We start from the raw sequence: 461373 nt of genomic DNA on the forward strand, positions 1-461373 counted from the left end.
GGCGCATCGACAACGTGACCGTCCGGCAGAACGCCGCGCCGGTCGTCGGCGCCACCGGCAGCTCGCCCGGAACGGCCGGCGCGGGCGGCGTCGGCCAGGCTGCCGGCGGCGCCGGCGCGGCCGATGCCGCAACCTCCGCCGGGCAGGCCGCGCCGCGCGTCAGCCAGGTGACCGCGGCCGGCGGCGCCAGCGGCCCGTCCGCTGTGGTCGCCACGGCCGAGCCGACGCTGGCGCTCCCCGCCAACCGGCTGTACCACACCAATCCGGCCAGCACCGGCGGCTACCTCGTCGAGACCGACCCGCAGTTCGCCAGCTACCGGTCCTGGCTCTCTTCCGATTATCTGCTCCAGGCCCTGGGCCTCGATCCGGCGCTGACCCAGAAGCGCCTGGGCGATGGTTTCTACGAGCAGCGCCTGATCACCGAGCAGATCGCCCAGCTCACCGGCCGGCGCTTCCTCGCCGGCTACGCCAGCGACGAGGAGCAATACCGCGCCCTGATGGCCGCCGGTGCCACCGTCGCCCAGGCCTGGCACCTCATCCCCGGCGTGGCGCTCTCCGAGGCGCAGATGGCCCAGCTCACCACCGACATCGTCTGGCTGGTCGAGAAGACCGTCACCCTCGCCGACGGCAGCACCCAGCGCGTGCTCGTGCCGCAGGTCTATGCCCGCGTGCGCGCGAACGATCTCGACTCCTCCGGCGCGCTGATCGCCGCCGAGAACCTCCAGCTCCAGACCGCCGGCGATCTCACCACCAGCGGCACGATCGCCGGCCGCCAGACCGTGGTGCTCACCGCCGGGAACATCGCCGTGCAGCGCGGCGCCGTGGCCGGGCGCGACGTGGCCCTGCAGGCCGCCACCGATCTTGCCGTGCTCGGCGGCACGGTCGAAGCCGAGCGTACCCTGATCGCCACCGCCGGCCGCGATCTCACCGTGGCGAGCAGCACCGTCGACCGGACGTACGCCCCCAGCGAAGGCCGGGCCGTGCACGCCGCCGTGCAGACCACGGTGATCGACCGCGTGGCCGGCCTCTACGTCACCGGCGAGGGCGGCACCCTGGTCGCCGCTGCCGGCCGCGACCTGTCCTTGCTCGCCGCGGCCGTGGCCAACGCCGCCTCAGCCGACTCGGGCGGCGCCACCCTCCTCTCCGCCGGCCGCGACCTCACCCTCGGCACCGTCACCGAAACCAGCGCAGCGTCCACCTCCAGCAAGGGCAACCGCTGGCGCCAGGACACGCGCACCGAGGTCGGCAGCACGCTCGCCGCGGCCGGCGACCTGACGCTGGCCGCCGGCAACGATCTCACTGCCCGCGCCGCTTCCGTCGTCGCCGGCGGCGCGCTCGCCGCCTCGGCCGGGCACGACCTCACCATCACCACCGGCGAGGCCGCCCTGTCCTCCGAAGCCTGGAGCAAGAGCAGCAAGAGCGGTTTCTTCGCCAAGCGCTCCAAGGAACGCCTCGACACCCTCGACGAAACCACCGCGATCGCCAGCACCTTCTCCGGCAACACCGTGGCGCTCGCCGCCGGCAACGACCTCACCGTCAAGGGCAGCAGCATCGTGGCGCAAGGCGACCTCACCGCCGTCGCGGGGCACGACCTGACGATCACCGCGGCGACCGAGCGGCGTGCGGAGACGCACTACCATAAGGAAACGGAAAGCGGCCTCTTCGGTTCCGGCGGCATCGGCGTCACCATCGGCAGCCGCATGCTCTCCACCGACCAGCGGAGCACCGCCACCACTGCCGTCGGCAGCACCCTCGGCAGCGTCGAGGGTAACGTCACCCTGGTCGCCGGCAACGCCTACACCCAAATCGGCAGCGAGGTCCTGGCGCCGGGCGGCGACATCGGCGTGCTGGCCAAGTCGATCGCCATCGAGGAAGCGCGCGAAACCTCGCACAGCTCCTACGAAATGAAAGCCAAGCAGTCGGGCCTCACGGTCGCCATCACCAGCCCGGTGATCAGCGCCGTCCAGACCATCGGCCAGATGGCCCAGGCCGCCAGCGACACCTCCGATGGCCGCATGCACGCCCTCGCCGCCGCCAGCGCCGGGCTGGCCGGCTATCAGGGCTACAAGGCCATCGAGACCGGACAGGGCAAGACGGTCACCCTGGACGACGGCACAGTCAAGACCAACCAGATGGACGTCTTCAACGACAAGGGCGAAGTCATCGGCACCCGCGACGCCACGGCCGGCGAACGGGCCGGCGGCATCAATCTCAGCCTCAGCCTCGGCACCAGCAAGAGCCACAGCATGAGCACCGCGACGAGCGACACGGCCGCCGGCAGCACGCTCGCCGCCGGCGGCAACGTCACACTGATCGCCACCGGCGGCGGCGCCGAATCGGATATCCGCATCCAGGGCGCCAAGGTCCTCGCCGGGCAGGACGTCACGCTGCTCGCCGACGATGCCATCGAACTCCTCGCCGCCCGCAACACCGCCAGCCAGACGAGCAAGAACAGTTCAAGCAGCGCCAGCGTCGGCGTCTCCATCGGCACCGACGGCCTCCTCTTCAACATCGGCGCCAGCCAGGGCAAAGGCAAGGCCAACGGCAGCGATCTGGCCTGGACCAACACCCACGTCCAGGCCGGTGAGACGCTCACCCTCGTCTCCGGCGGCGACACCACCCTCAAGGGCGCCGTGGCCGGCGGCAAACAGGTGATCGTCGAAGTCGGCGGCAACCTGCTCCTGGAAAGCCTGCAGGACCTGAGCATCTACGACAGCAAGCAGAGCAGCGCCGGCTTCACCCTGTCCATCGGCTACGGCAAAGTGAGCGGCTCGGTCTCGGCCAGCGGCAGCAAGGTGGAGAGTGATTACGCCAGCGTCACCGAGCAGACCGGACTGCTGGCCGGCGACGGCGGTTTTAACGTCACCGTCCGAGGCAACACCGACCTGAAAGGCGCGGACATCGCCAGTACTGATAAAGCCGCGGAGAACGGAAAAAATCAATTGACAACAGCCTCTCTGACTACGAGCGATATCCAAAACTGGGCCAAAACCGACGCCAGCAGCAGCGGTTTCACCGTCAGCACAGACATGTTTACGCAGGGCAAATACGGCATGGCAAAGGGCATTGTCAGCAATGCGCTGAACGATGCTGAGACTTCCGACAGCTCTCACGAACAAACGCGCGCGGCGGTCAGTGCGGCAACTGTTACTATCACGGACGAGGTTGCCCAGCAGCAACGTACCGGGCAAACGGCCGAGCAAGCGATAGCCGGGCTGAATCGAGACGTGGCAACGGCACATAACGCTGCCGAGCGGATCAATTACCAGAAGCTGGAGAAAACCGCCGAGGCAGAAAGGACGATCAAACAAGAGGCTGTTAAAGCCGCCACGCTATTCACCGACGAAGCTTATCGCACGTCATTCCTTGAAAAAGCGAGGATGTACAAAGTGTTGCGTAACTCGGAAAGCGGCGAAGTCATCCGGGGTGCGGATGGAAAACCGGTGATGGTCGAACTAACCGATGCTGAAAAATGGGCACTCAGGCCGGAACCTGGTGGCAAACTAAATATTTTCACTAACGGCATATTCAACGATACGGCAGCTGCAGCCGGCTATGCAGTCCAAATGAGCGAACTTCCACCCGGCCAAGATATATACTTGATGTATTACCCACAAGCCAGCAACGCTGTTTCCGAGTTGCTGGTGGCAGGCTACCAGAAATTCCTTGAAGGTAATGTCGGTGATCTGGCAAACGCGACGCAAGAGATCAAGAGGCTTATGGCGACCTATGGTGAGGACGGGCTGAATCTGGTTGCACACAGCCGAGGGGCAATGACAGTTGGTAATGCCATGGCGTCTTTGGCGAACGATCCTGGATCAGCCAGCATACTGACCAATACCAGCATCAAATTCGTTGGCCCCGCTTATAACACTCAGACTGCAGCCGACCTTCTGAATTGGTTGAGCAGTGGCAACGTTACCTCGGTCAGGCTACAAAATCATGCGGACGACTTTGTAGGAAGCTTTATTGGTGGCAATCAAGCAACGAATACGCAACGACCTGACGAAAGCAGTCGGCTGACTGAATGGTTCCGTATATTCGGCGAGGCCCCTACTGTGCATAGCTGTTATGGGACGATGGCAATCAACTCAGGGGGCTGCGGCAGACTATATGGTACACCTATGACAATCGAAGTTGAGGCCAAGACCATAAAACGATAAGAAGTAAAACAATGAAGCGAAGGCTGTCTTTTCTGTTACTGATTACGCTCTCCGCGTGCGGACAATATAGTGTCCGCAACATCGACAAACCTGTGCCGCGAAGTTATGAGGGCTGGCTAAATACTGACGGAAGTAACATGCATTGGGTGGAGGCTCGTCGAGCTCTGCTTGAATGCGGCGCACCTGCGCCAGATACAACTGGTTCTGTATACAAACAGGCGATGGGAATTACCGATCTTGATAACACTCTCACGCATTCTTTCATGGTTCAAGGCTGTATGGAGCAGTCTGGGCTACGGCAATGTTGGGGTACGCTCAAAGAGAGCTGCAATCTTTATCGCAGATATACAGCCTTCCCTGCGTGCCAACCCGGCACAGTCTTTCCTGAACGCAGCGTTGAGCGTCGTCTGAATAGTTGGTACTGCAAGATCAAGACGGATCGTGAGTATTGCCGCAAGCACGCATTCACGCCATCGACATGCGATGACCCCAAGAAAGACTACAATAATCCGCCTCCTGAGTGCCTGCCATGACTTTTCCTTTCCAAAGTATATCGCCATTTCTTCCAGTCCTTTTTGGCGTGGGCTGCCTTTGCAGCTGCGTAACAATGAGTGGCGACTACATCCTCACGGCGGTCAATGCCCGAGGCGAAGCAATCAAAGACACATTTCTTGCTCGAGGTCGGCATATTTATTCAACACGGAACGGTATCTGTGCTGCTCACCCCGGAGCCGTTGTCACTATTCGCCTCAAGGAAACCGGAGCAGAACTCGACGGCGAGAGTCCGTACCGATGTCGATAAGATGGGAATACCCATGCACAAGAAAGTCATTACTTCACTGTTTTTTTGATATCTCTTCAGACTGGATGTGCCAGTTACGACTATACGGATGCACCACCAACATTAGGTGTCCTGTACTCGAGATACGCGTACATTGGTTACCCTGGCGATATCAAATCGATGGACAAAATCGGCGTTGTCACGACGGATGGACTGATCAAGGTTGTAGCTGTCAACGGTCAGTCAACAATGCAACTGAGGAGATACCGGGAGCAAGGGTTCTACTCCGGCGGACGCTTTCAGTTACACCTGCTGCCCGGCAGATACGTACTGACTCTTGGGTTTCATGATGACCGGGGCTCGGGGACGGTTTCCTGGTCGGCAGGCAACGTCCTCAAGGCCGTGGAGATCAGGGAAAAGCAGGTCATTCACCTGGTCCTGTCCACTTCCGGACAGACGTGGACAGCGAAAGAGATGGACGGAAGCCGCGCATGAGACGCCATTGTCAGCGATTTTAACGAACTGTCCCGACAGCAAACGGCGGAATGAGTTGCCAAAATCTACTCACACTATGTTTTCCATAAACATAATGACTATCCCAAAGAAAATTGCCTCCTTGATATTGGTCGGCTTGATTACCACCGTTGCTCATGCACAATCACCAGGGCAGCCAGTAAGTCCAAAGCAGTCATTTTCCAGCAGCATCTTAAATATTCACGCTCCAGATTCTGAAGGTTGGATTATTACGGCCGTTGCGGGCAACGGCATCTCGTTCGGGAAAAAAGGAACCGTAAGCGGTGAGACGTATGGGGCGCAAGTAGTATTCTTTGAATTGCCTCTGACAACAGGTAACGAAGAATTTGTCAGCTTTGTCAAAAAGCGTATAGCTACAATGAATCCTCCTCCGCGCTTTCAAGAAACAGACTCCAATTATCACTATATCGAAGATCGTGGTTATCCATGTGTCGATGCTCGTATAAACCTTGATGACACCGCAGCGGTTACACCTACCGGCAGGGAGCAACTTAAGTTACAGGTCATTTCCCTCTATTGTCGCCATCCAGAGCAACAACAAGTTGGTTTTTTTGCTGCATATTCTCACCGCGGGAAGGTGGCTGATGATCAAATCGAAAGCGCGGCAAAAAACTTCATAGAAACAATCAATGTTCCGAAAAAATAGAAGTAACTCGTCATTTTTCCAAAGGGATCGTAGTGATTTGATTTTCGGCCAACCTTGGTTCGCGGGTAATTGGATTTTCCAATTCACAACGCACCTTTGATTTCGCCTTGAAGTGGAAGAGTCGATGCACGCACCGATACACCGCTCCCGCGCCTGACGCCAGAACGCTTGCCCATCCGTTTGGTCTAAATGTATTTTCCAGCCATCCAGGAGGCCCGCCATGCATCGCTACCTCGTTCGTCGTTTTCTGACCTGTCTGTGGTTGAGCGTCCTTGCCGGCACCCTCCCCGCCCACGCGCAGACCCCGGCGCAACGCATCCGCGGCGACGTCGTGTCGCTAGATGGATCGACCCTGCGGGTCAGAACGACACAAGGCGAAACCGTGGCGCTGGAGGTGGCCGACAACGTCCGCCTGACGGCGGTCTCGCGCGCCGAGCGCTCGGCCATCGCGCCGGGCGTTTTTCTCGGCACCACCGCCGTTCCGCAGGCGGACGGCACGCTCGCGGCCGTGGAAGTGCATATCTTCGCGGAATCCATGCGCGGGACGGGTGAAGGGCATCGCCCCATGGATTCGCCTGGCAATACCATGACCAATGCCACAGTCACGGGAGTGAGTGGTTCAGGCGGCAAGACCATGACCAACGCGACGGTAGCCGAGGGGGCGACCGGCCAGCGGATCATCCTGCAATACAAAGGCGGCGAAAAGACCGTGACGCTCGGCGCGGACGTTCCGATCGTCTTCCTTGAACCGGCCGACCGCAGCATGCTGGCCTCCGGCGCGCACGTCGTGCTGACGGCCACTGCGCAGGAAAATGGCAGGCTGCGCGCCGACCGGATCACGGTGGGTAAAGACGGTACGGTTCCACCGATGTAGCGCGGCATGCTTCGGACGAATCTCGCAGCCGCCGCTTGGAGATCACGGCGCGTGGCCGATTCGCCCCCAGAAGATGACAGGATCGAGCGCTTTTTTCTTTTGTCGTGGTCGAAGGAACCGACTACGCCATCGCTCTGACGATCAAGCGATCCTGGCAATTGCGATACATCGCGGACAGTAATCAGACCAATGCCAACCGCTCGACGGTATCCGGGAACTTCTCAACGAGGCGGATCAAAAGCACAGCCTGTGCATTCGGTTTGGCTCGACCTTGCTCCCAATTCTCCAACGTCCTGGGATTGGTACGCAGGTAGTGGGCAAATACCGGACGTGACAAGTGAAGGCGCTCGCGCAAGGAAATCAACTCTGCGGCTGTAACGTCGGGAACCGGCTGCATCTCGACCTTGTGAGTACGCAACGTCCGCTTGCCGGCGCGCGCATCGGCCAGAGCGTCAAAACCTTCAGCAATCTCAGCAAACAAATTACGCTTTTTCATCCCGTCTCACCTCCAACTCCGCTTTCAACATCCGCTTCAGCGCCTTCTTCTCGTCGGCGCTCAAGTTCTCCATTTCGTCCTTGTCGTACAGAGTGAATAGCCAAAATTGTCGGCCGCCATCCCACCAGTAATAAATCACGCGCAATCCGCCACGCTTACCTTTGCCGCGGCGTGGATCGCCATAGCGCATCTTGCGCAATCCGCCTGTTCCTTCGATCACCTCACCTGCTTCCGGGTTCATCAGCATTGATTGCTGTAGCCCACGTAATCCCTCATCGTCCAAGTAGTCCGCCCGGTATCTGGTGAATGCAGGCAGTTCGATAAATAAAGCTTTCATGCGCTAAATATACGTAAATTACGTATATTTATCAACATAAAGGAAGGCTATTAGCCAAAGCGGAACATCGGGCCGGATCACCCGGACGTTCGGCGAGCTCGCACTCAAGGCTCAGCGCCCAAGGCAGCCGCATGCCGACCATGCGAGTTCGGGGAGACCAGCGGATTGTCGTCGGAAGTTGGGCGATCGATCGGCGGGACCGGATACTGCCTTTTCGTCTGCTGGTGTCGGGACGGACGAGTTCAAGGGCAATCCAAGTCATTTTTCCGTAACGTGAAAGCAATAAAGTCACGGGGCACGGTACCTCATTCCCTGACGGTACCGCCTTCTGTCAGGAGGAATGAATCGGATGAAGACGTTGCTGGTTCTTGTCGGTGCTGCCTGTTTTTCCGCCGCCGTGTCCGCGGCCCCGTTGCGCATCGCGCATCGGGGCGGCACCGGCGATGCGCCCGAAAACACCGTGGTGGCCATCGAGCAATCCCTGCACAACGGCGCCGATGCCGTCTGGGTGACCGTTCAGTTGACCAAGGACGGTGTTCCCGTGCTCTATCGGCCGGCATCGCTCGATGCCTTGACCAACCTGCAAGGGCCGGTTTCGGGACGCACGGCAGCCGAACTGGTCCGGGCCGACGCGGGCTGGAAGACCGGCGGCGCGGACTCTCCGTGGCGCGGAAAAGGGATCGGCATCCCGACGCTGCAAGCCGTGTTAACGCAATTTCCGGACGTGCCCTTCTTCATCGACATCAAATCGCCCGACGCTGACCCAGCCGTTATGGCGCGCGCCTTGGCCGATGTATTGCAACGTACCGGAAGTCTGGCCCGCAGCCGGGTGTATTCGACCGATGCGCGCTATCTCGATGCTTTGCCGCACGAGGTGGCGCGATTCGAGAGCCGTGATCTGACACGTACCGTCCTGGCCCGGGTGGCGATGGCACACCAATGCGAACTGCTGCCGGCACAGGAAGGCGAACGCTGGTTCGGCCTGGAGATGAAGCGCGACGTCGAGGTCGTGGAAAAATACACGCTCGGCGAGGCGCGGTCCGCGGCCCAGCTGGTGTGGGATCAGGAGGCCATGGACTGCTTTCGCAGCAAGGGGGCTGCGCGCATCGTCCTGTTCGACGTCAACAGCGAAGCGGATTACCGCGCGGCCAAGACGCTCGGAGCGGACGCGGTGATGATCAATTCGCCTGCGCAGTTCCGCAGTATCGCCCGTTGAGCCGGTTCTGCCACGAACAGACGTGGCATCGCGGGCCGGCAACGGCACCGGATTCCGTCAAGCGGGAAAGAAACGCCCGTTGCCGAACCTGACAAGGAGCGGCATGGATGGCGCTCAGACGGCCGCCAGGACTGCCGGGCCGGACAGGCGCGCGGCAAGCGATTCCGGCCCGAGCACGGCCAGCGCCCGGTGCAGCCTTTCCGGATGCGCCGTGGCCGTCAGCTCCAGCCGGCCGGAGGCGGCGCCGCCGGCCGTTTCTCCCGTATCTTCGCCAAGTTCTCCGGCAATACGGCGGCATTGCCGGGCGACGGCGTCGGCCACGTCGATCAGCACGGCGCGGCCGGCCACGATGGGTTCCAGCACCGGCGCGAGAAAGGCGTAATGCGTGCAGCCGAGCACGACGTGGTCGGCGCCCGCGGCCAGCACCGGCTCCAGCAGGCGCTGCGCCGCGTCCGCGAAATCCGGGTCCTCCAGTTTCAGGGTTTCCACTTTCGTCGCCCAGCCGGGGCACGGCAGGATGTCGACCCGCACCGGGCCGGCGTATTGCCGGATGAGGCGGGCCAAGCGCTCGCTGCGCGCGGTCGATTCGGTCGCCAGCACGGCGATGCGGCCGCTGCGCGAGGCGGCCGCCGCCGGCTTGATGCCCGGCTCGACGCCGACCACGCCGATGCGCGGCAGGGATTCGCGCAGCGCGGCGACCGCCGCGGCGGTGGCGGTGTTGCAGGCCACCACGATCTGCCGGCAGTCCCGCTCGGCGAGGTAGCGGCCGATGCGCAGCACACGCGCGCGGATGTAGGCGTCGCTCTTGTCGCCGTACGGCACGTGCGCCGTGTCGGCGAAATAGATGAAATCCGAGCGCGGCAGGACGCGGGCGACGGCGGCCAGGACCGACAGGCCGCCGATGCCGCTGTCGAAGACGCCGATCATGCCGGCCGTCCGCGTTCCGAATCCATCATCCGCGTCAGCCCCGGTTCAGCGAGGAGGCGGCGAGGCCGAGGCCGAGCGCCACGAGCACGCCGCCGATGGCGCGCTCGACGAGATGCCGGGACGAAGCGACGAACTGCCGCGCGGCGGCCGAGGAAAACGCGCAGGCGACCAGCGCGAACCACACGAGGTGCGCCAGCGACATGAATGCACCGTAGCCGAGCTGCACAGCGAGCGGCGTCTCCGGGCTGATCACCTGGGTGAACAGCGAGACGACGAACAGCGTGGTTTTCGGGTTCAGCGCGTTGGTCAGAAAGCCCGTGCGCAGCGCCGCCCGGTCGGAAAGCGCGGCGGCCGGCGCGGCGGCCTGCGCCGGATCGGCCTTGCGCGCGCGCAGCATGGTCACGCCGAGGTAGACGAGATACGCCGCGCCGGCCAGCTTGAGCGCGTTGAACAGCAGGATCGAGCGCGAGATGAGCAGGCCGATGCCGGCCATCGAGTAGGCCACGTGCACCAGCACGCCGAGCGCAATCCCCACGGCCGTGAGCAGGCCCGCGCGGCGCGAGAGCACCATGCTGTTGCGCGTGACCATGGCGAAATCGGCGCCGGGGCTGATCACCGCGAGGATGGTGATGGTGGCGACGCTGAAGGCTTCGAGCATGCCGGTCTCTCAGCGCGCGGCGACGACCGCGATCTCGACGCGCATGTCCGGGTGGGCCAGCCGGGTTTCGACGCAGGCCCGCGCGGGCGCCGTGTCTTCCGGCACCCAGGCGTCCCAGACCGCGTTCATCCCGGCGTAGTCGGCCATGTCGCGCAGGTAGACGGTGGCCGTCAGCAGCTGCGACTTGTCGCTCCCCGCCTGGATCAGCAGGCGTTCGACGCTGTCCAGCATTTCCCGCGTCTGCCCCGCGATGTCGGCGTCGAGGTTCTGCGGCACTTCGACGAGATACACGGTGCCGCCGTGCGCGACGACGTCGGAATAGCGGCGCGTGGTGCCGTGGCGTTCGATGTTCATGCGTTTTCTCCGCAACAAAAGAAGCCGGCACGGGCCGGCTTCGAAAGATTCCCGGGCGCCGGCGCGGGCCGGCGCACCGGTCTCAGTGCTTGCCGCCGGACAGGATGCTGACCGGCAGCTTGCCGATCTTCTGGCACCATTCCTGCGGACCGATGGTGTGCACCGAGGTGCCCGTCGAATCGACGGCGACGGTCACCGGCATGTCCTGCAGGTCGAACTCGTAGATGGCTTCCATGCCGAGGTCCTCGAAGGCGACGACCTTGGCCGCCTTGATCGCCTTGGCGACCAGGTAGGCGGCGCCGCCGACGGCCATCAGGTAGGCCGACTTGTTGTCCCGGATCGCCTCGATGGCGACCGGGCCGCGCTCGGACTTGCCGACCATCGAGATCAGGCCGGTCTTCTCCAGCATCATGCGCGTGAACTTGTCCATGCGCGTGGCCGTCGTCGGGCCGGCCGGGCCGACCACTTCGTCGCCGACCGGGTCGACCGGGCCGACGTAGTAGATCACGCGGTTGGTGAAGTCCACCGGCAGCTTCTCGCCCTTGGCGAGCATGTCCTGGATGCGCTTGTGCGCGGCGTCGCGGCCGGTCAGCATCTTGCCGTTCAGGAGCAGCTTCTGGCCGACCTTCCACGAGGCGACCTGCTCCTTGGTCAGCGTGTTCAGGTTGACGCGCGTGGCGGTCTTGGTGTCGGCGGTCCAGGTAACGGCCGGCCAGTCTTCCAGCTTCGGCGGTTCCAGCCGGGCCGGGCCGCTGCCGTCGAGGTGGAAGTGGATGTGGCGGGTGGCCGCGCAGTTCGGGATCATGGCGATCGGCAGGTTGGCCGCGTGCGTCGGGTAGTCGAGCACCTTGACGTCGAGCACGGTGGTCAGGCCGCCGAGGCCCTGCGCGCCGATGCCCAGCGCGTTGATCTTCTCGTACAGTTCGAGGCGCAGTTCCTCGGCCTTGGTCTGCGCGCCGCGAGCCTTGAGCTCGTGCATGTCGAGCGGCGCCATCAGCGATTCCTTGGCCATCAGCATGGCCTTCTCCGGCGTGCCGCCGATGCCGATGCCGATGATGCCCGGCGGACACCAGCCGGCGCCCATCTGCGGCACGGTCTTGAGCACCCAGTTCGACGAGGTCGTCGGAGGGGTTGAGCATGGCGAACTTGGCCTTGGCCTCCGAGCCGCCGCCCTTGGCCGCGCAGATGACTTCGACGTGGTCGCCCGGCACGATTTCGTAATGCACGATGGCCGGGGTGTTGTCCTTGGTGTTCTTGCGGGTACCGGCCGGATCGGCGAGCACCGAGGCGCGCAGCGGGTTGGCCGGGTCGTTGTAGGCGCGCTTGACGCCTTCGTTGACCATCTGCTGCAGACTCATCGTGGCGTCCGCCCATTGCACGTTCATGCCGACCTTGAGGAACACCATGCCGATGCCGGTGTCCTGGCAGATCGGGCGATGGCCTTCGGCGGACATGCGCGAGTTGGTCAGGATCTGGGCGATCGCGTCCTTGGCGGCGGAGGCCTCCTCGCGCTCGTAGGCGTCTCCGAGCGCCTTGATGAAGTCGAGCGGATGGTAGTAGCTGATGTACTGAAAGGCATCGGCAATGCTCTGGATCAGGTCTTCCTGTTTGATGGCGGTCATTTCAGGGTCTCGCTTGGAGTGGAAAAAGAAGAAAGCGGGCAATGCGCGCGGACGCCGGACGCGCCGCGGAACCGGCCGAAATTCTACCACCAAGGCAGACGGCCCGCCGCCGGGTTCGAACCGGGTTGCCGGCCGAAACGAGGCGCGCAGGGGCGACGTCTATTGCTCGAAAGGAATTGTCGCGCTAAGGTGCGCGGGACAATTCAAACGGCTGCGGCGACCGGCCCGACATCTGGCCGGATTCGCCGATGGTCCGGACTTTCAGGAGAGGGGTGAAATGGCGAGCGTGACCCTGAAAAACGTGGTCAAGCGTTTCGGTTCGACGACGGCGGTGAACGACCTGTCGATCGACATCCAGGACAAGGAATTCGCCGTGCTGGTCGGTTCCTCCGGCTGCGGCAAGACCACCGCGCTGCGCATGATCGCCGGCCTGGAAAGCGCGACCTCGGGCGACATCTACATCGGCGACACGCGGGTCAACGACCTGGAAGCCAAGGATCGGGACATCGCCATGGTGTTCCAGAACTACGCGCTGTATCCGCACATGAACGTGCGCGACAACATGGGCTTCGGGCTGCGCATCCGCGAGTTCACCAAGGCCGAGATCGACGCTCGCGTCGAGGAAGCGGCGGACATCCTGGGCATCCGCGATCTCCTGGAGCGCAAGCCCAAGGAACTTTCCGGCGGCCAGCGCCAGCGCGTGGCGGTCGGCCGCGCCATCGTGCGCAAGCCCAAGGTGTTCCTCTTCGACGAGCCGCTCTCCAACCTCGACGCCAAGCTGCGCGTGGCCATGCGCGCCGAGATCAGCAAGCTGCACCGGCGGCTCGAAGCGACCATCATCTACGTCACCCACGACCAGGTCGAGGCGATGACCATGGCCGACCGGATCTTCATCATGAGCCAGGGCGTGCTGCAGCAGAGCGGCGCACCGATGGAGGTGTACGCGCGGCCGGTCAACCGCTTCGTGGCCGGGTTCATCGGCTCGCCGGCGATGAATTTCGTTGACGCGGCGCTGACTGCCGAAAACGGCGGCCTGTGCGTCGACGCCGGCGGCTTCAAGGTCAGGATGCCGCAGGCGTTCGAGGCGGCGCTGGCGCCGTATGCCGGCAAGACCGTGGTTTTCGGCGTGCGCCCCGAGGACATCGCCCTGGCCGAGCCGGGCGCGGCCGACGGCCGCTCGATCACGGCGCGCGCCGAGGTGGTGGAAACGCTCGGCTCCGAGATGTTCGTCCACCTCTCCTGCGGCGCGCACAACCTGGTGGCGCGGCTGGAAATGCCCGACCGGCTCCCGTCGGTGGGAGAGACGCTGAACATGGCGCTGAAAATGCCGAAGACTCACGTCTTTGACAAGGAGACCCAGCGGGCTATCGTGTAATGGCATCGACGCCGTTCACCGCGAGGGATGCGGCGGACGTCGTTTGGTTGAAGCTGTTTTTCCCGAGCTGTTCTTTCATAGTCACCGGAGGAGTCATGAAAAAGAAACTGACCGCAACAACACTCGTCGTCCTGTCTTCCCTCTGCCTGTCGCAAGGCGCCTGGGCGCAAGCCAAGGAAATCCGCGTCCTGCTGGCCAACCACCCCTACGGCGAACTGCTGAAGACGGCGATCCCCGAATTCGAGAACGCCACCGGCATCCGGGTCAACGTCGAAAGCCTGCAGGAAAGCCAATTGACGCAAAAGCTGACGACGGAATTCGCCACCAGATCCTCGACCGTCGACGTGTTCATGACCCGTCCGCTGCAGGAAGGAAAGATGTTCTACAAGAACGGCTGGTATGAATCGATCCCCAGCTACGATTTCGCGGACTATCCGAAGAACATCATGGGCGTTGCCGCTTTCGGCGGCAAATCCTATCTCGTGCCACTGGTGACCGAGTGGCAGGTACTCTACTACCGCAAGGACGTGTTCCAGAAGGCCGGCATCAAGGTGCCGACCAACTTCACCGAACTCGAAGCCGCCGCCAAGAAGCTCAATTCCGACGACCTCGCCGGGTTCGCCTCGCGCGGCAAGGGCGCCGCGGCGGTCACCCAGTTGTCGAGCTACGTCTATAACTACGGCGGGCTCTACCTCGACAAGGGCAAGGCGGTCTTCGACTCGAAGCCGGCGGTCGACGCCACGCGCTTCTACGGTAAGCTGCTCGGCAACTACGGGCCGAAAGGCGTGACCTCGATGTCGTGGGAAAACATCATGCCGCTGTTCCAGGCGGGCAAGGTCGCGATGTGGACCGACGCCTCGGTGTTCTACGGCCAGATCGTCGACCCGGCCAAGACGCAGATTCCCGCGGAAAACGTCGGCATCGCCAACTTCCCGGCGGGCCCGAAGATGAATACGCCGTTCATCGTCGTGTCGTGGGGCATGGCCGTCGCCAAGCAGTCCAAGAACAAGGACCTTGCCGCCAGATTCCTGGAATGGGCCACCAGCAAGGATCTGGCCAAGCGCGGCATGCTTGCCAACATCACCATGGCGCGCACCTCGGTCTGGCAGGACAAGGAAGTGCTCGCCAAGGTGAACCCCGGACTGGTCGAGACGCAGATTTTCGCCGCCAAGCACGGCAATCCGTTCGACCGCCCGTACATGAGCGCGGTCGGCGAAGCGCGTGACCTGATCGGCGAACTGATCATCGAGTCGATCAACACCAAGGGCGAATCGCCGCAACTCGAAAAGATGGCCAAGGACAAGGTCGCCAAGGTCAACGAAATCCTCCAGGACACCGGGGAATTCGGCAAGTAATCGCCGGCTCGCGCGTCGGCGCATCGTCCCGCATCGCCGGGCGGCGCGCCGCGCGCGGCTTCCGAACGCGCATGTCGAAGGGCAACTCATGATCAAGTCGAACTATCTGGAGCGACATCTGCACATCCTGTTTCCGCTTCCGGCCATCATCTTCGTCGCCCTGCTGATGATCTTCCCGGTGCTGTACACGCTGTTCCTCAGCTTCACCAACTGGAACCTCACCTCCGGGATGCCGCTCTCCTTCAACGGGATCAACAGCTACATCCGCGTGCTCTCGGAACCGCGCTTCCTGCACGCCGTCGGCAGGACGTTCAGCTTCACCATTTTCGCCGTGCTGATCGAGGGCTTCCTCGGCGTGGCGATCGCCCTGATCCTCAACCGCGCCTTCGTCGGCAAGGGCCTGGCCAAGATGCTCCTGCTGCTGCCGCTGGTGTCGACCCCGGTGGCGGTCGGCATCGTCTTCAACCTCTTCTACGACCCGACCATCGGCCTCGCCAACTTCGTGCTCAAGTCGCTCGGCCTGCCGCAGGGGCTGTGGATCTCGAGCGCCGACTCGGTCATTCCCTCGCTGATCCTCGTGGACGTCTGGCAATGGACGCCGATGATCACGCTGATCGTCCTCGCCGGGCTGGCCGGACTTTCGGACGAGCCGGTCGAGGCCGCGCGCGTCGATGGCGCCAGCGAATGGCAGATCCTGCGCCACGTCACCATCCCGATGGTCATGCCGGTCATCCTGACCGCCGTGATCCTGCGCCTGATCGACGCGCTGAAGACCTTCGACATCATCTTCGCCATGACCGGCGGCGGGCCGGGATACGCCTCGGAAACGCTCAACATCATGGGCTTCAAATACAGCTTCGAGTACTTCCGCATGGGCCAGTCCTCGGTGATCCTGGTCGTGCTCTTCCTGATCGTCTTTCTGTGCAGTCTCGGCATCATGAAGCTGCGTTCCGCCTCCGAAATCTGAGCCGCCGGGGAAAACAATGAACAAAAGATTCGTCCGGAACCTCCTGTTCTACATCATGGTGATCGCGATCGCGCTGATCGTGCTCTTCCCCTTCCTGTGGATGCTGGCCTCCTCGTTCAAGACGCAGGTAGACATCATTTCCTGGCCGCCCAAGCTGGTCTTCTCGCCGACGCTGCAGAACTACCGCAAGGTCTTCGACGAGCAGGACTTCCTCAAGTATTTCGTGAACTCGACGATCGTCGGCTCGCTGGCCGTCGGCTTCTCCCTGCTGCTCGGCCTGCCGGCCGCCTACTCGATCTCGCGCTACGCCCAGAAGAAACTGGCCGTGTTCATCCTGCTGGCCCGCCTGATGCCGGGCATCTCCTTCCTGATGCCCTGGTACATCGTCTTCTCGCGCCTCGACCTGATGGACAGCTACGTCGCGCTGGTGCTCAGCCACATGCTGATCGCGCTGCCGATCGTAGTCTGGATCATGTCTACCTATTTCAGCGCCATCCCGCGTGAAATGGAGGAATCGGCGATGGTCGACGGCGCCACCAGGCAATACGCCTTCTGGGCCATCATCCTGCCGCTTTCGGGACCGGGCATCATCACTGCGACCACGCTCTCGTTCATCTTCTCCTGGAACAACTTCATGTTCTCCCAGGTGCTGAGCATGGAAAAGACCAAGACGCTGCCCATCGCGGTGTACAACTTCGTCTCCTACGCCGAAGTCAACTGGGGCGGCGTGATGGCCGCCGCGGTCGCCATCATGGCGCCGGCCATCGTCCTGACGATGATCTTCCAGAAGTACGTCGTGAAGGGTCTGACGATGGGTGCCGTCAAGGGCTGAAACGAGCGGAATTTCCGCCCGTTCCGGGTTTGTTGATCCAGGATGCTTCTGCTAGAATTTGCCCTCCCGGAGAGATGGATGAGTGGTTTAAGTCGCACGCCTGGAAAGCGTGTGTAGGGTAATACCCTACCGCGGGTTCGAATCCCGCTCTCTCCGCCAGTCAAATCGATTAAGCCCATGACCTCATGGGCTTTTTTGTTTATTCGCGTTTAACGACGGAAGAGCTGCCGCTTTTCTGCTACAAGGCAAAGCCGAGAAATAGCACATTCCCGCTTGTACAAGATGCGATAGAAGCGCGAACCCGAGCACCTTGAGCTTGTAGATCCCCAACATCAAGCTTCCGAACGATATCCACCGCGACATCGCATGGGATATTCGCCATTTCCACCAAGTTCAAGACCGATGCCGGGAATCCTGTCACTTTGACTGATGCATCATTGGCTGCAATCAGCCTTACCGCCCCAAAGCGCGTTATAAAACCTGTAGCCGGGTCTCCGCGTGTAATGCCAGCTCGAATCAAATGCTCCGCCGCGCAAGTTGATTCCGCGCTGGAGATTTGTCCGTCCCCGTCTACCGCGCCCCCTCCGCCAAAGCGGCAAGCCGCGCTGACATCGGGAATTTCCTGATCGACCGGGAAATCTCCCGGCAGGTAGCGGTAACGCTGTTTGAATACCTGTACGGCAGCACTAAGGTCTTTTGCAGTTGCGATGATGTCCTGCGTTTGTCCGCTACGCAGCAAGGCTTGCCCGCCCAACACCGCCGAGATGAGAAGTGCGATGATCGAGACGACGATCGCCATTTCCACCAAGGTAAAACCCGCTTGATGGCGAGTTGTTTTCATTTCCTGCCCTGCTCGTCCTCTTGGCGCAAGGCGCTGATGTAGAGCGTCATTGCGTAGGCAACGACAAGCGAGGTAAGCCCGCCCCATGCCACTAGCTGCCAAATGCTTACAGCGGCAAGCAGTACGCTTGACGACATGGCATGAAGCCAAGTGATCCAGACGACCAGCGTAAAGATCGGGATCGCGAGAATGAGGCTCAGCTTGATTCGGGATTTCGGTGTTTTCATGGACATGCTGTTGTTGGCGATGTGGGAATTCGGGTGCGTATTTGCCCATAGGTTACGTTTAGGCCAGTGGTCAATATCCGATCATCGCCTCCGCCGCTTGCGCGATCCGGCCCAAATGACCAGATGCTAAAGGCTATCGTCTCCAAGTTTGCTGGGGTTGTCGCGGTTAACTTAGTTTCCGTATTCGGATTGCTGTAGTTGATTGGTGCGCCCCATGGGTCGATAGGTAGTCCGGTTGGCAAAAGGCTCGTTGTAAAGGCAGATAGGGAAACAGGTTGACAGGCGTTGCTTAGCATTTGAGCAATTGCGGCATCTCTTACCGTCGCCAATTGTTCCTGGATCAACGCCTCTGCCGATTTGAGTGCCTCATCCTTGATTAGCGGCATCAGCAAATCATTCGGACGAAGCGCCATGACCACATCGTCAAATGTTTCAGTTCTATCGTGAACGATCAGAGTAATGATTCTAGGAGGAGGATTTAACTGCTCGAATGAACTCGGTGGCAACCACTGCGGCGGCAACTTGTCAGATAGACCAGGATCAGGCGCATTTTTCTGTTCATCTCCGTCCGTCGGTGGTGCGTTGCGTCTTCCTTTCAAGGTAAACGCCCCGAGCCCGTTGCTTCCATGCGAGACGATGACGACGGCTGCCAAGTTTCGGGAGAGTGTGGTATCTACGCCATTTTCAGTAATGGCAAAACGACCTGGATTCCCAACGCCAAAGCCAGGAAAACCCGCCGCTGACGTCAGCGTCCAATCTGGCTCAGCCGGCGTTCGGGCCGAAGAGACGAAATAGGTAAAGAAGTTTTCGTAGCCGTCTATCGCTACATCGCGTGACAATCCAAGGTCGGCATAAGGAAGCGTCCCCCAGTATGAAAGGCAATTTTTAAGGGGAGAGCCTTCTTGGCGACTTTCCTTACCAACCGGGCCATCCGTCGGGAATGCAGTTACAGCTTCCGGGCAAGGTAGCCGCCTGAAGTCCCTTAAATAGGTGATCAGCGCATCTCGGATGATCTCTTGTTTTTTCTTGGTAGTGGATAGTGCGGCATTGCCGGTCTGAGCGTTGAACGCAGCCAATCCGAGCGTCAAGAAGATACCCATGAGGACGACCACAACGGCCATCTCGACGAGAGAGAAGCCTTTGTTTCTTAAATGTCGTTTCTGGGCTGTATCGCCAGTATTTACCATGACGCGCAAGAGGTGAAATCAACATATTTGTTGGATTTATTATCAACATAACTGACCCTTCAGCAATTCGCAAGCCTCAACCAGTCTTGTTGATCGAAAGGACAACACGAATGGTTGAAAAGAAGACGGTCACAAATGACCTTGCAAGGCGACTTGGTAAGGAAATCGGTTCCCGGCGCAAGGCGCTTGGATGGACTCAGGATGCGCTTGCTGAACGGGTTGGGGTCGATGCCGAGACGATTTCGCGCTTCGAGCGAGGCGCGCATCTGCCTTCATTGCCGACGCTGGAAAGGCTCGCCATCGCTTTGCACGTGGAAATCGGTGAATTGTTCTCAAAGAACACTGCCGCAAAGACGGATGAGGCTATTACGTTATCTGCATGGATGGACGAGTTGTTGACGGAGGATCGCCAATTTGTACTGTCCGTTGCTCGCCAATACTGCGATCATTTGAGAAAGAAAAATCGCTCATAATCTATGGCTTTGAGGAATTTGCTATCCTTCTTCTCCTGTGTCATGAGGCAGGATTCGGCCAATTCCGGTCATTCACGTAATTGCCCGAAAGCAGTCCTTCGAGTTGTGTTCATGCTCTTGAAAAACATGGTGCGCCTCTCGTTTGTCTTGTGCTGGAGAGGCTGAGTCCGGTGATGACGTTTTTTCTCATGCTTTTAGGCTCTACTAAATATTTGCAACCTATTGATTGAATTAGTTTCACTGCACATTAAAGTGTGTTTTTCCGATTTTATACGTCATCACGGAAAACATTGCGTCATGAGTGACAATTAACGTTAGGCCGCACCCGCCACGTTTCCTGAGTGGGTGCTTGCGACAACACAAACCGTGATCTCTCCGCTCATCGTCGGAAGCTTGCATCGACGGCTCGCGGGAACAACCGCCGCCGCAGCCAATCGTCCTCGCCCCGGCCAAGATTGCGCTTCCCCCTTGGGTGCGCCAGCGCCTGCGCTTCGCACCAACGCCGCTTCTCATTAATCCGCCGTCTGCGCTATGCTCTTACCCATCATGCTTATACCAACGCCTGCGCCTAACCCGCCAGTCAAAGGGACGCCGAATAAGCGGGCGCTCTTCGATCACAACGCCCCACGCGGCGCCCCTTACTTTCAACGTTGGGCGTCATAGCCAAAGGAGCTTCGGTCGTGTTCAAGTGGTTGAACAAACAAGGCGTCGAAAGCGATTCTGGATTTGTAGTCCAATTCACCGGGCGCTTTACGTGTGAATACAGAGAAAATGGCCAGAAGATTGAGATTGAAGTTGAAAGTGGCTTTAGCGGCGGCAGACCAAGCGTAAGCATTAAGCGAGATGCGTTCGCACAGTGGGGGCGCCTTCGTCCGTTTCATGAGGCACCCGCAGAGGAGCAAGCAAGGCTATTGAAGAACTTCAAAGAGGCGATGGAGTTTCAAGGCCTCGCGGTAGATGTTTACTAATGGCCGTGCTCGCGAAAATTACGCCCAACAAATCCGTCGAGAGGGACCGCCCACAAGCTGCGCTTGTGGGTTCCCTTCGCGGCTTCGCCGCTACGGCGGCCCCTCACGTCAAACGTTAGGCATCGAAATGGATATCGTTGTGCGCGAGTTTGAAGAAGCGGATAGAGAGGCACTTGGCCTCTTGTACGTGGCTTCACGCAACGCAACTTTCACCTGGAACCCCTCCGCGCTGCATCAAACATCTGACTTTGATTTGCACACGAAGGATGAGAAGGTGTTGGTCGCTCTCTCAGATCAAAAGATACTGGGCTTTGCCTCGATCTGGGCGCCAGACAGTTTCCTGCACAACCTGTTTGTTCATCCTTCAGCCATTCGTCGAGGCATTGGCCAAGCGCTGCTGAACAGGTGCGCAACTTACTTCACCAAAGATCCACGTCTCAAGTGCCTCACGGCCAATGAGAACGCGGTTCAGTTCTACAAGTCCCAAGGGTGGAAAGCTTTGCACGAGGACATCGGCCCAGAGGGCCCGTACATCCTCATGGCAAAGGTAGTCGAAATATGCCCAACCAAATCGTGAAACCCAAACGTCACGCAAGCATCGGGTAGCATCAAACTAGCGCCAAGTACCGCGCGCTGCCTAACTGTAGGTTCAACACGGACAAAAATGCTCCGCATTTTTGCCGGTTAACCTGGGCGTTAGGCGTCGCAAATAAACCCGATGCGGCGGCACGAGCCACCGCAGATCCTCTGAGGAGTACGAAGTGATGAACGAGTTGGCAGAAAGCTTCCATCAAGAACTACTCGCCATATACGATGCCGCCCTCAAATTGAGGCCGCCCTACCGCTCCGCGCCATTTTTGCGCATGCTCGGAGAACATGGAGGCAAAGGCACCGCCGATCGCCTCCTTGCTACCAACAAGCCATCTCAAGGGTTCACCGAGTTGTTTCTTCGCGGCAAAGAGAACCTTCGCCTGAGCGTCGAGTACGCAGTTCTGCGAGAGCCTTGGCGCGCACTGTTCACTGCCGAACAGCGAGCAGTCGCGAGGAGGCGACTCAAAGAAGTCGAATGCCCGCTGCCACCAGAAGACTCTGCGCCGTGAGAGCGACGCCTAACCCTTCGCTCCAGCGGACGGCTTCGCCGCCCGCTGAGCTATGACGTTAGCCGCTATGAATCCATCGCACTCCAAGCTCGCCAGTGTTGTTACTGCAGCCTACGTCTTGATGGTTGTAGGGGGGATGCTGCTTCACTTTTTCAACACCGGCGAACTCGGCACTCTCAAGTACAGCCTCATGCTTCCAGCCACGCTGGCCGCAATTTTCGTTGGCGGCTTAGTCGCATTCGGTCTTTGGCATCGCTTTGCCTGGGCATGGTGGCTGGGTTTGGCTGCTGTAGGTATCCAACTCATTCGCTTCGGTAGCTGGTTCATTAGCCGCTTGAGTGTTGGTAATGCGCCTATGGCTTCCTGGGTCATAGCGTTACTGCTCGTGGCCTTCTTGCTTCTGTTGCTCTCCAAGGACACGCGCCAACAATGCACTCGTTAAGCGCTGCGGCTAACCCGGTAGTCGAGCGGACCTGCGCAAAAAGCCGCGCAGGCCGCTCACTTCTACGTTAGGCCGCACCCGCCACGTTTCCTGAGTGGGTGCTTGCGACAACACAAACCGTGATCTCTCCGCTCATCGTCGGAAGCTTGCATCGACGGCTCGCGGGAACAACCGCCGCCGCAGCCAATCGTCCTCGCCCCGGCCAAGATTGCGCTTCCCCCTTGGGTGCGCCAGCGCCTGCGCTTCGCACCAACGCCGCTTCTCATTAATCCGCCGTCTGCGCTATGCTCTTACCCATCATGCTTATACCAACGCCTGCGCCTAACCCGCCAGTCAAAGGGACGCCGAATAAGCGGGCGCTCTTCGATCACAACGCCCCACGCGGCGCCCCTTACTTTCAACGTTAGAGTTTGTTATGGCTACTGATCACAATCTTCTTATTGCGAAATCGGCTAAAGCAGTTCTTGGCCCTCTTGGCTGCACACGAAAAGGAACGTCACGCACATGGCTTGATGATCATGGTTGGTGGGTCGGGGTTATCGAGTTCCAACCCTCAAACTTCGCCAAAGGAACCTTCCTTAATGTAGGGAGCTGCTGGCTGTGGTCGGGCAACGATTTTCTTTCGTTTGATGACGGATATCGCATCGAACCCTTCCAAGCGTTCAGTGACGAAATTCAGTTCGAGAGCGTTGCGACAACGGTGGCGGAGCGTGCGAAAGAGGAGGTTCTAAAGCTTCGGGAGCGCTTTCTTACAATCGAAAGCGCCTCTGTTCATCTTCAACAAAAAAGTGAGGTTAGCCGTGATATATGGGCCAAATTTCATGCTGGTGTGTCGTCTGGCTTGATGGGCTTCATCAATGACGCGAAGAATTATTTTGAGTTGGCTCTTGAAGCAGACGACCGAGACATTAATTGGGTGGTGCAACTCAAGTATCGCTGCACTGAACTTCGAAAACTTGTTGAAGACAATACGAGCTTCAAATCACACATTGAAGAGCTTATTGCCCGAAAGAGATCTGCATTAAAGTTGCCCTCTCCACGAGAGGTGTGTCTTGAGCTCTAACCTTTCGGTCAAGCGGAACTGCGGGACCGGCGTGGCTTCTCCGGCCAGTCGCTTTTACGCCGCAGCCCCTTACCTCCAACGTTAACCGCCATAAGCAGGTGCCTTTCGCACTTACATCCATGCCTCCGAAGCAAGCCAATATTCAGCTCGCCGACTGGCAGTTGGCCTTTGTCGAGCAATTCATTTCAGACAAGAAGAGACGCACACGTTTAGTCGCCAGCGCCGGAATGGGAAAGACGACCGTTGCCTGTTATGCCGCCCATGAGGTGCTGCGACGGCAGGGAAACGACTACGCGCTTGTTGTCAGCCATCATCGCGCCCTCGCAGAACACTGGCGGCGTAGTGCCGAAACTGACAATTTGGTCTTGGGTACCTCGGTTGACGATCTACGGGCCGGAAAAGCAACTGGACTGGTGGTGACTTCCCACAATTTGCATACTTCGGATCTTGGTCGTGAAATATTGGCACTGGGTGAGGATACGAGCTTCCTTGTTATCGTGGACGAAGCACACGATGCATACCCCGCCCTGGATGAATACGTTGGCCAAATCCTTGCGGCAAATGAGCAGTCGCGGGTGCTCGGTTTATTTACGCCTTATCAAGAAACCAAGGCCGGTGAGTGGAGTACTGACGTCGATGCTGAGTATTTCTTCCAGCCAAGCGTAATCGCACTTCCCGAGTCTCGAGTGGAGGTGGCTCGTTTATCGCCAAGCCACTCCGTACTTCAATCGTTGCTGTATCGTCCAGGTGGCCTGGATGAATTGCACTGGAGACAATTCGAGAAGCTTATTGCCGAGTTGTTGGAGGCGGATGGATATACGGTTGAGCTCATGGAAGGAACGAAAGACGGCGGCGTTGATGTGATCGCAGTAAAGGATCAGGGACCGCTCGGCTTGTTTAAGACACTCTGGCAAGCGAAGAAGAAGAATCCGGGAAATAAGGTAGGGCTGTCCGTTATTCGGGAGTTGGCCGATACTCGAAACGAGTTTGGTGCATCAAAGGCATTCATCGTCACCAGCACCTACCTAACGCGAGACGCAATTAAGCGAATCCAGCGGGATTGCTATCAACTTGGCAAGCTCGACAGAGATGATCTCAACAAATGGATAAGTCAGGTGCTGTATGGCCCACACGGCTAACCCATCAATGCACCGGACCTGCGCGAAAAGCCGCTCAGGCCGGTGATTTCAGACGTTACTGTCTGCTTCCCTTGGTCCAACGACCGCTTCGGGTCGTCAAGAGTCATAGGACTGGCGGCTGATGTCTGCCTGATGCCATAATCGAGAAATCCGACAGGAGTCGGCCAGAAGCAGCCGTACCCGCTCGTTGCCACAAATCGGACATTCACCTCAGGAAGATGCACAATCCGAATTAGTGCTTGATCGCCTGTCTCCTTTTTCGTGAGAAAAATAACGAACGAAATGCTCGGAAAGCCTTGCAAACTATTGGAGTTTTGGTGTTTCTATCGCGTCCACTCGAATATGCATAGGCGGACCGATCGGTCTGCTTATTAACTGTTGGGCACCTTAGGAACGCTCGTGAATCCGTTTGAAGCAGACATCATCCGAGTCACCGACCCGCTGACGCCTTATACGCGGAGCGTACGTAAATCGCTTCTCATCTCAAGCGTCATCGCAATGGCGGTCGCTAAGACGGGCTTCGTGCCAACAAAGATTTCAGCCCTTGGCCTTGAGTTCTCGCAGGCAGATAGGGGGGCCATGCTTTGGCTCGTCGGCGCCGTTGTCGCCTTCTTCCTCATTTCTTTCCTCGTATCAGCTTTCGGAGATTTTATGGCTTGGCGCATGTCACAAATGGCCAAGGCATGGGACGAAGACTCTGTGGGATATGAAAACCTTCGGAAGCTGTTCCTCGAAGATAAGAAGCTAACCGAGGAAGAGCGTGAGGAGCTTCGAGAGCAAGAGCGTCGGGTCGGCGCCATGTGGCGCAATGCTGGCCACCTTGATAACCACCTGCTCATCCAAAGGCTTGTCGGGCCAATCTCGTGGGCGCGCGTAACCGTCGAATTCATTCTTCCATTTCTTGCAGGCATCGCGGGGCTAGTACTTATCGTCCGAACCACACCATGACGCAAAGGTGCCCAACCCTGCGGTCAACTGGACCTGCGCAAAAAGCCGTGCAGGCTGGTTACCTTGAACGTTAGGCTTCCATATGCTGCCCGATGAAGAGCTCTGCCGAGACTTCAAAAAAACATGGATGGCATTCGTCGTTTCAAGCGTTGACGAGAAAGGCCGTGAACACCACCTTCCCATTCGTCGGTACTACCCGAAGTTTGTTGCCTGTTTGTCGTTTGCATTCGTGTGCGGGTTCATTTCTCCAAGAATCAACGGCGTCTGGGGAGCATTGGCCGTCAAATCTGTGCTTGTTATCGTGCTTATCTTGGTCGTGCTCGTCTATATCCACTCGTCCTCTCGTCGCCGCTCGTGGTCTTCCATTGGTCAGCGCCCACCAATGGCTCGGGTCGAAATATGCGGTCTTGCCGTTGGCCTGTCGCTCTCGGCAGGTCTGTTGGCAAGCATCCTTCTGCTATGAGATATTGTCAGCCTAACACTGCGGTCAAGCCGCTTCCTTCGGTCACTGGACGCTGCGCGATAAAAGCGTCGCGCAGCGCTCCTTACCTTGAACGTTAGGCCTCTCCATGAATGCCGTTCACATTGCTTTCCTACAATCCATTGAGGAAATTGGTGCGCCTTTTGACTACATCAGAACGAACAAGATTGAACGAATAAATTTCCCGTTCTGGTCGTACCAAGAAATCCAAGATGGCCTAGGAATCAGGGAAGATTGGGATATCCAAACATATCAAGTCCCATTTTGGGGCGATTGGCATGATGTGCTCTGCTTGGATACCAACACCGGCCAAGTGCTCTATTTAAACGATGCTCGAAATTCTGTGTTTTCATGGTCAACAACACAGGAATTCATAGGCAGCCTCACAAACGAACCAGCTACGCCCGTAGAAAACCAACCAGAACCAACATTAATTCAAAGCCATTTTTCAGATGAATTCCGTAAGAAAACCGAAGCCATTCTCAAACGGCGCAAGGCCTAACCTGTCAATCAACCCGACCGCCCAAAGCTTCGCTTTGGGTTCCTTCCGCTGCGCTCCGGCGGTGGGTTATTTCCAACGTTAGGCCGCAGAGCCAATGCGCATCTCCGCCCTCACCGCATCAGATGCCTCGCAGTATCGTGAGCTCATGCTAGAGGCTTACGTTCAGGCCGCTGATGCCTTCACCTCCACGGCTGAGGAGCGCATCAAGGAGCCGCTGTCGTGGTGGACCAACCGCATCGCTTCAGCCTCCGGCCTCAGTCAATGCTTCGGTGCCTTCCAAGCGGAGCAACTGGTCGGCACGGTGGCGCTGGAGTACTCGGCCAAACCGAAAACCCAGCACTCCGCGCTCGTCATCGGCATGTATGTCAGGCCCGGGGCGCGCCGCCTGGGCGCGGGTGCCATGCTCATGCAGGCAGCCATTTCCGCGGCTCGTGCCAGGCCAGGTCTTCGCATGCTCCGCCTCACGGTCACGCAGGGCAACGAGGCCGCCTTCCGGCTGTACGAGTCCGTCGGGTTCTCCGCTTGGGGCGTCGAGCCAATGGTCATCCTCACGCCTTCGGGCTACAAGGCCAAGGTACACATGGTCTTGCAGCTTGGCGGCACCGAAACTGCGGCCTAACCCTGCGCTCGAACCGACTCGCACCGGCATGGCGATCGCGGCTCAGCTCAAACGTTCATGAACGGCTGCTTTGCCTTTTCTTGAAGGTCCGCAACGAGTCGTTAGGGACCAGAAACCGCCCTCTCCTCGTAATTTTTTGAAATTGACTACAAAAAAAAGCGGCACTGAATCTACTGTGTTGCGAGATCGACACCGATACCAGTTTCCGTCCTCTCCGCTAGTTATGAACATAGCCCGTACTATTGACGATTTATTGCCGTTTCGCCGAAGCCCTGCCCATGCCCACATGGGGACGCTAAGGGCGGTCGCAGCTGTGGCATAAGCTGCGACACTGGGCGAACGAACGGAGCCTTCCTCGATGAAGACATTTGCGCTGTACGTAGCAACCGCACTGGCCGAAATCATTGGTTGCTACCTGCCGTACCTGTGGCTAAAAGAAGGAAAATCGGCATGGCTGCTGCTGCCTGCCGCCGCAAGTCTTGCCGTCTTCGCGTGGCTTTTGACGATGCACGAAACAGCCGCCGGGCGCGTTTACGCAGCCTACGGCGGTGTTTACATCGGTGTAGCTATCGTATGGCTATGGGTCGTTGATGGAGTACGCCCGACCCACTGGGATATGGCCGGTGTTTTGGTTGCACTTACGGGCATGGGCATCATCATGTTTCAGCCGAAATAAAAAAGCCTGGCACGAAGTAGGGCAAAAGTCCCCCGCAGCCTTGATGGACTTTGGCCGATCACCCGTTTACAACTTTCCATCGGCGGCCGGAACCAAAAGCCGGCCTCATTATTTCCGACCCTTTCTGTAGGACATGGCCGACTGAACATTCGGCCGTCTCCCACAGTATTCATCCGGCCGAATCTCTAGCATGGAAGTGTCGCTCGGCGCCGTGCGGCCGCATGTGATTCACCATGACTAAGGAGACTGTGATGAACAACGCTAGAACGACTCTCGCTACGCTCGTGATCGCCGGCTTCCTGGGTATCGGCCCCGCGGCCGGTGCAGCGACGCCGGACAAATCCACCGTCGGGGAGTACATAGACGACTCGACCATCACCACGCGGGTGAAAGCCAAGTTCGCGGAGGATCGCGACGTAAGCGCCATGGCCATCAAGGTGGAGACGTTGCATGGCGTCGTACAGCTGTCGGGATTCGCCAAGGCCGCGAATGAAAAATCGAAGGCCGAAACCATTGCGCGCAACACCTCGGGGGTGAAGGACGTGCGCAACGATATCGTCGTCCGCCCGTAACGGACGCGGCTCGCGAGAACCCGCGTCTCGATCCCGCGCGTGGGTTCGCGTCCGGATGCCGGGCACGTCGATTGCCCGCATGCGTGTGGTCTGGACGGATCGGACACTCTTCGCATTCGACACGCCGGTCGCGCGAGAAAAGCGCGCCGGCGCGGGAACCATGGAGGTGGCAATGAACAGCGCATTTATCGAGTACCGGCGGACGAGCGGCTGCCGACTGGCCGAGACCGCCATCCCGGGGCCGGGAGAGCCGGCCGGGCCTCAGAACGAGCCTGAAATCCCTCCTCCTCGTCCCAACCCCATTACTGATCCGAATCCCATCCCCAACCCGAATCCCAATCCCGACGTCGTTCCGGGCAACGTGCCGCCGCCCGAGGTGGACGTTCCCCCGCCGCCCGAAATCGATCCGGAGCCGACCGAACCGCAGGTAACGCCGCCGCCGGTACGGGACAGGTGACACGATGGATTGACGCCGGACGCAGGCCCACCTCCTCTTTTGACACGCCGGACTGAGCGAGGAATGGACGCGAAAGAGATGAACGCCATGCGAAACCAACGGCAAGGGCAGTCGGGCCGGGTCTCGCCCGCGCTGCTGCGCCGGCCGTGGTTCTGGGTGGTCCTGGCCGTGGCGGTCGTAGCGCTGCTGGAATGGATGGCGTGGCCCTTCCTGCGCTGGCCGGCGGAGCGCGGCCTGTCCGCGCTGCTGAAGCGGGAAGTGACGATCGACGGCCGCTTCGGCATCCGTTTTCTGGGTTCGCTGCGCACGCACATGGGCCGGTTCGTGATCGGGCCGCCGCCGTCCGACAGCGGCTTCGGCGAGGAGCAGCGGGACCTGCTGCGCGCGGACGGGCTGGATCTGGCGGTGCCGTATGCCACCCTCTTCTCGCTGGCCGGCCGGAAACCGTCGCGCGAGGACCGGGAAGCCGGACCGCCCCGCCGCCCGTACATCACGGCCCTGGCGGCGGACCGCGTCGAGCTGGTATTGGCGCGCAATGCCGCGGGGCAGGCCAACTGGCGTTTCCGCCCCGCCCGCCCGGACGAGGACGAGCCGCTGGTGCTGCCCGCTTTCGGCCGTCTGAGTCTGGGCGAGGGTGATATCCGCATCGACGATGTACCCAGCCGGTTGAAGGTGCAGGTGAACATCCGCCAGACGGCGGAGGCGCCGGCAGGCACTCCCGGCGCAGCGGCCGTTCCCGGCCTGCAGGCCGACGTGACGGGCGCGTATCGCGGCCAGCCCATGGTCGGGCATGCGCGGATCAGCGCGCTGTCGGCGCTGGCCGACGCGCAGGCCGGAGACACGGCCTTGCCGATCCGGCTGGAGCTGCGGGTGGGCGCCACGCAATTCGCGTTCACCGGGCAGGCGAAAGGAATTCCCCATCTCGCCGAGGCCGACGGGACGTTTCGCCTTTCCGGCGCCTCGCTGGCGGCCGTGGGCCGCATTTTCGGGGTGACGCTGCCGACGACCGCATCGTTTTCGATGCATGGGCAGGCCCGTAAGGAAGGGGACGTCTGGTCGGCGGCGGTCGAGGCGCTGGCGGTGGGCCAGTCCCGGCTCAACGGCGACTTCCGCTACGATCCGGGCGGCAAGGTCCCCCGCCTGACCGGGCGCCTGGGCGGCACGCTGCTGGCGCTGAAGGACCTGGGTCCGGCCGTCGGCGCGTCGCCGAACCGGAGCACCGGAGGACGGAGCCCGGCGCCAGCCGCCGCCGCGGATGCCGGCCGGCGGGTGCTGCCGCAGCGCGAGTTCGACATTCCGTCGCTGGCGGCGATGGATGCCGACGTGAGCATCGCCCTCGACGCGCTCGACCTGGGCTCCGACCAACTGGAGAAGATGGCGCCGCTGCGCGGTCATCTCATCCTGGAGGAGCGCCAGCTGTCGATACTCGACCTGGTGGCCGGAACGTCGAACGGCACGGTGCGCGGCAAGGTGGCGTTCGACGCGCGCCGGGAGACGCCGCGCTGGACCGCCGAACTGAACTGGTCCGGCATTCAGCTCGACCGCTTCATCAAGACGCGCAATCCGGCCGACCGCGCGGCCTCTTCCGGCTACGTGAGCGGCATTCTCGCGGGCCGCGCGCGCCTGACCGGCGACGGCCGTTCGACCGCGCGCATCCTGGCGACGCTGAACGGTGAACTGCAAATGTGGGTGCGCGACGGCAAGATCTCGCATCTGCTGGTCGAAGCGCTGGGCCTGGACATTGCCCAGGCGCTGGGCGTGCTGGTGCGTGGCGACGACCCGCTGGCCATGCGCTGCGCCGTGGCCTCGGTCGGCGTTCGGAACGGCATGGCGGAGCCCACGGTGGCGCTGATCGAAACCAGCGACAGCACGGTGCAGGGCTCGGGCAGCATTTCCCTGTCGGACGAGCGGCTCGATCTGGTCTTCAAGACCGCGCCCAAGGACATTTCACCGGCCGCGCTGCGCGCGCCGCTGCACGTGGAGGGAAATTTTGCCGATCCCGAAGTACGCCTCGACAAGCGCCCGATCGGCATGCGCGTGGCCGCCGCCGCGGCGCTGGCGGCGATCACGCCGGTGGCGGCGCTGCTGGCGCTGATCGATCTGGGCGAGGAAGACAAGCAGGCCTGCCTGAACGCCGTCCCCCCTTTGCGCGACAACGCGCCGCAGACGCGCGGCAAGCCGCCGCGCAAGGCGGACATCCGGCGGAAGTGACGATCGCGTGCAGGCATGCCGCACCGCGCGGATCAGCCTCTCGATCCGCGGCGACGGCCGGATTCGCAGCGTATTTCCCGAAACCGGCCCGTCTGGAGGCAATGGCCGAAGGCGGGAGCAGACGACCTCGCGACGCCTTAGGGCTTCCGTTCGGGAATCTGGGTGTCCTCGGTATCGGGGGCAGTAAGGCCTTCCTCGTCCGCGACTTCGGTGGCGATCTCAAGGGTGTCCGAGCCGGGTCCCCGGCCAGGGGTTTTATGGCTCTGGCGGCCGGATGAATCCTTGGGAGCGCGGCGGCCGGTTTGCGGCGCGGTACGATCCTTGTCCTTTTCCGGCGCGGACGTCTCGCTGCGTGTCCCGGTTCCGGACAGCGGGGTTGCCTTGTCTTTATCGGAGGCATTCTTCATTGCGTCGATCTCCAAAGGGAACAGGGATAGAGGTATCGGGCAAGGGAGATACCCGACGAGCGGATGCGCCTTGGGACCATGGAGCATGTCCTATGCGCCGGGCGAAATGCCTGCCGATTCCGCCCCGTGGCCCTTCCGCGCCGGGCTGTGCAGGCAGAAGGCCACGGTGCCGCAGCAGGTCCGCGGGCGTGCCGCGTTCGGCGATGCGGCCGTGTTCGAGCACTAGAATCTGTCCGCATGCACCACCGAGATCGGGGACATGCATGAAAATCCGGCGGGCGGCCGGACGGCGCCGCCCGCCGGGGGACAGCCGTTACAGATCGCGGGATTGCCAGTAATTGCGCTGTCCATAGTAGGCATGGACTTCACTGGCCCATGAGGTGTCGGCCATCGACGGCCAATGGTCCTTGTCGAACCCCGGCGCCATTTTCAGGCGCTCGGCGTCGACGTCCAGGATGAAGCACTTGCGTTCCACGTCCAGGGTCAGGGCCGCCCACGGGATGGCGAACAGCTTGTCGCCGATGCCGAGCAGCCCGCCGGACGAAAGCACGGCATAGGCGACCTGGCCGCTCGGCACGTCGATCATTATTTCCTTGATCTTGCCGAGGTTCTCCCCCGTGCCGTTAACGACCTCGTCGCCTTCGAGCGTGCTCGCCGCCATCACCTCGGGTCCCGGACCCTCGGGAATATCCCGGGGCGTTCCGACGATCGCGGGGCGCGAACCGGGCAGCGAAGCGTCTTCTGAAAATGCGGTTGCCATAGCTGTCTCCTATCGGGTTTGGGTGGATTGAATCTGCCAGGGGACCGGGTGGAAGTCCTGGCGGTCGTGCACCTGGGCGGCGGCAAACGACGTGCCCCCGCAATCGCCCGAACATCCCGCCTGGAGCGCCGGCAACCGGGCCGACCCTGAAAAACGTACGGAAATAATTACCTCTCCTCGCCGCGCGAACGGCCTAGGCAAGACCTCATGGCCGTGAATCCTTCCTCGTGGCGAACCATGCCTTGAACGGAGGCGCTTATTCACCGCACAAAATGCGGTGAATAAGAGTGCCATTCGCCGCTGAGGCGCGAATGGCTAAACGCCCGGCGGCAGCTTGCTGCGCATCATTTTCCTCCGGTCGATGCGCTCGCCGTCCACGATGAAGGTGCCGTCGCCGACGGCATGGATCGTCCTTTTCTCCTTGCGGGTTCCGTCGCGGTACGCGGCGACGCCCTCCAGCACGACGATGTTGTGCTTCTCCACGATGTCGACGACCTTGCATTCGATGTTGGCCAGGCACTCCCTGATCAGCGGCGCCCGGACATGCTGCGCGGCCAGCGGGGTCAGGCCGAAGCGCTCGAACTTGTCCGTATCCGCACCGGAGCACGTGCCCACGCCCACCACCCGGTCGATCAGGTCGACGGTCGGCACGGCAATCACGCATTCCCGCGATTTTCTCAGCGCGGCGTAGGAGTGGTTCCACGGGCCGGTGGTCATAGCGAAGGTCGGCGTGAAGTCCACGACCATGGTCCATGAGATAGTCATCACGTTGTTCTTCTGGCCGTCGTGCGTGGCGACCAGCACGACGGGGCCGGACTCCATCAGGGTGAAGGCCTTGGCGAGCGGCAATCGTCTCATCGTCACCTCCGTCGAACGCGGAAAACCGCGATCAGGTCGAATCCTCTTCCCGCCAGACGATCCGCCCGCCGGCCGCTTCGTTCAGGCGGGCGATCAGCGCGGCGGCGGCATTTTCCGGCAGGCCGAATTCGCAGCATACGCCGGCGCCGTGGGCCACGCGCTCCAGCGTCGCGCCGCTCCGTTCGAGTTCGCGCCGGAGCAGGCCTTCCAGCGGGTACGGCAGCTCGCAGCGCAGCCTGCGCAGCCGGAAGATTTCCACCTTGCGGGCGCCGAGCAGCGCCTGCGCGACGCTGCCGGCATACGAGCGCACCAGCCCGCCGGCGCCGAGCTTGACGCCGCCAAAGTAGCGCACCACGGTCGCCAGCACGCCGTCGAGATCCTGGTGGCGCAAGACGTCCAGCATGGGCCGGCCCGCCGTACCGCCGGGCTCGCCGTCATCCACCGCGGCCGACTGCCCGCCAGCCAGCAGCGCCCAGCAGACGTGGGCAGCGTCCGGGTGCCGCGCGCGCAGTCCGGCCACGACCTTCTGCGCCGCAGCCCGGTCCACCGTCGGCTGCACGCAGGCGATGAAGCGGCTCTTCTTGACGATCAGTTCGTGGTGGACGGGAGACGCGAGGGTCAGCGGCATGTCTGCGCGGCGGGACGGGGCGATGGCGGCAAGTGTAGCCGACCCGGCGCCGGCCGGCGGCTTGTGTGTTTCCAACTCGCCCGATAGAATGCCCGTTGATTTCGGGTGCTCCGTTCCACGGCCGTGGAATGGAGTGAAACGGGAAGCCGGTGCCTCTGCTCATCTTCGTGAGCCAGACATTCCGGCGCAGCCCCCGCTGCTGTAGGCCTGACGATTCCGGCAATACGCCACTGCGCGACGCGATTCGCGCGGGAAGGTGCCGGAAGAGGATGACGGCGAGCCAGAAGACCGGCCCGAGAGCTTGGATGGGTATTTCCCCGGGGTGGGTGAAAGCCGTCTGGCGCCACGCGACAACAAGAAGCATCCGCGCATCGCGGAAACCGGAAAGAACCTCTTTCCACCTGCTTGTGCTTCCACCCGTCCGCGCGGCCTTGGCCGACTGGAACCGTTGCGGCGTTTTCCGACGTTTCGAGCATTCCCCCGACCCGGTGATCCCACGCTTCGTTTGATCGGCGGTGCGCCTTTTTCCGGGCATCGCGCGCATTGGGGAAGGACCATGGAACTGAGCCGGTGGGTGCTCAAGGTCGAAGCATTGCTGCTGTTGCTGGCGCTGATCGCCGCATGGCTGCCGGGCCGCGCCAGCCGCCCGGCGCATCCTGCGGCAAGCGCCGCGTGGTGGGCTGCGGCGGCGGCCGGCGCGTGGTATGCCGGCCTGCGCTACTGGATGGTCTGGCCGATGACGCCGATGTTCTCCGGCAGTATCCTCTTTCCGCCGCTGCTCGCTCTGCTGGGCATGTCCGCGCTGCGCGGCGGCCGCGCCGAGGGCGCGCTCGTGGTGCGCCGCTGGCTGATCGCCTGCGGGCTGGTGGCGGTGCTCGCCGGCGTCTGCTTCCCCAAGGATTTCTACGTGCCGATCATCAAGACGACGTCCGTCTACGCGCACGGCGTGCTGCTGTTCGGTTCACTCGGACGCGCCTGCCTGTTCATCGCCGGCGGCTGGGGCTGCGCCGCGCTGTGCGGGCACGGCAACGTGATGCAGCGCATGTTCCGCTGGATGATCTGGGGCTTCGCCTTCTGGACGCTGTCGCTGTTTTCCGGAGAAGTCTGGTCGTATTCCGGCTGGGGCGTGCCGATGGTCTGGGAGGACGCATCCACGCTGACCGCCATCGCCACCTGGTTGTTCTACGTCGGCGCCATCCACCTGCACCTGGGCGGCCTGGGAAGCCGCCGGATGCGCGCGGGGATGAGCGTCCTCGGCGTGGCGCTGGTCCTCGTCCTCAACGGCGGCCCGGACATGGGGCCGTTCCGCAACCCACTCGCCGGAGGGTGGCTGCCATGAGCGGATCATTGCGCGGACTCGCGGTCCGGCTGTGGCGCGCGCTCGGCAGCATCCGCCTGACCGTCGCCCTCTGCTTCCTGCTCGCCGCCGACCTCGGGCTGGGCTATCTGTCGCTGCGGGAGAACCTCGAAATCTTCGCGCCGATGAGCGACGTCGGCCTGCTCGAATGGATGGACAGCTACGGCGCCGCCAATCCGGCGCATGCGCTCTGGTTCTTCGTCATGCTCGTCCTGCTCGGCGGGCTGGCGGTCAACACCTTCGTGTGCACGACCGAGCGCGTCATCCACATCCTGGCGCAGCGCCCGGCCCGGCGCGAGCTGCCGTTCCGCCTCGCGCCGCACCTGATGCACTACGCCGTGCTGATCATCCTCGCCGGCTATCTGTGCAGCTATCTGTTCGCCACCAGCGACACCGGCCGCGCCTTGCGCCCCGGCGGACGCATCGAACTCCCCGGCACGGGAGCGGCACTACATTTCCACGGCTTCGCGCCGGACGTGCTGCAAGGCAAGCGCGTGGAAGCGTTCGAGGGGTACGTGATGCGGCCGAACGCACAAGTGACGATCCTGCGCGACGGACAGGCCTACCCGGCGGTGCTCAATTTCAACGCGCCGATCCACGTTGACGGCGTCGGCATCTACCTGAGCGACTTCCAGCCGCGCAAGCCGGGCGGCGGCATGGGCCGCGCCTACATCGGGCTGATCGTGCGCCGCGACCCGTCGGCGGTCATCTACCAGTCGGGCATGGCGATCTTCGTGCTGGGGCTCGCGCTTTATGTTTTCGGACGCAAATTCAGGAGGTAGGAAACCATGGGAATCTTTCGCCGAACCGGTTGGATCGGCTGTCTGGCCGCCGTGCTGATCACCGCGCTGGCCGCCTGCCAGAACGACGCCGCCGTGCAGAAACCGAAGAAATCGTTCATGAACATCGGCGAGTTCTCGGTCAACAAGAAGGACGGCTACACCGAGGTGCGCGACGGCGCCGGCCGCAAGCTGGCGCTGATCCCGCGCGGCGCGAAGGCGCCCGAGGGCTTCGCGCCGACCAACGTGATCGAGATACCGGTGCGCCGCGCGGTCGCCTACCGCGCCTTCGAGGTCGGCATCATGGCGGCGCTCGGCGTCTCCGACGCGCTGGTCGGGGTGACCGACCCGAAGGAAAAATGGATGCGCGAAGACGTGCGGCGCGGCTTCGACGAAGGCCGCATCGTCTATGTCGGCCAGAGCAGCGACGTCAACTTCGAGCGCATCAAGGCGCAGCACCCGGACATGGTGATGACCTGGGACCCATCGATCATCCCGATGATGGACAGCCTGGGCATCCCGGTCGTGGTCACCACCACGCCGGTCGCCACGTGCCTCAGCACGCACATGCGCTTCGTCGAGTTCATCGCGCCGTTCTTCGAGCGGGAGGCGCAAGGCAAGGCCTATTTCGAGAAAGTCGCCGCCGCCCTGCAGGACATCCGCGACCGCACCAAGGACCTGCCGCAGCCCAAGGCCATGTGGGGCGACATCTACGAGAAGCGCGTGCTCGTCGAACCCGGCAACGCCTGGGTGGCGGAACTGATCGGGCTGGCGCAGAGCAGCTACCTGTTCGACGACGTGTACGGCACCTCGTGCATCGAGATTTCCACCGAACGCTTCATCCACAGCGGCAAGGAGGCGGACATCTATTTCACCTACCGCACGCCGGGACGCGGCGCCTCGTCGAAGGCGGCGCTGGCGCGCTCCAACCCCCTCATCGCCGAAATCCGGCCGCTGGGGCCGGAAGGCCGCGTCTATGCGCCCAAGCCCCATTACTCGCAATCGGCCGACCGGCTGGACGAAATCCTGACCGAAATCTCGGCCATCCTCCATCCGCAAGCCTATCCGGAGCACACGCTGTCGTTCTTCGTCGAGCTGCCGGACACCGATCCGGTCAAGCCGGCCGCGGGAGGTTGATGCCATGCACGCCGAAGCCATTCAAGCCAACCTGATCGCCCCGCTCAGCCGCCGCGCCTGGGTGTTCGCCCTGCTCCTCGCGCTGACCGCCGTGATGATGGTGCTCAACCTGCGCATCGGGTCGATCTCCTACCCCGTCAACGACCTGATCGGCGCGCTGCTCAATCCCGCCGGGAAGAGCGACATTTCCTACATCGTCTGGAACATCCGCCTGCCGCGCACCATCGCCGCCGCGCTCGGCGGCGCCTTCCTGGCCGTCTCCGGCCTGCTGCTGCAGGTGTATTTCCGCAACCTGATCGTCGGACCGTTCATCCTCGGCATCTCGTCCGGCTCGACGGTGATGGTCTCGCTGGTCATGCTGACCAGCATCGGCCTGGGGTTCTCGGGCTACGCGCCGTATCTCAACACCATCGCCTCGTGCCTTGGCGCCTACGGCGTCACCGCGCTGATCGTGGCCATCGCCGCGCGCGTGCGCGGCGGCGCGACCCTGCTGATCATCGGCCTGATGATGGGCTACCTGTGCGGCGCGGTGACCTCGATCCTCACCGCGCTGGCCGAGAAGGAAACGATCAAGGGCTTCGTGCTGTGGCAGATGGGCAGCTTTTCCGGCTTCAAGTGGGCCGAGGTGTGGATCATGTTCATCGTCGGCGGCCTGATGCTCGCCGGCACCTACCTGATGAGCAAGCCGCTCAACGCGCTGCTGCTCGGCGAGGACTACGCCGCGTCGATGGGCGTGGACATCCGCCGCTTCCGCCTGGCGATCCTGCTGCTCGCCTCGTCGCTGGCCGGGCTGGTGACCGCCTTCGCCGGCCCGGTCGCCTTCATCGGCCTGGCCGTGCCGCACATGGCGCGGCTCTCCCTCGGCACCTCGGACAACCGCGTGCTGCTGCCCGGCGCCTGCCTGTTCGGCGCGCTGATCACCAGCCTGTGCGACCTGATCGCGCGCATGTGGCTGTCCCCGGTCGAACTGCCGCTGTCGGCGATCACCGCCTTCTTCGGCGCGCCGATCGTCATCTACCTGCTCCTGAAAAAGGGAATGAAATCGTGACCCACGCAAGCATCCTGCGCAGTTCGGGACTGACCGTCGGCTATCGCCAGCCGGTCCTCTCGGACATCGATCTCGACTTCGGGCGCGGCCAGTTCATCGGCCTGCTCGGCCCCAACGGCGCGGGCAAGACGACGCTGCTGCGCACCCTGTCGCGGCACATCAAGCCGCTGTCCGGCACGGTCGAAATCCTCGGGCAGAACATCGAGCGCATCAGCGCGCTCGACCTGGCGCGCGCCGTGTCGGTCTGCCTGACCGACAACGCCAAGCCGCCGCTGCTGTCGGTGAGCGAGTTCGTGGCGCTCGGGCGCTACCCGCACACCGGCTTCATGGGCCGACTGTCGGCGCGCGACGTCGAGGTCGTCGGCCAGTCGCTCGCCGCCGTGGCCGCCGGCGACCTGGCCGACCGCCTGGTCGAGGAGCTGAGCGACGGCGAGCGGCAGAAGGTGGTCCTGGCGCGGGCGCTGGCGCAGGAGCCGAAACTGATGCTGCTCGACGAACCGACCGCGCACCTCGACCTCAAGCACCGCATCGAGGTCATGGGCATCCTGCGGTCGCTGTGCCGCACGCGGGGACTCAGCGTGCTCGCCTCGCTGCACGACATCGACATCGCCGCCAAGGTGGCCGATCGCGTCCTGCTGGTCGGCGAAGGCCGCGTCTGCGACTACGGGCTGCCGGAGGCGGTGCTGACCGGCGAGAAGGTCGCCCGCCTCTACGACTTCGACGCCGCCGATTTCGACCTGCGGCTCGGCAGCATCGAATTCCGCGGCGACGGCGGCGCCGGCCGGGCCTTCGTCATCGCCGGCCACGGCACGGGCGCCGCGCTGTTCCGGCTGCTCAGCAAGAAGGGCTTGACGATCGAGACCGGCGTGCTCAACGAGGGCGACCTCGACGCCTACGTCGCCGGTGCGCTCGGCGCGGTCTCCTATGTGCGCGCGGCCCACGCCGACGCGCCTTGCCAGACGCTCGCGGCCGCCCTCGACGCCCTGCCCGCCTGCGATTTCGTCGTGGACAGCGGCGCCCGCGGCCCCGACGCCGACGCCCTGCGCGCCCGCTCCGCCGAACGCGGCATGCCGTTCTTCCGGCTGGGGGACACCGGGCACGGACACGCCTGCGCCAGCCTGGCCGAACTGTCCGCCGCCATCGACCGCCTGCACGTTGCCGGCCACGAATCCAGCCAGCGGGCCACGGCATGACGCGGAACGACGCCGGCCGGCCCGGCCAGCCGCGCCACCGGCCGCACCACCATCTGCTGCGCCGCGGCTATCCGTTCTCGGCGATCCTCGCGCAGGAGGAGATGAAGCTGGCGCTGCTGCTCAACGCCGTGAACCCGGCGATCGGCGGCGTCGTGGTGCGCGGCGAGAAAGGCACCGCCAAATCGACCGCCGCGCGCGGCCTGCGCCACCTGCTGCCGCCGGCCGCCGACGGGACGGCGCCGGCATTCGTCGATTTCCCGCTCGGCGCCACCGAGGACATGGTCATCGGCGCCATCGACTTCGAAAGCGCGGTGCGCGACGGCGAGCTGCGCTTCCAGCCCGGACTGCTGGCGCGCGCCCACGGCGGCGTGCTGTACATCGACGAAGTGAACCTGCTCGACGACCACCTGGTCGACAGCATCCTCAACGCGGCGGAGAGCGGCGAGAACATCGTCGAGCGCGAGGGGCAGAGCCTGCGCCACCCGTCCCGCTTCATCCTGATCGGCACGATGAACCCCGAGGAAGGCGAATTGCGCCCGCAGCTGCTCGACCGCTTCGGACTGGCCGTGTCGATCGGCGGCGACACCGATCCGGACGTGCGCGTCGAGCTGCTCCGGCGGCGCGAGGCCTTCGACCGCGACCCGGCGGCCTTCCTCGCCGCCCGCGCCGGCGAGGAGGCGGCGCTCGGCCGGCGCATCGCCGACGCGCGCGAGCGCCTGCCGGAGGTGGTCATTCCCGGCCATCTGGTCGGCTTCATCACCGAGATCTGCGCCCGCAACCACGTCGCCGGCCACCGCGCCGACATCGTCATCGCGCGCGCGGCGCGGGCGCACGCCGCGTGGCACGGACGCAGCGACGTCAATGCCGACGACATTCTGAAGGTGGCGCCGATGGCGCTGCTGCACCGCATGCGCGCGGGCACGCCGGAAATGCCGCCGCCTCCTCCGCCGCCGGGGCCGCCCAGGGACGAGGAAGAGGAGGCGCAGGAGCCGCAGGACCAGGACCCGCCGCCCGACGAAACCCCGCCGCCGGAAGACGGCGGCGACGCGGCAGACGGCGGGAGCGACGCCGCGCCTCCCCCGCCGGCCGGCGATCCCGGCCGCGACGGCCGGCCCGACGAGGCGCCCCCCGAAAACGACCGCGGCCAGGACGACGAGACACCCGACGACGTGCAGGAAATCGGCGCGACCTACGCCGTGCGCGCGCTCCAGCGCCAGAGCCAGGACCAGGTCCTGCGCACCGGCTCCGGGCGGCGCTCGCGTTCGCGCTCGGCCAGCAAGCAGGGCCGCTACGTCAAGAGCACGCCGCGCCGCTCGGCGCGCAACGACCTGGCGCTCGACGCCACGCTGCGCGCCGCCGCGCCGTACCAGAAGCTGCGGCGCCTCGCCGAACCGGACGGCATGGCGGTGCGCATCGCGCCGGACGACATCCGCGAGAAGATCCGCGAGCGGCGCATCGGCAATTTCCTGCTCTTCGTGGTCGACGGCTCGGGCTCGATGGGCGCGCGCCGCCGCATGGTGGAAACCAAGGCGGCGATCATGAGCCTGCTGCTCGACGCTTACCAGAAGCGCGACAAGGTGGCCATGGTCTCCTTCCGCGGCCGCGCCGCCGAAGTCGTGCTGCCGCCGACCAACTCGGTCGAGCGCGCCGCGCGCCTGCTCGCCGACCTGCCGATCGGCGGCCGCACGCCGCTCACCGCCGGACTGGCCGAAGCGGCCGGCGTGCTGCGCCAGGTGCTGCGCAAGGAACCGGCGATCCTGCCGCTGGTGATCCTGATGACCGACGGCCGCGCCAACGCCGCGCTCGGCGAAGGCGTGCCGCGCGACGAGGCGCTGCGCGCCGCCGCCGCGCTCGGCGCGCAGTTCCCGACGGCGCAGTTCGCCGTGGTCGACACCGAGGCGCCGGGCGTCGTCCGCCTCGACCTCGCGCGCCAGCTCGCCGTGGCGCTCGGGGCGTCCTATTTCAAAGTCGAGGAACTTCGCGCCGAAGACCTCGTTTCCATCGCCAAGGAGCATCAAGCGTGACTACCACCGTGCCAGCGGCCCAGGCCAGCCAAGGCGGCCGCGCCGCCATCTATCCCTTCGTCGCCATCGTCGGCCAGGAAGACCTCAAGAAGAGCCTGATCCTCAACGTCATCAACCCCGGCCTCTCGGGCGTGCTGATCCGCGGCGAGAAAGGCACCGCCAAATCCACCGCCGTGCGCGCGCTGGCCGACCTGCTGCCGGAGATCGACGTGGTCGACGGCGACCCGTTCCAGAGCGACCCGCACGACCCGCGTGCCATGGCGCCGGAGGTGCACGCGCGCCACGCGGCCGGCGAGGCGCTGCCGGTGCGCCGGCGCAAGGTACGGGTGGTCGAACTGCCGGTCTCGGCCACCGAGGACCGGGTGATCGGCACCATCGACCTGGAGACGGCGCTGAAGGAAGGCCGCAAGGTGATCGAGCCGGGCCTGCTCGCCGCCGCCAACCGCGGCATCCTGTACATGGACGAGGTCAACCTGCTCGACGACCATGTGGTCGACGTGCTGCTCGACTCGGCGGCGATGGGCGTCAACACCATCGAGCGCGAAGGCATCAGCCTGTCGCACCCGGCGCGCTTCACGCTGATCGGCACGATGAACCCGGAGGAAGGCGAACTGCGCCCGCAACTGCTCGACCGCTTCGGCCTGTGCGTGCACGTCGAGGGCCTGACCGACCCGGCGCAGCGCGTCGAGGTGGTCAAGCGCCGCGCCGCGTTCGAGGACGATCCGTCCGCCTTCGCCGAACGCTGGGCCGGCGAGACGGAAAAGCTGCGCCAGGCGATCGCCGCCGCCATCGCCGCCTACCCGCACGTGCAGGCGGCCGACGCGATCCTCTACGCCATCGCCGAACGCTCGCTCAGGCTCGGCGTCGACGGCCACCGCAGCGACATCATCATGCTCAAGGCCGCCAAGGCGCTGGCCGCCTGGGCCGGACGCGAGGACGTGCGCGAGGAGGACGTCGACGGCGCGGCGGCGCTGGCGCTGGCCCACCGCGTGCGCCGCCGCCCGTTCGAAAACGTCATCGCCACGCGGGCGGCGTGAAGCCGATGGCGACGGCATGGCATGCGAGCCCCGGGGGTTCCTCCCCCTCCCCTTCAAGGGGAGGGCCGGGGTGGGGATGGGGTCAGAGACGTCAACTCCCTCCTTCTCCGCGCGAACCCCATCCCCCACCCAACCTCCCCCTTGAAGGGGGAGGAGCCGGTCGCTGAACCTCCATCTCTTCGCCTGCCCGCATCCCGATATAACCAAGAACAAAAAAACCTGTCGCCGTGCCCTCCCTGGCCAACAAAGATTTTCCATAATCAACAAAAACCCAAGATGATCGTCCTCGACAATCTGCAAAAGCGTTACGGCGAGCGCGCCGCGCTGGCCGGCGTCAGCCTGCACGTGCGGCCCGGCGAGCTGTTCGCCTACCTCGGGCCGAACGGCGCGGGCAAATCGACCACCATCCGCATCCTCGCCGGCCTGACCCGGCTCTCCGACGGCCGCGCCATCGTCGGCGGCGCCGACATCGAGGCCGATCCGCTGGCCGCCAAGCGGCAGTGCGGACTCGTCGTCCAGCACACCAACGTCGACAACGACCTGTCGCTGGCCGACAACATGGACCTCCACGGCCGGCTGTTCGGCATGCCGGCCGGCGACCGCGCGGAGCGGACGCGCGTGCTGCTCGACTACGTCAACCTCGCCGACCGCCGCGACCAGCGCGTCGGCACCCTGTCCGGCGGCATGAAGCGGCGGCTGATGATCGCCCGCGCGCTGATGCACCGCCCCAAGATCCTGTTCCTCGACGAGCCGACGGTCGGGCTCGACGCCGACGTGCGCCGCCGCCTGTGGGGATTGATCAAGACCATCCAGGCCGGCGGCACGACGATCTTCCTGACCACGCACTACATCGAGGAAGCGGAATTCCTCGCCGACCGCGTGGCTTTCCTCGACGCCGGCCGGCTGCGCGCGCTCGACACGCCCGCCGCGCTCAAGGCCCGCATCGGCGAATGGGCCATCGACCGGTACGGTCGGGAAGGCCGGGGTTCCGTCTATCGCACCGACTATTTTCCCGACCACGGCGCGGCGCAACAGGCCGCCAGCGGCTTCTCCGACGCGCTGACGCTGCGCCGCGTCAGCCTGGAGGACGCCTTCCTGCGCATGACCGGCAAGGAGGCGCTGCCATGCTGAACGGCTGGAACGGCTTCGTCGCCGTCTACCTGCGCGAAATGCGCCTGCTGCGCCGGCGCTTCTTCCGCCACCTGACCTCGATGATGGTGCTGCCGCTGCTCTACCTCGTCGCTTTCGGCACGGCGATGGCCGGGCATTCGCCGCTGCCCGGCCGCAGCTACCTCGAATTCCTGATTCCCGGACTGGTCGCCATGACCTGCATGACGCAGGCCTACGGCATCGCCGGCGAAATCAACGTCGCGCGCTTCTACCTGCACGTGTTCGAGGAATTCCAGGCCGCGCCGATCCCCAACGCAGCCTACGTGCTCGGCGAGGTCTGCGCCGGCGTCACCCGCGCGGCGCTCGGCGTCGCGGTCATCCTCGCCGTCGCGCTGGCCTTTTCCATCGGCGTGCGCGTGGACGGATGCTTCCTGCTCGCCGCCGCGTTGAACGCCGCGGCCTTCGCCTCGCTCGGCGTGCTGCTGGCGATGATCGTCAAGTCGCACGCCGACCAGTCGATGCTGGTGTCCTTCGTGATCACGCCGATGTCCTTCCTTGGCGGCACGCTCTTTCCGGTCGACAGCCTGCCCGGCTGGGCGCAAACCCTGGTCCGGCTGCTGCCGCTGACGCACGCCGCCGACGCCATCCGCAACGCGGCGCTCGGCCTGCCGGCACGGTCCGCCGATTTCGCCGTGCTGGCGGGCGCCGGCGCGCTGTTCTTCATCCTCGCGCTGGCCTCGGTCGGCCGCGCGCGCGACTGAAGCACGACAGTCAGCGATGCCGCCGCCGCTCTTTCCGCCGCTCGCCGTCAAGCTGCTCGTCGTCTGGGTCACCACGCGCTGCCAGTTGCGCTGCCGCTACTGCTACATGAGCGCGGGCGACGTGCCGGAGGTCGATCTCGACGAACGGACCTTCGCGGCGGCGGCGCAAAACCTCGGCCTCGGCCCCGGCGCCGAAGTGCAGATCGCCGGCGGCGAGCCGCTGCTCGTGCCACGCATCGTGGACAGTGTCGCCGCGCAGGCCCGGGCCCTCGGCGTCACGCGCATCGGCGTGCAGACCAACGGCATCGCCATCGACGACGACTTCATCGCGCTCGTCAAGCGCCACCGCCTCGCCGTCGGCGTCAGCCTGGACGGGCCGCCAGCGGTCAACGACCGCGTGCGCGGGCACACGGGCGACGTGCTGCGCGGCCTCGCGCGCCTGGAAGCGGCCGGCATTCCGTTCGGCGTCACCGCCGTGGTCGGCCGCGACACGGTCGCCACGCTGCCCGACCTGGGCCTGCTGCTCGCCGGCTTCGCGCAGGCGCGCTCGCTCGGCCTCGATATCCTGCGCCCGGCCGGCCGCGCCCGCGAGGACGACCTCGCCGCGCCGGCCGACCTGCGCCGTGCCTTCCGCGCGCTCGCCGAGCGCCTGGAATGGACCAACCGCCACCGCCGCGCGCCGCTCCGCCTGCGCGAACTGGCCGCCGCCGACTGCGGCGGCGATGTTGGTGGCGGCGGCTACTGCCCGAGCGAAGCCGGCCTCGGCGCGGCGCTGACCGCCGACGGCAACCTCTACCCCTGCGCCTCGCTCGCCGGCCGGCCGGAATACCATTGCGGCACGGCGGCGGCGCCCGACTACGCCCGCCTGCGCGTGGGCCTGCCGCCCGACACCTCGGCCTGCGGCGGCTGCGCCGCGACCGGCTGCCGCGGCCGTTGCCCCGCGCTAGCCCTGCTCTCGCCGCGCGCCGGCAAGCTCGACTGCCTGATGCGCCTGGCGGTCAGGCCGCGGGTTATGCTGGACGGTACAAAAGATTGACCACGGCGGGCACGGCGAAAGGCAAAAGCGAAACCGTATTAACCCAAAGGGCATGAAGAACATGGAGAAAACCGCGCATTCCTTGAAAATCCTGGTTTTTCGCCGTGCCCGCCGTGTTCGCCGTGGTTAACCAATCATCAATGCCACCAGGAAACGCGACATGCTGCTGAACACTTATTTCGACGCCATCGAACTGCATCGCAACGACAAGTTCGTCGCCCTGCGCTTTCGCACGCCGCACCGGGTCATTTCGACCGGCCTCGACAACGGCGGCATCGCCGAGGGGCTGGACCTGGTGTACAACCACCAGGGCTGCGAACCGGCCGGGCCGCTGTCGCGCCATCCGTCGCGGGCGGTGATCGAGCGGCCGGACCTCTATGCCGCCGCGCTGCTCGAACGCCACGGCCTCGGCGGCCTGCGCGCCGCGCAGCTCGGCACGGCAGCGAACATGAACAACCTGGCCGTCGTGCACGAGGAATTCCGCGACATCGCCGTGCTCGCCGTGGCCACCGGCGGCGTCGAGAGCAACGCCGCGCGCGCCGGCGACCCGGCCTCCGGCTACGAGTTCGACGGCCGCTACGAGCCGATCGCGCGCGAACAGCCGCCGGCGCACGGCACCATCAACGTGATGATCGCGCTCAACCAGCCGATGCTCGACGGCGCGCTGGTGCGCGCGGTGATGACCGCCACCGAGGCCAAGACGGCCGCGCTGCAGGAACTGTCGGTGCCGTCGCGCTACTCCTCCGGGCTGGCGACGGGCACCGGCACCGATCAGGTCGCCGTCTGCGTCCCGGCCGCCGGCGCGGCGCGCCCGCTGCGTGGCGCCGGCCATCACACCACAGCCGGGGAGCTGATCGGCAAGGCGGTGCGCCGCGCGATCAAGGAAACGCTGCTGTTCCAGAACGGCATGCATCCGTCCGAACGCGGCTCGTGCGCGCGCCTGATGGAACGCTTCGGCCTGCGCGGCACGGCGCTGGTCGACGCCGTTCTGCCGCTGCTGCCGCCGGACGCGCGCGCCAGCGTGCAACTGGTGCCGTCGCTGCTCGAACGCGATCCGCTGACCGTGCTCGCCGTCGCCGCCTTCATCCACGTCTGCGACCAGATCGGCTGGGGCGTCGTCCCGTCGCCCTGCCGGCGCGAGGCCGCGGCCAACCACGGCGCGCAGATCGCCGTCGCCACCGCCGGACGGCGCGACCGCTGGAACCACTACCACGACGTGCTGGCCGAACGCTGCGCCGCCGCCGGCCGAGACGACCCGGCCTTCGTCGTGCCGCTCGCCCTGGGCCTGGGCTACGCCGACAAGTGGGAACACCAGCATGGCATGCTCGCCGCGCTGGACGCGCGCATCGCGGGGCTCGCGCCGGGCGATCCGGCGGCGTAGGGAGGAATGCGGCACGCGACGGGGAAAAGTGCTCATTAGCACGGAGAAGACGGGGAGCACGGAGAAAAATAATAATATTCTGGTTAAAAATATTCTTCGCCGTGCCCGCCGTGTTCGCTGCGGTTACGGAAACACCGATTTATTCGTCACCCCGGCGCAGGCCGGGGTCCAGTGCGCCGGTTCTCCTGGATTCCGGCCTGCGCCGGAATGACGAATGTGGACTATTTCAGCGCTTCCTTGACTGAGGACTTCCAGTATGAACCCCAGCGTCGCCAGTGCATTGCTCGCCGCTTTCCTGTTCGGGGCGAGCACGCCGCTCGCCAAGCTGCTGGTCGGCGAGACGTCGCCGTGGCTGCTCGCCGGGCTGCTCTATTTCGGCAGCGGCGCGGGCCTGCTGCTGGCCCGGCTCGTCCGCGACCGGGGCTGGCGGCCTTCCGGACTGGCCCGCGCCGAATGGCCGTGGCTGGCGGGCGCCATCGTCTTCGGCGGCATGCTCGGCCCGGTGGCGTTGATGTACGGGCTGAGCCGCGCCAGCGCGGCGACCGCCTCGCTGCTGCTGAACCTGGAAGCCGTGCTCACCGCGCTGATCGCCTGGGTGGTCTTCCGCGAGAACGCCGGCCGGCGCGTGGTGCTGGGGATGGCCGCCATCGTGGCGGGCGGCGTCGTGCTGTCCTGGCCGGGGAAAACGGGCGCCGTCGACGCGGCCGGCATCGCCGGTCCCGCCGCCATCGCCTTGGCCTGCCTGTGCTGGGCCATCGACAACAACCTGACGCGCAAGGTGTCCGCCGCCGATGCCTTCTTCATCGCCGCAGTCAAGGGCGCCATCGCCGGCGCGATCAACATCGCGCTGGCGCTCTGGCTCGGCGACATGCTGCCCGGCTGGGGCGTGACCGCGGCGGCCATGCTCGCCGGACTGGGCGGCTACGGCGTCAGCCTGGTGCTCTTCGTGCTGGCGCTGCGCGGGCTCGGCACGGCGCGTACCGGCGCGTACTTTTCCACCGCGCCCTTCATCGGCGCGGCGATTGCCCTGCTCCTGCCCGGCGAAGCGGCCGCGCCGGCCTTCTGGATCGCCACCGGGCTGATGGCCTTCGGCGTGTGGCTGCACCTGACCGAGCACCACGAGCACGAGCATGTGCACGAGGCCATCGAACACGCGCACCCGCACGAGCACGACGCGCACCACCGGCACGCGCACGCCCCCGGCGAGGAGACCGCCTCGCCGCACGCGCACTTGCACCGGCACGCGCCGCTGCGGCACAAGCACCCGCATTTTCCCGACATCCATCACCGGCATGCGCATTGAAACTCCACGCGCGGCGGGAACGGGGTTCGACGCGGAAGCCGGCGCCATGATCCGCGTCCATGCGGCGAGCAAGCGCTACGGCACCCGCGCGGCGCTCGACGGGGTCGAACTGAGCGTCGGCGCCGGCGAGATTTTCGGCCTGCTGGGACCCAACGGCGCCGGCAAAAGCACGCTGGTCGGACTCATGGCGACCATCAAGCGCCCGAGCGCGGGCTGCATCCGGGTCGGCGGCCACGACACCGTGCGCGAGCCCGAGGCGGTGCGCCGGCTGATCGGCCTGGTCTTCCAGGAAAACAACCTGGACCGCGAATTGACCGCCCGCCAGAACCTCGCCTTCCAGGCCCGCCTGCACCGGCTCGACGCCGCCGCCGCGCGGGTCGCCGCGATGCTCGACCGGCTGGGCCTCACGGAGCACGCGGATCGCCCGGTCGAGGACTTCTCCGGCGGCATGCGCCGGCGGCTGGTGATCGGCCGGGCGCTGCTCACCGGGCCGCGCGTCCTGCTGCTCGACGAGCCGACCACCGGCCTCGACCCGGCGATCCGCCGCGACCTGTGGACGCTGGTCCGGCAGATCCGCGATGCCGGCTGCACCGTCGTGCTGACCACCCATTACGTGGAGGAGGCCGAGGCGCTGTGCGACCGCGTGGCGATCCTGCGGCGCGGGCGCGTCGTCGCGCAGGGCACGCCGGCCGCCCTGCGGGCGCGCTACGCCCTGCCCACGCTGGAAGAGGTCGTGCTGGCGCTCGACGCCGGCAACGAAAGGGACGCGCGATGTCCCGCCTGAGCGGCGCGCTGCCGATCTTCCTGCGCGAGATGCAGTTGTTCCGCGTCAAGCTCTCGCGCCCGACCTACGTGGTCTCGGCCCTGGTCACGCCGCTGATGTACCTGCTGGTTTTCGGGCTGGGCCTGGGCCGCCAGGTGCGCATCGGGGGCGGCGATTACCTGTCGTTCCTCGTCCCCGGCCTGATCGGCATGACGGCGATGAACAACGCCTTCAACTGGGTCGCCAACGCGGTCAATTTCTCGCGCTTCTATTACCGCACCTGGACGCTGGTGCTGCTGGCCCCGGTCAGCCCGCTGGCGATCTGCGCGGGCCACGTCGCCGCCGGCATCGCCCGCGGCCTGATCGCTACGGCGCTGGTCGCCGCCGCGGGATTCGCCGCCGGCTGGCGGCCGACGCCGACGCTGCTCTTCCCGCTCGCCCTGCTGCTGGAAATGGCCTGCTTCTCCGCGCTGGGATTGCTGGTGGGGATCAAGACCAAGACGAGCGAGGAGCACATGGCCTACACCAATTTCCTGATCACGCCGATGGGATTTTTCTGCGGCACCTTCTTCCCGCTCGACGGCCTGCCCGGCTGGCTGGCGCAACCGATGCTCCTGTCGCCGCTGACCCAGGCCAACATCGCCCTGCGCCTGCCGGCGTTCACCGGCGAGGCGCTCGTCGCCCTGGGCGCGCTGGCGGCGTTCACGGCGCTGTTCCTGCTGTTCGCGGTGAAGGCCGTCGCATCCTATGCCGAATGAGCGGAGGCCGGTCAGGAAGATGACAGCAGCACGACTCCCGTAATCAGCACGGCGCATCCTGCCAGCCGCCACGGCCCGACCTTCTCGCGCAGGATCAGCATTCCCATCAGCGCGCCGACCATCATCGACATCTCGCGCATCGGAGCCACGAGGCTCAGCGGCGCGCCAAGCGTCAAGGCCGCCAGCACGAGGATATAGGACAGCGGCGACAGCAGCCCCACACCGAGAGCCGTCCACCAATGCCCGCGCATCGCCCCGATGGCGCGGCGGGGATTGGCGAGGAACAGCGGCAGAAGCAGAAAGAACCGCAGCAGGTTCGAGAACCAGTCCAGCACCACCGGCGCAATCCCGAGCGTCTTCACCGCATAGGCGTCCACGACCGTATAGGAGGCGATCAGCCCGCCTGTCGCGGTGCCCCAACGGACCCCGGCCTGCCCGCTCGGGCGGGCGAACTCGGCCAGCTTCCCTTGCGTGGCGATCAGCAGGATACCGGCAACGACCAGCGCCAGCCCGAGCAGCCCGGTTCCCGTCGGCGTTTCGCCGAGGATCAGGAATGCGCCGATGCTCGAAAGCATCGGGCCGGTGCCTCGCGCGACCGGATAGACGACCGACAGATCGGCCACCTGATAGCCGCGTTGCAGGCACAGGCTGTAGCCCAGATGAATCAGCCCGCTGAGCACGACGAAGCCGACGCCCGCCCCTGTCCACGCGATGCTTCCCTGTCCGAACAGATACAGCACCCAGGGCGCATAGGCCACGCCGCTGATCAGGGTGCAGGCGAAGACGAAGACCGGACCGGCCGGAGCGGCCCGTTTCGCAAGCAGGTTCCAGCTTGCATGGATGAAGGATGCGAGAACGACCAGAAACAGCGAGGCAAGCGTCATTGAGACCCCCTTGTGCGCCCATCGGCGTGGTTGATCTCGACGTCTCCTCCCCTGGGTTTTTGTCCCTTGGGTGCAGCCGCGGAAATCCCGCGGTTTCTACAACGCTCGGTCCTGCGGCGGATCGCCCGGAACCCTAGTTGCCACTCGGTCGATGCCGCATTCTAGACGCCGCCGGATCGCCATTTCAAGCGCGTCGCAACGGGCAGCAAGAGTCCCGCATCGCCAGGAACGATGCCGGGCCGCAATGCGGCGCTCCAGCTCAGCGCCCGGTCCGGGTGATCAGCCGCGCGCCGCGCTTGTAGGTCAGGAACGACCACAGCCAGTTGATCGACACGGTGATCCGGCTGCGAAAGTCGATGAGGAAGTAGATGTGCACGATGCCCCACAGCCACCACGCGATGGGGCCGCGCAGAGAAATCCAGCCGAAATCCGCGATGCCCGCCCGGCGCCCGATGGTCGCCATGTTGCCCGGATCGCGGTAGCGGAACGGCGGCGGCGCGCTTTCGCCGCGCAAGGCCGCGCGGATCACCCGCCCGACGTAGTGCCCGGCCTGCTTGGCCGCCGGCGCGACGCCGGGAATGCGCCGGCCGGCGCTGTCGGTCAACGTTGCCGTGTCGCCGATGGCGAAGACGCCCGCGCAGCCCGGCACGCCGAAGTCCGGCGCCACTTCCACGCGCCCGGCCCGGTCCGCCTTGGCGCCGAGCCACGCGGCGGCGCCCGAGGCCTTGACGCCCGCGGCCCAGATGACCGTCGCCGCGGCGATGCGCTCGTCGCCGAGCATGACGCCGCCCGCGTCGCAGCCCGTGACCCGCGTATCGGTCCGCACGGTGACGCCGAGCCCTTCCAGCGAGGCCTTGGCCGCCGCCGACAGCTTCTCCGGAAACGCCGGCAGCACGCGCGGCCCGGCCTCGATCAGGAACACGCGCGCGTGGCGCGGATCGATGCGGCGGAAATCCCGCACCAGCGCCGCCCTGGCGAGTTCGGCGATCGACCCGGCCATTTCGACGCCGGTCGCGCCGCCGCCGACGATGACTATGGTCAGCTTCGCATCGCGCTCGGCGGGGTCCGTCAACATCTCGGCCATCTCGAAGGCCATCAGCAGGCGCTCGCGGATGGACAGGGCGTCCTCGACGGTTTTCAGGCCGGGCGCGAAGGCCTCCCACGCATCGTTGCCGAAGTAGTCGTGCCCGGCCCCGGTCGCCAGGACGAGGAAGTCGTACGGCAGTTCGCCCCGGCGGCCGCCGTAATCGATGCTCACCGTCTTGCGCGCCGGGTCCGCGCCGACCACGCTGCCCAGCACGACGGAGACGTTTTTCCGCGTGGAAAAGATGCCGCGGATCGGCGCGGCGATGTCGGCGGGCGACAGCCAGGCCGTCGCCACCTGATAGAGCAGCGGCTGGAACAGGTGGTGATTGCGCTGATCGACCAGCACGATGTCGACCGGCTCGCCGGCCAGCGCCGTGGTTGCCGCCAGCCCGCCGAAGCCGGCGCCGACGATGACCACGACGGGTCGTTTCCCTTCCATTGAGGCCTCCTGAAAAAAATGCGATGTCCTGCCCGTCGGGCAACTGTACTTTGTAGGCGGCGGCGAAAGCCGGGAAGTTCCCCGGCGGACGGCTTCGATCCCGGCATCAGGACTGGATCTCGGCGAGAATCCAGTCCCGGAAGGCCTTGACCTCCGGCTTCTCCATGTCCCGCTCATGGAAGACGAGGTAGTAGGAATACGCCGCCGGCAGCGTGATCGGAAAAGGCACGGCCAGCCTGCCGGCGCGCACGTCGGCCTCGGCGTTGGTGTCGACCAGCAGGGCCAGGCCCTGCCCGGCCAGCACGGCCTCGTGCACCAGCACCGAATTCGAGTAGCGCGGACCGTTGTCGGGATTGACGCCCTTGACGCCGGCCTTCTGCAGCCACTCGCGCCAGCTCGGCCGCTTGTCCTCGTCGGGCAGCGCCTCGTCGTGGATGAACACCTGCCGGCGCAGATCCTTCAGCGTGCGCAGCGGCGGGTCCGCATCGAGCAGCGCGGGACTGCACGCCAGGACGTAGTGCGGCGTCAGCAGCCGCTCGACCTTGTGGCCCGGATAATTGCCGGCGCCGAAGCAGATCGAGATCGTGTCGGCGCCCTGGCGCGGATCGACCGGTTGCTGTGCCAGGCGCGTCAGGGTAAGCGGGCCGTCGATGAGATCCGGATCGCTGATGACGCGGATCGCCACGTCGGGAAATCCCGCCGAATACGCGGCCACCCGGTGCGCCAGCCAGCGCGTCGCGAAGTTGGGCGGCGCCGAGATGGTGAGCGTCCGGGACTTGACCTGCCGGATCTGTTCGATCCCCGTGGCGAAGCATTCGAGCCCCTCGCGCACGCCCGCGATCAGGGACACGCCCTGCTGGGTCAGTTGCAGGCCGCCCGGAAGCCGCTCGAAGAGCATGACGCCCAGGTAGGATTCGAGGCTCTTGATCTGCTGACTGACCGCCGACGGCGTCACGTGCAGTTCCTCCGCGGCCCGGCGGAAGCTGAGATGGCGGGCGGCTGCCTCGAAGACGAGGAAGGTCGACAAGGGAGGAAAACGATAAGCCATTGCCACTCCCGAAATAGCGCAAAGCGGTTAAGTTTTTCTAATCGGCCCGATTATAAATGATCGTTTGATCGCGACTCTCCCCGAAATTAAATTGGACCCCGACGCCAATCAATCAGGAGAGCACCATGAGCCATGACCACGCCATCCACCCCGTAACGGGGACAACCGCCCATCCTCGCCCGGCCCGCGCCAGCGCGGCGCTGCATGGCCGCCAAGCTGGAGAGGCATCGGGCAGCACGGACAAGAATAAGGACAGAGGTCCGTGGTACACCCGTGGCCTGAGGCCCGTCGAGAACGAACTCGACGCCTTTCTCAAGAACGATTTCGTCTGGTTTGGTTATTGAAGGCGTTTGTGTGGAAAGCGAATGCAGATAAAACCAATACCGGTTGCGGGATTGCCAGAGAGCTTACCGCTCCGTCTTGTCGCAACTGAGCAAGACAATCACCTTGAACAATGACTTATCGGGTAAAGAATCGGCCAGGAATTACCGTTCGTCGTTTTGGTAAAGCAACTGTTGGAGAGATTGCTTCGCTCAGAAAACTGCTGGACAGCCTACGGGAGTACCTCGACAAAAAGGGACCATCAAATTGTGAAATCTGACCGATGGTAATCGACCCGTTGCCGACGTTGGTTTTCCGACAGAGAGCGGTAGCAACAACCTTAAAACGGGCATGCCGTAGTTGCTGCCTAGGTGACCCAACCCGCTCCAAGACGAGGTTGTTTGAAAAATTCATCAGCCAGATGCGCTTCGGAACTTCATTTCACGGGCCGATGAATTACTGCTTCATAATACCGTTTCACTATCGCCGCCTAACCGTTGAGACGATCAGAAGGATGGTGAGAGCAGCAATAATAACGATCGACGCCTTGACTGCTAACATCAAAACAGACGCCCAAACTGTCAGGGCACCCAAGCCGAAAATGCCAACAAACAGGCTACCAAAAATGATAAAGAGCCAGATCATTTCATTGCCCCTTTCTTGCGGTATTGAAACGCTTTGGGTACGGGCATCCGCCTTGCCAGAATAGGCTTTGCCAATGATTCACTAGACGGTGTCTTTGCGTACGTTGTGAGCAGCTGGGCCTTTGTCATTGCGACCTGTCAGGAAGACAACTTTCAAACCGCCACAAACTTCTTTCTGATCAATGTTGTCCAGATCGCTAATATGAAAGAAAAGATTCTCGCCACCACTAGCTGGTTTAATAAAACCAAATCCCTTTTCAGGAAAGAAATTTACGATCTCCCCGTTTCTTTCCTCTCTTCTCATAGTTGTCGCATTTTGTGACAATCGATCCAGGGTGGCAGTAACTGTGCTTTTTTCCATGAATAAACCATCAATAAGAGGGTCTTTACGCCGCTCTCTAGCGTCAATTTCCGTATCCATCATGATCGGATAGTTAACGCGGTCGATCAGTTCGGTGGCAGCGTGAGTGAGGTATGTGCGACCGTCTCTTTCATAGCTGAAATCCCATGCAACAAGCATCACGCGCGACCCGAGCGTATTAAGCTTGTTGACGAGGGGAACAAAATCTCCATCTCCGGTAACAAGGACACAAACATCATATTTCTTCAAGCTCGCCATCTCATAGGCCTCCAGGGCCAACCAGACATCAATGCCTTTTTCCTCAAAGCCGCCGTCTTTGTTTGTTTTAAGGTGTCGCTGAAACAGCGTAACGTTGGCTCGCATCAGGACATCTTCGAAAACCCGATCTGAGTACAGCTTGTCCTGATCCTGTGCTTGTTGCGCGGAAAGCCGACCACGGAAATATGCGGCATCAACGATCTGACAATGGCGCGCATCCATGCCTTCGCTCTTCGCTACTTCGGACACTATGAATTCGTGCAACCCTCTGAAAGACAAACGCGCTTTGCGCTCATGCTGATATAGGTAGTAGTTGCTGACCTTGAAGAAATAGGTGCCATCGTAAAAAACGGCAATTCGACACAGTTTGTTTTCCATATTTTTCCTTGAATGGACGAGCAGAGACAGTGCGATGGTTACGAACCGATTAATAGATTTAGCGATAGCAGTCTTAACAGACTACGCAGGCTTGTGCTTTCCACTCGCGCAACCAGGTATACAACGTGGATTCCTTGAAACCGATACGGGATGCGTAATCAAGCACTGCCCTTCGCCGAGATGAGGCGTAAGCGGTCAGGCGTGATTTAAGTGGCAGAGTTGGGCGGTAAGTCGCGAAATGCGCGGAAAGCTCTTGGAAGTAAATCCGCTTGGCTTCAATGGCTTTGGCATGGCGACATTGCGCAGCATGCTGCTGATGTTCTTTTTTCACGGCGCTTCTCCTTTGCATGACTTCTATACGTAGCGTGATCATGGCCCTAAGCGGGTTTCAAAACACGTTTATTACTTACGCCACCGAAATGGCTTCTATCTAATTTGAACTACTTATTTCCACCGAGATGGAATTACCTATCTAACTTCTCTCTATACAACGATCAATCAATAGCAGTACTCAATATAAGTGCAGGATATTTAGCGCGTTGGCTGCCGTCAATAGTTTCGATGGACATAACTTCAGTCTGCCAATGCGAGCAGGTGATAGAGCCTCGTCAGCGCCGACTATAGTGGTTCGTCAAGACAATAGTTGATAATGCAGCACGGCAGCGCTGCAAGGCATCTTCCACACCAAGCACATTTTCTTCTTCAGGGAGCGAACTTCCGGTTTACGTTCTGTGCCGATGTAGTCACCCAATAGGTCAATGGTAGGCTGTGGCCGACAGCGGAAGCTGCCAACATGGTAAACCATCTGCTGTTCAGGCCGAGTTACTGTCCGCGAGTAGTCTCTTTGGGCGACAGTTCTACTCAGAAACCTGCCGTTGAACTATCGAAACGACGGACAGCACTGAGTCGGAAAAAGTCACTCACTACGGTGCGATTCGACGGTCAACAAATGCGATTTCGTAACTGTTCGGCCGGTAGATACGCACTCCCGGTCTTCATCTAGCGCCGAGTTCCTAGTCCCGCGCCGCCAGCCCCGGCCAGCAGAAATATTCACCCGCTCATCCCCTCCGCCAGCGAATCCTCGATATCCCCCTCGGCTTCGAGCAGCAGCGCCTCCAGCGCGTCCTTGTCGTCGCCGGGATTTTCCCACAGGCCGCGGGCGATCGCTTCGAGCAGGCGTTCGGCGATGTTCTGCAAGGCATACGGGTTGTGCTGCCGGAAGAAGCGCTGCATCTCCGGGTCGAGCGCGTAGGTCTTGGCCAGTTCCTTGTACTGCCAGTCCTCCAGGATGCCGGACGAGGCGTCCCAGTGGTAGCAGATGTCGACCAGGCGCGACATGTCGCCGGCGCCCTTGTAGCCGTGCCGCTTCATGCCCTCGATCCACTTCGGGTTGAGCACGCGCGTGCGGAAGATGAAGCGCCCCTCCTCGTCGGTCGAGCGGATGCGCGGCTTGCGCGGGTCGGACGAGTCGCCCGAGTAGCTCGGCACGTACTTGCCGCTCGCCGTCTTCACCGCCGCGTTCATGCCGCCATGGTAGTTGTTGAAGTCGACGCAACTGAAGATGTCGTACTCGCGCGTCAACTCGTTCTTGACCGTGAGATCCAGCCGGCCCAGGCGGCGCCGGAAGTCGTCCTGGCGCGCGTCGCCGTAGACGCCCTGGCCGTAGGCGTAGCCGCCCCAGGCGATGTAGATCTCGCCGAGGTCGGCGACCTCCTCCCACTTGCCGCTGTCGAGCAGGTCCGCGACGCCCGCGCCGTAGGTGCCGGGCTTGTCGGAGAAGACGCGGAAGGCGGCGCGCTTCTCGGCCTCTTCCGGCGACAGGCCGGCCTTGAGCAGCGCCTCGCGGTCGATGGCGACGTTGTGCGCCAGCACGTTCATCTCGGGCGGTTCGTCGAGCGCGGCGACCATGCGCGCGGCGCCATCGATCATTTCCATCAGGTTGGGGAAGGCGTCGCGGAAGAAGCCCGAGCTGCGCACCGTGACGTCGATGCGCGGGTAGTCGCGCTCGTCCAGCGGGATGACCTCGACGCCGGTGACCTGTCCGTTGTGCCGGTTCCACACCGGGCGCACGCCCATCAGGTAGAGGATCTGCGCCATGTCGTCGCCGCGCGTGCTCATGGTCGGCGTGCCCCACAGCACCATGCCGATCTGGCGCGGCACCTTGCCCTCGTCCCGGCGGTAGCGTTCGATCAGGGCGTCGGCCTGGCGCACGCCGACTTCCCAGGCTTCCGGCGTCGGAATCTTGAACGGATCGACCGAGAAGAAATTGCGCCCGGTGGGCATCACGTCGAGGCGCCCGCGTGTCGGGCTGCCCGAGCTGCCCGGCGGCACGAAGCGGCCGGCCAGGCCGACCAGCGTGTAGTCGACTTCGTCGGTGATCCCGCGCAGCTTCGGGCGCACCACGTCGCGCACGAAGCGCAGTCCGTCGGCGACGCGCGCCGAACCGGCGAAGCGCGTGCGCGTCTCGACCATGATCGCCGCGTCGTCCCAGCCCGCCGCGTCGAGCGCGTCGAAGGCGGCGCGCAGGTCGGCCAGGATGGTGGACAGGAGCTGGCCCTTGGTCTTGCCCAGAGCCTCGACGAGTTCGCCGGGATGATCGCGCAGGTCCTCGCCGTCGAAGCCGCGCGCGGCGGCGACGGCGTCCCACAAGGAAGGCACGTCGCCGACCGGCAGGCGCGTGAGATGCACCATCGTCTCGTTGAAGCGCTCTTCCGGCGGCACCTGCCCCAGCGTGTGCAGCCCGTCGTTGATCGAGCTGACGTCGACCGTCTCCAGGTAGCCGTGCAGCTTGCCGAAGAAGGCGAACGGATCGGCCTCCGCCTCTTCGCGCGGCACGCCGACGTCGGCGTCGAGATGCGCCTCGACGGCGAGGTTCCACACCTTTTCCAGGATCAGCGTGATCTTGCTCGGCGCTTCCTGGCGCGCGTGGTAGGCGGCCTCCAGCAGGTCCTCGATCTGCCGGAAGGCGTCGGTCTTGCCGGCGTTGGTCTGCGGCGGAATCATGTGGTCGAGGATGACGCAGTACGAGCGCCGCTTGGCCTGCGTGCCCTCGCCCGGATTGTTGACGATGTACGGGTAGAGGTGCGGGATGTCGGCGATCGCCGCGTCCGGGTAGCACTCGCGCGACAGGCCGGCGCTCTTGCCCGGCAGCCATTCGAGCGAGCCGTGCGTGCCGACGTGGATCACGGCGTGCGCGCCGAAGTCCTCGCGCAGCCAGCGGTAGTAGCCGAGGTAGTGGTGCGTGGCCGGCAGATAGGGATCGTGGATGGCCTGCCCGTCGGGCTGCAGCGACGGTTCGTCGGCCTCCTCCATGCGCGCGCGCGGCGGCTGCACGCCGAGGAAGACGTTGCCGATGACCATGCCGCCGATCAGCAGCCTGCCGTCGTGGCAGAAGGTGACGCCCGGTGCCGGCCCCCACTTCTCGTCCATCTCGCGCCGCATCCTTTCGCTGCGCTCGGCGTGCCAGCGCAGCGCCGTCGGCGTGTCGATGGCGGCAGCGGCGCGGGCGGCCATCTGTTCCGGCGCCAGGTAGCGCCGGTCGCTGGTCAACCGGTCGAGCATCTCGAAGGCCATCGCCTCGCCGCTCTCGAACCGCCGGTCGACGCGATAGCCGTCCGCGCGCATGCGTTCGAGGATGGCCTGCACGCTTTCGAACGAATCGAGCCCGGACGCGCAGCCGAGCCGGTCGTTGCGCGGCGGGTACTGGTGGAAGATGATCGCCACCTTGCGCTCGGCCGGCGGCGTGCGGCGCAGCCGCGCCCAGTTCAGCGCCCAGCGCACCACGTGGCGGCAGCGTTCCGGCACCGGCAGGCGCATCAGCAGGCGCGCGCCGGTGGCCGGGTCGATGCCGGCGTCGTCGCGCGTGCCGGCCACGGTGCCGACGATCGCGCCGTCGAACTCCGGCTGCGCGATGTTCACCGACACGTCCATCGGCGACACGCCCTGTACCGTCTCCTCCCATTCGGCGCGCGGGTTGTAGGTCAGGATCACCTGCAGCATGGGCACGTCGAGCGCGGGCAGGACGTCGTCCGAGCCCGGCCCGGCCATGTTCAGCGAAAAGCTCATCGGCGAGAGCAGCGCCTCGATCAGCGTGCCGCCGTCGCGCCTGAAAAAGGTCTCGGCGACCTGCGCGACGCTCATGTTGCCGATCTCGGCGTCGCGGAAGCGCAGGTGGAACACCGCCAGCGGCACGCCGCCCTGCGCCTCGATCTCGGCGATCAGCGCGTCGAACACCGCCAGGTCGCCGTTCTGCCAGGAATACTGGCCGAACCACAGGCCGATCACCGGCGCGCCGGGCGCCGCGCGGCCGCGCGCCCAGTCGAGGTAGCCGTCGCGGTCGAGCAGGCCGCCGCGCCATTGCGGGTGGTAGATGCCTTCGTTGGGCAGCTTTTCGGCGGGCGGCGGCTCGGGCAGGTCGGCGCCGAGCTCGCGCGCCACGGTCAGCAGCAGGCCGCGCCAGTTGTTCACGCCGCCCTCGCGCAGATAGGCGTGGCGGACGGCGTAGGCCGGCGCGCCGAAATCGCTGCCGTGCGCGCTGGCCATCTCCACGTCTTCCGACGACATGCCGCCGGCCTGCACGTGCACCAGCCGCCCGGCCGCTGCCGCGGCCAGCGCCGCGGCACCGGGAATCGAGCGTTCTCCGCCGTGCGGCAGCATGATCAGCGCCGAGGCCGCGCGCACCGTTTCGGCCATCGCCGCGATGCGTTTCTCGTCGAACAGATCGTCCTTGCCCGCCGCGACCACCCGGATGCAGGCCGCCTCCGCCGCCGGCAGCGCCGCCACAGCGCGCCCCAGCACCGGCAGATGCGCGGCGGTGGCGTCGATCACGACGATGGTGTGCTGTACTGCTGCCATGATTGGCTCCCTTGCAAAAATCTCAGCGTTTTAAAAAAAGCGTTTTAACCACAACGGGCACAACGGGCACGACGAAAGACAAAATCTTGTTTTTTCGTTGTGTCCGTTGTGCTCGTTGTGGTTAATTTTTTGCTTTTCTCCATGCTCCGTGGTTAATCCTTGCCGTCATTTGACGGTGAAGGCGTACCGCCATTCCTTCACCGCGTCGCGCGTGCGGATGTCGACCGCGCCACCCTGGTGTTCGCCGATGCCGGATTCGCCCATGGCGTCCTCGAGGTCGCCTTCGATTTCGAGCACCGCCGCCTGCAGTTCGTCGCGGCGGCGGGCGTCGGCCGCCCACAGGCCGCGCGCGTCGGCTTCCAGCAGGCGGCGCACGATTTCTTCGAAGGCGTGGGGGTTGGTCTGGCGCAGCCACTCGCGGTTGGCGGCGTCGGCCACCAGCCGGTCGTGCACCGCGTCGAACTGCGCCCGCTCGACCACCCGCGCCGTGGCCGACCAGCCGAACAGCCCGTTGACCCGGTTGCTCACGCCGCTGGCGCCGGCATAACCCTGCGCCCGCGCCGTCGCCAGCCATTCCGGATTGAGCAGCGTGACGGCCAGCCCCTGCGCGACTTCGTCCGCCAGCGCGCGCACCTCGCCCTCGGCGTCGGTCTGCGTGTCACCCCAGTACAGGCGCATGCCGCCGCCGCCCAGGCCGCGCCGCGCGGCGGCGGTGCCGCCCTGCACGTCGAGGTAGCAACTGCCGGAGAGCAGGTCGGTCTCGGGCGACGAGGCGCGCTGGTAGGACACTTCCATGCGCCGCAGCAGGTGCGCGTACTCGCCCATCTGCCGCGCCGCGGGCGCCGCCGCCGGACGGCCGTCGGCGCCGTAGGCGGTGCCGGAGGTGTTGATCAGCGCCTCGGCGAGGTCGGCGTCGTCCTCCCAGGCCGAAGCGTCGAGCGCGAGGCCCACGCCGCCGCCGTAGCCGCCGTCGCCGCTGGAGAAGCAGCGGTAGCTGGCCAGCCGCCGCAGCGCCGCGTCGTCATGATCCGCCAGCGTGCCGCGCAGTTCGGCCATGCGCGCGCGGACGTGCGCGCGGATGAAGTTGCGCGCGTCCGGTTCGTCGAGCTCGGTCACGGCCGCCACCGCCTGGTCGAACAGCGCGTAGATGTTGGGCAGGAGATCGCGCACCACGCTGCTCATCTGCACCACCACGTCGATGCGCGGGCGCTCCAGCACGCGCCCGCCGTCCTCCAGCGTCAGCGCCTCGGGCGGCAGCGCCTCGACGCCGGTGATCCGGCCGTTGGCCGCGCGGCGCGGAGCGCAGCCCATCAGCCAGAGGATCTGCGCGGCCAGCTCGCCGTCGGACTGGAAGGCGTCGGTCGACCACAGGGTGATGCCGATCGTCCCGGGGAAACGGCCCTCGTCGGCGAGATAGGCGCGCAGCAGCTTGCCGCCCATGCGCGCGCCGACCTCCTGCGCCGCCGGCGTGGGGATGCAGGAGAGGTCGATGCCGTAGAAATTGCGCCCGGTCGGCAGCACCTCGGTGCGGCCGCGCGAGAGGTGCCCGCTCGGCCCCGGCGCGACGAAGCGGCCGGCCAGCGCGCGCAGCACGGCGTCGATCTCGCCGCCGCAGGCGGCCAGTCCCTCGCGCAGCGCCGCCTCGCCGGCGGCGTCCATGCCGCCGCGCCGGGCTTCGTCAACGTAGCGGTCGGCGTCCGCGCCCGCCGGCGCGCGGCCGAGCACGTGCAGGCCGACGCTCAGCACGCGCCGGCGCAAGGCCTCGATGCGCCGCGGCAGTTCCGCGACGGCGCGCTCGAAGGCGGCATCGTCCTCTGCCGGCGGCAGGCCGAGGCCGGCCATCTCGGCGCACAGCGTTTCGCGCAGGGCCTGCCGGCGCGCGCCCGGCGACGCGGCCAGGTATTGCCGGTGCACCTCCTCGATGGCGTCCCAGCGGTTGCCGAGCGCGTCGGCGCGGGCCACCGGCGCGCTCAGGTGGTCGACCAGCACGGCCCGGCCCCGCCGCTTGGCGATCAGGCCTTCGCCGGTGACCGACATCAGGTAGGGGTAGACCACCGGCAGGTCGCCGAGCGAAACGTTCGGGAAACAGGTCTCGGACAGGCCGGCGCGCTTGCCGGGCAGGAATTCGAGCGGCCCGTCGGTGCCCATCATGACCAGCGCGTCAACGTGGCGGCGCAGCCAGGCGTAGGTCCCCAGCCAGTGGTGCGACGGGGCGATGGCCGGGTCGTGCAGGATGCGGCAGACTTCGCCGTCGCAGCGCGGCCCCCAGCAGCCGCGCTTGGGATCGGTCATGACGAAGACGTTGCCGAAGGCGAGGCCGGTGACCACCAGCGTCGGCCGCGGCCCCTCGGGATGATGCACCATCGACTTGCCGGGGAAGACGCCCCAGGCGTCGTCGACGGCCTGCCGGAGCGCTTCGGGCAGCCGGTCGAAATCGGCGCGGAAGGCGGCTTCGTCGATCTCCGCCAGCACGCCGCCCTTGGCCACGATCTCGTCGACCGAGGTCCAGCGGAACTCGGAGATGGCCTTGCGCGCGAGGATCAGGTCGAGCAGGCCGCGTCCGTCGGCCGGAATTCCGTCGACCGTGTAGCCCTCCGCGCGCAGCCGGCGCAGCAGATCGACCGCGCTGTGCAGCGCGTCCAGCCCGCTAGCATTGCCGATGGTCGCTTCCAGGCTCTTGCACGGCGGGTTGTGCAGCATCAGCGCCACGCGCTTTTCGGCGTTGGGGGTCCGGCGCAGCCGGACCCAGGCGCGGGTGCGCCCGGCCAGGCGGGCCAACTGGTCGTCGAGCGGCTCGACGCGGCGGCGGTCGTCGGCGTCCTCCTCGGTGCGCAGCGAGCAGGCCGTCACCGTCGGGTCGATGCAGCCGAGCATTTCCGGCCGCGCCACGCCGAAGGCGAGGCCCATGGGATTGAGTCCCTGCGCGTCGAGCCGCCATTCGGCCGCCGACGCGGTCCAGTGGCGCACCAGTTGGAACACCGGCACGTCGTGCGCGGCGAACGGCCCGCCGGGGCCGGATTCGTCGCGCCGGTGGATGACGATCGCGTTCCAGATCGCGGCCAGCCGGTCGCCGCATTGCCGGGTCAGGCGATACAGCGGATGCTCGGGGGCGCCGAAGGCGGCCGGCGTCTCCCAGTCGCAGAACATCGGCACCGGCGCGAGCCCCGCCGCCTCCAGGTAGCGGATGGCGGCGTCGACCGCCGCCAGTTCGCCGTTGAGCCAACTGCCGCGATCGAAGGTCAGCGCCACGGCCGGCCGCGTGCCGGCCGCCGGAGGCTGGCGGCCATCGGCCCACGCCAGGTAGGCCGCGCTGTCCCGCCAGATGCATGTCGAATCGGGTGAATCGGGATGGTAGATGCCCGCCAGCACCGGCTCGCCGGGCGGCGCCGGCGCCTCGCGCCGGCGGCCGGCGCGATGCAGGAGCCACAGCGCGGCGTTGGCGAGGTCGTCCTCGGTGCCGGCCTTGAGGTAGGCGGCCACGGCGAGCTGCGCGTCGCGGTCGATGGCGCCGTCCCAGGCGGCCTCGGTCTCGATGCCGGCGGGCACCGCGTGGCCGGCCTGCCGCGCCGCGTCGAGCAGGCGGTCGAAGGAGGGGAAATGCCGGGTCAGTTCGAGATAGACGGCGTCGGCCGCGGCGGTCTCCCCGGCGAAGCGCTCCCAGTCCTGCGTGCGCATCTGGCTGACCACCCGCAGCCGCACGCCCTGCCCGGCCAGCCTCGCCGCTGCCCGGTCCCACATGCGCGTGAGCGTGGCGTGGGTGAACACGAAAATGACCGAGGGCGCGGCGGCATCGGGGCGGCTTTGATCAGGATCGCTTTCAAGCATGCTGTTCTCCGTGTTCTCCGTAATTCCCCCGCGCCGCCGCCTATTTCCCCGCCGGCTGCGTGACAAAGCCGATCTTGGCGACGCCGGCGCGGCGGGCGGCGCTCATCGTTTCCGCCACCGCCTCGTAGCGCACCGCGCGGTCGGCCATCAGGTGCAGCTCGGCGCCGCGGTCGCGCGCCACGGCGTCCCGGAAGCGCGCTTCCAGCGCGTCGCCGTCCAGCTTTTCGCCGTTGAGGAAGACGCCGCCGTCGGCGGTGATCGACACCGGCAGCGTCAGCGGCTTCTCGGGCGTCGGCGTGCTGGAGGCGCGCGGCAGGTCGACCGGCACCGAATGCGTCATCAGCGGCGCGGTGATGATGAAGATGATCAACAGCACCAGCATCACGTCGACCAGCGGCGTGGTGTTGATCTCGGCCATCGGCGCCTGCCCGCCGGAGGAGTTGAAGCTGCCCATGGCCATCTCAGGCGACCTCCGCCGCCTTGCCGCGCCGGGCGGATTGCGCCGGCTGCAGCGGGTGCACCTGCGCGCTGTTGGCGACGAACGGCTTGCCCACGGTGAAGAAGGCGTGCAGGTCGTGCGCGAAGGCGTCGAGGTCGGCCATGATCACCCGGTTGGCACGGGTGAAGGCGTTGTAGGCGAACACCGCCGGCAGCGCCACGGCCAGGCCGGCGGCGGTCATGATCAGCGCCTCGCCGACCGGACCGGCGACTTTTTCCAGCGCCGCCTGCCCCGAGATGCCGATCGCCACCAGCGCGTGGTAGATGCCCCACACCGTGCCGAACAGTCCGACGAAGGGCGCCGTCGCGCCGGTCGTGGCGAGCACGGTCAGGCCGCTCTCCATGCCGGCCTGGATGCACGAGAGCTGCTGGCGCAGCGCGCGCTCCATCTGCTCGACGGGGTTGAAGCGCGCGGCCAGCCGGCCGGCCGCCGCCTCGCTGCACTGGAGGTCGCAGTGGGCGGCCTGGGCGGCCAGCTCGGCGTAGGGAGAAGCATCGCCGCCCCGGCGCAGCGCGGCCAGTCCTTCGTCCAGGGTGGGCGCCGCCCAGAACGCGCCGACGTGGCGCGCCGCGCGGCGCAGGCGCCAGGCGTCGAGGCTTTTGGCCAGGATCAGGTACCAACTGGCGACCGACATCAGCGCCAGGAGAATGGCGACGGCATGGGAGACGGCGTCGCCGTTTTCCCACAGGTGGGCGAAACCGAATACGTTGGCTGAAGGGTCTTGCATTTCATGACTCCAGTTTGAACAGAATGGGGACGAGCACCCAGCTCTCGACGGCCGTGCCGCCGCGCCTGGCGGGGATGAACTTCCAGTGGCGCACGGTGCGCAGCGCCGAATCGTCGAGGCGGCCGCTGCCCGAGGAGGTCTTGAGCTCGACCTGCTGCGCATTGCCGTCGGCCGAGACGAACACGCGCAGGATCACCTTGCCCTCCTCGCCGAGGCGCCGCGACTGCGGCGGATACGGCGGCGCGGGATTCTTCAGGTAGTCGGCGTCGAAACGCGCGCCGACCACGCCGCCGTCACTGTCGCCCCTGCCCGCCGGGGCGCCGGCGTCGCCCGTTTTCGCCGCCGGGGCCGGCGCCGGTTCGGCAGCGGCGACCAACGGGGCGCTGGCCGGCGCGGGTTCGGTGCTGGTGGTCGTTTCCAGCCGGGGCTCTTCCGGTTTCGGGACGGGCTTGGGCGCCACTTTCGGGCGCGCGACCGGACGCGGCGCGGCCATCGGCAGCGGCTTGGCGGCGGGCGGCTCCGGCGCCACCTCGACCGGCTTCGGCGGCTCGATGAACTGGACCATCAGCGGTTTTTCCAGAAGCTCCGGGGCCACGCTCTTGACCGTCAGCAGCAGCAACAGCACGCCGGCATGCAGCGCGATCACGGCGCCGAGCAGGCCGCCGCGGCGCAGGCCGCCGGCGGAGGCGGGATGGGAGAGTGCGTAGTTCATGGTTGCAACACCTTCATTCCTTCTCCGGGAGGGCGACGGAATCCGCGGCAACGAGGTTTTCCCGGCGCATCACCATTTGCCCTCCAGGGTCACCAGCACGGCGCGCGGCTGTCCGTCCGTGCTGCCGAGCTGCCATTCCTGCCCGCCGGACCAGGCGCGCTGGATCTTCTTGAGGTCCGCGCCGAGGATGTTCTGCAGCGTCAGGCGCAGGTTGGTCGTGCGGTCGAGCTTGCGCACCCAGTAGGCGTCGAGCACCGAGCGCGCCTCGACCTTGGTCCACTGTTCGCCGTCGACGTCGGTGCGCGTGGCGCCGGTGCGCTGCAGCAGGAAGCCGGCGCTGGAGGCGAGCGACGGCAGCGCCTGGTCGTAGCCGATGCTCAGGATGTAGCGCGGCAGTTCGCGCGCGTCGCGTGTGACGCCGAGGCGCTCGTCGTCCACGCGGGCGAACGGCAGGGTGAGATGGGCGCGCAGCGCGCCGCCCTTGAAGCCGAACGGCTCCGACTTGGCCTTGGCGTCGAATTCGACGCCGTAGTGGCGCGCGTCGCCCTCGTTGTAGGGGCGCTCGATCCAGCGCGCGCCTTCCAGTCCGGTGCGGCGTTCGACGAAATTGCGGGTGCGGCGCAGGTAGAAGTTGGCGCCGGCCACCGCCGTCTCGTCCGGCCAGTAGCGTTCGACGCCGAGCTCGAAGCCGACGCTGCGTTCCGGCCGGAGGCCGGCGTTGCCCCGCCGGTCGGGTTCGAGCGGCGAGTTGACGCTGGTCGAGCGGACCGGCGCGTCGCTGATCTCGTCGAGCTTGGGCGCCTTGAGCGCAGCGCCGAGCGAGGAGCGCAGCACCCAGCGTTCGTCAACGTCCCAGCGCGCCGCCAGCGACGGCGACACGGCGCCGTGCGTGCGCGAATCGCCGTCGACCTTCAGCGTGATCGATTCGCCGCGCAGGCCGCCGGTCAGCGTCAGCGCGCCGGCCGCCGCCCATTCGTCCTGCAGCCACAGCGCCTGCTGCCGCTCGTCAGTGCGGTAGACGCCGCTGTCCGCGTAGGTGCCGGTATAGACCTGCTTTTCCTTGCGTTCCAGCGCGGCGTATTCCAGCCCGGCGCTGCTCACGTGCTTGTCCCAGCCGCGGTCGAGGCGCAGGGCGGCGTTGATCTCGTTCTCGTCGCGCCGCACCGCTTCGAAGGCCGTGCCGGAGGAACCCTCGCGCACCGTGTCGGTATCGCGCGAGCCGTCCATCAGCGTCACCCGGCCGGAAAGCTTGTTGCCCCCGGCGACCGTCTCGCCTTCCAGGCGCAGGCGGTCGATGCGGTAGCGGCTGTCTTCGCGGTCATCGCGCGTGAGCGCCGTGGCCAGACCGGTGCCATTGACCGGGTCGGCGTATTGCGTGCGTTCGAGGTCCGTGTCGCGGTCGCCGCGCGCGCGGAACAGCATCGGCCAGACGCTGAAACTGCTTTTCCCTGCCTTCCAGCTGAGCTTGGGCGCGAAATACTGCTCGAAGAACTTGTTGCGGCCGCTCTCCTCCTCGTACTGCCACAGGCTGCGCGCGCCGCCCGAGAAATCCTGCCGCTGCGAGTCCCGGTCGACCGGCGAGCGGTAGTCGCTGAACGACAGCGGCAGCGTCCACGACCACGGCCCGCTGTGGCCCTCGCCGGTCAGCGACGCCTGGATCACCGGCTGGCTGTCGCGGCTGCCGGCGGCCAGCTTGTAGGACAGACTCTGCTGGCGCCGGCCGCGGGTGGTCACCAGGTTGATGGTGACCGGCGCGGCGCCGCCGAATTCGGCGGTCGCGCCCTTCATGATCTCGACGCGCTCCAGTTCGCCGGCCGGCATGCGCGAGACGATCATCAGCGCGTGCCGCGAGTTCGACGCCGGCCGTTCGCCGTCGATGAGCACCTGCACCGAGTCGCGCGTCATGCCGCGCGAGCGCAGGTTGACCGTGCCGTCGCTGCTCGGCGCGCCGGCGTCGACGCCCGGCAGCTTGCCGAGCACCTCGCCGACCGTCAGCCCGCCGGTGGCCTCGATGGCCTGGCGGTCGAGCACCACCTTCTGCGTGACCGCGGCGCGCTGGTCTTCGAGCGTCGACGCCTGGGCGCTGACCGTGACTTCCGAGAGCATGCGCTCGTCGGCCGCCTGCGCCGCGCCGCCGGACAGGGACAGCAGCCCGCAGGCCATCCATGCCGTCCGCCGGCGCCGGACGCCGTTTCCTCGTCCGGGGCTCGACCTCATCGCCCGGAACCCGCAACGGCGGGCGATCCAGCCATTGTTCCCGCTGGCTTGTACAACACGAAACGCTCCTTCGAACACTTAAGCAAAAAAATGCCGCGGCAAGCCCTTGGCGGGCTTCCCGCACAAAAATGCTGGCGGCGCCGGTTAGGGAATCGCCGCGGAAAACCCCTCCCGGCCGTCCCAATCCACGTAGAACACCCGCGATTGCGGCGAACTGAACGAGAGCACCCGCCGGCCGCCCGCCGAGACGGCGCTCTGGCCCTGCGAAAAATCGAGTTCCGGCTCGCTGCCGGTGCGGTTGTTGACCACCAGCGGCAGGCCGGTCTCGCGCGAGCGGTCCTCCCACGTGGTCTTCGGGCCCATGTCGCCGACCGGCGGCCAGTTGGCCGGCGACAGCAGGATCGCCGCGCCGCGCTCGCGATGGCGCGCGGCGTAGTCGGGAGACCAGGCGTCGGCGCAGATCAGCACGCCGACCGGGACGCCGTCGACGACGAAGGGCGGCGTGTCCGCGCCCGGCTGCGACCATGCTTCGGCGCTGCCATGCACCACCAGCTGCTTGCGATAAGTGCCGAGAATCGATCCGGCGCGGTCGATCACCGCCACGCTGTTGTGCAGGCGCCCGCTCTTCGCGTCGCGCTCGGCCACGCCGACGAACAGCGCGACGCCGTTGTCGCGGGCGATCGCCGCCAGCGTGCTGACCCAGGCGCTCGGGAAGGGGGCGATCCAGTCGGTGCCGATCCGGCTGGCGAAGTTGTAGCCGGTCTCGGCGAGTTCGGGCGTGGTCACCCAATCGGCGCCGCCGCGCACCGCCTCGGCGATCCCCGCTTCGATGCGCGCGCGGTTGGCCGCCACGTCGCCGGGAACGCTGTCCATGTGCAGCAGGGCGATGCGGATGGCGCCCGGCGCCTTGCCGGCGGCCTGTCGTTCGCCGGGGACTTTTTTCGCTCCCGGCAGGAAGAAGCCGTTCTGCTTGCCCAGCGCCTCGACTACCGCGGCGTGCGTCGCCCTGCCGATCAGGTCGCCGAGACGGCTGTGGCCGCCGGCGGACGTGGCTTGCGGGCCGCGCGTGCCGGACACGACGATGACGCTGTCGGTGCCGGTGGCCTGCGCGGCCGGGGTGTAGGTGCTCGGCACGTTCAGGTCCTGCAGGGCGGCGGTCTTGGCTTCGGTCGCGGTCACCATGGCGCGGGCCATGGCGCCGTCGGTCAGCCGGGCGTTGGTGAGCAGCATGATGTTGATGGTTCCGTGGTTGGCGGCGGCGGAGTCCAGGCCTTCAATGTGGGTGCCGGCGTCGACGCCGGCGCGCAGGGCGTTCGAGCGCGCCCCGGCGGTGACCAGCGCGGTGACGGTCAGCGGCCCGAATTCGCGGGTCGCCACGGCCAGGTTGTCGAGGTCGGCGGCCGTCGCCATCTGCACCACGCCGCCCGGTTCCAGTCGGAGGCGCGCGGCCGTCAGCGCGCGCACGTGCTCGATGTAGGCCTGGCCGCCCCGCCCGTCGGCACGCATGAACGTGCGGCCGACCCGCTCCCACAGCCAGGGGTGCGCCGCGTGGTTGATCGCCGCCCGCGCGTCGACCAGCCCGTCGAAGGTCAACAGCGTGCGGCGGCTTTGGGGAAAGGTGACCAGCAGCGTCTTTTCCCACAGCCCCTCGCGTTCCGCGCGCACGATGCGCGCCTCGGCGTCGACCGCGGCCGGCAGGGCCAGCGGCGAATCCGTCGCCGCCCCGGTGGCGAACGCCGCCGCCGAGGCGAACAGCAAGGCCAGCGCCAGCCCCGCCAGCAGGCCCAGCCAGGCCGGCGTCCGGAGCGGAGCGCGCCCCGGACGGTACGAGCCGATGGGAATCTTCCGTGGCACGGTCATGGCAAGCTCACGCGGCCAAGGCATCATTTGAAGTCGTAGCGCAAGCCGGCGTAGAAACTCCGCCCGGCGTCCGGATAGCCCCAATACATCTCGTTCTTGCCGTCGAACAGGTTGTTGATTTCCGTGCGCAGGGTCAGCGCGCCGTAGTTGCCGCTGAATTCCACCAGTTCCTTTTCCAGGCTCACGTTGACCACCGTTCCGGAGGGCCGCTTGATGTAGGGCGCGGAGGACTGGCTCCAGTCGCGGGTCAGCAGCGTGCCGTAGGTGTTGGCGTTGACGCGGCTCCTGAGCTTGTAACCCGGATGGGCGTAGTCCAGACCGTAGCTGAACATCCATTCGGGCGTGTTGGGCAGGGTGTCGTCCTTTTTGCCGTGATAGGTGATGAACTGCGTTTCATCCTTGCTCTCGCGGGTCCCGAGCCAGGTGAAGCTGAGGTAGGGCGACAGGCTCCAGCTTTGCCCGAAGGCCTTGCCGAGATCGGCGCGCACGCTGCCTTCCACACCGGCCAGGGTCGCGTCCTTGATGTTCTGGTATTGGTAGGGGCGCGGCAGGCCGGTGACGGCCATGCCGATGATCTTGTTCTCCCAGTCGGAGTGGAAATACGTCAGGCTGGCGACGACCGATTTCCACTCGGCATCGATCCCGATTTCCCAGGTCTTGCTCTTTTCCGGCTGCAAATCGGGATTGGCGGCGTAATACGGCGAGCTGCCGGTGAGCTGCACGGGCGAAGGCATCTTGAAGCCCTCGGCGTAGTTGGTGCGCAGCTTCAGCCCGTCGGCCGGAATCCAGGCCACGCCGACCGAGCCGCCGACGTTGTCGTCGTCCTGGCTCTTTTCGCCCTCCTTCTTGTTGGTGTACGTGTCGTAGCGTCCGCCGGCCGAGAGGATGAGGCGTTCGTCGAGCAGGCGCAGCTTGCCGGCGAAATACGCGCCGGTATCCTCCATGCTGCTCTTGGTCGGCGTGTAGCCGCCCGAGTTCTTGTATTCGAGCGAATCCACCCCGACCGACAGCGAGAAGCGCTCGCCGTTGTAGCCGGCCTGCGCGTTGGCCATCCGGTTCTTGACGAGGTTGCTGTACCCGGAGGAGATGTAGTCCCTTTCGTCGCGTCCGCTGGAATAGCTCGCCGACCAGTCGAACAGCTTGTCGTCGGTGCTGCCGGTATAGGTCAGCGCGGTGTTGCGGTTTTCCTTCTTGTACTCGGCATAGGGCGCGTTGGGGGTGTTGCCGCTGTAGGGCCGGATGCCGCCGTTGCTCTTCGGCAGGTTGGACTCGATGTCGCCGAAGTTGTAGTTGATCCCGATGCGATGGTTCCTGGCGAAGGTGTAGCCCAGGTCGACGTTCCCCGCGGTGTTGTGGCTGATGTCGGTGTGATACCAGCGCCCGTCGCCCGAGGTCGTCACGTCGTCGCGGCGGAAGTTGGTGAGGCCCAGCGCGTAGTCGAAACCGCCGACCGCGCCGCCGAAGGCGATCTTTTCGCGGGAGAGATCGTCGCTGCCGATGCCCGCCTCGGCGGAAAAGAACGGTTTGTCTTCCGTTCCCCGCTTGGTGATGATGTTGATCACGCCGCCCATCGCGGACGAGCCGTACTGCACGGCCGACGGACCGCGGATGATCTCGACCCGTTCGACGTTGGCCAGCCCGATGATCGCCAGGTTGGCGTTGCCGACGCGGCGTCCGTTGATCAGCGTGAGCACGGTGTTTTCCGCCTCGTTGGGCACGCTCAGGTTGCCGAAGCCGCGAATCTGCACGGCGCTCGTGTCGCCGGTCGTGACGATCATGAAACCTTGCTGCGCCATGAGATCGGCCATCGTCGAGGCAGCCGAGGCCTTGATTTCCTCCTCGCCGATGATGGTGACGTTGCTGCTCAGCTCGCGCTTGGCTTCCTGGGTGCGGTTGGCGGTCACCACCATCGTCCCCAGCGCGGATTCCTGCGCCGACGCGCCGTACGGCGCGGCCAGCGCGGCGAGCGCGGCCGAGCCGGCGGCGATCACGGCCATTCTTTTTTGTTCGACCCTGCGATAGTGCTTCATTGTCTTGCTTCCCTTGTCATCGTAAAAAAATCCAGGACGGCATGCGCGGCGCCGATCAGAAGGTGTATTCGAGACCGGCCTGGAAATTCCTGCCCGGCTGCGGATACCATTGGGCCGGATTGGCGTAATAGGCGCGCTCGGTGTAGTACTTGTCGAACAGGTTGTTGGCCTTGGCGAAGAGTCTGGTGTTCTTGAACGGCTCGTAGCTGGCCGCCAGGTCGACGACCCAGTACGACGTCTGCTTGTTGCCCATGTACGGATCGGCTTTCCTGAATTCGCGCCGGTCGATGTTGCGCGCCTTCAGATCCGCGGAGAAACGGTCCTGCGCGTAGTTCAGGCCGAGGTTCCAGGCATCCTTGGGCAGCTGCCCGTCGCGGTTGGCGTTGGCGTTGTCCTGCGCCTTGATGTGGGTGTAGGTGTAGCCGACCGTGCCGGTGAAATGCCGGAGGAAGGATTTGCTCAGGGTAAGGCTGGCGCCGTGCGCCTTTTCCTCGTCGAAGTTCACGTACTTGCCGTCGGAAAAGCCGGGGCCGATCCACTTCCAGATGATGATGTCCTCGGAGTCGCGCTTGAAGACGTTGAACGTGGCGTTCATCGTCGAATCGAACTGGTGCTTGACGCCCGCTTCGACGGTGTGGCCCTTTTCCGGATTCAGGTCCGTGTTGCCGAAGATGGAATACAGCTGGTACATGTTCGGCGCGACGAAATACTCCTTGTACGACACGTAGTAATTGGTGCGCTCGTTGGCGATGTAGTTGAGCGAAACCGCCGGCGAAGTGTGGTCGCCATACATCGAGTGGTGGTCGAGGCGTACGCCGGGCGTCAGGGTCCAGCCGGCGGCGAACGACCATTCGTCCTGGATGAAGTAGCCGGTCAACGAATAGGATTTCTTGCCGATGGAGCCGTAGTAGTCCTGGTAGTCCTTCAGCTTGTCCTTGTAGTAGTCGATGCCGCCGATCAGCACGTGGTCGCCGGAGCGGAAGGTGAGCTGGTCGCTGACGCCGTCGGTTTCGAGATTCATCAGCCAGCGGTCGTACTGGGTATCGAAGGCGTCATCGAGGTCGTTGCGGTTGCGGAACACGGACAGCCGGTTGGTCAGCTTGTCGCCGAGCTTCTGCACGTAGTTCAGGGCGATGCGGCTGTTGTCCTTCTTGCCGGAGACCGGCGTGTAGCTGATGTCGCCGAGGTTGTCCGGACGCATGTAATCGGAGAGGTAGCGGCTGTAGTCGAGCTCGACGAACGAGACGCCGTCGTCGAACTTCTTGCCGAGCTTGAGGCCCCAGGTCTTGTCCTTGACGTTCTCGGGAATCTTCTTGCCGTCGCCGTCCTTGTAGTCGTCCGAGGCGCGCTTCTGGCCGCTGATGGCCCAGTAGAAGCCGTCCTTGCTGCCGGCGTGGCGGAAATTGTATTGTTCGAAGCCGTAGCTGCCGCCGGAGTAGCCGACCGTGGTGCTGACCTGCGCGTCGGGCACCCGGCGCGTGATGATGTTGATGACGCCGCCCTGCGCGTCGCTGCCGTAAAGCGTCGATGCCGAGCCTTTCAGCACTTCGATGCGCTCGACCATGCTCAAGTCGACCAGCTCGTTGGCCGAGAACTTGTTGGAGGTGTTGCCGTTGGTGTTGACGCGCATGCCGTCGACCAGCACCACGACGTTGCCGGTGCCGTTGATCATCAGGCTGTTGGCGCTGTAGTTGGCGCCGCTCGATCCGTAGTTCATGATCGTCACGCCGGGCACGTCCTTCAGGGCCTCGCCGAGATCGTGGTAGCGCTTTTCGTCCAGCGTCTCGCGCGTGATGACGCTGATGTTGGCCGGCGCCTTGAACTCCTCGATCGGCGTCCGCGTGGCCGTGACCACCACCGTGCCCATCGCCGCCTCCTGCGCCGACGCCAGCCACGGCGCGGCGAGGAGGGTCAATGCGGCCAATCCCGTGGCGGCGGCCTGCCGCCGCTGCCCGTCTCCCTGATTTTTTTTCATGTTTTCATTTCCTTTCCATCGATAAAAAATGACGACAAAAAATCCTCAGGGCGACGTCTTCGGGGCCATCACGCGCACCCCGTCCTTGTCCGCTTCCAGCGCCAGCAGCAGCGTGGCGGCCTGCGTCGGCGAGATCTTGCCGCCGATCACCTGGCGCTCGATCGCCGGCATGTTCAGCCTGACGTTGGCGTTGCCGTAGAAGGAACGCTTGATCTGTTCGAGCACCAGGTTGTGCATCCAGTCGAGGTTCTGCTGCTGGCGGCGCTTCTCGAACACGCCGGAGGCCGTGGTGTTGGCGCGGAAGGCCTCGACCGCCGCCCACACTTCGTCGATGCCGTCGCCGGTGTAGGCCGAGCAGGCCAGCGCCCGCGTCTTCCAGCCTTCGGTGGAAGGCTGCAGGTAGTGCAGGATGCGGTCGTAGTCGGCGCGGGCGGCTTCGGCGCGCAGCGTGTTGTCGCCGTCGGCCTTGTTCACCACCACCAGGTCGCAGCGTTCCATGACGCCTTTCTTGATGCCCTGCAGTTCGTCGCCGGCGCCGGCGATCTGCAGCAGCAGGAAGATGTCGACCATCGAGCGCACGGTGATCTCGCTTTGGCCGACGCCGACCGTCTCGACGAAGATCACGTCGAAGCCGGCCGCCTCGCAGACGATCATCGTCTCGCGGCTCTTCCTGGCCACGCCGCCGAGCACGCCGCCCGACGGCGACGGCCGGATGTAGGCGCCGCGGTTGCGCGAGAGCTGCTCCATGCGCGTCTTGTCGCCGAGGATGCTGCCGCCGGTGACGCTGCTGGTCGGATCCACCGCCAGCACGGCGAGCTTGTGCCCGCGTTCGCACAGGCGCAGCCCGAGCGTCTCGATCACCGAGCTCTTGCCCGCGCCGGGAACGCCGGTGATGCCGACGCGGATGGTCTGGCCGGCATGCGGCAGCAGGCGCGTGAGCATTTCCTGCGCCTTTTCCCGGTGGCGTTCGGCGTTGCTTTCGACCAGCGTGATGGCGCGCGCCAGGATCGAGCGGTTGCCGGAAAGCACGCCGTCAACGTACTCGTCGACGGTGAGCTCGGGGCGCTTCCCGGTGGCCGGATAGATCGTGGTTTCCAGGCTCGCGCCGCCGGGCAGGCCGTCATGCCGGCTCTTGATGCCCGGCATGACGTTGGTGGTGAAGCCTTCCGCCTCGCCGGCCCGCTCCGGCACCCACTCGGGGCGGTGGTGCCCGTCGGAGGCCGGTTCGGCTGCGGGGTTGGCCACACGATCGTCCTTCATCGGCCGGCTCCGCCGCTCAGTCGAGTGCGGCATTGAGCTTTTCCAGGACTTTTTTCGCCGCCACCGGGATGACGGTGCCCGGCCCGAAGATCAGCGCCGCGCCGTTCTTGTAGAGGAAGTCGTAGTCCTGCGCCGGGATGACGCCGCCGATGCAGGCCAGGATGTCGCTGCGCCCGCGCTTGCCGAGTTCCTGCACGAGTTGCGGCAGCAAGGTGTTGTGGCCGGCGGCGAGCGAACTGAAGCCGACCACGTGCACGTCGTTTTCCACCGCCATGTCGGCGGTTTCCTCCGGCGTCATGAACAGCGGGCTCACATCGACGTCGAAACCGAGGTCGGAGAAGGCCGTGGCGATCACCTTGGCGCCGCGGTCGTGCCCGTCCTGGCCGATCTTGGCGACCAGCATGCGCGGACGCCGGCCGTGGCGCTGCTCGAAATCGGCGCACATGCCCTGCACCGTCGCCAGTTCGTCGTTCTCGGCATATTCCGAGCTGTACACCCCGGAGATCGAGCGGATCACCGCCTTGTGGCGCGGGAAGACCTTCTCGATGGCGTCCGAGATCTCGCCCAGGCTGGCGCGCGCCTTGGCCGCCTCGATGGAGAGTTCGAGCAGGTTGCCGTTCTCGCGCGACTGCGCGGCGCGGGTGATCGCTTCGAGCAGTTGCTTGACCCGGGCGTTGTCCCGGTTGGCCTTGAGCTTCTTCAAACGCTCGATCTGCGACAAGCGCACCGCCGTGTTGTCGATCGACAGGATGTCGATCGGGTCTTCCTGGTCCAGACGGAACTTGTTGACGCCGATGATCGGTTCGGCGCGCGAATCGATACGCGCCTGGCGACGCGCGGCGGCTTCCTCGATGCGCATCTTCGGCAGGCCGGTTTCGATGGCCTTGGCCATGCCGCCGAGCCGCTCGACTTCGACGATGTGGCCCCACGCCTTCTTGCGCAGCTGGTCGGTCAGCCATTCGACGTAGTACGAACCGCCCCACGGGTCGATCGCCTTGCAGATGCCGGTTTCGCTTTGCAGGTAGATCTGCGTGTTGCGGGCGATGCGCGCAGAGAAGTCGGTCGGCAGCGCGATGGCCTCGTCGAGCGCGTTGGTGTGCAGTGACTGCGTGTGCCCGAGCGTCGCCGCCATGGCCTCGATGCAGGTGCGCGCGACGTTGTTGAACGGGTCCTGCTCGGTGAGGCTCCAGCCGGAAGTCTGCGAGTGCGTGCGCAGCGCCAGCGACTTCGGGTTCTTGGGATTGAACTGGTGCAGCAGCTTGGCCCACAGCAGGCGGCCGGCGCGCAGCTTGGAAACCTCCATGAAGTAGTTCATGCCTTCCGCCCAGAAGAACGACAGGCGCGGGGCGAACTTGTTAACGTCGATGCCGGCGTTGATCCCGGTGCGGATGTATTCCAGGCCGTCGGCGATGGTGTAGGCGAGTTCGATGTCGGCCGTCGCCCCGGCTTCCTGCATGTGGTAGCCGGAGATGCTGATGCTGTTGAACTTGGGCATGTACTTCGAGGTGTATTCGAAGATGTCGCCGATGATCCGCATCGAGCCCTTCGGCTCGTAGATGTAGGTGTTGCGGACCATGAACTCCTTGAGGATGTCGTTCTGGATGGTGCCGGCCAGCTGGTCCAGGCGGGCGCCCTGCTCCAGGCCGGCGACGATGTAGAAGGCCAGCACCGGCAAAACGGCGCCGTTCATCGTCATCGACACGGACATCTCGTGCAGCGGGATGCCGGAGAAGAGGATCTCCGCGTCGAGGATCGAATCGACCGCCACGCCGGCCTTGCCGACGTCGCCGACGACGCGCGGGTGGTCGGAGTCGTAGCCGCGGTGGGTGGCGAGGTCGAAGGCCACCGACAGGCCCTTCTGGCCCATCGCCAGGTTGCGGCGGTAGAAGGCATTGCTCTCTTCCGCGGTCGAGAAACCCGCGTACTGGCGGATCGTCCACGGCCGCTGCACGTACATCGTCGGATACGGTCCGCGCAGGTTGGGCGCGATGCCGGCGGAGAAGCCGAGATGCTCGATGCCGGCCATGTCGTCCTCGGTGTACAGCGCCTTGACGGGAATCTGCTCGTTGGTCATCCACGTCGGCAATTCGCCGGCGCGCTCCTCGAAGGCTTTTTCCCAGGACGCCTGCTCGACCGGCTGGACGGTCGGGTTGTAGGCGACTTCGCTGAAATTCGGAAAATTGCTCATGTTCATTACCCCATGTACTTTTCGTGCAGTTTCTTGTTGAGTTCGAAGCAGTTGGCGCGCACGTGGATGTAGTCATCCACGCCGGCGGCGTTGAACGCCTCCGTCACATCGGGCGGCTGCTTGCCGGCGACGATCACCGTCATTTCCGGTTTTGCGGCCTTGATGCGCGCGGCCAGTGCCGGCACGTAATCGGGGTAGGTGGCGTCGGTCGAGCAGATGACGACGACCGGGGCGCCCGAGGCGAGCGCGGCGTCGGCCGCGGCGTCGGCCGTCTCGAAACCGTCGTTGCCGACGACGTCGAAACCGGCCACCTCGAAGAAACCGCGCGAGAAGTCGGCACGCGGCTTGTGCTGCGGGATCGGTCCCATGTTGGCGAGGAATATCTGCACGCGCTTTCCTGCGCTGGCAAACTTCGCTTCGACCTGCTGGCGCAGGCGCTCGAACGATTCGGCCAGGCGGGCGATCTTGAGTTGCGGCGCCGTGGGGCGGTAGCCGTCGCGCGTCGCCAGGACCTCGAACACCTCCCCGAGCGAGGCGCCGTTGGCCACGGCATCGATCGCCAGTTCGACGGCGTCGCCCGGCTGGCCGGCAAAGCCCTCTTCGATGCGGGTCAGGTCGAAGCCCAGCGAATACAGGCGGTGCGCATGCAAACTCTTGGCCACCTCGTCGGCACGTGCCTTTTTCATGGCGGCGCGGTCGATCACCGGCGCCTCGATCTTCTTCTCGACGAGATTGGCGTACATGTTGGTGCCGAGAATGACGTCGGCGCGCGTCTCGACGGCTTTCGCCCGCTTGGCGGCCGTCGCCGCGGCCATCGCCTGCGGCTTGCCGGCGATGATCGCCGCGGCCATGCCGCCGTTCTTTTCGATGTCCTGGAAGATGCGCCAGGCCGCTGCGGCGAACTCGTGCGTCAGTTTCTCGATGGTGTAGGAACCGCCGCCCATGTCGATCGGCATGGTGAACCGCGATTCTTCCTGCAGCATCACCTGCACATTGCGCGCGATGCGGCGTGAGAAGCGGTCCGGCGTGCGGATCGGCTCGTCGAACGGCGAGAGGTGCATGCTATCGACGCCGCCCACGGCGCCCGAAAACCCTTCGCTGGTCACGCGCAGCATATTGACGTAGGGATCGAACACCGTCTTCGTGAACGCGGACGTGCGGCCGTGAATGGTCATCTTCTGCGCGTCGCTCGAACCGCCGAACGCGGCGACGATCTGCGCCCAGAGAATGCGCGCGGCGCGCAGCTTGGCGATCTCCATGAAGAAGGTCGCGCCGAGCGAGAAGCCGAAGCGGATGCGCGGCGCCACGTGTTCGACCGCCAAACCGCGCCCGACCAGCTCGCGCAGGTATTCGGTGGCCGTTGCCAGGGCAAAGGCCACTTCTTCCGTCGAGCTCGCGCCCGCATCGTGGTACGGATGGCCCTGCACGAAGATCGTCTGCAGCTTCGGGGACTTCTTCAGCGCCCACGCCGTGGTCTGGTACAGGCAGTCGTAAGCGGTCTTGAGCGACACGGGCAATTGTCCATCCGTCGCCAGCACGGCCAGCGGATCGGCGCCGACGCAGGCGTCGATGCCGTGGATATGGTTGATGCCCTTCTCGTTGTCCTGCAGCGCCACGTCGAGCATGGCGAGGAGCGGCAGCGCCGTCGCGCCGGCATGGCATTGCACGGCCACCTTGTCGAGATCGATCTCGCGGAAAAGCTCCGAAACGTCGGCCAGGGCCGCCAGCGAAACGCCGCCCTGCCCCACGTCGCCTTCCGGCGCATCCGCGGGGTCGAGCCCGTTGCGCGTCGCCCGGTCGAGCACGATGTTCAGCGCCGTCTGGCCACGCGCGATGTCGAAGCGCGCTTCTGCGTTGAACTCTTTCGGGAAGGCCAGCGTCAGCTCCTGGCTGATGCGCCACGGCGCCTTGATGAATCCGTTGGGACGCGTGCTGCGCACGAACGGGCGGAAGCCCGGCTTCGATTTCAGATGCGGCAGTCCTTCGATGTCCTCGGCGCAATAGATCGGCTCGATGGTCAATCCTTCGTAGGTCTTCGTAAACATGACCTTGTCGAAGGGCGCGCCCTTCAGCGCAGTGGTCGCTTCCTCCTTCCACTTCTCTTTGCTCGGCTTCTCGAACTCGTCGAAAAAGCCGTGATCGGCGTCGATCCGTGTGATGTCGACCGTGGCGTTTTCACCCATGGGTTGGCTCTCCTGGTGGTTTCCGTTAACAAAATTCGTCGTTTGGCGCCCGGCGAGCCGCTTGCCTCGCCGGGCGCCCGATGGGCGCCGCCTCCACCGCCGCCGCCGTCATGTCCAGTGAAGCATTGGCGGTTTCAGCGACATTGACCGGAATCGCCGCGCGGGCATCAACCCGTACCCGATGCGGCATCGAATGAGGAGAGGAATCACAGTTCTGGAGCGCGTCGCAACGCATGGCCAGGAACGCACCGCCGGCATGCGGCCGCAGCGCGCAGACTGGTGGCTGACCAAACGTTACGGCGGGAAATCCGCCCCGGTGGTGCACGATCAGACTCCTTCGTCTGACCTCCTGCCCCGGTTTGCGGTTTACTGGCGGCTGATTGGATCGGGTCTCGCCATGCTGTACGCGGCCCGTTCGCTCTCTGGCCGCCTCCCGCACCCCACAGGAGGTCGATTCCATTGACCGCCAAAGCCTCTGGCGGCTCCTGCGACAGGCCGGTCTCCGGACTCGCGAGGAGAAGCCGGATGCCATCCGGATTCCGATGCGCCACCTTCCCAGGCCGTTCGCGCACGCCGTTCTTGACGGCGTCACGTTGCGGCCCAGTGGCTGGCTCTTCCCGGGAGGAAGAACCGCGGCGCATCTGCACTCGCCTACCGTTGCGGGGGCAGTCGGGGAATTGCGGCTCGCGCCGCGCACCCCGTTCCCGTTTCACCCGTCAGCGACGCTGAGCGGGCACCTGTTGCTTCGTTTGGTCCGTACGCACCCCATGACGGGGCGCGCGCGCACCGGTGTTGCCGTCGTCCGCGGGGCGAACGACAAAAAAGTCACTGCGGGATGCTCTGGGGAGGAATGCCGCCGCTTCACGCGACGTTGCGGGGGTCCGGAATACGTACAATGCGAAAACCACTCCGGACGGCCGGCTTCACCCCACCCCGGGGCACACCAAACCACGATTCTGGGCCGGTCTTCTGACTCGCCTTCGTCCTTCCCTGGAAACCTTCCCGTGCGAACACAGTGGCATTGTCCAGAGTCGTCAGGCCTACAGCAGCGGGGGCTGTGCCGGAATGTCCGATCAAATCGAACGGAGCCACCGGCTTCCCGTTTCACCATGCCCCGCGATCGCGGAACATGGCACCCAAAACGCGATGCATTCTAGGTCGCTTTACTCGTGCTGACAAGTGCGGCAAACCGAAAGCGGGATTGCCGACCTCAATCCATCCTCCTGGTATCGACCGTCAGGGCGATCAGGAAAGTCAGCAGGCTCATCGAGATGACGAGCCAGAAGACCGCCTCGTACGAGCCATGGAAAAACGTGATCATGTAGCCCATGATCGTCGGCGCCAGGATGCCGGCGGTCTGCTGGCCGAAGTTGGCGATGCCGGTGGTGGTGCCGACGAAATCCTTCGGCACGTACTTGAGCGGCAGCACGAAGATCGCCGGCGAGGAAACGCTCATCATGACCGTGGTCACCGTCAGGTAGGTGAAGGCCATGGCCACGCTTTCCGCGTTGAACATCAGGTAGGTGAACACGGCGGAGACGAGCATGCACGCGGCGATCAGCATCTTTTCCCGGCCGGCCAGATAGCGGTCGAGCAGCCAGCCGCTGACGTTCATCAGGACGAAGGAGATGATCCACGGGATCGACGAGAGCGCGCCCATGGTCACCATGTCGAGATGGCGCACCTTCACCCAGTACGAGGGCATCCAGGAATTCAGGCCCCACAGGAAGAAGCCGATGCCGAACTGCATGCCGGCCAGCTTCCAGACCAGCGGAATGCGCAAAACTTCCTTGAACGACGGCCTGGCCGGCGCGTCCTTTCCTGCCGCGACGCCGGCCGGCATGGCACGGCGGCATACCGTCCAGAACACGGCGGAAAGGATCATGCCGCAGCCGCCGAAGAGGAAGAAGGCGTTGCGCCAGCCGCCGGCGTGGACGATGATGGCCGCGACGATGACCGTGCCGAAGGCCATGCCGACCGTCGCCGCCGAGACGAGAAACGACTTGGCCCGGCCGCGCTGCTCTTTCGGGAACAGCTCGGCGATCGTCACCGAGCTGGCCGACGGGAAGCCGCCCTCGGCGGCGCCGAACACGAAGCGCGTGAACACCAGCGAGGCGAACGACCACGCCAGCCCGGTGAAGACCGTGAACAGCGACCACAGCACCATGATCACGGCGATCACCCGGCGCGATCCGTAGCGGTCGGCGAGCATGCCGCCGAACAGCGTCATGGCCGCGTAGCTGAGGAAAAAACTGCTCATGACCATGCCGATCTGCCCCTGATGCAGATCGAACTCCTTGCCGATCTGGATGGCCGCGACGTTGATCGCGTTCTTGTCGAAATACCCGATGATCCAGGACAGGAAAAGGATTCCGAGGATCACGTACCGGCGGTTCTTGTCGTTCATTTGCATGCTCCCTGGTTTTTTCGTGGCGAAGAGGGATCAGCGCAGGTACGCTTCGGCGAGCTTGACCCAATAGCTCGCGGCGACCGCGAGAATGTCGTCGTTGAAGTCGTAGCCGGGATTGTGCACCGAGCAGCCGCCGCGCTCGCCCTCGCCGTTGCCGATGATCACGTAGCAGCCGGGACACGCTTCCAGCGTGAACGAGAAATCCTCGCTGCCGGTCAGCGGTTCCATGCCGGCGATGAGACCCTCCTCGCCCAGCCAGTCCCTGATCACCTGCTGCGCGAACGCCGTCATCTCGGGCGAGTTGCGCAGCGCCGGATAGCGCCATTGGTAGTCGATCTCGACCTGCGCGCCGAAAACCGCGGCCTGCGTGCGGACCAGTTCGACGATCCGCCGGTGCAGCGCCTCGCGCACTTCGGGCGCGTAGGCGCGCACCGACAGGCGCATCTCCGCCGTCTCCGCGATCACGTTCGGCGCGCTGCCGGCGTGCAGCGCGCCGACGGTCACGACGGCCATCTGGCGCGGATCGACGTTGCGCGACACGATCGTCTGCAGCGCCACGGTGATGTGTGCCGCGACGAGCGTCGCGTCCACCGTCAGATGCGGCATCGAGCCGTGGCCGCCGCGGCCCGTTACCTTGACCACTACGGTGTCCGAGGAGGCCATGAAGGTGCCGGGCAGCGTGCCGAACTTCCCCGCCGGGAAACCGGGCATGTTGTGAAAGGCGAAGACAGCGTCGCAGGGAAACAGCTCGAACAGGCCGTCTTCGAGCATGCGCCGCCCGCCGCCGGCGCCCTCCTCCGCCGGCTGGAAAATCAGATGCAGCGTGCCGCTGAAGTCGGCTTCGGCCGCCAGGTGGCGCGCGGCGGCCAGCAACGCGGCGGTGTGGCCGTCATGGCCGCAGGCGTGCATCTTGCCGGGAACCCGGCTGGCGTAGTCGAGCCCGGTCCGCTCCTGCAGCGGCAGCGCGTCCATGTCGGCGCGCAGGCCGAGCCGCAGGGGGCCGGCGCCTTTCCTGAGCGTTCCCACCACGCCGGTGCCGCCCAGCCCGCCATGCACGTCGTATCCGTAGTCGCGCAGTTGTTTCGCCACCAGCTCGCTGGTCCTGAACTCTTCGTAGCCAAGTTCCGGATTGGCGTGCAGATCGTGGCGCAACGCGATGATTTCTTGCGTGTTCCTGGCGATGCCGGGAACCAGGAATGACTCCATCAACATATCCGATAACCTCTTGTCGTATGATTGAGGGAAGGCGCATGGCGAAATCCCCGCGCCACGAAACGACACATGCATCAAGCCGCATTGAAGGCGTCTTCCGGATTTTTGCGAAGTTAACCAACGGTTTACATGTCTCCAGAAAGCGAACGCCCCCGGCCATGACGACGATGAACCGCACGCCCGACGTGAAGCTGCACCAGTTGCAGTACCTGATCGCGGTTGCCGAGCACGGCAGCCTGCGCCTGGCCGCGCAGGCGAGGAACGTTTCCATCGCCGCCGTCAGCAAGGGGCTCCACGAACTGGAAAACGCGGTCGGCACGCCGCTGCTCGAACGCAAGGCGCAAGGGCTGGCCGTCACTCCGGCCGGCCGCACGCTGCTGTCGCGGGCGCGCGTGATCGCGGGCGAGATCCAGGGCGCGTTCGACGAAATCAACCGCCTGCAGGCGGCGGCCGAAACGCGGCTGTCGGTCGGCATCACCCCGTGGATCGCGCACTCGCTGCTGGCGGCGACGGTGGACCGTTTCCTCGCGGTGCGGCCGGACGTCAACCTGAACCTGACGGAAACGCTGGGCACCGATTATTCGGCGCTGCGCGAAGGCGCGCTGGACATCGCCGTCGGCCTGACGCTCGAACAAACCGCCAGCGACCTGATCAGCCGCCCGCTCTTCTCGTACGAACTGGCGGTCGTCTGCCGGCGCGGCCACCCGCTGCAGGGCATGCGCACGCTCGCGGCCTTGCGCGGACAGCCCTGGCTACTCAGCCACGGGATCGATCAATACAAATCGCCGCTGCGGGAATTCTTTCTCGAATCGTTCGGTTCCCCTGCCGTGGCCGGGAAGGGTCGCATCCATTATTCGCGCTCGACGCTCATCGCGCTGCAGGTCATCGAGAACAGCGACATGCTCTGCGTCATGCCCTACCCGCTGGTCGAGGCGGTCAGGGACAGATACCGCATCGAAGCCCTCGCGCTCGACGACCCGCTGCCGCAAAGCACGACGAGCTACCTGACCCGCCGCAACACGCCCAGCAACGGCGCGATCGCCCAGTTCGTCGGCGCACTGATCGAGACGGTCGACCGGGATTGCCAGATGGAAAACCGCCTGCTCCGCCGGGTCTTCCACTCCTTCGAGACGCTCCATAAGGCGTGAGCGCCCGTAGCAAGCGCCAAATCCGGTTTTTTTTCTGGACGCTTCGAGCCGTGTCGGCCATAAGACGAAATGATTCCTGTTGGCAGGGAATTCGGAGCTGCAAAATACAAATTGCAGAAATAGCGATCTGCAGCGACTTCAATTCGGCCAGAGTCGCCGAACGATATCAAAAAGATATCAATATTGAAGAATATGCTCGTTGTTTGTCAACATTCCCGCTCCCCATAATTGCGCCATCTCTTCAATAGACGAAAAAACGACAAATACATTTTTGTCGGAACCCAACCTGTCAAGGAGTGAGGAATGGCCAGATCGAATCGAGTTCAAGTGATGACGGCAGACGAGGCCGCGAAGCTGATCAAGTCGGGAACTGTCGTCGCATTTTGCGGCGCTGGCGGCGGAATTGTCGAACCGACCGAAGTGATCAATGCGCTGGCAAGACGCTACAAAGAGACCGCGCAACCAAAGAACTTGACCATTCTTGCCACCACGGGGCTTGGTGACCGTGCAGAACGTGGCATCTCCCCACTGGCTCAGCCCGGCATGTGCAAAAGAGCGATTCTGGGACACTGGGGACAATCGCCGCGCATCGCCGAGATGGCCGAACGCAACGAGATCGAGGCCTACAACTATCCGCAAGGTGTGATGAGCCAGATGTACCGTGCCGTCGCGTCCGGGCAGCCCGGCGTATTGACCCACGTTGGCTTGGGCACCTTCATGGACCCCCGCCAGAAGGGCGCCAAGGTGAACGAATGCACCAAAGAAGATCTGGTTCGCCTGATGGAGATCGATGGGAAGGAATATCTCTTCTACAAGGCGATCCCTCCCGATGTGTGCATCATTCGCGGCACGACGGCCGACGCCGAGGGCTATATCTCGTTGGAGGACGAAATCACGCCCCTCGACGTCTATGCGATGGCGGCAGCGGCGCACAACAACGGCGGCATTGTGATCGCCCAGGTTTCGCGTCTGGTAAAAAAAGGCTCGCTCCATCCGAAGAGAATCGCCATTCCTGGCTACCTGATCGATGCGCTGGTCGTTGTGCCGGACCAGCCGCAAGTCTATTACTCCCCGGTCAACAGATTTATCTCTGGTGATTTCATCGCGGATACTGAAACACAAGAAGCCATATCCCTTACCGAGAGGAAACTGATCGCTCGGCGGGCACTCATGGAAGCCGAGCCCGGCGACGTCGGCAATCTCGGCGTCGGCATCGCGGATGGAATCGGCAATGTGGCCGCGGAAGAAGGCGTGATCGACCAAATCACCCTGACAACGGAGCACGGCGCAATCGGCGGAATCACGGTTCAGGGCCATGCCTTCGGTGCCTGCATGAACATGAAGGCCGTGATCGACATGCCCTCCCAGTTCGAGTTTTACGACGGTGGCGGGCTGGATGTATGTTTCGTCAGTTTTGCCGAGCTGGACCAGTGCGGGAATGTCAATGTGCATAAGTTCAACGGAAAGATCATGGGCTCTGGCGGCTTCATCAACATCACGCAGAACAGCAAGAAGATCGTGTTCTGCGGCACCCTGAAATCAGGTGGTTTCAAGACGCAAGTCGGCAACGGAAAAATCGAGATCCTGAGTGAAGGACGATTCCTGAAACTCGTTCCCGCAGTCAGTGAAATTACCTTCAACGGCAGAGATGCCGTCAAGCGCGGGCAAAAGGTCGTTTTTATCACCGAGCGTGCAGTGTTCGAAATGACGGAACAAGGTTTCGAATTGACCGAAATTGCACCGGGCATGGATGTGGAAAAGGACATCATTGCGCACATGGGATTCCGTCCGCTGTTTGCGAAGAATCTGAAAGAAATGGATGCCCGACTTTTCCGGGAAGAACGTATGGGGTTGGATGGTGACTGGACCAAACAACACGGACATCTTGGGTAACGGACAGTGTTTGCTCAAACCTCCGGAACACCGCCCGACGTGCTGAATGAATTTGCGGCCAGCCGTAGCCGAAAAGTGGCCGAAGAAGGGGTTGGTCCGGATGGCATGAACGGCGTCGTTCAGGTGGGCGAAAGCCTGGGGACTTTGAAACGGATACAGCCGGCCGCCGAGATCATTCAGGAACTCATGGCGGAGACAAGAGCTCTGCCGTGCAATGCCCCGGCGCTGGTTGTCCAAGCATAGACAGGAAATGTGACCATGATTGAAAACAAATATTTCGAGGACTATACGGTAGGCGAGGTGGTAGTTTCCGACACGTTCGTCATCACCGACGCGGAGATCACAGCCTATTGCAAGCTGGTCGGCGACGATCACCAGATTCATCTCGACAAGGAATTCTGCCGGGCGCAACTGGGCGTTTCGGAGGTCGTCGTTCCCGGCTGTCTGACGCTTGCGCTGGCCGATAGTCGTTGGGCTGCGCTGGTCACGCCATCGAATCCGTACAGTCCACACTACGGACAGGACAAGGTACGTTATCCGAATCGCCTATTGGCTAACGAACCCGTGTTTTGCGAATTCAAACTAGCGGAAAAACACAAACACAATGATGTCTACGGAATGCTGACGTTTGAAACCTACGTGAAGAAGAGCAACGGTGATGCGGTGATCTTTGAGATCGACAAGGTGCTGGTCCCCTTCCGTAATCCGGAAAGTTGAAAGACAACCGTCTTGACGTGGTACCCCTGCCTTTCTTAGGGCAGGGTATTCCGAGGGGATTACCGGCGGTGGGCGGAGCGTCTGGATGTCGGTCGATCCGGCCCGCCCTGGTTTTTCTTTTCCACAAAATCATGAATTTTTGCCAACAGTGCGCGAACAGCGGCTGAGCGTTCGAAACGGCGATGCACGAGAATCAGGTTTGACGTTGCATCCAGATTCTCCAGCGGAAGATAGCGTACCTCCGGAATCTGAAGGTGGCTGACGATATCCACCACGAGGCCCACACCGAACCCCGTGCCGACAAAGCTGATCATCGTCGTCAGATTCTGCGTCCGCTGCGAGAAACGCGGCTCGAATCCTGCCTGCCGGCAAAGATTGAGGACGGCTTGATGCATCCCGATGCCGTCCGGGTCGGGAAATCCAAGAAACGAGTCTTCGGCCAAATCTTGTAATCGCACCGAGTCAAAGCCGGATAACCGGTGTTTGGCAGGGAGTGCCGCCACCAGTCGCTGCGACGACAGGATGAAGTGTTCCAGCCCTTCCAGCAATTGCGCGGGAATCGGCTCCCGGACGATTGCCAGATCCAGATGTTTGTCTCTGACCGCTTCGAGTTGCGAGACTACGGGCAACTCATTCAACGACAATTTCACATCGGGATGTGCGAGGCAATAATCTCTGAACAATTGCGGTAGGTCGTGCTCATACATCACCGAGCCGACGATGCCTATATTGATGTTGCCCGATACGCCGCGGGCTATGTCTTTTGCGACGTTGACCGCCTTGTCCGCTGCTGCAAGGGCTATACGCGCTTCTATCAGGAATGCGGAACCCATTTCCGTTAATTCGACGCGGCGCTTCTCCCGGCTGAAGAGTTTTCCGCCGAGTTGGTTTTCCAATACCTTTATTTGCTGACTAAGCACTGGTTGAGCAATGCCAAGCCGTTCCGCCGCTTTTGCGAAATGCAGTTCTTCTGCTGTTGTAACGAAATACCGGAATTGACGGAAATCCATTTTTCTCTATTTTCTTGTCCCAGGGCCAAATGATATTGAAAAGCTATCAATAATGGGCGATTTTCGTGTTGTTCGTAAACATGCCGCTTGGCCATAATCACCCTACAGCATCGGTGACTGCAGACGTTGGTAACGGATTTGAAAGGGGTGATCAGGATGGACATGATGAAGGCTGTGGTTGTTGACGAATTCGGCGGGCCGGAGGTGCTCCAGTTCAAAGACGTGCCTCGACCCGTGCCGGCGCCGGACGAGGTTTTGGTCAAAGTTCAGATTTGTGGCGTCTGTCACTTGGATCTCATTCTGAGATCGGGCATGCGGTCACGTGTGAGGCCTCCGCGTATCCTGGGGCACGAACTGGCCGGAGACGTCATTGCGGTCGGTGCGCAAGTCAAGGACTTCATGCCAGGCGACAGGGTGACGTCATTCAACTTCCAGGCCTGTGGAAAGTGTGACGATTGCCTTCGCGGTCGTCCCTCATTGTGTCGGCAAACGCATGGCGACATCGGTCAAACACGTAATGGCGGGTATGCGGAATATACGACTCTCCTTGAAAGCAACATGGTCAAGATTCCCGAGGGGATGCCCTATGAGCACGCCTGTTTCGGAGCGTGCGTGTTCGGCCCTCCCTACAAAGCGATTCGTCAGATAGGCCGGATTCAAGCGGGGCAAACGGTGGTCGTCACCGGTGCCAGCGGCGGTCTGGGCTTGGCGGCGATTCAGATAATCAAGAAACTGGGGGCTCACTGCATTGCTATTACGAGCAACGAGTCCAAAGTCGAACCCTTGAAAAAAGTTGGTGCGGCCGAAGTTATCGTCAGTTCCGACGGTATGTTCGGCGATGAGGTCAGAGCATTGACTAACAACCGAGGCGTCGATTTGGTCGTTGAATTGATCGGTTCTCCAACTTTCAAAGGAACTCTTCGCAGCATGGCGCCTGGGGGCCGGTGCGCCGTCATTGGGGAACTCCACGGTAAGCCCGTTGAAATCAACCTTGGACTGCTGATTATCAAGGAATTTGAGTTCTACGGCATTCAGAGTGCAAATAGGGTTGAGCTTCAGGAAATCCTGACGTTCATGCATGAATCGCAAATTGAACCGGTTATCTGGAAATCGTTACCGCTGAGTCAGGCAGCGGAGGCTCACAGGCTTCTTGCTGACAGAGAAGCCCTTGGTCGTATTGTCCTGGTTCCATAGATCCGGATTGCTGAAAGCCAACCCGTCTTCTCGACGAACGACCGGTATGACTACCAAAACCGATGCTTGCCAAGTAATAGTAAAAGACTGCTATGGCCGACATCCAGCCTGATCCCAGCGGTAATAGGCGGCACCTCGGCCTGAGTAGCCGTTGGATGAGGTCGGTGCCAAGGGCAGTAACGGGGCAATCATGCTCGCTACAAATCTCACTTGGCCATCTTCAACCCGCTATGACAGTGTTTCTGCCATTGTGCTTGGCAGCATAGAGATGCTCATCCACACGCTTGATCAACTCATTGATTTTTTCATTACCCGTGAATTCCGCAACGCCAACGCTGATCGTAACCCGTGTATCTATTGCAAACTGATGGTTCTCGACTAATGAACAGAGTCTGATTCCGAGTGCCTTGGCTTCTTCCTGGTGAGTCTCAGGACACAAGATAAGAAACTCTTCTCCTCCCCACCTACACGGGATTTCTGTCACGCGCAAATTAGCTCTGAGCAACAGTGCGAGTTCTCGAAGTACAGTATCCCCAGCCGGGTGGCCGTAGGTATCGTTGATTTTCTTAAACCAGTCAATGTCGAATAGGACAATCGAGAATACGCTCCTGTATCGCACTGAGCGTTGAAGTTCCTGTTCGAGATTGACCTCCATTTTATGACGGTTGTACAGCCCGGTAAGCCAGTCCGTGATATACAGTCTTTCTAATTCCCGGTTCTTTTCTTCAAGAAGTTTATTCGCATCCTCAAGCAGCTTGGATCGTGTATAGAATTCGTGTGCGGCCAACTGTTCCACCTCACTGGCGATGATCCCAATCTCGTTTTTCGGATAGCTGTAGTCTGAATCGTTCTCAGGATCTCCGCGAATGATGGATTTGACCTTCTCCCGCAGTTCAAGCAGTGGGGTTGAAAATCGCCGGCTCAGCAACGCACTCTGAGCGAGACCCAGCAAAACAGCAATCAGGCCTGTTAGTGCGATGCAAAAGAATATCTGCCAAATGACAGGCGTAGTGATTTCACTTTTATCAACGACCGTGAAGACCAGCCAGTCGGTTTCTTTAGAACGGCTGTAACAGGCAATTTTGTCTTTGCCGTCCAGATCGTAGGTAATGCTACCCCCTCCTTCTTCCAAAGCCTGGGGAGTGCTTGTAATTTCCGATATGTGCTTTTGTAGGTAATCCCCGTTGTGGTGAAGAATGATTTCACCGTCGAGTTTCGTCACAAAACTGTAGGATGATTTATATACCTCTCCCCGTTGATTGAGCATATCAACGATCATTTGAACGGAACTATCGCTCGACACGACGCCAGAGTAACCATGTTCCTCGCTGAGCAAGGCCTTGCTGGTTGCAAAGAGCCATGCTTTGTCTTTTATATCCTGATAGGGAAGGCCGGTTAATAGTTTTGGTTTCACAGCCATCGCCGCTTGATACCATGGCCGCGATGTCGAATCGAACCCATCGGGAGGGGCGTAATCGTTGATTACCAGATCCTTGTTTTCGTATCCCGAATATATATAGGTGAGATTCTGGTTGGCCCTTGTAAAGGATTTAAATAGGTTCAGAACTCGCTCTCGGCCTGCCATATCAAGCCAAGGGATGTTCTGAACATCCTTGTTGTCTGCCAGAATCTCAATAGTGTTGTTTACTTCGGAAAAATAGCCATCGATGAAGTAATTAACAGCGAAATTCCTCTGCTTGATAATATCGGTCGCCTTTGATATCCCAGAGCGGTAAAGGATATTCGAGAGAAAAATACTGAATACAACCAGAATTGAGCATGAAAAAATCATGCTGCTTCTGAAAATCTCTCTCCTGACTGAACTTTGTGCAGATATGTTCATTTGGCATTTGCACTTAAGGCGCAATGCACGCCGATAACTTAATAGTCGAATGTTCGGGCATGAATTGTTATGTCTTATTGGAACACGTGGTCGATTACTCGCAAAATTTTGTGATCAACAAGGCTTATCTTAGCAGCACTACTTGTAATGGCCGCATCGCGTGCATTTTCCCCATCGCAGCGTTCAGCGGCTCGTCTTCCGTCGAGAGTGCTCGGATAGCGATCAGAGGTGGCCCCGCGTGCGTGGACAGAATTTCGTTCTTAGAAATATTTCTGACGGGGATTAAGCCGATGCGGTGAGCGGCTGCTTTCCGGCTGCTTGCAAAGTGTTGTTCGCATTCGCAGAATAGAGAAGCGGCCGATCAGGCCATCTCAAGGCTGAACGGCAGGTAAGCAGCGCATTGTTGCCCGCTACTGCCTATCAGGCTAACGGCCGGATTGGCCGAAAACTTGTCGCAGACGCCGCTGCTCGACGTCGAAGCGCTGATGGTACTCGTGACGGGTATGCTCGGCAGAGCTGGCGCCCGGACATGGGGGAAGTTCAAGGGAGTGGCGAATTGATAGACCGTGCGTGGCCAGCGGAGGCGAAAAATCTGTCTGTCTAATAGCACGCGACCATAACGCGCAAAAACAAAGGCTTACGTCGCTTGTGCTGTCGATTCAACCAGACAGCACGATCGATGTAAGCCTTTCAATTTAATGCGTATTCTTATGGCGGTACTGGGATCGAATAAATCTCTACATTCCTTGAATGGCAAGTATTTCACAGATTTATATTTATTACATACCCCCAAAAATACCCCCACTCAGCTTAGTCGTGTGACGTTGCATCCACCCCACAATCAATCCAACGCCGTAGGCAGTATGAGGTAACCATCGACCCTAGCCCCGCTTACGGCGCACTCGGCCTGACCTGCGAAGCAACTCGCCATTTTCTAAACCTGCTCTCACTTCCGCCTGTACTGCCTGCAGGTCCTCTGGATGGACTTCTTTTCCGGCAAGTTTCTTGATCAGGAACTCGGGAGTTATTTCTTCAAAAGAGATCGATTCTCTTGCACAAAGCAACTTGAACCAGCGCAGATTCTCAAGAGTGATAGACAGGATGGTATGAATTTCAGGAGACAGCTCCATTCTGTGAATAAATAAAGCCTCTGCTATCCGGGCTGTCTGTTCGTCCTCGCTCAAAGGCATGGAAGAAGCTCCATATTCATGATGCCGACGCATGATGCGCTGAGTGGCCCCCTAAAGCAAACAAAGTAAGTTAATCCGCCCACTGACGGACAGACGCAAGGCGAGTCGCATATCGCCAGGCCCAGGCACGCGGCCACCGAAACACCTGGCAACGAGTTCAGCGATGTCTGTAACTCGCGCCTTCTCAACATGGACGAGGGCGAATATTTTGGCATTCGCCTGCTACGCATTCGAGCTACGCGCGGCAGCTTCTTAATTTCGGAGGTTCGAAGATGGCTAAAACCAGAGAAGGGGAACTGATCTATACCCTGAGCGCGGAACAATTCGCCGAGTTGAATCAAGTGCGAGCCCAAACAGTGCGCGCCCGCCTCTGCCAAACCGGCAGTTACTTCGGCGTCACGCCCAAAAAACTGATGAACGGTCGCCTCGCCTGGCCTGATGTACAAGTCGCAGTTGGGGAACAACGTCATGGTTCCGCAGGCAGCGTTACGACCCGTCGCGGCAATAGCGAAAGGAGCGCGCAATGAAGTTCGATCCGACAACTGCTGTTCTTGTGGAAGAGGATGATGATAGTCCCGAACCTAAAATGGCGGGCGGCGGCTTCCTCGGCGGAAATCTCGGCATCGCACTGGGTGCCGGGGCCGACGAGTACAACAAGCAGCAGCAATTGCAGCGTCAAAACACTTTTCAGGACCAGCAGTTCCAACTGTTCAAGGCGCAGAACGACCGGTCGCAGGAAACTCACGACGAGGCCATGCGCAAGGCACGCGAGCAATATGAACGCGAAGCCAAGGCAACGGGCATCATTTCGGAAAACCTGCCGCTCCTGACCGGTGACCGGCAAGGCAAGTTTAAATACCTGAATGACTGGTACGCGGCTGGTCCGGAGACCCTGCTGGGCAGCCCGATGGGCAACATTAAAAATGGATTTCTGAATTATGTTGCGAGGAATGGCCTCTCTACTAAAAAATCCGTAGCCCAGGCCGAAGTTGACCGCCGTACTAGGTTTTTGAATGATTTTGGATTCGGTTCCCAGGATAGATCAAGCAGAGGGTACAAAGTATCCGTCCAAGAAACACCGTCCGGCGCTCGACTCCTGTTCTTCGATGCGGATGGGGCGCAGACGGGAATGCGGGATTTTTCGGATGCGCAGATCGATGACCATATCGTGCGCTCGATCTACGGGAGATTGGCGGCAATCGACCCAGGGTATGCGGAAAAATTTCTCGGCATGGTCTCGAAGCCCGCGGAGGACGAGCGTGCCGCACAAGCAAAGCGCGCCGAAGCCGACTATAAGACCATGAACGACATCCTCGTGAATGACGCGAGACAGGCCTCGGAAGCGGCTTACCGGCAGCCGGACCCGAGCAAGCAATACGTGCGGCTGGGGGCCGGCGAGCAACTGTACCGGATCGGCCAGGATGGCAGCCTGACGCACCAGGTCGGCGCCTCGGCGCCGAAACCCCTGACGGAGGCGCAGCAGCTACACAACTACGAAGTCATGGCGGCGCGCAATCGCCTGAAGGCAATGAGCCCCGAAGAAATCCGCCGGAAAACGCAACGGGCGACCGACACTGGGCGCGACAACGCCGATTTCGATCCGACCCTGGCGCGCCAACTGTTGCTGGCCAGCCGCAGGCTTTACGGGAATGACCCATGGTTCGACGCTCAATCAAGCGGACAGGCTTCGGAGGCAACCGCGGGCGGCAATGATGTCGTACAACGCTTCCAGGCCGATCCGGCGATGCGTGGGTTTCGACTTGGCAAGCAGACTGCGCGGGGTGCCGAGGTCTTCGACGGCACCGGCAAGCTGGTCGGCCATTACCAGTGAGGTCGGCCATGCCATTCGTTCCCCTGAACTCCAGCCGCATGCCCTCTCCCGCCGACTTCCCGCGCGTATCCCCGGCCGAACAGGAAGGCCGCGATGCCCTGGCCGAGGATCTGGTCCATGATGAATTCGACGAGGACATGCCGGAAGAAAACCGCGCAGCGCTCGAGTCGGAATACCTGACACGCTTCGGCAAGCAGCCGCCTTCCTACACCCGTGGAGCAGCAACACCGGGGCCGGCAGCATCGGCGCGCGGCTTCATTCCCCTGTCGGCCTCCGAAACCGGTACGCAAGGCAACCGGCGCGGCTTCATCCCGCTGGGGTCCGACGATTCCGGGAACTCGGCCGACAAGGGCTTTGGCGAATACCTGGCGCCGGCGGCCAAAACCATGGGGGCTATCGCTCGCGGCTATCCTGTCGTGGAAACCGGCATGAATCTTCTGACGCAGGGCGTTGCCCTGCCGGTGGCCGGGATTGCCGGGCTGGGCGCGGCGGCAGGCAAAGCCCTGGGGCTGACCAATGCCGAACCGGCAAATGTCGTCCATGCGGTGAACGATGCGCTGACGTACAAGCCGGTGACCGAGCACGGCAAGTACCTGACCGAGACGGCGATGCTACCCTTCGAGAAGCTGGCGGAAGCTGGGCAATGGACCGGTGGCAAAACACTCGAAGCGACGAATAGCCCACTGGCCGCGACGGCGGTGGATACGGCGATCAACGCCCTTCCCATGGCCATCGGCCCGGCTGTCAAGGCCGCGCGTGGGCTCAACACCCGTTCCGCGGCGGAGCGTGTCGAACCGACGTTCGAGCGCGCCTCCACACCCGAGCCCGGGCAGACGGTGAGCGCGGAGTTCATGGGCGACAAGATCAGCCCGGCCGGAGGCAACGAGTTCCGTCCTTCCGCTCCGGGGCAAGAAACCGTCATTCCGTGGCACAGTTCGAATGAAAGCACTCCGGGAACACCCAGAGCCGCCCCGGCTCGAGAAAACCTCGCCAGCGTCGCGGAAACGCCGCGGAGCGGTATTGATTCCACTGTCCAGACTCCTGGTCCGCGCGGTTTCGTGCCACTGGACGCCGGCGAACCGATCCGAGGGATGCATGGAAAAACGGCCGAAGCGTTCTCCGGACGGCCGGAGGCATCGCCGACAGCCGCGAGGACGGTCGATGTCAGCGGCGGCTCTTCCTTCCACACCGAACTCCAGAAACTTGCGGCATGGGTTCGCGAGGGGCGCGTTGAAGTACCGGAAACCCTCGTTCAACGGCGAACTGCCGACCCCGGCCCACACCGCCCGGAAGCGGCGGACCGACCGGTAACGCCGGTAGCCAGAGACGGTGAGGCGGGAAGGCTCGATGCCAGGGCCATTCAGTCCCGAGCCGTTGATGCGGCGGAACGCATGCTGGTCGACCTGCAGCGGAAGAATGCCAGCGATCAGCCGGCGGGTACAACGGCACGCATTGATTTCCTGAAAGACTCGCTCGACGAAGTCCCGCATACGGCCGCGACGAGTCCGAGAAGCGAGCGGCCGCCCGTATCGGCTCAGGGGAGTTAACCGTTCCGGTCCTACGCGAAGGCATACGTCGAACAACTGGCAAAACGATTGACGCAGCGGGGACTACCGGTCGAAGCCTATCCACACCCCTCGGGCGACGGTTCGTATGCGATACGGGCCAAGGCGCTTGGATCAATAAATCCTGATGCCGAAGCCGTGCGCCGCGGATTGATCGAAAACCCGGCCACTGCCCGCCTGGAACCTGGCACCGGGATCGGCCCAGGAACGCGCGCATTGCAGGAACGGACCGACGCACGAGAGAGCCCGGAGGCACGCAACGCATTCGCCCCGGGTGCGAACCACACCGGTTTCATCAAGGACGACCCTGTCGGCCAGGCGATAGCGGCAACGGCTCGGCAATCGACACCGATCCGTCGGGAAGACATCCTCGTTCCCTTCGCCAAGGCGCTGGGTACGTCGATCTACGAGGGGCGCGTGCAGGGCCAGAACCGTCTGGGCTTCTTCCGCCCGAATGTGCAGGAGGTGCGCATCAAGAGACACGCCGACCTCGAGACGGCCGCGCATGAAATCGCCCACCTGCTCGATGACCGCGTGCCGGAAATCTCGGCCGCCTGGAGGCAGGACAAGGCGCTGGCCGACGAACTGCGGGGCATCAGCTACGACCGGACGAAGGTCTATGAGGGGTTTGCGGAGGGCGTCCGTCTGTGGATGACGCAGCCTGACGTCCTCAAAGCCAAGGCCCCCAGAGTGGCGGCGTGGCTGGATGGTTTCGCCCGCCGGCACGAATACGGTCCTGCCCTGCTGAAAGCGCGCGAAGGCATGCGTGACTGGTTCGGCCAGGATGCCATCAACCGGGCGCGTTCCAAGATCGGCGACCATCGCCCGCTGTCCGATGCGTTGAACGGCCTCTGGGACAACTTCCGGCAGTCGGTCGCGGACGATTTGCACGGCGTCTATCGCATGGAACGCGGACTCTCCGACGGCAAACTGGCGTCGGTCGGCGCCTACGAAACCGCTCGCTTGTCCCGTGCTTCCGCGTCGATCGCCGACGGCGCGGTGCGCTATGGCCACCCTGTCAGGAAGGCGGACGGTTCCTTTACCTATCAGGGCAAGGGGCTCGAAGCGATCCTGAAGCCGGTTTCCGGAAGCCTCGACGATGCCTTGCTCTACTTCGTCGGCCGGTCGGCGAACGAATTGCTGGGCCAGGGCCGGGAACATCTCTTCACTCGTGGCGAGGTTGACGCCATGCTGCGCCTGGAGACGCCGGTGGCGAAAAAGGCGTTTGCCGACTACCAGCAATGGAACAAAGGGGTGCTCGATTTCGCCGAGGCCACCGGAGTGATCAACCCCGAGGCCCGCACCTTGTGGCAGCGCACGCAATACCTGCCGTTCCATCGGGTGGGCCAGCCGGGTGGGTTCAAGGGGAAACCCGGCGATTGGGCCGGTATCCAGCAACTCACCGGCGGTACCGAAAACATCCGCGACGTCCTGGGCAATATGGTCGGCAACGCCGCGATGCTGATCGACAAGGCGGTGAAGAACGAGGCGCGCCTGAAGATTGCCGAACTGGCCAGCCGGGAAGGCGGCGGCCGGTTCATGGTCAAGATCGACCCGGAAGCACGTCCCGTGAAGGTCGCCGTCGACCAGGTGCTCAAGGCGATGCTCGAGAAGTACGGCATCGCCATCAACGGCGAGGCGCCGGCCTTCTTCGAGTTCCTGATTCATGGACAGCCCCCGGCGGGCGGCAACGTGGTGGCCGTGCTCAAGGGCGGCAAGCCGGTCTGGTACGAAGTAGCCGATCCGATCCTGTACCGGGCTCTGACGGCGATCGACCGGCCGCCGACGCGCTGGCTGACGCAATGGCTGGGATTGCCCAAGCGCATCGGCCAGGCATCGATCACGATGACCCCGGATTTCATGATGGCCAATATCGCGCGGGATACCCTGATGGGCTCGATCATGAGCCAGTCTGGATTCCGGCCCGTCCTCGATTCGCTGCAGGGCATGCGCCTGCGGATGATGAACGATCCAATCTACAAGGACTACATCGCCAACGGTGGCGGTCTGTCCTCTATCTATCTCGATGAGGGGAGGCTGCGCGCCAAGCTCGAGAAGTTCTACCGGAAGCAGGGCATCGATTACCGGACCGTTCTGGATGCCCCGGACAAAATCATGTCCTTCTTCGAAACCCTGGGCGATGCCTTCGAGACGTTGACCCGCCTCGGGGAATACAAGCGCGCCATCGACAAGGGCGAGCATCCGCGGCATGCGGCGTACCAGGCCCGGGAAGTCTCGACCGACTTCGCGATGCGCGGGGATTCCAAGGCGCTGGGCTTCATGTACGACACGGTGATGTTCCTGCGCCCGGCCGTGGTTTCCATGGATCGCCTGTTCCGTGGCATAGCGCACGATCCGAACCGGGCCGCCATCGGCATGAAGACGGCCATGGTGGCACTGTCGTCTGTCGGGCTCTACCTGCTGAACCGGGACGATCCTCGTTACCAAGACCTGCCGGATTGGGATCGGGACACGAACTGGCATTTCTTCGTCGGCGACAAGCATTTCCGCTATCCCAAAATATGGGAAATCGGTTCGGTGGCATCCGTCGCCGAACGCACCTTGGAGAAAACCCTCGACGGCGATCCGCAAGGGCTGGGCAAGGATCTCGTCCGGATCATCGGCAACACCTTCAATCTCAACTTCATGCCGCAACTGCTGGCGCCGCTGTACGAGCAGGCGACCAACCGCAACAGCTTCACCAAGGCACCGATCGAGACGCCGGGCCTGGACAGTGTGCAGCCGTTCCTCCGGGCCAAGCCGACGACCAGCGAGACGATGAAGGCGATCGGACTGGAAATGCGCAACCTGCCGGAGTCGCTGCAACTCAACCCGGTTCGTGCGGAAGCGCTGCTGCGCGGCTATCTCAATACCTGGGCGATGTACGGCCTGATGCTCTCCGACAAGGCGTTCTTCGGCGACAAGCTACCAGAAATGCGCACCGACCAGATGCCGGTGATCCGGCGCTTCTACAGCCAGGAACCGCCCCAGCACACGAAATACGAGACGCAGTTCTACGAGATGCTGGGCGAAGCGAAACGTCTGCAGGGAACGTTGCGTGAGCTGGACAGGATCGGCCGTTCCGATCTGGCCGACGAGAAGGAGGTGTCACCCATGGCCGGAGAAGCCAAACCGCTGGAACATGCGGCCAGGAACCTGCAAGGGCTCAATGCCGACATGCGCAAGGTCCGCCGGGACGTCGGTCTGATGCCTCTGGAGAAACGTCAGAAGCTCGACGGCTTGACGGTGGAGCGGAACGACTTGCTGAAACGCGCGGTGAAGGATGCGCAGGCGGCACAGAAGGAAAAGGAAAGGATGTAACAGCCGATGTAACAGCAAATTCCCATAGGTTCAGTCGCTGTTACATCGGAAGTTGCACTAGAAATCCATGCAGTCGGGCAGCGGCACCTCGCTAACGCAACTCGACACTTTTGAGTTCAGATTATCGAAAGGTTGTTGAAAAACACCAAAAACTACTCGAATCGCACAACAGCCAGTAGTGGCAAGGGTTTCATGGAAATTTCAAGCAGTGAAAATGTCCAAAGATGTCAAGTGATGTTAATTTTTTTTCCGGACAAAAATATGTCGGGAATGTGATGCCCGGATATGTGATGACCGACAACGGAAGCATCATCAATGCCGAAGAGCCGAAAACAAAGACAACGGCTGTAATTTATAAATGAGGATGTTGCTCTTTAGACCAGCCAGTTTGGCTTTGACCCTATTGTAGAGGCTGATCGAGATTACATGCTTATGCGCAGCACGGTGAGTCCGACAAGCATAATGCCAAAAAAGAAACATACCCCAGCTATAGTAAAGCCCCAAGCAAGCACATTGGCTTCGTTAGACGATGGCTTTTCACCGCCGACGCTAAAAGCCACCACAGCCATCGCAACGAGAGCTGAAAGGATCGCGACGCAAAAAGCGGCAGCGGAACGGAATAATGACTGAGAAAGATGTGGCTCGTTTGCGAACTTTTCAATGAGAGCAAGAATGAGCAAAATCGAGCCTGAGCTGAGGGTAGTAAGGTGTTTGAGAAAATCAAATACCATTCTGAATATTTCTATCCTTCGGTTCGGATTAGTATTCGTCATAATTTTACAAATATATAAAATCTATGTGTAGAGGTGATCTCAACTCAGAATGCTACGATTCTTTCTTCATCTGCCCCATTGAGAAATGGCAGGGGTATCTCCGCATAAAGCATAGGCTCGTAGACCATAAAAGATGTTTTCCAAAATACAAAAAAATCATTGCCAGCTAACAACTTTAAGCTATCTGTACAACTCCCATACGCACTCGTCACTCTCAACGCTATTTTTACAAGCTCTATCCATATCCGCGTATATTTTCATCAACCTTGCTTTGCTGATTCCAAAGCTCTTAGCAGTCTTCGTGTTTTCAGCTTCCTGATAGTAGGGGTCATCCTCGTTGAGCCCGTATTCAGTCAATTCATCTTGAGAAAGCCACCGAATTCTTTCGGGAGGAATACGGATCATCAGATCATAAAGTCGACTGGGAACATTCACGCTATCGAGATATGCCTTCGCCGCTTTTTCAATCTTGGCATACTTGCTTTTCTGCCTGGCCGGATCTGTAGTTTCATCTTGTGAGTCGTAAGGCCGATGAATACCTATTTTCCCGACTGAGTACCGTGTTACGCCTCCAGCCAGAATAAATACGCAGGAACTGGCACAAATAGCGTCCTGATGGACAACCACCCTGCCCTCACTGGCATGCACTAGCCCTCCGATTAGAAGCGCCGTGACGAAACTTCCGCCCCTTGAATTCAGTTCGGTGACGAAGGCTGGAAAGCCGCTCGCTGTTCTTACAAGAATCTTTCCCTGGGATGCATCTTGCTCAACCTGTTGTAGCGCCTGCCTAAATGATTGCAGGTCTAGTGGTTGAATCATCCCAAATATCGTGATGGTTGCCGGGCTGTGAACGCCGGCACGATAAACCGGGCTTCGATAACTGACGTCGGCCAGCACATTAATGCTGATCAGTGCGACAGCGAAGAAACCGAGGATCGTTTTTCGAATATCCAAAACCGCAGAAAATGTCATATAGATGACCGATGGTCTTCTGTTCGAAAATTCGTGCAATGCATTGTTGCGCTGCTCCTCGATTCTCCTCCATCCTCGGTTTATACCGGTAGAAATTTTTGTTCCGAGCCCTCTTCGGCTGACGAGTTACTCAGAGACCTTTAGAACTGTGTGGTCGATCTCGAACCCCTCCCGTACAACTTGGCCGCAACAGGGGCAGATTTCTTTTCCCCTCATCCGCATAACTGCTGACAAAACGGTACCAGCCTTGATGCCAACACGACGCGCGGCCTCGCTGGCGCCTATTCCTTCGCTTTCCATGAGCGATAAAGCTTGCTGGGTTTTGCTGAGTGGTGCCATAGAACCTCCAATGCTGGTGCTGTTAATTATAGCACAAATTACTATTGACACCAAATGTAGCAGTTTATACTATAAGCCCATCGCAGCACGAAACGCTCTTTATCCAATCCGAAAGAATCAAGCGCGAGCATCGGCAACTGGCCGGATCGACGGGAACCTAGGCCCTGACGTCGCACAGTGCGCTTGATCGGCAACCAGGCGGCCGGGACAGCCTGGAAATAGCGAAGCCCGGCGGTGCTTGCAACACCAACCGGGCCTCTCATCACCTAATCAGACCTGGAGTCCAAATCATGGCGACTGCCCAAATTGTATCAATCTCCACGCAAAAGCGTACTCACGTCATCAACCGCTATCTCGCACTATCGCAGCAAATGGCGAAGCTCAAGACCGAAATGGAAATCATCAAGGTCGAGGCCATCGAACTGCTCGGCGAGGGACAACACGAGACCACATCGGCGCGCGTGACGATCAACAGGGTGACGCGCTGCAGCCTGGATGCAGCCAAGGTCAAGACCTTTCTGACGGAAACGCAAATCGCCGAGTGCAACAAATCGACCTGCTATCTGGATGTGCGTGTCAAGGCACTTTGAGAGGAGAGAACATCATGGCAAAAGCCACTACCCGAGCAGCACAGAGCAAAAGCCCCCGTGCGGAAGCGCAAAACCAGGACAGCCAAAAGCTGCTCCTCGACGTTGAAAATTCGGTATTGATTGCGGATTCCGATATGAAAGCTGTGCTCGCAATTCTCAATGCGGCCGAGATTCTTTGCGCACTCGAACGGTCGCCCGAGCACCAAGACACACATCCAAGCCATGACATCAAGACCGGTGGCGGATATGCCCACGGCCGGCGGTTGTGGAATGACACGCTACCGGATCTCCTTAAGCATGCTCATGGATTGGCAAACATGGCCATTGATGAATACGGCGTGGTCAATGAAAAACTGGTCGAGGCTTTGAAAGGCGGTGCAGCATGAGCGCCGCGAAAATCATCAATACGCTGTGGCCCGATGTCGTCAAGTATTTGACCGACGAGCAGCTTGAGCAACTGAGCTATTCAGACCTGCATGGAACCCTGGGAAACACGGCCGAAGTCATGATGGGCATTGGGTGCCTAGTCGCCGAGGATGGAGCCCACAAGATCCCGTCCGGTAACTTCCAGGATTCGGAATCGGTTGCAAAGCTCTTGTGGTTCTTCTCCGATCTGGTCGAAACAGCCGCGGTAGTATCGCGCGTATCCGGTGACGCAAAAACGATGCTGAGCACGCGCCTGGCGGAGCGTTCCACCAAGCAACGCAAGGAGACGAAAGCATGAGCGCGACTACTGATACCGGATCACAAGAGTATTTCAGTTTCGCCGCGGCTTGGGACACCTTGGCTAGGTCCGCAGAGCAGAACGACGAGAAGGCATTCAGCGCTGCGGCGTCACTCCTCGATATGCGACCTACAACAGTTCTCCGCGGACTGGCATTCATGATGCAGCAAGTGGCCATGATTCCTGAGGACGACGTTCCCTCCAGCGAAATCAAAGACGCGATGCAATCAGTGGCGGAGGTCGTATCCCTCATCGCCGTGATACTTGAGCATCAAAACCAAGATGTGGCGTACAGCATAATTTCCACTACGAAATAACAACAGCCCAACTTTGCAACCCGCCCGTGTGGCGGGTTTTTTTCCCCTTCCGATAGTGGGGTTTCGAATTTCTAAGCGTACATGGTCCACGTGCTTTGACCGGCTACCCTGTCCAGCCTGCAAGGTGAAGCATGTGCTAAAGATGCAGTGAGGAACGAAAACTGATGGAACACATCATCGTAGCTCCGATTTGTCTCGATCTGGCCGCGGCGGCCGGCGTGCTCTCTTTGTCTGAATCCACGTTCCAGGCGCTGACGCGAGATGATCCGACATTCCCAAAGGCCAGAAGGCTTTCTGTCCGACGAGTAGGTTGGCTATATGGAGAACTGATCGCCTGGGCCGAGACTCGCCCTGTTTCCGACATCTTGCCGCCAAAGAACACCGGGTCCAAGAAGCCACGCGCCAAATTGTCACCGACTAGTGCAGATGACGCATCGCGCATATCCAGTGACGCAAAAACGATGCTGTATCTGCGTCAGGAGGAACGTTTGGCGAAACAGTAAGCACGGGAAGCGAAGTCGCCACGCTAGCGCCCCGAGTGCAGTACTGCAGTCCTCTTCAAGAGTCCCAGCCTTCACGCTGGGGTTTTCTCATCTGCTCGAACTGCCGTACAGTCGAACTCGAGATTTTTGAATGACACCGTTCGACGCGCACCTCTCGTCGTGAAAGAGATCGAGAAATGGCACCAAGGCTGATACCTCTGGAAGTCTGGGCAATCGAAATCTACGGAGACAAGGCGCCGTGCCTCAACACCCTCCGGCGTTGGGCGAGGGAAGGCTTCATTACGCCGCCGGCGGAAAAGCACGGCCGAACGTACTTTGTGCTCCCGGATGCCAAATACACGCCCAGGAAGAAGGTGAAGATCGATATTCCGGCGGAACGGGTCCATGGGCCGCGAGAGCCGCCGGAAAGCGCGACGGTCCTCTTGAAACGAATGATTGAAGAAGCTAGTAAGCGCAGGAAACGGGCAGCGAGGAACGATTGAATACGTGCGGCCTAGCTGCGATTACCTTCCCGGTGCGTCGGTTGGTGATTGAGTCGGTATCTGGTCGCCGCCGTAGATCACGTGTGTTCAGGTTCGCCCTCTTGATTTGCGTCGTCCGCACTGCTTAACTGGGCCATGTATCACAGGTCAGGGAGAAAACAAGATGAAGAGTCATCGATCGATGGCCGCTATTTTCCTGATGGTACTGTGCCCTGGATTTGCCGTAGCCCATGGCGGCGGGCTGAACGCTGACGGCTGCCATTTCAACCGAAAAACCGGGGATTACCATTGCCACAGGGCTCCTGCCAGCGCACCGAATAGGCCTCAACAATCACCCCAGCAGCCGGCTCAGAAAGGGGCATCAAGTACGCCCCTCTATAACCAGGTCGATAACACCTGCTACACCGGTCCAAGAGGTGGCAGATACCGTATCGTCAATGGAAAGAAGCGGTACGGTTGCTGAATCTCTTTCTGCACCAAGCCCGAACATAGCTGGCGGCGATCCATCGCTAAAATCGGCGTGGCGAGAAACGTATTCTCACGAGGATTGGAATCGGATGGTCTTCTGATTTTCACGCTCGACGGTTGGCCGACGGGATCAGCGCCAAAGCTGATACGTTGGTATCCAAACACAGGTATCCAAAGTAGTATCCACGGAAATCAATGTTTCCGAGGGCATCTGTCTCCGTGGTTTTTCCTTTCCAGATGCTTCGTCATGGCACCGTCGTTTCAGAATCCGCGCAGAGAACCGTATGCCGCAATTCCCAGAACAGGGTCAGTTGCCCGGCCAAATCAACGATGCAGTGGTGTCTTGCCGCGTTCGTGACGGCTTCCTCGAGGCTCACACCGGGCGCGAGAAAGTTGAACGGCGGTACTTCGTTGAGGTGGGCCGATTTGTGGGGAAGGCCTGTCATCGGTTTTCTCCGACAGCATGGCGTATCGCTTCCGCCTCCGCGGCAAAGAAATCGGCCCACAGCCGGTACCGCTCCTCGTGATCATCGATTGCCGCCAGAACCTCGACACCGGTCGCAAGGATGACTTTCACGCCCACCCGCAACCGATCGGGACCAGGCTCAAGATCCGTGCGCAGCATGGCCTTGAAGTCGGCTATCTCCGCTTGGGTCCATTGCCCGATGGCGATGCGATGGCCGGCCCAGATTTCGAAGTCGTCTCGGAATTTCTTGGTCACGGTTGCCATGTCAGAACTCCACGGTATCTTCGTCGCTGATCAGATTCATGGCCTTCGGCTGCTCGTCAGGGCGCTGCAGGAACGTCTGGCTGCGCCGATCGAACCACAGGCGGATGCGCCCTTCCCATTCGCCGTGCCGGTGCTTGCAGACGATCAGCAAGGCGTCTTCCTCGTCGTCCTTGTCGTGCCGGTTGTCGTCCTGCGCCAGTTCCTTGCCGCGGTTGCGCCAGACGCTGAAGACGTTGTCGGCCAGATCGGTAATCGATGCCGAGCCGCGCACGTCGAACTTGCCGGGTGGGGTCAATTCATCCTTGCCCTTGCGGCTGTGGGCGAGCAGATGAACCGCCTGCCCGGTGTCGTGAGCGTGTGTTGCCAGGCTGAGCACGAACTGCTTCTGCTGGTCGTAGCCGTCCTCGGGAATGCCGCAACTCAGCAGATTGTCGACGGCCAGGTGCGTGACGCCGAGCTTGTCGTGGCAGTACCGGCCGACCGCCAGAATCCGCTCCGGGCTGACTTGGCCTTGCTGGTCGTACAGCCACAGCCGGCCATTGGTCCAGTGGTGCAGGTCCTCGATGTCCCCCCGAGACGGCGCATTGCAGCCGAAGGCCTGCCGGCACAGCCGTTTCATAGTCGCGGCCGGCTTCATTTCCATGCTGGCGATGCAGACCTTCTCGCCCTGGGCCATCAGGTGCAGCGCCACCTGGCCGATCAGCATGGATTTGCCGTGGCCCGACATACCCGGCCAGATCGTCAGTTCGCCGCGCCGGAGACGGATGACGCTGTGCGTGGTCGACCAGGGCAGCGTCGCGCCAGAGAGGTGCGCAGGCTGCTCGAATGCCACCAGAACGTCGGCCAGCCAATCACTGGCCGGCCGTACCGACGCGCTTTCGTCCGGGCCGTTCAGGTAGGCGTCGAAGTCGATGGCATCGTCGATCACGCGCATACGGTCTCCGCATCCTGTTGCAAGCCCAGGCCGGCGTATTGCCGGCGTTCGTTGGCGCCCATGTACCGCAGCAGGCCACGAGGACATGCCTTGACGCCTTCGACGATCAAATTCCGCCCGTCCTGGCGGTCGGCCAACCACAAGGCAAGGCTGGCGGTCGGCAAGGCCTTGAGCGCTTCGAGAACGCGACGCACGACCGATTTGTCGGTGTCGGTGTTGGCGACCACCAGCACCGGCAGGTCGACGAGGAATGTCCAGTCGTAGGCCCGCGAAGGATTGGCGACGATGACGGGATTCACTTCGCGCAGCGGACCGATCAGCGAGACGAGAACCAGGTCAGCGGGACGTTTCCCGACCCGCCGCAAGTCCGCGATTTCACGCCCGCCGTAGGGAAGCGTCTTCGGGTTCATGTCGGTACCCAGCCCATCGTCTCGGTGAAGCGTTCCTGGATACCGCCTCGGGTCCGTGTCGCGCCTGGAGGAATAGCTGCTGGTGCGCCAATGGTGACGGCTGGGCCTGACGCACCGCGGGCTCGTCCAGTCGCCTGCGCTTCAGCCTTCAGGGCAAACAGCCCCTGCCAGCCGTTGGCGATCGACTGTTCGACGACCGCCGCTTGATCCGCTCCAAATCCGGCCAGCTGGCGCTGGGCGGCCAGCACCGACGCTGGCTTGATAGCTTTGCGGATTTCCTTGCGATAGGCCAACCAACGATTCCAGGCATCCAGGTCGAGGCCTGCCGGGACTTCGTCTTCCAAACGAAAAAGAGAGCCCGTTTCCACACACGCGTCTCTCTCTTCAGAATGGTCTCTCTCTTCCTTGCGTGTAGCGTATTCCGCAACACGCTGCGTGTTGCGTAATGCGCAACGGGGTCCCCTAGCGGATTCCGTAACCGTTACGTGTTGCGCAACCGTTGCGGATTCCGTAACGGTTGCGGGTTGCGCTACGGTTTCCGGGATAACGATGATGTATTTCGTGGCTTTGGAGTAACCGCCTTTACCATCTTTGCGCAGCCATCCGAGACGTTCGAGTTCTGATGTCGCGGTACTGATCACCGAGGGATGCAACCCGCAACGCTCAGAAAGCGCATCACGGCCTGGATTGACCTCCCACGTATCGGCGCCGTCACGGAAAGAGCACAGGGCCCCCAGCACGACAAGCTGACGATACGTCAGGCGCCGATCGGCCAGCGCCTCGATCGGAAGCATCGCGAACCGCGGGGTCACCACGCGCCTCCGAATGGAAAGGAGATTGCCCCACGCCGCTCCCATGTAGCCTGGCGGCAGTGATCGAGGATCAACTGCACGGAGCGCAAGTCAAAGTCGTGAAGGTAGGCGAAACAGCGCTCGTTCCTGCCCCAGGTGACAATGGGCGCCTCAAGGGCAATCGACACGCGCCACGGGCCGCGGATGTTCTCGAACCGAACCGGCGCATGGAACTGCATCCGAGGACACCGCCCGGCGTCGCCGCGAATCTGATGGCGGGCCATAACGGAAGCTCAGCAGGCTTCGGCGATCAGTTTGCGGATGTCCTCGACGCGCCACACGGTCGTTCTGGCGCCCAGTTTGATCGGCTTCGGATATTTTCCGGACTTCACGCCATACCAAAAGCTTGCCCGGCATACAGGGATGATCGGCGGAATGCCACGCTTGGCGTCACCGATGATTTGCGACAGGCGCAGGAAACCAGTCTCCGGAAGTTGGTTCATTTACATCCGTCCTTGTTCAGATTAAGACGGACGTATCCTCCGTTCTCCGATAGCGACATTGACCGCATGCGGAATCAGAAAAACCGCATGCGGCATGCCTCTATTATTTCATGCGGGATTCAAGGGCATCGGGGATTCTTGCCAGTACCCGCCGCACGGTGTCGTCGGATACGGCCGCCCCAATTTCCTCCGTCAGCTTGGCTATCTGGCTGGCGGCCCCGCGCTCTTGTAGCTTGATCGAGGAGTACTCACAAAGTGCCGCGATGATGGTCAGCAGGGAATAGCGCTCGCTGGCTGCAATCGGCTTCTCTGTTCCATTCGGTGCCCCATTCACCGACTGTTCAAATTCGCGCAAGGCTTTGGTGCGAACCACGATCACAGCATCTTCCGGCAGTCCCCATGCGGGGTAATAGTTATTTTCCGTGGGCCGTGTTCTTTGCTTTTCGAGAAACTCTTTCCGTTTTTCCTTGTGCCGATTCAACAACGATTCAGCCTCGGCACCCTTGATGTTGTTATCCGCGATGTGCTGTTCCAATCTCTCCAGTTGGGCGCTTGAACCAGATTGGTACTCGTTTTCGTCGAAATGCTCCTGAAGCTGGCATACTCGCCCATCGCTCCCTTCCACAAAAGCACCATCCAAACCTTGAAGGGTCAGGCCCGGGCCACCCGTCAAATTCTGGTAATAGTGCTCGATGTCCAGTTGTTCATTGCCGATCATCGGCAAGTCCCACACTCCCCGCAGTGTCGTAACAGTTTTGTCCAGCGTCAGGAACCGCTCGCCGTCGATATTCAGGCTGAGCATCATCGGACAGTAGTTCTTGTGCTCATTTACAGGATATTCATTGTAGAGAGCTGCCAGTTTGGTAGGACATGGGCGACACTCATTCGTAATAAGTTGTTCGCCCCACTTCATTATTTTCCCCCCTGGTAAATCATCCGAATCTGGAAACAGCCACCAATCCGTTTCTTCCCAAGGAATGACCTTGCCGCATCGCGCCTTCGCGTGATTCACAAAATAGACCGAAAGGCGTAAATGTCCATCAAGCCCTAGGCGCAACACGTCGGCTTCTGTTACGTCCTCGCCGAATACGATTGAAAGATGCTGGGCAGCATCAGCCACCGTCAGCCATTCTTTCAGGTTGAATAGCTTTCCCATGTTGCCTCCCTTTCTCGCTGCCCTTGATTGAATGCCACGTCAACCGGGCAAGGGAATCCCGGTTTTCACCCTCGGGGATCAGCCTCGAGCTAGGCCGTAGCAAACTCGTTACGCTGCGCTTCCGTGCAGCGGTATCACTTCGGCTCCTGATTTCAGCTTGTCCAAGTAGTCGGCCCAAAGCTGCATCATGGCGCGGCGCTCCTTGAGGAACTTCGTGCGGTTGTAGGCCGCACCCAAGGCATCCGGGACCTTGTGTGCCAATTGGTGCTCAATCACTTCGGGCGCAAAGCCAAGTTCCTCATGCAGTAGCGTCCTCGCCATCGCTCGAAATCCGTGCGGTGTGATTTCCTTCTGCGTCGAGAAGCCCATTCGGCGCAAGGCAGCGCCCAATGCTGCCTCGCTCATCGCACGCTTGTTGGTACGTCCGCCGGGGAAAACGAAACGCCCAGCCCCGGTGAGCGGGAACAGCTCGCGCAGGATGGTGACAGCTTGCGACGACAGAGGCACAAGATGTTCCGTCTTGGTCTTGCTCGTGGTGAATCGCCATTCCATGCGTTCCAGATCGATGTCGACCCACTGCGCTTGCCGTAACTCGCCAGGTCGAACAAACACCAAGGGAGCCAGACGCAACGCGCTGGCAACCACCTGTGTCCCCTTGAAAGCATCGATCGCCCGCATCAGCGCGCCGACTTCCCGCGGATCGGTCAACGCGGCAAAGTGTTTATCGGGCAGATTCGTCAAGGCGCCACGCAGATCGGCAGTCGGATCTCGCTCACAGCGACCGGTCTGCACGGCATAGCGGAAAATCTGCCCACACGAGACTTTGGCGCGCAGGGCGGTGTCAGTCGTACGTGCCTCGATCCGGCGCAACACGGTCAGCAGTTCGGGCGGGGTAATTTCGGCGATAGGGCGATTGCCGATCCAGGGAAACAAATCGCGCTCAAGCCGGCGAATGGTGCGCGTAGCGTTGGATTCGGCTAGCGTCGCCGAGTGCTTGGCGAACCACTCCCGGGCGATGGTCTCGAAACTGTTGGCCGTACGCTCGCTGCTGGCCTGTTTCTCAGCCTTTTTCGCTTCTCCGGGATCTGTTCCATTCGCCAGTAGTTTGCGCGCTTCGTCACGCCGTTCGCGCGCGTCCTTGAGGCTGACGTCAGGATATACCCCCAGGGAAAGCAGCTTCTCCTTACCCCCAAACCGATATTTCTGGCGCCACCATTTCGAACCGGTCGGACTGATCAGCAGGTACAAGCCTTTCTCATCCGCCAGCTTGTAGGGCTTTTCGGCTGGCTTGGCCTTGCGGATTGCGGTATCGGTCAGCGGCATGCTGGAGCTCCGTATGAGTGTCCTCCAGCCTGTTTGGGGGTATCAATTCGCCAGGAAATTGACGTTACCCCCAGATATACCCCCGAGCAGGTCCGGATTTACGTAGATCATTCTGGACAAACCCGGACAAAAAATCAAAGAAAAACCCGCACTTGGGCGGGTTTTCTGGACTTGCTTGGACTGCTTTGGATGTGTTCCTGGTGGGCGGTACTGGGATCGAACCAGTGACCCCTGCCGTGTGAAGGCAGTGCTCTACCGCTGAGCTAACCGCCCGATAGAGGGGCCGCATTACACCATAACCCGACGGACAGGTCAAATATCGGTGCGTATTTTTTTGTGTATCGTGGCGGCCCGTTTCTGTGAATGACGTTCACGATGTGGAAACAAATCCTTACAAATCGCGACGTTCCGAAATCGCTTCCATTTCCGATTGAGCGGAAAATAAGCATCGGCTATTTTTCGGTTGCCGTTTGAGCAAACCCTGCGCTCATCAGCGACCGTCTGAAAACGGCAAGGGGATTGTGATGAGAAAACAGTTGATCGCTACCATCGCGCTGGTGCTGCTCAGCCTGATTGCAGTCGGCGATGCTTCCGCCGACAGGGGCGGGTGGCATGGCCGCACGAGCGTGGGCATCGTCGTCGGGCCGCCCTATTGGAGCCCGTGGTATTACCCGCCGCCTTACTATTACCCGCCGTACTACCCGCCGGTCGTCATCGAACGCCAGGCGCCGCCGGTTTATATCGAGCAATCGCCGCCGGTGGAGACCAAGACGGCCGGGTATTGGTACTACTGCCAATCGCCGGGCGGATATTATCCGGAGGTGCGCGAATGCCCCGGTGGCTGGGTGAAGGTGCCGCCGCGTCCTTAGCCTGATTTAGCGAGAGAAGCCATGAAACCATTGCATGCAACCATCGGGCTGGCCGCCGTCCTGGTCTTGGGCGGGTGCGCCACCATTCCCACGGGGCCGAGCACGATGGCCCTGCCGGGCACGGGGAAGACCTTTGAACAGTTCCGTTTCGACGACGGCGAATGCCAGCGTTATGCCTTTCAGCAGATCGGCGGCATGACCGCTGAAAAGGCCGCAGAAGAATCCGCGATGCGCAGCGCGGTCGTCGGCACCGCCGTCGGCGCGGTTGCCGGCGCGGCGATCGGCGGCAGGAGCGGCGCCGGGGTCGGAGCCGGCACGGGCCTGCTCTTCGGCTCCGTGGCGGGGACGGATGCGAGCCAGCGTTCGGCCTACGGCGGCCAGCGGCGCTACGACAATGCCTACATCCAGTGCATGTACGCTCGCGGCCACAAGGTGCCGGTGTCGGCCGAGATGGCCCGGTCGCTGCAGCAGCAGGCGCCCTCCTCCTACTCGCCGCCGCCCGCCGTCGACAGCAGGACCGTTCCGCAACCGCCGCAGGGCAACCCGCCGCCTCCGCCGCCGGGTTATTGACCTGCTTCATTCCGCTGCGCAGCGGACCTCGGGATACGCGCCGGACGGGCGCGACGGCGCGTGCCCGATTGAACATCCTTTACAATACGGCCTTTCGCTTTTCGGCCACAGATCATGATCCGCACCCGCTTCGCTCCTTCCCCGACCGGTTTCCTGCACATCGGAGGCGCGCGCACCGCGCTGTTTTCGTGGGCGTTCGCGCGCCATCACGGCGGCCGGTTCATCCTGCGCATCGAGGACACCGACGTGGCGCGTTCGACGCCGGCGGCAGTCCAGGCGATTCTCGACGGCATGGAGTGGCTGGGACTGGCGCATGACGAAGGGCCGTTCTACCAGATGCAGCGCATGGACCGCTACAAGGCGGTGCTCCGACAGATGCTCGCCGACGGCCACGCCTATCCCTGCTATACGACGCAGGAGGAACTCGACCGGATGCGCGAGGAGCAGCGCGCGCAGGGCCTGAAGCCGCGCTATGACGGCACGTGGCGCCCCGAGCCGGGCAAGACCCTGCCGACGCCGCCCGTCGGCGTGCAGCCGGTGATCCGCTTCCGGAATCCGACCGACGGCGTCGTCGCCTGGGACGACCTCGTGAAAGGCCGCATCGAGATCGCCAACGCCGAACTCGACGACCTGATCATCGCCCGCCAGGACGGCACGCCGACGTACAACTTCTGCGTCGTGGTGGACGACTGGGACATGAAGATCACCCACGTCATCCGCGGCGACGACCACGTCAACAACACGCCGCGCCAGATCAACATCCTCCAGGCGCTAGGCGCCGAGGTGCCGCTGTACGCGCATCTGTCGATGATCCTCGGCGACGACGGGCAGAAGCTTTCCAAGCGCCACGGCGCGGTGAGCGTGATGCAGTACCACGAGGACGGCTACCTGCCGGAGGCCGTGCTCAACTACCTCGCCCGCCTCGGCTGGTCGCACGGCGACGACGAGGTGTTCTCGATGGAGCAGTTCTGCGCGTGGTTCGATCTCGACCACATCACGCCGTCGGCGGCGCAGTTCAACACCGAGAAGCTGAACTGGCTCAACGCCCACTACATCAAGCAGGCCGACAACGCCCGCCTGGCCGCCTTGGTCAGGCCCCGGCTGGAGGCGCGCGGCGTCGCGGTCACCGACGCGCCGTCGCTGGAGGCGATCATCGGCCTGTACAAGGAACGCATCGCCAACCTGAACGAACTGGCCGACGCCGCCGAGGTGTTCTACATCGAGTTGACGCCAAACGCCGAGCTGCTGGCGCAGCATCTGGCGCCGGAAGCGAAGCCCGCGCTGGCCGACTTCATCGCGGGCATCGAGAACGTGGCCTGGGAAGCGCCGGCCATCAATGCCCTGATCAAGAGCTGCATCGGCGCGCATGGCCTGAAGATGCCCAAGCTGGCGATGCCGCTGCGCGTGCTGCTCACCGGTCAGGCGCAGACGCCGTCGGTCGATGCCGTCGTCGCGCTGTTCCCGCGCGAACGGGTGCTCAAGCGGCTGGCCGCCGCCGGCTGATCTTCCGGTTCAAAACAAAAAGCCGGAACGCCTCGCGGGCGTTCCGGCTTTTTTTGTGCGGTCCGGCTCAGCGGCTCGCGCGGATCAGCTCGGCCAAGCGCTTGACGCCTTCCTCGATGCGCGGCGGCGGCACGGTGACGAAGGCCAGGCGCAGCGACTCGATCGAAGGCCTTTCGGCGAAGAACGGCATGCCGGGGACGAAGGCGACCTTGTTTTCCACCGCCTTGGCCAGTAGGACCGCGGCGTCCATGCCCTTGGGCAGTTCGGCCCACAGGAACATGCCGCCCTTCGGGCTGTTCCAGCGCACGCCCTCGGGCATGTGCCGCGACAGCGCGCCGAGCATGGCCTGGCACTGGTCGCTGTAGAGCTTGCGGATGGTCGGGATGTGCGAATCCAGGAAGCCGTCCTTGATCACTTCGTACGCCGCCATCTGCGACAGCGTCGAGGTGTGCAGGTCGGTGGCCTGCTTGGCCTGCACCAGCTTGGCGCGCAGCGCCTGGGGAGCGATCACGTAGCCCAGGCGGATGCCGGGGGCGAGGACCTTGGAGAACGAGCCCATGTAGACGGTGCGCTCCGGCGCCAGCGAACGGATCGTGCGCGGCGTGTCGCCGGCGTACGACAGTTCGCCGTAGGGATCGTCTTCGAGGATCAGCAGGTCGAGCTCGCGCGCCTTCTCGGCGAGGCGGTAGCGGCGCGCCTCGGCCAGCAGACGTCCGGTCGGGTTCTGGAAGTTCGGCAGGCAGTACAGGAATTTCGCGCCGCGCAGCGAACCGCCCATCGTCTCGGGCAGCAGGCCGTCCTCGTCCGAGGGGATCGACACGAACTTCGGTTCGAACAGCGAGAAGGCCTGCAAGGCGCCGAGGTAGGTCGGCGTTTCGACGAGCACCGTGTCGCCCGGATCGATCAGCACCTTGGCCAGCAGGTCGAGGCCCTGCTGCGAACCGGACACCATCAGCACCTGGTCGGGATGCACCGGCGCTTCCGGCGTGCTGTTGCGCGCGGCGATCCATTCGCGCAGCGGGGCGAAGCCTTCGGTCGTGCTGTACTGCAGCGCCTCGCGGCCGGCGCCGGTCAGCACGCGCTCCATGGCGGCCAGCGTTTCCTTGACCGGGAAGGTCTCCGGCGCCGGCAGGCCGCCGGCGAACGAAATGACTTCGGGGCGCTCCGTGACCTTGAGGATTTCCCGGATGGCCGAGCTCTGGATGGCGCGCGCCCGTCCTGAAAAGAGGGTTTCGAAATCCGGGGACGCAGGAGCCGTGTCGCTTTTCATTACGGTATTCGTTTTCATGGAGTCGATCGCTGGTATTGGTCTGGCCCGAACTCCCTTGATTTCCGGGGCCGGGATGGCGAAGAAGGCAGTTTACGCCTTTGTTCCCCCGTTCGCAAAAAAGGCGTCGCCGCCGCCTCAGGCCCGGCGGCCGGCCAGCATCTGCCTTTTTCCGGCAAAGCCCGGACGTTTTTCCACGGCGAAGCCCGCCTCGCCCAACGCCCGCCGCACGCCGCCGGCCACCGACCACGTCGCCAGCGTGGCGCCCGGTTTCGCCAACCGCGCGAGTTCCCGGCAGAGGGCGAGCGACCACAGATCGGGATTCCTGGCCGGGGAAAAGCCGTCGAGGTAAAAGGCGTCCACCGCGGCGTCCAGCCCAGGCAAGGCGTCCACGGCGTCGGCGAAGACGAGCCGGAGGTCGACACCGCCGCCGTCCAGCGCGATCCGGTGCTCGCCGGCGACCGGCGTCGGCCAGCGGGCGCGCAGCAAGGCCGACAGTTCGGCGAATTCCGGCCAGGCGGCATGGGCGATCGCCAGGTCGGCGGCGGCGAACGGGTGCTTTTCGAGCGAGATGAAGCACAGCGTCCGGCAGCGTTGCGGATCGTCGCGCCAGGCCAGCCAGGTCGCCAGGAAATTCACCCCCAGGCCGAAGCCGGTTTCCAGGAGGGTGAACGCCTCGCGGTCCCGCCAGCGCGCCGGCAAGCCGTTGCCGGCCAGGAACACGTGCCGCGCCTGCGCGTGCCCGCCGGCGGCCGAGTGATAGACGTCCCCGTAGAACTCCGAAACGGGCGTGCCGTCCGGCGCGAGCGTCAGGCGGGCGGAGACGAGCGGGGCTGGCATGGCGGAATCAGTGTGCGGGAAGCGAAGCGGACCGGCGACTGTAGCAAACAACGGCGGCGCACGCATCGTCCGCGGAAAAATTGCCGGGAAAACAAGGCACGTTTCCGCATACAATTAGCGCCGCCACAGCCTCTTCATCGCACTGTCCGCCGGACGGTGTTCTTTTTTTCAGGAAGGAAAAACATGAAACTGCTCACCAAGATACTGCTGCCGTTCGGACTGGCCGTGCTTTTCGCCGGCGGCGTCGGCGCCCAGCAGAAGGAACTCGTGGTCGGATCGAGCGCGACCTATCGTCCTTTCGCCTACGAAAATCCGGCCAAGGAGATCGTCGGCTACGACATCGACATCATCAAGGCCGTCGCCCAGAAGGCGGGCCTGCAGATCAAGATCGTCAACACGCCATGGACCGGCATCTTCGCCGCCCTGAACAACGGCGACGTGGACCTGGTCATCTCCGGCGTCACCATCAACGAGAAGCGCAAGCAGTCGTACGACTTCACCGCCCCGTACTTCGAGGCCCGCCAGCTGATCGGCGTGCATAAGGACAGCCAAGTCAAGGGGCTGAAGGACCTGGCCGGCAAGAAGATCGGCGTGGTCACCGGCAGCACCGGCGACGACATCGCCTCGCGCGAATTCGGCAAGACCAGCCCGGACATCAAGCGCTTCGAGAGCACGCCCGTGGCCATTTCCGAGCTGGCCAACAGCGGCGTCGATGCGGTCATCGGCGACAACGGCGTGATCGCCTACCGCGTGCAGGAGCACAAGCAGCTCAAGACGGTGAGCGATCCGAACTTCCCGAAGGAATATTTCGGCATCGTCGTCAAGCAGGGCAACAAGGCTCTGCTCGACAAGCTGAACGCCGGCCTGGCCGCGATCAAGGCCGACGGCACCTACGCCAGCATCTACAAGACCTGGTTCCAGGCCGAAGCTCCCGCGCTGCCGGCGCAATAAGCGGAGGCCGGTCTGATCCATGGAACCAACGCTCTGGTTCGGATGGTTCCGCGCCGACATCATCGCCGAATACGGGGTGATGTTCTGGCGCGGGCTGCAGATGACCATCCTCGTCACCGTCGTATGCATCGTGCAGGGCACGGCGCTCGGGCTGGCCATCGGGCTCGCGCGCCTGGCGGACGCGCGCCATGCCCCGGCACGGCAGATTTGCCGCTATTTGCTGCGTTGGCCATCCACCGTCTACGTGAGCTTTTTCCGGGGCACCCCGCTGTTCGTGCAGATCCTGCTCATCCATTTCGCCGTGCTGCCGGTGTTCGTCAATCCGGCCGACGGCCTGCTGATCGCTGGCGAAACGGCGCGCAGCCTGAAGCAGAACTACGGCGCCTTCATTTCCGGCGTCATGGCCCTGACGCTGAACGCCGGCGCCTACATCTCGGAGATCTTCCGGGCCGGCATCCAGTCGATCGACCGCGGGCAGATCGAAGCCTCGCGTTCGCTCGGCCTGTCGTTCGCCCGGACCATGTATCACATCGTCCTGCCGCAGGCCTTCCGCCGCATGCTGCCGCCGCTCGGCAACAACGCCATCGCGCTGCTCAAGGATTCGTCGCTGATCTCGGCGATCGGCCTGGCCGAGCTGGCCTACACCGCGCGCACGGTGGCGGGCGCCTATTCCCGCTACTGGGAACCCTATCTCTCGATTTCATTCATGTACTGGATACTGACGCTGGGTCTCGCCTGGGCGGTCAAGAAACTGGAGGCTCGCTATGGACGAGGTGATACGCGTTGAGGGTCTGACCAAGCATTTCGGGCCGCTGCAGGTGCTGCGCGGCATCGACTGCTCGGTCAAGGCCTCCGAGGTCGTCTGCGTGATCGGCCCGTCGGGGTCGGGCAAGAGCACCTTCCTGCGCTGCCTGAACGGCCTGGAGGACGCCTCGGGCGGGCGCGTGCTGGTGCACGGCGTCTCGGTGCACGACCACCATACGGACATCGACGCCCTGCGTTCGGAAATCGGCATGGTTTTCCAGCGCTTTAACCTGTTTCCGCACAAGACGGTGCTGGAGAACATCACCCTGGCGCCGACCAAGGTGCGCGGCGTCTCGGAAGAGGAAGCCAGGACGCGGGCGCGCGACCTGCTGATCAAGGTCGGGCTGCTGGACAAGATTGACGCCTATCCCAACCAGCTGTCCGGCGGGCAGCAGCAGCGGGTGGCCATCGCCCGCGCGCTGGCCATGCAGCCGGCCATCATGCTGTTCGACGAGCCGACCTCCGCGCTCGACCCCGAAATGGTCGGCGAAGTGCTGAGCGTGATGCAGACGCTGGCCGAGGAAGGCATGACCATGATGGTGGTCTCGCACGAAATGGGCTTTGCCCGGCGCGTCGCGCACCGCGTGCTGTTCATGGACGAGGGCGTGCTGGTCGAGGAAGGCACGCCGGAAGAGGTCTTCGACAACCCGCGCGAGGAACGCACGCGGCGTTTCCTGAGCAGCATCCTGTAAACGGCGCCGGGCCGGACTGATCTAGAATGGCTGTTTGCCAGCCGGCCGGCGGTCGACAGGGAAGGAGAATCGTGAAAACTGGCCTCAAGCGGACCTTGGGTCTCGTCGTCCTCTGCCTGGGCTTCAACGCCTTCGCCGCGGAGAAGATCACGATCATGGTCAGCGGCATCGACAAGCTGATCTACCTCCCGGCCAAGCTCGCGGAGCAGCTCGGCTACCTCAAGGAAACCGGGCTCGACATCGAACTGCTCAGCGAGCCCGCCGGCAGCAACGCCGAAACCGAAATGCTCTCCGGCGTGGCCCACGGCGTCATCGGCTTCTACGACCACACGCTCAGCCTGCAGGCGCGCGGCAAGCTGGTCCAGTCGGTCGTGCAGTTTTCGCACGCGCCGGGCGAAGTCATCCTGGCGTCCCAGACCGCGGCCGGCGACATCCGCGGCCCGGCGGACTTCAAGGGCCGCACGCTCGGCGTCACCGGGCTCGGCTCGTCGACCTACCATCTGACGCGCTACATCGCTTCCCAGGCGGGGCTGAAATCGGCCGACTACCGGCTGGCGCCCGTGGGCGCGGGCGCCTCCTTCATCGCGGCGATGGCCAAGGGCGACATCGACGCCGGCATGACCACCGAGCCGACCATCTCCAAGCTGCTGTCCACCCGGTCGGCGACCGTGGTGGTCGATCTGCGGACCATGGAAACGACCCGCGCGGCGCTCGGCGGCCCGTATCCGGGTGCCTGCCTGTACATGCCGGCGGCCTGGGTCAACCGGCACAAGGAGCAGGTGCGCAAGATCGCCGGCGCCTTCGTGAAGGCCCTGCAGTACATCAGGACCCACAGCAGCGAGGACATCGCCGACAGGATGCCGCAGAGCTTCTACGGCGCGGACAAGGCCCTGTACGTCAAGGCGATCGAGGACAGCAAGCAGATGTTCACCGCCGACGGCGTGATGCCCGAGGAGGGGCCGGCCACCGTGCTCAAGGTCCTGCGCGCCTCGGACAAATCCCTGCAGGGAAAATCCATCAACCTGGCGAACACCTTCACCACGCGCTTCGTCGTTCCGGGCCAGCCCTGATCCGCCGGACCGGCCGCTTCAGCGGCCTGACGGGAAACGGACGTCCACCCGCAGCCCCTGGCCCCCGTCCGGCGTGGACAGCGTGATCCGCGCGCCCAGCGCGTCGCAGATTTCCTTGACGATCGCCATCCCCAGGCCGGAACCGTCGGGATTCGCTTCGTCGACGCGGAAGAAGCGCTCGAACACTCTCCCGCGCAAGGCTTCGGGAATGCCGATGCCGTTGTCGATCACCGACAGCGTGGTTTCGTGCCCGGCCGCCACGACCGAGACGGTCACGTGCCCGGCCCTTCCCATGTGCTGGATGGCGTTGCCCACCAGATTGGTCAGGAGTTCATGCAGCAGGCGCGCCGGCGCCTCGACCGCGGCGTTCTCGTCGAGCGATTCGACGCCCAGTTCGATGCCCTTCTGCTGGCCCAGGGGCGCGAGTTCCTCGATGACGCCGGTGACGACCGGCACGAGCGGGACCTTCCCGGCGGGCGCCGCGCCCTGCCTCGGCTGTTCGAGCGAGGCCAGCATCAGCAGCTGGTTGATGATGCGCGTGCACTTGCCGAGCGTCTTCTGCACCGCCCGCAGCACTTCCTGCTGGACCGGATCAGCACCCGCGGAACGCCGGGCGAAATTGACCTGCGTGCCGATGATGGCGAAGGAATTGCGCAGGTGGTGCGCGGTATCGGCGACGAACTTTTCGTAGGATTTCAAGGTGCGGTCCAGCCGCTGGACGTAGTCGTTCATCGCGTGGATGACGGGCGCGAGTTCGCTCGGCGCGTCCTGCTCGTCGAAGCGCTCCAGCGATCCCGGCTGGCGCGCCTCCAGTGAGCCGCTGAACCCGGCCAGCGGCTTGAGCATCCAGCGGAACGCGATGACCATGAAGAACACGGTCACCGCCATCAGATAGAAATGGCGGCGGATCGTCGAATCCAGCAGGCCGTCCCGGAACTCGTTGTGATTGCGCAGCGTCTGCGCCACCTGCGTGACCACCGAATCGCCGTTCGGGGAGTTCGGGATCACGTAGGAATAGGCGATGACCCGGACGCTCTCTCCGCGCAGAGTCGTCAGGAAGAATTCCTCGCCTTCCTGCCCGATTTCGCCCTGGAACGGCGGCAACTGGTCGTCGCCGGCGATCAGCTGCCCGTCCGACCCGTGGATGGCGTAGGCCACGCGGTCCTTGAAGCGGTTCTTCAGCAGGTCGAACGCGGCCGGCGGCACGCTGATCTCGTATTCGTCGTCGCTGAGCGTCGAACTGCTCGGAGATCATGGCCGCCGCGCCGTGCAGCAGTTGCTGCTGGACCAGCGTGGCGATCTGCTCGCTGCTGCGGAAGGAGACCAGGAGGTCGATGGCGATGATCAGGATCGAAGGCAGGAACACCCAGACGGCGAGCCGGCTCTTCAGGCTGCGCAGGCGGAACAGGCTACTCGGGCGCATACGCCGTCAGCATGTAGCCCAGTCCGCGCAGCGTCACGATCTGCGCCCCGGTGTTCTCGATCTTCTTGCGCAGACGCACGATGTAGATTTCCAGCGCCTTCTCGGAGACGGTGTCTTCGAGCGTGAACAGGCCGTCCACCAGGTCCTTCTTGGACACCGTCTTGCCCGGATAGCGGATCAGCGCCTCAAGCACGGCGTGCTCGCGCGGCGTCAGCGACAGGGCCTTGCCGTCGCTCGAAAAAATCTTCGAATTGGTGTCGTAGCGCAAGCCGCCGCAGGCCAGCACCGGACTCGTCTTGCCCGTGGCGCGTCGCAGCAGCGAACGCAGGCGCGCCTCGAGTTCGAGGATGTTGACCGGCTTCACCAGATAGTCGTCGGCGCCCAGATCGAGATGCCCGATGATGTCCTGCAGGGCGTCCTGCGCGCTGACGATCAGCACCGGCACGTCGTCGTGCCGGTCCCGGATGCGCTTGAGCACCACCTGGCCCTTCATGTCGGGCAGCATCAGGTCGAGCAGGATGGCGTCGTAATTCTGGGTCATCAGGAACTGCAGCGCCTCCGCGCCCGAGAAGGCCTGCTCGACCGCGTACCCCGCCTGCGCGAGCAGACGGGTCATCCAGAAGGACAACTCGCGGTTGTCCTCGACAAGCAGCAGTTTCATCCCCTCCCCGCCCCCGTATCGGCTGTGATGCGCCGTATGAGGCGGCAGTATGCCACGCCGCGCGATCCGGATCAGCGCAAGCGATACCCCTGCGGTTTGTAGGCAAATTGAAGGCATCCGCCTGATAGATTGCCGGCCGAATGCACCGGGATCATGGAGTTCGAATAAAGGTCCCGTGCGACGACGGTGATTTTCGTTTATTCAACTACTGGGAGCAGTCATTCATGAACGATCCGACCACGCTGGCGATTGCCGGCTTCACCATGATCATCGTATTCATGTACCTGATCATGTCCAAGCGCATGTCAGCCATGAACGCGCTCATCCTCATCCCGATCGTCTTCGCGGTCGGCCTGGGCTTCTACGACGCCAAGCTGGGCAAGATGATGTTCGACGGCGTCAAGAAGGTCGCCCCGACCGGCATCATGATCTGCTTCGCCATCCTGTTCTTCGGGATCATGATCGACGCGGGACTGTTCGACCCGATCATCTCGCGCATCCTCAAGGCGGTCCACGGCGACCCGATGAAAGTCTGCGTCGGCACCGCCCTGCTCGCCGCCTTCATCTCGCTGGACGGCGACGGCTCCACCACCTACCTCGTCACCTGCTCGGCCATGCTCGCCGTGCACCGCCGGCTGGGCATCAACCCGATCATCCTGCCCGCGCTCGCGGTCATGGAAAACAGCGTGATGAACATCATCCCGTGGGGCGGCCCGACCGGGCGCGTCCTCGCCTCGCTGAACGTCGAAGCCTCGCAGGTCTTCGTGCCGATGATCCCCGGCATGGTGCTCGGCACCCTGTTCGTCTGCTTCATGGGCTATCGCTGGGGCCTCAAGGAACGCACCCGCCTCGGCGTACTCGACCTCAAGCACGACACCAGCCACGACACCATCGTCGAAGATCCCGAGGTCGCCAAGCTCAAGCGTCCCGAGAAGTTCTGGATCAACGCCGCGCTGGTCGTCGTCCTGATGGTCTGCCTGATGAACGAAGTCCTGCCGCTGGCCATCCTGTTCATTATCGGCACCGCCCTGGCGCTGCTCATCAACTACAAGAACAAGGACCAGCAGGCCCGCATCGCCGCCAACGGCGCCAACGCGACCCCGGTCGTCGCCATGGTCTTCGCGGCCGGCATCTTCATGGGCATCCTGGCCGACACCAAGATGGTCGACGCCATGGCCAAGATGATCATCGCCGGCATCCCGCAATCGTTGGGGCCGCACTTCTCGTTCATCACCGCGCTGGTCAGCCTGCCCGGCACCTTCTTCATGACCAACGACGCCTTCTACTTCGGCGTGCTGCCGGTGCTGGCCAAGGCCGCCGCCGCGTACGGCATCGACGCCGCCGAGATGGGCCGCGCCGCGCTGATCGGCCAGGGCGCCCACCTGCTCAGCCCGCTGGTGCCTTCCACCTACCTGCTGGTCGGCCTGAACAAGGTCGAATTCGGCGACCTGCAGAAATTCGCCCTGCTGCCCGCCGTCGGCATCTCGCTGATCTGGCTGGCGACGGCCGTCGTGCTCGGCCACATCCATCTCTGACCCCCGTCCCGGCGCCTCGTCACAGGCGCCGGAAAGCGAAACCCCGGCTCCGGCCGGGGTTTTTTTATTCTCTGCAGGAGATCGCCCGCCCGGCCCCCTCAGGGAGCCTTGGCAAACAGCGCCACGCCCGGCAACCCAGCGCTGCGCCGTCACATAGACGGTGGCGTCAACGGTGGCCAGCTTGTGCGCGCAGAGCAGGTCCGCCGCCAGCAGCGGCACCGTCAGTAGCGGTCCGCGCGGTCGCGGTAGTCGTCGGTGCGGGTACCCTCCGCGATGCCGTCCAGCTCGTTCAGCTCGGGCACGGGCATCATCAGCACGCCCTTGCCCTTGGGGATGAAGACGAATTCCTGCCCGGCTTGCCAGTGCTGTTCCTCGCGCACGGCCTTGGGAATGGAAATCTGGAACTTGCTGGACAGGGTGGCGGTGGCGGTCATGGTCGCACCTTCGAACCATCGATCAGGATTTGGTAAGAATAAACGGTTTACTCCGGGAAGCCAGTCGCCGTTTGCCTGAGTTAGATCGAAAAAAACCCGGCCGAAGCCGGGTTTTTCACGGATGCCTTTCAGGGCATTGCCTTTACCTCCAGAATCAGCCCGCGCCGAAAAAGAGCGCCACCCGGTAGGTCACGAACGCGGCGAGATAGGCCAGGCCGAACAGATAGCCGGCCATCACCAGCGGGATCGTCCATCCGCCGGTTTCCCGCTTGACCGCCGCCAGGGTCGCCAGGCAGTGCGGCGCGAAGACGAACCAGGCGAGCATGGACAGCGCCGTCGCCAGGCTCCACGAACCGGAAATCTGTTCGCTCAACGCCTCTTCCGTCTCCGCCTCGTCGTCGGAGGACAGCGAATACACCGTGCCCAGCGCGCTGACCACCACTTCGCGCGCCGCCATCGCCGGGATCAGCGCCACGCTGAGCTGCCAGTTGAAGCCGATCGGTTCGAAGACGACGGACATCGCCTTGCCCATCTGGCCGGCGAAGCTGTATTCGATGGCCGACTTGTCGGCGCCTTCCGGCGCCGCCGGATAGCTGGCCAGGAACCACAGCAGCACGCTGGAGATCAGGATGATGCCGCCGACGCGCCTGACGAAGATCGTCGCGCGCTGCCACAGGCCGATGGCGACGTTGCGCACGGTCGGCATGTGATAGCTCGGCAGCTCCATCATCAGCGGCCGCACCTGCCGCCCCGCCGCGGTGAAGCGCTTGAGCAGCCAGGCCACCAGCATGGCGCCGAGCACCCCCGCGAGATACAGGGCGAACAGGACGAGCCCCTGCATCTGGAACGTCCCCCACACTTCCCGCTGCGGGATGAAGGCGCCGATCAGCAGCGCATAGACGGGCAGGCGCGCCGAGCAGGTCATCAGCGGCGCGATCAGGATCGTCACCAGCCGGTCGCGCGGATTGCTGATGGTGCGCGCGGCCATGATGCCGGGAATGGCGCAGGCGAAGCTCGACAGCATCGGAATGAACGAGCGCCCGCTCAGGCCGACCCAGCCCATCAGCCGGTCGAGCAGGAACGCGGCGCGCGGCAGGTAGCCCGATTCCTCCAGCACCAGGATGAAGAAGAAGAGGATCAGGATCTGCGGCAGGAACACCAGCACGCCGCCGGCGCCGGCGATGATGCCGTTGACGATCAGGCTCTTCAGCCAGCCGTCGGCGAGGCGGCTGCCGGCCAGCGCGCCCAGCCATTTCGTGCCCTCCTCGATCATGCCCATCGGCGTTTCGGCCCAGGCGAACACCGCCTGGAAGACCAGGAACAGCACGGCGGCCAGCAGCAGCGGACCGAGCACCGGATGCAGCACGAAACGGTCGATGCGGTCGCTCGCCGCGTGCGGCACGATCTCATCGAGGTCGAGCTTCTGCAGGATCTTGCGCACGGCGAGGTGATCGCCGTGCTCGGACGCCTCGTCCGCCTCGGTTTTCGGCGGCACGGCGCGCCACACGCTCTGGTCGTCGACCAGCGCCAGCAGCGCCTCGACGCCGCTGCTCTGCACCGCCACCGTGCTCACCACCGGCATGCCGAGTTCCGCCGCCAGCGCCTCGGGCGCGACGCGGATGCCGCGCTTCTCGGCGAGATCGGTCATGTTCAGCGCCACCACGCAGGGCAGTCCGAGCCGCTTGATGGCCAGCGCCAGGCGCAGATTGCGGCGCAGGTTGGTGGCATCGACGACGCAGACGACGAGGTCCGGCCGCTTCTCGCCGGTCGCCCGTCCGAACAGGACGTCGCAGGTCACGCGCTCGTCGGGCGAACGCGGATAGAGGCTGTACGCGCCCGGCAAATCGAGCACGCGGACCGCCTTGCCGGAGGCCGTGACGAATTTGCCCTCCTTGCGCTCGACCGTCACCCCGGCGTAGTTGGCGACCTTCTGCCGGCTGCCGGTCAACAGGTTGAACAGCGCGGTCTTGCCGCAGTTGGGGTTGCCGACCAGGGCCATCAGCGGCCCGCTCGGATGCAGGTGGATGACGGCCTCGTTCATGCGCGCGCTCCTTCCGCCACCGCCCGGTCGAGCGACGACGACGCGGCGAAGGCGTCGACCGGCACCACGCTGATACAGGCCGCCTCGGCGCGCCGCAGCGCGAAGGTGGACTGGCCAACGCGCACCACCATCGGATCGCCGCCCGGCACGGCCTTGGCCATCAGGCGCACCTGCTCACCCGGGACGAACCCGATTTCCTCCAGCCAGCGGCCCCATTCCGGCGCCTGCGCCGGCGCGTCGATCCGCAGCACGGCCAGCGCCTCGCCGATGATCGCCCGGTCCAGCGTCGAACACGAAGGAACACAGTCGTTCGTTTTCAAATCAATCTCCCATTACCCCGATCACACGGGCTGGCGCGCGCCAGCCGCATGATCGCTCATCGAAACCTCTCAGAAACGCCAGGTCAGCCCGGCCGTCCACGTATTGGTTTTTGCTTTCGGGCTGTCGTTGTCGGTGGTGCGGATGAAACCGACCGCCAGGTCGAGATCCTTGTTCGCCGAATAGATCGCGCCGATTTCACCATATTTCGCGCGCACCGTGTCGCCGTTGGCGCGCGACCAGTCCACGCCGAAGTCGGCGGCCAGCTTCCATTGTTCCGAGACGTCCCAGACCGGCGCCACCGACAGATGCTTGGTGGTCGCGTTGTCGTCCGAATTGCGGAACCGGTCGCGCCCCACGCCGGCGTTGAAATGGATCGAACCGAACGGCACGTCCTGGCTCAGGATGAAGGTCAGCGCGCCGGAGGTCTTGCCCGTGCCCAGGCCGTCCTCTTCGCGGTGCGAACTGACCGGCGCGGCGATTTCCGGCTTGATCGCCAGGCTGGTGCCGGAATCCTCGTTTTCGAAGAACCGCCACTTGGCGCCGATCACCGTGTTGCTGAAACCGTTGGCGTCGTCGCCCGGCACGCGGATGCGCTGATAGGCGATGCCGGCGTAGACGTTGACCGTGTCGGTCAGGCCGTAGGTGTAGACCACGGGCACGGAATGGACCCGCTCGGTCTCGCCGCCCGCCCGGGTGCGATCGTGGCTGTACGAGACTTCGAGCTGGTTGCCGCCCTCGCCCTGCGTTCCCGTATCGTCGGTGATCAACGGCTGCAGCGCCGAAGAAGACGTCGAAAACGCCGCCAGCGCAGCCAGCAGGGCGGCGGAAGAAAGCAGCCGCGAGGAGTTGAAAGACAGATGTTGCATTTGCGGACCTCCTAGGTTATAAAAAGTTCCATGAGAATGCTTCACATTTTAGGTGACAACGATTATCGCCCGCAACAAGAAAACGAGGGATGCATGAGGCATACATATCCACATGAAAACAAAGGAAATTCCCAAGAGCTCCCAAGCGTTGCCGGCGACGCCGCAGTGGTGTTTTTGCGGAAACGGGGTTGACGCTACACCAAAAATAGTGCGTAATGATAACTATTCGCATTTGTTACATTTGGGGTCTTTCGATGAGAAAGGCTCACAACAACGACGTGTTCGGAAATCGACGATGAGAAATGCTTCCGAATCCCCGGCATCGCCGACAAGCAACGCCCACTTTTTGCCGAAAAGAGAAAGGCCGTGACGGACAACGCTGTTTCACCGGGGAGCACGCCGCGCATTCTGTCGGGCGCGCTGGCGTATCTGGCCCTGCACATGGAAGGGGACGGCGCCTGCCCGCGCGCGGCGTACCTCGCGTCGCTGCTGCTCAACCGCATCGCCGACGATCCGCAGAACGACGCGCAGTTGCGCTGCGAAGCGCAGCGCCTGGCGGAAACCATCGCGGCCGCCGGCGACCATTACGGTCCCGCGCGCCGGAGCCGCTCCCTCCCTTCCGATTCCACGTTTTGATCGATCCAGCGCCATGACCCAGCAACTTCGGCTCGCCGCCATCATCGCCCTGCTCTCCTCGTCCGCCCTGCGCGGCACGACGGCCAGCAAGGGCGCCGCCCTGTGCATGCACCTGGAGACCCTGCTGAAGCAGCCGGACGCGCTCGACGGCCACCTCCGGGAGACTCTCGCCGCGGCGCTCAAGGAATGGAAGCTCGCCGCCCACGTCCAGTCCTGCCCGCCGCAGCACCGGACCAACCTGTCGTCAGCGCCGGCTGTATTGCACTGACCGTCTCACCACCCTCGCTTCGATTGGAGAAACAACCATGTCGCGTTATACCGGACCCCGACGCAAAGTCATGCGCGCGCTAGGCGTTGACCTGCCCGGCCTGTCCCGCAAAAGCACCGAAGGCCACAACCATCCGCCCGGCCAGCACGGCCTGCAGAAGGCGAACCGGAAAAAGTCCGAGTTCGGGCTGCAGCTGATGGAGAAGCAGAAACTGCGCTTCAACTACGGCGTGACGGAAACCCAGCTGCGGCGCATCGTCGAGGAAGCCAAGCGGCAGAAGGGCGCCACCGGCAACCGCATCGTCGAACTGCTCGAACGCCGGCTCGACAACATGGTCTTCCGCGCCGGTTTCGCGCCGACGATTCCCGCGGCCCGGCAGATGGTCAACCACGGGCACATCCAGCTCAACGGGCGCCGGGCCACCATCCCGTCGATCCGCGTGCGCGCCGGCGACGTGTTCGGGCCGACCGAAGGCGGCAAGAAGCTCGAACTGCTGCAGGCCACGCTCAAGGACCCTGCGCTCGAACGCCCGGAATGGATCGCGCTCGATGCGCAGGCGCCGTCCGCCCAGCTGACGCACCTGCCGGAGGGCGCCGACGCGGCGCCGTTCCCGCTCGACGTGCAGCGCGTCGTCGAATATTACGCAACCCGCATCTAGCCGGATGGCACGGGCAATGTCCGGGAACAGCCTGATCATCAGCGTGCTGATCGCGGGCGCGGTGCTGTTCCTGGTATTGCAATTCGGCTGAACGGACGCCGCGGACGGCCATGACGGACACAAAAGCGGCGAAACATCCAGGCCATCAATCGAGAGAGTCCTTGCCATGCGGTACTGGTTCTTCTGCTTTCTGAGCGGCTTGCTGCTGGCCCTGTCGGCCGCGGCCGCGACCTCTTCGGCGCCGGACTTCCCGGCGCTGGCGCGCGACATCGAGCGGCGCCTGGACCTGGCGGCGGAGCTTTATGCCAAGCAGGACGCCACCGAGGCGCGGGCCCAGGTGCAGGGCGCCTATTTCGAGGTGTTCGAGAACCTGGAGGGGCCGATCCGCATCAACCTGTCGGCGCAGAAGAGCATCGAGATGGAAAGCGCGTTCGGCGAGATTCGCAAGATGATCGCCGCGGGGCGCCCGCACGCCGAGGTCGCCGCGCGCATCGGCAAGCTCAAGGCCGAGATCGACGAGGTGGTGCCGCACCTGAGCAGCGGCCACCAGCTGGTGGCCGAAAGCCAGCACGGCGGTTATGACGATCCGCGCATCCTGCCCCATTGGCGGCAAAGCATGCAGATCATCGACGACCGGCTGGCCGAGGCCATGAGCGCCCACGAGGCGGGCAAGGTGGAGGAGGTGCGCCAGAAGATCCAGCAGGCGCAGTACGACGGCTACAAGAACTCCGAAATGGAAATCGCCATTCGCCAGTTCCGTTCCAGCGAACAGTCGGGCGCCATCAACAAGCAATTCACCAAGCTGATGGAACTGGCCGAAAAGCAGGCCACGCACGGCGAATTCGGCTACGAGATCACCAACCTGCTGCAGGACATCGGCGACCTGCTGCCCGACCTGCCGGCCACCCGTCCGGACCAGAACCCGCAGCCGGCCGCCGCCGACGCGCAGGGCGCCAACACCGACTGGAAAAAGGTCGTCGCCGACATCGACGCCGCCGTCGCCGCCGCCATCGCCCAGTACAAGAACGGCGACGCCAAGCAGGCCATCATGGCCGTGCAGGACGGCTACTTCGACCTGTTCGAGGCCTCCGGCATGGAGAACAAGGTCGGCGCGCGCGATGCCGGCGTCAAGACCACGCTGGAAGGCTACTTCACGCGCATGGTCAGCCTGATGAAGGCGGGCCGGCCGGCCGACGAGGTCGCCGCCCAGGCCGCCTCGCTCAACGCCGACCTGAACAAGGCGGCCGAGATGCTCGGCGGCTCCGGCCAGCAGAGCAGCTGGGGCCTGTTCATCTACAGCCTGCTGATCATCCTGCGCGAAGGGCTGGAGGCGCTGCTGATCGTCGCCGCGATCGTCGCCTACCTGGTCAAGAACCAGCATCGCGACAAGCTGCCGCTGATCCGCCAGTCGGTGCTCGTGGCGCTCGGCGCCAGCGTGGTCACCGCCCTGCTGTTCCAGATGCTGTTCGCCAACTCCGGGGCCAGCCGCGAGCTGCTGGAAGGCTTCACCATGCTGATCGCGGTGGTGATGCTGTTCTCGATGAGCTATTGGCTGCTGTCCAAGATCGAGGCGCGCCACTGGAAGGCCTATCTCGAAGGCAAGCTGTCTCAGTCGCTGAGCAAGGGCTCGCTGGTCGGGCTGTGGCTGACCAGCTTCCTCGCCGTGTATCGCGAGGGCGCCGAGACCGTGCTGTTCTACTTCGCCCTGTTCGGCGACGCCTCCTCCACGGCCGACATGGCATCCATCGGCGCGGGTTTCGTGGCCGGCTCCGTCCTGCTGCTCGCCGCCTACCTGGTGATGCGCTACACGGTCGTCAAGCTGCCGCTCAAGCCCTTCTTCCTCTTCACCGGTTCGTTCATGTACCTGATGGCCTTCGTCTTCGCCGGCAAGGGCGTGCTCGAACTGATCGAAGGCAAGCTGTTCCAGCCCACGCTGCTGCCGGGTGCGCCCGAGATCGGCTGGCTGGGCATCTACCCCTATGTCGAGACCCTGGCGCCGCAGGCGGCACTGATCGTTGCCGCACTGGTCGCGCTGTGGGTCATGGCGCGCCAGCGCGCCGGCAGCCCTACCCCGCAGAACACCGCGGTTTCCTGAGTCTTTTTCCCGTTCCGGGTCTTTTCTAAAAAGGTAAAACCACCATGGACTTCCGTAAAACCCTGTACTCCGGCGCCTGCGCCGTCGCCATGTTCACCGCCACCCAGGCGTTCGCCTTCAAGGAATATCCGGCCGGGGAGCCGGTGACGATGAACGAGATGGAGATCGCCGCCGTCTACCTGCAGCCCATCGACATGGAACCGCGCGGCATGGGCCTGCCGGCCGCCAAGTCCGACATCCACCTGGAAGCCGACATCAGCGCCACCGAGGGCAACAAGAACGGCTTCGGCAAGGGCGAGTGGATGCCCTACCTGACCATTTCCTACACCCTGGTCAACAAGGACACCGGCGCCAAGCAGACCGGCACCTTCATGCCCATGGTGGCCAGCGACGGTCCCCACTACGGCAACAACATCAAGATGATGGGCGTGGGCAACTACACCGTGACCTACCACATCGAGCCGCCGCCCAAGGCCGGCATGCACCGCCATACCGACAAGGAAACCGGCGTAGCCCGCTGGTGGAAGCCCTTTGACGTCAAGTTCGACTTCAAGTACACCGGCCTCAACTAAGACGGTGCCCGCCGCACGGCAAAACGGCTGGTTCCACGGAACCGGCCGCTTGCGTTTCAAGGAGCCGCGCGCCGACGCCGTCGGCGCGCCCATTTATCGATGAGCCATTTCTTCGTCCTGGTCCTGCAAAGTTTCCTGATCCCGGTCCTGCTGCTGGGCCAGCACTGGAGCGCGCAGGCGCGCGTGCCCGCGCCGCGCATCGCGCTGGCGACGGTGATCGCGCTCGCCGCCGGCACGGCGCTGGGCGCCGTGTGGCCGGCCGAGCAGACCTTCGTGCTGGGCGCCACGCTGGCGCAGATCGCCATCCTGGTCCTGCTGGTCGGCCCGCGTGCGCTGCGCCGTCCGCCCCTGGCGCTCGCCCTGCACGCGCTGGTGATCGCCATGGCGGCCTTCCGCTGGGGACAGAACCCGCAGCTCAAGGCCGTCACGCCGACCGGCATCGTCAATACCGACCTGCTGCTGAACACCGCCGCCATCGCCGGCGCCTTCGCCACGGTGGCGGCGCTGGCCTTCCTGCTGGCCTGGATGGAGCGGCGCCAGCCGCGCTGGCGGCGGCCGTTCATGGCGCTTCTCGCCCTCCTGCTGCTGGTGCCGCTGACCGGCGAGCTGATGCTGGCGCTGGTCAAACTGCAGGTGCTGCCGCTGACCCGCGGCTGGATCAGCGTCATCGCCCGCGCGACGGCGTTCTCCGGCCAGCTCGGCTACGCCGCTCTGGCCCTGCTGCTGGCGCGCGCCGGCCTGTACGCCGCCGGCGTGGTGCTGCCGCAGCGCGCCGTCATGCGGCAGGAAGCGAACGCCATCGCCCGCCGCCAGGCCACGGCGAAGTACCGCGAGACGCGCCGCGTGCTGGTGAGCACGCTGGCGCTGCTGCCGCTGGCCGGCAGCGTGCAGTGGTACTGGAAGGCCGTCGCCTCGCGCCCGCCGCGCCTGTCGGAGGCCACCCGGGTCGCGCTCGACGCCGGCGACGAGATCCGGCTGGCCGTGGAGCCGCTGCGCGACGGCCGCCTGCACCGCTTCGCCTGGGTGGCGGAGGACGGCAAGCTGGTGCGCTTCTTCGTCATCAACCGCTATCCGGACAAGCTCAGCCTGGCCGTGGTGTTCGACGCCTGCCTGCTGTGCGGCGACCAGGGCTACGCGCAGCAGGGCGACCAGGTCACCTGCGTGGCCTGCGGCGTGTATCTGTTCACCCCGTCGATCGGCAAGCCCGGCGGCTGCAACCCGGTGCCCATCGAAGGCTGGCAGGTCGAGGGCGACGCCCTGCGCATTCCGCGCGCCAGCCTGGAGGCCGGCCAGCCCATGTTCACCACCGTGGTGGAACTGACCGTGACCGACCCGGTGGACGGCAGCCAGCTCAAGAACACCACCGCCGAGTACAGCTACACGCATGGCTCGCGCACCTATTTCTTCAACGATCCGGCGCATTACGAAGCCTTCCGCGAGGCGCCGGAAAAATACCTGCAGGAGCCCTAGCCGTGTTCTGGCGAATCGTTCGTCAATCCTGGCGGCGCAACCCGCGCCGCCGGCTGCTGGCGGTGCTGACGGTGTTCCTCGCCGCCGGACTGGTGTCGGCGCTGATGGCCGTGTCCATCGACGTCGGCGACAAGATGGCGCGCGAGCTGAAATCCTACGGCGCCAACATCCTCATCGAGCCGGCCGGCCAGGCCACCCTGCCCGCGCTGTTCGGCGAGCAGGACAGTCCCCTGACCGGGCAGGATTTCCTCGACGAGGAGGAACTGCCGGTGATCAAGGACATCTTCTGGCGCAACAACATCGTCGGCTTCGCGCCGCTGCTCTCCGGCGTCGTGCACGCCACGCAGGGAAAAGAGCAACGCGAGGTCGGCGTGCTCGGCACCTTCTTCGACCAGCCGCTGGCGGTGCCGGACGAGGACGACTTCCACACCGGCCAGAAGATCATCAGCCCGTACTGGAAGGTGGAGGGCGCATGGCCCGCCGACGGGGAGGCGCAGGCCCTGGCCGGCCGGCATCTGGCCGCGCGCGCCGGCTGGAACGTCGGCACCGTGCTGACGCTGGAGGGCCCCGGCGGACGGCAGGAGGTCGCCATCACCGGCCTGCTCACCACCGGCGGCGAGGAGGAAACCCGACTGGTCCTGCCGCTCGCCCGGGCGCAGGAATTGCTCGACCTGCCCGGCAAGGTGCAGGCGGTGCGCGTCTCCGCGCTGACCGTGCCGGAGACCCAGCTCTCGCGCAAGGCGCGGCGCGGCGTGGACAGCCTCGACGCCGAGGAATACGACCTGTGGTACTGCACCGCCTACGTCTCCTCGATCGCCCACCAGCTCGAAGAAGCCATCTCCGGCTCGGTGGTGCGGCCGATCTGGCAGGTGGCGGCCTCGGAAGGCGCGATCATCCGCAAGATCCAGATCCTGCTGGCGGTGGTCACGCTGGCCGCGCTGGTCGCCTCGGCGATGGGCATCGCCTCGCTGATGACCAGCACGATCATGGAACGCTCGCGCGAGATCGGACTGATGAAGGCGCTCGGCGCGCGGCCCTGGCAGATCCTGCTGGTGTTCTACGCCGACGCCGTGCTGGCCGGCCTGATCGGCGGCGCGCTCGGCTGCCTGGCCGGCTGGGGCGTGGCGCGCGCCATCGGCATGGCGCTGTTCGGCACGCCGCTCGGCTTCGCCTGGGTCGTGGTGCCCTGCGTGCTGCTGCTCTCGGCGTTCATCGCGGTGAGCGGCACCTGGCTGCCGGCGCGGCGCATCGCCCGCCTGTATCCGGTGGAGGTGCTCTATGGCCGCCACTGAGACCGTTTTGGGCACCGGCCCGAAACCCGGCATGCTGCCGGACGCCGTCGCGCGGCGCCGCCGCGCCATGTTCTGGCACCTGGTGCTGCGCGCCCTGCGCCTGCGCCGGCAACGGGTGCTGGTGGTCTTCGGCGCGCTGGCCGTGGGCGCGGCCATCGTCACCGCCATGGCCGCGGTGTATTTCGACATCAACGCCAAGATGAGCCAGGAGCTGCGCAGCTTCGGCGCCAACTTCTACGTCGGGCCGGGCGGCACCGGCCGCATGGCCGAGGCGGACTACGACGCCGTGCTCGCCGCCGCGCCGACGGGGCTCGTCACCGCCGCCAGCCCGTATCTGTACGGCATGGCCCGCACCGAGAAGGAAAAGGTGGTGATGCTCGGCCTGTCCTTCGCCAGCCTGCGCCAGCTGGTGCCCTACTGGCAGGTCAGCGGCAACTGGATCGGCGTCGACTTCGACGACCGCAGCGCCATGCTCGGGCGCAAGCTCGCCGAGCGCCTGGAGCTGCAGCCCGGCGGCACGCTGACGCTGGTCGAGGGCGGCGCGCGCAAGGCGCTGCGCGTGCGCGGCCTGATCGAAGCGGGCGACGCCACCGACAACCTGCTGGTGGTCACCCTGGGCCTCGCCCAGCGCTGGCTGGACGCGCCCGGCCAGATCAGCCACGCGCTGTTCAGCCTGGACAGCAACCTCGGCCGGGCCGACGGCTTCGCCACGCGCATGCGCGACGAGCACCCGGATCTCGACGTGCGCCCGATCCTCAAGGTCTCCGCCAGCGAGGGCCAGGTGCTGGACAAGATCAAGGGCCTGATGGGACTCGTCTCGGTGGTGATCCTGGTGCTGTCCACGCTGTGCGTGAACACCACGCTGATCGCCATCGTCGGCGAGCGCGCGCGCGAGTTCGCGCTGCAGAAGGCGCTCGGCGCGCGCGACCGCGACCTCGTCCTGCAAATCCTGGCCGAGACCGGCCTGACCGCGCTGGCCGCCACCGTCACCGGCTGCGCGCTCGGCTACCTGCTGGCGCAGGGGCTCGGCCGCGCGGTCTTCTCGGCCGCCATCGACCTGCGTTGGCCGGTGCTGCCGCTGACCATCGCCAGCCTGTCGCTGGTGGCGCTGGCCGCCGCCGTGGCGCCGATGCGGCGCATCATGCAGATCCAGCCGGCGGCCGTACTGAAAGGGGAATGACCCGAATGACCGGAACAACCAACTCGCAGCCGGTGATCGAAACCCGGCATCTCAGCAAACGCTTCGGCGCCGTGACCGCGCTCGACGACGTCAACCTCGCCGTCGAACGCGGCGAATTCGTTGCCTTCATGGGCGCTTCCGGCTCGGGCAAGACCACCTTGCTGAACATCCTGACCTGCCTGGACACCGCCACGTCCGGCCAGGTGCTGCTCGACGGCGTCGATGCCGCCGGCTTCGACGAGGAGCGCCGGCGCGCCTTCCGCGCCGAGCGCATCGGCCTGGTCTTCCAGCAGTTCCACCTGATCCCCTTCCTCTCCGCGCTGGAAAACGTGATGCTCGGCCAGTACTACCACAGCGTGGTCGACGAGGCGGCCGCGCGGCAGGTGCTGGAGCACGTCGGGCTCGGCCACCGCGTCACCCACCTGCCCAGCCAGCTCTCCGGCGGCGAACAGCAGCGCGTGTGCATCGCGCGCGCGCTGGTCAACGAACCGCCGTTGATCTTCGCCGACGAGCCGACCGGCAACCTGGACGAAGAGAACGAACGCCTGGTGCTGGACCTGCTGCGCGAACTGCACGGCCAGGGCCGCACCATCGTCATGGTCACCCACAACCCGGAACTCGGCCGCTTTGCCGACCGCATCATCCGCCTGCACCACGGGAGGGTCGTCGATGAAAACATGGTTCCCGCCTAGACTGCGCGCGGCGCTGGCCGCCGCGTTCCTGCTCGCCGCGCTGGCCGGCTGCCGGGAGGAAAAGCTCGTCGTCGGCGAACCCGCGCCGGCGCTCGCCGCCACCGATCCGGCCGGCGAACCGGCCTCGCTCGCGGCCTGGCGCGGGCAGCCGGTGTTCCTGACCTTCTGGTCGGCCGGCTGCGGCAGCTGCATCGTCGAGATGAAGCAGCTGGAGACGCTGGCCCGCGCGCATGATGGCAAGGTCGCGGTGGTGGCGGTCAACGTCGACGCCGCACCGCCCAACGTGCAGGAAGTCCGCCGGCGCCACGGCTTCACCTTCCCGCTGCTGCAGGATTCGCTCGGCATCTCGCTCGAACGCTACGCGGTGATCGGCACGCCGACCTCGGTGCTGGTCGACGCCCGCGGCCGCGTCGTGTCCCACCACGTCGGCATGCAGACGCCCGCCGAACTGAGCAACGCCTTCTCCGCCCTGGCGGCTTCCGCGCCCGTCCCGGCCACGCCGGGGACGTGATCCTGCGCGGCACCACCGCGATGGGACCTGCCGGCCTCGCCGGCCGGAGTCCCGCAGCCGTTTCCCACGCCGTCATTCCCGCAGCGCGGGCCGTATCGCGGCACGCGCTGCGGGCTCCGCGCGCACGGCTTCATTCCATGAAGTTCGCATGAGACGATGCGCGTCGTCGCCGTTCCAAAAAAAATCAGGACCGCGATTGCGAAAAGCTATTGCAACCATTAATGAGTTTCATTATCATTAAGAACGTTCTGATTTCAAAAGGGAGGGAAACACGGTGGAAACGCCCGACCGCATTGGCGCGGCCAAGGCTAGCAGCCAGGTTCTGGCGAAGCTGACCGATCTCTATTTCGAAGCATTCAATCACGACGGTTTTGCCGAGATTCGCGTGGAAATGCGCATTCTCCGTCGTGGGCAGAAGGAAATCATTCTGCATTGCGGCAAGCAGTACCGCTTCGTCGTCGATTGCGCGATGGCGTAAGGCGGCAGTCACAAGAAAAGCCGCTTGAGGCGGCCGCAGCACAAGATTTAACACCAGACATTCTGGCCAGGGCGGGCCTGGCAGATGGGCTTTACAGGCTGGCGACGTGGGGTCGCGGCGAATCCATCCGGAGCGATCCGGGCTTTCGTTGAAACCTGGAGCAGGAGTTCCCGGGGCGGGAATCCGAGACCATTTGCTAGGAAATTTCACATGCTGAGCAAACTCATGGCCCTCACCCGGGCCGAACTCAAGTCGAAGCTGCAAGCCATCGACGCCTCCGCCGTCAAGGGACGCAACCTGCGCCGCAAGTTCGAACAGATCCGCAGCAAGAAGGAAGGCGGCTTCACCCTCCTCGAACTGCTCGTCGTCGTCGCCATCCTCGCCGCGATCGCCGGCACCGCCACGATCATGCTGCAGGACACCGACCGCAAGGCGTCCGCCGCCGCGCACGTGGCGATGATGGATGAACTGTCCAAGGGCATCCAGACCTTCCGCGTGCTGAACTCGGGCCAGTATCCGGACCGTTGGGATTCGCTGTTGCAGAATACGACGTCTGTCCTTACCGGCGCGTCTCCGCTGGCCATTCTCTCCAGCGATCTTTTGGGTTCCATCGCCGTTAACGCGACTGCGCTGACCGCCGCGGAAGTCACTGCCCTCGATTCCGTCGGCATCAAGAATCTGCGCATGGTCGATACGGGAGCGACCTGCGGCGCCACGCTGACGACGCAGCAAGCCGCCATCAACGACAAGACCAACGACATCACGGCGCAGAATATCTATCGCATCCCCACCGCGAACGGATGCGGTCTTGCGGATGATGCTCCGATCATCGCCGGAGCCCCGCTGATGCTCTGGAGTGCTGCCGGCAACAAGCGCGTCAACGCCTTCAATCTCAACGACGTCGTTGACGGCGAGACACTTGCGGCGGACGACAAGCTCGTCGCCTTCGGCGTCGGCCCGGACTCCTCGCTGTTCCGTCCGGACATCATCGGCGCGCTGTCCAACGTGCCGGTCTATCGCCACGTCCAGCCGGATGAGTACAACCGCTTCGTCGTCCTGTTCAAGGTCAGCGGCGTCGGCATCAACGGCCAGGCCACCTTCCAGGCCATCGTCGACGGCGCCGGCGACACCAAGGACGAGGAACTGGGCGAACTCGACAACGTCCGCGCGACCTGATCGGGGTTTTGCCTGATCGATCCCGCCGGGTACTCCCAATCCTCCCGGCGGGGTCATGGCGGGGCCACCGGCTGCCCGGCGGCCTCGCCAGTTTTTTCCAACCGGCATCACTTGGCGAACAAAAACGGGACCGGCCGTCGCGCCGCATCCCATACGAATGGTTCAACGATGATCAACGCAACACGCATCGCCGGCGCCATCGAGGTGTTCTTCGTCCGCTTCCGGCCCTACCTCGGCTACCTGCACATCGTTTTCTTCCTCTATTTCATGGTGCTGCTCTTCCTGCCGCTGGCGACCGACGCGGCGGTGCTGGGCGACACGCCGCTCTCCAATTTCGCGCTGTTCTCCAATTACGTGATGTGGGGCCTGTGGTTCCCGCTGGTGCTGCTTTCCGTGCTGTTCACCGGCCGCAGCTGGTGCGGCCTGATGTGCCCGATGGGCGCCGCGTCCGAATGGGCGAGCAAGTCCGGCCTCAAGAAATCCATCCCCTGGTGGCTGCGCTCGGAATGGACGCCGCACGTCAGCTTCCTGATCATCACCGTGCTCGGCCAGACCATCGGCGTGCGCGAGCACCGCGAGGGCATGGCCATCGTCTTCGGCGGCACGCTGGCCTGCGCCATCCTCTTCGGCTTCCTCTACGGCAACGCCGAGGCGCACCACGGCAAGCGCGCGTGGTGCCGGCATACCTGCCCGATCGGCCTGCTGCTCGGCCTGTTTTCGCGCATGGGCATCGTGCAGTTCACGCCCAAGCGCAAGGTGATCAACATCGCCCGCTACACCGAGCGCGGCGTCTGCCCGACGATGATCAACATCAACCGCAAGGACGAGTCGCGCCACTGCATCGAATGCTTCAAGTGCGTCTATCCGGGCAAGCCGACCGCCGGCCTCAAGGTCGAACTCAGGAAGCCGGGCATCGAGATCGAGACGATCCGCGAACACAACCCGAACATCATGGAGGTGATGTTCTTCTTCATTGGTATCGGCACGGCGCTCGGCGGCTTCCTGTGGCTGTTCCTCGAACAGTACCAGGCGTTCCGCCAGATCATCGGCGAGTGGGCCTTGAATCAGGGCTGGCTGTGGATCGGCAATCCGGCGCCGGGCTGGCTGGTCAGCGCGCACCCGGAGCTCGGCGAGACCTTCAACTGGCTCGATTTCTTCTGCATCTCGGCGTACATGATCCTGTGGGCGTTCGGCACCTGCGTGGTGCTCTCGCTGACCACCCTCGCCTCGGCCTTCCTGGCCGGCGAAGCCAAGGCCGGCGGCACGCTGTACTCGCGCTTCCTCGAACTCGGCTACCAGTACGCGCCGGTGTGCCTCGTCTCGCTGGTCATCGGCCTCGGCGCCAAGCTGTTCCCGCCGTTCGACGTGTTCGGCCCGCAGGCGCCGGACATCGCCAAGGAAGTGCTCTTCTCGCTCGGCTTCGTGTGGAGCGTGTGGCTCGGCTGGCGCCTGCTCGCCGGGCAGGGCCTGCCGCCGGCGGAGCGCGTGCTGCCGTTGATTCCCGGCGTGCTCGGCAGCGTGCTGGCGGGCATCTCGTGGTGGGTCGCCATCTTCGGCCCGATCGTCATCGAATAACCGCTCGTCTGGAGAACGTCCGTGCTTTCCCGTCTGACCCGTCCCCTCTTCCTCCTGCTTTGCTCCCCGCTCCTGGCGCTGCCGGCCGGCGCCGCGGAATTCAAGCTGTCCAACAAGGCCGGCGAACGCATCGTGCGCGAATCGATGACCGTCGAGGGCGGCTACATGCAGCCGATCATCCTGGAGAGCGGGCGCGAGAACCGCCCCCGCGAACAGTCGGACGCCTATTTCGTCGCGCACCTCAAGGCGGCCTCGTCCAACCCGTACGGCTTTTCCAAGTTCGCCTGGATTCCCTTCCTCAAGGTTTCCTACACGCTGGAAAAACTCGATTCCGGCTGGAAGCTGGAAGGGCCGCTGAGCGCGGCGATCGGCAAGTTCGGCCCGCACTACGGCGCCAACGTCAAGCTCGACGGCGTCGGCAAGTACCGCTACACGGTGCATGTGGCGCCGCCGGACACGGGCCTCGACCGGCTGGTCGACACCGAGAACGGCGTCACCTGGTGGAAGCCGTTCGCCGTGAGCTGGGACTTCACCTATCTCGGCCTCGGCAAGAAAGGCGTGATCGGCGCCACCGGCGGCTACTGAGCCCGGACCGCCGATGCCGCTTCGCGCCGTTTCCCGCCATCCGCCCCGCGCCGCGGCGCCGGCAGGCTTCACCCTGATCGAGCTGCTCGTCGTGTGCGGCATCCTCGCGGCGCTGGCCTTTACCGCCTGGAGCGGCTACGCCGGCGTGCAGGAGAGCGCCGAGGACGACATCGCCATGGCCGACCTGCGCCGCGTCACCCATGCCGTGCGCCGCTTCAAGGCCGACACCGGCTACTACCCCGGACAGGGGCCGTTCTTTCTTGCGGCGAGCGCCATCACCGAGGCCGCGTGCACGTCAAGCGACGGCATCCTGCGCGCCTGGGCCGCGCCGGACCTCGACGCCGACCGCGACGCCTGGTTCGCCTCGCCGGCCAATCTGGCATTGCTGTTCGACGCGCCGCTGCTGTGCGGCAAACACCCGCTCGCCTATCTCAAGACCTGGAACCCGGAAACCGGGCGCGGCTGGCACGGCCCGTACCTCGACCGCACGCTGCGCCTGTGGGTCGACCACGGCACGGACCTCAACGCCAGCACCGTGGTGGCGGGCGCGCCGGACGGTACCGGCACGCTGCTCGCCGGCGCCAAGATCCGCGACGTTCCCGCCTACGGCACCGGCCCGCGCTACCGCGCCGCCGGCCCGTCCGGCGCGGCGTGCTCCAGCCAGGCGGCGACCACCGGCACCTGCATGCTGGGCTGGCGCACCGTGGCGCGCGAGGAAACCGGCTACGACGCCGACGAGCACGAACTGCCGCGGCATGCCCGCCCCTTCCTGCTGTTCGGCCTCGCCAACGACGACCATCCGCGCGCCGTCTATCTCGGCAAGGACGGCGTTTACGGCGGCCGCAACCTGGCCGATCCCTGCCGCCCGAACCTCGCCGCCAGCGGCGGCGCCGACGACCGCGTGCTGTGCCTGGCCGGCGACGGCTGATTTTTCCCGATGCGAATTGAAAGTTCCCGATGAAACATCCGATGCATTCACTCCCGGCCCGCACCCTCCGTCCGAGCCGCTGGCTCGCCGCCCTGCTGGGGTCGCTGCTGCTGCTCCACGGCGCCGGCGGCCTCGCCCAGCCGAAGGCAGCCGCGCCGGCGGCGGTCGAGGCGGCCGAGGCGCCGGCCGATCCGGCGGCCGCCTACAAGGACGTTGACCTGAAAAAGCTGGTCGCCAACGCGCGCACCGAGATTCCCGGCCAGCGCGTGATCTTCGCCCCCACCGCCGTGCGTTTCCGCGCCGTGCTGGCGGCCATGCCGGCGCCGCAGAAGACGGACTATCTCAAGAAGGCGCTCGGCATGATGGGCATCGAGAACATCGGCAACGTCAGCCAGCGCATCGGCATCGACTACGGCGGCGACAAGGCACTGGCCGCCTACATCGAAGACTCGGCGGCCGCGCGCCTGGGCAAGGAGGCCAAGGCCGGGCAGCCGCTGCAGTTCTACGCCTACCACGTCTACAACCACGCGCGCGGACCGGCGCTCGTCGTCACCTCGTTCGCCCAGTAGCCGCGCCCGTCCATGACCGCCCCCGCCGCACGCCGCATGCCACGCAGCGCTGGCTTCACGCTCATCGAACTGCTGGTCGTGATCGCCATCCTGTTGACGGTGACGCTGCTCGCCTTCGACGTGTTGACCGACGACCGCGCGCAACTGCGCTACGACGACACGCGCGCGCGGCTGGCGGCCCTGGAACGCGCCATCCTCGGCCGCCTCGGCCCGGCCGATCCGGCGGCGGTCGGCGGTTTCGTGGCGGACAACGGGCGATTGCCGGAGAACGTCGCCGAACTGCTGTCGGCGGGTAGTTTGAAGACGCAGGCGGCGCAGACGCCGCTCTTCGACCCGCAGCCGGACACATCGAGCTGCGCCAACAACGGCGGCGAGACCACCCTGACCGATCCCTCGGCGCTGCTCGTCAAGGGACATCGCGGCAGCTACCTCGGCGGACTCGCCTTCAACGGACGGTTGCGGGACGGCTGGGGCAACGAGAACGGCGATGCGCTTCTGGATGCCGCCAACTTCGGATGGAGCTTCGACAACACCAGCGTCTCGCAGCAACTGCTCCTGACCAGCCTGGGCGCCGACAACGCGGCCGGCGGCGACGACTATGCGGCAGACGTGGCGTCAACGATCAGGCCGCTCGACTGGCAAGTGCCGATCGGCGGGTGGACGGTACGGGTCGTCAACAGATCGGGCGCCGACATTGCCGCCAGCGGCTATCTGTCGGCGAGCCTGCTGGTCTTCGTCAACAATTCCTCGGGCGGCTACTGGCGGCAGTTTTCATCGAACACCACGGCGGGCTGTCTCGACGGCACTGGCGACGGACTGGTAAACGGGGAGCCTTGCCCACCGGGTCTCGATCTCGTGTTCCCGATCTCGCAGTGCGGCCTGAGCGGCATTCCGCAGGGCCGCCATCTTCTGGCGCTGGTCAGGCGGACGACCAACGCCGGCACGAGCAGCGGCGACACGGTCCATACATGGACCGACACGACGTCGTCGCCGTCGGCCACCCGTCCGGTCGTTGCCCAGATCACCGCCGTCGCCGGCATGGCGCTGCCGGCAGCCCGCCTGGAAATCCGATGAAGCTGCCGCGCCTGTCCTTCTCCCTGCGCCGCACGCCATCGGCATCCGGCGGCACGCCCGGCCCGGCGGCGGCAAGCACCGCGCCGGACACCGGTGCGGCGCGGCGGCCGTTTCCGTTCCTGCGCCAGCCCGGCAAGCTCGCCGGCCTGTTCCGCCCCGGCGGCGGAGGCGGCGCCTGGCTGCTGCTGGCCTGGGACATCGCCGGGCTGCGCGCGGCCGTGGTCCGGGGCGACCGGCAGCGCTGCGCGATCCTGGCGCGGGCGCAATCGCGCGAGGCGCATTTCGCCACGGCGCTGGCCGACGTGGCCGAACAGTTGCGCGGCCCGCTGCTGGCCGGCGGCCACAAGCTGCCGCGCCGCGCGGCGCTGGCCGCCCGCCACCTGCGCCCGGCGGCGGTCGACCTGCCGGTCAATCCCGACAAGCCGCGCCCCGACGCGCAGATGCGCGAGCTGCTGCGCGGCGACCTGGAACCGGTGCTCGCCGAATTCGGCGGGTTGTGGACGATGGGCGCGCTGCTCTTCGCGCGCGGCCACCTCGGCGCCGCCGACCGCGACCGCGTGGCGCTCGAACAGACGCTGCGCCGCGAGGACCGGCGCACGCCGCTGCGCTACGGCGAAACGGCGCTGGAACTGGCGCTGATCGACCGGGCCGCGCTGAACGAGTGCCTGGAGCTGCAGGAATCGCTGCACTACGTTGACGGCGAGCTGATGAGCGCCTGGAAGGGGCGCCTGGACAACGGCGAAAAGCACTGGCTGGCCGGCGCGCTGGCCGGACGCCTGTACCGCCAGTGGAGCGACGCGCTGGCCGGACGCGGCCTGCGCCTCGACACGGTGCTGCCGCTGGCCTGGCTGTGCAGCGAAGGCGAGGCGGGCGGCGAACGCGGCGGCGGTGAGGGGGAGGACATCCAGCGGCTGACCCTCGAACTGCATGCCGAGGAAGTCGTGGCCGTGCGCCGCCGGCACGGCCGGATCGTCGCCGCCCGCAGCGAGGGGCGCATGGAGCGGCCGCTGCAGTCGGACTGGCTGCAGCGCCTGATCGAGGACTGGAGCAGCGAAGCGCGCGCCGAAATCGAGCTCGTCTGCCTCGACGGCACCGATGAAACCGCCGCGCGGCGCGCCGCCGACGACCTCGAACTGACCGGCGGCCACCCGGTCCGCGTCGTCGGCGCGGACGCCGCCTGGGACGCGCTGTGGCCGGCGCTGCTGCGCGAGGCCGCCACGGAAGCGCCGGAACACCGCCTGCCGCGCCTGGCGCTGCGCGAGCTGCGCGGCAAGCCGTGGAAGAACCCGGACATCCTGCGCGCCGGCGCGCTCCTGGCCGTGCTGCTGGCGCTGGCCGCCACCGAGGGCGTCCAGCGCTACCGGCTGCACGGCCTGCAGCAGACGCTGGCGGAAAAGGCGAAAAAGGAAAGCGAGGAGCAGAAGCTGGCGCAGCTCACGCTCAAGGCCAACGCCGAAGTGCAGCAGGTGGCGCGCGACCTCGAAACGATGCGCGCCACGCTCGAACCGCTGGTCAACGAACGGACGCGGCTCGAAGCGATCGCCGCCATGCGCCAGTACCTACCGGACCTGATGCTGACGCTGGGCCAGGCCATCGGCAACGACGCCGTGCTCGAAAAGGTCGGCAACAGCCGCGTCGGCAACGACGCCACGGCGATCCGCGTCGAGGCCTGGAGCCCGACGTACACCGGCGCGCAGGACTTCGTGAACCGCGTCGCGGAACAGACGCGCGCGCTGGCCTACGGTGTGGCGCAGACCGAAATCCGGGAGGAAAAGGGGCGCACCGGCAAGAGCGGCTACCGCGTCGGCTTCTGGCTGGTACAGGAACCCGACGAACTCGAACAGCCGCCGGCCGCCGCGCCTGCGGGCAGCGCCGCGCCCGGCCCCGCGGCGCCGGGAAAGGAACAGCCATGAACGGCGCCAACGGCGGGCGCGACGGCCGGACGTCGATGGCGCCCGGCGCCCTGTGGAAGACCTGGACGGCGAAAAAGCCCGGCGAGAAGAACCTGCACGTGGCGATCGCCGCCGTCGTCCTCGCCGCGCTCTACCTAGCGGCGGTCTTCCCGCTCACGCACAAGGAGATCGACCGCATCGCCTACAACACGGAAAAGGCGCGCGCCCGGGAGAAGAGCGCCGGCAAGCAGAAAAGCGCGCCGCCGCCCCCGCCGCACGCCTTCGGCGGCAAGAACCTGCGCGACGCGGAAAAGGAGCGCGACGCGCTGCGCCGGAAGCTCGACGAGACGCGCGCCGCCGTCGCCGCGCTGAAGAACGCCTTCGTCCCGCTCGACGACACGCTGGCGATGAACGCGCTGAAGACCGGCCTCACCGCGCTGGCCGAGGCCGGCGACATGGAAGTGCTGGGCATCGAGCACATCTACGCGCGGCCCGAGGACAAGGACCGCGCCCCGACGCCGCAGCTGATCCAGGAAGCGGCGCGCAGCAACCCCTTCCAGCGGCCCCTGCTGGTGATGCGCGCGCGGGCCAGCTACCGCGGCCTGATGCAGTTCCTGTTCGGCCTGTCCGAGCTGCCCTACGTGGCGGCGCCGGTGTGGAGCGACATCAGCGTCGGCATCGAGCGCAACCCGCAGACCAAGATGCCGGTCCGGCAGTGGCTCGACGTCACCATCCGCTTCGCCGTGTAGGAAACGACATGCGCAATCCGACCTCATCCGCGCCCGCCCAGCACCTCGCCGCGCTGGCGCGCTTCGACGAATTCCTCGCGCGCGTCGTCCGCGCCCGCGCCTCCGACCTGCACCTGTCCTGCAACCGCGTCCCGGCCTGGCGGCTGCACGGGCGCATCGAGGCGTTCAGCGAGCACCCCTGGCACAGCGGCGAGATGCTGGAACTGCTCGACGGCCTGCTCGCGCCGGGGCAGCGCGCCGACTACACGCAGCGCGGCACGGTCGACCTGGGCTACACCGCGCCGGGCGGCGAGCGCTTCCGCATCAACGTCTTCCGCACGCTCGGCCAGCCGGCGCTGGTGGCCCGCCACCTGCCCTCGCGCTTCCACTCCTTCGCCGAGCTGCGCCTGCCCGAGACGCTGCAGGAACTGGCGCATCTCCCCTCCGGGCTGGTGCTGGTGACCGGCATCACCGGCAGCGGCAAGAGCACCACGCTGGCGACGATCATCAACGAGATCAACGCCACCACGCCGGCGCACATCCTGACCATCGAGGACCCGGTCGAGTTCGTGCACGCGCCGAACCAGGCGGTGGTCACGCACCGCGAGCTGCACACCGACGTGGCCGATTTCGCCGGCGCGGTGAAATCGGCGCTGCGCGAGGACCCGGACGTGATCCTGGTCGGCGAGCTGCGCGACACGGAGACCATGCGCGCCGCGCTGACCGCCGCCGAGACCGGCCATCTGGTGTTCTCCACGCTGCACACGGCGGACGCCACCGGCGCGGTCGAGCGGCTGGTCGGCGCCTTTCCCGGCGAAGAGCAGGCCGTGGCCCGCCACCGCCTGTCGCTGGTGCTGAAGGCCGTCGTCGCCCAGCAGCTGCTGCCGTCCGCCGACGGCGACGGGCGCATCGCCGTCGTGGAAATCCTGCGCGTCACGCCGGCGGTCGCCAACCTGATCGCCTCGGGGCGTACGGCGCAGATCTACTCGGCGATCGAATCCGGCCGCGAGGCCGGCATGCAGACCTTCGACCAGGCGCTCGCCGCGATGGCCCGCGAGCGCCTGCTCGACGCCGACGAGGCAAGGCGCCTGACGCGCGACGGCAACAATTTCGATCGCCTGCTGCGCCAGCCGAAGTTCCTCCCCCGCAACGACCGGAGCGAAAACGCATGAGCCGTGAACGAGCCTCGGGACGCGCAGTTTCCTCTCCCTCCCCTTCAAGGGGAGGGCCGGGGTGGGGATGGGGTCGGGCTCCGGCCGCCGTGGATTCACCCCATCCCCCTCCCGGTCTCCCCCTTGAAGGGGGAGGAGCGCGCTTGCCGCAGGTGGCAACGGGGGTTTCGGCATGATCCAGAACGAAGCCGCCCTGATCAACGCCGGCCTGCAGATCGGCCTGTACGACCGCGAGACGGTCAACCGCCTGCGCGGGCATGCGCGCGTTTCGCGGCAGCCGCTGCTCGACACGCTCTCGCGCGAGCTGGGCCTGCCGCGCACGGCCTTCTACCTGGCGCTGGCCGAGGCGCACGCGCTGCCCTACGCCCGGCTCGACCGGTGGACCGTGGACGCCGCGCTGGTCGGCCGCCTGCCGCCGTCGCTCTTGAAGCGGCACCTGATGGCGCCGGTGCGCGACGAGGCCAGGGCGCTGCATCTGGCGGTCAACGACCCGAGCGACCAGGTCGGCATTGAGACGGCGCGGCGCATCCTCGGCGCCGACACGCCGCTGGCCATCGCCGAGCCGGACGCGCTCTCGCCGCTGGTGGCGCAGTACGTCGCCGCCGAGGCGCGCGACGCCGGCGCCGAGGACCCGGTGGCGCTGTTCGACCGGCTGGTGCGCGACGCGCTGCTGCGCCGCGCTTCCGACCTGCACGTGGAAAGCGTCAAGGACGGCGTGCGCGTGCGCCTGCGCGTCGACGGCCGCCTGCAGCCCTGCGGCGGCCTGCTGCCCAAGGCGCTCGGCGACGGGCTGATCTCGCGCGTCAAGGTGCTTTCCGGCATGGACATCGCCGAATCGCGCGCGCCGCAGGACGGCGGCCTGAACTACGCGCTCGGCGACGGCATCGAGCCGGTCGAGATGCGCGTGGCGTCGATCCCCGCCAAGTTCGGCGAGCGCCTGACCCTGCGCGTGATGAAGAGCGATCCCGGCCGCCAGACGCTCGATTCGCTCGGCATGCCGCCGGCGATGGTGGCGCGCCTGCGCGAGGCGCTGGCGCATCCGCACGGCATCGTGCTGGTCACCGGGCCGACCGGCAGCGGCAAGAGCACCACGCTGTACAGCGCGCTGCGCGAGCTCGACGCGGGCAGCCTGAACATTCTCACCGCCGAGGACCCGGTCGAGCAGATCGTGCCCGGCGTCACCCAGGTGCAGGTGAGCGGCAAGGTCGGCTTCGCCGGCGCGCTGCGCAGCTTCCTGCGCCACGACCCGGACGTCATCCTGGTCGGCGAGATCCGCGACCTGGACACCGCCGACGTGGCGCTCAAGGCGGCGACCACCGGCCACATGGTGCTCTCCACCCTGCACACCAACAGCTCGGCGAGCGCCATCACCCGGCTGGCCGACATCGGCTGCGAACGCTTCCTGATCGGCGCCACGCTGCACGGCGTGATCGCCCAGCGCCTGGTGCGCATGCTGTGCACGCACTGCCGCGCGCCGCGCCCGGCGACGCCCGGCGAGCGGGAACTGCTCGGGCTGGACGGCGCGGACGAAGACGTCCAAGTGCATGAGCCGCGCGGCTGCGCGCGCTGCCTGGGCACCGGCTATCGCGGCCGCATCGGCCTGTTCGAGGCGCTGTGGGTCGACCCGGCGCTGACCGAGCGCATCGCCGCCGGCGCCAACGAGCACGAGCTGACGCAGGCCGCGCGCGACTACTGGCGGCTGGCCGAGGACGCGCGCGCCAAGGTGCTGGCCGGCCAGACCAGCCTCGACGAGGCGCGTCCCTACCTGCGGCTGCTGGCCCAGAAGAAGGCCTAGCCGCGACATGGAACGCAAAAACATCCCCGCGTCCGTCATTCCGGCGCAAGCCGGAATCCAGTGGGGCACCTCCGGATTCCGGGTCAAGCCCGGAATGACGGCTTTCCTTACCCTCTTCAACGCAAGCGGCGGCTAGGCCATGGCGACCTGGTACTACCTGGCGATCGGCCCGGACGGCCGCGAACTGCGCGGCAGCGCCGACGCGCCCGACGAGACGCAGGCGCGCCGCCAGATCCTGGCGCAGGGGCTGCGCCTGCTGGAGATCGGCACGGAAGTGACCAGGTCGCGCGGCGACTTCTTCCGCTCGCTCGGCTACGCCTTCCGCCTCGGCCTGTCGGTGCGCACCGGCGACCTGCAGATGTTCTACCGCCAGATGCAACTGATGCTGCGCGCCGGACACACCCTGCTCGAAGCGCTGGAAGCCTGCTCGCACCTGGCGCGGCGGCCGCGCCTGTCGCGCGCGCTGGACCGCTGCGCCGAGCGCATCAGCGCCGGCAGCAGCTTCTCGGCGGCGCTCGCGCGGGAAGCGGAGATTTTCCCGCGCATCGCCGTCAAGCTGGCCGAAGCGGGCGAGGCGAGCGGCGAGCTCGACGCCGTCTTCGAGCGCCTGGCGCTGCTCGCCGAACGCCGCGCCGACGTGCGCCGGCAGGTGCTCACCGCGCTCACCTACCCGAGCGTCGTGCTGCTGGCCGCCATCGGCGTGATCACCTTCCTGGTGACCAAGGTGATTCCGCGCTTCGCCACCTTCCTGCAGTCGCGCGGCAAATCCATCCCGTGGGCGGCCAGGACCATGATGGGCATCGCCGACTGGCTGTCCGCCTGGGGCGGCCCGCTGGCGCTCGCCATGCTGGTCGCCGTCGCGGCGCTGGTGCTGGCCCGGCGCCTGCCGCGCCTGCGCCTCGCCAGCGACCACGTCTTCCTGCGCCTGCCGGTCGTCGGCGGCACGCTGATGGCCGCGTCGATGGCGCAGATTTCCTGGACCTTCGGCCTGCTGCTGAAAAGCCGCCTGACCGTGCTCGACGCGCTCAACTCGGTCGGCCAGATCACGCCCAACGCGGCGCTGGCGAGCGCCTTCGTGCGCGCCTCGGACGGCGTGCTCGAAGGCAAGACGCTGGCCGTCGCCCTCGAACGCCGGCCGATCCCGGTCCTGCTGCGGCACATGGCCGCGATCGGCGAGCGCAGCGGGGAAATGGAGACCGTCTTCGAGGCGCTCGGCACGCACTACCAGAAGGACCTCGACGCCCGCGTGAAATTCCTCTCGGCCATGATCGAACCGATGCTCACCCTGCTCATCGGCGGCGTGGTCGGCTTCGTCTACTACGCCTTCTTCCAGGCCGTGCTGGCCGTGTCGACGGGGGGAGGCTGAGCGCATGGCATTTTCCAAGGCTGCCCGTAAATGACCCGACCCAGCTTTCTCCCCCGCACGGCGCTGGCCTGCCTGCTCGCCGTCACCGCCGGACTGGCGCAGGCGGCGAAACCGCCGCATCCGGCCGCGGCGGCGGCGCGCGAGCGGCAGGCGGACATCCCGGCGCCGAGGCACGAACAGCCCGACACGATCGGCCGCCTGGCCGCCGAAGCCGGCCGCCGCGTCGGGGTGCCGGCGGCCAACGCCGGTGCGGCGGCGGCGCGTCCCTCGCGCCAGGTCGACCTGATGGTCGATCCGTTCGAGGTCTCCCCCCAGCTGCGCGAAGGCCGCAGCGGCTCGCGCTTCACCGGCCTGCCGGGCGCCAGCGTGCTCGAACTGCAGCGGCGCGTGCGGGTGCGCGCCGTGCTGCGCACGCCGCAGGGCACGCTGGCCCAGCTGCTGATCAACAACAAGGACGTCGTCACCCTCATGGACAAGGAACTGATCGACCTCGGCGACCTCGGCACCTACCAGGCCGAAATCCTGGCCGGCGCGGTCTCCCTGGCGAACCCGAGCCAGCCGCAGGGCAAGAAGGTGGTGCTGCGATGACGCTGCGCCGCTGCCTGCAACTCACCGGCCGCCTGCTGCTGCTCGCCCTGGTGCTCGCCTGGGCCGCCTCGGCCCTGGCCGCGCCGGCCGCGCGCGCGGGCCGCGCCGCGCCGCCGGCGGACCAGCCGCCCGGCGACATCATGCTCACCCAGGTGCGCCTCGACGAGGCCGTGCGCCTGCTGGCGCAGGTCGGCAAGGCCAACATCGTGGTCACCGGCAAGGTCTCCGAGCGGATCGTCTCGCTCTACCTGCGCAATTCGAGCGTGGACGACATGATCCGCAACCTGTGCCGCGCCGCCGGCGTGTGGTACCGCTACGACGGCGCCTCGAAGACCTACATCATCATGAGCGGCGACGAGTACCAGAAGGACCTCGCCATCGTGCGCGACGAGCAGACGCGGGTATTCACGCTCAAGCACCACAACGTGGTGTCCACGGCCAATGCGGTCAAGGCGCTGTTCGGCAGCCGCGTGCAGCTCAACACGCCGGTCGAGGAAATGCCGCCGACCTCGCTCGGCAGCGGCACGCGCACCAGCACCGGCGGCAGCCGCAGCGGTTCCGGCAGCTCGTCGTCCGGCAGCGGCAACCGCAGCTCCGGCAGCGGCACGGCGAGCGGCGGGCTGGGCACGCTGGCCGACACGGCGGCGTTCTCCGGCGGGTCCGCCGCGACGCGCGGCGGCGCCACGGCAGGCGGCACCTCGGTCACCGCCTACGACCCGGCCGCCGACCTCGCCCGGCTGGGCATGGACCGCCTGCAAAACCAGCTGCGCGAGGGCGCCAGCGGCGAGCAGACGGTCAGCATCACCGAGATCCAGGAACTCGCCGCGCGCCAGGGGCCGCCGATCTACGTCACCTACAACAGGCTGAACAACCTGCTGCTGGTGCGCACCGGCGACGAAGCGGCCCTCAAGCAGATCGGCCTGTTGGTCGCCGACATGGACAAGCCGCCGCGCCAGGTGCTGCTGGAGATGAAAATCCTGGAAGTGACGCTCGACGACGGTTTCCGCTCGGTGTTCGACATCGGCGCGTCGAGCAAGGGCACGACCAGCGGCCCGCACGCCACCGGCGCGCTGGAAAGCACCAGCAGCAGCTACGCCAGGAACGCCGTATCGAGCGGCCTGTTCGACGCCGAGGAGGACGCCACCTTCGTCTGGCAGGTGATGAGCAGCCGCCTCTCGCTGCGCTTCCAACTGCTGGCCGAGCAGAACAAGCTCAAGGTGCTCTCCTCGCCGATGCTGGTCGCCGCCAACAACCAGCCGGCGCGGCTGTTCATCGGCGACGAGCGGGTGCTGACGGTCGGCGCCTCCTCGCAAAGCGTCACGGGCACGACCGGCGCGACCAACACCACGATCACCGTGGAAACCGAGAAGCGCGACGTCGGGCAGACGCTGTCGATCCTGCCACGCATCAACGGCGACCGCTCGGTCAGCCTGACCATCGACCAGGACAGCTCGACGGTCAAGCTCGGCGACGCCACCATCCCGATCTCCACCGCCGACGGCGACATCATCTATTTCCCGATCGACACGGTGAACACCGCCGCGCTGCAGGTCACCGCGCACGCGCAGGACGGCATGACCGTGGCCATCGGCGGCATGATCCGCGACAGCACGCAGTACGACAACCAGAAGGTCCCGGTCCTCGGCGACATTCCGGTGCTCGGCACGCTGTTCAAGCGCGACGTGCGCGCCGCCGGCCGCAGCCAGATCGTCCTGCTGATCACCCCGCGCGTGCTGGAGAACCCGCAGGAAGCGGAGGCGCTGGCGCGCGAGAAGACGAAGAACTACGAGGCGCTGACCGACACCTTCCCGAACCAGCCGATCGTGCCGACGCTGGCCGATTTCACGGACGACCGCGTTGCCCCGGCGGCTGCGGCCGCGCCGCCGGCAGCGTCCGCGCGGACGCCCGCGCCGAAGGGCGAGGACGCCGCCTTCGCCGCGCTGGCGCGCGCGGCCGCGACGGCCGTGCGCCAGGCCGATCCGACGGCGGCGGCGCCCGACGGCCTGCGGCCGCTGCCGCTCGCCGACCGCCGGCCGCTGGCGCTGGCCAACGGCATGCAGGCGCGCCTCGCCGGCAGCTGGACGCGCGACGGCCTGTACGTGACCGCGCTGCAGGTGATCAACACCGCGCCGCTGCCGGACGGCGTGGCGCCGACGCTGATCCGCGGCCGCTGGGCGGCGCTGGTGCTGGAAAGGACGCGCCTCGACGGCGCCGGCGGCGACAACTCCTGGACCTGGGCCTACGCGGTGTCGCGGCAGCCCTTCGAGCAGGCGGTGGAGCGGCCATGAGGCGCCATCGGCACGCCCTCCTCGCCGGACTGCTGTGCGCGGCGCGGGCGCTCGCGGCGGCCGACCCGCTGGCCGGCGCGACGCTCACCGTGTTCGAGCCGGGCGCGGTCCGGCAGGTCGGCCTGGGCGCCGGGGACGCGCCGACCATGACCGTCTATACCGACGCCGGCCCGCGCGAGGTAGCGCTGACGGCGGTCGCGCCCGCCGGCGGCGGACGCGCGGAGGGCGGCTACTTCCGCCTGTCCTCGGGTTACCGCCACGATAAGACGAGCTACAACATCGCCTCCGACGCGAGCGGCAGGGCCACGCCGAACGTTCTTTCGGAACTGGCCTGGGAGATGCCGAACGCCGAGCTGCGCCTCGACGCCGGCTGGACGCATGCGTCCGGCTTCACCCTGCGCGGCCACGCGGCGTACGCCCGCACCCTCGGCGGCGAGGTCCAGGACTCGGACTACCTGCTCGACGGCCGGCAGGCCGAGTTCTCGCGCTCGTATTCCGATCCGCGGGGCAGCACCGCGCACGACGTCTCGCTCGGCACCGGCTGGCGCTTCCCGCTGGCCGCCGGCCACGACCTGACCCCGATGATCGGGCTGGCGCGCTACAAGGGCAGCTACCGCATGCGCGACGGCAAGCAGGTCGTCGCCGACTACGGCTTCGGCATGCCGCTCGGCGGTTTCGCCGGGCTCGACGCCAAATACGAACCCGAATGGCGCAGCGGCTGGATCGGAGTGGAGAGCGAGTCGCGCCCGAACGAGCGGCTGACCGTGCGCGCCGGCCTGAAGCACCACTGGTTCTCGTACGAGGCCACGGCCAACTGGAATCTGCGCGAGGACTTCGCCCACCCCGTCAGCTTCCGCCATCTCGGCCACGGCACCGGCTGGGAAGCGGACTTCGGCGCCGACTGGTCGCCGTGGCCGCGCCACAGCGTCTCCATCGGCCTTTCCGGCCGCACGCTGCGCCTGCGGGACGGCCGCGACATCACCTACTTCGCCGACGGCAGCAGCGGCGAAATCCAGCTGAACGGCGTCGACAACGACAGCTGGGCGCTGCGCCTCGGCTACCGCTTCGACTACTGATTCATCACACCGCCATGAAACCCCGCTCTCCCCGCCTGCTGTTCTATCTCGCCCTCCTCGCCATCGCCTGCGCCGGCCTCGGCCATGCCTGGTGGAAAACGCGCCACGCCTGGCGCGCCGGCTACGGCGACGGCGACATGAGCTACTTCACCCGGGCCGATCCGCGTGCGCTCTCGGGCGGCGACCTGACCGTCTTCCACGACGGCTTCATTCCTTTCGGGCAGACGCCGAACAACCTGCCGTGGCAGTACGAGGCCATCTTCGAGGCCGGCGACGGCGTCTTCGACAAGGTGTTCGTGCCGGGCGACGGAACGACCGCCGCGCAGCGCAAAAATGCCGGCGGCACGCGGCGGCGCGGCCTCGGCCCGCTGTACAACGCCAGCGGCTGCGCCGAATGCCACTTCCGCGACGGCCGCGTCGAGAAACCCTACGCGAGCGGCGGCGAGATGATCGGGATGTTCCTGCGCCTGTCCGTTCCCGACGGCCAGGGCGGCTGGCAGCCGCCGGAGGGCTACCACCACCAGCTGCACGACCGCGCCGTCGCCGGCGTGCCGCCCGAGGGCAAGGCGCACATCGACTGGGAGGAAATTCCCGGCCGCTTTGCCGACGGCGAAGCCTACAGCCTGCGCCGGCCGCGTTTCCGCGTCACCGATCTGGCGCACGGCCCGCTGCCGGAGAACGTCATCATCGAGGCGCGCAGCGCGCCGCCGGTGCATGGCGGCGGGCTGCTCGAAGCCATCGCCGAAAGCACGCTGCTGGCGCTCGCCGAGGCGCAGAAGAACGATCCGGACGGCGTCTCCGGCAAGCCCAACTACGTCACCGACCCGGAAAGCGGCAAACGTGTGCTCGGCCGCTTCTCGCTCAAGGCCAACGAGCCGAGCCTGCGCGCGCAGGCCGCCGGCGCCGCGTTCAACGACATGGGCGTGACCAGCGTGATCCACCGGCGGGAAGGCTGCCTGCCGCACCAGAAGGAATGCGCGGCGGCGAAAAACGGCGGCACGCCGGAGGAACCCGAACTGTCGGCGCAGCAGCTCGACGACCTGACCATCTACCTGCAGCTGCTGGCCGTCCCGGCGCGCCGCAATCTCGACGACCCGCTGGCGCAAAAAGGCGAGGAACTGTTCAAGCAGGCGCGCTGCAACGCCTGCCACGTTGACACGGTGCGCACCGGCGACACGCATCCGATCGGGCGCCTGCGCCACCAGACCATCCACCCCTACACCGACCTGCTCCTGCACGATTTGGGGCCGGGCCTCGCCGGCCGCCCGGACGGCGAGGCGACGGCGCAGGAATGGCGCACGCCGCCCTTGTGGGGTATCGGCCTGACCGAACGCAGCAACCACCACACGAATTTCCTGCACGACCAGCGCGCGCGCAGCCTGCAGGAAGCGATCCTCTGGCACGACGGCCAGGCCGCCGCGGCCAAGGGCCGCTTCATGGCCATGCGTCGCGACGAGCGCGCCGCGCTGCTCCGCTTCCTGGAGTCGCTGTGATGCCGCAGCCGCATCCGTTCCCCCCGTCATTCCGGCGAAAGCCGGAATCCAGAAACCACGCCGCCGAATCTCAGGCGGCTTCGCGGCCGCCAACGCCGCCACTGGATTCCGGCTTTCGCCGGAATGACGGCCTGTTGAATTCCACCCTTACCCGCAGCCCCGAAACCACATGAACGACCTGAACCAAACCCATCTGAACACCAACGTGCCTTCCCTCGCCGACGCCGCCGCGTGCATCGACGGCATCCTGCTCGGCAAGCCGCGGGCCGTGCGCCTGGCGCTGGCCTGCCTGATCGCGCGCGGCCACCTGCTGATCGAGGACCTGCCCGGCATGGGCAAGACGGTGCTCGTGCATGCGCTGGCGAAGGCGCTGGGCCTGGACTTCAAGCGCGTGCAGTTCACCAACGACATGCTGCCGGGCGATCTCACCGGCGCGGCCATCTTCGACCGCGCGAAAGGCGAATTCGTCTTCCACCCCGGCCCGATCTTCACCCAGCTGCTGCTCGCCGACGAGATCAACCGCGCCTCGCCGAAGACGCAGTCCGCGCTGCTCGAAGCGATGGAGGAGCGGCAGGTGAGCAGCGAAGGCGTCACCCGGCCGCTGCCCGAACCCTTCTTCGTCATCGCCACGCAGAACCCGGTCGACCACCTGTCAACCAACCCGCTGCCCGAAGCGCAGCTCGACCGCTTCCTGATGCGCCTCTCGCTCGGCTACCCGGACGCCGAGGCCGAACTGGAAGTGCTGCGCGGCGAGGACCGGCGCGTGCTGCTCGACGAGTTGCAGCCGCTGCTCGACCCGGCCGCCCTGACGGCGCTGCAGCGGCAGGCGCGCGGCGTCCACGCCGGCGATGCGCTGCTGCACTACGTGCGGGCGCTGGCCGAGCACACCCGGCACGCCGCCGGGCTGGCCTTCGGCCTCTCGCCGCGCGGCGCGCTGGCGCTGCTCGCCGCCGGCCGCGCCTGGGCACTGCTCGACGGGCGCGACCACGTGCTGCCCTCGGACGTGCAGACGGTCTTCCCGCACGTCGCCATGCACCGCCTCGGCCACGGCGACGCGCGCACGGCGGCGCATCACGCGCAGGCCATCCTCGACGCCGTGCCGCTGCCATGAGTCCGCAGGAACGCCCTCTCCCTCCCCTTCAAGGGGAGGGCCGGGGTGGGGATGGGGTCAGCGCTCCGGCTCGGGGTTTCCCCCATCCCCCTCCCAACCTCCCCCTTGAAGGGGGAGGAGTCGGCATTCCGGCGCCCGGTTCGCGGCGGCGCCAGCCGCTCCGGCCCGGCCTGCGCCCGACCGGCGCCGGCGTGTGCTGGTTCGCGGCCGTGACCGCCCTGCTCGCCACCGCCATCAACTACGGCAACAACCTGGTTTTCGCGCTGGCCTTCGTCATGCTTTCGCTGTGGCTGCAATCGGCCTGGCTCTGCCGGCGCAACCTGCGCGGGCTGCGCTGGCAGCCCGCCGCGCCCGCCCCGGTCTGCGTCGGCGAGCGCCTCGGCATCGGCGGCACGCTGAGCGAAACCGCCGGCATCCGCCGCCACGCGCTGCGGCTGCACGCCGGCGGCGACGCCTCGCCCGCCGCTGGTCTCGCCCCGGCGTCGGACGCGCGCCTGGAGGTCGGCGTGCCGGCCCGGCGCCGCGGCATCCAGCTGGCCGGCCCGCTGGCGCTCGCCTCCACCTGGCCGTTCGGCCTGTGGCGCCAGCGCGTCGCGCTGCCGGCGATGGAGGCGCTGGTCTATCCCACCCCGGCCGGCGAGGCGCCGCTGCCCACGGCCGCGCCGGTGCCCGCGCACCGCCAGTTCGCCGCCGACAACTTCCAGGGCGTGCGCCGCTATGCGCCGGGCGACCCGACGCGGCGCATCAACTGGCGCGTTTACGGGCGCAGCGGGCAACTGACGGTCAACCAGTTCGACGGCGCGCAGGGCGGCGAGGCGCTGTGGCTGCGCTGGGAACAGACGCAGGGCGACGCCGAGGCGCGCCTCTCCCAGCTGGCGGCCTGGGTCCTCACCGCGCAGCGCGACGGGCTCGACTACGGGTTGCAGCTCGGACGGCTGCACATCCCGCCGCAGCGCGGCGCCGGCCACCAGGCGGCCTGCCTGTCGGCGCTGGCCCGCTTCGACGCGGCCGAGGCCGGCGACGTGGCCCGCCGCGAGGCGATCGAGGCATGACGGCGAGCGTGGCGAGGCGCCCCGCGCCGGCCGGCCTGCCGCTCGCCGCACTGCTCGGCCTGATGGTCGCCGCGCACGCGCCGGCGCTGCCGTGGGCGGCGTGGCCGGTCCTCCTGCTCGCCGCCGCCAGCCGCCGGCTGCCCGCGACGCGCACGGCCGCCGCCCTGCGCGTCGCCGCGCTGCTCGGCGTCTATGCCGCCGCCGCGCTGGCCTGGGGATGGTTCGCCGCCGCAACGCTGCGCCTCGCCCTGCTCGCCGCGCTGCTGCTCAAATGGGCCGAGTCGCGGAGCGCCGCGGAAGACGCGCTGGTCGCCGCCGCGGCGCTGGTCGCCGTCGCCGTCGGCAGCCTGAACTGGAGCGAGGCCGGTGCGCTGGCGTGGATCGCGCCGGCCCTGCCGTGCGCCCTGGCCGCGCTGGGCGCGCCGGAAACGGACCCCGTCCCCGGCCGCCGCCCGGCGCCGCGCCTGAAAACCGCGCTGCGGGTGCTGCGCATGCCGCTGCGCCATCTGGCCGCCGCGCTGCCGCTGGCCGGCGTGCTGTTCGTGTTCTTCCCGCGCATTCCCGGCCCGCTGTGGGACATCGGCCTGAGCTTCGGCCTGCCGCTGGCCATCGGCATCGACCAGTCGCCCGCCGGCCTCGGCGTCGCCGCGACCTTGAAGCCGGGGCAGACCCAGGCCGGCGCGGCGATGGCCGCGTCGACGCCGGTGCTGGTCGCCGAGTTCGAGAACTGGGTGCCGCCGACCGCGCAGCTGTACTGGCGCGGCCCGGTGTTCTACGACTTCGACGGGCGGGAGTGGTCGCTCGATGCGGACATCGCCACCAACGGCCGCCGCTTCATGCAGAAGGGCTGGCGCAGCGCCCGCGCCTTCGGGGAGGAGCAGCTGGCGCAAAAGGCGCAGGAAGTGCGCTACACGATCCGCCTGTCGCCGCACAAGGCCACCTGGCTGTACGCGCTGGACCTGCCCGCCGCGCTGCCCACCGAGGCCTTCGTCGCCCCGGACTGGCAGGTGATCTCGCACACGCCGGTGGCACGCGAAATGACCTACGGCCTGGCCTCCTGGCTGGAATGGACCGCCCGGCCGGAGATCGCGCCCGACCTGCGCGAGCGCGCGCTGGCTCTGCCCGCCGCGGGCAACCCGCGCCTGCGCCGGCTGGGCGGGGAGTTGCGGGAGCTGCGCGCGGCCGGCGAGGCGGATGCCGACGCCATCGTGCGCGCCGCGCTGGCCCGCATCGCCGAGGGCGGCTACACGCTGCGCGACCGCTTCGAGGCGCCACCGGAGGCCGACGCCTTCGACGCCTTCTGGTTCGACACGCGCGCCGGCAACGCCGAGTTCTTCGCCGGCGCCTTCGTCTACCTGATGCGCGCCGCCGGGGTACCGGCGCGGCTGGTGACGGGGTATCGCGGCGGCAAGCTGATGGCGCTGACCAACTACGTGGTGGTCAAGCGCAGCCACGCCCACGCCTGGGCGGAGGTCTGGGACGGCCGGCGCGGCTGGCGGCGCATCGACCCCGTGGACATCGTCGCCCTGCAGAAACGGGTCGAGACGGGCCCCCAGGCCAGGGAGCGCGCGGAACCCGCGGCAACGGCCCCCGCTCCGCGCGAGGAAGGCCGCAAGAATGCGGCTCCCCGCCCTCTGCCGAACGGCGACTTCGCCGAACGCGCGCCGGCCGCGCAGCTCCGACTGCAGCCGTCGGACGACGCGCCGTCCTGGCTCGACGCCCTCGGCGACTGGATCGGACGCTGGATCGTCCGCCTGGACGCCGAGCGGCAGCTGGAACTGCTGGCCGGCAAGGGCGGCGGCTTCGCCTGGGTGTGGCTGCTGCTCGGCGCGGTGTTCGCCGCCGCGACGCTCGCCGGCGCCGCCCTCGGCCTCGCCCGCTGGCGCGACGCCCGCCGCCTGCCGCCCGCGCAGCGCGCCTGGCGGCGCGCCTGCGCCCTGCTGGCCCGGCACGGCCTGCCGCTCGCGCCGACGGAATGCCCGCGGGACTATGCGCGCCGCGTCGGCCGGGCGCGCCCCGAACTCGCCGTCGGCATCCAGACCCTGGCCGACGCCTACTGCGGCTGGCGCTACGGCCCGGTGCCCGAGCGCTGGCCCGCCACCGTCGCGCAGGCCGCGCGCTACCTGATGAACCTGATCCAGGCCATGCCCGCGCCGCGGCCGGCCGGAAAAACCACGGAGACCAAGAAGCAATGACGATGCATCACGATACGCCCCCCGCAGCCGTCATTCCGGCGCAAGCCGGAATCCAGCGGCGTGCCTCCGGCGTCCGGGCCAAGCCCGGAATGACGCGCATCCTCCTGCTGGTGCTGGCGCTCGTCTGCCTCCTCCCGGCCGCCTTCGCCGCCACCGACGGCAAGGCGGTGGTCGCGGAAATCGCCCGGCGCGGCGACGCCGCCGTCGCCGCCTACGCACCGGACAAGCGGCTGGCGACCGGCGCCGAGTTCTCCAAGCTGTACTTCGACGTCTTCGAGGGCGCCGGCATGGAGCTCGACCTCGGCATCAAGTCGCCGGGGCTCAAGACCGAGATCGAGGTGCTGTTCGGGCTGGTCAACGGCAAGGCCATGCGCGGCGTGCCGCCGGCCGAGCTGGACGCATCCTGGCAGGCCCTGCGCGCCCGCCTGCTCGACGCCGCCGCGCTGTACGACGGGGCGGACAGCAGCGGCTTCTGGCCGGTCTTCGCGCAGTCGCTGCTGATCCTGCTGCGCGAGGGCGCCGAGGCGATGCTGGTGGTGGCGGCGCTGGCCGCCTACCTGCGCCGCGCCGGCGGCGCCGACCGGCTGTGGGTGATCTATGCCGGCGCCGGCATCGCCGTGCCGCTCTCGCTGCTCACCGGCTGGGCGCTGACCGGCGTGCTGCAGGCGGCCGGCGCCTCGCGCGCGGTGATCGAGGGCGTGACCATGATCTTCGCCGCCGGCGTGCTGGGCTGCGTCAGCTTCTGGCTGTTCTCCAAGAGCGAGGCGCGGCGCTGGCAGGCCTGGATCGCCGGGCAGATCGACACCGCCCTGTCCAATGGCTCGCTGTTCGCGCTCGGCGGCGCGGCCTGCCTCGCCGTCTACCGCGAAGGCGCGGAAACCGTGCTCTTCTACCACGCGCTGGCTACCGGCAGCACCGGCCAGATGCCGGCGATCGCCGCCGGCATGGCGGCCGCCGCCGCGCTGCTCGCCGCCGGCGTGGTAACCTTCCGGCTGGCCGCGATGCGCATCCCCTACCCCCTGTTCTTCGGCACGACCGCCGTCCTGCTTTACGGCATGTCGATCGTCTTCATGGGCCAGGGCATCGTCGAACTGCAGGCCGCCGGACACATCGGCGCGTTCCATCTGCCCGGCATTCCGCAAGTTTCCTGGCTCGGCCTCGCCCCCACGCTGCAAGGCACCGGCACGCAGGCCGCGATGCTCCTGCTGCCCGTCCTGGCCTGGCTGTGGCTGCGTTTTCGCCCGGCCACGGCTTGACGTTTTGGATCATGAAACACGGAGAACAACTTTTTTTACCACGGCGACACGGCGGGCACGGCGAAAGGCAACTTCCCGTTTTCCCGCCGTGCCGCCGTGCTTGCCCGTCTTTTTCCTTCCCTTAGAGGCCCCCTCATGAGCATTCCCCTTTCCCGTCGCCGGCCCGTGGAGGCGCGGCCATGACCCGCAAGCGCCATCATCCGCTGATCCGCGTCCTGCACTGGCTGATCGCCAGCCTGATCATCGCCGCGCTGGTGATGAGCGCGCTGGTGATGTCCGGGATTCCCGACGATTCGCCGGAAAAGATCGACGCGCTGCGCCGCCACATGTCGGCCGGCGGGCTGGTCTTCGTCCTCACCCTGCTGCGCTTCGTCATGCGCCGCAACGCCAAGCGCCCGCCGGTGCTGAGTTCCGGCATGGCCTGGGCCGACTGGCTGGCGCGCGCCGTGCACCGCCTCTTCGACGTGCTGATCCTGGTCATGATCGCCAGCGGCGTCGGCATGGCCCTGCTCGCCGACCTGCCGCGCGTCGTCTTCCTCGGCTACGGCCGCCTGCCGGCCGACCTGGACGAGCTGCCGCTGCTCGCCGTCCATCGCTACACGGCGATGGCGCTCTTCGCCCTGCTCGTCCTGCACGTCGGCGGCGCGCTCTACCATCAGTTCATCCTGCGCGACGGCCTGCTCTCGCGCATGGGCTTTTCCCTGCCGTGGAAGCGCGGCGCACAGGGCGGCGAGGCGAAAGCCGACACAGCCGCCGAGGCGGGCAACGGCGGCCGCTGACCGTCCCCCGCCGCGCCCGGCCATGGACTCCGCCGCGGGCTTCCGCATCAACGCCGCCGGCGGACGCGAATTCGCCACGCTGCGCGCCAACAAGCGGCTGATCCGGGCGCTGGCCGGCGCCGGCCTCTTTTCGCTGCTGGCCTGCCTGGCCTTCTACCTGTTCGAGGTCGAACGGCTGACCGACCGCCAGCTTGCGGCGCTGGCGCACTACGCCGGCCAGATCATGCGCGCGGCGGACCTCGACTGGCGGCGCATGGCCGCGCCCGTGCCGGACGGCGTCGAGCGGGTTGGCCTCGCCTGGTCGTTCGACGCGGCGTCGGACACGCTCAGCCGCGCCGCCTTCGCCGCCGCGCCGCCGGGCGCCTCCCGCGCGGCCCCGCTTGGCGCGCGGGCGTTTCCTCTCGACGACGCCTGGCTGGCGTCGAAAAGCGGCCCGGACATGCGCCTCTTCGTGGTGCACGGCGAGCGCGTGCTGGCCTCCTCGCTCGGCGAGGCCGGCGCCGGGGAAATCTCGGCGCTCGACCCGCGCCTCGTCGGCCGCCTGTCGCGCCACGGCAGCCTTTTCGTGCAGGTGCCGCAGCGCTGGGACGATCATCCGGACAGCCCGCTGCTGGTCATCCAGCAGCGCCTGCAGCTGCCGTTCTCGCTGGGCGAGATCGCCGCCGCCGGCCTGTTCCTGTGGGGCACGCTGGCCGCCGTCATCTGGCTGACCGTCGGCCTGTGGCTGGACAAGGCGCTGCGCCACGTGCATTTCCTGGCCTACCACGACCCGCTGACCGGCCTGACCAACCGCGCCGGGCTGCGCATCGGCCTCGTGCACATGCTGGCCGAGAGCCGCCGCCGCGACACCCTGCTCGGCCTGTTCTACCTCGACCTGGATCGTTTCAAGATCATCAACGACTCGCTCGGGCACGCCGCCGGCGACCACGTGCTGCGCGAGACCGCGCAGCGGCTGCGCGGCAGCGTGCGCGACAGCGATTTCGTCGCCCGCCTGGGCGGCGACGAGTTCGTGGTGGTGGTCGGCGAGCTCGGCGACCCGAACCACGCCGCTTCGCTCGCCCGCAAGATCATCGGGCGGATCGGCGCGCCGATCGGCTTTGCCGGGCAGCAGCTGCAGACCGGCTGTTCGATCGGCATCGCGCTGCATCCCGGCAGCGTCAACGATCCCGACGACCTGCTCAAGCAGGCCGACCAGGCGATGTACGCCGCCAAGCAGGGCGAGCGTGGCGGCTACCACTATTACGACGAGAGCCTCGGCGTCAACGCGGCACGGCGGCTGTCGCTCGAAATGCGGCTGCGCGACTCCGTCGCCAGCGGCCGTTTCGTCCTGCACTACCAGCCGCTGATGATCGACAGCCGGGAACCGCGCCTCGCCGGGTTCGAGGCGCTGCTGCGCTGGCCGGAGGCGGACGGCCGGCTGGCGCCGCCCGACGAGTTCATCCCGGTCGCCGAGGAAACCGGCCTGATCGTCCCGATCGGCCGCTGGGTGCTGCGCGAGGCGTGCCGGCAGATGCGCGCCTGGCAGGAGCGCTTCGCCCTCGGTCCGGATCTTTCCATGTCGATCAACATCTCCGCCCGGCAGATGCTGGACGCCGATTTCGCCCGCCACGTCAACGAGGCGCTGGCCGAGAGCGGACTCGCCGCCGGCGCCCTGATCCTCGAACTCACCGAAAGCCTCTACCTGCAGGTGGAGCCGCCCGTGCTGGAGGCGCTGGCAACCCTGCGCCGGCGCGGCGTGCGCTTCGCGATGGACGATTTCGGCACGGGTTTTTCCTCGATGGCCTACCTCACCCGCCTGCCTCTCGACCGCCTGAAGATCGATCGCAGCTTCGTGCGGAACATCACGCAGGACGCCGACGAGCAGGTCATCGTCCGCACCATCGTCGCCATCGCCCGGCAGCTCGGGCTGGAAATCGTCGCCGAGGGCGTGGAAACCCGCGCCCAGGCGGACGCCCTGAAAACCTACGGCTGCTACCTGCAGCAGGGATGGCTGTTCGGCCGCGCCGCCCCGCCGGACGAAATCGAGGCCCTGTTCCGGGCCGGCGACCGCCCTCCTGCCGAGGTTTGACCCGGCCGCCGCCGCACGGCTACCGTTCCCTCAAGCTTTCGTTGGCGTACTGGAGCAAGGGGCTGAGGAAGTACTCGACGACCTGGCGCTGGGCGGTCCTGACCTCGACGGTAACGGCCATGCCGGGGGAGAGATGGACGGTCTTGTTCTCCACCCGGAGCGCGTTCCTCGCCAGCTTGACCCGCATCGGGAAGATCAGTCCGCGCTTCTCGTCATTGACCGCGTCGTCGGAGACGGACGTCACGGTGGCATCGACCGTCCCATACCGGGTGAACGGAAACGTCTCGATCTTGACCACCGCCGCCTGCCCCGGATTGACGAAGCCGATGTCCTTGTTCTCGACGAAGGCCTCGACCTCGATCGGATTGTCCCTGGGCACCAGCATCAGCAAGGGCTGCGCCTCGGTCACCACGCCGCCGACGGTATGCACGGCCAGTTGCTGCACGGTGCCGTCCACCGGCGCGGTGAGGGTCATCAGCCTGTTCCGCGTCTCGGCCACCAGCGCGAGGCGCTGGCCGCGCCCTTCCTGCAAGGCGGCGGCGAGCTCCTGCAGCCGGCTCTGCTGGGTGGCGAGGTCGGCTTCCTGCTCGATGCGCGCCTGTTCCTTCTCCAGGTAGCCGTGCCGGGAGACGAAGTTCTTCTCGACCAGGTCCTTGAAGTCCTGTGCCCGCCGCCGGGCGATCGGCACGGTCTGCTCCAGCTTGCGCACGATTTCCCGGGTCGAGCGCAGTTCCGCCTCGCGCTTGGCGACGTCGGCGTCGATGCGGGCCAGCCGGGCCCGGTACTCGCCATACTGGCCGTCCAGGACGTGCTGTTCCTGCGCCAGCCGCTCCGGGCCGGCGCCGGCGACCGCGCCGAGCGGCGGCAGGCGCCCGCCGGCGAGGGCGGCCAGCATCGCCCTGGCGCGCGCCCCTTGCAGCCGGGCGGTCACCAGGTCGTTGGCCGTGCGCGTGGTGTCCGCCGTGGTGCTCGTCGCGTCGAGTTCGATCAGCACGTCGCCGGCCTTGACGGCCTGCCCGTCGGCGACGTGGATGGCGCGCACCGTCGCCGTCTCGAACGGCTGGATCATCTTGGTCCGGTCGTTGGGCACGATCCTGCCGTGCGCCACCGCCACCACGTCGATGCGGCCGCAGACCGCCCACAGGAGCGCGATCAGGGCGAAGGCCATCAGCAGCCACATGGCGACGCGCGGCGCCGGCGAAACGGGCGTGTCCTGCAGTTCGAGCGCCGCCGGCAGGAACTGGGCCTCGTGCGGCAGGCGGCGGGCCGGATCGAGTTTGTGCCGTTCGCGCCAGACGTGGCGGAAGACCGAGGCGTAGCGGCGCAGGAGGTCGAGGGCGGCCCGCAGGCGCAGGGGTAACGATCGGCGCATGTTCAGTTCACCCCATCTGCAGCCGGTGCAGGCGCGAGTAATGCCCGGCCTCGTGCGCGAGCAGCTCGGCGTGCGTGCCCTGCTCGACGACCTGGCCGCGATCCAGGACGAGGATGCGATGGGCGTCGCGCACGGCCGACAGGCGATGCGCGATGATCAGCACGGTCCGTCCGCGGCAGATGGCCTTCATGTTGTTCTGGATGATCCTTTCCGACTCGTAGTCCAGCGCGCTGGTCGCCTCGTCGAAGATCAGGATGCGCGGGTTGGTGATCAGGGCGCGCGCGATGGCGATGCGCTGGCGCTGGCCGCCGGAGAGCGTGGCGCCGTGTTCGCCGACGATCGTGTCGTAGCCTTCGGGCAGTTCGAGGATGAACTCGTGCGCGCCGGCCAGCCGGGCGGCGTTGATCACCGTTTCCATCGCCAGGCCGGGATCGGTGAGCGCGATGTTCTCGCGGATGCTGCGGTTGAACAGCATGTTCTCCTGCAGCACCACGCCGATCTGGCGGCGCAGGCTGGAGGTGTCGGCCAGCGCGAGATCGACGCCGTCGACCAGCACCCGGCCCCGCTCGGGCAGGTACAGGCGCTGGACGAGCTTGGTGAGCGTGCTCTTGCCGGACCCCGAGCGGCCGACGATGCCGATCACCTCGCCGGGCCGGATGGTCAGGGCGATGCCGCGCAGGACTTCCGGCGCGTCGGGCCGGTAGCGGAACACCACCTGGTCGAATTCGATGCGCCCGGCGAGCGGCGGCAGGGTGCTGCGGTTGGCCTGGGCGAGTTCGGTGCGGGTGTTGAGGATGTCGCCGAGGCGCTGCACCGAGATGCCGGTCTGCTGGAAGTCGGTCCACAGCTGGGCGAGCCGCATGATCGGCGTGGACACGCGGCCGGCCAGCATGTTGAAGGCGATCAGCTGCCCGACCGAAAGGTCGCCGCCGATCACCAGGCGCGCGCCGAGCCACATCGTCGCCACGGTGACCAGCTTGCCGACCAGCGCCACGCCCTCGTGCGCCAGCGTCGCCAGGGTGGCGGTGCGGAAGCCGGCGGCGACGTAGGCGGCGGACTGGTTGTCCCAGCGGCGCATCATCTGCGGCTCGACGGCCATGGCCTTGAGGGTGTCGATGCCGTTGATCGTCTCGACCAGGAAGGCCTGGTTCTCGGCGCCGCGGTTGAACTTCTCGTGCAGGCGGGCGCGCAGCAGCGGGGTGATGAGCAGCGAGAGGAGGAAGTAGCACGGCAGCGAGACGACCACGATCAGCGTCAGCCAGCCGCTGTAGTAGAGCATCACGGCGAGGAAGACGACCGAGAAGACGAGGTCGAGCAGCAGGGTGATGGCGTTGCCGGTGAGGAACTGGCGGATGTTCTCCAGCTCGCGCACGCGGGCCACCGTGTCGCCGACGCGCCGGGCCTGGAAATAGGCGAGCGGGAGGTTGAGCAGGTGGCGGAACAGGCGGGCCACCAGTTCGACGTCGATGCGGCTGGTGGTGTGGGCGAAGACGTAGCTGCGCAGGCCGGAAAGCAGGACTTCGAAGACCGAGACCACGAGCAGGCCGACGGCAATCACGTCGAGCGTGGTGAAGCCGCGGTGCACCAGCACCTTGTCCATGACCACCTGGAAGAAGAGCGGCGTGACCAGCGCGAAGAGCTGCAGGACGAAGGAGACCAGCAGGACCTCGCCGAGCAGCTTGCGGTACTTGACGACGGCGGGGATGAACCAGGTGAAGTCGAATTTGGCGAGTTCGCCGGCGAGCGAGGCGCGGGAGGTGAAGAGGATCAGCTGGCCGCTCCAGCGCTGCGCGAAGTCCGCGCGGGAAACGACCTCCGGCCGGCCGGCGCCGGGGCTCTGGATGAGCGCCTTGTCCGCCTCGGCGCGGGCGAGGATGAAGAAGCGGCCGTCCCGGCCGACGGCGAGCGCCGGCAAGGGGGTCTTGTCCAGGCGGGAGAATTCCGTCCCGACTATCTTGGCCTTGAGGCCGAGTTTTTTGGCGGCCAGGAGGATTTGGGGAATGTCGAAGGGCTGGCCGTCGACCCGGAACTCGTGGGCGAGCTGGTCGGGGTCGGCGGCGACGTTGTGGAAGCGCGCCAGCATGACGAGGCCGAGCAGACCGGTGTCGGGAGCGGGCGGGGGTGCCGATTCCGCTCCGGGCGCGTCGGGGTCGGCCAGCAGCGTCAGCGGTGGGGAAAGGTGAGTCATCCTGGAACCCTTGTCGTAGCCACGACGGCATCGCCATTACGCGAAATCGATAGCCGCTGATCCTCTTTGTCGGCCACAAACCACCGCATCGCTTCAAATCGACCGATAGACACAGAACGCAACCAATCCCAGGCCCAAAAGCATGAGTACCCAGGAAACCGCTTTCTGTACCGGATTCCGCTCCGAAGGCTCCTCAACGATCGAGACGTCTCCAAGCCAGAGCCGATCACCGAGAAGCGTGGCGAGCGCCCCGACGATCAGGGCAAAACCGAGAACGTGGTAAGCGAGCAGGTCCGGCGCGATCCACGGTCCCGATCTACTTCGCAATGAGAACAGGAAGCCCAGAAGCACACCGGTGACGCTCCCTGCGACAAATCTCAGAAACCATGCAACCCACCGGATTGCAGCCGGGTATTCGTTCATCACAAAAATCGGTCTGGGTCGATTGTCCGAACATGAAAGAAAAATCTCCCCCGCCGTCCGGCAGGGGAACATCGGCGGCCGGGATTACCGCCAGTTGGCGGCGATCACCGGAGCCAGCGCATCCTGATAGTTCTGCGGCAGCGTGGTCTGGCCCGCGGCCGGCGGCGCGAAGGCCGCCATCGCCTGGACCAGCATCTCCACCTGGGTGTGCAGCAGAACCTCGCCGTCGGCGGTCTTGAACTGCTCGATGCGGTAGGCCGTTCCGGAATACCAGTTGGCGAGCGTCGCCTTGTCGGCCGTGCCGATCAGCGAGACTTCCAGGTCGTTGCCCACCCGGCGCAGCCAGATCTGTTCGGCGTCGATCTCCGTGCCGAACGACAGCAGATCGGTATTGCCGGCCGTGCTGTCGTACTCGCTGATCCGGTCGACACCGTCGTCCCGGCCGAAAACGTAGGTGTCGTTGCCGCTCCCTCCGTCCAGCGTGTCGTTCCCCGCGCCGCCGATCAGCGTGTCAGCGCCGTTACCGCCGTTGAGCGTATCGTTGCCCCCAAGCCCTTCCAGACGGTTGGCGGCGCCGTTGCCGGTGATCAGATTGTCCAGATCGTTGCCGACACCGTCGATGGCGGACGCGCCCGTGAGGGCGAGGTTCTCGACGTTGGCGACCAGTCCCGAGACCGTGATGCCGGCCTGGATCGTGTCCGTCCCTTCGCCGGCCAGTTCGACGACTTCGTCGGCGGCGTCATCGACCACGTAGATGTCGTTGCCGGTGCCGCCCACCAGCGTGTCGGCGCCGGCGCCGCCGTTCAGCGTGTCGTTGCCGGCCAGACCGACGAGGGTGTTGGCCGCCGCATTACCAACGAGCGTGTTGGCAAGCTCGTTACCGGTGCCGACGACGGCCGCGCCGACGAGCGCCAGGTTCTCGACGTTGGCGCCGAGCGTGTAATCGATGCTCGACTGCACGGTGTCCGTGCCGGCGGAGGCCGACTCGACGACGGTATCGCCTGCTTGGTCCACCACGTACGTATCGTTGCCGCCGCCACCCACGAGCGTGTCGGCCCCCTGGCCGCCGTCGAGGATGTTGTTGCCGGCGTTTCCGGTCAGCACGTTGTCCAGCGCATTGCCCGTCCCGTTGATCGAAGCGCTCCCTGCAAGCACCAGATTTTCCACGTTGGCGGCGAGCGCATGGGTGATCGTCGACTGCACCGTGTCGACGCCTCCGCCGGCCAGTTCGGTGACCACGTCGCCGACGTTGTCCACCGCGTAGATGTCGTCGCCCGCGCCGCCGATCAAGGTATCCGCCCCGGCGCCGCCATTCAGGGTATCGTTGCCCAGCCCGCCTTCGAGGCGGTTGGCGGCGGCGTTGCCGGTCAGCGTGTTGTCGAATTCGTTGCCCGTGCCGTCGACCGCCGCGCTGCCGGTGAGAATGAGGTTTTCCAGATTGGCGCCCAAGCTCCAGCTCACCGACGCGCGGACCGTATCGACGCCTTCCCCCGCCAGTTCCGCCACCACGTCGTCCGCCGCATCCACCACGTAGGTGTCGTTGCCGGCGCCGCCGATCAGGATATCCGACCCCGCGCCGCCATCGAGGGTGTCGTTGCCTTCCAGCCCGGAAAACACGTTGGTGGCGGCATTGCCGGTCAGTACGTTGTCCAGCGCGTTGCCGGTGCCGTCCACAGCGGCGCCGCCGGTGAGGAGAAGGTTTTCCACGTTGTCGGCCAGGCTGTGGGACAGCGCCGTCTGCACCTGGTCCGTGCCGCCGCCGGCGGCTTCGATCACCACGTCGCCGGCGTCATCGACGACGTAGGTATCGTTGCCCGCGCCGCCGGCCAGGGTATCCGCTCCCAGGCCGCCGTCGAGCACGTTGTTGCCGCCGTTGCCGGTCAACACGTTGGCGAGCGCGTTGCCGGTGGCGTTGATGCTGCCGCTGCCCGTGAGCGTGACATTTTCCAGATGCGCGCCCAGGCTCCAGTTGACCGACGACAGGACCGTATCGGCGCCTTCTCCAGCCAGTTCGACGACCACATCGGTGACGGCGTCCACCACGTAAGTGTCGTCGCCGGCACCGCCGATCAGCGTATCGCTTCCTGCGCCGCCGTTCAGCGTATCGTCGCCCAGCCCGCCCTCCAGCCGGTTGGCGCCGCTGTTGCCGGTGAGCGTATTGGCGAGTTCATTGCCGATACCGTTGATGCTGGCGCTGCCGGTCAGCACGAGGTTTTCCATGTTGGCTCCGAGCGTCCACCCGAGGCTGGACTGGACCGTGTCCACGCCCTCCCCGGCCAGCTCGGTCACCACGTCGCCGGCGTTGTCCACCACGTAGGTGTCGTCGCCCGCGCCGCCGGTCAATGCGTCCGCTCCGGCACCGCCGTTCAGCGTGTTGTTGGCGGCGTTGCCGGTCAGCGCGTTGTCGAGCGCGTTGCCGATACCGTTGATCGCCGCCGTGCCGGTCAACACCAGGTTCTCGACGTTGGCCGCGAGCGTGAAGCTTGCGCTCGCCAGCACGGTGTCGATGCCGGCATCCACGGCTTCCTGCACGATGTCGCCGGTGTTGTCGATCAGGTAGAGATCGTCGCCGGTGCCTCCGGCGAGCGTATCCGCGCCGGCACCGCCATCCAGCGTATCGTCGCCGGCGCCGCCCTCCAGCCGGTTGGCGGCGGCGTTGCCGGTGAGCGTATTGGCCAGTTCGTTGCCCGTGCCGTTGATCTTGGCGGAACCGGTCAGCACGAGATTCTCCACGTTGGCCGCCAGGATGTGCGTCACGCTGCTCTTCACCAGGTCGACGCCCTCGCCGTCCATTTCCAGTACCGTGTCGCCCACGTTGTCGACGATGTAGAGATCGTCGCCCGCGCCGCCAATGAGCGTATCCGCCCCGGCGCCGCCGTCCAGCGTGTCGTCGCCGCCGCCCGCCGCAAGGCGGTTGGCCGCGGCGTTGCCGGTGAGCACGTTGGCGAGTTCGTTGCCCGTGCCGTCGATCGCCGCGCTGCCGGTCAATACCAGATTCTCCACGTTGGCCGACAGCGTGTGCGTCACGCCGCTCTTCACCAGGTCGACGCCATCCCCCGCGTTCTCGATCACCACGTCGCCCGCGTTGTCGACGACATAGACGTCGTCGCCTCCGCCGCCAGCCATCACGTCCGCGCCCGCTCCGCCGTCCAGCGTGTTGGCGGCAGCATTGCCGGTCAGCCGGTTGTCCAGGGCGTTGCCCGTGCCGTTGATCGCCAACGCACCGGTGAGCACCAGATTTTCCACGTTGGCCGCCAGGGCATGGGTGAGGCTGGACAGCACCGTGTCTTCGCCCTCGCCGGCATTCTCGATCACGCTATCGTTGTCATCGAGGACATAGGTATCGTTGCCCGCGCCGCCTCGGAGCACGTCGGAACCTCCCTTGCCATCGAGCACGTTGTCGCCGGCATTGCCGATGAGCACGTTGGCGAGCGCGTTGCCGGCGGCGTCGATGGCGGCCTCGCCGAGCAGCGTGACGTTCTCGATGTTCTCGCCGGCGGTCCAGGAAACGCTCGCCTTCACCGTATCGGTGCCTTCGCCGGCATTCTCGATCACCACGTCGCCGGCGTCGTCAACGACATAGGTGTCATTGCCGATCCCGCCCACCAGGGTGTCCGCCCCGGCGCCGCCGTCCAGCGTATCGTCGCCGGCCAGGCCGTACAGCGTGTTGGCCGCCGCGTTGCCGGCGAGTTGGTTGCCGGCCGAGTTGCCGGTGCCGTCGATGGCCTCCACGCCGGTCAATGTCAGATTTTCCAGGTTGGCGCCCAACGTGTAGGCCACGCTCGCCCGGACGGTATCCGTTCCCTTGCTGGCGCCTTCGATCACCATGTCGCCAGCGTTGTCCACCACGTACGTGTCGTTGCCCGCGCCGCCGTCCAGCGTATCCGCGCCCAGTCCGCCGTCGAGGACATTGTTGCCGCCGTTGCCGGTGAGCGCATTGGAGAGTTCGTTCCCGCTACCGTCGATGTTGGCGCTGCCGGTCAGCACGAGATTCTCGATATTCGCGGAAAGGGTGTAGGCGATGCCGGACCGGACCGTATCCACGCCTTCCCCGGCCAGCTCGATCACCGCATCGCCGGCGTTGTCCACCACGTAGGTGTCGTTGCCTGCGCCGCCGATCAGCATATCCGCGCCGGTGCCGCCGTCCAGCGTGTTGTTCGCGGCATTGCCGGTCAATGCGTTGTCGAGCGTATTGCCGGTACCGTTGATCGCCGCCGAACCGGTCAACACCAGGTTCTCGACGTTCGCACCGAGCACATAGGTCGTTCCGGCGTAAATGGTGTCATTCCCCTCGGCGGCATTTTCCACGACTGCGTCACCGGCGTTATCCACGATATATCGATCGTCGCCCGTGCCGCCCGCCAGCACGTCGGCTCCGCCTCCGCCGTCCAATGTGTCGTCGCCCGCGCCGCCTTCCAGGCGGTTGGTTGCCGCATTGCCGGTGAGCGTATTGGCCAGTTCGTTGCCCGTACCGTTGATCTTGGCGGAACCGGTCAGCGTGAGATTTTCCACGTCGGCCGAAAGTACGTGCGTTACCGACGACAGGACCATGTCCACGCCTTCGCCAGCCCGTTCGATCACGCTGTCCCCGGCGTTGTCCACCACGTAAACGTCGTTTCCTTCGCCGCCGATCAGCGTATCCGCCCCGGCGCCGCCATCCAGCGTGTCGTCGCCGCCGCCCCCCGCAAGATGGTTGGCCGCGGCGTTACCGGTGAGTATGTTGGCAAGCTCGTTGCCCGTGCCGTCGATCGCCGCGCTGCCGGTCAGCGCCAAGTTCTCCACGTTGGCCGACAGCGTGTGCGTCACGCCGCTCTTCACCAGGTCGACGCCTTCTCCGGCGTTCTCGAGCACCGCGTCGCCCGCGTTGTCAACCAGATAAGTGTCGTTGCCCGCGCCGCCCGCCAGCGTATCCGCTCCGGTGCCGCCGTCCAGCGTGTTGGCGGCGGCATTGCCGGTCAACCGGTTGTCCAGGGCGTTGCCCGTGCCGTTGATCGCCGCCTCCCCGGTCAGGACGAGGTTCTCCAAGTTGGCACCGAGCGTGTAGCCAATGGCGCTTTCGACCGTGTTGACGCCTTCGTCGGCCAGTTCGATCAGCGTGTCGGCGGTACTGTCGACCACGTAGGTGTCGTCGCCTTTTCCCCCCTTCAACGTATCGTTGCCGCCCCGGCCGTCCAGGCGGTTGTCGCCGGCGTTGCCGGTAAGCACGTTGGCGAGCGCATTGCCAGTGGCGTCGATGGCGGCCTCGCCGAGCAGCGCGACGTTCTCGATGTTCTCGCCGGCGGTCCAGGAAACGCTCGCCTTCACCGTATCGGTGCCTTCGCCGGCATTCTCGATCACCACGTCGCCCGCATCGTCCACCACGTAGGTATCGTTACCCGCGCCACCCGCCAGCGTATCCGCGCCCAGGCCGCCGTCGAGAATGTTGGCCGCGGCGTTGCCGGTAAGCGCGTTGGCAAGTTCGTTGCCCATTCCGTCGATGGCGGCCGAGCCCGTCAACACGAGATTTTCGACGTTGGCGGCGAGAGCGTGGCTGAGCGAGGAACGGACGGTGTCGATCCCCTCCCCGGACAGTTCGACGACCGTGTCGCCGGCGTTGTCCACCACGTAGAGGTCGTTGCCCGCGCCCCCTTTCAATGTGTCCGCCCCGGCGGCGCCATCGAGGATGTCGTCGCCGCCCAGCCCGGCCAGCACATTGGCGGCGCCATTGCCGGTAAGCGTATTGCCCAGGCCGTTGCCGGTGCCGTCGATGTTCCCCGTGCCCGTCAATACCAGATCCTCGACATTGTCCGGCAAAGTGTAGGAAACCGATGATTCCACGCGGTCCTGGCCGGCGTTTGCGTTCTCGACCACCGCGTCGCCGGCGTTATCGACGATATAGGTATCGTCCCCAGTCCCTCCATCCATCGTGTCCGCTCCAGGGCCGCCATCGAGGCGGTCATTGCCCGCGCCCGCGATCAGACTATCGTTGCCGCCCAACCCGGAGAGCGTGTCGTTCCCGCCGCCGCCGTGGAGCACGTCGTCCCCTTCGGTCGCTGCCGGGAAAAGCCGCGCGGCGATGTCTTCCGCCGTCCACACGGTGCCGTCGGCAAAGACCACGGCAGCCAGCGCATGGCCCTCCAGATAGTTCTCCACGGTCAGTGTGTTGGCTACGTCGAGAGTGAGGACGAGGTCGCTGCCGGCCAGCGACAGCGTGATGTTCTCCGGCAGGATGCCCGCGCCGAGCTCGATCCGGTCGGTGCCGTCGGCGTCCAGGATGCGGTCGTGCCCGTCGTCGACGCCGAGCTGCCAGGTACGCGCGAAGCGGAAGGTGTCCGCGCCGCTGCCGCCGACCAGCGTGTCGTTTCCGCCGCCGCCGATGAGCACGTCGGCTCCTTCCCCGCCGTACAGGTGGTCGTTGCCCGCGCCGCCGTCGAGCACGTCGGCCCCGCCGCCCGCGGCTGCCGCCTGAAACTGACCGGCGTCGCGCGCAACGCCCGTGATCAGTGCGAATGCCGTCCCGGTGAATTCGATATGCCAGTCGTGTGCCGCGGCGATCGGGCTCAGCCAGTAACCGGGAGCGCTTTGTTCGTAGCGCAGCTTGGCGCCATTCCACATCCAGTCCGCGCCGATCCCGCCGCCGGGCAGGATGGTCTCGCCGCTTTGCAGTTGCTTGAGCGCGTTCAGCGCGTCGAGGTACAGCCCGGGCTGTGCCATCAGGGTGGCTTGCAGGATGCCGAGTTCGATGCCCATTTGGATGGCGCTGTAGGCGACCACCTGGGTATAGTTAACCCGGTAGTCCGGCCGGTAGTCGCCGTCGCCGGTGAGCACGTCGTCTCCGCCACCGCCGTACAGAGTATCCTGCCCGGCGCCACCCGCCAGGAGGTCGCCACGGGTGCTGCCGTAAAGCGTGTCGTTGCCCGTGCCGCCGTTCACCCAGTCGCCTTGTCCGGTTTCGCCTGGCAAATAGATGTCGCCGATGTCGTTGCCGCCAACAAGCAGATCATCCCCGCCGTGTCCGTCGATCAGGTCGCGGCCGTCGCCGCCGAACAACTGGTCGGCTTCGCCGGCCGCGGTGGCGGAAACGTCTCCGAATAGCAGATCGTCGCCCGCCTCCCCATAGACCAGGTCTTGTCCCGCGCCGGCATAGACGATGTCCGACCCGGTGCCCGCGTACACCCGGTCGTTCCCGGCGTCGGCGAACACGACGTCGTCCTGGTCGAACGTGCTGATGCTCTCGCCTGCGGCGCCGCCGAACACCCGGTCGTGCCGCCCATACAGGGCCGCCAGTCCGTCGCCCAGCAACCGGATGCCGAGGTCCCCGTTGAGGAAATCCTTGATCCGGACTTCACCGTCGTCGCCCGTACCCGAACTGATCCGCAGATCGGCGCCGTCCACGGTGTAGAGATACTCGCCACCTTCGCTCGCCCAGACGAACGTATTCCCCATGCGGCTGCCACCAGTCAATGTCTGGCCGTCGAAGATCACCGTGCCGGTCCGGTCGGTATCGAGGATGGTGTCGGAACCGCTGCCCACGCGGTAGGTATCGTTCCCCGACCCGCCTTCGAGGTAATCCGAGCCCCCCGCCCCTTCCAGCGTGTCGTCTCCAGCACCGCCATAGAGACGGTCGGCCGCGCCATCACCGGTGAGTGTGTTGGCGGCGCTGTCTCCAAAGACGATCTGATGGTTGGTCACCTCGATGCCGTTGCCGTCGATGGATAGCCGTAATGGATTGTCGGCGCCATCCCGCGTGCCGTAGTCGGTGTAGTCCCAGTCGCCGGCGATTTCTGCCGCAATTTTGGTGCCGTACGCAGTCTTGGTGGTGTCGTATCGCGTCTTCCACCCCAGCAGGGCCGCACGGTCGGCAATCCAGCTCTCCGTGATCTGTCCGCCGGAGGTATAGAGGTCGAGCGAGCCGTCGGCGTTATAGGCGCTGTAGTCAATACCGTCGATGGCAACGTAGCGCAACTGCTTGAGCGCATAGCGAGCTGCCAGTCCGGCTTCCCCCGTGGATTTCGCCTGGCTGACAAAGTCACTGACGCCAATAGCATCGTCGCCATAACCGACGAGCCCCAGGGCGCTGCCGATCGCCGTTGCATTGTGCAGATGGTTCATGCCGCCCCCCGTCGTCAGCGCCGGCTGAGGTTGGTAGGGCTCTTTCATGAGTTCCACCATCTTCGCTTCGCCGAGATTGGTGTAGGTCACCAGCAAGGCATCGCGGAAAGTCTGCGGCAGACTCTCCCATTGCCCGGCGTAGGCGTTGTTGTTCTTGAAGAACGGTTCGGCGTACTCCTTCATGTACAGGCCGTAGAGCTTGGCCGTCAACTCACCCGTCGGACGCATCAAGTCCTCGACGAGTTTCGCATAGTCGTCGAGGTACTGCGTTAAGCCAAGCGCCGCATATTCTGCTTTGCCGGCATGTTGGACGACGATGTCGATTGCGGTGGCAATCTTGAAGTTGCCCGGACCGGCGTCGATCAGAGCCGGGTTGATGATCTTGTCGGTCAGGCTAGGAATACCGACGAATGCTTCCGCCGCAGCATAGCAAGCCTGCCACTGCGCATGCGTTCGAGTCGTTGCCAACTGCGCGACGTTTGTTGCTTCCCATTCCGCAACGGCAATCGCTCCTCCGGCCATGGCGCCCGGAAACGTGAGCAGCGCCATGGCCGGGTCGAATCCCGATTTGGCGTAGAGATCAAGCGCTTTATCTTTCCAATCGTAGGCCGTGTTTTCCTCTGCCATTGCGCCGGCTATGGCGCCGGCAGAAATGCCGAGGGCATCGGCTGCATTACGAATGTAATCCTTTGCTGTTGAAATGAAACCAAAAGCTTCTTCGCTGTAGGTTTCGTTGGTTGCGCTGCTCAGGTAGGTGACGGTTCCCATGGGGTAAATCCTCTGTAATGAAATTAATGACGGCCGTTACACATACGGATGAACCACTGCGGCTCGATCTGCCGATACACACATTCGAAGCCCTTCCAATGGTTGGGCAGGCGGTTAAGGGAAGGGAATACACGGACTCTGTACTGAGTCGTCGCAACGCCTTCCTGTTCGTGATACTGATGGGGACCAGGAAACCCTTTCCCCACTATGCTGAGTGGGCCGAAGAGCTCGCCATTCTCGATTCGAGGAATTTCCGGTAAAAAGTAGTACTCCTTCCAGATCACGCCAAAAACCACCGTGTTCCGGTAGTGCCTTCTATGATCGGTTCGATCGGGATGATCGATGCGCGGCGTCGTCGCGGGTTGAATGTATAAGGCTCCATATCTGTAAAACAGCCCAAACGGGCCAGTTGCCTTACGCTCATTTTCCATATTCATTGCTGTTTCCATTGAATACGGATTAGGAAGCCAAGGGGTCCAAGCATCATGGTCAACACTGTCAATCCCCGCGCGTTTGAAGAGCTCCAGTGTGTCGCCGTCCTTGAACCAGAAGGCGGTATCTTTGCCCGGCGGGCGCGGGTATTCGCGGTAACGGCGCACCACCTCAACAAAATCCGCCCGATGCGTCTTGAAGTTCTCGATCATCTCCTCGTCGCTCGGCAGCGGATTCCATATCCACAGGTAGTAGTAGAGTGCGGCGGCAGCGCCCGGCAGCCAGAGCCAGCGGAAGAATCCGGAGCAGCGTGCCTTACAGCCCGGATGCATGCCGTACCCCACGGACGAAGAGAGTCTTTTTACGCCGTGTCGCATCCGCCGGCAGGTCGACGCAAGCCGATGGCGTGGCGGCGAGAGTCGAACGGGGAGGGCTTCTGGCGTTTCAGGGAAACAGAACGCGGCGAATCAGCAGCGACGGCGGACAGGAAAGCGGGCAAGAATGGGATCAGAAAATGACGCATGGCGCACGAGGATTCCAAGATTCGTGCGCTCCGCCCGCCGGAGCCGCCCGAGTGTGATGCGGACGGGATGTTCAGGCGTAAATCTACGTCAAGCTTATCGATGACGTCAAGTTAAATGAGAAATATTATTGAATACCCGATCAGCCTGTCAGTCGGAAAGGGCCCGTGTTGGCGATGCGCGGCCGTCGTCAGTGCCGAGTCGCTAGGCGTGGACGAAACGGAAAGTATCGGCGCCAAGTCCGTCGCCAAGCAGAACAGCTCTCAAAAACCAGTTTTGCCGCCGCGGGGTCCTTGCAGTTTGAAACGGCCAATCGTCGTGCGGGCCTGCGCGAATGACTCAGGGTTGGCGCCTCCGCCGGCGGTAATCGCGGCATCCAGATACCGAAACCCACCGGCTTCCCCGGATCACGGAGTGATGCCACGACTTCGTTCCAGACGGCAGGCGTCCTCCGTGCCGCCTCGCGGCGCTCCGATAGCGGCGATGTATCGCCGGCATTGGCTTAATTAACTGGAAACGGAGGTGAGGGCTCGCTAGACTTAGCGCTGAGCAGCAGGCGGTCCATTTTATAAAAGGAGAGTCCTCATGACCACAGAAAGCAAATGCCCCTTCGCCGCGCAACACGGCGCACGTACCACGGAAAGCATGCAGTCGAACCGTGACTGGTGGCCAGACCAGTTGAACCTGTCGATCCTGCAGCAGCACTCAGAGAAGTCGAATCCTATGGGCAGAGACTTCAACTACGCCGAGGAGTTCCAGAAGCTCGACCTCGATGCGGTGGTCGCCGACCTGAAGGCCCTGATGACGAACTCGCAGGACTGGTGGCCGGCGGACTTCGGCCACTACGGGCCGCTATTCGTGCGCATGGCCTGGCACAGCGCGGGCACCTATCGCATCTCCGACGGCCGCGGCGGCGCCGGCCGGGGCCAGCAGCGCTTCGCGCCGCTGAACAGCTGGCCGGACAACGTCAGCCTGGACAAGGCGCGCCGCCTGCTGTGGCCGATCAAGCAGAAGTACGGCCGCAGCCTTTCGTGGGCCGACCTGATCGTCCTCACCGGCAACGTGGCGCTCGAGTCGATGGGCTTCAAGACCTTCGGTTTCGGCGGCGGCCGCGAGGACGTGTGGGAACCGGATGAAGGCGTCTACTGGGGCAGTGAAACCAAGTGGCTCGGCGGCGACGTGCGCTATGCGCATGGTTCGGAAGGGGTCGACAAGGGCGACGACAAGGCCGTGCTGGTGTCCGACGACGACGCCGACGGCGACAAGCACTCGCGCATCCTGGAGAACCCGCTCGCGGCGGTGCAGATGGGCCTGATCTATGTGAACCCGGAAGGCCCGGACGGCAACCCCGACCCGATCGCGGCGGCCAAGGACATCCGCGAGACCTTCGCCCGCATGGCGATGAACGACGAGGAGACGGTGGCGCTGATCGCCGGCGGCCATACCTTCGGCAAGACGCACGGCGCCGGGCCTGCCACGAACGTGGGTCCCGAGCCGGAGGCGGCCCCGATCGAGGCGCAGGGCCTGGGCTGGCACAACAGCTTCGGCACCGGCAAGGGCGGCGACACGATCACCAGCGGCCTGGAAGTCACCTGGACGACGACGCCGACCAAGTGGAGCAACAACTTCTTCTGGAACCTGTTCGGCTACGAATGGGAACTGACCAAGAGCCCGGCCGGCGCGCACCAGTGGGTCGCCAAGGGCGCCGGCGCGACGATTCCGCACGCGCACGATTCGTCGAAGAAGCTGGTGCCGACCATGCTGACCACGGACCTCTCGCTGCGCTTCGACCCGGAGTACGAGAAGATCTCGCGCCGCTTCATGGAAAACCCGGACCAGTTCGCGGATGCGTTCGCCCGCGCCTGGTTCAAGCTGACGCACCGCGACATGGGCCCGCGCTCGCGCTACCTCGGCAAGCTGGCGCCTCAGGAAGAGCTGATCTGGCAGGACCCGGTGCCCGCAGTCGACCACCCGCTGGTCGACGAGAAGGACGTTGCGGCTCTGAAGGCGCAGGTGCTGGCTTCCGGCCTGTCGATTTCCCAGCTGGTCTCCACCGCCTGGGCCTCGGCCTCCACCTTCCGCGGCGGCGACAAGCGCGGCGGCGCCAACGGCGCGCGCATCCGCCTCGCCCCGCAGAACGAGTGGGCGGTCAACCAGCCGGAGGAACTGGCGCGCGTGCTGGCGAAGCTGGAAAGCATCCGCCAGGAATTCAATGGCGCGGCCTCGGGCGGCAAGAAAATCTCGCTGGCCGACCTGATCGTGCTGGCGGGCAATGCGGCCGTCGAGGCGGCGGCAAAGGCCGTCATGGACGTGACGGTGCCCTTCGTGCCGGGCCGTACCGACGCCTCGCAGGAGCAGACCGACGTCGCTTCCTTCGCCGTGCTCGAACCCAAGGCCGACGGCTTCCGCAACTACCTCCGCCGCGGCCTGGAGCCGTATGCGGCCGACCTGCTGGTCGACAAGGCGGAGCAGCTGACGCTGACCGTGCCCGAAATGACGGTGCTCATCGGCGGCCTGCGCGTATTGAACGCCAACGTCGGCCAGTCGGCCCACGGCGTGTTCACCAAGCGTCCGGGCGCCCTCAGCAACGACTTCTTCGTGAATCTGCTCGACATGGGCACGGTCTGGAAGCCGACCTCGGAGGCCCGCGAGTCGTTCGAAGGACGCGACCGCGCCACCGGCGAACTGAAGTGGACGGCTACGACTGTCGATCTCGTCTTCGGGTCGAACTCGCAGCTGCGGGCGCTCGCCGAAGTCTATGCCTGCGACGATGCGAAAAAGACCTTCGTGCGCGACTTCGTGGCGGCGTGGAACAAGGTGATGAATCTTGACCGCTTCGACGTGAAGTAAGGCAATACGGCGTTCGGAAGCGTTTCGGGCGCATCCGCGCCCGCTTCCGAAACACTCATGGACCCTCGCTTGCCGAGGGTCCATTTGTTTGGGGGCTGCAGAAGCAGACTGCCGCGCGTCCGGATCAAGAGGCGGCGGATTGGCCGCCGGCCGAGACCGCCTTGCTGCGCTCGATGGACTGCAGCGCCAGGTAGTTGTCGCCGAACTTGACGAGGTTGTCCATTTCCTTGTCGTAGCGGTCGAAGTGCGTTTCCTCGTCGGCGACCAGCGCCTCGAACAGCTTCTTCGACACCGAATCCTCGTTCTGCGAGCATTCGTTCGCCCAGCGGTTGTAGTCGCGGGCGCTGGCCGTCTCCATCTTCGTCGCCATTTCGAGCATGCCCTTGACGTCGTGGATCTTCTGCACGCTTTCGGACGCGGCCATCTCCACGTCGCCCTTGAGGAACAGAATCCGCTCGGACAGTTTTTCGATGTGCATCATCTCCTCGATCGCCGTCCGCTTGAACAGGTTGGCGAGGAGGTCGTAGCCCTGGTCATCGCAGTGGAAATGAAAGTACATGTACTGGTGCACCGCCGAAAGCTCGTCGGCGACCGCCTTGTTGAGCAGCTCGATACTCTTCTGGTTTTTCATCGTTTTCTCCCAATCCATGAAAGACGGTCTCGATCGCCGGCACGCATTGCCGACAGCCGGACGCCATGATTTTAAACGAGCCGTCTTGAAACACGCAGCGGCAAAAGGGTTATCATTGCTTTGTCAACATAGAGTCGTAACGGGCCCGGCGAGGCCACATCGCCGTATTTCGGGAGTGCCCGGCAAACGAATCCGAACGCGCGGCCGCGCCGCGGGCGACAGCTCCGCGGAAACATCGCACCGGCCGCCGCGCCACGGAAGGGAAAAGAAGGGATTCACCAGATGAAACGCATCGTTTCCGCCGTACCGGGGCGGCTGCGAGTCAGGGATTCGCGCCTGTCCGATCGCGCCGTCGCCCAGCGCGTCATCGATTCGACCACGCGGGAATTGCCCGTGCTGGAGGCGCGCGCCAATCCCGCCGCGTGCAGCGTGATCCTGCGCTACGACGCCAAAGTGATCCCGCTGCCAGAAATGCAGCAGCGGACCGAGGCCGTGCTCGCCGCCTGCCTCGCCTCCCAGAGCGGCGAACATCCGCCGAGAAGGCGCCGCCGCAGCGCCCGCCTGAGAGTCAACCGCTACGCCAAGATCGGCGCGCTGGCCAGCCTGGCCGCCTCGCTGGCCTTCGCCTACACCGGCCCCAAGCGCCTGCACATCGTCACCGGCTGGATCTTCGTGGCCTGCCTGTGCGCGCACCTGACCATCTTCCGGCGCACGCTGGTGCATTGACCGGCCGGCGCGGCACACCGAATCAGCCAAGATAGCGAAACCATGAGCATCATCGAAAAACTCCGCCAATTCTCGCCTTGCATAAGGATCGCCCATCACGTGCCCGGCCGCATCCGCCTGCGGCTGCTGGTCGATCAACTGCCGCCGCTCGACCCGCAGACCGAATGCCTGGTCGCCCGGGCGCGCACGCTCAAGGACGCGCTCGACGCCACGCCCGGCATCCGTTCGATCCGGGTCAACGCGCTGGCGCGCTCGTGCACCATCGAATACGACCACCGGGCCATTCCCTTCCAGGCCTGGCCGGATTTCCTGGGCAGCGTGCAGAGCGAGGCGGCGGCCGTGCTGCAACGGATCATCTCGGACAAATACATGGAGGTGGCCTGTGCCTGACTTCACCTGGGATTCCCGCGGCATCCACGGGGCCTTGCGCACCGCGCTGGGCGCGGAGATGCAGGCGCGCGCGTTCTGCCGGCGCATGACGGAAGCCTACGGCTCCCGCGCCCCCTTCCCCGCCCTCCTGGCCGGCAGCGAAAAGCGCGTCGGCTGGCTGGTCGCCGCCTGCCGGCGGCACGGCGTCGCCTGTCCGGCGGACGCCTACGCCGGCACGGAACGGATCACCGGCACCTGGTTCGAGGATTGCCGCCGGGCGGCCAACGGCGAAGCCGCGCTGGCCGCGCTCCATGCGCGCCAATGGCCGCTGGCCGGCGCGCCGGACATCGCCGCCGTGTTCGAACGCCTGCGCCGCCAGTCGCTCAACCGCCGCCTGCCGCAGCTGCTGCGCGCCGTCATGCGGGCCGAGCGGACCGAGCGGATGCACGCCGCCTACGGCATCCCCGCCGAGGAGGCCTACCTGCGGCATGGATTCTTCTCGGATTTCCTGGAGAAGACCTTCTCCATCCTGGGCGCTGAACATCACCCCTTCGGGCTGTTCGCGCCGCTGCTGCGCAATACCAGCCCCGCCCTATTGACCGGTCTGGCTGTCGGGGGTGCCATGGCCTATGCGCTCAAGAAGAAACCCCCGTCGAGAAGAAAGGAAGGTTGACATGTTTCCATTGCTCCCATTTGCCGCCGGCCTGCTGGCCGGAGTGGCCGCCATCAAGCTGATCCGCAACGACAAGGCGAAAAAGCAACTGGACAAGGCGCAGGACCGCCTGCGCGAAGCCACCGTGAGCGGCCTTGCCACCCTCGAACACTCGTCGGCGCGCCTGCGCGACAAGCTCCAGGCGGCGCCGGCCGCCGCCCCCGCCGTCGAGACGCCGGCGGCGGCAGCCAAGGCGGCGAAACCGGCCCGCAAGCCCGCCGCCAAACGCCGGGCGCCGGCCAAGCCGAAAGCGGCCGCGCCCACCGGAGGCGCCGCATGAAGCGCCGCGTGCCGCCGTGCCCGGCGTGGGGACCGGTGCCTCCCGGCTACGGGCGCCCGCGGCGCGGCCGGGGCTGCGCCGTCGTCCCGCCGGTTTGGCCGGCGCCGGAACTGGCGGCGCGTAACGGTTTCGTGCGCGGCTTCATCGCGGCCGGACTGGTCGCCGCCAGCGGCGCCGGACGTCCGGCGCGCCGGGAGACGCTGCGCCTCGCCCTGCAGGGCGGGACCGCGATGGCCGCGGGCGTCGCCGGCGCCAACGCGATCGACCGCCGCGACTACGCTTCGGCGCTGGTCGCCGTGGCCGCCGGCGCGGCCGGCCTGAGCGTCATCAAGCATCTGTTCCAGGATTCACCTTCCAGCACGAAAGAGGTCATCGATGAGCAAGAAAAAGCTTAAGAAGATGCTGCGCAAAGCCATCAAGAACGGCTACGGACAGAACGGCGCGGCGGGATACGAAAATTACGGCGCGGGCGGCGAGGACGGCTACGGCTATGGTTTCCCCGGCGCCTATGGCGGCAAGGACGCCGCGCAGCAGCAGGGACTCGGCCTGCTGCGTGGTCTGGGCCTGCCGCGCGGTCTCGGCGCGGGAACGACGGAGCAGTTCGTCATCGGCGCCCTGCTCGGCGCGGCCGCCGCCTACGTGCTGGCCGACGAGGAACTGCGCGGCAAGATCATGAAGTCGGCGATGAAGCTCTACACCGGCCTGGCCGGCGGCGTCGAGGAGTTCAAGGAGCAGATGGCCGACCTCAAGGCGGAGATCGAGGCCGAACACGGCGCCTGATACATGACGCAGGAAAGCTGGTTCGTCCGTCTCGAGCGCCTGCACGAGACGCGCGGTCGCGTGCGCTGGCGCTATCGCTGCCGGCCGGAGACGCCCCAGGCCGCGAAGGACATCTCGCTGGCGGCGAGCAACCTGCCCGGCGCGGTCAACGCGCGGGTCAACGCGGCGGCGCGCGCGCTGATCGTCGAATTCGACGCCGGCCGGACCGATGCCGATGCGCTGGAAGCGGGCCTCCTGGCGCTGGGCGCGCCGCCGCCGCTGCGCTCCGGCAAGAACGGGACGGGCGCCGCCGAGACGCGCGGCGTGATCGCCAGCCTGATCACCCTGCTCGCCACGCAGCGCCTGCCGGAAACGCTGAAGACGCCGGTGACGCTGGCCGCCGCGGCGCCGCTGCTGGCGCACGCCCTGACCGAGCTGCGCGAGAGCGGGCTCACCTCGCACGTGCTGGAGGCGCTGGCCGTGTCGATCTCGGTGGCGCGCAAGGACTACCTGGCGGCCAACACCACGACCTTCATGCTGGCCCTCGGCGAGTACCTGGAGGAATCGATCGCCCGGCGCTCGGAAGAACTGCTCAAGCACCTCGTCCACCCGGTCAGCGACGAGGTCTGGGTCGAGCGGGACGGCACTGAAATCCTGACGCCGGCCGGCGAAGTGCAGGTGGGCGACACGGTCGTCGCGGCGACGGGCACCGTCATTCCGATCGACGGCACCGTGCTCGGCGGCGAGGCCACCATCAACGAGGCGTCGATGACCGGCGAGAGCACGCCGGTGGTCAAGGTACGCGGCGACGCGGTGCTCTCCGGCACGCTGATCGAGGAAGGACGCATCCGCATCTACGCCGAGCACGTCGGCGGCAAGACCGCCGCCGCGCGCATCGCCGAATACGTCGAGCAGTCGCTGACCGCCAAGAGCGAGGCGCAGCTCCAGGCGTCCCGCCTCGCCGACCGGCTGGTGCCGGCGGTGCTCGGCCTGGCCGGCGCCTCGTTCGTGCTGACGCAGGACTGGGAACGCACCGCGTCCGTGCTGCAGGCCGACTATTCCTGCGCGCTCAAGCTGGCGACGCCGGTAGCCTTCAAGTCGTCGATGTACTCGGCCGGCAAGAACGGCATCCTGTTCAAGGGCGCGACGGCGCTGGAGCGGCTGGCCGAGGCCGACACCTTCGTGTTCGACAAGACCGGCACGCTGACCACCGGCCTGCTCGAAGTCACCGATTCGATCGCCCTGGACGAGGCCTTCACCCCGGACGACCTGATCAGCCTCGCCGCCTCGGTCGAGGAGCACTACTTCCATCCGCTGGCGATCGCCGTGGTCAGCGCCGCGCGCGCGGTGCACGGCCGGCACTTCGACCACACCGAGGTCGAATTCGTGGTGGCGCACGGCGTGGCCAGCGAAATCGACGGCAAGCGCATCGTCATCGGCTCGCGCCACTTCATCGAGGAAGACGAAGGCATCGACGTCGCCGAGCACGAACCGACCGTCAAGCGCCTCTACCGGCAGGGCAAGACGCTGCTTTACATCGGCTACGGCGGCGCCCTGATCGGCCTGCTGGCGCTCAAGGACCATCTGCGCGAGAACAGCGCGGAAACGGTCCGGCGCCTGCGCGCGCTGGGCGCCAGGCGCATCCTGATGCTCACCGGCGACCACCGCGAACGGGCGGCGGAACTGGCCGGGACGCTCGGCCTGGACGGCTTCCACGCGGAACTGCTGCCGACGGACAAGGCGGCGATCATCGAAAAGATGAAGGCGGACGGCGCGCGCATCGCCTTCATCGGCGACGGCATCAACGACGCGCCCGCGCTGTCCGGCGCGCACGTCGGCATCGCCATGCAGAAAGGCGCCGACATCGCCCGCATGTCGGCCGACATCGCGCTGCTCGAGGACGACATCGCCCGCGTCGCCGACGCCAAGGCCATCGCCGCCCGCGCCATGAAGCTCATCGACACCGACTACCGCCTGGCGGTCGGCCTGAACACCGCGATCCTCGGCGCCGCCGCGCTCGGCGTCCTCAAGCCGATCGCCGCCGCCACGCTGCACAACGGCACCACCATCGGCATCCTGCTCAACGCGCTGCTCGGCGGCAGGAAGGTCTGAAGCGGGCCGCACGCATCACCTCCTCCCCCTTCAAGGGGGAGGTCGGGAGGGGGATGGGGTGGTGGCAAGGCCAGGCGCTTACCCCATCCCCACCCCGGCCTTCCCCTTGCAGGGGAGGGAGCGCACGTTCATGCGGTCGACCTGGCCGACGGCAAAGACGGCAGCAATGGTGTATGGTGCCCCTTCGACGACATGAACGAATCGCCCGATGACCGACGATCCTGCCCGTATCCTGCTTGATCCAGGCTTTCAGAAATACTGCCGCCGCGCCGCCGCGATCATGTACCTGCTAATCCTCGTCCTCGGCTCGATCCCCGGCGCGCGCGCCGGGATCGGGGAATACGCGCCGAGCGCCGTCCTGCACGGGTTGTCCTATTCCGTGCTGGCGCTGCTGCTCTTCCTCGGCCGCCCCGGACACGCCGCGCAACGGGCGAAGACGGCCGTGCTCGGCGTCATGTTCATGGGCGCCGGGGACGAGTTCGTACAGTCTTTCCTGTCCTACCGCGGCGCCTCGGTTGCCGACTGGCTGGTCGACTGCGCGGCGGCCCTGGCGGCCGCCGCCGTACTGTTCGTCCTGTATCCCCGGCTGATGCGGGGACGGACTGCGCAGGCTAGCCGAACAGGCCGCCTTTCTTCAGCAAGGCCAGCCCCTCCGTCAGCAGATCGCCCTGATTTTCCTGCGGCAACCGGCCGTCCGGCGTCAGGTGATCGATGATCTGCGGCAGCAGGTCGGCCAGGCCGCTCGAGGCCTGTTGCGGCGTGATGCCGAGCTGGGCCGCCAGCCCTGGAAGTAGCGAATCGCCCAGCGACGCCTGAAGCTGCTCGGCCGACACCGGCTGGTTCCGGCCGGTCGATACCCAGGAATCGGCGGCTTCGCCGAGGCCGCTCTGCCGCAGGATGCCCAGCAGGCCGCCGAGGCCGCCGATCTGCGGATTGTTGATCAGCTGCAGCACGGCCTGGATGAGTTGCGTATTGCCGCCGCCGTTCTGGCCGCCGGCCAGCGCGCCGACGACCTGGTCGAGAAGTCCCATGTCCGTCCCCTCCGTGAAATCGGTGAAGGAATCATCGTAGCCGAGCGGTCCCCGGCAAAATGTGAAGAATTGCGAAGGCAGCCTGTGCAGCGGGTGCCGTGCCGTTCCGGCACTGCCTGGGGAATCAGCCGCGCTCGACGGAAACGACGCCCTGCAGCCGGCCGTTTTCCACCCTTGCGGTGATCGTGCACCGATCGCCGTCCGCGCATTTTTGCAGGATCGCCTTTTCTTCGGGTGAATGGCGCCCGAACAGCAGCGCCGCACCATCGGGGCATTCGATGCGGCCGCAGCCGTCTTCCAGGACGATCCGGCCGGAAAGGCTGATCGTCCGCTCCGGCGTCTGCTGCGCGCCGCAGGCGCCGATGCAGCGCACGCCGCCGCAAAACCCGCATTCGGCCTTCTGCGGAGGCGGCCGGCGCAGGTTCAGCATTTCCGGAAGATGTTTGAAAAAACCGCGCATGACTTTCCAGGACGGGAGGGATTCCGGCGCCCGCCGGCGGCAGGCGGTGTCGAGTATATAACGCTGGCGGATTCCGTCCTTGCCGGAGCCGGTTCCGCCGGGGCAAGCGCACGAACGCCGGACACATCGACTCCTCCCCCTTCAAGGGGGAGGCTGGGAGGGGGATGGGGTTGTGGCGAGGCCGGACGCTTACCCCATCCCCACCCCGACCCGGTAGTGCTGGCTTTACACAGCCAGCCCGTTCGGACGGCGCAGAGCGGTGCTCTGCGAAACCCCGTCCTCACCCCCTTGGAGGGGAGGGAGAGCAGGTTCGGACAGCGCGATTTCGAATTTCCAATTCGAGCCAACCCTGATAAGTTTCATACTGGCGCGCCGCCGCCGGGACGGCGCCGTCGAAAAAAAACGTGCGTGCCGCGCTGGCGCCTGGCAGACCGGCCTGCCGTCACCAAAGGAATCCGCCATGGATGTAGCGTTCGCCCTGGGCCTCACCCTGCTGGCCGGCCTCGCCACCGGCATCGGCAGCATCATCGCCTTCACCGCGCAGCGCACCAACTACCGCTTCCTCTCGGTGGCGACGGGATTCTCGGCGGGCGTGATGCTTTACGTCTCCTTCGTCGAGATCTTCTTCAAGGGCGTGGCGGCGCTGACCGAACGCTTCGGCGATCCCTGGGGGCACTGGATCAACGCCGCTTCGTTCTTCGGCGGCATGCTGCTGATCGGGCTGATCGACAACATGATCCCGGCGGGCGAAAACCCGCACGAGGTCCGCACCGAGGACGAAACCCTGCCGCTGCACGACGCCTCCGCGGTCCACGCGCCGCCGCCCGTCCCGGCACTGGTCGTCGCGGCGCCCGTCCATCCGCACGGCGGGCACGATCATCACCGGCTCATGCGCATGGGGCTGTTCACCGCGCTGGCCATCGGCATCCACAATTTTCCCGAAGGGCTGGCGACGTTTCTCGCCGCGCTGGAGAACCCCCAGCTCGGCGTGGCCATCGCCATCGCCATCGCGCTGCACAACATCCCGGAAGGCATCAGCGTCTCGGTGCCGATCTTCTACGCCACCGGCGACCGCAAGCGGGCATTCCTGTACTCGATGCTGAGCGGGATCGCCGAACCGGTGGGGGCCGGCGTCGCCTACCTCATCCTGTTTTTCGTTTCCGGCGGCGAAGGCGGCGTGGTCCCGCCCGAGCTGATGGGCATCCTGTTCGGCGGCGTGGCAGGGATCATGGTGTACATCAGCCTGGACGAACTGCTGCCGACCAGCCGCGCCTACGGCAAGGGCCACGACAGCCTGTTCGGCCTGGTGGCCGGCATGGCGGTGATGGCCCTCAGCCTGCTGCTGATGCGCTGACCGGATCAGAGCGTCGTCAGCACCAGCACCTGCGCGAACAGGATGCGCAGGAACATGGTCAGCGGATAGACCGTGGCGTACGCCGTGGACTGCGCCTGCACGGGCGCGAAGCCGTTGGCGAACTCCAGCGCCGGCGGATCGGTCATCGCGCCGGCCGCCACGCCGCAGATTTTCAGGTAGTTGATCTGCATGAACCGGGCGACCGCCGCCGCGGCGAAGATCGGGACGAAGGTGATGACCGCGCCGTAGAGCATCCAGACGTACCCGCCGGCATTGAACGTCTCGACGAAGCGCTCGCCCGAGGACAGGCCGACGCAGGACAGGAACAGGATGATGCCGAGTTCGCGCAGCATGGCGCTGGCGCCGGGCGCGATGTAGAAGTCGTAGCTCCCGATGCGCCCCTTGAAGCCCAGGAACAGCGCCACCAGCAGCGGCCCGCCGGCCATGCCGAGCTTGGCCGGCACCGGCAGCCCGGGAATCGCCAGCGGCACGCTGCCGAGCATGACGCCGAGGAAGATGCCGAGGAAGATCGGCGCCGGATTGGGATGCACGAGTTCCTTCACCGAATTGCCGAGTTCCTCGCGGATGTCGTCGAGCAGTTCGCGCTTGCCGACGACGCGCACCACGTCGCCGAGTTCGACCACGGTGCCGGCGGTCGGCAGGATTTCCATGCCGGAACGGAAGATGCGCGTGATGTTGGCCTCGTAGCGCCGGCCGATGCCGATCTGCTCGATGGTGCGCCCCGCCGTCCGGCGGCAGGTCACCAGCACGTGGAACATCGCCAGGTCGCCCGAAATTTCGCGCTTGCCCGAGATTTCCGTCGGGCCGATCTTCAGGCGCAGGTTGTCGAGGTGGTCGGCGGTAGACACGCCGTACAGCACGTCGCCGTCGCACAGCGCGATCTCGTCGCGCGGGATCAACTGGTCCTCGCCGCGGCGGATGCGCGAGATGACCAGTTCCTCGTCGATGAAGCGCCGGACGTAGCCGATCTGCTGCCCGATCAGGTTGGGATTGGCGACGGTGATCGTCACGCTTTCCAGCTTCTGCTGGCCGCCGTTCACGCTGGCGTTGTAGTCGGCCACTTCCCGGTCGATGCGGATGCCGAAGAAGAAGCGGATCAGCACCATCGTCACGATGATGCCAACGATGCCGAACGGGTACGCGAGGGCGTAGCCCATGCCGGCGATCTCCGCGTCGCCCGCGCCGCCGTATTCGCTGAGCAGCTGCTGCGCGGCGCCCAGTCCCGGCGTGTTGGTCACCGCGCCGCTCATCACGCCGGTGATCACCGGCGTATCCACGCCGAGGTAGGCATGGAACGCCCAGGCGATGGCAAAACCGGCGATGACCACGGCGGCCGCCAGCAGGTTGAGCCGCAGGCCGTCGCTGCGGAACGCCGTCAGGAAGCGCGGGCCGACGTCGATGCCGACGGCGTAGACGAACAGGATCAGCCCGAATTCGCGGGCGAAGTGCAGCAGATGCGTATCGGGCCGGGCGCCGAAATGGGCGAACAGCAGCCCCGAGAACAGCACCCCGGCCACCCCGAGGCGGACCCGGCCCAGGCTGCATTTGCCGAGCAGCACGCCGGCGAACGCTGTGGCGCTGATCCAGAAGACGGCGGTGGCCACGCCCGTGCCGAACAACAGTTTTTGCATTGTTTCCACGAAGTTCTCTTTCAGAAATTGATGACTTTCCGGCGGCGGACACCGACCGGGGACGGCGCCTTCAGCGCAGCTCGATCCGTTCGATCTCCGCCACCGCCGCGGCGATGAATGCCTCGCCGACCGGCCGCGCCGCGCCGTCGGCACCGCGCACGGTCTGCAGGACGAGGCGGCGCACGCCCAGCCCGGCCAGTTGCACCGCCATGCGCCGGGCATCCTCCGGCGAGAGCAGCGATTCGTCGGCCGTGCAGCGAATCTCGCACGGCGTGCCGCGCGCCAGCAGATGCACCAGCGCACGCCGTACCGCCGCGCCGCCGTTGGCGCCCGTCACGTGCCGATAGCGTTCGAACGGCGCCTTTACGTCGAAGCCGACCCAGTCCGCGAGCGGCAGGATTTCGGCGAACCGCGCGGGCCGCATGCCCGAGGTATGCAGCCCGATGGCGAAGCCCAGCCCGCGCGCCTCCCGCATGGCGTCGCCCAGGCCGTCCTGCAGCAGCGGCTCACCGCCGCTGAACACCACGGCGTCGAGCAGCCCGCGCCGGGAGGCGAGCCAGTCCAGCACCGCCGGCCAGGGCTGGCCGGCGGCCGATGCCTCGACCGGCTGGAGATGCGGATTGTGGCAATACGCGCAGCGCCACGGACAACCCTGGCAGAACACCACCGCCGCCAGACGCCCCGGATAGTCGACGGTGGAAAACGGGATCAGTCCTCCGACGCGGAGCGGGCGCGGCGCGGCCATCCGGTCACCGCGCCGGCAGCGGCCAGGGTTCGTCGAAGTGCTGGCGCTCGCCATGCTCGCACTGCTTGCCGGGGTTGAACTCGCTGACAGGGCGGTGATAGCCCATGACGCGCGTCCACACCTCGCAGCGCTGGCGCTCGTGGTCGGCCAGATGGTACGGATTGAAGGACGATGGACGGATGGCATACATAAAAATCTCCTTTCGGGGGATGAAAAAACGGAACGGCGATCAACCCGCCGACGCCGCCGGCTGCCGTCGCCGGGCCGCGATCTCCTCGTCGCAGAGCGGGCAGAACTCGTGCTCGCCGTTGAGGTAGCCGTGCTTGGGGCAGATCGAGAAGGTCGGCGTCACGGTGATGTAGGGCAGCCTGAACCGCGACAGCGCGGTGCGCACGAGCTGGCGGCAGGCGTCCGGCGAGGAGATCCGCTCGCGCATGTAGAGGTGCAGGACGGTGCCGCCGGTATAGCGGGTCTGCAGCTCGTCCTGCCGCTGCAGCGCCTCGAACGGATCGTCGGTAAAGCCGACCGGCAACTGCGTCGAATTGGTGTAATACGGCGCGTCCAGCGTGCCGGCCTGCAGGATGTCCGAATAGCGCCTGGCGTCCTCGCGCGCGAAACGGTAGGTGGTGCCCTCGGCCGGCGTCGCTTCGAGGTTGTACAGGTTGCCCGTGCCCTCCTGGTAGTCGCGCATGCGCTCGCGCAGGAAATCGAGCAGGCGCAGCGCCAGTGCGTGGCCCTGCGGACGGCTGATGTCGGCCACGCCGCAGGTGAAATTGCGCACCATCTCGTTCACGCCGTTCACGCCGATCGTCGAGAAGTGGTTGCGCAGCGTGCCCAGGTAGCGCCGGGTGTAGGGGAACAGGCCGTCGTCCATCAGGCGCTGCACGACCTTGCGCTTGATCTCCAGGCTGTCGCGCGCCATGTCGGCCAGCTGGCCGAGCCGCGCGAACAGCCCGGCCTCGTCGCCCGCGAAAACGTGGCCGAGCCGCGCGCAGTTGATCGTCACCACGCCGATCGAGCCGGTCTGCTCGGCCGAGCCGAACAGGCCGTTGCCGCGCTTCAGGAGCTCGCGCAGGTCGAGCTGCAGGCGGCAGCACATCGAGCGCACGTGGTTCGGCTGCATGTCGGAGTTGAGGAAGTTCTGGAAGTACGGCAGCCCGTACTTGGCGGTCATGGCGAACAGGCGCGCGGCGTTCTCCGATTCCCACGGAAAGTCCGGCGTGATGTTGTAGGTCGGGATCGGAAACGTGAACACGCGGCCGCGCCGGTCGCCGGCAGTCATCACCTCGATGAAGGCGCGGTTGATCATGTCCATCTCGGCCTGCAAGTCGCCGTAGGCGAACGGCATCTCGGCGCCGCCGATCACCGGCACCTGCTCGCGCAGGTCGGCCGGGCAGACCCAGTCGAAGGTCAGGTTGGTGAACGGCGTCTGCGTGCCCCAGCGCGACGGCACGTTGAGGTTGTAGATGAACTCCTGCAGGCCCTGGCGCACCGCGCCGTAATCGAGCCCGTCGTTGCGCACGTAGGGCGCGAGGTAGGTGTCGAAGGAGCTGAACGCCTGCGCGCCCGCCCACTCGTTCTGCAGCGTGCCGAGGAAGTTGACCATCTGGCCGAGCGCGCTGGAGAAATGCTTCGGCGGATCGGCCTCCGGCTTGCCGGCGACGCCGTTGAAGCCCTCGTACAGCAACTGGCGCAGCGACCAGCCGGCACAGTAGCCGGACAGCATGTCGAGGTCGTGGATGTGGAAATCGGCGTCGCGGTGCGCCTGGCCGATTTCCGGCGGGTAGACGTGCGACAGCCAGTAGTTGGCGATGACTTTGCCGGAGACGTTGAGGATCAGCCCGCCGAGCGAATAGCCCTGGTTGGCGTTGGCCTTGACGCGCCAGTCGGCCCGGTCGACGTATTCGTCGATCGACGCCGCCACGTCGATCAGCGTGCGCCGGTCCTCGCGCAGCCGCCGGTGCTGGTCGCGGTAGGCCACGTAGGCGCGGAAGGTGTGCAGATGGTTGGCCTCGACCAGCACCTGCTCGACCACGTCCTGCACCTGTTCGACCGTCGGGTCGGAACTGGCAAAGCGGTGGCGCAGCACCTTGAGCACGCGCTGCGCGAGCAGGTCGGCCTCGTCGTCGTCGAACTCGCCCGAGGCCTGCCCGGCGCGCGCGAGCGCCACCGCGATGCGGCGCGCCTCGAAGGCTACGCGGCGGCCGTCACGCTTGACGATTCCGCGGGGGAGAAGGGACTTGCGCGGTTTTGTCTGCTGCTCTGTTACCTGCCCTGCTGGGTGGCTGTGCATCGCTCGGCTCCGCAATGGAAATGGGGAGCGGACCGCACCGGCGCCACGGCGCGCGCGCCCGCGCCGAACCGGAAGGCGAACGCCGCCTTCCCGGCCTCGCGCCGGACACGCTGAATGCGAATCGAATGGACATGCTGCACCTTTCGTCCGGGACGCCCCGCCCCTTTACGTGGAAAAATGCTGAGGCAGGTCTCCTGGCTCTCGGGTCGCCGTCCTGCGCCCGCCTTCCCGGTGCACGACCAGTGGCAAGATGGGGCGAGGACTCGCCGATTACAGTTGCGGGGGCAGCTCCGGATTTCAGGCCAAGACTTCACGCCCGGCACCGGATTCCCTTTCAATCCCCTTGCGGGGAACCATCAACGGCCGCGAGTCTATCGGCATGTACGGCCCATTGTCAATTACGGTTTCCCGCAAGCCCGCATTTCCGCGACGGTTTTGGCGCCGCCGCGACACCCACTATATTTAGTAAATATTTAGCCATCCGCTACTAGGGATAGTAGCGACAGGGTTGACCCGGCGCGCGAAATACCTTTAGACTGCCTACCGTTGATGGTTCCCTACCCAGGGATTAAAAGGGAATCCGGTGCCGAGCATTGCATGCTTTGAAAACCGGAGCTGCCCCCGCAACTGTGATCGGAGAGCATTTCGCCGACCACCGCCACTGGATGCGTCCGGGAAGGCGGGCGAAATGCGCTGACCCGAGAGCCAGGAGACCTGCCGCAACGTCCTTCCACCAACGATGGGGCGGGGTGTCCCTGACGAAAGGTTTGCGCGTGCTGCTGCTGGTTTCCGTTCGCGAGGCGCCGTCCCGGCCGGGAAATCCCCGCGCCGGCGCTCGTTCCGCCTGCGGCGCGCTCCTCCGGTTCTCCGCCCCCCTGTCCGGAGAACCGCCGTGCCACCAGACGTTCCAGCCCCCTCCGACGCCAGCGAATCCGCGCTGGCCGCCCTGCAAGTCATCCGCCGCAACGGCGCCGTGGCCGGGTTCGACCCCGGCAAGATTGCGCTGGCCATGACCAAGGCCTTTCTCGCCGTCGAAGGCAGCCAGAGCGCGGCTTCGTCGCGCGTGCGCGAGGTCGTCGCCCGGCTCACTGAAACGGTCGTCCGTTCGCTGACCCGCCGCCTGCCGGACGGCGGCACGGTGCACATCGAGGACATCCAGGACCACGTGGAGCTGGCGCTGATGCGCGCCGGCGAGCACGACGTGGCGCGCGCCTACGTGCTGTACCGCGAACGCCGCGCCGCCGAGCGCGCCGCGCTGGCCGAGGCTGCCGGCGCCCCGGCCCTGCACGTGCTGGCCGACGGGCGGCGCGTCCCGCTCGACCCCGCGGCTCTGCTGCGCGACTGCGAATCCGCCTGCGCGGACCTCGGCGACGCCGTTTCGCCGCGCGCCATCGTCGACCACGCGCTGAAGAATCTCTACGACGGCGTCAGTATGGCTGACGTGCGGCAGGCCCTGGTCCTGGCCGCCCGCACGCTGATCGAAACGGAACCCGGCTACAACTACGCGGCGGCCAGGCTGCTGCTCTCGGCCCTGCGGCAGGAGGTGCTCGGCCATCCCGCCGCCGCGGAACTCCAGGAGCGGGCCACGGCCGACTACCTGCCGCGCTTCGTCGAACGCGGCATCGCCGCCGAACTGCTCGATCCGCGCCTCGCTGAGTACGATCTGGACAGGCTGGCGGGCGCCCTGAAGCCCGAACGCGACCGGCTGTTCGGCTACCTGGGGCTGCAGACGCTGTACGACCGCTATTTCCTGCACGTTGACGGGCGGCGCATCGAGCTGCCGCAGATTTTCTTCATGCGCGTGGCGATGGGGCTGGCGCTCAACGAAATCGACCGCGAGGCGCGGGCCATCGAGTTCTACGACCTGATCTCGGGCTTCGACTTCATGTGCTCGACGCCGACGCTGTTCAACAGCGGCACGCGGCACGCGCAACTGTCGTCCTGCTACCTGACCACGGTCGACGACGATCTCGACGGCATCTACCAGTGCATCAAGGAAAACGCCCTGCTGCAGAAGTATGCCGGCGGCCTGGGCAACGACTGGACGCCGGTGCGGGCCATGGGCAGCCGCATCAAGGGGACCAACGGCAAGAGCCAGGGCGTGATTCCCTTCCTCAAGGTGGTAAACGACACCGCCGTCGCGGTAAACCAGGGCGGGAAGAGGAAGGGCGCCGTCTGCGCCTATCTCGAAACCTGGCACCTGGACATCGAGGAGTTTCTCGACCTGCGCAAGAACACCGGCGACGAGCGGCGGCGCACGCACGACATGAACACCGCCCACTGGATTCCCGACCTGTTCATGAAACGGGTCATGGAGGAAGGCGAATGGACGCTGTTCTCCCCCGACGAGGTGCCGGACCTGCACGAGAAGTTCGGCGCCGACTTCGAGGCCGCCTACCTCGCCTACGAGGCGCAGGCCGCCGCCGGCCGGCTCAGGCTGCACAAGAAGGTCGCCGCCCTGCAACTGTGGCGCAAGATGCTGACCATGCTGTTCGAGACCGGGCATCCGTGGATCACCTTCAAGGACGCCTGCAACCTGCGCTCGCCGCAGCAGCATGCCGGCGTCGTGCATAGCTCGAACCTCTGCACCGAGATCACCCTCAACACCTCGCCGTCCGAAACCGCCGTGTGCAACCTCGGCTCGGTCAATCTGCCGGCGCACCTGAAGGACGGCGAACTCGACCAGGAGAAACTGGCGCGCACCGTGCGCACCGCCCTGCGCATGCTCGACAACGTCGTTGACATCAATTACTACGCCACCCCGAAGGCGCGCAACGCCAACCTGCGCCACCGCCCGGTCGGCCTCGGCATCATGGGCTTCGCCGACTGCCTGTACCGGCTCGGTCTGCCATACGCCTCGGAAGCTGCGGTTGACTTCGCCGACCGCAGCATGGAAGCCGTGTGCTACCACGCCTACTGGGCATCGACCGAACTGGCGCGGGAGCGCGGCCGCTATTCGAGCTTCGCCGGCAGCCTGTGGGACCGCGGCATCCTGCCCCTCGATTCGCTCGACCTGCTGGCGGCCGGGCGCGGCGGCCACCTCGAAACCGACCGCGGTTCCCGGCTCGACTGGACGGCGCTGCGCGCGCGCATCGCCGCCCACGGCATGCGCAATTCGAACTGCGTGGCCATCGCGCCGACGGCGACCATCGCCAACATCGTCGGCGTCTCGGCGAGCATCGAGCCCGGCTACCAGAACATCTACGTCAAGTCGAACCTGTCCGGCGAGTTCACGGTGGTCAACGAGGCGCTCGTCCGCGACCTGAAGGCGCTCGGGCTCTGGGACGCGGTGATGGTCGCCGACCTCAAGTATTTCGACGGCTCGCTGGCGCGCATCGAGCGCATTCCCGACGAACTCAAGGCCCGCTACGCGACCGCCTTCGAGATCGACCCGCGGTGGCTGATCGAAGCCGCGGCGCGCCGCCAGAAATGGATCGACCAGGCGCAATCGCTCAACCTGTATCTCGCGCGGCCGTCGGGCAGGAAGCTCGACGAAATCTACAAGCTGGCCTGGCGGCGCGGGCTGAAGACCACCTATTACCTGCGCACCCTGGGCGCCAGCCAGGCCGAGAAGGCCGGCGGCCGCGACGACGCCGTCCCGCAGGAAGAACCCAAATCCTGCGGCATCGACAACCCCGACTGCGAGGCATGCCAATGAACGCGCTCCCCTTCGACGACTGGGACCTGCCGCCGGCGCCCGACGCTGCGCCTGCCCAACCATCCGACCGGGCACTGGCCCCGGTCAACGCCGCGGACAAGCGCATCGTCAACGGCAAGACCGACATCAACCAACTGGCGCCGTTCAAGTATCCCTGGGCCTGGGAGTTCTTCCTCAAAGCCAACCGCAACCACTGGACGCCGCTGGAAATCAGCATGGCGCAGGACGTCCAGGACTACCACCACACGCTGACGCCGGCCGAGCGGCACGTCTTCTCGAACGTGCTGGCCTACCTGACCACCTCCGACATCCTGGCCATGCGCAACATCGGCCTGGCGGTGATGGAGAAGATGAGCGCGCCCGAATTGCAGATCTACCAGGCCCGCCAGGTCTACGAGGAAGCCCTGCACACGTGGACCTACCAGCATTGCATCGAAAGCCTGGGGCTCGACCAGCAGGAAATCTACAACCGCTACCGGGTCGTCCCGGCAATCCACGGCAAGATCGAGCTGGCCAATCGGCGCCTGGACCGCGTGCTCCGCTCCGATCTCGACCTCGAAGACCGGGACAACCTGCACGAGTTCGCGCTCTCCTACCTGTTCTTCGCGGCGATCTTCGAGGGCTGCTGGTTCTACAACGGCTTCACGCCGATTTTCGCCTTGCAGCGGCGCGGCTTGATGAAAGGCGCCGCCGAGCAGCTCCAGTACATCATGCGCGACGAAGTGCTGCATTGCGCCTTCGGCATCCGCGTCGTGCGCGAACTGCTCAAGGAAGAGCGGCTCACGCTCGACCCGCAGGCGCTGCGCGCCCTGTGGGACGAGGCGGAAGCGACGGAGACGGCGTACGCGGGTTATATCCTGCGCGACCCGATCCTGGGCTACAACGCCGAGCTCCACGTCGGGCAGTTCCGCTTCATCGCCAACCGCCGCGCCCGACAGGTGGGCATCGCCGAGCCCTTCCCCGACGCGGAGAATGTCCTGCCCTGGCTGGACGAGCAGGCCAACCTGCGCAAGGAGAAGAATTTCTTCGAGACGCGGGTCACCGAGTACCAGACGGGCGGCGCGCTGAACTGGGATTGATGTCGGTTTCCATCCTATCGGCGATCCGGATTTACGGTAGAATCGCGAGCCGTGGCGCCACCAAAAAACACTATATATAGTTGTTTATTATCAAATAGAACACTACATATAGTATAAAAAGCTTGCCATCGCCGAAGCATGGACATTAAAATCGACGCTTTCCCAATAGGATCAAAAGGGAATCTGGTGCAGGCCGAATCGCGCCGGGACGGCCGGACGCCAGTTACAGGCAACAGGATCATCTTCGAGTGCCGTCCGCCTTTTCCGGAGGGCGGCCAACCTGCCCCCGCCCTTACGTTATCCGCACGTCACATTGCCGGCACGCGGCCTTCGGACGGCATGCCGCGAAGACACTTTCCAGCTCGGAGAAGCTAATGTTCAACGTCATCAAGCGCGATGGTACTACGGCCCCGTTCGACATCATGAAGGTGGCCGTTGCCTGCCAGAAGGCAGCAGCCGCCGCCAACATCCCCAACCCCAGCGCAGTCGCGTTCACGGTGGCCGCCGAAGTCGAAAAACAATGCCGCGGGCAAGGCCGGGCTGCCATCGATATACCCACGATTCAGCAGCATGTCGAAGACGCGCTGATGCGCCTGCATCCCGAAGTCGCCCGCCACTACATCGAATACAGGCATGACCGCGACGTCGTCCGCGTGCGCGGCTCGGCCCTGCATGCCCAGCTCATGGGCCTGGTAGACAAGACCGACGAAGAGGCCGTGACCGAAAACGCCAACAAGGACGCCAACGTCTTTCCCGTGATGCGCGATCTGATGGCCGGCATCGTCTCCAAGCAATTCGCCGGCAACTTTCTCTCCAAGGACGTGCTGCAGGCTCACAACGAGGGCGACCTGCATTTCCACGACCTCGATTACTCACCTTTCCTGCCTTTCACCAATTGCTGCCTGGTCGACCTGGAAGGCATGCTGGGACACGGATTCCGCCTGGGCAACGCCGGCATCGAGAGCCCCAAGTCGGTTGGCGTGGCGTGCGCCGTCACCTCGCAGATCATCGCCCAGGTGGCCAGCCATCAGTACGGGGGCACCACCATCCCGAACATCGATCAGACGCTGGCCCCGTATGTCCAGAAGAGCTACCAGAAGAACCTCGACATCGCGCACCAGTACGGCATCGCGGACCCTCTGCGCTACGCGCGCGAGCGTACCGAGAAGGAAACCTACGACGGCATCCAGGCCTGCGAGTACGAGATCAACACGCTGTTCAGCTCCAACGGCCAGCAGCCTTTCGTCACCTTCTCCTTCGGCATGGGCACCAGCTGGCAGGAGCGCGCCGTGCAGCGCGCCATCCTGCAGGTGCGCATCAAGGGCATGGGCAAGGAAGGCATCACGCCGGTCTTCCCCAAGCTGGTGTTTTTCATCGAGGCAGGCATCAATCTCCGGCCGGAAGACCCGAACTACGACATCAAGCAACTCGCGCTGGAATGCGCCTCCAAGCGCATGTATCCGGACATCATCTCGGCCAGGCTCAACCGTCAGCTGACCGGCTCCTCCACGCCGGTCTCGCCGATGGGCTGCCGCAGCTTTCTGTCGGCATGGAAGGACGAGCACGGCCGGGAAGTGCTGGCCGGGCGCAACAACCTCGGCGTGGTCAGCATCAACCTGCCGCGCATCGCCATCGAGGCGCAACAGGACCAGAAGCGCTTCTTCGAGATCCTCGACGAGCGCCTGGACATGGCCCACCAGGCTTTGATGACGCGCATTCGGCGCCTGGAAGGCGTCAAGGCCAACATCGCGCCGATTCTCTACACCGAAGGCGCCTTCGGCGTACGCCTGAAACCGGACGACGACATCCTCGATCTATTCCGCAACGGCCGCGCCTCGATCTCGCTGGGCTACATCGGCCTGCATGAAGTGGCGCTGCTGATGTCCGGCGGTGAGCATCCGTTCGACAACGAAGCCCTGCAGGCTTTTCTGCGCCGGGTGGTGGCCTACCTCGCCGCGGCCACGCGGCGCTGGAAGTCGGAATCCGGCTGGGGCTTTTCCCTCTACTCCACCCCCAGCGAATCGCTGTGCCACCGCTTCTGCAAGCTGGACGTGGCGCGCTACGGCGAAATCCCCGGCGTCACCGACAAGGGCTACTACACCAATTCATTCCACCTCGACGTGGCGCGCAAGGTCAATCCCTTCGAGAAGATCCAGTACGAAAAGGGCTTCGCCGACGCCGCCTCGGGGGGACACATCACCTACGTCGAACTGCCCAACATGCGCCACAACCTCAAGGCGCTGGAGCGCATCTGGGATTACGCCGTGGACCATGTACCCTATTTCGGCACCAACACGCCGGTGGATTCCTGCGGCGAATGCGGCTTCATGGGCGAGGCCCTGGCCACGGCGGAGGGCTTCACCTGTCCCGAGTGCGGCAATCATGACAGCGCCAGCCTGTCGGTGACGCGCCGCGTGTGCGGTTACCTCGGCAGCCCGAACGCCAGACCCTTCAACGCCGGCAAGCAAAAGGAAGTCATGCGCCGCGTCAAGCATCTGGCCGCGTCCGTGCCGGAGACGGCGCCCCGCGGCGAGGAGCTTGACGCACAGGCGGCATGAACTACGACCGCTACTACACGTGCGACGTGGTCAATGGTGAAGGACTGCGGGTCACCCTGTTCGTCACCGGCTGCACGCACGCCTGCCCCGGCTGCTACAACGAATCCATCTGGAACCGGCGCTCCGGCAAGCCGTTCACGGACGAGGTCCGCCAACGCTTGCTGGAGGAATGCCGCGACCACGACGGCTTGAGCCTGTCCGGCGGCGACCCGCTGCTGCCGGCCAACCGTCCGGCCATCGCCGAACTTTGCCGCCTGTTCAAGCAACAGTATCCCGACAAGGACATCTGGCTATGGACGGGCTACCTGTTCGAGGAAGTGCGGCACCTGGAAATGCTGCGCGATGTCGACGTGCTGATCGACGGCCGCTACCTGCAAGACCAACCCACCACCCAACCCTGGCGCGGCTCCGACAATCAGCGCCTGATACGCCTGGCATCGCACCGCTAGGTTCAAAAGGCCTGCCGCGCGTCCTCGGTCAACCGCCACGGCAGCGGCAGATCGTGCAGGACGCGCCCGATGCCCGACCCGTGGCAGGATGGGGCGGGGACCCGCCGATCACAGCTGCGGGGCAGCTCCGGATTTCGGGCCAAGCTATCGGCAGGCGAGCTTCGTTGCCAATTGCGCGTTCCCGCAATCGGGCATTTTCGTAAACGCTCAACGGCGGCATGGCGATATTTTTCGTCAAAATCTTATGGACTATCCAGACAACAGCACGAACACGACATAAAGCATAAAAAAATACCTTTGTTCTATGCAATCAGGTTGACTTTGGACTGATTCCACAGGCATCATCCGCGGACTGATGCATACCGCATCGTCTTGGAGACAGTCATGTCGCATGGATTCCGGGGCGTGTCCGGCCGGGCCTGGGCCGTCTTTCTGACCGGCCTGTGCGCCGCCTCCGTGGCCGGCGCCTCCCCGCCGGGCTGCAAGGTCGGCGATTGCGGCCTGCGGCAGGCGGCGCCCTTCGCGCACATCGTGGTGGCGCGCCTGTCCCACGTCGTGACGGACGACGCGATGCGCCGGCTCTATCGCTGGGGCAAGGCCGGCGTCTGGAAGCACCTGCCGGACGACGAGGCGGACTACCTCGCCCGCAACCGGGTGCTCGTCTTGCCGGCCGACGACAAGGGCACCCCGCTCATGCTGCACATGAGCCATGAAGAATACCGCCGGCTGGTCTTCCACGAAGGCGACCTCGTCCGCTACACGCCGCGCCTGGCCGGCCTCCCCCACCCGAGCGGGCCGGCGCCGTCGATCTACAGCACCCTGTCGGGATGCATCATGGTGCTCTGCCGCGCCGAGGACAGCGCCTGCGCGGCGCACTATCGGACCGGCGTTTTCCGCCACGCCGACGGCGTGCAGATCGATCCCCGGACGCAGCAGCCCCTGCCCGGCGGCATCACGATCGACCCGCTGTCGCTCCTGCCCAAGCCCGCCCCGGCCAAGGCCCCAAACAACTGACCGCGCGTCCCGCCGGCCGGCGGGGCGGCGCGCCAAACACCATTCACTCTCTTCGACGAAGGATGTTCCATGCGGATAGGTAACCTGTTCCGCCGGGCGGTTCTGGCCGGTTTTCTGATAGGCATGCTGGTGCCGCTGCCGGGCGCCGGGTCGGCGCCGCCCCAAGTCGGGGCGGCAGCCGGCGCGACCGAGCCGGCGCCGGCCCACGCGGCGCCGCTGACCTCCCGCCTGCTGGCCGAACCGCTCGTCCCGACCGGCCCGTCCTCGCCCGCCGAACGGACCGCGCTGCGCGCGGCCCTGGCGCGCTTCGACGCCGCAGGCGACCCGCTGGACCGCGGCGTCCTCGACGCCTTTCTCGAACGCCACCCGGACAGCGTGTGGACCAGCGCCCTGCGCGGCAACCTCGGCCTCGCCGCGGCGCATGCGGGACGCTACACGCAGGCCCTGCGCGACTGGCAGGCCGCCTGGGACGCCGGTCAATCCGCCACGGCACGCCCGGCCCGGGCCTTCGCCGACCGCCTCCTGGGCGAACGCCTGCACCTGCTGACCCGCCTCGGCCACCAGGATGCCGTCGCCGCCCTGCTGGCGGACACCGACGACCGGCCGCTGGCCGGCAGCGCCAGCGAAGCCCGCACCTTCGCGCGCGAAGGCCTGTGGCGGATGCGTCACCAGCCGGAAACGGCCTTCCTCTGCGGCCCGCGGGCCCTGGACCAGCTGCAGCCCGCGCCGTCGCCCGACCGGTCTCCCGGCGCCGCCGTTCCCCCGCCGGCCGCGCCGGGCGGCCATACCCTGGCCGCGCTGCACGCCCTGGCCCGGGCCCGGGGACTCGACCTCACGCCCGTGCACCGCCGCGACGGGCAGGCCATCCCCGTCCCCGCGATCATCCACTGGCAGAGCGGCCACTACGCGGCCCTCGTCGCCGCCGACGGCGACCGCTACCTGGTGCGCGACCCGGTCATGCCCCAGGAAACCTGGCTGCCCCGCGCCAGCCTCGACGCCGAAGGCAGCGGCTACTACCTCGCGCCGGCGCCGCAGGTGGCGGCCGCCGGCTGGCGCGTGCTCGCCGCCGACGAAGCCGGCCGCATCCGGGGCGCCGGCAACACCGGCACCATCATTCCCACCGAGACGCCGCCGTGCGACGCGAGCACGGCCTGCGCCTGCGACGGCGGGGACGGCGACGGCGCCGGGGGCGGCGATGGCGGCCCGTTCGGCTTCATCCCGCCGGCGGCCATGCTCACGGCCCGCGTCCAGTCGCTGGCGGTCAGCCTCGCGCTGTCCGACACCCCGCTCGCCTACACCCCGGGCAAAGGCCCCGCCGTCCCGCTCACGCTCACCTACAGCCAGCGCGAAGCCTACCAGCCGGCCGCCTTCACCTATTTCAACGTCGGCCCGAAATGGACCCTCGCCAGCCTGTCCTACATCGTGGACGACCCGCGCAGCGCGGGCAGCGGCGTGCAACGCTACAACGCCGGCGGCGGCACCACGCTCTACGCCGGCTACGACGCCGCCACCGGGCAGTTCGCCCCCACCGCCCGGGACATGGCGGTGCTGGTGCGGACCGCGGCCGAGCCGGTCGCCTACGCACGGCGCCTGGGCGACGGCAGCACGGAAATCTACGCCCACAGCGACCGCCAGGCGGCCTATCCCCGGCGCGTCTTCCTGAGCCGGATCGTTGACCCCGCCGGCAACGCCCTCAGCTTCACCTACGACGCCCGGTTGCGCCTGACCGCCCTGCGCGACGCGGACGGGCGCAGCACCACCTTCCAGTACACGCACGCCGACCCCTTGCGGGTGACCGGCATCACCGATCCCTTCGGCCGGCAGGCGACGATCGCCTACGACTCCCTCGGGCGCCTGGTTTCGATCACCGACGTCCTGGGCTTCACCTCCAGCGTCACCTACGCCGGCGGCGGCCACTTCATCGACAGCCTGACCACGCCCTACGGCACTAGCCGGTTCGCCTACGGCGAGAACGGCGTGCGGCGCTGGCTGGAACTCACCGATCCCCACGGGGCCACCGAGCGCGTCGAATTCCTCAACGGCGCCGCCGGCATCCCGTTCAGCGAAACGCAGGTGCCGGCCGGCATCGACGCCTTCAACGCCTACATCAACGGCCGCAACACCTTCTACTGGGACAAGACCGCCCATGCCCGCGCCCGGGGCGACTACACCCAGGCGCGGATCAAGCACTGGTACCACGACCGCACCGACGGCAACGCCGCGGTCGGCGTGCTCGAATCGATCAAGCAGCCGCTCGAATCCCGCGTCTGGTTCAACTATCCCGGCCAGGGCTGGGCCGGCGCCAACGGCACCTGCGACCGCCCCTCGGCGATCGCCCGGGTGCTACCCGACGGCCGCACGCAGTTGACCCGGATGACCTACAACGCGCAGGGCCAGCTGCTCACCCGCGTCGATCCCAAGGGCCGGCGCACCACCTACACGTATGCCGACAACGGCATCGACCTGGTGAAGGCCACGCGCGCCACGGCCGCCGGCGAGGACGTGCTGCTGGAAATGACCTGGAACGCGCAGCACCGTCCCCTGACGTTCACGGACGCCGCCGGGCAGGTCACCCGCTTCACCTACAACGCCGCCGGCCAGACGCTGACGCAGACCAATCCGCTGGGCGAGACCACGACCTACCGCTACGACGCCGACGGCCGCCTGCAGGCGGTCCTCGACGCCCAGGGCCGGACGCAGCGCCGCTACGCCTACGACGACCACGGCCGGCTGGCCGCGGAGACGGATTCGGAAGGCTACGCGCTGGCCTACGCCTACGACGCCCTGAACCGCCGGATCAGGACCACCTACCCGGACGGCACCACCCGTGAGCACACCTGGGACAGGTTCGACCTGGCCGCCACCCGCGACCGCCACGGCAGGACCACCCGCTACACCCACGATGCCACGCGCCGGCTGACCGCGGTGACCGATCCGCTGGAGCGCACGGTCCAGTACGGCTACCAGGAGAACGGCCGGCTCGCCAGTCTGACCGACGCGCAGGGCAACGTCACCCGCTGGGAGCGGGACCTGCAGGGGCGCGTCACCGCCAAGGTCTATCCGGACGGCGCACGCGACACCCGGGCCTACGACAGCGCCGGCCGGCTGGCCGAGCGCACCGACGCCCTGGGCCAGACCGAACGCCGCCGCTACGGGCTGGACGACCGCCTGACCGGCATCGAGTACCTCAACCCGCAGCAGCCGACCCCGGCCGTGCAGGTCCAGGACGACGACGCCTACCCGCGCCTCGCCGCCCTGACCGACGGGCTGGGCACCACGCGCTACGCCTACGTGCCCGCCGGCACGCCGGGCGCCGGGCAGGTGCAGGCGATCGACGGGCCCTACGACAACGACGTCGTCGCCTACGTTTACGACGCCCTGGGCCGCCCCACGCAACGGACGGTCGGCGAGGCGGCCGAGACCTTCGCCTACGACGCGCTCGGCCGCCTCACGGCGCACGCGACGCCGCTGGGCCGGTTCAGCTACGCCTACCTGGGCCAGACGCCGCAGGTCCAGCGCCAGCAACTGGCCGGCGGCTTCGTGATCGAGCGCATGTACGAGGGCAATGCCGGCGACCGGCGCCTGAAGGTCATCCTGCCGTGGTCGCTGGCCAGCCTGCCGGGCACGAACGCGGCGGTGCACGTGTACGAGAACCGGCCGGAGCAGCTGATCGCGGCGCACGGCACGCTGCCGGGCCGTGCGGTGCGCTACGCCTACGATGCGGCCGACCGGCTGGTGCGGGAGGAGCGCCTGCCCTGGTTCCTGGACTGGAAGACCTGGATTCCCGGCCTGGCCGAGGCCGGCGCGCCGCTCGCCACGCTGCTCGGCGAGCACGGCCGCACCCCGCCGAACCCGCCGAACCAACCGAACGTCCCGAGCAGCCGGCGCACCACCGCCTACACGCTGGACGCGGCCGACAACCTGACCCGGGTCGAGGCCCCGGACGCGGGCTGGAGCGGGACGGTCAATGCGAACAACCAGTACGTGACGGCCCAGGGCGCGCTCTGGCACTACGACGCGGCGGGCCGCCTGCGCGACGACGGCCGGCGGACGTATGCCTGGGATGCGGCCCAGCGGCTGGTCCGGGTGGCCGACACGGCTTCGGGGCGAATCAGCGAATTCGCCTACGACGGGCTGTCGCGGCTGACGGTGCGCAGGGAATACGCCCACGCCGGCGCGGCGCCGGTCGAGACCCGCTACCTGTGGTGCGGCGACCGGGTCTGCCAGCGCCGCGACGGGCGGGACGTGCCCGTCGGCCGCCACTTCGACGAGGGCGAACTGCAGGGCAGCACGGCGCTGTATTACGTGAAGGACCACCTGGGCAGCGTCGCCGACGTGGTGACCTCGCAGGGCCGCCGTCTCGGCACGCTCGACTACACCCCCTACGGCGACACCGCGGCCGCCTCCGGCACCCTCCCCGACCACCGCTACGCCGGCATGCTCGCCCATCCCGAAACCGGCCTCTATTTCACCCACTTCCGGGTTTATGATCCCCTCACCGGTCGTTGGCTCTCCAGAGACCCCAGCGGCGAAAACGGGGGATTGAACCTCTATGCGTATGTGGAGGGAAATCCGGTTAGCTTCAACGATCCTCTGGGCCTGAATCCCTTTGGGGCAGGAGGTCTTGTTGGTAATAGCGGAGGAGCAACCGGCGGGTTCGGCGGGCTGGGCGGATTTGGAGGGCTTAGCGGTAGTGGCACTAGCGGTGGCTCAGAAAACAACGGATCATTTGGCGGTTTGTTCCCTCCCGGAACATTCCCGGGTAACACAGGGAATAATGGTGGGCCGATGACCTTTCCGACTCCCATAGAGGCCGCGCCAGGGAACCATGTAGATACTGCAATACAAAATGCATACAGCAACTATGCAAGCAATATGCTAATGAGCTGTAAAGATCCTGACGATCGCTGCAAGTGGCTAAAAAACAATGCACAATATTTTCCTGCTGACGCTGTTAAAGCCACTGCCAAGGCATGGGGTTGCAGAGGATCAAGATGGAGTGGTGGAGATAATTTTTAATGACAACTAAAGCAGAATTCGATTTGCACATCCTTGCTTGGCAGCGAGTAAGGGAACTCACGAATGCCGAGTTACTATGTTTTATTCGCTCAAAGAACACACAGGTTCGTGATTTGATAATTCGAGAGTTTCACGTCAGGCCCAGCCGTGAAGTTTTGGAAATCGCGCTGTCATTAGTAAATGAGAAAAAGGCTGTAGCTCGGGCTGCAGGTTATTTGATTCTCGGACAACTCGGCTCACCTGATCGTCCATTTCGGAATGATTCCATACCTGCGATAATGAAGGGCATTGAGTCAGAGAAACTACCTTCCGTACGGTGTGCGATTGCCTATGCGATTGGTCATCTTGCCCCACCAAAAATATTCCACGAACAAATCATCGTCGGTTTTTTGCGTTATCTCGATACCAAGAACAGATCACTGCAAGAGGCTGTCGCCTTCGCTGTAGCTGGACTTTCGCCATCTGACCGATTGAATCAATTGATAGAAGTACTTTTAGCAGATGGCGATCAAGATATACGTGAGTGGGTAGAAATTGGCCTTGAGGCTAGCAAACATCGAGAGTAGCAAAATGAACCAAAAGAGATCGAGGACCGGAGTAACTCAGATTTTCAATTCACTCCGGCCTTTTAACGGAAGTGGCATAGGTTGAAGCAGGTTCTCTTAAAAATCCCCGTACCTATTGTCGCCATTCTCGCGTTTGCTTTACCCATTGCATTAATTTCCATAATTGCTTACCTAACTAGAGACGCGCTTTCTCCAGAGGAGGCGTGCAGTATGAAATGCGAGAAATTAAATCGCGTAGGCGTTATGGTTTTTGTATATCGGCCGGAAATTACCGCTGGAATGAGAAGTCAGGGACCGAAGAAGTGTGAATGTCGATAAAAAAAGGGCGGAGTAATTTAGATTTTCAATTCACTTCGGTCCTTTTAACGCTAATCATGAAAACTAATAATGGGTTCAAGGTACGTTATGAGGATGCCGACCTTCTAGACACTTGCACTCAATTTTTTTCGCACAAACAAGCATTCATTCTGATCTGTAATGACGAATCTATTGCAAAGTGCAGGAAGGCAGCTGATCTCTTCTTGCAGTATGAATCTCAACGGCCAAGGGAAAGATGGGAAAATTTGAAGAAGCTGGCGAAACTGGGGGTAGCCGGCATGCGCACACCGCCCCTCATGGCCGTATGCAATCGAGCGTTGTTACTAGGCTGGACAGTGACTGTTCGAAGAGAAGAGAACTACGTCATTCATCTAAGCCCGAGAAATAACAGTTAAGGAAAAAGCAAAAGAAAGGCCAGAGTAGTTTAGATTTTCCAATTTACTCAGGCCCTTTTCTTTGAACAATCGCCAGACCGGCACCGTCCATCTCCCTGCGGCACTCGACCCCGGCCGTGCAGTTGCTGGACGACGGAGTCTTCCACCGGACCCGCCCGGCACCTTTCCCGCCTCTTTGACACCCAGCCCCAAATGGACTAACATGAAGTGCCAAATGGAGAAAGCCATGTCCGCACAATCCCGTTCCCTCGCCAAGAAACCCGCGCCGGCCGTGGAGGCCCCGGCCGTGAAGCGGCCGAAGAACCTCGGTTTCCTGGAGACCTACCAGGCGTCTCCGTTCGAGCGCGTGGCGGTCATCCGCAAGGGGCTGCCGGCGGCGGTGATCGTCGAGACGAGCAAGGCCATGGGCATGCCGCAGGAAAGGCTGTACCAGATACTCAGGCTGCCGCGGACGACGGTGAGCCGCAAGATTTCCGCCAACGGCGTGCTTTCCCGCGAAGGCTCGGAGCGGGTGATGGGCCTGCGCAAGATCATCGGACAGGTCGAGCAGATGATCCGGGAATCCGGCGACGCCACAGGCTTCAACGCCGCGGAATGGGTGTCGAACTGGCTCGAAGCGCCTTCCAGTGCGCTGGGCGGGCAGAAGCCGGGGGATTTCATGGATACGGCGGAGGGCCAGGAAGTGGTGTCGCACCTGATTGCGCAGATGCAGTCGGGGGCCTATGCATGATCGCGTGGCGCATCGCCACGGACGCGCCGGCCTACGCGGCGGACGACCTCTCCGGAGAAGGCGCCAGGATCACCGGCGGGCGCTGGAACAGCAAAGGCATGGCCGTGCTCTACGCGAGCTCGACCATCGCGCTGACCGTGCTGGAGACGGTGGTGCATCTGTCGAGCGGCGGCCTGCCGCTGAATCGCCAGCTGGTCCGCATCGACATCCCCGACGACCTCTGGGCGCGGCGGGAGGAAATCGACCAGGAGACCGCGATCCCCGGCTGGAACGCCCTGCCCGCCGGCACGGCCAGCCTCGGCTTCGGCGACGGATGGCTGCGCGCGCAGCGATCGGCCGTCCTCGTCGTTCCCTCGGTGATCGTTCCGGAGGAGCGGAACATCCTCGTGAATCCCGCGCATCCCGACGCCAAGGACATCACGGCAAGGAAAATCCGCAAGTGGACGTATGACCCGCGGCTGTTCTAGGGCGGCGCTGAGATAGTCCACCTTCGTCATTCCGGCGAAAGCCGGAATCCAGGAACACCAACGCACTGGGCCCCGGCTTTCGCCGGGGCGACGAATAAGTTCCGCCGGGCGCCCGGCCCGCCGGCATATGCCACACGTCACCGGGCCGTCGGACGGATGCAGGCGGCGGTGCTGGCGGGTACGCAACCGCCGGTGCAGACGACTTTTCCTTCCTGATCGACCATCGCCCCGCCGCGCGGCTGGCTCGAACACAGGATGTCGCCGCGCTGGTCGGTGACGCAGCCGCCCGGGGCGCAGAGAAGCTCGCCGTAGCGGTCGTTCATCATTCCGCCGCCCGGCTTGGTGCACACGACTTCGCCGTGGCGATCGAGGGCGCAGCTCGAATCGGGCGGCCCGCAGACCACCTTGCCGCTCCGGTCCGCGATGCATCCGGCGTTCTGCGCTTCGGCCAGCATGGTCAACACGCATAGCGCGATGGCCGCAAAGAGGAGTCGGGCAATGGCGTTCATGAATTCCTCCAGCATGGCAAGGACGGGTCGCCCGGCGGCTGGCCGGGGCCGGATGCGCATCGCGTTCCAGACTAGGATTGGCGGGCGCAGACGTCAACACAAGTGTAAGAAAGCGTTTCGCCCGCCGGCGTTCGTCATCCGAAGCCGGCCTGATCCGTTACATGCCTGCGCATCCGACTTCGCCCGCCCGAAAGGGTATACTTGCCGGCTTCGCTCTGCCGGCGACGTCGGCGGACAACCACCATTCCAGGAACATGACGCCTACCCCGACCCAGCTTGCCGCACCGCCCACCGCCGTGCCCGTCCCGGTTCCCAGCCCCGTTTCCCCGACCTCGATGCCTTTGCCGGATTCGTGGCGGCCGCTCGTCGAAGGCCGGCTCAAGAAGGATGAGCAGGTGCTGGCCTGGCTGGAGATCGACCTCAACGCCGGCCTGCGCTTCGCCAAGGGGCTGGTGGCGCTGACCGACCAGCGGCTGCTGGCGCGGACGGAAGACAGCGCGGAATGGCAGAACCACGCGCTGCGCGCCGGATTGCGCCTGACGCGCCGCGACCACGCCGGCGTGGGCAGCCTGGAACTGTTCGACGCCGACGGCCGGCTGGCGCTGTGGCGCTACACGCTCGGCCAGGACATCGCCGCCGGCCGCCTGATCGACCATTTCGACCGCCAGCTGGAATTCCTCGCCACCGGCGCCCTGCCGCCGCAGCCCGAGCAGGCACTGTGCCCGAAATGCGAGACGCCGCTGCTCGCCGGCCAGGACGAATGCCCGGTGTGCGGCAAGGAGGAGCTGACGCCGCCGTCAACTTGGACGCTGTTCCGCCTGTGGCGCTTCGCCCGCCCCTACCGCTGGCAGCTGCTCGCCGGCTTCCTGCTCTCGCTGGCCACCACCGCGGCGACGCTGGTGCCGCCGTACCTGACCATGCCGCTGATGGACAAGGTGCTGATCCCCTTCCAGAACGGCCAGCCGATCGACACGGGCCGGGTGACCATGTACCTGTCCGGCCTGCTCGGCGCGGCCGTGCTGGCCTGGGCGCTCGGCTGGGCGCGCACCTACATCCTGGCGCTGGTGTCCGAACGCATCGGCCGCGACCTGCGCACCACGACCTACGAGCACCTGCTGAAGCTGTCGCAGGAGTATTTCGGCGGCAAGCGCACCGGCGACCTGATGGCGCGCATCGGCTCCGAGACCGACCGCATCAACATCTTCATCTCGCTGCACTTCCTCGACTTCGCCGCCGACGTGCTGATGATCGTCATGACCACGATGATCCTGGTCTCGATCAATCCCTGGCTGGCGGTGGTCACGCTGCTGCCGCTGCCGGTCATCGCCTTCCTGATCCACACCGTGCGCGAGAAGCTGCGCACCGGCTTCGAGCGCGTGGACCGCATCTGGGCCGAAGTGACCAACGTGCTGGCCGACACGATTCCCGGCATCCGCGTGGTCAAGGCCTTCGCCCAGGAAAACCGCGAGGCGGCCCGCTTCCGCGCGGCCAACCAGCACAACCTGGAGGTCAACGACAAGGTCAACAAGGTCTGGTCGCTGTTCGGGCCGACGGTGACGCTGCTCACCGAGGTGGGCCTGCTGATCATCTGGGCCTTCGGCATCTGGCAGATCTCGCGCAACGACATTTCGGTCGGCGTGCTCACCGCCTTCCTGGCCTACATCGGCCGCTTCTACACGCGGCTCGACTCGATGAGCCGCATCGTCTCGGTGACGCAGAAGGCCGCCGCCGGCGCCAAGCGCATCTTCGACGTGCTCGACCACGTATCCAGCGTGCCGGAGCCGGCCAATCCGGTGCATCTGCCGGCCGTCGCCGGGCGCATCGAACTGCGCGACGTGGGCTTCCGCTACGGCACGCGCAGCGTCACGCGCGACATCAGCCTGGCCATCGAACCGGGCGAGATGGTCGGCCTGGTCGGCCACAGCGGTTCGGGCAAGAGCACGCTGGTCAACCTGATCTGCCGTTTCTACGACGTTTCCGAGGGTGCGATCCTGATTGACGGCGTGGACATCCGCACGGTGCCGGTCGCCGAATACCGCAAGAACATCGGGCTGGTGCTGCAGGAGCCCTTCCTGTTCTTCGGCACGATCGCCGAGAACATCGCCTACGGCAAGCCGGACGCGACGCGCGAGGAGATCGTCGCCGCCGCGCGCGCCGCGCACGCCCACGAGTTCATCCTGCGCCTGCCGCACGGCTACGATTCGCTGGTCGGCGAGCGCGGCCAGGCGCTTTCGGGCGGCGAGCGCCAGCGCATCTCGATCGCCCGCGCGCTGCTGATCGACCCGAAGATCCTGATCCTCGACGAGGCCACCTCGTCGGTCGATACGACGACCGAGAAGGAAATCCAGAAGGCGCTCGACAATCTGGTGCGCGGCCGCACCACCATCGCCATCGCGCACCGGCTGTCTACGCTGCGCGAGGCCAACCGCCTGGTGGTGCTCGACCGCGGCAGCGTGGTCGAGGTCGGCAGCCACGACGAGCTGATGGCCAGGGAAGGCCACTATTACCGCCTGTACCAGGCGCAGGCCCGCAACGTCGACGAGGAGAACGGTTCGGACCTCGACGCGGCCGGCGGGCAAGGCAAGGAAGGAGACCGCGAATGACCGCCACCCCGGATTTCCGCCTGCATCGCGACGGCTTCGGCCGCCTGATCTTCACCGGCGGCGACGGCGAGGCAAGCGAGGCCCTGCCGGTGCGCGCCTTCCCGATCGGCGCGCCGGACGACGGCATCGCGCTGGTCGATCCGCACGGGCACGAACTGGCCTGGATCGACCGGCTGGCCGACCTGCCGGCCGAACTGCGCGGGCTGGTCGAGAGCGAACTCGCCAGCCGCGAATTCATGCCGGTGATCGAGCGCATCGTCGAGGTGTCCAGCTTCGCCACGCCGAGCACCTGGACGATCGTCACCGACCGCGGCGAGACCAAGCTGATCCTGAAAGGCGAGGAGGACATCCGCCGCCTCGCCGCGCCGGCGCTGCTGATCGCCGACAGCAACGGCATCCAGTACCTGATCCGCGACCGCCAGGCGCTCGACGCGGGCAGCCGCAAGATCCTCGACCGCTTCCTCTGAGCCATGCGCTGCCCTTCAGTCAGCCGAACGGCGCATTCCGCGTTATTCGGCGCATGATCGCTCCCGCCCCTGACACTCTCCTACCGCACGCCACTCACCGCAGACCACGCACATGACCAGCAAAGACATCAAATTCCGCGAAATCCGCCACCTGCGCGGACCCAACATGTGGACCTACCGTCCGGTCCTGCAAGCCATCGTCGACATCGGCGACCTGGAGGACTGCCCGTCCAACACCATTCCCGGCTACTACGAGCGCCTGAAGGCGCTGCTGCCCTCGCTGATCGAGCACCGCTGCAGCTACGGCGAGCGCGGCGGCTTCCTGCGCCGGGTCGAGGAAGGCACCTGGCCGGCGCACATCCTGGAGCACGTCACGCTGGAACTGCAGAACCTGGCCGGCCTGCCCGGCGGCTTCGGCAAGGCGCGCGAGACGTCCGAACGCGGCGTGTACAAGGTCATCGTGCGCGCCTGGCAGGAACAGGTCACCCGCGCCGCGCTGCACGAGGCGCGCGAGCTGATCATGGCGGCGATGGAGGACCGCCCGTTCGACGTGGACGCCGCCGTGGAACGGCTCGCCGACCTCGTCGATTCGCGCTGCCTCGGCCCGTCAACGGCGAGCATCGTCAACGCCGCCGACGACCGCGACATCCCGACCATCCGCCTGCTGGAGACCGGCAACCTGGTGCAGCTCGGCTACGGCGCGGCGATGCGCCGCATCTGGACGGCCGAGACCGACCGCACCAGCGCCATCGCCGAGGGCATCTCGCGCGACAAGGACCTGACCAAGCGCCTGCTGCAGAACTGCGGTGTGCCGGTGCCGGAAGGCCGCGAGGTCGACAGCCCCGAGGACGCCTGGGAAGCGGCCGAGGACATCGGCCTGCCGGTGTGCGTCAAGCCGGTCGACGGCAACCACGGGCGCGGCGTGTTCATCGACGTGAAGACGCGCGAGGAGATCGAGAAGGCCTATGCCATCGCCGTCGACGAAGGCTCCGGCGTGCTGGTCGAGCGCTCGATCCCCGGTTCCGAGCACCGCCTGCTGGTCATCGGCGGCAAGCTGGTCGCCGCCAACCGCGGCGACATGGTCAAGGTCAGCGGCGACGGCGTGCATAGCGTGCGCGACCTGATCGAACTGCAGATCAACTGCGATCCCCGCCGCGGCCCGAGCGAAAGCCACCCGCTGTCCCGCATCCGCATCGATTCGGCAGCGCGGATCGAACTCTCGCGGCAGCAGCTCGACGCCGACTCGATCCCGGCAGCCGGCCGCGAAGTGCTGATCCAGCGCAACGCCAACCACGAATTCGACGTCACCGACGACGTGCATCCCGAAACCGCGGAAATCGCCGCGCTGGCCGCGCGCGTGGTCGGGCTGGACATCGCCGGCATCGACCTCGTCTGCGAGGACATCTCCAGGCCGCTCGCTGAGCAGCGCGGCGCCATCGTCGAGGTCAACGCCGGGCCCGGCCTGCTGATGCACCTGAAGCCCGGCGTCGGCAAGCCCCGGCCGGTCGGACAGGCCATCGTCAACCACCTGTTCCCCAACGGCGCCAGCGGGCGCATCCCGGTCGTCGGCATCACCGGCAGCCACGGCAAAACCACGGTGGCCCGCCTCGTCGCTCGCCTGCTCACGCTCTCCGGCAGGCACACGGGCCTCGCCTGCGGCGACGGGCTGTTCTTCGACCGCCGCCAGTCGGAAAAGGGCGACTGCGCGCACTGGGAACACGCCAACCGCATCCTGATGAACCGCGCCATCGAGGCCGCGGTCTTCGAGAACGGCAGCGACGCCATCGCCACCGAGGGCCTGGCCTACGACCGCTGCCAGATCGGCGTGGTCACCAATTTCGACGCCGCCCGGCACACCGGCCGCAGCTACATCGACACGCCCGAGCACGCCTACAACGTGCTGCGCACGCAGGTCAACCTGGTCCTGAAGACCGGCGCCGCCGTGCTCAACGCGCGCGTGCCGGAACTGCAGGAAATGGCCGAGCTGTGCGACGGCGAGGTCGTTTATTTCGCCTACGACCCGTCGCTGCCGGCGATCACCGCACATCTCGAACAGGGCCGGCGCGCCGTCATCGTGCGCTACGGCCAGATCATGCTGGCCAGCAGCGAGGGCGAGGTGTCGCTGGCCAAGCTCAAGGACGTCCCGCTCACCGAGGGCGGCGCCAACGTCGCGCAGACCGAGAACGTGCTGGCCGCCATCGGCGCCACCTGGGCACTCGGCGTCACGCCGGACGTCATGCGCACCGGCATCGAAACCTTCTTCATCGAACAGCACTAACCCGAGGAAACCAGGATCATGGACGTATCACGCATCCGGGCGCTGCGCGGCCCCAACCTGTGGAGCCGGCACACCGCCATCGAAGCCATCGTTTCCTGCGCCGAGGCCGAGCGCGACATCAACGACATCCCCGGCTTCGAAACGCGCCTGCGCGAGCGCTTCCCGGAAATCGCCCTGCTGCAGCCGGCGCTGAACGGCGACACCCACTCGATGGCGCAGATCCTCGAATTCGCCACGCTCGGACTGCAGGCGCAGGCCGGCTGCCCGGTCACCTTCAGCCGCACCGCGCAGACCGTCGAGCCAGGCATCTACCAGGTGGTCGTCGAATACAGCGAGGAGGAAGTCGGACGCCTGGCGCTGGAGCTGGCGCAGACCCTGTGCCGGGCGGCGGCGGACGACGCGCCGTTCGACCTCGCCGACGCGCTGCATCGCCTGCGCGAACTCGACGAGGACGTACGCCTCGGGCCGAGCACCGGCTCGATCGTGTACGCCGCCGTGGCGCGCGGCATCCCCTACCGCCGGCTGACCCAGGGCAGCCTCGTACAGTTCGGCTGGGGCAGCAGGCAGCGGCGCATCCAGGCCGCGGAAACCGACATGACCAGCGCGGTGGCCGAATCGATCGCGCAGGACAAGGAACTGACCAAGCGCCTGCTGCAATCCGCCGGTGTGCCGGTGCCGACCGGTCGCCCGGTCGAGGACGCCGACGACGCCTGGGCCGCGGCGTGCGAGATCGGCATCGAGAACGGCGTCGCCGTGGTGGTCAAGCCGCAGGACGGCAACCAGGGCAAGGGCGTGGCGGTCAACCTGACCACCCGCGAGCAGGTGCTCGCCGCCTACGCCGTGGCCTACAAGATCAGCGACAACGTGCTGGTCGAACGCTACGTCAGCGGCCAGGACCATCGCTTCCTGGTGGTCGGCAGCAAGCTCGTCGCCGCCGCCCGGCGCGAGCCGCCGATGGTCATCGGCGACGGGACGCACACCGTGCGCCAGCTGGTCAACCTGGTCAACGCCGATCCGCGCCGCGGCACCGGCCACGCCACCTCGCTGACCAAGATCCGCTTCGACGACATCGCGCTGGCCCGCCTGGCGCAGGACGGGCTCAACGCCGAATCGGTCCCGGCCAGGGGCCAGCGCGTGATCCTGCGCAACAACGCCAACCTGTCAACCGGCGGCTCGGCCACCGACGTCACCGACGACGTGCATCCCGATTTCGCGGCGCGCGCCATCGCCGCCGCGCAGATGGTCGGCCTGGACATCGCCGGCGTGGACATCGTCTGCAAGAACGTGCTGCGCCCGCTTGAGGAACAGGGTGGCGGCATCGTCGAGCTCAACGCCGCGCCGGGCCTGCGCATGCACCTGCAGCCGTCGTTCGGCAAGGGCCGCGCGGTCGGCGAGGCGATCATCGCCAACATGTTCGCCGACGGCGACGACGCGCGCATCCCGCTGGTCGCCGTCGCCGGCACCAACGGCAAGACCACCACCGTGCGCCTGATCGCCGGCATCCTCGGCAGCCAGGGCCACCGCGTCGGCATGACCAGTACCGACGGCGTCTACATCCAGGGCAAGCGCATCGACACCGGCGACTGCAGCGGCCCGAAGAGCGCGCGCAACGTGCTGATGCACCCGGACGTCAACGCGGCCGTGCTGGAGACCGCGCGCGGCGGCGTGCTGCGCGAGGGGCTCGGCTTCGACCGCTGCGACGTGGCGGTGATCACCAACATCGGCAAGGGCGACCACCTCGGCCTGTCCTACATCAGCACGGTCGAGGACCTCTCGGTAGTCAAGCGCGTCATCGTGCAGAACGTCAAGCCCGGCACCGGCTACGCCGTGCTCAACGCGGCCGATCCGATGGTCGCGCGCATGGCCGATTCCTGCCCCGGCAAGGTCATCTTCTTCGCCCACGACCGCAACCACCCGGTGATGGCCATGCACCGCGCCCAGGGCAAGCGCATCATCTTCCTGGACGGCCGGGAGATCGTGGCCATGGAAGGCGGCGCCGAGCAGCGCCTCGCGCTCAAGGACATCCCGGTCACCGCCGGCGGCGCCATCGGCTTCCAGATCGAGAACGCCATGGCCGCCGTCGGTGCGGGCTGGGCGCTCGGGCTCGACTGGACGGTCATCCGCGCCGGCCTCAAGTCCTTCGTGAACGACGCCGCGTCGGCTCCCGGCCGCTTCAACGTGTTCGACTACCGCGACGCCACGCTGATCGCCGACTACGGCCACAACCCGGACGCCATCCAGGCGCTGGTCAGGGCCATCGACGGCATGCCCGAGAAATCGGGCAAGCGCCGCGCGGTGGTGATCAGCGGCGCCGGCGACCGGCGCGACGAGGACATCCGCCAGCAGACCGAAATCCTCGGCGACGCCTTCGACACGGTGGTGCTCTACCAGGACCAGTGCCAGCGCGGACGCGCCGACGGCGAAGTCCTTGCCCTGTTGCACCAAGGGCTGGCGAACGCCCGCCGCGCCAAGGAAGTGAAGGAAATCCGCGGCGAGTTCCTGGCCATCGACACGGCGCTGGCGGACCTGCAGCCGGGCGACCTGTGCCTGATCCTGGTCGACCAGGTCGAGGAAGCCCTGGCGCACATCGCCAAGCGGATCGCCGAAGCGGGAAACTGAGCGGGAAAGGCGGCGGCCGGCGCGTCAGGCGTAGCGGACGCCGTCCCGCTTGAAGCGCTGCAGCGAGAAGAGCACTTCGCTGGCATACGCGCCGAGCCCCAGCCGCTCGCGCAGCGCGGCGATCGCCGCCAGCAGGTTTTCCCGCGACGGCCCGCGCAGGATGCAATAGACGTTGTACGGCCAGTCCGGCAGGACCCGGGCGCGCTCGTAGCACAGCGCCACCGCCGGCTCGCGGGCCAGCAGCCGGCCCACGCGCTCGACCGCCTCGTCCGGCACGTCCTGGACCAGCAGCGCGTTGTCACCCTCGTCGGGCGCCTGGCGGCGCACCACGATGCCGAAACGCTTGATCGCGCCCTCGGCACGCCAGCGCCGGATGCGCTCCAGCAGTTCGTTCTCGTCGCAGCCGACGCGGCTCGCCAGGATCGAGAACGGCCGGATGAACAGCGGCAGCCCTTCCTGCAGCGCCATCACCAGCCGGCGGCCGATCTCGTCGAGCGCCGTGGTCTGCTTCGCCGTTGCCGCGCGGCCGGCCTCGTCGCCCGGCGCCTCGGCGGCGAATTCGCGCAGCATCGGCAGCGCCGCGACGGGATAGCCCGCCGCCTGCCCGATCGCCCCCAGCGCCGCCTGCAGGCGGCCTTCCGAACCCGCGGTCACGACGAACCACAGGTTGTAGCGATGCTCGCGCTCGTAGTTATGGTTGACCTCGGGAAAACGATTGACCGCCCGCGCCACCGCGTCGAGCTTTTCGGGCGGAACGGCCATCGCCGCCAGCGTGCTGGCACCGATGCGCTTGGGCGCGAACACCGCGCCGACGCGGGAAATCCGCCCCTCGCGGCGCAGCCGTTCGAGCATGCCGAGCACGGCGCTCTCGGCCACGCCGAGGCGCCCGGCCAGGACCGCGAAGGGCGCCGGACAGATAGGGAAATTCTGCTGAAACTCGTTCAGCAGCCGGAGGTCAAGCGAACAGTCGCCGGTTTTCTCGTTCATCGCTTTCGGGCCCGGGCCGCCGGAGCGGGTGCCGGGAGCCGGAGGTCGTTCCCGGGAGGCCGCGCCGCGGAAGGCTCCGGGCAGGTGGCATCATTGACGTCGATGCTTGATTATATCTTTATATTTTCAACGCCGCCGGTTGGCGGCAGAGTAGTCGCAAGAATGCGAAAGGCATCGATTCCTCCCCCTTCAAGGGGGAGGCTGGGAGGGGGATGGGGTGGCGGCGGCGCGAGGCCATGACCCCATCCCCATCCCGGCCCTCCCCTTGAAGGAGAGGGAGCGCAGGCCCCGCCGCGCGCGGCAGGCCGGCGGCATGGACTACAATCGGCCGGATCGAGGATGGAAGGACGAATGAACCCGGAAAAATCGCTTGACCACGACCGACGCGGCGCCGGAGACGCGGCATGAAACGCTCCGTCGTGTTCGCGTGGGCGGCCGCCAGCGCGTTTCTGGCCGGACTGTTCGTATGGCTGGCCTTCTTCTGGGAGCCGGACCCGGCGGGATACGCCGGCGGCGCCCGGCAGGAGACGGCCGCGTCGCGGCCGAACTACCTGGCCGGCGGCGATTTCACGCTGGACGGACCGGACGGGAAGCTGTCCCTGCACGACTATCGCGGGCAGGCCGTGCTCATCTATTTCGGCTACACCTTCTGCCCCGACGTCTGCCCGACCGCGCTGGCCGTCATCGCCGAGGCGCTGCGCGCGCTGCCGCCCGAGGAAGCGGCCCGGGCGCGCGGGATTTTCATTTCCGTCGATCCCGAGCGGGACACGCCGGACGTGCTCAAGGCCTACGCGCCGTTCTTCCATCCCGGCATCGTCGGCGCCACCGGCACGCCGGAGCAGATCGCCGAGGTGGCCCGCCGCTACGGCGTGCTCTACATGAAACAGAAGCCCATCGACGGGCGCCCGTACACGGTGGACCATTCCTCGATGACCTATCTCGTCGCGCCCGACGGCGCGCTGGCCGCCGTCCTGCCGCACGGCGCCTCGGCGACGGAGATCGTCGCCGCGCTGCGCAAGACGCTCGCCGCGCCGCCGGCCAACTGAACCGATTCCCCACGACACGGAGAAGCACATGAAGAAACGACTGCTCAACGGCATGCTGGCTGCGGCGTTCCTGTCGCCGCTCGCCCTGCCGGCCGCCGAACCGGCCATCTCGATCCAGGCCCCGTACGTCCGCCTGCCGCCGCCGGGAATCCGCACGACCGCGGGCTTCATGTGCATCCGCAACGCCGGCGCCGACGATCGCCTGCTGCTCAGGGCGGAAAGCCCGGCGGCCGGCGTCGTCGAACTGCACAACCACATCGACGAAAACGGCGTCATGAAAATGCGCCCGGTGCCGGGCATCGCCATCCGGGCGCACGGCCAGACCGAACTCAAGCCCGGCGGCTACCACCTGATGCTGATGGAGTTGAAGGCCGCGCTCAAGGAGGGCGGGGAAGTACCGATCACGCTGCATTTCGACGACGGCAGCCGCCTGACCGTCCTGGCGCCGGTCAGGCGGCCGGGGGCCGAGGCGCCGGCGCACGGGGAAGCCGCCGGCCACGGCGCGCACGCGCACGGTGCGCACGGACAGGAGCGTGTTCCAGTCGCCTGTGTCTTCTGAGACAATTGCCACCCGCACGAAATACATGCGTCGATTCGCACGCCACGCACCATGCCCATCGAAATCATTGAGACCCGGCGACTGTACCGCCAGATCGCCGACCAGATCGTCCGGCTGATCGAAACCGGCGAGTACCGGCCGGGCATGCGCCTGCCGGCGGAGCGCTCGCTGGCCGCGCAGCTCAACGTCAGCCGTCCGAGCGTCCGGGAGGCGCTGATCGCGCTCGAAGTCGAAGGCTGGGTGGACATCTGCGGCGGCACCGGCGTCTTCGTCAGCGAGAGACGGGCCGCCGAAGCGCCGGAGACGGCGCGCCCCGCCGCGGAACGGCCCGAGCCGCAGCCCGCGGTCGGCCCGATCGAACTGCTCGACGCGCGCGACATGGTCGAGCCGGAGGTCGCCGCCCTGGCCGCCCGGCACGCCACCGACGAAAACATCGCCGCCCTGTCGGGCATCATGGGCGACATGGTCTGCTGCTCCTCCGAGGACCCGCGCCACATGGAGCACGACCACCGCTTCCATGCCGCGCTGGCGGTGGCCACGGGCAACGCGGCGCTGGTCGAGCTCATGGAAACCCTGTGGGCGATGCGCCTGGCGCCGCTCTACGTGCAGCTGCAGAACCATTTCCACAACGAAGCCGTCTGGCAGCAGGCCATTCTCGAACACCGGGAAATCTTCGAGGCCGTCAGGAAGCGCGACGCCAAGGAAGCGCGCGCGGCCATGCGCCGCCACGTCCACAACGCGCGCAAGCGCTACGTCTCCACCTGGCGGAAACCCTGAACGCGGCCGCTCCTTTCCAACCGACCACCATGCCCATCGAATCCATCGACAACCGCCGGCTGTATCGCCAGATCGCCGACCAGATCACCCGGCTGCTCGAAGCCGGCGAATACCAGCCCGGCGCACGCCTGCCCGCCGAGCGCGTCCTGGCCGAGCGCCTGGCGGTCAGCCGCCCCACCGTGCGCGAGGCGCTGATCGCGCTCGAAGTCGAAGGCTGGGTCGAAATCCGCGGCGGCTCGGGCGTCTTCGTCCTCGACCGCCCCGAGACGCACGCCGCCGCCTCGGGGCCGGCCCCGGAGGCGCTGCCGACGCCCGGCCCGTTCGAAGTGCTGTTCGCGCGCGACCTGATCGAGCCGGACATCGCCGCGCTCGCCGCGCGCAACGCCACGCCGGGGCACCTGGCGGCGCTCGCCCAGGCGCTCGGCGAAATGGTCTGCTGCTCGGCGGGCGACGTGCGGCGCATCGAATACGACCGCGAATTCCATTTCGCGCTGGCCGAGGCCTCGGGCAACAGCGCCCTGCTGTTGGCCATCCAGGCGCTGTGGACGCCCCGCGTGCAGCCCCTGTACCGCCGCCTGGAGGACCATTTCCACAGCGAGCAGGTGTGGCAGCGCGCGATCATCGAGCACCGCGAGATCCTCGAAGCGATCAAGCACGGCGACGCCAAGGCGGCGCGCTCGGCCATGCACCGCCACATGAGGAACGTGCGCACGCGCTTCTCGTCGAGCTGGAGCGAGAGCTGAGCACCCGCGCGAAAACGCGCGCCGGAGCGGAAACGGCCTGTCCCTGCGGCGGCGGTGCCGAATACGCCGCCTGCTGCGGCCGCTACCACGCCGGGCTCGACGCGCCGACCGCCGAGGCGCTGATGCGCGCCCGCTATGCCGCCTACGTCCTGAATCACGCCGCCTACCTGCTGCGCACCTGGCACGCCGACACGCGGCCGCCGTCGCTCGACCCGGCCGGCGACGGCGCGGTGCGCTGGCTCGGGCTGGAAGTGAAGCGCCACGAGCCGGCCGGCCCGGACCGGGCCGTCGTCGAGTTCGTCGCGCGCTGCAAGCGCGGCGGCCGCGCCAGCCGGCTGCACGAGATCAGCCGTTTCGTGCGCGAGGACGGGCGCTGGTACTACGTCGACGGCGAGTTTCCCGGGCAGTCCTGATGCGGGAGGAACTGCCGGTCGTCTTCCGCGACGAGCATCTCGTCGCCGTCAACAAGCCGGGCGGCCTGCTGGTCCACCGTACCGCGCTCGACCGCCATGAAACCCGCTTCGCGGTACAGATCCTGCGCGACTAGACCGGGCGCCGCGTCTACCCGGCGCATCGCCTCGACCGCGGCACCTCCGGCGTGCTGCTCTTCGCCTTCGACCCGGCGGTCTGCGCCCGCCTCGCCGCGCAGTTCGAAGACCGGCGGGTGGAAAAGACCTACCTCGCCGTGGTACGCGGGCATCCGCCGGAAAGCGGCGTGATCGACCATCCGCTGGCGCGGCGGTTCGACGACTACGAGTTCCGCGCCGACGCCGCCGCGAGTCCGGCCCAGGACGCCGTCACCCGCTACCGGAGGCTGGCGGTCGCCGAGCTGCCGTACCCGGTCGACCGCTACCCGACCAGCCGCTACGCGCTGCTCGAAGTCGCGCCGGAAACCGGCCGCCGGCACCAGATACGCCGCCATCTCAAGCACATCGCCCACCCGGTCATCGGCGACGCCACCTACGGCAAGGGCCGGCACAACCGGCTGTTCGGGGAATTGTTCGGCTGCCGCCGGATGCTGCTGGCCTGCACCGCGCTGCGGCTGGCGCACCCGGTCAGCGGCGAACCGCTGCGGCTCGAAGCGCCGCTGCAGGACGACTTCGCCGGCGTACTGGCCAAGCTGGGCTGGGCTGAGAAAAGCGATTGATCACGGCGACACGGCGAAAGGCAATTCCTGTTTTTCCGCCGTGTCGCCGTGGTCAAATCACTGTCGCTGCCACCCCCAAAGCGGCTCAGCTGTCCTCCCACACCGGCAGCACGCCGGCCTCACCGGGCGCGCAGGCGAACGCGGCGTCGCAGCCGATGGCGCCGACCCAGGCCAGGCGGCCGTCGATCCACAGCAGGGGCAGGCGCTCGCGCTCCCACGGCGGCACGGCGTTTTCCTGCAGCAGGTTGCGCAGGGTGCGGCGCGGCCGGCGGGCGTCGGGCTGCAGGCGCTCGCCGCCCTGGCGGGCCTGCAGCAGCACGTGTTTCTCCGCCAGCGCGCCGCGCCGGAGGCCCTGCCCCGTGCTCGCGGTGAAGCGCACCCGGCCGCCGGCCCACGGCAGCGCCTCCTGCCCCGACCACGGCACCGGCGCCGCCGGCGGCGCCTCGCGCAGCGGCACCAGATGCAGTTCGCCGCGATAGACGTGCAATTCGCCGTCCGCCGTCGCCAGACGGAGTTCCGACGACGCGCCGGCCGTCGCCAGCTGCTTTTGCGCCTCGTCGATCCAGCGCGCGTCCGGCGCGCGGAAGCCGGCCCGGCTCCAGGCATGGCGCAGCAGGTTGCGGGCGCGCGCCGGGGCGAGGCGATGGAAGGCTGCCAGGGCGATGCGCCCGGAGGCGGCGGCGACGGCCTCCCGGTCGAGCGCGGCGAGGTCGTCGAGCAGCGCGGCGGCTTCGGCGAAGTGCGCGGCGGCGCGCACCAGCGAGGCGCCGGCGCCCGGAAATTTTTGTTCGAGCGGCGGCATCACGTCGTGGCGCAGGAAATTGCGCCGGAAATGCCGGTCGCCGTTGCTCTCGTCGTCGACCCAGGCGAGGCCGTGCGCCTCGGCGTAGCCCTCGATGGCGGCGCGCGCGACGCCGAGCAGCGGCCGCACCAGCGCCGGCCCGCACGGCTGCGGCCGCTCGGCGAGCATGCCGGCGGCGCCCGCCACGCCGGCGCCGCGCAGCAGGTTGAGCAGCACCGTCTCGGCCTGGTCGTCGCGATGATGCGCCAGCGCCAGCCAGTCCGCGTCGAGCTCCGCGAAGACGCCGTGCCGCAACCGCCGCGCCGCGCCCTCCAGCCCCTCGCCGCTGTCGCGCGGCACCTCCACCCGGACGACGCGCAACGGCACCTCCAAGCGCGCGCAGCACGCGCTGCAGAACGCGGCCCAGTCGTCGGCGCGGGCGCTGATGCCGTGGTGGACATGCGCCGCCGACAGGCGGATCGCCGGCGCCTCCGCCCGCGCCATGCGCCACAGCGCGTGCAGCAGCACCACCGAGTCGATGCCGCCGGAGAGGCCGACGCAGACGCGCGCGCCCGGCGTCAGGCGGGGCCGGAAAAAGCCGGCGAGCGCGGCGTCGACCTGCGCCGCCGCAGCCGCTTCCGGCCGTTTACGCAGGCGACGGCTCCCGGGTGCGGCCATGGGCCATCAGGCGCCGGAAGCGCGCTTCGATCAGTTCGTCGAGCGACAGCGCGTTGAGCTGCTTGAGCGAATCCTGCAGGGCCTTGCGCAGGTTCTTGCCCATCAGCTGCGGATCGCGGTGCGCGCCGCCGACCGGCTCGTGCACCACCTTGTCGATCAGCCCCAGGGTTTTCAGGCGCGCCGCCGTGATGCCCATGATCTCGGCCGCGTCGCTCGCCTTCTCGGCGCTCTTCCACAGGATCGACGCGCATCCCTCGGGCGAGATCACCGAATACGTCGCGTACTGCAGCATCTGCACCACGTCGCCGACGCCGATCGCCAGCGCGCCGCCCGAACCGCCCTCGCCGATCACCGTGACGATGATCGGAATGCGCAGCCCGGCCATGGCGTACAGGTTGCGCCCGATGGCCTCGGACTGGCCGCGCTCTTCCGCGTCGATGCCCGGATAGGCGCCCGGCGTGTCGATGAAGGTGAACAGCGGGATGCCGAACTTTTCCGCCAGGCGCATCAGGCGCAAGGCCTTGCGGTAGCCTTCCGGGCGCGGCATGCCGAAATTGCGGTAGAGCTTTTCCTTGGTGTCGCCGCCCTTCTGGTGCCCGATCACCATCACCGGCTTGCCGTTGAAGCGCGCCAGCCCGCCGACGATGGCGTGGTCGTCGGCAAAGGCGCGGTCGCCATGCAGTTCCTCGAAATCGGTGAAGATGAGCCGGATGTAATCGAGCGTGTAGGGCCGCTGCGGATGCCGGGCGACCAGCGCGATCTGCCAGGGCGTCAGCTTGGCGTAGATCTCCTTGGTCAACTGCTGGCTCTTGCTTTCCAGGAGAACGAGCTCCTGCGAGATGTCGACCGGGGAATCGTCCTGCGAACGCCTGAGCGCTTCGATCCTGGCCTCCAGATCGGCGATCTGCTGTTCAAATTCGAGAAAACTGGTCTTCATCGCGCTCCGGGTCCGGAAAAATCGAAATTCATTCTAACGCAAAGCCGTCCGCCCGTTTCCGCGTGAAGAATCGTCCGTTCCGCAAAAAAAGCGAAACACTTCACCAAAACGCTTTACAAGCCTCCGGAGCGTCCCTATAATGCGCCCTTCTTTCGAGCGGGGGTATAGCTCAGCTGGGAGAGCGCTTGCATGGCATGCAAGAGGTCAGCGGTTCGATCCCGCTTACCTCCACCAGAACGCCGAAAGAAATGTTTCAGGTTTTAGTCCGGGTCCCCATCGTCTAGAGGCCTAGGACACAACCCTTTCACGGTTGGTACCGGGGTTCGAATCCCCGTGGGGACGCCAAGGTCATGCAGTACTGGAGTGGTAGTTCAGTTGGTTAGAATACCGGCCTGTCACGCCGGGGGTCGCGGGTTCGAGCCCCGTCCACTCCGCCAGTCCTGAAATGCCTGTTCGATTCGCCCTGAGCGGTGGAATCGGACAGGCATTTTTCTTTGCGGCTTCCCTTTTTCCCCGTGCACTTCCGGCGCAGGTCAGCGCCGGGCGCTCCAGCGCCGGTCGCGTTCGGCGCGGGCCTTGTTTCTCCGATCGACCTTGGCGCGGTGCCGCAGGAGCCTGTCGCGCCGTATCCGCCGCCATGCCGCCAGCCACAGAAACGCCAGAATCACCACGAAACTCAGCGCAACCCAGGGCTGGTCGATAATTTTCTGCATCACCATGCTCATCCGACCAAGAACCATCCGATGAATCCCGCACTTTACTCCTTTACGGCGGTCATCGCGCCTCCGGCCGTCCCGCCCGCGGCTACAATGCCGCCATGACTCCGCATTACTGGCAGCGCGCGGCCGGTGAACTGGCGCGGGTCGATCCGGTGATGAACCGCCTGGTCGAAACGTATGCCGGCGCCTCGCTCGTCTCGCGCGGCGACCCCTTCCTCACGCTGGTGCGCTCGATCGTCGGCCAGCAGATCTCGGTCAAGGCCGCCGACAGCGTGTGGACGCGCCTGCTGGCCGCCCTCCCCGCGCCGACGCCGCAAGCCGTGCTGGCGTGCACGGCGAAGGAATTGCGCGGCTGCGGCCTGTCGGCGCGTAAGACGGAATACATCGCGGATCTGGCCGGACATTTCACCGAGGGACGGATTCATGCGCACCGCTGGCCCGACATGGACGACGCCGAGATCATCGCCGAACTGACCGCGGTGCGCGGCATCGGCGTGTGGACGGCGGAGATGTTCCTGATCTTCAACCAGCTGCGCCCCGACGTCTTGCCGCTCGACGATATCGGCCTGCAGAAGGCCGTCGCCCTGCATTACCTGCAGGGCGAGCGGCCGGGGCGGCGCGAACTCGCCCGCCTCGGCGAGCTGTGGCGGCCGTGGCGCTCGGTGGCCACCTGGTATCTGTGGCGCAGCCTCGATCCGCTGCCGGTGGCGTATTGAGCCGACGGCCGGAGAGCAGGCCAGGAAACCGGCTTCGATCGGAATCCCGCAACCGGTAGTTTCAGGACGCCACGCCGACGCCGCGCCGCGCCTCCTCGCTCGCGCACTCCAGGACCAGCGCCCTGATTCCGGTGAGCAGGGCGTCGCTCAGCGCGCGCAGCTCCGCGCGGCCGTCCTCAAGCTGGCCGGTATTGCCCATCTGCTTCCGCTCGCACAGCACCTTGGCCAGGACGTGCACCTCGCCGTGCAGACGCCGGATCTCCGGGAACAGGGGCCGCTCCGCGTAGCTCGCCTGCCCCTCGTTCGCCAGCCAGCTGCCGAACCGGCACTCGTCGGCGCCCAGCCGCGCGGGGAAGCCGGCGTCGTCGACCAGGTACTTGTCGATGCCGGCGATCCAGGCGCGGTGCTCGGTGCCGGCGAACAGCAGCGGCAGGTCGTCCTTGCCGAGCGGACGCAGCAGGCTCCACTGCGGATCGTGGCGCCAGTCCGCCGCCCAGCCCGAGAGCTCGCCCTCGGGCATCGGCCGGGCGATCCCGTAGCCCTGCGCCAGCTCACAGCCGAGTAGCAGCAGCATTTCGCCGTGCGCCGGCGTTTCCACGCCCTCGGCGATGACTTCGCGGCGGAAGGCCTCGGCCAGGCTGATCACGCCTTCCAGGATGGCCAGGTCGTCCGGGTCGTCGAGCATGTCGCGCACGAAGCTCTGGTCGATCTTGAGCTGGTCGACCGACAGGCGCTTCAGGTAGGTCAGCGAGGAGTAGCCGGTGCCGAAATCGTCCAGGGCGAAGCGCACGCCGAGCGAGCGGCATTCCTCGATGATCCGCGAGACGCCCGCCAGGTCTTCGAGCGCGCTGGTTTCCAGCACTTCGAGCGTGAGGTGCCCCGGACTCACGGCCGGATGGCGCGCCAGGAGCTGCTGCAGGCGTTCCGGGAAATCGTCCTGCTGCAGCAGGCGCGCGCAGACGTTGACGCTGACCGGGATGGTCAGGCCGGCGCCCTGCCAGCGTTCGCTCTGTTCGAGCGCCCGCTCGATCACCCACTCGCCGACCTGCACGCCGAGCGGATGATTTTCGATGACCGGCAGGAAGACGCCCGGCGAGAGCAGGCCGTTTTCCGGATGGCGCCAGCGGATCAGCGATTCGGCGCCGACGATCTTGCCGGTGCGCATGTTGACCTTGGGCTGGTAGAAGAGCACGAATTCGCCCTCGGCCAGCGCGCGGCGGATGTGTTCCAGGCTCTCGTGCCGGCCGCGCAGGTTGCGGTCCTGGTCGGCGTCGAAGATGTGGTAGCGGTTCTTGCCGGCCAGCTTGGCCTGGTACATGGCCTGGTCGGCCTGGCGCAGCAGCTGGTCGGCGTCGACCTCCTCGCTCTGCGGATAGAAGGTCACGCCCAGGCTGGCCGAGACCTGCAGCAGCAGCTCGCCGATGCGCACGGGCTGCGCCGCGGCGCTGAGCAGGCGGTTGAGCATCGGCGGCGTGGCGGACATGTCGTCGAGGTCGATCAGCACGGCGACGAATTCGTCGCCGCCGAGGCGGGCCAGCGTGTCGCTGTCGCGCAGCACCTGCTGCATGCGGCCGGCCAGCGCGACCAGCAGCTGGTCGCCGACGCTGTGCCCGTGTATGTCGTTGACCGCCTTGAAACCGTCGAGGTCGAGATAGACCACGGTCAGCAGCTGCTTGCGCCGCTGCGTCTGGGTCATGGCCTGGTGCAGGCGGTCGCCGAGCAGGACGCGGTTGGGCAGGCGGGTCAGCCGGTCGAAATGCGCCAGATGCCGGAGCTGCTCCTCGTGGTCCTTCATCGGCGTGATGTCGGTGAACAGGGCCACGTAGTGCAGGAGACTGCCCTGCGCGTCGCGCACGGCGCTGATGGTCAGCAGCTCGGGGTACAGTTCGCCGTTCTTGCGGCGGTTCCATATCTCGCCGCTCCAGAACCCCTTGCCGAGCAGGTCGTGCCACATCGCGGCATAGAATTCGGGCGGATGGTGGTCGGACTTGATCAGCCGGGGATTCTTCCCGATCACCTCTTCGCGCGCGTAGCCGGTGATGCGGGTGAACGCCTCGTTCACGTCGACGATGGTCCCGTCGGGCGAGGTGATGGTGATGCCTTCCCGGGTATGCGAGAAGACGCTGGCGGCGAGCTTGTTGCGGTCTTCCGCCTCCTTGCGCTGGGTGATGTCGGAAATGACGCAGACCACGCCGAGCTCGACGCCCTGCGCGTCGAGGAAATGGCGCGCCGTCAGATGCCCCCAGAAGCGGCTGCCGTCGGCCCGGCAGAACATCCGGTCCGCTTCGAGCACGCCGTCGCCGGCGGCGATGCCGCCGAGCCGCTGCCGCCAGTCCTCGCGCTCGCCGGTCGGCACCAGGGAGATGAATTCGCCGCCGTGCAGCACGTCGGCCGGGTAGCCGAACATCTCGGTCGTGTGCTGGTTGGCCCGCGTGATCCGCCAGGTCTTGTCCACCAGGAAAATGGCCACGTTGGAGGTGTCGAGGATCTGCTTGAGCAGCGCTTCCCGCTGCCACAGCGTGTCGAGCAGCCGGTTGAAGCCGCCGATCAGCTGCCCGATCTCGTCGTCGCGCATGACGGCCAGCGGCCGCGCGGATTCGGGCGCGTCGGACATCTCGGCGAGCGATCTGGCGGCGATGCGCAGGGGCGAGAGCTGGCGCTTGAGCAGCCACCACGACAGCAGCCCGGCGAGCACGGTCAGCACCAGCGTCGCCACGAGCATGCGCCGCTCCATTTCGCGGATCGGCGCGAACGCCTCGGCGGTCGGCAGGTAGCCGACCACGGACCAGCCCGTGGCGGGAATCGTCCGGGCCGCCGCCAGCATTTCCGTGCCGCGCGGGTTGACGGTCACGCCATACCCCTGGTAGCCCTTGAGGAAGCGGTCGAGCAGCGTGCCCTCCGCGGGCGATACGACTTCCATGACGTGCGTCTTGTCCGTCGCCGTGGCGATCATTTTCTGCTGCGGCACGAGCAGCAGGAATCCGCCGGTGCTGCTGTGATGGTTCTGCGTGGCGTAGTCCAGGAAATTGGGTTCGGCCATGTTGATCACGCCGTTCAGCGCCCCGATGACTTCACCCCGCTCCCCGCGCAGCGGCACCGCCACCACGATCACCGGCGTGCGCGAGGTACGCCCCATCAGCGGCTCGCTGATCGCCACCCGGCCTTCTTCGAGCGCCGCGATCATGTAGCTGCGGTCCCGGTAGCTGACGCCTACCCGCCGCGAGGAATGCGGCACCGCGGCGATCACCACGCCGTCCGCCGCGGTGGCGAAAATCCCGCCGTTGAACTTGGCGAACAGGCTCTCCCACCCGTCGAGCTCCGACTGCACCGAGCGGGGGTTCCGCCGCATGGCCTTCTCGGCCTGGCGGGCGACCTCGGTGAGCCAGCCGATCCGGTCCGTAAACTCATAATCGACGCGATCGGCGACCAGCAGCACCGTCGAATACTGCTGCTCGCCCAGCAGGCGCTTCATGTCGGCGCGCAGGGTCCAGCTGGCATGGAAGGAAAGCGACCAGAGGCTGGCCAGGAAAATGACGAGCGACCCGAGGATCAGCCGGGTCTTGAGAGAATGCGGTGAAAAGACGGATTTACCCATGGAATCGTCCGATACGCGGAGGCTCGACGCACGCCTCTCACCCCGTCGTACGCGCATCTCCGGCATACCTCATGGGCGTATCGGGCGGCGGGTCCGCGCTACTTTAACAGTCTTGCCGCCGGGACGCATCGAAAACCCGTCGCAACGCCCCGCCGGCCGGCCCGCATTCCGGCGCGGGCCAAGTCTTGCTATAGTTGCGCCTTGACGCCGCCCGCGGGTTTCTTCCGTCCTGGCGGCTTTCTTTTTTGCAGTGGAATCTTCCCTCCCGATGAGTTCGACCTCCTTTCCGCCCGGCATCCTGCGCGACGTCGCCAAACGCCGTACCTTCGCCATCATTTCCCACCCCGACGCGGGCAAGACGACGCTGACCGAGAAGCTGCTGCTGTTCGGCGGCGCCATCCAGCTCGCGGGTACGGTCAAGAGCCGCAAGAGCGCGCGCCATGCGACCTCGGACTGGATGGAGGTGGAAAAGCAGCGCGGCATCTCGGTGACCAGCTCGGTGATGCAGTTCGAATACCAGGGCCATACCGTCAACCTGCTCGACACGCCGGGCCACGAGGACTTCTCGGAGGACACCTACCGCGTGCTGACCGCCGTCGACGCGGCGGTGATGGTGATCGACGCGGCCAAGGGCGTCGAGGCGCAGACGATCAAGCTGCTCGATGTCTGCCGCATGCGCAATACGCCAATCATCACCTTCATCAACAAGCTCGACCGCGAGGTGCGCGAGCCGTTCGAACTGCTCGAGGAAATCGAGAGCGTGCTCGACATCGAGTGCGCGCCGATCACCTGGCCGATCGGCATGGGCAAGACCTTCCGCGGCGTCTACCACCTCGGCGGCGACAGCCTGCTGCGCTTCGCGCCGGGCGAGGAGAAGCGGACCGACGCCGAGAAGATCGACGGCATCGACAATCCGCTGCTCGACCGCGACTTTCCGCTGGAAGTCGGCAAGCTGCGCGAGGACGTCGACCTGATCCGCAGCGCCAGCAGTCCGTTCAATCTGGTCGATTTCCTGGCCGGGCAGCAGACGCCGGTGTTCTTCGGCTCCGGGATCAACAATTTCGGCGTGCAGGAAATCCTGCAGGCGCTGCTCGACTGGGCGCCGCCGCCGCAGCCGCGCGACGCCGGCACGCGCCTGGTCGAGCCGGCGGAGGCCGCCTTTTCCGGCTTCGTCTTCAAGATCCAGGCCAACATGGACCCCAAGCACCGCGACCGCATCGCCTTCTTCCGCGTCTGCTCGGGCCGCTACAGTTCCGGCATGAAGGTGCACCACGTGCGCATGGGGCGCGAGATGAAGCTGGCCAACGCGCTGACCTTCATGGCCAACGAGCGCGTGCTGATGGAGGACGCGGTGGCCGGCGACATCATCGGCATCCACAACCACGGCCAACTGCACATCGGCGACACGCTGACCGAGGGCGAAACGCTCGGTTTCAAGGGCATCCCCTACTTCTCGCCGGAACTGTTCCGCTCCGCCCGCCTGCGCGACCCGCTGAAGAGCAAGCAGTTGCAGAAGGGCCTGCAGGAGCTCGGCGAGGAAGGCGCCATCCAGGTCTTCGAAAACCTCGCCAGCGGCGCGCTGCTGCTCGGCGCGGTCGGCACGCTGCAGTTCGAGGTCGTCGCCCAGCGCCTGCAGACCGAGTACAAGGTCGACGCGATCTTCGAGCCGGCCGACATCCACACCGCGCGCTGGCTGACCTTCCCGGACGAGACAACGCGCAGGAATTTCGAGCGCGAGCAGCAGCACCGCATGGCCAAGGACGTGGACGGCAACCTGGTCTATCTCGCCAGCACGCGCTACAACCTCGACGTCACCCGCGAGAAATGGACGGCGGTGGGCTTCCACGCTTCGCGCGAGCACGGGCAGATTCTTTGAGCAAGGTGCGCATGCCCAACATCTTCTTCTTCGACATCGACAACACCCTGCTCGACCACCGCACGCTGACCATCCCGCCGTCGGCGCTGGCGGCCATCGGCGAGCTCAAGCGCGAGGGGCACACGGTGGTCGTCGCCACCGGCCGCGCGCACGGCCACGCCAAGCCGTTCATCGACCAGGTGCGGCCAACCTACGCGATCACCCAGAACGGCGCGCGCATCCTGCACGGCGAACAGGAAGTGTTCAGCGTGCCGCTGCCGCGCGCGCGACTCGTCGCGCTGTTCGACTGGATGGCCGCGCGCGGGCATCACTACGGCATCAACGACGGCATGTCGGGCTACCTCAGCCGCCTGGTGCCGATGACCACCGAACCGCTCGACACGGTGGCCATGCCGTACCAGTCCGAGCGCCCGATCCACCTCGAACGCGACACCTACCAGGGCTGGCTGTTCTTCGACGAAGCGCTCGACGCGACGCTGGTGCCGGACATCCGCGCGCGCTTCCCCGAGTTCGACATCGTGCGCTGGCACCGCTGGGCCGTCAACGTCCAGCTGCGCGCCATCAACAAATGGACGGGCTGCCAGTGGGTCATGGCGCGCACCGGCTTCAGCCCGGAGCAGGCCATCGCCTTCGGCGACGGCTTGAACGACATGCAGATGCTGCAGGGCGTCGGCCTCGGCATCGCCATGGACAACGGCCACCCGGACCTGAAAGCCGTCGCCGACCGCATCGCCCCGGCGCTGCACCTCGACGGCATCGCGCGCATGCTGGACGAGCTGGCCGACGCCAACCGGGCGGGATGATTGGCCGGGATGGTCGCACAAGCGTCCCGCAGCCGACTCCTCCCCATTCAAGGGGGTGAGGACGGGGTTTCGCAGAGCACCGCTCTGCGCCGTCCGAACGGGCTGGCTGTGCAAAGCCAGCCCCGGAATGGCTGGGTGGGGGATGGGGTTGCGGCGAGGCCAGGCGCTTACCCCATCCCCACCCCAACCCTCCCCTTGAAGGGGAGGGAGTGCGAATTCATGCGATAGCCCCTGAATTGGCGAGGAAACGCCGTTTGCGGTAGCCTTGCGGCTGGCTCGCGCCCCGTCCCCCCACTCTCCATCGCCCCATGATCCACACCATCACCCTGCTGCTGCTCTATCAACTGGGCGGCGAAGTCCTCGTGCGCCTGCTCGGCCTGCCGATTCCCGGCCCGGTCGTCGGCATGACCCTGTTCTTCCTGACCCTGCTCGCCAAGGACCACATCAGCCACGACACGCGCCAGAACGTCGGCGCGCTGCTGCAGCACATGTCGCTGCTGTTCGTCCCCGCCGGCGTCGGCGTCATGGTGCATCTGCAGCGGGTGGCCGGCGAGTGGCTGCCGATCACTCTCGCGCTGGTGCTCAGCACCTTCGCCGGCATGGCCGTCACCGCCTGGGTGATCAAGGCCCTGCTGCCCAAGGGATCGAATCATGCGCCGGGAGAGCAGGCATGAAGCCGATGCCTCCCGCCGAACTGTGGACGCAGCTCGCCGGATTGCCGCTGCTCGGCCTCACCGCCACGCTGCTCGCCTACCTCGCCGGCGTCTGGCTGTTCAAGCGCAGCGGCCAGAAGCCGCTGTGCAACCCGGTGCTGATCGCCATCGTCCTGCTCTCGCTGCTGCTCTGGACCACCGACACGCCGTACCAGCGCTATTTCGACGGCGCGCAGTTCATCCACTTCCTGCTCGGTCCGGCCACCGTGGCCCTGGCCGTACCGCTGCACGCCTACTGGCGCCGGCTGCGGCAGATGGCGCTGCCGCTGGTCGCCGGGCTGCTCGCCGGCTCGGCCACCGCCGCCTTCTCGGCGATGGGCTTGGCCCGGCTGTTCGGCGCCTCGCCCGAGACCGTCTTTTCGCTCGGCCCGAAATCGGTGACCACGCCGATCGCCATGGGCGTCGCCGAACAGATCGGCGGCATTCCCTCGCTCACCGCCGTGCTGGTGATCCTCACCGGCATCCTCGGCGCCATGTGCTTTCCGAGCTTTTTCCGCCTGCTCGGCATCCGCAACCACGCCACGCAGGGATTCGCCGTCGGCCTCACGGCCCACGGCCTGGGCACGGCGCGCGCGTTTCTCGTCAGCGAGGAAATGGGCGCCTTTTCGGCGCTCGGCATGGGGCTCAACGGCGTGCTGACCGCGGTGGCGCTGCCGCTGATTCTGCATTGACCGGCCGGCGGCAGTGTGTTGCCGGTGCCGTTTACCGGCTCCCGCGCTGCGCCGGACGGTAATTCAACGCCGAAAACGCTGCCGGTACTGCATCGGGCTCACTCCGGCACGCCGCGCGAACAGCCGCCGGAAGGCCGAAACGTCGCTGTAGCCGACTTTGCCGACAATCTGTTCGAGGCTCAACGACGTGCACTCCAGCATCTCCTTGGCTTGTTCGACGCGCAAATCCTGCAGGTAGGCGAGCGGCGACATGCCGGCGGCGGACTGGAAGCGGCGATGCAGCGTGCGATAGCTCACATGCAGCGCATCGGCCAGCATTTCGGTCGAGATACCCACTTCAACCTGCGTCGCCAGCCAATCGGTCGCCCGCTGGATCAGCGGGTCCTCGAAACGGCGGCGCAGCATCATGAAGGGCCGCTGCGAGATCCGCACGCCATCAACCAGCATGATGTTCCCGACCCGACGCGCCAGCGATGCGCCAAACAGACGGCGCAGCACGTGCAGCGTCATATCGGCATGCGCGGTCATGGCCCCGGCGGTGATGCAGCGGCCGCCGTCGGCCACCGCGAGGTCGGCGTCGAGCCGGACGCGCGGATAGCGCTGGCGGAAGAGATCCCGGAACCACCAGGTCGTGGTGGCCTCGACGTCGTCGAGCAGGCCGCTCTCGCCGAGCACGAAGGTGCCGTAACAGCTTGCGGCGACGAGGGTATCGTCGGGCAGGAGGCGCAGCCGCGCGATGACCGGCTGCCAGAACGTCCCCGCCGCCTCGATCAAGGTGGCGGCATCGCCGGCAAAGAAGCCGGGCAGAATCACCGCCGTATAGCCTGTGAGCACGGCAGGCATGGCTTGCGTCTCGACGCTGACCGGCGGCGAAAGCCGTACCGGGCCGCCCGCGATCGACAACAGATCGAGCCGGCAGCCCTCCACCTCGGGATAGCGACTGGCGATATTGACCATGTCCAGCGTGAGCATGACGCTGGACGGCGTCGCTCCGGGCTCCACGATCAAGGCAATTTTCATGGCAGATTCGGCTTGTTTTTTGTCAATTATGCCTCTTGGGGTGACTCGATCGATGGGAGATCATGGCGGCGCCCATTCAGGAGACCGATCATGATTCCCCAAACCCTGCTCGACATGGCCGGCGCGACGCCAGCCGCCGCCCGGCTCTCGGACGCCGTTCTGCTCATCATCGACGCCCAGCGGGAATACGTCGATGGCCAGTTGCCGCTGGCGGGCATCGACAAAGCCTTGGCCGCAGGCGGCGAACTGCTGACGCGGGCGCGTGCCACCGGTACGCCGGTGGTGCACGTTCTGCACCGTGGCGCCGGAGTGCTCTTCAATCGCGAAACCATCGGCTTTCAACCAGCGGCTCCGCTGATTCCACGCCCAGATGAGGCTATCGTCGAAAAGACACTCGCCAATTCGTTCGCCGGGACCCGCCTGCAAGAGGTACTTGCGTCCAGCGGGCGCAGGAGCCTGATCGTCATCGGGTTCATGACGCACAATTGCGTCAGTTCAACCGTCCGCGCCGCGCGGGAAATCGGTTACGCCTGCACCGTCGTCGCGGCAGCCACCGCGACCCGCGACCTGCCCGACGGCAGGGGCGGCACGGTTCCGGCCGCGACGCTGCAAACGGCCTGTCTTGTCGGTCTCGGTGATACGATGGCGAAAATCGTCTGGAATGCCTCCGATATCGAGGACTGAGCCACGAGCACCGACTTCGGGGTTCTGTCTGCCAGCTCCCGGCGCATGTGGATAACGGCGAGAAAACGGGCTTTCAGGACTTGGTTTACCCTTTCCCCTCGATGAAAAAGAACCGATGACTACTCCGCAATCCGCCCTCCCCGCCCTGACCCCCGTCGAAGCCCGCATCCTGGGCGTCCTCGTCGAAAAGGAAAAGACAGTCCCCGACACCTACCCGCTGACGCTGAACAGCCTGGCCGCGGGCTGCAACCAGAAGACCTCGCGCGAGCCGGTGATGAATCTCGCGGAAAGCGAAATCCAGTCCGCGCTCGAAGAGCTGCGCGGCCGCTCGCTGGTGCTGGAAAACTACGGCGCGTCGGGCCGCGTGCTGCGCTACACGCAGAATTTCGGCAAGGTGTACGGCCTGCCGCAAGCCAGCGTGGCGCTGCTCGCCATCCTCGCTTTGCGCGGCCCGCAGACGGTCAGCGAGCTGCGCGCCAACTGCGAACGGCTCTACCGCTTCGACGACGTTTCGTCGGTCGAGGCCTATCTGGAAGAACTCGCCACGCGCGGCAGCGGCGCGCTGACGGCGAAGCTGCCCAAGCAGCCGGGATCGCGCGAACACCGTTGGGCGCATCTGCTGTGCGGCGAAGCCGCCCTGCCGGCGGCGCCGGAAGCGCCCCGCGAACGCGTCGGCGCGGCGCTCGAGGAACGGATCGCCCGGCTCGAAGAAGAAGTCGCCGAACTGCGCGCCGCGCTGGCGGCGCTTGCCGGGCGCGCCGCCAGCGGCGACTGACCGCCCACGGCTTGAATCAGCCGCCGGCGTCGACGGCGCCGGCGACGGTAATCCCGACCCAGCCGGCCGCCGCGTCGGATACCTCGATTTCGCCCAGGCAGGCAATGTCCTCGCCGGGATGCGGATGGATGCGCAGCTGCGCGTCGGCGGCATGCCAGGCGCTCTGCACCTTGTCGCGGATGTCCGGGCGGACGAGGCACGGCTCCGGCATCGCCTCCGGCCGGCGCAGGTCGGCCCAGCCGACGGCGCCGACGGTCGGCATGGCAAGAAAGCCGAGCGGCCGGCCCGCTTCGCCGCGCAAGGTCGCCTGCGCCTCGATCAGCCGGCGGTCCTTCACCGCCAGGGCGGCGCCCAGCCGGCTGCCGGCGCGCAGCGGCGCGGCGGCCGGATGATCGAGCGGCAGGCTGCGCGTCAGCCACGTGCTGCCCATCTTCTTCGGCCACCCCTGCAGCAGGCCGCGCATCAGGGAGATGTCCTGGTCAACCCAGATCGCCGGGCAATACATGCAGCGGCTCCCGTCCGGGCGTTCCAGCTCCAGGACGACGATGGTCTCGCGGTACTGGGCGAGGATCGGATCGAGCAGCTCATGGCCGTCCGTGCATGCCTGCCAGTCGGCGAAGTGCACGCAGCCGCGCCCCACCGGCCGGCCGGCGGCGGGAGGGACGAGCGGCAGCGCGCGCGCCGCGTCGAACGAAAAGGCGACGTTGAACAGCCACCCGGCATAATGCCAGGGCGGCGGCGGCACCAGGGCGCTGGTCCCGGTGGCGGTGAACGGAGCGGTGAAGCCTCGATTGTTCCAGGTCGGTGTGCTCATGGACGGGCCGTGTCGGAGTTGGCGAAGGGGTGAATAGAGCACACCGGCGCACGGCCCGCAAGCCGCGCGCTCCGGCGCGTCCTGTCAGAACCGTTCGGGGAAATGCCCCAGCCACAGCCAGTCGATGCCGAGCAGCAGGACCATGATCAGCGCTAGCGTGGCCGCCACGAAGCAGCCGGCCACCAGCAGCGCCAGGCTCAGCGTGCCATCCAGGAAGCTGCCCCAGGCGAACCAGTGCGCCGACACGACCGACCATCGGAGCATGAATCGCGGGAGGCAGAAGCGCATCGCGCGGTTGTGCCGGTAGTTCGACTGTTGCTGCAGCCGGTCGCCTACGGTGGCGTCGCGGAAATACTGGAACGGCCAGAGATAGCGGTAGAGCAGATGCCAGAAGGTCTCCCGCTCGCTGCGCTCTGCCCCGCCGGGAGCCTTGTCCTTGTCGTCCATGCGCCACATCCCGAATCCGCTGTCACGCCGTTTCGACCTTGTGCGGGAACCCGAGTTCGGGCCGTCCCGCGAACGTACAGCCGCCGGCGGCATCAAACGGCAGACGTGGCGCGCAGCCCGCGGGCCATGGCAAACCGGAGAACCGCCATGAGCGATCGATCCTGCGACCTCGCCGCGCGCCACTGCAAGCCCTGCGAGGGCGGCGTGCCGCCGCTGACCGGCGAGGAGGCCGCGCAGATGCTGAAAACCCTGGACGGCTGGGAGCTGGCCGGCGACGAAATCGCCAAGACTTACTATTTCCGCAACTACCACGAGACGATGGCGTTCGTGAACGCCACCGCCTGGGTGTCCCACCGCGAGGACCACCATCCCGACCTCGCAGTGAGCTACCGCGAATGCCGCGTCCGCTACTCGACACACGCCATCGGCGGCTTGTCGGAGAACGACTTCATCTGCGCGGCGAAGATCGACGCGCTGCTGGCGGCTCCGTAGCGTTCGTGGCGCGACCTCCGCATGGACTTGCCGGTGCGGGGCGGCTAAAGTTGGGCCTCCACCGACCAGGAGATTGCCCATGCCCACCATGCACATCGAACTCTTCGCCGGCCGCAGTCCGGAGCAAAAGCGCGAACTCGTCGAGGCGCTGACCAAGGAAACCTGCCGCGTGCTCGGCTGCGATCCGGGCGCGGTCAACATCATCCTGATCGACGTCGAACGCCACAACTGGGCGACCGGCGGCACGATGTGGTCGGAAAGGCCGTAGCCGCCCGAACCGACATGCTCTATCTCTACACGCCCGACCAGCAGGAATGCTACACACGCCTGCTACGCGAAGCGCTGCCCGATGAAACCGTCGCCTGCTGGCCGCAGGAGGCCGGCGCCGAGGCGGTGACGCACGCCGCCGTGTGGGCGCCGCCGGACGGCTTCTTTGCGCGATTCCCGAATCTGCACACGGTGTTCGCGATGGGCGCCGGGGTCGACAAGCTGTTGCAGCGCAAGGACCTCGCGCCGCACGTGCGCATCGTCCGCTTGACCGACGCCGGCATGGCGCAGCAGATGACCGAGTATTGCCTGTACGGCGTGCTGCATTATCAGCGGCAGATGGACCGCTACGCCGGGCAGCAGCGCGCGGGGCGCTGGCAGCCGCTGGAGACACGGCTGGCCCGGGACGTGCGCGTCGGCATCCTGGGGCTGGGGGAACTGGGCGGCCGGGTCGCTACGGACCTCGTCGGCCTGGGCTATCACGTCGCTGGCTGGAGCCGCCGGCCGCGTTCGATCGACGGCATCCGCTGCCTGCACGGCGAAGCCGGGCTGCGCGAGCTGCTGCCGGAGACCGACGTGCTGTTCTGCGTGCTGCCTGCAACGCCGGAAACGCAACGATTGCTCAATACCGACCGGCTGGCCCTGCTGCCCGACGGCGCGGCGCTGATCAACGCCGGACGCGGCGCGCTGATCGACGAGGATGCCCTGCTCGCGCGGCTCGACGCCGGGTGCCTGCGCTTCGCGCTGCTCGACGTGTTCGCCGGGGAGCCCTTGCGGGAGGACCATCCTTTCTGGCGGCACCCGCGCGTGATCGTCACGCCGCACGTCGCCGCCGACACGGTGCCGGAAGACGCCGTGGCGCAGATCGCGGCCAACCTGCGCGCGCAGGCCGCCGGCCGGCCGCTGAACGGCCTGGTCGAACGGGACCGCGGCTACTGACGCGCCGCGGACTCAGCCCCGATCCAGTCTCATTCGCCGCGGGCGAACGCCGCCGCCCGCCGGAACAGCGCGTCGTCCGGACGCACGCCCGTGTACAGGACGAACTGTTCGACGGCCTGGATGGCGAAGACTTCCGCGCCGGTGATGACCGGCTTGCCGAGCGAGCGCGCCAGCAGGATCAGCGGCGTTTCCGGCGGCAGGGCGACGACGTCGAACACCGCCAGCGCTGCCGCGACGTCGGCCTCGGCGAACGGCAGCGCCTCGGCGTCCGCGCCGCCGGCCATGCCGATCGGGGTGACGTTGATCAGCAGGCCCGCCCGCAGCCCGGCCGCATCGGGCCGCCAGGCGTAGCCGTACAGCCCGGCCAGCGCGCGGCCGGCCGCCTCGTTGCGGGCCACGACGAGGCCGTTCCGGAAACCGGCGTTCTTCAAGGCGCAGGCCACGGCCTTGGCCATGCCGCCGCTGCCGCGCAGCGCGAACGGCGTTTCCCGCGGCAGCCGGAGTTCGTTCAGCAGCGCGCTGACGGCGAGGTAGTCGGTGTTGTACGCCTTGAGACGGCTGGCGGTGTTGACGATGGTATTGACCGAGTCGATGGCGCGCGCCGAGGCGTCGAGCTCATCGACCAGCGGGATGCACGCCTCCTTGAACGGCATGGAAACGGCGCAGCCGCGGATGCCCAGCGCGCGCACGCCGCCGATCGCGGCGGGCAGGTCGGTGGTGGTGAAGGCTTTGTAGAGGTAATCGAGCCCGAGCGCCTCGTACAGGTAGTTGTGGAAGCGCGTGCCGAAGTTGCTCGGCCGCGCCGCGAGCGACATGCACAGCGTCGTGTCCTTGGTGATCTGTCGGGTCATTTCGAATTCCAGAGTCCGTTTTTCGCAAGCATCCGCCCCACATGATATCGGACCGCCGATGCCGCGAGCGCAAAAAAACCGGCCCCTCGGGGCCGGCTGCGGAATGGCGCCGAAACCGCCTCAAAGCGTGGCGAGATCCGGGAACGGCCGCACCGGGTCCTTGCCGTCCCAGCCTTCGCTGGCCTCGCGGATCATCTTGAACATCTTGCCCTTGGGGCCGAGCACTTCGGAGAGCTCGATCACGGTTCCGGGGTGATATTCGGTGTCGAAGTAGATGAAGCGCCCGCGCTCGCCCACTTCGCCCTGCATCACCGGTTGCCAGCCGAGGCCGAGCAGCCTGTCCAGGTCGCAGTCGTAGTCCTCGGTCCAGAAAGCCACGTGCTGCAGGCCGCTGCCGCTCGTCTGGCGGAAGTCGCGGTACATCGACGGGATGTCGTTGCGCGTCTGGATCAGCTCGACCTGCACGTAGCCGGAATTGGCCAGCGCCACCGAATTGTGCGGCTCGTACCCTTCGCCCTTGTAGCGATAGTTCTTGATCGGCACTTTCGGGTTGTAGTACCAGGGCCCGACGCCCAGGACGTTCGACCAGTATTGCATCGCCGCCTCGATGTCGGGCACGACGTAGCCCAGCTGCCGGATCGGTCCAAGATGTTTGCTCATGAGAAGTCACTTCCGTATCAGGTTGGTGAAAGGGTTCGCGAACGGCGTACCGGCGGCCGGAAACCGGCCTCCGGCGAACCGCCCGGATACCGTTGCTGCGGGAGTCCGGCCGGCCCGGAGGTGAGCCTCCGGGCCGGACCGGGTTCGGGATTTACAAGAAGCCGGTAGAGATCCAGGGCACGAAGGCCACCACCAGCAGGCCGAGCACCAGCGCGGCGAGATAGCCCCAGATGTAGCGGATGCCCTCGTCGGGATGCACCTTGCTGACCGCGCAACAGCCGTAGTAGCCGACGCCGAACGGCGGCGCGAACAGGCCGGTGCCCATGGCCAGGATCACGACCATGGAATAGTGCACGTCGTTGATGCCCATCTCGCGCGCGATCGGAAAGAGCAGCGGGCCGAACAGCACGATGGCCGGAATCCCCTCCAGCACGCTGCCGAGGATGATGAAGACGACCACCGAGACGATCATGAAGGTGCCCGCGCCGCCGAGGCTCTTCATCAGCACGGCCAGGTCGTGCGAGAACCCGGACTGCGTGAGTCCCCAGGCCATCGCCGTGGCGCAGCCGATGATGAAGATGATGGCCCCGGCCAGGCTGGCCGTGTCGATCAGCATCGCCACCGCGCGCCTGAAATCGAACTGCCGGTAGACCAGCAGCCCGATGAGCACGGAATAGACGATGCCGATGGTGGACACCTCGGTGGCCGTGGCGATGCCTTCGATGACCGCGAAGCGGATCACGAAGGGCAGCACCAGCGCCGGCAGGGCGACGACGCACATCCGGCCGATCTCGGCGCGGGTATAGCGCCGGACCTTGGAGAGATCCTCGTGCCGGTTACGCCACCAGACGACGACGCACAGCGCCAGCCCGCAGATCACGGCCGGCAGCAGGCCGCCGACGAACAGCGCGGCGATCGACACGCCGGTGACCGAGCCGACGGTGATCAGCACGATGCTCGGCGGCACCGTCTCCGTCTGCGCGCCTGTCACCGAAAGCAGCGCCACCAGATCGCCCGGCTGGGCGCCGCGATCCTTCATCTCCGGGAAGAGCACCGGGGCGACGGCCGCCTGATCGGCGGTCTTCGAGCCCGAGATGCCGGAGACCAGATACATGGCGCCGATCAGGACGTAGGACAGGCCGCCCCTGACGTGCCCGAGCAGACTCGCCAGAAACTGCACCATGGCCCGCGCCATGCCCGTCATCTCGATCAGCAGGCCGAGGTAGACGAACAGCGGCACGGCCAGCAGCACGAGGTGCGACATCCCCTCCTCGACGCGCCCGACCATCACCGGCATCGGCGTGCGCGTGGTCAGCGCCAGATAGCCGAAGGTCGCCAGGGCGAAGGAAAAGGCGATGGGCACGCCGGCGAAGACGTTGATGCCGACGATGACCACGAAGAAGATCAGCAGGTTGGCCTTGCCCAGCCCCTTGAGCAACGGGCCGGCCAGCCAGAAGGCGGCGACCAGAGCGGCGACCGCCAGCACGCACAGCGCGATGTCGCGCGGACGGCTGCGCAGGACCAGGCGCAGGATGGCCGTCACCGCCATCAGCGCGCAGCCGAGGGGCAGCGCGACGGCGCGCCACAGGTTGCTGATCTCCAGCGCCGGCGTGGTGATCATCGCCTCGTCCTGGGCATACTCCCAGGCCGGCCAGAGGAACAGCGCCAGGAAGGCCAGCGAGGCCACGATGCCGAAGACCTCGACCAGCACCTGCTTTTCCCGCGGCAGCTTGGTCACCACCGCCGTCATGCGCATGTGCGCCCCGCGCCGCAGGGCGACCACCGCCCCCAGCATGGACAGCCAGAGAAACAGCGTCGAGGCCAGCTCGTCGGACCACACCAGCGGCTCATGGAACACGTAGCGCGACAGCACGCCCGAGAACAGCACCACGATCTCGGCCAGCACCACGGCGGCGGCGACGTATTCGACCGTGCCGCCGAGGCCGCGGTCGAACGCCGCCAGCGCCCTTCTCCAGCCGCTGTCGTTCTCCAGCGGCAAGGCAAACGTCGGTGACTGCATCGTCCCCTCCTCCGCTCAGGACAGCTTGCCGACGTACTGTTCCAGCAGCCCCCAGGCCTCGTCGCCGAACTTCTTGTGCCATTCCGCGTAGAAACCGGCCTTCTTGAGCGCGGTGCGGAACGAATCCGGCGTCGTCGCGTTGATGATCATGCCCTTGGCCTTCAGATCGGCCTGCGTCGCCTCGTCCAGCGCGCGGACGTCCTCGCGTTCCTTGAGCACCGCATCGTTGAACGCGCCGGACAGGATCTGCTGCAGGTCCGGCGGCAGCTCCTTCCAGGCGCGTCCGTTGACGATCATCCACCAGCCGTCCCACATGTGGTTGGTCAGCGAGCAGTACTTCTGGACTTCGTACATCTTGGCGATCTGGATGATCGTCAGGGGATTCTCCTGGGCGTCATACACCTTCGTCTGCAGCGCGGTGTACAGCTCGGCGAACTGCAGGCTGCCGGGCGCCGCGCCGAGCGCCTTGAACATTGAGACGAACAGCGCGCTGACCGGCACGCGGATCTTCAGGCCCGCCATGTCCTGGGCGCCGTTGATCGGCCGGCCGCTGGTGGTGATCTGGCGGAAGCCGATGTCCCACACGCGCTCGAGCGGATGCAGGCCGACCTTCTCGATGGCCGCGCGCACGTGGGCGCCGAGCTTGCCGTCCATGGCCGCCCACACCTGCTGATAGTCGGCGAAGGAAAAGCCGACGGCATTGATGGTCGCCACCGGCACCAGGGTCGACAGGCCCGCCGAGGACGGCGCATACATCTGCAGGCCGCCGCTGCGCACCTGCGCCAGCATGTCGCTGTCGCCGCCCATCTGGTTGTTGGGGAAAATCTTCACTTCCAGCCGGCCCTTCGACTCGGCGAAGACGCGCTCGGCCGCTTCCTGCGCGCGGATGTGCATCGGATGGCTGGTCGGCTGGTTATGGCCGAACTTGAAGGAAAACTCGGGCGCGGCGGCGCGCGACAAGCCCGGAATCGTCGCGGCGGCGGCCACGATGGGAGAAGCCGCCAAGGTGCGCAAGACATTTCGCCTGGAAGAACTGAACATGATGTATCCCCTTGTTATGAACACCGATCGCTCCCTGCGGGTGCAGGAAATCCCATAAACGCCGGGCCGGATGCGCCGGCCGGCAAAAAGATCCGTCCGAAAACCTCCCTCGCGGATCGTTCAGGACGCCGTCCTGTTGTTTTTTCATCACCCCGGCGCGGCGCCGGACGCCCAAAAGGCGGCGTTTCCGGCGGACTGCGTGGCTTTGATGTTTCCTGATATCTTATTATTCGACTCGAAGACTTGATTCGCGGAACAGGCGTCAATTTATGCGTTGATCGCCGCCGGGGTCAAACCTTGTTTCCTGATTGTTTTTGATGTATTGAAAAATGCCATCATCTCCTTCGCGTACACGCATCGTGGACATCGCGCGCGAGGCCGGGGTGTCCACGGCGACTGTGGACCGCGTCCTCAACCGCCGTTCGGGAGTGCGTGAAAGCACCATCCAGCGGGTCCTGAAGATCGCCGGCAAGCACGACTACCTGCCGGAATCGCGCCTGTTCGAATCGCTGCGCCCGAAGCCGCTGCGCCTGACCTTCCTGCTGCCCTCGGGAACCAACCGCTACCTGCGCATGCTCGGCGACATGGTGACGTCATCGGAGGAGCACCTGGCGCCGTTCAACGTGCGCTGCCGCAACTACTTCATCGAAGGCTTCAACCCCGAGGTCCTGGCCGAACGGCTGCTCTACCACGGGCGCCGCGCGGACGGCGTCGCCTTCATGGCGCTGGAGCACCCGCGCGTGCGCGAGGCGGTGGCCACCCTGGCCGACGAGGGCATTCCGGTGGTCACGCTGGTGTCGGACCTCACGCATTCGCGGCGGGTGGCCTACGTCGGCCTCGACAACCGCGCCGCCGGCCGCACCGCCGGGCTGATCGTCGGACGCTTCCTCGGCGGGCGCGGCGCGGTGGCGCTGATCGCCGGCAGCCGCTCCTACCGCGGCCACGAGGAACGGGAAGTCGGCTTCCTCAGCCTGATGAACGAGATGTTCCCGGCCATGCGCGTCGTCGGGCTGCGCGAGGGACAGGACGACGCCGAGAAGAACCGCAAGGAAACGCGCCAGCTGCTCAAGCAGTTCCCCGACATCGCCGGCATCTACAACATCGGCGGCGCCGCCGACGGCGTGGCCATGGCGCTCAAGGACGCCGGGCGCGACCAGAAGGTCGTGCTGGTCGGTCACGGGCTGACCCCCGACACCCGTTCGCTGCTGATCGACGGCGCCATGGACGCCGTGCTCACCCAGCCGCCGCTCAGCGTCGTCATGAACTGCGTGCGCATCTTCTGCAACCTGCGCGAGAAGCGCGACCCGCTGGCCGGCGTCGAGCCCCTGCGCATCAGCGTCGTCTTCCGCGAAAACCTGCCGTAGCGAGGCGTCCGGCATCGGGAAAAACGGGGTCGGACGCCGGCGGGGAACGGCGCGCAAAGCCTTGCCGGGCGCCGGACACAGCCCCGTGATGGACTTCAATACACATCAAAAACCATCATCGATCGCCGCCGGAATCGCATTGACACGCTTCTTCCGCCGCCCGTCTAATAGCCCCGGCGCGCACCGTCGGAAATGACTCCAGGATATTCGCGGCGCGCGGCCGATGCCGGCGGAACGGGCTCACCCGCCGCCGGCGCAAGGCGGGCGACCCGGCGGCACGCGGGTCCCGAATCCACGGCATTCCTGGAAGGAGACGGATCGATGGGCAAGGTCATCATATCGCTGGCGCCGGTGTCGGCGGCGGACACGCGGGTCATTCCCGAGGAAGTGGCGGCGGAAACCGTGCAGGCCGAGGCGCTGGGCGCGGCGATGGTGCATCTGCACGTGCGCGACCGGACGGGGAAGCTGACCCCGGACGTCGCCGACTTCGCGGAGACCATCTGCCTGATCAGGAAAGGCTCCAACCTGATCCTGCAGGCGTCCTCGGGTGGCATTTCGGAGATGAACATCGAGCAGCGCTGCGCGCCCCTGTTCAAGTGCCCGAGCGTCGAAATGACCTCGCTCAACGGCGGCTCGACCAACCTCGGCGACGCGGTCTACGCCAACTCGCTGCCCGACGTCCGCTACTGCGCCGAGCTTGCCGCCGAGAAGCGGATCGTACCCGAGTACGAGGTCTTCGAGATCGGCATGATTCACTCGATCTGCGAGATCGCCGCGCAGGTCGAGGTCGCGCGGCCGATGCTCATCAACACCGTTTTCGGGCATCGCGGCACGATGCCGGCGACGATCGACGCGCTCGTGCATTTCCGCCATTTCGTGCCCAAGGATGCGCTCTGGGGCGTCACGCATTTCGGCCGGCGCGGCTTCGACTTCCTGGCGGCGGCCATCGGCATGGGCGCCGACCTCGTGCGCATCGGCTTCGAGGACAGCAAGTTCCTCGACCCGGAACGGCGGGCCGAGAACAACCTGCAACTCGTCGACAAGCTGGCCGCACTGATCCGCGCCATGGACCGCGAGATCGCCACGCCCGACGAAGCGCGGCGCATGCTCAACGTCCAGCCCAAGCCGTGAATCGCCCGGCGGCGATCCCGACGCGCCGGCGCGCGGCGCGGCCTGGACAAAATCCGTCCCCCGGAATATGGTGTCCGGGCGCCTCGCCCCGGTACGCGCGTCCGACCTGACGCCGTCCGGGGCCGCGGCCGAGCGGCGGCGACTCCCCAGGGGCGCCGGCCGCGCACAGGAATGCCGCCTGTCTTCGAAACGGCTTTCACGAAAGGGAATCGTCATGACCGCGACATGGATCGCCGCCGCCTCCCGGTACGAGACCATGCCCTATCGACGGCTGGGCAGCAGCGGTCTGAAACTGCCCGCCCTCTCGTTCGGGCTGTGGCATAACTTCGGCGGCAGCACCGATCCCGCCGCGGCGCGCGAGCTGCTGCTGCGCGCCTTCGACCTCGGCATCACCCATTTCGACCTGGCCAACAACTACGGCCCGCCGCCCGGCGCGGCGGAAACCCTGTTCGGCCGCATCCTGGCCAGGGAGCTGGCGCCCTATCGCGACGAGCTGATCGTCTCCACCAAGGCGGGCTACCCGATGTGGTCCGGTCCTTACGGCGCCGACGGTTCGCGCAAGCACCTGCTGGCCAGCCTGGACCAGAGCCTGAAGCGCATGCGGCTCAGCTACGTGGACATTTTCTATTCGCATCGCTTCGACCCGGACACCCCGCTCGAGGAAACGATGGGCGCGCTGGCCTCCGCCGTGCGCCAGGGCAAGGCGCTGTACGCGGGAATCTCCTCCTATTCGGCGAAGAAGACGCGGGAAGCCGCGGCGCTGCTCAAGGCGATGGGCGTGCCGTGCGTGGTCAACCAGCCGTCGTACTCGCTGCTCAACCGCTGGATCGAGGAGGATCTGCTCGACACGCTGCGCGACGAAGGCATCGGCTGCATCGTCTTCTCGCCGCTGGCGCAGGGCCTGCTGACCGGGAAATATCTCGCCGGCGTGCCGGCCGACTCGCGCAAGGCCAAGGGCGCCGCGTCGTTCCGGGAAAACTACCTCGCCCCGGCCACGCTGGAGAGAATCCGCCCGCTGATGGAAATCGCCGACCGCCGCGGCCAGACCCTGGCGCAGATGGCGCTGGCCTGGGTCCTGCGCCACCCGCAGGTCACCTCGGCGCTGATCGGCGCCAGCCGCATCGGCCAGTTGGAAGAAAACGTCGCCGCCCTGAAGCGGCTGGATTTCACCCCGGAGGAACTCGCCGAGATCGACCGCTGGGCCGGCGAAGCGAACCTCAACATCTGGTCGGCGTCGAGCCTGGCCGGCTGAGCGCTGGCCGACGCCGGCCGCCCGCCGGCGCCACGCCCCCCGCAAACACTGGCGCAGCCGGCGTCAGGATTGGCCATTCGCGCGTCGTCTGTAAGCCTCGCCGATGGCCTTCAGACCTCCCAGCGCAAACCCGTGCAAATGCTCCACGAGCACCTCGGGCGGCTGTTGCGCCAAGTCCTGCAACGGGCCCGGGATGCCGCGCCGGCCGATCAGCAGCGACAGACACGGCGCGCCCACGCTGAGCAGACAGCGCGTCAGCGCGGGATCATCCGCCGGAATGGCCGTGATTTCGCCGAGGATCTCTTTCATCAAGGAGGCCTTGGGCAGTATCTCGGACTCGAAAAGTACCTGGATATGCGAGGAAGGCGTAAAGATTTCCGCGGCCAGTACCGTCAGGTGCCACCCCTCCGCGTCGCCGGTCGCTTTCCTGACCAATTGCCCGATCAAGGCTTTCAGCTTGTCGGCGGCGGGCAGCCGGCTTTGCGCCAGCGATCTCAGATCGGCCACGTCCATCAGGCGCCGGTGCGCCTCGATGAGCACGGCCTGGTAGAGGCCGGCGCGGCTGCCGAAGTGGTAATTGATCGACGCGAGATCGACCCCGGCCTGCGTCGCGATGGCCTTGTTGGTGGTTTCGGCGAAGCCCCGCGCCGCGAAAAGCTCGCCCGCCGCGTCCAGTATGCGGACGCGGGTCGCCTCGCCGTCGGCGCGGACTCCTCGAGTACTCATCGGATTCTCTCTACAAATGCCTGGGCAGGTATTTTACCTGAAATTTAAGTTTAAATTTAATTTAGTATTAATGTATGATTGCGGCTCCCGGTCCCTGCCTCCCCATGGAGCCCAACATGAAGAAGCTGCCCATTGCCCTTGTGGTCGTTGCCCTCGCTCTCGTCGCCGCCGGAGCCTGGTGGTTCAAAAGCCGGCCCGGCAACGGCGATGCGCTGGTCCTGTACGGCAATGTCGACATCCGGCAAATCTCGCTGGCGTTCGAAGGCAGCGGCCGCGTGACCGAATTGCGCGTCGACGAGGGCGACCGGGTACAGGCCGGCGACGTGCTCGGCCTGCTCGATACCCGCACGCTGGCGCTGCAGGCGGAACAGGCCCAGGCCCAGATCGGCGTTCAGCAGCAGACCCTGACGCGCCTGCGCAATGGCTCGCGGCCGCAGGAGATCGCCCAGGAACGCAGCCGGCTGGTGGCGGCCGAGGCCGATGCGCTGCGCGCCGGGCAGGACCACGCGCGGCTGCAAGGCATCGCGGCCAGCACGCAAGGACGCGGCGTGAGCGCGCAGGATCTGGATCGCGCCGGCAGCGCCCTGCAGGTTGCCCGGGCCAAGGTGGCGGAGCAGCGCGAAGCCCTGCGCCTGGCCGAACTGGGGCCGCGCGCGGAGGACGTGGCGGGCGCGGAAGCGCAGCTCAAGGCGGCGCAGGCGCAACTGGCGCTGTTGCGGCACCAGATCGCGCAGGGCGAACTGCAGGCGCCGGCCGATGCGGTGGTGCGTTCGCGCCTGCTGGAGCCCGGCGACATGGCCACCCCGCAGCGGCCGGTGTTCGCCCTGGCGCTGACGCAGCCGAAATGGGTGCGCGTTTATGTCGGCGAGCCCGATCTCGGCAAGGTCCGGCCGGGCATGGCGGCGCGCGTCGTCACCGACACCCGTCCCGATCGGCCCGTCGCCGGCAAGGTCGGCTACATCTCGTCGGTGGCCGAATTCACCCCCAAGCCCGTGCAGACCGAGGAACTGCGCACCAGTCTGGTCTATGAGGTGCGGGTGCTGGTCGAGGACCCGGCGGACGCGCTGCGGCTGGGACAACCGGCGACCGTTCATCTGGACGCAGGTGCCGCGCAATGAACGGTGTCGACGCGACGGTCGTCGCCGAAGGCCTGCGCAAGACCTTCGCGGCGCCGGACGGCGGCGTGCTGCGCGCGGTCGATGAGATGACGATGCGCGTGCGCGCGGGCGAGCTGACCGCACTGGTCGGCCCCGACGGCGCGGGCAAGACGACGCTGCTGCGCATGATGGCCGGGCTGCTCAAGCCCGACGCCGGGCGCCTGCGGGTGCTGGGATTCGACGTGGCGAAGCATCCGCAGGCGGTGCAGGACCGCATCAGCTACATGCCGCAGCGCTTCGGGCTGTACGAGGACCTGAGCGTGCGGGAGAACCTGGATTTGTACGCCGACCTGCACGGCGTGCCGCCCGGAATCCGCCGCGAACGCTTCGCGCGGATGCTGGAGATGACCGACCTGGCACGCTTCGTCGACCGCCCGGCCGGCAAGCTTTCGGGCGGCATGAAGCAGAAGCTGGGCCTGGCCTGCACCCTGGTGCGCTCGCCCGATCTGTTGCTGCTGGACGAGCCCAGCGTCGGCGTCGATCCCCTCTCGCGGCGCGAGCTCTGGAAGATCGTGCAGCAACTGGTCGACGACGAAAACCTGAGCGTGATCGTCAGCACGGCCTACATGGACGAGGCCGAGCGTTGCGCGCGGATTTTCGTGATGCACGCGGGGCGGCTGCTGGCCGAGGGCATGCCGGCCGCGCTGCGCGAACGCGCCCGCGGGCTGGCCTTCACCGCGGCCCCGCCCGCCGGCACGCCGGCGCGCGACCTGCAGGCCCGCCTGATCGACGCCGACGCGCTGATCGTCGATGCCGTGCCCAGGGGCGGCACGGTGAACTTCATCCGCCAGCCGCAGGCGGATGACCGGGCGCTGGGCGAACTGCTCGGCGACGTTGACTGCCGGCCGCGCGGCGAAGAACTCGAAGATGCCTTCATGATGCTGCTGCGCCAGCAGAAGGTCGCGCGGGCGGCCGCCTCGCCCGAGCCGGCCGAACCTTCCCCGCGCGCCGGCGCGCACGGCGGCCCGAAGAGCGACGGCGCGGATGCGCCGGTGATCGTGGTGCGCGATCTGGTGCGCAAGTTCGGCGACTTCACCGCCGTGGCCAGCACCTCCTTCGAGGTGGTGCGCGGCGAGATCTTCGGCTTGCTGGGCCCCAACGGCGCGGGCAAGACCACCACTTTCCGCATGCTGTGCGGTCTGCTGCCGGCCACCAGCGGCCATCTCGAAGTCGCGGGCGTCAATTTGCGCACGGCCCGCGCCGAAGCGCGCCGGCGCATCGGCTATGTGGCGCAGAAATTCGCGCTGTACGGCAACCTGACGGTACGCGAGAACCTGGAATTCTTCGGCGGCGCCTACCGGCTGCGCGGGAACGCGCTGCGCCGCCGCGTGGCCGCCGTGATCGAGCGCTTCGGGCTGGACCCCTCGGCCATCAGCGGGCTGCTGCCCGGCGGCTACAAGCAGCGCCTGGCCATGGCGGCCGGCCTGCTGCACGAACCGGAGATCCTGTTTCTCGACGAACCCACCAGCGGCATCGACCCGCTGGCGCGCCGCTCTTTCTGGCGCACCATCACCGCGCTGGCGCAAGACGGCGTCACCGTCATCGTCACCACCCATTTCATGGAGGAGGCGGAATACTGCGACCGCATCGCGATCCAGGACGGCGGCAGGATGCTCGCGCTCGGCACGCCGCAGGCGGTGCGCGCGCAGGCCGGCGGCGATGCCGGCACCGACATGAACAGCGCCTTCATCGCCATCGTCGAGCAGGGCCGCGCCGCGAACCGGGGCGCAGTTGCGGGAGCCGGCGCATGAACGCCTCGGGATTCGTCAGGCGCTTCGCCGCGCTGCTGCGCAAGGAGGTCCACCAGATGCTGCGCGACAGGAGCAACCTGGCCGTCGGCCTCCTGCTGCCGGCCATGCTGATCCTGCTGTTCGGCTACGGCCTGTCGTTCGACGTGAAGAACGCGCCGGTCGCCGTGGTCATGGAAGACGGTTCGCCCACGGCGCGCCAGGTGCTCGACGGCCTGCAGGGCTCGGTTTATCTCTCGCCCGTGTGGATGAAGAGCATGCCCGAGGCCGAGGCCCGCCTGCGCGCGGGCGAGGTGGACGGCATCGTGCGGGTGCCGATGGACTTCTCGCGCCGGCTCGCCATGGGGGACGCGCGCATCCAGTTGGTGCTCAACGGCGTGGATTCGAACACGGCGAACACCCTCGAAGGCTATGTCGGCGGGGCCGTCGGCAAATGGGCGCAGGGGCTGGCGGACCGCGCCGGCGGCAAGGCGGCCGGCGGCGCTGGCGTCGACGTGGTCCAGCGCATGTGGTTCAACGAGGCCGGCATCAGCACCTGGTACCTGGTGCCGGGGCTGATCGCGCTCGTGCTGACGCTGATCGGCGCCTTTCTCACGTCGCTGCTGATCGCCCGCGAGTGGGAGCGCGGCACGCTGGAATCGCTGTTCGTCACGCCGGTGCGGCCGCTGGAAGTCGTGCTCGCCAAGCTGACCCCCTACCTGTTCGTGGGCGCCATCGACATCGCGCTGTGCCTGCTGGCGGCCCGCTTCCTGTTCGACGTGCCGATCCGCGGCTCGTTGCCGGTTATCGTCGCCGTCTCGCTGCTGTACCTCGCGGTGTCGCTGCTCCTGGGGCTGTTCATTTCCGGCAAGACGCGCAACCAGTTCCAGGCCAGCCAGCTGGCGCTGCTGACCAGCTACATGCCGGCCCTGATGCTCTCGGGCTTCGTGTTCGACCTGCGCAATGTGCCGGTGGCGATCCAGGTCGTCAGCCATCTGCTGCCGGCCACCCATTTCATGGGGCTGGTCAAGACCCTGTTCCTCTCCGGCAACCACTGGCCCACCATCCTGAAAAGCGCCGGCATCCTTTCCTTGTATGTCGTCGTATTGATCCACGCCACGCGCGCAACCCTGCGCAAGACACTGGACTGACGCCATGGATTCCCTCGTCGACACCCTGGCGCAGATCGCCGCGCTGATCCGCAAGGAAATCCTGGCGCTGGTCAAGGACCCGTCCAGCCGGGCGCTGCTGTTCGTGCCCGCGCTGATGCAGGCGCTGTTGTTCGGCTACGGCGCTACCTACGACCTCAGGCACGTGCCCTATGCGGTCCTGGACCAGAGCCGCAGCGCGGCCTCCGTCGAACTGCTGGCGCGCCTGGACGGCACCGGGGTGTTCAAGCGCGCGGCCATGCTGACCTCGCCGCGCCAGATCGCCGAAGTCATCGACGACCAGGACGCGCTGCTGGTGCTCGGCATTCCCGCGGATTTCGCCGATCGCTTGGCCGCCGGCCAGCGCGCGCCCCTGCAGATGATCCTCGATGGACGCAACTCGACGACCGCGGGCGCGGCCGCGGGCTACGTCAACGCCATCGTGGCCGACTTCAACCGTTCTCTCGGCGGCGCCGACCCGGGCGTCACCATCGAGCGGCGCGCCTGGTTCAATCCCAATCTGGAATCGCGCTGGAACATGATGCCGGCCCTGATCGCGGCATTGAGCATGCTGCAGACCCTGCTGATCGCGGCGCTCTCGGTCGCGCGCGAGCGGGAGCAAGGCACCTTCGACCAGTTGCTGGTGACGCCGCTCACGCCAATGCAGATCCTGATCGGCAAGGCCCTGCCGGCGATCTTCATCGGCCTCGTCCAGGCGACCACCATCTTCCTGATCATCCGCTTCTGGTTCGGCATCCCGATGAGCGGTTCGGTGTGGCTGCTCTATCTCGGGCTGTTCGTGTTCACGGTCGCGTCGGTGGGCGTGGGGCTGTCGATCTCCGCGCTGTCGCTGACCATGCAGCAGGCCATGCTCTACGCCTTCCTGGTGATCATGCCGCTGATGCTGCTCTCCGGCCTGCTCACCCCGGTGCGCAACATGCCCGAGGCGCTGCAGATCGCCACCTACGTCAATCCCTTGCGTTTCGGCATGAGCATCGTGCGCCGCGTCTATCTCGAAGGCGCCGTGCTGGGCGACGTCTGGCCCCAGTTCATCCCCTTGCTGGCACTGGCCTCCGTCACGCTGCCGCTGGCCGCCTGGCTGTTCCGCAACCGTCTTTCCTGATCCGGGGTATCGCCATGTCCAACTTCCACTCCCTTTCCCGTCGTTCGCTGCGCTCCGGTCTGGCGGCCGGCGTGCTGGCGCTGGCCCTGGCCGGTTGCGCCACGGGGCCGGATTTCGTCAGGCCCGCGCCGGCCGCGCCCGATGACTGGACGAGCTGGCGCAGCGCGGACGATTCCCTGCGCATGCCCGTCGGCGGCGAGCAACCGCTCCCCGAGCGCTGGTGGCGGGCATTCGGCGATCCGCTGCTGAACCGGCTGCAGGAACGCGCCCTGGACGCCAGCCCGGACCTGCGCACCGCCGCGCTGCGCTTCGCCCAGGCGCGCGTCCAGCGCAACACGGTGGCGGCGCAGCAGGGACCGGAGGTCGGCGTCAGCGGCGGCGTGAACCGCCAGCGCCAAAGCGAGTACGGCGCCGGCACGCGCATGATCGATGCCATCGGCGTCGACGATCGCGCCACCCTGGCCAAGATCCTGAGCGAACCCTTCACGCTCTACCAGGCCGGCTTCGATGCCTCCTGGGAACTGGATCTGTGGGGGCGCGTGCGCCGCTCCATCGAAGCCGCCGACGCCGACGTGGCCGGCCAGGCGGCGCTGCTCGACCTGGCCCGGCTGAGCCTGGCGAGCGACGTGGCGGGCAACTACTTCGAATTGCGCACCACGCAGCGGCAGATCCGTCTGGCGCGCGAGGACATCGCCGCACTGGACGATCGCCTGCAACTGCTGGCCGCGCGCGTGCGGGGCGGCGTCGTTCATCATCTCGACCTGGAGCGCCAGCGCGCCGAGTTGGCCGCGCTCAAGGCGCAGTTGCCCGGCCTGCTCGCCCAGGAAGGCGCCAGCATCAACCAGATCGCGCTCCTGCTCGGCGAAACACCCGGCGCGCTGCGTGGCGAACTGGCCGCGCCGGCCGCCGAGGGCGGGAACGCACCGCCCGATCTGGCGCTCGGCCTGCCCTCGGAAGTGGCGCTGCGCCGGCCCGACATCCGCGCCGCCGAAGCCCGCCTGCATCGGGCCACGGCGAACATCGGCGTCGCGCGGGCGGAGCTGTACCCGAGCATCCGCCTCGGCGCCCGCTTCGGTCTCGAATCCTATCTGAGCGGCGAATTCGCCGACTGGGGCAGCCGCGCGTGGTCCGTCGGGCCGAGCCTGAACCTGCCTCTGTTCGATCAGGGCCGCCGCAAGAGCGTGGTGCAACTGCGCGAACTGGAGCAGCAGGAAGCGGCAGTGAATTACCACCAGACGGTGCTCAAGGCCTGGCAGGAGATCGACGACACCCTGAGCGCCTATGCGGCGGACCGGCAGCAACTGCGGGAGCTCGAAGTCCGGGCCGAGGCGGCGGAACAGGCCTGGCAACTGGCCCAGGCCCGCTACGACGGCGGCGCCACCGATTTCCTCGCCGTGCTCGATGCCCGGCGCGGCCATCTGCAGGCGCGCCGCGATCTCGTGACGGCGCAGGGACGGTTGAACAACCGCTTCGTCACGGTGAACAAGGTGGTGGGCAACGGGTAACGGGCCGGCAGATCAAACGGCCCACGAGCGCCATCCCCGCGCTACCGCACCCCGCCGTTCCTGAACGCGCGGACTCTGTCGAAATACGCCCAGGCCGCCGCGAACCTGCGGCGTTTCCGGTAGAACCAGGCCGAGGCCGATGCGCGCCTCGCCGCTCTCCGGCCGTTTCTCAAGCACTGTGGAAAAACACGTGTGGGCCAGATCGAGATCGGCGGCACCCAGGCCGGCCCGGCCGAGCGCCAGCATCGCCGGCGTCGAATCCGGCTCGGCCGAGAGGGAATTGCGTAGGGCGGGAATGGCCAGCTCGAAGCGGCGCAATTGCAGCAGCACGGCGCCGAGATCGTGCCAGGCTTTCGCCAGCAGAGGATTCGGCCGGGTGGATTCGCGCAGGCAGACCGTCGAGGAGCGCTCGTTGTCGGAAATGTCGGCGTCCGCCGGGGCCGCGGCGCGGCAACCGCAGCGGCGGACGACGCGCTCGAAGACCGATACGGCCTCGTCAACCCGCCCGGTCCGGTAGTAAACCAGCCCGAGAAACTGGAGCGAGACGAGATCGTTGGGTATCGCCGCCTGCAGGGAGCGCGCGATGACTTCGAAGTTCGAAAGGTCGTTGTTCGCGTAAAAGATTCCCAGCAGATCGACCAGGGCAGTAATCATGTGGCGTCTCCCAAAACGACCGATGCGGCGAATATCCGTGTCTTCGGCAACTGCGGTCTGGCGAGGGTACCGCCCCGCCGCTTAAGGAAAACTTAAAAACCGGCCGCGAACCGCTTCCCGGCGCGCGGTTTTCGCGCCGCGCCGGCGGCCGGCGCCGGCGCTCAGTGCGTGCGCTGTTCGCGGCCCTTCCCTTCCGTCCGCCGCGCGTTCTTGCTGCCGGTCTCGTCGAACGCGGGGCATGGCGTCTGGCGGTCGTCGACGATGACCAGGTGCCCGTTCGGGACGATCTTGCTCACCGCGTCGTTGAGCGAGGGAGTGTCCATCGCGACGGGAGGCTGCATCCCCTGCCAGAGCAACTGGTTGGACGGAGAGAATATCTGATAGCAGGTGGCCAGTGCGGCCGACGAAAAGAAGATGCCCAGGATGGTGAAGACGGTTTTCATCGCTACCCCTTTTTTGATGTTGTCACGGCGACCGTTCATGGAGAAAACGGGAAGGCTTGCGCAGCCCGGTCCGGCGAGAGTCTACACCTTCCGCCACGCAATCCGGCCCGATTTCTGCTGCGCGCGACCCGCCCGGTGGCGGCCCGCCGCAGCCGCCGTCATGCCGCCTGCCGGTCCAGCGTGAAACCGGCGCCGGCGTCCTCGCGCAGGGCTTCCGCCAGGAACGGCAGCGCGCCGGCCAGCGTGTCGTGCAGCGTCCACGGCGGGTTGAGCACGAACATGCCGCTGCCGTGCATGCCGAAGCCGTCCCTGGCCGGTTCGCGCACGCGCAGCGTCGCGTCGAGCCAGCCCTTGGCCGGCAGCCGCTTCAGCCGCTGCGGCAGCTCGCGCGCCTCCAGCCGGGTCAGCTGCGGGTACCACACGGCGTAGGTGCCGCCCGGAAAGCGCGTCAGCGCATCCTTGAGCGCCTGGACCACCCGCTCGTAATCCTGTTTTTCCTCGTAGGACGGGTCGATCAGGACCAGCGCGCGGCGGGGCGGCGGCGGCAGCAGCGCCCGCAGTCCGGCGAAGCCGTCCGTGCCCTCGACCAGCACGCGCCGGCCGGCGTCCTCGAAGTTGCCCCGCAGCAGGCGCGCATCGCTCGTGTGCAGTTCGAAGAGGCGCAGCCGGTCCTGCTCGCGCATCGTCCACAGCGCCAGGAACGGCGAGCCGGGATATTTCCGCAGCGCCCCGCCGGGATTGAAGCGGCGCACCAGGTCGACGTACTCGGCCACCGGCGCGGGCAGGTCGCGCCGCGCCCACAGGCGGCCGATGCCGCCCTCGTGCTCGGCCAGCTTCCGGGCGTGCGCGGATTCCAGGTCGTAGGCCCCGGCGCCGGCATGCGTGTCGATGACCCAGAACGGCTTGTCCTTCTGCCCGAGATAGCGCACCAGCTGGAGCAGGACCAGATGCTTCAGCACGTCGGCGTGGTTGCCGGCATGAAAGGCATGGCGATAGCTGAGCATGGCCTCTCCGGAAAGTCAGAACGGGGCGGACGCCCTCATTCCGGCAGCGCGATCTTGCCGTCGGTGCTGAACTGGTAGTCCTTGAAGACGTGCTCGGCCGTGAGCAGCCGGTAGGTGCCGTCCTCCTGCTTCTGGCTGGTGTCCTTGAGGCGGTAGGTGTAATGCCCGCAGGTCCACAGGTCGAAGTTGCGCATCTGCGTGCACAGGCAGGTCTTGTCCATCACCGAGACGCGCCGGGCGCCGGGGTTGGCCGCCACTTCGCGGTTGTACGAGGTGATGTACGAACAGTTGCCGTTGGCGTCGAGCAGGTAGCCGTACGCCTCGCAGTTGGGGCGGATGCCGTCGCCGATCGCCGGGCTGTTGGAAAGCATGCGCATCGGATAGCCGGTCGGCGAGATCATGTTGACCTCGATGCCGTCCTCAGTGGCCTGGAAGTACTTCTGCTTGACCTCGTCGGGCAGGCCGCATTCGCCGGTGACCGTGAACCGCGTCGCCACCTGCACCGCCGACGCGCCGTGCTCGAGGAAGCCGACGGCGTCGCTGCCGGTGAAGATGCCGCCCGCCGGGATCAGCGGAATGTCGAGCTTTTCCGAGAGCAGGTACTGGCGGATTTCGGCGACGATCGTCGCCAGGTCGTACTTGGCCCAGTCCATGCCGAAGCCGAGATGCCCGCCGGCCAGCGGCCCTTCGATGACGATGTAGTCGGGCAGGCGGTTGGTGCGCGCCGACTTCTTGAGGAAGAGCTGCAGCGCGCGCAGCGAGGAGACGATGATGCCCAGCTTGGCGTCGCGGAAGCGCGGATGGTCCTCGATCAGCGCGAACGATCCCAGGTGCAGGCCGGCCGCCAGCGTGATGCCGTCGACGCCCGCGTCGAGCGCGGCTTCCAGGCGCACGCGCAGGGTCTCGCGCGGCGCGTTCATGGTCAGCTTTTCCATGCAGTTGACCAGGATCAGCCCGTCGCCGCGCTTGCGCTCCATGGTGCGTCCGACGTGCAGCGCGGTGGCCTCGGCGAGCTGGCCGAGATCGAACTGGACGATCGACTTGTTGGAGTTGGCGACGTTGAATTTGTACTGCTTGAGCTTGTCCTTGACGAACTTGGTGTCGAAGCGGCGGTCGGTCACGGTGTTGACCATGGCGTCGGAGATGTGCCCGATGCCGCCCAGGCGCGCCGCTTCCAACGCCAGGTCGGCGGTCGAGATGTCGACCCCCATGCCACCGATGACGATGGGCACCAGCTCCTTGCCGCCCAAACGTAAACGGAAATCATCAACACGCTTCATCGATACCCTTCCACTGATCCGACTCCGGCCTTGAACCGGACGAATTTGGCTAATCCGGCATTATCGCTCATTGCTCCCCAAGTTGGTTGAAATGCAAGCAAGAAATCACGATTTCCGGGGCGCGTGTATCATCGACTGAAGCCGACCAAGGAGGAAGCCGTGTCCGATTGCCGCGACCATGACCATCCGCCGCCCCTGCCCGCTCAACTGGGCATCCCGCGTGCCCGGGAGTTCGATCCGGCCGCCTTCGAACGGGCCATCCACGACCTGCTCGCCGCCTGCGGCATCGCGCCCGACGTCGACCACATGGGCAAGACCGCCCAGCGCGTGCGCGAACTCTGGCAGAAACGCCTGCTCGGCGGCTACGACATGGACCCCGCCGTCGCCCTGGGCGACGGTTTCGACGACCATCGCCGCGACATGGTCGTGGTGCGCGGCATCGCCATACACGGCGTCTGCCCGCACCACCTGGTGCCCTTCCGCGGCGTGGCGCACGTCGCCTACCTGCCCGGCGGCCGCCTGCACGGCTTCGGGCGCATCGCGCGCCTGGTCGACGCGATCGGCCACCGCTTCACCTACCAGGAGTGGATGACCCGTGACATCGCCGAGGCGCTGATGGCGCACGGCAAGGCGCGCGGCGCCGCCTGCGTGATCGAGGCCGAGCAGCTCTGCCTGCTGCTCGGCGAGGACCGGCGCGGCGACGAGCGCGTGGTCACCCAGTCGTTCACCGGCGAATTCGAAACCTCGGCGCAGTCCCGCAACGAATTCCTGCGCGCGATCGGCGCCGGCCGGCGGAACGACTGAACATCAGGCCATCAGGGAAAGCACCAGCGGCGTGGTGACCGCCGCCAGCGCGGTCGACAGGACGAGGCTGCTGGCGGTCGGCCCCTCCAGCGCCTTGAACTGTCGCGACATGAGGTAGACGTTGGCGCCGACGGACATCGACGAAAGCAGGACGACCACCTGCGTCTCCATCCGCGGCAGCCCGATCAGCCACGCCAGCCCCCAGACGACCAGCGGGGAGACGATCAGCTTGACCACGCTGACCGCCACGCTGATCCGCCACCCGTCCCGCACGCCGTACTCGGCCAGCCCCATGCCCAGCGCGATCAGGGCCATCGGCGCGGCGGCCTGGGCGACCATCCCCAGCGTCTCGTCGACGAATTGGGGAAGCGGCAGGCCCGTGAGGCTGAAAAAGGTGCCCGAAAGAATCCCGACGACGACGGGGTTGGTCAGCACGCCGCGCGCCGTGCGCGCGAAACCGCGCACGGAGAAGCTCCCGTGCTTGGCCCATTCGACCGAAACCGTGACCAGCGTCCACAGGATCAGCGCGTTGAACACCAGCACCAGCGCCACCGACGGCACCGCCTCGTCGCCGAACGCCACCTTGGCGACCGGCAGGCCGAGCATGACGCAGTTGGAGAAGATTCCGCCGAGCGCGAACACCGACTGCGACACGCCGTCGAGCGCGAACAGCTTCCAGGAAAGCAGCCGTCCGATCCCGAAGACGATCAGGCAGCCGCCGAAAAAGGCAATCAGCAGCCGGGAATCGACCGGCGGCAGCTTCGCCGAATCGCTCATCAGCCGGAACAGCATGGCCGGCATCGCCACGGAGAAGACGAAACGGGTCAGGCTGTCCGAGACGACGGTCGGCCAGCCGGAAAGACGCATGGCGGCGTAGCCGGTGAGCACGAGCAGAAACAGCGGCAAAGCCAGCGTGAGGTGATGAAGGAAGGTAGCCATTGGAATCGATTCAGGGAGATGGTGCGGAATCGGCCGGCTGCGCGCGTGGCCTCGTTTCCGGACACGCATCCGGTTGGCCTATAATCGCGCGGCGCGACACGCCGCTCCGCCGCCCGACATTATTCCATGACCACCACTCCGTTTCGCCACGCGGCGGAAAAAGATTATTCACTGATCCACGTCGACCGCTCGCTGATCGTCGCCGACAAGCCGACCCGGCTGCTGTCGGTGCCCGGCCGGGGGCCGGAGAAGCAGGACTGCCTGGTCACCCGCCTCCAGGCCGAATTCCCGGACGCGCTGATCGTGCACCGGCTGGACTACGACACCTCGGGACTCATCGTCCTGGCGCGCGGCAAGACGATGCACCGAGAACTGAGCATCCTCTTCCAGGACCGCCGTGTGGAGAAGCGCTACGTCGCCGTCGTCGACGGGAAGCCGGCGCGGGAAAGCGGCGAGGTCGACCTGCCGCTGATCGTGGACTGGCCGAACCGGCCGCTGCACAAGGTCGACTTCGAACTCGGCAAGCCGGCGCTCACGCGCTACACGGTCGTCGCCTACGATGCCGCGAACGACGCGGCGCGCGTCGCCCTCGTCCCGGAAACCGGGCGCACCCACCAGTTGCGCGTGCACATGCAGGCGCTCGGCCATCCGATCCTCGGCGACCCGCTCTACGCCGGCGAGCGGGCGCTGGCCAAGGCGGATCGCCTGCTGCTGCACGCCGAATACCTGGCCTTCACTCACCCGGTCACCGGCAAGCCGCTGGATTTCACCTGCGCGGCGCCGTTCTAGGGAAACCCTGATTTATTCGTCACCCCGGCGAAGGCCGGGGTCCAGTGCGTCGGTTTTCCTGGATTCCGGCTTTCGCCGGAATGACGAATGGGGAATATTCCGGCGCCTCCTTGGGGCGAAAAAAAGCCGCGGATCGCTCCGCGGCAAGCAGATGAAAGGTGTCGTCGATCCCGTCGGGTGCGCTCGCCGTCACGCCGCCAGCGACCGGCCGTCTCCGCCGAAGGCGTGGCAGTTCTCCTTTGCCAGGCGCACGCGCACCGTGTCGCCGCGCCTGATCCCGCTCTGCCCGACCACCTGGACGACGAGCGCCTGCTGCGCGCCCAAGGCGCCGTACAGGACCGTGTTGCCGCCCAATTGCTCGGTCAGCGCGACCCGCATCGGCAAACCGTCGTCCGCCAGTTCGACGTGTTCCGGCCGGATGCCGACGGTGACGGCGGTTCCTCGCTCGCGGGCCGCGCCGGACGGCGGCACGGCGACGAGTTCGCCGCCGTCGAGCCGGATCGTCAGGCCGTCCGGGGCCTGTCCGGCCACGGTTCCGTCGAGGAAGTTCATCTTCGGGCTGCCGATGAACCCGGCGACGAAGCGATTGGCCGGCCGGTTGTAGAGATCGAGCGGCGAGCCGGCCTGCTCGATCACGCCGTCGCGCAGGACGACGATGCGGTTGGCCATGGTCATGGCCTCGACCTGATCGTGCGTGACGTAGATCATGGTCACGCCGAGTTCGGCGTGCAGCTTCGAAAGCTCCACGCGCATCTGCACGCGCAATTCGGCGTCGAGGTTGGAGAGCGGCTCGTCGAACAGGAAGAGCCTGGGCTGGCGCACGATGGCGCGGCCGATCGCCACGCGCTGCCGCTGCCCGCCCGACAGCGCCTTGGGCTTGCGCCCGAGGTAGGGCTCGATCTTGAGCAGGCGCGCGGCGTGCTGCACGCGCCGGTCGATGACTTCCTTCTGCTCACCCGCCGTCTGCAGGCCGAAGGCGAGGTTGTCGTAAACGCTCATGTGCGGATAGAGCGCGTACGACTGGAAGACCATGGCGATCTGGCGTTTGGCCGGCGCGACCTCGTTCATGCGCACGCCGTCGATGCACAGCTCGCCGGCGGAGATTTCCTCCAGCCCGGCGATCATGCGCAGCAGCGTCGACTTGCCGCAGCCCGACGGCCCGACGAAAACGACGAATTCGCCGTCCCCGATGTCGAGGTCGACGCCGTGGATGATTTCCGTCGCGCCGTAGCGCTTGACGACGCCGCGCAGGCTGAGCTCAGACATGATCCACCGCCTTGGGGAAGCCGCCCCGGGACGGCGTCCAGTTGTCGTATGCCGGGTTGTCCCGGGCGATGGGCAGCGTCACCGGCAGGCCGGTGTCCGCCGAATGGTAGATGGCGGTGATCAGCTCCAGCGAGGCGCGCGCGTCGGCCAGCGTGACGGGCTTGGCGGCGCCTGCGGTGATGCTGGCGTGGATGCGCGCGAACTGGCCTTCGAAGGATTCGAGCGACGGCGCATATTCTTCGAGCGCGCGCCGGATCGCAGCGTCGATCTTCGGCGTCCGGCCCTTGAAATGCCAGGGTTCCAGGCCGGGCCGGTAGGGGTTCGGGCTGGCGCTGGAAACGGTCATGTCCGCGAACACGAAACACAGGCGCGAGCTTTCCTCGGCGGCGCCGAGCGTGACCGAGAGCGTGGCGGCCGACCCGTCTTCCAGTTCGGCGGCGATCGCCGCGCAGTCCTCCACCTCGATGTCGTTGACCCGCGTGGCGAGCCGTGCGTAGACGCGCTTCACCGGACCGTTCACATACGAAAGGATGTCGTGGGCGTGCGAGGCATGGGTCAGGCAGCAGCCGCCCTTCTCGGTGGCCCACTTGCCGCGCCATGCGACCGCGTAATAGTCCTCGTCGCGCCGCCAATGGGTTTCGATGGTCGTGACCAGCGCCTTCGTGGCGAAGCCCCGCGCCTGGAGAAACTTGAGCTTTTGCAGGCCGTTGCCGAAGCGGTACTGGAAAACGGGGAAGAGCATGCCGCTCGCCGCCTCTTCCGCCCGTTCGACGGCGTCGAACTCGGCGAGCGACCCGACCAGCGGCTTCTCGCAGATCACGTGCAGGCCGGCGGCGAGCGATTGCTCGATGAGCGCGCGGTGGCTGTTCGGCGGCGTGCACAGGTCGATCACGTCGAGTTCGTCGTCCGCCAGCAGGTCGGCCAGCCGGGACGTGTGCCGGGCGACGCCGAATCGGACCGTCGCCGCGGCCACCTTGGCGGCGTCCAGGTCGCAGATGGCGGCTACTTCGAAAAGCTCCGGAATCCGCGCATAGGCTTCGAGGTGGCTGGTCCCCACGCCCAGGCCGACGACGGCGACGCGCAGCTTTTTCATCGTTGTTCTCCTTCCAGGCGCACGGCCATCGCCTCGGCCTTCAGCGCGAGTTCGGTGGCCAGGAAACAGTGCGCCTGCGGCATCGCCGTCTCGGTGCGGTGCAGCACGTCGGCGATCAGGCGGGCGCCGTAGGGCAGCTCCTGCGCCTGGCAGTCGACGTAGTGCTGGCCCTGGCCGTTGACCAGGAAAAGATGGTCGCCGCCGGGGCGGCCGGCGATGTCGACGTACTTGCGCAGCTCGATGTAGCCCTCGGTGCCGAGGATGGTCAGGCGGCCGTCGCCCCAAACGCCGAGCCCTGCCGGCGTGAACCAGTCGACGCGGATGAAGCCGCTGCCCCCATCGCCGCGCAGCATGACCGCGCCGAAATCCTCCAGCTCCGGGGTTTCCGGATTGCCGAAATTGCCGATCTGCGAGGCGACGACCTCGGCGCGCGTCGACCCGGTGAAATGCAGGAACTGATCGCACTGATGCGCGGCGATGTCGCACAGGATGCCGCCGTAGCGCCGGCGCTGGAAGAACCAGTCGGGACGCGGATTGTTGCGCAGCGCGTGCGGCCCGAGGCCGACCGTCTGGATCACCTGCCCGATGGCGCCGGCGGCGACGAGTTCGCTGGCCTTCTCGGTCGCCCTGCTTTCGAAGCGCTCGGAATAGCAGACCGAGAAGATCCGCCCGGTCTCCCGCTGGACCTCGCGCACGGCGGCCAGTTCGTCGAGCGTGATGACGCCCGGCTTGTCGACCATGATGTCCTTGCCGTGGCGCATGGCTTCGATGGCGGTCGCCGCGCGGACGTCCGGAATCGTCGCGCTGACCACCAGCGGAATACTCTCGTCCTCCAGGATGGCGCGCCTGTCGGCGACGCGCCGGGCCTGCGGAAACGCCCGGAGGTAGTCGGCCGCGAGGTCGCCCTCCTCGGCGAAAACGGCGACGAGCTCGGCACCGGCGTTGAGCAGGGCGCGGGTCTGGCCGTAGATGTGGTTGTGGTTCAGGCCGATCGCGGCGAAACGGAGCGGAGCTTGGGCAGGTAGGGTCATCGTTTCATTCCTGAGTTGGCAACGCCTTCGATGATCAGGCGCTGAAAGAAGAGAAAGAAAAGGAAGATCGGCAGGATCGCCAGGACGGACATCGCGAACAACTGGCCCCACGCCGACAGGCCGGTCGAATCCATGAACGAGCGCAGCGCCAGCGGCACGGTGTAGTTGCTCGCGTCGTTGAGGTAAACCAGCGGACCGAGGAAATCGTTCCAGGTCCAGATGAAGGAGAAGATGGCCGTCGTCGTCAGCACCGGCAGGGACAGCGGCATCATGATCTTCCAGTAGATGCGCCACGGGCCGCAGCCGTCGAGCACGGCGGCCTCGTCGAGCTCGCGCGGGATGCCGCGGAAGAACTGGACCATCAGGAAGATGAAGAAAGCGTCGGCGGCCAGGAACTTCGGCACGATCAGCGGCAGGAAGGTATCGATCCAGCCCAGGTTCAGGAACAGCACGTACTGCGGAATCAGCGTGACGTGATATGGCAGCATCAGGGTCCCGAGCATCACCACGAACCAGCAGCGGCGCCCGCGGAATTCGAGCCGCGCGAAGGCGTAGGCGGTGATCGAGCAGGACAGGACGTTGCCGACGACCACCAGCGCCGCCACCAGGAAGGAATTCCTGAAGAAGACCGTGAAGCTCTGCTGCAGCGAATGCCAGCCCTGCGTGTAGTTGGAGAAATCGAACGACGGCGGCACGATCGACAGGTCGGTGAAGATCAGCGACTCGGGCTTGAACGACGAGGCCACCATCCACAGCAGCGGATAGAGCATCACGAAGGACGCGCCGACGAGGACGCCGTGGCGCAGCAGCGCGCCGAGCGCCACGCCCAGCGGTCCGGGGCCGTGCCGGACGGTCTGGTCAGCGGGGATCGTCTTCATAGTAAACCCAGTACTTGGAGGTCAGGAAACTGACGCCGGTGAAGCAGCCGATGATGATCAGCAGGACCCAGGCCATGGCCGACGCATACCCCATGCGGAAATAGGAGAACGCCTCCTGGTACAGATAGAGGGTATAGAAAAGCGTCGCGTCGATCGGTCCGCCGGTGCCGCCGGAAACCACGTAGGCCGGGGTGAACGCCTTGAAGCCCTCGATGATCTGCAACACCATGTTGAAGAAGATGACCGGCGCCAGCATGGGCAGCGTGATCTTGTGGAACTTCCGGAAAGTCCCGGCGCCGTCCATCGACGCCGCTTCGTAGAGATCCTGCGGCACCTGCCGCAGGCCGGCCAGGAAGATGATCATCGGCGAACCGAACTGCCACACCGCCAGCAGGACGAGCGTGTAGATCGCCGTGTCCGGGGTCGATATCCAGCTTTGCCCCGTGTAGCCGAACAGCCGGAACAGCACCTGGTTGACCGTCCCGCTGCCGTCGAACAACTGGCGCCACAGCACGGCGATGGCGACCGACCCGCCCAGCAGCGACGGAATGTAGAACAGCGCCCGGTAGAATGCGCCGCCGCGGATGGCCTTGTCGAGCGCCATGGCGATCGCCAGCGCGAACGCCAGCTTGAGCGGGACTTCGCACGCCATGTAGGTGAAGGTGACCTTGAGCGACTGGTAGAAGCGCGGGTCCTCGGTGAACATGCGCGCGTAGTTGTCGGCGCCGACCCAGACGGCGGGGTTCAACAGGTCGAAACTGGTGAAGGAAAGATAGAGCGACACGAGCACCGGCCCCAGCGAAAAGCACAGGAAGCCGACCAGCCACGGAGTGATGAACGCATACCCGGTCAGGTCGCGCCGGAGCGCCGCTTGCGAGCGGCTTCTTCGTTCGGCAGGTGAGGTGGTCATGGTGGGATGCGCGGGCCTTGTCGTGTGGCGGGACGATCGGACGCTGCGTTCGCTCGTGTCTGCGGCGAAGCGGCGTCCCGCGGGAATGCGGCCGGCGGACGACGGGCGCGTCCGCCGGATCGCGGGCGCCGCTCAGGCGGAGGAGCGGGCCAGGACGCGGACGGCCTCACCGTGGAAGCGCGCGGCGCCTTCCTGGACCGACGCCTTGCCGAACGCCACAGAATCGCTGACGCGGCGGAGCAGGTTCTCGATCTCCCCGGCGCCTTTCGGCGGCGGTGGCGGCAGCGGAATCGCCGTCTCGGCGACCTGTGCGATGAAATCGAGTTGCATTTTCCCGGGCGCGTCGAGTTCGGGCACCAGGACCGCGCGCGCCGCTGCCGAGGCCGGGACGCCGCGTTCGATGCCGAGCAGCCTGACGCCCTCCGGCGCATTGACCATGAAGTCGATGACCTTCGCCGCCTCCTCGGGCGACCTGGAGCGCGCCGACACGCTCATCAACTGCGACGGCTTGATGTAGTGCCCGGACGAACCGCCCGGCTCGCGCGGGAAAGTGCTGATCGCCAGGCTGTTCTTGTTGAGCGCCTGGAAGGCCACGAGCTGGTTGGAGTTGGAGAAGCTCATCGCGGCGACGCCCCGGCTGACCGCGAACTCCTCGACCTTGCCGGTATTCACGGCGCTGATGTCCGGCGGCACGACCGCGCCGGCCTTGCGCAGCTTGTCCCACAAGGCGAACCAGGCGGCCACGTCGTCCCTGGTGAACGCCACCTGCCCGTCGGCGTCGTAGAGCGACTTGCCCTGCTGGTTGAGCCAGTGTTCCAGGCCCTGCTCGATCCGGCTGTTGTCGTCGGAACCCCAGTATTTTCCCGGATTAATCCTGGAGATCTCGCCGGCGATCCGGGCGAATTCGTCCCAGGTCCAGGCCGGATCGATCGACGTGACGCCGACCTTGGCGAGCACGCCCGTGTCGTAGATCAACGCTTTCGAATTGGAACCCAGCGTGACTCCGTAGAGCTTGCCGTCCACCTTACCGCCGTTGCGGTCGTTGGCGTTGAAGTCAGGGAGCGGCAGCAGTTTGTCCAGCGGCAGCAGCGTGTTGCGGCGGGCGTATTCGAACAGGTAGCGGTAGTCCATCTGGATCAGATCGGGGGCGTTGCCGCCAGCGACCTGGGTGGCCAGCTTGGTCCAGTAGTCGCCCCAGCCGATCGATTCAGCGGCAATCTGTATGCCGTTCTTCTGGCTGTAGAGGTCGAGCACGGCCTTCGTCCGGCGATCCCGGTCGGGGTTGCCCCACCAAAAACAGCGCAGTCTGGCCGCCTGCGCCAGCGACACCGGCGCGGCCAGACCGAGGGCCAGCGCCCCTGCCACGGTGATGAAACGGCGACGTGAAAACGTTCCCATGAGCGCACTCCCCTTTGAGTAGTCGAAGCACTTTTGTTAACCATTAAGTGAATTGTATAAGTCATAAAATTTGTTTGTCAAATCTATTTGTCTTATGAAAATGCACAAACCATGCAGCGAAAACGCAAAAAATATTCAATTTTTAAATCAAAACAGAACATTTAAACCGAAAAATAGGAATGTAATTTTATGATTAATATAGTTTTTTATTTTTCTACAACAAACCAGTCAGAGAAAATTCAACTTTCCTGATCCCTGCCATGCCCTCGTGATATCGTCTATCATGATGTTTATGCCATGGCTTGCCCAACTCACCGAATAATTCCTTTCACTTAATTTATTCACCATATAGTTAAGAAAATCATCGTTTGTCTTTGTTTTTTTGGAGGTAGGCCAATGCCCATGAGTAGAAAACGCCATGCGTTCGTCGGCACGGGCGGACGCGCATTGAGTTTCATCGATCCCCTGGTGACCGCGTATGGCGAACGCCACGAACTGGTCGCCCTCTGCGACCTCAGTCCGGCCCGGATGGCCTATTACAACAAGGTGCTGGTCCGCGATCTCGGCCATCCCGCCGTGCCCACGTACACGGCCGACCGCTTCGACGCGATGCTGCGCGAACGCACGCCGGACGAGGTCTTCGTCGCCACCCAGGATTCGACGCACCACGAGTACATCGTGCGGGCGCTGAACGCCGGCTGCGACGTCATTACCGAGAAGCCGATGACGACCGACGCCGCCAAATGCCGGGAGATCATGGCCGCGGTCGAGGCCAGCGGGCGCCGGCTGCGCGTCGCGTTCAACTACCGTTGGGGGCCGTTCCGCAGCCGGGTGAAGGAGCTTCTACAGAGGGGCGCGGTCGGCAGCATCCATTCGGTCAACCTCGAATACCTGCTCGACACCCATCACGGCGCCGATTACTTCCGCCGCTGGCACGCCCAGATCGAGAACTCCGGATCGCTGCTGGTGCACAAGAGCACGCATCATTTCGATCTGGTCAACTGGTGGCTCGACGCGATTCCGCGGCAGGTGTTCGCCTACGGCGACCTGGCGTTCTACGGCAGGGAAAACGCCATCGCGCGCGGCGACGAGAAATTCACCCGCTATCCGCGCTACACCGGCGTGCCGGAAGCCAGGGACGATCCGTTCTGCCTCGACCTGTCCGAGAGCGAGCCCTTCCGCGAGCTCTATCTGGCGGGCGAAGCCGATTCCGGCTACGTGCGCGACCGGAACGTCTTCCGCGAGGGAATCACGATACCCGACCAGATGTCGGTCAACGTCCGCTACCGCACCGGCGAGCTGCTGACCTATTCACTCGTCTGCTACAGCCCGCGCGAGGGCATGCGCGTCGCCTTCAACGGCGACCGCGGACGGATCGAATACCAGGAATTCGTCGGCTCGCACATGAACCGCGCCGTACGGCCGGGGGATTGGTCGAGCGAAGAAGCGCCCTGCGGCGAGGCCGAAGGCGAGTGGATTCGGGTGTACCCGCATTTCGGGGAAAGCTATGAAGTGCCGATGCCGGCGGATGTGGCGCAAGGCCCGCACGGCGGCGCCGACGCCATCCTCAACGCCCATTTCTACGGACCGGAGGCCGCACCCGATGCGTTGGGACGGACCGCGGGGCACGAGCAGGGCGCCGCATCGATCGCCATCGGCATCGCCGCCGTGGAGTCGATCCGGACCAACCGGCCGGTCGACATCAGCGATCTGGTGCCGCTCGCCCCGGACGCGCGGCACCTGTCGGAACTCGCCTGAGCGATCGGCCAACCGGCGGGATTCCCCGCCTTCGCGGGATATCTCGCCGGGCCTGGCTTTCTAGGCGCCCCGCCGCAGCGATTCGTTCAACGCCGCGAGGGCCTCGTTGCCGGGACACAGTTCGGCGACGCCGAGCTGGTTGAGCGGCGTTTCCACCGTGTTCAGGTAGCGGTGCAGTTCCTCGGCACTGGAATCGACGTAGATCAAGCCGGTAACGATCTCGCCGAGCGCATGCCGCTCCTGCAGGTAGTTCATCGCCCCGACGCGGTCGGACGGGTCGTAGTCCTCGTGCAGCTTGCGCAGGTGCAGCACCGACCCGTCGTGCTGTACGATGCGGCGCAGTTCGCCGGGCGCATAGCTGGCGGTGATCTTGTCCTTGGGCAGGATCACGTCGAGCTTGTTGATCGCCTCGTTGTGCTCGCGCACGTAGTCGTAGCTCTTGGTCGAACCGGCGTGGTTGTTGAAGGTCACGCATGGGCTGATCACGTCGAGCAGAGCCGAGCCGCGGTGGCGCATGGCGCCCTTGATCAGCGGGATCAACTGCTCCTTGTCGCCGGAGAAGCTGCGCGCGACGTAGGTCGCGCCGAGCTGCAGGGCCAAGGCGACGAGATCGATCGGCGTGTCGTTGTTCACTACCCCGCGCTTGCTCTTCGAGCCCTTGTCGGCAGTGGCCGAGAACTGGCCCTTGGTCAGGCCATAGACGCCGTTGTTCTCGACGATGTAGACCATGTTCACACCGCGCCGCATGGCGTGCGCGAACTGGCCGATGCCGATCGAGGCCGAATCGCCGTCGCCGGAGACGCCGAGGTACAAGAGGTCCCGGTTGGCCAGCGCGGCGCCGGTGAGCACCGAGGGCATGCGCCCGTGCGTGGTGTTGAAACCGTGCGAGTTGCCGAGGAAGTAGTCGGGCGTCTTCGACGAGCAGCCGATGCCGGAGAGCTTGGCCACGCGGTGCGGCTCGATGTCGAGATCGAAGCAGCACTGCACGATGGCCGCGCTGATCGAGTCGTGGCCGCAGCCGGCGCACAGAGTGGAGATGGCGCCCTCGTAGTCGCGCTTGGTGTAGCCGAGCGCGTTCTTCGGGGTGTCGGGACGCAGCAGTTTGGGTTTGGCGAGATAGGTCATGAGGCCACCTGTTTGCGCAGCGGTGTGACGTTGCTTTCCTGGACGATGCCGGCGATGCGGCCGGCGATGAAGCGCGCGGTGATCGGCGTGCCGTCGTAGTGCAGAACGCGGATCAGCCGCTTCGGATCGATGTCGCCCTCGTTGATCAGCAGCGTGCGCAACTGGGCGCTCTCGTTCTGCTCGACGACGAAGACGTGGTCGTGCTCGGCGATGAAGTCCATCACCTCGTCGGCGAAGGGGAAGCCGCGCACGCGCATGATATCCACGTGCACGCCCTGCTTTTCCAGCATGGCGAAGGCCTCGGCCATCGCCGGGCTGGTCGAGCCGTAGTAGATCGCGCCGAAGCGCGTCGGCTGGCTGGCCTTTTGCACAACCGGTGCCGGCACGAGCTTGCGGGCCGTGACGAACTTGCGGCGCAGCCGTTCCATGTTGTAGATGTAGTCGGTGCCCGCTTCGCTGTACTTGGCGTAGGCGTTGCGCGTGGTGCCGCGGCTGAAGAAGGCGCCCTTGGTCGGGTGCGTGCCGGGGATGGTGCGGTAGGGGATACCGTCGCCTTCGACGTCGAGGTAGCGGCCGAAGTTCTTGCCGGCCTCCAGTTCGGCCGCGCTCATCACCTTGCCGCGGTCGTAGCGGCGGCCGTCGTCCCAGTCAAAGGGCTTGCACAGCACCTCGTTCATGCCGATGTCCAGGTCGGACATGACGAACACCGGCGTCTGCAGCCGCTCGGCGAGGTCGAAGGCCTGCGCGCCGAGGGTGAAGCATTCGTAAGGGTCCTCGGGGAAGAGCAGGACGTGCTTGGTATCGCCGTGCGAGGCGTAGGCGCAGGCCAGCAGGTCGGACTGCTGCGTGCGTGTCGGCATGCCGGTCGACGGGCCGCCGCGCTGGACGTTGAAGATCACCGCCGGCACCTCGGCGAAGTAGGCCAGCCCGAAGAATTCCTGCATCAGCGAGATGCCCGGCCCGGAGGTGGCGGTGAAGGCGCGGCAGCCGTTCCACGAGGCGCCGATGACCATGCCGATCGAGGCGAGTTCATCCTCGGCCTGGACGATGGCGTAACGGGCCATGCCGTTGTCCGGGTCGGTGCGGTACTTGCGGCAGTAGCTGCTGAAGGCTTCGATCACCGAGGTCGACGGAGTGATCGGGTACCACGCGGCGACGGTGGCGCCGCCATAGACGGCCCCGAGGCCGCAGGCGTCGTTGCCGTTGATGAAGATGCGGTCGCCGACGCCGTCGGAGCGCTCGACGCGCAGGCCGATCGGGCACGGCAGCGTGGCCTTGGCCTCGTCGTAGCCGAGCCTCAGGGCCTGCACGTTGGAGGCGATCAACTTGTCCTTGCCGCGGAACTGGTGCGAGATCAGACCTTCGACGACGGCGAAATCCATGTCGAGCAGCGCGGTGAGCGCGCCGACGTAGAGGATGTTCTTCATCAGCTGGCGCTGGCGCGGGTCGGTGTATTCGCGTGTGCAGATCTCGGTGAGCGGCAGGCCGAGCACGGTGATGTCGTCACGGAAGCGCGAGCGCGGCAGCATCTTGGTGCTGTCGTAGAAGAGGTAGCCGCCCGGCGCGAGTTCGGCGACGTCGCGGTCCCACGTCTGCGGGTTCATCGCCACCATCAGGTCGCAGCCGCCCTGGCGGCCGAGCCAACCCTCGCCCGAGACGCGCATCTCGTACCACGTGGGCAGGCCCTGGATGTTCGACGGGAAGATGTTGCGCGGCGCCACCGGCACGCCCATGCCCATCACCGCGCGGGCGAAGAGCTCATTGGCCGAAGCCGAGCCGGTGCCGTTGATGTTGGCAAACTTGATGACGAAATCGTTGCATTTCTGCAGGGGTTGCACGGTACTCATGTTCTCGGAGCCTCTTTGCCCGCCTGGGCGGTTTCAAGATAGAACTTCTGCATGTCCCATGCGCCGGTCGGGCAGCGTTCGGCGCACATGCCGCAATGCAGGCAGATGTTCTCGTCCTTGACCATCACCCGCCCGGTCTTCAGGAGGTCGGAGACGAGCAGCGTCTGCTCGGTGTTCTGCGCCGGCGCCTTCAGCCGGCCGCGCAGGTCCTCCTCCTCGCCGTTGGCGGTGAAGGTGATGCATTCGGTCGGGCAGATGTCCACGCAGGCGTCGCACTCGATGCACACCTTCGGGGTGAACACGGTCTGCACGTCGCAGTTGAGGCAGCGCTCGGCTTCGGAACAGGCCATCAGCGGATCGAAGCCGAGTTCGAGTTCGAGCTTGATGTCCTTGAGGGTCTTTTCCAGCGACTTGACCGGGACCTTCTTGCGCGCTTCCTCGGAGACCTGGTTGTCGTAGCTCCACTCGTGGATGCCCATCTTCTGGCTGACCAGGGTGTAGCCGTGCGGCGGACGCTCCTCGGGCTTCCTGCCCTTGCAGAAGAGGTCGATCGAGATGGCGGCCTCGTGGCCGTGCGCCACCGCGGTGATGATGTTCTTCGGCCCGAAGGCGGCGTCGCCGCCGAAGAAGACCTTCGGCAGGGTCGACTGGAAGGTCTTCGGGTTCAGCACCGGCAGGCCCCACTTGTCGAATTCCAGGCCGATGTCCTTCTCGATCCACGGGAAGGCGTTCTCCTGGCCGATGGCCACGAGCACTTCGTCGCATTCCATGAAGACGTCGGGTTCGCCCGTGGGAATCAGCTTGCGGCGGCCCTGGTCGTCGTATTCGGCCTTGACGACTTCGAACGTGACGCCGAGCAGCTTGCCGTTCTCATGCACGAACTCCTTGGGCACGTGCATGTTGATGATCGGGATCTGCTCGTGCAGGGCTTCTTCCTTCTCCCACGGCGAGGCCTTCATTTCCTCGAAGCCGCTGCGCACGACGACCTTGACGTCGGTGCCGCCGAGGCGCCGCGCCGAACGGCAGCAGTCCATGGCGGTGTTGCCGCCGCCGAGCACGATCACGCGCGGCGAAATCCTGGTGGTGTGCCCGAAGGCGACGTTGGCCAGCCAGTCGATGCCGATGTGGATGTGCGCCGCCGCTTCCTGGCGGCCGGGAATGTCGGCGTCGCGCCCGCGCGGCGCGCCGGTGCCGACGAAGACGGCGTCCCACGCCTCGCCGTCGACGAGTTCCTTGAGGCTCTTGACCCAATGGCCGAGCTGCAGTTCGACGCCGAGATCGAGGATGTAGTCGCATTCCTCGTCGATCACGCTGTCGGGCAGGCGGAACTTCGGGATCTGGGTGCGCACCATGCCGCCCGGCGCCTTGCCGTTGTCGAAGATGCTGACCTGGTAGCCTTGCAGCGCGAGGTCGCGCGCCACCGTCAGCGAGGCGGGGCCGGCGCCGATGCACGCGACCCGCTTGCCGTTCTTCTGCTCCGGAGCCTTGGGCAGGACCGCCTGGATGTCGTCCTTGAGGTCGGCCGCCACGCGCTTCAGCCGACAGATCGCCACCGGCTCTTTGTCGATGCGTCCGCGCCGGCACGCCGGCTCGCACGGCCGGTCGCACACCCGCCCCAGGATGCCGGGGAAGACGTTCGACCGCCAGTTGATCATGTACGCTTCCGAGTACTGCCCGCCGGCGATCAGCCGGATATATTCCGGCACCGGCGTGTGCGCCGGACACGCCCACTGGCAGTCCACCACCTTGTGGTAATAAGCGTCACCGAATGTTTGCGTCGGTTTCACGTGAGAAAAACTCCACTTGCGAACAAAAAGGCCGACAACGGCTATGATGTCGGCTCCCAGAAAAAGCCCAGAGTAGCCAAGTGTACCATCGAGTGCACATCCTTAGGAATTGCTAATTATTTCGGTAAATATGACTAATCGGAACAACTTCAGCGGAAAAAATAGGCTACTCTTGGCATCCCCTTATTAATAAACAACTTCGGGTACTATTCCATGGCTTTGCGCGCACTCATTTTCGATGTCGATGGAACCCTGGCCAACACCGAACGCGACGGCCATCGCCCCGCGTTCAACGCGGCGTTCGCCGAACTCGGGCTGCCCTGGCACTGGGACGAATCGTTTTACGGCACCCTGCTGATCAAGGGCGGCGGGCTGGAACGGCTCTATTTCTACGCCGAACATTTCGATCCCGCCACGCGCGCCCGTCCGGACTTCGACGAGCTGATGCATCGCGTGCACGAAATCAAGACGCGCAACTACCAGCGCCTGCTGGCCGCCGGCGCGATTCCGCTGCGCGGCGACATCGGCCAGTTGATCTGCGACGCGCGCACCGAAGGCGTGCGCCTGGGGATCGCATCGAGTTCCAAGCAGGAGAACGTCGTCGGCCTGCTGCGCGCCAACCTCGGCCCGAACGCCGACGCCTGGTTCGACGCCATCGTCACCGGCGAACTGGTGCAGGCCAAGAAACCGTCGCCGGACGTCTACAAGAAAGTGCTCGAACAGCTCAACCTGCCCGCGCGCGACTGCCTGGTCGTCGAGGATTCGGCGCACGGCCTGGCCGCCAGCCTGGCCGCCGGCATCCCGACCGTGATCACGCTCAGCGATTACACGCACGACGAGGATTTCGAGGGCGCGCGCATGGTTCTGCACGAAACGGAAAACCTGTCGCTGGACAAGCTGCGCCTGTGGCACGCCACGGCGAGCACTTCCTGACCGGTGTCTGCGCGTCCCGCGGGCGGCAACGCGCGCGCTGCGGGACCCGGAAAGCACAAAGCCGCCCATCCGGGCGGCTTTGCATATCCGATAACAGGAAACGGGCGAATCAGCGCTTGGAGAACTGCTTGCGCCGGCGTGCCTTGTGCAGACCGACTTTCTTCCGTTCGACTTCCCGCGCGTCGCGGGACACGAAGCCGGCTTTCGAGAGCACGGGCTTGAACGTCGCATCGTATTCGATCAGCGCGCGGGTGATGCCGTGGCGCACCGCGCCCGCCTGCCCGGACTCGCCGCCGCCGGCGACATTGACCAGGATATCGAAGGTGGCGGCCTGTTCGACCAGTTCGAGCGGCTGACGAACGATCATCCGCCCCGTCACCCGGGAGAAAAATTCATCGACGGGCTTGCCGTTCACGACGATGTTGCCCGCCCCGCGCTTCATGAAGACGCGCGCAACGGCGCTTTTGCGGCGCCCGGTACCATAGTAGTAATTTTCAGCCATTTCGACCTCTTAGATTTCCAGAACCTTCGGCTGCTGCGCCGCATGCGGATGAACGTCGCCGGCATAGCACTTCATCTTCTTCAGCATGGCGTAGCCCAGCGGGCCTTTCGGCAGCATGCCCTTCACGGCCTTTTCGAGAATCCGGCCGGGGAAACGCTGTTGCATCTTCTTGAAGCTGGTTTCATAGATCCCGCCGGGGAAACCGGTGTGGCGGTAGTACATCTTGTCCTCGGCCTTGTTGCCGGTCACGCGCAACTTCTCCACGTTGGTCACGATGATGAAATCGCCGGTGTCGACGTGGGGCGTAAATTCGGGTTTATGCTTGCCACGCAGGCGGCGGGCAATCTCGGTCGCGAGGCGGCCAAGCACCTTGTCGGTGGCGTCGACCACGAGCCACTCGCGCTTCACTTCATGCGACTTGGCGGAGAAAGTCTTCATTTCTAAAGCCGTCCTTGTAAGCCTGATAACGGAAAGCCGTGCATTCTAGGGTAAGCCCTCAATCCATGTCAATCGATGTTTTAATATCGTCCTGTTTTTCCAGTCAATACCGACCGCAACGACGAAAGGAACCCCAGGTTATGGAGTGCAAGGTAAGGTGGATCGATGGAGGCATGTCATTTCTCGCCGAAACGGGCAGCAACCACGTGGTCGTCATGGACGGCGCGCCCGAGGCCGGCGGCCGCAACCTGGCGCCCCGCCCCATGGAGATGCTGCTGGCCGGCGCGGGAGGATGCACGGCGTTCGACGTGGTCACCATCCTGAAAAAAGGCCGGCACGCCGTCACCGGCTGCGAGGTCAGCCTGCAGGCCGAACGCGCCGAAACCGACCCCAAGGTCTTCACCCGCATCCATTTCCACTTCCGGGTCAGCGGCAAGCAGCTCAAGCCCGAGGCCGTCGCCCGCGCGATCGAACTGTCCAAGGAGAAGTACTGCTCAGCTTCGATCATGCTGGGCAAGACGGCGACCATCACCCACGACGTCGAAGTCATCGAGGAGTGATCGCCCGCGCGGCCGCCTACAGGTAGTAGGCGGTCGAGGTCATCACCCTGGCGGCCAGGCGCATGGCCGTCTTGACCGGCCCCGGGAGTTCCCTGGCGCCCAGCCGGACCGCCATGTCGGCGTGCTCCTTCTCGTCGAGCTTCATCTGCCGGACGACAGCCTGCGAGCGGGTATCGGCCTCCGGCAGGCGCGACAGATGCCCGTCCAGGTGGGCTTCGACCTGCCGTTCCGTTTCGGCGAGGAAACCGAGGTTCCATCCCTCGCCCAGCTTCCCCGCGACGACGCCGAACGACAGCGCGCCAGCATACCAGACCGGATTGAGCCGGCTTTTCCGCCCGCCCAGCTCCTCGATGCGGCGCTCGGTCCAGGCCAGATGCTCGGTTTCCTCGCGGCCCGCCTGTTCGAGCGCCTGGCGTACCTCGGGATTGCGACAGGTCATGGCCTGCCCCTGATAGAGCGCCTGCGCGCAGATTTCCCCGACGTGATTGACGCGCATCAGCGCGCCGGCATGTTTCTTTTCCGCAGCGGACAGCGGCGCCTCGGGCAGGCCGCGCCCCGGCACCTCGCGTATCGTGGGCGCCCGGCAAAACAGGGTGCGCAGGACCTTGTCGAATTCGATGACGGCGTTGTCGATCATGGCTATGCTCCCGTCGGTGACTGCCTGCTGTAACGCAAGACGCGAGCCGCCTCTTCCGGCGTCCTGATGGCCTTCTGGCCGATCGCGCAGAAATAGTCGGAAAACAGCGCGACGTGATGCGAGTTGCTGCCGCCCTGCAATCTGATCCACTTGTTGCTGCGCGCCTTGGACCACGTGCGGTCGGCCTGGCCGAACGCGTAGACCCGCCGCTCGCCGGTGGTGCAGCGCATGCCCTCGAAGCTGATGTTCTGCGCCCCCGACGAGCTGATCACGACGAGCGTATAGCGGATCACGTCGTCGCTGCCGATCGAGATCGATTTTTCGTCGATGAAGAAACGCATGTCGGTCACCGCGCCGACCTTGAACGGAATCAGGTTGTCGCGCTCCGGGAACGGAGGCAGCTGGACTTCGATCTCCTGCCAGGGTTTTTCATCGAACTCGTTGTCGAAGGAGTCCGCGAAAACCGGCTTCGGGAAAACTGAAAGCAGCAGACCGGCAAGCACGAAAACCGGTATAAAACGACATATCGCAGCCATATTTCTCATCCATCCATCCGCTTCTGTCGGTGGCGCTACTCGTTGCGATCGAGCTCCGCCCTTCCCGCGTTGCGCCGCCGGCCCGCCTCGCGCCGCCAGCGGCGATGATCGGAATCGAGGAAGCGCGCCAGTTCATTCAGCGCCTGCTCGTAAACCTGGCGCTTGAACTCGATGACCGAATCGAGCGACACCCAATACGTGTTCCAGCGCCAGGCGTCGAACTCGGGATGATCCGTTGCGCGCAGGGAAACGTCGCTGTCCCTGCCGACCAGGCGCAGCAGGAACCAGATCTGTTTCTGTCCACGGTAGCTTCCGCGCCATTCGCGCTTGACCCAGTGAATCGGCACATCGTAACGCAGCCAGTCCTTCGTTCTGCCCAGGACGTTCACGTGCTCCGGGAGCAACCCGACTTCTTCGTGGAGTTCCCGGTACATCGCCTGCTCGGGGGTTTCCCCGCGCTTGATGCCGCCTTGTGGAAACTGCCAGGAATGTTCACGAATCCGCTTGCCCCAGAAAACCTCGTTTTTCGCGTTACATAGGATGATGCCGACGTTCGGGCGGTAGCCTTCACGATCGAGCATTTCGTCTAAACCTGCAAATGTAGTGGTTAGCCGGATTTTTTCACATTTCCCGGGGCTTGGAAAGCCGACGCCTTTTCGAGTAGTCCTGTAAAATCCGGTCTTTATCCTGAATACCTACAACTCGAACGACAATGCGAACCTCGAATTATTTCATTTCCACGTTGAAGGAAGCGCCCGCGGACGCCGAGATCGTCAGCCACCAGCTGATGATGCGGGCCGGCCTGATCAAGCGCCTGGCCGGCGGCATTTACACATGGATGCCCCTGGGCCTGCGCGTCCTGCGCAAGGTGGAAAACATCGTGCGCGAGGAAATGGACCGCGCGGGCGCGGTCGAGCTGCTCATGCCCGCCGTGCAGCCGGCCGAACTGTGGCAGGAATCGGGCCGCTGGGACCAGTACGGCCCCGAACTGCTCCGCCTGAAGGACCGCCACCAGCGCGATTTCGTCATCGGGCCGACGCACGAGGAGGTCGTCACCGACATCGTGCGCCGGGAAATCAAGAGCTACCGCCAGCTGCCGGTGCATTTCTACCAGGTGCAGATGAAGTTCCGCGATGAAATCCGCCCGCGTTTCGGCGTCATGCGCGGCCGGGAATTCCTGATGAAGGACGGCTACTCCTTCCACACCAGCTACGAAGACCTGCAGCGCGAATACCGTAACATGTTCGACACGTACTCGCGCATCTTCACCCGCCTGGGTCTGAAGTTCCGCGCGGTCGCCGCCGACACGGGCTCGATCGGCGGCACGGGCTCGCACGAATTCCACGTGCTGGCCGACTCGGGTGAGGATGCGCTGGCGTACTGCCCGGACTCGGACTATGCCGCCAACGTCGAGCTCGCCGAGGCGCTCGCCCCGGCCACGCCGCGCGCCGCGGCGACGGCCGCGATGGCCAAGGTGGCGACGCCGGAGAAGAAGCGCTGCGAGGACGTGGCCGAATTCCTCGGCGCCCCGCTGACGCAGACCGTCAAGGCCATCGCGGTGATGTGTACGCCGAAGGGCGAAACGGAGGCCCGCTTCGCCATGCTCCTGCTGCGCGGCGACCATGATCTCAACGAGGTCAAGACGCAGAAGATCGTCGGCGATTTCCGCTTCGCGCGCGACGACGAGATCGTCGCGGCGCTCGGCTGCGAGCCCGGCTATCTCGGCCCGGTCGGCATCGGCGGCATTCCCGTCTTCGCCGACCGCACCGTGGCGGCGATGAGCGATTTCATCTGCGGCGCCAACGACGCCGGCTACCACCTGACCGGGGTCAATTTCGGGCGCGACCTGCCCGAGCCCGCGCAGGTCGCCGACCTGCGCAACGCCGTCGCCGGCGACCCGTCCCCCGACGGCAAGGGCCGGCTGGAAATCTGCCGCGGCATCGAAGTCGGGCACATCTTCCAGCTGCGCAAGAAATACTCGGAAGCGCTGAAGTGCTGCTTCCTTGACGTCAACGGCCAAAGCCAGGTCATGGAAATGGGGTGCTACGGCATCGGCGTGTCGCGCATCGTCGGCGCGGCCATCGAGCAGTGCCACGACGCGCGCGGCATCGTCTTTCCGCGCGCCATCGCGCCCTTCGAGGTGTGCATCGTGCCGATGGGCTACGCCAAGAGCGAAGCGGTCAAGGCCGCCGCCGACCGGCTTTACGCCGACCTGCGCGCGGCCGGCATCGACGTGCTGCTCGACGACCGCAACGAGCGGCCGGGCGTCATGTTCGCCGACATGGAACTGATCGGCATCCCGCACCGCATCGTCGTCGGCGAGCGCGGACTGGGCGAAGGCAAGCTGGAATACAAGGGCAGAACCGACGCCGAGGCGGAAATGGTCCCGCTCGACGCGATCGGCGAGTTCATCAAAACCAAGCTGTGCGCCGCCTGACCCTCGTTCTCCTGGCGCTGCTGTTCCCGGCTGCCGCGCTGGCCGGGGCGCAGAAGTACGAGCCGTTGTCGGACAGCGTGCGCGCCACGCTGTCGCGCACGATCGCCGACCAGGCGCCGCCCAAGAGCTCGTTCCGCGATCCGATGGAGGCGGTCGACTGGCTGACCGAAATGTCGCGCCGCCTGGAAAAGCGGATTCCGAACCGCGACCACCGGCACGAACTCCTGCGTGCGGTGCATTACGAGGCGACGCGCGCCGGGCTCGACCCGCAGCTCGTGCTCGGGCTGATCCAGGTCGAAAGCGGCTTCAAGAAATACGCCGTGTCGTCGGCGGGCGCGCGCGGCTTCATGCAGGTCATGCCGTTCTGGATCAAGCTGATCGGCGGCGGGGACGACAATCTTTTCCATCTGCGCACCAACCTGCGCTACGGCTGCACGATCCTGCGGCATTACCTGGACATCGAGCGGGGCGACCTGTTCCGGGCGCTCGGGCGCTACAACGGCAGCCTCGGCCGCGCCGAATACCCGAACATGGTGCGCGGCGCCTGGCAGGGGCAGTGGCTTTACGCCGGCAATCGCATCCCGGTCGCCGGCAACAGCGCAACCTCGCCCTAACGGAGGCCGGGCAGCATACCCTTCATGCCGCGCATCAGCTTGCCGATGCCGCCTTTGGAGAACTGCTTCATCATCTTCTGCGTCTGCTCGAACTGCTTGAGCAGGCGGTTCACTTCCTGCACCTGAACGCCGGCGCCCGCCGCGATGCGCCGTTTGCGCGAGGCCTTGATCAGCTCGGGCTTGCTGCGCTCGGCCGGCGTCATGGAATCGACGATGCCCTCGATGCGCCGGACGGTCTTGTCCTCCATTCCCGCCGGCATCTGGCCGGCCACCTGGGCGAACTGGGCCGGCAGCTTGTCGAGCATCGAGGTGATGCCGCCCATCTTGCGCATCTGCCCGATCTGCTCCTTGAAATCGTTCAGATCGAAGCTCTTGCCCGACTTGATCTTCTTGGCGAACTCGATGGCCTTCGCCTCGTCGATTCCCTTGCGCGCATCCTCGATCAGCGACAGCACGTCGCCCATGCCCAGGATGCGCGAGGCCATCCGTTCCGGATGGAAGGCCTCAAGGCCGGTCAGCTTCTCCCCGACGCCCGCGTACTTGATCGGCTTGCCGGTGACGTGACGCACCGACAGCGCCGCGCCGCCGCGCGAGTCCCCGTCGAGCTTGGTGAGCACCACGCCGGTCAGCGGCAGCGCGTCGCTGAAGGCCTTGGCGGTGTTGATCGCGTCCTGGCCGAGCATGGCGTCGACCACGAACAGCGTTTCGATCGGCTTGAGCGCGGCGTGCAGCTCGGCGATCTCCTTCATCATCGCTTCGTCGATCGACAGCCGGCCCGCGGTGTCGACCAGCAGCACGTCGTGGAAATGCCGCTTCGCCCAATCGACCGCGTTGCGCGCGATGTCCACCGGCTTGTCGGTCGTCGACGAAGGGAAGAACTCCACGCCGGCCTGCCCGGCCACAGTCTTCAACTGCTCGATCGCCGCCGGCCGATACACGTCGCACGAAACCACCAGGACCTTCTTCTTCTGCGTTTCGCGCAGGAATTTGGCGAGCTTGCCGACGGTGGTGGTCTTGCCGGCACCCTGCAGGCCGGCCATCAGCACCACGGCCGGCGGCTGGGTCGCCAGGTTGAGTCCGCTGTGCGCTTCCCCCATCAGGGCCGTGAGTTCCCGATGCACGACGCCGATCAGCGCCTGCCCCGGGCTCAGGGAACCGATCACTTCCTCGCCGACGGCCTTTTCCTTGACCGCCGCGATGAACGCCTTGACGGCCGGCAAGGCCACGTCGGCCTCCAGCAGGGCCAGGCGCACCTCGCGCAGCGCGTCGGCGATGTTGTCCTCGGTCAGGCGCGCCTCGCCGCGGAGCGTCTTCATCACGCGGGCGAGGCGTTGGGTCAGGTTATCGAGCATTTGGCTTCCGGCTTGGTGTAAACTCAAAAAATGCCGGATATTCTACTGCACCTTCTGCCGCATATCGCTGCCGCCTTGTTGTATGCGGGGCTCGGTTACCATTTCTGGCATACCCGCTGGAATGATAGCGGCAAGCCGCTGGACCCGCTGCCGATGCAGACCTGGGAAAGGTGCGCCATCGCCTTCGCGCTGTTCCTGCAGGGCGCCGGCCTGTACAACGAACTGTTCTCCAGCGGAAGCCTGCGTTTTTCCTTCAGCCTGGCCGCGTCGCTGATGCTCTGGCTGGCCGTGCTCATCTACTGGCTGGAGAGCTTCCGCTCGCGCATGGACGGCATGCAGCCCATGGTGCTGCCCCTGGCCGCGCTGTCCGCCGCCCTGCCGGTGGCGTTTCCGCAGACGCACGAGATCGCCCACGCGCAGGCCATGGGCTTCAAGATGCACTTCCTGGTCGCCATGCTGGCGTACAGCCTGTTCACGCTGTCCGCGCTGCACGCCGTGTTCATGGGCTTCATCGAGCACAAGCTGCACCGCAAGACCCTCAACCGGCACCAGGCCAGCCTGCCGTCGATCCTGTCCATGGAATCCCTGCTCTTCCGCATGATCGGCATCGGCTTCCTGCTGCTGACGCTGACGCTGATCAGCGGCCTGGCCTTCTCGGAGCAGATCTTCGGCAAGGCCTTCGTTTTCGATCACAAGACCGTGTTCGCCTTTGCCTCATGGGTGATCTTCGCGGCATTGCTGTTCGGGCGGTACAACTACGGCTGGCGGGGAAGAATCGCGCTGCGCTGGACGCTGGCGGGGTTTCTCGTGCTCATTCTGGCCTACATCGGCAGCCGTTTCGTCCTGGAAGTGCTGCTGGGTCGGGTGTGAGGCCATGCGATGTGTCTCTGCCCCCGCAGACACAGCCGGCGAACATGTCGCCGGCGATTTTTTTACAAATACTGAAACACGACGCATCATCAATATGACATAATCGGCAGAATTTGAAGATCCCTGGCGGCGGAAGCATCGTCGCTTCCACCGGTGATCGAACATGGCAGCCAACCCACAACAATCGACCCTCAGCGGGCTCGCCCGCGCACTCGTCCAAGCCGGCCGGATCAAGGAATCCGAGGCCGAGGCATTGCTGTCGCAGGCCGGCGCCACGCGGACCACGTTCATCGAGCAGTTGGTCAATTCGCACAAGCTCAAGGCGTCGGAAATCGCCCGCTTCGCCTCGGACACCTTCGGTTATCCGCTGCTCGACCTGGCCGCCTTCGACGATGCGCAGATCCTTACGACGGCGATCGACCGCAAGCTGATCGCCGCCCATCGCGTCATTCCCCTGCACAAGCGCGGCAACCGCCTGGCCATCGCGATCGCCGACCCGACCAACCTGCGCGCCCTGGACGAGATCCGTTTCCAAACGGGCATGGCCGTCGACCCGGTGATCGCCGACGAAACCCAGCTCGCGCCGCTCGTTGCGAAATTGTCGGTGTCGGCCGAAGAGACGCTGAAGAGCCTGGCCAGCGAAGACATCAACCTCGAATTCACCGACGAGGAGGCGGCCGAAAAAGTCGATGAATCGGCCTCGGTCAACGTCGATGACGCGCCGGTGGTGCGCTTCATCCAGAAAATGCTGCTCGACGCGATCAACGACGGCGCCTCCGACATCCATTTCGAGCCATACGAAAAGACCTACCGCATCCGTTTCCGGATCGACGGGATGCTGCGCGAAATCGCCTCGCCGCCCCTAGCCATCAAGGAAAAGATCGCTTCGCGCATCAAGGTGATCTCGCGCCTGAACATCGCCGAAAAACGCGTCCCGCAGGACGGCCGGATGCGCCTCGTCCTGTCGAAGAGCCGCGCCATCGATTTCCGCGTCAGCACCTTGCCGACGATGTATGGCGAAAAGATCGTGCTGCGCATCCTCGATCCGAGCAGCGCCACGCTGGGCATCGACATGCTCGGCTACGACCCCGACCAGAAGGCGCTGCTGCTCGACGCCATCGAGCGCCCGTATGGCATGGTGCTGGTCACCGGCCCGACCGGGTCGGGGAAAACGGTGTCCCTGTACACCTGCCTGAACATCCTCAACAAGCCGGGAATCAATATTTCCACCGCGGAGGACCCGGCCGAAATCGCGCTGCCCGGCATCAACCAGGTCAACGTGGACGACCGCCAGGGCCTGACCTTCCCGGTGGCGCTCAAGGCCTTCCTGCGCCAGGACCCGGACATCATCATGGTCGGCGAAATCCGCGACCTGGAAACGGCAGAGATCGCCATCAAGGCCGCCCAGACCGGCCACATGGTGCTGTCGACGCTGCACACCAACGACGCCCCGTCAACGCTGACGCGCCTGATGAACATGGGTATTCCCACGTTCAACATCGCTTCCAGCGTCCTCCTGATCACCGCCCAGCGGCTCGTGCGCCGGCTGTGCTCCTGCAAGAAGCCGCTCGACACGCCGCTGGAGACCCTGCTCAACGCCGGGTTCACGGAGGAGGACATCGAGGCCGGCCTGACCGTTTACGGACCGGGCGAATGCGAACGCTGCAAGGGCTCCGGGTACAAGGGGCGGGTCGGCATCTACCAGGTCATGCCGGTGACCGAAACCATCCAGCGCATCATCATGACCAACGGAACCTCGCTGGATATCGCGGAGCAGGCACGCCGCGAGGGCGTCAACGACCTGCGGCGTTCCGGACTGCTCAAAGTGATGCAGGGACTCACCTCGCTCGACGAGGTGCTTGGCAGCACCAATGTTTAAAGCATAGAAGGGGGACGGACACCTATGGCGACGGCAGCGAACCCGGCCAAGCAGCGGCACGAAACGAAGGAATTCACCTTTCTCTGGACCGGCAAGAACAAGGCGGGAAAGATCGTTCGGGGAGAACAGCGCGCGGCGAGCGAAGCGGTGGTCAACGCCACCCTGCGCCGACAGGGCATCCTGGTCACCAAGGTCTCAAAGCAGAAATTCCGCGGCGGGCGCAAGGTTTCCGAAAAGGACATCGCCCTGTTCACCCGGCAGCTCGCCACCATGATGAAATCCGGCGTCCCGCTGCTGCAGACCTTCGACATCGTCGGCCGCGGGCATGACAACCCGTCGGTGGGCAAGCTGCTGCTCGACATCAAGTCCGACGTCGAGACGGGCAGCTCCCTGTCGCAGGCGTTCCGCAAGTTCCCGCTGCATTTCGATCCGCTCTACTGCAACCTGGTCGCCGCCGGCGAACAGGCCGGCATCCTGGAAACGCTGCTCGACCGCCTGGCGACCTACAAGGAGAAAATGCTCGCCATCAAGTCGAAGATCAAGTCCGCGATGTTCTACCCGACGGCGGTCATCGTCGTCGCCTTCATCATCACCGCGGTGATCATGATCTTCGTCATCCCGGCGTTCAAGGACGTCTTCAAGAGCTTCGGCGCCGACCTGCCGACGCCGACGCTGATGGTCATCGCCATATCCGACTTCTTCGTGCAGTACTGGTGGCTGATCTTCGGCGCGATCTTCGGCGGCATTTTCGCCTTCTTCTATGCCTGGAAGCGCTCCGAGAAGATGCAGTTCGTTCTCGACCGGTTCTTCCTCCGCCTCCCGATTTTCGGACCGATCATCCGCAAATCGGTCATCGCCCGCTGGACGCGGACCCTGGCCACCATGTTCGCGGCGGGCGTGCCGCTGGTCGAATCGCTCGACTCGGTCGGCGGCGCCGCCGGCAACTACGTCTATAAAGAGGGAACACGCCAGATCCAGGGCGAAGTCAGCACGGGCACCAGCCTCACCTCCGCCATGCAGAATACCAACCTGTTCCCGAACATGGTCAACCAGATGGTCGCCATCGGTGAGGAATCCGGCTCCCTCGATTCGATGCTCGGCAAGGTGGCCGACTTCTTCGAGGCCGAGGTGGACGACGCGGTGGAAGCGCTGTCGAGCCTCATGGAACCGCTCATCATGGTGGTGCTCGGCGTGCTCATCGGCGGCATGGTGATCGCCATGTACCTGCCGATCTTCAAGCTCGGCTCGGTCGTCTGACTCCATGGGCACCTCATTCGTGCAGGCGCTGGCCGATCCCGGCGTTTTTCCGGCGGCCAGCGGCATCCTCGGCCTGCTGGTCGGCAGCTTCCTCAACGTCGTGATCCACCGCCTGCCCCGGATGATGGAACGGGAATGGCAATGCCAATGCGCGGAACTGCGCGGCGAGGAAACGCCGCAGGGCGAGACGATCTCGCTGATCGCGCCGCGTTCGCGCTGTCCGGCCTGCGGCCACGCGATCTCGGCGCTGGAGAACATTCCCGTCGTCAGCTGGCTGTTCCTGCGCGGCAAGTGTTCCGCGTGCCAGGCGGCGATTTCCATGCGCTATCCGCTGGTCGAGGCCGTCACCGGACTGCTGACCGCGTTCGCCGCCGTGCATTTCGGCTTCGGATGGAGCGCGCTGGGGGCCATCCTGCTCATCTGGGCGCTGATCGCCCTGACCTTCATCGACTTCGACACGACCTACCTGCCGGACGCCATCACGCTGCCGCTGCTCTGGTGCGGCCTGCTGTTCAACCTCGGCAACACCTACGCCGACCTCCCGTCGGCGGTGATCGGCGCGATGGCGGGCTATCTGGCCCTGTGGTCGGTCTATTGGGGGTTCAAGCTGCTTACCGGCAAGGAGGGCATGGGCTACGGCGACTTCAAGCTGCTCGCCGCGCTCGGCGCGTGGCTGGGCTGGCAGATGCTGCCGTTGATCGTCCTGCTTTCCTCGATGGTCGGCGCCGTCGTCGGCATCCTGCTCATCGTGCTGGCGAAACGCGGGCGGGAAGTGCCCATCCCCTTCGGCCCCTACCTCGCGACGGCCGGCGTGATCGCCGTTTTCTGGGGCGACACGCTGACGCAGCATTACCTGCGCCTCATCTGACGCCGGCCGTTTCCGCGGCGTCCGCGTACCGCCCGAATAAGGTCTTGAAATCATGGATTTCAGCCGCATATCGCGGCTGCCGGGGCAGCGTTTGCCCCTTTCTGTTCGGGTATAATCTCACGCCTTGTCTCGCTGACGGATGGAACCATGCCGATCTATGCCTATCGCTGCACCTCGTGCGGCTTTGAAAAAGATCATCTGCAGAAACTGAACGCGCCGGTGCTGGTCACCTGCCCGCAATGCCACCAGGATACCTACCAGAAACAGCTGACCGCCGCGGGCTTCCAGCTCAAGGGAAACGGCTGGTACGCCACCGACTTCAAGGGGAAGAACGGCGCGCCTCCGGCCAAGCCTGAAACGCCGCCTGCCTGCCAGGCGTGCCCCGGAGCCACCGCGTGCGCCGGCAATTGATCAAGCGCTATTTCATCACCGGCCTGCTCATCTGGGTGCCCCTGGCGATCACCGCCTGGGTCCTGTCGCTGATCGTCGGGGTGGCGGATCAGTCGCTGCTGCTGCTGCCGGAGGCGTACCGTCCGCACAACCTGCTGGGCTTCGACCTGCCGGGTGCGGGCATCGTCGTCACCGTGGTGTTCATCCTCGCCACGGGGCTGCTGGCCGCCAATTTCATCGGGCAGCGCCTGGTCAACTGGTGGGAGAAGCTGCTGGCGCGCATTCCGGTGGTCAATTCGATCTACAACGGCGTCAAGCAGGTCTCCGATACACTCTTGTCCCCGACCGGGATGGCGTTCCGGCAGCCGCTGCTGGTGCAGTACCCCCATCAGGGCTCTTGGACGATCGCCTTCCTGACCGGTGAACCGGGCGGCGACGTGGTCAATCACCTGGCGGGCGAGCACGTCAGCGTCTATGTCCCGACGACGCCGAACCCGACCTCGGGCTTTTTCCTGATGTTCCCGAAGGACCAGGTCATCGAGTTGGACATGGACGTCGACGAAGCCCTCAAGTACATTATTTCGATGGGCGTCGTGGCACCGCCCGCCCACCCGAGAAAACCCTCCTAGATTTCCCAATCAACCTTTCTTTTCCAAAACAGCATGCGTACCCATTACTGCGGACAACTCGACTCACGGACAATCGGCCAGGAGGTCATCCTGTGCGGCTGGGCCCATCGCCGGCGCGACCACGGCGGCGTCATTTTCATCGACCTGCGCGACCGCGCGGGCCTGGCCCAGGTCGTCTGCGACCCGGATCGCCCCGACATGTTCGCCATCGCCGAATCCGTGCGCAACGAGTTCTGCCTGAAGATCACCGGCACGGTTCGCGCCCGGCCGGCCGGCACCGTCAATCCCAACATGCCGAGCGGCGAGGTCGAAGTCCTGTGCCACGCGATCGACGTGCTCAATCCGTCGGTCACGCCGCCGTTCAACCTGGACGACGACAACCTGTCCGAGACCGTGCGCCTGACGCACCGCGTGCTCGATCTGCGCCGTCCACAGATGCAGAAGAACATGCTGCTGCGCTACAAGACGGCGCGGGCGTTCCGCCGCTTCCTCGACGATGCGGGCTTCATCGACATCGAAACCCCGATGCTGACCAAGAGCACGCCGGAAGGCGCCCGCGACTACCTGGTGCCGTCGCGCGTGCATTCGGGGCAGTTTTTCGCCCTGCCGCAGTCGCCGCAGCTGTTCAAGCAGCTGCTGATGGTCGCCGGCTACGACCGCTACTACCAGCTCACCAAGTGCTTCCGCGACGAGGACCTGCGCGCCGACCGCCAGCCGGAATTCACCCAGGTCGACATCGAGACCTCCTTCCTGAACGAGCAGGAGATCACCGGGATCATGGAGGCCCTGATCCGCTACGTCTTCAAGGAAGCGATCGGCGCCGACCTGCCCGATCCGTTCCCGCGCATCTCCTACGCCGAGGCCATGCACCGCTTCGGCTCCGACAAGCCGGACCTGCGCGTCACGCTCGAACTGACCGAGATCACCGACGCGGTCAAGGACGTGCCCTTCAAGGTCTTCGCCAACGCGGCCAACAGCGAGGGCGGCCGCGTCGCCGCCTTGCGCGTGCCGGGCAGCGCCGGGCTGACGCGCAGCGAGATCGACGGCTATTCCCAGCTGGTCGGCATCTACGGCGCCAAGGGCCTGGCCTACATCAAGGTCAACGACGCCTCCCAGCCCAACGAGAACGGCCTGCAATCGCCGATCGTCAAGAACCTCCACGAACAGGCGCTCAAGACCATCGTCGAGCGCTGCGGCGCGCAGAACGGCGACGTCATCTTCTTCTGCGCCGACAAGGCCAAGATCGTCAATGACGCGCTCGGCGCGCTGCGTCTCAAGATCGGCCACGAGAAGGGCTTCGTCAACGGCAACGCCTGGGAGCCGCTGTGGGTCGTCGACTTCCCGATGTTCGAATACGACGCGGAGGACCAGCGCTGGGTCGCCTGCCACCACCCCTTCACCAGCCCGAAGGACGACCACATCCATTGGCTGGCGACCGATCCGGGCAAGTGCCTGGCCAAGGCCTACGACCTGGCGCTCAACGGCTGGGAACTCGGCGGCGGCTCGGTGCGTATCCACCGCGCCGACGTGCAGGAGCAGGTGTTCAAGGCGCTCGGTATCGGCGACGAGGAAGCGCGCCTGAAGTTCGGCTTCCTGCTCGACGCGCTCAAGTACGGCGCCCCGCCCCACGGCGGCCTAGCGTTCGGTCTCGACCGTATCGTCACCATGATGACCGGCGCCGAGTCGATCCGCGACGTGATCGCCTTCCCCAAGACGCAGCGCGCGCAGTGCCTGCTGACCAACGCACCGAGCCCGGTGGACCGAGAAGCAGCTGCGCGAGCTGCACATCCGCCTGCGCCAGAAGGTCGAGACGGCCGAGGCGCCCAAGACCTGAGCCCGATGCAACGGCTTGCGGCATTTTTCCGGCTGGCGTTGTTCCTGACGCTGGCCGGTTTCATTTTCGGCGGCCGCCTGGCGCCGGCCCGCGAAGGGACGGCCGAACGGATCGGCACGATACGCCTCGCCGACCTGCCGCCCGAGGCGCGCGAGACGCTGGCGCTGATCAAGCGCGGCGGGCCGTTCCCCTTCCCGCGCAAGGACGGCGCCACCTTCGGCAACTTCGAGAAACGGCTGCCGGAACGGCCGCGCGGCTACTACCGGGAATACACGGTGCCCACGCCCGGCAGCCGGGACCGCGGCGCGCGGCGCATCGTGGCCGGCGGCGGGCGGTCCGGCGACGTCGCCGCAGCGGGCGAGTACTACTACACTCAGGATCACTACCGGAATTTCCGCCGCATCCAGGAACGCCCATGAAAACGGAGCAACTTCGCGCGCTGTTGACCCGAACCGACCTCAGCGGCATCTACCACCTGCCGTCCAGCGGCGTCGGGGCGCTGCGGCGGGCGGCCGGGACGCTGGGCTTCGCGTGCTTCGAAGTCGATCTCGGCAAGGCTGGCGAAACCGGCGACCTCGCGGTCGTCCTGCAGGCGCTCGGGCGCGGCCTCGGCTTTCCGGAGTGGTACGGCGCCAACCTCGATGCCCTGAACGACTGCCTGACCGACTTCTCCTGGAACGAAGCGCCCGGCTACGTCGTCGTCCTGTCCGGCGCCGACACGCTGCATGAGCTCGGCGAGCCGTTCGCCCGGCTCAACGGCGTGCTCGACAACGCCATCCGGGAATGGCGCCGGCAGGGCGTTCCCTTCTGGGTCTTCTACGACCTGCGCGCGGACGGCCTGGCGTTCCTGCCGACACTGGCATGACCTACAAGCGCCCGGTCTCGGTCCTCGTCGTCATCCATACGCCGGCGCTGGAGGTGCTGCTGCTCGAACGCGCGTCGCACGCGGGCTACTGGCAATCGGTGACCGGCAGCCAGGAGGCGGACGAAACGCTGCCCGGCACGGCGCGGCGCGAAGTCGCCGAGGAGACCGGCATCGCGGCGCCGCCGGAGGCGTTCAGGGACTGGGGCGTCACCAACACCTTCGAGATCTTCGCCGAGTGGCGCTTCCGCTATGCGCCCGGCGTCACGCACAACACCGAGCACGTCTTCTCGCTCGAACTGCCGCAGCCGCGGGCCGTCCGCCTCGCCCCGGACGAGCACCTGGCCTACGTCTGGCTGCCCTGGCGCGAGGCGGCCGCCAAGTGCTTCTCCTGGAGCAACCGCGACGCCATCCTCATGCTGCCGGAGAAGCGCGCTCGCTGAGCAGCCGGTCGAAGCAGTCGGGGCACAGGCACTGCCCGCCCTCGCCGGATTCCAGCGGCAGCAGCGGCCGTTCCATGCACCAGCATTCCCGCAGTCCGCGCGCCGCGCCGCAGACGAAATGCTGCCCGCAGCGCGGACAGACGGCATCGGGTTTTTCGCCGTTTTCTCGAGGTGCCACGTTCTTTTCCTTTCGCGGCATGCCGCCGCTTTTTATTTGATTCGCCGCCGAGTAAAATCCCGCAGTCTTCGAAAAGGAACCTTGCCATGACTCTGGAACAGATCTCGCCGGCGCAGGAAGCCGCCATCCTCGCAGAAGCCCTGCCGTACATCAAACGCTTCCACGGCAAGACCATCGTGGTCAAGTTCGGCGGCAACGCGATGATCGACGAAAAACTCAAGCAGTGCTTCGCGCGCGACGTGGTCCTGCTCAAGCTGGTCGGCATGAACGTCGTCGTCGTGCACGGCGGCGGGCCGCAGATCGAAAACCTGCTGACGCGGGTCGGGAAAAAGGGCGAGTTCATCCAGGGCATGCGCGTGACCGACGCCGAGACCATGGAAATCGTCGAAATGGTACTCGGCGGCCAGGTCAACAAGGACGTGGTCAACCTGATCAACCAGGCCGGCGGCAAGGCGGTCGGCCTCACCGGCAAGGATGGCGGCATGATCCGGGCCAGGAAGCTCATGCTGCACAGCCGGGACAACCACGCCGACCTGCTCGACATCGGCATGGTCGGCGACATCGTGCAGATCGACCCCGCGCTGATCAGCCACCTCGAAGCCGGCACCTTCATTCCGGTCATCGCGCCGATCGGCGTCGGCGAGAACGGCGAGACCTACAACATCAATGCCGACGTCGTCGCCGGCAAGGTCGCCGAAATCCTCAAGGCCGAGAAGCTCGTGCTGTTCGACCAACACGCCGGGCGTGCTCGACAAGGACGGCCGGCTGGTCACCGACGTCACTCCGGCCCAGATCAACGCTCTGGTCGAGGACGGCACGCTGCACGGCGGCATGCTGCCGAAGATCGGTTCGGCGCTCGAAGCCGCGCAGAGCGGCGTCAAGAGCGTGCACATCATCGACGGCCGCGTCGAACACGCGCTCCTGCTCGAAATCCTGACCAGCCACGGTTTCGGCACGATGATCAAATCGTCGTGAACGCCGTGCGGAGAAACGGGGCCGCGGCGCGGGCAGCACAGGCCTGCGCCCCGGCCCTCGTTCCCGCTTCTTCCCGTACGGCGGAGTTCTCGCGGACCTGGCTGTTCGACCTGGACAACACGCTGCACGACGCCAGCGCGTACATCTTTCCGCACATCGGCCGCGCCATGCGCGACTACATCCGGCGCCACCTCGACCTCGACGAGGCACAGGCCACCGCGTTGCGCCAGCAGTACTGGAAGCGCTACGGCGCCACCCTGCTCGGCCTGATGCGCCACCACGACGTCGATCCCCGGCATTTTCTCGACCACACGCACCAGTTCCACGATCTGGCCAGCATGGTGGTGGTCGAGCGCGGGCTGAAGGCCATGCTCAGGCGGCTGCCCGGACGCAAGATCATCTTTTCCAACGCGCCCCTGCGCTACACGCAGGCGGTCCTCGCCATTGCCGGCATCGACGGCTGCTTCGACGCGGTTTACTCGGTCGAGCGCCTGCACTTCCGGCCCAAGCCGGCCACGCAGGGCTTCCTGCATCTGCTGCGCGCCGAAAGGCTGGCGCCGCGATCGTGCATCATGGTCGAGGACACCCTGCCCAACCTGCGCACGGCGAAGCGGCTGGGCATGACCACGGTGTGGGTCAATCCGGGTACGCGCCGGCCGCCCTACGCGGACGTCCGCGTCGCCAGCGTGCTCGACCTGCCCTACCGCCTGCGCCAGCTATGAGCGATCGCCATAAAAACATCATCGGGGAGTGCGGACATGGTCAAGCCGGGTGAAAAACGCTTGCAGATCCTGCAGACGCTGGCCGGAATGCTCGAAGATCCCAACGGGGAAAAGGTCACCACGGCCGCCCTGGCGGGCCGGCTGGACTGCTCGGAAGCCGCGCTGTACCGCCATTTCGCCAGCAAGGCGCAGATGTTCGACGGCCTGATCGAGTTCATCGAGACCAGCCTGTTCGGCGTCATCAACCAGATCGCCGGCAGCGAGCCCGCGGGGCTGCGCCAGGTCGAACTGATCGTCGCCCTGCTGCTCAACTTCTCCCAGCGCAACCGCGGCATGACGCGCGTGCTCGTCGGCGACGCGCTGGTGCACGAAAACGCGCGCCTGCAGGCGCGCATCAACCAGCTGCTCGACAAGGTCGAGGCGGCGCTCCGGCAGTCCCTGCGCGTCGCCGCCACGCAGGGCCGGCTGTCGCCGGAAGCCGATTTCGTCGGGCTGGCCAACCTCTTGCTCTGCTACGTCATCGGACGCTGGCAGCAATACGTCAAAAGCGGCTTCGCCCGCGAACCCTCAGCGCACTGGGCACAGCAATGGCCGATGCTCTGCGTCGCCTGCCTCAGCCAGAACCACACATGACCGCACACACCGTTCAACCCGCCGTTTCACGCTTTCCGTTCATCGACGCCGTCAAGGCCATCGCCTCGCAACTGATCGTCCTGCACCATCTGGCCTTCTACGGGCCGATGTCCGATTACGCCCGGGCGATCAGCCCCGGCCTGATCACCTGGCTCTCCCAGTACGCCCGCATCGCCGTGCAGGGCTTCCTCGTCATGGGCGGATTCCTGGCGGCGCAGGCGCTGGCGCGCGACGGGCGCCCCGTCGCCAAGCCCGTGGGCAAGCTGCTCTGGCGGCGCTACCTCAAACTGGCGATTCCCTACCTCGTCACCCTGCTGCTGGCCATCGCCGCCGCGGCGGTCAGCCGCCACCTGATCACCCACGATTCCATCCCCGACGCGCCGGGCCTCTTCCAGTTCATCGCCCACATCCTGCTGCTGCAAGGGGTGTTCGGGTTCGACGGGCTTTCCGCCGGCGTCTGGTACATCGCCATCGACTTCCAGCTTTACGCCCTGCTGCTGATCATCCTCCGCTCGGCGGACCGCATCTGGCCGGAGCGGCCGGGCTGCGCGCGCGGCTGCGTAATCGCGCTGATCGTCGCCTCGCTCTACGTCCTCAATCGTGACGCGGCGTGGGACAACTGGGCGGTCTATTTCTTCGGCGCCTACGGGCTCGGCGCGATCGCCTACTGGGGAACCCGGCCGGGACAGACCGACTGGTGGGCCATCGCCACGGCCGTGGCGGCGGCCGTCGCGCTGGTCGTCGATTACCGTTCACGCATCTTCGTCGCGCTGCTGGTCGCCATCGCCCTGGGCCTGTCGCGCTGCAGCGGCATCATCGCGACCTGGCCGCGCACGCGGCTGCTCGCCTGGCTGGGGGAAATCTCCTATTCGGTGTTCCTCGTCCACTTCCCGGTCTGCCTGCTCGTCAATGCCGTTTTCGAGCGCTTCGTCCAGCACGCGCCGGCGATCCAGTTCGCCGGGATGCTGCTGGCCTGGTTCGCCAGCATCGCGTGCGGGGCGCTGCTCCATCGCGCCGTGGAACGGCGCGCGGCGGGCTGGCTCAAGCGCTGACCGCCGTCCGGCGGCGGGCCGTCACCCCGCCATCCGGTTGCGGAAAAACTCGCCGTAGCGCCGGTCTTCCTCGAGGATGTGGTGCGACAGCCAATCCTTGAGAAACGCCAGCACGGGCTCGCCGAGCGCGCGCTTGCCGAACTTCACGTATTCGTCGCGATACTCGTTGATCCAGTTCACGAAGCCCTGGTGCTCCCGCCGGTGCGCTTCGAGCTGCGGATAGTCGGCATGGGCCATGAGGCTTTCCTCGAACTCGAAGTGGAAGGCGGCATAGCTGAGCAGCTCGTCGAGGATCATCGACACGGCGAACTGGTTGTGCAGGCTGTCGGCGCTGGCCAGCTGGTTGATCGTGTCGATCAGGATGCGGTGCTGGTCGTCGATGCGCTGATGGCCGACGCTCATGGCGCCCGACCAGCGCACGATGCATACACGTTCGCGTTCTTCGAGCACTGACACGAAGGCGCGGACGACGTCGGGGTCGAACTGCGTGCCGCCCTGCTCCTTGATCAGGGAAACGGCCCTGTCCATGCTCCACGGCGCCTTGTAGGGCCGCTCGGAGGTCAACGCGTCGAACACGTCGGCCACGGCGCAGATGCGGCCGGGCAGCGATATCTCGTCGCCCGACAGGCCGTACGGATAGCCGCGGCCGTCGAACCATTCGTGGTGCGTCAGCGCGATTTCCGCGCCCATGTCGAGAAACGGATTCTCGCCCATGGTCAGCTTGGCCTGCCGCAGCAGCTGCGCGCCCAGCGCCGGGTGCTGCTTGATGACTTCCCGCTCTTCGGCGGTCAGCGGTCCGGTCTTCAACAGGATCTGGTCCGGCGTGGCGATCTTGCCGACGTCGTGCAGGATGCTGGCCGTGGCGACGTGCTCGATGAACGCCTCGTCGATCATGCTCCGATAGGCGGGCAAGGCCATCAGTTTGCGCGCGGTCTGGCCGACCAGGCGGGCGACGCGCAGCACGTGGATGCCGGTGTCGGCGTCGCGGTGTTCCGCGAGGTTGGCCATGGCCACCACCGACGCCTTGTTGTTCCGCCGGATGGACTCGCGCAGCCGCCGTTCCTCGCTGACGTCGGAGTAGACCAGCGCGTAGCCGCCTTCCGGCAGCGCCCTGGCGGTGATCGACAGCGCCACGCCGTTCGGGCGGACGCGCTGGAGCCCGATCCGGTTGCCGGGAGCGATGCGGGTCAGGCCGTTGACCAGCGCTTCCTCCGAATCGCCCTCGTGGAATTCGCCGCGCGACTGCAGCACGCCGAGCATCTCGGCGTAAGGGCGCCCCACGAAACCATCGCCGCTGTCGACCAGATCGAGCATCCGACGGAAAGCGGTGTTGTGCGCCTGGACGCGCAGCCGGTCATCGAGCCAGAGCACGCCCAGGAAGATGGAGTCACACACGCCGAGAACCGGGAAAGGCACAGCGGAAGACACGGTAGGCATGGTCGGAGATGGAAATGGGATAGAAGGCGCTTGTGGCCGGACGGCAGTTGCCATTACGGAAGATTCCGACGCTTCTTGAGCCGACGGCTCAGAAGAATTTCCTGAAGAACTTGCCGAGCAGACCGCCCTCTTGCGCTTTCGCGCGCTTCGCGTGATCGGCATAGATCTTGTCCGATACCAGGATATGTTCGATCAGCCAGTCGCGCAGGAAATACATCAGGTCGAGCGACAGGGTGCCCGCCGCGATGGCGCGCTTCTTCTCCTCCACCACGCGCTCGACGAACCGCTGATGCTCCCACTTGTGCCGGGCGAAATCCGGATAGTCGGTCGAGCGCATGAAGGCTTCCTCAGCCGAGAAATGCGAGAGGGTGTACTTTTCCAGCTCTTCCACCAGGACGAAGATTCTCGCCTTTTCGTCGCGCGCCACGATCGCCCGCCAGATGTCGTTGATCAACGCCAGCAACGAACGATGCTGCTCGTCTATCTCATCGAGGCCCAGGCAATATTCCTGGCTCCACCTCACCAAATCTTCCGCCATTACACGCCATCCATCGGGAAAAACAGAAGGGCCTAAGACTATTCCGAACTTCTTTCCGCAACAATCGCCCAGGCCCTTCCCGCGATAACGATGACGTTTTTTTACACTTGCCGGCCTCGGCGACCGGCTCTCCGGCGCGGCGTCACCCGCGGAGCCAGGCGGCCGCGTCCAGGGCGAAATACGTCAGGATGCCGTCCGCGCCGGCACGCTTGAACGCCAGCAGGCTCTCCAGGATGCATGCTTTCCCGTCCAGCCAGCCGTTCCGTTCGGCGGCCCGGAGCATGGCGTATTCGCCGCTCACCTGGTAGGCGTAGGTCGGCACGCGAAACTCGTCCTTGACCCGGCGGACGATGTCCAGGTATGGCATGCCCGGCTTGATCATCACCATGTCGGCGCCTTCGGCCAGGTCGAGCGCCACTTCGCGCAAGGCCTCGTCAGAATTGCCCGCGTCCATCTGGTAGGTGTGCTTGCTGCCCTTGCCGAGGTTGGCCGCCGAGCCGACCGCGTCGCGGAAGGGGCCGTAGAAGCTCGACGCATACTTTGCCGAATAGGCCAGGATGCGCGTGTGGATCAGCCCGTGCCCGTCGAGCGCCGAACGGATGCGGCCGATGCGCCCGTCCATCATGTCCGACGGCGCCACCACGTCGGCGCCGGCGCGCGCGTGCGCCAGCGCCTGCTGCGCCAGCGCTTGGAGCGTCTCGTCGTTGAGCACGTAGGCGCGCGGGTCGTCGTCGGCGATCAGACCGTCCTGGCCGTGGCTGGTGTACGGATCGAGCGCCACGTCGGTGATCACGCCCAGCTCCGGGAATTCCTTTTTCAGCGCGGCCACCACGCGCGGAACCAGCCCCTCGGGGTTCCAGGCCTCTTCCGCGCCGGGTGTCTTCAACGACGGATCGATCACCGGGAACAGCGCCAGCGCCGGAATGCCGAGCCCGCAGGCCCGCTCGGCCGTCGCCAGCAGCCGGTCGAGGCTTTGCCGCTCGACGCCCGGCATCGACGCCACCGCCTCCACCCGGTTTTTCCCTTCGAGGACGAACACCGGATAAATCAGATCGTCCGCCGTCAACGTTGACTCGCGCATCAGGCGCCGCGAAAAATCGTCCCGGCGCATGCGGCGCAGGCGCGTTCCCGGGAAGCTCGCGTGAGGGGTGATCATGATTCGGCTCCTTTTTTGAAGAACTTAAAAAAAATGGGAACTATTCGCAGGACCCGCGTATCGAAGCTTCCAGATGGCACGCACCATCTCCCGCTTCATCTCCCTGAGCGGGTGCCTTACATCCCCGTAAGGCATTTTTGCCCCTGGTCATCGATTGACCGGGGGCTTTTGTTTTTGGGCCGCCCGCATTTTCTCCGAGGTGCGGGCGCTCCAGCCCATGGCGCCGCGCTTGCGCGGCCGCGCCGCCTTGCCGGCGGCTTCCGGCTTGGCCGGCCGATCCGCATTTTCGGCGGGAGCGATGCCCAGCCATCCGGCGAGCACCCGTTCAGCCTCCTCGACGCCGCTGTGCTTCAAGCTCGAAAACAGCTGCACCGAGCAGCGCTCGCCGAGGCGCCTGCCTGGATCGGCCAGCGACGCCTTCACCTCGCGCACGACCCGCGCCTGTTCGTTGCGCGTCAACTTGTCCGCCTTGGACAGCAGGACGTGGATCGGTTTGCCGGTCTGCGCGAACCAGTCGATCATCTGCAGGTCGAGTTCGGTCAGGGGATGGCGGCTGTCCATGATCAGCACCAGCCCAGCGAGCGGCGAGCGGTGCATCAGGTAAGGCGCCAGCAGGCCTTCCCATTGATCGCGGATTTCCACGGGCGCCTTGGCGAAACCGTAACCGGGCAGATCGACCCAATACCGGCCGTCGCCGAGCCGGAAATAGTTCAGATGCTGGGTACGCCCCGGCGTCTTGGAAACGAAGGCCAGGCGCGTATGGTCGGCGAGCGTGTTGATCGCCGACGATTTGCCCGCGTTCGAGCGGCCGGCAAAGGCGACTTCGCACACGGAATCGGCCGGCAGATCGCCCAGATTTGCAACGGTGGTATGGAATACGGCATGCTTGAACAGTGGCATCAGGCTCTCCGAACCGGCGTGGAGCTTCGGCAAAGTGCTATAGAATATCAGGTTTGAAAGTGCTTCTCGGACGAGGATTCAACAACAGGGAGTCAGCACATGATTCGTACCGCGGCCATTGCAATTCTCGCTACCACCTGCTGCTCCGTGCTTGCCGCGGATGAGGCGAAAAGCAAGCCCGACCTGGCCAAAGCCAAACAGATCGCCGAAACCGTGTGCGTGGCCTGCCACGGCGCCGACGGCAACAGCCCGACGCCGGCCAACCCGATCCTGGCGGGGCAAGGCGCCGATTACATCTTCAAGCAATTGACGGAATTCAAGTCCGTGGACGGCAAGCCGGGCATCCGCAACAACGCGGTGATGGCCGGCATGACCGCGACATTGTCGACCGACGACATGAAGGCGCTGTCGGTCTATTTCTCGCAGCAGAAAATGAGGCCGTCGGCCGCCACCGACGCGAAGCTGGTCGAAGCCGGCAAGCAGTTGTGGCGCAAGGGCGATTTCGAGCGCGGCGTGCCCGCGTGCGCCGGCTGCCACGGCCCCGCCGGAGCCGGAGTTCCCGCGCAATATCCGCATCTGGCCGGGCAATACGCCGAATACACCGAGCTGCAGTTGAAGAACTTCCGCAGCGAGGAAAGGTCGAACGACCCGGAAAGGGCGATGAGGATGATCGCCGACAAGCTTTCCGACAAGCAGATAAGAGCTCTTGCCGACTACATCGCGGGCCTGCGCTGAGCCTCCGGTCATTTTGATTCGGGCGGTGGAACGGACGGCCGCGAATGTCTTCCACAAAGGACGAAAAATGAAAACGCTCAGACAATTCATCGCAGGCAAAAACAAACCCATAGTCGCCATCGCTCCGGAAGAGACGGTCCTGCGCGCGCTGGAGTTGATGGCTGAACACGACGTCGGCGCCCTGCTCGTCCTCGACGGCAACCGTCTGGCCGGCGTGTTTTCCGAGCGCGATTACGCGCGCAAGGTCATCCTGCTGGGCAAATCGTCCCGGAATACCAAGGTCAGCGAGGTCATGACCGGCAAGGTGCTCTACGTCACGCCGGAGACCAGCATCGAGGAATGCATGGCGATCATGACCGACAAGCACATCCGCCACCTGCCTATCCTCGAAGCCGACCAGTCCGTCATCGGCGTCATCTCCATCGGCGACGCGGTCAAGGAAACCATCAGCCAGCAGCAGTTCATCATCAACCAGCTGGAGAACTACATCAAACGCTGAAACCACGGCGCACAAAAGAAAAGAGCAGGCCGCGACGCCTGCTCTTTTTTTGCCCCGAATCGGGAAGTTACTTGATTTCCAGCAGGCTTTCGTCCCACTTGGCGTGCTTCTCGAATCCCAGCAGGTTGGCGATCGTCGCCGCCAGGTTCGACAGGCCGGCCTGTTCCGTCTGTTTCAGGCCCAGCTTGCCGCCGCTCACGTTGTCATAAAGGATCAGCGGCACCGGATTGAGCGTGTGCGCCGTCTTCGCCTTGAACGTGCCGTCCTTGTTCACGGCCGGCTGCTTGGTTTTCTTGTCGATCTCGTACATTTCATCGGCGTTGCCGTGGTCGGCGGTGATCAGCGCCACGCCTCCCATCGCGTCGATCACCGGCAGGATGCGCCCGAGCGACAGATCAACCGCCTCGATGGCCATCGTCGCCGCGCGGAAATTGCCGGTATGGCCGACCATGTCCCCGTTGGCGAAGTTGCAGCGCAGGGTGCGGTACTTGCCGCTCTGCAGCGCGGCGATCATCGCGTCGGCGATTTCCGCAGCCTTCATCCACGGCCGCTGCTCGAAGGGAACGACGTCGCTCGGCACCTCCAGGTAGGTTTCCCCCGCGAACTTGCCCGAACGGTTGCCGTTCCAGAAATACGTCACGTGGCCGTATTTCTGCGTTTCCGAGCAGGCGAACTGGGTGATCCCCGCCTTGGAGAACCATTCGCCCATGGTGTCCTGGATGGCCGGCGGCGGCACCAGGAAACGCTTGGGCAGCTTGAGGTCGCCGTCGTATTGCAGCATGCCGGCATAGGTGACCTTCGGCACGCGCACGCGGTCGAACTTGGCGAAGTCCGCCTGCTCGAAGGCCAGCGTAATTTCGATGGCCCGGTCGCCGCGGAAATTGAAGAACACCACCGCATCGCCGTCCTCGACGGTACCGACCGGCTTGCCGTCCTTGGCGATCACGAAGGCCGGCAGATCCTGGTCGATCGTACCGGGGAACTTCGCGCGCAGCGCCTTGATCGCCTCGGCCGCGCTGGCGAACTGGTCGCCCCGCCCGAGCACGTGCGTCGCCCAGCCCTGCTCGACCATGCTCCAGTTGGCCTCGTAGCGGTCCATGGTGATCTTCATGCGGCCGCCGCCGGAAGCGATCTTCGCGTCGAAGCCGTCGGTGTTGGCCTCGGCCAGGAAAGCCTCGAACGGCTCGACGTATTCGAGCGCGCTGGTTTCCGGAACGTCGCGGCCGTCGAGCAGGATATGCACGCGCACGGTCTTCACGCCTTCCTGCTTGGCGCGCAGCACCATCGCCTTGAGATGGTCGATGTGGCTATGCACGTTGCCGTCCGAGAACAGCCCGATGAAGTGCAGCGTGCCGGGCTTGCTGCCGGTTCCCGCCTTGGCGCCCGCCACGATCTGCTGCCACGCCTCGCCCTGCCAGATGGTGCCGGTGGCGATGGCGTCGGCAACCAGCGACGCGCCCTGGCTGTAAACCTGGCCGGCGCCGATGGCGTTGTGGCCGACCTCGGAGTTGCCCATGTCCTCGTCGGACGGCATGCCGACCGCCGTGCCGTGCGCGCGCAGGCCGATGTTCGAATAGTTGGCGAACAGCCGGTCGAGGTTGGGTTTGCGGGCGGCGGCGATGGCGCTGCCGACTTCGGTTTTCGACAAGCCGTAACCGTCCATGACGATGGTCACGACCGGACCCTTGATTCCGGCGAAAGAGGCGAGTTTCTGCAACATGATGATTTCCTGCAAGGATTAAGAAACGAAATTGGCTTGCTGGCCTAGCCAGTCAATCATAACAAATCCGTCCCGGTTTTCCGCCGCGGGTAGCCGCCGAGGTCGAATTTCCGGAGGATCAGCGCTCGAAGAACGCCACCACCTCGTCCAGCGCGCGCGTGCGCCGCATCGGCGGCAGGCTGCGCCAGATGCGCTTGCCGTACGGCTTGCCGACCAGGCGCGGGTCGCAGATCATCAGCACGCCGCGGTCGGTCTCGTCGCGGATCAGCCGGCCGGCACCCTGCTTGACGTTGATCACCGCGCGCGGCAGCTGGTAGTCCATGAAGGCGTTGCGCCCTTCGGCCTTCATGCGGTCGATGCGCGCCGAGAGCACGGGATCGTCGGGCGGCGCGAACGGCAGCTTGTCGATGACCACCAGCGACAGGGCCTCGCCGCGCACGTCAACGCCTTCCCAGAAACTCTGGCTGCCGACCAGAATGGCGTTGCCGAGCCGGCGGAAGCGTTCGAGCAGCTCGTTCTTGCTACCCTCGCCCTGGATCAGCAGCGGCAGGTCGAGTTGGGCGCGCTCCAACTGCTCCTGCAGCAGTTCGTAGGCGCGGCGCATGGCGCGCAGCGAGGTGCACAGGAAGAAGGCCCGCCCGCCGCTCGCCTGCACCACCGGGAATGCCGCCTTGATCATGGCTTCGGTATAGCTGTAGCTGTTCGGGTCGGGCAAGCCGGTCGGCGCGTAGAGCACGGCTTGCTGGCCGTAGTCGAACGGGCTGTCCCACGACGCGGATTCGGCATCGGCAAGCCCCATCTCCGCGCAGTAGTGGCTGAAATCCTTCTGCACGGCCAGCGTCGCCGAGGTGAAGATCCAGGCGCGCGGGTGACCGCTCATCTGTTTCTGCATGATGCTGGCGATGATCAGCGGCGTGGCGTTCAACTGCAGCGCATGCGCGTAGGTTTCGCCCCAGCGCACGTAGTCCTTGTCCGCGCCGCTCTGCCAGCGCCGCAGCTGGGCCACCAGTTCGCCGGCGCGCCGCCAGCAGTTCTCCAGCCCTTCCGCGCGCTGCGCCTGCGTTTCGAGCAGCGCGGCCAGCGCATCCAGTTCGCGGATCAGGCCGACGAGGTTGTTGTCGAAGCCCGCACGCTCCTCGAGCTGCGCGAGCGGGAAGCGCGCCGGCTCGACCGGCAGCGTCAGGCGCAGGTCCTTCGCCGCCTTTTCGACGACGCCGCAGGCCTTCTGCAGATCGAGGCAGTCGCGCGCGGAGGCCAGCCCCTCGACGCGGACGTCGCGCGCCAGATCGAGCACCTGGGCCGTCAACACGTTATTACCGAAGAACAGGCTGGCCGTTTCCGGCAACTGGTGCGCCTCGTCGAAGATCACCGTGTTGCAGGCCGGCAGCAGCTCCGCCGTGCCTTCGTCGCGCAGCATCACATCGGCGAAGAAGAGGTGGTGGTTGACCACCACCAGATCGGCGGCCAATGCCTCGCGCCGCGCGGCGAGCACAAAGCATTCCTTGTGGTGGGGACAGTCCTGGCCGAGACAGTTTTCGCGCGTGGAGGTGACCATGTTCCACACTGGCGAGTTCTCGGGAACGTCGCCGCACTCGGCCTTGTCGCCGGTCTTGGTGCGCTTGGCGAAGCGGGCGATGCGCGCGGCGTCGGCGGCGTCCTCGCGGCTGAAGAAACGGCCGTCGTCCTGCGCGCGCTTCAAGTGATAGTGGCAGACGTAGTTGGCGCGGCCCTTCAGGAGCGCCACCTGCACCGGCGCGCCGAGCACCTTGCGCACGGTCGGGATGTCCTTCGAGAAAAGCTGGTCCTGCAGGTTCTTGGTGCCGGTCGAGACGATCACCTTGCCGCCCGAGAGCAGCGCCGGGACGAGGTAGGCGAAGGTCTTGCCGGTGCCGGTGCCGGCCTCGGCGACGAGCACCTTGTTGCCGGCGATGGCCGCGGCGATGCGCTCGGCCATCTCCAGCTGCTGCGGACGCAGGCGGTAGCCGGGAATACCCGAGGCCAGACATCCGTCGGCCGAAAACACGTCAGAGAGGGAAATTGCCATGCGTTGCTGCGATTATCCTGAACGATTGTGCCCGCAAGATCCACTCGGATATGGACGACCAGCGCGCTGCATTTGTTGACAGCGGATATTGTCGCTTATTCGGGATCGGATGCCCATACGATCGGAGGCGATGTGGTAGAGTAGCCGGCGGTTTCGCGTCTATCATGCCCCCCAGCAGAATGAAAAGAGCAACAATCCAAGACGTCGCTCGAAGCGCCGAGGTGTCGGTTACCAGCGTCTCCAATTTTCTCAACGGTCAACACAATCATCTGCGTCCCGAAACCATTGAGCGCATCCGAAAAAGCATCGAGAAGCTGAACTACTCTCCGAGCAAGGTCGCCAGGCAGCTCAAGACCGGACATGCGCCAATGCTCGGCGTGCTGACACCTACTATCGTCAACCCCTATCATGGCGAACTGGCCCTGGCCATCGACGAAGCAGCGCGACGGCGGGGTTTCCGCGCGGTTCTGGGCAATAGCCACCGCGACGAGCAACGGGAGATCTCCTTCATCGAAGAATTGGTCGATTACGGCGTGCGCGGAATCATCGTCACGACCGAATTGACCAATCAACGCATCATGATGTATTTCGTCAAACGCGGAATCGCCTTTGTTCTTTTCGACTTGCGCGCTTCGGAAGCGGGTATCAAAGGCATCGATGTCGTTTCGATCGACAACGTTCTGGCCACCTCGATCGCCGTCGACCATCTGGTTTCGCTCGGGCATCGCCGGATCGCCTACGTCACTCCTACGCGGCTGTCCGCCAGCCGCCGGGCCCGTCTGCAAGGGTTCGAGAGCGCGATCCGGCGTCACGGCCTCGGGGAGCCGATCGTCATCAGCAAGGACAGCGATCCCCTGGCGGACCAGGGCGATTCAAAACTCGCCTATTTCGGACAGCGCGCGGCCGAACAGCTCTTGCGTATCAAACCGAGGCCGACAGCCGTCGTGACGATGAACGACATTCTGGCGATAGGCGTCCTCGCCGGGTTGCACAAACAAGGTATTGGCGTACCGGACGACATGTCGCTGGTCGGCATCGACGATATCCAGATTTCCGGATTGATCGTGCCGACCATGACCACGCTGCGGCCGAATTACCAGAAAATGGCTGAAAACGCCGTCAACTGCCTGATTTCGCGGCTGGCTACGCCGACTCGCGCCGACCGCGAATGCATCTTCGCCCCCGATCTGATCGAACGCGAATCGAGTACTCCGCCAGCGACCGCCAAAAGGTCTCGTTCCGTCCGGGTTTGAACACTTGCTGATCGGCAACAGGTCCTAATAACGCTCGTTTTCCTCGAGCTTGACGACGCCGATGGTCAGCAAGAGGTTGGCAAAACGGCGCGTTTCACCCGTCGCTATGATCAATGACGTCATAGGCGAACAGACCAGGTCGTAAAAGGCGTGACGCTCCATGCGTTTGACCGGGATTCCACCGGGCAGCATCTCGATATATTCGTCATGGACCGGTGCCGGCTCTCCGTTGGGCGTCTGCATGACGGACGCTTCCATGATCGGGATTGCATCGAGAAGCGCTTCGAGTACGTCGGTTGTCTTCGGAATACCCGGCATCAGGTTGAGAAACACCTTGGTCGCCTCTGGCGACGACTTCGAGATGAACGGATAGTTGCCGTCGGCAATCAGAATCTGCGAGAAATGCCCCGAACTCCCCAGCACCCGGAGTATTTCCGGATGCAGCAATTTTGATTTAAGCATCGTCGTCTTTCCTTATGAGGCCCGCGTACGGGCGCCGTATTTATCAGACATGGGTGCCACCGGCATGTGTCCGGCGAAGAAAGCAACCGGTTGCATTACGCGCAATAGACTCCGCCGTTGATGTCGAGCGTCGCCCCGGTGATGAATCCGTCGTATTCCGCAGCAAGCGATACCACGGGTCTGGCCACGTCGTCGGCATTGCCGGCGCGGCCGAGCGGAATTCCGCGAATGGTCTCATCAGCCGATTCCTTTGTCGTATGTGTGGTGTGGAAACTGGTGCCCAGGATCAACCCCGGAGCGACGGCGTTCACCCGGATTCCCCGCGCCGCCAACTCGGACGACAGCGCGCGCGTAAAGGTCAGCACAGCGCCCTTGGTTGTCGAATAGATCAGCGAACCGCCATGTCCACCCTTGCGTCCGGCCAGCGACGAGATATTGACAATCGACGCCCCATTGGCTTTTTCGAGATGGGGAACGGCCTCGCGGCATACCAGCATCATCGACGTCATATTGACGTCAACGACTTTCTGCCAGAAATCCATATCGACCTGTTCGAGTTGCCGGCGTGCCACCAGGCCGCCGGAATTGTTGATCAGAATATCCAGGCCGCCAAGGAACCCGACCACCTCCTTCACGAGACCGGCCGCCCCGCTTTCCTTGGTCAGATCGGCCTGGAAGGACTGTGCACGGACCCCGAGCTTTCCGGCCAGGGAGACGACCTCGGCCGCGCCGGCGCGATCGGAATAATAATGAACGGCAACCTCGCAACCTTGACGGACGAGTTGTTCGGCTATCGCCTTGCCGATTCCCTGACCGCCTCCAGTTACAAGTGCGCGCTTTCCCACGAGAGATCCCATTTATTTCTCCAGGTTGAAAATGAAAAGGCGTTACATTCGGTAGCCCATGAGCTGCGGAAGCCACGTGGTGATGGACGGAACAAATGCGATGAGCAACAGACCGAAAAGGACAATTGCCATGTACTTCATCATCGGACGAATGACTTCGTTCATCGTCACGCCGCACACGGCGCAAGTGGCGTACAGTCCGAGACCGATCGGCGGCGAGAACAGTCCGAATCCCATGGCGATAATCAGGACGCTGGCGTATTGCAGGGGATTGAAGCCGAGCTGAACGCCAATCGGGACCAGAATGGGGCCAAAAATGATCAGTGCCGGAGCCCCTTCGAGAACCGCCCCGAAAATCATGACGATGACGATGGATAGAACCAGAAACGTTCCCGGACCATAATCATGACCGAGCGAGACAAGCCAATCAGCGATGCGTTGAGGAATCATCTCCATGGTCAGTGCATAGGAAAGACTGGTCGCCGCGGCGACGATGAACAGCAGCATGCCTGACTTGGCCGCCGTGTCGATGAACAGCTTGACCGTCGCCTTGACCGTCAGTTCACGGAAAGCCAGATAGCCGACAATCAGGGCATAGATCACCGCGAAAGCCGAAATTTCGGTCGCCGTGGCAATCCCCGCCATCACCCCGCGCCCGACCATCAACACCATGACCAGCCCGACCAGGCCGCCAACCAGCAGGTCCTTCGTGGGCATCAGGACCGGGTAGGCTTCGTTGATGTCGATCTTCCTGCCGAAAACGATGCCGGCAATGACGAGCAGGACAAGCAGACAGACCGCCGGAACGATGCCGGCGATAAACAAGGCGCCGATCGAGATATTGGCCACAAACCCCATGACGATCATGTTCACGCAGGGCGGAATCGTCTCAGCCATGACCGCCGATGCGGCAAATAGTCCCGCCGCGTCGGCGCTGCTCTGCCGCGTCCGGCGAACGGCCGGCATGAGGACGCCGCCGACCGCTGCGATATCGGCCAGCTTCGAACCCGATATGCCCGAAAAGAACGCCACTCCGGTCGCAATCGTAAGGTTCAGGCCTCCGCGAAACCGCCCCATGCAGCGGACGATCAATTCGACCAGGCGGGACGACATGCCGTTGACTTCCATCGCCGCCCCGGCGACGAGGAAGAACGGGATCGACAGAAGAACGAAGTGATCCACGCCGGCGGAGACCTGCTGAGCAAAGAAAACGAACGGCAGATCGGGGTTTGAAACGAAATAGACCATCGCCGAGAGACTCAGCGTGAAGGCAATCGGCACGCCGCAGACGATTCCTACGACGAAACACGCGAACATCAGGAGCCCGGCGGCAGAAATGTCCGCAGGCACGCTGACATAGGCCAAGTATCCGGCGGCGACCAGCACCCCAATCCCCAGCAGGCTGAGCGAAACGCGCTTCGCGGGAGCCCTCAAGGCGTGCTCCAGCCCATTGGTCGCCATCACCAGTGCGCCAAAAATCAGCGGCGCCACGTACATGATCTGCGGCAAGCCGATCGGAGTCGTCTGGACCATGGAAGCAAAGCCCAGGTCCACGCTGGAAATGAACAGCCCCACTGAAACGATACACAACACCCATGTGGCAGCATGGGTGACGTAGCTCCGGATGCTTGCGGGAAGTCCCTTCAGGAACAGGTCGATCCCAATGTGCGCGCCTCTTCCCATGGATGTTGCCGAACCGGAAAAGATTATTGTCACCATCAGCGCGCGCGCAATCTCCTCCACCCACTCCAAAGGCTCGTTGAGCGCGTAGCGCCAGAAAATCGATGCAAAAACGATGATGACATCCGCTGCCAGAGCAACAGCGCCGACCCATGAAGCAAGCTTCGTCAGGTAGTCGTTGATCACGCTGAGGAATGGAATCGGCCCGCTGACGCCATCGGCACCGACGCATACGCTTTGAGAAGACATACCTCCTCCTTCGATTGGAGCACTTTCGGCATGAGCATTATTTGCCGATGACATAGCCACCCCTCTTTTCGACGCTCGATTTAGTCGCTGCGCGGAACCGCCGCCGCGTTGTGTTCCGGATGCGTCTTACGGCGCACCCGGAATCGCACTCCACCGCAAATACCGCTCGCGGCGGCGCTTAATGCCTGGTCGATTCCACAGCGTCGAGCACGGGCTTCACGGCGGGATACTGCCTGACGAAGTCATCCCAGACGGGGCGGACCGCCTTGCTGAAATACGCCCGGTCCGTCGGCGTAACGGTTACGCCGCGTTTCTTCAGTTCGTCGAATGCTTTGGCCTCGGCCTCGGCAGCCGTTTTCCTCTCGAAACGCGTCGCCTCGGCCGCCGCGTTCAGGATCGCGGTTTTGTACTCAGCGGGAAGCTTCTCGAATTTGTTGTTGTTCATGGCCACGACGATCGGGTTGAAGATGTGCTGCGTCAGCACGCAGTGCTTCGCAACCTCATAGAATTTGCTCGCCAAAACCGAGGGCGCGTCGTGCTCAACCCCTTCGATCACCCCCATCTGCAGCGCGGAATACACCTCGCCTCCCGGCATCGGAACCGCCGCCGCACCCATCGCTTTGAGAGTGGCAATGAAATTGGGCGCGGGCAGCACCCGCACCTTCACCCCCTGCAGATCGGCCGGCTGCTGGATGGGCTTCTTGCTATACACGTTCCGGGCGCCAAAACTGAACCCGAAACCCAAAGGAATGATATTTGCCTTTTTGAGCAGGATACCCGCAATGATCTCGCCGGCCTTACCGTCAAGAGCCCGACCGGCATGATCGTTGTTCTCGAACAGATAGCCGAGATCGAACAATCCGACTTCCGGTACCAGCGTCAACCAGATGGAAGTGCCCGAAACCATCATGTTGACCGCGCCGAGTTTGACCTGCTGAGCAAGGTCTGCTTCTTTCCCCAAGATCGCGTTGGGGAAAAAAGATACTTCGACGGCGTCATTGACGGAGGCTTTCAAGTTGTCGCGAAAACGCTCGTACCAGACAAAATGCGCCGAATTGGGATCGGCTGGCAGCGAGGACGCGAGGCGAAGCTTCACCGAAGGAGCAGCGAACACCTCTGGAGTGCTGGCGGCGAGCCCACACACGCCGGCACAAGCAATAAGCAGACCCTGCAGGACATTTCTACGGATTTGACCAAGAACCATGACAACCTCCCGATTAATTAAGCCGACATTCGAACGCTTACCGCCTACTTCCCCCACTGCAAAGAGCTCGATCACCAGGAACACTTGCGAGCACATGGCCTCGTTTGTCGCGAGCCTCGACTCAAGCACCTGAATGGCCTTCTTGTGTATCGTTACACTTTATTTGTGTAACGATACACATTAGAATTTTGACTTGTCAAGTCAACGAATTGCTGTTTCCGGAATAACTTGGAGCCGGCCCTACAGACAATGCATGCGCCGGCACGTCGTGCAAGACGACGAAGCCTGTCGAACCCTCACCGGGCAACGCCAGCAGTCTGGTGCGTCACCGCCACAGGCGCCTACAGCATGTTCTCCAGGAACGCCCGTGTCCGGGGATGTTCCGGCGCGGCGAACAGTTCCCGCGCCGGCCGCGCCTCGACGATGTTCCCCTCGTCCATGAAGATCACGCGGCTGGCCACCTCGCGGGCGAAAGCCATCTCGTGCGTGACGACGACCATGGTCATGCGCTCCTCGGCCAGGCCGCGCATGGTGCGCAGCACTTCGCCGGTGAGCTCGGGGTCGAGCGCCGAGGTCGGTTCGTCGAAGAGCATGATGTCCGGCTCCATGGCCAGCGCGCGGGCGATCGCCACGCGCTGCTTCTGCCCGCCGGACAGGCGCGAGGGGTAGCTGTCGCGCTTCTCGAACAGGCCGACCTTCTTCAGCAGCGCCTCGGCCTTCGGCACGATCTCCTCGCGGCGCATGCCCTTGACCGTGAGCGGCGCCTCGATGACATTCTGCAGCACGGTCAGATGCGGAAACAGGTTGAAGTGCTGGAAGACCATGCCCATCTTGCCGCAGATGCGCCGGACCTCGACGTCCGGCACGTAGCGGCAGTGCCCGGCGGCGTCGGTCAACACCAGCGTTTCGCCCTCGATGACGATGGTGCCGCGGTGCACCGTTTCCAGATGGATCAGGCAGCGCAGGAAGGTGCTCTTGCCCGAGCCCGACGGCCCGATGATGGCGATCACCTCGCCCTTGCCGACTTCCAGCGAAACGCCCTTCAGGACTTCGATCGGGCCGAAATGCTTGTGCACGTCGACGGCGCGGATCATCGGGTCATTCATCATAGACGGCATATTTCTTTTCCAGGCGCTGGAAGCCGTAGGTCAGCACCAGCGTCATGATCAGGTAGAAGGCGCCGGCCACCACGAACGGCGTCGTCGAGAAGTCGCGCTGGACGATGCCGCGCGCCGCGCGCAGCAGGTCGTTCATCGCCAGCACGTAGATCAGCGAGGTGTCCTTGACCAGGGTGATCGTCTCGTTGCTGATCGGCGGCAGGATGCGCTTGATCACCTGCGGCAGCACGATGCGGCGCATGGTCTGCGCGTAGGTCAGGCCGAGCACGCGGGCGCCCTCGTACTGCCCGCGGTCGATCGACTGGATGCCGGCGCGGAAGATCTCGGCGAAGTAGGCGGCGTAGTTGAGCACGAAGGCGACGATGGCCGCCGGGAAATCGGGCAGGCGGATGCCGATCACCGGCACGAAGGGCAGCGCGAAGTAGATGAACAGCATCTGCAGCATCAGCGGCGTGCCGCGCATCAGCCAGATGTAGCCGTTGACCAGGCCGCTGACCAGCTTGAAGCGCGAGATGCGCATCAGCGCCAGGGCCAGCCCGAGCGGCACGGACAGGACCAGCGTGATGAAGAAGACCCGCAGGGTGACCCCGGTTCCCTGCAACAGGGGGGGCAAGATGTCGAACACGTAGTTCATGAAGGAAACTCGAAGCCCTGAAAAGGGAAATCCGGCCGGGTAAACAAAGCCGCCAGTCTACCGGATGGCCGGATCGAAGGGGTGCAAACGGATTACTTCTTGAGGATGTCCTTGCCGAACCACTTGGTCGAGATGGTCGCCGCGGTGCCGTCGGCCTTCATGTCGTCCAGCGCCTTGTCGATCTTGCCCATCAGCTCGGTGTCGTCCTTGCGCACGCCGACGCCGTAGTCCTCGGTGCCGAAGTGCTCATCGAGCACGCGGTACTCGCCCGGCTTCTTCGAGGTGTAGTAGCGGCCGACTACCTCGTCCATGACGATCGCGTCGAGCCGGCCGGCGGACAGGTCCATCAGCGCCGTGACGTTGTCGGAGAACTTCTTCAGCTCCTTGATCGACTTGGCCGCCTCGGCGTCCTTGTTGACCGCGTCGACCGCGCTGCTGCCATCCTGCACGCCGACGACCTTGCCGGCCAGCTCGGCCTTGGCCTTGATCGGCGACGCCTCGGTGACCACCACGATCTGGCGGTTTTCCAGGTACGGCTTGGTGAACAGGATGTTGGCCTTGCGCTCCTCGGTGATCGTCAAGCCGTTCCACAGCACGTCGATGCGCTTGCCGTTGAGTTCGGCTTCCTTGGCGCTCCAGTCGATCGGCTTGAAGGTCACTTCCAGCCCGATGCGCTTGGCGGCTTCGCGCGCCAAGTCGATGTCGAAGCCGACGATCTCGTTCTTGTCGTCGCGGAAGCCCATTGGCGGGAAGTGATCGTCCAGGCCGATCACGATGGCCGTGGCGGCGGGCGCCGGAGCCGGCGCGGGCGCGGCGGCCGGCGCGGGTTCTTCCTTCTTGCCGCAAGCGATCAGGAACGTGGAGGCCAGGAGGGCCACCGCCAGGAGCGAGAGGCGTTTTTTCATGTTTTCACCCATTCGAACAGAGGTTGAGAAATCAGGACTGCGCGGCCGCCGCTTCGCGCGGCAGCAGCAGGTTGAGCAGCACCGCCAGCACCCCGCACAGGCTGATGCCCTGCAGCGAGAAGCTGCCGATAGTCACGCCGAGGCCGCCGATGCCGGTGACCAGCGTGACCGAAACGATACACAGATTGCGCGCGCTGGACAGGTCGACGCGCCCGTCCATGATCGTCTTCAGGCCGATGCCGGCGATCGAGCCGAACAGCAGCATCATGATGCCGCCCATGACCGGCATCGGAATGGTCTGCAGGAAGGCGCCGAACTTGCCGACGAAGGCCATCAGGATGGCGAACACGGCCGCCCAGGTCATCACCACCGGGTTGTAGTTCTTGGTCAGCATCACCGCGCCGGTCACCTCGCCGTAAGTGGTCACCGGCGGCCCGCCGAACAGGCCGGCGATGTTGACCGCCAGGCCGTCGCCGAGCAGCGTGCGGTGCAGGCCGGGCGACTCGGTGAAGTCCTTGCCGGTCACCGAGCCGATGGCCAGGATGCCGCCGACGTGCTCGACGATCGGCGCGATCGCCACCGGGATCATGAACAGGATCGCCGCCAGGTTGAACTCGGGCTTGCCGAATTCAGGCACGGCCAGCCAGGCGGCCTGCGTCACCTTGGCGAAATCGACGATGCCGATCGCCAACGAGTAGGCATAGCCGACGGCCACGCCGACCAGGATCGGCACCAGCTTGAGCAGCCGCCGCGCGCGGATCGCCGTGAGCATGGTCGCCAGCAGCGAGATGGCGGCCACCGACAGCGCCGTGCCGTAGGGCATGATCTGCTGGTCGCCGGCCTTGCCGACGGCCATGTTCACCGCCACCTGGGCCAGGCCCAGGCCGATCACCATCACCACCGGCCCGATCACCACCGGCGGCAGCAGGTGGTGGATGAAGCCGACGCCGCGCCATTTGACGAGGCCGGCGGCCACGTAATAGAAGAAGCTGGCCGAGGCCAGCGCGCCGAAGGTCGCCGGCATGCCCCAGGTCTGCACCGAGTAGATCACCGGCGCGATGAAGGCGAAGCTCGAACCCAGGTAGATCGGCACCTCGCGGCGCGTGCACACCTGGAAGATCAAGGTGCCGATGCCCGCGCCGAGCAGCGCCAGGCTCGGATTGAGGCCGGTCAGCAGCGGCACCAGCACGGTCGCGCCGAAGGCCACGAAGAGGATCTGCGCGCCGGCCAGCGCGGTGCGCCAGGCCGGATCTTTCGCGGGCGCCGCGGCCACTGTGGTAGTCGTCATTGGAATCGTCCCTTTTCTTATTTGGTCCCGAAAATCTTGTCCCCGGCGTCGCCCAGGCCGGGGATGATGTAGCCGACCTCGTTGAGATGGCTGTCGATCGCCGCCGTGTAGATATCGACGTCCGGATGCGCCGCGTGCAGGGCCTTGATGCCTTCCGGCGCGGCGACCAGGACGATCGCGCGCACCTGCTTGCAGCCGTTGCGTTTCAGCATGTCGATGGTGGCGATCAGCGAGCCGCCGGTGGCCAGCATCGGATCGATGATCAGCCCCATGCGCTCGTTGAGCTGGCCGACGAAGCGCTCGAAGTACGGTTCCGGCATCAGCGTCTCGTGGTTGCGCGCGATGCCCACCACGCTCACCTTGGCGCTCGGAATCAGGTCCAGCACGCCGTCGAGCATGCCCAGGCCGGCGCGCAGGATCGGCACCACGGAAACCTTCTTGCCCTTGATCTGATCGATCTCCACCGGCCCGGCCCAGCCCTGGATGGTGCACCGTTCGAGCTCGAAGTCGCGGCAGGCCTCGTAGGTCAGCAGGCGCGCCAGCTCGGCGGTTAGCTCGCGGAATTTCTTGGTGCTGATGTCGGCCTCCCGGAGAAGCCCTATTTTGTGTTTGACGAGCGGGTGGCTGACCTCGATGACGGGCATGGCGTTCTCCGGGATGATGGGGTTCGGGCAAACCTTGCAAGGTTAACGGATTCGGCGGGAAAGTGCATCTAAAAATTGCCGAAGACGTTCCGCAAGGCGTCCGTCGAAGGCACTCCGAAGGCCCCGGAACGGCCAGGGCCTTGGCCGCCGGGGTGCCGGCATCGCAGCCGCGACTGGCTACGGCGGCCTGCCGCTGCAAATCCTCTGGGCCGAGCTGGACCTCATCACCATCGCGGTGCTGGGCAACGGACTGTACCTGTGGTGGACGAAGCACAAGGCGCCGCCGATACGCGAAAACGGCCCCTGATCCGGCCGGCGGACTCCCCGTCCGGCGAACCCCCGCGGCCGCCGGCCGAGCCAATCTCCGCCCGCCTGGACGACGCCGCGACTTGACCCTGGCACGGTTTCTAAGAACAATCCGACCGGCAACGCTTTTTTGAGAAGGCTGCAAATCAATGATCGACCGCATCGTAGACGACTTCGCATCCCCCGCCACCGGCGGAAAAACCTTCCACTTGAAGGACCACGCGGGCAAGACCGTGATTCTTTATTTCTACCCCAAGGACAGCACGCCCGGCTGTACCACCGAGGCCATGCAGTTCCGCGATCTCCACGCGGATTTCGTCCGGGCCGGCTGCGTCATCGCCGGCGTCTCGCGCGACGGGCTGCGTTCGCACGAGAACTTCAAGGCCAAGCAGGAACTGCCGTTCGACCTGCTCTCCGATACGGAAGAGAAACTGTGTACGCAGTTCGCGGTGATCAAGGACAAGAAGCTGTACGGCAAACCCGTGCGCGGCATCGAGCGCAGCACCTTCGTGATCGACGGCAACGGGGTATTGCGGCGCGAATGGCGCGGCGTCAAGGCGCAGGGACATGCGCAGGAGGTGCTGGACTTCGTCAAGACGCTGTAGCCCCGGCAATGCCCCGCACAACCCCGTCAACCGGAGAATGATCGTTCATGGGCCCGAAACCTGTATCGAAGCCGAAACATAAAAAACACCCCGTCCCGCAAACCAAGCTTTTCGTCCTGGACACCAACGTCCTGCTGCACGACCCCACCTCGGTCTACCGCTTCGAGGAACACGACGTGTTCCTGCCGATGAAGACCCTGGAAGAACTGGACAACAACAAGAAAGGCCTGTCCGACGTCGCGCGCAACGCGCGCCAGGTCACGCGCACGCTGGACGAGATCGTCAGCAGCCGGGAGGACGGCATCCAGAGCGGCATCTCGCTCGCCGAACCGTCGCACCGGCTGGCCAGCGGCCGGCTCTTCCTGCAGACCGAGGCCATCGCCAACGAACTGCCGGCCGGCCTGCCGACGGCCAAGTCGGACAACCAGATCCTGGCGGTGGTCATCCACCTGCAGCGCCTGCATCCGTCGCGCCCGGTCATCCTGGTGTCGAAGGACATCAACATGCGCATCAAGGCCCGCGCGCTCGGGCTGGAGGCGCAGGACTACTTCAACGACAAGGTGCTGGAGGACATCGACCTGCTGTACAGCGGCATCCGCGAACTGCCGCACGATTTCTGGGAAAAGCACGGCCAGGGCATGGAATCGTGGAAGCGGGAAAGCCGCACGCTGTACCGCGTCAGGGGCCCGCTCTGCCCGAAACTGCTGGTCAACGAATTCCTCTACCAGGAAGGCGAGCAGCCGTTCCAGGCGATCGTGCGCGAGATCAGCGGCAAGACGGCGCAGTTCGAGACGCTGATCGACTACACGCATCCCAAGAACAACGTGTGGGGCATCACCGCGCGCAACCGCGAGCAGAATTTCGCGCTCAACCTGCTGATGGACCCGGAGATCGATTTCGTCAGCCTGCTCGGCCAGGCCGGCACCGGCAAGACGCTGCTCACGCTGGCCGCCGGGCTCACGCAGGTGCTCGACAGCCAGCGCTACTCGGAAATCATCATGACCCGCGTGACCGTGCCGGTCGGCGAGGACATCGGCTTCCTGCCCGGTTCGGAAGAGGAAAAAATGGGGCCGTGGATGGGCGCGCTGGAGGACAACCTGGAAGTGCTCAACAAGTCCGACGGCCACGAGGGCGGCGAATGGGGGCGCGCGGCGACGCACGACCTGATCCGCAGCCGGATCAAGATCAAGTCGCTGAACTTCATGCGCGGGCGCACCTTCCTGAACAAGTACCTGATCATCGACGAGGCGCAGAACCTGACGCCCAAGCAGATGAAGACGCTGATCACCCGCGCCGGCCCCGGCACCAAGGTGGTCTGCATGGGCAACATCGCGCAGATCGACACGCCGTACCTCACCGAAGGCAGTTCCGGCCTCACCTACGTCGTCGACCGCCTCAAGGGCTGGCTGCATTCCGGCCACGTCACGCTGCAGCGCGGCGAGCGTTCGCGCCTCGCCGACTACGCCGCCGAAGTGCTATAGTTTTTGGCAGTCCGTTATCGAGCCGTGTCATGGCACACGGCTCGGTCGTTTTCAATCCCCGGTTCCTCTGCGCTGCACGCAGGACGGACCTATCGCCTACCGGAGAATCGTTTGAAACGACGCGAATTCGTCACCGCTTCCGCCGTCCTGGCCCTGCTGGGCAGTTCATCGGCGCACGCCGCGAAAAAACAGCCCGCGTCGAAGACGACGGCCAAGCCGGCGGCGAAATCCTCCCAGAAGACGCCCGCCCGGTCCACGGCCAAGAAGCCGGCGGCGGAAAAGCCGGCGCGCGCCGCCGCGGCCGCGCCGGCCGGCGCCGAAGCCGAGGAAATGCCGGCGGCCGAGGTGCCGCGCAATGCCATCAGCCTGCCCGACGAGCCGGTGGCGCGCTGGCGCAACTACGACATCCGCTCGACGCTGGCGCTGAAGAACGTCAAGGGCAAAACGCGCCTGTGGCTGCCGCTGGTGCAGTACCGCGACACGCCCTGGGAGCGCTCGTTCGGCCACCACTGGCAGGGCAACTTCGAAATGGCCGGCATCTACCGCGACCCGGTCGCCGACATGGAGGTCTTCTACGCCGACTGGCCGGAAGGCGTCGCCGAGCCGAAGCTCGAAATCGTCAGCCGGATCGGCACGCAGGACCGCCATTTCGACATCACCCGCCGCGGCGCGATGGCCGAGCGCACCGAGATCCTGCGCCGCTGCCTGCACGCCACCGAGCTGGTGCCCACCGACGGCATCATGCGGCGCACGGCCGAGCGGGCCGTCGGGCGGATCAAGGACCCGCTGGCGCAAGGCAAGGCCATCTACGACTGGGTCGTCGAAAACACGGTCTACGACCCGCAGTCGCCTGCCTCGGGCCACACGCACATCGCCCGCTTCCTGGAAGGCGGGCGCCTGGCGGGACGCAGCGTGGAGATATCGCTGCTGTTCGTCGGCCTGTGCCGCTCCATCGGCATTCCGGCCCGCCCGGTGTTCGGGTTGCGCATGGACAGTTCGCGCCTGTTCGCCAGCCTGGGCGTCACCGGCGAGCTCAATGCCGCCCAGCACTGCCGGGCCGAGTTCTATTCGCCGGGTTACGGCTGGGTGCCGGTCAATCCGTCGGACGTCCGCCAGGCCATCCAGATCGAAGGCCTGGGCCAGTACGACCCCAAGCTGAACGTGCTGAAAAAGCTGCTGTTCGGCTTCTGGGAAATGAACTGGGTCAGCTTCAACGCCGCCCAGGACGTGATCCTGCACGGCGCCTCCGGCAGCGCGCTGCCGTTCCTGATCAATCCCGTCGTCGAAACGCGCGAAGGCCGCTTCGACGATCCCGCCTCCGGCCAGTACAGCTACAGCGTGAGCGCGCAGCGTACCTGACGGCGGACGCGGCTCAGTACGCGCTGCCGCCCGACGTGGCGTGGTTCTCGAAGCGCGTGTACTCGCCGAGGAAGGTCAGGCGCACCATGCCGATCGGGCCGTTCCGCTGCTTGCCGATGATGATCTCGGCCGTGCCCTTGTCCGGCGTGTCGGGGTTGTACACCTCGTCGCGGTAGATGAACATGATCACGTCCGCGTCCTGCTCGATGGCGCCGGACTCGCGCAGGTCGGACATCACCGGCCGCTTGTTCGGACGCTGTTCGAGCGAGCGGTTCAGCTGCGACAGGGCGATCACCGGCACGCTCAGCTCCTTGGCCAGCCCTTTCAGCGAGCGCGAAATCTCCGAGATTTCGGTCGCCCGGTTCTCGCCGCCGCCCTGGTTGGCCGACGACATCAGCTGCAGGTAGTCGATGATGATCAGGCCCAGCTTGCCGCACTGGCGGTGCAGGCGGCGGGCGCGGGCGCGCAGGTCGATCGGGTTGAGCGCCGGCGTCTCGTCGATGTACAGCGGCGCCTCGTGCATCTTGCCGAGGGCGAAGGACAGCCGCGACCATTCATCGTCGTTCAGCCGGCCGGTGCGCACGCGGTGCGCGTCCAGCCGCCCGACCGAGGACAGCATGCGCATCGCCAGCTGCGTGCCGCCCATTTCCATCGAGAACACGGCGACCGGCAGCCCGACCTCGATCGCCACGTGCTCGCCCATGTTCAGCGCGAACGAGGTCTTGCCCATCGACGGCCGGCCGGCCACGATCAGCAGGTCGCCGGGCTGCAGGCCGGAGGTGCGCGCGTCGAGGTCGTGGTAGCCGGTCGGCACGCCGGTGATGTCCGACGGATTGTCGCGGTCGTGCAGCTCCTGGATGCGCTCGACGACCTGGGTGAGCAGCGGATTGATGTGCTGGAAGCCGGTCTGGTGCCGGAAGCCGGATTCGGCGATGGCGAACACCTTGGCTTCCGCCTCGTCGAGCAGCTGTTTCGGATCGCGGCCCAGCGGGTTGAAGGCGCTGCCGGCGATCTCGTCGCCGGCGGTCACCAGCTGGCGCAGGATCGCCCGCTCGCGCACGATCTCCGCGTAGCGCCGGATGTTCGACGCCGACGGCGTGTTCACCGCCAGTTCGCCGAGATAGGCCAGGCCGCCGGTTTCGTTGCCCTCGCCCGCGAGGTCCAGGCTTTCCGCCACCGTCACCGCGTCGGCCGGCTTGCCGCGTTCGAGCAGCTTGCTGACGTGGCGGAAGATGCGCTGGTGCTCGTCGCGGTAGAAATCGCCCTCGGTGATGATGTCGGCGATCTTGTCGAACGCCGCGTTGTCGAGCAGCAGGCCGCCGAGCACCGACTGTTCGGCCTCGATCGAATGCGGCGGCACGCGCAGGTGGGCGATGGCCGGATCGAGGGCGGGCTTGGGCGAATTGGCGGAATTGAACGGCTTGGCCATGAGAACAATCAACTGAGCGGGACCGTCGAGTTTAATCCTCTTCGGCGCGGGCGGAAACAAAAAAGCCTTGCGCGAGGCAAGGCTTTCGATGGTCTGGAGCGGCGGAAAACCGCCCCGGACGTGCTTACTGCTCGCCGACCACGGCCACCTTGATGGTCGCCACGACGTCGGTGTGCAGCGCGACTTCCAGCGTCGATTCGCCGATCATCTTGAGCGGGCCGTTGGGCATGCGGATGTCGGACTTCTCGACGGTGAAGCCGAGCGCCTTGAGGCCGTCGGCGATGTCGTAGTTGGTCACCGAGCCGAACAGGCGGCCGTCGACGCCGGCCTTGCGCGCCACGGTGACGACCACGCCTTCCAGCCGGGTGGCGAACTCCTGCGCCTCGGTCAGCTTCTCGGCGGCGGCCTTTTCCAGCTCGGCGCGCTTGGCTTCGAATTCCTTCATCGCCGCCGGCGTGGCGCGCTTGGCCTTGCCGCAGGGAATCAGGAAGTTGCGGGCGTAGCCGTCCTTGACCTTGACCAGATCGCCGAGGTTGCCGAGATTGACGACCTTCTCCATCAGAATGATTTGCATCGTCGTCTCCTCGCCTTATTGGTGGTTGTCGGTGTAGGGCAGCAGCGCCAGGAAGCGCGCGCGCTTGATGGCCACCGACAGCATGCGCTGGTAGCCGGCCTTGGTGCCGGTCAACCGCGCCGGCATGATCTTGGCGTTCTCGGCGATGTATTCCTTGAAGAGGTCGACATCCTTGTAGTCGATGCTTTCCATCTTCTCGGCGGTGAAGCGGCAGAACTTGCGGCGCTTGAACAGCCCGCTGCCGCGCTTCTTGACGTTCTTGTCATCCTTTTTCTTGAAAAACCTAGCCATTTTGGTTTCCTTCCACAAATTCGATCGTTGTCACATGCAGCCTGAGCTGCTTGCTGTTCCTGCTGCGGGCGGCCAGAAATCCTGTCATTCGCATCGTCGTTCCGGCGGCGGCGTCCTGCATCCAGCGGGCCGAATCACCCAGCGCGATGGCCGGGATTTCGCATTCGACACGCCGCGGACTCCCCGCCTCGACCTGCTCCGAACAGTGCCCGATCACGCATTCCATCACCGGCACGCCGGCGGGAGTGAAACGCAGCGCCTTGCGCTCGATCAGGGTTCCGGTCAGCTCGACGCGATTCAGGCCGGCCCCGGCAGTCAAGCCGCCGGCGACGCCTCGGGAGCGGCCTGCGCCGCCGCCGCGGGCGCTTCCTCGCGCGGCTGCTCCATCATCGACTTCGACTTCTCTTCCTTCATCATCGGCGAAGGCGTGGTGACGGCCTTCTTCATCTTGATGGTCAGGTGGCGCAGCACGGCGTCGTTGAACTTGAACCCATGCTCGAGTTCGGCCAGCACCTCGCCGTTGCACTCGATGTTCATCAGCACGTAGTGGGCCTTGTGCAGCTTCTGGATCGGATAGGCCAACTGGCGGCGTCCCCAGTCTTCAAGGCGATGGATCTGGCCGCCTTGCGCGGCGATGATCGATTTGTAGCGTTCGATCATCGCCGGGACCTGCTCGCTCTGGTCCGGGTGGACGATGAATACGATTTCGTAATGACGCATGAACACTCCTTTTGGCAAAAGCCCCCCGCCATGCGAACGGTGGAGCAAGGTGGAAAAAGAGAAAGGCGGCGATTCTAGCCGAAAACCGCTTGTCAATCAATGCGATCTTGCGGTTTTTCCGGCTCTTCCGGCGCCTTCGCCGCGAGCAGGCGCTTTTCGAGCTCGGCCAGCGGCAGTCCGGGCGCCAGATCCCGCTCCAGCACCCTGAGCAGCGGCAGCACTTGGCCGCCGAGTTCCGCAAGGTGCGGCACGACAGCGCTTTCGTGGCCCGCGCGCAGCAGCTCCAGCGCCCGTTCGAGCGTCGGGGCGGCCTCCGTCGGCGCAGGCGCCGCTGCTGCTGCGGCACCCGCGATCACGCGGTTGCCGCCGGCCTGCTGCGCGGCCTTCAGGCGCGCGCCGGCCAGTTCGATCAGCGCGCTGGCCGAGGCGACCTCGTCCGCCGGGCTGTTGCTGATGCCGACGCTGACCGAGAGCGCGAGCCGCTGCCCGTGCACGGCGATGCTGGCCACGCGGATGGCCTCGCGCAGGCGGTTGCCGAACGCCTCGCAGGCGGCGAAGGAGGTTCCCGGCGAAATCACCACCAGCTGGCTGCCGATGTAGTGGCCGAGGCTGTCCTCCTTGCGGATCTTGCCGGAGAGCATGGCGATGAAACGCTGCTGCAGCAGCTTGAGCACGTCCGCGCCGTACTCGTCGCGCAGGGCGCCGACGTTGTCAAAGCCCATCACGATGGCGCTCACCTGGCTGTTGTGGCGCATGGCGTGCGACATCGCCTGCAACGCCTGCAGTTCGACGTATTTGCGCGTGAAAATGCCGGTTTCCGGATTCTGGACCTGCTGCTCCAGGTTTTCCTTGAGCTGATGGCGCGCGTGCGCCAGCTTGAGCAGCGAGTCGATGCGCGCCAGCAGTTCCGCGCCGCCGGTACCGCGGCTGATGAAGTCCGAGGCGCCGTGCGCCTTGGCGCGCGCGATCGCCTCGTCGTTGTCGCCGGCGATCATCAGCATCGGCATCTGCGCCAGGCGCGCCAGCCGGGACGAGCGCACCCGCGCCAGCAGGCCGTCGCCGTCGAGCACCGGCAGGGACAGCGAACAGATGACCAGTTCGACCGAATGGTCCAGCACCAGCACCTGCCACGCCGCCTCGCCGTCCGCCTCCTCGCGGAAGTCGTAGAACTCGCGGATCTGCCGGATGAGCATCGCGCGCACCATGCGCGACTCGTTGACGACCAGGATGCGCGGCAGCGGACTCGGGCTGTTCATGCCGGTTCTGTCCCGTGGAGTGGAGGCGCGCTCAGCCGCCGTTCACCTTCACTACCACCCGGCCGCGGGATTGGCCGGCCAGGAAAGCGTCGAACACGCCGGGCAATGCGTCGAAATCGATCACGCGCGTCATTTCCCGCAGGTGGACCGGCCGCAGATCCGAGCACAGCCGCTGCCAGATGGCGGCGCGGCGTTCCGCCCCGATCTCGACGGCGTCGATGCCGAGCAGGTTCACGCCGCGCAGGATGAATGGCATCACCGTCGTATGCACCGCGTGGCCCGCCGCCAGGCCGATGCTGGCGATCGAACCGCCGGGCAGCATCGTGCTGGCCAGCCAGGCCAGGAAATCGCCGCCCAGGTTGTCCACCGCGCCGGCCCACGTCGCCTTGCCGAGCGGCCGGATGCGGGAGAGGTCGAGGGTCGAGCGGAGCATCACCTCCTGCGCGCCCAGGCCGCGCAGATAGCCGCTTTCCGACTCCTTGCCGGTCAGCGCGGTCACCGCGTAGCCGCGCCCCGCGAGCATGTCGACGGCCATGCTGCCGACGCCGCCGGTCGCGCCGGTGACGATGACCGGCCCCCGCTCCGGCGCCAGGCCGTTGTGCTCCAGGCGGGAAATGGCCAGGGCCGCGGTGAAGCCCGCCGTGCCGATGGCCATCGCGTCCGCCAGCGACAGCCCGTCCGGCAGCGGCACCGCCCAGTCGCCCCGGATGCGCGCCAGCTCGGCGTAGCCGCCGTGATGCGCCACGCCGATGTCGAAACAGCTGGCGATGATCCTGTCGCCCGGCTTGAAGCGCGGGTCGTCGCTCTTCTCCACGACGCCGGACAGGTCGATGCCGCCCACGCACGGAAAGCGGCGGATGATCTTGCCCGCGCCCGTCGCCGCCAGCGCGTCCTTGTAATTGACGCTGGAGTAGGCCACCCGCACCGTCACCTCGCCCGGATCGAGCTGCGCCTCGTCCATGTTCACGAAACCGCTGCGCGTCTTGCCTTCGATTTCCTCGATCAGAAAAGCCTTGAACGAACCCACGTCATCCCCTTCACACACGAAACGGCAAAAATGCCACCCTCGGACTCAAGCGCTACATGATACCTACAAACGGGCATTTCCGACACGCTCCACATCGCGCGGCAGCTCAAGAACAAATCAAAAATAATCAATGCGTTACAAAATAAAACGACGGTCCATTAGGCGGCCGAACGGCAAAAATGGTTTACAGCCGCGGATTTTTCTTTTAGATTGCCGCCCCATGTCGTGCCATAAATCCATAACAATCCTGCTTTCGGCAGTCGCCTTTTTCCTCAGCACCGGCGTCGCCCGATCGACCGAGCAACAGCCCAGGCTCGGCGAAGAGACTTCTTTTTTCGAGCGTTACACCAACAACGCGCAGGATCTGATCCTCAAGGGGCTGGAACTCGTCGGCATCAACTACCGGCGGGGCGGCACCAATCCGGACAGCGGGCTCGATTGCAGCGGCTTCGTGCAGGTCGTCTTCAGGGACGCGGTGGGCAAGCTGCTGCCGAGAACGGCCAAGGAGCAGAGCGAGGTCGGCAACGTGGTCGACAAGAACGAACTCAAGCCGGGCGACCTGGTGTTCTTCAACACCATGCGCCGCGCCTTCTCGCACGTCGGCATCTATCTCGGCGACAACCGTTTCATGCACGCCCCGCGCACCGGCGCGGAAGTCCGGGTCGAGGACATGAGCCAGAGCTACTGGGTGAAACGCTACAACGGCGCGCGCCGGGTGGTCGAACGCTGAGGCGGCCGATCGGCGCCACACACGAAAAGACGCGCCTGCGTCTTTTTTTTCCACCTGAACTGATAAAGATTATCATTTACAAAAAGCCGGCAACACGCTAGCATGGACGGGCTGCATCGCGTCATCCACCGTCAAGACAGGAGCCATTCATGCACTTTCGCCCCGCCTGCCGTCTTCTCGCCCTGCTGCTCTGTTCGGGCATCGCCGTCTCGGCCCATGCGCATGGACAGGAAATCAACATCTATTCCGCCCGCCACTACCAGACCGATGAACAGCTTTACGGCGAGTTCACCCGGAAAACCGGCATCCACATCAACCGCATCGAAGGCAAGGAGGAGGAACTGCTCGAACGCCTGCGCAACGAGGGCGCCAACAGTCCGGCCGACGTGTTCATCACGGTCAACGCGGCGCGGCTGTCGGCGGCGCACGAACTGGGCCTGTTCGCGCCGGTGAAGTCGAAGGTGCTCGAAGCGCGCATTCCCGCCCATCTGCGCGCCGACGACTGGATTTCCTTCTCGAAGCGGGCGCGCGTGATCGTCTACGCCAAGGATTCGGTCAAGCCGGAAGACGTGCGCAATTACGCCGATCTGGCCGATCCCAAGCTGAAAGGCAAGGTGTGCACCCGCTCGGGTTCGCATCCGTACAACCTGTCGCTGCTGGCCTCGATCATCGCGCACCGCGGCGAAGCCGCGGCCGAAGCCTGGGCGCGCGGCGTGGTGGCGAACTTCGCCCGTCAGCCCAAGGGCGGCGACACCGACCAGATCAAGGCGGTCGCCGCCGGCGAATGCGGCGTGGCCATCTCGAACTCCTACTACGTGGCGCGCCTGATGCGTTCGGACAAGCCCGAGGACCAGAAGGCGGCGGCCCGCATCGGCGTCGTCTGGCCGGACCAGGACGGCAACGGAACGCACATCAACGTTTCCGGCGCCGGCATGCTCAGGCACGCGCCGCACAAGGATGCCGCGGTCAAGTTCCTGGAGTACCTGGCCAGCGACGACGCGCAGCGCTACTTCGCCGACGGCAACAACGAATGGCCGGTCGTCCCGTCGGTCAAGGTGGCCAATCCGGCGCTCGACGCGCTGGGCAATTTCAAGGCCGACACGCTGCCGGTCGGCTCGCTCGGCATGTACCGCGCCAAGGCGCAGATGATTTTCGACCGCGCCGGCTTCCGCTGATCCACCCAATCCGCGCGACGAGCAACGGCCGGCGATTCCGCCGGCCGTTTTTTTTCACGGAGGCGCCGCCCGGTAAGCGCATACGGTCCGGTGGCAGCCAGCGGTCAGGCGTATCCGGGCAGGCTTTGCCGATTCACGTCGGTGACGGCAGGGGCCGATGACTGGCGCCGATACTGCGTCGGAGAACACGACATTATTCTCTTGAAGGCCGTGCTGAAGGCGCTTTCGGACTCGTACCCCAGCGAGAAGGCGATGGAGGAAACGCTCTCGCCGCCACTGCGCAGGCGATCCGCCGCCACCAGCATGCGCCAGCGTGTGAGGTAGTCCATGGCCGTGCTGCCCGCCAGCGCCTTGAAGCGCTGCGCGAACACGGTGCGCGAGACACCCGCCACGCGGGCCAGCGCCGCCAGCGTCCAGGGGCGGGCCGGCTCGGCGTGCATGGCGCCGATGGCGGCGCCGACCGGCCGGTCCGTCAGCGCGCGGAACCATCCCTGCGGCAGGTCGGCGGATGCCGTCAGGAACAATCTCAGCACCTGTACCAGCATCAGGTGCGCGAGGTGGACGGACATGAGCGCCGCGCCGGGCTGCGGATCGCGCAGTTCGCAGGCCCACTGGTCGAGCGCCCAGCGCAGCACTTCGGCCTGGCTCGACGCCTTGGGGATGTTGACGATGGGCGGCAGCGCATCGAACAGGACGGCGGCATGGCTGCCCGAGAAGTCGAAACGCCCGCAGATGAGGAACACCTCGCCGCCGCCGTTATGCACGGCCACGCCGTCGTGGGTCACGGCATTCAGGATGTGGGTGGCGTCCTGCGGCGACAGCGCCGGGTCGGACGAAAGCACGAAGCGGCGCCCGCCGTTCAGCAGGAAGCAGTCGCCTTCCTCGAAGCGGACGGGGTGGTCCAGGCCGTCCGCGATGCCCCAGCAGGCGCCGCGCATCATGGCCGCGAACTTGATGCCCTCGTGCGGCGGGAAGTCGAAGGACCAGTCGCCCGCGGCATCGAAGCCCGCGTAGAACTGGCTGCGCGGCTGGAGCAGCGAGAGCACGTCCGAAAGAGGGTCCATCACGTATCCGTACTTTTGAAAAGGAAAAGCGTACTTTAGAGTATGGATCGTTCGCAAAGCAAAGGCTATCGTTCATCCCTCAAGGCACCTGTGGAAAGGAAACCGGACATGCAAGCCGTGAAGTTCAAGAACAGCGCGATCGAGATGGCCGCGAACCTGCATTTTCCTGCCGGCTTCGATGCGCGGAAGACGTATCCGGCCATCGTCGTCACCCATCCCGCCGGCGGCGTGAAAGAGCAGACGGCGGGCCTCTATGCCGGCAAACTCGCGGCGGCGGGCTTCGTCGCCATCGCCTTCGACGCATCCTGCCAGGGCGAGAGCGGCGGCGAGCCGCGCCAGCTCGAAAATCCTCATGCGCGTGTCGAGGACATCAGCGCCGCCATCGATTACCTGACGACGCTGCCCTATGTCGACCGTGAGCGCATCGGTGCCATGGGCATCTGCGCCGGCGGCGCCTATACCGTGACCGCGGCGCTGGCCGATCGCCGCATCAAGGCGGTGGGCACCGTCAGCGCCGCCAACTACGGGGCGATCCTGCGCCACGGCTGGGAAGGCCGCGACGATCTCGCCGGCGCGTTCGCGCTGCTGGAGAACGCCGCGCAGGCCCGCACCGGGGAAGCCAACGGCGCCGACACGGGCTACTACCCGATCGTGCCGCAAAAGCCGGAAGAAGCACCCAATGCCGACTTGGCGGAGGCGGTCGAGTATTACCGCACCCCGCGCGCGCAGTGCTCCACGTCGCCGAGCATCGCGCCCACGCGCAGCCTGATGCAGCTCGTCACCTTCGACGCCTTCCACCTGGTGGATCTGTTCCTGACCCAGCCGATCCAGATCGTCGCCGGCGAGAACGCGGGCACGCGCTGGCTCAGCGAAGACCTCTTCCGCCGCGCCGCCAGCCAGGACAAGCACCTGCACATCGTTCCAGGCGCGTCGCATATCGGCCTGTACGACAAGCCGGAGCTGGTGGCCGAAGCCATGGCGCAGCTCGGCCCGTTCTTCAAGGCCCGTCTGTAGTCCGCACCCGCCAGTCAAGGAGCATTTCATGAGCCAAACGCAATCCGTCACCTTCAAGCGCGGCACCTGGGACGTGGCCGCCACGCTGCGCCTGCCCGAGGGCTTCGACGCCGGCAGGAAATACGCGGCCATCGTCTGCGCCCACCCCATCAGCAGCTGCAAGGAGCAGACCGCGGGCGCCATCTACGGCGAGGCGCTGACCCGGGCCGGTTTCATCACGCTGGCCTTCGACGCCTCCACCCAGGGCGCCAGCGGCGGCGAGCCGCGCTTCAGCGAAGACCCGGCCACGCGCGTCGAGGACTTCCGCTGCGCCTTGGACCATCTGGTCACGCTGCCCTGCGTCGATGAGGAGCGTATCGGCGTGCTGGGCGTGTGCGGCGGCGGCGGATATGCCGTCAGCGCGGCGATGACCGAGCGGCGCTTCAAGGCCGTGGGCACCGTGGTTGCCGCCAACTACAGCCGCCTGATGCGCGAGGGCGACATGACGCCCGACGCCGCGCTCAAGACGCTGGACGCCATCGCCAGGCAGCGCACCGCCGAGGCGCGCGGCGCCGAGCCGCTGATCGTGGGCTACATCCCGAACTCCGAGGCGGAGCGCGTGCAGGCCGGCCTCGACGACATCGACATCGTCGAGGCCGTCGAGTACTACACCACGCCGCGCGGCCGGCAGCCGGGCTCGCCCAACAAGCTGCGCTTCACGAGCACCGCCGCGGCGGTGGGCTGGGACGCCTTCCACTTGGCCGAGGTGCTGCTGACCCAGCCGCTGCACATCGTCATCGGCGGCGTGCCGGGCGGCTTCGGCTCCTACAGGGACGGGCTGGAACTCTACGGGCGCGCGCGTTCGCCCCAGAAGAGCCTCCAGATCGTCGCGGGCGTCAGCCACTACGACCTGTACGACCAGCCCGAGGCCACCGCCAAGGCGCTGGAGCAACTGGTGCCGTTCTACCGGCAGCACCTCGGCGCTTGAAGCCGCCCGCGCGGCGCCGCGCCCTCCGGCGCAGCCGCCGCCCTGCTGCTTGCGCCCCTTCTCCATGACCTTTTTACGCCGCGGTGCGGGCATCGCCGCCCTCATTGCACTCATCGCCTGGAGCACCCACGCCATGCTGCAACCCAAGCTTGCCGACTACGCCTCGTCGCCCCGGTCGCGCGACGGGCGCTTTCACAACCAGCGCCCGCCCGGTCCGGGCGACCTGCCTGGATCCACGCTGCGCGTGTGGTGGGATTTCTTCTTCAACAAGCCCGCGGGCACCGCGCCCGCGGCGCCCGTCCCCATCCGGCGCCTGACCCGCGCCGAGCTGGACGCCGCGCCCGACCGCAGCCTGTACCGCCTGGGCCACTCCACGGTGCTGATCAAGCTGCGCGGCCGATGGTGGCTCACGGACCCGGTGTTCTCCGAGCGCGCCTCGCCCATGCGGTTCATGGGCCCCAAGCGCTTCCACGCGCCGCCGGTCGCCATCGACGAGCTGCCGCCCATCCGCGCCGTGATTCTCTCGCACGACCACTACGACCACCTCGACCACGCCGCCATCCAGGCGCTTGCGGCCAGGGTGGAACTGTTCCTTGCGCCGCTGGGCGTGGGCGACCGGCTGGCCGGCTGGGGCATCGCCGGGGACAGGATCCGGCAGTTCGACTGGTGGCAGGGCACCGAGGTGGACGGCCTGCGGTTCACCGCCACGCCCGCGCAGCATTTCTCGGGCCGCGGCCCGACCGACGGCAACCGCACGCTGTGGGCCTCGTGGGTCATCGAGGACGACGACTATCGCCTGTTCTTCAGCGGCGACAGCGGCTACTTCAAGGGCTTCGCCGAGATCGGCGAGCGCTTCGGCCCGTTCGACCTGACGCTGATGGAAACCGGCGCCTACAACGCGCGGTGGCCCTACGTGCACATGCACCCGCCGGAAACCGTGCAGGCGCACCAGGACTTGCGCGGACGCTGGCTGCTGCCCATCCACAACGGCACGTTCGACCTGGCCATGCACGCCTGGGACGACCCGTTCGAGCAGGTGCTGCGTTTCGCCGCCGGGCGCGGCGTGCCGGTCGCCACGCCGATGATGGGCGAGCGCATCGACATGAACGCGCCGCATGAAGGCAGCCGCTGGTGGCGCGCCATGCAGACACAGGAGTCCGGCGCATGGGCACCCCAACCGCAGTGATCGCCGGCGGCTCGTCGGGCGGTCTGACCACCCTCTGACACACAGGAAAGAAATCCAATGAGCAATGCAAAGAAAGTCTGGTTCATCACTGGCGCCTCCTCGGGCTTCGGCAAGGCGCTGGCCGAGGCCGTGATCGCCAATGGCGACATCGCCGTCATCACCGCCCGCCGCCTGGACCGCCTGCAAGCCATCGCCCAGGGCCATGAAGACCGCGTGCTGCCGCTGGCCGTGGACGTGACCAACGCCGCCGCGCGCGACCGGGCCGTGGCCGACACGCTGGCGCGCTGCGGCCGCATCGACGTGCTGGCCAACGTGGCCGGGCGCGGCGTGGCGGGCGCCTGCGAGGAATTCAGCCTGGACCAGTTGCGCGAGCAGATGGAGCTGAACTTCTTCGCCGCCGCCGAGATGAGCCGCGCCGTGCTGCCGCAGATGCGTCGGCAGGGCGCGGGCCACATCCTCACGGTGAGCAGCATCGCCGGGCTGGTGGCGATGAACGCCGCCGGCCCCTACTGCGCCGCCAAGTTCGCCATCGAGGGCTGGACGGAATCGCTGGCCATCGAGGCCAGGCCGCTGGGCATCCACGTCACCCTGGTCGAGCCGGGCGCGTTCCGCACCGAGTTCGCGGGCGACGTGAACATGCGCCCGGCGCGAAGCATCGCCGCCTATCGCCCCATGGTCGAGCCGTTCGAGACCTACCTGGAAACCTCCGCCGGCAAGCAGATGGGCGACCCGGCCAAGGCCGCCCGGCGGATGCTGGAGGCAGTCGCCAGCGACGCGCCGCCGGTGCGCCTGATGCTGGGCCGCGATGCCTTCTCGATCTGGGACGCCACCATCGCCAGGCGCATCGAAGACCTGAACAGCTGGCGCGCACGCGGCGAGGACACCGCCTTCGACGGCTCCGAGGTCGTGGAAATCCGGCTGTGACGCCCGCGACAGCCGGGGCATCGCTGTATTGCTCACCCCGTGCGTGAGGCGCATTGGCGCCCCGCCGCTTCTCATCGACCAAAGAAAGGACGAACGATGTTCAGCCACCTGCTCCTCGGGAGCAATGATCTGGTCCGCTCCAAGCGTTTCTACGATGCCGCGCTCGGCGTCATCGGCGTCGCCCCCGGTACGCCGCTGGTCTTCGGTTCGCCGCGTGTGATGTACCGGCACAAGGGCTTCATATTCGCCGTGGCGCAGCCGCTGAACGGCCAGCCGGCCACGCCCGCCAACGGCGGCACCGTCGGTTTCCTGATCGACAGCCCGGAACAGGTCGAAGCCTTCCACGCCGCCGCGCTGGCCCACGGCGGCACCGCCTGCGAAGACCCGCCGGGCAAGCGCGAGACGCCGGCCGGCCCGCTCTATCTGGCCTATGTGCGCGACCCGGACGGCAACAAGCTCTGCGCCTTCCACCGGCCGGGCTGAGCCGGAATGCCATTGATCACGAAAGAGATGTTCTCATGCACGATCCGCAAACTCCCCTGAACTCCGGCTTCGGCTTCCACAGCACCGCCGCCGGGGTGCTGGCCGGCATCGACCTGTCCGGCAAGCTGGCCATCGTCACCGGCGGCCACTCCGGCCTGGGCCTGGAAACCACCAAGGCATTGGCCGGCGCCGGCGCGCGCGTGCTGGTGCTGGCGCGCAACCCCGAAGCGGCCCGCAAGGCGCTGGACGGCGTGCCCAAGGTCGAGGTCGATCAACTCGATCTGGCCGACCCCGCCAGCGTGCGCGCCTGTGCCGAACGTTTCGTCGCCGGCGGCCGCCAGGCCGGCATCGTCATCTGCAACGCCGCCGTGATGGCCAACCCGGAGACGCGCGTGGGCGACGGCTGGGAGTCGCAGTTCGGCACCAACCACCTCGGCCACTACGCGCTGGTCAACCTGCTGTGGCCGGCCATCGCCCCCGGCGCGCGCGTCGTGTCGCTGTCGTCGAGGGGCCACCACTTTTCGCCGATGCGCTGGGACGACGTGCAGTTCACCACCGGCTACGACAAGTGGCTGGCCTACGGCCAGTCCAAGACCGCGATCGCGCTGTTCGCCAAACAGCTCGACACGCTCGGCCAGGCCAAGGGCGTGCGTGCTTTCTCGGTGCATCCGGGTTCGATCTACACCCCGCTGCAACGCCACATGAGCATGGAGGAGCTGACCTCGCTGGGCTGGCTCAACGACAAGGGTGAAGTCATCGACCCCAACTTCAAGACCCCGCCGCAAGGCGCCGCCACCACGGTGTGGGCCGCCACCTCGCCGCTGCTCGCAGGCAAGGGCGGCCTGTACTGCGAGAACTGCGACGTGGCGGTACGCGACAACACCCCGACGCCGACCGAGACCGGCGTGCGCGACTACGCCATCGATCCCGCACTGGCCAAGTGCCTGTGGACGCTGTCGGCCGGGCTGACCGGCATCGATGCCTTCGCTTGAATTCCATCCACAAGGAGATCCCTCATGAAAATCTGGTTCATCACCGGCGCCTCGTCCGGCTTCGGCAAGGCACTGGCGGAATTGGTCCTGGCCAGGGGCGACAGCGCCGTCCTCACCGCGCGCCGCCTGGAGCCGCTGCAGGCCATCGCCGCCGCCCACGGCGGGCGCGCCCTGGCGCTGCAGCTGGACGTGACCGACGCCGCCGCGCGCAAGCAGGCGCTGCAAGCGGCGATCGAAAGGTTCGGCCGCCTCGACGTGCTCGCCAACATCGCGGGCGCGGGCGCTTACGGCGCGCTGGAGGAGTTCACCTCCGCGCAGATCCGCGCCAACCTGGAGCTGAACTTCTTCGCCGCCGCCGAGCTGTCGCGCGAGGTGCTGCCGCAGATGCGCGCGCAGAGGTCCGGCCACATCCTCAACCTGACCAGCATCGCCGGTCTGGTGGCGTTCCCCGGCAACGGCCTCTATTGCGCGTCCAAGTTCGCGCTGGAGGGCTTCACCGAGGCGCTGCACCATGAGGTCAAGCCGTTCGGCATCCGCGTGACGCTGATCGAGCCGGGCGCGTTCCGTACCGGCTTCGCAGGCAGCGCCGCCATGCAGGCCGCCGCCGGGATCGCCGACTATGCGGCGCTGGACGCGGGCCTGGCCGAATATTTCGCCACGCAGGACGGCCGGCAGACGGGCGATCCGGCCAAGGCTGCGCACGTGATCATCGACATGGTGGCAAGCGCCGCGGCGCCGGTGCGCCTGATGCTGGGCGAGGACGCCTACCAGCTCTGGGAAGGCGCCGTCGCCTCGCGCAACCGCGACCTTGCCCGATGGCGGACACGCGGCGAGGACACGGCCTTTCCCGACGGCATCAGGAATCCGGTCCAGGCGCTCTGACCGGCCGGACTACGGCGCGGCGCGGCCGGGGCGCCCCCGGCGCGAAATCTGCCGCGAGAGCACGATCACCGGCAGCAGGCCGGCCGCGACGATAGCCAGCGCGGCGGTCGAGGCTTCCGCCAGGCGCTCGTCCGAGGCGAGCACGTAGGCCTGGGTGGCCAGCGTGTCGAAATTGAACGGCCGCATCACCAGCGTCGCCGGCAGTTCCTTCATCACGTCGACGAACACCAGCAGTCCCGCCGTCAGCAGGCTCCCGCGCAGCACCGGCAGATGCACCCGGCGCAGGACGCCGCCCGCGCCCTCGCCGAGGCTGCGCGCCGACTCGTCCATGCCCGGCGTGATCTTCGCCAGGCTGGCGCCCACCGTCTGCAGGGCGACGGCGAGGAAGCGCACGAGGTAGGCGTAGACCAGCGCCGCGATACCGCCGGTCAGCAGCAGGCCGGGGTTGACGCCGAACCAGTCCTGCCACTGCTGGTTCAGCCAGTGGTCCAGCCGCGTCACCGGAATCAGCACGCCCACCGCGATGACCGAGCCCGGCACGGCGTAGCCGAGCCCGACCAGCCGGTTCAGCGCCGCCGGCATCCTGCCCTTCGCCAGGCGGGCGCCGTAGGCCAGCAGGACGGCGAGGCCAACGGCGGCGGCCGCGGTCACGCCGGCCAGGATGAAACTGTTGCGGGTCAGGCGGATGAACGGCGCCCCGAACTGCGCGTCGCCTTCGAGCAGCGCCAGGCGCAGGAGCAGGCCGGCCGGCAGCAGGAAGCCGATGACCACCGGCGCCAGGCAGGCGGCGCAGGCCAGGACCGCCGGCACGCCGCGCAGCGGCTGGCCGCGTCGCGGCCGATCGCGCCCGGTGGTGTCGTGGAAACGGGCGCGGCGGCGCGAGGCCTGTTCCAGCAGCAGCAACGCGATCACGAAGCCGAGCAGCGCGGCGGCGAGCTGCGCCGCGGCGATGCGGTCGCCGAGCGAGAACCAGGCGCGGTAGATGCCGGTGGTGAAGGTCTGCACGCCGAAGTACGAGACGGCGCCGTAGTCGGCCAGGGTTTCCATCAGGGCCAGCGTCGTCCCCGCCGCCACGGCCGGCCGCGCCAGCGGCACGGACACCCGCAGGAAACTGCGCCACGGCCCCAGGCCCAGCGTGCGCGCCGCCTCCAGCATGCCGCCGGCGCGCTCGATGAAGGCCACGCGGGCGGTCAGGTAGACGTAGGGATAGAGCACGAAGACGAACAGCACGATGGCGCCGCCCAGGCTGCGCACTTCGGGGAAGAAGTAGTCGGCCCGCGTCCAGCCGAACGCCTCGCGCAAGGCGCTCTGCACCGGGCCGGCGAACTGCAGGAAGTCGGTGTAGACGTAGGCCAGCACGTAGGCCGGGACGGCCAGCGGCAGCACCAGCGCCCATTCGAAAATCCGGCTGCCCGGAAAGCGGTGCATGGCGGTCAGCCAGGCGGTGGACACGCCGACGGCGACGGTGCCCGATCCGACCCCGAGGCACAGCCACAGCGTGTTGCCGACGTATTCGGGCAGTACCGTCGCGGCCAGATGCCGCCAGACGCCCGACGTGCCGCCGTCGAACACGTGCGCCAGCACGCTGGCCACCGGCAGCCCGATCAGGCCGGCCACCACGGCGGCGAGGATGAGCAGGCCCGGCGACGCCGCGAGCTTCATGGAGGGCGCTCAGGCGAAGAAAAACACCGGCATCGCCTCGCGCGGGATGATCGCTCCGGCATGCTGGATCACGATCGAGGCGAGCTTGTTGCCCGACCGGGCCGCCACCTCCGGCCCCTGCCCCTGCAGGCGGGCAGCCAGATAGCCGCCGGCGAAGGAGTCGCCGGCGCCGGTGGTGTCCACCACCTTGGCCACCGGGAAGGTGGGCACCGCGATCGGTTCGCGGCCAGCGAGGCGCACCAGCGTCGGCTCGGCGCCGCGCTTGATCACCACCTCGCCGGGCGGCAGCGCGCAGGCGTGGCGGATCGCCGACGCCGCGTCCGGCAGCCCGTAGAGCGCCTGGTTGTCGTCCAGCGTGATCATCGCCAGGTCGCAGCAGGCGAACGCCCGTTCGTACCAGGCACGCGCGTCGGCGAGGCCCGGCCACAGGCGGGCGCGGAAATTGTTGTCGAAGATCACCTGCCGGCCCGCGGCGCGCAGCCGTTCGGCGCACTTGAACAGCCGCTCGCGCCCGTGGCGGGACAGCACCGCCAGGCTGATGCCGCTGAAATACAGCGCGTCGAGCGTGCCGAGCGCGTCCTCCAGCGGACTGCTGGCGCCGTCGAAGTAGTGCCGCGCCGCGCTGGAATCGCGCCAGTAGTAGAAGGTGCGCTCGCCGGTCTCGTCAACCTGGATCGTATACAGCCCCGGCATGCGGCCGGGTTCGCGGATGACCAGGCTGGTATCGATGCGGTCGTCCCGCCACGCGCGCAGCATCGCCTCGCTGAAGGCATCGGTGCCGAGTTCCGTGGCGTAGGCCACCTCGATGCCGCCGTCGGCGGCGAGGCGCGCCAGATACACGGCGGTGTTCAGCGTGTCCCCGCCGAAGTATTGCTGCATCGTGCCGAACAGCTGGCCGCGCAGCTCGATCATGCATTCGCCCAGCAGCGCGATGCGGATTCCGCGTTCCATTCCTTCCTCCCTCCGGGGCGCGACAGACCCGGCGCCGACATGCCGAATGGTACGGTATCGCGCGCGGTGCTCAAAACGGCGCGGGCGCGGCCGGAAGCCCGCGGCGGGACCGTATAATCCCCCCGTCCCGCCAGACCGTCGCCGCCCATGGCCCACCTCGAACTCGATCGCATCGTCCAGCGCTACGGCGCGCATACCGTCGTCGACGGCGTCGGCTTCCGCGTGGACACGGGCGGCATCGTCTGCCTGCTCGGGCCGTCGGGCTGCGGCAAGACGACCCTGCTGCGCTGCATCGCCGGGTTCGAGCCGATCGTCGAGGGGGAAATCCGCCTGGACGGCGCGCCGGTCAGCCGGCCGGGATTCAGCCTGCCGCCGGAAAAGCGGCGCATCGGCATGGTCTTCCAGGACTACGCGCTGTTTCCCCACCTCACCGTCGCCGGCAACATCGGCTTCGGGCTGGCCGCGCTGAGCGGGCGCGAGCGCCGGGCGCGGGTGGAGGAACTGCTCGCGACGGTCGGACTGTCCGGCCAGGAGCGCAAGTATCCGCACGAACTCTCGGGCGGGCAGCAGCAGCGCGTGGCGCTGGCCCGCGCCCTCGCCCCGCGCCCCGAACTGGTCCTGCTCGACGAGCCCTTCTCCAATCTCGACGCGGAATTGCGCGAACGCCTGTCGCACGAAATACGCGCCATCCTCAAGCAGCAGGGCATGACCGCCATCCTGGTCACGCACGACCAGAACGAGGCCTTCGCCATGGCCGACGAGATCGGCCTGATGGCGGACGGGACGATCCAGCAGTGGGATACGCCGTACGACCTTTACCACCGCCCGGCCAACCGCTTCGTCGCCGACTTCATCGGCCAGGGCGCCTTCCTGCCCGGCACGGTCGCCGACGGCGGCCGGATCGACGTCGAGCTCGGCCGGCTCTCGCCGCGCCTGCCGCTCGCCGCCGGCCGCGGCTGCCCGGTGCAGGTGCTGCTGCGCGCCAACGACATCGTCTACGACGAGTGCAGCGCGCTGCGCGCCGAGGTGGTGCACCGCGCCTTCCGCGGCGCCGAGTTCCTGTATACGCTGCGCCTGCCGAGCGGCGCCGAGGCCCAGCTCCTGGTTCCCTCGCACCATCACCACGCCCTGGGCGAAACGATCGGCATCCGGCTCGGCGTCAACCACGCCGTCGCCTTTGCCGACGACCGCCGCGCGCCCGGAGCCGCCCGATGATTCCCTGGCTGGGCAACGCCGAGAACTTCCCGCCGCTCGAACTCGCCCTGCGCGAGCCGAACGGCCTGCTCTGCGCGGGCGGCGACCTGACGCCGCAGCGCCTAGTGCAGGCCTACATCAACGGCATCTTCCCCTGGTACTCGCCGGGCGAACCGATCCTGTGGTGGAGCCCCGATCCGCGCATGGTCCTGTTCCCCGGCGAATTCAGGATTTCGCGCTCGCTGCGCAAGACCCTGCGCCAGGGCGGCTACCGGGTGTGCCTGGACAGCGGCTTCAAGGCGGTGATCCAGGCCTGCGCGCGCAAGCGCCGTCCCGGCCAGGCGGGCACCTGGATCACACCCGAGATCCAGGCCGCGTATCTCCGGCTGCACGAACTCGGCTACGCGCACTCGGTCGAAACGTGGGTCGATGGCAAGCTCGCCGGCGGCCTGTACGGCATCGCCATCGGCAAGATGTTCTACGGAGAATCGATGTTCACCCACGTCACCGACGCCTCGAAGATCGCCATCGCCCATCTGGCGCGCTTTCTTGAACAACAGGGCTTCGGCCTGATCGACTGCCAGATGAACACCTCGCACCTCGCCTCGCTGGGCGCCCGGGAAATCCCGCGCGACGACTTCATCCTCAACGTGCGGCACCTGACCGCCATCCCGCCCCTGTGCGGCCGCTGGCCGGCCGACGCGGCGGCGGGCGACTGGCGATGACGCGCCTCAACGATTCCGACCTGCCGCTGTCGCTGCTGCAGTTCTGCGACACGGCGCCGCATCCGTGCAGCTACCTGCCCGGCCGGGAAGCCGTCTCGCGCGTGGCCATCCCGCCGCAGCTGGTCGGCGCCGACATCTACGCCGAACTGGTCCGGCGCGGCTTCCGGCGCAGCGGCGATTTCACCTACCGTCCGGCCTGCCACGGCTGCCGGGCCTGCGTGCCGGTGCGCGTGCCGGTCGCCCGCTTCGTGCCGGACCGCAGCCAGCGGCGCTGCCTGAAGGCGAACCAGGCGCTCGAAGTACGCGAGCGGCCGCTCGGCTTCTGCGAGGAACACTACGCCCTCTACCGCCGCTACCAGGCGCAGCGCCATTCCGGCGGCGGCATGGACGACGACGACCGCGAGCAGTACGTGCAGTTCCTGCTGCAGAGCCAGGTCGACACCCGGCTGATGGAATTCCGCGACGGCGGACAGCTGCGCATGGTCAGCATCATCGACGTGCTCGACGACGGGCTGTCGTCGGTCTACACCTTCTTCGATCCGGACCTGCCGGCCGCCAGCCTGGGCACCTACAACATCCTCTGGCAGATCCGCCAGTGCCTGGACAACGACTGGCCCCACCTCTATCTCGGCTACTGGATACAGGAATGCCGCAAGATGAGCTACAAGGTGCGCTTCCGGCCGATCGAGGGGCTCATCGACGGCGTCTGGCAGGAGCTCCCCGATTAAAGCCAGCCCGCCCGCTTGAAGCGCAGGTAGAGCAGCAGGCTGCTCAGGGCGATGACGATCAGCGCGACCGGGTAGCCGTAGGCCCAGTCCAGTTCGGGCATGGCCTTGAAGTTCATGCCCCAGATGCCGGCGAACGCCGTCGCCACCGCGAAGATCCCGGCCCAGGCGGCCAGCTTCTTGTTGTCCTCGCTCTCCTCGATGGCCACCATCGAGAGGTTGACCTGGATCGCCGTGCCGATCATTTCGCGGACGTTGTCGATCGAGGTGTTGATGCGCGCCAGGTGGTCGTGCACGTCGCGGAAATACTCGCGGCCGCTGGCGCAGACGGCCGGCGCGCGGCTGCCGAACAGCTTGCCGGTCTCCTCCAGCAGCGGCGCCACCGCGTGCTTGAGCCGCATGACGCGGCTCTTCAACGAGTAGAGCCGCTGGATGTTGGCGCGCGCCGCGCCCTGGGTGAAGATCAGTTCCTCGATCTCCTCCAGTTCCGTTTCCAGGAGGTCGGCGATCGGAATGTAGCGGTCAACGGTGGCGTCCATCAGGGCGTAGAGCACGAAGCCGGAGCCCAGCCGGAGCAGTTCCGGCTCGCGCTCGCAGCGCTCGCGCACGGCGAGGAAGTGCTGCACGCTGTGGTTGCGCACCGACAGCACGTAATTGCGGCCGACGAAGATGTCCACCTCCCCCGTACCGGCGTCGGCCGCCGTGCTGGCGTTCGGGCCGAAGTCCAGCAGATGCATGACGACGAACAGCGAATCGCCGTAGTCCTCGATCTTCGGCCGCTGGTGCCCGTGGCGCGCATCCTCGACGGCCAGCTCGTGCAGTGAGAACTCCTCCTTCATCGTATCCAGTTCTTCCGGCGTCGCATCGGCCAAAGCCACCCAGACGAAGCATTCCGGCCGCGCCAGGTAATCGCTGATTTCCTCGATCGGCAGATCGGCCAGCTTGGTGCCGTTCTCATAGGCCACGCAATTGATCAGCACGGCGTTCTCGCTTTCTCGCATCGATTCCGGGGATGCAAAAATACCAGAGACGCGGACGGGCATGGCGAAAAGCGCGGGCTTTTTAACCATAACGAGCACAACGGGCACGACGAAAGACAAAATCGGGAAAATCGTAATTAACCACGGCGACACGGCGGGCACGGCGAAAAGCAAAATCCTGTTTCTTGTTTTTCGTTGTGCCCGTCGTGTTCGTCGTGGTTAAAAGCCCTTGCCTTTCTCCCTCCCCTTCAAGTGGAGGGCCGGAGTGGGGATAGGGCAAAAACCACATCTCTCATCCGGTTTTTCCGACGATTCCTATTTGACATTCCCGCGTTTGCGGCGACCCTACGCGAGCTTTTGCGTCCGGGCATCGCAGACCGATGCCGGACGAATCCCCCCGCGTTTCGTCCTCGCGGCCAGGTGACCCTCGCGCACCCGGCCCGGCGGAGCGTATTCCTCACAATCTGAACAGGGAACCTCCGAACCATGACTCAGCCCTCCGTCTCCAGCCTCCAGCCCTCTAACCACCCGCCCGGCGCGGCGGAGCGCACCATGAGCCGCAGCGCGACTGGCCGCCGGCGCCACGCGGGCACGCGCCGCCGGGACACCCCGCGCTTCCTGGTCAGCAGGATCAGTGCCGCTCTGGCCCTTGTCCTGCCCGCCGCCGGCGCATTCGCCCAGACCATCATCCACGACGGCACGACGCCGCCCGAAACGGCGGCGAGTCTGGGGCTTCCATTATGGGTAGGGGCACCGACGAGCCTGGGCGTCATCTATCGCGACGGCGGCTATACCGTGACCACCAATGCGGACCTGATCATCGACGACACGTCCGGGACACACCTGGACTTCATCATCGGCGGCTATTCGAACAATGGAGCGGGGGTGGAACAAAACGCCGTCGCGATCAGGCAAGGCAGCATTCAGGGCAACATTCTTGGCGGTCTGTCGCAGATCACGAATATTACGTCGGATCAACACTTGAGCGGCACGGGAAGCATCAGCGACACCACCGCCAGTAGCTACGGCGGAGCAAACGCCAACGGCAACACGGCCACGCTCGACGATCACGCGGTGGTCGCGGGGACTTTGTTCGGCGGCCACGCGGTGCTCATGGCCTACGCCGGGAACGCCACGAACGGCGGCAATGACGCCCGATCCGCCGTCGCCGACGCCGAGGTCTCTTCCGGAGCCAGCGCAAGCGGCAACGAGGTGGCCGTGAATGACAGCGCCACCCTGACGGGGCACCTGTTCGGCGGCCGGGCGTCGATCTACGCGCGCGCCGGGCGGGCCGAGATCGATTCGGTGATCGTGACCGGCAGCATCGACGCCCACGCCCAGGCCAACGCCAAAATCATAGCAGCCGGCACCCACGCGGATACCAACACGCTGTTCGTGAACGGCAGCGCAACCGTAGCGGGGCGCCTGTTCGGCGGACAGGCGGCGATGGATGCGCATGCCGGCACGGCCCGCGTCGGCGACGTGACCATGACCTCCGCTGCCGACATCTTCACCAGTGTCGATGTCTCCGCCAACGCCAGCGCCCGCGTCGTCGGCACCACGGCGGCCGCCGGCGACAACACGCTTATCGTCGCGGGCACGGTCGTCACGGGAGAACTGTACGGCGGACAGGCGACGATCGGCGTATACGCGGCCGAAGCCACCGGCGCCACGACCACCGCGCCGACCGACGGCACCGATGCGCTAGTCATGGCCGACGCCCGCGCCGACGCCCGCTTCGATGCATCCAATGCCCGCGCCAACGGCAACACGCTCACCGTCGCGGACGGCGCATCAGTCACGGCGGACCTGCGCGGCGGCCACGCGGCGATCGACGTACGGGGCGGCACGGCCGAGGGCGGCACGGCGATCAATTTCACCCACCGCAACGCCGACGCCAGCGCCAGCGCCGATGCCGTGGATTTCTGGGTTAACGCCGACGGCAACGGGCTCAACCTCGCCGATAACGCCACCGTGACCGGGGACCTGTACGGCGGGCAGGCTTCTGTCAGCGTACACGCCGGCATGGCCACGGGCGGGGGCGGCACGGCGGGGACCGCCTCCGGTACCGCCAACGCCGGAGCCAGCAGCACCAGAGCGCATGCCGACACGAACACGCTCACCGTCGGGCGGTACGCCATGGCGACGGGCGATCTGCACGGTGGCCGCGTGACGATCGACGTGCAGGCCCAAAATGCCCTGAGCGGCACCGCGACAGCATCGATGAACGATGCCGTAGCCGATGCCGTAGCCATGGCCTTGTTCAACTTGACTATGGCCAGCGCCAACCACAATACGGTCACCCTCGCCGAAAGCGCCGCCGCCCAGGGCAGCCTGTACGGCGGCCGCGTTTCCCTGGCGGCGCACAGCGCATCAGCCGTTGCCGGCACGGCCGACAGTTCCTCCGACGATGCCTACGCCAGGGCGGCCGCCCCGGGCGGCTACGTCGCCTTCTCTTCCATCAACGCTTTCCAAAACTGGGCGCAGGCCGACACGAACACCGTCGCCGTCGGGGAGAACGCCACCGTGCACGGCAGCCTGTACGGCGGCCACGTCGAGCTCGACGCACAGGCCGGCACGGCCACCGGCAACACGGCGAGCGCGACCGCCGGCAGCGCCCGCGCCGAAGCCATTGCCGCCGCCATGATGAGCCATACCTGGGTCAGCGCCACCGGCAACACGGTCGACCTCGCCGAAGGCGCCGCCGTCGAAGGCAGCCTGTACGGCGGCTGGGTGTCCGGCAGCGTGCGCGGCGGCATCGCCACGGCAGGTACGGCCAACGTCTCCGCCAGCGGCGCTTCCGGCAGCAGCGTCGCAGCCAACGCCACTGCCGACATCCAGAATTCAGCGATGCGCGCCGACGGAAATACGGTCACCGTCCGGAAGAACGCCGCCGTGAGAGGCAGCCTGTACGGCGGCCATGCGTCGCTCGACGTGCAAGGCGGTACGGCCGCCGGCGGAATGGTTACCGGCGCCACGGGCGTCACCGCCGATGCCGACGCTTCCGTGCTGGTCGTCAACAGCATCGTCAGCGCCAGCGACAACGTGGTCAGCCTGAACGGCAAGTCGACGGACGGCGGGTCCATTTACGGCGGGTATGTCCGCTGGTCCGTGGCGGCAGGCACGGCGAGCGTGGCGGCCAGCGGCGCAACGGCGCGCGCCGATGTCGTTTCATCCGGTTCCCGGGCCCTGGCTACGAACAACACCGTCACCATCGGCGACCAGGCCCGCATCCTCGGCGGCAACACCTCGCTCTACGGCGGCTACCTGGAAGCGCCAAACCACAAGCCGGAACGCTACGACGTGTTCACCGGCAATACCCTGAACTTCTCGGCGCAGCCGGTCAGCGTGCATACCGTCGCCAACTTCGAGAAATACAACTTCACCCTCCAACCGTCCCTGGCGAACCAGCCGACCGCGCTGATCAGCGCGCAGCAGATCGTCCTCGGCAGCAACGCCGACAACCTGGACAGTGCGCAGGCGGCCAAGGCTTCCGAGATCAGGGTCGTCGGCATCCATTCCGGCAACGCTCTGAACGCCGGCGACCAGTTCGTCCTGATGCGCGCGGCCAGCAGCCTGTCCGGCAGCGGCATCGGCCTCACCTCGACCGGCATGCTCCAGCAGGGCATCTCGCTGCTATACGACGTGCAGACCCGCGTCAACCTCGCCGGCAAGGAAGTGACCGCCACGATCCTCGCCTGCCAGGCCAGCGCGGGCGAGACGTGTCCGAGCAGTGGTTCGGGTGACGGTTCGGGCGGTAATTCCGGTGGCGGCTCGGGTGGTGGTTCAGACGGCGATTCCGGGGCCGGTTCGGGCGGCCGCCCGGCAGCGCGCGTGAATCCGCAGCTCAAGGCCCTGTCCGAAGGCTACCTGGGCGGCGCGATGCTCGTCACGCGGGGCGCCGACCACATCGCCGACGAGGCGTTCGACGCCATCGCCGCCCAGGCGTCCGGCTCCGGCGCGTCATCCTTCGCCCTGGCCTCGGCCGGCCGTTCCCGCTACGACAGCGGCTCGCACGTGACTTCGAACGACCAGTTCCTCGCCGCCGGCCTCGGCGTCCGGCAGGAGGCATTTACCGCTGGTGCCTTCGTCGAGGGCGGTTGGGGCAACTACGACAGCCACAACAGTTTCTACAACGCCGCTTCGGTCGACGGCGACGGCCACGCCCGCTATTACGGCGCCGGCCTGCTCGGGCGCTATGCCTTCGCCAGCGGCTTCTACACCGAGGCGTCCCTCCGCGCCGGCAGGACCCGCCTGAGCTTCGACACCGGCGACCTGCAGAACCTGGCGAGCGGCGAGTTCGCGCGCTACCGCCTCCATTCCCGCTACGTGAGCGCGCACCTGGGCGTGGGCTATGAACTGCCGCTGACCGCCGACCAGACGCTGGACCTCTCGGCCAAATACCTGGGCAGCCGGGTCGGCGGCAAGCACGTCACCGTGGCCGGCGACCCGCTCCACTTCGAACGGGTCGATTCGCAGCGCCTGCGCCTGAACGCGGAACTGGCGCACCGCTACTCCCCGGCGGTGACGCTCAAGGCGGGGCTGGGCTACGAGCGGGAGTTCGACGGCGAGGCGAAAGCCACCACGTATGGGAGCTACAGGATCGAGGCGCCGAGCGTGAAGGGTGGCACCGGCCTGTTGTCCCTGGGCGCCAGCGTCCGGCCGACCGCCAGCCGCAACCTGACCCTGGACTTCGCCGCCACCGGCTACGCCGGCAAGCGCGACGGCGGCGGCGCGTCGGTGCAAGTGCAGTACAAGTTCTAAAAAAAGCACATTAACCACGGCGACGCGGCGGGCACGGCGAAAAGCAAAATCTTGTTTCTTGTCTTTCGTCGTGCCCGTTGTGTCGCCGTGGTTAACCGCCCTCGCTCATCTTCCCGTTTTATAACGTTTCCGCATATTCATGCACTGATTGCGTGGTTGAACGGCATTAGGCGAAAGCGGATAATCCCCGCCTGATCCGACTGAAACCACCGCTTGCAGGAACAATGGTCCATTACCTGTTCATCGTCATCGGCGCCGTGCTGGTCAACAACGTCGTGCTGGTGAGGATTCTCGGCCTGTGCCCGTTCATGGGCGTGTCCAAGAAGCTGGACACCGCCTTCGGCATGGGCGCGGCGACGACCTTCGTGCTGACCGTCGCCACCGGCGCCAGCTACGTGATCGACCACCTGCTGCTGACGCCCTTCGGCCTGGAATACCTGCGCACCATCTCGTTCATCGTCACCATCGCCGCGATCGTGCAGTTGACCGAGATGGTCATCCAGAAGACCAGCCCGGTGCTGCATCAGGTGCTGGGCATCTACCTGCCGCTGATCACCACCAACTGCGCCGTGCTCGGCGTGCCGCTGCTCAACGTCGCCAACGGGCACAATTTCCTCGAATCGCTGGTGTTCGGCGCCGGGAGCGCCGTCGGCTTCTCGCTGGTGCTGGTGCTGTTCGCCGGCATGCGCGAACGCATCGAGGGTGCCGACGTGCCGGCGCCCTTCCGCGGCGTGTCGATCGCGATGATCACCGCCGGGCTGATGAGCCTCGCCTTCATGGGCTTCGCCGGCCTCGACAAGTATCAGTGATGCTCACCGCGCTCCTCATCATGGCGCTCGGCGCCGTCATCCTCGGCGCGGCGCTCGGCTACGCCTCGATCAAGTTCAAGGTCGAGGGCAACCCGCTGGTCGAGAAGATCGACGCCATCCTGCCGCAGACCCAGTGCGGCCAGTGCGGCTATCCGGGCTGCCGGCCCTACGCCCAGGCGATCGCCGAGGGCGAGGCGGACATCAACCGCTGCCCGCCCGGCGGCCAGGAAGGCGTGGCCAAGCTGGCCGACCTGCTCGGGCGCGAGGTCAAGCCGCTCGACGCCGAGGAAAAGCCCAGGCAGGTGGCGCTCATCGACGAACAGTTGTGCATCGGCTGCACGCTGTGCATCCAGGCCTGCCCGGTCAACGCGATCGTCGGGGCGGCCAAGCAGATGCACACCGTGGTCGCCGCGCTGTGCACCGGCTGCGAACTGTGCGTGAAGCCCTGCCCGGTCGAGTGCATCAGCATGGAGCCGGTGCCCGAGAAGATCGACAGCTGGAAGTGGAAATATCCGGTCTTCGCCATCCGCGCCGTTTCTCCAGCGGCCGAACCCGTGCGGCGCGCCGCCTGAACGCGGGACGACCATGCTCCAGCGACTTTTCCAGTTCAAGGGCGGCGTCAAGCCGGAAACGCACAAGGCGCCGTCGGTGCAGGCGCCGATCGGCATCGCCCCGCTGCCCTCGCTGCTCATCGTGCCGCTGCACCAGAGCATCGGCGGCCATCCGCAGCCGCTGGTCGCGGCCGGCGAGCGCGTGCGCAAGGGCCAGCGCATCGGCGCGGCGGACAAATGGGTCTCGTCGGCGGTGCATGCGCCGACCTCGGGCACCGTGCTCGCCGTCGAGGAGCGCACCGCCGCGCACCCGTCCGGCCTGCCGACACTGTCGGTGGTCATCGAGCCGGACGGCCGGGACGAGTGGATCGAACGCACGCCGCTCGACCACGCCGCGCTGACGCCGGAGCGCGTGCGCGAGATCCTGCGCGACGCCGGCGTGGTCGGCCTGGGCGGCGCCGTCTTCCCCAGCCACGTCAAGACCGAGGCGGCCCGCTCCGTGCCGATGGAGGAGCTGGTCATCAACGGCGCCGAGTGCGAGCCGTTCATGACCTGCGACGACATGCTGATGCGCGAGCGCGCCGAAGGCATCGTGCGCGGCGCGGCCATCTTCCGCGATCTGCTGCAGCCGCGGCGCGTGCTGATCGGCATCGAGGACAACAAGCCCGAGGCGATCGCCGCCATGCGGGCGGCCGTAAGCGCCGTCGGCGAGGATTTCGCGGTGATCGCGGTGCCGACTCGCTACCCGGCCGGCGGCGCCAAGCAGCTGATCCGCGTGCTCACCGGCAAGGAAGTCCCGGCCAGCAAGCGCTCGCCGGAAATGGGCGTGCAGTGCTTCAACGTCGCCACGGCCTACACCGCGTGGCGCGCCGTGGCCTTCGGCGAGCCGGTGCTGTCGCGCATCGTCACGCTCACCGGCAACGTCGAACAGCCGCGCAACTGGGAGCTCCTGCTCGGCACGCCGCTGCGCGAAGTCCTGCCGCTGATGCGCCCGCGGGCCGACACCAACCGCTACGTCATGGGCGGCCCGATGATGGGCTTCGACCTGCCGAGCCTGGATGCCCCGGTGGTCAAGGCCACCAACTGCATCATCGCCGGCTCGCCGGCGCTGTTCCCGCCGCCCGCGCCGGAGATGCCGTGCATCCGCTGCGGCGCCTGCGCGCTGGCCTGCCCGCACGAACTGCAGCCGTTCGAGCTGTACTGGTTCGCGCGCGCTCGCAATTTCGGCAAGACGCAGGAATACCAGCTGTTCGACTGCATCGAATGCGGCTGCTGCAGCTACGTCTGCCCGTCGCACATCCCGCTGGTGCAGTACTTCCGTTTCGCCAAGAGCGAAATCTGGTCGCGCGAGCGGGACAAGCTCAACGCCGACGCGGCCAAGGCGCGCTTCGAGTGGCGCAACGCGCGCGACGAGCGGGAAAAGGCCGAGAAGGCCGAACGGCTGGCCCGGGCCGCCGCGGCCAAGGCGGCGGAAAAGGCGGCACCCGCCGGTGCGCCGGCAGGAGCGACGCCGGCCAATGCCGCTCCGGTCGACGCGGAAGCGGCGAAGAAGGCGGCCATCGCCGCGGCGATGGAGCGCGCCCGCGCGCAGCGGGAAAGTGTCCAGCCGAAAAATCTCGACGGCCTGACCGCCACCCAGCGCAAGGAAATCGCCGAGATCGACAAGCGCCGCGCGCCGCTGCAGGAACAGGACGCGACCGCGCCGCAGGCGGAGACGCACGACGCGCGGGGAGAACAACAATGAGCCTTACCGGTTTCTCGCCGCGCCCGCCGCGCGTTCGGCGTCCGGAACGCCTGGAAGAGACTGAATGAACGGTCCCACGGATTTCATCACGCCGCCGTATCTGGCGCAGAACATCAGCGTCCGCCGCGTCATGCTGCAGGTGCTGGCCGCGCTGCTGCCGGGCGTCGCCGCCTACCTGTGGCTGCTCGGCCCGGCCGTGCTGGTGCAGCTCGGCATCGCCACGGCCACGGCGCTGCTTGCCGAGGCGGTCATGCTCGCCGTGCGCGGCAAGCCGCTCGGGCTGTTCCTCGGCGACGGCAGCGCGGTGGTCACCGCCTGGCTGATCGCACTGGCCTTCCCGCCGCTGGCGCCGTGGTGGCTGGTCGCGGTCGGCACGGCCTTCGCCATCGTGGTGGCCAAGCACCTCTACGGCGGCCTCGGGCAGAACCCCTTCAACCCGGCGATGATCGCTTTCGCGGTGTGCATCGTCTCGTTCCCGGCGCTGATGTCGCAATGGCCGGCGATCGATGCCGGCGCGGGCTTCGGCGAGCGGCTGGCGCTGATCCTCGGCCAGGCGCCGCGCCTCGACGCGCTGACCGGCGCCACGCCCCTCGACGCGCTGAAAACGGCGCTCAAGCTCGGCGAGGGACGGACCGGCGTGGCCGCGATCACCGCCGACCGCCACGTGTTCGGGTACGTCGCCGGGCACGGCTGGGAATGGGTTTCCGCCGGCTACCTGCTCGGCGGGCTGTGGCTGTGGTGGCGCGGGGTCATCGGCTGGCACGTGCCGGTCGCCTTCCTCGGCGGGCTGGCGGCGATCTCGGGCGCGTTGTGGCTGTGGCAACCGGAGGCCTTCGCCGACCCGCTGTTCCACCTGTTTTCCGGCGGTTCGATGCTCGGCGCGTTCTTCATTGCCACCGACCCGGTGACCGGCTGCACGACGCCGCGCGGCAAGCTGATCTTCGGCTTTGCCGCCGGCGTGCTGGCCTACCTGATCCGCGTCTTCGGCGGCTACCCGGACGGCGTGGCCTTCGCGGTGCTGCTGCTGAACATCTGCGTACCGGTCATCGACCTGTACACGCAGCCGCCGATCTTCGGCATGAAGAAATGACGCAGAGCAAGCCCATCACCGCCCCCCGGATGGCCGCGCGCACGGCGCTGATCCTGTTCCTGTTCGTGCTGGTGTTCACCTCGCTGCTGTCGGGCGCGTACCTGTGGACGCTGCCGTCCATCGAAGCGGCCGCCGCCGAGGAGAAGATGAAGCTGATCGACGCGGTGCTGCCGCGCGATCGCTACGACAACAAGCTGCTCGACGACGTCGCCGTGCTCGGCGCCGCGCCGGAGCTCGGCCTCGACGCCCCGGCACGCATCCTGCGCGCGCGCAAGAGCGGCCGGATCGAGGCGCTGGTCCTCGAAGCCGTGGCGCCCGACGGCTATTCCGGCAAGATCCGGCTGCTGCTGGCGCTGCGCGCCGACGGCGAGGTGATCGGCGTGCGCGTCATCGCGCACAAGGAGACGCCCGGCCTCGGCGACTACATCGAGCCGCAGAAGGACCGCAACAAGGCGCGTCCGTGGATCACCCAGTTCGACGGGCTCAACCCGGCGACGATCGAGGCGCATGCATGGCAGGTGCGCAAGGACGGCGGCCGCTTCGACTCGGTGGCCGGCGCCACGGTCACGCCGCGCGCGGTGATCAAGGCGGTGCGCAAGGCCGGGCTGTTCGTCGCGGCGAACCGCGAACGCATCCTGGCGTCACAGTAGCGGAAAAGGAGACACCATGACCCCCGCCGAACTCCGCCAGATCGCCGCCAACGGCGTCTGGAAACAGAATTCCAGCCTGGTGCAGATCCTCGGCCTGTGCCCGCTGCTGGCGGTCACCACCAACCTGGTCAACGGCGCCATGCTGTCGCTGGCCACCATCCTGGTGATGGCGCTCTCGGGGGCCGCCGTCTCCGCGCTGCGCAACCTGATCCCGCACGAGATCCGCATCCCGGTGTTCATCCTCATCGTCGCCACGCTGGTCACGGTGGTCGACCTGCTGTTCAACGCCAACCTGCACCAGCTCTACCTGGTGCTCGGCATCTTCATTCCGCTGATCGTCACCAACTGCATCGTGCTCGCCCGCGTCGAAGCCTTCGCCAACAAGAACCCGCCGCTGCAGTCGATGTTCGACGGCGTGTTCATGGGCGTCGGCATGCTGTGGACGCTGTCCCTGCTCGGCGGCCTGCGCGAGCTGATCGGCAAGGGCACGCTGTTCTCCGGCATCGACATGGTCATCCCCGGGCTCAGCCCGCTGCAGCTCTTCCCCGCCGACTACCCCGGCTTCCTGCTGGCCCTGCTGCCGCCCGGCGCGTTCATCGTGCTCGGCTGCCTGGTCGCCTGGAAAAACTGGATCGAGGCGCGCGCCGCCGCGCGCGGGAAACGCGCGCCGCTCGCCCCGGCCGCCGCCGGCCATAGCCATTGACCGCTCCCGACCACTGCCCATGAACGCCGCCCGCCGCACTGCCCTGTTCGAACGCCTGAAGGCGGCCAATCCGGCGCCGACCACCGAGCTCGAATACGCCACGCCGTTCCAGCTGCTGATCGCCGTCATCCTCTCGGCGCAGGCCACCGACAAGAGCGTCAACGTCGCCACGCGCCGGCTGTTCGCCGACGCGCCGACGCCGCAGGCGATCCTCGCGCTCGGCGAGGAAAAGCTGGCCGAATACATCAGCCGCATCGGCCTGTACCGCACCAAGTCGAAGAACGTCATCGCCACCTGCCGGCTGCTGCTCGAACGGCACGGCGGCGAGGTGCCGCACGAGCGCGCCGCGCTCGAAGCCCTGCCCGGCGTCGGGCGCAAGACCGCCAACGTGGTGCTCAACACCGCCTTCGGCGAACCGACCATCGCGGTCAACACGCACATCTTCCGCGTCGCCAACCGCACCGGCCTGGCGCCGGGGAAGACGCCGCTGGCCGTCGAACTCGGGCTGCTCAAGGCCGTGCCGCCGGTCTACCGCAAGGACGCCCACCACTGGCTGATCCTGCACGGCCGCTACGTCTGCAAGGCGCGCAAGCCGGAGTGCTGGCGCTGCGTGATCGCCGAATACTGCGAGTTCCCGCACAAGAACGCGGCCGCGAGCGTCGCGGCGTAGGCCTGCTCCCGCTCCCATTCCACCGCTCTCCGATGACGCTCGCCACGGCTCTCGTCTCCGCCAACGCCGCGCACGCCCGGCTGGCCGAGGAGGCGGTCGCGGCGGCGCTGGACAAGGCCGGGCTCGCCCGGGCCAACGCCGTGCTGCTCTTCCTGACCCCGGAATTCGCGCGCTGCGCCCAGGCCGCCGTGACGGCCGCGGCGCACGCCGCGCAATGCCTGCAGGTGGCCGGCGGCATCGCGCCCGGCGTGCTGACCGAGCAGGGCTGGGTGCTCGACCGCCCGGCGGCGGCCGCGCTGGTCTTCGGCGATCCGTTTTCCCTGGCCCCGTGCGCGCACGCCGATGCCCCGCTGCTCGGCCTCGCCGACGCGCTGCCGCCGGCGGACTGGCTGGCCATGGCGCCGCGTTTCGGCGGCGTGCTCGGCAGCGGCTTCGCCGACCCGACGACGCGCGGCGGGCCGGCGCTCTGGCAGCAAGGCCGGCCCGCCGCGCCGCACGCCAGCCTGTCGCTGGGCGGCGCCGAAATCGCCGTCGGCCTGTCAACCGGCCTGCGCGTGCTCGGCCAGGCCCAGCGGATCACGCGCGCCTCCGGCTTCGATCTCGAAACGCTGGACGGCCGGCCCGCCGCGCAAAGCCTGCGCGACGCCCTGCCGCCCGACCTGCGGGACGCGCCGGCCCGGCACGCGCACCACCTCGCGGCGATTCTCCACGACGCCGAGCCGGCGCCGGACGATCCGCGCCACGGGCGAGGCGATCGCATCGCGGCGGTGATCGACGCCGCCTCCGAACATACGGTCACCCTCGCCGAGCGGGTGCGCGGCGGCCAGTACCTGGCCTGGGCCACGCGGCAGCCGGCGGCGGCCGAGGCTGAAATGCGCGCCGCCGTCGCCCGGCTGGAAGTCGCGGCGCCCGCCTGCGCGCTGATGTTCTCGTGCATCGGACGCGGCCCGTTCTTCTACGGCGGCGAGGACCGCGATCTGGCGGCCCTGCGCGCGCGCTTTCCCGGCCTGCCGATCCTCGGCGCCTACGGGACCGGCCAGCTCGCGCCGGCGGAGCGCCCGCCGGGCGGCTCCCGGCTGTACCACAACGCCGTCGTCGCCGCGCTCATCGGACGCGGGCGGCGCTGACTCCTTTTCCATCACTCCGCCATCCATACGCCATGACTTCTCCCCTGCCTCCCGAATTCGGCCCGCTCGCCCGGCAATTCGCCTTCCTCCTCGAAATCGACCGGCTCAAGACCGTGCTCCGCCAGAACACGCTGCTCGACCGCAGCCGCCGCGAAAACAGCGCCGAGCACAGCTGGCACGTGGCGCTGCTGGCGCTGGTGCTGGCCGAGCATGCCGAACGCCCGGTCGACGCGGGCCGGGCGATCGAGCTGCTGCTGGTGCACGACCTCGTCGAGATCGATGCCGGCGACACCTTCGCCTACGACGCGCGCGGCGCCGAGACGCAGGAGCAGCGCGAACAGGATGCCGCCGAGCGGATTTTCGGGCTGCTGCCGCCGGCGCAGGCGCAGCGCCTGCGCGCGCTGTGGGACGAATTCGCCGCCGGCGAGACGCCGGAAGCGCGTTTCGCGCTGGCCGTGGACCGGCTGATGCCGATGATCCACAACGCGCTCACCGAAGGCAGCGCCTGGCGGGCCAACGGCGTCCGCGCCGAACAGGTGCGCCGGCGGGCCGAATCGATCACCCGCGGCGCGCCGGAACTCGGCGCGCTCGCCAACCGCCTGATCGACGCCGCGGTCGCGGCGGGATATCTCCCCGACGCCGCGCGCGGGAGCTGAGACGCCTCTCCCTCCCCTTCAAGGGGAGGGTTGGGGTGGGGATGGGGTGAGTGCCCAACCTCGCCGCAACACCCCATCCCCCTCCCAGCCTCCCCCTTGAAGGGGGAGGAGCGAATGCGCCCAACCTTCATGCCCCCACATAGCACTTGCGTCTCAAAATTTAGACTGGTATCTTTTTTTAAACAAGCCTTCAGAATTCATTCATATACCTTTGCGGTGCTCATCCCGCGGCAGCTTTTTTCTTTTGGGAGATCCTCGATATGGAAACGACAAGCGCCAATCCTCCGGTCGCCGCCAGCGGCACCGACGAAAAAGTCAGCAAGTACGGCTGGAAAGCCCTGGCCGGCTCGACCGTCGGCTATGCGATGGACGGCTTCGACCTCTTGATCCTCGGCTTCATGCTCTCGGCGATTTCGGCCGACCTGCAGCTCTCGCCGACCCAGGCCGGTTCGCTGGTCACCTGGACGCTGGTCGGCGCCGTCGCCGGCGGGCTGATCTTCGGCGCGCTGAGCGACGTGTACGGGCGCATCCGCGTGCTCACCTGGACCATCGTCCTGTTCGCCGTCTTCACCGGCCTGTGCGCCGTGGCCAGCGGCTACTGGGACCTGCTTTTCTACCGCACCATCGCCGGAGTCGGCCTGGGTGGCGAGTTCGGCATCGGCATGGCGCTGGCCTCCGAAGCCTGGCCGGCCAAGCACCGTGCGCGCGCCACCTCCTACGTCGCGCTCGGCTGGCAGCTCGGCGTGCTGGCCGCCGCGCTGGTCACGCCGGCGCTGCTGCCGAACATCGGCTGGCGCGGCATGTTCCTGGTCGGGGTGATCCCGGCGTTCGTCGCCTGGTTCATCCGCAACCGGCTGCACGAGCCGGAACTGTTCGTCAGGAGCACGGCCAAGCGCCGCTCGATCATCGATGCCTTCAAGCTGCTGTTCAAGGACACGGCGACCAGCAAGATCAGCGTCGGCATCGTGGTGCTGACCTCGGTGCAGAACTTCGGCTACTACGGCTTGATGATCTGGATGCCGAACTTCCTCTCCAAGCAGCTGGGCTTCAGCCTGACCAAGTCGTCGATGTGGACCGCGGTGACCATCCTCGGGATGATGTTCGGCATCTGGGTGTTCGGCCAGCTCGCTGACCGCATCGGCCGCAAGCCGACCTTCCTGCTCTTCCAGGCCGGCGCCGTGATCATGGTGCTGACCTATTCCAACCTCGCCGACCAGAGCCTGATGCTGTGGGCGGGCGCGGCGCTCGGCATGTTCGTCAACGGCATGATGGGCGGCTACGGCGCGCTGATGTCCGAGGGCTATCCGACCGAGGCGCGCGCCACGGCGCAGAACGTGCTGTTCAACATCGGGCGCGGCGTCGGCGGCTTCGGGCCGGTCGTCGTCGGCTCGCTGGTGGCGACGTACTCGTTCCAGATCGCCATCGGCCTGCTCGCCGCGATCTACGTGCTGGACATGATCGCCACGGTGTTCCTCATCCCCGAGCTCAAGGGCACGGAACTCAAGTAAAGGCCGGCTCGCCGCGGCATCGACACGAACGCCAGGACACACGCCCATGGATTTGAAGGAATCGCGCTCCATCGCGGAAAAACTGTTCGCCGAGATCCGCGAACTCACGTTCGACGGCGTCGGCGTCTCGCGGGAAAGCTATGGTGCCCGGGAATCCGCCACCGCGGACTACCTGCGCCGCTTCGCCGCCGACGCCGGCTTCGCGGTACGGGCCGACCGCGCCGGCAACCTGGTGATCGGCTTCCCCGACGCGCCCGCCGACGCGCCGGCCGTGTGGTGCGGCTCGCACATCGATTCGGTGCCGCAGGGCGGCAACTACGACGGACTGGCCGGCGTGGTGGCCGGCCTGCTCTGTCTGCTGGAACAGCAGCGCAGCGGCGTGCGCTCGCCGCTGCCACTGCAGGTGCTCGGTTTCCGCGGCGAGGAAAGCGCCTGGTTCGGCAAGGCCTACATCGGCTCGTCCGCCCTGCTCGGCAAGCTCGACGCGGACGATCTGGCGCTGCGCCAGCGCGACACCGGCGAAACGCTCGGCGCCTGCATGCAGCAGGTCGGCGCCGACATGGAGGCGATCCGCGCCGGGCAGGCGCTCTTCGATCCGCAGACGGTGCGCGCCTTCCTGGAACTGCACATCGAGCAAGGCCCGGTGATGGAGGCGCGCAAGCTGCCGGTGGCGATCGTCTCCGGCATACGCGGCAACATCCGGCACAACGGCGTGCAGTGCATCGGCGCCTCCGGGCACTCCGGCGCCATTCCCCGCTGGCTCAGGCGCGACGCGATGTTCGCGGTGGCCGACCTGATCATGCGGCTCGACGAGCACTGGAGCGTGCTGCTCGAACGCGGCACCGACCTCGTGGTCACCACCGGCATGCTGTCGACCAACACCGCCGAGCACGCCACCTCGCGCATCCCCGGCCACGTCAAGTTCAGCTTCGAGGTGCGCAGCAAGAGCATCGACACGCTGGAGGCCTTCTACCAGTTGATGCGCGCCGAGTGCACCGCGATCAGCCGCGAGCGGCAGGTGCGCTTCGAGTTCGACCGCCGCCTGCTGTCCAGCCCGGCGACCATGGACCCGCAGTTGTGCAACCTGCTGTCGAAGGTCTGCGCCGGCAAGAACATCCCGTTCGAGGTCATTCCCAGCGGCGCGGGGCACGACGCCTCGATGTTCGCCAACGCCGGCATCCCCAGCAGCATGATCTTCGTGCGCAACGAGAACGGCTCGCACAACCCGGACGAGGCCATGGACCTCGACGATTTCATGCTCGGCGTCGACGTGCTCGACCGGGCAATCCACGAAATCCGCTGACCGATGCCCGCGCCGTCGCTTCCTCCCCCCGCCGCCGTCCCGTCGTCGATCGACTACGCGGAGCTGGGCTGCCGCCTGCGCGCCTACCGCATCGGCGCCTCGCTGCTGGCCGACGAGGTGGCCGAGCGCCTGGGCATCTCGCGGGCGGCGCTGTACCGGATGGAGCAGGGCAAGATCGTCAAGATCGAAACGCTGGAGCGGCTCGCCCAGTTGCTGGGCACGTCGCTGGCGTCGCTGCTCGGCGTCGAGGTCGAGTACTACTCCACCGCGCGCGGCTTCCTCGAACGCATGCGGCAGATCGAGCAGGAGGCGGAGCGGATCGTCGCCCACTTCGAGCCGATCTCGCAGCTGCTGGCCTCGGACGACTACCAGGAGCACCTGCGGGCGATGCTGCTCGAATCGCTGCCGCAGAGCGCGCCGCAGGCCGCCCGCCACCGCACGGAGGTGGCCGGCATCCTCGACATCCTGGCCGAACGCAAGGCGGCGTTCGCCGCGCGGCGGCCGAACGTGGTCAGCCTGATCGGACTGCGCGAACTGGAACTTTTCCTGCGTACCGGCCTGGTCGGCACGCTGGACCTCGACGAGTCCACCCGCCGGCAGCGCATCGAGGCCGCCCGCAAGGAAGTCGAACGCATCGCCGAACTGATGGAAAACGGCCCGATGCACATCCGCATCGGCCTGATCGAGGACGCCATGCCCGCCGCCTCGTTCCAGCTCCTGTACGGAGCGCAGCGCACCGTGCTCGCGGTCAGCCCGTTCCGGCTCGGCGAAATGCCGAGCATACGCAACGGCATCGCCACCATCACCGCCGCGCCGGAACCCGTCCGGCTCTACGAGGAGATGACCGAGTGGCTGTGGGAAAATGCGCTCAAGGGGAAGACGGGCGCGGCGCAACTGCGTAGAACTGTTGGACCTGACCTGACCCCCCCTCATCCGCTGGAGGCTCCGCCATGACACCGACCACTGCCCTCAGGGACGACGAAGACATCCGCGTGGCGAAGGACGTCTCGCTCGCCCTGCTCTCCACGTCCTGCATCGAGGTCCAGATGGACGAGCCGTTCCGCCTGCCGTCCGGCTGGGCCAGCCCGGTCTACATCGAATGCCGGCGGTTGATTTCCTTCCCGGAGATCCGGCGCAAGCTGGTCAAGTACGCGCTCGACCTGCTGCGCAAGCGCCATTGCCTCGACGGCGTCTCCGCGGTCGCCGGCGCCGAGGCCAGCGGCATCGCCCTGGCCGCCTGGATCGCCGAGGAGCTCAACCTGCCCATGCAGTACGTGCGCAAGCAGCGCAAGGGGCTCGGCCCCGGCCGGCAGGTCGTCGGCGTGGTGCATCCCGGCGAATCGGTGCTGCTGGTCAACGACCTCATGTCGGGCGGCTACTCGGTGGTGAACTGCTGCCTGGCGATCGCCGAGGCGGAACTGCGCGTCAAGGACGCCTTCGTCGTCTTCGACTACGGCACCTTCCCGACCCGCAACGTGCTGGACACCATGGGCGTCACAGTCCATTCGCTGGCGACGTGGCAGGACATCCTCGTCGCGGCGCGCGAAAGCGCGAAGTTCCAGACCCGCGAGCTCGCCGAACTGGAGACCTTCCTGGCCGACCCCATGCAGTGGTCCCATGCCCACGGAGGAAAATCCTCCACCAAAACCGAAACGAAAGGACTCATATGACCTTCCAGGAAACCGCAGCCCAATTCGCGCAGTCCGGCGGAGGCACCGACGATTTCAAGCGCCTGTACAAGGAGGCGTTCAGCCTGATGAAGACGGACGGTGCCAACGCGGCGCTCTACTTCGTGATCGGCGTCGCCGCGCATGCCTACGTCCTCACCTACGAGGACCAGGCGGTCACCACCGAACTCGCCGAAAGCGCCAAAGCCGCGCTCGTCGGATTCAACGAGAAGATCTGCCGGGCGCTCGACGCGGACCCGGCGACGCGCCTCGCGTTGCTGGGCGAAGTCGCCAGCGACTACCAGTTCCAGGTCAACAGCTTCTGAGGTTCAACAGGACCCCCTTGCGCAAACCGCCTCGACCCCTGCCCCGGCGCAACCGGCCGTGGGCGCGGCGGGGTGCGCACGCCACACCGAAACCCGCTGGAGACACACCATGCAATTCGCTTCACAGATCCTGTCCAACGTCGAGATCGCCCGCGACTACTGGCGCATCCGCCTGACCGCCCCGCGCGAATTCGCCGCCGCCACGCCGGGCCAGTTCGTCATGGTGCGCATCGGCGGCGGCCTCGATCCGCTGCTGCGCCGGCCGCTGGCCGTCTTCGACCTCGGCACGGACGAAACCGGCGGCGTCGCGCAGGTGTGGTTCGAGATGCTCTACAAGGTCGTCGGCAAGGGCACCGCCATGCTGTCGACGATGCGCGCGGGCAGCGCCGTGGACATCCTCGGCCCGCTCGGCACCGGCTTCGACATGGGCGGCGACGACGAGGAAAAACTGCTGGTCGGCGGCGGCATCGGCCTCGCGCCGCTCTACCTGCTCGCCACCGAACTGGTGCGGCGCAAGTCGCCGGTGCACCTGTTCGCCGGCGGCCGCACGCGCGACGACCTGTTGTGCCTCACCGATTTCGAACGCCTCAGCGTCAAATGCCACTGCGCCACCGAGGACGGCTCCTACGGGGCGAAGGGCTTCGTCACCGTGGCCCTCAACCGCCATCTCGACGCGCTCGCCGGCAAGGCCACGCTCTACGCCTGCGGGCCGGACGGCATGCTGCACGCGCTGGCCAAGATCGCCGCCGAGCGCAAGCTGCCCTGCCAAGTCTCGCTCGAAGGCTACATGGCCTGCGGCGTCGGCGCCTGTCTCGGCTGCGTCGCCACCGGCAAGAACCATTCGCCGCAAACCCCGGACTATCGCTGCGTCTGTACCGAAGGACCGGTTTTCGAAGCCAGCGAACTGCAGTGGGGAGCCTGAACATGAGCACCAGCAAGCCAAACATGCGCGTTTCGTGCGCCGGCCTCGACCTGCGCAACCCGGTGATGACCGCCTCCGGCACCTTCGGCTACGGCGAGGAATTCTCCGAGTACGTCGACCTCACCAAGCTCGGCGCCTACATCACCAAGGGCCTGTCGCTGCGCCCGCGCCCCGGCAATCCGACGCCGCGCATCGTCGAGACGCCCGGCGGCATGCTCAACGCCATCGGCCTGCAGAACGTCGGCATCGAGGCCTTCATCGAGAAGAAGCTGCCGTTCATCCGCACCGTCAACACGCCGTGCATCGCCAACTTCTTCGGCGACACCGTCAACGAATACGCCGAAATGGCCGGCCGGCTCGACGAACTGCCGGAAATCGCCGCGCTGGAAATGAACATCTCCTGTCCCAACGTCAAGCACGGCGGCATCGTCTTCGGCACCGACCCGACCAGCGCCGCCGGCATCGTCGCCGCCTGCCGCAAGGCGACCAAGAAGCCCCTGATCGTCAAGCTCTCGCCCAACGTCACCGACATCGTGGCGATGGCCAAGGCCTGCGCCGACGCCGGCGCCGATTCGCTGTCGATGATCAACACCCTGATCGGCATGGCCATCGACCTCGGTACGCGCCGCCCGGTGCTCGCCAACTTCACCGGCGGCCTCTCCGGACCGGCGGTCAAGCCCATCGCCCTGCGCATGGTCTGGGCCGTGTCCCGCGCGGTGAAACTGCCGATCATCGGCATCGGCGGCATCATGACCGCGACCGACGCGATCGAGTTCATCCTCGCCGGCGCCACCGCCGTGCAGGTCGGCACCGCCAGCTTCATCACGCCGGGCGCCGCGCAGCAGATCGCCGAGGGCATGGAAGCCTGGATGCTGGCCCAAGGCGAAACCGACATCCGCAACCTGATCGGCGCCCTGCGGGTCTAAGCCTGCATGTTCAATCCATCCCGCGAACAAGTCCGCCGCTTCTTCTGCGAATCCTGGCGCAAGCACCGCGAGCGCCTGGTCCTAGAAGGCGCCGAGGCGACGGCGGCCGACCTGATCGCCGAGCACCCCGAGTACCACGCCCTGCTGGAGGACCCGCAGGCGGCGGTCGAACGCGAGTTCACGCCCGAGGGCGGGCAGATGAACCCCTTCCTGCACCTCTCGCTGCACCTGGCGATCGCCGAGCAGATCAGCATCGACCAGCCGCCGGGCATCAAGGCCGCGTATGCCGCCCTGCGCCGCACGCTGGACGTGCACGACGCCGAGCACGCCATCATGGAATGCCTCGGCGAGACGCTCTGGCGCGCGCAGCGGAACAACGCGCCGATGGACGGCGAAGCCTATCTCGACTGCGTCCGGCGCAAGGCGGGCGGCTGATCGGCCGATAGACGTTGCGGCCCCGGCAAGGCGGCATTAAGCTGCTCGGACAATCGCGCCGCAGGCCCGGTCACGAGTCGCTGGCCTGCGAGCTGTCCGGGAAGAATGCAAGGCGCAGTCGCACTGGACGGCATGCGAAAACAACCCGAATCATTACCCATGAGGGAGTTTCCATGAAGATCCTGATTGCCGACAAGGTATCCGCCAAGATGGTCGCCGACTTGCAGTCGCTGGGCTGCGAGGTGGCGCTCGAACCCGACCTGTCCGCCGAGGCGCTGCCCGCGGCGCTCGCCGGGGTGGAAATACTGATCGTCCGCTCCAAGCAGGTCACCGCCGCGGCCATCGAGGCGGGGAGCTCGCTGTCGCTGATCATCCGCGCCGGCGCCGGCGTCAATACCATCGACATCAAGAAGGCCAGCGAAAAAGGCATCTACGTCGCCAACTGTCCCGGCAAGAACACCGACGCGGTCGCCGAACTGGCGATCGGCCTGCTGATCGCCGCCGACCGCCGCATCCCCGAGGCGCTGATCGACCTGCGCGCCGGCCAATGGCGCAAGAAGGAATACGGCAAGGCGCGCGGCCTGAAAGGCCGCACGCTCGGCGTCGTCGGCCTGGGCAGCATCGGCTGCGCCGTGGCCCGCCGCGCGCTCGGGCTGGAAATGAACGTCGTCGGCTGGTCGCGCAGCCTGACGCCGGCCCGCGCCAAGGCGCTCGGCGTCGGCTACTGCGCCACGCTCGAAGAGTTGGCCGAGAGCGTCGACGCCGTCAGCGTGCACCTCGCGCTGTCCAAGGACACCCGCGGCCTGCTCGGCGGCGCCTTCTTCGAACGCATGAGGAAAGGCGCGCTGTTCGTCAACACCGCGCGCAGCGAAGTCGTCGACGGTGCCGCGCTGAAGGCGGCGCTCGCCGCCGGCAAGATCCGCGCCGCGCTCGACGTGTTCGAGAACGAGCCCGCGGGCGGCGAAGCCCCGTTCGCCGACACCGAACTCGCCGGTCGGCTGGCCGCCGCCTCGCCGCACATCGGCGCCTCCACCGACCAGGCCGAGGAAGCCATCGCCGAGGAAACCGTGCGCGTGGCGAAGACCTTCCTGGAGACCGGCAAGCCGGTCAACGCGGTCAATCCGCGCAAGCTGCACAGCGGCGTGCCGCTGGTCATCCGCCACTACAACCGCGTCGGCGTCCTGGCCAGCGTGCTCGGCGAGCTGCGCGCCGAGGGCATCAACATCGAGGAGATGGAAAACACCATCTTCGAGGGCGAACTCGCCGCCTGCTGCGCGCTGGTGCTCGACAAGACACCGTCCGAGGCCCTGATGCAGCGCATCGCCAAGGCCGAAAACGTCATCCAGGCGGCGCTGAAGTAAGCCTTCTCCAGCCGGGCCGGCGGCCGCCGCCGCCCGGCATCCTTCGCCAGAGCGTCGAGTCAGGCCCCTAACTCCTGCGGCAAGCCGCGGTAACGCCCGGCGGCGAGGTCCGCGCCGGCCTCGCCGATCTTTTTCCGTCTTCTTCCGGAAACAACCAGGCACATAGACGGCGGCCGACCTTGCCGCATGGATAGCCCGGAATGCGCCCCTCGGGCGCCACGACTCCGGATTTCCTTTTCCCCTTTGCCCATAGCGTTCGACGGCGTCCGCTCGTCCGGCTACAGGCCGCGCCGTGACTGGCCCGGCGGGCAATCCGCCGCGCGCCGCGCCGCGAGATATCCCATGAAACCAGTAAAAACATTTGTTGTATTTGTTTTACATGTGTATTAGTATCCCATAGGTCTTTTTCATTCGGTATAAAAACTACCTATGGCATATTAAATTTTTAATAAATTCAATTTGTTATAAACAACTCATTATTAATATCAGATACAGAAATAAGAAAAGTCTTAATTCAAAGTCATTTTCCAAACGATGAGAGAACTGCCAGCGCGACGCTGTCCAGCGTCGATCGAAACCAACCACGAGGAGAAGTCGCCATGAACTATCACGATGAGGAAATGCTGGCCGTGGTCTGCCACGCGCCCCGGAACTATCGGCTCGAATGGGTCAAGCGTCCGGCCGCCGGTCCACGCGAAGTGATCATCAAGATCCTGTCCTGCGGCATCTGCGCGGGCGACTGCAAGGGCTGGGCGGGCGCGCCGCGCTTCTGGGGCGACGAGCAGGCCGGCCGCCCGTCCTACATCAAGGCGCCGGTGATTTCCGGCCACGAATTCTGGGGCGAGGTCGTCGAGCTCGGCGAGGGCGCGGCCGACTTCCATCGGGTCCAACTCGGCGACCGCGTCGTCGCGGAGCAGATCGTGCCGTGCGGCCGTTGCCACTATTGCCGTACCGGCCACCGCTGGATGTGCGAAGTGCATGACGTCTACGGCTTCCAGCGCGAGGTCGCCGACGGCGGCATGGCCGAATTCATGCGCCTGTCGGCGCGCGCGGTCATCCACAAGATTCCCGACACGGTGTCCTTCGAGGACGCCGCGGTGATCGAGCCGCTATCGTGTTCGATCCATGCGGTGAACCGCGGCGACATCCAGTTCTCCGACGTGGTGGTGATCGCTGGCGCCGGGCCGCTCGGACTGTTCATGGTGCAGGCCGCCCGGCTGAAGACGCCGAAGACCCTGGTGGTGATCGACATGGCCGACGATCGCCTGGCGCTGGCGAAGAAGTTCGGCGCCGACGTGGTCATCAATCCGTCGCGCGAGGACGCGGTGCGCATCGTCAAGGACATGACCGACGGCTACGGCTGCGATGTCTATATCGAGGCCACCGGCCATCCGGGCGGCGTGACCCAGGGGCTGCAGATGATCCGCAAGCTGGGCCGCTTCGTCGAATTCAGCGTCTTCGGCCACGAGACGACGGTTGAACTGGTCGATCATCGGCGAGGAAAAGCACCTCGACATGCGCGGCGCCCATCTCTCGGGCGACTGCTACCCGGTGGCCATCGATCTGCTCAACCGGGGCCTATGCACCTCCAAGGGCGTCGTCACGCACAGCTACAAGCTCTCCGAGTGGGACGAGGCGCTGAAGGTCGCCCAGTCGATGGATTCGATCAAGGTGCTGCTCAGGCCTTGAAGGAGACGTCACGCATGAGATCCCCGCCCGCCCAATGCAGCCCGGACGCCATGACAGCGGAGCGCCGTGCCGGTCCGCGTCTGCGCCGGTTCGCGCTGCCGGCCGTCGCCGCCGTCCTGCTCGCCGCCATGGCGCTCGACACCCAGGTCGTGCCGGTCGAGCAGACGCACGTTAACGTCTTCTCGGCCGAAGCCTTCGGAAAGAAGGAATTCGCGCGCATCCAGGCCGAGATCGAGCAGGCCGCGGTCGACGCGAAAGACCTGGCGGCGGCGATCGCCGCCGATCCGGCCGCGGCCGGCGAAAAGCACGGCAAGCCCGGCGGCATCGGCCCGATCTTCCCGATCCGCTTCAGCGGCGTGGTCGGCGAGGGCAGCGGCGGCGTCTTCGCGGTCAGGATCGGCGGCATGCCGGGAAATGTCGGCGTCCGGGTCCAGACCGGGCCAGCGATCAACGGCACCGAGGTGCGCGACGCCACCGGCACGATCAGCTTCGGCCAATTCACCAACCAGATCGAATACCAGGACGCGGGCGCCGCGCTCAACGACGAGGTCAAGGCGCAGGTGCTCGCCGGCCTGGACCGCGACGCGCTGAGCGGCCGGACGATCGAGGTCGTCGGCGTGTTCCAGTTGATCAATCCCGCCAACTGGCTGGTCACGCCGGTACGCTTGAAGGTCGCGCCATGAACCCCTCGCCCGTGGACTCGCGCGCCGACGGCGAAGTCGTGCTGTCGGCCCGCAACGTCGCCAAATCCTTCGGCAGCGTGCGCGCCCTGAACGGCGTGAACTTCGACATCCATCGCGGTCAGGTCACGACGCTGTTCGGCGAGAACGGCGCGGGCAAATCGACGCTGATGAAGATCCTGGCGGGCATCCAGCCGCCGACCTCCGGCGAGATCATCCTCGACGGCCGGCCGGTGGTCCTCACTTCGGCGGCGGACGCGCGCGAGCGCGGCATCTCGATCATCCACCAGGAGTTGAGCCTGGCGCCGAATCTCTCGGTGCGCGACAACATCTTCATGGGGCGCGAAATCCGCACGCCCACCGGCGTCGACTTCGCCGAGGAAGCCCGGATCGCCCGCCGGTTGATGGCGGAGCTCGAAGAGGACATCGATCCCCTGACGCCGGTCGAGGCGCTCCGCCTGGGCCAGCAGCAGATCGTCGAGATCGCGCGCGCACTGTCGGTGAACAGCCGCATCCTGATCATGGACGAGCCGACCTCGGCGCTCTCGGCATCCGAGGTGGACGCCCTGTTCAAGGTGATCCGCGACCTGACCTCGCGCGGCGTATCGATCGTCTACATCTCGCACCACCTGGAAGAGGCGCTGCAGATCACCGACCACGCCGTCGTCCTGCGCGACGGCAACATGACGGCGAAGGCGCCGCGCGCGGAGATCGACCTCGCCTGGATCGTCCGCCACATGGTCGGCGACAACTTCGATCTCGGCAGCCCGCCGGGCGGCTACGAGTTCAGCGAGGTCGCGCTGTCGATCAAGGACGCGGTGGTCACCGAGGCCTCCGGCGCCAATGTGGTCGACCACCTGTCGCTGCAGGTGCGCGCCGGCGAGATCGTCTGCATCTACGGCCTGATGGGCGCCGGCCGCACCGAACTCCTGGAGGCAGTGGCCGGACGCGGCGAGCTGGTGAACGGGCGGGTGCTGCTCGAAGGACGGGACCTGGCCGGGCTGACCATCGCCGAACGGATCGCCCGCGGACTCGCGCTGGTGCCCGAGGATCGCCAGCGCGACGGACTGGTGCAGACCCTGTCGGTCGGGCAGAACCTGTCGCTGGCCAGCATCGGCGCGTTCGTCCAGGGCCTGTTCACCTCGACGCGGCGCGAGCGGGAACTGGTCGACGACGCGATCCGCCGCGTCACCATCAAGACCCGCGACGGAGCGGCCGCCATCGGCTCGCTCTCGGGCGGCAACCAGCAGAAGGTGGTGATCGGCAAGATGCTGGCCACCCATCCCAAGGTGCTGCTGCTCGACGAACCGAGCCGGGGTATCGACGTCGGCGCCAAGACCGAGGTGTTCCGCCTGGTGGCCGAGCGGGCCCGGCAGGGGCTGGCGGTCATCTACTCGACCTCGGAGGTCGGCGAATGCCTGGGCGTCGCGCACCGGATCATCGTGATGCGGCGCGGACGGATCTCGGCCGAATTCGGCGCCGGAGCAAGCAAGGAACGGATCATGGCCGCCTCCGGCGAAGCCGTGGCCGCATGACAAGGACCACAAGGAGGATCGCATGACCGCAGCGCAAAAAGTCGTCCAGGGCATTCCGCAGGCCGCCGCCGGGGACGGCTTCGACCTGGTGAGGCTGCTTCTCGAGGGACGGGCGTTCTTCGCCCTGATCGTCATCGTGGCGGTGTTCTCGCTGCTCTCGCCCGTCTATTTCTCGGCCGGCAATTTCCTGACCATGGCCTCGCACGTGGCGATCTACGGCCTGCTGGCGATCGGCATGCTGATCGTCATCCTGACGGGCGGCATCGACCTGTCGGTCGGCTCGACGCTCGGCCTGTGCGGCGTGGTGGCGGGCGCGCTGATGCAGGGCGTGCCCCTGAAGGCGCTCGGCGCGGTACTCTACCCGCCGGTGTGGGCGGTAGTGGTCATGACCTGCGCGCTCGGCGCCTTCGTCGGCGCGGTCAACGGCGTGCTCATCGCCTACTGCAAGGTGCCCGCCTTCGTCGCCACGCTCGGCGTCCTCTATGTGGCGCGCGGGGTGGCGCTGCTGCTCACCAATGGCCTGACCTACAACAACCTCGGCGGCGCGCCCGCGCTCGGCAACACGGGCTTCGACTGGCTCGGCTTCAACCGCCTGCTCAACGTGCCGATCGGCGTGCTGATCCTGGTCGTGGTCGCGCTGATCGCCGTCGTGCTGCTCAACCGCACCGCCTTCGGCCGCTGGGTCTATGCGACGGGCGGCAACGCGCGCGCGGCGGAACTGTCGGGCGTGCCGGTCAAATTCACCACGATCACGGTTTACGTGCTCTCCGGCGTCTGCGCGGCGATTGCCGGGCTGGTCCTCTCCTCGCAGCTCACCTCGGCGGGCCCGACCGCCGGCACGACCTACGAACTGACCGCCATCGCCGCCGTCGTGGTCGGCGGCGCGGCGCTGACCGGCGGCCGCGGCAACGTGCGCGGCACGCTGCTCGGCGCCTTCGTCATCGGCTTTCTCTCGGACGGGCTGGTGATCATCGGCGTGTCCGCCTACTGGCAGACCGTGTTCACCGGCGCGGTGATCGTGCTCGCCGTGCTGCTCAACTCGATCCAATACGGCCATCGGCCAAGGCGCGCCGCCACCGCGGCCGGCGCGCCGCCCCTTCCTCAGCGCGAGCCCGCAGGCAGGCTCGACTGATGAACTTCCGCCGTTCGCTCGGCACCGTGAAACGAAGCCACCAAGGAGACGTAGAAATGTTTGGGACGACTCGACGTAAATTGATCGCCGCGCTGCTGCTCACCCCGCTCATGGCCGGCGCCGCGCTGGCGCAGGGCAAGGGCCTGATGACCATCATCGTGCACGACCCGGCCAATCCCTACTGGTTCACCGAAGGCCAGATCGCCAAGGCCACCGCCGAAAAGCTGGGGTATTCGGCGGTCGTCGGCGCGCACGTCGGCGACACCAACACCGAGAGCAGGCTGGTTGACACGGCCATCACCAACAAGTCGGTCGCCATCATTCTCGACCCGGCCAACGCCAGCGGCTCGGTCGGCGCCGTGCAGAAGGCGGTGGCCGCCAACATCCCGGTCTTCCTGGTCAACGCCGAAATCAACAAGGAAGGCTTGGCCAAGGCGCAACTGGTGTCGAACAACGCCCAGGGTGCCGCACTCGGCGCGCAGCAGTGGGTGAAGATCATGGGCGACAAGGGCAAGTTCGTCGAAATCCTCGGCTCGCCGTCCGACAACAACGCCGCGACCCGCTCCAACGGCTACAAGACGGTGCTGAGCCAGTACCCCGGCCTGAACCGGGTCGCCGCGGAAGTCGCCAACTGGGACCGCACGCAAGGCCACAACAAGATGCAGTCCATGCTGCAGGCGCATCCCGACATCACCGGCGTGATCAGCGGCAACGACGAAATGGCGCTGGGCGCGATCGCGGCCCTGAAGAAGGCCGGCAAGCTCAAGGACGTGGTGGTCGGCGGCTTCGACGGCTCGCCAGACGCCGTGGCGGCGGTCAAGAGCGGCGAGCTGGCCTACACCGTCCTGCAGCCGGTGGCGACCTTCGCGGCGGCCAGCGTGCAGCAGGCGGATTCGTTCATCCGCACCGGGAAAACCGGGGCCAAGAGCGAGAAGCAGCTGTTCGACTGCCTGCTGATCACCAAGGAAAACGTCGGCAAGTACTCGTCCCCGTTCGTCCTGGACAAGTAAGCGACGGCTCGCGCGGCCGGCGCGGCGATGAAACCGCCCGCGCCGCGCGCGGCCCTTCCCCACCCACCAATGGAGCCTGATATGGGACTCACGATGAAAGCCGCGGTGATGCACGCCCCGCGCGAAATCCGCATGGAGGAACGCCCCCGCCCGAGCGCGGCGCCGGGCGAACTGCTGGTCAAGGTGCGGCACGTCGGCATTTGCGGTTCCGACATGCACTTTCTCAAGGACGGACGCCTGGGCAACTGGGTGGTCGACGCGCCGCTGATCCTGGGACACGAATCCGCCGGCGAGGTCGTCGAACTCGGCGCCGGCGTCCGCGGCTTCGCCGTCGGCGACACCGTGGCCCTGGAGCCCGGCGTGCCCTGCGGCGCGTGCCGGAATTGCATGACCGGGCACTACAACCTCTGCCCGGAGATGTCGTTCATGGCCATCCCGCACGAGCGCGACGGCGTGTTCTGCGAATACGTCTCGCACCCGGCCAAGATGTGCTTCAAGCTGCCCGCCAACGTCGGCACGCTGGAGGGCGGCCTGTGCGAACCCCTGTCCGTCGGGCTGTACGCCGTCGAGAAATCGGGCGCCCGGTTGGGGCAGAGCGCGGTCATCTTCGGGTCCGGATGCATCGGCCTGGTCACGCTGCTGGTCCTGAAAGCCGTCGGCGTGGTCGACGTCACCGTCGTCGACGTGGTCCAGAAGCGCCTGGACAAGGCCCTCGAACTCGGCGCCCGGCGGGTCATCCGCGGCGACTGGGAAGACGCGGTCGCCGCGCTGATGGCGACGGGCGGCTGCGACGTGGTCTTCGACGCGGCCGGCAGTCCGGTCACCGCCCTGCAGGCCACGCGGGTGGTCGCGCCCAACGGCGTGGTGGTGATGGTCGGCATGGCCGCCGATCCGGTCATCGGCCTGGACGTCGGTACGCTGGCCGCGCGCGAGGCCCGCCTGGAAACGATCTTCCGCTACCGCAACCATTACCCGACGGCGATCCGGGCGGTCGAATCGGGCGTCATCCCGTTGAAGAACATCGTCTCGCACGTCTTCCCGTTCGAGCAGATCGCGGAAAGCATCCTGTTCAACATGGACAACCCGAACGAAGTCGTCAAAGGCGTGATCAGCTTCGCCGACTGAGGCCCGACAGTACTGAATGCGTCGATTGGCGGGCGCGGCGCTGGACACGACCGCGCCCGCATTTTTTTCCGACGCATGGCTCGCCGACGGCGCGGCCGGCCCGAGCCGGGAGCCGGGAGGCGGCCTGCTAGAATGCGGGTAACGTCTCACACCGCCCAACGAACCATGACCCCGACCCCGCAAGAAACCACGTGCCGCATCTACGGTATCAGGAACTGCGACACCATGAAAAAGGCCTTCGCCTGGCTGGACGCCAACGGCGTGGCCTACGCATTCGTCGATTACAAGCAACCCGGCGTCGCCGAGGCGCGGCTGCCCGACTGGAACCGCCGCGCCGGCTGGAAAACGCTGCTCAACACGCGCGGGCTGACGTGGCGGAAGCTGGCCGAGGACGAACGCGCCGACGTCGACGAGGCCAAGGCCCTCGCGCTGATGGCGCGCCATCCGGCCCTGATCAAGCGGCCGGTGCTCGACACCGGCCAAGCCCTGCTGGTCGGCTTCGACGCCGACCGCTACGCCAAGGAACTCACCCCATGAGCGATACCGTGCGCCGCTTCCTGTTCGACGACCTGGACATCCGCGGCGCGGTGGTGCGCCTCGACGCCGTCTGGCGGCAGTTGATGACCGGACGCGGCTATCCCGCGCCGGTCGTCGACCTGCTCGGCCAGATGACCGCGACCACCGTGCTGCTGGCCGACAACCTCAAGCAGCCGGGCCGGCTGACCATCCAGCTGCGCGGCAGCGGCCCGGTGTCGCTGCTGGTGATCGACTGCAGCGAGCGGCTGAACCTGCGCTGCATGGCCCATCACGCCGAAGGCATCGCCGCCGCGCCGGCGCTCGACCTGCTCGGGCAGGGCCAGCTGACGCTGTCGCTGGACACGCCCGCGCGGCGCGAGCCCTACCAGAGCGTCGTGCCGCTCGAAGGCGGGACGATCGCCGAAGTCTTCGAAAACTATCTGCGCCGCTCCGAGCAACTGACCTCGCGCTTCTTCCTGGCCGCCTCGCCGGCCGGCGCGGCCGGCCTGTTCGTGCAGAAGATGCCCACCACCGACCAGCGCGATCCCGACGGCTGGGCGCGCATCGAGGCGCTGGCCGCCACGGTCCGGCCCGAGGAACTGCTCGGTCTCTCCGACGAGGATTTGCTGACCCGCCTGTTCCACGAGGAGACCGTGCGCGTGTTCGACGCCCGGCCGGCGACCAACGACTGCCCGCCGGACCCGGGCAAGGTGCGCAACATGCTGCTCGCGCTGGGGCGCGAGGACGTGTACGCCAACCTCAAGAAAAACGGCGTCATCGTCATCCACGACGAACTCTCCAACCACGAGTACCGCTTCGCCAAGGAGGACATCGACCTCCTGTTCAGCCGCACGCCGGAAACGCCGAAGTCGGTGCACTGAGTCCGCCCCGCCCGCCGATGCGGGTGGAATCATCGCCGGAACGCGCGGCGGGCCACTTCGCCAGCACGATGGGATACAATGCCTGCGGCATTCGCCGCGCGCAGCGGCGAATGCCGTCACGAACGTCCGGCACCGCGCCGCAACCCGTCAGGAGACCGCATTGAAGCGAAAAAACATGACCCTCGCCGTTCCCTTGGCCGCCGTGGCCGTGCTGGCCGCCGCCTACCCGGCGTCCGCGTGGTACTTCGGCCGGCAGATCGAGGCGGCGCACGCCGAACTCGACGCGCAGCTCGCCGCGCTGCCCTACCTCAAGCTGATCCGCCATGACTACGAACGCGGCGTGTTTGACGCCAGCGAAACGCTCACCGTCGAATTCTCGCCGCTGTTCCGCATGCCGGTCGTCCCGCCCGCGCCGGCCCGCCCGCCGGCGGACGGGGCCACGCCGGAAGCGCCGCAAGCGCAGCCGGCCGCCCCGGCCCCGGCGCCCTTCCCGCCGCTGCGCGTCACCTTCAAGACCGCCGTCCGGCATGGCCCCTTTCCGGACTTCAGCGCCTTTGCCGCCGGCAGCGCCACCACCGTCGTCGAGTTCGACGAGGCGATCCAGAAGATGGTGCTGGAAGCCTTCGGCGGCAAGCCGGCGGCGGAAATCCGGACGCTGTACGACTTTTCCGGCGGCGGCCGGGGCACCATCGCCAGTCCGCCGTTCAAGCTCGTCCTGCCCGGCCGGACCGAAGGCAGCACGGCCACGCTGTCGGGCGACGGGCTGGAAATGACCGTCGATTTCACCCGCCGCATGGAACGCTATTCGATGCAGGGCAGCGCTCCGCGCTTCGAACTGGCCGACCCGGACGGCCCTCGCCTGGCCCTCGCCGGCCTGAGCTTCGAAGCCCGCCAGCAGCGCGTCTTCACCGACGAGCCGCTGCTCTACGCCGGCTCGCAGCGCATCGCGCTGGCCGGATTGACCGTCGCACCGGGCCAGGCCGACGGCCAGGCGAAAGGTCCGGCGATCGCGCTCAAGGGACTCCAGTACGACGAGCAGACCGCCGCCGACGGCGAATTCATCGACCTGACCGTGCGCAGCGGCGCCGCCGGCGTGCGCGTCGGCGAGCAGGACTACGGCCCGGCCGCCTACGATTTTTCGGTCAAGCATCTGCACGCCCGCAAGCTGATGGCGCTCTACCGCGACATCATGGCGCTGTACGCCAAACCGCCGGAAACGCTGCAGGATCAGCAACAGCTGCTGCAGGCCGTGGCGCCGATGAAGGACAAGTTCGTCGGGCTGCTGCTCGACGCCCCCGTGCTGTCCATCGACCGGATCGCCTTCCGCCTGCCCGAGGGAGAGGCCAAGCTCAGCGCCAGCGTCCGGCTGGCCGAAGCGAAGGCCGAGGATTTCGCCAACCCGTTGATGCTGGTCCGCAAGCTCGACGCCGCCGCCGAAGTGGTCATGCCGAGCACGCTGGCCGTAAAGCTGGCCGGCGGCAAAGCGGAAAGCGAGGAGGCGGCGCGCGAGGAGGCCGAGCGCAAGGTCGACGCCTTCGTCCGGCGCGGCTACGCCACGCTGGAAAACGGCATGCTCAAGAGCCGTCTCTCGTTCAAGGGCGGCCAGCTGCATATCAACGACCAGCTGTTCAACCCGATGGACATGGCGGCGCAGGCGCCGCAGGAAGAAGCGGAACAGTAGGCGCCGCGCCGGAGCGGGCGGGGGACGCGCCCCGCCGGCCGGCAGCGGCCGCTCAGCTGCCCATGCCGGCGAACGGCGACGGCTTGCCGCCCAGCCCGGTCATGCGATAGACCTTGGCGAGGCCGCCCTCGGCGGTCTCGCGGTAGCCGGCCTTCATGTCGCGGCCGGTCTCCCACATGGTCTGCACCACTTCGTCGAAGGACACCAGGTGCTGTCCGTCGGAAAGCAGCGCATAGGTCGCGCAGTCCACGGCGCGCACGGCGGCGATGGCGTTGCGCTCGATGCAGGGGATCTGCACGTAGCCGCCGATCGGGTCGCAGGTCAGCCCGAGATGATGTTCCAGGCCCATTTCCGCCGCGTATTCGATCTGGCGCACCGAACCGCCGAGCAGTTGCGCCGCCGCCGCGGCGGCCATCGCGCAGGCCGTGCCGACCTCGCCCTGGCAGCCGACCTCGGCGCCGGAGATCGAGGCGTTGCGCTTGACGAGATTGCCGACCAACCCGGCCGTGGCCAGGGCGCGCATGATCTTCCGGTCCGGCAGCCGCGACTGCCGCTGCAGGAAGAGCAGCACCGCCGGCAGCACGCCGCAGGCCCCGCAGGTCGGCGCCGTGACCACCTCGCCGCCGGCCGCGTTTTCCTCGGACACCGCCAGGGCATAGGCGAACAACAACGCCGTCTTGCCGAAATGCCCGGCCGCGCCCCGCGCCCGCGCGTGGTAGGCCGACGCCTTGCGCGGCACCTGCAGCGTGCCCGGCAATCGTCCTTCGGCGTCGAGGCCGGCGGCGACGGCCTGCTTCATCGCGCTCCAGATGCCGGCGAGAAAGGCATCGATGCCGTCGCCCTCGCAGCGGCGCACCACTTCCCAGAAGCCGAGCCGCTCGCGCTCGCAGAGATCGAGGACGTCGCGCATGCAGACGTAAGGATAGACGTCGCCGCCGGCGTCGGCGCCGAACGGCGCGCCCGCCTCGTCGAGCAGCGCGCCGCCGCCCACCGAATAGACGCTCCGCGCCAGCAGTACGTCGCCGCCATCGCCAAGCGTCTCGAAGCGCATTCCGTTGGGATGGCGCGGCAAGGTCTCCTCCGCGCGCCAGACGATCTCGACCGGCAGCGGCACGAACGGCCGGCCGACGGCGACGTCGGTCAGGTGCCCCCGCCCGGTGGCGGCCAGGCTGCCGTACAGCGTGACGCGGACCCGCGCCGCCGCGCCGAACACGCCGGCCTGGAGCATCTCGGCCCGGAACGATTCGGCCGCGCGCCGCGGCCCCATGGTGTGGCTGCTCGACGGGCCGATGCCCGGACAGTAGAGTTCTCTGAGCGATTTCATGGGCGGCATTGTACCCGTGCCGCTGCGGCCGCCGCGCGTGGCAGGCGCAGGAACATGCCCTCCCTCCCCTTCAAGGGGGTGAGGACGGGGTTTCGCAGAGCACTGCTCTGCGCCGTCCGAACGGGCTGGCTTTGTTAAGCCAGCACTGCTGGGCCGGGGTGGGGATGGGTAAGAGAGGTCGACTCGCTCATGGCATCGCAGCGGAACCCCATCCCCCTCCCAACCTCCCCCTTGAAGGGGGAGGAGTTGACGCGCACAGCATTCATGTGATCGCCCCGGCCGCCGCGTTACAATGCGCCCCCATGGACGACCGCCCTTCTCCCCTGCTCGTCGCCGCCGCCCTGGGCCTGGCGGGACTGCTCGCCTGGTCGGGCGTGGCGCCCTACGACCGGGCCACCTGGGCGCTGGAAGTGGCGCCGGTGGTGATCGCGCTGGCCGTGCTGGTGCCGACCTGGCGCTGCTACCCGCTGACCGGTCTGCTCTACTTCTGGATCTTCGTGCATGCGATCGTGCTGATCGTCGGCGGCACCTACACCTATGCCCGCGTCCCGCTCGGCTTCCAGCTGGCCGACCTGCTGGGCGGCGAGCGCAATCCCTACGACAAGATCGGGCATTTCTTCCAGGGCTTCGTGCCGGCGCTGGCCGCCCGCGAGATCCTGATCCGCGGCGCTTACGTGCGGGGCCGGCGCATGCTCCACTTCCTGGTGCTGTGCGTGGTGCTGGCGATCAGCGCGTTCTACGAGCTGATCGAGTGGTGGGTCGCCGAGCTGATCGGGCAGAACGCCGACGAGTTTCTCGCCACGCAGGGCTATGCCTGGGACACGCAGTCGGACATGCTGTGCGCGCTGATCGGCGGCATCGCGGCGCTGCTCTGCCTCGCCCGCCGGCATGACCGGCAGATCGCCGCGCTCAGGCCGCGCCGAGCCGCCACAGCGAAGTGACTTCCGCCGCCCGCGCGGCGTGCAGCGGATCGTCGGGATCGGCCGCCTTGGCGTGCGTCGGGCGCACGTCGTGGCGGCCGAGCACTTGCAGGCCGGCCTCTCCGATCCACGCCAACAAGTCCTCGCGCGAGCGCAATTTGAGATGTTCGGCAAGGTCGGAGAGGATCAGCCAGCCTTCCCCGCCCGGTTCGAGATGCGCGGCGAGTCCGGCGAGAAAGCCGCGCAGCATGCGGCTGTCCGGGTCGTAGACCGCGTATTCGAGCGCCGAGCTCGGCTTGCCCGGCACCCACGGCGGATTGCACACGACGAGCGGCGCGCGGCCCGGCGGGAAGAGGTCGGCCTTGACCACCACGACCGCGCCGTCCAGGCCGAGCCGCACGACGTTGTCGCGGGCGCAGGCGAGCGCCCGCTCGTCCTGGTCGGTCGCCACCACGCGGCGGACGCCGCGCCGGGCGAGCACCGCCGCCAGGACGCCGGTGCCGGTGCCGACGTCGAAAGCCGGGCCGTTCGCCGCCGCGGCCGGCAACGGCGCGTCGCCGACCAGCGCCACGTATTCGCCGCGCACCGGCGAGAACACGCCGTAATGGGGATGGATGCGGCCGCCCAGGGCCGGAATGGGCACGCCCTTCCGTCGCCACTCGTGCGCGCCGATCACGCCGAGCAGTTCGCGCAGCGACATGACGTACGGCGCGTCGGCCGGCCCCAGGGCTTCCGTGCAGGCGTCGCGCACGTCGGGCGCCCGCCGCAGCGGGATCAGGTGGCCGGCGTCGAACGGGATCAGCAGCATGCCGAGCACCCGCGCGCGCTGCGCCTGGGCCATGCGCTTGCGGTGAAAGGCTTCCGGGAACGGCGCGCCGGAGCCGCTGCCAGGCTTGCCGCCGGCGCGCGCCTTCCGGTCGACGCGCCGGGTCAGCGCCTGCAGCAGCTGCCGGGCGTTCTGGAAGTCGCCGCGCCAGAGCAGCGCCGTGCCTTCGCAGGCCAGGCGGTAGGCGGCGTCCGCCGTCAGCGTGTCGTCCGTGGCCAGCACGCGGCGCGGCGCCGGGGCGCCGCCCGGCGAGCGCCAGCGCGCGGTCCGCACCGCGCCCGCCTCCGGCCATTCGATCATCGGCGCCGGCACGGGCGCCGGGGACGCTCCCGCCGCCGTCACGGCACTTCCACCGGGTCGGGCTGCGATGCTTTTTTCAGGAGCGGGAAGAAATCGTGGTCGTCGATCAGCATGTGCTGCGCCACCACGTCCCGCGTGACGAACGCCACCACGTCGCCCATCGGCAGCTCCTGCGTGACGGCCAGCCGGTACAGTTCCTGCGCGCGTTCGGTGAGCGCCCGGTGTTTCAGGACGTGCTCGTCGAGGCCCGCGTAGCCGTGGCGCGCCAGGATTTCCTCCTCGTTGCGGAAATGCACGGCCACCGCGGCGATCAGTTTTTCGAGCATTTCCGGCAGCTTGTCGGGCGAGACGCGCCCACTCGCCACGGCGCGGATGATCGCATTGCCGTGGATGAAGAGACTCTTGTGCTCCTGGTCGATGGTGGCCTCGCCGCACTGGTAGGAACGCCGCCACACTAGCGTCCCCATTTCCTGGCCGCCGCACGGTTCGCCGGACAGGTCGCCCTCCCGGCCGCCGCCCGCGACGAAGACCTGGGCGCGCCCCAGGCCCTTGGCGATGTACATGGCGTCGTCGGCGCTCTTCAGCAGCGAGTCCTCGTTGCCGCCGTGATCCGGGTAGAGGGCGACGCCGATGCTGCAGTCGATGTTCACGGTGATGTCGTCGGTCACGTGGAACGGCGCGCACAGCGACTGGCGGATCTTCTTCGCCACCCCCACGGCGTCCGCGGCGCTGCCGATGGTCGGCAGGATCGCCACGAATTCGTCGCCGCCCACGCGCGCCAGCGTGTCGGATTCGCGCAGGCACTTCTGCATCCGCCCGGCGACCGCGCCGAGCAGGAGGTCGCCGACCGAATGCCCGTACTGGTCGTTGACCGGCTTGAAGCGGTCGAGGTCGATCATCAGCAGGCCCAGGCTGGCGCTCTCCCGGCGCGCCTGCACGATGGCCATGCGGATGCGGTCGTGGAACAGGCGCCGGTTGGGCAACTGGGTCAGCGGATCGTAATTGGCCAGCCGCGACATTTCCGCCGCGACCTGCGAACGCTCGGTGATGTCCGTCGCCACGCCGCAGCACAGGAGGTTGCCCTGGTCGTCGCTGAACACCGTGATCGACAGCAGCACGGTCAGGCGGGTGCCGTTCTTGCGGATGTAGGTCCATTCCCGCTCGTCCACCCGGCCGGTCGCCCGCGCCTTGGCGATCAACGCCGGGAAGGCGGCCGCCACCGGCACGCCCAGTTCCTCGGTCAACTCGCGCGCCCGCCGGCGCACTTCCTCCGGATCGTGGAACAGCATCGGCGTCTGCTTGCCGATCACTTCCTCGGCGGCATAGCCGAGCATCGTTTCCGCGCCGGGGCTGAACAGGGTGATGTTGCCCTCGCTGTCGGTGGCGATGACGGACTGGCGCAGCGCCTTGAGGATGGAAAAGCTGATCCGCTCGTGCCGGCGCAGGTTGCGGTCACTGCGCTCGCGCGCGCCGATGCTCTCTTCGAGCAGCTGCAGGGCGAAATTGATCTGCGCGCATTCATCGCCGCCCGGCAGCGGCCGCCCGCCCGGCGCATCGCGGAAGTGCTTCTCCAGCAGGCCGTCGAGGCGCCGCTGGATGACCCGCAGCGGCAGGCCGAGGCGGAAGAAGAACACGGCCGCGGCCAGCGCCGCCAGCGTGAGGATCAGGCCGATGCCCAGCAGCGCGTGGCGCTCGCGCAGGCTGGCCTGGGCCAGGCGGCCGGCGGTGTATTCGTCCGTCAAGCGGCGGATCTCCGCCGCCAGTTCGCTCATCGTGTCCGCCGCCTTGAGCGCCTGCGGCGCGTAGTCGCGCGCATAGGCGCCGTTGCCGGCGACCGGAGCGCCGCGCCGGGCCGCCTGGAGGACTTCGCCCTGCCTTTTGCGCAGCGGATCGAGCAGGTCGCCGTGAATCTTGCCGAGCAGGTCGCGCGTGCGGTCGTCGCCGACCTGGCGGATGCCCTGTTCCAGCCCCTCCCAGACGATCATGGACTGCGTGCGCAGCAGTTCCAGGGCGGCGATTTCCCGGGCCGTCACCGGGCGCACCGAGAGGAGGTTCATGGCGAAGATGCCGGATTCCGCGCTGAACACGGTGCGCAGCAGGATGCTGGAATGCCTCAGCTGGCTGAACCGTTCGAGCCCGGCGTCGTCGCTCTCGGGCGCATCGGCCACTTCGTGCGCCAGATCGAGCAGGCGGATCGCCAGCGCGTCCGACACCGCCGTCCACAGCTCGGCGACCGCCGGATCGCGGCCGTCCCGGGGCGACGCCAACGCCCGGTCCAGGACCGGCCGGGACTCGCGGACATGCTCCCAGGCCGAGCGCACCGCCGCGGCCAGGGAGCGTCTACGCTCCCCCCTTGCCGCCGCCTCCGTCACGCGGGCCAGCGTGCGCGCCAGGAGCTCGTCGCCGACCCGCCGGCGCTCGTCGAGCAGCGCCCTCTGCTCTTCCGGGATGCGCAGCCCGCCGAGCAGATACACCAGGGCGTGGCTGCGCTCGGCGAAGAAGCTGTCGGCCGCTTCCAGGCAGACGTCCGCGATTTCATTGCGCTCGACCATCAGCCTGACATGGCGCGATACGGTGCGGCTATCCCGGTACGCGCCGACGGCGAAAGCGAGCGCGACCAGCACCAGCGCTCCGACCATCAACGCCACGAGAGTCCGCAGGGATAGCCCCGACAGAATCTTCTTCATCATTGAGACAGGCGGATAATTCGTGCCCTAGTATGTTCACGTATTTATCCGCGAGTCAAAGAGTGTTAACGCCGGCGAATGACGCCTTCGCCGGGGTTGCGTTGCGCTCCTTCACGAATCTTTACGCTCTCCGCCAGACCGCCCGGCGAAAAAAAGCCCTTCCTGCCGGCAGGAAGGGCCTTGGCTCATGGGTCAAGCCAGGACGGGTGTCAGGTTGGCACGGCCACGCGCAAGCCTCATTTCTGGCTGCTGCGGAACTTGGCGATTTCGGCCTGCATTTCCTTGAACAGCTCGGGGTTGTATTCCTTGGCGTACTTGTCGTGCATCGGCATGACTTTCTGGCGCATCTTGGCCAGTTCGGCGGCGGACACCTCATTGACCTTCATCTTCTCCTTGGCAATGTTCAGGGATTCGGCTTCCAGCCGTTCGGCCATCTCGCGCTGCGGGCCCTTGGATTCTTCGAACGCATCCCTGATCACCTGCTTCTCGTCGGCGGACAGCGTGTCCCATATCTTCTTGCTGAACAGGAGCGATTGCGGCTCATACATATGCCGGGTGAGCGACAGATATTTCTGCACTTCGTAGTACTTCGAATACCTGACGTTGATCATCGGCTGGGCGCAGCCATCGACGATTCTCTGCTCCAGGGCATTGTAGAGTTCCGCCACGGCCATCGACACCGCGTTGCCGCCGAGATCGTTGATGAACTCGATATTGATCGGCGTTTCCGTCACGCGCAGCTTCTGCCCCTTGAAGTCGTCAACGGTGACGATCGGGTGCTTGTTGCTCATCATGTTGAGGAAGCCGAAGCCGTAATAGCCCAGGCCGATAATGCCCCTGGGCTCGAGGGAGGCATGGATCTTCTGGCCGACCGGGCCATCCAGCACGGTAAAGACTTCCTTCCAGCTGCCCCACAGAAACGGCAGCTGGACCAGGCCGGCGTCCTTGGAATTCCCCACCAGCAGGCTGGTATACATCATGGTCATTTCGAGCGTGCCCCCCTGCATCGCCGACAACGCCTGGATATCCTTGCCGAGCGAGCCGTTGGGGAACAGCTTCACGACCATTTTGCCGCCGCTCTTCCTGGCGACGAGATCGGCGAAGATCTTGGAGCCTTCGTGTTGCGGGTTGCCTTCGCCATTGGCGTAGGCGAGACGCATGACGCGCTCCTTGATGTCGGCCGCGCCGGCCGTCCCCATCGCCATGACCAGGCTGCACACGGCAGCCGCCGAAAACAGGCTCTTCACTACTTTGTTCATCATTTGCCCCCTTTACGCTGTGAAAAAATACCGATGAGATTCACCGGACCCGAGATCTGCCGTGGCCACGCACGACGGTGTCACGCGCCGTCCACTTCGATCGTATGGCCGGTCCTCGCGGCTTCGAAGACGGCCTGCACGGCCAGCAGGGTACGCACGGCGTCGCGCCCGGTGATCTTCGGTTCGGCCTCGCCGCGCACGACCGCGCAAAAATGCCGGATCTGCCGGACGAGCGGATCGGTCGCCTCGACGGCGAGACGTTCGCGCTGCAACGGGAATCCCCAGCCCCGCTCCGCTGCGTAGCGCCACAATTCGAGCTTCGGCACGGTCAGCGCGCCTTCCGTCCCGGAAATGAGGTAACAATTCTCATCGTTGCGCGGATAGAACGGGTTTTCCCCCGCGGTCAGCTCCCAGCTCCAGGGCGCCACCGCCGTGTCCGACACCGTCAGCGTCCCCAGGGCGCCGCTGGCGAAGCGCAGCGTGATGACCGCCGTGTCCTCGACCGGATAGCGGCGGACGGCATGCGAAATCATCGCCTGCACCGCGACGACGTCGCCGCAGATGTAGCGCAGGTCGTCGATGTCGTGCACCGCGTTGGTCAATACAGGGCCGGCGCCAGGCGAGCGGCGATGGACGGCGTCAAAGTACTCGCTCGCCTTGAGGAGCATCCACTGGGCGGAAATCGCGGTGACCCGGCCGATGCGTCCGCTCTGCACGACCTCGCGCGCCCGCTCGATGATCGGGTTGTGCCGCCGGTGGTGCCCGACCAGCAAGGCCACGCCCGCCCGTTCGGCGGCCTCGGTCAATTGCAGCGCCGCTTCGACGGTATCGGCGATCGGCTTCTCCACCAGCATGTGGATGCCGCGCTCGGCGCAGGCGATCCCGACCGGAGCATGCAGCACGTTGGGCGCGGCGATGATGGCCGCCTGCGGGCGGACCCGGTCGAGCATTGCGCGGTAATCCTCGAAACAGGGAATCCCGAGTTCGCGGGCATACGCTGCCGCCTCGGGGCCTGGATCGGCAATCGCCACCAGCCTGCAGCCCGGTTCCTGCTGCATGGTCTCAACGTGCTTGCGGCCGAACAGGCCTGCGCCAACAATGGCAATGTCTATTTGCGTCATCCTCGAATACCTAGCGACTGATTACCGGGCCCGGATTCCGGCACTCCCTGCGCCACGCCACGGTGCGGGCGCCGGGAACGGGAGAACCGATCGAAATTTCATGTGGGCAATTTATCTGCGCCTGCGCCGGGGATCACCCGACCAAGGTAGGGAAGATGCGGGGAATCCGACGCGACGGAAAATCGACGGGTATCCGCCGGAGTAGAATGCTCCGGCAAGGCAAGGCGGCGGTTCATCGGGGGAAGCCGCCTCGGGAGGCAGAAGCCAGGACGTCGACGATCGACCGTTTCCGACAAAAAGATCACACAGGCATGAAAAGCATTTCACCGCAGGCGCTGATCAACACCAAGATCAGCATCCCCGCCCCCGGCACGCGGATCGTGGCCCGGCCGCGGCTCGCGGACAAGCTGCACGAGGGGCTGCAACGTCCGCTGACCGTGGTCACGGCGCCGGCCGGCTTCGGCAAGACCACCATGGTCGCGGACGCCTTGAGGGAAGACGCCGGAGACCGCCAGGTGGCCTGGCTCTCGCTCGACGAGGAAGACGGCCACCTCGTCCGCTTTCTGTATCACATGGTCGCGACCTTGCAGTCGGTCGCCCCGGACGTCGGCCGCGCGCCGATCTTCCTGATCGGGCGGCTGCAGCTGCCGGCGCCGAACGATCTGATCGCCGCGCTGCTCAACGAAATCGCGGCGTCGACGCAACGGATCGTGCTGGTGCTCGACGATTTCCACGTGGTTTCCTCGCCGGAAATCCATGCCTCGATCGGTTTCCTGGTCGAACACATGCCCGAGCAGTTGCGCCTGGTCCTCATCAGCCGCAAGGTTCCCGACCTTCCCCTGGCACGCTGGCGCATGCAGCGGCGCCTGAGCGAGATCGTGCTGGACGATCTGCGCTTTTCCCTGGACGAATCGTCCGCGTTCCTGGAGCAGGCGATCGGCATCGCGCTGCGGGCGGACATCATCGAGGCGCTGGAACAGAAGACGGAAGGCTGGATCGCCGGCCTGCAGATGGCGGCGCTATCCCTTCAGCACTCGGCCGACAAGGACTCGATGGCGAACTTCGCGCAGCGGGTCGCCTCGTTCAGCGGCGAGCACCGGCACGTGCTCGAATACCTGGCCGAGGAAGTGTTCAGCCGGCAGGCGCCGGCAGTGCAGGACTTCCTCCGGCGCACCTCGGGGCTGGATCGCCTGTGCGCGTCGCTGTGCGACGCCGTGACCGGGGGAAGCGACGGCCGGCGCCAGCTCAATCACCTGGAGCAGGCCAACATGTTCCTGCTCCGGCTCGACGAAACGCGGCACTGGTATCGCTACCATCAGCTGTTCGCCGATTTCCTGCGCACGGAGTCCGACGCCGCGGAACAACGCAGGCAGCACCTGCAGGCCAGCGAATGGTACGAGGCCAACGGTTTCGAGGAAGAAGCGATCCGGCACGCGCTGGCGGCCGGCGACTTTCCCTCGACGGTGCGGCTGTTCAGGGCCTTCGCCGACGACGTCCTGTCGCGCGGAGAACTGTCCAAGCTGCGCAGCTGGCTCGACGAACTGCCGGACGAGCTCGTGCGTGCACACAGCGACCTGGCCTGCTACAAGGCCTGGACCCTCTACCTCGGCGGGCAGACGGCGCAGGCCCAGCCCTACGCCCGGCTGGCCCGCGAGCTCGGCTCGGAAGGCGAGCCGCCCAAGCGCCGCGGCATGCTGGCCGCCATCCACGCCTACATCGCCCTGAGCTGGGGCGATCCGCGCGACGCCGTGGTCAACGCCCGGCACGCGCTCGACTGGCTGGGCGAGAGCGCCTCGTTTTTCCGCGTCTACGCGCACAGCCTGCTGGGCCAGGCCCAGGCCCTGGTCGGCCAGCGCGGGGCGGCCGTGGCCACGCTGGGCAAGGGCGTCCAGCTCGGGCAGCAGCTCGACAACCCGTTCATGACCGTCGACGCCATGGGGCCGCTGATCCAGATGATGACCGCCCAGGGCCGCTTGCGCGAAGCCCGCGCGATGGGCCAGAACGCCATCCGCCGCTACGTGGACGCCAAGGGCGCCCCGGCGCCGGTCGCCGCGCTCCTGTACATCCGGCTGGGCTGCCTCGACCACGAGCAGAACGACCTGGAGGCGGCCCGCTACCGGCTGATGACCGGGATCGAGCTGTCGCGCCAGCTCGGCATGGTGTTCTACGCCCTGCTCGGCCTGCGCGCCCTGGCCCGGCTGCTGCACGTCTGCGGCGAACGCGAAGCCGCCTGGGACACCCTGGCCGAAGCCGGCGAACTGGCGCAGCGGCCGGAAAGCGCGCGCCGCCGCCGGCTGATCGCCCAGATCGTCGCCGAACTGCAGCTGCGCGAAGGCAACGTCGACGGCGCGGCGCGGACGCTGGACGAAATCCGCGCCATGGTCGACTACGCCGGCGAGGAAGAGGACCTGCTCACCGCGCGCATCCTGCTGGCGCGCCGCCAGGCGGTGCGCGCGCTCAACGCCCTGGCGCCGCTGGAGGCGCGGGCAAGCGCCGACGGCTTCGCCGGCAGCCTGATCGCCATCCACGTGCTGCAGGCCTTGTGCAAGAAATCGCTCGGCGAGAAGGCGGCGGCGGCGCGCTATCTGGCCGCGGCCGTTTCGCTGGCCGCCAGCGGCGGCTACAAGCGCGTGTTCCTCGACGAAGGGCGGGCCATGGCCGAACTGCTCGAGGACGTCCGCCACGTCGACCCGGCGTTCGTCAGCGGCCTGATCGAATCCTTGGCCGACGACGAGGAAACGCTGCCTTCCACGGCGCTGCATGAAAACCTGAGCCGGATGGAGCGCGAAATCCTCAAGCTGGTCAACGTCGGCCTGACCAACCAGCAGATCGGCGAAAAGCTGGGCATCACGGTCAGCACCACCAAGTGGTACCTGACGCAGATCTTCGGCAAGCTGAACGTGCGCAACCGCACGCAGGCGATGGCCCGGGCGAGGCAATTGAAACTGCTGTGACCGAAGGCTCCCTCCCCTTCAAGGGGAGGGTCGGGGTGGGAATGGGGTAATCGTGTGGGACGACGCAACCCATCCCCCACCCATCCTCCCCCTTGAAGGGGGAGGTGTTGACGCTTACTTGCCCGTCACCGCCCGGCGCACGATGGACAGCGCGGTGCGCAGGTCCTCGATGGCGACCTGCCCCGGTGCGGAGCTGCTCCTGCCCACGGCGAACGTCGCCGCCGAGCCGTAGACCCAGCCCATGATGCGCGACAGCGAGCCCACGCCGCCCATCGACATGCTGATCAGCGGGATGTCCAGCGCCGCGCGCGCCCGGCTGGTCGCCGCCAGCAGCTCCAGCACGTCGCCTTCATGGGTCGGCATCACCGCCACCTTGCCGACGTCGGCGCCCAGTTCCTTGGCCGCGGCGAACTTGCCGTCGAGCGTGGCGGCGTCCGGCGTCATCTGGAAGTTGTGGTACGACATGATCATGCCGATGCCGTTGGCCTTCGACACGGCGCGCAGGGCCTTGATGTCCTCCGGCCGGTTGGACAGTTCGTAGTCGATCAGCTCGACGCACCTGGCCTCGCAGGCGGCCTTGTACATGGCCACCACCGCCGGTTCGTCGATGGCCAGCGGCTGGCCGCCTTCGGTCGCGTTGCGCCGCGTCAGCAGCACCGGCACGCCGCCCGCCGCGGCGCGGATGGCCAGCGCCGTGTCGATCACCGCGGGAATGTCGCCGATCGCCTGGAAGAAGTCGATCCGCCATTCGAGCAGATCGGGCTTCTTGGGCACGATGGCCGCGACTTCGTCGAGCACTTCCGCCCGGGTCTTGCCGACCAGCGGCGTGATGATGATCGGCAGCGTTCCCCCACCCAGCGGCTTGCCCTGCACCTGGATCAGTCTGGTTTCCTTCATGCTTCGATACTCCAAATGATTGAGTTAATGGGTTTTTCCACCGATGTCTGCTTCGCTTGCTGCTTGCGGCAGCGGATCGCGTCGAATTGTTGTTATTGCGTCGCCGTATCGCCGCATGGCACTCCGAGCGTCGGCTATCTTAATCGGCCGGCCGCAGGATGTCACCCGACCTAAGTCGGGCGGCCGCGCGGACGTCCTTCGCCGTGCGGCGCTCAGCGGTGCTGCCAGTAGCGTCTGCGCTCGTCCCGCCAGGCGGAAACGTCGGCCGACGCGTCCGCCGCGAGGACCGCGCGCACGGCGCCGTCCCGGTCGGTGCGCCAGTGCCGGCTGCCGGCGTAGCGCGCGAGCACGTCCGCGCGCGGGTGGCCGAAGGCGTTGCGATAGCCCGCCGAGAACACCGCCTCGCGCGGCGCGACCGCCGCGACGAATTCGGGCGACGACGAGCCGCGTCCGCCGTGGTGCGGCACCACCAGCACGTCGCTGCGCAGTTGCCCGCCGGCGCGGGCGATCAGGGCGCGCTCGTCGGCGGCCTCGATGTCCCCGGCCAGCAGGACGGCGCCGGCGCCGTTCCACACGCGCAGGACGCAGCTCATGCCGTTGGGCCGCTTCGCCTTGTCCGCGTAGTCGCGCTCCGCCGGATGCAGGATCGCGAAGCGGACGCCGTCCCATTCCCACGACTGCCCGGCGGCGCACGGTTCGGCGCCGATGCCGGGGATCGAGGTCAGGAAACGGGCGATAGGCCCGTGCGCGCGCACGGCTTCCAGCCCGCCCGCATGATCCGTGTCGCGGTGCGAGACGACGAGCGCGTCCAGCCGCGCCACGCCGGCGGCGCGCATGAACGGCGCGACGACGCGCTGGCCGGCGTCGGTCTCGGCGCCGTAGCGCGGACCGGTGTCGTAAAGCAGCGTGTGCTCCGCCGTGCGCACCAGGACGGCCAGCCCCTGCCCCACGTCGAGCACGTCCACCCACGCCGCGCCGGCGGGCGGCCGCGCCGGCGCCGCCGCCAGCGCGGGCACCATCAGGCAGAGCCCGAGCCAGCGCGCCGGAAAGCCGCGCGGCAGCAGCAGCCAGCCGGTTCCCGCCACGGCCAGCGGCACCGCCCACCACGGTGGCGCCGGCTGCTGCCAGACCGGCCAGCCGGACAGCCAGCCGAGCAGGTCCATCAGTTGCGCCAGCAGCCAGTGATCGAAATGCAGCAACGGCGGCCAGGGCAGCAGCGCGTACACCAGCGCCAGCGGGGTGACGACGAAGCTCACCACCGGGATCGCCACGGCGTTGGCCAGCGGCGAAACCAGCGAGAACTGCTGGAAGAACAGCAGCAGCAAGGGCAGGCCGCCGACCGTGACCGCCCATTGCGCCGCGCCCCATTGCCGCAGCCCCGCACGCCAGCGGCGCAGGCCGCCCGCTTCGCCGCCCTGTTCGCCCAGGCGCGCCGTGCCGACGAAGAACAGCACCGCGACCGCGCCGAACGACAGCCAGAAGCCCGTCGCCAAAACCGCCCAGGGATCGGGAACGAGCACGGCCAGCAGGGCAAAAAGGAGCGTACGGACGGCGCCCAGATTGTGGCCGGCGTACAAGGCCAAAGCCACCACGCTGAGCATGTACACGGTGCGCTGGGCGGGCACTTCGAAGCCGGCGAGCAGGGCGTAGGCCAGCGCGGCGAGCCAGCCGGCGGCGACGGCGGTCTTCTGCGCCGGCAGGCGCAGCATCAGGCGCTCGCTGCGCCGCCACAGGGCGTTGACCAGCGCGGCGCAGAGGGCGGCGACCATGGTCACGTGCAGCCCGGAAATGCTGACCAGGTGCGTCACGCCGGTGCGGCCGAACATCTGCCACTGCGCGGCGGGAATGGCGCGCTGGTCGCCGATCGCCAGCGCGGTCAGCACGCCCGCGTAAGGTGCCTCCGGCAGTTCAGCCAGGAAACGTTCGCGCAGCGCGTCGCGCAGGCGCTCGACGGCGTAGCCGGGGCGCCACGCGAATTCGTCCAGCCGCGTCGCGCCTGCGCGGGAGCGCACCGTGCCGGTGGCCCGGATGCCGCGTTCGAGCAGCCACGCCTCGTAGTCGAAACCGTGCGGATTGGCGTTGCCGTGCGGGCGCTTCAGGCGCACCGTGAAACGCCAGCGTTCGCCGGGATGCAGGGCCTGGGCGGCACGCCCTGTCGCGTCCGCCTCGTCCTCGTCGGCGGCGTCCCAGCCGTGATACCAGGACAGGAAGATCCGTTCCGGAACCCGCGCGCCGGTCGTCTCGACCGATTCGACGTCGAAGGCGAAGCGTTCGCCGCGCTCGAAGCGCTGCGGTAGCGCGGCCACCACGCCGACGACCCGGATGTCCCGCATCTCCCAGGCGGCGGGCAGTTCGTCGGCCAGCCGGCATTCGGCGCGCCAGGCCGCCCAGGTGAAGCCCAGCAGCGCGCAGGCGCACAGCAGCAGGCCGCGCGACGCCCAGGCGCCCCGGCGCGAGGCGGCGAACAGGCCGCCGAGCCCGGCGGCGGCGCAGGCCGCGACGGCCGCCGGACCGGGCAGAACGGCCTGCGTCTGCAAGAACAGGATTCCCGCCGCGAAGGCCAGGATGGCGCTGCGCATTCGACTCCCCCGGACGGTCGCGGAATGAACGGAGGGCACGCAATGAAAAACGGGGAAAGGCCGCCGGCCCTTCCCCGTTTCCGATCCTCCCCGGACCCTTCTTGATGTTCCTTGGCGATGCCGCCTAGCCTTCCAGCTCCTGCAGGCGCGCCGCGAGCAGCTGCTCCAGCGTTTCCAGCGCCTTGGTGAAGCCGGCGATGCCCTCGGCCAGTTTATCCGACGCCATGCGATCGGCCGCGTGCATGCGGGCGAACGTTGCCTCATCCACGGTGATCTTGTCAAGTGCCGCGGTAGCGGCCTTGGCCGGATCGAGCTTCCTGGGCAGTTCGCCTGCGGCGGCCTGCAGCTCGGCGAGCAGCGACGGCGCGATGGTCAGCAGGTCGCAGCCGGCCAGTTCGGTGATCTCGCCCATGTTGCGGAAGCTGGCGCCCATGACTTCGGTCCGGTACCCGAACTTCTTGTAGTAGGTGAAGATCTGCGTCACCGACACGACGCCCGGGTCCTCGGCGGCCGGGTAGGCGTCGCGGCCGGTGTCCTTCTTGTACCAGTCGAGAATGCGCCCGACGAACGGCGAGATCAGCGTCACCCCGGCTTCCGCGCAGGCGATCGCCTGGTGCAGGCCGAAGAGCAGCGTCAGGTTGCAGTGGATGCCTTCCTTTTCCAGGATTTCGGCGGCGCGGATGCCTTCCCAGGTGGAGGCGATCTTGATCAGGATGCGCTCGCGCGACACGCCGCGGGCTTCGTACTGGGCGATCAGCTCGCGCCCCTTGGCGACGGTCGCCTGGGTGTCGTAGGAGAGGCGCGCGTCGACTTCGGTCGACACGCGGCCGGGAATGATCTCGAGGATTTTCAGGCCGAAGGCCACCGCCAGGCGGTCGAAGGCCAGCGAGGCGACCTGGGCCGCCGGCGCCGCCGCGCCGCAGTCGAGGCGCGCCTGCTTCAGCGTGGCGTCGACGATGCCCCGGTACTGCGGCATCTGCGCCGCCGCGGTGATCAGCGACGGATTGGTCGTCGCGTCGCGCGGGGTGAATTTCTCGATCGCCTGGATGTCGCCGGTGTCGGCGACCACCACGGTCATTTCGCGCAATTGTTCGAGCAGATTCTTGGGCATGGCTGAACTCCTGTCCTGTGATGCTTTGATGTCGGAAAGATACGGCAAGAAAACCGAAACGAGGTCAAACGGGCGGAAACGCTCATTGTAGCGAATGCCGCCTCGATAAGCATCAAAAGTACATCAAATAAAACAAATGTACGCAGACTATTAACCGCACTTTACGATTGCGCATCAGTCCATCCTCAGAGTAATCTTATAAAAAACTCAGAGTAATCTCATAAAAAAACAGCGGATTAAGTCCGCCAGAACAATAAAACAAGTGGGGCTTCGCAGCAGATAGGGGGGATTTTCCGGCACCTGAAATCTTGGTTTTTCGGAGAAAGTCATGCGATTGAAAACACGGGTTTTGATCATCGTCCTGTCCTCGCTGGTCGGGCTGGCAATCATGGGCCTGTTCGGCCTCTACAGCATGCGGCAAAGCATGATGGACGAACGGCGGGCGCAGATCACGCAGCTGCTGGATTTTGCCGATTCGCAGCTGAAGTACTACCACGGACTGGAAAAGTCCGGAAAACTGTCGCGCGAGGAAGCTCAGGCGCGCGCCAAGGAGGCGATCGGGTCGCAGCGGCAGGGCGACAACTACTTCTTCATCCGGACGCTGACGGACGACTATTTCGTATGGCATCCGATCCCCAGCCGCATGGGCAAGCCGGACGACGGCGGCAAGCAGCCGGATGGACGAACGACCGTCCAGGCATACCGCGACGCCTTGGCGAAAAGCGCGGACAACAAGGCATTCATCGACTTGAAGGCGCCCAAGCCCGGCGCTCAGGACAAGACCGTGCAATACCCCAAGATGAACGGCGCCCTCAAGTTCGAACCGTGGGGCTGGATGCCGGGAATCGGTTTCTTCGTTGACGACATCGAATCGCGTTTCTGGCAGCAATCGGCCGTCTTCCTGGTCGTCGCCATCGTTCTGCTGGCGGTGCTCGCCACTCTGGTGTTCAAAATGCGCGCCGTCATCCTGCGGCAGCTGGGCGGCGAGCCCGCCGACGCCGCGGAAAGCATGAAGCGCATCGCCAACGGCGATCTCGGGGTCAACATCGCGGTCGACAAGAACGACAACGACAGCCTGATGGCCTCGCTCAAGCTGATGCAGATGAAGCTGACCAACCTGACCTCGGCCATCCAGGAAAACGCCGCGACCCTGTCCGATCAGGTGCAGGCGTTCGACCAGACGGCCAAGGCCCATTCCGAGGCCAATTCGCCGGAGACGCTGGCCGACCTGCTCCGCTCGGTCAAGCGGCTGGGCAAAACGGCCGGCATCCTCGACAAGTCGATCGCGCGCATCAAGCTTTGACGCGGTCCCGTCCCGTGATCAACGAACCGCCGAGGTAAGCCAGTGGATCTGTCGGCCAGCGTGCGCCTCACCCCCAAGGGCGAGGACGAGGTCAAGCATCGGACCAACAGGCTGAGCGTGCGCAAACGCAGCCTGCTCCTTCTCCTGGACAAGCCGCAGACGCTTGAATACGTGTTCAAGAAAACGGTGCTGCATCAGGAGGAAGCCGATGCCGAGGTGCAGAGCCTTCTCCGCGAAGGCTTCATCGCCGTCGGAGACGGCGCCGGCTTCACGGCACCGGGCCCGACCGCCGCGAAGCCGCCGCCCGCCCCGCCGGCGCCGGGCGCCGCCTTCCGGCTGAAGGACGACATCGTCGTGTCCGAAGCCAAGTTTCTGCTGATCGACTTCTGCGTCGACAGCTTCGGCACCAACTCCGAAGCGTTCTGCAACGACGTCCGCGCGTGCCACAGCGTGGCGGCCGTGGCGGCCAGCCTCGGCGCGATCGTCGCCGCGGCGGAGAAACAGTGCCCGCAGCGCCTGCCGGCCCTGGCCCGGCTGGTCGAGGAAATCAACGCCACGGCCGATTGAGGGCGCGCCGGCGGCGCGCCCTTCCCGCCTCCTTCAGCGGCTCTCCGCGAACACCCCGTCGCACAGCGTCAGGATGCGGTCGGCGCGCGCGGCCAGGCCGGGGTCGTGCGTGACGATGACGAAGCTGGTGTGGTGCGAGCGGTTGAGCGAGAGCATCAGCTCGAACACGTCGCCGGCCGTCTGCCGGTCGAGGTTGCCGGTCGGCTCGTCGGCCAGCACGCACGCCGGCCCGGTGACCAGCGCCCGGGCGATCGCCGCGCGCTGGCGCTCGCCGCCGGACAGCTCGGACGGCGTGTGGCCGAGGCGGTGCGCGAGGCCGACCTCGCCGAGCATCGCCGCCGCCTTCTGCAGCGCCTCCTCGCGCGGCATGCGACGGATGAACAGCGGCATGGCCACGTTCTCCTGCGCGGTGAATTCCGGCAGCAGGTGATGGAACTGGTAGACGAAGCCGAGATGCCGGTTGCGCAGCTCGCCGCGCTCGGCGTCGCCGATCGCCGCCAGGTCGCGCCCCATCAGCTGGACCGAGCCGCCGCTCAGGCTGTCCAGTCCGCCCAGCAGGTGCAGCAGCGTGCTCTTGCCCGAGCCGGAGGCGCCGACGATCGAGACGCGCTCGCCGGCCCGCACTTCCAGGTCGACGCCGGTCAGCACGCGCACTTCGGCGATGCTGCCCTGGCGATAGGTCTTTTTCAGGCCTGTGCAGGCCAGCACGACGTTCCCGGCCTCATTCATAGCGCAGCGCCTCCGCCGGATTGGTGCGCGAGGCGCGCCAGCTCGGATAGAGCGTCGCCGCCAGCGACAGCACGAAGGACACGCCGGTGATGGTGATCACGTCTTTCCATTGCAGTTCCGAGGGCAGGTTGGAGATGTAGTACACCTCCTTGGAGAACAGCTGCGTGCCGAGCAGGCGTTCGATGAACGGCACCACCACGTCGATGTTGAGCGCCAGCGTCACGCCGCCGAGCACGCCCAGGCCCAATCCGATGAAGCCGATCAGCGCGCCCTGCACCATGAACACCGCCATGATGCTGCGCGGGCTGGCGCCGAGCGTGCGCAGGATGGCGATGTCGGCCTGCTTGTCGGTGACCGCCATGACCAGCGTGGACACGATGTTGAAGGCGGCCACGGCGACGATCAGCGAGAGGATGATGAACATCATGTTCTTCTCGATCTGCACGGCGCGGAAGAAGTTGGCGTGGCTGCGCGTCCAGTCGCTGATGTAGGCCGGCACCGTCAGCGTGGCGGCCAGCTGCCGCACCACCAGCGGCGCGCGGAACAGGTCGTCGAGCTTCAAGCGCACGCCGGAGACGCGGTCGTCCATGCGATAGAGCTTCTGCGCGTCCTCCAGGCGGATCAGCGCCAGCGCGCTGTCGTATTCGAACATGCCAACCTCGAACAGGCCGCTGACGGTGAAGGTCTTCAGGCGCGGCACCACGCCGGCCGGCGTGACCACGCCCTGTGGCGCGATCACCGTCACCTTGTCGCCGGGCAGCACGCCGAGCGCATGCGCCAGCTCGCTGCCGAGCACGATGTTGAAGGCGTCCGGCTGCAGCGAGTCGAGCGAGCCTTCCTTGATGTGCGAACGGAAGTCGGCGACCTTTTCCTCCTCGTCGGGGATGATCCCGCGCACCATCGCGCCGCGCACCGACTGCCCGAAGGAGAGCATGCCCTGCGCCTGCACGTAGGGCGCCGCGCCGCGCACTTCCGGCAGCTTGGCGGCCTCCTGCGCCACCGCCTCCCAGCCGGACATCTCGCCGTCCGCGCCGCTGATCTGCACGTGCGAGACGACCGCCAGGATGCGGCCGCGCAGTTCGGTCTGGAAGCCGTTCATCACCGACAGCACGACGATCAGCGCGGTCACGCCGAGCGCGATGCCGAGCATGGAAATCAGCGAGATGAAGGAAATGAAATGGTTGCGCCGCTTGGCCCGCGTGTAGCGCAGGCCGATCAGCAGTTCGTAGGGCAGTGCCAAGGCGGTGTCCGGGTCGGTCAAAGGCGCTATGGTACACTTCTTCGCCAGTTCCCCGTCATCGAAAGCGCCCAAGGGCTCCATGCCGCTCGCCTGCCTCACCCTGCTCGTCCCCGAACTGCTCTGGCCCGAACCCGAGGACCGCGAGGCGTGGGACGGGCTCGCCTGCCCGGCGCTCGCCACGCTGCTCGCGCGCGGCCGGTCCGGCCACGCTCCGCGGCAGGCGTTCGAGACCGTTCTCGCCGCGCTGTGCGGCCACGGCGAAACGGGCGCGCTCGCGGCCTGCCGCAGGCTCGGCGAGAATGACCGGGCGGCGGCGGACGGCGCGGTCTGGCTGTGCTGCGACCCCGTCCACCTGCGCTTCCACCAGGACAGCCTGATCCCCGCCGACGCCAGCCGGATCGAACTTGGCGGCGACGACGCGGACGCGCTCGCGGCGGCGCTCGACGCCGAACTCTCCGCCTGGGGGCGTTTTTCCTCGGCCGCGCCGGGACGCGGCTACCTGCGCCTGGCCGCCGGCAGGAAACCCGACGACTTCGGCGCGCCGCCCTTGTCGGCCGTCGCCGGCCGCCGCGTCGAGCATCTCCTCGCCGACGCCTCGGGCGACTGGCGCGCGCTGTTCAATGAAATCCAGATGTTCCTGCACGACCATCCGGTCAATTGCCGCCGCGAAGCGGCCGGCCAGTTGCCGGTCAACGCCTTCTGGCTGTGGGGCGCGGGCGCCCTTCCCGCCCGCCCGGAGGCCACGGCGGGATTCGACGGCGTATGGAGCGGCGATCCGCTGGCGCGCGGACTGGCGCGTGCCGGCGGCGCGGCGGCCCACGCGCTGCCGGACGGCGCGGCGGAGGTGCTCGGCGCGCCGGGGCAAGGCAGCGGGGCCAGCCGCCTGGCCGTGCTCGACGCCCTGCTCGCGCCCGCGCAGTACGAGCACGGCGCGGACTGGCGCGCCGCCTTGCTCGAACTCGAAGCGCGCTGGTTCGCGCCGGCGCGCGCGGCGCTCGCCGCCGGCCGGCTGGCCCGGCTGGAAATCGTCGCGCCGACGGCGTACGCGACGCTGCGCTGGTCGATCGGACGCGGCGATCTCGTCAAGATCTGGCGCCGACCCCGCGCGCCGGCGCAGATCGCCGGCGCGCTGGTGCAGGCGACGCATGCTGGCCAGGGCGAACACGCCCCGGCCGCGCAGGCAGCGCGCCCGCCCGGACGAAACGACCCGATCGAACACCCCCACCCACCACAACGATGACCCGTCTACAATCCCGCCCGGTGCCGCCGCGCGCCCAATGGCAGCTCGAACAACAGGGGCTGCACCCGCTGCTCGCCCGTCTCTACGCCGCGCGCGGCATCGCGGCGAAAAGCGAGCTCGACTATGACCTCAAGGGCCTGATCCCGCCGCCGCAGCTGACCCACGCCGCCGACGCCGCCGTGCTGCTGGCGGACGCCGTCGAGGCGCAGGCGCGCATCCTGATCGTCGCCGACTACGACTGCGACGGCGCCACCGCCTGCGCCGTCGGCGTGCGCGCGCTGCGGGCATTCGCCGGCGATACGGGCGCGACGATCGACTACCTGGTGCCCAACCGATTCACCTACGGCTACGGCCTGTCGCCGGAAATCGTCGAACTGGCGGCGGCGAGGAATCCCGATCTGCTGGTCACCGTCGACAACGGCATCGCCAGCCTGGCCGGCGTCGCGCGCGCCGCCGAACTGGGCATCGCCACGCTGATCACCGACCACCACCTGCCGGGCGACGAACTGCCCGCCGCGGACTGCATCGTCAATCCCAACCAGCCCGGCTGCGGCTTTCCCAGCAAGTGCATGGCCGGCGTCGGCGTGATGTTCTACGTGATGCTCGCGCTGCGCGCCGAGCTGCGCGCGCGCGGCTGGTTCGCCACCGCCGGCGTGCCGGAGCCGAATCTCGGCGCGCTGCTCGACCTCGTCGCGCTCGGCACGGTGGCCGACGTGGTCCGGCTCGACCGCAACAACCGCATCCTGGTCGACCAGGGCCTCCGGCGCATGCGCGGCGGGCGCCTGAATCCCGGCATCCGTGCCCTGTTCCGCGCCGCCGGGCGCGAGCCGGCCAGGGCCTGCAGCCTGGACCTGGGCTTCATGATCGGCCCGCGCCTCAACGCCGCCGGGCGGCTGGCCGACATGTCGCTCGGCATCGAGGCGCTGATCACCGACGACGCGGCGCGCGCGCTGAACATCGCGCAGGAACTCGACCGGCTCAACCGCGAGCGCAAGGACATCGAATCGGGCATGCAGGATCAGGCGCTCGCGCATCTCGACGCCATCGACGAGGACGGTGCGGCGGCGGCTCCCGCGCTCACCCTGTTCCATCCGGAATGGCACCAGGGCGTGATCGGCATCCTCGCCTCGCGTATCAAGGACCGGCGCCACCGGCCGGTGTTCGCCTTCGCGCGCGGCGACGAGGCGAGCGCCGACGGCGAGCTCAAGGGCTCCGGCCGCTCGATTCCCGGCCTGCACCTGCGCGACGCGCTGGACGCCGTGGCCAAGCGCGCGCCGGGCCTGCTCAAGCGCTTCGGCGGCCACGCCATGGCCGCCGGCGCGACCATCCGCGAAGCCGACCTGCCGCGCTTCCGCGAACTGTTCGCCGCGGTCGCCGGAGAGCAGCTGTCCCCTGCGGACCTGACGCGCACGCTGGAAACCGACGGCGGCCTGGAGGATGGCTATTTCTCGATCGCCACGGCCCGCCTGCTCGAAGAGGAAATCTGGGGCCAGGGCTTTCCCGCGCCGCTGTTCGAGGACGAGTTCGTCGTCGAGAACCAGCGCATCCTCAAGGAGAAGCATCTCAAATTGCGCCTGCGCAAGGGCCGCCTGGCCATCGACGCCATCCGCTTCAACTTCGCCGGCGCGCCGGGTGCGACCATCCGCGCGGCCTATCGGCTGGCGGTCAACGAATACAACGGGGTGGAATCGCCGCAGCTCCTGATCGAGCATTTCGAGGACGTCTGACCGTCCGCGCCGATCGACTTCAATCACCGGAAAGCGAGAAAACGACCATGCACGCCGCCCCGGAACGCTGCCCGTGGTGCGGGAACGACCCGCTCTACGTCGCCTACCACGACGCTGAATGGGGTGTGCCCTGCCACGACGAGCGCGCGCTATTCGAATTCCTGATCCTCGAAGGCGCCCAGGCCGGGCTGTCGTGGATCACCATCCTGCGCAAGCGCGAGAACTACCGGCACGCCTTCGACGGCTTCGATCCGGAAAAGATCGCCCGCTACGGCGAGCGCGACGTCGCGCGCCTGCTGGCCGACGCCGGCATCGTGCGCAACCGCCTGAAGATCGCCGCCGCCATCGACAACGCCCGCGCCGTGCTGGCGCTCCACGAAGCCGGCGACAGCCTGGACGAACTTTTCTGGCGCTTCGTCGACGGACGCCCGGTGGTCAACCGCTGGCGCAGCCTCGACCAAGTGCCGGCGCACACCCCGGCCGCCCAGGCGCTGTCCAAGGAACTCAAGCGACGCGGCTTCCGCTTCGTCGGCCCGACGGTGATCTACGCCCACATGCAGGCGACCGGCATGGTGAACGACCACCTGGTCTCCTGTCCGCGCCATCAGGCGCTCGGAGGGTAGCGCGGTCGGCGACAGACGCGCGGTGGCCGCCGGAGATATGGGTAGAGGTTTGTGATGGAGGTTCGCAGTTCGCAAACTGCGAACCTCCATCAATTTCAGAAGTAAGGAAAAACTTTGTAAACCGGCTGCCAAAAGCCGAAAAAAAACGGCCCGGCAATCGCCGGGCCGCTTTGACTTACCCTGTACTGCGCGTCAAACCGTGACGCTTTCCGCCGCTTCCTGGAACTCGGCGATCTGGTCGAAGTTCATGTAGCGATACACGTCGGCCGCCTTGGCGTTGACCGACTGGATGCGCTCCATGTACTCGGCCACGGTCGGGATCTTGCCGACCAGCGAGCAGATCGCGGCCAGTTCGGCCGAGCCGAGGAAGACGTTGGTGTCGATGCCCAGGCGGTTCGGGAAGTTGCGCGTCGAGGTCGACATCGCGGTGCTGCCCTTCCTGATCTGCGCCTGGTTGCCCATGCACAGCGAGCATCCCGGCATCTCCATGCGCGCGCCGCTCTTACCGAGCACGCCGTAGTAGCCTTCCTCGGTGAGGATCAGCGCGTCCATCTTGGTCGGCGGGGCGATCCACAGACGGGTCGGGATGTCGCTCTGGCCGTCGAGGATCTTGCCGGCGGCGCGGAAGTGGCCGATGTTGGTCATGCACGAGCCGATGAACACTTCGTCGATCTTGGTGCCGGCGACTTCGGACAGCAGCTTCACGTCGTCCGGGTCGTTCGGGCAGGCGACGATCGGCTCCTTGATCTCGGCCAGGTCGATCTCGATCACCGCGGCGTACTCGGCGTCGGCGTCGGCCTTCAGCAGTTGCGGATTGGCGATCCAGTCCTCCATGGCCTTGACGCGGCGGGCCAGCGCCTGGGCGTCCTGGTAGCCGTTGGCGATCATCCACTTGAGCAGCGTGGCGTTCGAACGCAGGTACTCGATGATCGGTTCCTTGTTCAGCTGCACGGTGCAGGCGGCGGCGGAACGCTCGGCCGAGGCGTCGGTGAGCTCGAAGGCCTGTTCGACCTTGAGGTCCGGCAGCCCTTCGATTTCGAGGATGCGGCCGTTGAAGACGTTCTTCTTGCCCTTCTTCTCGACGGTCATCAGGCCCTGCTTGATGGCGTAGTACGGAATGGCGTTGACCAGGTCGCGCAGCGTGATGCCCGGCTGCATCGTGCCCTTGAAGCGCACCAGCACCGATTCGGGCATGTCCAGCGGCATGGTGCCGGTGGCGGCGGCGAAGGCCACCAGGCCGGAGCCGGCCGGGAAGGAGATGCCGATCGGGAAGCGCGTGTGCGAGTCGCCGCCGGTGCCGACGGTGTCCGGCAGGCACATGCGGTTCAGCCAGCTGTGGATGACGCCGTCGCCCGGGCGCAGCGAGATGCCGGAACGGGTGGTGATGAAGCCCGGCAGCGTGCGGTGGGTCTTGATGTCGACCAGCTTCGGATACGCGGCGGTGTGGCAGAACGACTGCATGACGAGGTCAGCCGAGAAGCCCAGGCAGGCCAGGTCCTTCAGTTCGTCGCGGGTCATCGGGCCGGTGGTGTCCTGCGAGCCGACGGTGGTCATCTTCGGTTCGCAGTAGGCGTTCGGACGCACGCCCTTGCCTTCCGGCAGGCCGCAGGCGCGGCCGACGATCTTCTGCGCCAGGGAGTAGCCCTTGCCGGTATCGGCGGGTTCCTGCGGCGCCTTGAACAGCGTCGAGGGCGGCAGGCCGAGCGCGGCGCGGGCGCGGCCGGTCAGGGCGCGGCCGATGATCAGCGGGATGCGGCCGCCGGCGCGCACTTCATCGAGGATCACCGGCGTCTTCAGCTGCGCTTCGGCGATGACCTGGCCGTTCTTCAGCGCCACGACCTTGGTCGTGGCGGCGTCGATCTTCAGTTCGAGCTCGTCGCCCATTTCCATCTGCGCGACGTCGATCTCGACGGGCAGCGCGCCGGAGTCTTCCAGGGTGTTGTAGAAGATCGGGGCGATCTTGGAGCCGAGGGTGACGCCGCCGCAACGCTTGTTCGGCACGAAGGGAATGTCCTCGCCGGTCCACCACAGCACGGAGTTGGCCGCGGACTTGCGCGAGGAGCCGGTGCCGACCACGTCGCCGACGTAGGCGATCAGGTTGCCCTTCTTGGCCAGTTCCTGCAGCTGCTTGATCGGGCCGCGCACGCCGGGCTGCTCGGGTTCGATGCCGGGGCGCGGGTTCTTCAGCATGGCCAGCGCGTGCAGCGGGATGTCCGGGCGCGTGGTGGCGTCGGGGGCCGGCGACAGGTCGTCGGTGTTGGTTTCGCCGGTGACCTTGAACACGGTCAGCTTCTGGCTGGCCGGGACTTCCGGACGCGAGGTGAACCACTCGGCGTCGGCCCAGGACTTGAGCACGGCCTGGGCGTTGGCGTTGCCCTTGTCGGCCAGCGCCTTGACGTCGTTGAAGTAGTCGAAGATGAGCAGGGTCTTCTTCAGCGCCTCGGCGGCCACGGCGCCGACTTCGGCGTCGCCGAGCACGTCGATCAGCGGCTTGACGTTGTAGCCGCCGAGCATGGTGCCGAGCAGTTCGGTGGCCTTGACGCGGGAGATCAGCGCACAGGATTCCTCGCCCTTGGCGACCTTGGCCAGGAATTCGGCCTTGACCTTGGCGGCGTCATCGACGCCCGCCGGGACGCGGTAGCTGATCAGTTCGACCAGTACCTGCTCTTCCCCTTTCGGCGGATTCTTGAGCAGGCCGATCAGCTCCTGGGTCTGTTTGGCGCTCAGCGGCAGCGGCGGCACGCCGAGGGCCGCCCGTTCAGCGACATGGGCACGATAGGATTCGAGCATGAGAACGTCCTTTCAGAAAGATCAAAAATGAAAAAGGCTGGAATTCCGGGACGGCCATTTTAGCGCCGGGCCTTGCCACTGCATTGGCGCGGCGACTTGATATTATTTCAGGAGTTGCTGCCAATTGTGCACGAAACGCACAAAAGAGGCCGCCGAAAGAAATCCCCGGCCGGCGGCGTTACGCCAGCACCACCGTCTCGCCCGCGTAATCGACGCGCTGCCCCGGCCGCAGCTTGGCGCGCCGGCGGGTTTCCACCGTACCGTCCACGCGCACCCGGCCGGCATCGATCTCGGCGTGCGCCTGGCCGCCGGAATGGCACAGCCCCGTCGTTTTCAGCAGCTGGTCGAGCCGGATGTGCTCGCCGCGGACTTCAAGCGCGATCGTCACGGTGTCTCCTCACGGTATTGCCCGCGCCACGGCGGGTCACAGTTCGAGCGGCGGCAGGCCGTAGCGCCGCCGCGCGCGGTCGCAGGCCTCGTCGCCCATGCCGAGCGGCGCGTACGGCGCGAAATCGCGGCAGGGGCCGGGGCGCTCGCGGTAGATCGAGCAGCGCACGCTCTTGCCGATCTCGCCCTCCAGCGCGATGCAGCGCGGCGGCGCGTCGTCCGTGCCGCACATGCGGTACAGCGTCGGCGTCAGGCGGATGGCCATCCGCTCCGGCACGCCGCCCTTGCCGGCGACGGCCAGATCCTCGCGGTGAAAATCGACGCGAAACGCGGCGCAGCAGGCGCCGCAACTCAGACAGGCTTGTTCAGGCACGTTCGACTTCGGTGAAACGGGACGAGGCGCAGATTGTCTCCCAGCGGCGCCCACGCCGCAAACCCTTCGTGCGCGCCGCCTTCAGCGCGCGTCGGGCGCCAGCTTCTGCGCGAGCCAGTCGCCCTCCGGCGCGGCGTATCCGCGCATCGAGCGCAGCAGTCCGGGAGCGTCCGCGGCCACGTGCAGCAGGCCGAGGTGCTGCGGCTTGACGAAGCCCGCCGCCGACATGTGCCGCGCCATCGCCAGCAGCGGGTCGTAGAAGCCCTGCACGTTGAGCAGTCCGACCGGCTTGGCATGGATGTGCAGTTGCGCCCAGGTGACGATCTCGAACAGTTCGTCGAGCGTCCCGAAGCCGCCGGGCAGGGCCACGAAGGCGTCGGCCCGGTCGGCCATGGCCGCCTTGCGCGCATGCATGCTGTCGACCACCCGCATTTCGGTGGCCTGCGGGTGCGCCAGCTCGCGCTCGGCCATGAACGACGGGATCACTCCGTACGCCCGCCCGCCGGCGCCGAGCACGGCGTCGGCCAGCACGCCCATCAGTCCGACGTTGCCACCGCCCCAGACCAGTTCGATGCCCTCGCCGGCCAGCAGCCGGCCGAACGCCGCGGCGGCCGCGGCATAGGCCGCCTCGCGCCCCGCCGAGGCGCCGCAGAAAACACAGATTGAACGCATGGATCACCGTCGCGAATCGGGAAACTCGCGATTATCCCCCGAAAACGTGTCGCCTACGTGACGCATCAGGTGCGCAGGTTGACCACGGCCCGGTACAGCGCATGCCCGGACGCCAGGTATTTGCGTTCGAACGGCGTCAGCGGCGCGTCCGGGACGAACGGTTCGCAGAGCGCTTCCCGCCCGCTCAGCGCGCCGACCGCGAGACAGAACTCCTCGACGTAGATGCGCCAGTTGCTGCGGCATTCGAGCACGCCGCCGAGTTCCAGCACGGCGGGGAACACCGGATGGCCGTGCCAGCGGCGGGAGAGGTGGCCGATCTTGGGCCAGGGGTTCGGATAGAGCAGGTATTGGCGCGCCAGACGGACGCCCTCGTCGCGCAGCAGGCGCCAGTAGTTGACCAGGTCGGCGCGGGCGAAGCCGGCATTGGGCGGCAGCGGCTCGCCGCCGCCGTCCTGTGCCGCCAGGCGCCGCCGCAGGCGCACCGCCGACTGGTCGACGCCGAGCACGTAATGGTCCGGGAAAAGGGCCGCCAGGGCGAGCGTGCTTTCGCCGGTGCCGCAGCAGGCGTCGAGGATCAGCGGCGCGTCCGGCGCCGCGCACCGCCAGCGCCCGATGCTGGCGGCGAACGCGGCGCGGTTGTAGTCGGCGCAGGGCTTGCGGAACGGCGCCCGCCGATGGCGTTCGAGCAGCGCCGGCAGCTGCTCGTGCACCGCCGTCTGGGCGCTGGCCGGAACGCGGGAGTTCGCCTGCATGGCCCTAGCGCGCGGCGGCCGCCGCCTCCAGCGCCGCGGCGACGGCGCCGACGTCGCTGCAGGCGCGTATCCGGTGATAGAGCAGGTTCGCCTGCGGATAGCCGCGCCGCAGCAGGTTCAGCCACAGTTTCAGCCGTCCCGGCGCATGCTGGAGCAGCAGGCGCGCTTTCACCCGCTGCCAGAATTCGAGCAGCAGGACGGACAGCTCGGGCCAGTCCGCGGCCGGGTCGTGCGGGCCGTAACAGCCATCCCCTTCCGCCCGCCGGAGGCGCCGGGCCAGGAAGGGGTCGGCCACCGCGCCGCGCCCGAGCATCACGTCGGCGCAGCCGCTCACCGCGCGGCAGCGGGCGTAATCGTCCGGCGACCAGATTTCGCCGTTGGCGATCACCGGCACGGCCACGGCTTCGCGCACCCGGCCGATCCATTCCCAGTGCGCCGGCGGGCGGTAGCCCTCGACCTTGGTGCGCGCATGCACCACCAGCGCCGCGGCGCCGCCCGCCTGCAGCGCGGCGGCGCAGTCCAGCGTGCGCGCCGTGTCGCGGACGCCCAGGCGCATCTTGGCCGTCACCGGGATCGCCTCGGGCACCGCGCGGCGCACGGCAGCGACGATGCGCAGGAGCAGGTCGGGATCGTCGAGCAGCATGGCGCCGCCGCCGTGCCGGTTGACCGTCGGCGCGGGGCAGCCGAAATTGAGGTCGATGCCGTGCGGCGACAGCCGGGCCAGCCGGGCGGCGGTCTCGCCCATGCGTTCCGGGCAGCTGCCCAGCAGCTGGACGGCGACCGGCGAGCCGCTGGGCGTGCGGCCGCCGTCGTCGAGTTCGGGGCAGACGCGCCGGAAGGTGCGCGCGGGCAGCGTCGTGCCCGACACGCGGATGAACTCGCAGACCGCGCCGTCGTAGCCGCCCGCCCGCGTGAGCAGGTCGCGCAGCAGGGCGTCGGCCAGGCCCTCCATGGGTGCCAGGAAAATCTTGCTCATCGCGGGAAAGGCGTGGTTACGGAACCGGCGAGTATACGGGGTCGCGCGGGGTTCAGCCGAACAGCGCGTCGATGTCGAAGTTCTCGGCGATCTTCGCCGCCAGCGGCTCGGAGGCGACGATCACGCCCTGCGCGAGCAGCTGCTCGTAGCAGCACACCCAGTTGCGCCCGAAACGCTTGGCGCAGTACAGCGCCTCGTCGGCGCGCCCCACCGCGTCGGTGGGCACGTCCCGCTTCGAAACGGCGGTGAAACCGATCGAGCAGGTCACCTTGCCGACCTGCGGGAATTCGTGTTTTTCGACCGAGGAGCGGAAACGCTCGAAGCCGGCTTCCGCCAGTTCCCGGTCCGGCGCGTTGAGGATCACCACGAACTCCTCGCCGCCGAAGCGGAACAGGCGGTCGCCGTCGCGGAAGGTCTTGCGCAGCAGGTCGCCCATGCGCAGCAGCACCTCGTCGCCGAACAGGTGGCCGAAGGAGTCGTTGATGCGCTTGAAATGATCGATGTCGATGACGCCCAGCCAGGCCGGATACTCCTCCTCGTGCAGCCGCCGCTCGTGGCGCCAGAAGTCGCAGCTCGATACGGACGACGCGGTGAGCAGGCGATCGAAGGTTTCGTCGAAGGTCTTGCGATTGAGCAGGCGGGTCAGCGAATCGAGCTCGCTGTAGTCGATCAGCCGCACCTGGTTGCCGAAGATGCGCGCCAGGGTCTCGATGGCGTCGGCCTGGACGTCGACGAGAGGGCGGCGGATGCCGAAGACCAGCACCAGCTGGCCGCCGCACAATTCGGACGATTCGAGCGCCATCGCCCCGCAATGCAGCCCCGCCTCGCGCGAGGACAGCAGGCTGCCGTCCGGCCGCGCCTGGCAGGCCAGGTCGGTCCACACCGCGTCGGGCAGGTCGGAGCCGGTGCCCGCGCAGAGGCGCAGCGCCTTGCCGCCCTGCGGATCGCGGACGCGCGAGAAGATGCCGGCCTCCACCTCTCCGCCGAACAAGGCCTCCACCGCGCCGAGAAAGACGGCGGGCAGCTTGCCCCGATCCCGGCAGGACGAAATCGATTCGATACTCCGCAGCAACGGCAGCACGCTCTGGAATCCTCCTGGAACGTGGAAATGGAAATGGAGTCTGGCATGCGACAATCCCGCTGATTTTAGGAGTCTATCCTTCCCGCGACAACCTTTTTCGCATATGCCCCGCCAGAACCCGCCGAGAGCCGTCCGCGCCGTGCTCGACACCAACATCGTCATGGACATGCTGCACTTCCGCGACGGCCGCACGCTGCGCCTGCAGGAGGCCATCGCCGCCGGCCGCGTCCGCTGCTTCGGCGACGCCGCGTGCCTCGCCGAACTGGAGCGCGTCGCCGCGTATCCGGAGTTCGGACTCTCGCCGGCGGCGCGGGACGGCCTGATCGCCGCCTGCCGCGGCATGGTGGAAATCTGCGGGGACGCCGCGGCCGAGGCCGAGGACCGGCTCCCGCGCTGCCGGGACGCGGACGACCAGAAGTTCCTGGCGCTGGCCGCCCGCTGCCGGGCCGACGTGCTCATCACCCGCGACAGGCAGTTGCTCCGGCTGGCGCGGCACCGCCTCAACCCGCCGCCCTTCGCCATCCTGACGGCGGAGGAGGCGGTCCGGGCCTTTTTGCCGGAAGGCTAGTCGAGCCGCCGCCGGAACACCCAGCGCGCCGCGTCGGAAGCCTCGGCGGCGAAGGCGTAGCCGTCCTCGTCGAAGGATTTCAGCTCCGCCGGCTCGAAGCAGCGGCGGCGGATGGCGAAGCGCGCCATGGCGCCCCGCGCGCGCTTGGCGTAGAAGCTCACCACCTTGAAACGCCCGCCGCTCCAGTCCTCGAACACCGGCTGGATCACCGGCACGGCCAGCTTTTTCTCCTTGACCGACTTGAAATACTCCACCGACGCCAGATTGACCACCGCCGAGGCGTCCGCCGCGCGCGCGGCGGCGTTCAGCGCGTCGGTGATGCGCTCGCCCCAGAAGGCGTACAGATCCTTGCCCTGCCGAGTGGCGAGGCGGATGCCCATCTCCAGCCGGTACGGCAGGATCAGATCGAGCGGCCGCAGCACGCCGTACAGGCCGGAGAGGATGCGCAGGTGGCGCTGGGCGAAGCGCAGGTCGTCCTCGGCCAGCGAGCGCGCGTCGAGCCCCTCGTAAACGTCGCCGTTGAAGGCGAGGACCGCCTGCCGCGCCTTGCCGTCCGGGTAAGGCGCCGTCCATTCGGCGTAGCGGCCGGCATTGAGCGCCGCCAGCGCGTCGCTGATGCCCATCAGCGACGCGATTTCCGACGGCGACAGGCGCCGCAGCCGGTCGACCAGCATTTTCGAGCGGTCGAGGAAATCGGGCAGCGACGCCTCCTGGACGGTCAGCGGGGATTCGAAGTCGAGCGACTTGGCGGGAGAGAGCAGGATGATCATGGGTCGGGTCGGAAATCGGCGAGGAAGCAGTGGATGCGGGCGAAAAAAAGCGGAGCGGAAGGGGCGGCCGCTGCGGTTTTCCGGGGACGCGGGCGGCGGCCGCCGCTTGCTACAATAGCGGATTCTCCCATCCGCAGAAACCCGCCATGAAACGCAACCGCCTCTCCTCGCGCAAACGCATGTCCTCGGACGCCACCGAACTCGGCCGCCTGGCCACCGGGCTGGCCGAATCCGGCGGGCGGCTGGAAGAGGATTTCTGGGACCGGCAGCTCGTCGAACTGATCGACCGCATCCTCCAGGACGGCGCGGAGGACGACCTGAACGCCGCGCTCGACCGCCTGTTCGACTCGCACGCGGCCGCGCACGACTGCCTCGCCGACGCCATCGAGGCGCGCGCCGAATCCTGCGTGCTGACCCACCAGGGCCAGGATTACGACGTGCTGCTGTTCAACGCGCCGCTGCTGGCGTGGTCGCGCTTCTCGATCCCCGCCGGCACGATCGCGGCCAAGGCGCTGCAGACGCTCAAGGTGCAGCTCGGCGCGCACGTCTTCTCGGCGGCGGCGCAGATTTCGCTGGTCGACTATCTCTACAGCCCGGACCAGCTGCCGCGCAGCTTCGTCGACACCTGGCAGCTGATGCGCGACCTCGGCGGCGCCGCGCTGTGCGGCAAGGCGCCGCAGCTCGACATTTCCGCCATGCCGGAGACCAACCAGTTCCTCTCCGACACGCGCTACCTGATCGGCGCCGTCGTCGTGCCGCGCGGCATGCCGCTGTTCCGCTGGAACGAATCCGACGGCGTCACGCGCGAATCGGCGCTGAAGGAATGGGTCAAGCAGGGCGGCCCGTCGCTGGAGCCGCTGCTCGCCGGCTGCGCCTTCCAGCCGCTGCTCGCCGACGCCTACCACGCCGCCTGCCGGCTGGCCGACATGGCCTCGCGCCCCTACTCGCTGCGCGCCTCGGTGGCCTTCCTGCAGACCACGCTCGGCAAGCCGGCCGAATCGCTGCGCGCGGTCATCGGCGGCTTCCACGACAAGCGCCTGGAGGAATACCGCATCGGCTTCGGCCCGCGCAACGGCGACGCCATCTACCACGGCATCGTCTGGCCGCTGCTCGGCAGCGAGGACGAGGCGACCGACGTGGTCGGCGAGGTCGAGGGCATCCTGCGCGAATCGGGGATCAAGGAAGTGGTGGTGCACAACCAGCAGTTCCCCTTCGAGTTCTGCGACGACTGCGGCGCGCCGCTGTATCCGAACGTCGAGGGTGAGACGGTGCACGCCGAGATGCCCGACCTCGGCAACGCCCCGTCGCAGACGCTGCACTGAACGCCATGGACAACGCCGACCTGCTCCGGCGCAGCCTGGCCGCCGTCTGGCATCCGTGCACGCAGATGAAACAGCATGCCGGCGGCGAGCTGCCGATGATCCCGGTCGCGCGCGGCCAGGGCGCGTGGCTTTACGATTTCGACGGCAAACGCTACCTGGACGGCATCAGCTCGTGGTGGGTCAACCTGTTCGGCCACGCCAACCCGCGCATCAACGCCGCGCTGCGCGCGCAGCTCGACGAACTCGAACACGTGATCCTGGCCGGCTTCACCCACCGGCCAGTGATCGAGCTGTCCGAACGCCTGTCGGCGCTGACCGGCGGCGCGCTCGGACACTGCTTCTACGCCTCCGACGGCGCCTCGGCCACCGAGATCGCGCTGAAAATGTCGTTCCACAGCTGGCGCAACCGGGGACGCGAGGCGAAGCGGAATTTCCTCTGCCTCGAAGGCGGCTACCACGGCGAGACGGTCGGCGCGCTGGCCGTCACCGACGTGGCCATCTTCAGGGATGCCTACGCGCCGCTGGTGCGCGCCGCCGCCACCGTGCCGACGCCCGACGCGCGCCGGGTCGAGCCCGGCGAGACGCCGGCCGACGCGGCCCGCCGCGCCGCCGCTGCGCTCGAACGCCACCTGGAAGCGCACCATGCGAGCATCGCCGCCTTCATCGTCGAGCCGCTGGTCCAGTGCGCCAGCGGCATGGCCATGCACGACCCCGAGTACCTGCGCCTGGCGCGCGCGCTGTGCGACCGCTACGAGGTGCACCTGATCTGCGACGAGATCGCCGTCGGCTGCGGCCGCACCGGCACCTTCTTCGCGCACGAGCAGGCGGGCATCCGGCCGGATTTCCTGTGCCTGTCGAAAGGCATTTCCGGCGGCTACCTGCCGCTGTCGATCGTGCTCACCACGGACGACGTGTATCAGGCCTTCTACGACGACGCCACCGCGCGCGGCTTCCTGCATTCGCACTCCTACACCGGCAACGCGCTGGCCTGCCGCGCGGCGCTGGCGACGCTCGACATTTTCGCCGAGGACCAGGTGCTGGAGGGCAACGCCGTCCGCGCGCGCAAGCTGGCGGAGGCCCTGGCGCCGCTCGATGGCCACCCGAACGTCCGCCACCTTCGCCAGCGCGGCATGATCGCCGCCTTCGACGTGGCCACCGACGACCCGCAGTTCGCCCGCCGCTTCTACCGCGCGGCGCTCGCACGCGAGGCGCTGACCCGCCCGATCGGCGCCACGGTCTACCTGATGCCGCCGTACATCGTCGACGACGAGGAGATCGCGCATCTCGGGCGCGCCGTGGCCGGCGCCCTGGAGGCCGCGCTCGCGCCATGATCTGGGACGAACTCGCGGACCGGTTGGCCGGGCTCGACCGCGACGGCCTCAGGCGCCAGCGGCGCACGCTCGCGGCGCCCTGCGGCCCGCTCGCCCGCGTCGGCGGCCGCGAGCTGGTCAGCTTCTGCAGCAACGACTACCTGGGCCTCGCCAACGACCCGGCGCTGGTCGACGCCGCCTGCGCCGGCGCGCGGGAGTGGGGCGTCGGCAGCGGCGCCTCGCACCTCGTCAGCGGCCATCTTTCCCCGCACCAGGCGCTGGAGGAGGCGCTCGCCGCGTTCACCGGTTTCGATCGCGCGCTGCTCTTCTCGACCGGCTACATGGCCAACCTCGGCATCGTCGGCGCGCTGGTCGGGCGCGGCGACGCGGTGTTCGCCGACCGGCTCAACCACGCTTCGCTGATCGACGCGGCGCAGCTCGCCCGCGCCGAACACGCGCGCTACCCGCACGGCGACATCGACGCCCTCGCGCGGCTGCTCGCGGCGAGCACGGCCAAGCGCAAGCTGATCCTCACCGACGCCGTGTTCAGCATGGACGGCGACCTCGCGCCGCTGCTCGAACTGCTGCAACTGGCCGAGCGTTTCGACGCCTGGCTGGTGGTCGACGACGCGCACGGCTTCGGCGTGCTCGGCGAGCAGGGGCGCGGCAGCCTCAGCCATTGCGGCCTTCCCGCCCACCCGCGCGTCGTCTATATGGGCACGCTGGGCAAGGCGGCCGGCGCCTCGGGTGCCTTCGCCGCCGGCTCGGAGACAGTGGTCGAATGGCTGCTGCAGCGCGCGCGCACCTACATCTTCACCACCGGCGCCAGTCCGATCATGGCCTGCGCCCTGCTGGCCGGTCTCGAACTGATCCGCCAGGGCGACGCGCGGCGCGACCACCTGCGGCGGCTGACCGGCCTCCTGCGCGACGGCCTGGCCGGTACGCGCTGGCGTCTGCTGCCCTCGCCGACGGCGATCCAGCCGGTGATCGTCGGCGACAACCACGCGGCCGTGGACGTCGCGCGGGCGCTGTTCGAGCGCGGCCTGTGGGTGCCCGCGATCCGGCCGCCGACGGTACCAAAGGGCACCGCGCGCCTGCGCGTCTCGCTCAGCGCCGCGCACGACGAAGCGCACGTCCGGCAACTGATCGACGCCCTGCGGGAGCTGGCATGACGCGGCCCGATCTCGTCCTGATCCACGGCTGGGGCCTGCGCCGCGAGGTGTGGTCGCCGTGCCTCGACGCGCTGCGCGAGGTCGCCGACGTGCGCCTCGCCGACCTGCCCGGCTACGGGGAAACGCCCGACGCGGGGCGATCCTTCGCCGAGGCGGCGCGCGCGCTGGCCGATTCGCTGCCCGCGCAGGCGACGCTCTGCGGCTGGTCGCTCGGCGCCCTGCTGGCGATGCAGGCGGCGCGGCTGGCGCCGGAGCGGATCGGAAAGCTGATTCTCGTCGGCGCGACGCCACGCTTCACCCAGGACGAGGACTGGCCGGCGGCGCAGCCCGCCTCCCTGCTGGACGACTTCGCCGCCGCCGTGGCGAACGACGGCCGGGCGACGCTGCAACGTTTCATCGCTCTGTTTAATCAAGGCGACAGCAAGGCCCGTCCGATCGGTCGCGACATCGCCCGGAACGTGCTGTCGTCGCCGCTGCCGGCAACCCCGACGCTGCTTGCCGGACTCGGCTGGCTGCGCGACACGGACCTGCGCATCCAGGCACCGGAGATCGCCTGCCCGCTGCTGCTGATCCACGGCGCGCACGACCCGCTGATGCCGCTCGCCGCCGCGCAGTGGCTGGCGGACCGCCTGCCGCACGCGCGCCTGGAAGTGTTCGCGGACGCGGCGCACGCCCCTTTCCTCAACGACCCCGGGCGCTTCGCCCGCCTCGTCGGCGATTTCCTCCATGCCTCCCGGATCGATTAAGCACCGCGTCCGCGACGCCTTCGACCGCGCGGCGGCCACCTACGACGGCGCCGCCGTGGTGCAGCGCCGCGTCTGCGACCGCCTGCTGGCGGAGCTGGCCTGGGACGGCGATCCGCCGGAGAGCATCCTGGACGCCGGCTGCGGCACCGGCTACGGCGCCGCGAGCCTGCACGGGCGCTGGCCCGCGGCCCGCGTCGCCGGCCTCGACTTCGCCCCGGCGATGCTGGCGCTGGCGCGCACGGCGCTGGACGACCGGCTGGCGGCGGACCTCGAACGGCTGCCGTTCGCCGCGCACAGCTTCGATCTCTGGTGGTCCAGCCTGTCGATCCAGTGGTGCGACGCCGACGCCGCGTTCGGCGAAGCGGCGCGCGTGCTCCGGCCCGGCGGGCGGATCGCCTTCAGCACCCTGTGCCCGGACACCTTTGCCGAGGTGCGCGCGGCGTTCGCCGGCATCGACGGACATCGGCATACCCTGCCCTTCAACGAACCTGACGCGCTCGGCCAGGCGCTGGAACGCGCCGGGCTGCGCGGCATGCGCCTGGTGCGCGAACGGCACACGATCTTCTACCCGGACCTGCGCACCCTGCTGCGTTCGATCAAGGACATCGGCGCGCACAACGTCGGCGAGGACGGCCGCCAGGGCATGCTCGGCCGCGCCGCCTGGCGGCGGGTCGAGGCCGCCTACGAGCAATTCCGCACGCCGGCCGGCCTGCCGGCGAGCTACGACGTTCTCCTGGGATACGCAAGCAAATGAACAGCCAACCGAATCCGCACGCCACGGCCTGGTTCGTCACCGGCACCGACACCGAGGTCGGCAAGACCTTCGCCACCTGCGCGCTGCTGCTGGCGCTGAAACAGCGGGACGTCCGCGCCGTGGGCATGAAGCCGGTCGCCGCCGGCACCGACGCGCAGGGCAGGAACGACGACGTCGAGCAGCTGAAGGCCGCCTCCGGCGTGGCGGCGCCGCCCGAACTGGTCAATCCCTACCTGTTCCAGCCGGCCATCGCGCCGCACATCGCCGCCGCCGAAGCCGGGATCGCCATCGACCTCGAACATATCTCGACGGCGTTCCTGCGCCTGCGTGAGACGGCCGACGCCGTCCTGGTGGAAGGCGTCGGCGGCTTCTGCGTCCCGCTCGGCGACGCCTGCGACGCCGCCGACCTCGCCGCGCGGCTGGGGCTGCCGGTCATCCTGGTCGTCGGCCTGCGCCTCGGCTGCATCAACCACGCGCTGCTCACCTGCCAGGCCGTCGCCGCGCGCGGCCTGCCGCTGGCGGGCTGGATCGCCAACCGCATCGACCCCGGCATGCCACGCTGGGAGGAAAACCTGGCGGCCCTGCGGCAACGCATCGATGCGCCGCTGCTCGGCGTCATCCCGCCGGCCAGCACGCCAGAAGCGGCGGCGAATCTCCTGCACCTGCCGGCGATGGGCTAAAATCGCCCACCATCGAACGCCATCCCGGCCGGCGCCGCCATGAAATTCCTCTTCGATCTGTTCCCCGTCATCCTGTTCTTCATCGCCTTCAAGACCGGCGACATCTTCATCGCCACCGGCGTGGCGATCGTCGCCACCTTCGCCCAGATCGGCTGGCTGCTGGCGCGCAAGCGCAAGATCGACAAGATGCTGTGGATCAGCCTGGCGATCATCGTCGTCACCGGCGGCCTGACCCTGATCTTCCACGACGAGACCTTCATCAAGTGGAAGCCGACGGTCCTCTACTGGGCGTTCGCCGCCGGACTCGGCGGTAGCACGCTGCTGTTCCGCAAGAACTTGATCCACAGCCTGCTCGCGGAACAGTTCGACGCGCCCGATTTCGTCTGGCGGCGGCTCAACCAGGCGTGGATCGGCTTCTTCATCTTCATGGGCTTCGCCAACCTGGCGGTGGCCTTCGCCCTGAACCTGTCGACCGAAACCTGGGTCAACTTCAAGCTGTTCGGCGGCATCGGCCTGATGCTCCTGTTCGCCCTGATCCAGGGGCTGCTGCTGTCGAAATACATCGAGGAGAAAAAGTAATGCTCTACGCCATCGTCGCCGACGACGTGCCCGGTTCGCTGGACAAGCGCCTCGCCGCCCGCCCCGCGCATCTCGAACGCCTCAAGGCGCTGCAGGAGGCCGGACGCATGGTGCTCGCCGGCCCCTTCCCGGCCATCGACAGCGCCGATCCCGGCCCGGCCGGCTTCACCGGCAGCCTGATCGTCGCCGAGTTCGATTCGCTGGAGGACGCCAAGGCCTGGGCCGACGCCGATCCCTTCGTCGCCGCCGGCGTTTACGCCGGGGTCACGGTCAAGCCGTTCAGGAAGACGCTGCCGGCATGAACGAAGTCGAAGCGCTGCTGCGCGAACGGCTCGCGGCGCTTTCCCCGCTGCGCCTGGAAGTCGTCAACGATTCCGCGCTGCACGCCGGCCACGCCGGCGCGCGGGCGGGCGGGCACTACCGCCTGCTGATCGTCTCGCGCGAGTTCGCCGGCAAAACCACGCTGCAGCGTCATCGTCTGATCCACGACGCCTTGGGCGAACTGATGCGTAGTAGAATACATGCACTGAGCATCCGTTCGCTGACGCCCGACGAGGCGCCCTGAACGCCCCGCCCGGTACGACCCGGCCGCAGCCCGTCATGGCTGCGCCAATGCAAACTCACCAGGAACGATCCACATGCAAAAACTGACGCAAATCGTCGCCGCGCTGGCCATCGGCGCCTCGATCTCCGTGGCGGCGATCGCCGCCGACAAGACCTTCGTCAAGGTCAACGGCGCCGCCATCCCGCAGAATCTCGCCGACGCCTTCATCGCCGAACAGAAGGCCAAGGGCGCCCCCGATTCCGCCGAGCTGCGCAACGCCGTCCGCGAGGAACTGATCCGGCGCGAGCTGCTGCTGCAGGAAGCGAAGAAGGCCGGCCTCGACAAGAAGCCGGACGTCGCGGCGCAGGCCGAGGCGGCCAAGCAGGCCATCCTGATCCGCAGCTACGTGCAGCAGTACGTCCAGAAGAACCCGATCAAGGACGACGAGCTGAAGGCCGAGTACGAGAAGATCAAGGCCCAGGTCGGCAGCACCGAGTACAAGGCCAAGCATATCCTGGTCAAGGAAGAAGCCGAGGCCAAGACCATCGTCGACAACCTGAAGAAGGGCGCCAAGTTCGACGAACTGGCCAAGCAATCGATCGACCCCGGTTCCAAGGACAATGGCGGCGATCTCGGCTGGGCCGCGCCGAGCAACTACGTCAAGCCGTTCGCCGACGCGCTGACCGCGCTGGGTAAGGGCAAATACACCGAAACGCCGGTCAAGTCGGAATTCGGCTACCACGTGATCATGCTCGAAGACACCCGCCCGACGACCTTCCCGGCGTTCGACGAGGTCAAGCCGCGCCTTCTGCAGCAGGCGCAGACGCAGCAGATCACCAAGATGGTCGACAGCCTGCGCGCCAAGGCCAAGGTCGAGTAAGCGATCCTGCGAACCAGCAGGAAGCCGCCGGGACCGTTCGGTTCCGGCGGCTTTTTTTTGCGCCGGATTTTCCGCTCTCCGCCTCTCCCCGCGTTCGCTGGGCCGGGCACATGCCTTGCCATGATTACCCGGCACGTACCACGTCCCAAAGGAGAGAGAAATGGCTACAAGGAATGCGAATACGCTCGAAGCATTGTTCATCCAGCAACTGTCCGACATCTACAGCGCCGAGAAACAGCTGACCAAGGCACTGCCCAAGCTGGCCCGGGCGGCCACCAATCCGGATCTCGTCGCCGCCTTCGAATCCCATCTGCAGGAGACGCACCATCAGGTCGAGCGCATCGATCAGGTGGTGGAGAATACCGGCGTCAAATTGAAGCGCATGAAGTGCGCCGCCATGGAAGGGCTGGTGGAAGAAGGCCAGGAAGTGATCGAGGAATTCGAGCAGGGCCCCGTGCTGGACGCGGCGCTGATCGCGGCGGCGCAGAAGGTGGAGCACTATGAAATCGCCAGCTACGGCACGCTGATCGCCCTGGCGCGGCACCTGAACTTCGGCCAGATCGAGGGCCTGCTGCAGGACACCCTGGACGAGGAAAGGGCGGCCGACCAGAAGCTGACGCAACTGGCGGAAGGCAAGGTGAACGTGAGCGCCCGGCAGGAAGGCGGCGGCGCCGGCAAGCCATCGGGAAGGCACACCTGATTTGCGCGGTATGGTGGAAGCAGTCCAGTTCGAGCGACGCCCCGGCGTCGCTTTTTTTGTGCCGATTGCCTGCATGCGCCGGCGGCCGGCGAGCGCGGCGGCACGCGGTTTGCCGCGCCCTGCCGTGCGCAACGGCAAGGCTTACAGGTTTTGAATTTTTTTCCGGAGCGGGGCGGCGCCGGGATCAGCGCCGGCCGAAATGCGCCGAATCGCCCCACTGGTCCCTCAGCGTCCGCCGGCCGACCGAGGCGATGCGCGCGTCGAGGCATTCGGCGCACTGCCCGGCGGATTCGTCGAGGCAGGGCTTGCCGTCGTAGAGCGTGTACATCCGCCGCACGCGCGGCGGCGTCACCTGCGGCATGATCACGTTGGCGCCGAAGCGCAGGCCCTGCTCGCGGCCGTCGTCGGCCATCGCCTGCAGGGCCGTGGTGGCGGCGATGTTCACGTCGCGCAGCAGCAGGCGCGCGGCGGCGATCATGCGCAGGCCGAGGCGCAGCCGTTCGTCCGCGGCGGGAATCGCGCCGGGCAGCACGGCCTGGGCGTGCGGGATATACGGGCCCATGCCGAGCATGTCGACGTCCAGATCGCGGAAGAACAGCAGGTCGTCGATGAGATGTTCAACGGTCTGGCCCGGCAGGCCGATCATCACGCCGGTGCCGACCTGGTAGCCGATCGCGCGCAGCGTCTGCAGGCAGGCGAGGCGCGTTTCGTGGCGCTGCTCCGGCGGATGCAGTGCGGCGAACAGCTCGGGCGACGAGGTTTCGATGCGCAGCAGGTAGCGGTGCGCGCCGGCGGCGAACCAGCGCGCGTAGGTCGCTTCCGTCTGCTCGCCGACGCACAGGGTGATGCCGAGCCCGTCCGGCTGCGCGGCCGAGCGCGTCGCCGCCTTGATCGCGCGGATCATTGCCTCGACGCGGCGGACGAACGCGGCGTCGCGCCGCTCGCCGGACTGCAGGACGAGCGAGCCGTAGCCCTTGCCGGCGCACCAGCGCGCGCAGGCGACCACGTCGTCCAGCGTCAGCGTGTAGCGGCTCACGGCGCGGTTGCCGCGGCGGATGCCGCAATAGCGGCAGTCGAGCACGCAGCGGTTGGAAAACTCGATCAGGCCGCGCAGGCGCACGGTGTCGCCGCAGTGGTCGAGCAGCGTCCTCTCGGCGGCGGCGCGGACGGCTTCAACTTCATCCCGATCGACGGTCGTGAGGATGCGGCGCAATACCTCGCGCGCTCCGGCGCCCTGCCGCCAGTCGCTATCCAGCAGACGCGCGAATTCGGCGGCCTGGGCGCTCGGCGCCAATGCCGGAGCGCGCCGGTGCCAAGCGATCGCGACCGGCGCGCTCACGCCGCCACCCTCTCCAGCGCGCGGCGGTAGGCGTCCAGCGCCGCCGGGAAGCATTGCAGCGAGCGGTCGAGCACGCCCTGCACGACAGAAATCGCCATGCCGTAGTTGGTCATCGGCACGCCCTGCCGCGCCGCGCGGTACTGGCGCGCGAGCATCTGCCGGCGCGTCACCGTGCAGCCGCCGCACTGCACGATCAGCGCGTAAGGCGTGAGATCGTCGGGAAAATCCCGTCCGGATTTCACGTCGATCTCCAGGTTGCCGCCGGCGAACTGGCGCAGCCAGCGCGGAATCTTGACGCGCCCGATGTCGTCCGCCAGCGCGTGATGCGAGCAGGCTTCCGCGATCAGCACGCGGTCGCCGGGCCGCAGGCGCGGGAGCGCGCCGGCGCCCTCGGCCAGCCCGATCATGTCGCCCTTGAAGCGGGCCATCAGGATCGAGAAGGTGGTCAGCGGAATCCCGCGCGGCGTGTCGGCGGCGACTTTCAGCACCACCTGCGAATCGCAGACCACGAGGCGCGGCGGCGCGGCGAGCCGGGCGAGCGTGGCGGCCAGCTCGCGCTCCTTGACCATCAGGCCGGCCGCGTCGCTGTCCAGCAGGTCGCGCAGCGTCTGCACCTGCGGCAGGATCAGCCGCCCCTTCGGCGCGCCGAGGTCGATCGGCACGACCAGCACGACGACGTCGCCGGGCGCGACCAGGTCGCCGATCAGGCGCGCGTCCTCCAGCCCGCTTTCCGGCGCCTGACGGACCATGGCCTCCTTGAGCGCGTCGATGCCGCTTCCCCGCGTGGCGCAGACGGTGACGGATTCGACGTTGTCGGCGGCCAGCTCCATCAGCAGCGGCTTGGCCGGCTCGCGCAGGTCAGCCTTATTGAAGACCACGACGAAGGGTGCGCGCCGCGCGCGCAGGCCGGCGATCAGCTCCTGTTCGAGCGGCCCCACGCGGCCGTCGTCGACGACGATCAGCGCCAGGTCGACGCGCTCCAGCACGGCGCGCGTCCGCTCCACGCGCAGCGCGCCGAGTTCGCCCGCGTCGTCGAGCCCCGCCGTGTCGATGAACACCACGGCACCGAGCGGCGCGAGCTCGTAGGCCTTTTCCACCGGATCGGTGGTGGTGCCCGGATGTTCCGAGACGATCGACACCGCCTGTCCGATCAGCGCGTTCATCAGCGTCAACTTGCCGCTGTTGCGCTTGCCGAACAGGCCGATGTGCAGGCGCAGGCCTTTGGGGGTGTCTTGCATGGTCAATCCTTGGGATTCATGGAGAACGAGAGTTCAACCACAACGACACGACGGGCACAACGAGAAGCAAGAAAAAAACGATTTCGTTTTTCGTCGTGCCCGTCGTGCCCGTTGTGGTTAATCCGCTTTTCATTTGCCATACCCCAGCGCCGTCATCGCGTCCGCCGACAGCAGCCGGTCCAGCACTTCCGGCGCGAGCAGGCCGCGCGCCAGGACGACCGCGCGGATCGTCCGCCCCGTCGCCTGCGCCTCCTTCGCCACTTCGGCGGCGAGTGCGTAGCCGAGCGCCGGGACCAGCGCGGTGACCGGGGCATGCGAGCGTTCGAGCAGTTCGGCGCAGCGTGCCGCGTCGGCGGCGAGTCCGTCGATGCAGCGCGCGCGGAACAGCGTGTCGGCGCGTTCGAGCAGGTCGAGGTTGCCGAGCAGCGCGTGCGCCAGCAGCGGCAGGAAGGCGTTGAGTTCGAGCTGGCCGGACTGCGCGGCGAGCGTCACCGCCTGGTCCTGCGCCATGACTTGCAGCGCGGCCTGGCCGACGGCCTCGCAGATCACCGGGTTGACCTTGCCGGGCATGGCGCTGGAGCCGACCTGCACGGCCGGCAGGCGCAGTTCGCCGAGCCCCGCGCGCGGGCCGGAGGCGAGCAGGCGCAGGTCGGAGGAAATCTTGAACAGGTTGACCGCGTGCGCCTTGAGGATCCCGGATACCTCGACGAAGGCGTCGGAGTTCTGCGTGGCGTCGACCAGGTTTTCGGCGCGCGCGAGGTTCATCCCCGTCGCTTCGCGCAGCGCGTCGGCGACGCGGAAGATGTAGGCGCGCGGCGCGGTCAGGCCGGTGCCGATCGCCGTGCCGCCGAGGTTGACCACGCGCAGCCGCTCCTCGCACTTGAACACGCGCCAGCGGTCGCGGCCGCAGGCTTCGGCCCAGGCCGAGCATTCGGCACCGAGCGTCATCGGGCAGGCGTCCTGCAACTGCGTGCGGCCGACCTTGACGATGTGCGCGAAGTCGCGCTCGCGCGCCTGGAACGCCGTCTGCAGCCCGGCGACGGCCTTTTCTAGCCGGCGCAGGCCGTCGATCGCGGCGACCTTGAGCGCGGTCGGGAAGACGTCGTTGGTGGACTGGTGCAGATTCACGTGATGCAGCGGATGCACGCGCCAGTACTCGCCGCGCCGGCCGCCGAGCCGTTCCTCGGCGCGGTTGGCGAGCACTTCGTTCACGTTCATGTTGAGCGAGGTACCGGCGCCGCCCTGCAGCGCGTCGACCACGACGGCCCCGGCCAGCCCGGCTTCGCCGTCCGCCAGTTCGCGGCAGGCGGCGGCGACGGCCTCGCCGACCTCCGGGTCGAGATGGCCGAGCGCCGCGTTGGTCCGCGCGCAGGCCAGCTTCACCAGCGCCATGCCGCGCACCAGCGCCGGCGCGCACGGCCGGCCGGTCAGCGGGAAGTTGGCGAGCGCCCGCGCGGTGTGGATGCCGTACAGGGCGTCGGCCGGGACGGCGAAGTCGCCGAGGGAATCGGTTTCGATGCGGGTCGTCATGGCCGGCCTCGCCAACCATCCGCCGTGCCTGCCGCCGCCGTCATTCCGGCACACGCCGGAATCCAGGTTTCCGGAGCACTTGCTGGATCCCGGCGTGCGCCGGGACGACGGAGACCAAGACGCGAGAGCATGCGATTCTCTCTCAGCAATACACGTCCCGTTTGCCGGCGCGGATGTGCGCCAGCATCTTCTCGGCGTTGCGCCGCGTCTTCGCGCCCATCCGCTCCAGCTCGCAGCCGATCGCCGTTTCGCCGGCGCCACGGGCGGCGTCGGAGGCGTAGTCGATCAGGTATTCCTGGAAGGTGGTGACGGCGTTCGGATCGCACTTCTGCTTGATCAGGCCGGGCTTGGCCAGATCCATGAAGTCCTGGCCGGTGCGCCCGAGCCGGTAGCAGGCGGTGCAGAACGACGGGATGAAGCCCATCGCCGCCAGTTCGGCGATGACTTCGTCGAGCGGGCGGTGGTCGCCGAGCTGGAACTGGCCGGCGGCGCTTTTTTCATCACCGTCGCCGGCGCTGTAGCCGCCCGGATTGGTGCGGCTGCCGGCGGAGATCTGCGACACGCCAAGCGCGTAGCATTCGCGCCGGATCGCCGCCGATTCGCGCGTCGACAGGATGATGCCGGTATACGGCACGGCGAGGCGCAGGATGGCGATGATCTTCCGGAAATCCTCGTCGCTCACCGGTGCCGGCGGATTGACCGACACCGCCGAGCCGTCTGCCGGCTCCATGCGCGGCACGCTGACGGTGTGGCAGCCGACGCCGAAGACGTCCTCCAGGTGCGCGATGTGCTGCATCAGGCTGAGGATTTCGAAGCGCCAGTCGTGCAGGCCGAACAGCACGCCCATGCCGACGTCGTCGATGCCGGCCTGCATGGCGCGGTCGAAGGCGGTGACGCGCCAGTCGAAATCGCGCTTTTTGCCGGCGAGGTGCACCGCCGCGTAGGTCTCGCGGTGGTAGGTCTCCTGGAAAAGCTGGTAGGTGCCGATCTCGGCCTGCTTCAGCTCAGCGAATTCGCCGACCGTCAGCGGCGCGAGATTGACGTTGAGCCGCCGGATGTGGCCGTGCGCCTCGGTGACGTCGTACACCGCGCGGATCGCGTCGAGCACGTAGCCGAAGCCGCCACGCGCCGCCGGATAGCCTTCGCCGGCGACCAGCAGCAGGCGCTTGTGGCCCTGCCGGACCAGCTCGCGCACGTCGGCGCGGATGCCGTCCATGTCCAGCGCCGTGCGCGGCAGCGCCTTGTTCGCCGAGCGGAACGCGCAATACGTGCAGTCGTTGGCGCAGACGTTGGAGATGTACAACGGCGCGAAGAGCACCATGCGCCGCCCGTAGATCGCCTCCTTGACCTCCCTCGCCGCGGCGAACAGCTCATCCGCCAGTTCCGGCGCGGCGATGCCGCACAGCGCCGCCACGTCGTCCGCGTCCAGCCCCTTCAGCTCGCGCGCCTTGGCCAGCACCTCGCGCACGCGCCCCGCGTCGCACGACGCCGCGCGCAGCGTCGTCTCAACGGCTTGCGGGTGCAGCCAGCCGGCGAATGTTTCCGTTTTCATGTCCATGAGAATTCCCTTGCCTCATTCCTTGCCGTCCTGCTTCCTCAGCTCTTCCCATGCCGCCCGGATGTCGGCCTCGACGCCGCAGGGGCGCGGCGCGTACTGCGTGTGCAGCATGTGGTGCGCCTTTTCCGAATGCGGCGCGCCGAGGTAGTCGGCGTAGAGCTTCTTGACCTGCGTATTGTTGTGCGACTGGCGCACCCTGGCCTTGCGGTCGATGTTGAAGATCGTCTCGCGGCGCTTCATGGCGTACGGGATGTAGGCCTTCTTCGAGCGCAGCGTGCCGCCGCCGTCGACGCAGCCGCCGGGGCAGGCCATGATCTCGATGAAGTCGAAGTCCGCCCGGCCGTCCAGCACCGCCTCGACCAGCTCGCGCGTGCCCTTCAGGCCGTGGCACATGGCCACCTTGATCTCGCCGTACTGGCCGCCGAGGTTGACGTGCGCCGAGCGCACGTTCTCGAAGCCGCGCAGCTGCGACACCTCGATGTGCTCCAGTTCCTTGCCGTTGACCACGTAGTACATGGTGCGCACCGCCGCTTCCATGACCCCGCCGGTGGTGCCGAAGATGGCGCCGGCGCCCGAGTACTCGCTCATCAGCGGGTCGTCGTAGGCCGACGGTTCGAGGCTCTTCAGGTCGATGCCCTCGCGGCGCAGCAGGCGGGCGAACTCGCGCATGGTCAGCACGATGTCCACGTCCGGGACGCCGTGCTCGCCCAGCACCGGGCGCGCCGCCTCCTCTTTCTTGGCGGTGCAGGGCATGATCGAGATCACGCGCATCCGCGCCGGATCGAAGCCGCGCTTCTCGGCGAGATAGGTCTTGGCGATCTTGCCGACCACGGCCTGCGGCGAGCGCGTCGAGGACAGCAGCGGCAGGATGTCGGGATAATGCTTCTCGGCGAAATTGATCCACGCCGGGCAGCACGAGGTGAACACCGGGCGCTTCTTCTCGGCCAGCTTGCCGAGCAGTTCGGTGCCCTCCTCCATGATCACCACGTCGGCGCCGAAGTTGGTGTCGAGGATCACGTCGGCGCCGATGCCGCGCAGCGCGGCGATGATCTGCCCCTCGACGTTGGTCCCCGGCGGCAGCCCGAATTCCTCGCCGAAGCCGACGCGGATGGCCGGCGCCACCTGGAAGACGGTGACGATGTCCGGGTCCGCCAGGCAGTCGAGCACCTCCTGCGTCTGGTCGCGTTCGGCCAGCGCGCCGGTCGGGCAGACCATCACGCACTGGCCGCAGGTGACGCACGGCGAGACCTCGACGCTGCCGCCCTTGAGGCGGATGCCGGCGGTCCGGCCCCAGCCGGTCATTTCCAGCGCATCGACGCCCTGCACCTTGCGGCATACCGCCACACAGCGCTGGCAGCGGATGCAGCGGCTGCGGTCGTAGACCACCGGCTGCGTGCCGTGGTCGGGCTCCAGGTCCTGCCAGCCTTCGGTGTAGCGGAAGCGGATCTGCTTCAGGCCGACCGAGTTGGCCACCGAGAGCAGTTCGCAGTTGCCGTTGCGCGGGCAAGTCGAGCAGTCCTGGTGGTGGTCGGCCATGGTCATTTCCATCTGCAGCCGGCGCATCTCCTCCACCTGCGCCGTGCGCGTCAGCACCTGCCAGCCTTCGCCGAGCGGCGTGTCGCAGGCGGTCAGGTACTCCGGCTCCGCGCCGCCGGGCCGGCGCACCTCGACGAGGCAGATGCGGCAGGTGCCCGGCGCGTGGTCGATGTCGTTCAGCTCGCACAGCGTCGGGATGAAGATGCCGTGCCGGCGCGCGACGCCGAGGATGGTCTCGTTGGTTTCGAAGACAATGTCCCGGCCGTTGATTTTCGCGTCCATATCGATCACCCCGCAATGGCTGTCGCGGCGCCGTTCGTCGCGCCGTTTGCCGATTTCGCGCCGGCCGCGTGCGCGGCATGCGCCGCGCCGTGCAGCGCCTTTTCCGTGACCAGCGAATACAGCCGGTAGCAGCGCAGGCAGCGGCCGGCCTCCTCGTAGGCCGTCTCCTTGGCGATCACGCCGTCGACTTCATCGAAGCAGCGCACGCGCGCGTCCGCCGGCAGTTCGGGGACGCCGGCGCGCGGCCTGGCGAGCGGCGCGTGATCGAGCGGCTGGTCGGCGAGCAGCCGGTTGCGCGCCAGGAACTTCTGCAGGCGCTGCTCCGGCCGGACGTGCGTGCGGCCGCTCAGCAGGTAGTCGCGGATACTCGCCGCGGCGCGTTCGCCGTGATCGAGCGCGTTGACCAGCGTCAGCGGGCCGAGCACGCAGTCGCCGCCGGCGAACACGCCGGGCCGCGAGGTTTCCAGCGTGTCGGCATCGACCTTGACGCAGTTCCAGCGGTCGAGCTCGATGCCCTCGCCGGGATGCAGCACGTTCTCGTCGACCACCTGGCCGATGGCGGCGATCAGCCAGTCGCAGGCCATGAAGGTCTCGGCATCCGGAATCGGCTCGACGCCGCGCCGGCCTTTGGCGTCGAGCTCGGTCTGGCGCATGGCGGCGAGCTTGACGCCGATCACCCGGTCGTCCTCGATGACCACTTCGGACGGCGTGGTCAGGCAATGGAAGACGATGCCCTCCTCCTCGGCGGCGTGCACCTCGGCGCGGTCCGCCGGCATGTCGGCGAGCGTGCGCCGGTAGACCAGATGCACCGAGCGGGCGCCCATGCGCCGCGCCGAGCGCACGCAGTCCATCGCCACGTTGCCGCCGCCGACCACCACCACGTCGCCCGGCAGCTCGAACGGCTCGCCGCACTCGACGCGCTTGTACACCGCGCGCAGGAAATCGACGCCCGAGGCGTAGCCCTCCGGCAGCAATTCCTCGTTGCGGATGCCCATCTGCGCCGCCTTGTGCGCGCCGTAGCCGAGGAAGACCGCGTCGTAGCCCTTGCCGAGCAGGTCGTCCACCGAGAAATCGCGCCCCAGCGCCTTGCCGTAGTAGAAATGGCCGCCGAGCTGGCGGATGACGTCCTCGCTCTCGGCCTTGAGCACGTCCTTGGGCAGCCGGTAGCTCGGAATCCCGACCGAGGCCATGCCGCCCGCCGCCCGGTGCGCGTCGAAGACGTCAACCCGGATGCCGCCGAGCAGCAGCTTGTACGCGCAGGTGATGCCCGCCGGCCCGGCGCCGATCACCGCCACGCGCTGCTCGTGGCGCTCGCCGCTCGGCGCGAAGCGCAGCCGCCCGTGCGCCAACGCCTGATCGGCCGCGTAGCGCTTGAGCATGCGGATGCCGACCGCGCCCTCGGCGGCGTTGCGCCGGCAGGCGTCCTCGCAGAAGCGCACGCAGACGCGGCCGCAGGTGGCCGCCATCGGATACTTGTCGAGCACGACGCCGAGCGCGAAGTCGAACTTGCCGTTCTTCACGCCGTCGATGTACCTCGGCACGTCGATCTTCGACGGACAGGCCTCGATGCAGGGCGCGGTGACGTAGATGAAGCTGTGCTGGAACACCGCCTGCGCCGGGGTCATGGCGCCGAACTCCGCCGGGAAATGCACGAGCGCCGCGTGCAGGGCGCGCGCGCAGTTCTGCCCCATGCCGCACAGCGAGGTCTGGGTGACCTGCCACGCCAGCACGCGCGCCTCGTCGAGCGCGCCGGGCGCGGCCGTGCCGGCGGCGACACCCCGGAGCAGGTCGCGCAGGCGCTGCGTGCCCACGCGGCACGGCGTGCAGCGGCCGCACGATTCGTCCGCCGCGCGCGCCAGATAGTCGGCGAACGCATGCGCGAGGCAGACGCTTTCATCCAGGATCAGGAAACCGCGGTCGGCGATGAACGCCATGGCCGCCGTCTCGGGCGCGATGTCGTCGAGCCCGGCGAGCGGCGGCGCCCGCCGCCCCGCCGGATCGCGCCGCGCATCGATCGCCGCGCCGTCCCACACCCCGTAAACGCAGTGACTCATGTCCCCTCCCAAGATCGAACCGATCCGCCACGCGGCTGCCTTTCCTCTCTGGCGATGTTCTGGAAAGGCCCGTTTCGACTCTTAGTTTAGGAACAAAATTACGTAAATAAAATTAAGACTTTTTTTGTTGTTAATTAAGTAAAGTTAATCATTTTTATCGGGCGCGGTGGCGCCGCGAACGGCGGCACGCAGGGTAATCGCACGAATGCTCATGGAATCCATGGGTGAGGCCAAAGCGCCCGCGCCGGGACGACGATGTCCGCGCGAATTCTGCTTCGGTATCACCCTGAGCGGTCACCGAGGCGTTCGCGCGATTGCCCTGCGGCGGTACGCCGCCCGGCGCGCCGCGGCGCCGGGCTCCGCTCTGTCCCGTCCGCTATCCGACCCACTTCCGCGCGTTGCGGAACATGCGCATCCACGGCGAATCCTCGCCGAGGCTTTCCGGATGCCAGGACATCTGCACCGTGCGGAACACGCGCTCCGGGTGCGGCATCATGATCGTGAAGCGGCCGTCCGCCGTGGTCACGCCGGTGAGGCCGGCCGGGGAGCCGTTCGGGTTGTAGGGATAGGTTTCGGTCGGACGGCCGGCGTTGTCGAGATAGCGCATGGCCACCCGCACCGCCGCCTGCTGTTCGGCCGAATCGAACTCGGCGCGGCCCTCGCCGTGCGAGACGACGATCGGCATGCGGCTGCCGGCCATGCCGGCGAAGAACAGTGACGGCGATTCGGGAATCTCGACCATCGTGAAACGCGCCTCGAACTGCTCGACCGCGTTCCGTTCGAAGCGCGGCCAGGCGTCGGCGCCGGGGATCAGCTCCTTGAGCGCGCTCATCATCTGGCAGCCGTTGCACACGCCGAGCGCGAAGGTGTCGCCGCGCCCGAAGAAGGCCGAGAACTCGTCGCGCGCGCGGGGGTTGAACAGGATGGTGCGCGCCCAGCCCTTGCCGGCGCCAAGCACGTCGCCGTAGGAGAAGCCGCCGCAGGCCACCGCCCCCTTGAAACCGGCCAGCGAGACGCGGCCGGCCAGGACGTCGCTCATGTGCACGTCGACCGCGGCGAAGCCGGCGCGGTCGAACGCGGCGGCCATCTCGATCTGGCTGTTGACGCCCTGCTCGCGCAGGATGGCGATCTTCGGCCGCGCGCCGGCGGCGATGTACGGCGCGGCGATATCTTCCGCCGGGTCGTAGGGCAGCGACACCGTCAGTCCCCGGTCGCTGTCGTCGAGCAGGCGGTCGTATTCCTGCTGCGCGCATGCCGGGTTGTCGCGCAGGGACTGCATGCGGTAGCTCGTCTCCGACCAGGCGCGGTGCAGGTCGACGCGCCGCTCGCGCAGGATCGTCTCGCCGCGGCAGTCGATCTTCACGGCGTCGCCATGCTCGGGCACGCCGAGCAGCGTCGCCGCGATTCCCGCCGTCTGGAAGGCCGCCTGCACGGTATTGCGCACCGCGCGGCGGACCTGCACGACGGCGCCCAGTTCCTCGGCGAACAGCGCGCGCACGCGGCCGGCCGCCGAGCCGTCGCACAGGTCGCCGATGTCGATCGCCAGCCCGCAGCGCGAGGCGAAGGCCATTTCGGCGAGGCAGGCGAACAGGCCGCCGTCGGAACGGTCGTGATAGGCGAGCAGCAGGCCGTCGGCGGCGAGCTTCTGCACGATGGCGAAGAAGCCGGCCAGCTTCTCCGGCGCCTCCACGTCGGGCGCCTCGGTGTCCGTGGCGTTGAACACCTGCGCCAGCGCCGAGCCGCCGAGGCGGTTGCGCCCGGCGCCGAGGTCGATCAGCAGCAGGTCGGTGGCCTCGCCGTCAACCTTGAGCAGCGGCGTCAGCGTGCGCCGCGCGTCCTGCACCGGCGCGAAGGAGCTGACGATCAGCGACAGCGGCGCGACGACCTGCCTGGCCTCGCCCGCGTCCTCCCACGCCGTGCGCATCGACAGCGAATCCTTGCCGACCGGGATCGACACGCCGATTTCCTGGCACAGGTCAGACACCGCGCGCACCGTGTCGAACAGGCGCGCGTCCTCGCCCGGCACGCCGGCCGGGGCCATCCAGTTGGCCGACAGCTTGACGTCGCCGAGCCGGGCGATGCGCGCCGCGGCGATGTTGGTCAGCGCCTCGCCGACGGCCATGCGGCCCGAGGCCGGCGCGTCGAGGATCGCCACCGGCGTCCGTTCGCCCATGGCGAAGGCTTCGCCGCGCAGCGTGTTGAAGCCCATCGTGGTCACCGCCGCGTCGGCCACCGGCACCTGCCACGGCCCGACCATCTGGTCGCGGGCGGTCATGCCGCCGACCGAGCGGTCGCCGATCGAGATCAGGAAGGTCTTGTCGGCCACCGCCGGCAGGCGCAGCACGCGGTAGGCGGCCTCCCCGACGTCGATCGCCGCCGGATCGAAGGGCACGGCCGCGCCGGGCAGGCGCGCCACGTCGCGCGTCATGCGCGGCGGCTTGCCGAGCAGCGCGTCCATGTCCATGTCCACCGGCGCGTTGCCGAAATGCCGGTCGGCGACGACCAGCCGGTGGTCGTCGGTGGCCGTGCCGACCACGGCGAACGGGCAGCGCTCGCGCGCGCACATCGCCTCGAACTCGGGCAGCCGGCCCGGCGGAATCGCGAGCACGTAGCGCTCCTGCGATTCGTTGCTCCAGATCTCGGCCGGCGACATGCCCGGCTCCTCGATCTTCACCTCGCGCAGCTCGAAGCGCGCGCCGCCCTGGCCGCTGTGCGCGAGCTCCGGGAAGGCGTTGGACAGGCCGCCCGCGCCGACGTCGTGGATCGACAGGATCGGATTGCCGTCGCCGGGCCGCGTCGCGTCGCCGCGCGGCGCGCCGAGCTGCCAGCAGCGGTCGATGACTTCCTGCGCGCGGCGCTGCATTTCCGGGTTGCCGCGCTGCACCGAGGCGAAATCGAGGTCCTCGGCGTTGGCGCCGGTACTCATCGAGCTGGCCGCACCGCCGCCCAGGCCGATCAGCATGCCGGGGCCGCCGAGCTGGATCAGCAGCGTGCCGGGCGCGAACTTCGCCTCCTTGTGCGCCTGGCTGTCGGCGATGTTGCCGACGCCGCCGGCGACCATGATCGGCTTGTGGTAGCCGCGCACCACCGCCGCCTCGCCCTCGCCGACGTGCTGCTCGTAGGTGCGGAAGTAGCCGGCCAGGTTCGGGCGGCCGAATTCGTTGTTGAACGCCGCCGCGCCGATCGGCCCTTCGAGCATGATCGACAGGGCCGAGGCGATGCGCGACGGGCGCCCGTAGGACGCCATTTCGGCCTCCCACGGCTGCGGCGCGTCGGGCAGGTAGAGGTTGGACACCGAGAAGCCGCACAGGCCGGCCTTCGGCTTCGAGCCGCGCCCGGTCGAGCCCTCGTCGCGGATTTCGCCGCCGGAACCGGTCGCCGCGCCGGGGAACGGCGAGATCGCCGTCGGATGGTTGTGCGTCTCGACCTTGGCCAGAATGTGCGTCAGCTCCTTGCGGTAGGCGTAGCCGCCGTCGGCATCCGGGTAGAAGCGCTCGACCTCGGCGCCCTCGAACACCGACGAGTTGTCGGAATAGACGACGACGTTGCCTTGCGGGTGCGCGGCGTGCGTCTCGCGGATCATGCCGAACAGCGTTTCCTTTTTCGCCTCGCCGTCGATGATCCACGAGGCGTTGAAGATCTTGTGCCGGCAGTGTTCCGAGTTGGCCTGCGCGAACATCATCAGTTCGACGTCGGTCGGATTGCGCCCGGTGCGCGTGGCGAACAGGTCGACGAGGTAGTCGATCTCGTCCTCGGAAAGCGCCAGGCCCAGGCGGGTGTTGGCCTCGACCAGCGCGGCGCGCCCGCCGCCGAGTACGTCGACGGTGGTCATCGGCTGCGGCGCGAAATGGCGGAACAGTTCGGCGGTCTGCTCGAAGCTCCCGAGCACCGCCTCGGTCATGCGGTCGTGCAGCAGGGCGGCGACCGCGCCGCGCCGCGCCTCATCCACGCCCGCGATGTCGAAGGCGATGCCGCGCTCGATGCGCTCGATGCCGGCGAGGCCGCAGTTCCAGGCGATGTCGGTGGCCTTCGACGACCACGGCGAGATGGTGCCAACGCGCGGCGTCACCAGGAACAACGCCCCTTGCCGCGCTGCCGGCGCCGCCCGTTCCTCCAGCAGCGCCGCGAGCTGCGCGCGCGCTGCCGGGGCGAGCTCCTGTTTCAGCTTGGCGAAATGCCAATAGTCGACGCCGGCGATGCGGGCGCCCGGCGCGACGTCCTGGAGGCGTTGCTGCAAACCCTGCAGCCGGAAAACGGAAAAAGCGGGAGCCCCGCGCAGGAACAGGATGTCGGCCATGGTCTACCTGGAAAAGAGCAGAAAAATCTGCGTTAAAACAAGGAGAAGGCCGAATTATAGCCGAGTCGGGGCCTGGCCGCGCCGGCCGACCGCCTCCCGGCGATCAGCCCGTCCCGTCAGACGGGAGGATTGGGATAGCGCTCGCCGGCGGGAATTTCGGGAACCGGGTCCGCCTGCTGCGGCCCGGCCGGCGCGGGCGAAACATCCCAAGGACGGCCGCAGCCGACGCATTGGTTGGTTTCCGGGTCCGGCCGGCAGATTCCGGCGCAGGCGTAGAAAGTGTCGTCGTCCATATCCCGTGCATTCATGATTGGAGCAGCTCGCGCCGCCGTTCGATTTCAGTCAGGATGGCCCGCCGCTCGTCGTTCGACGCCGCCAGCCACGCGCCGATCTCCGAGCGCGTGCGCAGGCAGCCGGCGCACCAGCCGACGGCCTCGTCGATCTGGCAGATGCCGATGCACGGTGAAGGTACCACTTCCTGAGAGCACATGGCGTTGGCCCACGAGTCGATTCCGCTCAGAGGACCGCGCGCGGGAAAAGTTTCGCGGCGTCGACGAAAAGCGACGCGCGGGTGCGCTCAAGGCGACGGCAAGGGGCAGCGGCTCAAGGCGCGGCGCGCCAGCGCGACGACCAGCATCGCCATGCCGCCGCCGATGAAGCCGAGCGCGGCCAGCAAGGAGAGCTTGGCGACCCGGCGCCCCTCAGGTTCGAGGGAAACCTGCAGGCCCTTGCCGAAGGCCGCCAGGATCGAGCGGATGCCCGATTCGAGTTGGGTCAGCGCGTGCTGGCGGATCAGGTCGTCCGCGAGCACTTCCCGGCGCAGGCCGGCGACGATCGCCAGCAGCTCGTCGCCGAGTTCCGGGCCGTCCATGAACTTGTCGGCCGCCGGGAGCGCCCGTTCGAGGAAGCGGCGGGTCACGGCGTGCTGGGCCTGGGCGTTCCTCATCCGCCCGAGCGACTCGTCCAGCGCGTAGAGGTCGGCGTTGGCCGCCACGATCTGGGTTTCGAGCGGCAGGTATTTCGCGGCCGTATCCTTCGGATCGAGAATCTGCCCCGCCGTGCCGGCGACGTTGCCGGGAAACCGTTTGCGCAGCGCTTCGAGATTGGCCGTTTTCCTGCGCAGGAAATCCATTTCCACCTCGGCGGCCAGGATCTTCTGGCGCAGGTCGGCCTCGGCCCTGGTGGCGGCGGCGTCCGCCTCCAGCACCAGCCGCTTCAGCTCCAGATAGGCCGCACCGCTGCGGATGAAGTCGATGGTGGTCGCCAGGTTCTTGCGCGCCTCCTCGCGGCTGGCGCCCGCGCTTTCCACGGCCAGATACTGGATGCGCGTGGCCTCCGCATCCTGGAACTCCTTGCTGGCGCCGGCCAGCAGCTTGCTGTCGTTCTTGGAGAAGGCGTACTGCGGCTGGACGTTCTTGTCCCACCATTCCGGGCGGGACAGGCGCCGGCATTGCGCTTCCCGGTCGTCGGCCGGCACGCGGCCGGACTGGAGCAGATCGGCCGCCAGATTGGGCAGCGTCCGCTGGAAATACTTCCATTTGACGAAGTCGATGGCCCCGGCGACCTGGATGATCGCGCCGCTCGCCTTGTAGTCGCCGAACGCGGCGGCGCCGCCGACGACGAACAGCATCGTCGCCATTGCTCCCGCCAGCAGCTTGCGCCACTCGCCCCGCAAAAAATCGGCGATGTCCCGCAGATCGATCTCGTCCCTCTCCTGGTCGAAACCCTGCACGTATTGTTGTTCGATCATTGCCTCACGCCACCGACGGTCCGAAGTTTTATACGGCCAGTATAACCCATTATGGGATATCCCATTTAGGGTTATCACTATTCAGGGATGCCCAATCCCCTGCACGAACCCAACTACCGGACATTCCGCACACTGCTGATCGAGGCGCGGGAACGCCGCGGCCTGACCCAGACGGATGTCGCCCAGCGGCTCGGCAAGCCGCAGAGCTTCGTGTCGAAATACGAACGGGGCGAGCGCCGGCTGGATTTCGTCGAGTTCGTGGTGCTGGCCGAAATCCTGGAAATCGACGTCAATGCATTCGTGGCCGATTTCATCGACAGGAGAAACGGCGTTTCGCACCATCACCCCTGAGCGAGACGCAGGCCGGAAATACGAGGTAGACTGCGTTTTCATCACCCACCCTCTCCGCCCGGCCATGTCCGCCACCGCGCTTTTCCGCTCCCCCGACCTGCGCCGAATCGAAGCGGCCGCCGCCGACCAGCGGCTGATGCAGCGCGCCGGCCGGGCCGGCGCCGATCTGGCCGTCGCCCTGCGCAACGACGGCGACGCGCCGGTGCTGATCCTGGCCGGCCCCGGTAACAACGGCGGCGATGCCTTCGAGCTCGCCCGCCTGCTGCGCGAACGCTTCCTGGCGGTGCACGTGGTCTTCGCCGGCGACGCGGCCCGGCTGCCGCCCGACGCCGCCGAGGCCTTTCGCCGCTTCACCGCAGCCGGCGGCGCCACCTGCGCGGCGATTCCGGCCGGCCTGCGCTGGTCGCTGATCGTCGACGGCCTGTTCGGCATCGGGCTCGCGCGCGCGATCACCGGCGCCTGCGCGACCCTGATCGAGCAGGCCAACGCGCTGGCCGAGCGCGACCGCTGCCCGCTGCTCGCGCTCGACTGCCCGAGCGGCCTCGACGCCGACACCGGCGCGCTGCACGGAGCGGCCATCCGCGCCAGCCACACGCTCACCTTCATCGCCGCCAAGCCGGGGCTGTTCACCGCCGACGGGCCGGATCATTGCGGCCAGGTCACGGTCGCCGCGCTCGATCTCGACGCGCGCACCTTCGGCGACCCGCCCGGCCGGCTCATCGCGCGCGCCCAGTTCGCCGACCGGCTGTGGCCGCGCCCGCGCAACTCGCACAAGGGCAGCTACGGCAACGCCGGCATCCTCGGCGGCGCGGCGGGCATGGTCGGCGCCGCGCTGCTCGCCGCCCGCGCCGCACTGCGCCTGGGCAGTGGGCGCGTCTATCTCGGCCTGATCGACGAGCAGGCGCCGCCGCTCGACCCGCTGCAGCCCGAACTGATGATCCGCCGCCCCGACCGGCTGTTGGCCACGGAGCTCACGGCGCTGGCCTGCGGGCCGGGCATGGGCAACAACGGCGAGGTGATCGCGCTGATCGAGGCCGCCTGCGGCCTCGACGTGCCGCTGGTGCTCGACGCCGACGCGCTGAACCGCATCGCCGAGAACGGCGAGCTGCGCGTGGCCGTCAAGGCGCGGCGCGCGCCGACGCTGCTGACGCCGCATCCGACCGAAGCCGCCCGGCTGCTCGACTGCCACACCCGCGACGTGCAGCGCGACCGCATCGCCGCGGCCGGCGAACTGGCCGCGCGCTTCGACGCGCACGTGGCGCTGAAGGGCTGCGGCACCATCGTCGCCGCGCCCGGCGGCGCCTGGTCGATCAACACCACCGGCAACCCCGGCCTGGCCACGGCGGGCAGCGGCGACGTGCTGACCGGCATCGTCACCGCGCTGCTCGCGCAGGGCTGGCCGGCGGCGCAGGCGCTGCCGGCCGCCGTGCATCTGCACGGCGCGGCGGCCGAACGCCTGGCGGCCCGGCCCGGCGATTCCGTCGGCCCCATCGGCCTGACCGCCGGCGAGGTGATCGACGGCGCGCGGGCCTGCTTCAACGACTGGGTCCGGGCCGCGCGCTGAGCCGCGCGGCATGAACTTCCCGGCTTCGCGCCGGCCCGCCCGATGAATTCCGATGCGCGACGATCCGCCGCGCCACCGGCCCGCACAAAAAATGCAAAATATTTTCTCTTGTGAATATAATTAGAACATTAATTCCAAGGACACCGGTATGGGCCGGCAGCGTCCGTCGATCATCGGTCAAACAGTGCAACAGCAAAGGAGCGAACAGCATGGCAATCAGAATGGCAGTCATCGGCGCCGGACGCATCGGCCAGATCCATGCGGCCAACGCCGCCCGCAACCCGGCCGTCGCGCTGGCGGGCATCGCCGACGCCCTGCCGGAACCGGCCGAGAAGCTGGCCGGCGCGCTCGGCGCGCGCGTGGTCACGGTCGAGGAAATCTTCGCCGATCCCTCGGTCGACGCGGTGCTCATCGGCTCCTCCACCGACACGCACGCGGACCTCATCCAGCGCACGGCCAGGGCTGGCAAGCACATCTTCTGCGAAAAGCCGGTCGATCTCGATCTGGCCCGCGCGCGCGAATGCGAACAGGCGGTCAAGGCGTCGGGCAAGGCCTGCCTGATCGGCTTCCAGCGCCGCTTCGACCCGACCTTTTCGGCGTTGAAGGCGCGCCTCGACCAGGGCGAGATCGGCGCCCTCGAAGCCCTGTCGGTGATCAGCCGCGACCCGGGCGCGCCGCCCGTGGACTACCTGCGGCGCTCCGGCGGCATCTTCAAGGACATGCTGATCCACGATTTCGACATCTTCCGCTGGATTCTCGGCGAGGAAGCCGAAACGGTGTACGCCACGGCCAGCGCGCTGACCGACCCGGCGATCGCCAGCGAGGCGAACGACGCCGACACGACCGCGGTGACCCTCCGCACGGTCGGCGGCAAGCTCGCGCAGATCCACACCTCGCGCCGCGCGGCCTACGGCTACGACCAGCGCTTCGAGGTGCTCGGCTCGAAAGGCATGCTGCAGGCCGGCAACCACCGGCCGACCGAAGTCGTGGCGTCCGGTCCCGACGTGGTATCGGTTGACAAGCCCGAGCACTTCTTCCTGCAACGCTACGAGAAGGCGTACCGCATCGAACTCGACCATTTCGTCGCCGTGCTCGGCGGCCGGGAGAAGCTCCGGGTGAGCATCGAGGACGGCGTCAAGGCGCTCGAACTCGCCGACGCGGCGACCACCTCGTGGCGCGAGAACCGGATCGTCCGCCTGCGCTGAGCCGGCCCGGCCGCGCGCCGGGCGCCGCGCTGCCACTGTTGGGATAGAATCCATGCGGACCGGGCGATAAGACGACAAGGACGCGCGGTTTCCGATCAACGGCCGTCGAGCGGGAGAACATGGCACAAGCGAGCAGGGTGGAGGAACTGGTCCGGCGCGTCGCGGACGAATACGACGCGCTCTCCAAGCAACTGAAAACCATCGCGCAGTACGTCACCGAGAACCGGCAGCAGATGGTCGTCGTGCGCATCCGCGACATCGCCGAGGCCTGCAGGGTGCAGCCTTCGGCCGTCGTGCGCTTCGCCCAGCACTTCGGTTTTTCCGGCTTCTCCGAATTGCAGGCGGTGTTCCGCGACGCCTACGCCAACAGTGCCTCGACTTCCAGCTACCAGCAGCGCATCCGCGCCGTGATCAGCAAGCATCCGGCGAAGATGAAGAGCGCCGAGCTCGCCCGCAGCTTCATGGACGCCTGCCAGTCCGGCATCGCGGCGATCGGCGAAAACCTCGACGCGCGCGCGTTCGAAGCGGCGGTGACCCTGCTCCAGGACGCCCGGCACATCTACATCATGGGCGTGCGCCGGATGTTCCCGGTGGCGAGCTACCTCGGCTACGTGCTGCTGCGCACGCGCAAGCGCGTGATCATGGTTGACGCGATGGGCGGCATGTACCGGGAGCAGATCGAGGGGCTGGCCAAAGGCGACGTGCTGATCGCCATCAGCATGGCGCCCTACGGGGACGAAACCCGCCACTGCACCGAAGTCGCCGTCGAGCGGCAGGCGCCGGTGCTGGCCATCACCGACAGCCCGCTGTCGCCCATCGCGCGGGCGGCGGCGGTGACGCTCACGGTGCAGGAGGCGGAGGTCTACAACTTCCGGGCCCTGGCATGCACCATGAGCCTGGCCCAGTCGCTGTTCATCGCCCTCGCCTACCGCCTCGAACTCGACCTGGAACGCGCGGAGGAAAAAGGCCGGGAAGCCTGAAGGCCGGGCCTGACTCGTGCAGCCCGCGGCCCCGGGCGCCCGCAATTCGGAGGACGCCGGGATGACCCTGAAAAACCAGACCGCATTCGCCGCCGGACGCCCGCGCGACGTGGTGTCCATCGGCCGCCTGGCGGTCGATCTCTACGCCAACCAGTACGGCTGCAACCTCGAGGACGTCTCGTCGTTCGCCAAATACCTCGGCGGCTCGGCGGGCAACGTGGCGTTCGGCTGCGCGCGCCTCGGCCTGCGCAGCGCGATGATCACCCGCGTGGGCGACGAGCAGATGGGGCGCTTCCTGCTCAGGACTCTGGCCGCCGAGGGCTGCGACGTCTCGCAGATCAAGGTTGACGCGGTGCGCCTGACCGCCCTGGCGATGCTCGGCATCAAGGACCGCCAGACCTTCCCGCTGCTGTTCTACCGCGACAACTGCGCCGACATGGCGTTCTGCGCCGACGACGTTGACGAGGCGTTCATCGCCGGCTGCAAGGCGCTGCACATCACGGGCACACACCTGTCCACCCCGCAGGTCCGGGCCGGCAGCCTGCGCGCGCTCGAATACGCCCGCCGGCACGACGTGCGGACGATCCTGGACATCGACTACCGGCCGGCGCTCTGGGGCCTGACCACCCTCGGCGACGGCGAGACGCGCAACATCCCGAGCCCGGCGGTCACGCGCGAACTGCAGGAGATCCTCGACCGCTTCGACCTCGTGGTCGGCACCGAGGACGAATTCACGGTCGCCGGCGGCGCGGAGGACCTGATGGCGGCCCTGCGCGCGGTGCGCGCCAGGACGCGCGCCACGCTGGTCGTCAAGCTCGGCCCGCTCGGCTGCGCGGTCATCGAGGGGGAGATCCCCGCGCGCATCGAGGACGCCTTCGCGGTGCGCAGCCCGCGCGTCGAGGTGCTCAACGTCCTCGGCGCGGGCGACGCCTTCCTCGCCGGATTCCTTTCCGGCTGGCTGCGCGGCCAGGACTACGGCACCTGCTGCCGGCGCGCCAACGCCAGCGGCGCGCTGGTCGTCTCGCGCCATGCCTGCGCCCCGTCGATGCCCACCGAGGAGGAGCTGCAGTACTTCCTGGCGCACGCCGACACGCTGACCGAACCGGCGCATGACAGCACGCTGAACTGGCTGCACCACGTCACGCCCCGGCGCCACGTGTGGCAGGACGTATTCATCTTCGCCTTCGACCACCGCAGCCAGCTCTACGACCTGGCGCGCCAGGTCGGCGCGCCGGAAAAGCGGCTGCCGGCACTGAAACGCCTACTCGTCGAAACCGTGGCGCAGACCGAAAAGCGGCTGCAGCTCCACGGCAGCCTGGGCGCGCTGATCGACGACCGCTACGGCGAGGACGCGCTGCACACCGCCACCGGCCGCGGCTGGTGGCTCGGGCGTCCGGTCGAACGCCCCGGCTCCAACCCGGTCATCTTCGAACTCGGCAGTTCGATCGGCTCGGTGCTCGCCCACTGGCCGCGCGAGCAGGTGGTGAAATGCCTGATCTTCTACGACCCGGACGACCTGCCGGACCGCCGCCTGGCTCAGGAAAGCCAGGTGCGCACGCTGTGCGAGGCGACCAACGAGACGGGCCATGAACTGCTGCTCGAACTGATCCCGTCCAAGGGTTCCCCGCCGGACCCGGAGGCGATCCTGCGCACGATGACCCGCTTCTACAACCTCGGCATCCACCCGGACTGGTGGAAGCTGCCGGCCACCTCGGCCGAGCACTGGGCGCGCATCGACGCGCTGATCGAGAAGCGCGATCCGTTCAGCCGAGGCGTGGTGATGCTCGGGCAGAACGCGCCCATCGAACAGCTCGTCGCCTCCTTCGAGGAGGCGCGCCACAGCCGCACGTGCCGGGGCTTCGCCGTGGGCCGGAGCATCTTCCAGGACCCGGCGCGCGCCTGGCTCGACGGCCGCATCGGCGACGGCGAACTCGTCGAGCGCTGCTGCGACGGCTTCGAACAGCTGATCGTCGCCTGGCGGCGGATTCGCGCCTCCTGAACGCGGCGGCGGAGCGCCGCCGCTGAACGGATTGGGCGGCCGGCCCCGCCCCTCAGCGGCTCACAGGCGGACCAGCTCGTTCGTCTCGAACGCTTCCTTGCACTTGTAGGCGATCTCGGTGCACTTCGTGCCGTCGTACACCGTCACTTCGGGCCGGCAGCCCTCGTTGATGCAGCGCACGAATTCGTTCATCTCGGCCAGATAGGCGTCGCCGAAGCGTTCCAGGAAATTCTGCGAGCACTCCTTGCGCACGCCGTGCCGGTCGAGAATCTCGACCAGATTCTTCTGCGGCACCGCGGCGATGCGCAGGATGCCCTGCGTCCCCATGATCTCGGTTTCCACGTTGTAGCCGTGCGGCGCGGTGCGGCCGGCGAACAGGAACACCATGCCGTCGTCCTTGAGGTGCATCAGCGCCGCCACGTTGTCGCCATCGTTGTACTGCGCGAATTCGGGATGGGCGTAGCAGCCGCCGATGGCGAAGATCGACTTCGGGTCCGAGCCCATGAACCAGCGCGCGAGGTCGATGTCGTGCACCGCCATGTCGATGAACTGGCCGCCCGAATGGCCGGCATAGGCGATGGCGCCCTGGATCGCCGATTCCGGGTCCTGGCAGTAGCCGCGGAACAGGAACGGCCGGCCGATCCGGCCCTCCCCGATCATTTTCCTGGCGTAGGCGTAGGACGGATCGTAGCGGCGCATGAAGCCGAGCATGAACACGCGGTCGGGATGCTTCTCCACCGCCGCCTCGGCGATGCGGCATTCCTCGACCGTGGTGCCGAGCGGCTTCTCGCTGAACACGTGCAGCCCCCGTTCGAGCGCGGCGGCGATCTGCGCGGTGTGCAGGTGCGACGGCGAGACGATCGCCACCGCGTCGAGCCCGCCGCCGTCGAGCATCGCCGCGAAGTCCGTGTAGGCGCGGGCGACGCCCCACTCCCGCGCGACCGCGTGCAGCTTCTCCGCGTCCGCGTCGCACAGCGCCGCCAGTTCCACGCCGGGGATGGCGAACCGCAGGTTCCAGGCATGCCGATGGCCGAGCCGACCCAGGCCGACCGCTCCGATTCTGATGGTCATATGCGCTCCATTCGGTTGGGTGATAACGAAGTCATTTCTTCTTGGCGTTCTTTCTCATGTCGATGACTACGGCGGCGACGATGATCGCCCCCTTGATGATCTGCTGCCAGTACGCCGAGACGCCGAGCAGGTTGAGGCCGTTGTTCAGCACCCCGAGGATCAGCGCGCCGACGACCGCGCCCTGGATGGTCCCGATGCCGCCCGAATGGCTGGTGCCGCCGATCGTCGTCGCCGCGATGGCGTCGAGCTCGTAGGCCACGCCCATGCCCGGCTGCCCGGTGTTGAGGCGCGCCGAGAGCACCAGCCCGGCCAGGCCGGCAAGCATGCCGGCGTACATGTAGATCTTGACCAGGTTGCGGTGCACGTTGACCCCGGACACCTCGGCCGCGACGACGTTGCCGCCGATCGCGTAGATGTTCTTGCCGAACTTGGTGTGGTTGAGCATGACCCAGGTGACGAGCGCCAGCGCCAGGAACAGGATCACCGGCACCGGGATGCCGAACACGTAGCCCTGCCCGATGAACTGGTAGGAGGCGGTCAGGGTGCTGACCGGCCGGCCGTCGGAGTAGAGCAGCGCCAGCCCGCGCACGGAAACGTAGGTGCCCAGCGTGGCGATGAACGCCGGGATGCCCGTCTTGGCGACGAGCAGGCCGTTGACCGCGCCGACCAGCGTCCCGACCGCCAGCGCGGCGAGGATCGGCACGATCACCGGCATTTCGGGCAGCGACGGGTACATCTTCGCCGCCCAGTCGCCCGCCTGCCCGACGCTCGCGGCCATCACCGCGGCGAGCGCCAGCGTCGAGCCGCTCGACAGGTCGATGCCCTTGGAGATGATGACCAGCGTCACGCCCAGCGAGATGAGCCCGATCACCGACACCTGCCGGATCACGTTGAGCAGGTTGTCCTGCGACAGGAACACCGGCGACATGAAGCTCATGACGATGATCATGACCACCAGCACCAGATAGATGCCGTACTTGCCGAAAAACTGCTTGATGTTGTCTTTTCCATCCATATGAAAGAACCCCGGACCCTGGTTGATGTTGAACGTGGCAGCGGACGATCGGCTGGGGGAACGCTGATTCATTCGTCACCCCGGCGAAAGCCGGGGTCCAGTGCGTTGGTTTTCCTGGATTCCGGCTTGCGCCGGAATGACGGATGCGGACTGTTTCAGTGCCTCCCTAGGTCTTCGTCGTCGCGTATTTCATGATCAGCTCCTGCGTCGCCTCCTGGCGCTCGATGATGCCGGTCAGCCGGCCCTCGCGCATCACCGCGATGCGGTCGCTCATGCCGAGGATTTCCGGCAATTCCGACGAAACGAGGATGATCGCCTTGCCTTTCGCCGCCAGGTTGGTGATCAGCGTGTGGATTTCGGCCTTCGCGCCCACGTCGATGCCGCGCGTCGGTTCGTCGAGGATCAGGATGTCCGGCTCGGAGAGCAGCCAGCGCGCCACCAGCACCTTCTGCTGGTTCCCGCCGGAGAGGTTCATGATCTTCTGTTCGAGGCTCGGCGTCTTGATCTTGATCTTCTGCCGGTACTCGCCGCAGTCGTTGCGAATCTGCGCATGGTTCAGGAATTTCCCGAGACGGTTGCGGTAGCGGTCGAGCACCGCCATGACCATGTTGTCCTTAACGTCGAGCATCGGGAAGATGCCGGACAGGCGCCGGTCCTCGGTCAGCAGCGCCATGCGATGCCCGATCGCGTCCTCGGGCGTGCGGATGTCCACCGCCCGGCCGTCGATGCGGACGGTGCCGGAACTCCGATGCCGGATGCCGAACAGCGTTTCCATGACCTCGGTGCGGCCTGCGCCGACCAGGCCGGCGAAACCCAGGATTTCGCCCTTGCGCACGTCGAAGGACACGTTCGCGAACGCGCCCGGACTGGACAGGTTTTCGACCCGCAGCCGGACATCCGTTATCGGGCAGTTGACCTTGGGAAACATCTCGTTCAGTTCCCGCCCGACCATCAGGGAAATCAGCCTGTCGGTGTCCAGTTCGCCGGCCGGATACGTGCCGACATACTGGCCGTCCCGCAGCACGCTCACCTCGTCGGAGATGGCGAAGATCTCGTCCATCTTGTGCGAGATGTAGATGATCGCCCGGCCCTGTTCCCGGAGCCGCCGGATGATCCTGAACAGGTGTTCGACCTCGCCCTTGGTGAGCGACGAGGTCGGCTCGTCCATGATCACCACCTCGGAGTTGTACGACACCGCCTTGGCGATCTCCACCATCTGCATCTTGGCGACCGTGAGCTTGGCCATCTCGATGCGCGGGTCGATGGCAAGCTCCAGGTCGTCGAGCAGCTTCTTCGTTTCGTCGTGCATCCGGCGATGGTCGACGAACGGCGTACCCCTGATGAGCGGCTCGCGGCCGAGCCAGACGTTCTCCATCACCGAACGGTGGGGAACGGGAGACAACTCCTGGTGAATCATCGAGATGCCGAGCCGGATCGACTCGATCGGCGCGTTGAACTCCGTTTCCACGCCCTTGTACAGTACCGCGCCTTCGGTGGGCTTGTACATGCCGCTGAGAATCTTCATCAGCGTGGACTTCCCGGCGCCGTTCTCGCCCATCAGGGCATGCACGGTCCCCGGCCGGAATCCGAGCGAGATATTGTCGAGCGCGACGACGCCGGGGAACACCTTCCTGACGCCCCGGGTTTCCAACACGTACTCGTTACCCATAAAGCCCCTTGCCTCAAGTCGGAAGCCGCTCGAAACCGGCCCCGCGCGCCTGCCACGGGCTGTCTTTCGAAACGACTTCCGGCGAAAAAAACGGAAGGGGCGGCCCCTTCCGGAATCGGGTCGCTTATTTCTTGAATTGCGACAGATTTTCAGGGGTCACGAGCTTGAAGGGCACCCAGGTTTCCTTGGCGACCTTTTCACCACGGGCGGCCTTCACCGCCACTTCGACCGCCCCGCCGCCCTGGCCGACCGCGTCTTGGAAGACGGTCGCGGCGAGCTCTCCCTTGGCGATGGAAGTCAGCGCATCCGGCGTGGCGTCGACGCCCAGCACGATCACGTCGGTGCGCTTCTTGTCCTTCAGGGCCTGGATCGCGCCGAGCGCCATGTCGTCGTTGTTGGCCAGGATGGCGTTGATCTCCTTGCCGAAGCGGTTGAGCCAGTCCTCGGTCTTGACCAGCCCTTCGTTGCGCTGCCAGTTGCCGGTCTGCTTGTCGAGAATCTTGATCTCCGGATACTTGTCCTTCCTGATCTCCTCGTTGCCGGCCGTGCGCTTCAGCGCGCCTTCGTTGTCCAGCTTGCCGACCAGGATCGCCACGTTGCCCTTGCCCTTCAGCTTCTCGCCGAGGAACTCCATCTGCAGACGGCCGGCGACCATTTCCTCGGAACCGACGTAATAGGCCCCGTCGGGCAGATTGCCCGGGTTGCGGTTGACATAGACCGCCTTGATGCCCTTGCCCAGGATGCTCTTGGTCATCGGCGCCGTGGCGCTGGTGTCGACCGGGACGACGATGACGGCATCCATCTTCTGGATGATGAAATTCTCGATCTGATCGAGCTGCTTCGCCATGTCCTCCTTGGCATCGGTGAAGGTCAGCTGGATGTCGTTCGGATGCGCCTTGGCCCAGGCTTTCATGCCGTCCATCATGTAGGTGAGAAAGGTGTCGTCGAAGTTGGCGATCGATACGCCGACCTTGACCGGAGCGGCAAAAGCGATGGTGGAGGCCGCGAGAAGAGCGATGCCAGACAGCAAGATCTTTTTCATACAGTTTTTCCCCTCGTGTTCATGCAAAGATTCCTTTGCCGGATTGGATGTTTGACCGAAACAAGCAAATGCGAACGTCGTGGCGTTTTCTCCTTTCTTTCCGTCGATGGCGGCGCTCCACCGCGTGTTTGTGGTTTTCTCCGGACAAAGCGGTCCCACCGGTGCCGCGCGCGGCATTTCCGGGGGACCGGCGGGCGAGACCCGCTATTTCTTGTCGGGATTCGGGATCATCGCGTCGCGCACGATGCCCAGCAGCTCGTGGTAATGCTCGCAGAAGACGCGCAAGGTTCTCGCGGTCGCGCCGAAGCCGTTGAATTCCTTGATCGACATGCCGTCCTCGTCGTAGGCGCGGCGGAAATCCGGGACCATCGCATAGAGTTCGTCGACGATCTTCGGGTCGACCGGGTCCTGCATGCGTTCCTTGACCTCCACCTTCGACTGGTTGAACAGCACCTGCCAGTCGTAGGGAATCGTCAGGATCACGTCGCCGCCGATGAACTGCGACCAGTGCAGGTGGCTGCGGTAGGCCGCCGAAAGCAGGCGGGTGCGGTAGCCGCGCTGCCGATAGATGGCATAGGCCTTCTTGAACGCGGCCACCCCCGCCCAGTCGGCGTAGCCGGGCGTGAGCAGGATGCCGTCCCGGGCGGTGACCACCTTCATCCAGTCGTCCAGGCGGCCGACCATGATCGTGCAGGCGGGGAAGATGCGGTCGACCGGCTTGCCTTCCTTTTCACGCCGCTTGAGGCCGCGTTCGACGGCTTCCGCCACGGCGATGGCCTGCGGCACGGTGAAGGACACCGTCGCGTTGATCGTCACGCCGCGATAGGTGGCTTCCTCGAAGGCGGCGATGCCGGCTTCGGTCACCGGGATCTTCACCTGGATGTTCGGCGCGAGGCTGTCGAAATGCACGGCCTGCTCGACCAGCGCCGCGGTATCGCGGAAGTAGGTCGGGTTCGTCTGCATCGACAGGCGCCCCTTGCGCCCGTTCTCGCGCTCGAACACGGGCAGCAGCATCTGCGCGCCCCGCACGCCCAGTTCCTCGATCAGGCGCCAGGCGACCTTGTCCTCGGGCCAGGTCGAGTTGCCGGAAATGATGCCGAACAGGGTGTCCTTCCAGTCGGAGAATTCCTTCTTCAGGACGTTCAGCACGATGCTCGGATTGGTGGTCGCGCCCACCGCGCCGTTGCGGATCGCGTAGGCGAGCTCCCGGGTGCTGCACGAGTCGTTCCAGTAGTCGGTCGGCGTCGTGTGCGTGGTGCGATAGAGCGGACTGCCGGTGTCGTATTCCTGTGTCGGGGTGCTGGTGGTCATCGTGTCCTGCCTTTCGGTGTCGTTTGTGATTCGCTCCCGGCCGTCCGGCCATCGCCTGCGTCTTTCGCATCGCTTCCGCGACGTCGCGGCCGGGACCGGTCCCTCCATCGTCTGCCGATCCGCCGTCCGCCTTCTTCCGGGCGGGCATGCAATTCGAATCGCATGCTCAAACAATAGGCATTCTAAAAATAAAAGTCAATAGAAAAATAATTCTCTTTTTTCGATCGTTCCGCTCCGGAAAAATAGAACTTAATTTCCACGAAATAAAAGTTTCGAAACTTTGTTTGCATTCCGCGCGAAAGCGCGCTATCTTTGTGGAATGCGAAATGTGACCGGCAGGCATGCGGGCCGACGGCGTGGCGCTCGCCGCATGTTCATCGGGGAGGGGACGCAATGACGACGATTCGACTGACGATGGCCCAAGCGCTGGTGCGCTATCTCGCCGCCCAGAAAGTGGCGGCTCCCGCAGGGCGGCAGCCCTTGTTCGGAGGCGTCTGGGCGATCTTCGGGCACGGCAACGTGGCCGGCCTCGGCGAGGCGCTGTACGCGCTGCGCGAGCAGTTGCCCACCTACCGGGCGCACAACGAGCAGGGCATGGCGCTGGCGGCGACGGCTTACGCCAAGGCGCACTTCCGGCGCCGGATGATGGCGGTGACCACGTCGATCGGGCCGGGCTGCACCAATCTCGTCACGGCCGCCGCGACGGCGCACGTCAACCGCCTGCCGGTGCTCCTGCTGCCCGGCGACGTCTTCGTTTCGCGCGCCCCGGACCCGGTGCTGCAGCAGGTCGAGGACTTCCAGGACGGCGGCGTCTCCGCCGCCGACTGCCTGCGCCCGGTGTCGCGCTACTTCGACCGCATCGTCAGCCCGCATCAACTGCTGACCGCCCTGCCCCGCGCCATCGCCATCCTCACCGACCCGGCCCTGTGCGGCCCGGTCACGCTCGCCCTGCCGCAGGACGTGCAGGCGACGGCCGCCGACTGGCCCGAGGAATTCTTCGCCGAGCGCGTCGTCGAGTTCCGCCAGCCGGTGCCCGAGCCTCGCCAGATCGCGGCCGCCGCCGAGCTGCTGAAAGCGGCGAAGCGCCCGCTGCTCGTCTGCGGCGGCGGCGTCCTGTACAGCGAAGGCGGCTGCGGCGCGCTGCAGCGTTTCGCCGAGGCCCACGGCGTCCCGGTCGGCGAGACGCAGGCCGGCAAGGGCGCCCTGGCCTGGGATCACCCCTTCGTCTCCGGCGCCATCGGCGTCACCGGCACGCCGGCCGCCAACACGCTGGCGGCCGAAGCCGACGTGGTGCTGGCCGTGGGCACGCGCCTGCAGGACTTCACCACCGGCTCGCACACCCTGTACGCGCAGGCGAAGCTCGTCTCGATCAACGTCAACGCCTTCGACGCGATCAAGTGGGGCGGCCAAAGCATCCAGGCCGACGCGGCCACCGCGCTCGACGCCCTGTCCACGGCACTGGGCGGCTGGAAGTCCGACGCCGCGTGGCGCGAGAAGAGCCTGCGCGCCAACGCCGACTGGCGCAACGCGATCGGCGACATCGTGGCCAGCTCGCGCGCCGCGCTGCCGACCTACGCCGAAGTGATCGGCGCCATCCAGGCGTCGTCGCCCGATTCGCCCAAGCATGACATCGCCGTCTGCGCGGCGGGGACGCTGCCGGCCGAACTGCACAAGCTCTGGCGCTCGGCCGTGCCGGGCGGATACCACATGGAGTACGGCTATTCCTGCATGGGCTACGAGGTGGCCGGCGGCGTGGGCGTGAAGATGGCCCGGCCGGAGCGCGAGGTGATCGTCGTCGTGGGCGACGGCAGCTACCTGATGCTCAACCACGAACTGGCGACCTCGGTCATGCTCGGCCGGAAGATCATCGTGGTGGTCACCGACAACCTCGGCTACGCCTGCATCACCCGCCTGCAGAAAGCCTGCGGCGGCGCGCCGTTCAACAACATGTTCGAGGACTGCCTGCAGGGGCCGGACGGCGCGCCGGTCATCGACTTCGCCGCCAACGCCCGCTCGCTCGGCGCCAGGGCCGAAAACGTCGCCAGCATCGCGGAACTCGGCGAGGCGATGCGGCGCGCCCGCGCCTCGGACATCTCCTACCTGGTCAGCATCCGCATCGACGGGCCGCAAAGCACGCCCGAGGGCGGCTGCTGGTGGGAAGTCGGCATCCCCGAAGTGTCGACGCGCCCGGCCGTCGTCGCCGCGCGGCGGGAGGCCGACGCGCAGAAGAAGCAGCAGCGGCTCTGAACCCAACCATCAACGCAAAAAAGAAAGAGGTTTTCGCATGGGCAAGCTGGAGGTGAGGATCGGCATCAACCCGATCTCGTGGACGAACGACGACCTGCCGCAGCTGGGCGGCGACACGCCGCTGGAGACGTGCCTGTCGGAAGGCTCCGAGATCGGCTACGTCGGCTTCGAGTTGGGCAACAAGTTCCCCAAGGACCCGGAAGAGCTGCGCGCCAAGCTGGCGGGCTACGGGGCGGTGGTGGTGTCGGGCTGGTACTCCGGCACGCTGGCGGAAAACAGCCTCGAACATGAGATCGACGCCGTGCAGGCGCACCTGAAGAAGCTCCTGCACAACGGCTGCGCGGTGATGGTTTACGGTGAAGTCGCCGGCTCGGTGCAGGGCCAGCGGCAGACCCCGCTGTCGCGCCGCCCGCGCTTCGCCGGCCCGGCCCAATGGGAAGCCTACGCCAAGAAGCTCGACGCCTTCGGCGCGTATCTCAAGGCCCAGGGCATCACCCTGGCCTACCACCACCACATGGGCGCCTGCTGCGAGAGCCCGGCCGACCTCGACACGCTGATGCGGCTCACCAGCCCCAACGTCGGCCTGCTGTTCGACACCGGGCACATCACCTTCGCCGGCGGCAACGCGCTCGCCGAACTGAAGAAGCACATCGGCCGGGTGGTGCACGTGCACTGCAAGGACGTGCGCGAGAACGTCATGCTGCGCGCACGCAACAACGACCAGAGCTTCCTCGACGCGGTCCTCGACGGCGTGTTCACCGTCCCCGGCGACGGCATGATCGACTTCGCGCCGATCCTGCAGACGCTCGCCGACCACAACTACCAGGGCTGGCTGGTGGTCGAAGCCGAACAGGACCCGGCGGTGGCGCCGAGCTACGAGTACGCCAAGAAGGGCTACGACACCCTGGCCGGGCTGGTCGCGAAGATCAACGGACAGGCATGAGGAGACGCGCGTGAGCAAGCTACTGGTCAAGGCCCGGCCGGGCCGGGAAATCGCCGCGGTGACTCCCGCCTCGGCGGGCTGGGGTTACGTCGGTTTCGCCGCCTACCGCCTGCAGCCCGGCGAAACGGTCGCCTTCGCGGACGCGGCGCGCGAGGCCTGCCTCGTCGTCCTCGCCGGCAAGGCGCGGGTGCGGGCCGGCGAACTCGACTGCGGCGAACTCGGCACGCGCGCGAGCGTGTTCGACGACAAGGCCCCGGACGCCGCCTACGTCCCCAACAACTGCCAGGTCAGCGCCACGGCGGTGACCGCCTGCGAGATCGCCATCGCCCACGCCCCCGGCCGCGGCACTCATCCGGCGCGGGTCATCCGCGGCGAGACCGTCCGCCGCTCGGTGCGCGGCACCGGCACCAACACCCGCTACGTCACCGACATCCTGCCGGCCGACCAGCCCGCGGACAGCCTGCTGGTCGTCGAGGTGATCACGCCTGCGAGCCACTCGTCGAGCTATCCGCCGCACAAGCACGACACCGACAGCCTGCCGAACGAGAGCGCGCTCGAGGAGACCTACTACCACCGGCTGAACCCGCCGCAGGGCTACGTCCTGCAGCGCGTCTACACCGACGACCGCAGCCTGGACGAAGCGGTCGCCGCCGAGGACCACGACGTGGTGATGGTGCCGCGCGGCTACCACCCGGTGACCGTGCCGCACGGCTACACCTCGTACTACCTCAACGTGATGGCCGGGCCGAAGCGCGACTGGGTGTTCAGGAACGACCCGGCGCACGAATGGATGCTCAAATAAGCGGGGAGACAGGACGACGCCGCGCTTCATTGCCCCGGCGCGGCGTCCCGTTTGCACTGATTGAATGACTTAAGGAAAGCGAAATGACCATCAAGCGTTTGAAGTTCTGTATCAACAACGAATGGACCGAATCGGCGACGTCGAAGTACATGCCGGTGATGAACCCGAGCCTCGGCGTGCAGATCGCCGAAGCGCCGTGCTGCACGCAGCGCGAGGTTGACGCCGCCGTGGCCGCCGCCGCCGCGGCCTTCCCCGGCTGGTCGAACACGCCGATCCCGCAGCGCATCCAGCTGATGTTCCGCTTCAAGGCGCTGCTCGACCAGCACCTCGACGAACTGGCCACGCTGCTCGCCACCGAAATGGGCAAGGTGCTGGCCGAAGCCAAGGGCGACGTGCTGAAAGCCATCGAGGTCGTCGAATGCGCCTGCGCCTCGCACTACCTGATGCAGGGCGACACCTGCATGAACGTCGCCGCCGGCTACGACACGGTGTCCTACCGCGAACCGCTCGGCGTCTTCGTCGGCATCGCCCCGTACAACTTCCCGGCGATGATCCCGATGGGCTGGATGCTGCCGTTCGCCATCACCACCGGCAACACCTTCGTGCTCAAGGCCGCCTCGATGGTGCCGCAGACCTCGATGCGCATGCTCGAACTGCTGATCGAGGCCGGGCTGCCCAAGGGCGTGGTCAACCTCGTCACCTGCTCGCGCGTCGAGGCCGACTCGCTGCTCACCAATCCGCTGGTGCGGGGCGTCACCTTCGTCGGCTCGACCGCGGTCGGCCTGCACATCTACTCGACGGCGGCCGGCGCCGGCAAGCGCGTGCAGGCCCTGTGCGAAGCCAAGAACCACGCCCTGGTGATGGAAGACTGCGTGCTCGAACGCACCGTCGCCGGCATCATCAACTCCACCTACGGCTGCGCCGGCCAGCGCTGCATGGCCCTGCCGGTGGTCTGCGTGCAGGAATCGATCGCCGACGAGTTCGTCGCGCTGCTCAAGCAGAAGGCGCAGGAACTCAAGCTCGGCCCGGCCTACCTCGCCGACTCGCAGCTCGGCCCGCTGGTTTCCGCCGCGCAGAAACAGTCGGTCGAGAACTGGATCGCGCGCGGCGTCGAGGAAGGCGCGCAGCTCGTGCTCGACGGCCGCGGCGTGAAGGTGCCCGGCGGCGAGAACGGCTATTTCGTCGGCCCGACCATCTTCGACCACGTGAAGCCCGGACACGCCATCGGCGACGAGGAAATCTTCGGCCCGGTGACCAGCGTCAAGCGGGTCAAGGACTTCGAGGAAGGCCTGGCGATCATGAACGGCAACCGTTTCGCCAACGGCTCGTGCATCTACACCAGCTCGGGCTACCACGCCCGCGAGTTCGCCAAGCGCACGCACGGCGGCATGGTCGGCATCAACGTCGGCATCCCGGTGCCGTTCTCGATCTTCCCCTTCACCGGGCACAAGGATTCCTTCTTCGGCGACCTGCACGCCATGGGCAAGGACGGCGTGGCCTTCTTCACAGAGACCAAGGCCGTCACCTCGGTGTGGTTCACCGAGGAAGACGCGAAGAAGAAGGTTTCCACCTGGGACGGCACCCTGACGCGCAACTGAGCCGCATCCGGACAGTAATCAAGCCACGATCGGGGCTGCGATCGGCCCCATTCCTCCGCTCTCCTGTTGGCGGCCGGACTGCCGGCCGCCCCGCGAGGCGCCCGCCCCTCCCTGGCGAGGACGGACGCCCGCGGATTTTTTTTGCATACCGCCGCACGCCGTCCGGCAGCGGTTTACGGGTAGACTAGCGGCCTTTTGTCCATCCGCGTCGCCGGATGCCCTCAAGGAACCCGACACCCCGTGCAGCATAAACTCCTCGGCGCCGCGCTGATCCTGATCGTCACCTTCCTCTTCGCCCTGCACGACGCGACCGCGAAATACCTGTCCGGCTTCTTCGCCGTCCCGCTGCTGGTCTGGGCGCGCTACGTCGGCAACCTGCTGATCCTGCTGGTCGGCGTCGCGCCGCGCATGGGCTGGCAGCTCGTCGCCACCCGCCGCCCCGGGCTGATGGTCATGCGCGCCGCGATGCTGGCGGCCGTTTCGCTGCTCTTCCAGAGCGCGTTGAAAAGCCTGCCGCTGGCGGAAACCTCGGCGCTGCTCTTCGTCACCCCGCTGATCGTGGCCATGCTGGCCGGCCCCATCCTCGGCGAAAAGGTCCGTCTGGGTGCCTGGATCGCCATCGTCGCCGGCTTCGGCGGCACCCTGCTGATCGCCCGGCCCGGCGGCGCCATGACCTTCACCGGCGTGCTCTACGGACTGGGTGCGGCGCTGTGCTACGCCGCGTACCAGCTGTTCACCCGCAAGCTCGCCGAGACCGAGCCGCCGATGCGCCAGCTCTTCTATTCCGCGCTGGTCGGCTCGCTGGTAATGAGCTGTATCGTGCCGGCCTACCTGGACGGCCCGCGGCCGACGCCCGGCCAGGGCGTGCTGATCGCCTCGCTAGCGCTGGCCGCCACTGCCGGGCATTTCCTGTTCACCCGCGCGGCGCGCGAAACGCCGGCGGCCATCCTCTCCACGCTGCTCTACATGCAGCTGGTGTGGACCGTGGTCCTCGGCTGGCTGGTCTTCGACCACCTGCCCGATCTGCCGAGCTCGCTCGGCATGCTGATCATCGGCGCCTCCAGCCTGAGCATCGCCCTGCAAAAACGGACGCCGGCGCGGCCGGACGACGCGCCGGCCAACTGACGTCGGCGAATGCCGGCACACGCACCGGACGCCAGGCCGGTTGCGCCTCCGCGCGCGGGGTGCCGACGTCGTCGGCACCCCGCCCAAAACCCCCGACACCCTCCGAAAAAGACGAAATCGTCGTCGACTTGTCATTGTAATTTCATTAAAATGCCAAAGGAGTAAACAATTGGTATAAACAAAGAACGATGGAATTATCAAATGACATTCAATCACTTATTCCTCACTTCCGGACCGAAACCGACACGGATTGCGGCATTGCGGCATTGCGGCATTGCGGCATTGCGGCATTGCGGCATTGCGGCATTGCGGCATTGCGGCATTGCGGCATTGCGGCATTGCGGCATTGCGGCATTGCGGCATTGCGGCATTGCGGCATTGCGGCATTGCGGCATTGCGGCATTGCGGCATCGGCCATCTGGCGATGGCCGATGCCGCGCCGTAGTACGTTCGCGCTGGGCCTCCTGCTCGCCGGTCCGGCGTTCGCGGCCGGCACGCTCGACAAGATCCAGAAGACGGGAACCGTCCTCGTCGGCTACCGCGAATCGTCGCCGCCCTTCTCTTACCTGGCGGACGGCAAGCAGCCGATCGGCTACACGATCGACATCTGCGGGAAAGTGGTCGAGGCGGTCAAAAAGGAGTTGAAGCGTCCCGACCTGGCGGTCAAGTACGTCCCGGTATCGTCCTCGACCCGCATTCCCCTGCTCCTGTCCGGCGACATTGACCTGGAATGCGGAATGACCACCAGCACCGGCGAGCGGCGCAAGCAGGTGGCGTTCACCATCCCCACCTTCATCGCCGCGGTGCGCGCCATGTCCCACAAGTCGGCCAAGATACCGTCGGTTTACGAACTTGCCGGGAAGACCGTGGTCACCACCAGCGACACCAGCAGCGTGCAAATCTTCAAGGACTACAACACCACCCACGATCTGCGCGCCACGCTGACGCTCGGCAAGGACCACGCCGAGTCCTTCGCCCTGCTCGAAGCCGGCAAGGCGGACGCCTTCCTGATGGACGACGTGATCCTCTACCGCCTGCGCGCCACGTCGAAGAACGCCGACGACTATGCGGTCACCCGGCAGCCGCTGACCGTCGAGCCGCTGGCGATCATGCTGCGCAAGGACGACGCGCCGTTCAAGAAACTGGTTGACGCCGAAGTCACCCGGGTGATCACGCAGGGGGAAATCCAGGGCATCTACAAAAAATGGTTCGAGAGCCCGATTCCTCCGGACCAGGTCAACCTGCGGATGCCGATGAGCTACATGCTGCGCGACTCCTTCAAGGTGCCGACCGACTGGCTGCCGAACTGAGGCCGGGGCGTCGGCATCCGGAATTCCGTACATCGGCCCGGCCGCCGATTCGCTGTTCCGAACGCCGCCCCGGATGCCATGCCGCAGCCCGCCGTAAACAGTGGCCGTCGCCCGGCGATGAATCTGGCATGCTCTGTGCGTAAACGACTGTGGCGTGGAATTTCGCCACTCCGTCAATCACCCTGAAAGGACGAAACATGCTCGAAAAGAGATTCATGAAATGGGCTCTGGCCATCGTGTCCGCCATGCTGGTGAGCGGCGGCGCCCTCGCCCAGGGCAAGCCCAACGTGGTGATCCTCGCCACCGGCGGGACGATCGCCGGGGCCGGCGCGGACGCCACCAACAGCGCCACCTATCAGGCCGCCAAAGTGCCCGTTGACAAGCTGATCGCCGGCCTGCCGCAACTGGCCAACGTCGCCAACGTGCGCGGCGACCAGGTCTTCCAGATCGCTTCGGAAAGCTTCCGCAACGACAACCTGATCACCCTCGGCAAGCGCGTCTCCGCGCTGCTCAAGCAGAACGACGTCGACGGCATCGTGATCACCCACGGCACCGACACGACCGAGGAAACCGCCTACTTCCTGAACCTGGTGATCAAGAGCGAAAAACCGATCGTCGTCGTCGCCTCGATGCGTCCGGGCACGGCCATGTCGGCCGACGGCATGCTCAACCTGTACGACGCCGTCACCGTCGCCGGCAGCAAGGATGCGCGCGGCCGGGGCACGCTGGTGGTGATGAACGACACCATCCACAGCGGCCGCGACGTGAGCAAGATGATCAACGTCCGGCCGGAAGCGTTCCAGAGCCCGTGGGGCGCGCTGGGCATGGTCGTCGAAGGCAAGAACTACTGGTTCCGCAAGCTCGACAAGCGCCACACGACGAACTCCGAATTCGACATCGACAAGATCGACGCCCTGCCGCTGGTCGAGATCGCCTACGCCGGCGGCAACGTGAACGACACGGCCTACCGCGCCTTCGCCAATGCCGGCGCCAAGGCCATCATCCATGCCGGTCCGGGCAACGGTTCGGTCGCCGCCACGCTGGTGCCGGTGCTGCAGGAACTGCGCGGCAAGGGCCTGCAGATCATCCGCTCGTCGCACGTCAACGCCGGCGGCTTCGTGCTGCGCAACGCCGAACAGCCGGACGACAAGTACGACTGGCTGGTGGCGCACGACCTCAATCCGCAGAAGGCGCGCATCCTCGCCTCCGTCGCGCTGACCGCCACCAGCGACACCAAGGAACTGCAGCGCATCTTCATGGAGTACTGAAAACCCCCGTCGACCGGCGGCCTGCCATGCCGCCGGCCGAAGCCGAGCCGTGCCGGCCCGTCGCCGGCACGGCTCGGCTGCGTCAACGGGCCGTCCGAAGCGCCGGAGCGCCGCCGCATCGGACGGCCGGACGACGCGCGGACCGGCGAATCGGTGGCCATGCCAGTTGACCGAAAAAGACCTCGCGCCCGACGCGGGCTTACGCTGTATCATCCGTAACGGCGGCCGGCGACGGCCCGCGAATTTCCGCTTCCGATCTTCCCGAGGCCGGGGAGATCATCCGACGACATACAGGAGACCCCATGAATGCGCAATGGATTCACCGTTTCGGCTGGCGGGCACTGAGCATTTCCCTTTGCGTCCTGCCGGGACTGATCGCCGCCCTGCCCGCGCGGGCGGAAGGCACGCTGGACAAGATCGCCCGCACCGGCACGCTGACGCTCGGCTATCGCGAGTCGTCGTCGCCGTTCTCCTACCTGGGGAGCGACAAGCGCCCGATCGGCTATTCGATCGACGTCTGCGAAAAAATCGTCGAGGCCGTCAAGCGGGAATTGAAGCGCCCCGTCCTCGCTGTCAAGTACGTGCCGGTCTCCTCGTCGACCCGGATGACCCACCTCGTGTCGGGAGAGATCGATCTCGAATGCGGCTCGACCACCAACACCGCCGAGCGGCGCAAGCAGGTGGCGTTCACCATCCCCACCTTCATCGCGGCGACCCGCCTGCTGACCAAGAAGGATTCGGGCATCACCGCGTTCGACGACGTGGCCGGAAAAACCGTGATCACCACGCAGGGCACCAGCAGCGAGCAGTTCTTCAATGAGCGCAACGAGGCCCGCAAGCTGCACGCCAAGCTGGTCCTCGGCAAGGATCACGCCGAGTCCTTCGCCCTGCTCGAAGCCGGCAAGGGGGTCGCCTTCCTGATGGACGACGTGCTGCTCTACAGCCTGCGCGCCGCGTCGAAAGACCCCGGCGGCTACGTGATCACCAAGGACGCGCTGACCATCGAGCCGCTGGCCGTCATGCTGCGCAAGGACGACGCGCCGTTCAAGAAGCTGGTCAACACCGAAGTCGCCCGCATGATCACGCAAGGGGAGATCCAGGGCGTCTACAAGAAATGGTTCGAGAGCCCGATTCCCCCGAACCAGATCAACATGAAGATGCCGATGAGCTACATGCTGCGCGATTCGTTCAAGATGCCGACCGACTGGCTGCCGAACTGATCCCTTCGTCCCGGAACCTTGCCAACCCCGAGAATCGGAGCGCCCCATGTCCTTGAAACAACGCCTGTTGATTTTCGTGGCCACGCTGCTGGCGGTCGTCATCGCGGGGCTGTCGGGCATCGCCTACTGGCAGATGCGCGCGGAGATCGTCGATGGCGTCGGCAAGGAGATCGAAACCGCCGTGCACGGCAACCGCGAAGCCCTCGCGCGCTGGATGGACCAGCGCTACAACGCGATCGAGGCCACCGCGTCCCGCCTCGCGCAGGCGGCGGACCCGATCCCGTTCCTGACCGCTGGCAAGGACGCGGGACGCTTCGACCAGACCTTCGCGGGCTACGCCGACAAGCGCATGATCTACCACCTGCCGGACAAGAAGCCGCCGGAGGGCTACGACCCGACGGCGCGCCCCTGGTACAAGCTGGCCACCGAGCAGAAGGCCACGGTGGCCACCGCGCCCTACATCTTCGCCAGCACCAAGAAACCGGGCATCACGGTGGCGCGGGGGTTCGAACACGAAGGGCAGCCGGGCGTGGTCGGCGGCGACATCTCGCTGGAGGAGATCATCGCCATCGTCAACTCGATTAAGCTGCGCGGCGACGGTTATGCCTTCCTGGCGACGCGGGACGGCAAGATCGTCGCGCACACCAAGCCCGACAGCGCGCTGAAGCCCGTCGGCGAAATCGTCGCCGGCTTCGACGCCTCGCTGCTGCAGGCGCAGGGCGACCGCATCGCCCTGCGCGAGCTGAACCTGGACGGCACGGACAAATACGTGGCCATCGCGCCGGTCGGCGGGGTCGACTGGGCGCTCTGCGTGGTGGTGGACAAAGCGACCATCCTCTCGCCGCTGCGCGCCCTGCTCGGCGTGCTGGTGCTGGCCGGGCTGGTCATCGCCGCGCTGGGCGCGCTGTGCGCGAGTTTCGCGCTGGCGCGGCTGCTCAAGGGCCTGTTCGGGCTGCGCGACGCGCTCGCCGAAATCTCCACCGGCCAGGGCGACCTGACGCGCAAGCTGCCGGTGTCCTCGAACGACGAGATCGGCCATACCGCCGGCGCCTTCAACCGCTTCCTCGACAGCCTGCGCCACATGTTCCTCGACGTGCGCGAGAAGGTCGATTCGCTGTTCGCCGGCATCGATTCGCTGAACGGCGTCACCCGCTCGATGGCCGACGAATCGAGGCGCCAGGCGGAAACCCTCAGTTCCACGGCGGCGACGATCGAGCAGATCACGGTCAGCATCAACCACATCGCCGACAACGCCCGCCAGGCCGAGCAGACCGCGACGCGCACCGGCGAGGTGTCGCTGCACTCGGTCGGCGCGGTCAATGACCTGGCCCGCGGCATCGGGACGATATCCGACGAGGTGGCGCGCCTGGCGGCCACGCTGGGCGGGCTCGGCGAGCGGTCGCAGGAGATGAACGCCATCATCGGCGCGATCCGCGAGATCGCCGACCAGACCAACCTGCTGGCGCTGAACGCCGCGATCGAGGCCGCGCGCGCGGGCGAATCCGGGCGCGGTTTCGCCGTCGTCGCCGACGAGGTGCGCAAGCTCGCCGAGCGCACCGCCAAGGCGACCGTCGAGATCGGCCGGCTGATCGATTCGACGCACGGCGACATCCAGTCGGCCCTCGCCGACATGGAAGAGACCCGGCGCTCGGTCGCCGCCGGGCTCGGCGCGTCGCAGGCCGTGGCCACGGAGATCGCCGGCATCCAGGGCGAGATCGCCCAGGTCGTCGGTTCGATCCGCGACATCGCCGACGCCACCCGCGAGCAATCGGTCGCCACCAACGAAATGGCGCGCTCGGCCGAGGAGGTCAATCGCATCACCGCCGAAGCCGATCACGCCGTGCAGAGCGCCACGCAGACGGTCGCCGAGCTGCGCGCGCTATCGAACGGCCTGCACGAGCTGGTCGGGCGCTTCCGTATCTGAGGCACCGGGCAGGGGCGTTCCCTTCCCGCGCCGGTTAGTTCCGGCGGCCGTCCGCGCCGCCGGGATCATCCGGCCTTGCCGCACCTGCCCTCGCCCGCCGCCGTCCCCGCGATCAGCGGCTGCAGCACCGGCTGCAGTTCCTTGAGCAGCTGCACCGGCAGCGCCGAGGTGAAGTCGTAGCCGGCCGCCTTGGCGCCGGGCACGAAGGCGGTGGCAACGCCGTAGAAACGGTCGCCGATGTAGAAAGCGAAGGTCGCGGCGCGGTTCATCACGCGCGAGCTCTTGACCGTGCCGTCGGCGGCGACGGTCTGGAAGCGGTGATCGCCGGTGCCGGTCTTGCCGCCGATCGGAATCGGCTTGCCGTCCGCATCGCGATAGGCGTCCTTGACGCGCCGGGCCGTGCCGCTGTCGACCACGCGCAGCAGGGCGCGCCGGGCGGTCCGCGCCACTTCGGGCGGCAGCACCTGCTCGCCGGGCTCCGTGCGCCGTTCCAGGCGCGTCTCGTAGGGCGTGCCGAGGGCGAAATCGAGCCGGCCGATGCGCACGGCCGGCCGGCGCACGCCGTCGTTGACCACGATGCCCATCAGTTCGGCCAGCGCCGCCGGCCGGTCGGCCGAGCTGCCGATCGAGGTGGCCAGCGAAGGCACCAGCTGCTCGAACGGATAGCCCAGCCGCCGCCATTCGGTGGCGAGGCGCTCGAAGGCGGCGACCTCGACGACGATGCCGATGCGCACCTGCTGGGCGCGGCGGAAACGGCTGGCGAACAGCCAGCGCGAGGCTTCGCGCCGTTCGGCGACGCTGTTGGCGATGACTTCCGGCAGGCCGGCCTCGGGATGCGTCCGCAGGTAGCGCACCAGCCACAGTTCGAGCGGATGCACGCGCGCCAGGTAGCCCAGGTCCGAGAGGTCGTACTGGCGCGCGGCGTGGCCGTCGTAGAGGCGGCGCAGGCCGGCGTCGCTGCCGGCCTTCTCGCCGAGCTGGCCGCGCATGAAGACCAGGTAGTCGTCGAACGGAACGCCCGGATGCGTCCCCAGGAAGGCGGCGGCCAGCGGCGCCGGCCGGGCCGGCGCGGTGTCGGCCAGCAGGACGAGGCGCTCCGCCGGAGCGACGTCGCGGTACTTGTGCCAGAAGGCGCGCAGGAAGCCGATGCCCTCGCGCTCGGCAAAGCGGTTGAGGAATTCCTCGCGCATCTTCGCGTCGCCCTCGCGCAGCCCGCGCGCCGGGGCGTCCTCGGCCTCATAGGCGTGGTAATGCACCACGTCGCCCATGATGCGCACGAACACCAGGTTGATCGACTGCTCCAGCGCGCCGGCCACCGTCGGGTTCTGCGCGTCGTCCTCCTTCTTGAAATTGGAGAAGCGGTGCATGCCGCCGCCGGTGAAGAAGGCCTCGTGCGGGCTCGCCGAATAGCGCCGTTCCAGCGCCGCGTCGAGCATCCCGGCCAGGCCGGCCTCGCGGTGCGCGCGCAGGTAGTCGAGAGCCCAGTTGCTCAGCCGGTCGGCGGGATGCGTGGCGACCGCCTCCAGGCCCTTCCCGTCGAGCCCGGCGTAGCGGCGGTGCAGGTCGGCGACGACGTTGAGGTAGGACACCAGGGTGCGGAACTTGGCGCTGGAGCCAAGATCGAGCTTGGTCCCGGCGTTGATGTCGAGCGGCTGGTCGAGGTTGTCGGCCTGCACGCGCAGCAGGTTGCCGAGCGGCGTCCGCTCGTACAGCGTGAAGCTGTAGTTGACCGCGGCCGGGTCGCCGCGGTCGAGCAGCCGGCGCTCGCCGAAGCCGGCGCAGCGCAGGTAGGCCGGATCGGCCATGCGCCCGAGCTGGGCGGTGACCGCGGCCTGCGCGCGGGCGTCGAGCGTGGTGTGCGCCTCTAGGTCGAAGCGGTCGAGCGCGTACAGGTCCTCTACGCCGAGCAGTTCGCCGAGCGTCACGCGCACGTCGTTGACCGCCTTGCGCTGGACGAAGGACACGCCGCCGTTAAGCCGCACCCGCCGCGCGGGCTTGAGCCGCGTGTGCAGCGCCGCGTCGCGCAGGCTCTCCGGAATGCCGCCGGCGCCGGCCAGCAGGCGCAGGTAGCTGTCGGTCAGGCCGTCGAGCCGCGCGGTCGAGTCGAGCAGCAGCCCGGACGGGCGGCGCTGGGCGACGATCAGCGACAGGGCTTCGCGGAAGACCTGGGCGCGCAGCTGCGGATCTGCGTTCTCGTCGACCAGCACGCGGTTGGCCGTGACGAAATCGCGCCCGTACCACGCCCACAGGCCGTCGCCCAGGCCGTTGATCTCGCCGTAGCCGGCCAGCCCGGCGAGCGGCACCGAGTTCAGGTAGTCGCGCACGATGCGCCGGCGGGCGGCCAGCGTCTCCTCGCCGTCGAGGTAGGCGCGCAGCGAGGCGGAAGCCATCTGGCGCAGCTTGTCGCCAGCGCCGTGCGTGCGCCCGCCGGGCGAATGGCGGAATTTCTCGATCTGCGTGGCCAGCGTGCTGCCGCCGGCGCGGCCGCCTTCGCCGTCGATGACGCGCATGCCCTGCTCGAACGCGGCACGGGCGAAACGCCCCCAGTCAACGGCCGGATTGCGCCGCGCACCGGGCGCGAGCAGGTCGCGGTTCTCGACGTACAGCAGGGCGTTGACCAGCACCGGGGGAATCTCCTCGAACGTCGCGTACTGCCGTTCGGGGAAGCGGCTCTGCTGCAGCACGGCGCCGTCGCGGTCGAACAGCGCCAGCCCGGCCTGGTTTTTTTCACCGTAGATCGGATAGAAGCCGCGCTGGACCGTTTCGAGAAATTCTTCCGACGGATGCGCCTGCGCGGTAATCGCGTAGCCCGCGTCGGCGAGGCGCGGCAGCATGTCGCGCATGCGGCTGTAGCCCAGGCGATGGTCGTACGGGCCGGGCAGCGGGAACCACGCCTCGGGATTGGCGCCGGGCCGCACCTCCCAGCGCATCTTGCCGGCCAGCGTGGAAAAGAACTTCGCCTGCAGCGTCGACTCGCCGGCTTCATGCCAGGCGCCGGCGGCGACGGCCGCCAGCACGGCCAGGGAAACCGCCCAGCGGAACAGACGGTACTTGAGCGGAATCCGGCGGCGTCCATTTTCCTGCGCGCCCGCTTTCCGGTCCGTGCCTGCGGCCGGATTCGCCGCCGCCGTTTCTTCTGCTTCGTTTACCACGCTGTCCGCCACACCCTCACCCGCCGCCAAGCCCTGTCGGCGCTATTATCGCCGATACCGCGCCCCCTGACCGCTCGGCCGGTGCCGGGGTTGCGCTCAGACGGCGTTTTTCAGGTTGAGGTCGAGCTGGCGCGAATCGCCGCCGTCGACGACGGCCGTGGCGGAGGAGCCCTCGCGCGCGCGCTCGATGGCGTCGAGGTAGGCCTCCGTGACGTCGCCGGTCACGTAGCAGCCGTCGAAACACGAGCTGTCGAACAGGTTGATCGCGGGATTGATTTCGCGGATCGACGCCTTCAGCGCTTCCAGGTCCTGATAGACCAAGGCGTCGGCGCCGATCTCGCGCGCGATTTCGGCCTCGGAACGGCCGGTGGCGATCAGCTCGCCGCGCGTCGGCATGTCGATGCCATAGACGTTGGGATAGCGCACGGGCGGCGCCGCCGAGGCGAAATAGACCTTGAGCGCGCCGGCCGCCCGCGCCATCTCGACGATCTCGTGGCTGGTCGTGCCGCGCACGATCGAATCGTCGACCAGCAGCACGCGCTTGCCCTTGAACTCCTGGCCGACGGTGTTGAGCTTCTGGCGCACCGACTTCCGGCGGATCGACTGGCCCGGCATGATGAAGGTGCGGCCGATGTAGCGGTTCTTCACGAAGCCTTCGCGGTAGGGGATGTTCAGGCGCTGCGCCAGCTGCATCGCCGCCGGGCGGCTCGAATCGGGAATCGGGATGACCACGTCGATGTCGTCGACCGGCAGGTTCTGCGCCACCTTGTCCGCGAGATGCTCGCCCATGCGCAGGCGCGTCTCGTACACGGACACGCCGTCGATCACCGAATCCGGGCGCGCCAGATAGACGTACTCGAAAATGCACGGCGAGAGCACCGGCGCCTCGGCGCACTGGCGGAAGTGCAGCGTGTGCGCCGTGTCGACGAACACCGCCTCGCCCGGCGCCACGTCGCGCAGCACCTTGAAGCCCAGCGTGTCGAGCGCCACCGACTCGGAGGCGACGAGGTATTCCGGGCCCTGCGGCGTCTCATTGACCCCGACCACCAGCGGCCGGATGCCGAACGGGTCGCGGAAGGCCAGCAGGCCGTAGCCGGCGATCAGCACGACCACCGCATAGGCGCCCTTGCAGCGGCGATGCACGCCGGCGACGGCGGCGAAGATGCTGTCCCGTTCGAGCCGGAAGCCCTTGGCCGACTCCTGCAGCTCGTGCGCCAGAACGTTGAGCAGCACTTCGGAATCGGAACTGGTGTTGATGTGGCGCAGGTCCTGCCGGAACATCTCCTCCTGCAGCTGCCCGGTATTGGTCAGGTTGCCGTTGTGCGCGAGCACCAGGCCGAACGGCGAGTTGACGTAGAACGGCTGCGACTCCGCCGAATCGGACGGCGAGCCCGCCGTCGGATAGCGGCAGTGAGCGATGCCCATGTTGCCCGGCAGGGCGCGCATGTTGCGCGTGCGGAAGACGTCGCGCACCAGCCCCGGGCTCTTGTGCATGAAAAAGGCGTTGTCCTTGCTCGTGGCGATGCCGGCCGCATCCTGGCCCCGATGCTGCAGCACCATCAGGCCGTCATAAAGCAGCTGGTTGACCGGCGTGTTCGCCATGACTCCGAGAATACCGCACATAGGGATTTTCCTACCTGAATCGAATCCGTTTAGCCACGTCCTGCGGCAGCCAGGGCTTGCACGCCAGCACCGCCGTTTCGAGCGGCGCCGACAGATACGCGCCGCTCCACCATGATTCCCTGGACAGCGACAGCATGCCGCCGAGCGCCACCAGCGCCAGCACGATCACTCCGCCGCGCACCGCGCCGAAGAGCACGCCCAGCGCCCGGTCGGACAGGCTGAGCCCGAGCGCCTTGAGCAGGCCCCGGATGGCCAGGCGCACCAGCGCCATGAGCAGCAGCACGATCACGAAGATGAGCACCCAGGCCGCCACCAGCCGCACCACCGGATCGCCGATGCCGGCCAGCAGCTGCCGGGCGAATTCGTCGCCCCACCACTTGGCCGCGAAGAAGGCCAGCACCCAGGCGGCGACGGCGAGGATCTCGCCGAGCACTCCGCGCCACGCGCCGAGCGCCATGGACGCCAGCAGGATGACCAGAACGGCGTAGTCGAACGGCGTCATCGCTTGGCCGCGACCACTCCGTTGACCCCGATGCGCTTCATCTTCTCCAGCGCCTTGTCCGCCGCGTCGCGGCTGGCGAAGGGACCGGCGCGCACGCGGGTTTTCCTGCCCTCGGGTGAGTCGAGCGGTTCGGTGTACACCTTGATGCCGAGCTCGCCCATCTTCGTCTGCAGCTGCTTGACGTTGGCGGCGTTCGAAAAGGCGCCGATGAGGATCACGTAGGCGCCGTTGCCGGCGGCGGCGGACGCTTCGCCGGCCGGCTTGCCGCCGAGGATCGCCGCGGCGCGCTGCGCCTCGGCCTGCGCGTCGGGTTTCTTACCCGCCGTCTTGTCGGCGGCCTTGTCCGCAGGTTTTTCCGTCGGTTTCGCCGCCGGTTTTTCAGCCGGCTTCTCCGCCGGCTTGGCCGCGGGTTTTTCCGGAGACTTCTCGACGGGTTTTTCAACCGGTTTCTCGACGGGTTTCTCGGCCGGACGCGCCGCCTCGGCGGCCGGCGCGGGCGGCTCCTTCGTTTCGCCGCCGGCCGGTTCCAGCCTCGGCTTGAACGGCGGCGTCTGGTCCTGGCCGGGGATGCGGATCTGCACGTCCTGCACCTGCTGTTTCGGCTCCTCGTCCATGACCATCGGCAGGACCACGGCGGCAAGCCCGGCGAAGGCCACGGCGCCGACCAGCCGCCGGCGGGCGCGTTTCTTGAGTTGCAGGTTGGCTTCGGGTGAATCTGACATGGACGGGCAAAAAAAGGAAACGATGCGGTCGAATCCGGTCAATCCTGCCGGGCCTGCCCGATCTCGCGCAGGACGGCGGCAACGGTGTAGAACGATCCGAAAACGGCGATTCTATCATTTTCTGCCGCCAGCCCGGCGGCGCGCCGGAAGGCCTCGGCCGGCGCGGCGAAACGCTCCACCCGCCCGCCCAGTTGCCCGCCCTCCACCGCCGCCGCCAGGGTTTCCGCCGGCGCGCCGCGCGGCACGTCGAGCCCGGCCAGCAGCCAGACGTCGATCCGGCCGGCCAGCGTCGCCAGCGCGCCGACGATGTCCTTGTCGGCCAGCATGCCGACCACGGCGAAGGTGCGGCCGGAAGCGCCCATCGCGTCGAGCCCTGCCGCCAGGCAGGCCACCGCCTGCGGGTTGTGCGCGACGTCCAGGATCACCGCCGGGCGTTCGCGCACGCGCTGGAAGCGCCCGACGAGCCGGACGTCGCGCAGGCCGGCGCGGACCGCCGGTTCCGGCACGGGCAGGCGGTCCCGCAAGGCGTCGATGGCCGCCAGCGCGGCCGAGGCGTTGCCGAACTGGTGCGCACCCGGCAGCGCCGGGATCGGCAAGGACTCGTGGCAGACGCCGTGGCCATCCCGGTACGACCATCCGTCGTCCGCGCGGGCATAGCCGAAGTCGCGGCCGATCAGGCGCAGGTCGGCGCCGATGGCCTGCGCGTGCGCCAGCAGGCTGCCGGGCGGGTCCGCGTCGGCGCAGACGGCCGGCCTGCCGCCGCGGAAGATGCCGGCCTTCTCGAAGCCGATGGCTTCCCGGTCCGGCCCCAGCCAGTCGGTATGGTCGAGCGCGATGCCAGTCACCACGGCCGCGTCGGGCTCGTAGACGTTGACCGCGTCGAGCCGCCCGCCCAGGCCGACCTCCAGGATGACGGCCTGCGCCCGCGCCGCCGCGAACACTTCCCACGCGGCCAGCGTGCCGAATTCGAAGTAGGTCAGCGCCACGCCTCCGGCCGCCTGCCGCGCCGCCTCGACGCGGGCGAACGCGGCGCACAGCTCGGCGTCGCCCGCCGGCATGCCGTCGACGCGTACCCGCTCGTTGTACGCCAGCAGGTGCGGCGAGGTGTAGCAGCCGACGCGATAGCCGGCGGCGCGGTAGATCGCCTCCAGGTAGGCGCAGGTCGAGCCCTTGCCGTTGGTGCCGCCGACGATGATCACCGGGCAGTCCTGCCGCTGCCCCAACCGGGCCTTGACGCGGGCCACGCGCTCCAGCCCGAGCTCGATCCCGCCCTGCCCCTTGGGATGCAGGCTTTCGAGGAATGCCAACCAGTCAACGAGCGATTTCACGGACGCGCCCCGGTAAAAACGGAAAACGGGATTTTCGCTTGGTTGGTCGATTTTGGGGGTGGTTAATAAAGCGGATCACAATAGTTGACATATTGTCAATTATTTAACAATATATAAACATGAAAGCGACAAGCTCCGAACATCGCCATCTGCTCGAACAACTCCAGCAGATCGCGCGCGGCCTGGGGGAGACCTTCGCGCCGTTCTGCGAGGTGGTCGTCCATGATCTGACCGACCGCCGGCACGCCATCCTGGCGATCCACAACAACCTCTCCGGCCGCGGCGTCGGCGAGCCGGTGACGGAACTGGGCAGCCAGCGCATCGCCGACCCGGACTTTCCGGAAGTCGTCGCCAATTACCCCAACCGCTTTCCCGACGGCCGGCAGGCGAAAAGCACGTCGGTCGGCATCCGGGACCGCGAGGGGAAGTACGTGGCGGCGCTGTGCCTGAACGTCGATCTGACCGTCTTCCAGAATCTCCAGAACGTGCTCGCCCGGTTCGGCAGCACGGCCGCCGGAGAGGAAATCAGGGAGTCGCTGGCCCCGGTCGGGTCGCAGACATTGCTCGAACGCATCGACGCCTTCGCCGCCCAGCGCGCCACGACGCCGCGCGCGCTGAAGACCGACGAGCGCCGCGCCCTGCTGCGGGAACTCAAGGCAGGCGGCTTCCTGGAGGTGCGCCGCGCCATCGACACCGTCGCCCGGCACCTGGGCGTTTCCCGCACCACCATCTACATCGATTTCCGCCAGATCGGCGGCTGAACCGCACGGAGGCCAGCTCATGACCAAGAACACCCGCCTGCTGCTCATCGACAAGGATCAGGTCGACTCGCTGCTCACCCTGGACGACGCGCTGGACGCGACGCGCGAAGCCTTCCGGCTGCACGGCCTGGGCGCAGGCCGCGTGTTCCCCGTGGTGCGCGAAAAGCTCGCCTCGGGCGGCGTCTTCGGCATCAAGTCCGGCGGCGTCGAAGGGCAGAAAATCCTGGGCTTCAAGGCGGCCGGCTTCTGGCCCGGCAACCGCGCGCTCGGCGGCGAGCCGCATCAGGCGACGATCCTCCTGTTCGACCCGGACACCGGGCGCCCGCTGTGCGTGATCGACGGCAACGTGGTCACCACGCTGCGCACCGGCGCCGCCGGCGGGCTCGGGCTGCTGCAGTTCGCCCGTCCTGAAAGCGTCCGGCTGTGCGTCTTCGGCACCGGCGTGCAGGCGCAGATCCAGGCGCGCTTCGCGCTGCGCCTGATGCCCGCGCTGCGCTCGCTCGCCTACGTCAGCGTCAACGGCAAGCCCGACGCCCGCTTCGAGGCGGGGATCGGCCCGGACGCGGCCGCGCGCGGCTGCGCGCTGGCGCACGCGGCCGACCGGGACGCGGCGGTCGCCGCCAGCGACGTCGTGATCACCGCGACCCCCGGCACCGGCCCGCTGTTCAGCCTCGACGCGGTGCGGCCCGGCACGCACGTCAACGCGGTCGGCGCGGACACCGAGGGCAAGCGCGAGCTGCCCGCCGGCCTGCTCGCCCGCGCGCGGCTGTTCGTCAACGACGCGGTCCAGGCCCGCGCCATCGGCGAAACCCAGTGGGCGAAGGACCTGCCCTGCACCACCCTGGGCGAACTGCTGACCGGCAAGGCCGCCTTCGCGCGGCAGCCGGACGACATCACCGTTTTCGACATGACCGGCATCGCCCTGCAGGACCTGACGGTCGCGCAACTGCTGCTGCAACGGGCCACGGCGTCCGGCGCGGGAACCCGCGTCGCGTGGCCGTGGTAAGCCATCCCAACGCTCCGGAGGAGAAGAAATCCATGCTGACACTGCCCACCTACGATGACGTCCGCGCCGCCGCCGACCGGCTGCGGGGCCACGCCCATAAAACCCCGGTGATGACCTCGCGCACCATCAACCGCGAGACGGGCGCCGAGCTGTTCTTCAAGTGCGAGAACCTCCAGCGCATGGGCGCCTTCAAGTTCCGCGGCGCGTTCAACGCGCTGTCGAAGTTCGACGAGCGCCAGCGGCGCGCCGGCGTGGTTACCTATTCCTCCGGCAACCACGCGCAGGCCATCGCCCTGTCGGCGTCCCTGCTCGGCATTCCGGCGACCATCGTCATGCCCAACGACGCACCGGCGGCCAAGATGGCCGCCACGCGGGGCTACGGCGGCAACGTGGTGATCTACGACCGCTACACCGAAGACCGCGAGCAGATCGGCCGGACGCTGGCCGAGCAGCACGGCCTGACCCTGATCCCCCCGTACGACCATCCGGACGTGATCGCCGGACAGGGCACGGCGGCCAAGGAGCTGTTCGAGGAAGTCGGCGAGCTCGACGCCCTGTTCGTCAGCCTGGGCGGCGGCGGGCTGCTGTCCGGCTCGGCCCTGTCGGCGCGCGCCCTGTCGCCGCGCTGCACGCTCTACGGCGTCGAGCCGGAGGCGGGCAACGACGGGCAGCGCTCGTTCCGCTCCGGCAGCATCGTGCACATCGAGACGCCCAAGACCATTGCCGACGGCGCGCAGACGCAGCATCTCGGCGCCTGCACCTTCGAGATCATCCGGCGCGAGGTCGACGACATCCTGACCGTCTCCGACGCCCAACTGGTGGACGGCATGCGCTTCTTCGCCGAGCGCATGAAGCTGGTGGTCGAGCCGACCGGTTGCCTGGGGATCGCCGCCGCGCGTGCCATGAAGGACGCGCTCAAGGGTAAGCGCGTCGGCGTGATCATCAGCGGCGGCAACGTCGACATCGAACGCTTCTGCGCCCTGCTTGCCCCGGAGGCCCGGCCGTGACCCGCCTCGCCGGGCTTGACACGCCGGCGGCCATCGTCAACACGGCGCGCATGCAGGCCAACATCCAGCGCATGCAGACCCGGATGAACGAACTCGGCGTGCGCTTCCGGCCCCACGTCAAGACCTCGAAATGCCTGCCGGTGGTGCACGCGCAGCTGGCGGCGGGCGCGCAGGGCATCACGGTGTCCACGCTCAAGGAGGCCGAGCAGTTCTTCGCCGCCGGCATCGGCGACATCCTGTACGCCGTGGGCATCACGGCGGCCAAGCTGCCGAAGGTCCTGGCGCTGCGCCGGCAAGGCTGCGACCTGAAGATTATCGCCGACAACGCGGCGGCCGCGGACGCCATCGCGGCGTTCGGCAAGGAGCACGGCGAAACCTTCGAGGTGTGGATCGAAGTCGACTGCGACGGCCACCGCTCGGGCATCCGGCCCGATGAAAAGGATCGGCTGGTGGACCTGGCGAGGCGGCTGGCCGAGGGCGGCATGCGCCTCGGCGGCGTGATGACGCACGCCGGATCGAGCTATGAGCTCGACACGCCGGAAGCCCTCGCCGCACTGGCCGAACAGGAGCGCGCCGGCTGCGTGCAGGCGGCGGAGCATCTCCGCGGCGCGGGACTGCCGTGCCCTGGCGTCAGCGTCGGTTCGACGCCGACGGCATTGCATGCGCAAAACCTGGCGGGCGTCACCGAAGTCCGCGCCGGCGTCTACGTGTTCTTCGACCTGGTGATGCACAACGTCGGCGTGTGCCGGACGGACGACATCGCCCTCTCCGTCCTGACCACGGTGATCGGCCACCAGACCGACAAGGGCTGGGCCATCGTCGATGCCGGCTGGATGGCGATGAGCCGCGACCGCGGCACGGCCAAGCAGCGGCGCGACTTCGGCTACGGTCAGGTGTGCGCCGTCAACGGCACGGTGCTGCCCGGCTACGTGATGAGCGGCGCCAACCAGGAGCACGGCATCATTTCCCGCGAGGGCGACCCCGACGACCGGATCGCCGAACGCTTCCCGGTCGGCACGCAACTGCGCATCCTGCCGAACCACGCCTGCGCCACCGGCGCCCAGTTCCCCGAATACCACGCGCTGTCCGGCGACGGAACGACGGAGGTCTGGCCGCGCTTTTACGGCTGGTGAGTCAACCGCCGGGAAAAATCATTTTTAACCAC

General features: G+C 66.6%; 405 protein-coding genes, 5 tRNA genes, 6 pseudogenes and 5 riboswitches (1 of these 421 only partly in view). Of the genes and pseudogenes, 249 read left to right on the forward strand and 167 right to left on the reverse strand.

Features of this window, described 5'->3' with window-relative positions; genetic code table 11:
• From QM701_RS03115 to QM701_RS03130, 4 genes are all read left to right on the forward strand, one after another.
• A protein-coding gene (locus QM701_RS03115; protein ID WP_415165633.1) for a hemagglutinin repeat-containing protein crosses the window boundary here: on the forward strand, positions 1-4163 show its end. Its footprint begins 4774 nt before the window's first position; only the last 4163 of its 8937 coding nucleotides appear in the window; the start codon falls outside the window, past its left edge; its stop codon occupies positions 4161-4163.
• 961 nt (positions 4164-5124) lie between these two features.
• Positions 5125-5439 carry a hypothetical protein gene (locus tag QM701_RS03120; RefSeq protein ID WP_415165634.1) on the forward strand — a complete coding sequence of 105 codons (315 nt, stop codon included), beginning with the start codon at positions 5125-5127 and terminating at the stop codon, positions 5437-5439.
• Positions 5440-5533: 94 nt separating this feature from the next.
• Entirely contained in the window at positions 5534-6124 is a 591-nt protein-coding gene (locus tag QM701_RS03125) for a hypothetical protein (RefSeq protein WP_415165635.1), read from the forward strand.
• Positions 6125-6344: 220 nt separating this feature from the next.
• Positions 6345-6998, forward strand: coding sequence for a hypothetical protein (locus QM701_RS03130; RefSeq protein WP_415165636.1), 654 nt, complete (start codon positions 6345-6347; stop codon positions 6996-6998).
• A 181-nt stretch (positions 6999-7179) separates the two neighbouring features.
• On the opposite strand, the gene QM701_RS03135 is transcribed toward QM701_RS03130, so the two are convergent.
• Complete coding sequence (locus QM701_RS03135) at positions 7180-7494, reverse strand: helix-turn-helix domain-containing protein (RefSeq protein WP_415165637.1); 315 nt, start codon at positions 7492-7494, stop codon at positions 7180-7182.
• A complete protein-coding gene (locus QM701_RS03140; protein ID WP_415165638.1) occupies positions 7481-7831 on the reverse strand; it encodes a type II toxin-antitoxin system RelE/ParE family toxin in 351 nt (116 codons plus the stop codon). Before QM701_RS03140 ends, QM701_RS03135 begins: the two co-directional genes overlap by 14 nt.
• A gap of 349 nt (positions 7832-8180) precedes the next feature.
• Here QM701_RS03140 and QM701_RS03145 point away from each other — a divergent pair, with 349 nt between their 5' ends.
• Positions 8181-9047: a glycerophosphodiester phosphodiesterase family protein gene (locus QM701_RS03145; protein ID WP_415165639.1), complete on the forward strand. Its 867-nt coding sequence runs from the start codon at positions 8181-8183 to the stop codon at positions 9045-9047.
• A gap of 114 nt (positions 9048-9161) precedes the next feature.
• Here the strand turns inward: QM701_RS03145 and murI are convergent, their stop codons facing one another.
• From murI to QM701_RS03165, 4 genes and pseudogenes are all read right to left on the reverse strand, one after another.
• On the reverse strand, positions 9162-9974 hold the full coding sequence (gene murI / locus QM701_RS03150) for a glutamate racemase (protein ID WP_415165640.1): 813 nt from the start codon (positions 9972-9974) through the stop codon (positions 9162-9164).
• Positions 9975-10008: 34 nt separating this feature from the next.
• Positions 10009-10632 (reverse strand): LysE family transporter, encoded by a 624-nt coding sequence (locus QM701_RS03155; RefSeq protein WP_415165641.1) that lies wholly within the window; start codon positions 10630-10632, stop codon positions 10009-10011.
• A gap of 9 nt (positions 10633-10641) precedes the next feature.
• A complete protein-coding gene (locus tag QM701_RS03160) occupies positions 10642-10986 on the reverse strand; it encodes a RidA family protein (RefSeq protein WP_415165642.1) in 345 nt (114 codons plus the stop codon).
• Between the two features lie 82 nt (positions 10987-11068).
• Positions 11069-12608 (reverse strand): annotated as a pseudogene (locus tag QM701_RS03165) (fumarate hydratase).
• Positions 12609-12885: 277 nt separating this feature from the next.
• Between QM701_RS03165 and QM701_RS03170 the strand changes: the two are divergent.
• The 5 genes from QM701_RS03170 (at position 12886) to QM701_RS03190 (ending at position 17296) form a co-directional block, all read left to right on the forward strand.
• Positions 12886-13983 (forward strand): ABC transporter ATP-binding protein, encoded by a 1098-nt coding sequence (locus QM701_RS03170; protein ID WP_415165643.1) that lies wholly within the window; start codon positions 12886-12888, stop codon positions 13981-13983.
• A 95-nt stretch (positions 13984-14078) separates the two neighbouring features.
• The gene (locus QM701_RS03175) at positions 14079-15338 is read left to right on the forward strand and encodes an ABC transporter substrate-binding protein (protein WP_415165644.1); all 1260 of its coding nucleotides are present in this window, start codon (positions 14079-14081) and stop codon (positions 15336-15338) included.
• Between the two features lie 88 nt (positions 15339-15426).
• Complete coding sequence (locus QM701_RS03180) at positions 15427-16305, forward strand: carbohydrate ABC transporter permease (protein ID WP_415165645.1); 879 nt, start codon at positions 15427-15429, stop codon at positions 16303-16305.
• Positions 16306-16321: 16 nt separating this feature from the next.
• Positions 16322-17137, forward strand: coding sequence for a carbohydrate ABC transporter permease (locus QM701_RS03185; protein ID WP_415165646.1), 816 nt, complete (start codon positions 16322-16324; stop codon positions 17135-17137).
• A 68-nt stretch (positions 17138-17205) separates the two neighbouring features.
• Positions 17206-17296: transfer RNA gene (locus QM701_RS03190), tRNA-Ser, on the forward strand.
• 79 nt (positions 17297-17375) lie between these two features.
• Here QM701_RS03190 and QM701_RS03195 read toward each other — a convergent pair.
• The 3 genes from QM701_RS03195 to QM701_RS03205 are packed head-to-tail and all read right to left on the reverse strand — an operon-like array spanning position 17376 to position 19392.
• Positions 17376-17978, reverse strand: a complete 603-nt coding sequence (locus tag QM701_RS03195) for a type II secretion system protein (RefSeq protein ID WP_415165647.1) — start codon at positions 17976-17978, stop codon at positions 17376-17378.
• Entirely contained in the window at positions 17975-18205 is a 231-nt protein-coding gene (locus QM701_RS03200) for a hypothetical protein (RefSeq protein WP_415165648.1), read from the reverse strand. The genes QM701_RS03195 and QM701_RS03200 overlap by 4 nt, the downstream gene beginning before the upstream one ends.
• Entirely contained in the window at positions 18202-19392 is a 1191-nt protein-coding gene (locus tag QM701_RS03205) for a prepilin-type N-terminal cleavage/methylation domain-containing protein (RefSeq protein WP_415169337.1), read from the reverse strand. Before QM701_RS03205 ends, QM701_RS03200 begins: the two co-directional genes overlap by 4 nt.
• A gap of 110 nt (positions 19393-19502) precedes the next feature.
• Between QM701_RS03205 and QM701_RS03210 the strand changes: the two genes are divergently transcribed.
• From QM701_RS03210 to QM701_RS03280, 15 genes are all read left to right on the forward strand, one after another.
• Positions 19503-19865 carry a helix-turn-helix domain-containing protein gene (locus tag QM701_RS03210; RefSeq protein WP_415165649.1) on the forward strand — a complete coding sequence of 121 codons (363 nt, stop codon included), beginning with the start codon at positions 19503-19505 and terminating at the stop codon, positions 19863-19865.
• A gap of 680 nt (positions 19866-20545) precedes the next feature.
• Complete coding sequence (locus QM701_RS03215) at positions 20546-20833, forward strand: hypothetical protein (protein ID WP_415165650.1); 288 nt, start codon at positions 20546-20548, stop codon at positions 20831-20833.
• Between the two features lie 127 nt (positions 20834-20960).
• Positions 20961-21410, forward strand: coding sequence for a GNAT family N-acetyltransferase (locus QM701_RS03220; protein WP_415165651.1), 450 nt, complete (start codon positions 20961-20963; stop codon positions 21408-21410).
• Positions 21411-21597: 187 nt separating this feature from the next.
• Positions 21598-21933 carry a hypothetical protein gene (locus QM701_RS03225; protein ID WP_415165652.1) on the forward strand — a complete coding sequence of 112 codons (336 nt, stop codon included), beginning with the start codon at positions 21598-21600 and terminating at the stop codon, positions 21931-21933.
• Positions 21934-22000: 67 nt separating this feature from the next.
• Complete coding sequence (locus QM701_RS03230; RefSeq protein WP_415165653.1) at positions 22001-22375, forward strand: hypothetical protein; 375 nt, start codon at positions 22001-22003, stop codon at positions 22373-22375.
• Between the two features lie 415 nt (positions 22376-22790).
• Positions 22791-23438, forward strand: a complete 648-nt coding sequence (locus tag QM701_RS03235) for a hypothetical protein (RefSeq protein WP_415165654.1) — start codon at positions 22791-22793, stop codon at positions 23436-23438.
• Between the two features lie 119 nt (positions 23439-23557).
• Complete coding sequence (locus tag QM701_RS03240) at positions 23558-24577, forward strand: restriction endonuclease (protein ID WP_415165655.1); 1020 nt, start codon at positions 23558-23560, stop codon at positions 24575-24577.
• A gap of 399 nt (positions 24578-24976) precedes the next feature.
• Complete coding sequence (locus tag QM701_RS03245) at positions 24977-25525, forward strand: hypothetical protein (protein ID WP_415165656.1); 549 nt, start codon at positions 24977-24979, stop codon at positions 25523-25525.
• 82 nt (positions 25526-25607) lie between these two features.
• Positions 25608-25988: a hypothetical protein gene (locus tag QM701_RS03250; RefSeq protein ID WP_415165657.1), complete on the forward strand. Its 381-nt coding sequence runs from the start codon at positions 25608-25610 to the stop codon at positions 25986-25988.
• Positions 25989-26094: 106 nt separating this feature from the next.
• On the forward strand, positions 26095-26508 hold the full coding sequence (locus QM701_RS03255; RefSeq protein ID WP_415165658.1) for a hypothetical protein: 414 nt from the start codon (positions 26095-26097) through the stop codon (positions 26506-26508).
• 94 nt (positions 26509-26602) lie between these two features.
• Positions 26603-27127, forward strand: a complete 525-nt coding sequence (locus QM701_RS03260) for a GNAT family N-acetyltransferase (RefSeq protein ID WP_415165659.1) — start codon at positions 26603-26605, stop codon at positions 27125-27127.
• A gap of 358 nt (positions 27128-27485) precedes the next feature.
• Positions 27486-27803 (forward strand): YnfA family protein, encoded by a 318-nt coding sequence (locus tag QM701_RS03265; RefSeq protein WP_415165660.1) that lies wholly within the window; start codon positions 27486-27488, stop codon positions 27801-27803.
• A 251-nt stretch (positions 27804-28054) separates the two neighbouring features.
• The gene (locus QM701_RS03270) at positions 28055-28375 is read left to right on the forward strand and encodes a BON domain-containing protein (protein ID WP_415165661.1); all 321 of its coding nucleotides are present in this window, start codon (positions 28055-28057) and stop codon (positions 28373-28375) included.
• 79 nt (positions 28376-28454) lie between these two features.
• Positions 28455-28832 carry a hypothetical protein gene (locus QM701_RS03275; RefSeq protein WP_415165662.1) on the forward strand — a complete coding sequence of 126 codons (378 nt, stop codon included), beginning with the start codon at positions 28455-28457 and terminating at the stop codon, positions 28830-28832.
• Between the two features lie 78 nt (positions 28833-28910).
• Entirely contained in the window at positions 28911-31043 is a 2133-nt protein-coding gene (locus QM701_RS03280) for an AsmA family protein (protein WP_415165663.1), read from the forward strand.
• A gap of 137 nt (positions 31044-31180) precedes the next feature.
• Here the strand turns inward: QM701_RS03280 and QM701_RS03285 are convergent, their stop codons facing one another.
• The 4 genes from QM701_RS03285 to QM701_RS03300 form a co-directional block, all read right to left on the reverse strand.
• Positions 31181-31450 carry a hypothetical protein gene (locus QM701_RS03285; RefSeq protein WP_415165664.1) on the reverse strand — a complete coding sequence of 90 codons (270 nt, stop codon included), beginning with the start codon at positions 31448-31450 and terminating at the stop codon, positions 31181-31183.
• Between the two features lie 313 nt (positions 31451-31763).
• Positions 31764-32210 (reverse strand): PRC-barrel domain-containing protein, encoded by a 447-nt coding sequence (locus QM701_RS03290; protein WP_415165665.1) that lies wholly within the window; start codon positions 32208-32210, stop codon positions 31764-31766.
• Between the two features lie 315 nt (positions 32211-32525).
• A complete protein-coding gene (locus tag QM701_RS03295) occupies positions 32526-33068 on the reverse strand; it encodes a flavin reductase family protein (protein WP_415165666.1) in 543 nt (180 codons plus the stop codon).
• 31 nt (positions 33069-33099) lie between these two features.
• Positions 33100-33696, reverse strand: coding sequence for an IMPACT family protein (locus QM701_RS03300; protein WP_415165667.1), 597 nt, complete (start codon positions 33694-33696; stop codon positions 33100-33102).
• 86 nt (positions 33697-33782) lie between these two features.
• Positions 33783-34008: riboswitch (cobalamin riboswitch) on the forward strand.
• A 244-nt stretch (positions 34009-34252) separates the two neighbouring features.
• Between QM701_RS03300 and QM701_RS03305 the strand changes: the two genes are divergently transcribed.
• The 14 genes from QM701_RS03305 to QM701_RS03370 all read left to right on the forward strand — a co-directional run bounded on the left by QM701_RS03305 (position 34253) and on the right by QM701_RS03370 (position 49383).
• Positions 34253-35035 carry a hypothetical protein gene (locus tag QM701_RS03305; RefSeq protein ID WP_415165668.1) on the forward strand — a complete coding sequence of 261 codons (783 nt, stop codon included), beginning with the start codon at positions 34253-34255 and terminating at the stop codon, positions 35033-35035.
• Complete coding sequence (locus QM701_RS03310; RefSeq protein ID WP_415165669.1) at positions 35032-35835, forward strand: hypothetical protein; 804 nt, start codon at positions 35032-35034, stop codon at positions 35833-35835. Before QM701_RS03305 ends, QM701_RS03310 begins: the two co-directional genes overlap by 4 nt.
• Positions 35836-35841: 6 nt before the next feature.
• Positions 35842-36969 (forward strand): ABC transporter substrate-binding protein, encoded by a 1128-nt coding sequence (locus QM701_RS03315; protein WP_415165670.1) that lies wholly within the window; start codon positions 35842-35844, stop codon positions 36967-36969.
• Positions 36970-36973: 4 nt separating this feature from the next.
• Positions 36974-38017 carry a FecCD family ABC transporter permease gene (locus QM701_RS03320; protein WP_415165671.1) on the forward strand — a complete coding sequence of 348 codons (1044 nt, stop codon included), beginning with the start codon at positions 36974-36976 and terminating at the stop codon, positions 38015-38017.
• A complete protein-coding gene (locus QM701_RS03325; protein ID WP_415165672.1) occupies positions 38014-39210 on the forward strand; it encodes an ABC transporter ATP-binding protein in 1197 nt (398 codons plus the stop codon). The genes QM701_RS03320 and QM701_RS03325 overlap by 4 nt, the downstream gene beginning before the upstream one ends.
• A complete protein-coding gene (locus QM701_RS03330) occupies positions 39207-41234 on the forward strand; it encodes an AAA family ATPase (protein WP_415165673.1) in 2028 nt (675 codons plus the stop codon). Before QM701_RS03325 ends, QM701_RS03330 begins: the two co-directional genes overlap by 4 nt.
• The gene (locus tag QM701_RS03335; protein ID WP_415165674.1) at positions 41231-42271 is read left to right on the forward strand and encodes an ATP-binding protein; all 1041 of its coding nucleotides are present in this window, start codon (positions 41231-41233) and stop codon (positions 42269-42271) included. The genes QM701_RS03330 and QM701_RS03335 overlap by 4 nt, the downstream gene beginning before the upstream one ends.
• Positions 42272-42547: 276 nt before the next feature.
• Entirely contained in the window at positions 42548-43402 is an 855-nt protein-coding gene (locus QM701_RS03340; RefSeq protein WP_415165675.1) for an ABC transporter ATP-binding protein, read from the forward strand.
• Positions 43396-44142 (forward strand): ABC transporter permease, encoded by a 747-nt coding sequence (locus QM701_RS03345; RefSeq protein ID WP_415165676.1) that lies wholly within the window; start codon positions 43396-43398, stop codon positions 44140-44142. Before QM701_RS03340 ends, QM701_RS03345 begins: the two co-directional genes overlap by 7 nt.
• Before the next feature lie 16 nt (positions 44143-44158).
• Positions 44159-45178, forward strand: a complete 1020-nt coding sequence (locus QM701_RS03350; RefSeq protein WP_415165677.1) for a radical SAM protein — start codon at positions 44159-44161, stop codon at positions 45176-45178.
• A gap of 160 nt (positions 45179-45338) precedes the next feature.
• Positions 45339-46559 (forward strand): adenosylcobinamide amidohydrolase, encoded by a 1221-nt coding sequence (locus QM701_RS03355; protein WP_415165678.1) that lies wholly within the window; start codon positions 45339-45341, stop codon positions 46557-46559.
• Between the two features lie 256 nt (positions 46560-46815).
• The gene (locus tag QM701_RS03360; RefSeq protein WP_415165679.1) at positions 46816-47862 is read left to right on the forward strand and encodes a DMT family transporter; all 1047 of its coding nucleotides are present in this window, start codon (positions 46816-46818) and stop codon (positions 47860-47862) included.
• 46 nt (positions 47863-47908) lie between these two features.
• Positions 47909-48646 carry an ABC transporter ATP-binding protein gene (locus QM701_RS03365; RefSeq protein WP_415165680.1) on the forward strand — a complete coding sequence of 246 codons (738 nt, stop codon included), beginning with the start codon at positions 47909-47911 and terminating at the stop codon, positions 48644-48646.
• A complete protein-coding gene (locus QM701_RS03370) occupies positions 48634-49383 on the forward strand; it encodes an ABC transporter permease (RefSeq protein ID WP_415165681.1) in 750 nt (249 codons plus the stop codon). The genes QM701_RS03365 and QM701_RS03370 overlap by 13 nt, the downstream gene beginning before the upstream one ends.
• Before the next feature lie 11 nt (positions 49384-49394).
• Here QM701_RS03370 and QM701_RS03375 read toward each other — a convergent pair whose 3' ends face one another.
• The 3 genes from QM701_RS03375 to QM701_RS03385 form a co-directional block, all read right to left on the reverse strand.
• A complete protein-coding gene (locus QM701_RS03375; RefSeq protein WP_415165682.1) occupies positions 49395-50267 on the reverse strand; it encodes an EamA family transporter in 873 nt (290 codons plus the stop codon).
• A 259-nt stretch (positions 50268-50526) separates the two neighbouring features.
• Positions 50527-51792 (reverse strand): NAD(P)/FAD-dependent oxidoreductase, encoded by a 1266-nt coding sequence (locus QM701_RS03380; protein WP_415165683.1) that lies wholly within the window; start codon positions 51790-51792, stop codon positions 50527-50529.
• Between the two features lie 106 nt (positions 51793-51898).
• Positions 51899-52840, reverse strand: coding sequence for a LysR substrate-binding domain-containing protein (locus tag QM701_RS03385; RefSeq protein ID WP_415165684.1), 942 nt, complete (start codon positions 52838-52840; stop codon positions 51899-51901).
• A gap of 125 nt (positions 52841-52965) precedes the next feature.
• On the opposite strand from QM701_RS03385, the gene QM701_RS03390 reads away from it, so the two are divergent.
• Complete coding sequence (locus QM701_RS03390; protein ID WP_415165685.1) at positions 52966-53184, forward strand: hypothetical protein; 219 nt, start codon at positions 52966-52968, stop codon at positions 53182-53184.
• Between the two features lie 703 nt (positions 53185-53887).
• Here the strand turns inward: QM701_RS03390 and QM701_RS03395 are convergent.
• The 16 genes from QM701_RS03395 to QM701_RS03470 all read right to left on the reverse strand — a co-directional run bounded on the left by QM701_RS03395 (position 53888) and on the right by QM701_RS03470 (position 82748).
• On the reverse strand, positions 53888-54802 hold the full coding sequence (locus QM701_RS03395) for an NYN domain-containing protein (RefSeq protein WP_415165686.1): 915 nt from the start codon (positions 54800-54802) through the stop codon (positions 53888-53890).
• A gap of 73 nt (positions 54803-54875) precedes the next feature.
• Entirely contained in the window at positions 54876-55133 is a 258-nt protein-coding gene (locus QM701_RS03400; protein WP_415165687.1) for a hypothetical protein, read from the reverse strand.
• A gap of 719 nt (positions 55134-55852) precedes the next feature.
• Positions 55853-59656: a cobaltochelatase subunit CobN gene (gene cobN / locus QM701_RS03405; protein ID WP_415165688.1), complete on the reverse strand. Its 3804-nt coding sequence runs from the start codon at positions 59654-59656 to the stop codon at positions 55853-55855.
• A gap of 165 nt (positions 59657-59821) precedes the next feature.
• The gene (locus tag QM701_RS03410; protein ID WP_415165689.1) at positions 59822-63481 is read right to left on the reverse strand and encodes a cobaltochelatase subunit CobN; all 3660 of its coding nucleotides are present in this window, start codon (positions 63479-63481) and stop codon (positions 59822-59824) included.
• A gap of 40 nt (positions 63482-63521) precedes the next feature.
• The gene (locus QM701_RS03415; protein ID WP_415165690.1) at positions 63522-63941 is read right to left on the reverse strand and encodes an ExbD/TolR family protein; all 420 of its coding nucleotides are present in this window, start codon (positions 63939-63941) and stop codon (positions 63522-63524) included.
• 1 nt (position 63942) lies between these two features.
• Complete coding sequence (locus QM701_RS03420) at positions 63943-64707, reverse strand: MotA/TolQ/ExbB proton channel family protein (protein WP_415165691.1); 765 nt, start codon at positions 64705-64707, stop codon at positions 63943-63945.
• Between the two features lies 1 nt (position 64708).
• Positions 64709-65419 carry an energy transducer TonB gene (locus tag QM701_RS03425; protein ID WP_415165692.1) on the reverse strand — a complete coding sequence of 237 codons (711 nt, stop codon included), beginning with the start codon at positions 65417-65419 and terminating at the stop codon, positions 64709-64711.
• A 69-nt stretch (positions 65420-65488) separates the two neighbouring features.
• Entirely contained in the window at positions 65489-67582 is a 2094-nt protein-coding gene (locus QM701_RS03430; protein ID WP_415165693.1) for a TonB-dependent receptor plug domain-containing protein, read from the reverse strand.
• 198 nt (positions 67583-67780) lie between these two features.
• A complete protein-coding gene (locus QM701_RS03435) occupies positions 67781-69496 on the reverse strand; it encodes an adenosylcobinamide amidohydrolase (RefSeq protein ID WP_415165694.1) in 1716 nt (571 codons plus the stop codon).
• Between the two features lie 23 nt (positions 69497-69519).
• Positions 69520-71493 (reverse strand): TonB-dependent receptor plug domain-containing protein, encoded by a 1974-nt coding sequence (locus tag QM701_RS03440; protein WP_415165695.1) that lies wholly within the window; start codon positions 71491-71493, stop codon positions 69520-69522.
• 88 nt (positions 71494-71581) lie between these two features.
• Entirely contained in the window at positions 71582-73501 is a 1920-nt protein-coding gene (locus QM701_RS03445; protein ID WP_415165696.1) for a TonB-dependent receptor plug domain-containing protein, read from the reverse strand.
• A 45-nt stretch (positions 73502-73546) separates the two neighbouring features.
• On the reverse strand, positions 73547-74761 hold the full coding sequence (gene meaB, locus QM701_RS03450) for a methylmalonyl Co-A mutase-associated GTPase MeaB (protein ID WP_415165697.1): 1215 nt from the start codon (positions 74759-74761) through the stop codon (positions 73547-73549).
• 16 nt (positions 74762-74777) lie between these two features.
• Entirely contained in the window at positions 74778-76955 is a 2178-nt protein-coding gene (gene scpA / locus QM701_RS03455; RefSeq protein WP_415165698.1) for a methylmalonyl-CoA mutase, read from the reverse strand.
• Positions 76955-79132 carry a methylmalonyl-CoA mutase family protein gene (locus QM701_RS03460; RefSeq protein WP_415165699.1) on the reverse strand — a complete coding sequence of 726 codons (2178 nt, stop codon included), beginning with the start codon at positions 79130-79132 and terminating at the stop codon, positions 76955-76957. The genes scpA and QM701_RS03460 overlap by 1 nt, the downstream gene beginning before the upstream one ends.
• 475 nt (positions 79133-79607) lie before the next feature.
• Positions 79608-79888: riboswitch (cobalamin riboswitch) on the reverse strand.
• A 185-nt stretch (positions 79889-80073) separates the two neighbouring features.
• Positions 80074-80287, reverse strand: a riboswitch (cobalamin riboswitch).
• A 55-nt stretch (positions 80288-80342) separates the two neighbouring features.
• The gene (locus QM701_RS03465) at positions 80343-81539 is read right to left on the reverse strand and encodes an MFS transporter (RefSeq protein WP_415165700.1); all 1197 of its coding nucleotides are present in this window, start codon (positions 81537-81539) and stop codon (positions 80343-80345) included.
• Positions 81540-81575: 36 nt separating this feature from the next.
• Positions 81576-82748 carry a M20 aminoacylase family protein gene (locus tag QM701_RS03470; RefSeq protein WP_415165701.1) on the reverse strand — a complete coding sequence of 391 codons (1173 nt, stop codon included), beginning with the start codon at positions 82746-82748 and terminating at the stop codon, positions 81576-81578.
• Positions 82749-82912: 164 nt separating this feature from the next.
• On the opposite strand from QM701_RS03470, the gene QM701_RS03475 reads away from it, so the two are divergent.
• The 4 genes from QM701_RS03475 to QM701_RS03490 all read left to right on the forward strand — a co-directional run bounded on the left by QM701_RS03475 (position 82913) and on the right by QM701_RS03490 (position 86512).
• The gene (locus QM701_RS03475; protein WP_415165702.1) at positions 82913-83902 is read left to right on the forward strand and encodes a LysR family transcriptional regulator; all 990 of its coding nucleotides are present in this window, start codon (positions 82913-82915) and stop codon (positions 83900-83902) included.
• A 303-nt stretch (positions 83903-84205) separates the two neighbouring features.
• Positions 84206-85795 (forward strand): acyl CoA:acetate/3-ketoacid CoA transferase, encoded by a 1590-nt coding sequence (locus QM701_RS03480; protein WP_415165703.1) that lies wholly within the window; start codon positions 84206-84208, stop codon positions 85793-85795.
• Positions 85796-85801: 6 nt separating this feature from the next.
• Entirely contained in the window at positions 85802-86038 is a 237-nt protein-coding gene (locus tag QM701_RS03485; protein ID WP_415165704.1) for a hypothetical protein, read from the forward strand.
• 15 nt (positions 86039-86053) lie between these two features.
• Positions 86054-86512 (forward strand): MaoC family dehydratase, encoded by a 459-nt coding sequence (locus tag QM701_RS03490; RefSeq protein ID WP_415165705.1) that lies wholly within the window; start codon positions 86054-86056, stop codon positions 86510-86512.
• Between the two features lie 59 nt (positions 86513-86571).
• Here the strand turns inward: QM701_RS03490 and QM701_RS03495 are convergent, their stop codons facing one another.
• Entirely contained in the window at positions 86572-87522 is a 951-nt protein-coding gene (locus QM701_RS03495; RefSeq protein ID WP_415165706.1) for a LysR substrate-binding domain-containing protein, read from the reverse strand.
• Positions 87523-87678: 156 nt separating this feature from the next.
• Between QM701_RS03495 and QM701_RS03500 the strand changes: the two genes are divergently transcribed.
• Positions 87679-88716, forward strand: a complete 1038-nt coding sequence (locus tag QM701_RS03500) for an alcohol dehydrogenase catalytic domain-containing protein (RefSeq protein ID WP_415165707.1) — start codon at positions 87679-87681, stop codon at positions 88714-88716.
• A gap of 220 nt (positions 88717-88936) precedes the next feature.
• On the opposite strand, the gene QM701_RS03505 is transcribed toward QM701_RS03500, so the two are convergent.
• A complete protein-coding gene (locus QM701_RS03505; protein WP_415165708.1) occupies positions 88937-90559 on the reverse strand; it encodes a diguanylate cyclase in 1623 nt (540 codons plus the stop codon).
• A gap of 881 nt (positions 90560-91440) precedes the next feature.
• A complete protein-coding gene (locus QM701_RS03510; protein WP_415165709.1) occupies positions 91441-91749 on the reverse strand; it encodes a hypothetical protein in 309 nt (102 codons plus the stop codon).
• A 272-nt stretch (positions 91750-92021) separates the two neighbouring features.
• Here QM701_RS03510 and QM701_RS03515 point away from each other — a divergent pair, with 272 nt between their 5' ends.
• The 4 genes from QM701_RS03515 to QM701_RS03530 are packed head-to-tail and all read left to right on the forward strand — an operon-like array spanning position 92022 to position 98466.
• Entirely contained in the window at positions 92022-92276 is a 255-nt protein-coding gene (locus QM701_RS03515; protein ID WP_415165710.1) for a hypothetical protein, read from the forward strand.
• Entirely contained in the window at positions 92273-93580 is a 1308-nt protein-coding gene (locus QM701_RS03520; protein WP_415165711.1) for a hypothetical protein, read from the forward strand. Before QM701_RS03515 ends, QM701_RS03520 begins: the two co-directional genes overlap by 4 nt.
• 8 nt (positions 93581-93588) lie before the next feature.
• Entirely contained in the window at positions 93589-95127 is a 1539-nt protein-coding gene (locus QM701_RS03525; protein ID WP_415165712.1) for a hypothetical protein, read from the forward strand.
• 48 nt (positions 95128-95175) lie between these two features.
• Positions 95176-98466: an LPD38 domain-containing protein gene (locus QM701_RS03530; RefSeq protein WP_415165713.1), complete on the forward strand. Its 3291-nt coding sequence runs from the start codon at positions 95176-95178 to the stop codon at positions 98464-98466.
• A gap of 422 nt (positions 98467-98888) precedes the next feature.
• Here QM701_RS03530 and QM701_RS03535 read toward each other — a convergent pair whose 3' ends face one another.
• Complete coding sequence (locus QM701_RS03535) at positions 98889-99197, reverse strand: hypothetical protein (protein ID WP_415165714.1); 309 nt, start codon at positions 99195-99197, stop codon at positions 98889-98891.
• A gap of 222 nt (positions 99198-99419) precedes the next feature.
• Positions 99420-100211: a hypothetical protein gene (locus QM701_RS03540; RefSeq protein ID WP_415165715.1), complete on the reverse strand. Its 792-nt coding sequence runs from the start codon at positions 100209-100211 to the stop codon at positions 99420-99422.
• Positions 100212-100840: 629 nt separating this feature from the next.
• Here QM701_RS03540 and QM701_RS03545 point away from each other — a divergent pair.
• The 7 genes from QM701_RS03545 to QM701_RS03575 all read left to right on the forward strand — a co-directional run bounded on the left by QM701_RS03545 (position 100841) and on the right by QM701_RS03575 (position 103629).
• Complete coding sequence (locus QM701_RS03545; RefSeq protein WP_415165716.1) at positions 100841-101140, forward strand: hypothetical protein; 300 nt, start codon at positions 100841-100843, stop codon at positions 101138-101140.
• A 14-nt stretch (positions 101141-101154) separates the two neighbouring features.
• A complete protein-coding gene (locus QM701_RS03550) occupies positions 101155-101526 on the forward strand; it encodes a hypothetical protein (RefSeq protein ID WP_415165717.1) in 372 nt (123 codons plus the stop codon).
• Positions 101523-101864 carry a hypothetical protein gene (locus QM701_RS03555; RefSeq protein ID WP_415165718.1) on the forward strand — a complete coding sequence of 114 codons (342 nt, stop codon included), beginning with the start codon at positions 101523-101525 and terminating at the stop codon, positions 101862-101864. The genes QM701_RS03550 and QM701_RS03555 overlap by 4 nt, the downstream gene beginning before the upstream one ends.
• Complete coding sequence (locus QM701_RS03560; RefSeq protein WP_415165719.1) at positions 101861-102181, forward strand: hypothetical protein; 321 nt, start codon at positions 101861-101863, stop codon at positions 102179-102181. The genes QM701_RS03555 and QM701_RS03560 overlap by 4 nt, the downstream gene beginning before the upstream one ends.
• 164 nt (positions 102182-102345) lie before the next feature.
• Positions 102346-102684 (forward strand): helix-turn-helix transcriptional regulator, encoded by a 339-nt coding sequence (locus QM701_RS03565; RefSeq protein ID WP_415165720.1) that lies wholly within the window; start codon positions 102346-102348, stop codon positions 102682-102684.
• A gap of 176 nt (positions 102685-102860) precedes the next feature.
• Positions 102861-103166, forward strand: coding sequence for an excisionase (locus tag QM701_RS03570; protein WP_415165721.1), 306 nt, complete (start codon positions 102861-102863; stop codon positions 103164-103166).
• A 199-nt stretch (positions 103167-103365) separates the two neighbouring features.
• Positions 103366-103629 (forward strand): YHYH domain-containing protein, encoded by a 264-nt coding sequence (locus QM701_RS03575; RefSeq protein ID WP_415169338.1) that lies wholly within the window; start codon positions 103366-103368, stop codon positions 103627-103629.
• Between the two features lie 250 nt (positions 103630-103879).
• On the opposite strand, the gene QM701_RS03580 is transcribed toward QM701_RS03575, so the two are convergent.
• The 9 genes from QM701_RS03580 to QM701_RS03620 form a co-directional block, all read right to left on the reverse strand.
• On the reverse strand, positions 103880-104080 hold the full coding sequence (locus QM701_RS03580) for a hypothetical protein (RefSeq protein WP_415165722.1): 201 nt from the start codon (positions 104078-104080) through the stop codon (positions 103880-103882).
• Entirely contained in the window at positions 104077-104364 is a 288-nt protein-coding gene (locus tag QM701_RS03585; protein WP_415165723.1) for a hypothetical protein, read from the reverse strand. Before QM701_RS03585 ends, QM701_RS03580 begins: the two co-directional genes overlap by 4 nt.
• 1 nt (position 104365) lies before the next feature.
• On the reverse strand, positions 104366-105298 hold the full coding sequence (locus QM701_RS03590; protein WP_415165724.1) for a DnaB-like helicase C-terminal domain-containing protein: 933 nt from the start codon (positions 105296-105298) through the stop codon (positions 104366-104368).
• The gene (locus tag QM701_RS03595; protein WP_415165725.1) at positions 105289-105708 is read right to left on the reverse strand and encodes a hypothetical protein; all 420 of its coding nucleotides are present in this window, start codon (positions 105706-105708) and stop codon (positions 105289-105291) included. The genes QM701_RS03590 and QM701_RS03595 overlap by 10 nt, the downstream gene beginning before the upstream one ends.
• A complete protein-coding gene (locus QM701_RS03600) occupies positions 105705-106520 on the reverse strand; it encodes a helix-turn-helix domain-containing protein (protein ID WP_415165726.1) in 816 nt (271 codons plus the stop codon). The genes QM701_RS03595 and QM701_RS03600 overlap by 4 nt, the downstream gene beginning before the upstream one ends.
• Before the next feature lie 272 nt (positions 106521-106792).
• Entirely contained in the window at positions 106793-107002 is a 210-nt protein-coding gene (locus QM701_RS03605; RefSeq protein ID WP_415165727.1) for a helix-turn-helix transcriptional regulator, read from the reverse strand.
• A 103-nt stretch (positions 107003-107105) separates the two neighbouring features.
• Positions 107106-108158: a hypothetical protein gene (locus tag QM701_RS03610; RefSeq protein WP_415165728.1), complete on the reverse strand. Its 1053-nt coding sequence runs from the start codon at positions 108156-108158 to the stop codon at positions 107106-107108.
• A 108-nt stretch (positions 108159-108266) separates the two neighbouring features.
• Positions 108267-109481, reverse strand: a complete 1215-nt coding sequence (locus QM701_RS03615; protein WP_415165729.1) for a tyrosine-type recombinase/integrase — start codon at positions 109479-109481, stop codon at positions 108267-108269.
• 198 nt (positions 109482-109679) lie between these two features.
• Positions 109680-109754, reverse strand: a tRNA-Val gene (locus QM701_RS03620).
• Positions 109755-110005: 251 nt separating this feature from the next.
• Between QM701_RS03620 and QM701_RS03625 the strand changes: the two genes are divergently transcribed.
• The 3 genes from QM701_RS03625 (at position 110006) to gltX (ending at position 112423) form a co-directional block, all read left to right on the forward strand.
• Positions 110006-110350, forward strand: coding sequence for a hypothetical protein (locus tag QM701_RS03625; RefSeq protein WP_415165730.1), 345 nt, complete (start codon positions 110006-110008; stop codon positions 110348-110350).
• A gap of 21 nt (positions 110351-110371) precedes the next feature.
• Positions 110372-110920: a YMGG-like glycine zipper-containing protein gene (locus tag QM701_RS03630; RefSeq protein WP_415165731.1), complete on the forward strand. Its 549-nt coding sequence runs from the start codon at positions 110372-110374 to the stop codon at positions 110918-110920.
• A 114-nt stretch (positions 110921-111034) separates the two neighbouring features.
• Positions 111035-112423, forward strand: a complete 1389-nt coding sequence (gene gltX, locus QM701_RS03635; protein ID WP_415165732.1) for a glutamate--tRNA ligase — start codon at positions 111035-111037, stop codon at positions 112421-112423.
• A gap of 67 nt (positions 112424-112490) precedes the next feature.
• Here gltX and QM701_RS03640 read toward each other — a convergent pair whose 3' ends face one another.
• Together QM701_RS03640 and mnmD are read right to left on the reverse strand one after the other, a co-directional pair.
• Positions 112491-113693: a PLP-dependent aminotransferase family protein gene (locus tag QM701_RS03640; protein WP_415165733.1), complete on the reverse strand. Its 1203-nt coding sequence runs from the start codon at positions 113691-113693 to the stop codon at positions 112491-112493.
• A 135-nt stretch (positions 113694-113828) separates the two neighbouring features.
• A complete protein-coding gene (gene mnmD / locus QM701_RS03645; RefSeq protein ID WP_415165734.1) occupies positions 113829-114530 on the reverse strand; it encodes a tRNA (5-methylaminomethyl-2-thiouridine)(34)-methyltransferase MnmD in 702 nt (233 codons plus the stop codon).
• A gap of 183 nt (positions 114531-114713) precedes the next feature.
• Here mnmD and QM701_RS03650 point away from each other — a divergent pair, with 183 nt between their 5' ends.
• From QM701_RS03650 to QM701_RS03665, 4 genes are all read left to right on the forward strand, one after another.
• Complete coding sequence (locus QM701_RS03650) at positions 114714-115481, forward strand: basic amino acid ABC transporter substrate-binding protein (RefSeq protein ID WP_415165735.1); 768 nt, start codon at positions 114714-114716, stop codon at positions 115479-115481.
• 19 nt (positions 115482-115500) lie between these two features.
• Positions 115501-116268: an amino acid ABC transporter permease gene (locus tag QM701_RS03655; RefSeq protein ID WP_415165736.1), complete on the forward strand. Its 768-nt coding sequence runs from the start codon at positions 115501-115503 to the stop codon at positions 116266-116268.
• Positions 116255-116977, forward strand: coding sequence for an amino acid ABC transporter ATP-binding protein (locus tag QM701_RS03660; protein ID WP_415169339.1), 723 nt, complete (start codon positions 116255-116257; stop codon positions 116975-116977). The genes QM701_RS03655 and QM701_RS03660 overlap by 14 nt, the downstream gene beginning before the upstream one ends.
• A gap of 71 nt (positions 116978-117048) precedes the next feature.
• Positions 117049-118047 carry an ABC transporter substrate-binding protein gene (locus QM701_RS03665; RefSeq protein WP_415165737.1) on the forward strand — a complete coding sequence of 333 codons (999 nt, stop codon included), beginning with the start codon at positions 117049-117051 and terminating at the stop codon, positions 118045-118047.
• An 18-nt stretch (positions 118048-118065) separates the two neighbouring features.
• Here QM701_RS03665 and QM701_RS03670 read toward each other — a convergent pair whose 3' ends face one another.
• The 3 genes and pseudogenes from QM701_RS03670 to QM701_RS03680 form a co-directional block, all read right to left on the reverse strand.
• Positions 118066-118935 (reverse strand): sensor histidine kinase, encoded by an 870-nt coding sequence (locus QM701_RS03670; protein ID WP_415169340.1) that lies wholly within the window; start codon positions 118933-118935, stop codon positions 118066-118068.
• Positions 118936-118992: 57 nt separating this feature from the next.
• A pseudogene (locus QM701_RS03675) lies at positions 118993-119265 on the reverse strand (sensor histidine kinase N-terminal domain-containing protein); the annotation flags it as partial.
• A gap of 191 nt (positions 119266-119456) precedes the next feature.
• Positions 119457-120131: a response regulator gene (locus QM701_RS03680; RefSeq protein ID WP_415165738.1), complete on the reverse strand. Its 675-nt coding sequence runs from the start codon at positions 120129-120131 to the stop codon at positions 119457-119459.
• A 224-nt stretch (positions 120132-120355) separates the two neighbouring features.
• Between QM701_RS03680 and QM701_RS03685 the strand changes: the two genes are divergently transcribed.
• Positions 120356-121666, forward strand: a complete 1311-nt coding sequence (locus QM701_RS03685; RefSeq protein ID WP_415165739.1) for a CitMHS family transporter — start codon at positions 120356-120358, stop codon at positions 121664-121666.
• 221 nt (positions 121667-121887) lie between these two features.
• Here QM701_RS03685 and QM701_RS03690 read toward each other — a convergent pair whose 3' ends face one another.
• The 4 genes from QM701_RS03690 to QM701_RS03705 all read right to left on the reverse strand — a co-directional run bounded on the left by QM701_RS03690 (position 121888) and on the right by QM701_RS03705 (position 125328).
• Positions 121888-122100 carry an AbrB/MazE/SpoVT family DNA-binding domain-containing protein gene (locus QM701_RS03690; RefSeq protein WP_415165740.1) on the reverse strand — a complete coding sequence of 71 codons (213 nt, stop codon included), beginning with the start codon at positions 122098-122100 and terminating at the stop codon, positions 121888-121890.
• Between the two features lie 154 nt (positions 122101-122254).
• The gene (gene feoB, locus QM701_RS03695) at positions 122255-124141 is read right to left on the reverse strand and encodes a ferrous iron transport protein B (RefSeq protein WP_415165741.1); all 1887 of its coding nucleotides are present in this window, start codon (positions 124139-124141) and stop codon (positions 122255-122257) included.
• Positions 124138-124461 (reverse strand): FeoA family protein, encoded by a 324-nt coding sequence (locus QM701_RS03700; RefSeq protein WP_415165742.1) that lies wholly within the window; start codon positions 124459-124461, stop codon positions 124138-124140. Before QM701_RS03700 ends, feoB begins: the two co-directional genes overlap by 4 nt.
• Before the next feature lie 69 nt (positions 124462-124530).
• Entirely contained in the window at positions 124531-125328 is a 798-nt protein-coding gene (locus QM701_RS03705) for a transporter (RefSeq protein WP_415165743.1), read from the reverse strand.
• Positions 125329-125694: 366 nt separating this feature from the next.
• Between QM701_RS03705 and QM701_RS03710 the strand changes: the two genes are divergently transcribed.
• The 32 genes from QM701_RS03710 (at position 125695) to QM701_RS03865 (ending at position 161946) form a co-directional block, all read left to right on the forward strand.
• A complete protein-coding gene (locus tag QM701_RS03710) occupies positions 125695-125964 on the forward strand; it encodes a hypothetical protein (protein WP_415165744.1) in 270 nt (89 codons plus the stop codon).
• A 13-nt stretch (positions 125965-125977) separates the two neighbouring features.
• Positions 125978-126232: a hypothetical protein gene (locus QM701_RS03715; RefSeq protein ID WP_415165745.1), complete on the forward strand. Its 255-nt coding sequence runs from the start codon at positions 125978-125980 to the stop codon at positions 126230-126232.
• A 37-nt stretch (positions 126233-126269) separates the two neighbouring features.
• Positions 126270-126890, forward strand: a complete 621-nt coding sequence (rpsD, locus tag QM701_RS03720) for a 30S ribosomal protein S4 (protein ID WP_415165746.1) — start codon at positions 126270-126272, stop codon at positions 126888-126890.
• A gap of 166 nt (positions 126891-127056) precedes the next feature.
• On the forward strand, positions 127057-128985 hold the full coding sequence (locus tag QM701_RS03725; protein ID WP_415165747.1) for an FTR1 family protein: 1929 nt from the start codon (positions 127057-127059) through the stop codon (positions 128983-128985).
• 44 nt (positions 128986-129029) lie between these two features.
• Positions 129030-129557: an iron transporter gene (locus QM701_RS03730; RefSeq protein ID WP_415165748.1), complete on the forward strand. Its 528-nt coding sequence runs from the start codon at positions 129030-129032 to the stop codon at positions 129555-129557.
• Between the two features lie 99 nt (positions 129558-129656).
• Positions 129657-131027 carry a Fe-S-containing protein gene (locus QM701_RS03735; protein ID WP_415165749.1) on the forward strand — a complete coding sequence of 457 codons (1371 nt, stop codon included), beginning with the start codon at positions 129657-129659 and terminating at the stop codon, positions 131025-131027.
• Positions 131028-131029: 2 nt separating this feature from the next.
• Entirely contained in the window at positions 131030-132319 is a 1290-nt protein-coding gene (locus QM701_RS03740) for an ABC transporter permease (protein WP_415165750.1), read from the forward strand.
• Complete coding sequence (locus tag QM701_RS03745) at positions 132306-133499, forward strand: ABC transporter permease (protein WP_415165751.1); 1194 nt, start codon at positions 132306-132308, stop codon at positions 133497-133499. The genes QM701_RS03740 and QM701_RS03745 overlap by 14 nt, the downstream gene beginning before the upstream one ends.
• Positions 133500-133504: 5 nt before the next feature.
• The gene (locus QM701_RS03750; protein ID WP_415165752.1) at positions 133505-134191 is read left to right on the forward strand and encodes an ABC transporter ATP-binding protein; all 687 of its coding nucleotides are present in this window, start codon (positions 133505-133507) and stop codon (positions 134189-134191) included.
• Positions 134169-134702: a TlpA family protein disulfide reductase gene (locus tag QM701_RS03755; protein ID WP_415165753.1), complete on the forward strand. Its 534-nt coding sequence runs from the start codon at positions 134169-134171 to the stop codon at positions 134700-134702. The genes QM701_RS03750 and QM701_RS03755 overlap by 23 nt, the downstream gene beginning before the upstream one ends.
• Before the next feature lie 274 nt (positions 134703-134976).
• Positions 134977-135180, forward strand: coding sequence for a hypothetical protein (locus QM701_RS03760; RefSeq protein WP_415165754.1), 204 nt, complete (start codon positions 134977-134979; stop codon positions 135178-135180).
• 210 nt (positions 135181-135390) lie between these two features.
• Positions 135391-136356 carry a type II secretion system protein gene (locus tag QM701_RS03765; protein WP_415165755.1) on the forward strand — a complete coding sequence of 322 codons (966 nt, stop codon included), beginning with the start codon at positions 135391-135393 and terminating at the stop codon, positions 136354-136356.
• A 168-nt stretch (positions 136357-136524) separates the two neighbouring features.
• Positions 136525-137931 (forward strand): 4Fe-4S binding protein, encoded by a 1407-nt coding sequence (locus QM701_RS03770; RefSeq protein ID WP_415165756.1) that lies wholly within the window; start codon positions 136525-136527, stop codon positions 137929-137931.
• A gap of 21 nt (positions 137932-137952) precedes the next feature.
• On the forward strand, positions 137953-138516 hold the full coding sequence (locus tag QM701_RS03775) for an iron transporter (RefSeq protein WP_415165757.1): 564 nt from the start codon (positions 137953-137955) through the stop codon (positions 138514-138516).
• A 13-nt stretch (positions 138517-138529) separates the two neighbouring features.
• Positions 138530-139444, forward strand: coding sequence for a type IV pilin protein (locus QM701_RS03780; protein ID WP_415165758.1), 915 nt, complete (start codon positions 138530-138532; stop codon positions 139442-139444).
• Between the two features lie 41 nt (positions 139445-139485).
• Positions 139486-140013 (forward strand): hypothetical protein, encoded by a 528-nt coding sequence (locus QM701_RS03785; RefSeq protein ID WP_415165759.1) that lies wholly within the window; start codon positions 139486-139488, stop codon positions 140011-140013.
• Positions 140014-140049: 36 nt separating this feature from the next.
• Positions 140050-141087, forward strand: coding sequence for a type II secretion system protein (locus QM701_RS03790; RefSeq protein ID WP_415165760.1), 1038 nt, complete (start codon positions 140050-140052; stop codon positions 141085-141087).
• Complete coding sequence (locus QM701_RS03795; RefSeq protein WP_415165761.1) at positions 141084-143000, forward strand: hypothetical protein; 1917 nt, start codon at positions 141084-141086, stop codon at positions 142998-143000. Before QM701_RS03790 ends, QM701_RS03795 begins: the two co-directional genes overlap by 4 nt.
• Positions 142997-143728: a hypothetical protein gene (locus QM701_RS03800; protein WP_415165762.1), complete on the forward strand. Its 732-nt coding sequence runs from the start codon at positions 142997-142999 to the stop codon at positions 143726-143728. Before QM701_RS03795 ends, QM701_RS03800 begins: the two co-directional genes overlap by 4 nt.
• Positions 143729-143736: 8 nt before the next feature.
• Positions 143737-144879, forward strand: a complete 1143-nt coding sequence (locus tag QM701_RS03805; RefSeq protein WP_415165763.1) for a type IV pilus twitching motility protein PilT — start codon at positions 143737-143739, stop codon at positions 144877-144879.
• Between the two features lie 172 nt (positions 144880-145051).
• Positions 145052-146674: a GspE/PulE family protein gene (locus tag QM701_RS03810; protein ID WP_415165764.1), complete on the forward strand. Its 1623-nt coding sequence runs from the start codon at positions 145052-145054 to the stop codon at positions 146672-146674.
• Between the two features lie 139 nt (positions 146675-146813).
• Positions 146814-148040, forward strand: coding sequence for a type II secretion system F family protein (locus QM701_RS03815; protein WP_415165765.1), 1227 nt, complete (start codon positions 146814-146816; stop codon positions 148038-148040).
• Between the two features lie 30 nt (positions 148041-148070).
• On the forward strand, positions 148071-148628 hold the full coding sequence (locus tag QM701_RS03820) for a hypothetical protein (protein WP_415165766.1): 558 nt from the start codon (positions 148071-148073) through the stop codon (positions 148626-148628).
• The gene (locus QM701_RS03825; protein ID WP_415165767.1) at positions 148625-150916 is read left to right on the forward strand and encodes a hypothetical protein; all 2292 of its coding nucleotides are present in this window, start codon (positions 148625-148627) and stop codon (positions 150914-150916) included. Before QM701_RS03820 ends, QM701_RS03825 begins: the two co-directional genes overlap by 4 nt.
• Positions 150913-151992 (forward strand): hypothetical protein, encoded by a 1080-nt coding sequence (locus tag QM701_RS03830; RefSeq protein WP_415165768.1) that lies wholly within the window; start codon positions 150913-150915, stop codon positions 151990-151992. Before QM701_RS03825 ends, QM701_RS03830 begins: the two co-directional genes overlap by 4 nt.
• Before the next feature lie 14 nt (positions 151993-152006).
• Positions 152007-153485: a di-heme oxidoredictase family protein gene (locus QM701_RS03835; protein WP_415165769.1), complete on the forward strand. Its 1479-nt coding sequence runs from the start codon at positions 152007-152009 to the stop codon at positions 153483-153485.
• A gap of 169 nt (positions 153486-153654) precedes the next feature.
• Entirely contained in the window at positions 153655-154596 is a 942-nt protein-coding gene (locus QM701_RS03840) for an AAA family ATPase (protein ID WP_415165770.1), read from the forward strand.
• A gap of 209 nt (positions 154597-154805) precedes the next feature.
• Positions 154806-155648, forward strand: coding sequence for a DUF58 domain-containing protein (locus QM701_RS03845; protein WP_415165771.1), 843 nt, complete (start codon positions 154806-154808; stop codon positions 155646-155648).
• Positions 155645-157843: a transglutaminase TgpA family protein gene (locus QM701_RS03850; protein WP_415165772.1), complete on the forward strand. Its 2199-nt coding sequence runs from the start codon at positions 155645-155647 to the stop codon at positions 157841-157843. Before QM701_RS03845 ends, QM701_RS03850 begins: the two co-directional genes overlap by 4 nt.
• On the forward strand, positions 157840-159099 hold the full coding sequence (locus QM701_RS03855) for an FTR1 family iron permease (protein ID WP_415165773.1): 1260 nt from the start codon (positions 157840-157842) through the stop codon (positions 159097-159099). The genes QM701_RS03850 and QM701_RS03855 overlap by 4 nt, the downstream gene beginning before the upstream one ends.
• 179 nt (positions 159100-159278) lie before the next feature.
• On the forward strand, positions 159279-159878 hold the full coding sequence (locus QM701_RS03860; protein WP_415165774.1) for a cytochrome b: 600 nt from the start codon (positions 159279-159281) through the stop codon (positions 159876-159878).
• A 22-nt stretch (positions 159879-159900) separates the two neighbouring features.
• Positions 159901-161946 (forward strand): putative bifunctional diguanylate cyclase/phosphodiesterase, encoded by a 2046-nt coding sequence (locus QM701_RS03865; RefSeq protein ID WP_415165775.1) that lies wholly within the window; start codon positions 159901-159903, stop codon positions 161944-161946.
• A gap of 19 nt (positions 161947-161965) precedes the next feature.
• Here QM701_RS03865 and QM701_RS03870 read toward each other — a convergent pair whose 3' ends face one another.
• The 5 genes from QM701_RS03870 to QM701_RS03890 form a co-directional block, all read right to left on the reverse strand.
• Positions 161966-163318 carry an HlyD family efflux transporter periplasmic adaptor subunit gene (locus tag QM701_RS03870; RefSeq protein ID WP_415165776.1) on the reverse strand — a complete coding sequence of 451 codons (1353 nt, stop codon included), beginning with the start codon at positions 163316-163318 and terminating at the stop codon, positions 161966-161968.
• Positions 163319-163325: 7 nt separating this feature from the next.
• The gene (locus QM701_RS03875) at positions 163326-165506 is read right to left on the reverse strand and encodes a type I secretion system permease/ATPase (RefSeq protein WP_415165777.1); all 2181 of its coding nucleotides are present in this window, start codon (positions 165504-165506) and stop codon (positions 163326-163328) included.
• Positions 165507-165599: 93 nt separating this feature from the next.
• Positions 165600-165929 (reverse strand): hypothetical protein, encoded by a 330-nt coding sequence (locus QM701_RS03880; RefSeq protein WP_415165778.1) that lies wholly within the window; start codon positions 165927-165929, stop codon positions 165600-165602.
• Between the two features lie 84 nt (positions 165930-166013).
• Positions 166014-174788, reverse strand: a complete 8775-nt coding sequence (locus QM701_RS03885; protein WP_415165779.1) for a calcium-binding protein — start codon at positions 174786-174788, stop codon at positions 166014-166016.
• 23 nt (positions 174789-174811) lie between these two features.
• A complete protein-coding gene (locus tag QM701_RS03890) occupies positions 174812-175552 on the reverse strand; it encodes a hypothetical protein (protein ID WP_415165780.1) in 741 nt (246 codons plus the stop codon).
• Between the two features lie 774 nt (positions 175553-176326).
• On the opposite strand from QM701_RS03890, the gene katG reads away from it, so the two are divergent.
• Complete coding sequence (gene katG, locus QM701_RS03895) at positions 176327-178591, forward strand: catalase/peroxidase HPI (RefSeq protein WP_415165781.1); 2265 nt, start codon at positions 176327-176329, stop codon at positions 178589-178591.
• 124 nt (positions 178592-178715) lie between these two features.
• Here the strand turns inward: katG and QM701_RS03900 are convergent, their stop codons facing one another.
• A complete protein-coding gene (locus QM701_RS03900; RefSeq protein WP_415165782.1) occupies positions 178716-179222 on the reverse strand; it encodes a bacterioferritin in 507 nt (168 codons plus the stop codon).
• 282 nt (positions 179223-179504) lie between these two features.
• Here QM701_RS03900 and QM701_RS03905 point away from each other — a divergent pair, with 282 nt between their 5' ends.
• From QM701_RS03905 to QM701_RS03940, 8 genes are all read left to right on the forward strand, one after another.
• Positions 179505-179948: a hypothetical protein gene (locus QM701_RS03905; RefSeq protein WP_415165783.1), complete on the forward strand. Its 444-nt coding sequence runs from the start codon at positions 179505-179507 to the stop codon at positions 179946-179948.
• A gap of 42 nt (positions 179949-179990) precedes the next feature.
• Positions 179991-180338: a cation transporter gene (locus tag QM701_RS03910; RefSeq protein WP_415165784.1), complete on the forward strand. Its 348-nt coding sequence runs from the start codon at positions 179991-179993 to the stop codon at positions 180336-180338.
• Positions 180331-180990, forward strand: a complete 660-nt coding sequence (locus tag QM701_RS03915) for a ferritin (protein ID WP_415165785.1) — start codon at positions 180331-180333, stop codon at positions 180988-180990. The genes QM701_RS03910 and QM701_RS03915 overlap by 8 nt, the downstream gene beginning before the upstream one ends.
• Position 180991: 1 nt before the next feature.
• Positions 180992-181309, forward strand: a complete 318-nt coding sequence (locus tag QM701_RS03920) for a hypothetical protein (protein ID WP_415165786.1) — start codon at positions 180992-180994, stop codon at positions 181307-181309.
• Positions 181306-181704 carry a hypothetical protein gene (locus QM701_RS03925; protein ID WP_415165787.1) on the forward strand — a complete coding sequence of 133 codons (399 nt, stop codon included), beginning with the start codon at positions 181306-181308 and terminating at the stop codon, positions 181702-181704. The genes QM701_RS03920 and QM701_RS03925 overlap by 4 nt, the downstream gene beginning before the upstream one ends.
• Entirely contained in the window at positions 181685-182089 is a 405-nt protein-coding gene (locus QM701_RS03930) for a hypothetical protein (RefSeq protein ID WP_415165788.1), read from the forward strand. Before QM701_RS03925 ends, QM701_RS03930 begins: the two co-directional genes overlap by 20 nt.
• A 3-nt stretch (positions 182090-182092) precedes the next feature.
• Complete coding sequence (locus QM701_RS03935) at positions 182093-184180, forward strand: heavy metal translocating P-type ATPase (RefSeq protein ID WP_415165789.1); 2088 nt, start codon at positions 182093-182095, stop codon at positions 184178-184180.
• Between the two features lie 208 nt (positions 184181-184388).
• Positions 184389-184895, forward strand: coding sequence for a VanZ family protein (locus QM701_RS03940; protein WP_415165790.1), 507 nt, complete (start codon positions 184389-184391; stop codon positions 184893-184895).
• Here QM701_RS03940 and QM701_RS03945 read toward each other — a convergent pair.
• Positions 184792-185211 carry a YidB family protein gene (locus QM701_RS03945; protein ID WP_415165791.1) on the reverse strand — a complete coding sequence of 140 codons (420 nt, stop codon included), beginning with the start codon at positions 185209-185211 and terminating at the stop codon, positions 184792-184794. The two genes, QM701_RS03940 and QM701_RS03945, sit on opposite strands and share 104 nt — an antisense overlap.
• Positions 185212-185335: 124 nt before the next feature.
• The gene (locus QM701_RS03950) at positions 185336-185671 is read right to left on the reverse strand and encodes a hypothetical protein (RefSeq protein WP_415165792.1); all 336 of its coding nucleotides are present in this window, start codon (positions 185669-185671) and stop codon (positions 185336-185338) included.
• 460 nt (positions 185672-186131) lie between these two features.
• Here QM701_RS03950 and zupT point away from each other — a divergent pair, with 460 nt between their 5' ends.
• A complete protein-coding gene (gene zupT, locus QM701_RS03955) occupies positions 186132-187025 on the forward strand; it encodes a zinc transporter ZupT (RefSeq protein WP_415165793.1) in 894 nt (297 codons plus the stop codon).
• Between the two features lie 5 nt (positions 187026-187030).
• Here the strand turns inward: zupT and QM701_RS03960 are convergent, their stop codons facing one another.
• From QM701_RS03960 to QM701_RS03975, 4 genes are all read right to left on the reverse strand, one after another.
• On the reverse strand, positions 187031-188677 hold the full coding sequence (locus QM701_RS03960; RefSeq protein WP_415165794.1) for a putative transporter: 1647 nt from the start codon (positions 188675-188677) through the stop codon (positions 187031-187033).
• A 70-nt stretch (positions 188678-188747) separates the two neighbouring features.
• Complete coding sequence (locus tag QM701_RS03965; RefSeq protein WP_415165795.1) at positions 188748-189422, reverse strand: anaerobic ribonucleoside-triphosphate reductase activating protein; 675 nt, start codon at positions 189420-189422, stop codon at positions 188748-188750.
• 4 nt (positions 189423-189426) lie between these two features.
• On the reverse strand, positions 189427-189612 hold the full coding sequence (gene nrdD, locus QM701_RS03970) for an anaerobic ribonucleoside-triphosphate reductase (RefSeq protein ID WP_415165796.1): 186 nt from the start codon (positions 189610-189612) through the stop codon (positions 189427-189429).
• Positions 189613-189651: 39 nt separating this feature from the next.
• Positions 189652-191715, reverse strand: a complete 2064-nt coding sequence (locus tag QM701_RS03975; protein ID WP_415165797.1) for a ribonucleoside triphosphate reductase — start codon at positions 191713-191715, stop codon at positions 189652-189654.
• A gap of 166 nt (positions 191716-191881) precedes the next feature.
• A riboswitch (cobalamin riboswitch) is annotated at positions 191882-192088 on the reverse strand.
• A 160-nt stretch (positions 192089-192248) separates the two neighbouring features.
• Positions 192249-192452, forward strand: a riboswitch (cobalamin riboswitch).
• Between the two features lie 155 nt (positions 192453-192607).
• Between QM701_RS03975 and QM701_RS03980 the strand changes: the two genes are divergently transcribed.
• The 9 genes from QM701_RS03980 (at position 192608) to QM701_RS04020 (ending at position 207968) form a co-directional block, all read left to right on the forward strand.
• Positions 192608-195373, forward strand: coding sequence for a ribonucleoside-diphosphate reductase subunit alpha (locus QM701_RS03980; RefSeq protein WP_415165798.1), 2766 nt, complete (start codon positions 192608-192610; stop codon positions 195371-195373).
• Positions 195370-196452 carry a ribonucleotide-diphosphate reductase subunit beta gene (locus tag QM701_RS03985; protein ID WP_415165799.1) on the forward strand — a complete coding sequence of 361 codons (1083 nt, stop codon included), beginning with the start codon at positions 195370-195372 and terminating at the stop codon, positions 196450-196452. Before QM701_RS03980 ends, QM701_RS03985 begins: the two co-directional genes overlap by 4 nt.
• Before the next feature lie 374 nt (positions 196453-196826).
• Positions 196827-199010 (forward strand): anaerobic ribonucleoside-triphosphate reductase, encoded by a 2184-nt coding sequence (nrdD, locus tag QM701_RS03990; RefSeq protein WP_415165800.1) that lies wholly within the window; start codon positions 196827-196829, stop codon positions 199008-199010.
• The gene (nrdG, locus tag QM701_RS03995; protein WP_415165801.1) at positions 199007-199459 is read left to right on the forward strand and encodes an anaerobic ribonucleoside-triphosphate reductase activating protein; all 453 of its coding nucleotides are present in this window, start codon (positions 199007-199009) and stop codon (positions 199457-199459) included. The genes nrdD (QM701_RS03990) and nrdG overlap by 4 nt, the downstream gene beginning before the upstream one ends.
• A 384-nt stretch (positions 199460-199843) precedes the next feature.
• Positions 199844-200473 (forward strand): hypothetical protein, encoded by a 630-nt coding sequence (locus QM701_RS04000; RefSeq protein WP_415165802.1) that lies wholly within the window; start codon positions 199844-199846, stop codon positions 200471-200473.
• A 69-nt stretch (positions 200474-200542) separates the two neighbouring features.
• Positions 200543-205492, forward strand: coding sequence for an RHS repeat-associated core domain-containing protein (locus tag QM701_RS04005; protein WP_415165803.1), 4950 nt, complete (start codon positions 200543-200545; stop codon positions 205490-205492).
• Entirely contained in the window at positions 205492-206058 is a 567-nt protein-coding gene (locus tag QM701_RS04010; protein ID WP_415165804.1) for a hypothetical protein, read from the forward strand. The genes QM701_RS04005 and QM701_RS04010 overlap by 1 nt, the downstream gene beginning before the upstream one ends.
• Positions 206059-206997: 939 nt before the next feature.
• On the forward strand, positions 206998-207501 hold the full coding sequence (locus tag QM701_RS04015) for an antitoxin Xre-like helix-turn-helix domain-containing protein (protein ID WP_415165805.1): 504 nt from the start codon (positions 206998-207000) through the stop codon (positions 207499-207501).
• Positions 207498-207968, forward strand: coding sequence for an RES family NAD+ phosphorylase (locus QM701_RS04020; RefSeq protein WP_415165806.1), 471 nt, complete (start codon positions 207498-207500; stop codon positions 207966-207968). The genes QM701_RS04015 and QM701_RS04020 overlap by 4 nt, the downstream gene beginning before the upstream one ends.
• Before the next feature lie 137 nt (positions 207969-208105).
• Here the strand turns inward: QM701_RS04020 and QM701_RS04025 are convergent, their stop codons facing one another.
• On the reverse strand, positions 208106-208477 hold the full coding sequence (locus QM701_RS04025; RefSeq protein ID WP_415165807.1) for a hypothetical protein: 372 nt from the start codon (positions 208475-208477) through the stop codon (positions 208106-208108).
• Positions 208478-208731: 254 nt separating this feature from the next.
• Here QM701_RS04025 and QM701_RS04030 point away from each other — a divergent pair, with 254 nt between their 5' ends.
• The 4 genes from QM701_RS04030 to cphA (QM701_RS04045) all read left to right on the forward strand — a co-directional run bounded on the left by QM701_RS04030 (position 208732) and on the right by cphA (QM701_RS04045) (position 216444).
• Positions 208732-211080, forward strand: a complete 2349-nt coding sequence (locus QM701_RS04030) for an ABC transporter transmembrane domain-containing protein (RefSeq protein WP_415165808.1) — start codon at positions 208732-208734, stop codon at positions 211078-211080.
• Complete coding sequence (locus QM701_RS04035; RefSeq protein WP_415165809.1) at positions 211077-211547, forward strand: DUF1854 domain-containing protein; 471 nt, start codon at positions 211077-211079, stop codon at positions 211545-211547. The genes QM701_RS04030 and QM701_RS04035 overlap by 4 nt, the downstream gene beginning before the upstream one ends.
• Before the next feature lie 112 nt (positions 211548-211659).
• A complete protein-coding gene (gene cphA / locus QM701_RS04040) occupies positions 211660-213825 on the forward strand; it encodes a cyanophycin synthetase (RefSeq protein ID WP_415165810.1) in 2166 nt (721 codons plus the stop codon).
• A gap of 18 nt (positions 213826-213843) precedes the next feature.
• Positions 213844-216444 carry a cyanophycin synthetase gene (gene cphA, locus QM701_RS04045; protein WP_415165811.1) on the forward strand — a complete coding sequence of 867 codons (2601 nt, stop codon included), beginning with the start codon at positions 213844-213846 and terminating at the stop codon, positions 216442-216444.
• Between the two features lie 24 nt (positions 216445-216468).
• Here cphA (QM701_RS04045) and QM701_RS04050 read toward each other — a convergent pair whose 3' ends face one another.
• Positions 216469-217431: an AsnC family transcriptional regulator gene (locus QM701_RS04050; RefSeq protein ID WP_415165812.1), complete on the reverse strand. Its 963-nt coding sequence runs from the start codon at positions 217429-217431 to the stop codon at positions 216469-216471.
• Positions 217432-217835: 404 nt separating this feature from the next.
• On the opposite strand from QM701_RS04050, the gene QM701_RS04055 reads away from it, so the two are divergent.
• From QM701_RS04055 to QM701_RS04080, 6 genes and pseudogenes are all read left to right on the forward strand, one after another.
• Positions 217836-218477 carry an SCO family protein gene (locus QM701_RS04055; RefSeq protein ID WP_415165813.1) on the forward strand — a complete coding sequence of 214 codons (642 nt, stop codon included), beginning with the start codon at positions 217836-217838 and terminating at the stop codon, positions 218475-218477.
• Positions 218478-218505: 28 nt separating this feature from the next.
• Entirely contained in the window at positions 218506-219036 is a 531-nt protein-coding gene (locus tag QM701_RS04060; RefSeq protein WP_415165814.1) for a copper chaperone PCu(A)C, read from the forward strand.
• Between the two features lie 51 nt (positions 219037-219087).
• Positions 219088-219813, forward strand: a complete 726-nt coding sequence (locus QM701_RS04065; protein ID WP_415165815.1) for a FadR/GntR family transcriptional regulator — start codon at positions 219088-219090, stop codon at positions 219811-219813.
• Between the two features lie 29 nt (positions 219814-219842).
• Entirely contained in the window at positions 219843-220556 is a 714-nt protein-coding gene (locus QM701_RS04070; protein ID WP_415165816.1) for a FadR/GntR family transcriptional regulator, read from the forward strand.
• A 119-nt stretch (positions 220557-220675) separates the two neighbouring features.
• Positions 220676-220969: a YchJ family protein gene (locus QM701_RS04075; RefSeq protein ID WP_415169341.1), complete on the forward strand. Its 294-nt coding sequence runs from the start codon at positions 220676-220678 to the stop codon at positions 220967-220969.
• A pseudogene (locus QM701_RS04080) lies at positions 220969-221703 on the forward strand (pseudouridine synthase). Before QM701_RS04075 ends, QM701_RS04080 begins: the two are co-directional and overlap by 1 nt.
• Positions 221704-221788: 85 nt before the next feature.
• Here QM701_RS04080 and tilS read toward each other — a convergent pair.
• On the reverse strand, positions 221789-223162 hold the full coding sequence (gene tilS / locus QM701_RS04085) for a tRNA lysidine(34) synthetase TilS (protein ID WP_415165817.1): 1374 nt from the start codon (positions 223160-223162) through the stop codon (positions 221789-221791).
• The gene (locus QM701_RS04090; RefSeq protein WP_415165818.1) at positions 223131-224099 is read right to left on the reverse strand and encodes an acetyl-CoA carboxylase carboxyltransferase subunit alpha; all 969 of its coding nucleotides are present in this window, start codon (positions 224097-224099) and stop codon (positions 223131-223133) included. The genes tilS and QM701_RS04090 overlap by 32 nt, the downstream gene beginning before the upstream one ends.
• Positions 224100-224257: 158 nt before the next feature.
• Here QM701_RS04090 and QM701_RS04095 point away from each other — a divergent pair.
• From QM701_RS04095 to QM701_RS04105, 3 genes are all read left to right on the forward strand, one after another.
• Positions 224258-224333, forward strand: a tRNA-Ala gene (locus tag QM701_RS04095).
• Between the two features lie 35 nt (positions 224334-224368).
• Positions 224369-224444 (forward strand) — tRNA-Glu (locus tag QM701_RS04100).
• A gap of 15 nt (positions 224445-224459) precedes the next feature.
• Positions 224460-224536, forward strand: a tRNA-Asp gene (locus QM701_RS04105).
• 96 nt (positions 224537-224632) lie between these two features.
• Here QM701_RS04105 and QM701_RS04110 read toward each other — a convergent pair.
• Positions 224633-224812, reverse strand: a complete 180-nt coding sequence (locus tag QM701_RS04110) for a hypothetical protein (protein WP_415165819.1) — start codon at positions 224810-224812, stop codon at positions 224633-224635.
• 104 nt (positions 224813-224916) lie between these two features.
• Here QM701_RS04110 and QM701_RS04115 point away from each other — a divergent pair, with 104 nt between their 5' ends.
• The gene (locus tag QM701_RS04115) at positions 224917-225534 is read left to right on the forward strand and encodes a DNA-3-methyladenine glycosylase family protein (protein ID WP_415165820.1); all 618 of its coding nucleotides are present in this window, start codon (positions 224917-224919) and stop codon (positions 225532-225534) included.
• A gap of 61 nt (positions 225535-225595) precedes the next feature.
• Here QM701_RS04115 and QM701_RS04120 read toward each other — a convergent pair whose 3' ends face one another.
• On the reverse strand, positions 225596-229129 hold the full coding sequence (locus QM701_RS04120; protein WP_415165821.1) for an EAL domain-containing protein: 3534 nt from the start codon (positions 229127-229129) through the stop codon (positions 225596-225598).
• A 268-nt stretch (positions 229130-229397) separates the two neighbouring features.
• Here QM701_RS04120 and QM701_RS04125 point away from each other — a divergent pair, with 268 nt between their 5' ends.
• The 4 genes from QM701_RS04125 (at position 229398) to QM701_RS04140 (ending at position 233192) form a co-directional block, all read left to right on the forward strand.
• Entirely contained in the window at positions 229398-231005 is a 1608-nt protein-coding gene (locus QM701_RS04125; protein WP_415165822.1) for a peptide chain release factor 3, read from the forward strand.
• Between the two features lie 11 nt (positions 231006-231016).
• Positions 231017-231808, forward strand: a complete 792-nt coding sequence (locus QM701_RS04130; protein WP_415165823.1) for a Cof-type HAD-IIB family hydrolase — start codon at positions 231017-231019, stop codon at positions 231806-231808.
• A gap of 308 nt (positions 231809-232116) precedes the next feature.
• Entirely contained in the window at positions 232117-232482 is a 366-nt protein-coding gene (locus tag QM701_RS04135; protein WP_415165824.1) for a CidA/LrgA family protein, read from the forward strand.
• A 5-nt stretch (positions 232483-232487) separates the two neighbouring features.
• Positions 232488-233192: an LrgB family protein gene (locus tag QM701_RS04140; RefSeq protein ID WP_415169342.1), complete on the forward strand. Its 705-nt coding sequence runs from the start codon at positions 232488-232490 to the stop codon at positions 233190-233192.
• Positions 233193-233255: 63 nt separating this feature from the next.
• On the opposite strand, the gene QM701_RS04145 is transcribed toward QM701_RS04140, so the two are convergent.
• Positions 233256-234212, reverse strand: a complete 957-nt coding sequence (locus QM701_RS04145; RefSeq protein ID WP_415165825.1) for a GlxA family transcriptional regulator — start codon at positions 234210-234212, stop codon at positions 233256-233258.
• 90 nt (positions 234213-234302) lie between these two features.
• Between QM701_RS04145 and QM701_RS04150 the strand changes: the two genes are divergently transcribed.
• Both QM701_RS04150 and QM701_RS04155 read left to right on the forward strand, forming a co-directional pair.
• The gene (locus tag QM701_RS04150; protein WP_415165826.1) at positions 234303-234896 is read left to right on the forward strand and encodes an isochorismatase family protein; all 594 of its coding nucleotides are present in this window, start codon (positions 234303-234305) and stop codon (positions 234894-234896) included.
• A 115-nt stretch (positions 234897-235011) separates the two neighbouring features.
• Positions 235012-235671: a YceH family protein gene (locus QM701_RS04155; protein ID WP_415165827.1), complete on the forward strand. Its 660-nt coding sequence runs from the start codon at positions 235012-235014 to the stop codon at positions 235669-235671.
• Between the two features lie 16 nt (positions 235672-235687).
• On the opposite strand, the gene QM701_RS04160 is transcribed toward QM701_RS04155, so the two are convergent.
• Positions 235688-236485, reverse strand: a complete 798-nt coding sequence (locus QM701_RS04160) for an acetoacetate decarboxylase family protein (RefSeq protein WP_415165828.1) — start codon at positions 236483-236485, stop codon at positions 235688-235690.
• 84 nt (positions 236486-236569) lie between these two features.
• Positions 236570-236932: a hypothetical protein gene (locus QM701_RS04165; RefSeq protein ID WP_415165829.1), complete on the reverse strand. Its 363-nt coding sequence runs from the start codon at positions 236930-236932 to the stop codon at positions 236570-236572.
• 147 nt (positions 236933-237079) lie between these two features.
• Here QM701_RS04165 and QM701_RS04170 point away from each other — a divergent pair, with 147 nt between their 5' ends.
• The 3 genes from QM701_RS04170 (at position 237080) to QM701_RS04180 (ending at position 238630) form a co-directional block, all read left to right on the forward strand.
• The gene (locus QM701_RS04170) at positions 237080-237424 is read left to right on the forward strand and encodes a 4a-hydroxytetrahydrobiopterin dehydratase (protein WP_415165830.1); all 345 of its coding nucleotides are present in this window, start codon (positions 237080-237082) and stop codon (positions 237422-237424) included.
• Between the two features lie 79 nt (positions 237425-237503).
• Positions 237504-237692 carry a 4-oxalocrotonate tautomerase gene (locus QM701_RS04175; RefSeq protein ID WP_415165831.1) on the forward strand — a complete coding sequence of 63 codons (189 nt, stop codon included), beginning with the start codon at positions 237504-237506 and terminating at the stop codon, positions 237690-237692.
• Positions 237693-237706: 14 nt separating this feature from the next.
• Positions 237707-238630, forward strand: coding sequence for a 2-hydroxyacid dehydrogenase (locus QM701_RS04180; protein WP_415165832.1), 924 nt, complete (start codon positions 237707-237709; stop codon positions 238628-238630).
• Between the two features lie 29 nt (positions 238631-238659).
• Here QM701_RS04180 and QM701_RS04185 read toward each other — a convergent pair whose 3' ends face one another.
• From QM701_RS04185 to QM701_RS04200, 4 genes are all read right to left on the reverse strand, one after another.
• Positions 238660-239481: a shikimate 5-dehydrogenase gene (locus QM701_RS04185; RefSeq protein WP_415165833.1), complete on the reverse strand. Its 822-nt coding sequence runs from the start codon at positions 239479-239481 to the stop codon at positions 238660-238662.
• Between the two features lie 120 nt (positions 239482-239601).
• Positions 239602-240141: a VOC family protein gene (locus tag QM701_RS04190; protein WP_415165834.1), complete on the reverse strand. Its 540-nt coding sequence runs from the start codon at positions 240139-240141 to the stop codon at positions 239602-239604.
• A 151-nt stretch (positions 240142-240292) separates the two neighbouring features.
• A complete protein-coding gene (locus QM701_RS04195) occupies positions 240293-242161 on the reverse strand; it encodes a TRAP transporter large permease subunit (RefSeq protein ID WP_415165835.1) in 1869 nt (622 codons plus the stop codon).
• 15 nt (positions 242162-242176) lie between these two features.
• Complete coding sequence (locus tag QM701_RS04200; RefSeq protein ID WP_415165836.1) at positions 242177-243175, reverse strand: TRAP transporter substrate-binding protein; 999 nt, start codon at positions 243173-243175, stop codon at positions 242177-242179.
• 356 nt (positions 243176-243531) lie between these two features.
• Between QM701_RS04200 and QM701_RS04205 the strand changes: the two genes are divergently transcribed.
• From QM701_RS04205 to mgrA, 3 genes are all read left to right on the forward strand, one after another.
• On the forward strand, positions 243532-244566 hold the full coding sequence (locus tag QM701_RS04205) for a LacI family DNA-binding transcriptional regulator (RefSeq protein ID WP_415165837.1): 1035 nt from the start codon (positions 243532-243534) through the stop codon (positions 244564-244566).
• A gap of 321 nt (positions 244567-244887) precedes the next feature.
• Positions 244888-245697, forward strand: coding sequence for a 3-keto-5-aminohexanoate cleavage protein (locus QM701_RS04210; protein WP_415165838.1), 810 nt, complete (start codon positions 244888-244890; stop codon positions 245695-245697).
• Positions 245698-245911: 214 nt separating this feature from the next.
• Positions 245912-246949, forward strand: a complete 1038-nt coding sequence (mgrA, locus tag QM701_RS04215; protein WP_415165839.1) for an L-glyceraldehyde 3-phosphate reductase — start codon at positions 245912-245914, stop codon at positions 246947-246949.
• A 63-nt stretch (positions 246950-247012) separates the two neighbouring features.
• Here the strand turns inward: mgrA and QM701_RS04220 are convergent, their stop codons facing one another.
• Positions 247013-247675 carry a TetR/AcrR family transcriptional regulator gene (locus QM701_RS04220; RefSeq protein ID WP_415165840.1) on the reverse strand — a complete coding sequence of 221 codons (663 nt, stop codon included), beginning with the start codon at positions 247673-247675 and terminating at the stop codon, positions 247013-247015.
• A 116-nt stretch (positions 247676-247791) separates the two neighbouring features.
• On the opposite strand from QM701_RS04220, the gene QM701_RS04225 reads away from it, so the two are divergent.
• Genes QM701_RS04225 through QM701_RS04245 form a run of 5 tightly spaced genes read left to right on the forward strand, consistent with a single transcriptional unit; the run spans position 247792 to position 254335 of the window.
• The gene (locus tag QM701_RS04225; protein WP_415165841.1) at positions 247792-248793 is read left to right on the forward strand and encodes an HlyD family efflux transporter periplasmic adaptor subunit; all 1002 of its coding nucleotides are present in this window, start codon (positions 247792-247794) and stop codon (positions 248791-248793) included.
• Complete coding sequence (locus tag QM701_RS04230; protein ID WP_415165842.1) at positions 248790-250583, forward strand: ATP-binding cassette domain-containing protein; 1794 nt, start codon at positions 248790-248792, stop codon at positions 250581-250583. Before QM701_RS04225 ends, QM701_RS04230 begins: the two co-directional genes overlap by 4 nt.
• Positions 250580-251710 (forward strand): ABC transporter permease, encoded by a 1131-nt coding sequence (locus tag QM701_RS04235; protein ID WP_415165843.1) that lies wholly within the window; start codon positions 250580-250582, stop codon positions 251708-251710. The genes QM701_RS04230 and QM701_RS04235 overlap by 4 nt, the downstream gene beginning before the upstream one ends.
• A gap of 4 nt (positions 251711-251714) precedes the next feature.
• A complete protein-coding gene (locus QM701_RS04240) occupies positions 251715-252830 on the forward strand; it encodes an ABC transporter permease (RefSeq protein ID WP_415165844.1) in 1116 nt (371 codons plus the stop codon).
• 14 nt (positions 252831-252844) lie between these two features.
• Complete coding sequence (locus QM701_RS04245) at positions 252845-254335, forward strand: efflux transporter outer membrane subunit (RefSeq protein ID WP_415165845.1); 1491 nt, start codon at positions 252845-252847, stop codon at positions 254333-254335.
• 12 nt (positions 254336-254347) lie between these two features.
• On the opposite strand, the gene QM701_RS04250 is transcribed toward QM701_RS04245, so the two are convergent.
• The 4 genes from QM701_RS04250 to QM701_RS04265 all read right to left on the reverse strand — a co-directional run bounded on the left by QM701_RS04250 (position 254348) and on the right by QM701_RS04265 (position 257716).
• Positions 254348-254989: a tetratricopeptide repeat protein gene (locus QM701_RS04250; RefSeq protein ID WP_415165846.1), complete on the reverse strand. Its 642-nt coding sequence runs from the start codon at positions 254987-254989 to the stop codon at positions 254348-254350.
• 161 nt (positions 254990-255150) lie between these two features.
• Entirely contained in the window at positions 255151-255432 is a 282-nt protein-coding gene (locus QM701_RS04255; protein ID WP_415165847.1) for a hypothetical protein, read from the reverse strand.
• Positions 255433-255590: 158 nt separating this feature from the next.
• Entirely contained in the window at positions 255591-256436 is an 846-nt protein-coding gene (locus QM701_RS04260; RefSeq protein WP_415165848.1) for a 23S rRNA (adenine(2030)-N(6))-methyltransferase RlmJ, read from the reverse strand.
• Positions 256437-256471: 35 nt separating this feature from the next.
• Entirely contained in the window at positions 256472-257716 is a 1245-nt protein-coding gene (locus QM701_RS04265; RefSeq protein WP_415165849.1) for a nitronate monooxygenase, read from the reverse strand.
• A 123-nt stretch (positions 257717-257839) separates the two neighbouring features.
• On the opposite strand from QM701_RS04265, the gene folE reads away from it, so the two are divergent.
• Entirely contained in the window at positions 257840-258520 is a 681-nt protein-coding gene (folE, locus tag QM701_RS04270; protein ID WP_415165850.1) for a GTP cyclohydrolase I FolE, read from the forward strand.
• A gap of 3 nt (positions 258521-258523) precedes the next feature.
• Here folE and QM701_RS04275 read toward each other — a convergent pair whose 3' ends face one another.
• On the reverse strand, positions 258524-259459 hold the full coding sequence (locus QM701_RS04275) for an AEC family transporter (RefSeq protein WP_415165851.1): 936 nt from the start codon (positions 259457-259459) through the stop codon (positions 258524-258526).
• Positions 259460-259585: 126 nt separating this feature from the next.
• Between QM701_RS04275 and QM701_RS04280 the strand changes: the two genes are divergently transcribed.
• Positions 259586-260248 (forward strand): pseudouridine synthase, encoded by a 663-nt coding sequence (locus QM701_RS04280; RefSeq protein ID WP_415165852.1) that lies wholly within the window; start codon positions 259586-259588, stop codon positions 260246-260248.
• Between the two features lie 189 nt (positions 260249-260437).
• On the opposite strand, the gene QM701_RS04285 is transcribed toward QM701_RS04280, so the two are convergent.
• The 6 genes from QM701_RS04285 to QM701_RS04310 form a co-directional block, all read right to left on the reverse strand.
• Positions 260438-261514: an ABC transporter ATP-binding protein gene (locus QM701_RS04285; protein ID WP_415165853.1), complete on the reverse strand. Its 1077-nt coding sequence runs from the start codon at positions 261512-261514 to the stop codon at positions 260438-260440.
• The gene (locus tag QM701_RS04290; RefSeq protein ID WP_415165854.1) at positions 261507-262607 is read right to left on the reverse strand and encodes a Gfo/Idh/MocA family protein; all 1101 of its coding nucleotides are present in this window, start codon (positions 262605-262607) and stop codon (positions 261507-261509) included. The genes QM701_RS04285 and QM701_RS04290 overlap by 8 nt, the downstream gene beginning before the upstream one ends.
• A complete protein-coding gene (locus tag QM701_RS04295) occupies positions 262604-263638 on the reverse strand; it encodes a Gfo/Idh/MocA family protein (protein WP_415165855.1) in 1035 nt (344 codons plus the stop codon). The genes QM701_RS04290 and QM701_RS04295 overlap by 4 nt, the downstream gene beginning before the upstream one ends.
• Entirely contained in the window at positions 263635-264516 is an 882-nt protein-coding gene (locus QM701_RS04300) for a carbohydrate ABC transporter permease (protein ID WP_415165856.1), read from the reverse strand. Before QM701_RS04300 ends, QM701_RS04295 begins: the two co-directional genes overlap by 4 nt.
• Positions 264497-265426: a carbohydrate ABC transporter permease gene (locus QM701_RS04305; protein ID WP_415165857.1), complete on the reverse strand. Its 930-nt coding sequence runs from the start codon at positions 265424-265426 to the stop codon at positions 264497-264499. The genes QM701_RS04300 and QM701_RS04305 overlap by 20 nt, the downstream gene beginning before the upstream one ends.
• Before the next feature lie 132 nt (positions 265427-265558).
• Positions 265559-266824 (reverse strand): ABC transporter substrate-binding protein, encoded by a 1266-nt coding sequence (locus tag QM701_RS04310; RefSeq protein WP_415165858.1) that lies wholly within the window; start codon positions 266822-266824, stop codon positions 265559-265561.
• A gap of 402 nt (positions 266825-267226) precedes the next feature.
• Between QM701_RS04310 and QM701_RS04315 the strand changes: the two genes are divergently transcribed.
• Positions 267227-268582: a Gfo/Idh/MocA family protein gene (locus tag QM701_RS04315; protein ID WP_415165859.1), complete on the forward strand. Its 1356-nt coding sequence runs from the start codon at positions 267227-267229 to the stop codon at positions 268580-268582.
• A 60-nt stretch (positions 268583-268642) separates the two neighbouring features.
• Here QM701_RS04315 and QM701_RS04320 read toward each other — a convergent pair whose 3' ends face one another.
• From QM701_RS04320 to QM701_RS04330, 3 genes are read right to left on the reverse strand one after another with little or no spacing between them, the layout of a single operon-like run.
• Positions 268643-269707: a 2-oxoacid:ferredoxin oxidoreductase subunit beta gene (locus QM701_RS04320; protein ID WP_415165860.1), complete on the reverse strand. Its 1065-nt coding sequence runs from the start codon at positions 269705-269707 to the stop codon at positions 268643-268645.
• Positions 269704-271554 (reverse strand): 2-oxoacid:acceptor oxidoreductase subunit alpha, encoded by a 1851-nt coding sequence (locus tag QM701_RS04325; RefSeq protein WP_415165861.1) that lies wholly within the window; start codon positions 271552-271554, stop codon positions 269704-269706. The genes QM701_RS04320 and QM701_RS04325 overlap by 4 nt, the downstream gene beginning before the upstream one ends.
• Positions 271551-273341, reverse strand: a complete 1791-nt coding sequence (locus tag QM701_RS04330) for an FAD-dependent oxidoreductase (RefSeq protein WP_415165862.1) — start codon at positions 273339-273341, stop codon at positions 271551-271553. The genes QM701_RS04325 and QM701_RS04330 overlap by 4 nt, the downstream gene beginning before the upstream one ends.
• Positions 273342-273554: 213 nt before the next feature.
• On the opposite strand from QM701_RS04330, the gene QM701_RS04335 reads away from it, so the two are divergent.
• Positions 273555-274274 carry an HAD-IA family hydrolase gene (locus QM701_RS04335; RefSeq protein WP_415165863.1) on the forward strand — a complete coding sequence of 240 codons (720 nt, stop codon included), beginning with the start codon at positions 273555-273557 and terminating at the stop codon, positions 274272-274274.
• Between the two features lie 109 nt (positions 274275-274383).
• Here the strand turns inward: QM701_RS04335 and rpsI are convergent, their stop codons facing one another.
• Together rpsI and rplM are read right to left on the reverse strand one after the other, a co-directional pair.
• Positions 274384-274776 (reverse strand): 30S ribosomal protein S9, encoded by a 393-nt coding sequence (rpsI, locus tag QM701_RS04340; RefSeq protein ID WP_415165864.1) that lies wholly within the window; start codon positions 274774-274776, stop codon positions 274384-274386.
• Between the two features lie 9 nt (positions 274777-274785).
• Positions 274786-275214, reverse strand: a complete 429-nt coding sequence (rplM, locus tag QM701_RS04345) for a 50S ribosomal protein L13 (protein ID WP_415165865.1) — start codon at positions 275212-275214, stop codon at positions 274786-274788.
• 140 nt (positions 275215-275354) lie between these two features.
• Here rplM and QM701_RS04350 point away from each other — a divergent pair, with 140 nt between their 5' ends.
• Positions 275355-275774 carry an OsmC family protein gene (locus QM701_RS04350; protein ID WP_415165866.1) on the forward strand — a complete coding sequence of 140 codons (420 nt, stop codon included), beginning with the start codon at positions 275355-275357 and terminating at the stop codon, positions 275772-275774.
• 16 nt (positions 275775-275790) lie between these two features.
• On the opposite strand, the gene coq7 is transcribed toward QM701_RS04350, so the two are convergent.
• From coq7 to QM701_RS04365, 3 genes are all read right to left on the reverse strand, one after another.
• Entirely contained in the window at positions 275791-276411 is a 621-nt protein-coding gene (gene coq7, locus QM701_RS04355) for a 2-polyprenyl-3-methyl-6-methoxy-1,4-benzoquinone monooxygenase (protein ID WP_415165867.1), read from the reverse strand.
• 2 nt (positions 276412-276413) lie between these two features.
• Entirely contained in the window at positions 276414-276914 is a 501-nt protein-coding gene (locus tag QM701_RS04360) for a CNP1-like family protein (protein ID WP_415165868.1), read from the reverse strand.
• A gap of 68 nt (positions 276915-276982) precedes the next feature.
• Positions 276983-277528: an RNA pyrophosphohydrolase gene (locus tag QM701_RS04365; RefSeq protein ID WP_415165869.1), complete on the reverse strand. Its 546-nt coding sequence runs from the start codon at positions 277526-277528 to the stop codon at positions 276983-276985.
• Positions 277529-277659: 131 nt separating this feature from the next.
• Between QM701_RS04365 and QM701_RS04370 the strand changes: the two genes are divergently transcribed.
• Both QM701_RS04370 and QM701_RS04375 read left to right on the forward strand, forming a co-directional pair.
• On the forward strand, positions 277660-279384 hold the full coding sequence (locus QM701_RS04370; RefSeq protein ID WP_415165870.1) for a proline--tRNA ligase: 1725 nt from the start codon (positions 277660-277662) through the stop codon (positions 279382-279384).
• Complete coding sequence (locus QM701_RS04375; protein WP_415165871.1) at positions 279372-279998, forward strand: lytic transglycosylase domain-containing protein; 627 nt, start codon at positions 279372-279374, stop codon at positions 279996-279998. The genes QM701_RS04370 and QM701_RS04375 overlap by 13 nt, the downstream gene beginning before the upstream one ends.
• Here the strand turns inward: QM701_RS04375 and ffh are convergent.
• Positions 279995-281350, reverse strand: a complete 1356-nt coding sequence (ffh, locus tag QM701_RS04380) for a signal recognition particle protein (protein WP_415165872.1) — start codon at positions 281348-281350, stop codon at positions 279995-279997. The two genes, QM701_RS04375 and ffh, sit on opposite strands and share 4 nt — an antisense overlap.
• A gap of 30 nt (positions 281351-281380) precedes the next feature.
• Between ffh and QM701_RS04385 the strand changes: the two genes are divergently transcribed.
• From QM701_RS04385 to nudB, 10 genes and pseudogenes are all read left to right on the forward strand, one after another.
• The gene (locus QM701_RS04385; protein ID WP_415165873.1) at positions 281381-282220 is read left to right on the forward strand and encodes an inner membrane protein YpjD; all 840 of its coding nucleotides are present in this window, start codon (positions 281381-281383) and stop codon (positions 282218-282220) included.
• A gap of 163 nt (positions 282221-282383) precedes the next feature.
• Positions 282384-284099: a type IV-A pilus assembly ATPase PilB gene (pilB, locus tag QM701_RS04390; RefSeq protein WP_415165874.1), complete on the forward strand. Its 1716-nt coding sequence runs from the start codon at positions 282384-282386 to the stop codon at positions 284097-284099.
• 24 nt (positions 284100-284123) lie between these two features.
• Positions 284124-285356: a type II secretion system F family protein gene (locus QM701_RS04395; protein WP_415165875.1), complete on the forward strand. Its 1233-nt coding sequence runs from the start codon at positions 284124-284126 to the stop codon at positions 285354-285356.
• A 4-nt stretch (positions 285357-285360) separates the two neighbouring features.
• Complete coding sequence (locus QM701_RS04400; protein WP_415165876.1) at positions 285361-286224, forward strand: prepilin peptidase; 864 nt, start codon at positions 285361-285363, stop codon at positions 286222-286224.
• 147 nt (positions 286225-286371) lie between these two features.
• Positions 286372-286635 (forward strand): FmdB family zinc ribbon protein, encoded by a 264-nt coding sequence (locus QM701_RS04405; protein ID WP_415165877.1) that lies wholly within the window; start codon positions 286372-286374, stop codon positions 286633-286635.
• Positions 286635-287243, forward strand: a complete 609-nt coding sequence (locus tag QM701_RS04410; RefSeq protein WP_415169343.1) for a DUF502 domain-containing protein — start codon at positions 286635-286637, stop codon at positions 287241-287243. The genes QM701_RS04405 and QM701_RS04410 overlap by 1 nt, the downstream gene beginning before the upstream one ends.
• Positions 287244-287276: 33 nt before the next feature.
• A pseudogene (gene aspS, locus QM701_RS04415) lies at positions 287277-289077 on the forward strand (aspartate--tRNA ligase).
• Between the two features lie 5 nt (positions 289078-289082).
• Entirely contained in the window at positions 289083-289496 is a 414-nt protein-coding gene (locus tag QM701_RS04420; protein WP_415165878.1) for a ribonuclease domain-containing protein, read from the forward strand.
• Positions 289493-289942 (forward strand): barstar family protein, encoded by a 450-nt coding sequence (locus tag QM701_RS04425; RefSeq protein WP_415165879.1) that lies wholly within the window; start codon positions 289493-289495, stop codon positions 289940-289942. Before QM701_RS04420 ends, QM701_RS04425 begins: the two co-directional genes overlap by 4 nt.
• A complete protein-coding gene (nudB, locus tag QM701_RS04430) occupies positions 289939-290382 on the forward strand; it encodes a dihydroneopterin triphosphate diphosphatase (protein ID WP_415165880.1) in 444 nt (147 codons plus the stop codon). The genes QM701_RS04425 and nudB overlap by 4 nt, the downstream gene beginning before the upstream one ends.
• On the opposite strand, the gene QM701_RS04435 is transcribed toward nudB, so the two are convergent.
• Entirely contained in the window at positions 290354-290560 is a 207-nt protein-coding gene (locus QM701_RS04435; RefSeq protein ID WP_415165881.1) for a cysteine-rich CWC family protein, read from the reverse strand. The genes nudB and QM701_RS04435 overlap by 29 nt on opposite strands.
• 86 nt (positions 290561-290646) lie before the next feature.
• Here QM701_RS04435 and argB point away from each other — a divergent pair.
• The 4 genes and pseudogenes from argB (at position 290647) to QM701_RS04455 (ending at position 293942) form a co-directional block, all read left to right on the forward strand.
• Positions 290647-291535, forward strand: a pseudogene (argB, locus tag QM701_RS04440) (acetylglutamate kinase).
• A gap of 107 nt (positions 291536-291642) precedes the next feature.
• Positions 291643-292257: pseudogene (locus QM701_RS04445) on the forward strand (pyrimidine 5'-nucleotidase); the annotation flags it as partial.
• 36 nt (positions 292258-292293) lie between these two features.
• A complete protein-coding gene (gene slmA, locus QM701_RS04450) occupies positions 292294-292890 on the forward strand; it encodes a nucleoid occlusion factor SlmA (protein ID WP_415165882.1) in 597 nt (198 codons plus the stop codon).
• Positions 292887-293942, forward strand: a complete 1056-nt coding sequence (locus QM701_RS04455) for an acyltransferase family protein (protein ID WP_415165883.1) — start codon at positions 292887-292889, stop codon at positions 293940-293942. The genes slmA and QM701_RS04455 overlap by 4 nt, the downstream gene beginning before the upstream one ends.
• Before the next feature lie 21 nt (positions 293943-293963).
• Here QM701_RS04455 and QM701_RS04460 read toward each other — a convergent pair whose 3' ends face one another.
• The 4 genes from QM701_RS04460 to yihA form a co-directional block, all read right to left on the reverse strand.
• Positions 293964-295337 carry a bacteriohemerythrin gene (locus QM701_RS04460; protein WP_415165884.1) on the reverse strand — a complete coding sequence of 458 codons (1374 nt, stop codon included), beginning with the start codon at positions 295335-295337 and terminating at the stop codon, positions 293964-293966.
• A gap of 130 nt (positions 295338-295467) precedes the next feature.
• Positions 295468-295917 carry a bacteriohemerythrin gene (locus QM701_RS04465; RefSeq protein ID WP_415165885.1) on the reverse strand — a complete coding sequence of 150 codons (450 nt, stop codon included), beginning with the start codon at positions 295915-295917 and terminating at the stop codon, positions 295468-295470.
• A gap of 142 nt (positions 295918-296059) precedes the next feature.
• Positions 296060-297073 (reverse strand): porphobilinogen synthase, encoded by a 1014-nt coding sequence (hemB, locus tag QM701_RS04470; RefSeq protein ID WP_415165886.1) that lies wholly within the window; start codon positions 297071-297073, stop codon positions 296060-296062.
• A gap of 147 nt (positions 297074-297220) precedes the next feature.
• Complete coding sequence (gene yihA / locus QM701_RS04475) at positions 297221-297973, reverse strand: ribosome biogenesis GTP-binding protein YihA/YsxC (RefSeq protein ID WP_415165887.1); 753 nt, start codon at positions 297971-297973, stop codon at positions 297221-297223.
• A gap of 99 nt (positions 297974-298072) precedes the next feature.
• Between yihA and QM701_RS04480 the strand changes: the two genes are divergently transcribed.
• Both QM701_RS04480 and QM701_RS04485 read left to right on the forward strand, forming a co-directional pair.
• Entirely contained in the window at positions 298073-298708 is a 636-nt protein-coding gene (locus QM701_RS04480; protein WP_415165888.1) for a c-type cytochrome, read from the forward strand.
• Positions 298709-298775: 67 nt separating this feature from the next.
• A complete protein-coding gene (locus tag QM701_RS04485; RefSeq protein ID WP_415165889.1) occupies positions 298776-299207 on the forward strand; it encodes a CBS domain-containing protein in 432 nt (143 codons plus the stop codon).
• Positions 299208-299274: 67 nt separating this feature from the next.
• Here the strand turns inward: QM701_RS04485 and gpmI are convergent, their stop codons facing one another.
• Both gpmI and QM701_RS04495 read right to left on the reverse strand, forming a co-directional pair.
• Positions 299275-300927, reverse strand: a complete 1653-nt coding sequence (gpmI, locus tag QM701_RS04490) for a 2,3-bisphosphoglycerate-independent phosphoglycerate mutase (protein WP_415165890.1) — start codon at positions 300925-300927, stop codon at positions 299275-299277.
• A gap of 118 nt (positions 300928-301045) precedes the next feature.
• Positions 301046-302971, reverse strand: coding sequence for an ATP-dependent DNA helicase (locus QM701_RS04495; RefSeq protein WP_415165891.1), 1926 nt, complete (start codon positions 302969-302971; stop codon positions 301046-301048).
• 179 nt (positions 302972-303150) lie between these two features.
• Here QM701_RS04495 and QM701_RS04500 point away from each other — a divergent pair, with 179 nt between their 5' ends.
• On the forward strand, positions 303151-304224 hold the full coding sequence (locus QM701_RS04500; RefSeq protein WP_415165892.1) for a LacI family DNA-binding transcriptional regulator: 1074 nt from the start codon (positions 303151-303153) through the stop codon (positions 304222-304224).
• A gap of 24 nt (positions 304225-304248) precedes the next feature.
• Here QM701_RS04500 and QM701_RS04505 read toward each other — a convergent pair whose 3' ends face one another.
• From QM701_RS04505 to upp, 9 genes are all read right to left on the reverse strand, one after another.
• The gene (locus QM701_RS04505; RefSeq protein WP_415165893.1) at positions 304249-304686 is read right to left on the reverse strand and encodes an RbsD/FucU family protein; all 438 of its coding nucleotides are present in this window, start codon (positions 304684-304686) and stop codon (positions 304249-304251) included.
• A gap of 95 nt (positions 304687-304781) precedes the next feature.
• A complete protein-coding gene (locus QM701_RS04510) occupies positions 304782-305543 on the reverse strand; it encodes an SDR family NAD(P)-dependent oxidoreductase (protein WP_415165894.1) in 762 nt (253 codons plus the stop codon).
• Positions 305544-305573: 30 nt separating this feature from the next.
• Positions 305574-307460: a TRAP transporter large permease subunit gene (locus QM701_RS04515; protein WP_415165895.1), complete on the reverse strand. Its 1887-nt coding sequence runs from the start codon at positions 307458-307460 to the stop codon at positions 305574-305576.
• A 178-nt stretch (positions 307461-307638) separates the two neighbouring features.
• Positions 307639-308748 (reverse strand): TRAP transporter substrate-binding protein, encoded by a 1110-nt coding sequence (locus tag QM701_RS04520; protein WP_415165896.1) that lies wholly within the window; start codon positions 308746-308748, stop codon positions 307639-307641.
• A gap of 257 nt (positions 308749-309005) precedes the next feature.
• Positions 309006-309758, reverse strand: coding sequence for an amino acid ABC transporter ATP-binding protein (locus QM701_RS04525; protein WP_415169344.1), 753 nt, complete (start codon positions 309756-309758; stop codon positions 309006-309008).
• Between the two features lie 4 nt (positions 309759-309762).
• Positions 309763-310416, reverse strand: coding sequence for an amino acid ABC transporter permease (locus QM701_RS04530; protein ID WP_415165897.1), 654 nt, complete (start codon positions 310414-310416; stop codon positions 309763-309765).
• A gap of 92 nt (positions 310417-310508) precedes the next feature.
• Positions 310509-311321 (reverse strand): amino acid ABC transporter substrate-binding protein, encoded by an 813-nt coding sequence (locus QM701_RS04535; protein ID WP_415165898.1) that lies wholly within the window; start codon positions 311319-311321, stop codon positions 310509-310511.
• Between the two features lie 31 nt (positions 311322-311352).
• Positions 311353-312609, reverse strand: a complete 1257-nt coding sequence (locus tag QM701_RS04540) for a uracil-xanthine permease family protein (protein ID WP_415165899.1) — start codon at positions 312607-312609, stop codon at positions 311353-311355.
• 17 nt (positions 312610-312626) lie between these two features.
• Entirely contained in the window at positions 312627-313253 is a 627-nt protein-coding gene (upp, locus tag QM701_RS04545; protein WP_415165900.1) for a uracil phosphoribosyltransferase, read from the reverse strand.
• 455 nt (positions 313254-313708) lie between these two features.
• Between upp and QM701_RS04550 the strand changes: the two genes are divergently transcribed.
• From QM701_RS04550 to QM701_RS04560, 3 genes are all read left to right on the forward strand, one after another.
• Positions 313709-314164 carry a peroxiredoxin gene (locus tag QM701_RS04550; RefSeq protein ID WP_415165901.1) on the forward strand — a complete coding sequence of 152 codons (456 nt, stop codon included), beginning with the start codon at positions 313709-313711 and terminating at the stop codon, positions 314162-314164.
• A 47-nt stretch (positions 314165-314211) separates the two neighbouring features.
• Entirely contained in the window at positions 314212-315645 is a 1434-nt protein-coding gene (locus QM701_RS04555) for a PhoH family protein (protein WP_415165902.1), read from the forward strand.
• Positions 315646-315756: 111 nt separating this feature from the next.
• Entirely contained in the window at positions 315757-317004 is a 1248-nt protein-coding gene (locus tag QM701_RS04560) for a transglutaminase-like domain-containing protein (protein WP_415165903.1), read from the forward strand.
• A 13-nt stretch (positions 317005-317017) separates the two neighbouring features.
• Here QM701_RS04560 and dnaB read toward each other — a convergent pair whose 3' ends face one another.
• The 7 genes from dnaB to QM701_RS04595 all read right to left on the reverse strand — a co-directional run bounded on the left by dnaB (position 317018) and on the right by QM701_RS04595 (position 322301).
• Positions 317018-318433 (reverse strand): replicative DNA helicase, encoded by a 1416-nt coding sequence (gene dnaB, locus QM701_RS04565; RefSeq protein WP_415165904.1) that lies wholly within the window; start codon positions 318431-318433, stop codon positions 317018-317020.
• Positions 318434-318557: 124 nt separating this feature from the next.
• A complete protein-coding gene (gene rplI, locus QM701_RS04570) occupies positions 318558-319007 on the reverse strand; it encodes a 50S ribosomal protein L9 (protein WP_415165905.1) in 450 nt (149 codons plus the stop codon).
• 15 nt (positions 319008-319022) lie between these two features.
• A complete protein-coding gene (gene rpsR / locus QM701_RS04575; RefSeq protein WP_415165906.1) occupies positions 319023-319298 on the reverse strand; it encodes a 30S ribosomal protein S18 in 276 nt (91 codons plus the stop codon).
• Entirely contained in the window at positions 319291-319617 is a 327-nt protein-coding gene (priB, locus tag QM701_RS04580) for a primosomal replication protein N (RefSeq protein WP_415165907.1), read from the reverse strand. The genes rpsR and priB overlap by 8 nt, the downstream gene beginning before the upstream one ends.
• Positions 319614-320018, reverse strand: coding sequence for a 30S ribosomal protein S6 (gene rpsF / locus QM701_RS04585; protein WP_415165908.1), 405 nt, complete (start codon positions 320016-320018; stop codon positions 319614-319616). The genes priB and rpsF overlap by 4 nt, the downstream gene beginning before the upstream one ends.
• 92 nt (positions 320019-320110) lie before the next feature.
• A complete protein-coding gene (locus QM701_RS04590) occupies positions 320111-321274 on the reverse strand; it encodes a diguanylate cyclase (protein WP_415165909.1) in 1164 nt (387 codons plus the stop codon).
• 31 nt (positions 321275-321305) lie between these two features.
• Entirely contained in the window at positions 321306-322301 is a 996-nt protein-coding gene (locus QM701_RS04595) for an oxidoreductase (protein WP_415165910.1), read from the reverse strand.
• 220 nt (positions 322302-322521) lie between these two features.
• On the opposite strand from QM701_RS04595, the gene QM701_RS04600 reads away from it, so the two are divergent.
• Positions 322522-323031 (forward strand): C40 family peptidase, encoded by a 510-nt coding sequence (locus QM701_RS04600; protein WP_415165911.1) that lies wholly within the window; start codon positions 322522-322524, stop codon positions 323029-323031.
• Between the two features lie 149 nt (positions 323032-323180).
• Positions 323181-324206: a Fe(3+) ABC transporter substrate-binding protein gene (locus QM701_RS04605; RefSeq protein WP_415165912.1), complete on the forward strand. Its 1026-nt coding sequence runs from the start codon at positions 323181-323183 to the stop codon at positions 324204-324206.
• A gap of 104 nt (positions 324207-324310) precedes the next feature.
• Here QM701_RS04605 and QM701_RS04610 read toward each other — a convergent pair whose 3' ends face one another.
• A complete protein-coding gene (locus QM701_RS04610) occupies positions 324311-325270 on the reverse strand; it encodes an AraC family transcriptional regulator (RefSeq protein WP_415165913.1) in 960 nt (319 codons plus the stop codon).
• Positions 325271-325378: 108 nt separating this feature from the next.
• On the opposite strand from QM701_RS04610, the gene QM701_RS04615 reads away from it, so the two are divergent.
• The 7 genes from QM701_RS04615 (at position 325379) to QM701_RS04645 (ending at position 331718) form a co-directional block, all read left to right on the forward strand.
• Positions 325379-326284 (forward strand): alpha/beta hydrolase, encoded by a 906-nt coding sequence (locus QM701_RS04615; protein WP_415165914.1) that lies wholly within the window; start codon positions 325379-325381, stop codon positions 326282-326284.
• A gap of 28 nt (positions 326285-326312) precedes the next feature.
• Complete coding sequence (locus QM701_RS04620) at positions 326313-327251, forward strand: alpha/beta hydrolase (protein ID WP_415165915.1); 939 nt, start codon at positions 326313-326315, stop codon at positions 327249-327251.
• A 133-nt stretch (positions 327252-327384) separates the two neighbouring features.
• The gene (locus tag QM701_RS04625; RefSeq protein ID WP_415165916.1) at positions 327385-328437 is read left to right on the forward strand and encodes an MBL fold metallo-hydrolase; all 1053 of its coding nucleotides are present in this window, start codon (positions 327385-327387) and stop codon (positions 328435-328437) included.
• Positions 328438-328494: 57 nt separating this feature from the next.
• Entirely contained in the window at positions 328495-329361 is an 867-nt protein-coding gene (locus QM701_RS04630) for an oxidoreductase (RefSeq protein ID WP_415165917.1), read from the forward strand.
• 96 nt (positions 329362-329457) lie between these two features.
• Positions 329458-329844 carry a VOC family protein gene (locus QM701_RS04635; protein ID WP_415165918.1) on the forward strand — a complete coding sequence of 129 codons (387 nt, stop codon included), beginning with the start codon at positions 329458-329460 and terminating at the stop codon, positions 329842-329844.
• Between the two features lie 35 nt (positions 329845-329879).
• Entirely contained in the window at positions 329880-330836 is a 957-nt protein-coding gene (locus QM701_RS04640; RefSeq protein WP_415165919.1) for an SDR family NAD(P)-dependent oxidoreductase, read from the forward strand.
• A gap of 24 nt (positions 330837-330860) precedes the next feature.
• Entirely contained in the window at positions 330861-331718 is an 858-nt protein-coding gene (locus tag QM701_RS04645; RefSeq protein WP_415165920.1) for an oxidoreductase, read from the forward strand.
• A gap of 9 nt (positions 331719-331727) precedes the next feature.
• Here the strand turns inward: QM701_RS04645 and QM701_RS04650 are convergent, their stop codons facing one another.
• Together QM701_RS04650 and QM701_RS04655 are read right to left on the reverse strand one after the other, a co-directional pair.
• Positions 331728-333380 (reverse strand): ABC transporter permease, encoded by a 1653-nt coding sequence (locus QM701_RS04650; protein WP_415165921.1) that lies wholly within the window; start codon positions 333378-333380, stop codon positions 331728-331730.
• Between the two features lie 9 nt (positions 333381-333389).
• A complete protein-coding gene (locus QM701_RS04655; protein WP_415165922.1) occupies positions 333390-334331 on the reverse strand; it encodes a sugar kinase in 942 nt (313 codons plus the stop codon).
• A 147-nt stretch (positions 334332-334478) separates the two neighbouring features.
• On the opposite strand from QM701_RS04655, the gene QM701_RS04660 reads away from it, so the two are divergent.
• Genes QM701_RS04660 through QM701_RS04670 form a run of 3 tightly spaced genes read left to right on the forward strand, consistent with a single transcriptional unit; the run spans position 334479 to position 336978 of the window.
• The gene (locus QM701_RS04660) at positions 334479-335546 is read left to right on the forward strand and encodes an ABC transporter ATP-binding protein (RefSeq protein WP_415165923.1); all 1068 of its coding nucleotides are present in this window, start codon (positions 334479-334481) and stop codon (positions 335544-335546) included.
• Positions 335543-336250, forward strand: coding sequence for a leucyl/phenylalanyl-tRNA--protein transferase (aat, locus tag QM701_RS04665; RefSeq protein ID WP_415165924.1), 708 nt, complete (start codon positions 335543-335545; stop codon positions 336248-336250). Before QM701_RS04660 ends, aat begins: the two co-directional genes overlap by 4 nt.
• The gene (locus QM701_RS04670) at positions 336247-336978 is read left to right on the forward strand and encodes an arginyltransferase (protein WP_415165925.1); all 732 of its coding nucleotides are present in this window, start codon (positions 336247-336249) and stop codon (positions 336976-336978) included. Before aat ends, QM701_RS04670 begins: the two co-directional genes overlap by 4 nt.
• Here QM701_RS04670 and QM701_RS04675 read toward each other — a convergent pair.
• Positions 336975-337955, reverse strand: a complete 981-nt coding sequence (locus QM701_RS04675) for a magnesium and cobalt transport protein CorA (protein WP_415169345.1) — start codon at positions 337953-337955, stop codon at positions 336975-336977. The genes QM701_RS04670 and QM701_RS04675 overlap by 4 nt on opposite strands.
• A gap of 486 nt (positions 337956-338441) precedes the next feature.
• Here QM701_RS04675 and QM701_RS04680 point away from each other — a divergent pair, with 486 nt between their 5' ends.
• From QM701_RS04680 to QM701_RS04810, 27 genes are all read left to right on the forward strand, one after another.
• On the forward strand, positions 338442-342719 hold the full coding sequence (locus QM701_RS04680) for a hypothetical protein (RefSeq protein ID WP_415165926.1): 4278 nt from the start codon (positions 338442-338444) through the stop codon (positions 342717-342719).
• Positions 342720-342943: 224 nt separating this feature from the next.
• The gene (gene rsxA, locus QM701_RS04685; protein WP_415165927.1) at positions 342944-343528 is read left to right on the forward strand and encodes an electron transport complex subunit RsxA; all 585 of its coding nucleotides are present in this window, start codon (positions 342944-342946) and stop codon (positions 343526-343528) included.
• The gene (gene rsxB / locus QM701_RS04690; protein WP_415165928.1) at positions 343528-344100 is read left to right on the forward strand and encodes an electron transport complex subunit RsxB; all 573 of its coding nucleotides are present in this window, start codon (positions 343528-343530) and stop codon (positions 344098-344100) included. Before rsxA ends, rsxB begins: the two co-directional genes overlap by 1 nt.
• Before the next feature lie 13 nt (positions 344101-344113).
• Complete coding sequence (gene rsxC, locus QM701_RS04695; protein WP_415165929.1) at positions 344114-345823, forward strand: electron transport complex subunit RsxC; 1710 nt, start codon at positions 344114-344116, stop codon at positions 345821-345823.
• Between the two features lie 64 nt (positions 345824-345887).
• Entirely contained in the window at positions 345888-346913 is a 1026-nt protein-coding gene (locus tag QM701_RS04700) for an RnfABCDGE type electron transport complex subunit D (protein ID WP_415165930.1), read from the forward strand.
• Entirely contained in the window at positions 346910-347563 is a 654-nt protein-coding gene (rsxG, locus tag QM701_RS04705; protein WP_415165931.1) for an electron transport complex subunit RsxG, read from the forward strand. Before QM701_RS04700 ends, rsxG begins: the two co-directional genes overlap by 4 nt.
• A gap of 16 nt (positions 347564-347579) precedes the next feature.
• Positions 347580-348266 carry an electron transport complex subunit E gene (locus QM701_RS04710; RefSeq protein ID WP_415165932.1) on the forward strand — a complete coding sequence of 229 codons (687 nt, stop codon included), beginning with the start codon at positions 347580-347582 and terminating at the stop codon, positions 348264-348266.
• A 19-nt stretch (positions 348267-348285) separates the two neighbouring features.
• On the forward strand, positions 348286-348936 hold the full coding sequence (gene nth / locus QM701_RS04715) for an endonuclease III (protein WP_415165933.1): 651 nt from the start codon (positions 348286-348288) through the stop codon (positions 348934-348936).
• A gap of 32 nt (positions 348937-348968) precedes the next feature.
• The gene (locus tag QM701_RS04720) at positions 348969-350063 is read left to right on the forward strand and encodes an FIST C-terminal domain-containing protein (RefSeq protein WP_415165934.1); all 1095 of its coding nucleotides are present in this window, start codon (positions 348969-348971) and stop codon (positions 350061-350063) included.
• 32 nt (positions 350064-350095) lie between these two features.
• Positions 350096-350719 (forward strand): HD domain-containing protein, encoded by a 624-nt coding sequence (locus tag QM701_RS04725; protein WP_415165935.1) that lies wholly within the window; start codon positions 350096-350098, stop codon positions 350717-350719.
• A gap of 260 nt (positions 350720-350979) precedes the next feature.
• Positions 350980-352227, forward strand: a complete 1248-nt coding sequence (locus QM701_RS04730; RefSeq protein ID WP_415165936.1) for an MFS transporter — start codon at positions 350980-350982, stop codon at positions 352225-352227.
• Between the two features lie 46 nt (positions 352228-352273).
• Entirely contained in the window at positions 352274-353530 is a 1257-nt protein-coding gene (locus tag QM701_RS04735; protein WP_415165937.1) for a hydantoinase/carbamoylase family amidase, read from the forward strand.
• 3 nt (positions 353531-353533) lie between these two features.
• Positions 353534-354484, forward strand: a complete 951-nt coding sequence (locus QM701_RS04740; RefSeq protein WP_415165938.1) for a helix-turn-helix domain-containing protein — start codon at positions 353534-353536, stop codon at positions 354482-354484.
• A complete protein-coding gene (locus tag QM701_RS04745) occupies positions 354481-355200 on the forward strand; it encodes an orotate phosphoribosyltransferase (protein ID WP_415165939.1) in 720 nt (239 codons plus the stop codon). The genes QM701_RS04740 and QM701_RS04745 overlap by 4 nt, the downstream gene beginning before the upstream one ends.
• Entirely contained in the window at positions 355197-355523 is a 327-nt protein-coding gene (locus tag QM701_RS04750; protein WP_415165940.1) for a hypothetical protein, read from the forward strand. The genes QM701_RS04745 and QM701_RS04750 overlap by 4 nt, the downstream gene beginning before the upstream one ends.
• A 109-nt stretch (positions 355524-355632) precedes the next feature.
• The gene (locus tag QM701_RS04755; RefSeq protein ID WP_415165941.1) at positions 355633-356445 is read left to right on the forward strand and encodes a dihydroorotate dehydrogenase electron transfer subunit; all 813 of its coding nucleotides are present in this window, start codon (positions 355633-355635) and stop codon (positions 356443-356445) included.
• Positions 356446-356447: 2 nt separating this feature from the next.
• On the forward strand, positions 356448-357371 hold the full coding sequence (locus QM701_RS04760; protein ID WP_415165942.1) for a dihydroorotate dehydrogenase: 924 nt from the start codon (positions 356448-356450) through the stop codon (positions 357369-357371).
• A gap of 6 nt (positions 357372-357377) precedes the next feature.
• Positions 357378-357806 (forward strand): DUF1841 family protein, encoded by a 429-nt coding sequence (locus QM701_RS04765; RefSeq protein WP_415165943.1) that lies wholly within the window; start codon positions 357378-357380, stop codon positions 357804-357806.
• Positions 357807-357979: 173 nt separating this feature from the next.
• Entirely contained in the window at positions 357980-359167 is a 1188-nt protein-coding gene (locus QM701_RS04770) for an NAD(P)-dependent oxidoreductase (protein ID WP_415165944.1), read from the forward strand.
• A 599-nt stretch (positions 359168-359766) separates the two neighbouring features.
• The gene (locus QM701_RS04775; protein ID WP_415165945.1) at positions 359767-361539 is read left to right on the forward strand and encodes a DUF2291 family protein; all 1773 of its coding nucleotides are present in this window, start codon (positions 359767-359769) and stop codon (positions 361537-361539) included.
• Complete coding sequence (locus QM701_RS04780) at positions 361536-363071, forward strand: sugar ABC transporter ATP-binding protein (protein WP_415165946.1); 1536 nt, start codon at positions 361536-361538, stop codon at positions 363069-363071. Before QM701_RS04775 ends, QM701_RS04780 begins: the two co-directional genes overlap by 4 nt.
• Before the next feature lie 22 nt (positions 363072-363093).
• On the forward strand, positions 363094-364203 hold the full coding sequence (locus QM701_RS04785; protein ID WP_415165947.1) for an ABC transporter permease: 1110 nt from the start codon (positions 363094-363096) through the stop codon (positions 364201-364203).
• 56 nt (positions 364204-364259) lie between these two features.
• The gene (locus QM701_RS04790; protein WP_415165948.1) at positions 364260-365213 is read left to right on the forward strand and encodes a D-ribose ABC transporter substrate-binding protein; all 954 of its coding nucleotides are present in this window, start codon (positions 364260-364262) and stop codon (positions 365211-365213) included.
• 81 nt (positions 365214-365294) lie between these two features.
• Positions 365295-366338: an NAD(P)-dependent alcohol dehydrogenase gene (locus QM701_RS04795; RefSeq protein WP_415165949.1), complete on the forward strand. Its 1044-nt coding sequence runs from the start codon at positions 365295-365297 to the stop codon at positions 366336-366338.
• Positions 366339-366563: 225 nt separating this feature from the next.
• Positions 366564-366875, forward strand: a complete 312-nt coding sequence (locus QM701_RS04800; protein ID WP_415165950.1) for a Spx/MgsR family RNA polymerase-binding regulatory protein — start codon at positions 366564-366566, stop codon at positions 366873-366875.
• Entirely contained in the window at positions 366872-367735 is an 864-nt protein-coding gene (locus QM701_RS04805; RefSeq protein ID WP_415165951.1) for an Hsp33 family molecular chaperone HslO, read from the forward strand. Before QM701_RS04800 ends, QM701_RS04805 begins: the two co-directional genes overlap by 4 nt.
• A 160-nt stretch (positions 367736-367895) precedes the next feature.
• The gene (locus QM701_RS04810) at positions 367896-369416 is read left to right on the forward strand and encodes a YdgA family protein (RefSeq protein WP_415165952.1); all 1521 of its coding nucleotides are present in this window, start codon (positions 367896-367898) and stop codon (positions 369414-369416) included.
• 52 nt (positions 369417-369468) lie between these two features.
• Here the strand turns inward: QM701_RS04810 and QM701_RS04815 are convergent, their stop codons facing one another.
• The gene (locus QM701_RS04815) at positions 369469-370740 is read right to left on the reverse strand and encodes an L-serine ammonia-lyase (RefSeq protein ID WP_415165953.1); all 1272 of its coding nucleotides are present in this window, start codon (positions 370738-370740) and stop codon (positions 369469-369471) included.
• Between the two features lie 302 nt (positions 370741-371042).
• Between QM701_RS04815 and QM701_RS04820 the strand changes: the two genes are divergently transcribed.
• Entirely contained in the window at positions 371043-371681 is a 639-nt protein-coding gene (locus QM701_RS04820) for a DUF2238 domain-containing protein (protein ID WP_415165954.1), read from the forward strand.
• Here QM701_RS04820 and QM701_RS04825 read toward each other — a convergent pair.
• The 4 genes from QM701_RS04825 to QM701_RS04840 form a co-directional block, all read right to left on the reverse strand.
• A complete protein-coding gene (locus QM701_RS04825) occupies positions 371650-372786 on the reverse strand; it encodes a methyltransferase (protein WP_415169346.1) in 1137 nt (378 codons plus the stop codon). The genes QM701_RS04820 and QM701_RS04825 overlap by 32 nt on opposite strands.
• Positions 372787-372824: 38 nt before the next feature.
• Entirely contained in the window at positions 372825-375476 is a 2652-nt protein-coding gene (locus QM701_RS04830; RefSeq protein ID WP_415165955.1) for a diguanylate cyclase domain-containing protein, read from the reverse strand.
• Between the two features lie 233 nt (positions 375477-375709).
• Entirely contained in the window at positions 375710-376732 is a 1023-nt protein-coding gene (locus QM701_RS04835; RefSeq protein WP_415165956.1) for a TRAP transporter substrate-binding protein, read from the reverse strand.
• Between the two features lie 80 nt (positions 376733-376812).
• Positions 376813-377853 carry a Gfo/Idh/MocA family protein gene (locus QM701_RS04840; RefSeq protein WP_415165957.1) on the reverse strand — a complete coding sequence of 347 codons (1041 nt, stop codon included), beginning with the start codon at positions 377851-377853 and terminating at the stop codon, positions 376813-376815.
• A gap of 311 nt (positions 377854-378164) precedes the next feature.
• On the opposite strand from QM701_RS04840, the gene QM701_RS04845 reads away from it, so the two are divergent.
• Positions 378165-380807: a LuxR C-terminal-related transcriptional regulator gene (locus tag QM701_RS04845; protein WP_415165958.1), complete on the forward strand. Its 2643-nt coding sequence runs from the start codon at positions 378165-378167 to the stop codon at positions 380805-380807.
• Positions 380808-380921: 114 nt separating this feature from the next.
• Here the strand turns inward: QM701_RS04845 and aroD are convergent, their stop codons facing one another.
• The 3 genes from aroD to QM701_RS04860 all read right to left on the reverse strand — a co-directional run bounded on the left by aroD (position 380922) and on the right by QM701_RS04860 (position 385394).
• The gene (gene aroD / locus QM701_RS04850) at positions 380922-381704 is read right to left on the reverse strand and encodes a type I 3-dehydroquinate dehydratase (RefSeq protein WP_415165959.1); all 783 of its coding nucleotides are present in this window, start codon (positions 381702-381704) and stop codon (positions 380922-380924) included.
• 212 nt (positions 381705-381916) lie between these two features.
• Positions 381917-384283: a DNA internalization-related competence protein ComEC/Rec2 gene (locus tag QM701_RS04855; RefSeq protein ID WP_415165960.1), complete on the reverse strand. Its 2367-nt coding sequence runs from the start codon at positions 384281-384283 to the stop codon at positions 381917-381919.
• A gap of 124 nt (positions 384284-384407) precedes the next feature.
• Positions 384408-385394 carry a transaldolase gene (locus QM701_RS04860; RefSeq protein WP_415165961.1) on the reverse strand — a complete coding sequence of 329 codons (987 nt, stop codon included), beginning with the start codon at positions 385392-385394 and terminating at the stop codon, positions 384408-384410.
• A gap of 328 nt (positions 385395-385722) precedes the next feature.
• On the opposite strand from QM701_RS04860, the gene QM701_RS04865 reads away from it, so the two are divergent.
• Positions 385723-386697, forward strand: a complete 975-nt coding sequence (locus QM701_RS04865; protein ID WP_415165962.1) for a cache domain-containing protein — start codon at positions 385723-385725, stop codon at positions 386695-386697.
• A 42-nt stretch (positions 386698-386739) separates the two neighbouring features.
• Complete coding sequence (locus QM701_RS04870) at positions 386740-387264, forward strand: hypothetical protein (RefSeq protein ID WP_415165963.1); 525 nt, start codon at positions 386740-386742, stop codon at positions 387262-387264.
• Between the two features lie 33 nt (positions 387265-387297).
• Here QM701_RS04870 and lolD read toward each other — a convergent pair whose 3' ends face one another.
• Together lolD and QM701_RS04880 are read right to left on the reverse strand one after the other, a co-directional pair.
• Positions 387298-387993, reverse strand: coding sequence for a lipoprotein-releasing ABC transporter ATP-binding protein LolD (gene lolD / locus QM701_RS04875; protein ID WP_415165964.1), 696 nt, complete (start codon positions 387991-387993; stop codon positions 387298-387300).
• A complete protein-coding gene (locus tag QM701_RS04880; protein WP_415165965.1) occupies positions 387986-389233 on the reverse strand; it encodes a lipoprotein-releasing ABC transporter permease subunit in 1248 nt (415 codons plus the stop codon). Before QM701_RS04880 ends, lolD begins: the two co-directional genes overlap by 8 nt.
• Positions 389234-389312: 79 nt before the next feature.
• Between QM701_RS04880 and QM701_RS04885 the strand changes: the two genes are divergently transcribed.
• The 3 genes from QM701_RS04885 to QM701_RS04895 are packed head-to-tail and all read left to right on the forward strand — an operon-like array spanning position 389313 to position 392823.
• Positions 389313-390473, forward strand: a complete 1161-nt coding sequence (locus QM701_RS04885) for a hypothetical protein (protein WP_415165966.1) — start codon at positions 389313-389315, stop codon at positions 390471-390473.
• Positions 390470-392200, forward strand: a complete 1731-nt coding sequence (gene recJ / locus QM701_RS04890; RefSeq protein ID WP_415165967.1) for a single-stranded-DNA-specific exonuclease RecJ — start codon at positions 390470-390472, stop codon at positions 392198-392200. The genes QM701_RS04885 and recJ overlap by 4 nt, the downstream gene beginning before the upstream one ends.
• 47 nt (positions 392201-392247) lie before the next feature.
• A complete protein-coding gene (locus QM701_RS04895; RefSeq protein ID WP_415165968.1) occupies positions 392248-392823 on the forward strand; it encodes a DNA-3-methyladenine glycosylase I in 576 nt (191 codons plus the stop codon).
• 192 nt (positions 392824-393015) lie between these two features.
• On the opposite strand, the gene QM701_RS04900 is transcribed toward QM701_RS04895, so the two are convergent.
• The 7 genes from QM701_RS04900 to QM701_RS04930 all read right to left on the reverse strand — a co-directional run bounded on the left by QM701_RS04900 (position 393016) and on the right by QM701_RS04930 (position 399854).
• Positions 393016-395613, reverse strand: coding sequence for a bifunctional aconitate hydratase 2/2-methylisocitrate dehydratase (locus tag QM701_RS04900; protein ID WP_415165969.1), 2598 nt, complete (start codon positions 395611-395613; stop codon positions 393016-393018).
• A 178-nt stretch (positions 395614-395791) separates the two neighbouring features.
• A complete protein-coding gene (locus QM701_RS04905; RefSeq protein WP_415165970.1) occupies positions 395792-396001 on the reverse strand; it encodes an RNA-binding S4 domain-containing protein in 210 nt (69 codons plus the stop codon).
• A gap of 36 nt (positions 396002-396037) precedes the next feature.
• The gene (locus QM701_RS04910; RefSeq protein WP_415165971.1) at positions 396038-396373 is read right to left on the reverse strand and encodes a YkgJ family cysteine cluster protein; all 336 of its coding nucleotides are present in this window, start codon (positions 396371-396373) and stop codon (positions 396038-396040) included.
• A gap of 81 nt (positions 396374-396454) precedes the next feature.
• Positions 396455-397045: a TIGR00730 family Rossman fold protein gene (locus QM701_RS04915; protein WP_415165972.1), complete on the reverse strand. Its 591-nt coding sequence runs from the start codon at positions 397043-397045 to the stop codon at positions 396455-396457.
• Between the two features lie 65 nt (positions 397046-397110).
• Complete coding sequence (gene trmB / locus QM701_RS04920; protein ID WP_415165973.1) at positions 397111-397797, reverse strand: tRNA (guanine(46)-N(7))-methyltransferase TrmB; 687 nt, start codon at positions 397795-397797, stop codon at positions 397111-397113.
• Positions 397798-397801: 4 nt separating this feature from the next.
• Positions 397802-398773, reverse strand: coding sequence for a tRNA dihydrouridine synthase (locus tag QM701_RS04925; protein WP_415165974.1), 972 nt, complete (start codon positions 398771-398773; stop codon positions 397802-397804).
• Between the two features lie 52 nt (positions 398774-398825).
• Positions 398826-399854 carry a GGDEF domain-containing protein gene (locus tag QM701_RS04930; RefSeq protein WP_415165975.1) on the reverse strand — a complete coding sequence of 343 codons (1029 nt, stop codon included), beginning with the start codon at positions 399852-399854 and terminating at the stop codon, positions 398826-398828.
• A 139-nt stretch (positions 399855-399993) separates the two neighbouring features.
• On the opposite strand from QM701_RS04930, the gene QM701_RS04935 reads away from it, so the two are divergent.
• The gene (locus QM701_RS04935) at positions 399994-400422 is read left to right on the forward strand and encodes a putative toxin-antitoxin system toxin component, PIN family (protein ID WP_415165976.1); all 429 of its coding nucleotides are present in this window, start codon (positions 399994-399996) and stop codon (positions 400420-400422) included.
• On the opposite strand, the gene yaaA is transcribed toward QM701_RS04935, so the two are convergent.
• Positions 400419-401192 (reverse strand): peroxide stress protein YaaA, encoded by a 774-nt coding sequence (gene yaaA, locus QM701_RS04940; protein ID WP_415165977.1) that lies wholly within the window; start codon positions 401190-401192, stop codon positions 400419-400421. The genes QM701_RS04935 and yaaA overlap by 4 nt on opposite strands.
• 146 nt (positions 401193-401338) lie before the next feature.
• Here yaaA and QM701_RS04945 point away from each other — a divergent pair, with 146 nt between their 5' ends.
• The 11 genes from QM701_RS04945 (at position 401339) to QM701_RS04995 (ending at position 409879) form a co-directional block, all read left to right on the forward strand.
• Positions 401339-402514, forward strand: coding sequence for a DUF2863 family protein (locus tag QM701_RS04945; protein ID WP_415165978.1), 1176 nt, complete (start codon positions 401339-401341; stop codon positions 402512-402514).
• 5 nt (positions 402515-402519) lie between these two features.
• A complete protein-coding gene (locus QM701_RS04950) occupies positions 402520-403845 on the forward strand; it encodes an adenosylmethionine--8-amino-7-oxononanoate transaminase (protein WP_415165979.1) in 1326 nt (441 codons plus the stop codon).
• Positions 403842-404996: an 8-amino-7-oxononanoate synthase gene (bioF, locus tag QM701_RS04955; protein ID WP_415165980.1), complete on the forward strand. Its 1155-nt coding sequence runs from the start codon at positions 403842-403844 to the stop codon at positions 404994-404996. The genes QM701_RS04950 and bioF overlap by 4 nt, the downstream gene beginning before the upstream one ends.
• Positions 404993-405742, forward strand: a complete 750-nt coding sequence (locus tag QM701_RS04960; protein WP_415165981.1) for an alpha/beta fold hydrolase — start codon at positions 404993-404995, stop codon at positions 405740-405742. The genes bioF and QM701_RS04960 overlap by 4 nt, the downstream gene beginning before the upstream one ends.
• Positions 405723-406496 (forward strand): malonyl-ACP O-methyltransferase BioC, encoded by a 774-nt coding sequence (bioC, locus tag QM701_RS04965; RefSeq protein ID WP_415165982.1) that lies wholly within the window; start codon positions 405723-405725, stop codon positions 406494-406496. Before QM701_RS04960 ends, bioC begins: the two co-directional genes overlap by 20 nt.
• Complete coding sequence (gene bioD, locus QM701_RS04970; RefSeq protein ID WP_415165983.1) at positions 406493-407176, forward strand: dethiobiotin synthase; 684 nt, start codon at positions 406493-406495, stop codon at positions 407174-407176. The genes bioC and bioD overlap by 4 nt, the downstream gene beginning before the upstream one ends.
• A 39-nt stretch (positions 407177-407215) precedes the next feature.
• Positions 407216-407755, forward strand: a complete 540-nt coding sequence (locus QM701_RS04975; protein ID WP_415165984.1) for a septation protein A — start codon at positions 407216-407218, stop codon at positions 407753-407755.
• A complete protein-coding gene (locus QM701_RS04980) occupies positions 407755-408057 on the forward strand; it encodes a YciI family protein (RefSeq protein ID WP_415165985.1) in 303 nt (100 codons plus the stop codon). The genes QM701_RS04975 and QM701_RS04980 overlap by 1 nt, the downstream gene beginning before the upstream one ends.
• Positions 408054-408320, forward strand: coding sequence for a BolA family protein (locus QM701_RS04985; RefSeq protein ID WP_415165986.1), 267 nt, complete (start codon positions 408054-408056; stop codon positions 408318-408320). Before QM701_RS04980 ends, QM701_RS04985 begins: the two co-directional genes overlap by 4 nt.
• A gap of 73 nt (positions 408321-408393) precedes the next feature.
• A complete protein-coding gene (locus tag QM701_RS04990; protein WP_415165987.1) occupies positions 408394-409179 on the forward strand; it encodes a peptidylprolyl isomerase in 786 nt (261 codons plus the stop codon).
• Positions 409180-409339: 160 nt separating this feature from the next.
• A complete protein-coding gene (locus tag QM701_RS04995; protein ID WP_415165988.1) occupies positions 409340-409879 on the forward strand; it encodes a ferritin-like domain-containing protein in 540 nt (179 codons plus the stop codon).
• Positions 409880-410063: 184 nt separating this feature from the next.
• Here the strand turns inward: QM701_RS04995 and hydE are convergent, their stop codons facing one another.
• The 10 genes from hydE to QM701_RS05045 all read right to left on the reverse strand — a co-directional run bounded on the left by hydE (position 410064) and on the right by QM701_RS05045 (position 425463).
• The gene (hydE, locus tag QM701_RS05000) at positions 410064-411218 is read right to left on the reverse strand and encodes a [FeFe] hydrogenase H-cluster radical SAM maturase HydE (protein ID WP_415165989.1); all 1155 of its coding nucleotides are present in this window, start codon (positions 411216-411218) and stop codon (positions 410064-410066) included.
• The gene (hydF, locus tag QM701_RS05005; RefSeq protein ID WP_415165990.1) at positions 411215-412456 is read right to left on the reverse strand and encodes a [FeFe] hydrogenase H-cluster maturation GTPase HydF; all 1242 of its coding nucleotides are present in this window, start codon (positions 412454-412456) and stop codon (positions 411215-411217) included. Before hydF ends, hydE begins: the two co-directional genes overlap by 4 nt.
• A 129-nt stretch (positions 412457-412585) precedes the next feature.
• On the reverse strand, positions 412586-413986 hold the full coding sequence (locus QM701_RS05010) for an aspartate ammonia-lyase (protein ID WP_415165991.1): 1401 nt from the start codon (positions 413984-413986) through the stop codon (positions 412586-412588).
• A 142-nt stretch (positions 413987-414128) separates the two neighbouring features.
• Positions 414129-415538: a [FeFe] hydrogenase H-cluster radical SAM maturase HydG gene (gene hydG, locus QM701_RS05015; RefSeq protein WP_415165992.1), complete on the reverse strand. Its 1410-nt coding sequence runs from the start codon at positions 415536-415538 to the stop codon at positions 414129-414131.
• 21 nt (positions 415539-415559) lie between these two features.
• Positions 415560-417362, reverse strand: coding sequence for a [FeFe] hydrogenase, group A (locus tag QM701_RS05020; protein ID WP_415165993.1), 1803 nt, complete (start codon positions 417360-417362; stop codon positions 415560-415562).
• A 5-nt stretch (positions 417363-417367) separates the two neighbouring features.
• Positions 417368-419416, reverse strand: a complete 2049-nt coding sequence (locus tag QM701_RS05025) for an FAD-dependent oxidoreductase (protein ID WP_415165994.1) — start codon at positions 419414-419416, stop codon at positions 417368-417370.
• Between the two features lie 376 nt (positions 419417-419792).
• On the reverse strand, positions 419793-423713 hold the full coding sequence (gene purL, locus QM701_RS05030) for a phosphoribosylformylglycinamidine synthase (RefSeq protein ID WP_415165995.1): 3921 nt from the start codon (positions 423711-423713) through the stop codon (positions 419793-419795).
• 116 nt (positions 423714-423829) lie between these two features.
• Entirely contained in the window at positions 423830-424021 is a 192-nt protein-coding gene (locus QM701_RS05035) for a hypothetical protein (RefSeq protein ID WP_415165996.1), read from the reverse strand.
• Positions 424018-424203: a DUF1289 domain-containing protein gene (locus tag QM701_RS05040; protein ID WP_415165997.1), complete on the reverse strand. Its 186-nt coding sequence runs from the start codon at positions 424201-424203 to the stop codon at positions 424018-424020. The genes QM701_RS05035 and QM701_RS05040 overlap by 4 nt, the downstream gene beginning before the upstream one ends.
• An 87-nt stretch (positions 424204-424290) precedes the next feature.
• Entirely contained in the window at positions 424291-425463 is a 1173-nt protein-coding gene (locus QM701_RS05045; protein ID WP_415165998.1) for a hypothetical protein, read from the reverse strand.
• Positions 425464-425550: 87 nt separating this feature from the next.
• Between QM701_RS05045 and QM701_RS05050 the strand changes: the two genes are divergently transcribed.
• From QM701_RS05050 to QM701_RS05070, 5 genes are all read left to right on the forward strand, one after another.
• Positions 425551-425814, forward strand: coding sequence for a helix-turn-helix domain-containing protein (locus tag QM701_RS05050; protein ID WP_415165999.1), 264 nt, complete (start codon positions 425551-425553; stop codon positions 425812-425814).
• 64 nt (positions 425815-425878) lie between these two features.
• The gene (locus QM701_RS05055; protein ID WP_415166000.1) at positions 425879-427378 is read left to right on the forward strand and encodes an NAD(P)H-hydrate dehydratase; all 1500 of its coding nucleotides are present in this window, start codon (positions 425879-425881) and stop codon (positions 427376-427378) included.
• 209 nt (positions 427379-427587) lie between these two features.
• Positions 427588-428583, forward strand: a complete 996-nt coding sequence (iolG, locus tag QM701_RS05060; RefSeq protein ID WP_415166001.1) for an inositol 2-dehydrogenase — start codon at positions 427588-427590, stop codon at positions 428581-428583.
• A 119-nt stretch (positions 428584-428702) separates the two neighbouring features.
• Complete coding sequence (locus tag QM701_RS05065) at positions 428703-429563, forward strand: MurR/RpiR family transcriptional regulator (protein WP_415166002.1); 861 nt, start codon at positions 428703-428705, stop codon at positions 429561-429563.
• A gap of 61 nt (positions 429564-429624) precedes the next feature.
• Positions 429625-431562 carry a bifunctional 5-dehydro-2-deoxygluconokinase/5-dehydro-2-deoxyphosphogluconate aldolase gene (locus QM701_RS05070; protein WP_415166003.1) on the forward strand — a complete coding sequence of 646 codons (1938 nt, stop codon included), beginning with the start codon at positions 429625-429627 and terminating at the stop codon, positions 431560-431562.
• A 60-nt stretch (positions 431563-431622) separates the two neighbouring features.
• Here the strand turns inward: QM701_RS05070 and QM701_RS05075 are convergent, their stop codons facing one another.
• The 5 genes from QM701_RS05075 to QM701_RS05095 all read right to left on the reverse strand — a co-directional run bounded on the left by QM701_RS05075 (position 431623) and on the right by QM701_RS05095 (position 437670).
• On the reverse strand, positions 431623-432633 hold the full coding sequence (locus tag QM701_RS05075; protein WP_415166004.1) for a Gfo/Idh/MocA family oxidoreductase: 1011 nt from the start codon (positions 432631-432633) through the stop codon (positions 431623-431625).
• A 31-nt stretch (positions 432634-432664) separates the two neighbouring features.
• Entirely contained in the window at positions 432665-433648 is a 984-nt protein-coding gene (locus QM701_RS05080; RefSeq protein ID WP_415166005.1) for an ABC transporter permease, read from the reverse strand.
• Between the two features lie 166 nt (positions 433649-433814).
• Positions 433815-435302 carry a sugar ABC transporter ATP-binding protein gene (locus QM701_RS05085; protein ID WP_415169347.1) on the reverse strand — a complete coding sequence of 496 codons (1488 nt, stop codon included), beginning with the start codon at positions 435300-435302 and terminating at the stop codon, positions 433815-433817.
• Between the two features lie 139 nt (positions 435303-435441).
• Positions 435442-436359, reverse strand: a complete 918-nt coding sequence (locus tag QM701_RS05090; RefSeq protein WP_415166006.1) for a sugar ABC transporter substrate-binding protein — start codon at positions 436357-436359, stop codon at positions 435442-435444.
• Positions 436360-436563: 204 nt separating this feature from the next.
• Positions 436564-437670 (reverse strand): transaldolase family protein, encoded by a 1107-nt coding sequence (locus QM701_RS05095; protein WP_415166007.1) that lies wholly within the window; start codon positions 437668-437670, stop codon positions 436564-436566.
• Positions 437671-438063: 393 nt separating this feature from the next.
• On the opposite strand from QM701_RS05095, the gene iolD reads away from it, so the two are divergent.
• The 5 genes from iolD to QM701_RS05120 all read left to right on the forward strand — a co-directional run bounded on the left by iolD (position 438064) and on the right by QM701_RS05120 (position 444385).
• Positions 438064-439917, forward strand: a complete 1854-nt coding sequence (iolD, locus tag QM701_RS05100) for a 3D-(3,5/4)-trihydroxycyclohexane-1,2-dione acylhydrolase (decyclizing) (RefSeq protein ID WP_415166008.1) — start codon at positions 438064-438066, stop codon at positions 439915-439917.
• A gap of 37 nt (positions 439918-439954) precedes the next feature.
• Positions 439955-440860 carry a myo-inosose-2 dehydratase gene (iolE, locus tag QM701_RS05105; RefSeq protein WP_415166009.1) on the forward strand — a complete coding sequence of 302 codons (906 nt, stop codon included), beginning with the start codon at positions 439955-439957 and terminating at the stop codon, positions 440858-440860.
• Between the two features lie 10 nt (positions 440861-440870).
• Positions 440871-441662: a 5-deoxy-glucuronate isomerase gene (gene iolB, locus QM701_RS05110; RefSeq protein WP_415166010.1), complete on the forward strand. Its 792-nt coding sequence runs from the start codon at positions 440871-440873 to the stop codon at positions 441660-441662.
• 83 nt (positions 441663-441745) lie between these two features.
• Positions 441746-443260 (forward strand): CoA-acylating methylmalonate-semialdehyde dehydrogenase, encoded by a 1515-nt coding sequence (locus QM701_RS05115; protein WP_415166011.1) that lies wholly within the window; start codon positions 441746-441748, stop codon positions 443258-443260.
• A 240-nt stretch (positions 443261-443500) separates the two neighbouring features.
• A complete protein-coding gene (locus QM701_RS05120) occupies positions 443501-444385 on the forward strand; it encodes a DMT family transporter (protein WP_415166012.1) in 885 nt (294 codons plus the stop codon).
• A gap of 223 nt (positions 444386-444608) precedes the next feature.
• On the opposite strand, the gene QM701_RS05125 is transcribed toward QM701_RS05120, so the two are convergent.
• On the reverse strand, positions 444609-444803 hold the full coding sequence (locus QM701_RS05125) for a hypothetical protein (RefSeq protein ID WP_415166013.1): 195 nt from the start codon (positions 444801-444803) through the stop codon (positions 444609-444611).
• A 13-nt stretch (positions 444804-444816) separates the two neighbouring features.
• Between QM701_RS05125 and QM701_RS05130 the strand changes: the two genes are divergently transcribed.
• From QM701_RS05130 to QM701_RS05145, 4 genes are all read left to right on the forward strand, one after another.
• Positions 444817-445695 (forward strand): amino acid ABC transporter substrate-binding protein, encoded by an 879-nt coding sequence (locus QM701_RS05130; RefSeq protein WP_415166014.1) that lies wholly within the window; start codon positions 444817-444819, stop codon positions 445693-445695.
• Between the two features lie 215 nt (positions 445696-445910).
• Entirely contained in the window at positions 445911-446963 is a 1053-nt protein-coding gene (locus QM701_RS05135) for an asparaginase (RefSeq protein ID WP_415166015.1), read from the forward strand.
• A 302-nt stretch (positions 446964-447265) separates the two neighbouring features.
• Entirely contained in the window at positions 447266-448183 is a 918-nt protein-coding gene (locus tag QM701_RS05140) for an amino acid ABC transporter substrate-binding protein (protein ID WP_415166016.1), read from the forward strand.
• A 46-nt stretch (positions 448184-448229) separates the two neighbouring features.
• On the forward strand, positions 448230-450107 hold the full coding sequence (locus QM701_RS05145) for a methyl-accepting chemotaxis protein (protein ID WP_415166017.1): 1878 nt from the start codon (positions 448230-448232) through the stop codon (positions 450105-450107).
• Positions 450108-450172: 65 nt separating this feature from the next.
• On the opposite strand, the gene QM701_RS05150 is transcribed toward QM701_RS05145, so the two are convergent.
• From QM701_RS05150 to folC, 5 genes are all read right to left on the reverse strand, one after another.
• Entirely contained in the window at positions 450173-453259 is a 3087-nt protein-coding gene (locus QM701_RS05150; protein ID WP_415166018.1) for a transglycosylase domain-containing protein, read from the reverse strand.
• Positions 453260-453355: 96 nt separating this feature from the next.
• Positions 453356-454882: an amidophosphoribosyltransferase gene (purF, locus tag QM701_RS05155; RefSeq protein ID WP_415166019.1), complete on the reverse strand. Its 1527-nt coding sequence runs from the start codon at positions 454880-454882 to the stop codon at positions 453356-453358.
• A gap of 10 nt (positions 454883-454892) precedes the next feature.
• Positions 454893-455384, reverse strand: a complete 492-nt coding sequence (locus tag QM701_RS05160; RefSeq protein WP_415166020.1) for a CvpA family protein — start codon at positions 455382-455384, stop codon at positions 454893-454895.
• A complete protein-coding gene (locus QM701_RS05165; protein ID WP_415166021.1) occupies positions 455381-456106 on the reverse strand; it encodes an SPOR domain-containing protein in 726 nt (241 codons plus the stop codon). The genes QM701_RS05160 and QM701_RS05165 overlap by 4 nt, the downstream gene beginning before the upstream one ends.
• A 38-nt stretch (positions 456107-456144) precedes the next feature.
• Positions 456145-457434 (reverse strand): bifunctional tetrahydrofolate synthase/dihydrofolate synthase, encoded by a 1290-nt coding sequence (gene folC, locus QM701_RS05170; protein WP_415166022.1) that lies wholly within the window; start codon positions 457432-457434, stop codon positions 456145-456147.
• A gap of 119 nt (positions 457435-457553) precedes the next feature.
• Here folC and QM701_RS05175 point away from each other — a divergent pair, with 119 nt between their 5' ends.
• From QM701_RS05175 to QM701_RS05190, 4 genes are read left to right on the forward strand one after another with little or no spacing between them, the layout of a single operon-like run.
• Positions 457554-458195 (forward strand): helix-turn-helix transcriptional regulator, encoded by a 642-nt coding sequence (locus QM701_RS05175; RefSeq protein ID WP_415166023.1) that lies wholly within the window; start codon positions 457554-457556, stop codon positions 458193-458195.
• 19 nt (positions 458196-458214) lie between these two features.
• Positions 458215-459201, forward strand: a complete 987-nt coding sequence (locus QM701_RS05180) for an ornithine cyclodeaminase family protein (protein ID WP_415166024.1) — start codon at positions 458215-458217, stop codon at positions 459199-459201.
• Between the two features lie 32 nt (positions 459202-459233).
• Entirely contained in the window at positions 459234-460208 is a 975-nt protein-coding gene (locus tag QM701_RS05185; protein WP_415166025.1) for a threo-3-hydroxy-L-aspartate ammonia-lyase, read from the forward strand.
• Entirely contained in the window at positions 460205-461341 is a 1137-nt protein-coding gene (locus tag QM701_RS05190; RefSeq protein ID WP_415166026.1) for a DSD1 family PLP-dependent enzyme, read from the forward strand. Before QM701_RS05185 ends, QM701_RS05190 begins: the two co-directional genes overlap by 4 nt.
• Positions 461342-461373: the final 32 nt, after the last annotated feature.

Source organism: Propionivibrio sp. (assembly GCF_047602565.1).
Taxonomy (GTDB): Bacteria; Pseudomonadota; Gammaproteobacteria; order Burkholderiales; family Rhodocyclaceae; genus Propionivibrio.

Bases quoted from the DNA above. Each gene is read 5' to 3' on its own strand.
- QM701_RS03625 (WP_415165730.1), top strand. From the start codon at position 110,006: ATGAGAAAACAGTTGATCGCTACCATCGCGCTGGTGCTGCTCAGCCTG.
- QM701_RS04760 (WP_415165942.1), top strand. From the start codon at position 356,448: ATGAGCACCAGCAAGCCAAACATGCGCGTTTCGTGCGCCGGCCTCGAC.
- QM701_RS03140 (WP_415165638.1), bottom strand. From the start codon at position 7,831: ATGAAAGCTTTATTTATCGAACTGCCTGCATTCACCAGATACCGGGCG.
- QM701_RS03490 (WP_415165705.1), top strand. From the start codon at position 86,054: ATGATTGAAAACAAATATTTCGAGGACTATACGGTAGGCGAGGTGGTA.
- QM701_RS04775 (WP_415165945.1), top strand. From the start codon at position 359,767: ATGAACTATCACGATGAGGAAATGCTGGCCGTGGTCTGCCACGCGCCC.
- QM701_RS04175 (WP_415165831.1), top strand. From the start codon at position 237,504: ATGCCCACCATGCACATCGAACTCTTCGCCGGCCGCAGTCCGGAGCAA.
- QM701_RS04295 (WP_415165855.1), bottom strand. From the start codon at position 263,638: ATGACCCTACCTGCCCAAGCTCCGCTCCGTTTCGCCGCGATCGGCCTG.
- QM701_RS03265 (WP_415165660.1), top strand. From the start codon at position 27,486: ATGAAGACATTTGCGCTGTACGTAGCAACCGCACTGGCCGAAATCATT.
- QM701_RS03805 (WP_415165763.1), top strand. From the start codon at position 143,737: ATGCGCAATCCGACCTCATCCGCGCCCGCCCAGCACCTCGCCGCGCTG.
- QM701_RS03985 (WP_415165799.1), top strand. From the start codon at position 195,370: ATGAACGCGCTCCCCTTCGACGACTGGGACCTGCCGCCGGCGCCCGAC.
- QM701_RS05035 (WP_415165996.1), bottom strand. From the start codon at position 424,021: ATGAATGCACGGGATATGGACGACGACACTTTCTACGCCTGCGCCGGA.
- rsxA (WP_415165927.1), top strand. From the start codon at position 342,944: ATGGTCCATTACCTGTTCATCGTCATCGGCGCCGTGCTGGTCAACAAC.
- QM701_RS03330 (WP_415165673.1), top strand. From the start codon at position 39,207: ATGACGCGGAACGACGCCGGCCGGCCCGGCCAGCCGCGCCACCGGCCG.
- QM701_RS04285 (WP_415165853.1), bottom strand. From the start codon at position 261,514: ATGTCTGAGCTCAGCCTGCGCGGCGTCGTCAAGCGCTACGGCGCGACG.
- yihA (WP_415165887.1), bottom strand. From the start codon at position 297,973: ATGCCACTGTTCAAGCATGCCGTATTCCATACCACCGTTGCAAATCTG.
- QM701_RS03235 (WP_415165654.1), top strand. From the start codon at position 22,791: ATGGCTACTGATCACAATCTTCTTATTGCGAAATCGGCTAAAGCAGTT.
- QM701_RS03590 (WP_415165724.1), bottom strand. From the start codon at position 105,298: ATGCGCGTGATCGACGATGCCATCGACTTCGACGCCTACCTGAACGGC.
- QM701_RS03225 (WP_415165652.1), top strand. From the start codon at position 21,598: ATGAACGAGTTGGCAGAAAGCTTCCATCAAGAACTACTCGCCATATAC.
- QM701_RS04195 (WP_415165835.1), bottom strand. From the start codon at position 242,161: ATGCAGTCACCGACGTTTGCCTTGCCGCTGGAGAACGACAGCGGCTGG.
- QM701_RS04190 (WP_415165834.1), bottom strand. From the start codon at position 240,141: ATGAGCAAACATCTTGGACCGATCCGGCAGCTGGGCTACGTCGTGCCC.
- QM701_RS04925 (WP_415165974.1), bottom strand. From the start codon at position 398,773: ATGAGCAAGATTTTCCTGGCACCCATGGAGGGCCTGGCCGACGCCCTG.
- QM701_RS03295 (WP_415165666.1), bottom strand. From the start codon at position 33,068: ATGAGACGATTGCCGCTCGCCAAGGCCTTCACCCTGATGGAGTCCGGC.
- QM701_RS04260 (WP_415165848.1), bottom strand. From the start codon at position 256,436: ATGCTCAGCTATCGCCATGCCTTTCATGCCGGCAACCACGCCGACGTG.
- recJ (WP_415165967.1), top strand. From the start codon at position 390,470: ATGACCCGTCTACAATCCCGCCCGGTGCCGCCGCGCGCCCAATGGCAG.
- QM701_RS03795 (WP_415165761.1), top strand. From the start codon at position 141,084: ATGAAGCTGCCGCGCCTGTCCTTCTCCCTGCGCCGCACGCCATCGGCA.
- QM701_RS03585 (WP_415165723.1), bottom strand. From the start codon at position 104,364: ATGGCAACCGTGACCAAGAAATTCCGAGACGACTTCGAAATCTGGGCC.
- QM701_RS04335 (WP_415165863.1), top strand. From the start codon at position 273,555: ATGGCTTTGCGCGCACTCATTTTCGATGTCGATGGAACCCTGGCCAAC.
- zupT (WP_415165793.1), top strand. From the start codon at position 186,132: ATGGATGTAGCGTTCGCCCTGGGCCTCACCCTGCTGGCCGGCCTCGCC.
- QM701_RS05050 (WP_415165999.1), top strand. From the start codon at position 425,551: ATGCCCAATCCCCTGCACGAACCCAACTACCGGACATTCCGCACACTG.
- QM701_RS04750 (WP_415165940.1), top strand. From the start codon at position 355,197: ATGACCTTCCAGGAAACCGCAGCCCAATTCGCGCAGTCCGGCGGAGGC.
- murI (WP_415165640.1), bottom strand. From the start codon at position 9,974: ATGATCGGCGTCTTCGACAGCGGCATCGGCGGCCTGTCGGTCCTGGCC.
- QM701_RS04825 (WP_415169346.1), bottom strand. From the start codon at position 372,786: ATGATCGAATGGCCGGAGGCGGGCGCGGTGCGGACCGCGCGCTGGCGC.
- QM701_RS03960 (WP_415165794.1), bottom strand. From the start codon at position 188,677: ATGCAAAAACTGTTGTTCGGCACGGGCGTGGCCACCGCCGTCTTCTGG.
- QM701_RS03790 (WP_415165760.1), top strand. From the start codon at position 140,050: ATGCCACGCAGCGCTGGCTTCACGCTCATCGAACTGCTGGTCGTGATC.
- QM701_RS04495 (WP_415165891.1), bottom strand. From the start codon at position 302,971: ATGGCAATTTCCCTCTCTGACGTGTTTTCGGCCGACGGATGTCTGGCC.
- QM701_RS03250 (WP_415165657.1), top strand. From the start codon at position 25,608: ATGCTGCCCGATGAAGAGCTCTGCCGAGACTTCAAAAAAACATGGATG.
- QM701_RS03350 (WP_415165677.1), top strand. From the start codon at position 44,159: ATGCCGCCGCCGCTCTTTCCGCCGCTCGCCGTCAAGCTGCTCGTCGTC.
- QM701_RS04230 (WP_415165842.1), top strand. From the start codon at position 248,790: ATGAACGGTGTCGACGCGACGGTCGTCGCCGAAGGCCTGCGCAAGACC.
- QM701_RS04240 (WP_415165844.1), top strand. From the start codon at position 251,715: ATGGATTCCCTCGTCGACACCCTGGCGCAGATCGCCGCGCTGATCCGC.
- QM701_RS04210 (WP_415165838.1), top strand. From the start codon at position 244,888: ATGGGCAAGGTCATCATATCGCTGGCGCCGGTGTCGGCGGCGGACACG.
- cphA (WP_415165811.1), top strand. From the start codon at position 213,844: ATGGACGTATCACGCATCCGGGCGCTGCGCGGCCCCAACCTGTGGAGC.
- QM701_RS03930 (WP_415165788.1), top strand. From the start codon at position 181,685: ATGAGCAAGAAAAAGCTTAAGAAGATGCTGCGCAAAGCCATCAAGAAC.
- QM701_RS03890 (WP_415165780.1), bottom strand. From the start codon at position 175,552: ATGCATCCGGGCTGTAAGGCACGCTGCTCCGGATTCTTCCGCTGGCTC.
- QM701_RS03120 (WP_415165634.1), top strand. From the start codon at position 5,125: ATGGACAAAATCGGCGTTGTCACGACGGATGGACTGATCAAGGTTGTA.
- QM701_RS04150 (WP_415165826.1), top strand. From the start codon at position 234,303: ATGATTCCCCAAACCCTGCTCGACATGGCCGGCGCGACGCCAGCCGCC.
- QM701_RS05185 (WP_415166025.1), top strand. From the start codon at position 459,234: ATGCTGACACTGCCCACCTACGATGACGTCCGCGCCGCCGCCGACCGG.
- QM701_RS04855 (WP_415165960.1), bottom strand. From the start codon at position 384,283: ATGCGCAGCGCCATCCTGGCCTTCGCGGCGGGAATCCTGTTCTTGCAG.
- QM701_RS03360 (WP_415165679.1), top strand. From the start codon at position 46,816: ATGAACCCCAGCGTCGCCAGTGCATTGCTCGCCGCTTTCCTGTTCGGG.
- QM701_RS04500 (WP_415165892.1), top strand. From the start codon at position 303,151: ATGAAAAGAGCAACAATCCAAGACGTCGCTCGAAGCGCCGAGGTGTCG.
- QM701_RS04600 (WP_415165911.1), top strand. From the start codon at position 322,522: ATGTCGTGCCATAAATCCATAACAATCCTGCTTTCGGCAGTCGCCTTT.
- nudB (WP_415165880.1), top strand. From the start codon at position 289,939: ATGACCTACAAGCGCCCGGTCTCGGTCCTCGTCGTCATCCATACGCCG.
- QM701_RS04815 (WP_415165953.1), bottom strand. From the start codon at position 370,740: ATGAAATCGCTCAGAGAACTCTACTGTCCGGGCATCGGCCCGTCGAGC.
- QM701_RS03975 (WP_415165797.1), bottom strand. From the start codon at position 191,715: ATGCACAGCCACCCAGCAGGGCAGGTAACAGAGCAGCAGACAAAACCG.
- QM701_RS03835 (WP_415165769.1), top strand. From the start codon at position 152,007: ATGAAACCCCGCTCTCCCCGCCTGCTGTTCTATCTCGCCCTCCTCGCC.
- QM701_RS03680 (WP_415165738.1), bottom strand. From the start codon at position 120,131: ATGAAACTGCTGCTTGTCGAGGACAACCGCGAGTTGTCCTTCTGGATG.
- tilS (WP_415165817.1), bottom strand. From the start codon at position 223,162: ATGGCCGCACCCGGGAGCCGTCGCCTGCGTAAACGGCCGGAAGCGGCT.
- dnaB (WP_415165904.1), bottom strand. From the start codon at position 318,433: ATGGCCAAGCCGTTCAATTCCGCCAATTCGCCCAAGCCCGCCCTCGAT.
- QM701_RS03275 (WP_415165662.1), top strand. From the start codon at position 28,455: ATGCGTGTGGTCTGGACGGATCGGACACTCTTCGCATTCGACACGCCG.
- QM701_RS03870 (WP_415165776.1), bottom strand. From the start codon at position 163,318: ATGCGCCGATCGTTACCCCTGCGCCTGCGGGCCGCCCTCGACCTCCTG.
- QM701_RS04805 (WP_415165951.1), top strand. From the start codon at position 366,872: ATGAGCGATACCGTGCGCCGCTTCCTGTTCGACGACCTGGACATCCGC.
- QM701_RS03630 (WP_415165731.1), top strand. From the start codon at position 110,372: ATGAAACCATTGCATGCAACCATCGGGCTGGCCGCCGTCCTGGTCTTG.
- rplI (WP_415165905.1), bottom strand. From the start codon at position 319,007: ATGCAAATCATTCTGATGGAGAAGGTCGTCAATCTCGGCAACCTCGGC.
- QM701_RS03570 (WP_415165721.1), top strand. From the start codon at position 102,861: ATGGCACCAAGGCTGATACCTCTGGAAGTCTGGGCAATCGAAATCTAC.
- QM701_RS04950 (WP_415165979.1), top strand. From the start codon at position 402,520: ATGGACAACGCCGACCTGCTCCGGCGCAGCCTGGCCGCCGTCTGGCAT.
- QM701_RS03390 (WP_415165685.1), top strand. From the start codon at position 52,966: ATGAGCCATGACCACGCCATCCACCCCGTAACGGGGACAACCGCCCAT.
- QM701_RS03690 (WP_415165740.1), bottom strand. From the start codon at position 122,100: ATGACCGCCACCGCCACCCTGTCCAGCAAGTTCCAGATTTCCATTCCC.
- QM701_RS03500 (WP_415165707.1), top strand. From the start codon at position 87,679: ATGGACATGATGAAGGCTGTGGTTGTTGACGAATTCGGCGGGCCGGAG.
- QM701_RS03425 (WP_415165692.1), bottom strand. From the start codon at position 65,419: ATGAACTACGCACTCTCCCATCCCGCCTCCGCCGGCGGCCTGCGCCGC.
- QM701_RS04320 (WP_415165860.1), bottom strand. From the start codon at position 269,707: ATGACCTATCTCGCCAAACCCAAACTGCTGCGTCCCGACACCCCGAAG.
- QM701_RS03185 (WP_415165646.1), top strand. From the start codon at position 16,322: ATGAACAAAAGATTCGTCCGGAACCTCCTGTTCTACATCATGGTGATC.
- QM701_RS03715 (WP_415165745.1), top strand. From the start codon at position 125,978: ATGACCCAGCAACTTCGGCTCGCCGCCATCATCGCCCTGCTCTCCTCG.
- QM701_RS05175 (WP_415166023.1), top strand. From the start codon at position 457,554: ATGAAAGCGACAAGCTCCGAACATCGCCATCTGCTCGAACAACTCCAG.
- QM701_RS03940 (WP_415165790.1), top strand. From the start codon at position 184,389: ATGACCGACGATCCTGCCCGTATCCTGCTTGATCCAGGCTTTCAGAAA.
- QM701_RS04425 (WP_415165879.1), top strand. From the start codon at position 289,493: ATGAAAACGGAGCAACTTCGCGCGCTGTTGACCCGAACCGACCTCAGC.
- QM701_RS04070 (WP_415165816.1), top strand. From the start codon at position 219,843: ATGCCCATCGAATCCATCGACAACCGCCGGCTGTATCGCCAGATCGCC.
- QM701_RS04840 (WP_415165957.1), bottom strand. From the start codon at position 377,853: ATGACGCAAATAGACATTGCCATTGTTGGCGCAGGCCTGTTCGGCCGC.
- QM701_RS03735 (WP_415165749.1), top strand. From the start codon at position 129,657: ATGAGCCATTTCTTCGTCCTGGTCCTGCAAAGTTTCCTGATCCCGGTC.
- QM701_RS03515 (WP_415165710.1), top strand. From the start codon at position 92,022: ATGGCTAAAACCAGAGAAGGGGAACTGATCTATACCCTGAGCGCGGAA.
- QM701_RS04995 (WP_415165988.1), top strand. From the start codon at position 409,340: ATGGCTACAAGGAATGCGAATACGCTCGAAGCATTGTTCATCCAGCAA.
- QM701_RS04385 (WP_415165873.1), top strand. From the start codon at position 281,381: ATGCCGGATATTCTACTGCACCTTCTGCCGCATATCGCTGCCGCCTTG.
- QM701_RS04145 (WP_415165825.1), bottom strand. From the start codon at position 234,212: ATGAAAATTGCCTTGATCGTGGAGCCCGGAGCGACGCCGTCCAGCGTC.
- yaaA (WP_415165977.1), bottom strand. From the start codon at position 401,192: ATGATCATCCTGCTCTCTCCCGCCAAGTCGCTCGACTTCGAATCCCCG.
- QM701_RS03855 (WP_415165773.1), top strand. From the start codon at position 157,840: ATGACGATGCATCACGATACGCCCCCCGCAGCCGTCATTCCGGCGCAA.
- QM701_RS03520 (WP_415165711.1), top strand. From the start codon at position 92,273: ATGAAGTTCGATCCGACAACTGCTGTTCTTGTGGAAGAGGATGATGAT.
- hydF (WP_415165990.1), bottom strand. From the start codon at position 412,456: ATGCAAGACACCCCCAAAGGCCTGCGCCTGCACATCGGCCTGTTCGGC.
- QM701_RS03850 (WP_415165772.1), top strand. From the start codon at position 155,645: ATGACGGCGAGCGTGGCGAGGCGCCCCGCGCCGGCCGGCCTGCCGCTC.
- QM701_RS05065 (WP_415166002.1), top strand. From the start codon at position 428,703: ATGGCACAAGCGAGCAGGGTGGAGGAACTGGTCCGGCGCGTCGCGGAC.
- upp (WP_415165900.1), bottom strand. From the start codon at position 313,253: ATGCCCGTCATCGAGGTCAGCCACCCGCTCGTCAAACACAAAATAGGG.
- QM701_RS04420 (WP_415165878.1), top strand. From the start codon at position 289,083: ATGCAACGGCTTGCGGCATTTTTCCGGCTGGCGTTGTTCCTGACGCTG.
- QM701_RS03255 (WP_415165658.1), top strand. From the start codon at position 26,095: ATGAATGCCGTTCACATTGCTTTCCTACAATCCATTGAGGAAATTGGT.
- QM701_RS04655 (WP_415165922.1), bottom strand. From the start codon at position 334,331: ATGGAACGCGGAATCCGCATCGCGCTGCTGGGCGAATGCATGATCGAG.
- lolD (WP_415165964.1), bottom strand. From the start codon at position 387,993: ATGAATGAGGCCGGGAACGTCGTGCTGGCCTGCACAGGCCTGAAAAAG.
- QM701_RS04515 (WP_415165895.1), bottom strand. From the start codon at position 307,460: ATGTCTTCTCAAAGCGTATGCGTCGGTGCCGATGGCGTCAGCGGGCCG.
- QM701_RS03555 (WP_415165718.1), top strand. From the start codon at position 101,523: ATGAGCGCCGCGAAAATCATCAATACGCTGTGGCCCGATGTCGTCAAG.
- QM701_RS04525 (WP_415169344.1), bottom strand. From the start codon at position 309,758: ATGATCCGCGCCGTCGACGTGCACAAGCATTTCGGCCCGATCGAAGTC.
- QM701_RS03540 (WP_415165715.1), bottom strand. From the start codon at position 100,211: ATGACATTTTCTGCGGTTTTGGATATTCGAAAAACGATCCTCGGTTTC.
- QM701_RS03800 (WP_415165762.1), top strand. From the start codon at position 142,997: ATGAACGGCGCCAACGGCGGGCGCGACGGCCGGACGTCGATGGCGCCC.
- aat (WP_415165924.1), top strand. From the start codon at position 335,543: ATGATTCCCTGGCTGGGCAACGCCGAGAACTTCCCGCCGCTCGAACTC.
- meaB (WP_415165697.1), bottom strand. From the start codon at position 74,761: ATGAAGGACGATCGTGTGGCCAACCCCGCAGCCGAACCGGCCTCCGAC.
- QM701_RS03780 (WP_415165758.1), top strand. From the start codon at position 138,530: ATGCCGCTTCGCGCCGTTTCCCGCCATCCGCCCCGCGCCGCGGCGCCG.
- QM701_RS04405 (WP_415165877.1), top strand. From the start codon at position 286,372: ATGCCGATCTATGCCTATCGCTGCACCTCGTGCGGCTTTGAAAAAGAT.
- QM701_RS03770 (WP_415165756.1), top strand. From the start codon at position 136,525: ATGATCAACGCAACACGCATCGCCGGCGCCATCGAGGTGTTCTTCGTC.
- QM701_RS04535 (WP_415165898.1), bottom strand. From the start codon at position 311,321: ATGAAAAAACGCCTCTCGCTCCTGGCGGTGGCCCTCCTGGCCTCCACG.
- QM701_RS03440 (WP_415165695.1), bottom strand. From the start codon at position 71,493: ATGGCCGTGATCGCCGCCGGCTCGGCCGCGCTCGCCGCGCTGGCCGCG.
- QM701_RS03910 (WP_415165784.1), top strand. From the start codon at position 179,991: ATGAGCATCATCGAAAAACTCCGCCAATTCTCGCCTTGCATAAGGATC.
- QM701_RS04620 (WP_415165915.1), top strand. From the start codon at position 326,313: ATGAGCCAAACGCAATCCGTCACCTTCAAGCGCGGCACCTGGGACGTG.
- QM701_RS03435 (WP_415165694.1), bottom strand. From the start codon at position 69,496: ATGACCGTGCCACGGAAGATTCCCATCGGCTCGTACCGTCCGGGGCGC.
- QM701_RS04365 (WP_415165869.1), bottom strand. From the start codon at position 277,528: ATGCTCGATCGTGAAGGCTACCGCCCGAACGTCGGCATCATCCTATGT.
- QM701_RS04635 (WP_415165918.1), top strand. From the start codon at position 329,458: ATGTTCAGCCACCTGCTCCTCGGGAGCAATGATCTGGTCCGCTCCAAG.
- QM701_RS04680 (WP_415165926.1), top strand. From the start codon at position 338,442: ATGACTCAGCCCTCCGTCTCCAGCCTCCAGCCCTCTAACCACCCGCCC.
- QM701_RS03880 (WP_415165778.1), bottom strand. From the start codon at position 165,929: ATGAACGAATACCCGGCTGCAATCCGGTGGGTTGCATGGTTTCTGAGA.
- QM701_RS03445 (WP_415165696.1), bottom strand. From the start codon at position 73,501: ATGAAAAAAAATCAGGGAGACGGGCAGCGGCGGCAGGCCGCCGCCACG.
- QM701_RS04975 (WP_415165984.1), top strand. From the start codon at position 407,216: ATGAAATTCCTCTTCGATCTGTTCCCCGTCATCCTGTTCTTCATCGCC.
- QM701_RS05125 (WP_415166013.1), bottom strand. From the start codon at position 444,803: ATGGCCGATGCCGCAATGCCGCAATGCCGCAATGCCGCAATGCCGCAA.
- QM701_RS05010 (WP_415165991.1), bottom strand. From the start codon at position 413,986: ATGACGACCCGCATCGAAACCGATTCCCTCGGCGACTTCGCCGTCCCG.
- QM701_RS04770 (WP_415165944.1), top strand. From the start codon at position 357,980: ATGAAGATCCTGATTGCCGACAAGGTATCCGCCAAGATGGTCGCCGAC.
- QM701_RS03240 (WP_415165655.1), top strand. From the start codon at position 23,558: ATGCCTCCGAAGCAAGCCAATATTCAGCTCGCCGACTGGCAGTTGGCC.
- QM701_RS04605 (WP_415165912.1), top strand. From the start codon at position 323,181: ATGCACTTTCGCCCCGCCTGCCGTCTTCTCGCCCTGCTGCTCTGTTCG.
- QM701_RS04485 (WP_415165889.1), top strand. From the start codon at position 298,776: ATGAAAACGCTCAGACAATTCATCGCAGGCAAAAACAAACCCATAGTC.
- QM701_RS04590 (WP_415165909.1), bottom strand. From the start codon at position 321,274: ATGAACAGCCCGAGTCCGCTGCCGCGCATCCTGGTCGTCAACGAGTCG.
- QM701_RS04155 (WP_415165827.1), top strand. From the start codon at position 235,012: ATGACTACTCCGCAATCCGCCCTCCCCGCCCTGACCCCCGTCGAAGCC.
- QM701_RS04310 (WP_415165858.1), bottom strand. From the start codon at position 266,824: ATGGGAACGTTTTCACGTCGCCGTTTCATCACCGTGGCAGGGGCGCTG.
- QM701_RS04120 (WP_415165821.1), bottom strand. From the start codon at position 229,129: ATGGGTAAATCCGTCTTTTCACCGCATTCTCTCAAGACCCGGCTGATC.
- purF (WP_415166019.1), bottom strand. From the start codon at position 454,882: ATGTGCGGTATTCTCGGAGTCATGGCGAACACGCCGGTCAACCAGCTG.
- QM701_RS03505 (WP_415165708.1), bottom strand. From the start codon at position 90,559: ATGAACATATCTGCACAAAGTTCAGTCAGGAGAGAGATTTTCAGAAGC.
- QM701_RS03465 (WP_415165700.1), bottom strand. From the start codon at position 81,539: ATGAACGACAAGAACCGCCGGTACGTGATCCTCGGAATCCTTTTCCTG.
- QM701_RS03565 (WP_415165720.1), top strand. From the start codon at position 102,346: ATGGAACACATCATCGTAGCTCCGATTTGTCTCGATCTGGCCGCGGCG.
- rpsF (WP_415165908.1), bottom strand. From the start codon at position 320,018: ATGCGTCATTACGAAATCGTATTCATCGTCCACCCGGACCAGAGCGAG.
- QM701_RS03950 (WP_415165792.1), bottom strand. From the start codon at position 185,671: ATGCGCGGTTTTTTCAAACATCTTCCGGAAATGCTGAACCTGCGCCGG.
- QM701_RS03310 (WP_415165669.1), top strand. From the start codon at position 35,032: ATGAGCGGATCATTGCGCGGACTCGCGGTCCGGCTGTGGCGCGCGCTC.
- QM701_RS03925 (WP_415165787.1), top strand. From the start codon at position 181,306: ATGAAGCGCCGCGTGCCGCCGTGCCCGGCGTGGGGACCGGTGCCTCCC.
- QM701_RS03155 (WP_415165641.1), bottom strand. From the start codon at position 10,632: ATGCTCGAAGCCTTCAGCGTCGCCACCATCACCATCCTCGCGGTGATC.
- QM701_RS04990 (WP_415165987.1), top strand. From the start codon at position 408,394: ATGCAAAAACTGACGCAAATCGTCGCCGCGCTGGCCATCGGCGCCTCG.
- QM701_RS03495 (WP_415165706.1), bottom strand. From the start codon at position 87,522: ATGGATTTCCGTCAATTCCGGTATTTCGTTACAACAGCAGAAGAACTG.
- QM701_RS04205 (WP_415165837.1), top strand. From the start codon at position 243,532: ATGCCATCATCTCCTTCGCGTACACGCATCGTGGACATCGCGCGCGAG.
- QM701_RS04960 (WP_415165981.1), top strand. From the start codon at position 404,993: ATGACGCGGCCCGATCTCGTCCTGATCCACGGCTGGGGCCTGCGCCGC.
- QM701_RS03830 (WP_415165768.1), top strand. From the start codon at position 150,913: ATGAGGCGCCATCGGCACGCCCTCCTCGCCGGACTGCTGTGCGCGGCG.
- QM701_RS03580 (WP_415165722.1), bottom strand. From the start codon at position 104,080: ATGACAGGCCTTCCCCACAAATCGGCCCACCTCAACGAAGTACCGCCG.
- QM701_RS03345 (WP_415165676.1), top strand. From the start codon at position 43,396: ATGCTGAACGGCTGGAACGGCTTCGTCGCCGTCTACCTGCGCGAAATG.
- QM701_RS04505 (WP_415165893.1), bottom strand. From the start codon at position 304,686: ATGCTTAAATCAAAATTGCTGCATCCGGAAATACTCCGGGTGCTGGGG.
- QM701_RS03210 (WP_415165649.1), top strand. From the start codon at position 19,503: ATGGTTGAAAAGAAGACGGTCACAAATGACCTTGCAAGGCGACTTGGT.
- QM701_RS04735 (WP_415165937.1), top strand. From the start codon at position 352,274: ATGGATTTGAAGGAATCGCGCTCCATCGCGGAAAAACTGTTCGCCGAG.
- QM701_RS04125 (WP_415165822.1), top strand. From the start codon at position 229,398: ATGAGTTCGACCTCCTTTCCGCCCGGCATCCTGCGCGACGTCGCCAAA.
- QM701_RS03825 (WP_415165767.1), top strand. From the start codon at position 148,625: ATGACGCTGCGCCGCTGCCTGCAACTCACCGGCCGCCTGCTGCTGCTC.
- rpsI (WP_415165864.1), bottom strand. From the start codon at position 274,776: ATGGCTGAAAATTACTACTATGGTACCGGGCGCCGCAAAAGCGCCGTT.
- QM701_RS03875 (WP_415165777.1), bottom strand. From the start codon at position 165,506: ATGACTCACCTTTCCCCACCGCTGACGCTGCTGGCCGACCCCGACGCG.
- QM701_RS03860 (WP_415165774.1), top strand. From the start codon at position 159,279: ATGACCCGCAAGCGCCATCATCCGCTGATCCGCGTCCTGCACTGGCTG.
- QM701_RS03430 (WP_415165693.1), bottom strand. From the start codon at position 67,582: ATGGCCTGCGGGCTGCTGTCCCTGTCCGGCGGCGCGGCGCAGGCGGCC.
- QM701_RS03725 (WP_415165747.1), top strand. From the start codon at position 127,057: ATGCGGTACTGGTTCTTCTGCTTTCTGAGCGGCTTGCTGCTGGCCCTG.
- QM701_RS03145 (WP_415165639.1), top strand. From the start codon at position 8,181: ATGAAGACGTTGCTGGTTCTTGTCGGTGCTGCCTGTTTTTCCGCCGCC.
- purL (WP_415165995.1), bottom strand. From the start codon at position 423,713: ATGGCCGACATCCTGTTCCTGCGCGGGGCTCCCGCTTTTTCCGTTTTC.
- bioC (WP_415165982.1), top strand. From the start codon at position 405,723: ATGCCTCCCGGATCGATTAAGCACCGCGTCCGCGACGCCTTCGACCGC.
- QM701_RS03965 (WP_415165795.1), bottom strand. From the start codon at position 189,422: ATGGCCGCGCCGCGCCCGCTCCGCGTCGGAGGACTGATCCCGTTTTCC.
- QM701_RS04170 (WP_415165830.1), top strand. From the start codon at position 237,080: ATGAGCGATCGATCCTGCGACCTCGCCGCGCGCCACTGCAAGCCCTGC.
- QM701_RS04135 (WP_415165824.1), top strand. From the start codon at position 232,117: ATGATCCACACCATCACCCTGCTGCTGCTCTATCAACTGGGCGGCGAA.
- iolG (WP_415166001.1), top strand. From the start codon at position 427,588: ATGGCAATCAGAATGGCAGTCATCGGCGCCGGACGCATCGGCCAGATC.
- QM701_RS03575 (WP_415169338.1), top strand. From the start codon at position 103,366: ATGGTACTGTGCCCTGGATTTGCCGTAGCCCATGGCGGCGGGCTGAAC.
- QM701_RS05070 (WP_415166003.1), top strand. From the start codon at position 429,625: ATGACCCTGAAAAACCAGACCGCATTCGCCGCCGGACGCCCGCGCGAC.
- QM701_RS04030 (WP_415165808.1), top strand. From the start codon at position 208,732: ATGACGCCTACCCCGACCCAGCTTGCCGCACCGCCCACCGCCGTGCCC.
- QM701_RS03320 (WP_415165671.1), top strand. From the start codon at position 36,974: ATGCACGCCGAAGCCATTCAAGCCAACCTGATCGCCCCGCTCAGCCGC.
- pilB (WP_415165874.1), top strand. From the start codon at position 282,384: ATGGCAGCCAACCCACAACAATCGACCCTCAGCGGGCTCGCCCGCGCA.
- QM701_RS03525 (WP_415165712.1), top strand. From the start codon at position 93,589: ATGCCATTCGTTCCCCTGAACTCCAGCCGCATGCCCTCTCCCGCCGAC.
- QM701_RS04020 (WP_415165806.1), top strand. From the start codon at position 207,498: ATGATCGCGTGGCGCATCGCCACGGACGCGCCGGCCTACGCGGCGGAC.
- iolE (WP_415166009.1), top strand. From the start codon at position 439,955: ATGGGCAAGCTGGAGGTGAGGATCGGCATCAACCCGATCTCGTGGACG.
- QM701_RS05075 (WP_415166004.1), bottom strand. From the start codon at position 432,633: ATGACCATCAGAATCGGAGCGGTCGGCCTGGGTCGGCTCGGCCATCGG.
- QM701_RS04980 (WP_415165985.1), top strand. From the start codon at position 407,755: ATGCTCTACGCCATCGTCGCCGACGACGTGCCCGGTTCGCTGGACAAG.
- QM701_RS03755 (WP_415165753.1), top strand. From the start codon at position 134,169: ATGAAAACATGGTTCCCGCCTAGACTGCGCGCGGCGCTGGCCGCCGCG.
- QM701_RS03410 (WP_415165689.1), bottom strand. From the start codon at position 63,481: ATGCTTGAAAGCGATCCTGATCAAAGCCGCCCCGATGCCGCCGCGCCC.
- QM701_RS04555 (WP_415165902.1), top strand. From the start codon at position 314,212: ATGGGCCCGAAACCTGTATCGAAGCCGAAACATAAAAAACACCCCGTC.
- QM701_RS03160 (WP_415165642.1), bottom strand. From the start codon at position 10,986: ATGAACATCGAACGCCACGGCACCACGCGCCGCTATTCCGACGTCGTC.
- QM701_RS04885 (WP_415165966.1), top strand. From the start codon at position 389,313: ATGCCGCTCGCCTGCCTCACCCTGCTCGTCCCCGAACTGCTCTGGCCC.
- QM701_RS05090 (WP_415166006.1), bottom strand. From the start codon at position 436,359: ATGAAAAAGATCTTGCTGTCTGGCATCGCTCTTCTCGCGGCCTCCACC.
- QM701_RS04220 (WP_415165840.1), bottom strand. From the start codon at position 247,675: ATGAGTACTCGAGGAGTCCGCGCCGACGGCGAGGCGACCCGCGTCCGC.
- QM701_RS04160 (WP_415165828.1), bottom strand. From the start codon at position 236,485: ATGAGCACACCGACCTGGAACAATCGAGGCTTCACCGCTCCGTTCACC.
- QM701_RS05040 (WP_415165997.1), bottom strand. From the start codon at position 424,203: ATGTGCTCTCAGGAAGTGGTACCTTCACCGTGCATCGGCATCTGCCAG.
- QM701_RS03315 (WP_415165670.1), top strand. From the start codon at position 35,842: ATGGGAATCTTTCGCCGAACCGGTTGGATCGGCTGTCTGGCCGCCGTG.
- scpA (WP_415165698.1), bottom strand. From the start codon at position 76,955: ATGAACATGAGCAATTTTCCGAATTTCAGCGAAGTCGCCTACAACCCG.
- QM701_RS03550 (WP_415165717.1), top strand. From the start codon at position 101,155: ATGGCAAAAGCCACTACCCGAGCAGCACAGAGCAAAAGCCCCCGTGCG.
- QM701_RS03130 (WP_415165636.1), top strand. From the start codon at position 6,345: ATGCATCGCTACCTCGTTCGTCGTTTTCTGACCTGTCTGTGGTTGAGC.
- QM701_RS03560 (WP_415165719.1), top strand. From the start codon at position 101,861: ATGAGCGCGACTACTGATACCGGATCACAAGAGTATTTCAGTTTCGCC.
- QM701_RS04400 (WP_415165876.1), top strand. From the start codon at position 285,361: ATGGGCACCTCATTCGTGCAGGCGCTGGCCGATCCCGGCGTTTTTCCG.
- katG (WP_415165781.1), top strand. From the start codon at position 176,327: ATGACCACAGAAAGCAAATGCCCCTTCGCCGCGCAACACGGCGCACGT.
- QM701_RS04265 (WP_415165849.1), bottom strand. From the start codon at position 257,716: ATGAAGCGTGTTGATGATTTCCGTTTACGTTTGGGCGGCAAGGAGCTG.
- QM701_RS03300 (WP_415165667.1), bottom strand. From the start codon at position 33,696: ATGCCGCTGACCCTCGCGTCTCCCGTCCACCACGAACTGATCGTCAAG.
- QM701_RS04280 (WP_415165852.1), top strand. From the start codon at position 259,586: ATGACCACCACTCCGTTTCGCCACGCGGCGGAAAAAGATTATTCACTG.
- QM701_RS03135 (WP_415165637.1), bottom strand. From the start codon at position 7,494: ATGAAAAAGCGTAATTTGTTTGCTGAGATTGCTGAAGGTTTTGACGCT.
- QM701_RS04720 (WP_415165934.1), top strand. From the start codon at position 348,969: ATGACGCTCGCCACGGCTCTCGTCTCCGCCAACGCCGCGCACGCCCGG.
- QM701_RS03885 (WP_415165779.1), bottom strand. From the start codon at position 174,788: ATGGGAACCGTCACCTACCTGAGCAGCGCAACCAACGAAACCTACAGC.
- QM701_RS03175 (WP_415165644.1), top strand. From the start codon at position 14,079: ATGAAAAAGAAACTGACCGCAACAACACTCGTCGTCCTGTCTTCCCTC.
- QM701_RS05180 (WP_415166024.1), top strand. From the start codon at position 458,215: ATGACCAAGAACACCCGCCTGCTGCTCATCGACAAGGATCAGGTCGAC.
- QM701_RS04015 (WP_415165805.1), top strand. From the start codon at position 206,998: ATGTCCGCACAATCCCGTTCCCTCGCCAAGAAACCCGCGCCGGCCGTG.
- QM701_RS04755 (WP_415165941.1), top strand. From the start codon at position 355,633: ATGCAATTCGCTTCACAGATCCTGTCCAACGTCGAGATCGCCCGCGAC.
- QM701_RS04370 (WP_415165870.1), top strand. From the start codon at position 277,660: ATGCGAACCTCGAATTATTTCATTTCCACGTTGAAGGAAGCGCCCGCG.
- QM701_RS04395 (WP_415165875.1), top strand. From the start codon at position 284,124: ATGGCGACGGCAGCGAACCCGGCCAAGCAGCGGCACGAAACGAAGGAA.
- QM701_RS04710 (WP_415165932.1), top strand. From the start codon at position 347,580: ATGACCCCCGCCGAACTCCGCCAGATCGCCGCCAACGGCGTCTGGAAA.
- QM701_RS04010 (WP_415165804.1), top strand. From the start codon at position 205,492: ATGACAACTAAAGCAGAATTCGATTTGCACATCCTTGCTTGGCAGCGA.
- QM701_RS03745 (WP_415165751.1), top strand. From the start codon at position 132,306: ATGGCCGCCACTGAGACCGTTTTGGGCACCGGCCCGAAACCCGGCATG.
- QM701_RS03475 (WP_415165702.1), top strand. From the start codon at position 82,913: ATGACGACGATGAACCGCACGCCCGACGTGAAGCTGCACCAGTTGCAG.
- QM701_RS04530 (WP_415165897.1), bottom strand. From the start codon at position 310,416: ATGAACTACGTGTTCGACATCTTGCCCCCCCTGTTGCAGGGAACCGGG.
- QM701_RS03355 (WP_415165678.1), top strand. From the start codon at position 45,339: ATGCTGCTGAACACTTATTTCGACGCCATCGAACTGCATCGCAACGAC.
- QM701_RS04860 (WP_415165961.1), bottom strand. From the start codon at position 385,394: ATGCCCAAGAATCTGCTCGAACAATTGCGCGAAATGACCGTGGTGGTC.
- QM701_RS03900 (WP_415165782.1), bottom strand. From the start codon at position 179,222: ATGAAAAACCAGAAGAGTATCGAGCTGCTCAACAAGGCGGTCGCCGAC.
- QM701_RS03195 (WP_415165647.1), bottom strand. From the start codon at position 17,978: ATGAAAACAACTCGCCATCAAGCGGGTTTTACCTTGGTGGAAATGGCG.
- QM701_RS03765 (WP_415165755.1), top strand. From the start codon at position 135,391: ATGCTGAGCAAACTCATGGCCCTCACCCGGGCCGAACTCAAGTCGAAG.
- QM701_RS05135 (WP_415166015.1), top strand. From the start codon at position 445,911: ATGAAATGGGCTCTGGCCATCGTGTCCGCCATGCTGGTGAGCGGCGGC.
- QM701_RS03480 (WP_415165703.1), top strand. From the start codon at position 84,206: ATGGCCAGATCGAATCGAGTTCAAGTGATGACGGCAGACGAGGCCGCG.
- QM701_RS03815 (WP_415165765.1), top strand. From the start codon at position 146,814: ATGGCGACCTGGTACTACCTGGCGATCGGCCCGGACGGCCGCGAACTG.
- iolD (WP_415166008.1), top strand. From the start codon at position 438,064: ATGACGACGATTCGACTGACGATGGCCCAAGCGCTGGTGCGCTATCTC.
- QM701_RS03260 (WP_415165659.1), top strand. From the start codon at position 26,603: ATGCGCATCTCCGCCCTCACCGCATCAGATGCCTCGCAGTATCGTGAG.
- QM701_RS05115 (WP_415166011.1), top strand. From the start codon at position 441,746: ATGACCATCAAGCGTTTGAAGTTCTGTATCAACAACGAATGGACCGAA.
- QM701_RS03170 (WP_415165643.1), top strand. From the start codon at position 12,886: ATGGCGAGCGTGACCCTGAAAAACGTGGTCAAGCGTTTCGGTTCGACG.
- QM701_RS04060 (WP_415165814.1), top strand. From the start codon at position 218,506: ATGAAGAAACGACTGCTCAACGGCATGCTGGCTGCGGCGTTCCTGTCG.
- QM701_RS03375 (WP_415165682.1), bottom strand. From the start codon at position 50,267: ATGACGCTTGCCTCGCTGTTTCTGGTCGTTCTCGCATCCTTCATCCAT.
- QM701_RS03705 (WP_415165743.1), bottom strand. From the start codon at position 125,328: ATGCAACATCTGTCTTTCAACTCCTCGCGGCTGCTTTCTTCCGCCGCC.
- QM701_RS04275 (WP_415165851.1), bottom strand. From the start codon at position 259,459: ATGGCTACCTTCCTTCATCACCTCACGCTGGCTTTGCCGCTGTTTCTG.
- QM701_RS04165 (WP_415165829.1), bottom strand. From the start codon at position 236,932: ATGGACGACAAGGACAAGGCTCCCGGCGGGGCAGAGCGCAGCGAGCGG.
- QM701_RS04985 (WP_415165986.1), top strand. From the start codon at position 408,054: ATGAACGAAGTCGAAGCGCTGCTGCGCGAACGGCTCGCGGCGCTTTCC.
- QM701_RS03865 (WP_415165775.1), top strand. From the start codon at position 159,901: ATGGACTCCGCCGCGGGCTTCCGCATCAACGCCGCCGGCGGACGCGAA.
- ffh (WP_415165872.1), bottom strand. From the start codon at position 281,350: ATGCTCGATAACCTGACCCAACGCCTCGCCCGCGTGATGAAGACGCTC.
- QM701_RS03470 (WP_415165701.1), bottom strand. From the start codon at position 82,748: ATGGAGTCATTCCTGGTTCCCGGCATCGCCAGGAACACGCAAGAAATC.
- QM701_RS04115 (WP_415165820.1), top strand. From the start codon at position 224,917: ATGACTCCGCATTACTGGCAGCGCGCGGCCGGTGAACTGGCGCGGGTC.
- QM701_RS03810 (WP_415165764.1), top strand. From the start codon at position 145,052: ATGATCCAGAACGAAGCCGCCCTGATCAACGCCGGCCTGCAGATCGGC.
- QM701_RS03615 (WP_415165729.1), bottom strand. From the start codon at position 109,481: ATGCCGCTGACCGATACCGCAATCCGCAAGGCCAAGCCAGCCGAAAAG.
- QM701_RS04765 (WP_415165943.1), top strand. From the start codon at position 357,378: ATGTTCAATCCATCCCGCGAACAAGTCCGCCGCTTCTTCTGCGAATCC.
- rpsR (WP_415165906.1), bottom strand. From the start codon at position 319,298: ATGGCTAGGTTTTTCAAGAAAAAGGATGACAAGAACGTCAAGAAGCGC.
- QM701_RS04670 (WP_415165925.1), top strand. From the start codon at position 336,247: ATGACGCGCCTCAACGATTCCGACCTGCCGCTGTCGCTGCTGCAGTTC.
- QM701_RS03595 (WP_415165725.1), bottom strand. From the start codon at position 105,708: ATGAACCCGAAGACGCTTCCCTACGGCGGGCGTGAAATCGCGGACTTG.
- gltX (WP_415165732.1), top strand. From the start codon at position 111,035: ATGATCCGCACCCGCTTCGCTCCTTCCCCGACCGGTTTCCTGCACATC.
- QM701_RS04830 (WP_415165955.1), bottom strand. From the start codon at position 375,476: ATGATGAAGAAGATTCTGTCGGGGCTATCCCTGCGGACTCTCGTGGCG.
- QM701_RS03415 (WP_415165690.1), bottom strand. From the start codon at position 63,941: ATGGCCATGGGCAGCTTCAACTCCTCCGGCGGGCAGGCGCCGATGGCC.
- coq7 (WP_415165867.1), bottom strand. From the start codon at position 276,411: ATGATCGACAACGCCGTCATCGAATTCGACAAGGTCCTGCGCACCCTG.
- QM701_RS03905 (WP_415165783.1), top strand. From the start codon at position 179,505: ATGAAACGCATCGTTTCCGCCGTACCGGGGCGGCTGCGAGTCAGGGAT.
- QM701_RS04650 (WP_415165921.1), bottom strand. From the start codon at position 333,380: ATGAAGCTCGCGGCGTCGCCGGGCCTGCTCATCCTCGCCGCCGTGGTG.
- QM701_RS03290 (WP_415165665.1), bottom strand. From the start codon at position 32,210: ATGGCAACCGCATTTTCAGAAGACGCTTCGCTGCCCGGTTCGCGCCCC.
- bioD (WP_415165983.1), top strand. From the start codon at position 406,493: ATGAACAGCCAACCGAATCCGCACGCCACGGCCTGGTTCGTCACCGGC.
- QM701_RS03820 (WP_415165766.1), top strand. From the start codon at position 148,071: ATGACCCGACCCAGCTTTCTCCCCCGCACGGCGCTGGCCTGCCTGCTC.
- QM701_RS04550 (WP_415165901.1), top strand. From the start codon at position 313,709: ATGATCGACCGCATCGTAGACGACTTCGCATCCCCCGCCACCGGCGGA.
- cobN (WP_415165688.1), bottom strand. From the start codon at position 59,656: ATGGCAGCAGTACAGCACACCATCGTCGTGATCGACGCCACCGCCGCG.
- QM701_RS04615 (WP_415165914.1), top strand. From the start codon at position 325,379: ATGCAAGCCGTGAAGTTCAAGAACAGCGCGATCGAGATGGCCGCGAAC.
- QM701_RS04065 (WP_415165815.1), top strand. From the start codon at position 219,088: ATGCCCATCGAAATCATTGAGACCCGGCGACTGTACCGCCAGATCGCC.
- QM701_RS03730 (WP_415165748.1), top strand. From the start codon at position 129,030: ATGGACTTCCGTAAAACCCTGTACTCCGGCGCCTGCGCCGTCGCCATG.
- QM701_RS04055 (WP_415165813.1), top strand. From the start codon at position 217,836: ATGAAACGCTCCGTCGTGTTCGCGTGGGCGGCCGCCAGCGCGTTTCTG.
- QM701_RS05055 (WP_415166000.1), top strand. From the start codon at position 425,879: ATGTCCGCCACCGCGCTTTTCCGCTCCCCCGACCTGCGCCGAATCGAA.
- QM701_RS03945 (WP_415165791.1), bottom strand. From the start codon at position 185,211: ATGGGACTTCTCGACCAGGTCGTCGGCGCGCTGGCCGGCGGCCAGAAC.
- QM701_RS04510 (WP_415165894.1), bottom strand. From the start codon at position 305,543: ATGGGATCTCTCGTGGGAAAGCGCGCACTTGTAACTGGAGGCGGTCAG.
- QM701_RS03685 (WP_415165739.1), top strand. From the start codon at position 120,356: ATGAACGATCCGACCACGCTGGCGATTGCCGGCTTCACCATGATCATC.
- QM701_RS03200 (WP_415165648.1), bottom strand. From the start codon at position 18,205: ATGAAAACACCGAAATCCCGAATCAAGCTGAGCCTCATTCTCGCGATC.
- QM701_RS04660 (WP_415165923.1), top strand. From the start codon at position 334,479: ATGGCCCACCTCGAACTCGATCGCATCGTCCAGCGCTACGGCGCGCAT.
- QM701_RS03640 (WP_415165733.1), bottom strand. From the start codon at position 113,693: ATGAAAAGCGACACGGCTCCTGCGTCCCCGGATTTCGAAACCCTCTTT.
- QM701_RS04305 (WP_415165857.1), bottom strand. From the start codon at position 265,426: ATGACCACCTCACCTGCCGAACGAAGAAGCCGCTCGCAAGCGGCGCTC.
- QM701_RS04640 (WP_415165919.1), top strand. From the start codon at position 329,880: ATGCACGATCCGCAAACTCCCCTGAACTCCGGCTTCGGCTTCCACAGC.
- QM701_RS04005 (WP_415165803.1), top strand. From the start codon at position 200,543: ATGCGGATAGGTAACCTGTTCCGCCGGGCGGTTCTGGCCGGTTTTCTG.
- QM701_RS04630 (WP_415165917.1), top strand. From the start codon at position 328,495: ATGAGCAATGCAAAGAAAGTCTGGTTCATCACTGGCGCCTCCTCGGGC.
- QM701_RS04180 (WP_415165832.1), top strand. From the start codon at position 237,707: ATGCTCTATCTCTACACGCCCGACCAGCAGGAATGCTACACACGCCTG.
- QM701_RS04130 (WP_415165823.1), top strand. From the start codon at position 231,017: ATGCCCAACATCTTCTTCTTCGACATCGACAACACCCTGCTCGACCAC.
- QM701_RS04700 (WP_415165930.1), top strand. From the start codon at position 345,888: ATGAACGGTCCCACGGATTTCATCACGCCGCCGTATCTGGCGCAGAAC.
- QM701_RS03750 (WP_415165752.1), top strand. From the start codon at position 133,505: ATGACCGGAACAACCAACTCGCAGCCGGTGATCGAAACCCGGCATCTC.
- rplM (WP_415165865.1), bottom strand. From the start codon at position 275,214: ATGAAGACTTTCTCCGCCAAGTCGCATGAAGTGAAGCGCGAGTGGCTC.
- QM701_RS03460 (WP_415165699.1), bottom strand. From the start codon at position 79,132: ATGGGTGAAAACGCCACGGTCGACATCACACGGATCGACGCCGATCAC.
- QM701_RS04225 (WP_415165841.1), top strand. From the start codon at position 247,792: ATGAAGAAGCTGCCCATTGCCCTTGTGGTCGTTGCCCTCGCTCTCGTC.
- QM701_RS04900 (WP_415165969.1), bottom strand. From the start codon at position 395,613: ATGCTCGAATCCTATCGTGCCCATGTCGCTGAACGGGCGGCCCTCGGC.
- QM701_RS03535 (WP_415165714.1), bottom strand. From the start codon at position 99,197: ATGGTATTTGATTTTCTCAAACACCTTACTACCCTCAGCTCAGGCTCG.
- QM701_RS04035 (WP_415165809.1), top strand. From the start codon at position 211,077: ATGACCGCCACCCCGGATTTCCGCCTGCATCGCGACGGCTTCGGCCGC.
- QM701_RS04540 (WP_415165899.1), bottom strand. From the start codon at position 312,609: ATGACGACTACCACAGTGGCCGCGGCGCCCGCGAAAGATCCGGCCTGG.
- QM701_RS03935 (WP_415165789.1), top strand. From the start codon at position 182,093: ATGACGCAGGAAAGCTGGTTCGTCCGTCTCGAGCGCCTGCACGAGACG.
- QM701_RS03220 (WP_415165651.1), top strand. From the start codon at position 20,961: ATGGATATCGTTGTGCGCGAGTTTGAAGAAGCGGATAGAGAGGCACTT.
- QM701_RS04300 (WP_415165856.1), bottom strand. From the start codon at position 264,516: ATGAAGACGATCCCCGCTGACCAGACCGTCCGGCACGGCCCCGGACCG.
- mgrA (WP_415165839.1), top strand. From the start codon at position 245,912: ATGACCGCGACATGGATCGCCGCCGCCTCCCGGTACGAGACCATGCCC.
- QM701_RS03420 (WP_415165691.1), bottom strand. From the start codon at position 64,707: ATGCAAGACCCTTCAGCCAACGTATTCGGTTTCGCCCACCTGTGGGAA.
- QM701_RS04610 (WP_415165913.1), bottom strand. From the start codon at position 325,270: ATGGACCCTCTTTCGGACGTGCTCTCGCTGCTCCAGCCGCGCAGCCAG.
- QM701_RS03365 (WP_415165680.1), top strand. From the start codon at position 47,909: ATGATCCGCGTCCATGCGGCGAGCAAGCGCTACGGCACCCGCGCGGCG.
- rsxG (WP_415165931.1), top strand. From the start codon at position 346,910: ATGACGCAGAGCAAGCCCATCACCGCCCCCCGGATGGCCGCGCGCACG.
- QM701_RS03230 (WP_415165653.1), top strand. From the start codon at position 22,001: ATGAATCCATCGCACTCCAAGCTCGCCAGTGTTGTTACTGCAGCCTAC.
- QM701_RS03340 (WP_415165675.1), top strand. From the start codon at position 42,548: ATGATCGTCCTCGACAATCTGCAAAAGCGTTACGGCGAGCGCGCCGCG.
- QM701_RS04290 (WP_415165854.1), bottom strand. From the start codon at position 262,607: ATGAAAAAGCTGCGCGTCGCCGTCGTCGGCCTGGGCGTGGGGACCAGC.
- QM701_RS03655 (WP_415165736.1), top strand. From the start codon at position 115,501: ATGGAACCAACGCTCTGGTTCGGATGGTTCCGCGCCGACATCATCGCC.
- QM701_RS04795 (WP_415165949.1), top strand. From the start codon at position 365,295: ATGGGACTCACGATGAAAGCCGCGGTGATGCACGCCCCGCGCGAAATC.
- QM701_RS04025 (WP_415165807.1), bottom strand. From the start codon at position 208,477: ATGAACGCCATTGCCCGACTCCTCTTTGCGGCCATCGCGCTATGCGTG.
- QM701_RS04915 (WP_415165972.1), bottom strand. From the start codon at position 397,045: ATGCGTTCAATCTGTGTTTTCTGCGGCGCCTCGGCGGGGCGCGAGGCG.
- QM701_RS04000 (WP_415165802.1), top strand. From the start codon at position 199,844: ATGTCGCATGGATTCCGGGGCGTGTCCGGCCGGGCCTGGGCCGTCTTT.
- QM701_RS03610 (WP_415165728.1), bottom strand. From the start codon at position 108,158: ATGGGAAAGCTATTCAACCTGAAAGAATGGCTGACGGTGGCTGATGCT.
- QM701_RS03840 (WP_415165770.1), top strand. From the start codon at position 153,655: ATGAACGACCTGAACCAAACCCATCTGAACACCAACGTGCCTTCCCTC.
- bioF (WP_415165980.1), top strand. From the start codon at position 403,842: ATGATCTGGGACGAACTCGCGGACCGGTTGGCCGGGCTCGACCGCGAC.
- QM701_RS03670 (WP_415169340.1), bottom strand. From the start codon at position 118,935: ATGGCGGTGACCGTGTTCTTCATGGTCATCGCGTTCCGCTGGATGCTC.
- QM701_RS03125 (WP_415165635.1), top strand. From the start codon at position 5,534: ATGACTATCCCAAAGAAAATTGCCTCCTTGATATTGGTCGGCTTGATT.
- QM701_RS03785 (WP_415165759.1), top strand. From the start codon at position 139,486: ATGCATTCACTCCCGGCCCGCACCCTCCGTCCGAGCCGCTGGCTCGCC.
- QM701_RS03370 (WP_415165681.1), top strand. From the start codon at position 48,634: ATGTCCCGCCTGAGCGGCGCGCTGCCGATCTTCCTGCGCGAGATGCAG.
- QM701_RS04820 (WP_415165954.1), top strand. From the start codon at position 371,043: ATGGACGACCGCCCTTCTCCCCTGCTCGTCGCCGCCGCCCTGGGCCTG.
- QM701_RS03305 (WP_415165668.1), top strand. From the start codon at position 34,253: ATGGAACTGAGCCGGTGGGTGCTCAAGGTCGAAGCATTGCTGCTGTTG.
- mnmD (WP_415165734.1), bottom strand. From the start codon at position 114,530: ATGCCAGCCCCGCTCGTCTCCGCCCGCCTGACGCTCGCGCCGGACGGC.
- hemB (WP_415165886.1), bottom strand. From the start codon at position 297,073: ATGATCACCCCTCACGCGAGCTTCCCGGGAACGCGCCTGCGCCGCATG.
- QM701_RS05095 (WP_415166007.1), bottom strand. From the start codon at position 437,670: ATGACCACCAGCACCCCGACACAGGAATACGACACCGGCAGTCCGCTC.
- QM701_RS04050 (WP_415165812.1), bottom strand. From the start codon at position 217,431: ATGAACGAGAAAACCGGCGACTGTTCGCTTGACCTCCGGCTGCTGAAC.
- QM701_RS04245 (WP_415165845.1), top strand. From the start codon at position 252,845: ATGTCCAACTTCCACTCCCTTTCCCGTCGTTCGCTGCGCTCCGGTCTG.
- QM701_RS05080 (WP_415166005.1), bottom strand. From the start codon at position 433,648: ATGGATGGAAAAGACAACATCAAGCAGTTTTTCGGCAAGTACGGCATC.
- QM701_RS03920 (WP_415165786.1), top strand. From the start codon at position 180,992: ATGTTTCCATTGCTCCCATTTGCCGCCGGCCTGCTGGCCGGAGTGGCC.
- QM701_RS03285 (WP_415165664.1), bottom strand. From the start codon at position 31,450: ATGAAGAATGCCTCCGATAAAGACAAGGCAACCCCGCTGTCCGGAACC.
- QM701_RS04945 (WP_415165978.1), top strand. From the start codon at position 401,339: ATGAAACGCAACCGCCTCTCCTCGCGCAAACGCATGTCCTCGGACGCC.
- QM701_RS04730 (WP_415165936.1), top strand. From the start codon at position 350,980: ATGGAAACGACAAGCGCCAATCCTCCGGTCGCCGCCAGCGGCACCGAC.
- QM701_RS04235 (WP_415165843.1), top strand. From the start codon at position 250,580: ATGAACGCCTCGGGATTCGTCAGGCGCTTCGCCGCGCTGCTGCGCAAG.
- rsxB (WP_415165928.1), top strand. From the start codon at position 343,528: ATGCTCACCGCGCTCCTCATCATGGCGCTCGGCGCCGTCATCCTCGGC.
- QM701_RS04645 (WP_415165920.1), top strand. From the start codon at position 330,861: ATGAAAATCTGGTTCATCACCGGCGCCTCGTCCGGCTTCGGCAAGGCA.
- QM701_RS04250 (WP_415165846.1), bottom strand. From the start codon at position 254,989: ATGATTACTGCCCTGGTCGATCTGCTGGGAATCTTTTACGCGAACAAC.
- QM701_RS05025 (WP_415165994.1), bottom strand. From the start codon at position 419,416: ATGAGTCACTGCGTTTACGGGGTGTGGGACGGCGCGGCGATCGATGCG.
- QM701_RS04780 (WP_415165946.1), top strand. From the start codon at position 361,536: ATGAACCCCTCGCCCGTGGACTCGCGCGCCGACGGCGAAGTCGTGCTG.
- QM701_RS04110 (WP_415165819.1), bottom strand. From the start codon at position 224,812: ATGCAGAAAATTATCGACCAGCCCTGGGTTGCGCTGAGTTTCGTGGTG.
- QM701_RS04740 (WP_415165938.1), top strand. From the start codon at position 353,534: ATGCCCGCGCCGTCGCTTCCTCCCCCCGCCGCCGTCCCGTCGTCGATC.
- nrdD (WP_415165796.1), bottom strand. From the start codon at position 189,612: ATGTATGCCATCCGTCCATCGTCCTTCAATCCGTACCATCTGGCCGAC.
- nth (WP_415165933.1), top strand. From the start codon at position 348,286: ATGAACGCCGCCCGCCGCACTGCCCTGTTCGAACGCCTGAAGGCGGCC.
- slmA (WP_415165882.1), top strand. From the start codon at position 292,294: ATGGTCAAGCCGGGTGAAAAACGCTTGCAGATCCTGCAGACGCTGGCC.
- QM701_RS03510 (WP_415165709.1), bottom strand. From the start codon at position 91,749: ATGCCTTTGAGCGAGGACGAACAGACAGCCCGGATAGCAGAGGCTTTA.
- hydG (WP_415165992.1), bottom strand. From the start codon at position 415,538: ATGAAAACGGAAACATTCGCCGGCTGGCTGCACCCGCAAGCCGTTGAG.
- QM701_RS04185 (WP_415165833.1), bottom strand. From the start codon at position 239,481: ATGACCCGACAGATCACCAAGGACACGACGCTGTGCATGTCGCTCGCG.
- QM701_RS03605 (WP_415165727.1), bottom strand. From the start codon at position 107,002: ATGAACCAACTTCCGGAGACTGGTTTCCTGCGCCTGTCGCAAATCATC.
- QM701_RS04325 (WP_415165861.1), bottom strand. From the start codon at position 271,554: ATGAGTACCGTGCAACCCCTGCAGAAATGCAACGATTTCGTCATCAAG.
- QM701_RS05165 (WP_415166021.1), bottom strand. From the start codon at position 456,106: ATGTCAGATTCACCCGAAGCCAACCTGCAACTCAAGAAACGCGCCCGC.
- trmB (WP_415165973.1), bottom strand. From the start codon at position 397,797: ATGCAGGCGAACTCCCGCGTTCCGGCCAGCGCCCAGACGGCGGTGCAC.
- QM701_RS05140 (WP_415166016.1), top strand. From the start codon at position 447,266: ATGAATGCGCAATGGATTCACCGTTTCGGCTGGCGGGCACTGAGCATT.
- QM701_RS03205 (WP_415169337.1), bottom strand. From the start codon at position 19,392: ATGGTAAATACTGGCGATACAGCCCAGAAACGACATTTAAGAAACAAA.
- QM701_RS05130 (WP_415166014.1), top strand. From the start codon at position 444,817: ATGCCGCGCCGTAGTACGTTCGCGCTGGGCCTCCTGCTCGCCGGTCCG.
- QM701_RS04845 (WP_415165958.1), top strand. From the start codon at position 378,165: ATGAAAAGCATTTCACCGCAGGCGCTGATCAACACCAAGATCAGCATC.
- QM701_RS04255 (WP_415165847.1), bottom strand. From the start codon at position 255,432: ATGAAAACCGTCTTCACCATCCTGGGCATCTTCTTTTCGTCGGCCGCA.
- QM701_RS03650 (WP_415165735.1), top strand. From the start codon at position 114,714: ATGAAACTGCTCACCAAGATACTGCTGCCGTTCGGACTGGCCGTGCTT.
- QM701_RS03180 (WP_415165645.1), top strand. From the start codon at position 15,427: ATGATCAAGTCGAACTATCTGGAGCGACATCTGCACATCCTGTTTCCG.
- QM701_RS05160 (WP_415166020.1), bottom strand. From the start codon at position 455,384: ATGACGCCGTTCGACTACGCCGTTCTGGTCATCCTGCTGGCGTCCATG.
- QM701_RS04745 (WP_415165939.1), top strand. From the start codon at position 354,481: ATGACACCGACCACTGCCCTCAGGGACGACGAAGACATCCGCGTGGCG.
- QM701_RS03545 (WP_415165716.1), top strand. From the start codon at position 100,841: ATGGCGACTGCCCAAATTGTATCAATCTCCACGCAAAAGCGTACTCAC.
- QM701_RS03270 (WP_415165661.1), top strand. From the start codon at position 28,055: ATGAACAACGCTAGAACGACTCTCGCTACGCTCGTGATCGCCGGCTTC.
- QM701_RS04790 (WP_415165948.1), top strand. From the start codon at position 364,260: ATGTTTGGGACGACTCGACGTAAATTGATCGCCGCGCTGCTGCTCACC.
- aroD (WP_415165959.1), bottom strand. From the start codon at position 381,704: ATGAAGGAAACCAGACTGATCCAGGTGCAGGGCAAGCCGCTGGGTGGG.
- QM701_RS04625 (WP_415165916.1), top strand. From the start codon at position 327,385: ATGCTGCAACCCAAGCTTGCCGACTACGCCTCGTCGCCCCGGTCGCGC.
- QM701_RS03380 (WP_415165683.1), bottom strand. From the start codon at position 51,792: ATGGAAGGGAAACGACCCGTCGTGGTCATCGTCGGCGCCGGCTTCGGC.
- rpsD (WP_415165746.1), top strand. From the start codon at position 126,270: ATGTCGCGTTATACCGGACCCCGACGCAAAGTCATGCGCGCGCTAGGC.
- QM701_RS04480 (WP_415165888.1), top strand. From the start codon at position 298,073: ATGATTCGTACCGCGGCCATTGCAATTCTCGCTACCACCTGCTGCTCC.
- QM701_RS03385 (WP_415165684.1), bottom strand. From the start codon at position 52,840: ATGGCTTATCGTTTTCCTCCCTTGTCGACCTTCCTCGTCTTCGAGGCA.
- cphA (WP_415165810.1), top strand. From the start codon at position 211,660: ATGACCAGCAAAGACATCAAATTCCGCGAAATCCGCCACCTGCGCGGA.
- QM701_RS04465 (WP_415165885.1), bottom strand. From the start codon at position 295,917: ATGGCGGAAGATTTGGTGAGGTGGAGCCAGGAATATTGCCTGGGCCTC.
- QM701_RS04725 (WP_415165935.1), top strand. From the start codon at position 350,096: ATGACTTCTCCCCTGCCTCCCGAATTCGGCCCGCTCGCCCGGCAATTC.
- QM701_RS03280 (WP_415165663.1), top strand. From the start codon at position 28,911: ATGAACGCCATGCGAAACCAACGGCAAGGGCAGTCGGGCCGGGTCTCG.
- QM701_RS04455 (WP_415165883.1), top strand. From the start codon at position 292,887: ATGACCGCACACACCGTTCAACCCGCCGTTTCACGCTTTCCGTTCATC.
- nrdD (WP_415165800.1), top strand. From the start codon at position 196,827: ATGTTCAACGTCATCAAGCGCGATGGTACTACGGCCCCGTTCGACATC.
- gpmI (WP_415165890.1), bottom strand. From the start codon at position 300,927: ATGTTGCAGAAACTCGCCTCTTTCGCCGGAATCAAGGGTCCGGTCGTG.
- QM701_RS04090 (WP_415165818.1), bottom strand. From the start codon at position 224,099: ATGAAGACCAGTTTTCTCGAATTTGAACAGCAGATCGCCGATCTGGAG.
- QM701_RS04895 (WP_415165968.1), top strand. From the start codon at position 392,248: ATGCACGCCGCCCCGGAACGCTGCCCGTGGTGCGGGAACGACCCGCTC.
- QM701_RS05020 (WP_415165993.1), bottom strand. From the start codon at position 417,362: ATGGACGCGAAAATCAACGGCCGGGACATTGTCTTCGAAACCAACGAG.
- QM701_RS04315 (WP_415165859.1), top strand. From the start codon at position 267,227: ATGAGTAGAAAACGCCATGCGTTCGTCGGCACGGGCGGACGCGCATTG.
- QM701_RS04800 (WP_415165950.1), top strand. From the start codon at position 366,564: ATGAAAAAGGCCTTCGCCTGGCTGGACGCCAACGGCGTGGCCTACGCA.
- nrdG (WP_415165801.1), top strand. From the start codon at position 199,007: ATGAACTACGACCGCTACTACACGTGCGACGTGGTCAATGGTGAAGGA.
- QM701_RS03395 (WP_415165686.1), bottom strand. From the start codon at position 54,802: ATGGAAAACAAACTGTGTCGAATTGCCGTTTTTTACGATGGCACCTAT.
- QM701_RS05145 (WP_415166017.1), top strand. From the start codon at position 448,230: ATGTCCTTGAAACAACGCCTGTTGATTTTCGTGGCCACGCTGCTGGCG.
- QM701_RS04140 (WP_415169342.1), top strand. From the start codon at position 232,488: ATGCCTCCCGCCGAACTGTGGACGCAGCTCGCCGGATTGCCGCTGCTC.
- QM701_RS04785 (WP_415165947.1), top strand. From the start codon at position 363,094: ATGACCGCAGCGCAAAAAGTCGTCCAGGGCATTCCGCAGGCCGCCGCC.
- QM701_RS04835 (WP_415165956.1), bottom strand. From the start codon at position 376,732: ATGAACAAAGTAGTGAAGAGCCTGTTTTCGGCGGCTGCCGTGTGCAGC.
- feoB (WP_415165741.1), bottom strand. From the start codon at position 124,141: ATGAACGAGGCCGTCATCCACCTGCATCCGAGCGGGCCGCTGATGGCC.
- rsxC (WP_415165929.1), top strand. From the start codon at position 344,114: ATGCTCCAGCGACTTTTCCAGTTCAAGGGCGGCGTCAAGCCGGAAACG.
- QM701_RS05045 (WP_415165998.1), bottom strand. From the start codon at position 425,463: ATGATCGAACAACAATACGTGCAGGGTTTCGACCAGGAGAGGGACGAG.
- QM701_RS04350 (WP_415165866.1), top strand. From the start codon at position 275,355: ATGGAGTGCAAGGTAAGGTGGATCGATGGAGGCATGTCATTTCTCGCC.
- QM701_RS04865 (WP_415165962.1), top strand. From the start codon at position 385,723: ATGCGATTGAAAACACGGGTTTTGATCATCGTCCTGTCCTCGCTGGTC.